Below are 456,655 nucleotides of genomic sequence, written 5' to 3'. Positions count from 1 at the left end.
ACAACACCAAAACCTATCACTCGCGGCAGGATTTGAAAGGCGAAGTGGTGGGCACAATGGCGGGAACAGATTATACGCAAAGCCTGATGCAGAGCGGCATCGCCAAAGAGGTCAAAGTCTATGACAGCCCGGCGGATATGACGCGCGACCTTGCACTGGGCCGCATCGCGGCTGGCATGAATGACTATCCCATTCTGAAAGCGCAGGCAAAAGCGGGCGGACTGAAGGGGATGCATGTGGTAGAGGGCTACAAGCCTGAACATGTCTCACCGATGGCGTTCGGCGTGAAAAAGGGCAACGACAAGCTGCTGGCTGAAATTGACAGCGCACTCACCGCCATGAAGCAGGACGGCTCACTACAGAGCATCAAAGATAAATGGGGCATGCCCTGATCACCAACGGCAGCGGGCAGGCGCGACGACAACGGAAGAGCGTAAGATGAAAAATACCTCGCAACAGAAGGCGGACCCCGGGGCCGCCGAAACGGATATTGGTTCGCGACTGAAAACGCTGCGCAAAGCGCGCAATCTGACCATTACCGAACTGGCGTTACTGGCAAACGTCTCGGCGGGAGCCATCAGCCAGATTGAACGTAACCTCACCAACCCAACCGTGCGGGTGCTGGAACAGCTTCGGCTGGTGCTGAAAGTACCGCTAACCGCCTTCCTTGAGGAGAGCGCGATATCGCTGCGCGGCGCGGAGCACTATGTCCGCCGCCGTGCAGATCGACCGCATTTTCACGTCGGCAAGCGCGGCATCGCCAAAGAGATGCTGTCGCCGACGGGCGATCATGACATGCAGTTTATGGTTATCCATATTCCGCCAGGCGTTCGTTCTGACGAGATGCTGATCGGTCAGGGCGAAAAGGCGGGTCTGGTGATTGAAGGTGAGCTGACGCTGGAGATCAACGGTGACACGGCACGCCTGATGACCGGCGACAGCTTTCAGTTTAAAAGTCATCTGCCGCACAACATTTTCAACCCCACAGATAGCGATGCCAGAGTCTTGTGGATTATGCATATTCCGCCTGAGCAACATCTCTGATTGCACTGAATGAAAAGGTTCTTCTATGCGCATAAAAATCAATGCGGTTACCGACAGCGCCACGTTTCCTGAGCAGGTTGATGTGATTGTGATAGGTGGCGGCATTATTGGCACCTCCGTGACCTATGAACTGGCGAAGCAGGGCGTCTCTGTGGCGCTGTTTGAAAAAGGGGTGATCGGTGGCGAGCAGTCGGGACGCAACTGGGGCTGGGTCAGACAGCAAAACCGCGATCTTTATGAACTGCCGCTGGCGATGCGCAGCCTGCAACGCTGGGAAGAGCTGAGCGGCGAAATCGGTGAGGATCTCGGTTTTCGCCGCAGCGGCATCCTGTACGGCACGCAGAACGAAGCGGATGTGGCGCGCTGGGAGGCGTGGGGCAGGCAGGCGAAACAGATGGGCTTCGTCAGTCATTTGCTGTCGGCTCAGGAAGTGCATGAGCGGATCGGCAGCCAGGCGCGCTGGGTCGGCGGCATCTGGTCGCCTACCGATGGCCGTGCGGAGCCCTCACTGGCCGCACCCGCGATTGCCACGGGCGCACAACGACTCGGCGCGGCTGTCCATCAGCGCTGTGCGGTGCGTGGGCTGGATATCAGCGCGGGCCGCGTCTCTGGCGTCTGGACCGAGCGTGGCCGCGTGCGTGCCAGCCAGGTGATCTGCTGTGGCGGGGCGTGGAGCTCCCGTTTTTGCAAGCCCTATGGCATTGAGCTACCCAGCGCCAATATCCTCGGCACCGCGTTCAAAACCACGGCGGCACCCGAGGTGATTCAGGGCTGCCTGAGTATGCCAGAGCTCTGCATTCGTCGCCGCCTGGACGGCAGCTACACGGTTGCCATACCGGGCCGTGGCCAGCTCGATCTGGCGCCGCAGAATATCCGCTATGCTGCCAGGTTCTATCCGATGTATCGCAGCAAGATTGCAAAAAAACTCAAGCTGCGTCTTAACGGATCATTTTTTAACGGGCCGGAAGCGGCGGGCTCGTGGTCCAGCCATGGCGTATCGCCCTTTGAGAAAATTCGCGTGCTCGACCCTCAACCCGACAGGGCACTGCTGAATGAGGCGCTGCGCACGCTGGTGAACGCCTTCCCTGCGCTGGCGGGCATTAAGATCGATCACGCCTGGGGCGGCTGGATTGATACCACGCCAGATCTGGTGCCGGTTATTGATGAAATAGAGAACGTGCCGGGCCTGTTTATCGCCTCGGGATTCAGCGGTCACGGCTTCGGCATCGGCCCCGGCGCTGGCCTGCTGTGCGCTCAGCTTATCACTCGTCACTCGCCTTTTACCGATATGACACCTTACCGGCTGGCGCGCTTTGCGAAAGGAAATGTGATTCGCGAACCGCAGATGATGTAAAAAAAGCCCGCCGAAGCGGGCTTTTTGTCTTTACGCGCGCGCGGGTTTGCCGCGAACCGGGGTATCACCCGCCACAAAGTAGCCCGCGGTTGAGGCGGGGAGCGGCTGGCGTCCGCGGATAGCGTCGGCAATCTTCTCGCCGATCATAATGGTCGTTGCGTTCAGGTTGCCGGTAATGATCAGCGGCATAATCGATGCATCAACCACGCGCAGTCCCTGCAGGCCGTGCACGCGGCCCTCTGCATCCACAACAGCCATCTCGTCGCTGCCCATCTTACAGGTGCCACAGGGATGGTAGGCCGTTTCCGCATGATTACGCACGAACTCATCCAGCTGCTCGTCGGTTTCGCATTCCAGGCCAGGGCTGATCTCGCGGCCACGATACTTGTCCAGCGCAGGCTGATTAATGATATCGCGCGTGATGCGGATAGCGTCGCGGAACTCATGCCAGTCCTGCTCGCTGGACATGTAGTTAAACAGAATCGCCGGATGACGGCGTGGATCACGCGACTTGATGCGCACGTGACCCCGGCTTGGCGAACGCATCGAGCCAACGTGGCACTGAAAACCGTGCGCGTTAACGGCATTTGAGCCGTTATAGTTAATTGCTACCGGCAGGAAGTGGTACTGAATGTTCGGCCATGCGAACTCCTCCCGACTGCGGATAAAGCCGCCCGCTTCAAAATGGTTGCTGGCACCGATACCGGTCCCGTTAAACATCCACTCCGCGCCAATTTTTGGCTGGTTCCACCATTTCAGCGCCGGGTAGAGCGAAACGGGCTCTTTGCACTCGTACTGCAGGTACATCTCCAGATGATCCTGCAGGTTCTCACCCACGCCCGGCAGATCGTGCACCACAGGAATGTCGAACGATTTCAGCAGGCTGGCTGCACCCACGCCGGAGCGTTGCAGGATTTGCGGTGAGGCGATAGCGCCTGCGCAAAGCAGCACTTCACGGCGCGCATGGACTTTGTGCGAAGTGTTGCTTGAGCCAAGCAGATACTGCACGCCAACGGCGCGCTTGCCGTCAAACAGGATGCGATCGGTGGTAGCGTGAGTAACAATTTTCAGGTTCGGGCGCGCTTTTGCCTGATCGAGGTAGCCGCGCGCGGTACTGGCGCGACGCCCCTGTGGCGTCACGGTGCGGTCCATGGGACCGAAGCCCTCTTGCTGATAACCATTAAGGTCATCGGTGCGTGGGTAGCCCGCCTGCACGCCCGCCTCAATCATGGCGGCGAACAGGGGATTGTTGCCAGCTTTCGGCGTGGCTACGCTCACCGGGCCATCGCCGCCGTGATAGTCGTTCGGCCCGATATCGCGCGTCTCCGCTTTGCGATAGTAGGGCAGGCAGTTGAGGTAGCGCCAGGACTCCAGCCCCGGAGCCTCTGCCCATCCATCCAGATCCATCGCGTTGGCGCGGATGTAGCACATACCGTTGATCAGCGATGAGCCGCCCAGCCCTTTACCGCGTCCGCACTCCATGCGGCGATTATTCATGTGCGGTTCCGGCTCGGTTTCATATGCCCAGTTATAGCGTTTTCCCTGTAAGGGATAGGCCAGCGCTGCGGGCATCTGCGTACGGAAATCCATACGGTAATCAGGACCACCCGCTTCCAGCAGCAGAACATTGACATCGCGGTCTTCAGTCAGACGGGTAGCCAGAACGTTCCCTGCGGATCCGGCACCGATAATGATGTAATCAAATTCCATTGGTCGCTCCTCAGGTTTATTCATTAATCAAAATACTGACTGAAAACGGTCAAGCTCGACCTGCACAGACTTCACCTGCGTGTAATTCTGCAGGGTCATCAGGCCGTTTTCGCGGCCGACGCCGGAGTGCTTATAGCCACCGACCGGCATTTCTGCTGCAGACTCGCCCCAGGTGTTGATCCAGCAAATCCCCGCTTCAAGCTGGTGAATTACGCGGTGCGCACAGTTGAGATCCTGGGTTACCAGCCCTGCGGCCAGGCCAAATTCCGTTGCATTAGCGCGGCGCACCACCTCTTCTTCGCTTTCGTAGGTCAGAATGGACATGACCGGCCCGAAGATCTCCTCGCGCACAATCGTCATCTCATCGCGGCAGTCGGTGAACACGGTGGGTTCAACCCAGGCCCCTTTGTCAAAGTCACCCCCCTGCATACGCTGACCACCACACAGCAGACGTGCGCCTTCGGCTATACCGGTTTCGATATAGCGCATGACGTTGTCACGGTGGCTGAAGCTCACCAGTGGACCGAAGTTGGTTTGCGGATCGTTCAGATCGCCTGCGCGGATACGGCTGACGCGTGCCTGAATTTTTTCTTCAAACGCGGCCTGATGCCTGGCGGGAATAAAGACGCGCGTCCCGTTGGTGCAGACCTGACCGGAACTGTAGAAGTTCGCCATCATGGCGATATCCGCCGCCAGATCGAGATCGGCGTCGTCAAAAATAATCAGCGGTGACTTACCGCCCAGCTCCATGGTGACCTCTTTCAGCGTTGACCCCGCTGCGTTGGCCATCACTTTCTTGCCGCTGACCACGCCGCCGGTAAAAGAGACTTTATCGATGCCGGGATGCTCGGTCAGCAGTTGACCCGTCACCGCACCGCGGCCCGGCAGCACGTTAAACACGCCGTCTGGCACACCTGCTTCGCTGTAGATTTCCGCCAGTTTCAGCGCGGTCAGCGGTGTCACTTCGCTTGGCTTAAAGATCATCGCGTTACCCGCGGCCAGTGCCGGAGCGGATTTCCACAGCGCGATCTGGATGGGGTAGTTCCAGGCCCCAATGCCCGCCACCACGCCGAGCGGTTCGCGGCGCGTATAGACGAAAGCGCTATCGCGCAGCGGGATTTGCTGGCCTTCCAGCGAGGGGATCAGCCCGGCGTAATACTCCAGCACGTCTGCGCCCGTCGCGATATCGACGCTGGCGGTTTCACTGAACGGCTTGCCGGTGTCCAGCGTTTCCAGCGCGGCCAGCTCATCGTTGCGCTCACGCAAAATATCGACGGCGCGACGCAGGATGCGTGAACGCTGCATGGCGGTCATGGCCGCCCAGATCTTCTGACCTTTACGTGCCGCCGCGACAGCACGATCGACATCGGCGCGACCAGCTTCATGCACGGTCGCCAGCACGGCGCCGTTAGCAGGGTTCACGGTGTCAAAGGTGTCACCAGCGGCCGACGGGAGATAAGCGCCATCAATATAGAGGTGTTGCTCTGCGAATCGGGACATGGTTTCTCCTTTATCAGGGATTCGTGTTGCCAGCCAGCTGCTGGCGGATGAACTGGGTAGTGAGCGAGAGGGCAATTTGCAAATCAAACGGCTTGCCGCCCAGCGCGGCGCGCAGCCAGAGGCCATCGATCAACGCCGCCAGCCCGTAAGCGGCAATGCGTGCCGCGTCACGCGGCATTTCGCGGCGGAACTCCGCGGCCAGCGACGAGAACAGGCGACGGCTGCTGACGCGCTCCAGTCGGTTAAGCTGGGGCTGATGCATGCTGCTGGACCAGAAATCGAGCCACGCTTTCATTGCGGCTTTGTGCACCTGTGTTTCGTCAAAATTGCCTTCAACGATAGCGCAGAGGCGCGCCTCAGTGCTGGCGTTGGCCAGCGGCCTCAGCCTGTTCGCCACGGCTTCGCGCAGCTGCCGGGTGACGTCACGCATGGTGGCTTCAAGCAGACCGTTTTTGTCCCTGAAGTAATGGCTGATGATGCCAGTCGACACCCCGGCACGCCGCGCAATCTGCGCAATGGTGGCGTCGTTAATTCCCACCTCGTTGATGGTACTCAGGGTTGCATCAATCAGCTGCCGACGTCGTATCGGCTGCATTCCCACTTTTGGCATGACAAGCGCTCCGCCCCTAAACAAGTCCACTATTAGAACTTTTATTGATTGAACGTTCAATATAAAAAATAAATTTGTTAGGATATTGTGCCTTGATTGTTTCAATGCGCAACGTGCATGCTGACCGCAGCCGCTACGCTTAACATTCAGGAGAAAGACTATAAAAGCCAGTCACATCGCAGCAAGAGGCTCATATAACACATTGATTTGTATATAAAAAAGAGGTAACTGATGATAAATCCACCTGCAAGTGAAAAAGACAGAATCAATCCCGTGGTGTTTTACACCTCGGCCGGACTGATTCTGACATTTTCACTGGTGACGATTCTCTACAGCGAGCTGGCCGCCGCCTGGATTCAGGCCGCAGTAAACTGGGTATCGTCAACGTTTGGCTGGTATTACATGCTGGCCGCTACGCTCTACATCGTATTTGTGCTGTTCATGGCCTGTTCACGTTTCGGGGCAATTAAGCTTGGCCCGGAACAGTCGAAACCTGAATTTAGCCTGCTGAGCTGGTCTGCCATGCTGTTCGCCGCCGGTATCGGCATCGATCTGATGTTTTTCTCGGTGGCTGAGCCGGTCACGCAGTATATGCAGCCGCCAGAGGGAGCAGGGCAGACCTTTGAGGCGGCACGCCAGGCCATGGTCTGGACGCTGTTTCACTACGGTTTAACCGGCTGGTCGATGTATGCATTGATGGGCATCGCGTTGGGCTACTTTAGCTACCGCTACAATCTGCCCCTGACCATCCGTTCGGCCCTTTACCCTATATTTGGCAAGCGCATTAACGGTCCGATTGGTCATACGGTCGACATTGCTGCTGTTGTCGGAACGATATTCGGCATCGCCACCACGCTGGGCATCGGTGTGGTACAGCTGAATTACGGGCTGAAGGTGCTGTTTGATATCCCTGAAGGGCTGGGAGCGCAGACCGCGCTGATTGTGCTGTCAGTGGTTATCGCCACTATCTCGGTGACGTCGGGCGTTGATAAAGGCATTCGTATACTCTCTGAGCTGAACGTGGCCCTGGCGCTGGGTCTGATCCTGTTTGTGCTCTTTTTCGGTAAAACCGACTTTCTGCTTAATGCGCTGGTGCTTAACGTGGGTGATTACATCAACCGCTTTATGGGCATGACGCTGAACACCTTTGCTTTCGATCGTCCCACGCAGTGGATGAATAGCTGGACGCTGTTTTTCTGGGCCTGGTGGGTGGCCTGGTCGCCCTTTGTCGGTCTGTTCCTGGCGCGGATCTCGCGTGGACGCACCATCCGTGAGTTTGTACTGGGTACGTTGATCATTCCCTTTACCTTTACGCTGTTATGGCTGTCGGTCTTCGGTAACGCCGCGCTTTACGAAATCATTCACGGCAATAACGGCTTCGCTCAGGAGGTGATGCATCATGCTGAACGTGGCTTCTATCTGCTGCTGGAGCAGTATCCCGCCTTTAAGCTGAGCGCATCGGTCGCCACCATCACCGGCATGTTGTTCTACGTGACGTCAGCAGATTCAGGCTCGCTGGTGCTCGGCAATTTCACCTCAAAGCTGAAAGACATCAACAGTGACGCACCGAACTGGCTGCGTATCTTCTGGTCCGTCACCATCGGCGTGCTGACGCTGGGCATGCTGATGACCAACGGCATCTCTGCGTTGCAGAACGCAACGGTGATTATGGGTCTGCCGTTCAGCTTTGTGATCTTCTTTATTATGGCCGGGCTTTATAAGTCGTTAAAGGTTGAGGATTATCGTCGGGCCAGCGCCAGTCGTGATACCGCCCCCTATCTGGCGACCAGCAGCGATCGCCTGAGCTGGAAAAAGCGCCTGTCACGCCTGATGAACTATCCGGGTGCCCGCTACACCCAGCAGATGATGGACACGGTAATTTTTCCTGCCATGCAGGAGGTCGCGAAAGAGCTGGAACTGCGCGGGGGACGCGTTACCCTGGCGCGTCTGGAAACCGAGGCGAGTGTGCTGGGCTATATCGACCTGCGCGTCGATCTGGTGGAGGAACAGGAGTTTGTCTATCAGGTCTGGCCGCAGCAGTATTCGGTGCCGGGCTTCACCTATCGCGCACGCAGCGGTAAATCAACCTATTACCGACTGGAAACCTTCCTGCTGGAGGGAAGTCAGGGCAACGATCTGATGGATTACAGCAAGGAGCAGGTAATTATTGATATTCTCGATCAGTATGAGCGTCATCTGAACTTTATCCATCTGCACCGCGAGGCGCCGGGCAACAACATTACCTTCCCGAGCGCATAATCCATTAACAAGGCCAGCTTAGCTGGCCTTTGTTATTTTTTACTTCAGACCCTGGCTCCGCCAGCGATCGTAGTAGATATGCTCTGCCTGAAAATCTGCTGCGCCCGCTTTGCCGGTCAGTTTCAGGGCAAGCTGAAAGGCGAAGTCAAAAGCCACACCCAGCCCGCGGCCGCTGATCAGGTTGCCATCCTCAACCACATCCTTCATCACATATTCACCATCGCTGTGCTGCATCCAGAGTTCGCCAGAACAGGTGTAGCGACGGCCCTTCAGCAGCTGGTTTCCCGCCAGCACGCGCGCCGCAGCTGAGCAGATGGGCGCAATGATTTTGTTTGCCTCATCATGGCGCTGAATAAACGCGCTTACCGCCAGGCTAGCGGCAAGGTTAACCGTGCCCTCCGGCCCGCCGGGGATCACTATGGCATCAAACCAGGTGGTGGAAAGCGCCTCCAGCAGGACATCCGCCACCGTAACGACACCGTGGTAGCTGATGACCTGATTCTGCGCATGACAGGCAACCGTTGTGACCTGAATACCCAGACGGCTGAGAATATCCAGCGTGATAAAAGCTTCGGCCTCTTCGAAGCCGGGCGCCAGGAGCAGGGCGGCTCTTTTTGACATAATCTCTCCTTGTAAAAGTCTGACGGCACTAAATTAATAAATAAAACAGCGTTTCATTTATATCCTGGTCAGGGTTGCTCTGACAAACTTATCGCCAGACCCGACGGCACTCCCGTTCGGGGACGTTGTACGCAGGTTTTGTTACCTCAGCATTCAGAGGTATGATTCGCGGATGACAGGTTTTGCCGGGTAAGCGATGTGTAATCGGTACGGCAGAACTGGCGGGCCACAGCCGGTACGCACAGGGAGACAGGGTTAAACGTGTCCTGGGCGGCCCAGCACAGAGGTTTTCGCCAGAGCGGACCAGGCCTGCAAATATTTTACAGGTTTAAATGTCACCCGGTTTCGCGACGCAGAGATCTATTCCAGACAGGGATAGAGTGGGTAATAAAGAGCAAATTCACGAGAGATCTACAATGAAACATTCTCCTGTTTTATTTCTGCCAGTTTTACTTATCCTTGCGGGTTGTCATGCAGGCTTGCATAAGCAGAAAGAAAATGCGGTAAAAGAGCCTGCATCGGCTTTCATTAATGATAAAGCGGTATGGAAAGGCAACCTGGATAACTGTTTTGCCGCGACCAGCGACAACAGTTGTTTGACTGATGAAGTAAAAAAAAGTGGCTCGCCAGAAGCGCTAAAGTCCGTTCAGTACATTGCGAAACAGGGTGAAACGGGATATGTCGCTAAATTCACCAAAGAAGGCCCGATTGGTGTTGCGGTAATCGAATATCCTTTCAGAGCGAACAATAATTCTGGAACGTTACTGATACCCTCTACAGGAAATCCTGTTGATGTTGAAGATTTTCAGGATAAAATTAAAGCCAATCCCGCCTGGCTAGCCTTTGAAAAGCAGCATCCTGATTCAACTGCATGGTCTCCTGCGACGCTTGAAAAAATGAGTCAAACGGATAACGGAATAAGCTTAACGTTCTCCTATCCCGTTAAAAGCTGCCATGCATGTGACGATACTGGCGCAATTTATATAAGCTATGATTTCACCAGAAATGGAAATTACCTGGGTCACAAGGTAACGGATATACAATAAATACGTTTAAAAAGATAATTATCTTTTCAAACGGCGTTTTCAGGCTGACTCTGACTGCATCCGGGTCGGCCTTTACTGGAATGAACGCTCTGCGTTTTTCCTCAACGCTGGTTTTCACCCGGCCCGTCGGCAGTAATGACTCCGGCTGAGCGTGTTCTGACGCTCCAGTTCGCCGTTTTATTCTGGTGCAGTTTAGCCGCGCCGCGTGGTTTATCAGCACCGACTGAGTCTTTATTCTGACAAACTAAAAGTGGTATGCCTGTTCAGGTGCAACACGATTAGTGCGCATAATCTATCTTATGTTAAATAAAGCCTTTCGATACCCTTTGTCAGATTGCCACTGCTTCCCTGCTCACGGCGGCAACCGCAGGCACAGCGTCCGGGATAACACCCGCAGCAGTAAGCCACATACAGATGCGCCTTCGTCATTGTTGCGACACCGCCTGCATGTGGCTTTCTTTCCCTCAGTTAACATTCACGGTTTCAGGATCACCTTTGTCCAGCCATCATCACGGTTATCAAAATGCCTGTAGCCTTCGGGTGCGTCGGAGAGCGACAGACGATGAGAAACGATCTGCGCCGGACTGGCTCTTCCCTGATGAATTAGCCTCGCAAGCTGGCGGTTATAGGCTTTGACGTTGCACTGGCCGGTTTTGATCGACTGCCCCTTAAACCAGAAGCTGCCAAAATCAAATGCCATCTTGCCCTGTTTCGCCAGTTCATTCGCGCCGCCCGGATCCTGAGGCACAAATACTCCTACCGCGCCAATCCCGCCGGTTGCTTTGGTTGACGCCACCAGACTGTTCATTGTCACCGTGTTATCCTCGTGACCCTGTTTGTTGCAGCACTGGTAGCCGACGCATTCGCAGCCGCAATCGGTGCCGCGCCCGTGGGTCAGCTCAAGAATTTTGTTCACGGCATCCTCACCCACACCGTTGATGGCAACGGCCCCCATTTTTTCAGCGAGCGCCAGGCGATCTGGATGGGTATCCACAACAAAAACCTCTGATGCGCCTTTGATCATGGCTGAATGCGCCGCCATCAGACCGACCGGACCCGCACCATAAATGGCGACACTTTCTCCCGGACGCAGTCCAGCCAGTTCTGTCGCGTGCCAGCCGGTTGGAAAGATATCGGAGAGCATCACATACTCATCTTCCTTCTCTGCTGCATCCGGCGGCAGCACCAGACAGTTAAAATCAGCAAAGGGCACGCGCAACAACTCCGCCTGCCCGCCATCCCACGCGCCCATGTCCGCAAAGCCATAGGCGGCACCTGCCATGCCGGGATTGGCCGTAAGGCAGAAGCCGGTAAAGCCTTTTTCACAGTTTTCGCAAAATCCGCAGCCCACGTTGAATGGCAGGGAAACATAATCCCCCACTTTTACGCGCTCAACACCACTGCCCGTTTCAATAACCTGTCCCAGATTTTCATGGCCGAAGATACGACCTTGCTCAAAGCTGGTTCGGCCCTCATACATATGTAAATCGGAGCCGCAAATATTGGTGGTGGTGATACGGACTATGACATCGGTGGGACGCACAATCTTTGGATCGGGTACATCTTTTACTGAAACGTCAAAAGGACCATTGTAGATAACTGCTTTCATGGTGCTCTCCTCTTATGAGTCATCAGCGCCAGAGGCAATAGCCGCAAGATGTTGCGATCGTCACCGTTGCTGATGGTTACCGTTGCGTCAATCAATATTTTTGATTGACTATTGAGTGTAGAGCATCACAAATTGCAGTGTTGTGTTATTTTTCAGCGCAGCGGCCGGACTGAAAGCTTGCGGCTTCGTCAAAAAAATAGAAATAAACGCCTTGCACTCTGCCAGGCCAGAGGTGAAAGACAGGTAACGCGGCAGGCGTGAGACGGGGTATCTGTTGGTTCAGGGTGGGAAGGCAGCCAGAGAAAAGAAGCCCCTGCCTGGCAGGGGCTCGCCTTAAACGATGCCGTAGATAAGCGCCGACACCGTCAGCAGGCCACCCGCTATGACAATCAGCGACATGACGCCTCTCAGGCTGTGCAGCTCCTTGCGGGTATAGACCAGCCAGGCGGGAATACCAAACAGATAGATGGCAATCAGCGGGCCACAGACTGTTTCAATGAGCGAAATTACGTCCGGATTGTCATAAGTGATCGCCAGCGACATCGCAAACAGCAAGGTGAAGGCGATCGTTTTTGCCCGCTTCTGCCCCGCTTCGCCTTTCAGACCCGCCGCATCGCCAACCAGCGAAGAGAAAATTTCGGCAACCGGCAGACATACCCCAAGAAAGGACTTGGTCATCGCCACCATCGCAATAAAGGGTGCGACGATAAACAGCAGGCTGCCGAAACCGTTCCCCGCCATCACGGAAAGCACATTGAGATTTTGCGCTTTGGCCGAGATAAAGAGTTCGCGCGGCATACTCATCATGCAGCTCAGAACAAAAAAGATAATGCTGAAGAAGATAGCCCCATAGGCCAGCCGGATCACGCGTACCGCTTTGGCTTCCCCGCCCTTGCCCTCCTCCAGATACCAGGAAGAGAGCGGCGACAGCATCGGTGCAGAACAGAATGAGAAAGTGATCAGCGGCAGCGCCAGCCAGAGCGCCTTCAGCGAATGGCTGGCTGGCACGTTGGTGGTTTCGCGTATCGCATTGGTCAAATTAGCAGGATGCCACGCGGGGATCTGCATCAGCGCAATCACCAGCAGGCAAAGCGCAAAGGGGATGGCCAGCGAGCTCATGGTTGTGACAACCCGATCGCGGCCTTTGCTTAACAGGATAAACAACAGCCCCACCGTGATCACCGCAAGCAGCGCGCGATTTAGCGCGGCAAAATGCAGGTGGGCGGTCAGGTAATTGTCCAGTGCGTTAACCAGCGAGACAAGATAGACCAGCGTCACCGGAAAATGGGCGATGCAGAAAAACAGTTTGATACCCTGGCGGCCTTTTGGGCCAAAGAATTTGCCAAACAGGGGCAGCGTTGCGTTGTCCACCTGATTGTCTCGCATAAAGATGCGGCAGATAAGCACATGCGGGATCAAGGAGAGCGGCAAGCCCAGCAGCAGCATCGTCAGAAAGACCAGTGGTCCTCGCGTGCCCACCTCAACCGGCAAAAAAAGCGTGCCCGCTCCCACCGTAGTGCCATACATTCCCATCATCCAGATGGTATCTTTCCATGACCATGAAGGCCCCCTGACTGCTCTGTTTTCGGAACTGACTGTAGTATTCATTAATTCGACTTTGCGTGACGGCTGTTCAGATGCGGGTGTGCAGTGATTCATGCTTCCCGACCTGGCACATCAGACCGGGTGATTTTCAGAGCGGCAAATTGTCTGGTAAAAAGGGCAGCAGGCCAAATGATTTCGCACAATAAAAGGCAAAGCGTTGTCATTACTGCAAGGTAATCCACCGCAGGCGTACACGCTTTGTACAGTGAAGCTCGCGCAGGCTACAGCGTGGTACGGTTTCCCGCCGTGTCCTGCTCGAAAATTTTGTGTCTGACCAGGCGATCGCGCAGCCAGATTTGCGCTTTGCCCGCCTTCGCCTGCCTGGACCAGAGCAGGTCCACGCCCACAATCCAGTCGGTATGGGGATACTCCTGCTGGCGCAGTTCAGTCAGCGTACCGGCACGCAGTTCATGGCTGACAAACTCACGCGGTAGCGACGCCCACCCCAGTCCCGCCAGTGTTGCGTCCAGCATGGCGCTGTAGCTCTCCACCTGCCAGCGCATTGGGCTGTCGAGATATTCCGTGGTCGCAATCTTCTTTTCCTGTGAGCCAAACGTGATATGTCGCCAGTTATGTAAATCAGCAAAGGAGACGGGAAGCCGTTGCGCCAGCGGATGCCCGGCACTGACGACATGCACCATGACGACCTTCCCCAGCTGAGTAAACGCGACTTTATCGCTCTCTACCGGATGAGAAAGCGCAATGCCTAAATCGACCTGACCGTCTCTCACCATGGCTTCCACATCGCCGCGGAACGGCTCTCTGATATGAATATCCACTTCAGGAAAGGTCATAGAGAATTCGTATAGCACTGGCGCAATGGTGGCATAAGGAAGCTCAATGGCGAGGCTGACATGGCTCTCAATCTGATCGTTGAAAGCGGCGACGCGTTGTTCAAAAGCGTGGCAGCGTTCCAGTATGGTTTTGACATACTCCCGTAATACCTCACCTTCCGCCGTCAGCCTTACCTGGCGCGGCGTGCGCTCAAACAGCGTCAGGTTCAGTTCCAGCTCCAGATTGCTCATCGCCATGTTCACTGACGACTGCGATTTTCTCATTCGCCGTGCGGCTGAAGAGAACGAACCCGATTTGGCCACCTCATCAAATGCCATAAGTTGATCTAATGAATATTTCAACATGCCCTTCACCTTTCAATTTTATTGAAAACAGCTCGCTTACTTGTATCACTTTTTTACCGATAAGGTGGGCTTCCGGCTGTTAACAGGTTTAACGAGGAGTGTGTATGGCAACGCTGCTGACAGAAAAAAAAGCTGAAGATTCGCTGAGCGTCAGGCGCATAATGTCGCTGGGCTTACAGCACGTACTGGTAATGTACGCGGGTACGGTGACGGTTCCCCTGATTCTTGCGTCGGTCATGGGATTAAACAGTACGCAGACGGTGACGCTGGTTAACGCCTGCCTGTTAACCTCGGGGCTGGCAACCCTGCTTCAGTCGATTGGGGTTGGGCGCTTTGGCGGGCGACTGCCGCTGATTCAGGGCTGTTCGTTTATCATGCTGGCCCCTATGGCGCTGATTGGTCAGCAGTACGGAATGGCCACGTTGTTTGGCTCAGCGATTGCGTGCGGCCTGTTTACCCTGCTCGTTGCGCCCCTCTTCAGTCGACTCATTCGCTTTTTTCCGCCGCTGGTCACCGGTTGCATCATCACCATTATCGGTATCTCCCTGATGCCGGCTGCGGCAATCTGGATGGGCGGCGGTAACCCGGATGCGCCCGATTTCGCCAGCCTGCCTCATTTACTTCTTGGCGCGGCAACCCTGGTCATCACCCTGTTTTTCTATTGCAAAACGCGTGGCATTGTACGCAATTTCAGCATCCTGGCCGGGATGCTGGCAGGAACGCTTATCGCATTTATCGCCGGGCTGACCGACTTCTCCGCTGTCGGTCAGGCGGCCTGGATCGGCTTTACCCTGCCTTTCGCCTTTGGCCTGCCGGAGTTTTCCGCCGTGCCGGTGCTGGTCTCCTGCCTGGCGATGATAATTGTGATGACCGAGACCACCGGCAATGTGCTGCTGATTGATAAACTGATGGGTCACCCCACCACGTCGCAGCGCCTGGCTAACACCCTGCGCGCAGACGGCCTCTCCACGATGATAGGCGGCTGCCTCAACAGCTTTCCCTACAACGCCTTCTCCCAGAATGCCGGGCTGCTGATGCTGACGCGCATTACCAGCCGCTCGGTGCTGGCTGCCGCAGGGCTCATTCTGGTATTGCTCGGCCTGTTTCCCATGCTGGGGGCGATCATTTCTGCGATTCCGCGCCCGGTACTGGGTGGCGCAGCAATATTGATGTTTGGCATGACGCTGGCGGCGGGCATCCAGCAGCTCAAAGAGGTCAGCTTCAGCGATGACAATACCCTGCTGATCGTCGCCGTCTCTGTCGGCGTGGGAGTGATACCCGTAGCCTTCCCGGCGCTCTTTAGCACGCTGCCCCCCTCGTTAAAGCTGATTTTTGACAGCGGGATTTTTTTGGGCGGTTTTACTGCGGTGCTGCTGAATATCTTACTGAACAGCCGCAAAGGAGAAAAAGATGCATAACGATACGGACATTCACTTTCTGCGTATGTCGAACGAGGTGGGTAAACGTGCGGTGGCGCTGGGCAACCACCCTTTCGGTGCGGTGCTGGTTGCTCCTGATAACGAAACGGTGCTGCTGACGCAGTGCAATATCGACACGGTTAATCACGCCGAATCTACCCTTGCCCGCATCGCGGCGAGTAATTTTACGGCGGAGTACCTCTGGGGCTGCACGCTCTATACGGCGGTCGAGCCGTGCTGTATGTGTGCCGCTACCCTCTACTGGGCCAACATTGGTCGGGTAGTCTACGGCATAAGCGAAGCGCGGCTGCTGGCCTGTACGGGAAATCACCCTGAAAATCCCACCATGAGCCTTCCCGCTGCGACCGTATTCAGGCATGGGCAAAAAGCGATTGTTCTGACTGGGCCGGTGCACGAGATTGAGGAGGAGACGCTCGCGTTGCAGCAAGGGTTCTGGCAAACGAGAAGATAACTCCGCATCGTCAGCAGGCGTTTCTGCCCGGGCGCCAGCACCGATGAGACTCCCCCATCAGCAGGGTGTCCGGTAGCACGGTAATCCGATGCCGTGCTTATCTCTTTTCCTGATGCCTCGCCCTGGAGAGCAATACTGTCAACACCGGCATGGTTCGCCGTCGCTACCTGAAGCTCCACTGCACGCTGACTACAAACACTGTAGGAAAAATAATGCCACTCTCTACGCCAAAATAGTCCGTAAAGTTGTACTGCACGGCATGGTAGATATAAGGGGCAAACCCCACGCCGGTGGCGTTTCTGAAGGAGTGATAAACACCCTCATCGCCGCAGTGGCTGAACGCGTCGGCAAAAAACTCACCGGTATAGCCATAGACACCCTTAAAGGTCCAGGGTGATTGCGTGGTCCAGTCGCGACGCACGCCTAGTGCGATGCAGCGGTGCCCGTAGCTGTTTTTCAGCGTCCCCGCTAAAAAGCTGTAAGGCGAGTCTTCAGAGAACCGCCGCTCTGCCGAGAAGAACTGGTTGCCAAATTTTTCCGTGTAAAGGCCGTGGTTGCCCATAAGGTGATAGACAAACGACCCCGTATTCACTGAGTAGAGATTGATTTCACTCGCTCTGGCTGGCGTGAACGTAACTGCCGCTAACAGCCACAGCAATGATAAGAGACGCAACAACATACCTGATTTCCTTGATACCTCGTCATTAAATAAACCAATACGCTGCCGACCCGCGGGTCAGCTCTGAAAATTCCACCGCTTTTTGCCTGAAAAGAAGCGGCTCGTCCACCATAAAATCAATGCACAGAGGGCAATGATACCGAGCACCCCAAAAGCTGCGCTGTAGGAGTAGTGGGCAGCAATGTTACCGGCCAGCGCAGGACTTAATGCCGCGCCGCTGCCCTGTAACAGCATGATAAAACCCTGTCCGGCATTGGTATGGCCGCTGCCTTCCAGCAGTTTCACCACATATCCCGGGACGGCGACACCGAGCAGTCCGGCAGCAACCCCATCCAGAATCTGCACCGGGATCATCGAAAAGGCGTCCGAATACAACGAGGCTACCGCGGCACGAAGCGGTAACACCAGCAGCGCAGCCGTAATCAGTAGCGGAAACCCCTGTTTTTGGGCGCGGCTGGCGGCGAAGAGCGCAACCGGTATCATTACGCACTGTGAGATCACCACGGTCGCGGCGGCATATACCCCGGCCGGAATCGCACTGCTGTGTGAGGCGGCGGCACGCATACTGAGCATCGGCAGCAGCGCAGCGTTGCTCAAATGAAACAGCAGCAGCGTCAACCCCGTGATCAGCAGCGCCGGATGGCGAACAATCAGCGACAGCCGAGGCAGTTCAGCTGCGGGCTCTTCATGGCTCAGCCCGCGGGCAGCGTTGTCATCAATGTCGGTACGGCGAATGGCCAGCACGGCCGCAGCGGCTCCGAGCGCCATTGCCGTCATCAGGACGAATACAGCCCCTGTCCCCCAGTACCATACGGCGACACCCGCGATCAGCGCGGCCGTCATATTGCCGCCGTGATTGAACGCCTCATTTCGGCCCATCTGGTGTGCAAAGCCCGCCTGACCGGTCAGGCCGAGCGTAATACCGGTCAGCACAGGCGCAATAAATGCGGCCGCGAGGCCCGTCATGATCTGCGAAGAGACGGCAATCCAGGAGGTGGGGAAAAACCAGAGCAGCAGCGTTGCCAGGGTAATCAGTAGCGACCCTGTGATTAGCACACCGCGCTTGTAGCGTGTTGCATCGGTAATTAACCCGGCGGGTATGGTGGCCGCCAGGCCAGCGATGCCGCCTGCCGTCATCACCCAGCCAATGTCATCCGCTCGCCAGTGATGCTCCGTTAAGAAAATGCCCAGAAAAGGCCCTAAACCATCCCGCACATCCGCCATAAAAAAATTGACCAGACACAACGCCTGGAGCGATCGCAATGACATAGCTTTCCCCGTAAAAGTTACTTACCGCAATTATTTTCCCGCTGCGTTAAATCATGGCAGGAATCAGCTGAATGGAAAGTCACTGCAAAGCCGAGCGTAAAAAAAAGCCTGGCTGCTAAGCCAGGCCTGTTATGCCGGATGCGTCACTGCCGCCTTACGCGGCGTGCCTTTGCTTAAAATCCTTCCAGCACAATTTTGCCGCGTGCGCGATGACTCTCTATCAGCGCATGCGCACGACGCAGGTTTTCCGCGTTGATGGTGCCGTAGTGATCGCCTCGGGTGGTGCGCAGCGTGCCGTCATCAATCAGGCGGCGCACGTTTTCAAGGATCTCATGCTGGCGCACCAGATCTGGCGTCTGAAACAGTGAGCGGGTAAACATCAGCTCCCAGTGCAGAGAGATCGCCTTACGCTTCAGCGGCATCGCATCCAGCGTTTCGGGATCGTCAATCAACGCCAGACGCCCCTGCGGTGCCAGCACCTCAACAATCTGCTGATAGTGCGTATCAGTGTGCGTAAGGCTGGCCACATAGCGCACGCCAGAGAGGCCAATCTCACGCAGTCCTTCGGTCAGGGGTTTGCTGTGATCGATAACGTCATGCGCGCCCAGCTCACGCACCCAGTCGGCCGTTTCCGGGCGTGATGCGGTGGCAATAACGCGCAGCCTGGTCAGCTTGCTGGCCAGCTGCGTCAGAATGGAACCCACGCCGCCGCCTGCGCCAATAATCAGCAAGGTTTCGTTTTCGTCTTCTTTTACTTCCAGACGGTCAAACAGCAGTTCCCAGGCGGTCAGCGAGGTCAGCGGCAGTGCGGCAGCATCCGCATAGCTCAGCGAAGCGGGCTTATGCCCGGCAATACGTTCGTCCACCAGTCCATATTCGGCGTAGCAGCCTGGACGGTCGATGGCACCTGCGTAAAAGACTTCATCGCCGGGCTTAAACAAGGTCACGCTTTCACCCACGGCCTCAACCGTTCCTGTGGCGTCCCAGCCTACAATGCGCGGCTGCGTCGTGGGTGCGCCGTTGCGCACTTTGGTATCGACCGGGTTAACGGCAATGGCGGCGATTTTAACCAACAGATCGTGTGCGCCTGGCTGCGGCGTCGGCAGCGTGGTGTCGTAGAGCGACTGGGGATCGTTAATCGGTAATCCATTCTGACTGTAAACGATGGCTTTCATGTTTTCTCCCTTTCTCGATAGTGAGGTTTGCCGGAATGTGAAACAGCTTAGGATGCGGCGGCCAGAAGATAAACCCGGGCAGGACAGCAGCAGTTTCACTCCCGGAGTGAAAATCAGTGCCCACTTTGCTTTTTCCTGCAGAGAATAACCTCTGCTGGCTTGCGTCCCCGGTTATGCAAAATCATACTGGCAGGCGCTCGTTTTACTGTTTATTCACGGGAATTCGTATGATTCGCCTCGAAGACGTTACCCTGTTTGTTCGCGCTGCGGCGCTTGGCAGTTTTTCCAGTGCCGCGCGTGAGGCGGCGATCCTGCCGGGCCAGGTGAGCGCAGCGGTTAATCGTCTGGAGCGTGACCTTAATAAACGGCTCTTTGCCCGCTCGACGCGCAGCCTGCGGCTGACGGCAGAAGGCGAAGCCTGGCTACCCTACGCGCAGGAATTGCTGAGTATCGTTCAGGCGGGCGCAGAGCGTTTGCAGGGTAATGACGACGAGTTGCAGGGTGAGCTTAAAATTGCCGTTCCTTCTGATATTGGCCGTAATATCCTGCTGCCGTGGATTACCGACTTTTGCGCCAGCCATCCGAAACTCTCCCTGAGGCTCTACCTGTCCGATCAGGTGAGCGACGTGTTTCGCGACCCGGTGGATATTGCCCTGCGCTACGGCATTCTGGAAAACAGCAGCTACGTGGCGCTGCCGCTCGCAGAGGATAACCGTCGCGTGCTGGCCGCTTCTCCCGCTTACCTGGCAAAACATGGCCGACCTCAACAGCTGGAAGATCTGTTACAGCATCACTGTCTGCTTTATATGCTGAACGGTCATGCCTATGACAAATGGTCTTTTCCTGACAACGGCGTGCGTCGTCAGCTTACGGTCAGCAGTCGGATGATGAGCGATGATGCCGATCTGGCGCGCCGCTGGGCAGTGGCCGGCATGGGCATTGTCTATAAGTCCTGGATCGACGTCAGCGCCGACGTGCTGGCAGGTCGCCTGGAGATCCTGCTGCCTGAACAGCCGGGCGAACCCGCACCGCTAAACCTGATCTGCCCGCACCGCAGGCAGTTCTCGCCGGCAATTCGCGAGCTGCACGGTCAGCTTCGTACCCATCTTAAGGCGATTACCGCGCTGCTGCGTACTCACCCTGCTTTTCAGTCAGCGGGACAGCTTCCGGTTTAGCTTCGGCTGGCAAAATGCTTAAAACGGCTCAGGCTATCTTCTCCCGTACGGATGCGAAAAACGTCTTTTTATCAACAAAACGGGGAAATCAGCCGTCTGAGAGGCGATAACAGGGTCCAAAAAGAGCGCAGGAAACATTTTTCTCGCTTAATGCTTAATATTTGTTACATCCGTTATTCTTTTGTTACAATGCAGATTTTGCGCCGGTATGGTAACACTGTAATCTTCCATATCAATAAGTTATGCGCGTTCAGCGCCTGAATAATGAGCGTTAATATGATTCACACTGTCTATCTTTTAGACGATGACAAGTCAATTATCGCCGCTGTCGATAATCTGCTGAGTTCGGCAGGGTTTGTGGTGGAGTCCTTTACTTCACCGCAGGCATTTTTAGCGTTACCGGACTATCGTTTTCCCTCTTGCCTGATCCTCGATCTCAATATGCCCGCGATCAGTGGCCTTGAAGTTACTCAGATCCTTAGCCAGCGTGGTTACACCATTCCGGCAATCTTTCTCACCGGCTTTGGCACCATCCCGCTCAGCGTAAAGGCCATGAAAGCCGGTGCCCAGGAGTTCCTCACCAAACCCGTGGCACCCGATGCGCTGATAGAGGCGGTGACTGAGGCGTTGCAGGTGTCGGCACAGACGTTGACGCTGTCGGCGGAGAAACGTGACTATACCCAACGTTTTCAGTCTCTTACGCCACGCGAGTCTGAAGTGATGCTGCTGGCGGTTCGTGGGCGGCTAAATAAGCAAATCGCCGCCGAACTGGGCGTCAGCGAAATCACGGTCAAGGTACACAAAAGGCGGGTCATGGAAAAAATGGGCGCGCGTTCGGTGTCTGAACTGGTGAGATTTGCCGAACGGCTGGAACTGCTTAAGTAGTGAAGGTTTTTAGCACAAGCTCAAGCCGAATATGCGGTGGTGCTGCGCTCGGGATAGCGCGCAGCGTCTGTTCTGCTGCCGTTTGAGGATGGCGCGAAGTCTGCCTTGTCACGCTGGCCTCTGCGCCGTCAGAAAGAGAGGTTCAGCGACCGCTGCCTGCCATTCGCGGCCCATGATCGCCCGCAACACACCGCTATTCACAGGGTTAAGCATAAGGCGATGGCAACGGGTATGTGGCCCTGCCTGAACACAAGCGCCTCTGTACTGACCGAAATAAACAGTACCGACGGCCTGCTCCCGCTTAACAACACCCTGAACAGTTCAATGCCACCCCTCTCTGTTAGCCTGACGTTAAGGATGAGCATCGCCATTTGGTGCATATCGGTCGCGCTCTTGCGCAGCCACGCACCCGACGCAATGCTTTCGGTCCGGTAGCCGCCCGACGGTCACAGCGTACTCAGCCCCAGCCGCTCAGCGCATTCCTGATCAACACCCTCAATACGCTGCGTTTAACAGAGTCAAGAGTGTCAGGATCGTTCAAGCGCTGGCCGATAGTGATACCGGCCAGCAAGGGGGATTAACGAACCGGCGCAGGTACAGGTGCCAGCGTGCGATGTTCGCTCTTCTGGCGCGAAGGCGCTTTGTGCACCATGGTGTAGGCGTAATCAACGCCAATGCCGTAAGCACCAGAATGCTCTTTGGCAATATTCATCACCGCATCATAGGTGTCGCGATGCGCCCAGTCGCGCTGCCACTCCAGCATCACCTGTTGCCAGGTCACCGGGATCACGCCGGCCTGAATCATGCGCTGCATGGCATAGTCGTGCGCCTCTTTAGTGGTGCCACCTGACGCATCCGCCACCATATAGATCTCATAGCCGCCCTCCAGCATCGCGCAGAGCGCAAAGGTGTTATTGCAGACTTCGGTCCACAGACCCGACACCACCACCTTTTTTTTGCCGTTCGCCGCCAGCGCATCGCGGACTTTCTGATCATCCCAGGAGTTCATAGAGGTACGCTCCAGAATATCCTGACCAGGAAACACATCAAGCAGCTCCGGGAAAGTGTGACCGGAGAAGCTCTCCGTTTCTACGGTCGTCAGCACGGTCGGGATATTGAAAACTTTTGCCGCTTTTGCCAGCGCGACAACATTATTCTTCAGAACCTGACGGTCAATCGACTGAACGCCGAACGCCATCTGCGGCTGCTGATCGATGAAGATAATCTGGCTGTTATGCGGCGTCAGAACTTCAAGTTTACTGTTGGTCATGATTGGGCCCATTGAGGTTAATTAGCTGAATTCATCAATTTTTTATGACGTTAAGCAACAGCTCTCTGGCAGAGCTGTCTGGGCGCAGTCTATGAGGCTTTTTCGCAGGCGGCTATTATCTGTGGGTATAACTATACCTTTGTATAACTAGACGCTGCGCCAGCCCGCTGATGATAATCCGGCCATGTCCTGCCCTGCTCATTTTTTGGGCGGGAACTCATTTTAAGGAGAAGGTATGGTTACGTTGGGCAAAGCGGACGTCATTCTGACGAACGGCCAGTTTCATACGGTGGATCGTGAAAATCCGCTGGCAGACGCGGTCGCGATCCGCGACGGCAAATTTCTTGAGGTGGGTAGCCTTGCCGATGTTATGCAGCATCACTGCGAGGGCACCCGGGTCATTGATCTGAAGGGCCACACCGCCATTCCTGGCCTGAACGACTCACACCTGCACCTGATCCGAGGCGGCCTCAACTACAACCTTGAACTGCGCTGGGAAGGCGTCCCTTCGGTAGCTGACGCACTGCGCATGCTGAAAGAGCAGGCGCTGCGCACGCCCTCGCCACAGTGGGTACGTGTGGTAGGCGGCTGGACAGAATTTCAGTTTGCCGAGCGCCGCATGCCGACGCTGGATGAGATAAACGATGCCGCGCCCGACACGCCGGTATTCGTGCTGCACCTCTACGACCGCGCTCTGCTCAACCGCGCAGCGCTGAAGGTGGTGGGCTACACCCGCGATACGCCGAACCCGCCCGGTGGCGAAATTCAGCGCGACAGTAACGGCAACCCGACCGGCATGCTGATTGCACGCCCCAATGCGATGATCCTTTATGCCACGCTGGCTAAAGGGCCAAAGCTGCCGCTGGAGCAGCAGGTCAACTCCACGCGCCAGTTTATGCGCGAGCTGAACCGTCTTGGCCTGACCAGCGCCATTGATGCGGGTGGCGGTTTCCAGAACTATCCCGAAGATTATGAGGTCATTGCTGAGCTGCATCAGAAAAAGCAGATGACGGTGCGTATCGCCTATAACCTCTTTACTCAGCGTCCCGGACACGAACTGGAAGATTTTGAAAAGTGGACCGACATGCTGACGCCGGGCCAGGGAAGTGACTACTTCCGCCATAACGGCGCGGGAGAGATGCTGGTCTTCTCTGCCGCCGATTTTGAGGATTTCCTCGAGCCGCGACCGGATCTTGCACCGGGCATGGAGGATGAGCTGGAGCGCGTGGTGCGCCACCTGGTAGAGCACCGCTGGCCGTTCCGCCTGCACGCGACCTACGATGAATCCATTAGCCGCATGCTCGACGTGTTTGAGAAAGTCGACCGTGACATCCCCTTCAACGGCCTGCACTGGTTCTTCGACCATGCAGAGACCGTTACCCAGCGTAATATCGATCGTATAAAAGCCCTGGGTGGCGGTATTGCCGTTCAGCACCGTATGGCGTTTCAGGGGGAATACTTTGCCGAACGTTATGGCATCGAAGCCACCCGCCATACGCCTCCGGTCGCACGCATGCTGGAAACGGGCGTGCCTGTTGGCCTGGGCACCGACGCCACGCGCGTTGCCAGCTATAACCCCTGGACCGCGCTTTACTGGCTGGTTTCCGGGCGCACCGTAGGCGGGATGCAGATGTATGACGTGAACGCCCGCCTCGACCGTGACACCGCCCTGATGCTCTGGACACAGGGCAGCGCCTGGTTTTCCAGCGAACAGAATAAAAAAGGTCAGATCAAAACCGGACAGCTTGCCGATCTGGCAGTGCTGAGTAAGGACTATTTTCGCGTACCGGAAGAAGAAATCAAAGGCATTGAGTCAGTTCTGACGCTGGTAGACGGCAATATCGTTTATGCCGCCGGGGCATTCAGCCAGGAAGCGCCGCCTGCGATCCCCGTGTTGCCAGAGTGGTCACCGGTTGTCAACGTACCGGGCCATTACCGCAGCGCGCCGCCTGTGGCGAGCAACCGCGTCGGCATGAGCCCTCAGGTTCACCACTGTAGTGGTCCATGCGGCGTCCACCGCCATTCCCATGATCTCGCCCGTGGCGCAAACCTGCCAGTGGCTGAAGAGAACGCCTTCTGGGGCGCACTCGGCTGTAGCTGCTTCGCATTTTGATGCTGTTTTACACCTGTTTCTAACACCTGCAAGGATAAAAGCATGAGCACACTGACTACTGCTGACGGTACACAGATTTACTACAAAGACTGGGGCACGGGAAAACCGGTGCTGTTTAGCCATGGCTGGCCGCTGGATGCGGATATGTGGGACAGCCAGCTGAACTTTCTGGCGGAGCGCGGTTACCGCGTTATCGCCTTTGATCGCCGCGGCTTTGGCCGTTCCGATCAGCCGTGGAACGGCTACGATTATGATACGTTTGCTTCAGACATTAACGACCTGATCACGACGCTGGATCTGCATGACGTGACGCTGGTGGGCTTCTCCATGGGCGGTGGCGACGTGACGCGCTATATCGGCCGCTACGGCAGTGCGCGCGTGGCGGGTCTGGTGCTGCTGGGCGCCGTGACGCCAGTGTTCGGCAAGATGGCAGATTATCCCCAGGGGGTGGACGCCTCTGTATTCGAGGGGATTCAGGCCGGACTGCTGAAAGACCGCGCGCAGTTTATCAGCGATTTTGCCGTCCCCTTTTACGGCCTTAATGCGGGACAGACTGTGTCGCAGGGCGTCCTGACCCAGACGCTGAATATTGCACTGCTGGCTTCGTTAAAGGGCACGCTGGATTGCGTGACCGCCTTTTCGCAGACCGATTTCCGTCCGGATGTCGCCAGCGTGGACGTACCGACGCTGGTCATCCACGGCAGCAACGATCAGGTGGTGCCGTTTGAAACCACCGGCAAAGTGGCGGCAGAAACTATCGCTAACGCGACGCTGAAGGTCTATGACAATGCGCCTCACGGCTTTGCCGTGACGCATCAGGATCGACTGAATGACGATCTGCTGAGCTTCCTGCAATCGCTGTAACCGCTCTGCCTGCTGCCCGCCTCGAGGCGGGCAGCCCTGTTCAGGGTATGTTGTTCAACGCCTGGTGTTCAGCGGGCGGGTGCTTTAAAAACAACCAAACGCGCCTTAACGGATGTACAGACGTCTAGATGTAGATTATAGTCCTTTCCCTACAACAAAAGGGATTGAGATCATGAACAAAAAAATTCTCTCTGTACTGCTGGCGGCGTCGGTTACGCTACTTAGCGCCTGCAATAAAGATGACGACGGTAAAATTAAAGTAGCCATCAACACTGGTCCGGACCAGACCTTGTGGGAGACGGTTAAGCAGGTGGCTCACGACAAATATCATCTTGATGTGGATGTGGTCGCCTTTAACGATTATGTGCAGCCAAATGAGGCGCTGTTTAATAAAGATGTCGATGCCAACGCTTTCCAGAGCCTGCCCTATCTGGCGATGCAGTCCAGAGAGCGTGGCTATCACTTTGCCGTCATCACCCACACTTTTGTCTTTCCGATCGCCGGCTACTCTCGCAAGATTAAATCGCTGGATGCGTTGCCAGATGGTGCCACTGTCACCCTTTCCAATGAAGCGACGACGCTGGGCCGCAGTCTGCTGTTGTTACAGGCGCAGGGACTTATCAAAGTGAAGCCAGAGGCGGGTTTGCTGCCGACGACGCTCGATATCACCGCTAACCCGAAAAACCTCAAGTTTGTTGAGGTAGATACGCCGCAGCTGGCACGCACACTGGACGATCCCCAGGTGTATGTTTCCATCATCAACAATAACTTTGCTGCACTGGCGAACCTGTCTGCCTCTCGCGACGGCATGTTTAAGGAAGGCAAAGCCTCACCTTACGTTAACGCCATTGTTGCGCGGGAAGATAATAAAGACAGCCCCAATATTCAGAAGCTGAAAGAGGCTTTCCAGTCACAGGAAGTCCTGGACAAAGCCAACGAAATTTATAAAGGCGATATTATCAAAGGCTGGTAATATCTCTTTTTTGCCGCCTTCGCTCTTGGGCGAAGGCGTTTTGTCCCCTTCCTGTCTCTGATCAGGTGCGCGGGCGACCAGCCAGTGTCAAAACACGCCATAATGTAATCAAATGAAAATATCCTGCGGGAAGCGTCATTAAGTTATTTGCCGTTGTTTCCATAACATCCCATTAGCAATTAAAGACAAAACGTATAACACAATCTGGTTTTTATTGATCCTGTCGCGATTGACGATGAACCCGAATATGTGCGTTTATTTCTTTAAGGAGTTTGCTAATGAAAGAATTAGTGCAGGATGTATTATCAATCTTCTCTCCACAGAGCGTGAACCCTGTATTTATTCGGGCTGGGCTAACCCAGCGTGAAATTGCCTCAGTGCAGCCCTTTGGCATCACCTCAGTTAGCTGGGTAACATCAATGGAAGAGCTGAATGCTGCCTTTGTCGATAAAGCGCGCGAGGCGGGAGCCGTTGGGTATCACATTACTGATGTCGAATCACATAAATCAGGCAGTGATGAACAGCGACTGCTGGCAGGTAAAGCGACGCTTTATAACATTCCAGACGATAGCGGCAATGAGCAACTTACCGCAGGATTTATGCTTTAACACGATCAGGCCCGGCGCAGGCAATGCGGTCCCGCTGGGCCTGAAATTCCCTTTTAATCCCTGCCCTGGCTGAGCCGTATAATGATGCTGATGCCTGGAGGGTAAACATTTATTTGGTATGTTGTAACTATAAGGCGGTAATCAGGTACCTCGTTCAATACCACAGAATAAACTTTGTTATAAATCAATATTAGAAAATAATGCCGTTGAAACACAGAATGCCAGATGCTATAACTGCATCGTGTTGATTACAGGAGTACAATCCGTCCACCGATGAGAAGCAACAGCGTGGATGTCTTGTTAAATTTATGCGCGTAGCCTCTGCGATTTCGTTATTACGGTTTATCCCTCTCTCTGTCTGGAATATTGCTGACCAGCACTGGCGCAGCGCGCTTTAGCGCCCCTCGCTTTCTGTTTGCCATAATTTTTTGCGTCCGAACGGCGCAGATCGGTTAATTGATTGCTACAGGAGCGAAGGATGTTTGCCTGGTTTTTACTGTTGCTCGCTATTTTTAGCGAAATCATTGGTACGCTGGCGATGAAATGGTCCAGCGTGGATGAGAGCGCAACAGGTTATATCATCATGCTGGTGATGATCGCCTGTTCCTATATTTTCCTGAGTTTCGCCGTGAAAAAAATTGCGCTTGGCGTTGCTTACGCGCTCTGGGAAGGCATTGGTATCCTGGTTATTACGGTATTTAGCGTATGGCTGTTTGATGAGCCTCTGTCGCTGACCAAAATGGCTGGGCTGGCCGTGCTCATCGCCGGGATCATGCTGATCAAGACTGGTACCACCGGGCAGGAGGAGAAGCAGCATGTCTTCAGCTGATGCGGTGCATATACTCTGGCTGGCGCTGGCGATAGTGCTGGAAATTGCCGCCAATATCTTTCTGAAATATTCTGACGGCTTCAAAAATCCGCTGCCGGGTATCGCTTCGCTGGTGTCCGTGCTGCTGGCTTTCAGCGCACTGGCTCAGGCCGTAAAAGGCATCGATCTCTCGGTCGCCTATGCGCTGTGGGGAGGATTTGGTATCGCTGCCACGGTAGCTGCGGGCTGGATAATGTTTGGTCAGCGGCTAAATACCCGAGGCTGGGCCGGACTCAGCCTGCTGCTGGCGGGCATGATACTGATCAAGCTCGCGTAATGCTCTGTAACGTTTTGCCGCAGCAGCGGCAAAACGTTATTTCTCTACTCGCTCAGGAAAGATTTCCTGCAGCCAGTTGATAAACACCCTCAGCCGGTGCGTAACGTGGCGATTCTGTGGATAGACAACGTGAAACGGATAGCGTGCGGGTCGCCAGGGTTTGAGGATCTCCACCAGCCGTCCAGACTGGATAGCATCAGCGGTTGCATAGGTAAAGGTCTGCACGATCCCCAGTCCTGCCAGGGCCGCCGCCAGATGCGCATTGCTTTCGTTAACCCCCACGCGATAGTCCGCCTTGATCTCTGTTCTTTCCCCCTCTCGTTCAAAGCGAAAAGGAAACGCACGGCCGGTCTGAGGTGACAGGTAGCTGATCAATCGATGACCATTCTTCAGCTCGTCGGGATACGCGGGAATGCCATAGTGTTTCAGATAGGCTGGCGTGGCGCAGGTCATCATTGTTGCATACCCAATCTGGCGGGCAATCAGCGAGGAGTCGTTCAATGGGCCGCCACGTATCACACAGTCAACATTGTCGCTAATCATATCAATGGCACGATCGGCTACGCCAAGATCGATACGGATTTCAGGATAGCGCGCCATAAAATCGGGCAGCGCCGGGATGAGCACCTCGCTGGCGGTCGATCCGCCTACGTCGATGCGCAGCGCTCCGCGTGGTCGGCTGCGCGCAACGTTGAATGATGCGTCAATATCGTCCAGATCGTGAAGGATGCGCAGCGTTTTTTCGTAATATTCTCGCCCCTCCGGCGTCACCGTGACGCGGCGCGTAGTACGCTGCAACAGGCGAATACCAAGATGCGCCTCCAGCTCCTGCACCAGTTTGCTGAGCGTGGCGTTCGGCATCGTCAATGAATCCGCTGCCCGGGTAAAGTTGCCCGCCTCCACAACGCGTGCAAACGCTCTGATTGCCATCAGTTGATCCATGGCCGCCCTCTTACATTGATTATTCACACACAGGAATAGTGCTTTTCATTTTACCGTATTTTTCAATAAACGCTGAAAGGTTACCTTGCTTACGCGCTGCAACGGTTAGCGCAGCCACTCCCATTTATTACCTACAAGAGGACACATTTATGACTCCATCACTGCAAGGTAAAGTCGCCCTGGTCACTGGCGGCACCAGCGGAATCGGCCTGGCGGCAGCACAACAACTGGCTGCACAGGGTGCGCAGGTTTTCATTACCGGTCGTCGTCAGGATGCGCTGGATAAAGCCGTGACGCTGACCGGACATGGCGCAATCGGCCTTCGCGCTGACGCTTCGGTGCTGACAGAGCTGGATGCAGTCTATGCAGACATCGCCCGTAACGCCGGTCATCTCGACATTCTGTTTGCCAATGCGGGTGGCGGCGACATGCTACCGCTGGGTGCCATCACCGAAGAACATTTCGACCGCATCTTTGCCACTAACGTGCGCGGCGTGCTTTTCACCGTGCAGAAGGCGCTTCCCCTGCTGGTTGACGGTGCATCGGTCATCCTGACTGCCTCGACCACTTCTGTGCAGGGCACTGCCGGGTTCAGCGTCTACAGCGCCAGCAAAGCGGCGGTGCGCAATTTTGCGCGCTCCTGGGCACTGGATCTGAAGGAACGCGCCATTCGCGTGAATGTGGTCAGTCCGGGTCCGGTTCGCACCCCCGGCTTAGGGGGACTGGTGGACGAAGCGAGCCGGCAAGGCCTGTTTGACGCGCTGGCGGCGCAGGTACCGTTAGGCCGTCTCGGTGAACCAGATGAGATAGGTAAGGTTGTCGCTTTTCTGGCTTCTGACGCGGCAAGTTTTATTAATGGTGCAGAGCTCTTTGTCGATGGTGGCATGGCACAGGTTTAGCCCAGACCGCCCTGCGCTATTAACCGCAGGGCATTTTTTTTGCCAAACTTGTACAACTTTTTTACAATGCTAAACTTCTTTCTGTGCCCCCCAAACGCCACAATACAAAGGGTTAACCAGATCACACTATTTTCTGGGAGCACTTTTTGCTAAAAAGTTAATGCAATTTTCTTGCATATTCTTGTACATCTTTTTGGTCGATGTACAACTTGTTCCTTTTCGACTGATCATCGTTAAACTCATTTTTTGGGGTGAAATTATGCGTCAGAGCAGCAGCCTTATCTCTTCATCTGAAGACATTGCGCGTTACTTCCGTGAAGCCAGTCTGCCTTCTCAGCAGGAAACGTTGGGACAGATTGTTGTGGAATTGCTTCGCGCAGGCAAAAATGTGAACCGCAAAGGGATCTGCACCAAGCTGGTAAGACGACTGGAAGTGGCTTCGACTGCTGAAGAAGAAAAGCATTATCAGCAGCTAATTGGCTTGTTGTTAGGCCGCTAATTTCTACCTCATTTTCAGATTTACGTTTTCTGGCACGACCTTAAGATTTAAGCAGGTATCCGCCGACTTAGGTTGGCACCAGCCAGGTGCGCTGGTTCTTTCTGTAGTCAACCGCACCTAAATCCTGCCCCGAAATCTGGGGTGTGCAGCGTGACGCAGAGCAACTGATATGTATAAAAGTAATGACGAAAGATTGACCGACATCCTGATTGGCGAAGCGACACTGGAGCTTCTTCTGTCGGGTAAAGCGGTTTCCAGCCGTGCGCTGAAAGAGATCCTTCAGCGCATGGCTGAAAAGGAAGAAGACGACGATCGCTATCAGGCGCTGATGCGCGCTCTCAATGAAGTGCAGCAGAATCTGAACTCACAGACCGATCAGTCACGCGTAACGCTGCGTGATCGAAATAATGCCGAGCATCATTTCAAAGGTGAAGCCATTCCCGGCGACAAGCGTAAACACTGATTTTCCTTCCCCGCTCGCTCTCTAAGGAATGCACGATGAAGATTGCCTGTCTTGGCTGGGGTTCATTGATCTGGAAATCGGGCGAGCTTCCGGTTGAGAGCGACTGGTATCAGGATGGTCCTTTGCTCCCTGTCGAATTTTCTCGTACCAGTGACGGTGGCGAACTCTCTACGGCGATCTGTATTAATGCACCTGCGGTGCCAGTCCTCTGGGCGCGGTTAGCCGCACGGGATCTGGACGAGGCCGCTGTGCTGCTGCGCAAACGGGAAGGCATTCCCGCTAAGCGTGTTGACGGGGTGGGTATATTGTCTGTGACGCCACAAACGCCTGGCGTGCTGGCTGACTGGGCGCGCGAGCGCGATCTGGATGCCGTTATCTGGACGGCCCTGCCGCCGAAATTTGGCCATGTCGAAGGGTTGATTCCTACGCTGTCGCAGGCGGTTAACCACCTGCAACAGCTGAAAGGCGAAGAGGCTGCTCACGCCCGCGCCTATATCATGCAGGTTCCTGCACAAATCGACACACCCTATCGCCGCGCCATTACTGCGCAGCTGGGCTGGGATCGATAACCTTTGTCGCCAGCGCATAGTCATAAAGCTGCTGGCTGGCGAGATTCTTCATTTTCACTTCGCACATAATATCGAAGGTGTTGAAAGAGAGCGCCCAGTCATTCAGGGTGGAATTGAAGTAGTAATCCGAGTGCGCGCGCAATTTTGTTTTCGCCACTCCCAGGCTGTTCTGGTCAGGGTAGCCATGTTCTGGAATGAGGCCCTCCTGAGAGATCGAGTAGTGCAGCACCGGCTGGACGCCACGCCATGACTCCTGAATCAGCGGAATACGGCTATCACTGGGCCGGATAAACGCATTCTCTTTCACCCAGTGATGATGAATATCCAGCACAACGGGACAGAGCCCCCTCGCCTGCAAAACGTCATCCAGCGAGCAGGAAATTTCGTCATTCTCTACCGTTAGCATATTGCGCGCTTCGGGAGTGAGCTGGCCGAACGCCTGGCGAAAACCAGCGAATCCTGCTTTGCCATTCATATGGATGTTAATTTTAAAATCCTGAAATTGTTTGCCATAGCCCATCAGCGTGGCGCACAGCGCGTGGTACTCGACATCCTCAATGGCGCGCTGCACCACATTGGGATTATCAGATGCCAGAACCGAGTATTGTCCCGGATGGAAAGATAAGCGGATACCGTGCTGACGCGCCAGTGCACCGCAGCGCTCAAACAGCGGATAGAGATCGGGTAAAAATTCGCGGTACAGCGACGTGGCTTCAGGCACGGTATAGAGCGGCAGAAGATCGCTGCCGATGCGCAACATGCGCAGCGTTTCTGGCTGAGTGGCCAGCGTTTCCAGCAGCCCGGCCAGCTGCGTCAGGTTCATACGGGCCAGATTTTCAATCAGTGCGATCTGTGCCTCCCGCTGCAGGCCGAGAAAGCGCGTGCGGGTGGTGCTCTTGAACGGGAAACGTTGTTTGAAGTCTGCATCCAGATACTTACATGCGAAGCCTAATTTCATATTTCCCCCTGTTAAGCACAAACACTAAGTTTAACAGTTATTTGAAATCCGGCCGGATGCAGACAGCAGGAAGCAAAGAACGCCTGCGTAGGGGCACAGGCGGAAAGCTTACTGACGCACTTTCTGGGGACGGTTACTGCTGTAAATAAAAAACAGCGCAATCGCCAGACAAACAATCGCGCCCAGACGGCTGGGTGAGAAGGCGATAGCGGCATTGCCCAGCCAGCCAAAATTATCGATCAGCATACTCATCGTGAGCTGACCAAAAATCACCGCAACGGTCGCAACCGCCGTGCCGATGCGCTGCACCGCCAGCACCATAATCACGATATAGGGAACACCGCACAGCGCACCCAGCAACTGCCATTTTGGCACCTCTAACAATGTATGCGGCTGCGCCGGTTCGAAAAAGAAAATCAGCAATGCTGTGACTACCGCACCCAGTGCGAAGGTCAGAAAGGCGCAGCGGAAGACACCCACTTTACTGCCAAGCTGACCATTGATGGCTGCCTGAATACTCAACAGCGCCCCGCCCAGCACCGCTAAACCAATCATGAAAATCGTCATATTACCCCTTAGCCACCAGCGCCAGCGCGATAATGATAAATACCAGCGCAATAACACGTTTGCCGTCGATTCTGCGATGCGGTGTGCCTAGCAGACCAAAATGGTCAATCACCAGGCTCTTAAATACCTGTCCGGCCAGGATGCCAATCATCGTCATCGCGATGCCTGTCACCGGCGTCGCCAGCGTCAGAATGACCACATAGCCAGGGCCTAAAATGCCGCCCAGCAGCTGCCAGCCGGGCTGAGCAAAGAATGAGGGGCTGGTACGCGGGCTGAAAAACAGCATCAGCAGGAAAGTCAGCGCGGCACCGACGCCAAAAATGCTGAAGGTCGCCCAAAGATCGCCGACCTGCTGCCCCAGCGGGCCCAGCAGACCTGCTTCGACCGACAGCCCCATCCCCCCCGCAATAACCAGAAAAATAAATATCAGTTGCATAACGACTCCCTGAATTCGAGGCGGAACAGCATAATGCAGCCGATTAAGATGAAAAACGCTATAGTGTGGCAAACACCTTTGCAGGAATTGCATTAATGGACATCACCGGTTCAATTGATATGCGCGCGCTGCGCTTTTTTCTCAGCGTCTTTGATGCTCAAAATTTCTCAGTAGTGGCCCGCCGTGAAGGAGTTTCGGCATCGGTAGTGTCGCGCACTATCTTGCAACTGGAGGACGCACTGGGGCAGCAGTTGTTTTACCGCAATACGCGTGCGGTGATCCCCACTGAGGCGGGCCGGCTGTTCGTTAACTATGCGCGTACCATAGATAACCAGTTTAACGAGGCGCGCCAGATGCTGCTGGAGCGCTCGCTGGAGCCTTCTGGACTGATACGCCTGAACGCACCCGTGTTTTTTGGCCAGCGGCATATTGCGCCCTGGCTGGCAGGGTTGTCCGCACGCTATCCACAGCTGGAGATTGAGCTGACGCTGACCGATGACTATGTTGATCCGCATCGGACCGCAACCGATCTGATCTTTCGCATCGGTACGCTTACCGACTCCTCTTTTCACGCACGCGTGCTGGGCACCCAGCGTTACTACCTTGCCGCCTCTCCCGCTTACCTCGCGAAACACCGCCCTCTCACCGGGCCTGAAGCGCTGAGCGAACACCATTGTCTGGTCTATCGTGGCTCCGCTGGCGCAAATCGCTGGCTGTTCAGACAGGGCATTCACCCCTGGATTCACTATCCAGTAATGCCACTGCTTTCTTCTAACAACGCCGATACTCTGCTGACCGCTGCGCTGGGCGGCATGGGAATCGTTTTATTTCCCGACTGGCTGATAGGCGAACATCTGCAAAGCGGAAAATTAGTCAGACTGCTGGAGGAATATGAATCGGGCATTAATACCGCTCCGCAGCACATAGCCGCGATTTACCCGAATACCCGCCATCCCCCTCTGCATGTTCGGGCAGTGATCGACTATTTCGTGCACGTATATGGTTCACCGCTCTACTGGCAGGCTGATACGCCCTCATCATCAGAAGTGCAATAATGTGAAAGACCAGCCCGCATTAAAAAGATAATGAGGGCAAGATTAAATAAATTATTCGATAAGATTTAATCTGCTGCTTATAAAACATCAGCAGGTTTTCCTCTGAGTGCGGGCTGCTGTTTACGACAAAATACCCAGACGCCCGCGATCGCAGAGGCCTGCGGACACAACCTGTTAACATATAACCCGGCCATATCCGCATCTACACTGTACGTGCAGCGGCTGAACTCCGGCGAGTCAGGCGGTGGAACTGAACAATAAAAATTCTCATTTTCTTTTGGCAACAGAATATAAATTATAAGATTATGATGAATGACGGCACTGACAGGCAAAGGCAAAACAACCTGCTTTTATTTATCACCCAGGCTTTTTACTTCCCCCTCACCAGAAGATTTTTTCAATACCAAAAAAAAGCGCTAGACATTACCAGCGCTTCGTCTGTTAATGTGTGCCTCTCAAAAGCTAAGATCGGAATTATCCATGCTGACAACCATTATCTATCGCAGTCATCTGTCTGACGACGTGCCAGTCAAAACGCTGGATAATTTAGCGACAGACGCCAATAAAATTAATGAGAACTTTGACGTTACCGGCATTTTGCTGTTTGATGGCACTCACTTTTTTCAGCTGTTAGAAGGTTCTGATGAGGCGGTAAAAGCCATTTACGAACGCATTTGCGCCGACAGCCGTCATCATAATCTGGTTGAACTGATGTATGACTATGCCCCTTCACGCCGCTTTGGCAACGTCGGCATGGAACTTTTCGATCTGCGTAAATATGACAAAGAAACCGTATTACAGGCGGTACTAAATAAGGGCACTTCAAAATATCAGCTGACCTATGACGATCGTGCGCTGCAGTTTCTGCGGACTTTCGTCGAAGCCAGAGAAAAAGCCAACTATTTTGAAATTCCTTCTACTGATACATGGAATTTCGTCCTCGAGAGTGAACTGGAAAAAGCGATTGCTCCCCCTGATGCTGCGGACTGTAGCTTCGCTTTCCAGCCCATTATCGATCCGCTGATGCAGCAGATTGTCTCACTGGAAGCATTAATCCGCACGCGTGAGGGCGATACGCCTGCTGCCTATTTCGCGCAGTTTCCCGGTGAAAATATTTATGCCGCTGACATAAAAGCCAAAAGTGTCGCTTTTGCACTGGCTAAAAAACTTGATATTCAGGACCTGACCCTGTCCATTAATTTACTGCCTATGTCACTGGTCATGGTGCCCAATGCCGTAGAACTTTTGCTTGAGCAGATCCATGCAAATGGACTGGTGCCAGAACAGGTGGTGGTGGAAGTGACGGAGAATGAAGTCATTTCCCAACTGGAGGCATTCACCGGGGCGGTTAAGCAGTTACGTGCTGCAGGTATCAGCATTGCGCTGGATGATTTTGGTGCTGGTTTTGCCGGGCTGTCGCTGCTGTCGCGCTTTCAGCCAGACAAAATAAAAATCGATCGCAACCTGATCACGGATATACATAAAAGCGGGCCAAAACAGGCCATTATCCATGCCATACTCAAGTGCTGCTCATCGCTGGAAATCGGCGTTATTGCTGAAGGAATCGAAAAACCGGAGGAGTGGATGTGGCTGGAAGCCGCAGGAATTAGCCATTTTCAGGGGTTCCTTTTTGCCAGGCCGCAGCTTAACGGAATTCCGGCCATTGCCTGGCCGGAAATCCAGTAAGGTATCAGGCTGGCCGCATTGTCGGTGGCCAGCCTCAACATTTTGATTGCCGCAGGTTAAATACCCTTATCCGGGAAAACGCTATTTTTACCCACTTTCACTAAAAAACTCCCGTCAACGCGTTTGATCTTAGCGCCGCGGTCGCCCCAGTACATGGCGATACCAAAAAACTCATCGGCGGACAGGTCATAGCCAATCAACACTGATTTATGCTTTCCGCTGCTGAGCAGCTCATTCAGCTCATCGAGACTGCTGGCGATAACATAATCCATACTGCCCCCCGGGATCAGCCCTGCACAACAGGGTTAAACATTAACCATATGCTATTCCGCAAAATCTGCCATGAAATTCGCGTGACCACCGATGACCTCTTTAATACGCTGCGCGATATATGCCGCATGGGTCTCCAGCGCAAAATGGCCAGTGTCCAGCAGTTCAACCTGCGCGTCGGGGTTATCCCGCTGATAGGCCTCTGCGCCCGGTGGAATGAAGAAAGGATCGTGTTTACCCCAAATCACCAGGGTCGGCAGCTGCCTGTCGCGGAAAAACTGCTGAAATGCCGGATAGCGCGTCAGGTTATTGGCGTAATCCAGAAACAGATCGAGCTGAATGTCTTTATTGCCCGGCCGCTCCATCAAAAGTGTATCCAGCATATAGCCTTCCGGGGCCACCAGCGTCTCATCGCTGACGCCATGCAGGTATTGCCACCGGGTTCCGGCCAGATTCAAAACATTGTCATGCACTGTCTGGCGATTTTCCGCCGTCGGTTGCGCCCAGTATTGCTGAATGGGCTGCCACGCCTCGCCTAAGCCCTCCAGGTAGGCATTGCCGTTTTGCGATATCAGCCCGGTAACACGATCAGGATAAGCCAGCGCCAGGCGCAGTCCGCTGGGCGCACCGTAATCAAAGATGTAGAGCGCATAGCGTTTTAATGCCAGTGCATCAACAAACGCGGTTAGCGTGTTGCCCAGGGCATCAAAACTGTAAGTATAACGCCGCACCTCTGGCACCTCGGTAAAACCGAAGCCGGGAAGATCGGGAGCAATCAGGTGAAACCGATCGCTCAGCAGTGGAATAAGATCGCGAAACTGATGGGAGGAGCTGGGATAGCCGTGTAGCAGCAACAACGTCGGCAGGTCAGGATTGCCTGCTTCGCGATAAAACACCTTCACGCCGTCAGCGTCTACAAATCGATAGTGCACAGGGTATAACTGATTGCTGGACATAGCGACCTCATCATTAACCGTTGAAATGAAAATTTAGGGGTTACAACAATACCCTGGCACACTATCTAAACCTTTAAAAGACGTTTTTAAAGGTTACTCACATCATTAACAGGCAAAATGTTTTTTTACTCGTCAATTCATTGAATTACGGCACATGATTTTTTTACACTTTGCATAATAACCGTTTAAAATTTATATTAACGGTTAATGACAGGTCGGTAAGGGGGAACAACATGAAAAACGCGAAGCGCCAGGCACCAGTCCATATTGCCGATCACCCCGCGCTGGACTTTCTTAATACCGTTGCGCAGGTGGATGGTCAGCCATACGATTTTTTTCATTCTGATGAGGATGTCAGCCGCTGGCTTGAAACCGCGGGCGTGCCCTTGCCCGATTCAGGTGGCGATCTGCCGAGGGGTGCCCTGCTATCGGCGGCGCGCCAGCTGCGTGACGTTATCCTTCATGCTGTGCAGCAGAAAAAAAACGGCAGCACCTGGCAACCAGATGAACTGAACAAATTTCTTTGCAGCGCGGTAAGCCATCCGCAACTGACGCTGGATGATGAAGGGAAGCCCCGGTACCGCCGCGTCTTCGCTGCGGCGACCCCAGCGCAGCGTCTCGGTCCCGTGGCAGAACAGGCAGCCGATCTGCTGATGAACGGTGATTTTTCTCTGGTGCGCAACTGTGAGCATCCTGACTGCACGCTGTGGTTTTACGATCGTACCAAAGCGCATCGCCGCCGCTGGTGCAGTATGGCGGTCTGCGGCAACCGGGCAAAGGCCGCGCGTTTTCGTCAGGTAAGCCAGCAGTAAGATCGTCGTTAACGGCTCTCTTTGCCGAGCGGCCAGGCACTCAAGCTCTTGATCTCTTTAAGCACAAACATGCTCTGCATCTCCTTGATGCCCGGCAGCCGTCGCACCACTGACATGGCAAAATCAGCATAGCTGTCGAGATCGGCGGCAACTACCTGCAGCAAAAAATCGCTGTCGCCGCCGATACTGTAGCAGGCCACCACATTTTGCAGGGCAATCACCTCCTGCTCAAATTTGCGTGCCTGGGTTTCGCTATGGCTGTCGATAATCACCCGCACAAACACCATGACGTTCAGACCAATTTTCTTGCGGTTCAGCACCGCGCGATAGCCCTGTATAACCTCATCGTGCTCCAGCTTGCGCACCATCCGCCAGCAGGGTGATGCTGACATGCCCGTTTTCTCCGCCAGCTCCTGATTGGTGATACGCCCCTCTTGCTGTAGCTGCGCGAGAATTTTTATCTCTGCCCTGGTCAACGACATTAGTGGTTACTCCTGCCTGATTTCAGCGTTTGTGCGAAAAATCCTGCCTGAAGTATGCGATTTCTTCCGCCAATGAGAAAGCACTTATCTGCAATGAGCCCGCATACTTTCTCTCTGTTCTGTCCCGCTATTCTTAGAGGAACCTATGCAATTTGATGCTGAATTACATCGCTGTGCACTTATCATCGACAGAGAGTTACCTGCTGGTCTGGCAATGAATGCCGCCAGCGTCACTGGCGTCAGCTTCGGCCGCGCTCTGGAAAACCTGGTGGGTTCGGCGCTACAGAGCCAGGACGGCGTGACGTTTCCCGGTCTCATTACCGCCCCGCTGCCAGTCCTGATGGCGGCGGGTGACAGGTTAGCCGAACTGCATCGACGCTGCGCCGACGACGAAAGTCTGTTCGTCCTGCCTTTCAGCGCGCTGGCACAGTCATGTCGAAGTTATGGAGAATATGAAGCGCGCCTGCGCGACACCGCCAGCTCCACTCTCGCACTGGTGGCGCTCGGTCTGGCAGGCCCCAAAAAGACAATTTCCCGCCTGACAGGCGACCTGAAACTCTACAGCTGATCAACGGAATGGCTGCAAACCAGCCTGTATTATGCTGTGCGGCCATTCCCGACGCTTTTCCTGCCCGTTATACCCTATGCCAGGCCACCCATTTCTCAGGCCCGGCATTCAATGACTTCTCTTTTTCCCTCGCTTTATGGCACCAGACGTCGCAAAGAATTTTAATGCCATCACAGAAAAGATATTATCTCGCCATCTTTTTGTGACATTTCACCCAACCCCGCAACATCTCTGTGACAGCAAGAAATGGGTAACGCAATAATGAGTTGTACTCTGCAAACAATAGTTTTACACGGTAAAACAACCCCCTTATCCCGCAAGGCTGCGCTTTGCCGGGCACGACGTCTGTAAAGAGGTAGAACATGTCTGAAAAGATAAATGCTTCAACTGCGCCCTCAGAGCTGGAAAAGCAAACGGTAAAGCGCGTCGTCTGGCGAATTTTGCCCTTTTTAATCGTCTGCTATCTGATCGCGATTATTGACCGCGGCAATATTGGTATGGCCTCCCTGCAGATGAATGAAGATCTCGGGCTGTCTAAAGCCGTTTTTGGTCTGGCAAGCAGCCTGTTTTTTGTCGGCTATTTTCTGTTTGAAGTCCCCAGCAACCTGGCGATGCAAAAGATTGGTGCCAAGATCTGGATCTCGCGCATTATGATCACCTGGGGCATTGTGTCGGTCTGTACCGCTTTTGTGCAGAGCCGTGAAATGCTTTATGTGCTGCGTTTCCTGCTGGGTGCTGCCGAAGCGGGCTTTTTCCCTGGCGTGATCCTCTACCTGACCTACTGGATCCCCGCTAAATACCGCGCCCGTGTCATTGCCACTTTTATGGTCGCTATTCCCGCGGCTAACTTTATTGGCTCACCCATTTCCGGTGCCATTCTTTCACTGGACGGCTGGTATGGGCTGCGCGGCTGGCACTGGCTGTTTATTCTGGAGGGGATTCCTGCTGTGCTGTTGGGTATCGCAGCCTTCTTCGTGCTGAGCAACCGTCCGGATAATGCAGGCTGGCTCACGCCTGAGCAGCGCAGCTGGCTCTCATCCACGCTGGCAGCGGAAAATGCCCAGCGCAAAGCCATTGGCCATATTTCGCTGTGGCAGCTGCTGCGCCATAAGCACATCTGGGTCATGGCGCTGATTTACGCGGGTGCCTCCGCTGCGGGCTCAACGCTCAGCGTCTGGTCGCCACAGCTGCTGAAATCATTCGGTCTGGATAACTTTACAACCGGTCTGGTCAATGCCATCCCTTATGGTCTGGCCTCGGTGTTGATGATTGTGTGGGGCCGCAGCTCCGATCGCACCGGTGAGCGCCGCTGGCATACCGCCTTAACGCTGTTCCTGATTGCCGGTGGTCTCCTGTCTGCCTTTATCAGCGACTCGCTGATCGGCAGCGTAGTGATCCTGTCACTGGTTCTGATTGGTGCCTACTCAATGAAAGGTCCCTTCTGGGCGCTGGCGTCGGGCTGGTTATCCTCTTCAACCGTGGCAGCAGGGCTAGCGGCGATTGGTGCAGTGGCTAACCTGATTGGCGGCGGTGTAATGGTGAACGTCTACGGCATGATCAACCAGTCAACCGGCAGCCATACGCTGGCCATGCTACCGCTGGCGGTGCTCTGCGCGGCAGGCGGGATTGCAGTACTGGTGCTGGGCCGTAAGTCGCAGCTGCGCGTTGAGGTGCAGGCACCGGCTAAATAATCAGGCAGGAAGCCGGCAGGGATACCGGCTTCCTCTTAACTTTTACAGCTCTCGGTTCCCGTTAACTCAGTCACGTCACCCCGTTCAGTCTGTCAGATGAAGGTCAACCTCAGCTGACGCCTCGGCAAATCAAACGCCAGTATCATACAGGCGGTTCCGGTTAACGCTCTCGCAGAGAAAACGTCATTTCCGTGTAGGGCGCGTTCGCTCAGGCATGACATCATGCTTTGCTGAAGCCGCCCTGCGAACATTTGCACCTTGCCAACGCTAATCCGGCATTCACGACTCAGGCTGACGGGTTGCGTGCAATCGTAAAACGTCATGCTGGCACTGAGCGGCTTCAGGCGACCACGCACCCTGCGACACTTTCGGCAATGGGAGCTGTCGTTTAGCCGCGCAGCGAATCACAGCGGGCATAATACGCGCGATAAGGCGAATCATCACAGCCACTGCCTGTCGGGTAGTTAACCGTTTCATTTTGCAAAACTGCGCTGCACACCGTACAACCACCCTGACCCGTGTGGGATGAGTATGAACACCGATAACGAACGCTTTGTGATGTAAACACGATGTAAATCACAAATTGCAGGTTACAATCTCTGTCGTCAAATTCAGGAGGATAAAGATGGGAAATGAAGGCGTAGTGGCAGTAGAGAAAGCGCTCTCCCTGCTGGACTGCTTTAAACCGGGCGAAGAGGCGTTAACGCTGACTGCACTTGCCCAGGCGTCCGGACAGCATAAAACCACGGTGTATCGCCTGATGAATTCCCTGGAGCGGATGCACTATGTAATCCGCCGGGAAAACGGCACTTATTCCCTTGGCCCACGCTTGCTCTATCTGGGTAAGCTTTATGAGCAATCTTTTCATCTGGCGAGTATTGTGCAGCCAGAATTGCACGCGCTGGCGGCGTCAACCGGCGAAAGCGCGTCCTGGTATGTTATCGAAGACGGACAGCGGCTCTGCCTGTTTCGCGCGGAATCGTCGGAGGGGCTGCGGGAAACGCGGCTGGCGGGAAGTTCGCTGCCGCTGGATAACTCCGCCATCGGTCAGGTGCTGCGCTTCTGGGGTCTGAACGAACCGCTGTTTGACCAGACGCCTGCGCTGCCGCTTTACAGTTCCGGTATCCGCGACCCGCACATCGCGGCGTTTTCGCTGCCGGTGTTCGGCGAAGGCGATAAGCTGTCTGCCGCGCTGGCGATCACCGGTCCTGTATCGCGTCTGACGCTGGACCGAAGCGAAAATGGCGTCGCCCCGCTGATGCAGGAAACAGCCTATCGCCTTTCAACGCGCCTGGGTGCCAGTAAAAGCTTCTGCGACCGTTTTTTTTCGCGCTAGTCTCTGCGGCGGTCATCTCTTAATGGCCGCCCCCTCTCTGTTAGCGTAAGTCACACTGTCTGTTGAGAAGTCCGTTCTGCTTCATACAGAAAGCAGCGAGAGCGGGTAAGGATCCCCACAAGCGAGCGTTTTTACTTCAGGAGGACGAGGTATTAGCCTCGTGCAACGTATCCAACGCCTGGTCCAGCGCCTCAACCTCAAGCTGACCGGGCGCGGATGCCTCGCCCAGCGTGCCAAAGGTCAGATTACTGCCAAAAACTTCACCCGACAGGCGGGTCACCGCACCCAGCCCGCCCATCGCCATGGTGATGATCGGTCTGTCGCTGCGCTGGCGCATTTGCCAGGTGATGTCCATCAGGCGACTGACGTCCTGCGGCGTTTTCGGCATCACGGCAATTTTCAGGATATCTGCGCCGTGCGCCTCTTGCCACGCCAGACGGTTCAGCATATCGGCATTGTCAGGTGTAGCGGTAAAATCGTGACAGGACAGGATGACCGCAATATGCCGCTGGTGCGCCTGCGCTACCAGCCGATCCACCGCCTGTGCACCCATGCGCATTTCAATGTCGATCACATCGGCAAAACCTTCAGCGAGCCACTGCTGACAGAGCGCGATATAGCGGTCGTTATCCGGCGAGAGGTTACCGCCTTCGGCTTCGGTTCGCAGCGTCAACAGCAGCGGTTTTCCCTTCAGCTCGCGCCGCATCGCCTGACCAAGCTGCGTGACCTTGTCGGCCTGCATGGCAAAGTCGAGCTTATCAACACGCAGTTCAACCATCTGCACCTGGGGGGTTTGTGCCGCCTGCCGCGCCAGCTTTAACGCGCTGTCGCTATCCGCACCCGTGGTGGAAACGATAATCGCCGGTTTACCCTGTTGAATGGTCAGATTACCAACCTGTAGAGGCTTTATCCTCGTCGATAACGGCTTCGCAGCCGCTGCGGAAACCGCCATCATCAGAAGCGCTAACGGTGTTTTCAGCATTAAACCTCTCCTTGTCGGGATTTAAAGGCAAGTTTTAAGATCTAGTTCACCCTTTCGCCGTCAGCAAGAAACAGAGCGCATTAGCTGATGCACTGATGCCGGGGATCCATCAGCAACGAACGCTTTTTGGGCAATCGCAGAGTGCAGAGACGCCGCAGGGGATGGTCGACGAGCCCTCGAGGACGCCGTTTGCATAAAGCAGGAGAATGTCAGGGTGCAATGGTCTGGCAACCACTCAACCGAACGGGTTAATCAGGCTTCAGGGCAGGCGCAGATCCGTCAGCGACGCGACTGGATTCAGGGCCAGCCCGAGAAACGTCGTCAGCACGCCGCCAGTAGCGGGCATAAAAAAACCGGCCAGCGACCGGTTTTCTGTTTACAGCGGCCTGGATCAGGCGGCCACGCCCTTGGTCTGGGTGGCGACATGCCCTGCCCACAGGCTGGCGACCCACTTCACGCCTTTGGCGGTAAAGCGCGCCTGTGAAAACGCATGCTGGTTTTCACCGGTGCCCGAGCGCAGCGTAAAATAGCCCGCCTGCATATGGTGATGCTGAGGCGTCAGTACACCCTTATCACGGTACATAATGTTACGTTCCAGAAGGAACTGGCGGAAATCAGGCTCTTTTACTTTCAGCATCTTGCACAACTGACGGAAGCCAAGCGAATCGGTAACCTCAACGAAGCGGTCGAAAAACTCCGCCTTTGGGGCAGACAGCGCCAGCTGCTGTTCGGCAGCGCGCCGCTGCTCAAACTGTTCTGCCCAGGCACGCGCGGCTTCCGCCGGGTTAGTAAAATCAGGCAGATGCGCCACTTTTTCACGCTCCTGCCATTTATCCAGCAGATCGGCGGTAAAACCCGGTGACAGTCGCGCCACAGCCAGCAGCGAGTCACGCTTGTTCAGGCAAAACTCCTGACGCATCTCTCCTTCATGCTCGTAAAGGTTGATCGTGACCGGCTGCGAAAGCCGCTGCGCGGTTTCCAGGCTTTTGATCAAACGTTTTACTTCGCCGTGGGTGATGCCGGTCAGTCGGGCAATTTCACGGCTGCTCATCAGGACAGAAGCGTTCAGAGCAGAAAGATTTTCAGTAGAAAACATCATCAGCGTCACCTCTTGCAAACGTACCCAGCCGTCAGGCCTGTTGAATTAGTATACAGGGTACTGTTGTTATATCCAGTATTTTTTTTAAGCGTTTTAGTTACTGAATTGCCGTCTCGCCTGATTGCGCAACAGCCGCCGCGCTTGCGTAACCCTTCTGAACAACCAGGCTTAATCAACTTCCCCCTCTGATCACCTGTGACCGTGCCTGGCTGTCAGGGGAACAGCGTTCGCTGCACGCGTCTTTCCACGTGCCGTCGCAGCAACGGGCACCCATATCAAGAAAGGATATTGCTATGAGAGCACTCACCTACCATGGCCCGCACAAGGTTCGCGTTGAAACCGTTCCGGATCCTGTCCTGCAAGAACCCGACGATATTATTTTGCGCGTAACCGCCACGGCCATCTGCGGCTCCGATCTTCATCTCTATCGCGGCAAAATACCCGGCACTGACCACGGCGATATTTTTGGCCACGAGTTTATGGGGGAAGTTGTGGAAGCGGGTGCGGCGGTAAAAAACGTGGCGGTCGGCGACCGTGTCGTGGTGCCCTTTGTTATCGCCTGTGGGGACTGCTTTTTCTGTCATCTGCATCAGTATGCTGCCTGCGAAACCACCAACAGCGGTCGCGGTGCCATTCTGAATAAAAAGAGCATTACCCCTCCTGCTGCGCTGTTCGGCTTCAGTAACCTCTATGGCGGCGTGCCTGGCGGTCAGGCAGAGTATGTTCGCGTACCGAAAGCAAACGTCGGCCCCTTTAAAGTGCCGCTGGCACTGCCGGATGAGAAAGTACTGTTTCTCTCTGACATTCTGCCCACTGCATGGCAGGCGGTACAGAACGCAGGACTCGAGAAAGGGTCCAGCGTGGCAATTTTTGGCGCCGGCCCGGTCGGTTTACTGAGCGCCGCCTGTGCACGCTTGGTGGGTGCGGAAGCGATCTTTATGATCGACCACAATGCGTATCGGCTGGATTTTGCACGTGAGCGTTACGGTGTCACGCCCATAAATTTTGATGACATTGACGATCCTGCGGCATGGATCATTGAGCATACCAAAAACCATCGCGGCGTCGACGCGGTGATCGATGCCGTCGGCTTTGAAGCCAAGGGCAGCCTGACTGAAACCGTGCTCAGCAATCTTAAGCTGGAAGGCAGTAGCGGCAAGGCGCTGCGTCAGTGCATTGCTGCCGTGCGACGCGGAGGCATCGTCAGCGTGCCTGGCGTTTATGCTGGTTTTATCCACGGCTTCCTGTTTGGCGATGCCTTTGACAAGGGGTTAACGTTCAAAATGGGCCAGACGCACGTTCAGGCCTATCTGCCTCATCTTCTGTCGCTGATTGAACAGGGGTTGCTGACGCCAGAAGAGATCGTCACGCACCATATGCCACTGGAAGAGGCGGCAAGGGGCTATGAGATCTTTGAAAAGCGCAAAGAGGATTGCCGCAAGATTATTCTGGTGCCGGGAATGGCATCGCAGAACGTCAGCCACTGACAGCACAGGCCAGGCTGCATCAGCAGCCTGGCGGCCGTTATCGCACGATATCTTCATCGCTGTCATTCAGTTCTGACAGCGATATCTCGCGCGACGGCGCATTATCGAGTCGGTCCCCATACTCGCCTCGCACGTCCGGCAAACTGGTGAACTGCCCGTCAACGAACAAAAAACTCAGCTGCTGCGCCACATCCTTGAGCATCTCATCCGCCTCATTTTCTGAGGTGCCTTTTACCTCTTTCCCATCCAGCTGCCAGCGCAATTTGCCGCCAGCCTGCTCGGCACCACCAATATCTATTACATGACCATCAATATTTTCCACCAGCAGGCGCGACTGGCAGTAATAGAGCAGGTAAGGCATCATGTCACGTTTATTTTCAGGCATATTTTCTCCTGCGACAGAGTAGTTCTGCGATTAAAAATGGAAATAATAACGTAGCGCATAAATCGCCCAGTAAATGCCGTTCGCAGCCAGATAAATCCAGCATCCCCAGTAAGCAACGGGTTCACGTTTCGTGCGAAGTTTAGGCAGGAAAGCCAGCAGATAACCTGCGGAAGCGATTAGCGAAACGAAATAGAAAAACTTCATCCTCCCTCCTGAAAGTCATTTATTTACTAGAAGGATAGCCAGTTTTTATCGCTTGTTGCTGACCTGAAGAATAAATAGCGTTATGGCAGGGTGTTCCGCTGCGCTTAATAGCGCGGAAACAGACAAGAGCAGAAGAATAAAGATAAATCGGCGATGTCGTGAATGTGTTAACCGGCCTTGTTGTTGTCAGAGACTTTTTTGCTTCAAATAAACCAGACTGCCTCATTTCAGGAAAAACTGAAACGCTGCCCGCCATGCACAGCGTTCCGGCTAAGAGCGTCAGGCGTCTTTCTTTAGCAAACGCGGCAGCTGGTTTTCCAGCTCCAGCAGACAGGCATCCATCATTTTTTCTGTTTCCTGCTTCACTTTCTGGTAGTTACTGGCCTGCCAGTCAGCAAGCGGTGCAGTCACTGCCGCAGGCTCGCAGCTGGCAACCGTATAGGCGCTGAAGAGCGTACCGCCCTCAGGACGCTTATAAAAGATCACGCGGTAAGAGAGGTCATAGTGACTGTTAGCGCTGGAGAGATCGGAATAGACCAGCGACCAGTGTGACGCGCCAATAAACAGCACATTCTGGTAGGCATAGCTGCCGCCGTTTTGGTCCAGATAGTGGGCGATTTTTGCTTCTGCCTTCGGGCCAAAATAATGGCGGGTCGGCTCAGGCAGTGCATCAACCGTGGTGCCGCGATAGCCTTTTTTATCAAACATATCGGAACTAAAGCTAAAGCCGCCCAGCACCGCACCCACGGCGGTGAGGCCCGCTACAACACCGGTCGAGGCAGGCCCAACGACGCGCAGGTAGTGATCGGCATAGCGACTACCGTTCATGTCAGGCTGCGCCAGGGAGGTATTAACTTCCAGCGTGCTACCGCCTGAACCTTTAACGATCGTTGGTTTTTTACCGCCTGCACATCCTGCCAGAAGCGTGACTGACAGCGCGCCAGCAACAAGGGCCTTTATTTTCACTGAGTTTTCCTTTGTTAGCATCCCTAAAGCATCTTATGCCGCCCGAATAGCTTCCTCAGCACGGCACAAGACAACCTGACCTTATTAACGGCGGCAGAAAGGTAAGCTTTAGTAATCAATTCAACTTATTCACGGCGGAGACTATGCTTAACAGCGGAGGTGACAACCATGTGTGGACGCTTTGCGCAGTACCGCTGCCGGGATGAATACTTTGATGCGCTCGGCATTGAGGATGATCAGTTGGTTTACGATCCTGAGCCTGTCGGACGCTACAACGTGGCACCGGGCACCCGTGTGCTGCTGCTTAACATGCGTGACGAGCATCTGCATCTTGATCCGGTGTTCTGGGGTTACGGCCCCGAATGGTGGCATAAACAGCCGCTCATCAACGCGCGTAGCGAAACTGCACCCACGGGACGCATGTTCAAACCGCTCTGGCAGCATGGTCGTGCCGTTGTGCCTGCCGACGGCTGGTTTGAATGGAAAAAAGCGGGAACGCGCAAGCAGCCCTATTTTATCTACCACCAGCATCGCGAGCCGTTGTTTTTCGCTGCAATAGGCAAAGCGCCGTTTGATAAAGCGCACGCAAAAGAGGGGTTCGTCATTGTTACCGCAGCCAGCAACAGAGGAATGGTGGATATTCACGATCGTCGGCCACTGGTGCTGCGCCCTGAGGCAGTAGAAGAGTGGCTCAGTGCAGAGACGTCGCCAGAACGGGCGCAGCAGATCGCTGAACAGGCTGCTCTGCCCGAAAGCGACTTTCGCTGGCATCCGGTAACGAAAAAGGTAGGTAATACTCATAATCAGGGTGAAGAGATGGTCGCGGAGACGGCTGAAAGCGATTAACTGCTTTTCAGAACGAGACGGGAAAAAAAGATTGCAGTAAACTTTTCCCTTCTTTCCTACAGCAGTGAATGATTGTGAACAACGAAGCGCACTCTCCGGTCAATGTTCCCCAGTCCATCCCGGCACGCAACCGCATGTTCCGGGCCTTGCTCAACCGCGATAAGACGCCCGTGGCGGTCCTTATCTCTGCCGCACTGGTCGGCACGCTTGTCGGTTTGGTGGGCAGTCTGTTTGCTAAAGCGGTTAACGGGGTACAGCATCTCCGCCTGTCATGGGCCACACCTGCTCTCTTTTCCGGCTGGCAGCTCTGGCTGCTGGCTTTTCTCCTGTCGGCGCTGCTGGCAATGGCTGGCTATTTTCTGGTTCGCCGCTTTGCGCCTGAAGCCGCAGGTTCCGGCATCCCTGAAATTGAGGGCGCATTAGAAGAGCTGCGTCCGGTACGCTGGTGGCGCGTAATCCCGGTTAAATTTTTCGGTGGTATGGGATCGCTTGGTGCGGGGATGGTGCTCGGGCGTGAAGGACCAACGGTGCAGCTTGGCGGCAATATCGGCCGCATGGTGCTCGATCTTCTGCGCATCCGCAGCGATGAAGCGCGTCACTCTTTGCTGGCAACCGGCGCCGCAGCCGGGCTGGCGGCGGCCTTTAACGCACCGCTGGCAGGCATCCTCTTCATTATTGAAGAGATGCGCCCGCAGTTTCGCTACAACCTCATTTCCATTAAGGCGGTTTTTACCGGCGTCATCATGGCGAGCATTGTGTTTCGCCTGATGAACGGGGCCGCACCAGTAATCTCGGTCGGTAAGCTGGCAGACGCGCCAGTGGAGACGCTCTGGCTCTATCTGGTGCTGGGCATGCTGTTTGGCGTCGTCGGCGTGCTGTTTAACCGCCTGATTTTTCTCTTCCAGGATGCGTTTACCCGTCTCTACGCCGGACGTATCTGGCGCGCTGTTGCGACGGGTGGCCTGCTGGGTGGCGGCTGTGGCGTACTGGCGCTGTGGTTTGCCCCTGGCACCGGCGGCGGCTTTGAGCTGATCCCACAGGCGGCGGCTGGAGACTATGCGCTGGGCGCGCTGCTGCTGATTTTTGTCATCCGCCTGTTTACTACCCTGCTCTGCTTTAGCTCTGGCGCGCCGGGCGGCATCTTCGCGCCCATGCTGGCACTGGGCACCCTGTTAGGCACGGCGTTCGGCGTACTGATGGCCGATATTTTTCCGCTCTATCATCTGCAACCCGCGACCTTCGCCATTGCGGGCATGGGCGCGCTACTTGCCGCGTCGGTACGTGCACCGCTGACTGGCATTGTGCTGGTGCTGGAGATGACCGATAACTATCAGTTGATCCTGCCGATGATTGTCACGGGACTGGGCGCGACGCTGCTGGCCCAGTTCCTGGGCGGTAAACCGCTCTACTCCTCTATCCTGGCCCGGACGCTGGCGCGTCAGCAGGCAGAGCGCGGCAACGTTTAGCGCACCTTGCCACGAAAGACCCAGAAGGCCCAGCTGTGATAGATCAGCGTCAGCGGCATTACCACTGCCGCGCCAGTCAGAACAAAGCGTTGCGTGACCGCTGAAGCTGCACTGCGGTGCAAATCGTGCTGGTAAGGGATGAGCCAGGGATAGAAGCCGCAGGCGACCCCGGTAAATACAGCGGCAATCAGCGCCAGGGTCAGCGCCAGTTGCCAGGTTGCGCGGCCACGCCAGAGCGCCATCAACTGGACCAGCCAGAGAAAACCAATCAGCGCGATGGCGATTTTGCCCGGCCAGCGCTGCCAGCTGCTCATCCAGATGTCGCGATTAAGCAGAAGCACCGACAGAAACAGTACCAGTGACAGCACCCAGCAGAGCCAGGCCAGCGCGCTGGCTTTGTCATCCACATCCTGTCCGATGCGCCAGCGCAGCCAGCAGCAGCCGAGCAACAGATAGATCGTGACCAGCCCCAGTCCGCATAGCAGAGGCGTCAGAGCCAGTCCTGTCTCCAGGCCACGATGGGGTTCCGCGCTGAACACCACCCCCGCACACCAGCCTTGCAGAAAGGCAGCCAGCAGTGAACTGGCACACATCAGCCGATCGAGCCAGCGGCGCAAGGCCGCCTGCGCCTGCGCGCGGTACTCCAGCGCCAGCCCACGCAGGAAAAGCGCCAGCACCATCGCAAACAGTGGCCCGCACAGCGTAGTGAACAGCGCGCTGTAGACGGCGGGAAACAGCGCGAACATCCCCCCCGCTAACAGTACCAGCCAGGTCTCGTTGGCATCCCAGATCGGCAGCAGGGTATTGACCATGCGCTGGCGCTGCGACTCCTGCTGAAACACGGTAAAAAGTATGCCGACACCCAGGTCAGTGCCGTCCAGCATCACGTAAATCAGCATGGAAAGCAGCAGCGCCAGCGCCGCAAAATCAGCGATTGTCATGGAGACGTCTCAATCTTTTGCGTGACAACGTCACTCTCACAGGGCAGCGGTCCGCCGGTCAGGCGCAGCAGATAGTGCAGGCCCAAGGCAAAACTAAAGCCATAGACGACAACAATGGCGGCAAGAACCGCTAGCGTTGTTGAGAGCGAAAGCGGCGAAATAGCGTCAGCGGTGCGCAGCATGCCGAACACCGTCCACGGCTGGCGGCCTGTCTCCGTCACCAGCCAGCCAGAGAGCATGGCGATAAAGCCTGCCGGCGACAGCCAGACCAGCATTTTCAACAGGCCAGGAGAGGCTATCAGCCTGCCACGCCAGTGCTGCACGCTGGCGATCAGGCTGGCAACCAGCATAACGATGCCCAGACCAACCATCAGCCGGAAGGCGAAAAAAACCAGCGCAACGGGCGGCAGATCCTGTGCGTCAAACTCGCTCAGGCTTTTGATATGGCCTGACAGGTTATGGCGCAGATAGAGCGATGCCACATCAGGAATGGCCACTTCCAGCCGGTTACGTTGCGCCTGCTGATCGGGCAGCGCGAACAGCCTTAGCGGTTCGCCGTCACCAGCAGCAGGAGGATGCCAGCTGCCCTCAATCGCCGCCAGCTTGGCAGGCTGGTACGCCAGGGTATTTTCTCCATGCAGATCGCCGAGGGCTATCTGTAACGGCACCGCCACCAGCGCCACGCTCAGCGCGACGGTCAGCATGCGGCGCGCCGCCAGCTCTTGTCGGTTGCGCAGCAGCCGACGCGCCGCCACGCCAGCCATCATAAAGGCAACGGCGATCAGCGACGCCAGTAGCATATGGCTAAAGCGAAAAGGAAAGGACGGCGCAGAAAGTACCATCGCCCAGCTTTCCGGCAAAAAACGTCCACTCTCATCGCGGGTAAAGCCAGCGGGTGTCTGGAGCCACGAGTTTGCGGCCAGAATCCAGAAGGCGCTCAGCAGAGCGCCCAGCGTAACAAAACAGGTGACGATAAAATGGATGCCGGGCTTAATCTTGCCCATGCCAAACAGCATCACGCCGGTCAGCCCCGACTCCAGGAAAAACGCGACCAGCACTTCATAAAACAGCAGTGGGCCAATGACGGCCCCCACCTTTTGCGACAGCCCTGACCAGTGCGTGCCGAACTGCACCTCCATGACCACGCCGGAGACTGCGCCGACAGCGACCGTCAGCGCAAAGACTTTTAGCCAGATGTGCAGCGCTTCGCGCGCGCCCGGTGCTTTTCCCCACAGCCAGCGCGCTTCAAACCAGAGCAAAAACGGAGAGAGCCCGAGCGTCAGCGCCGCCAGGGTAATATGCATCCCCATGGTAAGCGCAAACTGGCCGCGCGACAGCAGCAGCACCCATCCGGCGTCACTCATTGCTCGGTTTTCCGCTGTAGCGGGTAATCGGCTTCTCCTCCTCGCGCTGCATGCCTGCGGAAAACGCCTCCAGCGCGGCGAACAGCGGGCGCAGTCCCTGCCATAGCTTTTCATCATTCAGCAGATGCAGTACGCCGCGTAATCCCGGTGCGGCGTGCTCCTGCTGCGTCGCGTCGCTGGCGGGCTTCATGGCCATAGCCGCATCGCGCAGCGCCAGCAGAATATGATTAAGGCGCTCCGGTGGAATGGTGCTGAGCGTCATCAGGATCAGCGACAGGTTTTGCATTGCGCTCTGCGTACCCGGCCGGTTCAGCCCCGCCACCAGAATCTTGCCAATATCGTTATTGGCTTTGATGGCGTCATTGGCCAGGCGCAAAAAGCCGTGCTGGTGCAGATTTTCCACCAGTTCATCCATCGCTTCCTGCGCGGTTTTCTCAGTGCGTGTTGGCGGTACGGTATAGGAAAGACGTTCGGCCATTAAAATTTCTCCGGGTGGTCAACGTGTTCAGGCGGCTCAACGTAGCCGTCCTGCTGCCACTTCTGCTCAACAGGCAAATGATCCAGCGGTGTGCGCTGGCCGTGGCGGAAATTGTGGCGCGGGATAGGGTCAGGCTGCGGTGACCGCGTCAGCTTTTTCATGCTGACAGCGATCTCTTTATAGGCCGGCGTATTCACGTCGGAATCGTGATGATTGCCAGTCAGCCCGTTAACGCCCGGCTTGCCGTGATGGATGGGAATAAACAGCACGTTGCCGGCCACGCGATCGGTCACCACAACCGGCACCTCCAGCGTGCCGCGCCGCGAACTCAGCGCCACCCACTCGCCCTCCTGAAGCCCGCGCTCCTGGGCCAGTTGCGGCGAGATCTCAACGAACCAGTTGGGTGACAGCGACATCATTCGCCCACCCTGACCCGTCTGATTAGTGGACTGGAAGTGCTCCAGCATACGGCCGTTATCCAGCATCAGATCATACTCCGCATCCGCCTCTTCCACCGGCGGCTGCCAGCTCAGCGGATAAAGGCGCGCTTTACCATCCGGAAATTTAAACTGCTCGGTATAGAGCAGCGGCGTGCTCTCTCCGTCCGCCGTTACCGGCCAGATCTGTGACTGCCAGCCCACCAGACGATCGTAACTGACGCCTGCGAATATCTCCGCGATACTGGCGGCTTCTGCCATGATAGCCCCGGGGTTAGGGTAGTCCCAGCGGTGACCCAGACGCGCGGCAAGCTCCGTGAAAATCTGCCAGTCGGGACGGCTGTCGCCCAGCGGCTTCATCGCCGGAGAGAAGTGCTGAATGCGGCGTTCGGTGTTAACAAAAGTGCCCTCTTTTTCCACGCTCGGCGAACCGGGCAGCACCACATCGGCGAACTCAGCGGTGCGGCTCATGAAAATGTCCTGAACCACCATAAAGTCGAGGCGGCTGAACGCCTCATGCACGTGGGTAGCGTTCGCGTCAGAGAAAGCGGTCTCCTCACCGGTAATGTACATCGCACGCAATTTTCCCTCGTGAGCGTGCTGCACCATCATAAAGTTGTCTGCACCGGGCTGGTCGGAAAGCGCCTCTGGCGTCACCCCCCAGGCGCGCGCCCATTTTTCACGGATCGCCGGGTCGCTGACTTTTTCATAGCCCGGATAGACGTTACTCAGACAGCCAAAGTCGCTGGCACCCTGCACGTTGTTATGGCCGCGCATCGGATAACCGCCGGTGCCGGGGCGACCATAGTTGCCGGTGACCAGCAGCAAGTTAGAAAGCGCGGTGCTGGTGTCAGCGCCGTGGCTGTGCTGGGTAATGCCCATGGCCCACAGCAGGCAGACGCTCTCCGCCTGACCGATCATCTCCGCCGCTGCGCTTAGCTCCGCTACGCTCAGGCCCGTGACCTCACTGGCAAACGCCAGGGTAAAAGGGGCCAGCGAGGCGCGATACGCCTCAACCTGACTGACGCGCCGGGTGAGAAAGTCTTCGTCGGCATAGCCGTGATCGAACATATATTTCGCCATAGCAGAGGCCCAGACCATATCGGTGCCGGGTTTAATGCGCAAAAAGCAATCGGCGCGCTCCGCCATTTCGTGACGGCGCGGATCCACCACCAGCAGCTTCTGGCCGCGATGCTTATGGCTCTGTTTAATGTGCGAGGCGATAACCGGATGGTTCTCTGCCAGGTTACTGCCAACGGTGATAATTAAGGCCGTTTTCTCTAAATCGCGCAGGGTGCCGGCATCACCGCCATAGCCAACGGTGCGGAACAGCCCTTCGGTCGCCGGGTTCTGACAGTAGCGCGACGAGTTATCAACGTTGTTAGTGCCAAAAATCAGCCGCGCAATTTTCTGCGTCAGATAGGCCTCTTCATTACTGGCTTTACTGGAGCCAATAAAGCCGATGGCGTCGCCGCCGTACTGGCGCGCCACGTCGCGCAAGCCCTGCGCCACCCGCTCCAGCGCCTCGTCCCAGCTGGCGGGCCGAAAGCGGCCGTTTTCACGGATCAGGGGCGTGGTCAGGCGCTGCGGGCTGTTAACGAAGTCCCAGCCGAACTTGCCTTTTACGCAGGTTGAAATGCCATTAACGGGCGCATCGGCAACCGGCTGCACCTTCAGAATATGGCGATCGCGCGTCCATATTTCAAAGCTACACCCCACGCCACAGTAAGTGCAGACCGTTTTGGTGCGTGTGATCTCCGCCTGGCGCAGCGCATCGTCAATCATCGAGATACCGGTAATTGGCTCCATGCCGATGCTGTTTTCCAGCGATTTAACGAAGTCGATCATGGGCCGCTTCAAATCTTCATCCATGGCCGTGAAGGGGCCAGCGTCGGGCTGCATGGTTTTCTCCAGCAGCGCGTTGCAGGGGCAGACCGTGACGCAGTGCCCACAGCTGACACAGCTCGATCCCGCAATCTGCGTGCCGCCGTCCCACAGCACGCGAGGGTGCGCCTGGGTGTAGTCGATACTGAGCGTTTCATTAACTTCTACGTTCTGACACGCCTCCACGCAGCGGCCGCACAGAATGCACTGGTCAGGATCGTAGGTATAAAAGGGATTCGAATGATCTTTGCTGGTGGGTTTGCGCTGGTAGGGATAGTACTGAATGGGAATATGCATATCCGCCACGGTGTTGTGCAGCGTGCAGTCACCGGTGTTGTGCTCGCACACGGTGCAGTAAAGCTCGTGGCGGTTAAGGATGCGATCCATCCCTTCCTGCTGCGCCGCGCGCGGCCATTCGCCTTCACTGTTAATCTCCAGCCCCTGAAACGTGCGCAGCGTACAGCCTCGTACCTCTTCTCCGTTCGCCTCAACCCAACAGACGTCACAACTCTCCAGCGGAGGCAGCGCGGGGTGATAACAGACGTGAGGCAGCTTTTTTCCCTGTTCGGTGAGAAAGTCGATCAAGGGCTGATTAATGGCCCCGGTTAGGGGCTCACCATTATAAATAATGGTACAAGTTTTCTCTGACATTTAACGCCTCGTTTCGACATTGCAATGGGCAGGCTGCCAGCGTGCTTTCGGTTTTTATGTAAAGTTATGTGTTTAGCTTAGTGTTAATTAACGCATCTGCCACACAGCAGCATCACTTACAGGCGTCAGATCATTTTCTCTTTGCGCATCAGACGCGTACGTCAGTTGTTAAAAAGGAGATATATCAAAAAGATAATGTTCAGGCGTATAAAACCCCAAAAAAGTGTTAATCATTGCAAACCGGTGCGCTTAATTATTTTCTCGCTGGCATCTCTCTGCTTTCTATACTTCAGGTCTGATGATCTTCAACGGGCTAAATAATCTGGCAAGAGGTGAATAATGAAAGCATTAGTCTGGCACGGCGTAGGAAATATACAGCTTGAGAATGTTGCCGACCCGCAAATAGAACAGCCGGGCGATGCGGTTATTCGCATTACTTCTTCGGCCATTTGCGGAACCGATCTGCATTTTATTCGCGGCACCTTTAGCGATATGCAGCCTGGCACTATTCTGGGACATGAGGCCGTAGGCATAATCGAGCAGGTAGGCGACGAGGTACGTAACTTCAGCCCTGGCGACCGCGTGGTGGTCTGTTCTACGGTCTCCTGTGGCGTTTGCCCGCCCTGCCGCGCTGGCCACACCGCCCAGTGCGACAACGCCAATCCCAACGGCGCGGAAGCCGGTACCTGTTTTTTCGGCGGCCCCAAAGCAACCGGTCCGGTGAATGGACTGCAGGCGGAAAAGGCGCGCATCCCGTTCGCCTCGAATACGCTGGTCAAAATCCCGGAGGGCGTTTCCGATGAGCAGGCTATTCTGATCAGCGATATTTTTCCTACCGCCTGGTTTGGTGCCGAGCTGGCCGGCATTACCCGCGGCGACATCGTAGTGGTATTCGGCTGCGGTCCGGTGGGTCAGTTTGCCATTACCAGTGCGCTACTGATGGGTGCGGCGCGCGTGATTGCCGTTGACTGCCACGAAGATCGACTGGCAATGGCACGTCGTCAGGGCGCATTTCCGATCCATTTTGAGCGCGAAGATCCGGTGCAGGTCATCAAAAAGCTGACCGGTGGAACCGGTGCGGACTGCGCGATTGATGCAGTGGGTGTCGACAGCCAGCACGCCCACCATGGCCCTGCCCATAGCGAAGCGGAAGAGAAAAAGGAGAAATTCAGGCAGGAAGTGGCGCAGGTTGCACCAGAAACCCATCCACAGCACGGGAACTGGATCCCTGGCGACGCGCCGACGCAGGCGCTGGAGTGGGCCATTGCGGGGCTGAAAAAAGCAGGTCGTCTCAGTATTATTGGCGTCTATCCGCCCACCGCCGAGATATTCCCCATTGGCCAGGCAATGAATAAAAACCTGACCATCAAAATGGGCAACTGCAACCACCATACCCATATTCCTTACCTGCTTGAGCTGACGCGTACCGGTGCCGTCGATCCGACAAAAGTGCTGACAAATGTCGAACCGATTGAGAACGTGATAAAGGCCTATGAGGCATTTGACAAGCGCGAACCGGGCTGGATAAAAGTGGAGCTGGAGGTCTGACGTCAGGCCGTCTTTACTCTCGTGGGAGAGCCGCCATTTAACGGCTTTCTCTTGCGTGATTGCGCTGGCAGCAAAGATAAGATACCGGCATACAGGGCTCTCATCCTGACACCCGTCATTGGGGAGGCTAACGGCAGCGCAGGAATAACCTTCGCAACGCTTGACGATTTTTTTATCCGTTGCTGACAAACGGGTGTCTCACATGACGTCTGATGTTTGAACGGTGGAGAAGCTCCCGTCACAAGCTGCCCTTAAATTGATGCCGCTTGTTGACACAGGGTTGTACAGATACAAACTATAATGCGAGTTGCCGATTCGTTAATCGCATATGAAAAGGAGTTAAGGTATGTCTGACTTTGATAAAGAAGATCTTTCAGGTTTCACAGGTAAACATCTGGTTTATACCTATGATAATGGCTGGAATTATGAGCTTTATATAAAAAATGAAAATACCATTGATTACCGTATCCATAGCGGCATGGTCGGTGGCCGTTGGGTCAAAGATCAGCGTGTTTACATTGTTCGCGTGGGCAAAGAGATATACAAAGTTTCCTGGACAGAGCCAACAGGTACCGATGTTAGCCTGATTGCTAACCTGGGAGATAAACTTTTCCATGGAACAATATTCTTCCCGCGCTGGGTCATGAACAATCCTGAAAAAACAGTCTGTTTCCAGAACGATCATCTGGACAAAATGGAAGCTTATCGCAGCGCCGGACCAGCTTATCCCACTGAGGTTATTGACGAATTCGCCACTATCACGTTCGTACATGATAGCGGCATTAATAATGAGTCAGCCATTAACTGCCCGCCAGATCAATTGCCTGCTGATTTTCCCAATAATCTGAAAAACTGATGCTATAACGCAATTAAAAAGGCCGAGCCTTCTGCGTTTTCAGTTTATCTGTGCTGATGCAGATTAACATCAGGCAAGTAAAAGCAAGCATGACAAGTGAACTCAAAAGGGTTCGCTTGTCAAAGAACAGATTTAAGCCAGCGGATTTAGCGCATTCACTGCCAGCTGCGCCAGATAGGACGCCGTGGGAAAAAGCGCGCGGTCGTCAACCCGGAACTTTGGATGATGCAGCGCCCACGGCCCACCGGACCCCACCATCATAAAAGCGCCGGGAATTTTCTGCTGATAGAAGGCGAAATCTTCACCGATAGGGCTGGCGTCGATGCGGCGCGCCTCAAAGCCGGCGTCAGTTGCCTGCTCAAGCGCAAATGCCACCCACTCAGGGGTATTCACCACCGACGGCGGCCCCGCATGCCACAAAAATTCAATGTCTGCGCCAAACGCGGTGGCGAGACCTGCCAGCAGCGCACGGAAGCGCTGCTCTATCAGCGCACGCGCGTCGGCGCTGAAGGTACGCACGGTGCCTTCCAGCCAGGCGGTATCGGGAATAACGTTCCAGGTGCTGCCGCTGTGGATTTGGGTAACAGAGACCACGGCGTTCTGCTCTGAAGGCACGTTGCGGCTGATCAGCGTCTGCACCGCACTGATAATCTGACCAACAATCACGATCGGATCGTTGCCCTCATGCGGTTTTGCGGCGTGCGCCCCTTTCGCCGCAATCTTGATTTCGAAGCGATCCACGCCTGCTGTCAGCGCGCCATCTTTGCTGCCCACCACGCCGACCGGCAGCGTGGGATCGTTGTGGATGCCAAAAATAACTGCCGCATCGTCCAGCGCGCCGGTGGCAATCAGGTCGGGTGCGCCCAGGCCGGTCTCTTCGGCGGCCTGGAACAGTATACGCACGCGTCCTTTCAGCGAGGATGCCTGCTGCTGAAGCAGGATGGCTGCGCCCAGCGCCGCCGAGGTATGGAAGTCATGACCGCAGGCGTGCATGATGCCCGCATTCTCGGAGGTAAAGGCGACACCCGACTCTTCTTCAATCGGCAGGGCGTCAATATCGGCACGCAACACGACCAGCGGCCCTGACGCCTCACCCACTTCGGCGACCAGGCCGGTTTTCAGCGGCAGATCAAGGATACGAATGCCTGCCTCGGTCAACGCCGCGCGAATTTTTTCTGTGGTTTGAAATTCCTGGTTGGACAGCTCAGGAAAACGGTGCATTTCATGGCGAAACGCCTCAATCTGGCTGGCGAGCGCCCGATCTGCTTCGCGAATCTCTCTCATTTCATCTCCTTGCTGTGCCTGAACCTGCGGCAAAGTATGCGGCGGCGCACTTAGATAGTGAAATCATCATTAGTTTCGATGTTAGTCATCTGGCGCAAAAAGCGACGCGTCACCGGGTTGTCGGAGAAGCTGATCACCTGCTCCGCCGGCCCCTGCTCAACGATGTGCCCCTCCGCCATGAAGATGACGCGATCGGCCACCTCTTTAGCGAACTGCATCTCGTGGGTGACAATCACCATTGTGGTTTTCTGCTGCGCCAGGCTTTTCATCACCTGAAGCACTTCGTGCACGCGCTCTGGATCGAGCGCGGAGGTCGGTTCATCAAACAGAATGGCGCGCGGCTTCACGGCCAGCGCTCGTGCGATGCTGACGCGCTGCTGCTGGCCGCCGGAGAGCGTGACCGGATACTGGTGCGCCTGCGGGGCCATGCCGACCAGTTTTAGCAGTTGCATCCCGGTTTCGCTGGCCTGAGCCTTTGACATCTTCTTCACCATGATCAACCCTTCGGTGATGTTCTCCAGCGCGGTTTTATTGCGGAACAGACTGTAGTTCTGGAACACCATCGCCGTCTGGCTGCGCAGCGCATGCTCCTGTCGGGCGGTGTAGTTTGCGGTATCAAGCGATACCTCGCCGATCTGGATAATCCCTGACTCCGGCTTCTCCAGCAGATTGAGACAGCGCAGCAGCGTTGATTTACCTGACCCTGAGGGGCCGATAATAGCCACCACTTCGCCTTCGCCGATCGTCAGGCTGATATTGTTCAGTACGGCTTTGTCACCGAAACGTTTATTGAGCTGTTTTACACCGATCATAAGAGCCTTAGCGTTGCAGTGAGTGACTGAGTTTCTTCTCCAGCAGCGCCTGTAGACGGGCGTAACCGATGATCACCAGCCAGTAAATCAGACCCACCACGAGGAAGGTTTCAAAGTAGCGCAGCGACTCCGCCGCAATCATTTTCCCTTCAGCAAACATTTCTGACACGCCCAGCGCAAACGCCACTGAGGTATCCTTAATCAGGGAGATAAAGGTGTTGCCGGTGGCAGGCAGCGCGTTTAACAGCGCCTGCGGCAGGATAATGCGGCGGTAGATCTGCGCGCGGCGCATACCAATTGAGAGCCCGGCCTCCATCTGCGTCGGATCGACCGACGCCAGACCAGCACGGTAGATCTCCGCCATATAGGCTGAGGTTTTCAGGCTGAAGCCGATAATAGCGGCTGTGGTGGCCGACATCCCGTTCAGCGCGGGAAAGAGCTGCGGCAGGCCAAAATAGATAATAAACAGCTGCACCAGCGACGGCATTCCGCGAAACAGCGAGATGTAGAGTTCAACCAGCTTACTCACCGGCCAGGAGGCGCTGAGTCGCAGCAGCGAAAGGCCCAGGCCTGTTACCATGGCACACACCATAGAAATCACGGCCAGCATCAGCGTTACCGGCAGGTAGCTGAGAATTTGCGGGGAAATGTTCAGCAGGTAGTGGAAATCAAAATTCATAAAACGCCCTTAACGCCCTGTGCCGCCCTGCGGCGGCACAGAGAAACAGTCTGATGCAGGAGTTATTCAGACGGCGCAGAAGTGATGTCTTCGCCAAAATATTTTTCTGAAATAGCTTTCAGGCGGCCATCCTTACGCATCGCCTCCACCTCTTTATCAAACGCTGCACGCAGTTTGTCGCCCTTCTCATCCTTGTGGAACGGGAAGCCCACCGATTCGATTACCAGCGGTTCGCCAACAAACTTCAGCGGCAATCCTTTCTGATTGATCTCGGCCAGCAGGATCGGCCCGGAGTTGACGTAGCCCTGGACGCGGTTATTGATGGCGTCGTTCATGGCACCATCGCGGCTCTCGTAGGTGCGGATGGTGACACCGTTATCGCCAAAAGCTTTTTTCAGATTGACCAGATGGTTTGAGCCAAGCACGCCTGCGATGGTTTTACCGCGCAGATCGTCGAGCGTATTGATATTCGTATTTCCTTTGCCGGTCACGATCTGGCTGCCGTAATAGCTGTAAGGCGTGGAGAAGTGATATTTCTCCTGGCGCGCCGGGGTAATCGCCACCACATTCGCTACCGTATCCAGCTTGCCACCTTCAAGCTGGCCCATCAGCCCGCTGAAATCGGAGGTTACCCATTCGATGTTGTAATTTAAATCTTTGGCGATAGCTTCAGTGACGTCGACGTCAAAGCCAGTCAGCTTGCCATCCTTCTTAAACGCGCCGGGAAAGCTCAGTCCGGTTGCGCCGACGCGGATGGTCGTTGCATTGTCATCTTCCTGAGCAGAAGTGTTGTTGTCACAGGCGCTAAGCAGTGAGGCCGCCATCACAATGGACAGTGCGATTAACCCTTTTTGCATGGTGTTCTCCCTGATGTCTCCAGTGCAGCCACGCCTAGCGGGTGTGCACTGGATAAATGGTTTTTTTCATATAAACGGTGATGTGGCCTTTACCGAGATCTTTTTTACTGGCCTTCTCAAAGCCCATCGCCTCATAAAGCGGGATCAGCCACGGATGACTTTCAGCGGTGCCGAGTGAATAGGCGGGCGCGCGCAGCTGATCGTGGAGTACCCTCAGCTCCAGCCAGTCGAGCAGAATGACGCCCAGACGCTGGCCGCGATAGTGTGGCGCGGTGGCAAACCAGCCGATGTGCGGTAACCCAAATGGCCCCGGCAGCGGCCCCCACGGATAACGCAGCGTCACGGACGCCACCAGTTCGTCGTCACGGAACATACCGTAGACGCCGTGCGTGGCAATATGGCACTGCATCTGCTGTTCGCTGGCGGTGGCGGCATCAAAGTTAATGCCCAGCTCACGCGCGGAGGCATAGGCGGCATGCACCAGCGCATAATAAGCTGGCGTATCCTCAGCATTGAGCTGACGAAAGCGGTCGGTCATGGTGGCGTCTCCCGTTGTCCTGAGGCATATGCGGCGGCAATCACGTCATCCACCTTGCGCGATGCCGGGCCTGAAGAGTTAACCGGCTTGCGCCAGTGGTTCCGCTTGTCATCGCTGATACGGTTGTCTGTTTGCGGAGGGGCGCACGCAACCATCGCCTGCGCCGCGTCGTCCGGACTTACACCAGGTTCGCCTTCCGCCTGCGCCCGCGCTACCTCGACCTGAGCCTGTTGGTTAAGCCGGTTCTGCTCTGACCAGACGCCACGCATTTCGGGTATGGCAAAACTGCTGTAAGTAAAAGGAAAATCAACGATATGTGACGCCATTACTCTGTCACTTTTGTCATTTCAGGAAGCGTTAAAATAGCACCTCTCTATCATGCTGAATGATAATGGAAAGCGATATGTTATAGCTCCCGGTTATAATGATCGGGTAACTTCAGGCACTTTTTTGTTTTCCGCGCTCGCTGCTCCAGCTGAAAAAGCGCTTAATATTGAAGAGGTTAAAACAACCTGGCAGGTTGTGCGTTAACAGATTTGATTTTTCTGTTTGTAAGACTGCTATAGCAGCCATCTCCTCAGCCATTTTTTAGGAACAGTGCCACCTGTTTTCAGCGCGTCACACAACGGCTCTGCCGCTGTAACAGGGCCGGGCTTTGCCATGTCGGGTCGCTCCATTACACTGTGCGCATCGCGTATGACGTTAAGGGACGATCGAGATGATAATTGAAAAAGCGGATGAACCTTTTCTGCACTCTTTTTTTGGCGAGCCGGTTGAAACGGTAGAAGAGGGATCGCTGCAGGCGGAGCGTTTAAGCCAGGCATTGCACGCCGCACGTGTCCAGAGAATGGCGGAATTGGATAGCGACTGGAAACGCAACGTGCTCTTTCTGGCGCTGTTTGTGTTTCTCTACGCTGCGCTGGGTGGGTCACTGTCGATGGACCTGGCCCATCACAGCACCGGCCACAAAAGTTTTGACTATGCGTTGCAGGCGGTGCCGGTATTGATTGCCTTTTCCGGCTTTTTCCTTTCGCTGCTGTTTCTGTTTGTGACGCGCAGCGGCGCACGCCGGTTACAAAACTGGGAGCGAGCCATTGTCCTGCTGGAGAAATATACCGGCGGTAACCTCTACAAGCAGATGCTCGATTTAGGCCCGCGCACCACGCACTACTCATTTTCTGCGATTAACGTCGCGCTGGCGTTGTTTATTTGCCTGACCTGGGTGGTGATGTACAACTACTTTACCTTTACGACCAGCGGCGTGATCGGCAGCGTCATCTCCCTGTTTATCACAACCATGACCTATGTCATTCTGGATATTCAGCTGCTGAAGCCGCATCGACTCGATCATGAAGAGCCTGTGGGGCTGGAGAAAGAGGACGCCAGCAAGGAGGAATAAGATTGCCCTACCGCCGGGTGAGCGATTTTTATAGGTAGTGTCAGCGCCGATAAAAAGCCTGTCGCGAGGGCGGCAGGCTTTTTGCTGGTCTTAACGGCCCGGAGGGTTCACTTCAACCGGACGCAGGTCAAACAGCAGGATTTCGGCATTCTCTCCCTCACTAAAGTTCAGGCTCTTCTCGTGGCGTACGCGCGCGCCGTCGCCCGCCTCAAACCTGATGCCGTTAATCCTCACGCTGCCGCGTGCTACATGGATATAAGCATAGCGATCTTCATTCAGCGCAAAGGTCTGCTGCTCCGCACCGTCAAAGAGCCCGGCATAGAGACGAACATCCTGCCGCACCGACAGCGCATTTTCTTCACCCTGCGGGGAAACGATCAGTCGAAACTGACCCCGTTTCTCACTTTCCGGCACTGTAATCTGCTGATAACCGGGTGGGGTGCCCTTTTCCGCCGGGACAATCCAGATTTGCAGAAAGTGCACGCCCTCGGTTTTTGAGTGATTGAATTCACTGTGCGTGACGCCGCTGCCTGCGCTCATCAGCTGCACATCGCCGGGAAGAATAACAGAGCCGGTGCCCATCGAGTCTTTATGCTCCAGGGCCCCTTCCAGCACGTAGGAAATAATCTCCATGTTGCTGTGCGGGTGCGCGCCAAAACCGCGTGAGGCAGCTACCCGGTCATCATTAATTACTAACAAATCAGAAAAACCACTCTGTTTTGGATCCCAGTAACTGGCAAAGGAAAAGGTGTGGCGTGAGTGCAGCCAGCCGTGGTCACCCAGGCCGCGTTGTTCTGACAAGCGTTGCTCAATCATGATCTGCTCCTTTGTAAGGGAGGAAGTGCCCTTGCCCTTCCGACAGGAAAGACAATAACGTAAACTAAAACGCACAAAAACTGGCTGAAATGGCAATCACTGTCACAGATAAGTGGACACTATGCTGATTGAAGATCTACGCATTTATGTTGCGGTCGTTCGTGCGGGCAACTTTACCGCGGCGGCAGAACAGCTGCTTCTCTCTAAACAGTATGTCAGCCGTCGCATGGCGGCGCTGGAAGCCTCGCTGGGATCGCAGTTGCTGATCCGCAACACCCGCAAACTGTCGGTAACGGAAGCCGGTACGCTGTTTCTCCCGCATGCTCAGCGCATTCTTGACGATATTCGCGAGGCGGAGCAGGCGATGTCGGCGCGGCGTCAGGAACTGAACGGCACGTTTCGCATCAGTATGCCGATGTCGTTTGGCATGGGCCATCTCTCCCCGCTTATTGCGCAGTTCCTTAAGCAACACCCTGCGCTACAGTTTCACATTGAGCTGGCCGATCGTTACGTTGACGTCATCGGCGAGGGGTTTGATATGGCGATTCGCATCGGTACGCTGGCAGACTCAACGCTGATTGCCCGATCCCTTGGCGAGCAGCGGCGTCTGATCTGTGCCAGCCCCGATTATCTGGCGCGCGCGGGCATACCTGCCACGCCAGACGATCTCACGCAGCACGCCTGCTTACGCTATGGACGAGAAGCGCTAAGCGGCTGGGAGCTGCAACAGGCGGGTAAACGCATGAGCCTGATGGTTCACGGCCCTATGCTGAGCAATAACGGCGAAATGCTGCGTGATGCAGCCATAGCGGGTCTGGGCCTGGTGCTGCTGCCGGCGTTTATTGTAGCGTCGGCGCTGAAAAGTGGTGAGCTGGTCAGTGTGCTGGAGCCTTTTCAGCCGGCACCACTCCGCCTCAATGCGGTCTATCCGCAGCATCGCCAGCGCAGTGAGGTTAACCGCGTGCTGCTTAATTTCCTGCAACAACAGCTGAGCGGTAAAGCGGGCTAATCAGCCCGCATGCGGTTACAGCGAAACATAGCGGTGCAGCACACGCACCAGCTGGGTGACGAAACCGTATTCGTTATCATACCAGGCGACGGTTTTAACCAGCTGCACGTCGCCCGCTTCGCTGATTTCAGTCTGGGTGGCGTCGAAGATGGAGCCGCAGGGCACGCCGATGACGTCGGTGGAAACAATGTCATCCTCGGTATAGTGAAAAGATTCATTATTCTCGCAGGCGCGCTTCATCACCGCGTTAATTTCCTCTACCGTGGTTTTCTTTTCAAGAACCGACACCAGTTCGGTGACGGAACCGGTTTTCGCTGGCACGCGCTGGGCGTGACCTTTCAGCTTGCCGGTCAGCGCCGGGATCACCAGACCAATCGCCTTCGCCGCACCGGTGGTATGCGGAATAATATTCTCTGCCGCTGCGCGTGATGAGCGAAAATCTTTACCGCGCGGCCCGTCTACCAGCGCCTGAGTGCCGGTATAGGCGTGAATGGTGGTCATGGTGCCTGCCCGGATGCCGAAGCTGTCATGCAGCGCTTTCGCCATGGGTGCCAGGCAATTAGTGGTACAGGAGGCAACGGAGATAATATCGTCATCCGGACTGAGGGTGTCGTGATTGACGTTATAGACGATGGTTTTCATGTCGCCTGCCGGGGCAGAGATCAATACCTTACCTGCTCCAGCGTCCAGATGTGACCGGGCTTTTTCCGCCGAGGTATAGAAACCGGTGCATTCTACGACCACGTCTACCCCCAGCGATCCCCAGGGAATGTTACGTGCTTCTTTCTCGGCAAAAACCGTTATTTTTTTGCCGTTCACCTGTAGCGCATTACCGGCTACGCTGACCTCACCCTGAAAGGCGCCGTAGTTTGAATCATATTTCAACAGGTAGGCGAGCATTTCAGGCGAGGTAAGATCGTTGATGGCGACGACCTCTACTGCTTCATTCTGCTCCAGGATACGCCTCAGAACCAGGCGGCCAATACGCCCAAATCCGTTGATGCCTATTTTCTTCATACTGATCTCCCACATCTTTTCATACGGTTAGTAAGTGTTGATAACGGGTAAATCTTCTGAATAACACCATTGCTGCATGACAATGTTGCACGCATATGAAGAGAAGGAGTATAGCCCGTGCGACCAGAGAGAAATTGCCTGAAAAGGGCTGAGCGGGCAGAACAGGGCAAAAAAAAACCGCCAGTGGCGGTTTATTCTTTAAAGCGTCTGCGTTTGAACAGAGCATTCTGCTTGCTACGATTGACCTTCCGTCGGGCATAAGCCATCACCGTTGTCCAGTTGGGATCGGCGGTGTTTCTCATACAAAGGTTAAGCGCCTGGGCCAGCTCTGACCATTTTTCCACCTGAAGATGGCTGTCATGGGCAAGTGATGCCTTAAGTGCGTCCATAAGTTCATCAACCTTTTTTTTCACGCTGGAGAGCGTGTCACCTGTCTGATAGCTTGCTGCAATGCGTCTCAATTCAAGCGCATAATTATCAATATCAATATTTATTATGTACAAAAAAACCTCTGCTAAATCTGACCTCACTGCTAAGCATAGCGGCTATCTGGCGCTGCGCTTTTAAATTTCCAAAAAAAAAGATTATTCACAGTTTTTTTGTAAAAACGACGCTTTTAGTAAAGGAGAGCCGCCTGTCTGAATCGAATAATTTATTCAAAGCCCACCTTTCATTAGTAAAAAATAATTAATATTTTACGTCACACGCCGTTGCACATTACTTTGTTCAACATCTTCACGGATCCTTATGCAATTCGCTTTATCCGCGTGATGAGTGCCCTGTCATGCTCGGCGCGGGTGACAGTTACTTAATTTTATCTTGGGTATCTGGATAGCGGCCGGATTTGCCGACTGACGAAGCCATCAAAGATTTTGTGTCGCCCTCCCTGTCTCTCTGATGCCACTCTCCCGCAGGCGCGCGTCTCCTGTGTGAAAAAGGTGGGGCAAGGGGAAGCAGCCCGAAACAGGCTTCCTCGCCCCACCAGTGCACACGGCTTGCGGCTGACTTACACTGTGCGAAACACCGCGACCATTTGCCGTAGCTGCCCTGCCCGCTGCGCCAGATCCTCTGCTGACGAGGCCGATTGCTCTACCAGCACCGCATTCTGCTGCGTCACCTGATCCATCTGATTAACGGCAATGTTCACCTGCGAAATGCCGCTACTCTGTTCAGCTGACGACGAGGAGATATCCTGAATCAGCTGTGAGGTCTGTTCGATCGCGCTCAGGCTCTGTTTTACCTTGTCGCCTGCGCTTTGCGCCATGCTCATTCCTTCCTGCGCCTCGCCGACAGCATGCTCAATCAGGCTTTTGATCTCTTTTGCTGCGCTGGCTGAGCGCTGCGCCAGCGCCCGGACTTCAGCTGCCACAACGGCAAACCCTTTACCCGACTCGCCAGCCCTGGCCGCTTCCACGGCAGCGTTCAGTGCCAGAATGTTAGTCTGGAAGGCAATGCCGTCAATGACAGAAGTAATCTCTTCAATCTGCCCTGCACTGCCGCGGATGCGCTGCATCGAATCCATCACCGAATCCATCGCTTCGCCACTCCTCAGCGCCGCCTGCGTGGCAGATACGGCCCTGTCAGAGGCAAAGCGCGTATTATCCGCATTTTGCTGAATAATTGATGCCATCTGCTCCATACTGGCTGCCGTCTCAGCCAGCGAGGCGGCCTGCTGCTCAGTCCGGGAAGAGAGATCGCCGTTACTCTGTGCAATCTCTTCCGAGGAGGTGGCAATGACTGAGGCATTGCTTTTAATATCAGAGACCAGCTGAGCAAGATGCTGCTGCATCTGCATTAATGCCCTGAGCAACGCGGCCATCTCGTTGTTGCCGTGGATATTCAGTCGGGAGGTTAAATCTCCGGCCGCCACCTGGCTGGCAAGATGCACCGCCTCCTGAAGCGGACGCGTCACCGAGCGACTGATCAACAGTGCGATGAACACCGCCGCCAGCGCAACTGCCAGCAACCCGGCCAGCAGCAGATATTGCGCATGACGGCGCACCTCAATCTGCGACTGAAGCATCTGTGCAAGGCGATCGCTGTTTTGCGCACCCAGTGCACTGTATTCATTGATTGCCTGCGTAAATACCCGGACAAATTCAACGGCCGCTACGCTGTCGCTTCGGCTGACAAAAATATTCTCGGTGAGCTGCAGCGCGTTGCGTGCCTGCTGGCTCGCTTCCTGCGCGATCGCGCTAAAATCGGAGGCCAGCGCGGGTTCAATAGCATAGACCTTATCCAGATTGCCGCTGAACTGCTCAAGCGCTGATTTGCCCGTCTCCACCTTAAACGCCATGCGGCTATAGTCGCTTTCCGCAATCGCGCCGGAGGCGATCAGCGAGGCTCCCAGAGCTCTGATCTGCCCCAGCGTCTCGGTAAGCTGGGGCAGCTGGCTGTAGATACTGGTAATAAGCTGATAGGTATTCAGATCGCTATCAAGCGATAGTCCGTAATAATCGAGCACATCAAGATTGGCACTCAGCAGAATGTCGATAAGGTGTGCATGATCGGTGAGACTCTCATTAAAGGAGAGCGCGCCGCTGCTTATCGCGCTTTGCAGCTGAATCCAGGCCTCGCTTATCTTCCTGAGCCGCTTCAGGGGTTGTGCATCGGGATCGTCTTTACTCAGCGTCGCCTGAATAGCCTCATTCAGCCTGTTAATTTCGCTAACCAGCGCCAGACGTGCCGGGTTATCAGGTTTTTTTAGTGAAATGGCGATAGCGGTTTCAGCGCGATGACGCTGTAACAGATTAAGTAGTTTTAACATCTGTTTTTCTACCGATACCCCGCTCAACTCGCGCTCTTTGGCATCAATAAGCTGATTACCCGACTGAATAAACAGTGTCGTCGGAAGAAGAAACAGGATCAGGGCAAATAGGCCGAGAATAAGAAATTTGGCTGGCAGATTCATTCTGTTAAGTAGTGTTTTCATCATTTCCATCTGGGTGGGTAATACGTGGCAAAATGCATCACGTATAAAGGTTAATCCAGGTTATTCCTGTGACATTCTTTATCTGTTGCAGGAAGCTGCCGCCAGGTGCAGTTTCAGTCACTCCACTTAAATATATTCAGTCGAAAAAGGATTATAGGTTGCTAACGGTGATTTACCATCTCCTGTACAGGCGATATTTACTGCACATTGCGATTAAGCCAAACGGCAAAAAAATGATAAATATCAACATGATAAATAAAACACGTCGCGTATGACAGCGCGCTGCTGGTAAGCCTGCCTGTAGGGTGGGGTTTTATTAATAACAAAAGTAAAGTTCTGGCAAATAATGCCGATGAACTTTCGCCAGCCTTTGTCTTCAATAACGCTGACGGGTAAAAGTCCCCCTGCCTGGAAAACTCTCTGGCGGCAGCGAGACCTTTGATAACAAATCAATATTTCGCAGACTGTTTAGCACAAACCCGACTAAAAATTAGTCGGCCAGCCTGCTGCGCGCAAGCCACGCTTTCCAGCGGTTTTCTACCAGATGATAACGGTACTCTCCGGTACTGCTCCGCCTCAGCCAGCGCTCTTCGAATAATTCATCACTGCGGACCCAGCTCTCAAACCGCTGGCGCTCAAACGCTTCCATCGTTTTCATATCTGGCCACTCACTTTTGCGCTTCGGTTAAAGGGTCAGTATAGGTGACGACTACGATTTCAGCGGGTTACAGCGTTGAATAACAGAAACGACTTCCACACTCACACTGCAGGGACGTTCGCAGGGGTATCAGCCTCTGATAAAAAAGCGTACTTACTCAGGTTCAGGTTTTTATTTCGCTCTCACTGCAACCCAGTCAGAAATATGCTGAAGAATATGTGATGCTCTTCACGGATTAGCTCTTTTTGTAAATCTGTACGGCAAGCAAGTTATTGTACAAAAACACCCTTTATTTTATTTAATATGAATACATTAGGCGTAGTGCCATTTTTAGCTATATTAATCCCTGTTGCAGATTAAAGCTAAATAAGGAAATTTAATATTGAAATCTCCTGTTTATAAATTCATAGTTTATTTACTCCAGGAGCAAATCTTTAACAGACAAGGTGACACTATGTTGCAACGGCGCGGTAGTTCGGGGAATTTTTTAGATAATCCCGAAAAGGCTCGTGAAGCGGGGCGCAAAGGTGGCCAGATCAGCAACGGCAACGTTATAAATAATCGCGAGCGTATAATTGCAGTCGGTCGAACCGGGGGAAAAGTCATCCGACGTCCAGCGTCCGAAAAAGCAGCACAATAGCGGCTGCAAAAGGTTAAAAGTCGGTGTTCCCTTTGCGCGGAGGACGTCCGCCGACGTATTACAATTATCTGAAACGCTTATTTAGCCGCTGAAGTGAACATTCTGTTTATGCCGTTATTTGCTGGAGGGATTATGCCAGAAAAAAGTAGCGACACGCGCGCCTGTACTCTAAAAGATCGGCGTCTCAGCGACGAAGCCACGATCCGCTACCTGACCGTAGGCAAAATCGTGTGCGAATTATTGAGCGCTGAAGAGCCTGTTAACCGCAAATCTATTTGCTGCAAATTACTCAAGCGTCTTGAGCATGCTCGCTGTCAGGAAGAAGAGAGAGTGTACTACCGGCTTATTCGCCTGCTTTTTGGTCGTCAGCGATCGGAATAAATGGCTGTTTTGTCAGAAGGCTGATGCTTGCCCCACCAGGGAAACCTTTTTATCCGCTCAGCCTCTGCTGCCGAAATGTCCTCTGCGGCGGCCGGCTGTTTTACAGGCGGCAGAATATAGCGAGAGTAATAATATTTATCCCGCGCTTAAAATAATAAAGAAAGCGCCAGCCCCCAGGGGCTGAAATAGCAGACGCATCATCGGACAAGCCATACTGGCTTGCCCTCTCTCCTGCTACTGCTGAGGATCGTTGCTGAACCGTCCCACCAGCGAAGCCGCACCCAGCGCGTGCCCTTTCAGCTGTGTTAACAACGCATCATGGGTCAGGTCAGCTTTGAGCTGCTCCGGTGGCAGGTCGGTAGCAATAACCACAAAATTGTAGTGATGCATTCCGCTGCCGACCGGCGGACAAGGTCCATACCAGCCGCGGGTGCCGGGCGAATTTTTGCCTGCGGTATAACCTTTTCCGGATGTCAGATCGCCCCGCGCAAAAGAGGTTGTGGTGGCAGGAATGTTATAAACCACCATATGCGTGACGCCGAGCCCTTTGCCTCCGACCGGGTCGGTCACCAGTATCGCAAAACTCTTTGTCTCTGGCGGCGCGTTCGACCAGCTCAGCGCGGGAGAGATGTTTTCGCCGGTACAGGCGGGACTGTTTTTATTGTTTCCGGCAAAGGATTTCGCCATAAAAGCGTTGTCGGTAAAATCGGGTGACTGCAGCGTAAAAAGCGGGTTTGCCGCAAAACTCGCGGCGGGCAGTGCCGCCAGCAGTAGAGCGCTTGCTACTCTCATAACCTCTGCCTCCTTTTAGGTTGCTGAAACCTAAGTATGGAAGCGCCTCGCTGTTAAGCAGGATTTTTTTACTGAGTCTCTGGTCAGCGTCCACCAGGAAAGCCTGGCCAGAGGGGGATCACCGCCTAATCACACCACGGGCCAGGGAAGTGCGCCCTGACAGGGCAGACAGAAGACGGGCCATCTTGTGCAGAATCGGCCCGTCATCCGATCGTTGTTACTCTCTGGCAATGGGGTTTTCATTTACGGTAATCTTTTCATCGCCCTGAATCTGGCTGATGCGCTGCTCGGTTTTGCGCACCGCGCTGGCGTCTTTTAACAGCGTATAGGTCAGCTCAAAGGTCGTGCTCTCGCCTGGCTGTAGCTGTCTCACTCTGCCCTGCTCTTTTTCAACGGTCACCGGATAGGCGTAGTTGGTGCCGGGCTCAATACCGGTGACGTAGCCCTGCTTCAGCGTATCGGTATTTTTCCACAGGGTGAGCAGCGGCAGCTGACGGGTATCAAATGCAATGGCGGCCCCTTTCTCGCCTTTGCTGTCAATCACTGCGGCCAGCGTTTTGCCGTCGCTGTCTGCTTTCGGCACCAGATTGAAGACCATTTCATCAAAGTCTCTGGTTGGTGCTCCGTAGAGACTCCAGTCCTGCAGGCCCTTTCTGGCATAATCATTGAAGGGAGAAACAGACTTTAACGGCGCGATAAAGCGCGCATTTTTTTCCAGAATCGGTGTGCCAATGTTGCTGTGATAGATAATCTGATAATCCTGTGGGTAGTCACCCTGGTTGGTGACGACATCATGCAGGGTAAAGGTATCTGCACCCGGCACATAACGCAGTTCGGTCCATGTCTCCAGATTCGCTTTTTTGAATGTGGTCTCCCGGAGCAGACCGCGCACGCGGATCTCGTGCGGGGCATTATCCTCTACCGTTACTTCTACTCTGGAGGCGGGCGTGTTCCCCGCTTTACCGTGCAGGCTGTAGATCCTGCCATCCTTCACTACCGGATGACCGGTCCACTCATATCCACAGCGCACCATCATTTCGTTAAATCCTTCCAGCCAGCCTAATCCGTTACGGCTGTCGAGATGGATGTAGGCGGGGTTTACGACTTCTTTGACCGGTGAATCCCAACCCAACCGCACACCAAAACCGTTTACGTGCAGCAGATCCATACCGCGCGTGGGGCTAAGCGCGATGGTCAGTCCATCTGCGCTGCTAAGCGTCAGCACCTTCGACCCTTCCTGTTTGCCGCCATGAAGCACTTTTTGCTCAAGGCTGAAGGGAGTGCCCGTCAGCTTCAGCGCTTTACTGTTGATCTGCCAGTTTCCCTGATCAGTACCCGTGTCAGCATCCGTCAGCACCCAGGTTTTTGCTTCTGCCTGACTGCTGATTACCGCCATAACCATACCTGCCAAAAGTGCTTTGTTCATTTTGCGCATCCCGCTGCTGAATTGATTAAGCTAAAGTCAGCAAAGAGTAGGGATTTCACCCAGGCTAAAACGTGACCCGTCTCACTCTGGGCAGTTTTTTGTCCAGAGTAAGACAATAAAGCGGAGCTGTGTCACAGGCTGGCAGGGTAAAACGGGCGTGTTTATCCACGTTTTCAGGTCGGCAGGCGCAAATCCGAGCCGCGCCTTAAATCGTTTCAGCCCTGAAATATCAAGGCACTTTTTCTTGCGGCATCATCCGTTCATTCTGGATGGGGCAGGTTTGCTGACATTGCGCGATTTAAAGCTACGCTTAGGCAAACTCTGTTAACCCGGTGCCGCTTAATTTCTATGTCCGCCACGGATGCCTCACTCGCGCGTTTCGCCCCAGCGACGCAACGCTGGTTTTACGCCACCTTTACGCTCCCCACGCCGGTGCAGTCGGCAGCCTGGGACGCGATTGCCAGCGGCCAGTCGGCGCTGGTGATTGCTCCGACCGGTTCGGGCAAAACGCTGGCAGCCTTCCTGCACGCCATTGACGCCCTGTATCGTGAGCGTGAAGAGCTGGCGCTGCCTGACAAAACCACCCGCACGCGTATCCTCTATATTTCACCGGTTAAAGCGCTGGCGGCAGACATTCAGCGTAATTTGCAGCGGCCGCTGGAAGGGGTTCAGCAGCAGCGCCAGCAGCGCGGTGAAAAACCGGTCACGCTGACGGTCGGTATGCGCTCCGGTGATACCACCCGCGCCGAGCGGGCAAAGTTACAGCGTACGCCGCCAGATATTCTTATCACCACGCCGGAATCGCTGTTTTTGATGCTGACGTCGCGCGCCCGCGAAACCCTGCGCGGCGTGACGACCCTGATTCTGGATGAAGTGCATGCGGTCGCGGGCAGCAAACGCGGCTCGCAGCTGGCGCTCAGTCTGGAGAGGCTGGACGATCTGCTGGCGAAGCCGGCCCAGCGCATCGGTCTGTCCGCCACCGTGCGCCCGGTGGAGCGGGTGGCGCAGTTCCTCGGCGGCGTGCAGCCCACAACGATTGTCAATTCGCCTGCCCGCCGCCCGTTGCAGATGAAAATTAGCGTGCCGGTGGCGGATATGACCGATATACCGGGGCACACAACGAGCGAGGGGGCTCAGGAGAGTCACCATCCTCAGGGTTCGCTCTGGCCGCATATCGAACAGCGTATTCTTGAGCTGGTGCTGGCCCGACGCGCAACTCTTGTTTTCGCTAACTCGCGCGGGCTGGCAGAGAAGCTTACCGCCCGGCTAAATGAACGCTACGCTGCCCGTTTCAGCACGGAATCCGCCTCCAGCGACCTGCCGGTGGCATATGACGCGACAAACGGTGGCACAGAGAGACGCAGCGATGGCGCAGCGGCCATTCTCGCCCGTTCGCACCACGGTTCGGTGTCAAAAGAGCAACGCCGCGAAATTGAGGCGGCCTTGAAGTCTGGCGCCCTGCGCTGCGTGGTTGCCACCTCAAGCCTGGAGCTGGGTATTGATATGGGCACGGTTGATCTGGTGATCCAGGTGGGTGCACCGCCGTCGGTGGCCAGCGCGCTTCAGCGCGTTGGCCGCGCCAGCCATCAGGTGGGTGGCATCTCTACCGGTATTGTTTTTCCGCGCACGCGGCGCGACCTGGTGGATGCGGCCGCCACCGTACAGTGTATGCTGAATGGCGAGCTGGAACCGGTTACCCCTCCTCAGAACCCGCTGGATGTGCTGGCGCAGCAAACCGTGGCAGCCGTCGCGATGGATACCCTCTCAGCAGAGGCATGGTTTGCGACCGTACGCCGGGCCGACCCGTTTCGCACGCTGTCACGCCGTCTGTTTGACGCAACGCTTGATATGCTGTCAGGCAACTATTCTGCTGATGCCTTCGTTCAGTTTCGTCCGCGCCTGATCTGGGATCGTGCCACTCATCTGCTGACCGCGCGTCCGGGTGCGCAGCATCTTGCCGTGACCAGCGGCGGTACCATACCCGATCGCGGCGCGTTCAGCGTGATGCTGCCGGAAGGTGAAGAGCAGGCTGGCTCACGCCGCGTCGGAGAGCTGGACGAAGAGATGGTGTATGAATCGCGGGTAAACGACATCATTACCCTGGGCGCGACCTCATGGCGTATTCAGCAGATTACCCATGACCAGGTCGTTGTGGTGCCTGCGCCAGGACGCTCGGCTCGGCTTCCTTTCTGGCGCGGTGATGGCGTGGGCCGCCCGGCGCTGCTGGGCGAAAACATCGGTCGCTTTCTGCGCGATGCTGAATCGGGAAAAATGGCATCGATGGACTGGATGGACCCCAGTGCGCAGCACAATATTCACACCCTGCTGGCCGAACAGCGTGAAGCTGCTGGCCTGGTCCCGACCGACCGCACACTGCTGGTTGAGCGCTGCCGCGATGAAACGGGCGACTGGCGGGTGATACTGCATTCGCCCTGGGGCCAGCGTGTGCATGCGCCCTGGGCACTGGCGGTGGCAGCGCGTGTTCGCGAGCGCACGGGGCTGGATCCCGCTATCGTGGCAGGGGACGACGGTATTGTGGCTCGCTTCCCTGATACCGGGGATCCTGTGCCCGGGGCAGCGCTGTTTCAGTTCGACGCGGATACGCTACAACGCGTTGTCACCGCAGCCGTCGGCCAGTCAGCCCTGTTTGCCGCGCGCTTTCGCGAATGCGCTGCGCGCGCGCTGCTGCTGCCTCGCCGAAATCCAGGCAAGCGATCACCGCTGTGGCAGCAGCGGCTGCGCGCCGGAGAGTTACTGGCTGCGGCACGCGACTATACTGACTTCCCGATTCTGATTGAGACCGCCCGCGAATGCTTACAGGACGTTTACGACCTCCCCGCGCTCCAGCAGTTAATGGCTCGCATTCAGAACGGCAGCGTAACCCTCACCGAGATAACCACAGAGGTGCCATCCCCCTTTGCCGCGCCGCTGCTGTTCGGCTATGTCGCAGAATTTATCTATGCCACCGATGCACCACAGGCTGAACGACGTGCTTCGCTGCTGGCACTCGACAGCGGTCTGCTGAGTGAACTGCTGGGTCAGACCGCGCTGCATACGCTGCTCGATGTCCGCGTCGTTGAGCGCGTGGGTCAGGAGCTGCAACGCCTCGCTTCACGCTACCAGGCAACGGATAAAGAAGGCGTGGCCGATCTGCTGCGTGAGCTGGGGCCGCTCAGCCAGACAGCACTGTCGGCGCGCGTTCAGGGCGATGCGCAGGCGGCGATAACTGCGCTGGCACAGGTGAACCGCGCCATTTGCGTGACCATAGCGGGTGAACCGCGCTGGGCGTCGGTTGAGGATGCGGCGCGCCTGCGCGATGCCCTTGGCGTGGTGCTGCCCGCAACCCTCCCTGCCGTCTTTTTACAGCCGGTGGCCGATCCGCTGGGCGATCTGCTGGGCCGCTATGCCCGCACGCATACGCCCTTTACTACCGATCAGCTGGCGCACCATTTCGGGCTGGGCCCGGCGGTGGTCAGCGCTGCGCTGGCGCGCCTGCGCGACCAGGGCAAACTGTTGCAGGGCGATTTTACTCTGCCGACCGCTGAACATGCGCGTGAGGGGCAGAAGCAGTGGGTTGCCGGAGAGATATTTAAACGGCTGCGCATTCGCTCACTACAGGCGGCGCGAGAGGCCACGCGGCCAGTACCGCCGGAAGCCTGGGTTGCCCTGCTGCTTGAGCGCCAGGGCCTGGCAGGAGAAAACGGGCTGGGCAGCTATGAAGGCGTGAACGGCGTGGCGCGTGTAATTGAGCAGCTTGCTGGTCTGGCGCTGCCTGCTTCAATCTGGCAGTCGCAGATTTTACCCGCTCGCGTGCGGGATTATCAGCCTGCGATGCTGGATGAACTTCTCTCTTCGGGTGAGGCACTGTGGGCAGGCGAACGCTCGCTGGGCCACAACGATGGCCTGGTTTCGCTACATTTACGGGCCTTCGCTGCGGAAACGTTGCTGCCACAACGCCAGGAGCAGGAGACGCTGCGTCTGACGCCGCTGCATAACGCGATTCTGGCGCGGCTGGATAACGGCAGCGCGTGGTTTGCGCATCAGATTGCTGCCGCTGTAGCGGACGTTTCCCCTGCCGTTGATGAGCGTCAGGTTCAGCGCGCGATCTGGGAGCTGGCGTGGGCGGGTTATGTCACCTCTGATACCTGGGCGGCTCTTCGCCAGTTACACGGCATGAGCGCCAGCGCACGTGCAAAACCCACGCGGTCGCTGCGCACGCGGCGCGGCCGTATTAGCCTGCAGCTGGGCCATACCGGTACGCCAGCTCTGCCGGGACGCTGGTCGCGTCTTAACCGATCCGCCCTGCCCGCTACACAGATGGCGCTGGCGATTGCCGATAATTTACTGGATCGCTGGGGAGTAGTGACGCGCAGCGCAGCGATGGCTGAGCAGATCCCCGGCGGCTTCCCTGCCCTGCAACCCATTATGCGCGGGCTGGAAGATGCCGGGCGCGTCCTGCGTGGTCGCTTTGTTGCCGGACTTGGCGGCGCACAGTTTGCTGAAAACGCCACGATTGAACGGCTGCGCATGCTTGCTGATCCGCCATCAGGTAAACCTCTGGCCCTGGCACTCTCCGCCATCGATCCCGCTAACCCGTTTGGCGTCACGCTGCGCTGGCCTGCTCATCCAGCGGTCACGCGGCCGACACGTCGCAGCGGTGCGCTGGTGGTGCTCTGTCGGGGTCAGCTGCTGCTCTATCTGGCACAGGGTGGTAAGGAACTGCTGAGCTATGGCGATGAGAACCTGCACGCGGCGGCCATCGAGGCACTGGCCAGCGCGCTGCGGCGCGAGCGGGCATCAGGGTTAACGCTGAAAACCATTAACGGCCAGCCTGCCGGTCAGTCTCCCCTGATTGATGCGCTGCGCCGCGTCGGTTTTTCACGCGAGCCTAAGGGATATAGCTGGTATGGTTAACCCGTTTTTATAACGCGGCCTTCATTGATCCTGGGATAACTTATTCCTCATCTGCAGGGCCGCTAATAAATGCGTATAAAACAAAATCTGGCAGCAAAAGTAATCATATATAGTTTGATCGCGCCTGATATCAAACGCCCTCTGGCATAATTAAAAAAAGAAAAAACAGGAAAATAGCGCAAAAATATCTTTTCACAAAAAATCAGACGCTATATTATTACACCTCGCAGACAGTGTTTTTATCCTTCACGCACAAAACATTTCTGTTTCGTCGTCAGCGCTTCATAGTAATTAATCCATATTTACCCGGAACCGACGCCTGTCAGAAAGTACACCCCTTGCTTAGTACCTTAATTCCATTGCCAAATAAGCCTTTTTGTTAATAACGGAATGCATAACGCACTGTCCATTTTGAATAAACGCCTGACCATCCCGCCCCTGACAATGCACAATCAATAAGTTAACCATTTCATTAATAAACCCTGGTTTATTGGCTTGTAAAATATTATTTTGGCTTGCCTGCTCCCTCTTAATAAGCACAGTTGAAAAGAATATAAAGAGCCGTAAAATAAATTTGTTCAATTTGCGAAAGTTCTATGCCTTTCGTCTGAACAAAGGGTGTAACCCTGGTATTCGCTAATGTGGCAACCTGACCTTTATGGTCAGGTTTTTTTTAATTACCGTCAGGCACTTTTACGCTAACAAACCGTTATTCTGGCGATGTGGTTAACCCGGTCAGCATTAGGTTCACAAAATCCTTGTCATATACGTTCGCTCAAACAGGCAGTCAACGCAGTTGCGTTGCGACGTTCATTACCCCCCCGCTGAGCTTATTTCACCAACAGCGTCTACACTTTCCTTCTTTAACAACGCCACTACTGACGGGAGAAAAGTATGTCCAGGAAAGCCCTTATCGCCGGGATCAGCGGCGTCATCGGAACGGCTACAGCAGAGCGCTTACTGGCAGATGGCTGGGAAGTTTACGGGCTGTCGCGTGGCCGGACGCCGGTACCTCAGGGCTGTCACGCCATTAATGCTGACCTCACCTCGCCAGAATCGGTCAATAACGCACTAAAAGATATCGAGCCTGATGCCCTCTTTTTCAGCGTCTGGGCGCGCCAGGAAACAGAAAAAGAGAACATTCGTGTCAATGGCGCGATGGTGCGCAACGTTATTGAGGCGCTGGGCGAACGCTTACGCGGTAGCCATGTTGCCCTGGTAACCGGACTTAAGCACTATCTGGGACCCTTCGACGCCTACGGCAAAGGGGCCGTGCCAGTGACGCCGTTTCGTGAAGAGCAGGGCCGCCAGCCGGTCGATAATTTCTATTATGCTCAGGAAGATGAACTTTTCGCTGGCGCAGAAAAATATGGCTATCGCTGGAGCGTACATCGCCCGCATACCATCATCGGTTATGCACTGGGCAATGCCATGAATATGGGGCAAACGCTGGCCGTCTACGCCTCACTCTGCAAATACCATAATCTGCCCTTTGTTTTTCCTGGCTCGGCAGCGCAGTGGCACGGCGTAACCGACATGAGCAGCGCCACCCTGGTGGCTGAGCAACTTGAATGGGCAACCCATGCGCCGGGCGCGCAGAATGAAGATTTCAATGCGGTCAATGGTGATGTATTCCGCTGGAAGTGGATGTGGGGTGAAATTGCCGACTATTTCGGCATTGACGCGCAGCCGCTGCCGGAGGAAACCCAACCGCTGGAGCAGCGTATGGGAGAAGCCGAAGCGCAGTGGCGAGCCGTGGCGCAACACTACCAGCTACGCGAGCCTGACATTAACCGACTGGCCTCCTGGTGGCATACCGACGCCGATCTCGGCCGTCCGATGGAGGTGTTTACGGATATGAGTAAGAGTCGCAAGGCGGGCTTCACTGGCTATCACAGTACGCGCGACGATCTTTTCGCACTGTTTGATCGCCTGAAACAGGAGAAGCTGATCCCGGGCTGACCTCTGTCCCGCCCTCGGGCGGGACAGTTATCCATTTATTCGTCGTCCTGCGCCACGCGCACCACGGTTTTACCGAAGTTTTTACCTTCCAGCATGGCGAAAAACGCGTCTGGCGCATTTTGCAGCCCGTCAACGACATGCTCGCGATAGTGGATCTCACCCTTTTCTACCCAGGGTTCCATGACCTCTAAAAACTCGCCGTAGCGATGGCCATAATCATCAAAAATGATAAAGCCCTGCACGCGCATGCGTTTTTTCAGAATGTCCCCCATCAGCAGCGACAGGCGGTCCGGCCCCGGCGGTAAATCGGTCGCGCTATAGCCAGAGACCAGCCCACACACCGGGATGCGCGCTTTTGTATTCAACAGCGGCATGACCGCGTCGAACACCTTGCCGCCAACGTTCTCATAATAGATGTCGATGCCGTCCGGACAGGCTTTTTGCAACTGCTCCGCCAGATCGGATTGATAATGATCCAGGCAAACATCAAAACCCAGTACCTCAACGGCATGCCGACACTTCTCCTCGCCGCCAGCTATGCCGACTACGCGACAGCCCTTTTTCTTACCCACCTGTCCAACCGTGGCACCCACCGGCCCGGTTGCCGCGGCAACCACCAGCGTTTCGCCGGCCTGAGGCTCCCCGATATCCAGCAGTCCCATATAGGCGGTAAAACCCGGCATGCCGAGCACGCCCAGTGCCCATGAGGGATTAGCCAGGTCGTTGCCCAGCTTTCTGACGGCAGACGCAGGCGCAACGGAGTAAGCCTGCCAGCCGCCGGCCGACAGTACCCAGTCGCCTGGCTTGAAGTCAGCGTGACGCGACTCTACCACGCGGCTAACCGTACCGCCGACCATCACTTCGCCCAGTTTTACCGGCTCAGCATAGGATTTTGCGTCGCTCATACGGCCACGCATGTAGGGATCCAGAGAGAGATAGACAGTGCGCAGCAGCAGGTCATCTTTTTCCAGCGACGGTACAGGAAGCTCGCTGAAGCTGAAATTCTCCTTTACCGGTTTGCCATGCGGACGCGAGGCCAGTGTCCAGCCGTGATTTTGCGGTTTCGCCATCATTTCCTCCGTTGGTTAAAAGCTCTGGCATCCATTGAGGCTAACAGAGGATGAAAAAGTTGCCTGGCAGGAATGGCTTTCCGGACAGGCAGATAATCTTGTCCCGGCTGCGCGGCTGAGGTGAAAAAAGATAATTCGTTGATTTTCATCAATTGTGCTGCATAGGGAATGTGAAGGTGCCGACAGAAACGCAGCGGCAATCTGCGGGAAGGTTACAGGAATTTTGTAACTCAAGGATGTGAAAATGACACAACGTATGATCTTAAATGAGACGGCTTATTTTGGTGCAGGCGCTATCCGTCATCTGCCGGAAGAGGTTAAACGCCGCGGGCTGACTAAGGCGCTGATTGTTACCGATAAAGCGCTGGTAGCCGCCGGTGCGGTGACGCGCGTCACGCGCCTGCTGGATGCACATCAGCTTCACTGGGCGCTTTATGATGAGGTGGTGCCCAATCCCACGATAGCGGTGGTGCAGCGTGGTGTAGAGGTATTTAAGCGTGCCGAAGCTGACTATCTGATCGCCATTGGCGGTGGCTCGCCGCAGGATACCAGTAAAGCCATTGGTATCATTATCACTAACCCCGAATTCGGTGATGTACGCAGCCTGGAGGGTTTTGCACCGACGCGCAACCCCAGCGTGACGCTCATTGCTATTCCTACTACTGCCGGGACAGCCGCCGAGGTGACGATCAATTACGTTATTACCGATGAAGAGAAGCGGCGAAAATTTGTCTGTATCGATCCGCACGACATCCCCAGGGTAGCCATAATTGATGCGGAGATGATGGCCAGCATGCCGCCTGCGCTGAAGGCTGCCACCGGCATTGATGCGCTGACACACGCTATTGAGGGCTATGTCACGCGAGGAGCCTGGAAGCTGACCGACATGCTACATCTGAATGCGATTGAGATAATCAGTCAGTCTCTGCGTCAGTCGGTGAACGGCGAGATGCAGGCAGTAGAGCAGATGGCGCTTGGTCAGTATGTTGCCGGAATGGGATTCTCCAACGTGGGCCTCGGGCTGGTTCACGGAATGGCGCATCCGCTGGGGGCGTTCTATAACGTGCCGCACGGCGTGGCCAATGCGATTCTGCTGCCACGCGTAATGGCCTGGAATGCCGACTACACCGGTGAAAAATATCGCCACATTGCGCGTGCGATGGGAGTAAAGGGTGTCGAAAGTTTGTCACTGTCGCAGGCGCGCGATGCGGCGGTGGGGACGGTGAAGCAGCTGTGCCACGATGTGGGCATTCCAGCCTCGCTGTACGAGGTCGGTCTAAAAGACGAGGATATTCCGGCGCTGGCTCAAGAGGCGCTGAAGGATGTATGCACCAGCGGAAATCCGCGTGAGGCCACTCTGGAGGCAATCGAAAGGCTTTATCGGCAAAGCTGAACCCTGTGCCGCCCACTGTGGCGGCCTTTATCTCTTTTTTTCTTCTGCTTGTGCTGTCGCTCACTGGTTTAGTTTTTGACCCGTTTTACCGTGGTTTACACTAATGCTACAAGCGAAGCCGTGCGGCTGATATCCTTGCCGCTTTGGTTTGATGATTCACGAGGGAAACCATGAAACGTATCGCTATTGAGATGGATGAAGTCATTATTGACTTGAACCACACACTGACTCCGCCACAGGCTTCACCGCCGATAGCGCCACCGCAGCCCACGCGTGCCGCACTGTTTGAAGAGATAGAGGAGCTTATCGGGGAAGAGACTTTTTACGCTGGCCTGCCGGCACAACCGGATGCGCAGCGCGTTATCGAACGCCTGTCGCAACAGTACGAGATCTATATCACCACGACCGCAGTGGATTTTCCACGTTCGCTGATGGCAAAACTGGAGTGGCTGAAGGCCAATTTTCCGTTTATCAGCCCGATGAATATCATCTGCTGCGCCAGCAAAAGCATCCTTAACGCGGATTATCTGATTGACGTTGACGCCAGGCATTTTGACCAGTTCAGCGGCCAGGGGATTCTGTTTGCCACTGCGCAAAACCAGCAGGAAACGGGCTATTCCCGCGTCGACAACTGGGCAGATATAGAGCGCTATTTTTTCTGATCCTGCTATCTTTCGCCACGCCGTTTTTCGCGTGCAGCCCCTGCGCCTGAAGGATTAGGCGCGATTTCCCCCCTGAATTTCAGCCTAAAATCGCTCGCGTTACCCCGGTGCCCCACTGCCTTGCCGTTTCTTTCCTCACGGATGTGGCTTTTGCTTGATCTGGATCACGATTTTCCGCATAGTGCGCAGCAAAACCACTATAACGATGCGGAGTAATGATGAGCCTCTATCAACATATGCTGGTGTTCTATGCCGTGATGGCTTCAATTGCCACACTGATCACCTTCTTTATTGCCAAAGACAAGCTGTCGATCCGGGCATTAAGCGCCTTTCTGGTCGGTGCTACCTGGCCGATGAGTTTCCCCGTAGCGCTGATGTTTGCTCTGTTCTGATCCTGTTAGCCACTTCTGAGGCTTCACGCTGATTTAACAACACTTTCCGGGCGCGAGCTACACTTACTGTACGCCTCTGGTCGCCCCTCAGACCATCGACGTTTGTTTGCTTACTTTATGCCATCACAAGGAGCGGATATGCGTTTTGTCACTGTCGTGTTGTTTGTTACCCTGCTCAGCGCCTGTCAGTCAGGCCCGCTGGCCCCTGAAAAACCGGTGCCATCTGCGGAAACCCGCCAGCAAACCTGCCAGCCAGGTACCACCACCAGCCAGAATGATTGCGGACACTTTCCCGAACCCGAATTTCATTAAGCGTTGCTGAAAGAGGAAATTCGCGTCAGCTGAGATCCGCTGACGCGAGGGGCATTACGAACGCGGTTTGTCTGCGCTGATGGGGTTAACTTCGCCAGGCGTTGAGCCCAGCTCGGCCCCTGTGGTGGGGTTGAGGCTGCGATCGGACGCTGTACGGTTGGTCATATTGTCCACATCGGTCTGCTGGTCCGATGGCAGATTTACGGATGCGCCGCCATCCCCGCCGTCCACTGCCGGTCCCGGATCGGCCACATACTCAAAGTTTTCGTCTGAGTTCCAGCTCCCCCGAATATCTCCTTCGCCTGCCGACATGTTGTAGTAGACGTTGGAATACTGTTCAACTGGCGGCAGTTTGCCTGGTGGAAAATTATTGCGGATAGAGTAGAGCGCCTTTTCAAAGGAGAGCTGGTGCGCCACTTCACGCGTCATCAGGAAGCCCAGCGCATCCTTAACCCCCACGTCATCGGTCATATTAATCAGACGCTCATAGAGGATTTTTGCGCGTGCTTCAGCCGCGATGTTTGAACGTAAATCTGCGGTCACTTCGCCAATCGTGTCGATATAGGCAGCCGTCCAGGGCACACCCCCTGAGTTAGTCAACGGCGGTCCACCGCCATAGAGCAGTGAGGTCAGGTGACTGTCATTACCGGCACCGGTAATGGAACGATAAATCTCACCCTCTTCTTCTGTCCCTTCTGCCAGCTTTCCTTTTGCGCCTTTATTGAGCATGCCGACCATCGACCCGATAATCTCCAGATGACTCAGCTCCTCGGTAGCGATATCCATCAGCATATCTTTACGTCCCGGATCGTCGTCGCCCAGGCCCTGAGTAAAGTAGCGGCAGGCCGCGGCGAGTTCGCCCTGTGGACCGCCAAACTGCTCAAGCAGCAGGTTAGCTAAGCCCGGATCGGGCTTCTCAACCCGGACGGTATACTGTAGTTTTTTAACGTGTCTGAACATTGCTCATTCCTTTCCAGTGGGTCTGGTTTCTTTCTGCAAGGCCGGACCAGGTCGTTATTTTTTCGCTTCTACGCCTTCAGCCGCATCACGCGTCATAAATTGCTGAGTGACATCTGGCAGATGTGTCAGGCACCATTCCGCCATTGCAATCTCCTGCTCGCGGATCTGTTCGAAAATCCGCACGCCCTCCTGGTCGCCTACCAGCTCGGCAGCGGCGATCAATGAGGTGTAGTTAGCGATTTCGAACTGCTCAAAGACGTAACCGCTGATCGCACCCTTCACTACCTCGTCGTCCGCGAACATTCCGCCCATTGCCTGACCCAGAGCAGAGAGTTTGCCCATGGCATCTTTAAAGGCTGAACGTGACGTATCATTGCGGTCGATAACCGACTGTAATAAGGTCTGTTGCTGACGCGTCTCTTCAATATGTTGCTGAATGCGCGCTTTTAAATCGGGATAGTGTTCAAGACGCGATGCCATTTTTTCCAGCATACTTTCTGCCTGCTTTTCCATAGCATGCGCATCTCTTAGCCAGGCAAGATAATTCTCTTCGTGTGTCATGATTCACCTCTTGAAATAGGAAGGCTGTAAAATCACTCTCCGATATCGGCAGAGAATTAACTGGTTTGCTCAGCCAGCAAATTCAGTTTTTCATCTGTGGCCTTTTCTTCTTTCAGCGTCTCAGCCAGTAATTTTGCCGCTTCGTCAAAACCCAGTCTTTTTGCCATTGCGGCCAGCGTGCCGTAAGTTGCAATTTCATAATGTTCAACCTTTTGTGCTGCACCAATTAATCCTGCATCACGCACCGGACCCGCTTCAACGGAGTCGATCAGCTCCTGCGCTTCTTCCACCAGCCCCTCCATAGCGTGGCACTTCATACGACGAATACGAAGTTCTTCCGTTTTTTCAACAATTTGATCCAGGCGTTCAATCTGCCCACGGGTTTCTTCCAGATGCGTTTCAAAAGCTGCCTTCAGTGATTCATCCGTTGCAGCACGCGCCATTTTAGGCAATGCACGAGTAATCTGTTTTTCTGCACTATAGACATCAGAGAGATCGTGAATAAAAAGATCCACCAGTGTTTTGATCGCCATTACAGGTTCCTCTTGACGGATTATGTGATTGTTTGCCTGGCCAGGACGCTACAGAAATTAATAATAGATGCTCAGCACAATTGCGCAAATTTATAAAAGCGAAGCGCAAAACAGAATGAAACTGATTATTAAAGATTATTCTTATTTCAACCCAGCCTGCCGCTTCACTTAACTATCAGCTCAGAAAAGAAATAAATTAAAATTATCACCCCAATGCAGGTCGCTTATTTAGGGCATTCGGTTTAGCGCAGCAGGAAATAAGCGCAGCGCGTTAATTAGCGCTGCGTTATTACTAGCAAACCGTTGACCAGCGTGCTATTTCGGGTATGCGTTTGCTTTACAGGCCCGAAGGGAGCGATTACAGTCGCGCGCAGACACCAGGACCCACTGCCCGGTGCGTAAGCGTTAACGTTAACCAACGCTCCACAGCGGCTTTGCCGCACTTTGTGATGCGAATTTTATGACCCTGCGACTGCCTTCTGCCCTGCGCGCCTCTTATTCAGCTCAGTCCGGTTTTTTTCTACTGCTCTGGCTGCTGACCGCGGCTAACCTGCGGGCACCGATCACTGCCGTTGGACCGGTGCTGGACAATATCCGTCTTGCCTTTGGCCTCAGCGCTGCGGCGGCGGGATTCTTTAACTTTATTCCGTTAATGATGTTTGCCCTGCTCGCCCCTGTTGCAGCCCTGGCGGGTAACCGCTTTGGCCTGGAGCGCAGCCTGTGGAGTGCCCTGCTGTTAATCACCACGGGCGCACTGGCGCGCTGGTTGCCCAGTGAGACCGCGCTGTAGACGGGAACCTTTGTGCTTAGCGCGGGGATAGCGGCCGCCAGTGTGCTGTTGCCTCCGCTGATCAAACGTAACGTTACGCAGCATTCCGCTCACTGTATTGGTCTCTATGCCACCACAATGTCGCTGACCGCCAGTTTTGCCAGTGGCATCGCAGTGCCGCTGGCAGAGGTTTCCGCGGCAGACTGGCGGCTTTCTCCTGGTGTCTGGGCTGTTCCAGGCCTGATTGCGCTGTTCGCCTGGCTGCCGCGCCTGCGATCTCACGCCGCCACACCGCATCTCGCCGAGCGGTCTGAAGCGGCGGCGCACCAGCCCCTGGCGTTCAGCTGTTGGCTGACAGGTTTCGCTGTTGACGGGATTGCAGTCACTGGCGTTCTACACCCTGATCGACTGGTTTACACCCTGTGCTCAGGCGGAAAATTACAGCCAGGCCGACGCGGGCTGGCTGCTGTTTCTTTATCAGGCGATCGCGATAATTGCTAATCTGGGCTGTATGGTCGCGCTGAAACGGCTGCGGGATGCACGTCTCACCGCCGTTATCGCCTCTGGTGCCAGATTCTGCGGCGTGCTGGGGCTGCTGCTGCCTGAGCTGGCCGCGCTGTGGCTGATTATCGCTGGATTGGGCGTGGGGGCGTCGCTGGTACTGTGCCTGTCGCTGTTTAACTCGCGCGCCCGAAACCCTTACCAGGCTTCCCAGCTTTCCGGTATGGCACAGCGTGTAGGCTATGCGCTGGCCGCCATGGGTCTGCTGCTCTTTGGCGTGCTGCATGACCTGAGCGGTGACTGGACGCTGCCGCTGGCCCTGCTGGCGCTACTCAGCCTGGTGCTGATGGGGCTTGCGCCAGGCCGATAGACTGAACGCTATTTGCTTTCCTGCTGCGGCAGATCGTAGTGAACGGCCAGCCAGAGGGTCGGCTCCTCGCTGCTGGTCCAGTTAACGCGATGGCGCACCTGCGCAGGGAGATTAATGAAGTCGCCGGCACGCAGCACTCTCTCCTGCTCTTCATGCTCAATATGCAGGCCCGCGGCTCCCTGCACCACCATTACCCATTCGCCCTGAGGCTGGCTATACCAGAAGCCGGGTGGGCTTGCCTGGCCGGTCGAGATAATGCGTTCGATTCGCACGTCTGGACGAGACAGAAGATCCTCAACGGTTTCCTGCACACCGCGTACAGCGGCATCGGGAAAAGCATCAAACAGGTTAGTGAGCATAATGTTCCCCAGGTTGTGAAGCAGGGTATAACCCTGGCCTCAGGCGCAAACGCGTAACAATTCACATTTTTTGCACGCGCTGCATTGATTCAGCGTCCACAGGCGTTCATTATCCGCCGCCAGACGCCTCAGAAATGGAGATCCCCCCCGTGCCCGAACTCAGTAATGCGCTGCTGGACACCCTGCTGGAGCAGGTTCGCCCCCTGACCGCACAGGGCAAGGTCGCCAGCTATATTCCCGCGCTGGCCGACGTCCCAGCGGACGCGCTGGGTATCGCCGTTGCCACCCCGGATGGTCGCATTTACCAGGCGGGCGATGCGCAGACCCGCTTCTCAATTCAGTCAATTTCGAAAGTGCTGTCGCTGAGCGTGGCGCTCACGCGCTACAGCGACGATGAGATCTGGCAGCGGGTGGGCAAAGAGCCTTCCGGGCAGCCCTTCAACTCTCTTGTGCAGCTGGAGCTGGAGCACGGCAAACCGCGCAATCCTTTTATTAACGCCGGTGCGCTGGTGGTGTGCGATATGCTGGAAACGCGCCTGACCGCGCCGCGCCAGCGCATGCTGGAGTTTGTGCGCCAGCTGAGCGGCCAGCCCGATGTTCATTACGATCGCCACGTTGCCCGTTCAGAATATGAACACTCGGCACGCAATGCGGCCATTGCCTGGCTGATGAAGTCGTTTGGTAATTTTAATAACGATGTCAGCGAGGTGCTGCAGACCTATTTCCACTACTGCTCGCTGTCAATGAGCTGCACGGAGCTGGCGCGCAGCTTTGTTTATCTGGCGAACCAGGGCAAAAGCGTTGACGGCACAGCCATTATTTCGCCGCGTCAGGCCAGACAGATCAACGCACTGATGATCACCAGCGGCATGTATGACGGCGCAGGCGAATTTGCATGGCGCGTTGGCATGCCCGCGAAGTCAGGCGTCGGCGGCGGGATCATCGCCATTATTCCCAACAGGATGAGTATCGCCGTCTGGTCACCCGGTCTGGATCACATCGGCAACTCGCTGGCGGGCACCGGCGCGCTGGAACGACTCAGCGAACACCTTGGCAGCTCCGTTCTCTGAGGGTGTCAGGCGACCGTTATTGCAAAGGCTAAGAATTTTTCCAGATTTAGCCCCGCTCAGCGCCGTAACGCGGTAAAATGCCGCCTGACGTTTACCACCCAGTGATGTTTTCATGACCTTTTTTACCCCGTTGCAACAACGATTCAGCGCCTGCCTGGCTATCCTGGCGGTGCTGATGCTGTTTGTCGCGCCCGTGGTATCGAAGGATCTTATGGCGCGTCACGGCAGCGCGATGTCAGCGGCGGCAATGCCGCTGACGCACAGCGTTGATGCTCTGCCGATGATGCACCACATGGATGACGGCATGATGCATCCTGACTCAGCCATGGCGCCGAGTGAGGGTGTTGCCTGCGGCTACTGCGAACTGCTGATACATGTGCCGCTGATGCTCTGGACAACCTCCCCGCTGATCTGGCTGATAATGATCATCGCCCGCGCGCCGCCGCCGCCGCGCGTCATTCCTCCGTTGCGCCGACGGGACGTTCGCGTCTACCGGCCTCGCGCCCCGCCCCTGGCCACGCCTTTTAATCAGGACGTCTGATTTTCCGTTGCACAACGCGGCGGGAACAGGCGGGTTATTAACTGAATAAAAATGGATGCGCTATGTCATCAGTTCAGGAAACGGCACGGCCAACGGGCTCGCTGTTTAACGTATTACGTCGTCTGCACTTTTATATCGGGCTGTTTATCGCCCCGTTTATTTTTATCGCTGCGCTGACCGGCACGCTTTATGTGCTGACGCCGCAGGCAGAGCAGCTACTTTATGCCTCTGCGCTCACTGCCGAACCCCAGGGGGCCGCAAAACCGCTCTCTGCCCAGATCGCCGCCGCCCGTCAGCATACTGGCGAGGCGGCACGCATCTATGCGGTACGTCCGGCTGCAAACGCTCAGGAGACCACGCGTGTGCAGTTCATCCAGCAGAACGCGGGACCGTCGGAATCGCGCTCAATATTTATCGATCCTTACAGCCTGCAGGTTAAGGGCGACATGACGGTGTATGGCACCAGCGGCGTGCTGCCGCTGCGTATGTGGCTCGATCAGCTGCATCGCGGTCTGCTGTTGGGCGATGCCGGTCGCCTCTACAGCGAACTGGCCGCCTCGTGGCTCTGGGTGGCGGCGCTGGGTGGGATCGTGCTGTGGCTCGGCACACGACCACGCCGACAGCGTAAGACGCCGCGCACCGGCCAGGCCTTTGCCCGCCACTGGCACATCACCCTGGGTCTGCTGCTGGCGCTTGGCCTGATCTTCTTCTCCGTCACGGGTCTCACCTGGTCGCAATGGGCCGGGAGCAATATCGATAAAATGCGCAGCGATTTGGGCTGGCTGACGCCGCAGGTGCGCACCGCACTGGATGCCAGCGCGCCGGTTGCAACAGCCGATCCCCATGCCGATCATCATGCTATGCCCGCCATGGCGGGTATGGACAGGCACGCAATGCCGTTACCTGCCAGAGCAGTGAACGCCCCTGACGCCGACTGGGACAGCGTGCTGAGCGCCGCGCGTGAAAACGGCATCCATGCGGCCAGAGTGGAACTGCGTCAGCCAAAAGGTAACGGCCAGGCCTGGACGGTCAGTGAGATCGATCGCAGCTGGCCGAGCCAGGTGGATGCAGTCTCGGTTGATCCGTCCCGCTTTACGATTGTTGATCGGGTTAAGTTTGCCGATTTCCCGCTGGTGGCAAAGCTGACGCGCTGGGGAGTGGATGCGCATATGGGCGTCCTGTTTGGCCTGCCAAATCAGCTGCTGCTGGCTTTTTTTGGCTTTGGTCTGTGCGCCATGATTGTGCTGGGCTACCGCATGTGGTGGCTACGCCGTCCGGCAGTACCGATGCAGAATCCGGTACAAACCCTGTTAACCGCCTGGCTGGCGCTGCCGCGCTATGCGCAGGGCGCATCGCTGATGGTGGCGCTGGCGCTGGGTCTGGCGTTACCGGTTATGGGCGTCAGTTTGCTGGCGTTTATCCTGCTCGACCTGCTGCGCTGGCGTAAGGCGCATCGTGCCACACGGCCACAACCGGAAACGCCGCTGGATAAACAGTCGCCGCTGGGGATTGTGCGCGGGCGTTTTGCCAGAAAGCAAAAAGAAATGCGCTATTTTTTGCGCAGCGTGGTGATTCTGTGGCTGATCGTGGGCACGGTCATGGGCAATGCGATTATCAGCGGCGTCATTGATCAATACCACATCGCCTTCAGGGACTGGTCACTGATGATGTACGTCACACAGGCGCTGATGGTGATCCTCTACACCTCGGTCTTTACCGGTCTGATGTCGATTCCGCTGTGGTATTTTTTCCTCGGCGAGAGCGACGAGCAGGGTAAATAACATGCCGGACTGCCTGCCTTTTGAGGCGGGCAGCTTATTCAAATAAGTTGAATCCCCTGAGCAAATTCCTCACCTTCTCATCTTTTTTAATCGGTTTATTCTGTCGTTATCTGTTCAAAACGGGAGAAAAAGATGAACGTAGTTCGTGCCCATCGCGGCCAGATGTTTGAATATGGTCCCTTTACGATCCGCCGTCTGCGTCCCGGTGAACGCTTTGGGCCGCTGGCCATTGTCGACATGACCACGCTGAAGCTCGGCGCACGCATCCCGATGCAGAAACATATTAACGACGACATCCTGAACTACGTCTGGCGCGGCTCGGTACAGCATACTGACAGCAGCGGCGAACGCACGCCGCTCTCTGCTAAACGCATCATGGTGGTAAATGCCGGCGAGGGATTGCAGTATGAGGAATCCGCGCCGCTGATTGAGGCTGAGGTGCTACAGGCGTTTATTCGTCCGTCTCAGGCAGGGGGGGAAGCGAAAACCCAGCTGCTGGAGCGCGCTGACGGCGCGGCCCGCAATGCGTGGACGTGGCTGGCCGGGCCGGAAGGGAGTGACGCGCCGTTAACGCTCCGCCAGGCTGTACAGGTTTATGATGTGCGGCTTGAACGCGGCAAAACGATTGAGGTGCCGGTTATGCCCGGCTATGCCGCCTGGCTGGTGGTACTCGACGGCGTGGTAAGCCTGGAAAGCCAGCGCCTGCATAAAGGCGATGTGGCAGGAGACAGTGCTGCGTTGCCGCCGGTTTTTGCCGAGCGCGACGCCACGCTTATCTGTTTTCTGGTAGATGCAGAAGCCGCTGGCGTCATGAGTGGAACCGTCAGTGGCAGTTAAGACTGCATCAGGAACGGGCACGCACGGGCAAAACAGGAAGGCAATAAGCCGTCAGGCACACTTCCCCTCTGCCCGTGCGTTTCAGCTGCCACCACGGATGGCCTTGCGACCTCAGGCATGATGCCGCACACGCTGTAGTCTTTGTCTGAACTGGCGCACGTCGTCACGCAGCCAGCAGCGCTGTCTGAAAGACGTATTCTCCAGCGCCGCCGGCAGTGGAATGCCGTCCAGCGTGCCACGGTTACAGTAAGCTCGCACCAGCCTCGGCGGGGATACATTCAGATAGCGAGCCACTTCTGATAGTGTCATTAACTCATTCTTCATCTTCATCTCCTTTTGCGAACCCATCCATGCATCTTCAAACCAATCTGGATTGTATTGTTTGATCTGAAGCATTGAACCGCTGATCGTTTTATGACCAGGGCGTCAAAATTACTTTTTTGCTGGCGAAGCGGCGGGTTATCACCCAGGCTTGAGGCTCTTTCCCTTCGATGGCGAGGATGCGTGAAATTACTCTCTTTACTGCTGTGCGGTGCACTGCTTCCTGGCCTGAGCAGCGCGCATACGTTTGAAACGGGCAAGCCGCTTCCCCGTATCTTTATCGCTAATGAGGGTGAACTGGTTATCCAGCAGAACAAGCTGGTTTATCAGCGCTGGAGCAGCGCATCGCTGACTGGCAAAGTGCGCCTGATGATCCACGTGGCCGGACGTCTCTCTGCAAAAGATCAAAATGCACCGCTCATCGCCGCCATCAGGCAGGCAAATCTTCCCCGTGGCCGCTTTCAGACTACCACTATCGTTAATACGGACGATGCAATACCCGGCAGCGCTATCTTTGTAGAACGCAGCATAAAATCGAGCAAGCTGGATGCGCCGTGGCAGCACTTTGTTATCGACAGCAGCGGCGTTGCGCAAAATAGCTGGCGGCTGATGCCACATGGCTCCACGGTCGTGATCCTCGATACGCACGGCATTGTGCGCTTCGCTAAAGACGGCGCGCTGACGCCACAGGAGGTCAACCAGACCCTCGCGCTGCTCAATCAGCTACTCGCCGCCCCGGCTTTATCAGACGCTGCGCTGGGTTCGTAAATAAAATTAGTGTTTTATTATCACCGACTTCTCTTTTCGTCAGCTTGTCGACTACGCTTTATCTCACCGCAGCGTCAAAACAAAATCAGAACTCTTAGCTCATTGCGGCCATTAAAATAACAGGCTCTATTTTTAATGATGGCTCTCATTGCGCCACATTGTTCATTGCAATTACGACAGGCCGACGCGCTCAACTGCATGTAAGGACTGCCATCATGACCATTTTTGCTGAAAGAGATACAACCCTCATTCCCAGCGATCCCCTGATGCTACTCACCGAAATTGAACAGCGCCTGGACGGACTGTTACCGGTAGAGAGCGAGCGCGACTGCGTAGGGCTTGCCATGCGCGAAGGTGCGCTGGCTCCAGGCAAACGTATCCGCCCGGTTTTGCTGATGCTGACCGCGCACGATCTCGGCTATCGGGATTCCCATAGCGGTCTGCTGGACCTCGCCTGCGCGATTGAAATGGTTCACGCCGCTTCGCTCATTCTTGATGATATTCCCTGCATGGATGACGCCGAACTGCGCCGTGGCCGCCCCACAATTCACCGACAGTTTGGCGAACCGGTGGCGATTCTGGCCGCGGTGGCTCTGCTGAGCCGCGCTTTCGGCGTCATTGCGCTGGCCGAAGGCATCAGCAGCCAGGCCAAGACTCAGGCGGTAGCTGAACTGTCGCACGCCGTGGGTATTCAGGGACTGGTGCAGGGACAGTTTCGCGACCTGACCGAAGGCAGTCAGCCGCGCAGCGCGGACGCTATCCAGCTCACTAATCATTTCAAAACCAGCGCGCTGTTCAGCGCCGCGGTCCAGATGGCCTCTATTGCGGCTGGCGCGCCGCTGGAGTCCTGCGAAAAACTGCACCGCTTTGCGCTCGATCTTGGTCAGGCGTTTCAACTGCTCGATGACCTCAGCGATGGGCTGAGCGACACCGGCAAAGACGCCTGTCAGGACGTCGGGAAATCTACCCTGGTCAACATGCTGGGCAGTAACGTCGTTGAAAAACGGCTGCGCGATCATCTCCGGCGCGCCGATCGTCATCTGGCCTCAGCCTGCAACAGCGGTTACGCCACCCGACACTTTGTGCAGGCCTGGTTTGACAAAAAACTCGCTTCGGTCAGCTGACCACGCGTTTACCGTCTGAATTCCGTTTGATAATAGGGAACAGTAATGAAGGACACGGACCTGACGAAACGCAAAAATGATCATCTGGATATCGTGCTGCGCAACAGCGCGCCAGCGGCAGGCAGTTTTGCCCACTGGCGGTTTACCCACTGTGCGCTGCCGGAACTCCATCTGGACCAGATCGACCTGCGTACCCGATTGTTTAACCGCACCATGCAGGCCCCCTTTTTAATCAGTTCAATGACCGGTGGCGCGGCGCGTGCGCTGGCTATTAATCATCATCTCGCTGAGGCCGCGCAGACGCTGGGGCTTGCGCTGGGCGTCGGTTCACAGCGCGTGGCGCTGGAAAGTGACAACAATTATGGTCTGACGCGCGATCTGCGTCGCATTGCGCCCGATATTCCGCTGCTGGCAAACCTGGGTGCTGCGCAGATCGCAGGCGAAACGGGCCGCAGGCTGGCGCTGAACGCGGTAAGTATGATTGAAGCGGATGCGCTGATCGTACATCTGAATCCGCTCCAGGAAGCCCTCCAGCAGGGCGGCGATCGCGACTGGCGCGGCGTGCTGGAAGCCATTTCGCAGCTGGTCAAACAGCTCGACGTGCCGGTGGTAATTAAAGAGGTGGGTGCCGGTATCTCCCCGCAGGTCGCGCAGCGACTGGCTGAAGCAGGCGTCAGCATGATCGATATCGCAGGCGCAGGCGGCACCAGCTGGGCTGCTGTAGAGGGCGAGCGCGCCACTGATCCGCAGCAGCGCGACATCGCCATGGCATTTGCCAGCTGGGGGATCCCCACTGATGAGGCGCTGCGCAGCGTTCGCGCCGCCCTGCCAGGTATGCCACTGATCGCCTCTGGCGGCATCCGCGACGGCATTGATGCGGCGAAAGCGCTGCGCCTTGGCGCAGATATTGTGGGTCAGGCGGCGGCCGTGCTGAGCAGCGCCCTGCACTCCGCCGAGGCGGTAACGACGCACTTTCAGACGCTGATTGAACAACTGCGCGTTGCCTGTTTCTGTACCGGAAGCGCGAATTTGCGCCAGCTGCGCCTTGCGCCCCTGACGCATACAGGAGGCGCCGGATGAGCCATTTCGCTGTTATTGCGCCGCCGTTCTATAGCCATATGCGAGCCCTGCAAAGCCTGGCTCAGGGGCTGATAGCGCGCGGCCATCGCATTACCTTTTTTCAGCAGGCCGATGCCGCTGCGCTGCTCAGCGACAGCGCGATTGGCTTCCATGCAGTTGGACTGAGTTCGCATCCGGTGGGCAGTCTCGATCGCACTTTGCAACTGGCTGCGCATCCTGCGGGTCTGGGTATCCTGCGCCTGATCCGCGACATGGCCAGCAGCAGCGATATGCTCTGTCGCGAGCTACCGCTGGCATTGCGTTCATCAGACATTGATGGCCTGATTGTCGATCAGATGGCACCCGCGGGCGGTCTTGTGGCAGAAGCGCTGGGGCTGCCTTTTGTATCCGTTGCCTGTGCCCTGCCTGTCAACCGCGAGGCACACTTTCCTCTGCCGGTAATGCCTTTTTTATGGGGTTCAGACGCGGCTGCACGCGAACGCTACGCCTCCAGTGAGAAAATTTATGACTGGCTGATGCGCAGCCACGATCGCGTCTTGTCGCGCCATGCTTACGCTTTTGGCCTGCCCGCCAGTCGTCAGCCGCATCATTGCCTGTCGCCGCTGGCGCAAATCAGCCAGCTGCCGCAGGCGCTCGACTTTCCGCGCCGGGCACTGCCCGCGCACTTTCATGCGACCGGCCCGCTGCGTGACCCGGTGCGCCCGACGGCCACGCCGCTGTTCAGTAACGGAGCACGGCCACGTATTTTTGCCTCGCTCGGCACGCTGCAAGGCAGCCGCTACGGGCTGTTTAAAACCCTGGTAAAAGCCTGCCGTGAACTGGATGGCGAACTGCTGATCGCCCACTGCGGCGGGTTGAGTGATTTCCAGTCCCGCAAGCTGCTGCGCGCCGGTGCCGCACAGGTTACTGACTTTGTCGATCAGCGCGCGGCGCTGGCGCAGGCAGATGTCGTCATAACCCACGGTGGCCTCAACACGGTGCTTGATGCCGTTGCGCACGCGACGCCGATTCTGGCGATCCCGCTCGCCTTTGACCAGCCGGGTATTGCGGCGCGCCTGGTCCATCATGGCCTGGGCATCCGAGCATCGCGCTTCGCCACCAGCCATCAGCTTGCACGCCATCTTCGTCATTTATTAGAAGATGAATCGATCCAGTCACGCATGGCGAGGCTTGCGCCACAGCTGGCCTCCTGCGGCGGCGTTGACCGCGCCGCTGATATTACCGAGCGGGCGCTACTCATGCGCCAGCCGGTTCGCGCGGAGAAGTGCTATGACATCGCAGTATGATCTGCTGCTTCTGGGGGCGGGGCTGGCAAACGGCCTGCTTGCGCTGCGTCTGAAGCAGTGCCAGCCGCATCTGCGCGTGCTGGTGCTGGATGCTGATATTCACGCGGGCGGCAATCATACCTGGTGTTTTCATGCAGACGATCTCAGCGAAGCGCAGCATCAGTGGATTGCGCCGCTGGTGGCGCACCGCTGGCCACACTACGAGGTGCGTTTTCCCCAACTGACGCGCCAGCTTAACAGCGGTTATTTTTGCATCAGTTCCGCACGTTTTGATGCGGTACTGCGCGCTGAGCTGGGTGACGCGCTGCGGCTTGGCCAGACCGTTGCCTGTAGCGGTGCCGATCACGTTCAGCTCGCCAGCGGCGAAGTGCTGCACGCACGTGCTGTGATCGACGGTCGCGGCTATCAGCCTGACGCAGCGCTGCACATTGGCTTTCAGGCCTTTGTCGGTCAGGAATGGTCGCTGAGCCAGCCGCACCAGCTGGATGGGCCTGTGCTGATGGATGCAACCGTCGATCAGCAGGGGGGCTACCGTTTCGTCTATACGTTGCCCCTGTCGCCAACGCGCCTGCTGATTGAAGATACCCATTACATTGACAACGCTTCGCTGGCGGCCGCGCAGGCGCGCCAGAACATCTGCGATTATGCGGCACGCCAGGGCTGGCAGCTTGCGTCGCTGGTGCGTGAAGAGCGTGGTGCATTACCGATTACCCTGGCAGGTGATTTTGCGCGTTTCTGGCAACATCGCCCGCCCAGCGTCGGATTGCGTGCCGGGCTTTTCCATCCAACCACCGGCTATTCTCTGCCGCTGGCGGTAGCGCTGGCGGATGCGCTGGCAGCGGAACAGCCTTTTTCGCCCGCCGGCGTTGCCTCGCGCATTCAGCAGTTTGCGCAGGCAGCATGGCGACGTCAGGGCTTTTTTCGCATGCTGAATCGCATGCTGTTTCTCGCGGGCGATGCAGATCAACGGTGGCGCGTTATGCAGCGTTTTTACGGCCTGCCGCAAGGCGTGATCGCCCGCTTCTATGCTGGTCAGCTGACGCTGGCCGACCGCGCGCGCATCCTCAGCGGCAAGCCGCCGGTTCCGGTACTGGCGGCACTACAGGCTATTCTTACTCACCCTTCTGGACGAAGAGCATCACGATGAAGCACACCACGGTAATTGGCGCAGGATTTGGCGGGATCGCGCTGGCGATTCGTTTACAGGCGGCAGGCATCCCTACGCGGCTGCTGGAGCAGCGCGATAAGCCTGGCGGACGCGCCTATGTCTATCAGGAGCAAGGCTTCACCTTTGATGCTGGCCCGACGGTAATCACCGATCCCACCGCCATTGAGGAGCTGTTCACCCTGGCGGGCAAATCGATGCGCGACTATGTCGAACTGCTGCCAGTGACGCCGTTTTACCGACTTTGCTGGGAAACGGGCGAGGTATTTAACTACGATAACGATCAGGCCCGGCTGGAGGAGGAGATCCGCAAATTCAACCCGCGAGACGTGGCGGGCTACCAGCGTTTTCTCGACTATTCGCGTGCCGTGTTTGCGGAAGGCTATCTCAAGCTTGGCACCGTGCCCTTCCTTTCGTTCCGCGATATGCTGCGTGCCGGGCCACAGCTGGCGCGCCTGCAGGCCTGGCGTAGCGTCTACAGTAAGGTGGCGAGCTTTATCGAAGATGACAAGCTGCGTCAGGCGTTTTCGTTTCATTCACTGCTGGTCGGCGGTAATCCCTTTGCCACCTCGTCTATCTATACCCTTATCCACGCCCTGGAGCGGGAATGGGGTGTCTGGTTCCCGCGCGGCGGCACCGGTGCGCTGGTACAGGGCATGCTGAAGCTGTTTCAGGATTTGGGCGGCACGCTGGAGCTGAATGCACGCGTGAGTCGGATTGAGGCGAAAGAGGAGGCCATCTCCGCAGTACATCTGGAGGATGGCCGGGTGTTTGAGACGCGTGCAGTCGCCTCCAATGCTGACGTGGTGCATACCTATGGCGATCTGCTTGCCCACCATCCCGCAGCGGCGGCTGAGGCAAAAAAACTCAGGGGCAAGCGCATGAGCAACTCGCTGTTCGTGCTCTACTTCGGCCTGAATCATCATCATGACCAGCTGGCGCATCATACCGTCTGCTTTGGGCCGCGCTACCGCGAGCTGATCGACGACATTTTTAATCGCAACGCCCTGGCAGAAGACTTTTCTCTCTATCTTCATGCGCCCTGCGTTACCGATCCTTCACTGGCTCCGCCAGGCTGTGGCAGCTATTACGTCCTGGCCCCGGTTCCTCATCTTGGCACCGCCGATCTTGACTGGAAGGTGGAAGGCCCGCGCCTGCGTGACCGTATTTTCGACTATCTGGAACAGCACTATATGCCAGGCTTACGCAGCCAGTTGGTCACGCATCGTATGTTTACGCCGTTTGATTTTCGCGATGAGCTTAACGCCTACCAGGGCTCCGCTTTTTCGGTCGAACCTATCCTGCGTCAGAGTGCCTGGTTCAGGCCGCATAACCGCGACAGCCACATTCGTAACCTTTACCTGGTCGGTGCTGGCACGCATCCCGGCGCAGGCATCCCTGGCGTCATTGGCTCAGCCAAAGCCACCGCGAGCCTGATGCTGGAGGATTTGCATGACTAATCCGACGCTGCTGCACCATGCCGTTGAGACAATGGAAGTGGGTTCGAAAAGTTTCGCCACCGCCTCAAAGCTGTTTGATGCCAGCACCCGACGCAGCGTCCTGATGCTGTATGCCTGGTGCCGTCACTGTGATGACGTGATAGATGAACAGGAGCTGGGATTTGCCAGCTCTCTCCCGGCGGCTGAGACGCCCCAGCAGCGGCTTGCCGGGCTGGAAAAGAAAACCCGCCAGGCCTACGCAGGCATGCAGATGCATGAACCGGCGTTCGCCGCCTTTCAGGAGGTGGCTCTTGCCCATGAAATTTCGCCTGCCTACGCCTTTGATCATCTTGAAGGCTTTGCGATGGATGTGCGCGAGACGCGCTATGAGACGCTTCAGGACACGCTGCGCTACTGCTATCACGTCGCGGGCGTCGTGGGGCTGATGATGGCGCAGATTATGGGGGTGCGCGATCAGGCGACGCTGGATCGCGCCTGCGACCTGGGAATCGCTTTTCAGTTGACCAATATCGCGCGCGATATCGTCGAGGATGCACGCGTGGGCCGCTGTTATCTGCCTGAGAGCTGGCTGGAAGAGGCGGGACTGGACAGGCTGCATTTTGCCGAGCGAGCGCATCGACCGGCGCTGGCGAGCGTGGCGAGACGGCTGGTGAGTGAAGCGGAACCTTACTATGCTTCGGCCTCAGCTGGCCTGGCCGGACTGCCGCTGCGCTCGGCGTGGGCGATTGCCACGGCCAAAGAAGTCTACCGACGCATTGGCGTAAAGGTTTATCAGGCGGGAGAAACCGCCTGGGACCGCCGCCAGTCCACCAGCAGGCAGGAGAAACTCCTGCTGCTGGCAGCGGGTTCGGTGCAGGCAGTCAGATCCCGGGCCGCTGCTTCGCCGCCGCGTCCGGCTGAGCTTTGGCAGCGTCCGCGCTAGGTTTTCGGCCGTGATGCTGACGCAACGTCGCCTGCAGTTTTGACAGCGGCGGCGCATAAAGAAAGCCAAACGAGACGCAGTGATCTTTGCCGCGTACCGCATGGTGCAGGCGATGCGCCATATAAAGCCGCTTAAAGTAGCCGCGACGTGGGATATACTTAAACGGCCACCGCTGATGAACCAGGCCATCGTGGACAATAAAATAGAGCAGGCCGTAGAGCGTCATGCCTGCTCCTATCCACTGCAACGGCCAGACGCCGCGGCTGCCAAGATAGATCAGCCCTATCGCCAGTACCGCAAACACAACGGCGTAGAGATCGTTGACTTCAAACCAGCCGGAATGCGGTTCATGATGTGAGCGGTGCCAGCCCCACCCCCATCCGTGCATGATGTATTTATGCGACAGCGCCGCAGCGATCTCCATCGCAATCACGGTGAGTAAGACAATCAAAGCATTCCAGAACCACAGCATAGTTTCTCCCTCAGGTGCATCCTGCACATCAGTGTTCTCAGGCGGGTCTTTATCTTCTGCGGCGCGCCGCAGGCGAACTTTAATTCTAGGCGATGGTCCGCAATTCGCCGGGGGGTTGGGTTATCATCCGCATCGAACCGGGAAAAAAACATAAATTCGGCATGAGCACAAAACGCAATGGCGTAATGCGCCTGCACTACCGTAGACTGCGGCGGTGATAAAAACAATTCAGGGACTTAAACTGCATGAAACTTTTTTACAAGGCTGGCGCCTGCTCGCTGACGACACATATCGTGCTGCACGAAACCGGTCTGCCGCATACCTCCGTGGCCGTCGATCTGCAAACCAGACGCACCGCTGACGGCGAGGATTTTCTGTCGATAAACAGCAAAGGTTACGTGCCAGCGCTACAGCTCGATAATGGCCATGTCATGACTGAAGGCGCGGTGATTGCTCAGTATCTGGCCGATCTGAAACCAGAAAGTCATCTGCTGCCAGCGAGTGGCGAAGCACGTTATGCGGTACTGGAGTGGATGAACTTTATCTCGACGGAACTGCATAAAGGCATTGGTGCCTTCTTCAACCCGGCCATTACGCCAGAATGGAAAGCGGCAGTAACCGCAACGCTGACAAAGCGCCTGAACTGGCTGGCTGAAGCGCTGGGGGATAATACCTGCCTGAATGCGCAGCACTTCACTATTGCTGACGCTTACCTGTTCAACGTGCTGGGCTGGTTCCGCGTGGTTGACTTCAGCCTGGAGCGCTGGCCCGCGCTACAGCGCTTTATCGCTACTCATGCGCAGCGCCCGTCGGTGATCGCCGCCATGAAGTCGGAAGGACTTATCTGAAGCTGAGCGCGCCCGACAAGCGGGCGCGTTTTTTTTATCAGAAATCTGCTTTTAGCACGATGCGGTAGTGCGCTTTACCGGCGCGCAGGTGCTCAAGCGCGTCGTTGATTTTCGACATGGGGAAATATTCCACCGTCGGAGCGACATCGGTACGCGATGCCAGCCTGAGCAGCGAACGCAGCTGGCCCGGCGAACCGGTAGAGGAGCCGGTCACAGCGCGATCGCCTAAGATTAGCGTAAAGGACTGCACTTCAAACGGCTTCATTACGGCACCCACAGTGTGGAATTTGCCTTTCGCCGCCAGCGCCTGGAAATAGGGTTGCCAGTCAAGATCGACCGCGACGGTGCTGATGATCAGATCAAACTGTCCTGCCAGCTTCTTCAGCGCTTCCGGATCGCGGCTGTTCACTACATAGTCTGCGCCCATCTGTTTGATGGTCTCGGTTTTTGACGGCGACGAACTGAAGGCCGTGACTTCCGCGCCCAGCGCACGCAACAGTTTGATTGCCATATGGCCAAGGCCACCGATACCGATAACGCCTACGCGACTGGTCGCCGTGATGTTGTGCATCAGCAGCGGCTTGAAGACGGTGATACCGCCGCACAGCAGCGGGCCGGCTGTTGCCGGATCCAGGCTCTCGGGCAACGGGATCGCCCACTGCCAGTTGGCACGTAAATGGCTGGCGAAACCGCCGCGGTTGTTGATGGTCGGAACGCTGGTGTTTTCACAGTTGACCTGCTCACCGTTGATACAGGCATCGCAGTGCTGACAGCTTTTTGCCGTCCAGCCAATGCCTACGCGCTGACCGATCTCCAGACCTTTATTTTTCGCGCTGTCGCCAAGCGCGGCGATGCGGCCAATCACTTCGTGGCCCGCAATCAGCGGATAGCTTGAGATGCCCCACTCATTATCAATCATTGAAAGATCGGAGTGGCAAACACCACAGTATTCCACTTCCACTTCGACATCTTCTGCCGCCAGTGGGCCAGGATCGTACTCATAGGACTGTAGCGCTTCCCCGGCCTGCATTGCCGCGTAACTTTTAAATTTCATGCTTTCCTCGCTGATATAATTAATGTGCTTCAGGCAGCGTTGCGCTGAAGCTGTTCGCAACCGTTACGAACTGTCCGCCGCCCAGATGGTGCAGAGTATGGAGCGCACGATTTTCATCGCTGAAATGCCAGCGCCCGTCATAAAACACCCGGCTGTCAGCCGCTGCCGCCACCACTTCGCCAAACAGCGTGTCATAACGCGGCTGCGCCTCTGTTTCAGGAAGCAGGCGACACTCCAGCCAGGCAACACAACTCTCTTCCAGCAGCGGTACGCCAAGCTCGGGACCACAAACAGACTGAATGCGATAAGCGCTGAATTTATCCCGCTCGCGTCCTGATGTATTTCCTACCGCATAAGTTAAATCGGCAAATGCCGCAGCCGGTACACACACGCCAAACGCCCCGCTGGATTCAATAAGTTCACGTGACCAGGTTGATTTATCCACCACAATGGCCACGCGCGGCGGAGTGAACTCGACCGGCGTCGACCAGGCAGCTGCCATCACATTACGGCGTTGGGTTTCTGGATGCTGACTGGTAATAAGAATAGTCGGGCCATGATTAAGCAGGCGGCTGGCATGCTGTAGTGCTACCGGACGGAAAGGCGACATGTCGGTTCCTTAACTCACTGATGGCGCAATTTTGCACATCATAAATCACTGTAAACGTTTTACTTTACGCGATATAAGCGGCACGGGTTTGCCGCTATGTGCCCCGTCATTTTTTATGAAAGATCATGGTTTAGAGGGGTGCGAAAAGCGTGGCGGGCTGCGGTCATCAGCTGGTCAGCCGTCACTGAGGAGGGCAACCTCGTCAATACCTTGATGGCCTGCCAGTAGCAGAGCACCATTCCCTCATCCTTTTCCGTCTCAGCCAGCTCTGTAAGCCGCGCGCGCAGTGACGGCACGTCCACCGTTTGCTGCTCATCCAGCATCTCTTCAATGGTTTTATTGATCACGTCGTGGATAATTTTCCAGGAAAGATTCGTAAGCAAAATCAACCTCTTCTAGAACTTTTCGGCTTCGGGGCTGGAAAACCTGATACCGTACAGGCCAGCGGCCTGCCAATGAATAAAGGGTCATATGAAAAATAACTATAGCCGCTTCACAGGGCTTTCGACGACTTTTACATTTCGCAATTATTACAGTGGAAGCGTTTCCAAAAAAGCCGTTTTCTGACAATGCACGGCCAGAATGGAATTACAACCTGGAAGGCAGGTAGAGGGGAGTGGGAAGGGCCAGATACATAATGAATGCAAGAGAAACCGTGCAGGTTATCTGTCGGGCAGGTCAGATACAGCCTGACCTGCCCGTCCGGGAGAGAAAGACATAGCGTTATTTGCGCGTCTGTTCAGTCTCATCATCTTCGTAAGCAGGTATTTCTGCATCGTCCGGTAAGGGTTGCGAGTCAGGACGCTCTGACATGATAGTGTTCCTCTTTTTGGCGTAATTGCTTTCCGAGGCTGGCGCTGCTGGCATAAATTTCAGACGCCTTCAGGTTACACCCTGCCGGATGATAGTTCAGGTGGCCCCTGTTTCCAGTGCCCTGCCTCAGTGCGATAATCGATCTGACAGCCCGCCTGGTCACCAGACATTTTTCTGTCTGCATTTCAGGTAATATTTGGCAATAGAATAAACTGCCAGAAATTTTATGAATGCCGATAAATTGATGCATGCAGACGGGGAGGTTAACGTGAGCCAACACCAGGGTAAAACGTTAACTTCCCCGCTGCAGCTTACCCCGCTTCTGGAACAGGCGGGGAATTCCGTCCAGCTGTCAGGCGACGTATGACTTACGGCCGCTTCAGCAGCGGATCGATTTTTTCATCGTCCCGAAGCGACGCAGAGCCGCTTTTGTCGGCCAGTGGCCTGTCAACGTCGGTGTCATTCACCACGCCTGCGGGCCTGGCTGTCGCCTCATCTGACAGGGGGGCGTTGACGTTGACACCGTTGTCGGTGTGGTCAATATCCACTTCCTGACGACGAACGGAGTCGGTAACGTTCTCGACACGATCGCTCTGATCTTTACGCACTACCACTTCTTCTTTGATGTGCGCCGTTTTATTGATAACCGGCTGCTCATGTGTTTCAGCTACTTCAATCGTCTTCTCTTCCCAGTCTACGTCATCGGTTGCCGCCGGGCTGTGCGCTGAGCGTCGGAAGATGTCCGCATGCTGTTCATGCAGCGACACATTTTCTGAAACTTGATCGGTCACGGTATAGCGACGCACACGCGTCGTCCCTTCGCTGACCAGACGTTTACCCACTTCAAGACGCTCTTCCGCCAGGCGTAGCACCTCTTCTTCGCTCTCATCACCTGTCAGTGAGGTGCGCACGGGCTGAGTCAGGCCGCTTTCGTTAACCGTGCTGACACCGTCATCCCGGTTAACCTCATCAACGGTATAGGCAGATGAGACGGTATAACCATCATCCTGTGCCAGCCCGTGACCCGCAGGAACTTCACCCGTATCGTGCGCGTCGATGATGCTGTAGGCGCGCGGCAACTTCTCTTCTTCGGCGCGTAGGGTCAGCACGACGCTACCCGATTTGATCGCATCTTCATAGACGCCGCTCTGCTCCTCATCGAGGGTATTGCCAAACAGACGCTGCCAGAAACCAGGATGACGCGCCTCATGTCCTTCCGATTTCAGACGCTCGCCTGAAATCACATCAATATCATGTTCTGCAAAACCCGCTTTAAACAGGCTGCGCTTTGCCCCTTCTGCCTGAGCCAGGGTACTAAACATCGTTACGATCTTTTCGTGTGCCATGGGATCCTCCTGCGTATTGGGATGGCTTAGGTGTCATCTTTTTTCCGTTCAATTTCAACGTGCTGTTTTCGCAGAGGAACAGTTTCTTCCCAGAGAAACTGCTCTTCGGTTCGCCGGATATGCAGTTCCTCTTTTAAAACCAGCCTGCGAACGATCTCGATCTCTTCTTCGACTACCGGAACAATCAGGACACCTCCCTCTTCCCTGACTTCAGGCATAGCAGCAATGCGCTCATTTTTAGGCACATGCGTTACATCCACACTGTTCCGACGTAACATCAGACTCACTGGCTCGTCATGCGTTAACGTTCGACGCTTTACAGTGACGTGACCATCCAGAACCTCTTCCCGCGTAACGGTGAGCCGTTCTTCAGCAAGACGCAAAATGTCCTCTTCTGCATCGGGATGTTCGTCATTGTGCGAAGAAGAAACCATATTTCACCCTTCATGAAATGCCCGGTTGAAATAAACACCCTGATATAATCAAATCAAAAGCATTTACAACTAAGAAATTTAAGTTTGATTCAAAAAACAGATGATGCAAGCCAGGCGGCAAAAAAAAGAACAAATAACATCGCCTGAGATATTTTTATTAACCGATCTGAAAAGAGTTCAGTTAATTTTTTCAGACCCGGCAAGGACTTAATGCCAAAGATTAATATTTATGATGGACCTTAATTTAAATAGATTTGAATTACAGCGTCATCATAGTCATCAGGCTGTGTCATACCACAATGTTTATCATGTTAACTTAATGATAATAAAGGATTAAAAAATGAGGTGCGCGTCATTTTCTCCCTGAGCAGGAAAAAAAACAGGGCCGCTTAACCGCGTTAAACAACAGAAAGATTGCAGTTTATTGCATTTACTAAGAAAGCATTACGCAATAAGTCTCTGTCAGACAATCCAGGATCCCCGGAACAGGGTACTCAGGCACAGGACGCGGAAGAGAAAAATATCCACGGGAGAAAATTTTTTTATGACAATATGAAAACTGTTGCGTATTCTGGCGAAAAGACAGAATGACCTTAAGGCTCAGCCTGACCGTCCCCCCCTGCCCTCTTTACTCTGGCTGGCTAAAAATAATGCGCGACCTTTTGAATATGGCCCAGAGTCACTCTGGTGAGGAAGAAATAAAAAGGCTTAAAACCTTTGACGCTGAACGCGAGAAGGTGCTGAAACATTTTGTTCTGCTCGCCAGTCAGGTGCTGGATATTCCTTCAGCGTTTGTTTCTGTGCTTGATGAGCATAATCAGTATATCAAGGCTTCTCACCGTTTTACGCTCGAGACCTCATCACGTAAGGATGCTATTTGTCGCTATGTGGTTGAAAGTGAAGCTGCGCTGGTTATTTCTGATACCAGTCTGGACGCGCGCTTTGTGAATCATCCTTTTGTACTTGGCTCCCCCTGGATCCGTTTTTATGCAGGTATTCCGTTAAAAACGTTATGCGGCGCTGTCATTGGCACACTTTGCGTCACCGATACAGAACCTCACGTCTTCTCGACCGACAAGGTGACAACACTCGTGATCCTCGGCGGGCTCATCACCGCATTTTTAACAGCCTGGCATGCGTCAGGCTTTACCGATCCTCTGACCGGGCTTCCAAACCATCGGCGCCTGGAGCGTGATCTTCTGTTTCTCAGGCAGGCACAGGATGCCACGCTCAGAAAGCTGGTGATTATTGAGTGTCTCGACATGCCGCGCACTTTTGAACTGGCGCGCTCGCTGGGTATTGAGCCTGTCACCAGTTTACTGCACGATCTTGCTACACTTCTCCCGTTGCGTCTGCGCCTCTCTACCGGAGATATGTTTTATGTCCTTTCTACGGGGCGCTTTGCCCTTCTGGCCAGCGAAACCAGTCGGCTCAGCGCCGCCTATGTAGCCGGTAAGCTGGAGGGCATTACCGCAGACGTAGGAGAGGGGCTGTCTCTTTCTCTTACACCGCATTCAGGCGAAACGCTGTTCAGAGCGTCTGTGCAGACACCTGCTGAGGTGATCAGTCAGGCCATGCTGGCGATGCATGAAGCGGTCAGTCTCAACGTTCCGGCATTGAGCTTTCATCATGCGCTGAGCGCGCAGCAGAAAAAAGAGCTCAGCCTGATGAACGACCTTGCCCTGGCCCTGCGCGGCGGCGAGGGGCTCTATCTCGTCTATCAGCCTAAAATTTGTCTGCAAACCGGCAAACCCGTTGGGCTGGAAGCATTGATTCGCTGGAAACATGGTGACTATGGCGAGCTGCTACCCTCAGCCTTTATTCATCTGGCCGGGCAGACCCGTCAACTTCCCGCGCTGACGGAATGGGTTATTGCAGAATCCATTGCCCAGCTAAAGAGATGGAAACAGACCCGCTTTTTGCTGCCCATAACGGTAAATATCAGCGGGCAGGATTTCTCCCGCCATGGTTTTGTAGAGAAACTGATCGCCTGCATGACAGAGGCCGGTTTGCCTCATTATCTGTTAGGGCTGGAATGTCTGGAAACCGAAAAACTTCTGGAGTGTCCCGCGGCGATAAAGGGTCTGTTAGCGCTGAAGGCAGAGGGGTTTTCCATTTCGCTTGACGATTTTGGCTCCGGCTACAGCAATATCAATTATCTGAGCAAAGTGCCGCTCGATATCATCAAGCTTGATCGTTCACTTGTCAGCCGGATTGCCACGGATCCGACCTCACGCATTATCGCTCGCAGCATTATCAGCATGCTCAAGGAGCTGAACTTTGTCGTTATTGCGGAAGGGGTTGAGGATGTGCAAACGCTGCAGGCGTTGAAAACTTTTGGCTGCGATCAGGCGCAGGGTTTCTTCTATTCCCGGCCGCTGAAACCTGCGGAGCTGGAAGCCTGGCTGCACTGAGCTTTCTCACTGCTCCGCCACGCCCAGATGTTCACCTCTTAAAGCGTGGCGGAGCCGCTCTTGTGCTGTTTAGCGTCGAAAAAATTCGACGGGAGCTGGCTCTCAACCTCACCCTCACCCGCTATCTACTCCAGGAAGAAAATGGTGCCGTGCAGCAGCTTACGGTTCCGGTCAACCATCAGGCTGAGGCAGATTTCTGTGGATTCTTGCCGGTCCACTTCGAAGATGCCGGGCGCACGCTGGGCGCGTCGCCCTGGCAACGCTTCCGTCGCCTGTCGCTGCCGCTCGCTGCACCGGGACTGGCCTCTGCGGTCGCACTGACGTGGGTTCGCGCCATGGGTGAATTCGGTATTGTGATGATATTTGCCTGTTTCCCGCAGGGCATTCCGGTTAAGCTCTACAACCATTTGCAGGATCACAGCGTGGACGCAGTACAGGTGCTGCTGTGGCTGCTACTGCTGGTTACTTTACCCTTGCCGCTGGCCTGCTTTGCGTTTGTCCGACGTTATAAGCGGGATGTAGCGCGGCCTACCCGATCGGGAGCGATCTGATGTCTCTGTCTCTGGAGCAGTTAGTTAATAAATACCCTGAAGCCCGTGTCTGGGCGTTTGGCGATTCGGCCGCGCTGGCCGACAGCCTGGTGACGCTGGTGATAGCCGGTAAAAAGGTGGCAAGCTGTGGTTCACTCCAGTCCTGGAAAGATGATGAGGAAAAGCCAGAGCCCGGCGGCTACAGCATCGTGCTGGACGGTGCCAGTCAGCCGCGCTGCGTGATCCGCACCACCGGCCTGTTCCTCACCCGCTTTGATCGCGTGACAGCAGAGATGGCCATGCTTGAAGGTGAAGACGATCTCAGCCTTGAAAGCTGGCGTCGTGAGCACCAGCGTTTTTTCCAGCACACAGGAACCTTTCATCCGGAGATGGAACTGGTGTTTGAGACGTTTCAGCTGGTTGAGGTGATCTGATCTCGCGGAATGGTCGCCAATAAAAAAGCCCTTTCGGGCTTTTTTTCGCGCGTGACAACGTTAACTGGCATTACGCTGGAAGTGGCTGTTCACAAAGGCACGGCAGCGGGGTGATACAGGGTCAAGGAAAACCTGCTCGGGGGACCCCTCTTCTTCGACGATCCCCTGATGTAGAAACACCGCTTTGTTTGACACATCGCGCGCAAACCCCATTTCGTGCGTCACAATGATCATAGTGCGCCCTTCTTCCGCCAGCCCGCGGATCACCCGCAGTACTTCTCCCACCAGTTCAGGATCGAGTGCCGAGGTGGGCTCATCAAACAAAATCGCTTTAGGCTGCTGTGCCAGGGCGCGCGCAATGGCCACGCGCTGCTGCTGACCCCCCGACAACTGCGACGGCCAGGCGTCGCGCTTTGCATATAATCCCACCTTATGCAACAGCGCTTCGGCCTCCTCGGTCGCCTCTCTGACGCTGCGCTTTTGCACATGTACCGGTGCTTCGATGATGTTCTGCATCACCGTCTTGTGCGGCCAGAGGTTGAAACTCTGAAAGACAAAACCGAGCTGCATACGCATCAGCTTGATGCGCTGGCGCTGCGCGCGGCTCAGCTTTTCGTCCGCATTCTCCAGCGTCACGCTGTTCTCGCCAACCGCCACCACGCCCGCCTGCGGCACTTCAAGAAACGGGATACAGCGCAGCAGCGTACTTTTACCCGACCCGCTGGCGCCGATCAGCGAAATCACGTCACCGTCCTGCGCCGTCAGGCTGATATCGTGCAGCACTTCATGTCCCGCATAGCTTTTTCTGAGATGGCTCAGCATGATGGTCGGTTGGGTCATGAACGTGCTCCATAGTAGTAGGGAGAGAGACGTCGCTCCAGTAGGGCAATCCCTTTGCTGACCAGCATGCTCAGCAGCAGGTAGATGATCGCGGCGCTGAGAAAGACCTCGAGCGCGCGAAACGTCGATGAGACAATAGCGTCAGCAATGCCCGTCATCTCCATCAGGCTGATGGTGCTGACCAGCGAGGTCGATTTTGTCATGGAGATAATTTCGTTGCTGTAGGCAGGCAGCGCCTGGCGAATGGCTATCGGTAAGGTGATACGCGTGAAAATCTTATGCGATGGCATACCGCACACTCTCGCCGCTTCCAGCGACTGTCGGCTTACGGCATTCAGGCCGCCACGCAGGATCTCCGAGGTATAGGCAGCGTCGTTGAGGATCAGCGCCAGCAGCCCACACCAGTATGGCTCTCGCAGCATCGGCCACAGCACACTTTCTCGTACCGCAGGTAGACTCCCCAGCCCGTAATAGATCATGAAAATCTGGATGAGCAGCGGTGTACCGCGAAACAGCCAGACGTAAAAACGGGTAACGTAGCTGCCGATGCGCGTCTGGCGCAGCAGATTCAGCAACAGTGCCAGTATTCCCCCGCCAAACAGCGACAGCACTGCCAGGTTTAGCGTCAGCGGCAGGCCTTTAAGCAGTGCCAGCAGGGTTTCCTGTAAAAAAGGGATATCCATCGGCATTCCTTAAATAGGGGTGCGTGGCTGACCGCGCATGGCAAATTTCTCCACGGCGCGGAATAGCCAGTCGGAGCAGGTGGTAATAATCAGATAGATGACCGCGCCGACGCTGTAGAAGAAAAATGACATCTGCGTGGAGTTGGCCGCCGTCGAGATCTGATTCATGGTTTCTACCAGTCCGGTGACCGAGACCAGCGCCGACTCCTTGATCACGGACTGCCACTGATTGCCCATGCCCGGCAGCGCAGTGCGCAGGGCCTGCGGCACGATCATGCGGCGGAAGAGCATCAGTCGGCCCATCCCGGTTACCGTTGCCGCCTCCAGCGTGCCGCCGGGAATAGCGAAGAAAGCGCCGCGAAAAACACCGCTCTGATAAGCACCCGAGATCAGGCCAATCGCGATCGCCCCCGCAATAAAGCCATTGACTTCAAAGGGTCCCTGCAAACCTAATGCTGAGCCGATCGAGGAGAGCACCTGGCGTCCACCAAAGTAAAACAGGTAGATCACCAGCAGCTCCGGCACGCCGCGAAAGACGGTGATATAACCGGCCGCCAGCCGCTGCTGCCAGCGCGAACCGGCAATCTGCATCCAGCAAAGCAGGCTTCCCAGTATCGCGCCAAGCAGCCAGGCACAGAGTGAAACCGTGACCGTGACCGTAGCGGCGTTTAGCAACACGCCGCCCCATCCTTCATCGCCGAAGCCAATGAGCTGCCAGTCAATTTGCGTCAACATGGGCTATCAGGCTTTGGGTGCGACGTCTTCGCCGAACCATTTAACAGAGAGTTTGCTCAGCGTACCGTCTTTAATCATCGCTGAGAGCGCCTCGTCCAGCGCGGCTTTTAATTCAGTACTGCCCTTACGCAGCCCTATGGCCGACCCCGCACCCAGCACGCCGCCGACAAAACCGTAGCCGCTGCTGCTGATAGCATCCGTATGTTTTTTCACAGAGGCGTTCAGATTGGTACGCGACGCCATTACTGCATCGACGCGACCGTTCATCAGGTCGGCAAAGGTCTCCGGACCTGCCTGATAGGTGCGGATGGTAGCGACATCACCCAGGTATTTTTGCAGGAAATCGGCCTGAATCGTGGCGACCTGCACGGCGATAGTTTTACCCTTGAAGGCCGTTTTCAGTTCATCGATCGCTTTCTGCATGCCCGCTTTATCGTCAGCATTGACCACCGTACCGGTACCCGGCAGGGTCGCCAGCGGCGAGGTTTTCGACGTGACAAAGCTGGAGATGCTGACCGTGTACTGTTGGGTAAAGTCGATAGCTTCTGCACGTTTTGGCGTGACGGTTACCGCGTCGATTACCGCGTCATATTTGCCGTCGATCAGGCCAGGGATCATACCCGACCACTTCTGCGCGCTGATCTCATACTTAAAGCCCACGCGCTTCGCCAGTTCAGCCACGATGTCGGGTTCATAACCGACAATCTTGCCGCTCGGCGTGGTCTGGTTAAAAGGAGGGTAGCTGCCCTCGGTAGCGAATTTCAGGGTGCCAAAATCTTTTGCCTGGCTGAGGGCCGGCACGGACAGTAATCCCAAAGCCAGCGTGGCGGCGAACAGGCCTTTGCGCATCATCATAGTGCTATCCTCAATTGTTATTATCAGTCAGTAAATCTACGGCCAGCCGCACCAGCGCCTGCGTACCGACAGCGATGCTGCGCTCGTCGGGCTGGTAGTCTGAGTTGTGCAGATGGTCGTGACGGCCTGGTGTCGCCGAGCCAATATGGATTTGGCAGCCCGGCGCGCGCTCGGTAAACAGCGAAAAATCCTCCGCGCCAAAACTGTCGCTCGGCGTTGCCACAATCGGTTTGCCAAACTGATGCGAAAAGATCGTCTCCAGCGCATCGATCAGGCGATCATCATTCATCAGCGGCGGCACGCCGCGCTGATAGTCCACCTCAACGCGCACGTTCATGGCCAGCGCCACGCCTGCACAGACGCGTCGGAATGACGCTTCCATATCGGCGCGAACCTGCGGTGATTTTGTGCGGATAGTGCCCTGCAACAGGCAGCTGTCAGGGATGATGTTGTGCGTCGTTCCGCCCTGAATATGGCCAATAGTAAGGACGGCAGAGTGAGCCGGATCGCGTTCGCGGGAGATCAGCGTCTGTAGCTGAGCGATAAGATGTGCTGTCGCCACGATGGGATCAACGCCCTTGTGTGGCCGTGCTGCATGGGTAGAAACACCGTATACCCTGACGTCAAACTCGTCGCTCGACGCAGTACTGCCGCCGCGCGTAAGCGCCACCTCTCCCGCCTCCAGCTCCGGTTTATTGTGCAGCGTCACGGCCCAGTCCACGCCCTCTGCCGCGCCGTCCGCGATCATCGCCTCCGCACCGCTCTCTGGCGTCTCTTCGGCTGGCTGAAAGATCAGCCGCACCGTGCCCCGCAGCCGCTGGTGGAAGTGCGGTAATATAGCGGCAACGCCAAGCAGCGTGGCGGTATGGAGATCGTGGCCACAGGCGTGCATCTTGCCCGGGAAGGTACTGCTGAAAGGCAGGCCGGTTTGTTCATGAATCGGCAGCGCATCCATATCTGCGCGTAGCAGCAGCGTTTTACCGGGCTGGGCGCCAGCAATGTCGACCATAACGCCGGTCCGCCCAACGCCTGTTTTGGGTGAGAGTCCCCGGTCGCGCAGCCAGGTCGCCACGAGGTCAGCGGTGCGTACCGTATCGAACCCTAGCTCCGGATGAGCATGAATATCCCGGCGAATGGCGACAAGTTGTGACTCAAGATCTGCCACTCTGGCGCGAATCTCGGTCGCCAGTAATGCTTTTTCGTCAGTCATGATTTCCCTGCAGAACGCCCTTCAGACGGGCTGTATGCACAGCAGATCGTGCCGCTGGCTATATTGTTGTGTTTGCAGGCTTTATTTATTCACAGCACAGCACAGAAAGCAACGCGCGTGCTTACCTGAATATTCTAATAAAAACAGTGAGTTAAATCATATCCGCTTTTATTAGCCTGAGAATAGAGCGAATAAGCAAGATTATTAATAATCACGAACCGCTTATTACATCGACTAATTATGTTATTGCACAAAAGATCATTCGGCAGGCACACGTGCCTCGGTTTGCCTGCAACACCTGCAGAAAAAAGCGTAGAAATGTTTTGCCAGCGCGGCGGGCTGCTCCTCGGGGATAAAATGGCCGCATGCGTCAAGGGTAACGCCGCTGACACTGGTGAAAAACTGTCGCAGCGGGGTCGCCATATCGGGAATGGATCCCTGATCGGCGCTGACCGCCAGCAGCGGCATCGGTAAACGCCCGTTTTGCACCACCGCACGATTCTGGCTGGCTGACAGTTCAAACGCCCGGTAAAATGCCAGCCCGGCGCGCAGTGCACCCGGCCGTGTAAAAATGCGCAGGTACTCCTGCATTTTCAGGGTATCAAACACCCGCGGGTTCGCCGCTTTGCGCCGCAAAAACCAGTCAAGATAGATAGCTTCCCGCCCGGCGATCAATGATTCCGGCAGATCGGCAACAAGATGAAAAGCAAAATGCCAGGTTTTCCAGACGTTCCCTGAAGCAGTAGGCAGCGCATCGGGCATCGTGACGCCCGGAATACCGGCATCGAGCAGAGCCACTTTTTTCACGCGCTCGGGAAACTGAGCGGCCAGCGCAAAAGCAACCCATGCGCCAATGTCATGACCGACAAGATTAAAAGCGGATACATTGAGCTGTCGTAACAGCGCCTCTGTCTGCTGAGCCAGCGTGGCAGTATCAAAGCCGTTCAGCGGCAGATCGGAGTCCCCCTGGCCCGGTAAATCAGGCGCAATAAGATAAAAGCGTTCTGTCAGCAACGGCATTATTTCGCGCCACGCAAAACTGCTTTGTGGGAATCCTGCCAGCAAAACCAGCGGCTCCTGTAGCGGATCACCCGCCGTAAGATAGTGCAAACGCATGCCGTTAACCTGGGCAAAGTGATGCCGGATATCGCTCATGATGATCCCTCAGTCAGGAAATGGTTGTTTCCAAAATCACGACAGTTTTGCCCAGCCCTGTGGCGTTTTTACCAAGAGCCCTCAGCAACACCGAAATTAGGAAATGAACATTTCCTTATACTGCCGCATTTTTCCCCGTCTGAAAAGCGTGAGTCATCCTTTTGCTGTCGTGCGCGCCGGGCGGTCTGGAGGGGCGCAGGCTGGTGCGCCCTGCTGCACCTGTTATGCAGGTCAAAGCGAGGGGCGCCAGATCTTTTTCACAGCGCCAGCGATGATTGTGCCAGGAGGATCATCGACAGCCCTGTTGTCCATGAGCATTGTTCAGCCTGTAGAGAACGATGTGGCTGGCTTACTCTGGCATCGTACGTGAGGGGACCTGCGCCAGCAAACAAGCGCGATACGGGATGAGAAAGCCAGCCGTCGCGACAGCGGTTTTATTTTCGTGAGAGGGCGACACGCCGCTGTAAGCGTTTTAGCTTCTGTGAGGAAGCTGAGGCAAACGCCAGGCCGCCCCGGTAAACAGCGCCGACCCGCCATCTGTCGCGAGGCCAGAATCAGCAGAGGCCGCAGTCACAACCTGTAACCGCGGCGGGTTAACCAGCCAGCCTGTCCGCGTTGCCGGTGACGTGGCAGCCTGCCAGAGAATGACGGGCTTACGCCCCGCCAGATAGCGTACGCTCTGTGCACCAGACAGTTCAGTAGGGGGCGGGTTCGCCACAAGATACCCTCCCGCCCTGCAGATATCGCCGTTCACCTTTATCAGTACGGATGGTCAGCTCGCCGTCGCGCCCCAGCGCTTTGGCCGCAAAAGGATGACGGTGTTGAGCCAGCACGCCGTGGGACTCATGCTCCACTCTGGTCAGTTCGGCAAAACCCTCTGCCTTCAGGGGGCGCGCAAGGGTTGTTCTGCACAGATTTCACCTCAGTAAGCCGTTGTACCAACACTGATAAGCAGAATTGTGCCGTCTGTGCCGAATGTCAGGAAAAAAAAACGCCCTGTATTCAGGGCGTTCAGAGAACGATCAGGCGTGACGCCAGCGGCGCGTGAGCCCTTTCTCCAGCTCAACAATCATAAACAACACGCCACCGACCATAAGCGCAACAAGCCAGTATCTGAACGGCAACGGCTGGGTGCCAAACAGCGCATTCATCAGCGGCATATAGATAATCACGATCTGAAGCACCAGCAATATCGCGCTCACCAGCCAGATACCCCGGTTTTTCAGCAGGCTGCTGTCGAGTGAAAAGTGATCACAGCTACGGCAGTTCAGCATGTAAACCCACTGGGCCGTTACCAGCATCTGTAGCAGGACGGTACGGATGAATTCCGGCGCATAGCCGCGCGTCTGTAGCCAGGCTTCAAGCACAAAGGCGCTGACCGATATCAGCAGTCCCACAAATATCACGCGCCAGATAGCGTAACCGTCCATAACCGGCGCACCGACATTGCGCGGTGGCCGACGCATGACATTTGCTTCTGCAGGCTCAAACGCCAGACCAAACGACAACGTGGCGGCCGTCGCCATATTCATCCACAGGATCTGTACGGGCGTCAGCGGCAGCAGATTACCCATCAGGATGGCGATGATAATCAGCAATCCCTGCGCGAAACAGGTCGGCATGATGAAAAGGATGGTTTTGATCAGGTTATCGTAGACGCGCCTGCCCTCTTTCACCGCCGCCGCAATAGTGGCAAAGTTGTCATCAGCCAGGATCATATCGGCGGCTTCTTTTGTCACCTCCGTACCTTTGATACCCATTGCAATGCCGACATTCGCCTGTTTCAGCGCGGGGGCGTCATTTACACCATCCCCGGTCATACCGACAACGTCTCCCCTGTCAGCCAGCGCCTTGACCAGCCGCAGTTTATGCTCCGGACTGGTTCGGGCAAAGATATCGTACTCGCGCGCCGCCTCCGCCAGCTGGCACCCATTCATCTGCTCCAGATCCTGCCCCGTCAGCGCTTTACCGCTGTTGCTGATACCCAGCATGGTACCAATGGCCATTGCCGTTTCCGGATGGTCGCCGGTGATCATCTTGACGCGAATGCCCGCCTGCTGGCAGTCGTGAATGGCGGCAACGGCCTCAGGGCGAGGTGGGTCCATCATGCAGGCCAGGCCAAGCAGCACCATATCCTGACGCAAATCGTCATGATCCAGTGACGTACCGGGCTGCGCGACAGGTTTCCACGCTGCCGCAACCGTACGCAGCCCTTCACTGGCATAGCGGGTAATGGCAGCCTCCCACCAGGCGCGATTGAGTGGCTCGCTACCGCGGGCTGTCTGCTGGTACGTACAGAGAGAAAGCAGCACGTCGGGTGCGCCAGTCATCAGCACCCAGGCTTGCCCCTGCGACTCGCCGCTGACCGCCATGTATTTATAAAGCGAGTCAAAAGGCAGCTTGCTGGTAATCGTTGCCTGACCGGTTGCCACGCCACCTTTTGCCGCCAGCACTTTAAGCGCGCCTTCGGTTGGGCCACCAACAATGCTCCAGTGACCCGCGGCATTCTGCTGAAGCTGGCTATCGTTGCAGATATCCAGCGTAGAGAGAAAGCGCGTCATTACCGGGTCGTGCTGCGCCGAAAGCCCGTTGCATGGCCCTTCCGCCAGGATCTCCCCCTCTGGCTCATAGCTGTCGCCGGTCACGCGCCACTGACTTTCAGTCAGCACCACCGCTTTGACGGTCATCTCATTCATTGTCAGCGTGCCGGTTTTGTCCGAGCAGATAACTGACATCGCGCCCAGCGTTTCCACCGTTGGCAGTTTGCGGATGATAGCCCGGTTACGCGCCATCGACTGCACACCCAGTGACAGGATAATGGAGATGATGGCAGGCAACCCTTCTGGTACCGCTGCCACTGCCAGGCTAATCACCGACAGCGCCAGCGCCGGCAGAGGGATATCGCGTAGCAGGTAACCAAAGACGAAAAGCCCTGTCATCATCAGTATGATAAGCGCAAAGATCGCTTTACCCAGCTTATCGATTTGAACCAGCAGCGGCGTTCTGGCCGTTTCAATCTGGCTCATCATGTCGTTGATATGGCCGAGCTCGGTATCCCGCCCGGTTGCAATGACCACGCCAGAGGCGGTGCCTGAACTGATCGTCGTACCCGAAAAGGCCAGATTAAGACGATCGCCCAGCGCTTTTTCCCCTTCCAGCACGTCACTGTTTTTCGATACAACGGTGGATTCGCCGGTAAGGATCGCCTCCTCCACGCGCAGATTATGGACGTCCAGCAGACGCAAATCGGCGGGCACCCGATCGCCAGGTCGCAGCATCACCACATCGCCAGCAACGAGAGCGTCACCTGGCACCGTTACGGTCTCGCCGTTGCGTATCACGACGGCCTCATTCGACAACATATTCTGAATGCCCTTCAGAGACCTCTCTGCGTTACTTTCCTGAATAAAGCCGATGAAAGCGTTAATGACCGCGACGCCCAGTACGACAAAGGTGTCGACCCAGTGCCCCATCATCGCAGTGATCGCGGCCGCCGCCAGCAGGATGTAGATCAGCATGTCGTTAAAGTGAGAGAGAAACCTTAACCAGCCAGGCTGCGGCTTCTTTTGCGGCAGCGTGTTGGGGCCATGTTTTTCCAGCCGCGTTTGTGCTTCTTCGGGTGTCAGCCCCTGGGGGGAACTACGTAATTCAGCAAATATTTCATCACTACTTTGCTGATACCAGGGGCGCGCTTTTAGCGCAGCACAGTGCAAATTATGCCGATCGTTATTCATCTTATCCTCTGCGCAGGTAATAAAGGCAGTTTGATCACGGGGAAAATATTCGGCCAGCATAGTGCGTCAGGTTATTTCAGGGGACACTGACTCAGGTCATATTTTCGTGGGTTTAATTCAGTAAGACTGTTGCCGATCCAGCTACGAGAAAATATCGTTATTTACCTGATAGTTACGGGCGGAATTAATGAGTAAACACCTTATCATCAATGTCTTGTATTTAGTGCTGTTTGCTGTATTGTCCACCAGCGCAGTGGGCTGGCTGACATTTTATCTGGTCGACAGATTTTTATAAAAATGAAATTCACGATCCGGTGAATATTCACCAGCCCTTGTTAATTTTAAAATTATTGCCCTTTAATGCGTGAAGCACTGTTGTCCTTAAGATGATTAAACAGCAATTAAATCTCTAAACAGAATAGAGAAGGCAAAATGCGCGCGGCGAAAGTAGAGAGCGGTCTGTGTTATCCAGACCGCTTTGTTTTTCACTCCCTGGTGCGAGGGTTCAGGGGAAAGAGACTCCTGACACCCTGCTCAGCGTTGCTTCCAGCGACGAAGGCAGCAGCTGGCCGTGCGTCTGGCCAGGATAGCGTATTTCGTTCAGCCTGACGCCTTTCTGCTTTAACGTGGCGATCAGCGTGCTGTCAGCCTCTTTTACCCCTTCACTCTCCATTCCTTTGCGTCGGTCAGTCTGCCCGTCGCCTTCAATCAGATAGAGCGTTTTACCTGCCAGCGCCGTTTTCGGCGCCTGCTTCGCCAGATCAACGATACGCTGATGCCGCCAGCTGACAGAGGGGGCTGCGCTGAAATAGTGCGTGAACCAGGAAGCGTTATAAAGCGTGTCCAACACAAACAGCCCGCCATAAGAGTGCCCCCAGAGCGCGCGGCGTTGCGGATCGCTTGCCGCCTGTTTTTCTGCCCAGGGCACAATCTGGTTTAGCAGTAGCTGGCGAAAAGCATGGCTTCCACCGCCAGCATAGCGTTCCCGCTGTGGATCGCCCGGCTGACCACCGGGCGGCGTATAGTCCAGAGCGCGGGCCTGCACATCAAACGGCAGGGTAGTGTCATACCCGATTGCGACCAGCACAGGCGGTGTCCTGTTTATCATCTGCCGTAGCCGGGCGTCACTGAACTGTGCCATCGCTGCATTGCCATCCAGCATATAGAGCACAGGAAACCCCTGCGCCGGCCTGCTCTGCTTTGGCACTCCGAGCCACACTTTATAGTGGCGAAGGCCATCGGCCGAGATGAACATCCGGGTGCTGAACCGGTAACTGGCTGATCCGCGATCGGCAATATTTTCACCCAGCGGCTCCATGCGTGGCCTGCTGTGCGCCTGCGACAAAGGGATGAACGCCATAGCCAGCGCCAGAAGCGCCGTGAAGAAGTTTTTCAGCATACTGCGCATAAATGGAGTATCTCAGTCTGTTAACAATGATTCGCCATACTAACAAATCGCAACAGATAATGAGAATCTTTCTCATCAGAAGGGTCACCATTCCTTCAGTTCTCTAATACGCGCGAATGGCACTACTCTGATTTGGCCGCGAGGGGATTGCGAAGCAACTTCACAAATCGTTAAATTTCAGCATTCAGCCAGATCTTTATTTATTTTGATGCCGACCGTTAGTCAGCCTGATGACGACAGCGCCTCATTTTTTTCCAACACCAGCAAGGCCATTAATCAGAGGTTGTGAAATGGACCGCCTTAAATATCAGATACGGGTTGTACGCTTTTTATGCCTTTATGCGCTATACCGCACAGGCATATTTAAGTTTAGCGATCTTACCTACTCCGATGTACATGAAAATGAAGCATTAGATATTCTCACCAGACAGGACAGTCAGAAAAGTACTATCCCGAAAGTCATCTGGATGTACTGGGACAGCCCCAATCCGCCTGAACATATTATGGCTTTCCATAAAAAAATGAAGGCAACTAACCAGCAGCACGAGATTATTTTGCTGGACCGTAACAGCCTGCGGGAATATCTGCCTGCACTGAACTTCGATTATCAGGGCATTGGCTTAGCCCATAAAAGCGACGTGATTCGGCTGGCGCTGCTCCAGCGTTACGGGGGGATCTGGGTTGACTGCTCGACGCTGGTTTATCAGGATTTTAGCTGGGTACACGAGCGCTGCGGCTACGATCTGGTCGGTTACTACAGCGAGGCCAATACTGACAATGCCCGCTATCCGGTGATCGAAACCTGGTTTATGTGTGCACCGCCAGAAAACCCCTTTATCAGCCGCTGGCTTGAACTCATCATGCCGCTGACCAAAATCAGCGTAGATGATTATTATGCGCAGATTAAAGACCGGCCCGATTTCGAGCTAATCAAGCAGGGGATCCCGCGCGGCAGCTATCTGACCACCAATTATCTTAGTCAGATTGCCATGCGAGAAGCTGACAGCCTGAATCTTTACCTGAAGAAATGCGAATCCTCGGCTTTTTATTATCAGAATGTTTTTAAGTGGAACTGTCTGAAGATGTCGCTGTTTTTACTCTGCACCCGTCAGCCTGCCACCCATCCTAAATTAATTAAGCTGACAAACAGTGACCGCCAGTTTTTACCTCTGGCCCGTAAGCTGGGGATCCTGGAGGCAGAAAGCATACTTGGAAAACTCATGCTGGAACAACAGCACCCTTGATCACTAAGCAGGCAAAAAATGGCAAAACTAAAACAGCACCTCAGAACCGTAAAATTTCTGCTGCTTTATGTTTTATATAAGCTCAAAATTTTTCGATTCCCTGATCTGGACTATTCAGACGTCCATGATAACGATGTCCGGGATATTCGCCGACAGACAGGCGCTGAGGTGAGATCGGTTCCCAAAGTGATCTGGATGTACTGGGACGACCTGACGCCGCCTGACTTCATCCTGGCGTTCTACGCCAAAATGAAACAGATGAACCCGGATCACCAGATCCGTTTGCTGAACCGCGAATCGGTGAAGACCTTCCTGCCCTGGCTGCGCTTTGACTATGCGCAGATTGGCATGTCGCATAAAGGGGATGTGATCCGCCTTGCGCTGCTGAAAGAGTATGGGGGCATCTGGGTTGACAGCTCAACGCTGGTTTATCAGGATTTTTCATGGGTTCACCAGCGCAGTGGCTATGATGTGGTGGGGTACTACAGTGACGGCACCACCGTGGATAAAGCATTCCCTGTCGTGGAAGCCTGGTTTCTCGCCTCTCCGCCTGGCAATGCGTTTATCACCCGCTGGCTGGAGCTGATTATGCCGCTCACCCGGATCGGTATTGACGAGTACTATGCGCAAATACGTCAGCGCAGCGACTTTGCCGATATCCGTCAGGGTATCAATCGTGGAAGCTATATTATTATTAACTTCCTTTGTCAGATTGTGATGCGCGAACAGCCGGGCTTTAGCTGCTACCTGAAAAAGTGTGAAAGCTCCGCCTTTTTCTACCAGGATGCTTTCCGCTGGGACAGCCTGAAAATGTCGCTGTTTCTGCTCTGTACACGTGAGCCCGCCACGCATCCTAAGCTCATTAAGCTGACCAATGACGATCGTCGTTTTCTGCCGCTGGTGCGCCGGCTCAACATCCTCAGGCGCGACAGCGTAATGGGCAAGCTGCTGCTGGAAAAATAATCTTCGCCGCGACCAGAGTCTTCCGCCAGGGTCCTTACTGGCCTGGCGGATTGATTAGCGCGGTGCAAGAGTTATGACGTCATACTGCCCGCCAGCCACGTTACGCTTTCGCGCATGCCGGAAGACATGGCGCTAAGCGTAAATGGCTCTGTTCAGGCCCGCGCGGCTATCCCCTGCGCAGTGGCAAGCTGCTCAGGCTACACCACAGTAGCGTAACGCGGCAGTCATGACTGCCGCGCCAATAATCACAGCAATCAGCGGCGCTTTACGCCACGCCAGAAACAGGGCAAACGCCACGCCCAGCACTCGCGCCATCCCGGCAAACTGTTCGCCCTCAAACAGCGTACTGGTCGATGCCACCGCCAGTAACAGGATTGTTGCGGCATCGGTCAGCAACGTCTGCGTTCGTTCAGTCAGCGGCAGACGGTTTCCCAGTTTTACGCCCGCCAGACGAATGAGGTAAGTGCCGGACGCCAGAAGCGCAATGCCAGCAATAATCAGGGCCTGTTGACTCATTTACGCATCCTCCACGTCAGTAAACCCAGCAGGGAAAAAAGCACCGGCATGCCAGCCGGAACAAAAGGTGTGGCCAGAACAGATAACAGCGCGCCGCTGGAGGCAGGAATAAGCGTACGGCGCTTACGCAGCGCCGGGAATATTAGCGCAATCAGAATGGCGGGAAACACAGCATCAAGGCCAATCACCGACACATCAGGAATAAACTGGCCGATTGCTGCACCGGTGATCACCGTCAGCGGCCAGATCAGGGCGATACCCAGCCCGCATACCCAGAAGGCAGCCCGACGCTGTGCCAGCGTAGACTGAGAGATGCCAAACACGACGCTTTCATCGTTCATGATGTGGCAGCCAAACAGACCGCGCGCGCCCGTCCCCACCAGATCCTTGACCGCGATACCAAAGGGAAGATGACGGGCATTAACCAGCAGGCCTGCCAGCGCAGCAGTTAGCGGGCTGCCTCCCCCCGCCACAATACCAATAAACAGGAATTCCGACGCACCTGCCAGCACCAGCGTTGAGAGCGCGATAGGCACCCAGAGTGGGAAACCGTCAGCGCTGGCTAGCGAGCCATAAGACAAACCAACGATGCCGTCGGCGAGGCACACCAGAACAATGGCTTTTATGACTCCCCGGCTGAGAGGGGTACGGGAGACCTGCATAACAAATCCTTCTCATAACGAACGATATTTCCGTTATAATGAACGCCCTCAGATCGTTTTACAATGCGAACGATTTGTTCGGTTTAAAAAACAGGAGTGAACGTGACCCCGATCACAATTATTGCCCAGAGTCTGGTTCGCGAACGCCAGCGCGCCGGCCTGTCGCTGGCTGAAGTAGCTCGTCGCGCCGGTATCGCCAAATCCACGCTTTCGCAGCTGGAGTCAGGCAGTGGCAATCCCGGTATTGAGACGCTGTGGGCGCTGTGCGTGGCGCTGAATATTCCTTTCGCGCGTTTGATGGAGCCAGAAGAGAAGCGTCTGCAGGTTATCCGGCGGGGCGAAGGCCCAGCCGTGACGGCGGAACTGGCTGACTATCAGGCTGTTTTGCTGGCAACCTGTCCGCCCGGTGCGAGACGCGATATCTATCTGCTCAATACCCAGCCTGGCAGCGAACGCTGCTCACAGCCGCACTCTCCCGGCACCATTGAACATCTGATTGTGACGCAGGGGCGTGCGCTGGTGGGACCGGAAAGCTCGCCTGTCGAGCTGCATCCGGGAGACTATATCTGCTATGCCGGGGATGAGGCCCACATTTTTCGCGCGCTGGAGCCAGATACGCTGGCTGTGCTGGTAATGGAGCACGGCTGATCCATAATATTTTCCTCTGACGCATCCTGCTGCCGCTGTGCCATGAGAGGTGTAGCATGGCGTATACAAGGATAACGTCAGAGGATGCCATGCAAATTATACCCGCTACCGCCCAACATATTCCTGCCATTCAACATATTTACGCCTGGCATGTTCTCTACGGCAGCGCCACATTTGAAACTGAGCCGCCTGACGCCGAAACGATGCAAACGCGTTTAACCACCCTGCTTGAAAAGGGAGGGATTTGGCTGGTCGCCCTGGATGAAGGTAACGTGACAGGTTACTGCTATCTTGCGCCCTACCGCCCCCGCTATGCCTATCGCTTTACGCTGGAAGATTCCATTTATCTCCATCCTGAACATACCGGTCGTGGTATCGGACGGGCGCTGCTGACGGAAGCGCTGCGCCTGGCCGAGGCGCGTGGCTTCCGCCAGGTTGTTGCCGTGATTGCCGGGAACGACAATCTGGCTTCGGTGGGTTTGCACCGTGCGCTGGGCTTCTGCGACACAGGCGTATTAAAAGCAGTGGGATTCAAGCATGGCCGCTGGCTTGATACGCATCTGATGCAGCGTGAACTGGGCACTGGCGACAGCACCCTGCCAGAATAACGCCCTTACGAGGCCATCCGCTGGCCCTTACCACGTCCCTTTTACGATATAGCCTGATGGGAGCCTGAGGCCATGACGCAGCGTATTGCAGTTATCGGTGCTGGCATAATAGGGTTGTCAGTTGCACGCATGCTTGCCCTGAAGGGCGCGCAGGTCACGCTGTTTGATAAAAGTGTGCCAGGTGCGGGCACCAGCCAGATTAGTTTTGCATGGGTGAATGCCAACGGCAAAAGCCCGGAAAGTTATCACTCCCTCAATGCCGCGGGCATAGAGGCACATAAACGTTTGCAGCGGAATTCAGGCGCGACAACGCCGTGGCTGCTGGAAACCGGCACCTGGGAGTGGGCGGCCGACAGTGCGATGCGGGCGCAGCTGGAAACCCGCGTTGCCAGACTGATCAGGCTTGGCTATCCCTCGCAGACGGTAACGCGTGAGGCGCTACTGGCTCATTTTCCTGAGCTACGGCTCGATGCCCGCATCCAGCAGGGCTGGTTTTTCCCGTCAGAATGTCTGCTCTATCCTGGCCTGCTCATCGGCTGGCTGCGGAATCAGGTTCGCTCTCTGGGTGGCCAGCTGTTCCCTTATACCGAGGTCATTGCGCTGTCGGAGCAGGCGAGTGGTGTCACCCTGGAACTGTCAGACGGCGAGCGCTGGGTGGGCGATCGCGTCATTCTGGCAACGGGTCGATGGTCAGCTGAACTGGTGAGCCAGCTCGGGTTTGATCTGGCCATGACGGATGCGAACCGCCCGGATAACGTTGCCTGTAGTTTCCTGGCTTACACGGATCCTCTTCCGCTTCAGATCAACAGCAACATTATTTCGCCTGAGCTGAATATCAGGCCGGAGGGAGGCGGACGGTTGCTGTTACAGGCACTGGATCTGGATGAACATGCGGATCCGGCCCGTCCGGTCAGTACGGAAGGAGCAATTGGTCAGGCGTTTTTGCGCCGTCTGCGGCGGATGTTTGTTCAGACTGAAGGGGCGCGTATTGCCAGGATAGAGGTGGGTCAGCGCTCGCGCCCGGCGGACGGTTTGCCCGCTCTTGGCTTTGTGGGGGGATCCGGACGCATCTATCTGATGGTATCGCACAGCGGTATGACACTGGCACCTGTGCTGGGTGAATTAGTGGCAGAGGAGATGATGACCGGGAGGCGGTCTGAAATGCTGGCTGATTTTGCGCCTCAGCGCCTTATGACGCCCTTTACCGGTAAAAGCGGAGGCAATACCCCCGCTTATCTTCCTGCGGCCCAGTAGGGTTTAGCGGCGGTTTTTCCAGACGGTCTGAATATTACAGAACTCATGCACGCCGAAGTGTGAGAGTTCACGACCGTAGCCACTCTTTTTGACACCGCCAATTGTGACGCGCGGATCGGACGCGCCATTTCCGTTAATAAACACGGCTCCGGTTTCGAGTCGGTCGGCGAGTTGATCGGCAGTGGCGCTGTTGCCTGTCCACAGGGTTGCGCTGAGGCCGAACTCACTGTCATTGGCAATTGCCAGCGCATGTTCGGCATCGCGGGCAATGGCAATTGCTGCAACCGGACCAAACAGCTCTTCGCGAAATGCTGTCATGTCGTTAGTGACATCTGACAGGATCGTGGGGGCATAGTAGTTACCCTCCCCTGCGATCTTTTCGCCGCCCAGAACCAGACGGGCACCTTCCTGCAACGACCGTTTAACCTGATTATCAAGCTCATCGCGTAAATCAAAGCGCGCCATTGGGCCAAGATAGTTGTTTTCGTCCAGCGGATCACCCATGGTCAGTGTCTGGACGGCGGCGCTGAAGCGTGCCTCAAATTCTTCAGCAATGGAGGCTTCCACGATAAAGCGTTTTGCCGCCATACAGACCTGCCCGGTATTCTGGTAGCGACCTGTGACTGCGGATTTAATGGCTTCATCAAGATCGGCGTCTGCCAGTACGATGAAGGGATCGGATCCACCCAGTTCCAGTACGGTCTTTTTCAGGGCCGCTCCGGCCTGTGCAGCGATCGCTGCGCCTGCACGCACGCTGCCTGTTACCGCGACAGCAGCAATACGCGGATCGTTAATGGCTGCGGAAACACCGTCATTATCTACGTTAACAGAAGCGAATGCCCCTTTTGGCAGATCTGTCGCCTCAAATAATTCTGTCATCAGCGACGCACAGCCCATTACGTTAGGCGCATGCTTCAGCACATAGGTATTGCCTGCCAGCAACATGCCTACGGCACCGCGCAGCACCTGCCAGAATGGAAAGTTCCACGGCATTACAGCCAGAATGGTACCGACCGGTTTAAAGCGCTGCCAGGCATCCGGAACCTGCGTAGGCTGATCCTCCAGCATCGCTGGACCGTGTTCAGCGTACCAGTCGCTGAGAGTGGCACATTTGAGGATCTCCGCACGCGCCTGAGCAACAGGTTTGCCCATCTCCAGCGTAATCATGCGTGAAAGTTCGGGTTCACGCTGGCGAAGCTGCTCAGCAAGCTGACGCAACACCTTCACACGCGCAGGAATATCACTCTCACGCCACTGGTGAAATGCGGAAGCACTGGTTGCAAGCGTACTTTCCAGTTCTGCCAGAGACTGCATCGGGTAACGAGCCAGAATTTCACCAGTGGCAGGATTTTTAGAAACAGCGTAATCGGTCATAGTGCCTCTCTTCAGGGTCTGTAAGGATGTGATTACCTTACGCCTGGGATTTCTTTATGAAAAATGAATAATCATGATTAACTTGTTTTCTTATTATGAATACCATTGGGACAGGTGAGCAGGATGATATGACCTGTGGTGCGCTGGCAAATGAGTTATCCACATATACAGAGAACAGATCCCTATAAACGATCATAAAGAGATCCTGTAAAGATCCAAAGAGATCCCCGATCGCCACAGGCCGCACCCCACAAGGGCTGAGAAGGTGATCGCGTTCACTGTAATCAGCAAAGTGTTCACTGTAATCAGTACTTTATTCACTGTATAGAGTAGAATGTTCACTGTAAACAGTGATAGTGTTCACTGTAGTCAGAAATCGATCCTTTTCATCCCCAGAATGAAGATCTCATGCTATGGCAGATAAAGAGAGTGAAAACAAAGGGTTATTAGAACCTTTTCTGTCCGTGACCAAAAACAGCGGCGAAGTTATTCAGCTCCATCCCAACAAGAATAATACCGTTCAGCCGGTTGCTCTGATGCGACTGGGGCTCTTTGTTCCCACGTTGAAATCTACAGCACGAGGCAAATCGGGTGCTATGGCCTCAACCGATGCGACGAAAGAACTCAAGAACCTGTCGCTGGTGAAAGCTGAGGGGTATGAGAAGATTACCATTACCGGTGCACGGCTGGATATGGATAACGATTTCAAAACCTGGGCGGGGATAATCCAGTCTTTTTCTCGCTATCCCACCAAAGGCGACACGGTAACGCTGCCTTTTATCGATTTTGTGAAGATGTGTGGCATTCCTTCGGCGAACTCGTCAGCAGCCTTGCGTAAAAGGCTTGATGCTTCACTGCGCCGTATTGCTACCAACACGCTCTCTTTCGAAGGCAACGGCAAGGCTTATCACACGCACCTGGTGCAGTCTGCCTATTACGATCGCGAAAAAGATGTGGTGATGATCCAGGCCGATCCGAAACTGTTTGAGCTGTATAATTTTGACCATAAGGTGTTGCTGCAGCTCAGGGCAATATCGCGATTAAAGCGTAAAGAGTCTGCCCAGGCGCTGTATACCTTCCTGGAAAGCCTGCCGACAAATCCTGCCCCTATTTCGCTGGCGCGTCTGCGTATGCGCCTGAATCTCGGCTCTAAAACCACCACGCAGAATCACGTTGTGCGGCGCGCAATGGAGCAGCTTAAAGAAATTGGCTACCTCGATTACTCTGAGGTTAAACGGGGTCGTTCAGTGTTCTTTATCATCCACAGCCGCACGCCAAAACTGGACGGCATTGGCAGTTTAGAGAGCATTGATTCTCTTGATGAGATCGATTTCGATGAATAACGGGCCAAGTTCACTGTAATCAGCAAACATCCATTACGGTGTCACGTTTACCCTATGCGTGACGCTGTTCGCCTGCCTCGGCTCCTGCGCTTTGTCTTTTGCTCGCCTTTGCCTGTTCACTGTAACAAGCAACATTCACTGTAATCAGTACTATTAGGTTAGCGCGCCGATAACCGCAATTCTGAAACTCATAAAATCATTAAATTACAGTGGATTGCGATCCGATTCATGCTTGCTTAAAAAATACCCCTTTTCTTGATTTCTCAGTATGCCGGTCTACACTGATTACAGTGAATTTTATGATTAACGACGCTTAGTTACTGATTACAGTGAACATATTATGTCTGGCCGATACTGAATACAGTGAACGGTAACAGATAAACGTATGAAAAATAATGAAATGATCGCTTTTTTCTGCCGCAGCCGTGGTGACCGACTACAGTGAATGTCTGGCGTGAACCTTTTGGCGATGGTGACAGGGCCGGTGTCGAAACTGATTACAGTGAATGTTACAGGCAGTGTGCAACCGGTTTGTGCATTAAACCAGCGATCCTGCTCTTTACAGTGAATCTTTTTATCTCTGTTCCACCTTTTAATTCTTACTTCTGTCCGGTTCTACTGATTACAGTGAATATAACTCCCCACGCTGCGTGAGGTCGTTTACTCATTACAGTGAACGTTACTGCTTCTCTTTCCCGACATTATTGCTTCTGACATTGTTCTCTCCTGCCAACTCTGTGACGTCACTGATTACAGTGAACGTTGTCTGCTTGTCCCACTCTTCTACTGAATACAGTGAATGTTAGCGGGTCTCTAGCATAAAAAGGTCGCAGCCGCGTTGAGGAACAACGCGGAATACTGATTACAGTGAATGTTTGTCCTGGACTGCGGTGCCTGGCATCTGCCTGCATGGTGAGTGCCTGCTGACTACAGTGAACATCACAGCGATGCCAACCCCCTGATACTGATTGCAGTGAACGTTTATAGAGAACTACTGATTACAGTGAACGCAAAGAACGAATACTCGCATAAACGGCCGGTAACGCTATTTACCTGAAGCCCTTCCTTTACTGATTACAGTGAACCTTTGGGCTGATCAGCGTCTCTCCCCTCCCCTGATTTTTTTGTTTAAGAGAAGGAAGGCGTTTTCAAACTGTCGCATTACTGATTACAGTGAATGAAATGCCTGGTTTTACTGATTACAGTGAATGTTGACACCTGCCAGATCATTTCACAGCTGATTACAGTGAACGTTTGCAGTTTTGAAACCCTATACGCGATTCAAACAGAAACTGGCAAATCCGCATCAAAAGATATTTTCTTGCCCGCTATGCAGGATTTATGTATAAAGTCACAAATCCTACATGTGTGGAGTAAGTATGGCTAACGACGAAAAGCAGGTACTTAAGGTCGCGCAGCGATCTGAAAGGATGCTTCTGAGCCTGACGGAACAAATTCAGGCGCAAAAAGAAGAACTTCACGAAAATACTTTTTATCAGGTCTATGCGAAAGCAGCGCTGGCAAAATTGCCTAAGCTGACACGTGCCAGTGTTGACTACGCCGTCAACGAGATGGAAGAGAGTGGGTATGCGTTTGATAAACGGGCCGCAGGCAGCTCGACCAAATACGCCATGTCTATTCAGAATATCATCGATATCTATCATCACCGTGGCGTGCCTAAATATCGCGACCGTCATCCCGAAGCCTATACGATCTTTGTTGGTAACCTGAAAGGTGGCGTCTCTAAAACTGTTTCAACGGTTTCGCTCGCTCATGCCTTGCGCGCGCATCCTCATCTGCTTTTTGAAGATCTACGTATTCTGGTTATTGACCTTGATCCCCAGTCTTCCGCGACCATGTTTCTTAATCATGAACGGTCTGTCGGGCTGGTGGAAGCCACTGCTGCGCAGGCGATGCTGCAAAACGTTAGCCGTGATGAGCTGCTGGAAGAATTTATCGTGCCGTCAATTATCCCCGGCGTGGATGTACTTCCTGCCTCGATAGACGATGCTTTTATTGCTTCACGCTGGGATGAGCTTTGTGCCGAACACCTGGCGGGTCAGAACGTTCATGGCGTGCTTTACAATAACGTCATTGCAAAACTGAAAAAAGATTACGACTTCATTTTTATTGACAGTGGGCCGCATCTGGATGCGTTTTTGAAAAATGCGATCGCTGCCTCCGATTTGCTGATGACGCCCGTGCCCCCCGCGCAGGTAGATTTTCACTCAACGCTCAAATACCTGACTCGCCTTCCAGAGCTGATCGACATTATTGAAGAGTCAGGCGCGACCTGCCGCTTGCAGGGCAATATCGGATTTATGTCAAAGCTCTCCAACAAGGCTGACCACAAGTTGTGCCACAGCCTGGCGAAGGAGATTTTTGGCGGCGATATGCTGGATGCAGCGCTACCCCGCCTTGATGGTTTTGAACGCTGTGGGGAGTCATTCGACACCGTTATTTCAGCTAACCCCTCTACCTATGTGGGCAGCAGTGAAGCGTTAAAAAATGCGCGTTCAGCTGCTGAGGATTTTGCAAAAGCGGTTTTTGACCGTATCGAATTTATTCGCCTGAACTGAGGTCGCTATGAGTGCAAAAAGAATTACTATCGGCAGAACCTTTAGCCAGACACCGGTTCAGGCTGAGGAGTCATCTGAAGCCCCAACGCAAACATTTGTTCTCTCTACCGGCAAAAGAGCGGTTTTTCGTCTTGAACGAATTGACGCAAAAGAGATCGAAGAAAAAACTTTTGTGGTGCTCGAAACTAACGGGCGTGACCAGGCCGGACTGACGCCGGATTCTCTGCGGGACATTATTCGCACCATTAAACTCCAGCAGTTTTTTCCCGCTATTGGTGTGAAGCGCGACGGCCGCATCGAGATTTTGGACGGCTCCCGTCGGCGTGCCGCCGCACTCTATTGCAAAACCGGACTGGATATTCTGGTTTCTGAGACTGCCATTACCACCGAAGAAGCGCGCAGGCTCGCGCAGGATATTCAGACTGCGCGTGAACATAACCTGCGTGAAGTAGGACTGCGTCTCATGTCATTAAAGAATGGCGGCCTTTCGCAGAAAGAGATTGCTGAGAACCAGGGGCTGTCTCAGGCAAAAGTGACACGCGCTTTGCAGGCTGCAAGCGTACCGGCAGAGCTGATTTCACTTTTCCCTGACCATTCTGAGCTGACTTATCCCGACTATAAAGCTCTGTTAATGGCAGCTGACAAACTGACAGAAACGGGCCAGTCGATAGAGAGACTGATAGAAACAGTGTCGATGGATGTTGATACGGTTTGCGCGCGTGACGGTCTGGCTGAAGACGAGGTAAAAAATCATATCCTTCGTCTGGTTCGTAACGGCAGTCAGACGTTGATCGAGACGCCAGCAAAAGATAAACCTGTTTCGGAAACTCTCTGGACCTTTGCTGACAAAGATCGTTTTGCCCGTAAAAAATCACGGGGGCGCATGTTCAGCTATGAGTTTAATCGTCAGTCAAAAGAGCTTCAGGAAGAACTCGATCGAGTCATTGCAGAAACGTTACAAAAACATCTTGGTGAGAAGTAAAATAACAATCCGGGTCAGTTGGCCCGGATTTTTTTGTTTTGCTACTCTCCGCTCTGAATGCCCCTGCTTTTCGCCATGCCGATTTCTGCACTAACTCCCTGCTTGAAGACAATTTATCTGAAAATTTCAGGCTGAAATCGCCAGCGTTTCACCCAATAACAACGCTGTCAGAAGATAACGCTGCCTTATTGCGTCTGGTTCTGTTTATCGAAGATTTCGGCTATGCCGCAAAAAAAACGAGACTGCTCGCCAGTGCCATTTCATGCTTAAGTTGCTGAATTTAATGAGTATAAGCGCAAGATTTCAGGGTGAAATCGCCAGCTAAAATTCATTTCAGGTGGAGTTGCCCTCGTTAAAGGGCAACAATTCTATTTTTTATCCGCTGACCAGCTTGCAGAGCGCACATCAATTTTCGTTGGCAGTAGCTTCGCGTTTGTGAACGTGTCGGCCAGCTTTTGCTGCTGGGCAAAGACGGCATCTGTCATACGCTCTGCCCCATAAGGCAGACGCGTGAGCGTGGTGCGCCAGATGGTACTGTCCAGTCCGGTAGAGTGAGAAAGGATGGCCGCTGCCTCGGTTGGATGCTGGTTTGCCCATTCGCTCAGCTTGCTCAACTCATCAAGTACCTGTCTGGCGACTTCAGGCTCTCCATCGGCGAATTTGCGGCTTGCCAGGTAAAAGGTATAGTGCGGTACCAGTCCTTCGGCGTTGCGTACCTGCCGTGCGCCGGTACTGGCTTCAACCTCGGCCAGATAGGGATCCCAGATTACCCAGGCATCAACTGCACCTTTCTGGAAAGCCGCACGCGCATCAGCTGGCGGTAAATACACGGGCGTAATGTCCTTGTAGCTGAGTCCGGATTCCTTCAGTGCAGCTATCAACAGATAATTAACGTCGGAGCCTTTGTTTAATGCAATCCGTTTTCCTTTCAGGTCCTTTACGCTGTGAATGGCGGAGTCTGAGGGAACCACAATGGCTTCTGTTTTGGGATTAGCAGGTGAATGTCCAAGATAAACCAGGTCCGCTTTTGCCGCCTGCGCAAAGGCTGGCGGCGCATCACCTGTCGCGGCGAGGTCAATACTGCCCACATTCAGGCCTTCAAGCATCTGTGGCCCGGCGGGAAATTCGACCCAGCGTACGTTGATACCCTGCTTTTCGAGGGTGGATTCCAGCGTGCCACGATACTTCAGCAGCGCAAAAATGTTTGCTTTCTGATAACCAATGTTGACGCTGTCTGGCGCAGCAGACACCGGCAATGTGAGTGAACTTAATCCGAGAGCAAGGGCACTCAACGCGAATTCATAACATTTCATCATTTCTCTCCAGGTTTTTGGCTAACCTTACCCCACTGCTTTGATCGCTCGTAAATAACGATTCTCGTTTGCTTATATCCTGGAAGAATTGATCTGCAGGAAACTGCAGCGTCACCTGCCCTGACAGAGAGCGCAAAAGGGGCTGAACAGGAAAGCAGGTCAAGGTTTACATATTCATGTTCTGAAGCCGTCAGTAAAAAAAGTCTGCGAAGCTTTCTGTCAGAATACGGCCAGTTTGTCTCCCCTGGGTTTGTTCACTGTATTAAGGGGTTTTCAAAAATCGAGCTGCACCTCTCTGGCAAAACGGACTATGCCGAAATGTCAGCGATCTGAGTTGCATTGCAGTTCTACTCTGCCTGAGCAATGTCAAACCTGATATTTTGTCTGCCAGCAAGTGTGCTGATGAACTACGTGAGTGACCGACCTGTCCCGGCACTCTGTATAACGTGGTGTCAGACAGCCTCTCCATTCAAAAAAGGGGATCTGTCTGTTATTGCATAGCCAGCACTCTGCATTGAGTCTGGCCGGAAAGAACGCGGCGATAGTGGAAATCCATGACGTCACTGCGCTCGCCAGCATCCCTGTATCGTTATTTCATCGATTGTGAAGACGAGCGTCACAATGCTGTGCCGCAGCCTTATTCTGCGACTCATTATGCCGGTTTCGATAAGCCATCTGCACAAGCAGCGCATCAGCGAACGGACACCAGGGGCCAGGCGAAAAGCACCCTTTGCGGTCACACGCGCATTAGCAAAAACGTGCTGTGGTCTGCCCTGACCGCCTTTTTATTCCTTCTCCTCTGCCTCTGTTAAACCGTAAGTCGCTGCGTTGATGACTGAAGAGCTTCAGTGACAGTAAGGGTGTTTTGTTAACTTTTTACCACACAATATACAGCCTGCTTGCGCCGAAGAACGGATCTCCTCCAGGCGTCATGGCAGCCATGGGAAGCTGCATTTCTGCACCGCGCTCTCTGACCCCGAAACCCTCTCTCACAGGCGCAGAGGCTCGATATTACGCCATAGCCGCGGGCACTGAAGCAGGCTTTTGTCAGTCTTTAGCTCATCTGGATGGCCTGTTCACGGTATCGCAGTTTCCGCATCTGACAGAGAGAGCAACGCTGCCCAAACCAGATCTGCTGCTTACAGTGAATATCTTTCTCTCGACGCTGACCTGCCTTGCGGTAACGACATCCTGACGGCACCTGGTTGCATCAAATCATAATCTGAGGGGCCTGCCTGCGCTGCGAAAAGGGTTAAACGCGCTGCTTATGCAGAAACAATGCATGGTGCAACGCTTCACAGGCTATACGGCAGCCGTTTGTGGTGCGCGCTGGACAAGCTTTATGTCACTTCTGCGTGAAGGATGCTCTGACAGGCATACCGGGCTGGCTGCGGAAGAGACTGTTTTTTAAAGGCCAGTCACAGGACGAACGGCTTCCCTTTTTATGCCCGCTACTTATCGAATCAGGTGCGACAGCATAAGGCGGAGAAACGGAGGGCGTCGCGGAGAACCTGACCAGACGACATAACGAGCGAATATCGCCTAACAACATCGGTACAACGTCAGATTTTCGCTATTTGCACTGGCTGGCGGATCGCAATCGCCACAGAAAAACGTAGCCTAATCACATTAACCCCTGATGACTGGTTTTTGTTTACCGACAATATCAGGCATGCTGGAGCCACTGACACTGGCTAACAGGAATCATCTATTATGAAAACAATAGGATTATTAGGGGGGATGTCGTGGGAGTCTACAGCGCTTTATTACCGCATTCTCAATGAAGAGATAAAAGCTGCACTGGGCGGACTGCATTCTGCGCGCATCGTGCTCTATAGCGTCGATTTTGCTGAAATTGAAAAACTGCAAAGCGATGGGCGCTGGGATGAAGCAGGCGTTCAGCTGGCACAGGCCGCCCGGGCTCTGGTACGCGCGGGGGCTGATTTTCTGGTACTGGCAACCAACACCATGCACAAGGTCGCACCGCACATTCAGCAGGCAGTTGATATCCCTTTGCTTCATATCGCCGATGCCACCGCAGAGCGAATCCGGGATAACGGGCTGAAAAAAGTTGGATTGCTGGCAACGCGCTTCACGATGGAAGAGGCTTTTTATCGTGGCCGTCTGACAGAAGAATATGGGCTGGAAGTCGTGACACCCGATCAAACCGACCGGGCACTGGTGCACCAGGTGATTTATCAGGAGTTGTGTCAGGGTAAAGTCAATGCGGCGTCGCGTGAGAAATTTCGGCACATCATGGCGAAGCTGACGGAGCAGGGCGCTGAGGGCATTATCCTTGGCTGTACTGAGATCACGATGCTGGTCAGCGCACAGGATGCCAGCGTACCGCTGTTTGATACCACACTGATCCATGCACAGCGTGCTGTACGCCAGGCCCTGACGTGATCGCGATCGCACTTTTTGTTAGTATGATAATAGTAACGTAAGTTATTATTAGCGTCATCGAAGGCACATCGCCTCGCCCTGACAAAAAGAAGGATTTTGACCATGAAAAACGTAAAAACACTGACTCTTGCTGCTGTTGCTGCACTCTCTGTGATCTCTTTCGGCAGCGTTGCCGCTGAAAGCATTTCCGCACACGGCAGCACGCTGGACAGCGCCGAAGCCCATATTGCGGCAAAAGCGCAGGCAGAAGGCGCAAACAGCTATAAAATCACCAGCGCCCGCGCCGACAACGGCGTCTACATGACCGCTGAAATCTATAAATAACGGATGGTCGTACAGGGACGTACCAGAAGAGGCTGCCAGATGGCAGCCTTTTTTGTTGTCCCGACCTGCATGCCTAGTAGGGCGAGCGGGTAGGGCGCACCACAATTTCACTGACATCCACATCATCCGGCTGCTCAACAGCAAAGCGAACCGCACGGCCAATGGCCGCAGGCTGTAGCGCAATGGCACGATAGTCGTTCATCAATGCTGCGGCCGACGCATCCGTAATGGTTTCAGCCAGCTCACTTTCCACCACGCCAGGATGAATGCAGGTCACGCGCAGCTGCGTATTCTCCTGACGCAGCCCGTCTGAAATGGCGCGAACCGCAAATTTGGTGGCGCAATAGACGGCGGCAGTAGGCGATACACTCAGCGCGCCGATAGAAGCAATATTGATGATATGCCCTGCTTCACGCGCCAGCATTGGCGGCAGAGCGGCGGCAATCCCATACAGTACTCCTTTTATATTCACATCAATCATGCGATCCCACTCTTCGACTTTTAACGACGCCAGCGGAGAGAGCGGCATAACGCCTGCATTGTTGATCATCACATCAATGCGTCCCCATTTTTGCAGTGCGACATCAGCGAACTGCTGTACCGACGCGCGTGAGGTTACGTCCAGCGCGGCGATAGCCACTTCTGCTCCTTGTTGCTGGAGTTCATCTGCCAGCGCCTGTAAACGATCAACGCGGCGTGCGCCGAGCAGCAGGATTGCGCCGCTGCTCGCCAGCTCGCGCGCGATACCCGCGCCAATACCGCTGGATGCGCCGGTGATCAGAATCACTTTGTTGCTCATGGTGTCACTCCTCTTGTTAAGTGTCTGGCGATTTTATGACCGCTGGACTATAAAGAGAATCCCACCATTGCTTACCTGACTGGTAACTGAGAGTAACGAATGATGCTGGATAAGAACGTGCTGGAGATCTTTGTCACGCTGGCCCAGACGCGTAATTTTCGCCTGGCCGCAGAGAAATTAGGCGTTACCCGGCCCGCAGTAAGCCAGTCGCTGCGCCGGCTGGAAGATCGACTACAGATTTCATTAATACAGCGTACTACCCGCAGCCTCAGCCTGACCGAAGCGGGTGAAAGACTCTATGCAGAGGTGGCACCTGCGGTTTTACAGCTTAATCGGGCGGTAGTCGAGATTGCTGAGCTGGCCGGCGAACCTCGCGGACGGCTACGGCTGGCCGTCTCGTCCATTGCCGAGCGTTTTATTAACGGTGAGCTACTGGCCACCTTTCTTCAACGCTACCCACAAATCGAGCTTGATATTTTTGTCACCGATGATGAATTCGATATCGTCGCTCAGGGCTATGATGCTGGCGTCAGACTGGGCGAAACCATCGCACAGGATATGATCGCGGTGCCGGTCTCCCTGCAACAGCGGCAAATGGTCGTCGCGGCGCCCGCTTACCTGGCTCATTACGGCACGCCGCAGCATCCCCATGAGTTATTGCAACACCGTTGTATTGGCTGGCGACGCGAACCGGGTGTCGCGCCCTATCGCTGGGAATTTGCCGAGCAGGGCAGGGCATTTGATGTGGCGGTCAATGCACAACTCAACACCAACGATATGGGGTTGATGATCCGCACCGCCTGCGCAGGTGGCGGGATCGCTATTGGAATGGAGGAGACTTATCGCCCCTGCATCGCACGCGGCGAACTGGTACCGCTGCTGGAGGCGTATTTACCGGCGTTTGCAGGATTCTATCTCTATTTTCCCAGCCGAAAAAATCTCGCGCCTAAGCTGAGAGCGCTAATCGATCATATGAAAGTGTAAGGATTTCCTAAGGCTGCTCAACGCATGTGACCACGACGCCCTGTTCTTCCAGCTGCCCTCGCGCCACCGCACTGAGTCCGCTGTCTGTGATCACCTGTCTGACCGGATAACCTGACGACAGCGGATAGGGATGGATTTGTCCAAACTTTGAAGAATCTGTCAGCGCCCAGGTTGGCATTCCTTTCGCCAGGACCGCATCAACGACATCGCAGCGCAGCATATTGCGCCCGGTGAACCCCGTTTCTGAATGCCAGCCGTCAACGCCAACAAACGCTTTATGAAAATGGATTTGCTGCACGCAATAACGCGTTAGCGGGCCAACCATTGACTGACTGCTTTTCTGCAACAGGCCACCCGGTACGATAACGTCGCACGCCGCGTCCTTCAGCAGATGCGCAATAAAATGACTGACGGTAATTACCGTGATATCTGTGCGTTCGCTTATCAGACGCGCCAGCAGCGCATTGGTGCTGCCGCCTTCAATAAACACCGCATCGCCCGATTCAATCAGGCTGGCTGCGCGGGTTGCCAGCGCCTGTTTACGTTCATAGTGGGTATGCATGCGCATCCCCACGTTGTCGCTGTCCAGCGCCACTGCGGAGCCGTGAACGCGACGCAGAAAATGGTCACGCTCCAGCAGATTCAAATCCTGTCGCACAGTGACTTCGGAGACACCGGTCAACTGTGCCAGTTCGCTGACCGGGACGCTGCCACGTCTGTTAACGAGTTCAATAATTTGTTGATGTCTAGCGTTCATGCGAGCCGTTGCCGGAAAAAAGGTTGCGCCAGTGTAGCAGAGATGGGCCGCGCAGGTGACGCTGCGCGGCGACGGGGTTATCAGGACAGATCAAGCGCGCGCCGACCGTTAGCGTTAAGATCCTCTAGCGTAAAACGATCGCGCCAGCCCGTTTCATAATCTTCTGGCGGAAAATCGGCGGGCGACCGGCCGTGCGCCAGCGCTTCTGCGACCTGACGGGCACAGAGCCGGTTTTTTTCACACAGGGGCGCAGCGGGAATATACATCACATTGCCCCAGCCCTGCTGATTCTGCACCGGTGCGACCGAATGGATGACGTCGCAATGCCACCAGACTGAATCACCCGCTTCCAGCGCCGGGATTGAACAGAGGCCATGGATCAGATGCGGATGCCACTTCTCACTGATGGGCAACACTTTACCCGGCGCGACGCCGCAGAGCTCATTTTCCGGCACATCATCAAGCAGTGGCCGCAGCAGTACGTAAGCCATGGCTTCGGGGGCGGGAACAACATGCAATAGCCCCTGGCCGGCGATCATATCTGACAGCGCCGTCCAGCCCTGAAAGGTCCGAAACGCGGAACATTTTGTGGTATTGGGCACGTCATACTCATTCACTTCCGTTCGCCAGGCCGCGTTCCAGGGATCGTAATCCTCTATATTTCCCTGAAAAACGCTGGCAAAAACCTGCTGATAAGCAGGCAGAAGCCAGCGCTCAAGCGCCCCCGAATCGGTGTGAGCGCCCAGACCTTTTGAGGTGGTGCCCGGTGGACGGCGGCGGATGCGGTCCGGGTAGATGATGCTGACGTCTGGATCGAACCACTGCTTGCCATCAGAAGAGAAGCGCCACAGCCGGTTAAGAAATGACTGTACCTGATTGATGGCGTCGCTCTGGCGCGCCTGCATCTGCGCCTGTGACCAGTAGACCGGAAAAATTTCCGGGCGAGAGGCTTCCAGGCTGCCAAAGAAATTGTCGCCCGGGCCTCGATACTGAGCGTCAAAATCGTTTAAATCGAGGTAATCCAGCAGCGACTGGTCCCAGGCCAGCGCCTGCTCGCGTGGAAACTGCTGTTTAACCACCAGGCAGCCACGACGTTTGATTCGCGCCAGCGTTTCATTCGAAACCGTGCCTGACGCGATCTCTCCGAAGGTAACAACGGGCCAGGCCGTGCCATCTTGCTTTTCTTCGTCTCTGGCTTCCGCTATGGCTTGTTCGATGCGCTGGCATACGCGATTAAAAAGCGCGCCAACATCGCCAATCTGCTGACGGGCCTGTTGTTTAAAGCGGATTACGGCGGCGTCAATGTCTGGCGGCAGCGGCGTAGCGTGCGTCTGTTGTGTCACAGGAGCCTCCGGGTGCAGGTAAGATTTCTTCATATGTAAATTAAATGTGTTTCGTTCGTAATTTTTATCAGTCAGAATTGCCTTTCGCAACCCCAAATTGTGTGAGCGTCTGCACACTCCATCAGGAAAGATCCGAAAGCCCTGAACATTCTTATTATTAGAATTCTCATTAATCCACACTGCGGGTAAGCTTTACCTATTAAGTCAGTAACCCTGACACAACAGCCTCAGCAAGGAGATGACAATGGCGGTAAAAATGATTGCGGTGGATATGGATGGCACTTTCCTGGACGATAACAAGGAATACAATGTGCAGCGCTTTTTGCGTCAGTATGCGCTGATGAAGGAAAAAGGTATTCGCTTTGTCGTCGCCAGTGGCAATCAGTATTATCAGCTACAGCGTTACTTTCCTGATATCAAAGATGAAATCGCTTTTGTGGCTGAAAATGGTGCCTGGGTGTCAGACAGTAACGAAGAGATCTTTTGCGGCGAGCTGACGCAGGCGCGCGTGCATCAGGTACTGGATATTCTGGCGAAAGAGCCCGACATCACGACGGTGGTGTGCGGACGCAACGGGGCCTACATTCACACCTCTGCCTCCGATGAGGTGATAAATTTACTCTCGAATCACTATGCGCGCCTGGAAAAACGCGACGATCTTTACAGCATCGATGACACGATTTTTAAATTCTCTCTTAATCTGGCACAAGAAGGCGTTGATGCGCTGCTGGCACGGCTGCACAACCAGCTCGGAGAAATTGAAAACATCATGCATCCGGTTTCCAGCGGCTACGGCTTCATCGATCTAATCATTCCCGGCTGCCACAAGGCCCATGGCATCGCGCTGCTTCAGGAAAAATGGGGCATCAGCGACTGCGAAGTGGTCGCCATTGGCGACAGCGCTAACGATCTGGAAATGCTGCGTCAGGCATGCTTTAGTTTCTCTATGGCCAACGCCATAGAGCCGGTGCGTGCCGTGGCGCGTTATCGCACAGAAAGCAATAACGATGACGGAGCGCTAAACGTAATCGCCCGCGTTCTTTCACGTCAGTTCCCCTTTGCTTAACGGGGGCGCATCCCGGATATCAGGCATCCGGGAACGTCTCTGCTCTACTCTGTCTGCCGCATGGCGCGAAAATGGTTCTCCATCTCATCCAGCGCGGCCTGATTCTCCAGTCCCCACTGGTACATCTGCTCTACAGGCTCAGCAAAGGTTTTACCCAGCGGCGTCAGCGCATATTCGACTTTTGGCGGCACAACTTCATAAACCTGACGCGACACCAGTCCGCGCTGCTCCAGTTCGCGCAGCGTCTGCACCAGCATTTTCTTGGAAATCCCCTGCAAACTGCGCTCCAGCTCACCCGTTCGCGCGCGATGATGCGGCCAGTGATAGAGCGCGTGTAGCACCATCGTGCTCCACTTCACGGCGAACAGCTCCAGGAGCCGACGCGGGGGGGAGTCTGCAAAAAACATCAGCTTGCCGTCAATCCAGGCGGGCATATTACCCTCTCCTCATGGTAACCAAAAGGTAACTACTACCAATAAGGTATCCAGATGTCTATAGTGGCCCGCTTTCTTTACTGTGCAGACAGACACCCGGAGGACGATATGAAAATAAATGCACTGGTCGCACAACAGGCGTCGCAGCCGCTGACTGTCGGTCAGGTCGAGCTGCGCGATCTGCAACCGGACGACGTTAAGATCGCCATACTCTACTGTGGCGTTTGCCATTCTGACCTGCATATGGCACGCAACGAGTGGGGCGTCAGCCGCTATCCGCTGGTGCCTGGCCATGAAATCGTAGGACGCGTCGAGGCCACGGGTGCGAACGTTACCCGGTTTAACGCGGGCGACATTGTGGGTGTGGGCGTGATGGTAGACGCCTGTGGGCACTGTCATTTTTGCCAGCAGCAGGAAGAGCAATACTGCGAAGCCGGCTTTACGCCCACCTACAATGGTACCGACAAATATACTGGCGGCACCACATTCGGTGGTTACGCTCAGCATGTGATAGCCGATCAGCATTTTGTTGTTTCGGTACCGCAAAACCTGGCGCTGGGCGCTGTCGCACCGCTGTTGTGCGCAGGCGTAACCGTCTGGTCGCCACTGCGCCACTATAACGTACAGCCCGGCGACAAAGTCGGCGTCGTGGGCCTGGGGGGGCTGGGACATATGGCCGTTAAGCTGGCCAGTGCGCTGGGTGCAGAGGTCACGCTGTTTACGACCTCGCCGGAAAAAGGCGAGGATGCGCGTCGTCTCGGCGCCGCGCGAGTCATTGTCTCTCGTGATGCGGAGCAGATGGCGGCGTGTCACACATCACTGGATATGATTCTTGACTGTGTTGCGGCACCACACAATCTTGATCCCTATCTGGCAACGCTGAAAACTAACGGAAAGCTGGTGCTGGTCGGCATTCCCGATCAACCGCACCCGTCACCTAACGTCACGCCAGTGGTATTCCGTCGCCTGAGCATTAGCGGCACCTCTATTGGTAGCATCCGTGAAACGCAGGAGATGCTCGACTTCTGTGGCGAGCACAATATCACTGCGGATGTGGAGATGATAACCGGTGAAGAGATTGAACTGGCTTTCGCCCGAATGCTGAAAAGTGATGTGAAGTATCGGTTCGTCATTGATATGCAGAAAACGCACTGGTCGCGATAATATAAAAGGGGCTTAGCGTTAAGCCCCTTGATTTAACAGCATTTCAGCCTGAAATCGCCAGCCTGTTACTGGCGCACAGCACCCCTCAGCAAGCCTGCTGCCCCGCTATTATCGGTCGGCGACTACTGATTACAGTGAATCTTTACCCTGGATCTGCGTTGGTTAAATAGTGACTGCTGATTGCTCAGGGAGTAAACAAAAAGACTCGCTTTCAGCAAAAAAGCGCCTCTATAGCAACGTTGACAGTAATCAGCAACGTCACATTTTTCACATGTCTGAGCAGGATAATAAAAGCAAAACATTCACTGTAATCAGCAGCGTCCTGCCTTCTCTTTGTGCTGACCGGGTCTGCAGAGACAAGATTCACTGTAATCAGTCACCCGCCAGCGCTCTTACTGCACAGATGTCTGCTTTTCGCTGATGTGGCTAATGACAGCGCTGAGCCGCATCGGTAAAGTCGGGTTTTCTTTTTCAGGGGGAAAATATGGAGAAGCTTTTTGTCTATGGCACGTTATGCCCGGGCCGTTCGAATGCGCATATGCTGGAGAGTATCGGAGGAGAATGGCTGGCAGGTTCGGTAAAAGGCGTGCTGTATGAATCGGGCTGGGGTGCAGCAGCGGGATTTCCGGCAATCCAGCTGGATGAGCAGGGCGCCACGGTTCCGGGCTATATTTTTCAGTCCAGCCAGCTCTCACAACACTGGCCAATACTGGATGAATTTGAAGCAGGCTACGACCGCGTGCCAGTTACAGTGAACACGGAGCAGGGCGAGCAGATTACGGCCTGGGTTTACCAGATCCAGCCAGCCTGAAATGGCGGTATCAGTTCGATTAGAGTGGCAGCCGGTGTTAATGCGCATCACATTACCTGACAATATCCGGCTTATGAACTGGCAATATCTCTCCTCTCTGGCTAGTTTTTGATCGTCTTCTTCCACATTGCTTTATCTGTCCTGACCGGCGCGGCTCGTCCTGACGCCGTTTGCCGCGACATCCTCTTGCCAGTCAGAAAGTGGCTGGCGATTTCCGGAGCCGATGATGAAAACAGGCAAAAGCGCGCATCCACAGTTCACTGTACTGTTCGTCACCCTTTTACTCTCCCCGCTTTCAGCACTGGCGTGGGATAACCTCACGGTATTCGGCGACAGCCTGAGCGACGGGGGGAACATTGGCCGCTATACCTGGGATGGCGAGGCCAGTCCGATCTACGATGAAATTCTGGCTGCGCGGCTGGGGCAATCTTTACGCGCCTCCTCGCAGGGAGGCAGCAATTATGCCCAGGGATTTGCCGTTTCCAGCCCGCAACTCAATGCCGGACGCAATACCGAAAACCAGCTTGCTGCCTACCTGAACGCAACGGGCGGGCGGGCCGACAGTAACGGGCTCTATATTCACTGGGTGGGCGGCAATGATATTGCGGCTGCCGCGATGCGCCCGCTTACCGCCCGGGAAACCCTCAGCCTGAGCGCTGCCGCCGCCACCGCGCAGGTTAAAACGCTGCTTGAGGCGGGTGCGGGCGCGGTGATCGTGCCCACGACGCCGCAGGTTGGAGAAACACCCTATCTCATTGAAACGGTGCTGAGCCTCTCAGGCCCCGCTTCTGATGCAGCAACTGCCGCGGCGTTTCAGTCACTTAACAGCGCCACCACCTCTGACAGCACCTCACGCCAGCAGGCGGTGCAAACCGCCTTTGCTCAGGCAGCGACCCAGCTATCGGCTATTCCTGCCGTGCGCGCTGCGCTGGCGGAGCAGCTCTATCAGGCGTGGCAGCAGCTGAGCAGTGTAGTCTCCGCGCTGACGGCAGGCTATAATCAGCAGCAGGAATACGGGCTGGCGACGCTGGATGGTAATATTGTTCGTGTGGATGTTGCCGGTCTGTTCAGTGAAGTGATCGCCGATCCCCGGCGCTACGGCCTGACAAATACCGTCGGCATGGCGTGTCCGGTGGGCACATCGGCTGCCGCCTGTACTTCGGCTACGCCCGGCTTTTCACGCAATCAGTCCTACCTGTTTGCCGACCGGCTGCATCCCAGTCCCGCTGTACATGCCCTTATCGCAGATTATATCCAGTCAATACTGGATGCGCCCTTACAGGCCGCAGCGCTCTCACGGGCGCCCTACCGCATGGCGCGTGATATGCAAAATACGCTGGATGGTCACCTTCAACAGCAGCGGCATCAGCAGAACAGCGCAGGGCAGTTTTCCCTGTTTGGCGGCTATGCAGGCGAGCACGTAGACGAGAAGGGGGATGCTTACTTTAACGGCGAGGCGACGACGGCCAGCTTTACGCTTGGCGTGGGCTATCAGATTACGGAGAAGTGGCAGACTGGCGTACTCTTCTCTACAACAAATCAGCGGCAGGCACCCTCCTCAGACTACGATTACCGCCTGCGCGGCAATCTGATCGCGCTCTACAGCCAGCTTGAGGCAGGCGATGGGGCATGGGTCAATGCCGATCTTCACTACGCTGACCTGGATTTCGATAATATTGAGCGCACGGTAAATATTGGCCCGGCAACCCGCATCGAGCAGGGAAATACGGGTGGCAAGCTGCTCGGCATGCGCGTGCAGGCCGGCTGGGATATGTTGCTAAGCACGCATCTGACCACCGGGCCGTTTGCCAGCTATGCGCTGGATTACGGGCGCGCTGGAGGCTATCACGAGCAGGGCAACAGCAGCACCGCGATGCGCTACAGCGACCAAACCCGTCACTCACAAACGGGCGCGGTGGGCTGGCGTATCGACAGCCAGCAGTGGCCCGTCAATCCCTGGGCGCAGGTGAGCTATAACCATCAGTTTGGCGACAGCGATTCAACCGTAACCGCCGGACTGAAATCAACCCGCACCGCTTTTAGTCGCACGACGGGGGCACGTGATACTAACTGGCTTGATGTCGCGGTGGGGGCGACTATTCCTCTGGGCGAGCGGATCAGCGCTTTTACTGGCGTATCTGCCGAGGGTGGCAACCGCGACGGGCGCCAGCTAAGCTGGAATATTGGCGTCAACGCCACCTTTTAATATCCAGACATGCGCAGCGGCAGGAATAAATATTATCAGAACAGCGAACGGTTAACCTGAGAAATTAAAACAGATAAGCAAGACGTCAGGAGAACAAATATTTTCTGATGACAAATAAATAAGCGCCGGGTTGAGTGACCCGGCGCAGACAATGGCGGCGATACTCTGCCGTCTGTCTCGGTATTACACCCGTGAGGGGGGAGATGCAGATAAAGGGTCAGGAACCCCTGCGGCTGTTTTGTCCGCCTTTTTTGCCCGCTTCAGAGGCCTTTTCGCGGTCGTTCTTAAAGTTACCCCCGCTGTGCTGCCCGCCTTTCCGGCCAGCTTCTGACGCTCTTTCACGATCTTCAGCAAAGTTACCTGATCCGCCTCGATGTTGAGTCATAATGGGTCCTCTTCATGAGTTGAAAATAACACAGCTTTTCTGAGGTGCTGTGCGCGTCTTACGCTTTAAAGAGTAGAGGTGGATATAAATTGCGCAAGCGGCACGGCGGGGGGAGTAAAAAAGAAAGGTCACCTTTAATGATATTAACCCCGGCGGCAGAACCGGGTGATAATAAAAGAAAAAGCGTTTAAACCTGTATGGGAATAATATTGCTGTACAGGTTTTATGTACGTCTGAACCTTTATTTTCCGGTAAGAAAAAGAGGTTTAGGAATATTCCTGGTAAAAGATCCGCGCTGTAGCGCGGTACCTGGCCGGTTACTCAGCGGGAAGCCAGCGCGTCTGCACCGCCTCGCTATCGTAGCGCAGAGGGGAGGGCAGGGCGATCAGCTCAATCAGTACGCCAAAGGGGGTCAGACAGAACCAGGTCTGGTTGCCCGCGCCTTCTTCCTGCGCAAAACAGTCGTTTGGGCCATCATAGAAACGCGCGCCATGGGCCTTAAGCTTCTCAGCCATAGCACAAATATCATCGACGCAGAGTGAAAAGTGATTAACGCCCGGCTGTCCAATAGTGGCTAAATCATCAGCGATGCCCGGCTCCAGTTGAAACAGCTCCACGTTGCAGCCGTTGCCTAGTCGCAGCATGGAAAGGCCGACGATGCTTAGCTGCGGCGGTAAGCCGTTCAGCGGTCGCATCTGGCGACCGTCGATCCGCTGTTCATTCTCCTGCCATGGGACAAGGCGGTAGAGCACGCTTGCATCCAGCGCCTGAGTAAAGAAGGTTTCTGCCTGCTCAATATTACTGACGGTGATGCCGATATGCTCAATGCCTCTGATCGCCATCATGCTTCCCCTTTGGTTTTCTGATTGTGTTGATGACAGGTCAATGCCTGCGCGGCACAGATCAAGGCAAGGTGACTGAGACCCTGCGGCAGATTACCGCGCCACTCCTTGCTGCGAACGTCAAACATCTCGTTAAAGATCTCGACGTTGCCGCGATCGCACAGCGTTTCCAGAATCTCCTCCATGCAGGCTCGGGCATGATCGATATCCCCCATTGATGCCCAGGCTTCCGCCAGCCAGAACGAACAGGCGACAAAAGTGCTCTCCTCTTTTTCCACGCCGCTATAGCGATAAAGCATGGCATGCCCATTGCCGAGTTCACGTTCAATCGCCCGGTAGGTGAGTCGCATACGTTCAGGATTAACTTTGCTGCCGTAGTGGTGTACCAGCGCCAGCGATGCGTCCAGCTGGCCTTCACTGCCAGCATAAAACAGATAAGCCTGCTTGCTCTCCGACCAGCAATGCTGCTCAACCCATTCGCTGATGCGATCGCGCTCACGTTCCCAACGCTCCATCCAGGTTGGCTCAATGTGACGTGCTTTTGCCATCGCCACGGCGCGGTCGAGAGCGAGCCAGCAGGCCATTTTTGAGTGGGTATAGTGCTGCTGCTCGGGCAACTCCCAGATGCCGGAGTCTTTAAGCCGCCAGCGGTCGGCGCAGTGGTTAGCCAGCTGTCCCAGCAGGCGCGACGTGCCTAAATCCAGAATATGACCCGCTTCAATAAAGAGCTGCGCCGTGGCAAGCATGTCACCGTACATGCTCAGCTGTCGCTGGTCGCGGGCATTATTGCCGACGCGCACCGGCAGCGAATCTTTATAACCACGCAGCGGGGGAAAGCGTTCGGGCGGTACAATGTCGCCCTCCAGCGTGTAGCAGGTTTGCAGCTCAACGCCATGCCGCATGATTGTCTGCGACAGCCATGAAAAAGCGGCTTTGCAGTCCTCCAGCGCACCGAGATAGACAAAAGATTTGATAATCAGGCAGGCATCACGCACCCACGCGTAGCGATAGTCATAGTTTTTCTCGCCACCCATGCCCTCTGGCAGTGACGTGGTTGCTGCCGCAGCCAGTGCGCCGGTCGGCGAATACCAGAGAAACTTCAGCGACAGGGCAGAGCGTTTGACGTGAACGTTATATTCACCCTCATAGCTCAGGCTATCGCACCAGTCCTGCCAGGCAACATGGCTGGTTTCAATACGGGTATCAATGGCATCAAGGTCGGGCACCGCCAGCGGCTCGCGCTGGGTGATCAGCAGCGCCACCAGCGAACGGGAATGTTCATGCGTGGTGAGCTCTGCAATAACCTGTTCATCATCCATATGGGTGATGATGACATCCTCGCTGGTGCGCAGCATGGCCATAATATCCCCGATATGAAAAACGTTGCCCTGCGTTGTGTTGCTCATCCAGGGCGAGCGCGTTTCTGCCACCGTACCGAAGCGCAGATGCAGTTTCAGCGTCACGCTGCCGCGCACGCCCTCTACCCGCCGGGCCAGTTCACTCCAGGGCAGACGCCCGGCGAGCGTACTGTTTAGCGATTCGGTCAGACGAACTTCGCCTTCGTCAGTGGTGAAACAGGTTTCCAGCACATTGCTCTTATCGCGGTAATGTCGCTGTATGCGGTAAGGCTGAACCGGCGTTAGCGCAAAAAAGCCGCCAATGCCGGGATCGAGCAGGCGGTCAAACAAGGGGGGCGAATCGAGATTAGGCGCACACCACCAGTCAATCGCACCATCCGGTGCAATCAGCGCGACCGATCGTCCTTCACCAATGGCCGCATAATCTCCAGGGCCAGCAAACCCATCCTCGCGAACGGGCGAGGTATACTCACCGTTTTTCATCAGCAGCATCCTTGTCTGAAACGCACTGTTTGTGGACAAAAAAACTGGCCGCACAGGGCGACCAGTTGGCAGGAAAGAAAATTTACAGCGTGCCGGTGCCGCCGTCAGAGCACCAGACCTGGCCTGACGTGTAGCTGCTTTCGCTCGAGGCCATGGTGACATAGAGGGGCGCGATTTCTACCGGCTGGCCTGGACGGCCCAGCGGAGCGCTTTCGCCGAACTTTTTAATTTTCTCCTGCGGCTGTCCACCGCACACCTGCAGCGGCGTCCAGTATGGGCCGGGAGCAACAGCATTGACGCGAATGCCTTCTTCACCTAACTGCTGCGCCAGTGATTTGGTAAAGGCCACGATGCAGGCTTTGGTCTGCGCATAATCAAGCAGGATAGGGCTGGGCTGATAAGCCTGAACCGAAGAGGTATTAATGATCACGGCACCGCGCGGCATGTGATCCACCGCGGCTTTAGTGATCCAGAACATCGCGTAGACGTTGGTTTTAAAGGTGGCGTCAAAGTCTTCGGTAGAGAGTGTCCGAATCGATTCGTTAAACTGCTGCCGACCGGCGTTGTTAACCAGGATATCCAGACCGCCCAGCTGTTCAACCGCCTGATTTACCAGTGACTGGCAAAAGGCTTCATCACGAATATCGCCCGGGATGGCAACGGCTTTTCGACCGGCCGCTTCAATCAGCTTAATGACTTCAGCCGCGTCTGACTCTTCGTCGGGCAGATAGTTAATTGCTACATCTGCCCCTTCACGGGCATAGGCGATAGCGACCGCACGACCAATACCGGAGTCGCCGCCAGTGATTAGCGCTTTGCGACCGGTCAGGCGACCCGTGCCACGATATGAGGTTTCCCCGTGATCCGGCACCGGATCCATTTTGCTGGCAAGACCTGGAACAGGCTGTTTCTGCTCCGCGAAAGGCGGTTTTGAATATTCAACCGGGACGAGTGTTTTATCATTTTGCGTAGTCATGCTTAGCTCCTTGCACTTCGTTTTCGGGTGATATTAAGCCTGGCACAAATGTGAGTTTTGTCACATTTCATCTGACCTGGCGGTAATTTAACCCTCTGCAACAGGGATAAAGATTAATAATAATCGGCTTTTTCAGGCGTAAAGCGGAAGGCAGGTTTTTTTTTGCCATCGCTATTTCACTGCGGGTGTGATGAATAGCTGGGTTTTTATTTAAGATATTGAATTTGTTTGATATTATTAAATCGGTTATTTTGTCTCTCAGAGAGGTTTTTCCTCATGAATATCTGTTAGTTAAGCCCTGAATATGTCGGTAAACCAGACGAGGATAAAATGATGGCTAACATGTGTGACAGATAATGCAGAATGTGACAATTTATTACCTGTGCAGGGTGAGCGCTTTTCCGGTAATAAGCTAAGCGGGAAATAATCTGGATAAGCGCATTAGCCTGGCCAGGGGAGAAAATAGTCTCTTCGGTGAGGCTGTAAAAAGACGCCTCAGCGGCATAAGGCGCTGTATATCCGCAGCTTTGCCGCCTCGCTGCCCAATGCAACCGCCATTATTTTTCTGCGTTGCTGTTTGTCGTCCTGCTCGCGGCTGTGGTGCTACAAGAAGGAAGTACACCTTGATTGCTGTCTGACGGTGATGGCTGGTTTTGCGGAATGATCCTCCTGCTTACCGCGCACCTCACCTTTAGCGCTCTGGCCTTCGGCACGCCTGCCTCGTCGGTGGCGCCAGTGGATGTGCTGCTGGCACGGCTCTCAGCACCCGATACCGCAGGCGCGCTGCTCCAGATCCGCTGTCTGGGCGGCAAGAAAAAAACGGGCGAGATTATCTGCTGGTTCTTCGCAATGACAGGCACCATCTCGCTGCTGACGCTACCCTTTGGCTGGCGGCTTCCTCAGGGTGAGCAACGTCTGCTGCTGGGAGCCAGCTCGGGGGCTGATACACATTTTGCTGACGCTGTACAGACGCCCCACGGCTTGCTTCCTTCGACTACAGCGCACTGCTTCCTGTGCTACCCGGAAACTTCAGCTGACTGGCGCAACTGTCGTAGCGTTTGCCGACATTTATTCCGCCTTAAGCGAGCGACAGCGGGCCGCCGCTGTCGTCCTGACGACGCGCGGCGAAGCCACCGATTTAACGCCTGATTAACACATCACGCTTGACGCCGGGTAGTCACTTACCCTACAACTAATGGCCGTCAGGGGAGTCTCGCCAGAGAGACTGAGAGGCTAATAGCGCAGCGCGCGGTGTAGCGACCCTTTGAACCTGACCCAGTTGATACTGGCGTAGGAAGACTCGTATCCCATTGACCTGAAAAGGCGTTGAGATGCCTGCCGCGTGAGCGAATCCCTTCTGCTTACGCTTTTTCCCTTCACGTATCACGGGTCGTCAACGTCGAGGCCAACGTGAAACGCACGCTTTTTCAATCTGTTTTTTCTGCCGGTGATACACGATGAGCCGCTGGTCGGTACTCGGTAGCGGAGTCGCCGGGCTCTGTGTCGCCACCTTGCTGGCTGAGCAGGGGGAAACGCTGGAAGTGATCGTCAGTGATGAAATGCCTGCCTCACACTGGGCGGGCGGCATGCTTGCGCCCTTCTGCGAAGGGGAGAGCGCGCCGGAACGGGTCACTGCGCTGGGGCAGCATGCCGCGGGCTGGTGGTCGCAGCGCGTCGAGGGTGTGGCGCAACAGGGCACGCTGGTGCTGGCTTCGCCGCGCGATGCAACAGAGCTGACGCGCTTCGCCCGGCTGACGCGCCAGCATCAGTGGTGCAATCCCGAAGAGCTTGAACCGGATCTGGCGGGACGCTTTGCGCGTGGCCTCTTCTTTGCCGGTGAGGCGCATCTGAATCCGCGTGATGCGCTGCGTCAGCTACGCGCTGCTCTTGAAGCGCGAGGCGTTGCCTTTCACGCCGGGAAACCCAGCGGCACCCTCATTGACTGTCGCGGTATCCATGCCACCGATCGCCAGCCCGAACTGCGTGCGGTGCGCGGCGAAATGCTCATCCTGCACAGTGACGATCTGCATTTTTCCCGTCCCATACGCCTGCTGCACCCGCGCTTTCCCTGCTATCTGGTGCCGCGTGCCAGTGGCCACTTTATGCTCGGCGCGACCATGGTAGAAAGCGACGACGCCAGCCCGATTAGCGTGCGCGCCATGATGGAGCTGCTTAGTGCCGCCTGGACGATCCACCCGGCGCTGGCAGAGGCGCGCATTGTCGAGAGCGGCACTGGCCGACGTCCCGCCTATCGGCATAACGTGCCGGAAGTTCGCTATCGCGACGGCGTGTTTTCCGTTAACGGCATGTATCGTCATGGCTTTTTGCTTGCGCCCGCCATGGCGCAACACCTCATGCAACTGCTCAGTCAGGAGTCACATTATGCAAATTGAACTCAACGGCCAGTTAATTGATACCGATGCACAGACCGTTGCGGCGCTGCTGAACGAGCGGCAGATAGACGCTGCCTGCGTAGCCAGCGCTTTCAACGGTCAGTTTCTGCCGCGCTCGCAGTATGAGAGCCAGCGGCTGGTGGCGGGATGCCGTCTGGAAGTGCTTTCGCCTATGCAGGGAGGCTGACCATGTTCTACGGCTTTGTTCCTCAGTCGCGCCTGCTGCTCGGCACCGCCGGATACCCGTCGCCCGAGATTTTGCACCAGGCGATCTGCGCCGCAGAGGCGGAGATCATTACCGTCAGCCTGCGGCGCGAAGGAAATCAGGGCGGTGCATTTCGCACGCTCCTCAGCCAGCTCAACCGCCGCGTGCTGCCCAATACGGCAGGTTGCCATAGCGTTAAGGAGGCTGTGACCACGGCATATATGGCGCGTGAGCTTTTTGATACTCGCTGGATCAAGCTGGAGGTCATTGGCGATGCCGATACGTTACAGCCCGATCCCTTTGCGCTGGTCGAGGCGGCGCGCATTCTCTGCGCCGATGGTTTTCAGGTTTTCCCCTATACCACGGAAGATCTGGTGGTCGGTGAAAAGCTGCTTGAGGCGGGATGTGAGGTACTGATGCCCTGGGGAGCGCCAATTGGTTCCGGCCAGGGGCTTCGCAACATTGAGGGGTTACGCACGATGCGCGCCTGTTTCAGTGGGGTACCGCTGATCATTGATGCAGGGCTGGGTGCACCGAGCCAGGCGGCGCAGGCGATGGAGTTAGGTTTTGACGCCATTTTGCTCAATACCGCCGTCGCGAAGGCACAGGATCCGGTGCGGATGGCGGGCGCGTTCGCGGGGGCGATCCGTGCGGGGCAGCAGGCTCATCGGGCGGGCCTGATGGAGCGGCGCGACATGGCCGTCGCCTCAACGCCGGTGTTTGGTCAGGCGCAGTTCAGCTAACGGGGTGAGCTCATGAATCGTTATCAACGTCAGCAAAGACTGCCAGAGATCGGTGAGGCAGGACAGCAGCAGCTCAGCGCTGCCCGCGTGCTGGTGGTGGGGGCTGGCGGGCTGGGTTCGGCGCTGTTGCCCCTGCTGGCCGGTGCGGGTATCGGCACGCTGCGTATCCTCGATGATGACAGGGTCGCGCTGCACAACCTGCATCGCCAGACGCTCTATACCACCGAGGAGGTTGGCCAGCCGAAAGCGCTGTGTGCCGCGCGTGCCTTACGCGAACGCAATCCCGACTGTCGGGTAGAGGCGCGTCAGCAGGCGCTGCGCCCCAGCACGGTGAACGAAGCGCTGGCGGGCATCGATCTTGCCATTGACGCGGCAGACAGCTTTGCTGTGACCTATACGCTTTCTGACGCGTGCAGGCTGCTCAACGTTCCGCTTATCAGCGCATCAGTGCTGGGTCGTCAGGGATATGTCGGCGGATTCTGCGGTCCGGCACCCAGCTACCGCGCGGTGTTTCCACAGCTGCCTGCGTCGGCAGCCAGCTGCAACACCGCTGGCGTGATGGGCCCGGCGGTTGCGACGCTGGGCGCGATGCAGGCGCAAATGGCGCTCAGCGTCCTGCTGGGATTTACGCCATCACCGCTCGGCAGCCTGGTGAACTGCGATTTTGTCCAGTGGCACTTCCGCGCATTTCGTTTTGATGGTGCCGAGGAGCCCGCGCTGCCTGCCATTCCCTTTATTGATACGGCCCTGCTGCGTCCAGACGACTGCATCGTTGAACTGCGCAGTCTGGAAGAGGCACCGCACAGCGTTACACCCGTCGTGGAGCGGGTGTTGCCGGAGGCGATAAGCGGCTGGCAGCCGCCTACAGGTCGACGCGTGGTGCTGGTCTGCGCCAGCGGTATTCGTGCGGCGAAGGCGGCGACGCTGCTGAGCCAGCGCGGGGTGGAGGCGCTGGCCATTATCGCGGCAAACCGGCCATGAACCCGAGTTTGACAGCGTGACTTTTTGCCGGGATAGCCTGCGCGTCTCAGACTGACGCTGCGCAGCTAAACTTAAGGAAAAGTCGGAGGAGATCGGGATGCAAGAGAAGATAAAGCTGGTGGCGGGTGACATTACGACCATCAGCGTCGATGCCATTGTCAATGCCGCCAACAGCTCGTTACTGGGCGGAGGAGGCGTCGACGGCGCTATTCATCGTGCTGGCGGACCAGAGATACTGGAAGAGTGTAAAAAGATCCGCAATCGTCAGGGCGGCTGTCAGACCGGCGAGGCGGTAATCACCACCGGCGGGACGCTGCCTGCACGCTTTGTGATCCATACGGTTGGCCCGGTGTGGAACGGCGGCAGCCAGAATGAAGTGGCCTTGCTGAAGCGAGCATACCAGAGCTGCTTTCGTCTGGCACAGCAGCACGGTATCAAAACGCTGGCGTTCCCCTCTGTCAGCACCGGCATCTATCGCTTTCCGAAGAAGCGAGCGGCTGAAATCGCACTGGAAGCGATCCGCGATGCGCTCGCGGATAACCCCACGCTGGAGTGCGTTACCCTTGTCTGCTTTGACCAGGAAAATTATGAGATTTATGCCGGACTGCTTAACTAGTTCATCACCAGGCCAAGAATAAGCAGTACTACCGCCACCACGGCATAGACACCCGCACGCGTCAGCAGGTTTTTCTGCTGACGCTTCACGCCGGTAATCAAAAATCCCAGCGCGATACACAGCGCCATGAGTGAAACCAGTAAATATGCTGACATGCAAGCCTCCAGATAAAAACGTTGTATTTAGCATGTCAGTGCCGGGTACGATAGCCGGTTTACATTTCTTTCATAAACTTAGCGCAGCCTGCCACACGCTGTATCCGGCTGAGTCTGTTGCGTCGCAGCCTTGACTCATTGCGTTATCCTGCTGGCTGTCAGGCTGAGCTGCCGCGTTCGCACGCTGCCCCTCTGGTCAGGTTGCCGGTTTTTTCATGCAAGGGCACCGATCTTCTGTCAGGTATTAAGCGAGAACCACACATCCAGCTAAACCGGTGCGCACTATTCCCTGTCGTGGTAAGCCAGGGAAGGTAAAGTCAGCGGGGGACAGGGCGAAGGGTGGACTGTTAAGAATATGCAAGGTAAAAATTCTTAAAAAACCGCAGCGTGTTGAATCAAATCCCGATAAACTGCGTGTTCCACAACGCCTTTCTGTGCTGGTTGCATGAATTATTATTCCCCTGACGACAATCACTTAAAGTTACGCTCGACCCGGTTTGTCAGGCGTATGTTTGCTATGCGGCAGTTAGGGACGCTTCTCTGCTTTTGCCCGATTCTCTCGGTGCTAATGGAATCGGGTAAAGGGGTGATCCCTTGTGCGCTGCTGTTTATTAATGCTTTTGTCTGGCCCTATCTCGCCTGGCAGCTCGCGCTGGTGTCTGAGGATCCAACCGGACGCGAGCGCACCAGCCTGACGCTTGACGCTGCCTTTGGCGGTGCATGGATCGCGATAATGGGGCTCAGCCCGATGCCCTCCTTTGTCATTATGGCGATCCTGATCGCAGATCGTTACGCCGCAGGCGGCTGGCCGCAGCTGCTTGCGGCGCTCCAGGCATTTCTTGTTGCCTTTACGCTGGTCTGGGGAGTGGAAGGCTGGCCGCTGACGATGAGCTTTACGTCCCGAACGGTCTGGCTCACTCTGCCGCTCGCGACCGTTTACCTGCTGGCGCTGAGCGTGGTCTCTTACAATCTGACGCTGAGCCTGCGGATGAAGAACCGTGAGCTGGAACGTATTGCGCTAATGGATCCGGGGTTAAAAATCCCTAACCGCCGTCTTTTTGAGCGTCGTCTGGAGAGTGAATTTTTGCGCACCCGGCGCGGGGAGAGTGCGGCTTACCTGATGCTGATCGACGTTGACCATTTTAAAGCGGTCAATGATAACTTTGGCCATGAGGCGGGGGATTTTCTGCTGGCAGAGATCTCTGCGCTGCTGCGGGATGGCGTGGGGCTGGAGGATATTCCGGCGCGCTTTGGTGGCGACGAGCTGTGCGTTATTGTGCGCGACGCACAGGACAGCAGCATCGTGGCGCTTGCGCACACGCTAAAGGCGCGCATCGCGCAGCTGCGCCTGCCCGCTTCGGCTGATTTTAATTGTTCCGTCAGTATTGGTATCGCACCGGCCAGCCAGGCTGACTCTATTCATCACTGGCTGCGTCACGCTGATAACGCGCTGTACCGGGTCAAGCGCAGCGGGCGTAACGGCGTCCATCTCTGGCAGGCGGCCTGATCCTCGCTGACGGATATGCAGCTGCTCTTCATGCAGAAGAGCGGCTTTTGCCAGCCGTGCGGCTTGCTCAAAGGCGAGCACCCACCTCGCTGGTTAACACCGTCCAGCTTCTTGCCCGTACGCTCAGGCTGAAACCCCGTCCGGCGCGATCGGAAATCCACCTGCGGCCATCACGCAGTTCAGGCTGTTCATTGAAAAGCGGATTCAGCCACTCGAAATGCTCCAGCCACGGCTGCGTCGACCAGGCGGCGGGTTCACCATGGCAACGTCCGGTGGCAGCTTGCGGTCGTGGCGCGCCGCCAGAACCATCCTTTTCAGGAAAGGCGTGATGCCGCCGACGTGCGGCGCGTCCGGCTGTACCACGTCGCGGCGTTGCCAGAGATGAGCGGCTCATGTTCACGATAGCAGGTAAGCCTTTCACCCGTGATGACAGGCGTATTGAGCGCGCGGGTCAGGGCCGCGTCGTCTTCACTATTCCACGCATCCAGAAGCCTCTCAATCCCGAACAGATTAAAAAATCGCCCGCGATTCTGACTGAGGTCAGATGGCCGGATAGTTTCCTGTGCCGTCCGGCCAGGGCGTCAGCAGATCAAAGCCGCTGTCGGTGACGGCGACCGTGTGTTCCCACTGTGCAGAGAGGGAACGATCTTTGGTCACGACCGTCCAGCCGTCAGAAAGCACGCTGGTGCCCGCTTTACCCGCATTGATCATTGGCTCAATGGTAAAGATCATGCCTGGCTCAAGCGTCAGCCCCTCGCCCGGCGTGCCGTAATGTAATACCTGTGGCTCGTCGTGATAAATCTGGCCTACGCCGTGTCCGCAATATTCACGCACCACCGAGAAGCCCGCGCCTTCAGCCAGCCGCTGGATTGCCGCCCCGATATCGCCCAGCGTTGCGCCTGGTTTTACCGCGTGAATGCCCGCCACCATTGACTGATAGGTGAACTCCACCAGCCGACGCGCCCGCACAGAGGGCTCGCCCACAAAGTACATGCGGCTGGTATCGCCGTACCAGCCATCTTTGATGATGCCGATATCGATATTGATAATGTCGCCGTTCTTCAGCTTTTTCGTTGAAGGAATACCGTGGCATACCACATGATTGACCGACGTACAGGTGGTGCGCGTATATCCCTGATAGCCGATATTAGCGGGGGTGACATTAAGCGTATTGACGATAAAATCGTGACAGAGGTTATCCAGCGCTTCCGTGGTGATGCCCGGCTGAACGTGTGGTGCAATCATCGCCAGCACCTGCGCTGCCGCATGGCCTGCGGCACGCGCCATTTCAATCTGTTCCGGGGTATGGATTTTGACGCTTCGTTTCATTGCACCTCTCCCTGTGGTGTTTTCAAAGGCGACTGAATCAGCTGGCGCAGGTCGCTGCCGTTTTCCAGTTCCACCCGGATTAGCATTTGCGCCAGCTCCTGCTGGGTAAACTGCGGATAAAGCTCTGCCAGCATACCGAGTTTGAGCCAGTGCTCGGCCTGCGCGTTGATGGAACGGCTCATTGCCTGACTGGCAATGCGCAGATTTTCATGCATTAAATCGGATATTTTGACGATGCCCATGGCGGCCTTATATAAAACGTATATGGTTTATATATAGGTTAACTTTTACTGGCTAAACTGCAACAGCAATTTTTGCCTGCCCGCAGGGCACGCGTTTTGGCTGGGATCCAGGGGAGCGTCGGGCAGAGAGGTTTTCTCCCCCCTCATTGCGGTCAGAAAGGGTTCCCGAAAGGGGGCATGTAGCCGATGGCACAGGGTGAATTTTACTGTCTGCCTGACCGGGCAGATATCCGCGTCGGCATCGTCCCGTACTTTAGCCGCTGCGCACCGAGCCGCGCCACACAACGCTGGCTTCATACAGCAGACGATCGTTCTGCTGATCCGCGCGAGGATGCAGCTCTGCATTGCGCTGCTCCTGGTCGATTAGCCACTGAACCGCGTCACGCGCAAACTGCTCAACCGGCTGGGCAAAGGTAGTCAGGTTATAGGATGACCAGCCACTTTGCGGAATATTGTCATAGCCGACAATGCAGAGATCGTCCGGGATGCGCAGCGCGAAGCTATGCCGTGCTTCATCCATAAAGCCGCACGCAAGCAGGTCGGTCACGCAGAAGACCGCATCGGGCCGCTGCGGTCGGGTCAGCAGACGGTGCGCCAGAATACGGCCGCTCTCATAGGAGGTGGTGCCAAAACGTTCTACGGTGACCGCTACGCCTGCGCGCGCCGCGGCTGCCAGGAAATCCGCTTCGCGCTTCATCAGGCTGGGCGTGCCCGCCAGCGAGTTGGCGAATGCGAGGTGGCGACAACCGGCGCGCAAAAATGCCATCAGGGCCGTTTCCGCCGCCTGGTTGGAGTCAAGGTTAATGCTGAGCGAGCCGGGCAGGGTTTCATCCCGGTTAATCAGCATCAGATGCTGACCATGCTGGTGGCACAGATGGGTGATCCCACTGTCAGGCATGCCGGAAAGAATAATGGAAGCGTCGGCGCGGAAGTTAATCGCCTGCTGAAGCGCCGCCGAAACGCTGCTGTCTGAGCGATCGGTATTGATAATCATCGCGACTTTACCTGCCGCCTGCAAAAATTGCGTGATCCAGCTTACCAGGCTGGCGCGGTAGGGCGTGGCCACTTCCGAGACAATCAGACAGACAATCCCGCTGCGGTTACGCACCAGGCTGCGCGCCAGATGATTGACGTGATAGCCTAGCTCTTCTGCCGCCTTCATTACGCGGCTGCGCATCGCCTCCGACACGCTGGCACCGGGCGTGAAGGTCCGCGAGACGGCCGAGCGTGAAACCCCGGCGCGGCGGGCAACATCCTCAGCACTGACAACCGTTTTCCCCTGACTCATGTTTTTCCTCGTCATGACAGCGGCCCGAAGCCTTCTGTATCAGATTGCACATCTGTGCAAAAGCGTATCCTGCGTTGATGTTGCAATTTTGTGACACTGCTGAACAATTGCACTGTAACGTGATTGACAGGTGATTTTTTGTTCTCTACAAATTTGCACATATGTGCAACAAAACACGATGCCAGTGTAGCATCACCTCTGACCCCAGGAGAACACCATGCGCTATTCCTTGCTGATCCCGGCCTTAACACTCTGTTGCTCGACCCTGCCGTTTACCGCCCGGGCCGCCGGTAATCTCAATATGATCTGCTCCGCCGACGTCGTGGTATGCGAACACATGACGCGTCTGTTTAGCCAGGCGCACCCGGACATCAAGGTCAGCATGGTGCGACTCTCCGCCGGGGAGGCCTATGCTCGTCTGCGCAGCGAAGCGCGCAATCCGCGCACCGATATCTGGTGGGCGGGAACGGGCGATCCCCATATGCAGGCGGCAGAAGAGAAGCTGACTCAGCCCTATCACTCTCCGCTGCTCAGCCAGCAGCATGACTGGGCGCAAAAGCAGGCGGAAATCTCCGATTATCGCACCGTGGGTATTTATGCGGGCGCGCTGGGGTGGGGCTACAACACGAAGCTTCTTGAGCAGAAAAAGCTGAAAGCGCCGGCCTGCTGGGCAGATTTACTCGATCCGGGTTTCAAAGGGGAAATCCAGATCGCTAACCCCAACTCTTCCGGCACCGCCTATAACACTTTGGCCACGCTGGTGCAGATCATGGGAGAGGATAAAGCCTTTGATTATCTGAAAAAACTCAATGCCAACGTCTCGCAGTACACCAAGTCTGGCTCTGCGCCGGTCAAAGCTGCCGCGCGCGGAGAGACGACCGTCGGCATTGTTTTCATGCATGATGCGGTCGCGATGGAAGTAGATGGCTTCCCCATCAAAACGGTTGCGCCCTGCGAGGGCACCGGCTACGAGATCGGCTCGATGTCCATTGTGAAGGGCGCGCGTAACCTGGCCAGTGCGAAAATCTGGTATGACTGGGCGCTCAGCGCCGAGGCGCAGTCGCACATGAAAGAGGCGAAATCGTTTCAGCTTCCCTCTAATACCCAGGCCGAAATCTCTGAGTACGCCCCACGATTTGAAAACATCAAACTGATCGATTACGACTTTAAAACCTACGGGGATTCCGCGAAGCGCAAGGCGCTGCTCAGCCGCTGGGATAAGGAAATTGGTGCCAGCGCCCAGTAATCCAGCTCATCCATTCAACGGCGGTGGCGCAAGCCTGATGTCCGCTTCAGCCTGAATGTTCAGGTCGAGGTGATCCATGAATGCAACTAACCGGCGCTTGACCGGCGCGCTCTGTCTGGGCGTCGTGTCGTTAACGCTACTTCCGTGGTATAGCCTGGAAGCAGGCTTTTTTGATCTCTCCTGGCTCGGCGGGCTCTGGCGCGACGAGGCCACAGCGCCGGCCTTATGGCAGGCGATCGTCTGGCAGCGTCCATGGCTGGCGGTGATAGCAGGGTTGCTGGGGCTGGCGCTTCTGGCCGGATTCATCCGCCATCGCGCTGGCCGAAGCGCCGTGCTGTTAAGCACCAGCGCGCTGGGCATACTCTTTATGATTGTTGAGGGCCATGCCATTGGTTACAGCGGCTGGAGCTGGGCGTGGCTGGAAAATCTGACCGGGCCGCTGGCGCACGGTCAGCCTGCGATGGGCGCTGGCGCGCTGCTGATGCTGACAACTTTTCTGCTGCTGTTCGCCTTTGCGCTGGCAGAGCGAGGGGTGCTGCGAGGCGATGCCTTTGTGGTCGCCGCTCTGGTGCTGCTGGTGGCGCTGGTCAGCACCTTTGTGCTCTATCCGGTGCTGAGTCTGTTTGTGGTGTCGGTACAGGATGTGGATGGCAGTTTTAAACCGGATGGGCTGCTGGCAAATATGCGCGATCCCTCCATATGGAGCCTGTCCTGCGTTGCTGGCGGCACCTGTGGAACCGCCTGGCGCACGCTGATGCTGGCGCTGATGACCGCGACCGGTTCCACTCTGCTGGGGCTGGCCTTTGCGCTGGCGGCAACCCGTACGGCGCTGCCCTGCAAAAAAGCGCTGCGTCTTCTGACCATTCTTCCCATCATTACGCCACCGTTTGTCATCGGCCTGGCCCTGATCCTGCTGTTCGGACGCTCCGGCGTGGTGACCAGCTATCTGGCAACCCTGTTTGGCATTGAGCCGGGTCGCTGGCTTTACGGCATGACCGGTATCTGGATTGCCCAGGTGCTCTCCTTCACGCCGGTGGCGTTTCTGGTGTTGATTGGCGTCGTCGAAGGAATCAGCCCGTCACTGGAAGAGGCCTCGCACACGCTGCGCGCTAACCGCTGGCGCACCTTTACGCGTGTGACGCTGCCGTTGATGGCGCCCGGGCTGGCCAATGCGTTCCTGATCGGTTTTATCGAAAGCATGGCTGATTTTGGCAATCCGATGGTGTTGGGCGGCAGTCACGGCGTGCTCTCGACGGAGATCTTTTTTTCCGTAGTGGGCGCGCAAAACGATCCCAGCAGGGCAGCGGTACTGGCGATGATCCTGCTTAGTTTTACCCTGTGCGCCTTTGTCATACAGCGTCTCTGGCTCTCAGGCAAAAGCTTTGCCACCGTGACCGGCAAAGGCGACGGCGGCAACCACAGTCCGCTTCCGGGGCCGATGCGCCTGGGGGTGTATGGACTGGTGATCCCCTGGGGCGCATTTACGCTGGTGGTCTACGGCATGATCATGGTTGGTGGATTTGTGCAGTCCTGGGGGCTGGATAACAGCCTGACGCTGGAGCATTACATTCACGCCTTCCGTGTCACGCTGGAGAATGGGCATCTCATCTGGAGCGGTGTGGCATGGAACTCTTTCTGGACCACCATTGAGATCGCGCTGATTGCGGCTCCGCTTACCGCCATCGTTGGACTCCTGACGGCGTGGCTTATCGTGCGGCAGAAGTTTGCCGGACGTCAGGCATTTGAATTTGCGCTGATGCTGAGCTTTGCCATTCCCGGCACGGTCATTGGCGTCAGCTATGTCATGGCGTATAACCTGCCGCCGCTGGAAATTACCGGCACCGCGTTGATTCTCATTGTCTGCTTTGTTTTCCGCAATATGCCCGTTGGTGTGCGCGGCGGGATTGCGGCCATGAGCCAGCTTGATAAAAGCCTTGATGAAGCCTCTATGACGCTGGGTGCAACCAGCTTCCGCACATTGCGTAAGGTCGTGCTGCCGCTGCTGAAACCGGCGATCAGCGCCGCACTGGTGTATGCCTTTGTTCGCGCCATCACCTCTATCAGCGCCGTGATTTTTCTGGTCAGCGCGCAGTACAACATGGCGACATCCTACATCGTTGGCCTGGTGGAAAATGGCGAGTATGGCGTGGCCATTGCCTACTCCTCAGTGCTGATCGTCGTCATGCTCACGATTATCGCGCTGTTCCAGCTGCTGGTCGGCGAGCGGCGCTTGCGTCGCGCCACCAAAAGCAGCGCGCTCGCCGCTGCGCCCACCGCTCCCACGTCCCTAACCCAGGAGAATGCCGTATGAGCACTGCAAAAGCAGGCACCGTTGTATTTGAACATGTGGCGAAACGCTTTGCCGGGTTTACAGCCTTGCCAGACCTCTCGCTGACCGTTGAAGCCGGTACGCTGGTGACGCTGCTCGGCCCGTCCGGCTGCGGCAAAACCACTACGCTGCGTTTGCTGGCGGGGCTGGAGCACCCGACATCCGGGCGCATTTTTATCGGAGGCAAAGAGGTCACGCATCTGCCTGCCAACGAGCGCGATGTCGCGATGGTATTCCAGTCCTATGCGCTGTTTCCCCATATGTCGGCGCTGGACAATGTGATGTATGGCTTGCTCTCTGGCGGTATGCGCCAGCGGGAGGCGCGGGATCGCGCACGGGAAGGACTCAAGCTGGTAGGGCTGGAGAGTCAGGCGGAACGACTGCCGTCCGAGTTGTCTGGCGGCCAGCAGCAGCGTATTGCGGTGGCGCGGGCGCTGGTGCTGGAGCCGCAGGTTCTGCTGCTGGACGAACCACTGTCGAATCTGGATGAGCGACTGCGTCGCCGTGTGCGTACCGATATTCGTGATTTGCAGCAGCGGCTGGGCTTTACCGCTGTTTACGTCACGCACGATCAAGAGGAGGCGCTGGCAGTCTCCGACAAAATCATCGTGATGAAAGAGGGTGAAATCGCGCAGCAGGGCGCGCCCGAAACGCTCTACCGCTCGCCCAGTTCGGTTTTCATTGCCGACTTTATGGGCGAGGCGAATATTCTCACCTGTGAAGTGGAGTCACTGGAAGGTGAGGAGGCAGTGGTGCGCCTCGGCAAACGGCTTTATCGCGTGCGCGTCAGCGGGGCCAGGCCGGGAAAAGCGCAGCTTTCAGTGCGCCCGCAGTTTATTACGCTGTGCCCTTCTGGCGAAGGGGCGCTGCCGGGCGAAATTGTGCATGCCACCTGGCTGGGCGATCACATTGAATATGAAGTGAGTACCCCGCTTGGGTCGCTGTTTATTATCGATAACCAGATGGAGCAGCGTCTGCCGCTCGCGGCGAACGTCAACGTAGATTTTAAACCGCAGGGGCTGGCGCTAATCGCGTCCTGAATCGGGGTCATAAAGGAAAAACTATGAAAGAAATCGATGACAATGCATTAAAGACGCGTCTGGCGCTGGCAGAAGAGACGGCGCGCGATGCCGGAAACCTCGCACTGAGCTGGTTCCACCAGCGCGACAGCCTGGTGGTGGAAACCAAAAAAGATCTCCAGGATGTGGTCTCCAGGGCGGATCGCGATGTGGAACAGATGATTGACGCGCGTATCCGTAAAACATTTGCTGAAGATGGTTTTCTGGGAGAGGAGTCTGGGTTACAACCGGGCCAGTCGGGCTTTACCTGGGTTGTCGATCCCATTGACGGAACCAGCCCGTTTCTCAACGGGATGCCGAACTGGTGTGTCTCCATCGCCGTGCTCTATCAGGGAGAACCGATCATTGGCGTGATTTTCGCACCCTGTTTTGACGAGTGCTACGTTGCCGCAGCAGGGCAGGGGGCGACGCTGAATGGCCGCGTGTTGCGCGTTGATCCTGACAGAACGCTGCAAAATCACGTGGTTGGTTTTGGCGCGAACAGCTACGTGACGCCGCAAGCCGTGGGTGACCTGCTGGCGTCACTGCTCGCGGCAGGTGGAAATTTTATTCGTATCGGGTCGGGCGCGTTAATGCTCGCCTGGGTTGCCGCCGGGCGAGTGGTCGGTTATCTGGAGCCCTATATGCACGCCTGGGACTGCCTGGCCGGTTACTGCCTGGTACGGGAGGCGGGCGGCTGGTATTTGCCTTTCAACACTGAAGGCGATCGCTTAACCAAAGGCGCCAAAGTGCTGGCGGTTGCGCCCGGTGCCCGTGATGAGCTGAAGAGAATAGCTGGCGTATAGCCTGGCGAGGCCTGGCATCAGCTGGGTCAGGCCTCGTCTTCAGGTTGCTGGCACTTGCCTGCAGGGGCCGGCGACCTGAAGGTGTCCGCGCCTCGTCTGACAAGGCCCGGCGTGACATCATCAGAGGGCCACCCGGCTTGCCGGACTGTCATGGCCACAGGCCCTGGGGTAAAGAAAGCTTCGCTTTGGTCAAAACCTCAAACCGCCCGAACGCTTTCCAGGGTACGTTCCGGCAACGCGCGCTAGGTCCGGGAATTGTCCGCTATAAGCGAGAAGAGACCGTTCATTTATTTATTCGGGTTTCTGCTTAAAGGATTCATGAGATTTCTGATTTGACTAACTTAGTCACCTGTAGACGCGTGGTTATGATCTCTCAGAAAAACGGTCAGTACGTCCCTGGGTGGGGTTACTCTACTTTCTGAAAGGAGCCAACCTACAGCGCCGCGATGATATGTCCCGTGATACAACACATGATTGAGCATATCGATTGCCTTCATCTCGCCCGCGCCGCCATCAACAAACTGGAATTTAATGTTTTCGGCAAGATCATCGGGAAACAGAGAATGGATATGGTGAATATACCAGTCTGTACATTCAGTCATCGTTATCAACAGCTCATCAGCAGAGGGGGTCTCTGGCGTATTAAGGGCCGTGTAGGCATGCTTCTGGCCGGTAATGTTCGCTCTGAAAATCATATCAACCACATGAATGTGATTCATCAGTCTGAGCGTCAGATGGCGTTTTTCCGCATTAACAGATGGATCCATGTTTTTAATCGCTTGTAGCGTTTCAATGTCTATCCAGCGCTTGTATTTAAATAGCGTAGCTAGCGTGTCAGTATCCATACGTCACTCCTTCTAACTGATTTATGATCTTATTAATAACATTTCAGGTTCACTACTGACGTCCGCTTCAGGCACAAGGCTAACCCTGCATCATCATTATGCAGAGCCACGGCAGACCGAATAGAAAGCGTAATAACCTAATCGGTAGAACCCTCTGGTGTGGACGAAATGCCGTAAGCCAGATTGCTCAAGCGTTCACCATGAAGATAATAATTAACAATACCGTCATTTATTCTGCCCCCTAACGACTGATAAAAACGGTTTGCTCCGGAATTAGATTTTTCGGCGTTCCAGCTGAGGCTACCACACTGCTGTTCAAGCGCGAGCTGCGCGATAAAGCGCATGATGGATTTCCCTGTGCCTTTGCCTCTTTCTTTTTGAGCGACATAGAGCTCTTTGATGTGCAGCTGACCACTGTATCGCGGAGAGGGGTAGAGAATACTGCAGCACGCCAGCCCAACAATATGAGTGTCGCAGCAAGCCCTGAGCACCAGCGTACCAGAGAGCTGACTGAACAGTCGATTGCCCAGGTAATGCTTCAGCAGCGCTTCCTGAATAATACCCTTGCCATAGTAGTGCTCTTCCATCTCGGTAAAAATTTTCACCATCGATTCCCATTCTTCTGGCGGACACCGTTCTACCGTTACTTCCATGTTGACTCCTTATCGCTAACTCACGTCCAGGCCGGAGCGAGTGTGTTTTACCTGATATTTTCTCGCAGCAGCCCTTATCTTATCATTGCGTCCGGTAGCTGGCTTAGCGTCACCGACCCGCCAGAAACGGCGCAATGCTGGCGTACGGCCAGATTAATTCTGTGTCTGGCCGCCGTTGACAGGTTTTATTACGCAATCCATGTATATCCGTTATAAATGAGCAGCAGGACATTTTGCCTGAAGCAAAATGAGTCTGGTCAGGTTATACAGGGTCATTTATGGCTTCGACAGGCTCTCTTTCTCAAAGGCTTTAAATCCCTCTTCAATCGCAGGAATGATGTCGACCATTTCAAAGTAGGGCGTGGTGATCAGCACCGAGTCCCGGAGCCGCTCAATGGTAAAGTAAAAAGCGCGCATGTCTTCTGCCTGAAACATGGCAACATCAGTACATTTTGTGGTAAAGGCCTCTGCATCAAACATCCTGAGCGTGACTGTGCCGTCAGACAGAACGTCAGCGAGTACAGCGTCGGCAATTCGGTTTCTTTCAGCGCGCGCCAGGCGGAGCCATTCCGTTGTCGTCTTGAGTAAAACAAAAACAGTGATCATAAGTACTCCATGTGTCAGATACTTAAGACGTTACCCTATTTTTTTGCGGATGGTTAATTCACACTTAACAAAGTGGTAACAAACGATTACGGGCGCACAGGCGTGACAAGCGTGGCTCTCAACTGGCCTCTGAACCAAAAGGCCAGATACACTCACTACGGGCATGAAGCTACCCGTTCGCCAGGCTAAAGGTTCGCCGTGAGGAAAAGGGGGGCAGGCAGAGTATGGAAGCACCGTTGAACTGAAGATCACTGATGTAAAATCCGGCACTTTCTGGGAATAGTGATGGATCGCCACAGGTTTAACAGACATCTCAGCGTCATTCAGGATGGTTTAAAGCGAGGTACCCATAAGCGTAAGCGTTATTCCGGAGCGTTTAAACGGAAGCCAGCAGGTTATTCATCGTGATTATTCTGTTTCCCGCGTGGCAGCATGTCCGATATTACCACCCCAACCCTTGCGCCGGGATAAAGAAGTACGGTCTGGACCTTTCACTGATAAAGCACAGCCAGATGTTCAGCCCGAGAGCCGCCGTCTCCGTAAAGCGCAGAAGCGGGTTACCGACGAACGGGACATATCAAAAAAGAGCCGCAGTGTACTTTGCAAAGCAGCCCAACTGAGGTACGCCTTTATTCGTGACGATTCCGTATCCGCTAGTGGCTACGCTGACAGCGTACTGGCGGATAAAACTTACCTGCCGACTTTTCCTCCCGTGTGACAGGAGTGCTGGCGACTTCCCTCGCGGGAAACGGGCGGTGCTAAGTATGGAACCTTCAGCAGAGCCAGCAGGAGTAGGGGAGGCGTTCCTGAGTTTTCTCAGCCTGATGGCCGACAACATCACCACATGCAGATCGCTGCTTCTCACATTGAATTTATTAATGCAGGCGAGAAACACGTCTGCATTTTCTTACCGGTAATATTGTCGTAGAGTTATTTTTTAAATAGTAAGGCAGCTCTCGCTTTTATGCGGGATACCTCCTTTTTGAATGAATGGTTTTACTCTTTTTTTCTCTCGTCAGGGTTTTCAGATTTGACGTTGTCGGTGATGTCTGTCGTGCCCTCTGATGTGCTGTTGATATCATTATTGTTACCCACATCGGGGCGAGAGTCTTCACTGTTTGTTAATTTCAGATTTCCACGCGTCTCGGTCATGCAGACAGTAATTTCAATGGCTGGATTTGTTCTGCCAGTGACTTTGGTAGGCTGGACAAATACCTGATGCTTGCCCGTGTAGGATGTAAAACTAAAAATACAGTTTGACCAGCCTTCTTGAGTAGATTCATGTGAAGTATCGACTACAGTTTGATCGGTTCCCAAAAGGCTGACACTATGTACACTAATATTACCATTTTGCCCCGTGTCTCTAAATGTCAGCGCAAGATCGACGCTGTGATTGTTTTCAGAATCATAGGGTATTCTGATAAATATTTCAGGGTTTGAATTTAAAGGAAGGAAACTTAATGGTATCGAACAATATTCCCCATCCAGCAGAATGCCATTCCCCATCCTCATCGTATTACTGAATTTTCTTCTTAGTAGAAACATATTTTTACCGGTAAGGTTTCTTATGTTTACCGTTAACGTACTGGTAACATTACTTCGGGATGAAATCGCAGAGTAAATATCTTTCGCGGATGATAACATATCGATCAACCCCGTATAGGCAACGAAGGAGTGCGGCTGAACTGGGGAATAATCACGATAGAAATACATATAAGCACAGACTTTTAAAAATTCCCTTATTGCACGTCTTCCCCAGACCAGATTACCTTCGTTATTCAGCGGCACGACTGGATCGGCTGATCTTTTCTTCGATGGAGTGAAAACCATTGAGGTTGTCCCTGTCGAATGAGTGACATTAACCGTTGCCGCTCTGGTATTGAAAAATGCCATCCCAAAAGAGGGCTCACAGCTGCCTTCCGTTCCCCTGAAGGTATGGTAAGTCATTACCTGGTTATCTGAGTATTGATCGACACCAGGCGCATAAGCAGGCGCTAAACTTTCACCATTGACATTCGCATGAAGTAAATAAAGCTGACTAAAGCGGTTTGAAATGAATTCCAGGTGTAAAATAGGAATTTCATCGTCAGTGGGTATTTCCGCGGGACCAGAAAAGTTCGCATCAACAGAAATCAGCAACAGGTCGAGAAAGAACCGTCCATTGCCATTATTTATTCCGTTGGCAGTGGGTGTATATTCGAACTCAAAATCTCCCTCATCTCCGGGGAAGAGTACGCCAGGGGTACGGCTTATCGCCTGTCCCTTATTCGCTGTTGCGTGAATGCGGGTTGGACATATAATGCAAAGTGAATTGTTTTTTATTTTGATTTTTTCGCGATTTTTCCCCGAAACAGAACTGGGGAAACTGGCAATAGCCGAACCGGTAGATAGCCCTTGCGATATTGTATCAACAACCCCTTGCCAGTTGAATCTTGTTGAGGTTTTGCTCTGTAAATATTCCAGACCTTGATTAATGTCATGTGCGGCATCAAGGTCAGTTAATGTATGTAATTTCATACGTTAATCTCCTGGTTTTTTGTTTAGTATTCGTTACCTGTATGCATTGATTGTTTTTTTCACAAAAGACATCTGTTCAGGTTCAGGTAACAATCGTAGCCTCAACCTGGCGTTATTATGAGAGGGTTCATAGTGGTGGCAAAGCTATTTTTGTAATTCGATATTAAGATTTGGCAATAAGGTCTGGGCGGACTGATCGCTATCTTTTGCTGACGGAGCGGTACAGGCTTTTCCTCCTTTCAGGATGCTCTTGAAAAGATTATTGAAATAAATAGATGAAATCGTGGGGTATTAAAAAAGAAAGTAAAAGTCCGCGACGGGTGTTCACGTAAATAACAAAACCTGTACATAGAGGAAATATTAATTTTACCCTGACGGTATATGTTTTGTTTAGAATGAGGCTCGTGCAGTTATATTTTGCGTTTTTTGAAATGTTGCTGTCGTGACTCTTTTAACTGGTATCAACCTGTTGCTTGTTCCTTCTCCGGCTCTCCGGCTCTCCAGCGTTGCCGGGTCGTCAGCCCCACTGCGCTAACCGGCTGTGCTGGTAAGCGCCGCCGAATCCCGCCAGGATTCGGGCCTGACGGCCAGGGTGTGAAGGCCAACGGCAAGAATAGCGTTATCAGGGGAAGGGGGGCTGAGACGTGCATAGCTTCAGACTTTAATCAGTAGATATCCTGAATACGCATCCGGTCTGTCCGGAAGCGGAAAGTGAGTCGTGTCGCTCAGGTGCGAAAGAACGGATCCGAGGGCCAGTTTTCGCGATGAGCATAAAGCAGAATAAGTTTTATGCGTCTTGCCCCATGTCAGACAAGTGCAGCTCTGTATATCTACAGAGCTGCAAGCTAATTTAACTGACCTTCTGTTTATTGAGTCCTGATATAACCCTTTTTGCACTCAGTAAAGAGAGCAACGGGGCCGTTGCCATCACGGCAAAAAGCAACCAGGCAGCGGATGAAGCACCTTCTTGCCCACCGGGCATGGATAATCCACCTGCATTCGCCAGCATACCCGCGATCGCTGAGCCCAGCGCAGTGGCAAACAGCTGGACGGTGGTAATGGATGTAGCCGCTGCATCTTGATCTTCAGCGGGTGCAACCTGGAGGATGCGTGTCAGTAAATGCGGCCAGCCCAGCCCGATGCCAAACCCGACCAACGTCAGGCCCAGACCAATCAAGGCAAGCACCAGCCAGTCTCCTTCGGCTGAGCGGGGTGCACTGAGCGCCAGCACCACCATGCCCGCCAGCACCAACGCTGGGCCAGTAACGATAGCACGTTTGATGCCTCGTCCTTGCCAGCCGGAACTCCAGATTTCCGACAGCGTCCAGCCTGCGGCCATCAGCGCAGCCAGATATCCCGATATCAGGGGAGTCTGCCCATGCAGGATTTGCAAAAAATAGGGAATAAAGGTTTCACTCGTCATGCCAATAATCAGCAGCCCCATGGTGATGTAGAGCGCCAGTAAAGGCGAGTTCAGACGCAGCGCATCACGTGGCAACAGGCGAATTTCACTGGTAAATTCCCGACGTATCAGCAGCAGGATCATCACCACCGCAACGCCAATGCCCGCCACGTTGATCGCTACATCAGGCGACATGCCACCTGCGCTGACAGCCATGACTGCAACGACCAGCAGCAGCAACTGCATCAGCGGAAGCCTGCTTTCAGGAAGGCTGGCTGCACGCTTATGCGCGGGAAAGACAAGCCAGACCAGCAGCATATAGAGCAGTGTGACAGGCACCAGTATGCCAAATGCCGCGCGCCAGGCATTCATCTCCGCAAATATTCCACCTGCTGCAGGACCCAGAAGCGTCGCGACGCCCCACATGCCTGAGATAAGCGCCATCGCGCGTGGCCAGAGCTTTTCGTCAAAAACCGCATAAATCATGGCATAGCAGAGCGCAAACAGAAAACCACCGCCGAGCCCCTGTAGCGCCCGGCCGGCCAGCATAACGGGCATAGTCTGCGCCAGCGCGCAGACCAGGCTACCTGCGATAAACAACATAACCGCGACCAGATACGCTTTGCGCGCTCCGACTCGGGCCAGCAGCCGCGAAGTCAGTGCGGAACCCAGGATGGAGGCCACGACAAAAAGCGTTGTATTCCATGAATAGAGTTCAAGTCCCCCTATTTCGTTAACCACAGAGGGTAGAACAGTGGTCGCGATGTAAATATTGATTGCATGTAGCGCTACTCCTCCTGAGAGCGCAATTGAGAAAAACAGGTTTTTACCACCCAGTAAATCATTCCAGCTTCCTTCCTGTACTGACGACATATAAGCCTCCCGGCATGCGTTGCGTCAAATGTCCCGTTGCTGCCTGCAATAGGATCCGTTACATTAATAAAACAAGCCAACGCTTGGATTATTGAAAGGGAGGATTTATTTTGTCAAGCAATCGCTTGTTAAATAGCACTGAAAAAGCCTCTGCGACACCTGAGCGCCTTCTGTATCTGCTTAAAACGCGTGGGCCACAGCAGTCTGCGGAAGCAGGGGAAATACTGGGCATGACAGCCGAGGCAGCCCGCCAGCAGCTTGCCAAACTCGCTTCGGCAGGGCTGGTGGAAACCTATTCTCAGAGCAAAGGGGTAGGTCGTCCCAGTCAGTTCTGGACACTGACCCAGGCAGGACATAACCGCTTTCCGGATACGCACTCCACGCTAACGGTTCAGCTACTGGACACAGTGCGTCACGCCTTTGGCGAGGAGGCGATTGATCGTCTGATTGACCTGCGCGAGCAGACCAGCAGGGAGAATTACCTTCGTGAGCTGGGAGATTCGGCCAGTCTCAGAGAACGGGTCGCGCGTCTGGCAGTAATACGGTCGCAGGAAGGTTATATGGCGGACTATGACGCGCTGGCGGATGGGACCCTGCTTTTTGTCGAAAATCACTGCCCGATCTGTGCTGCCGCTGCAGCCTGTCAGGGATTTTGCCGTGCTGAATTAGCCCTGTTCAGAGAGGTTCTTGGGGCAAAAGTAGAGCGGACAGAGCATATTTTAAATGGGGCAAGACGCTGCGCTTATACCATTAGCGAGCACGCTGACTAAGCCTTCAGGTTAACTGAATACGATTGGCAGCCTACTGAAAAACAGCGTCAGGTTATTCCTATCAGCAGCTGAGCATCGATTGTGACAGGGTAGTATGACTGTCCCGCTGTCGGGTAAAAAAGCAATCTGCTCTGTGAAATGTTCGCCTGGGGTACCCGGTAAAGGTTTGTGCGGAATAAGGTTTGCTTTGAGGAGGATGCGGGCCAAACCTTAATCCGTCACCTGTACGACGTATGCTGAAGGCCTCATTGACCGTGAACGGTCCATCCTACGAGTCGGACAACAACAGGCCGGACAACAAGTATGCAAAAGAAAGCCGCTGGCATAGCGACCTGATAAGCATTCATCACATTTGCCATGTAATGTGGCCCCAGTCCGAATTCGGCAAAAGTAATGACCAGACTCATCAGAAACGCCATCATTGTCGCCATATAGAGAGCAAATATATAGGGTGCGGCGCGCATAGGGAGGCGGATTCGCAGGTGTTTTTTTGTAGTAGCATCAGTCATCGGAATATCCTGTTTAACAAAGGCAGATGAAACTACGGCTAACTTATCAGGCTGATAAAAAGGGTTGTAGAGCGCTTATGCTTTAATCATTATTAAGTAAAAGTGACGAATGCAGTAGTAAGGACGCGATGGACCTTTTAGGACTGATCAGCACGTTTATTCGTGTGGTTGAGAACGGCAGTATTGCAGCGGCGGCACGCGCCAGGGGTATGAGCCCGGCAGCCGTCAGCCAGAGTCTTGCTCGCCTTGAAGCGCACCTGGGGGTGCGACTGCTGTCGCGCACCACCCGCAGCATGACCTTAACTGAAAATGGTAAACGTTATTTTGATAAAGTCCGTCACATTCCTGATGATGTAGCGCTCGCCTCGCAGGCGGCTGCAAACGCAACCAAACCAAAGGGACCCCTGTGTATCGCCACAACAGCGGCGTTTGGTCGATACGTGCTGGCTCCCCTTATGCCGGCCTTCAGAGCGTCTTTCCCCGATATTGAGATTGAACTGATCAGTACCGATCGTAACGTCAGTCATCACCTGGAAGGGGTCGATGTCAGCATCCGCATTGAGGCACAACTGAACGATCAGCTGATCGCCAGAAAAATTGCTTCGTTCCCCTTTATATTCTGCGCGTCTCCCGCTTATCTTGACCGTGCTGGCACACCTCAGACACCTGAGGAACTTAGCCAGCACGACTGCCTGGTTTTCCGCTATCCAACCGACAGGCGATTTCTGCCCTGGACTTTCAGGGTTAACGGTCAACGTGTCAATGCGAAACTCAACCCAGGCTTTATCAGTGATGATATTGATATTATTGCTAAAATAGCCGTAAACGGGGGCGGCATCGCCCGGCTGGCAAGCTTTGTTGCTCTGCCATGGGTAGAGAGTGGTTTGCTCACGCCTTTGTCCTGGTCGGGTCACAGTGAGATCGACATTGAGTCTCTGCCGATGGATATTTTTGCCTGTGTGACTGAACGTTCAGCCCCTGATTCAAAAGCAAGGCTATTTATCGAATTTTTAGAAGATGCGATCTAACACAAGAGCATTTTTGACGGAAAAATTGATCACATTGTTCGACTTATCTCACGCAAAACTAACCCGCCGTAATTTCAACGCTTAAGGTTTACATCTGGAAGCGGCCCAATTTTCCCTGAGGACATTCAACTTTATTCCGGGGAGCTGATTGCATCGAACGGAAGGCTTGTCGGCTGTGCCGGGACTGATACGGATCCTCGCAGACGATAAAAGGCCAGTACTCATCACGACACCGGGAAAACGGCGATCTGCCAAAGGAGATGTCTCGTACAGTATGCAGATCACTACCGCTTTCGCCAGGCATTGCCTGAACTGTCAGAGCCCTTCACTGAGGCAGCGCGCGCACTGGCAGACAGCTCTGTCAGTAAACGGGTGCCTTCAGTAATGAACCCGTTTTGACCCTGGCCGCTAAAGTTGCGCGGCCTGCCGCATGGGGTTTAACACTACAATTCTTCAGCAACGTTCTCTGCATGCCTGGTATCGTACATTAACTGAGCCCGCTCCATTTCCGCTCCATGCTGTAGCGCCCACCCATATAGCGCACTAAAAGGCTCCTGAAGCGTCTTTGCCAGTAAGGTAAGACTGTACTCAACACTCACCGGTGAAGTCGGCAGGACCTTGCGATGCACCAGCCCATTGCGCTCAAGCCGCTTAAGCGCATCTGACAGGGCTTTGTGCGTAATCCCATCCAGCCGGCGACGCAGTTCATTGAAGCGCAGGGGTTCGCTGCAAAGTATGGTGAGAATTAAAATCGACCATTTATTGGTGATGTTCTCCAGAATCGGCCGGGTTTTTCCTATTTCTTTCAGGTCATTACCTTCAATCTGCGCCATGGCGATATCGTCCTCAATACCTGATATAAATTTATGTGGAATGGAAAATCTACAAATTTTATCAGTGCTGCTGTGTCTGGATAGGTTGAACAGAAAGGAGGTACTGTATGTCTAGTTAATACCAGTACTTATACTAAACCGACCGGTTTCGTACATGTAGAATATAGTCTGTCCGAAAGTTAGTGTTTTTAATTTCGGACATACGCTATAATAAGTACACCTATTTCGTACATAAAGTAACTACATGTCACGAGTTTTTGCCTACTGCAGGGTATCGACCCTCGAACAGAACACTGAAAACCAGCGTCGTGAAATCGAAGCGGCTGGCTTTGCCATCAGACCCCAGCGACTGATTGAAGAGTACACAAGTGGTTCAGTCGCGGCTGCTGAACGCCCTGGATTTATGCGTCTCCTTGATCGAATGGAAAACGGAGACGTTTTAATCGTAACGAAGCTGGATCGCCTCGGGCGAAACGCCATGGATATCAGAAAAACCGTTGAGCTACTTTCTGCGTCAGAAATACGGGTACACTGCCTGGCGCTGGGAGGGGTAGACCTCACCAGTCCGGCCGGAAAGATGACAATGCAGGTAATCTCGGCGGTTGCTGAATTTGAGCGCGATCTGCTACTTGAACGTACACATGCTGGTATTGCGCGGGCTAAGGCATCCGGAAAGCGTTTCGGCCGCCCGCCGGCTCTGGATGACGAACAAAAGAAAGCGGTGTTCTTGCGTCTTAGTGAAGGGAAGAGTATCAGCGCGATCGCCCGCGAATTTGACACCACACGGCAGACCATTTTAAGAGTGAAAGCGATAATGGAAGACGCTGATGCTCGTTCATGAGTTGCTTTTCTGCGTATGTCCGCTTTGTGCCAGAAGCGGACGTTGGTAGCTGGTAAAAGCTGTAGTGATACTTCGCCGGAGAGAGTAGACCTGTCCGGTTTAGATATCGAAGAATATTTATCTGATTTCGTTTTTTGCAAAACTGCTGTTTAGGTTTTTCAGCACTTCATTGATACCTCTGCTTACAATCCGGTCTTCCCGCATGACTGTCCCGAGAGTCCGGTGAAGAGAGGGCGTCACAGAGTAAAGATCGAGCCCCGATCTTTCCTCAATGCATGCAACGGACATTCTGGGAACAATGCTGTAGCCAAGACCGGCACGGACCATTCTTTTAATAGCTTCGATACTGCCAAGCTCCATGACCGGGCAGGCAATATGTCCCGTCTCCCGGAACCACTGGTCAATCAGGGCGCGTGTCCCGCTTCCCGGTTCAAAGATAATCAGCGGCAGCGGCAACAAAGCGCCCGGATTCCATATTTTCGCACTCGGCTCTGATGCATCCTTTTCCATGATGACAACAAACTCATCCGTACCCAGCGGGATGATGCTCAGGTTTTTACCTGCAGCTGGCAGAGTCACCAGGCCAATATCTATACGATTTTCCTCCACGCCCCGCACTATATCGGAAGTGTTACCTGTGCGTACGTCCACCTTCAGCAGGGGATGGGCCTGCCGCAGTTGCTGTAGTAAGGGGGGAAGTAAATGAATACAGGCCGTTGCGCCTGTGCCAACAGTAACAGTGCCGGTTATCTCATCAGAATGCTGGCACACCGATTCAACTGCTGTACTTACCACTGCATCAATTTTCATGCTGTGCTCAACGAGAGTCAGCCCGGCTGGCGTGGGCCTTACTCCCCGGCTGGTTCGCTCAATAAGCCGGACCTGAAGCGCCTGCTCCAGTTGTCTTATATGCAGGCTCACTGCCGGCTGCGACAGACCAAGTGCTTCAGCCGCCCCGGAGAAACTGCCCCGGCTGACGACCAGTCTGAAAGTAGCCAGGTGATCGAGGTTCAGGTTTGCCATGCCAAAATTTTCCTTATGCCGCTGATAAGTCCTGCTGCCTGTCTGAAATTGTTCATTCCGGTTAGTCTCTGCTTATGACCGCAGAAGGAGCCGTACCGATGGAAATAACCGAAGCAGATGAACGACATATTCCTGCCATCCAGCAGATTTATGCTTATCACGTATTGCATGGCACCGCCACTTTTGAAACTGAACCGCCGGATCCGGCTGAAATGACAGCCCGCCTGAAAAAGGTGCGTGCAGCAGGACTGCCCTGGTTTGTGGCTGTTGAGGACGGCAATGTCCGCGGATACTGCTACCTGTCACTCTACCGGGAACGGTGTGCCTACAGATTCACCCTGGAGAATTCTGTATATATTGCCCCCAATTTTCAGGGCCAGGGGATCGGAAAAAAGTTGTTATTGAGTGCGGTCACATGGGCAGAGGACCGTAGCTTTCGCCAGCTCGTGGCCGTAGTTGGAAACAGCGAAAATAGCGCCTCTCTTGCCCTGCATCGCGCGGCAGGCTTCAGCATTACAGGAACGCTCAGATCTGTGGGCTTCAAGCACGGACGCTGGCTTGATACGGTCATCCTGCAGCGTACGCTCGGGCAGGGCGACGCCACATTTCCGGAGAGCACGGGTTGACTGACGGGTATCTGACAGGCCGCACCATTTTCTGCATTGGCATGACGCAGCTAATCAACTGGGGTATCACATTCTATATGCCGGGGGTCTTCGGGACCGCCATCATGTCGGAGACAGGCCGGTCACCAGTTGTGACATTCTCCGGGCTGACTATTGCCATGCTTGTTATGGGGCTTGTCTCGCCACTTACCGGCCCCCTTATAGCACGTACCGGCGGGCGTACGGTAATGATGGTGGGAACCTTCGTCATAGTCCTCGGTTGTTTTCTGATGGCTTTTACCCATTCAACCACATCGTGGGTTGCCGTCTGGCTCCTGATGGGAGCTGGCATGCGACTTGCCCTGTATGATGCCGCATTTGCGCTGCTTGTAGAAATTGCAGGCGCAGAGGCCCGCCGGGCAATCACCCTGGTCACACTGCTGGGTGGTCTCGCGTCAGTCGCGTTCTGGCCTGCTGGCGCTGCGCTACTGCACTTTACCGACTGGCGGCATGCCATTATCGTTTACGGCTGTGCAGGCATTGTCAGCCTGCTTTTTTTGACCACCGTTCCGGCAGGTTATCGGCGTCAACCTCCCGTTGCCGGGCAGCCCGCTCTTCAGGCGATCGGACCAGCAGAAGACCGGAAAGCCTTTATCAGCGGCCTGTGGTACGCCACGTTGATAGCGCTGATAAGCTTTGTTTCCACCGGCGTGTCCGCTCATTTTCCTCAGATACTGGCCGCTTATGGTATGCCCGCCGTAGCGGGTATGTTGTGGGGGATGGGACAGGTGAGCGCCAGACTGCTGGACGTGGCTTCCGGTGCACGTACTTCAGCGATCCGTCTGAGCCTGTTTACCGGCATTATTCTGCCATTATGCTTTTTGGTTGGCCTTGCAGGGAATGTTACCCCGGTGGCTACAGCCATCTTTATTCTGAGTTACGGGGCTGTAAACGGACTGAGTACGATCATTAAGGCCGTCCTGCCTCTTGTGCTGTTTGATCCGCAGCAGTATGCCCGTAAAACAGGCTTACTGCTGTCACCCGCTTTTTTGCTCGCGGCGCTCGCGCCGTCAGTTTACGCCATACTGCTGGAGCAATACGGCACACCCGGCACGCTGCTTTTATCTGCCATCCTTACCCTGTTCATCACGGCGATTTCCATAGTGATCTGGCGTCGTCATCCTTCCTCTGCTGGACCGAACCGGGATAAGGGCGAGCCATCCATTCCGGGGAAAAATATTTGACGCTGATTATATTTCTATTATTCTGGAAATATAGTTCAAGGAGGGCGTATGGATTTAAAAACAGCAGCAAATGCGCTTCGGGAGCTGGGGCACCCGACCCGTCTTAGCGTATACCGGGAGCTGGTGAGAGCGGGTCATGACGGCCTGCCAGTCGGTGTTCTGCAGAAGCGCCTCGGTATTCCGCCCTCCACGCTCAGTCATCATATTTCGGCGCTGATGTCCGCGGGCCTGATCAGCCAGGAACGGCAGAGCCGTACCTTGTTTTGCAGACCTTGCTATACGCAGCTTGAACAACTGATGGCCTTTCTTACAGAGGAATGCTGCGCAGGCAGTAGCTGCAGCCTGTCACCCGCGACGACTCACAAAGAGACCTCATTGTGAATAACATGAACGATACCCTGAAAAATGTTGATACTTCACTCCTGGACGTGCCGCTGACGGAAGATAAGCTGAGGGCTGCAGAAGTGGCGCACCCGCCCCGCATTCTGATGCTCTACGGCTCGCTGCGGGAACGATCTTATAGCCGGCTGACGACGGAAGAAGCCGCCCGGCTGCTGACGGCAATGGGTGCAGAGGTCAAAATTTTTAATCCGTCCGGTCTGCCGCTGCCTGATGATGCCCCTGAAACGCATCCCAAAGTTGTGGAACTGCGCGAACTGGTTCTCTGGTCGGAAGGCATGGTATGGTGCTCCCCGGAGCGTCACGGCGCTATGACCGGCATCATGAAGGCGCAGATTGACTGGATACCGCTGACGTCAGGTGCGGTTCGCCCGTCGCAGGGAAAAACCCTGGCTGTCATGCAGGTCAGCGGCGGCTCGCAGTCTTTCAACGCAGTTAATCAGATGCGCATTCTGGGGCGCTGGATGCGTATGATTACTATCCCGAATCAGTCATCCGTGGCAAAAGCCTGGGCTGAATTTGATGAAGATGGTCGCATGAAGCCTTCGCCTTACTACGATCGCATCGTGGACGTAATGGAGGAGCTGATGAAGTTCACTCTGTTGACGCGCGGGCGCAGTGACTACCTGACCGATCGCTACAGCGAAAGGAAAGAAAGTACCGCGCAGCTCTCTGAGCGGGTTAATCAGCGCAGTATATGAAAAAAGCCGGCATCTGCCGGCTTCTGTTTTTGCGTCTCCCTTCCTGCCGGCAGCACACTGAAAAAATCAGTGGCTCATCCGGTTTCCGTGTTCATCAATGACTTTTTCGCCGTCCTCTTTCGTAAATGCTCCCTGCTGCGGGTCAGGCAGAATGTCCAGAACCGCTTCAGACGGACGACAGAGTCTTGTGCCGAGCGGCGTCACAACCACGGGGCGGTTTATGAGGATAGGGTGAGCCAGCATCGCATTCAGCAGTTCATCATCGTTGAACCGGTCTTCTGCCAGCCCCAGCTGCTCATACGGCTCTGTATTTTTGCGCAGCAGGGCGCGTGCGCTAATACCCATATCAGCTATCAGCTTTTTAAGCTCGTCGCGGGATGGTGGCATCTCCAGATACAAAATCACTGTTGGCTCCACGCCACTGTTACGGATAAGCGCCAGAGTATTACGGGACGTTCCGCAGGCCGGATTGTGATAAATAGTGATATCAGTCATAAACGGTACTCCGTTAAGGAGCTGCACAGACGCAGCCCCGGGGTTAAGGTTGAAAAGACAGGCGCAGGGCCAGCGCCGCCAGCGTCACAAAAAGTACCGGCAGGGTCATCACAATGCCCACGCGGAAGTAGTAGCCCCAGCTGATGGTGATGTTTTTCTGAGCCAGCACGTGCAGCCACAGCAGTGTCGCCAGGCTGCCGATGGGTGTGATTTTCGGGCCGAGATCGCAGCCGATGATGTTGGCGTATACCATTGCCTCTTTCACCACACCCTGAGCCGTGCTGCCGTCAATCGAAAGCGCGCCAACCAGCACGGTAGGCATGTTGTTCATTACGGAAGAGAGTGCCGCAGTCAGGAAGCCGGTGCCAAGTGTGGCACCCCAGACGCCGTGCTCAGCAAAACGGTTCAAAGCAGCAGAGAGGTAATCCGTCAGGCCGGCGTTACGCAGGCCATATACCACGAGGTACATGCCCAGCGAGAAAATGACTATCTGCCAGGGCGCGCCTTTCAGCACTTTGCGGGTGTCGATAACCTGTCCTTTTTGGGCAACCAGCCAGAGAACAAACGCCCCTACCGCTGCTACCAGGCTGACCGGTACTCCAAGGGGCTCAAGGCCGAAAAATCCGACCAGCAGCAGAAGTAAAACAAACCATCCGGCCCGAAAGGTGCGCATGTCGCGTATAGCTTCCGCTGGCGCTTTCAGCTTCGCCAGGTCATAGGTTGCCGGGATCTCTTTGCGGAAAAACAGATGCAGCATCACCAGCGTAGCCACCACGGAAGCAATATTCACCGGCACCATGACGGAAGCATACTCACTGAAGCCCAGCTTAAAGAAGTCCGCCGTGACGATGTTGACCAGGTTCGACACGATTAGCGGCAGGCTGGAAGTGTCAGCGATAAAGCCCGCTGCCATTACAAATGCCAGCGTGGCAGCCGGACTGAAGCCCAGCGCCAGGAGCATGGCAATAACGATTGGCGTCAGGATAAGCGCCGCGCCGTCATTGGCGAACAGCGATGCCACTGCCGCGCCCAGCAGAATAATATAGGTGAACAGCAGTCTTCCTCTGCCGCCTCCCCAGCGGGAAACATGGAGTGCTGCCCACTCAAAAAAGCCGGACTCATCTAACAGCAGGCTGATGATGATGACCGCAATAAACGTGGCCGTCGCATTCCAGACAATCTGCCATACGGCAGGAATATCACCGATATGCACCACGCCGGTCATTAGCGCCAGAGCGCCCCCGATAACGGCACTCCAGCCAATACTCAGTCCTTTCGGCTGCCAGATAACCAGTACCAGCGTCAGAACAAAAATCGCACCCGCCAGAAACATATACTCTCCTTTAATACTGCACCTGTCAGGCCTGGCGCAGAGAACTTAAAAATATACATATGGGAAAACACATATGAATAGTTAAAAAATTTAAATGCAGATTGGCTTGCCGTTGGTGGTTACATTGTCCCGCTCAGCCTGCTGGCTGAGCTGCAGGATGTCATCCCGCTGGCACAGATAAGCCTGTTCAATTACAGCTGCCGCCCAGACGGGCATATGAGGTGACAGTCGGTAATGAATCCACTTGCCATCACGCCTGTCGATAAGCAGACCGGCGTCCCGGAGTAACGCAAGATGACGGGAAATTTTTGGCTGAGATTCTCTGAGAGTAGTTGTGAGTTCGCAGACGCAAAGTTCTCCCTTTTCCCGCAGCAACAGCACCAGACTGAGCCGTGTTTCGTCAGAAAGCGTTTTGAAAAGCTGTAGAGGATTAAGCTGAAGCATTACAACTCCTGTTTAACAAACAGTGAGCAGTATCGCTAAGTAGGGGGTAGCGAGCAACTATACATTCGGTAAAACATATATTTTTGGTGGTTTTTTATCTTGCAGGTCAGATATAGAGTACGTCGATAAATAAGTTGTAATCGATCAAGGTCCGCTCCTCGCTCATAGCGGACCTCCAGCTCAGTCAGCATGTCCGCTCTGTGCCAGAAGCGGACGTTATCTTTTAATTAAAACGGCTCGTTACAGAGCCTGCTCTTAAAAAATTAATGCGGATGGCTGCCGGCAAGATGGCCAGAAGAAATAACGGGAAGGACATCATCCGACTCATCTGCCTGCTCCAGTTCGCGCAAAATGCCACAGTCGCGCGTTGCACGGTTGGCGTTACAATGACTCTGCAGCTCGCACAACTGCGTTTCCAGCATATTAAGTTCACGAATACGGGCCTGTACATGAAGAAGGTGCTCGTTTATCAGGTCGTTAACCATACCGCAATCTGCATCAGGCTGACTGCGTGCCTGCAGCAGCACCCGGATTTCTTCATGGGTCATATCCAGCGCCCGACAGCGGCGGATAAACATCAGTCTTTCCAGATGGGCACTGTCATAGTGACGGTAGTTATTTGCCTGGTCACGTAATGCTGCCTGCAGCAGCCCCTCACGCTCATAATAACGCACCGTCTCTACCGGACAGCCTGCCTGCCGGGCCAGTTCGCCAATTTTCATAACTTTTTCCTTGTACACTTGACCCTGTAGTTACTTCAGGGTCTTTAATGCCAGTATATGCTATGAACGAGATAAAAACATGAGTGACTGCTGTAGTAATAACAAGTGCGGTTCTGCCGCGTCCGGAGAGCGGACATCCGTCAGCTATACCTCTGCTGCCACGGCAGACGCCTCCGGAAAAACTTCGCAAAAAATGGCTGATGCCTCACCGGACTGTTGTAGTGCCGGAAGCTGCTGTTCATCGGAGAGTCTGAGTCAGCCTTCCGGGCCAGTGGCAGAACGCGACGGGAGCGATAGCGTTCAGACACGTCTGCGCATCGTGCAGATGGACTGCCCGACGGAAGAGACGTTGCTTCGTAAAAAACTCACAAAACTGTCTGACGTCAGTGAGCTTGAATTCAATCTGATGCAGAGGGTACTTACCGTGACCCACTCGCCGCAGGCACTGGAGCCGGTACTACAGGCGGTGCGCTCTCTGGGTTTTGACCCGGAACTGGCTGATAAAGTCACCCGGCCTGCCGGCATCAGTTGTTCAGGCAGCAAAGCGGAAAGCGCCTGCGGTTCCTGCTGCGCACCTGCGGCTGTCACTTCCGGTGAGCTGCAGGCACAGCAGTTGACCGCTGACGGAGTGCGTACCAGCATCCGCATCAGGCAGATGGACTGCCCGGTAGAAGAGGGCATGATCCGTAAAAAGCTGGACGGTATGTCGGCCGTTAAGGAGCTGGATTTTAACCTTATGCAGCGCGTTCTGACGGTCGTTCATGCACCGGGTACGCTGGAGCCGGTTCTGGCCGCCATTCGTTCGCTGGGCTTTGAACCTGAGCTCTCTGACAGCAGCGGGCGGCACGCGGCTACTGAGGAAAAGAAAAATCCCTGGTGGCCGCTGGCACTGGCCGGCGTTGCGGCAGCGGCCGCCGAAGCTATGCACTGGACAGGCATGCCGGAATGGCTGGAAGCAGTTCTGGCCCTGGCCGCTGTTGGTGCCTGCGGCCTGTCTACCTACAAAAAGGGCTGGATTGCGCTGCGTAACGGCAATCTGAATATTAACGCCCTGATGAGCATTGCTGTAACCGGGGCGCTGGCGCTCGGGCAGTGGCCGGAAGCCGCCATGGTAATGGTGCTGTTCACGATCGCGGAACTGATTGAGGCGAAGTCTCTTGACCGCGCCCGCAATGCTATTGGCTCCCTGATGACGCTGACGCCTGAAACAGCCACGATTCAGCAGCCGGACGGTTCCTGGACAGTGGCAGATGCCAGATCTGTACCCCTTGACAGCGTGGTCCGGGTAAAACCGGGTGAGCGTATCGCCCTTGACGGCAGGGTTGTCCGAGGCAGGACCAGCATCAATCAGGCACCCATTACCGGCGAAAGCCTGCCGATCGAAAAAGGAGAAGGCGATCCGGTTTTCGCCGGGACGGTTAACGGCTCCGGTGGTTTTGAATACCGGGTAACGGCTGCTGCCGGAAATACTACACTCGCACGCATCATTCATGCCGTGGAGGAGGCCCAGGGGGCAAAAGCCTCTTCGCAACGCTTTGTTGACCGCTTTGCACAGGTTTATACCCCCGTGGTGTTTGCAATCGCGGTTGCGGTTGCCATCCTCCCGCCACTGATGGCAGGTGAAAGCTGGCACGAGTGGGTTTATAAGGCGCTTGTCATGCTGGTTATCGCCTGCCCCTGCGCGCTCGTCATTTCCACGCCAGTAACTATCGTCAGCGGCCTGACGGCGGCAGCCCGCCGGGGGATCCTGATTAAAGGTGGCATTTATCTTGAAGAGGGCAGAAAACTGAAATGGCTGGCGCTCGACAAAACTGGCACGCTGACGCACGGTAAACCTGTACAAACGGATGTGATTATCTATACCTGGGTTGCCGAAGATGAAGGCCGCAGACTGGCTGCGAGTCTGGCGGGTTACTCCGATCATCCGGTTTCGCAGGCCGTGACGGCAGCATTAGAGGGTTCGCAGCGTTATGACGTTGAGCGCTTTGAAGCTCTGCCGGGCCGCGGGGTGCGGGGTGTCATCAATGACAGAACCTACAGCCTCGGGAATCTGAGACTGGCTGAAGAAACGAGCAGCTGCCCGGAGACTGTCAGGGCGACGCTCAGGGAACTGGAGTCCGCTGGTAAAACGGTCATCCTGCTCTGTGACAGTCATCAGGTACTCGGGCTGTTTGCAGTGGCAGATACAGTCAAAGAAAGCAGTCGCGAAGCGGTGAGCCAGCTGCACGGTCTGGACGTCCGGACACTCATGCTGACCGGAGACAATTCGAGTACAGCGCAGGCCATTGCCGTTCAGGTCGGTATCGATGAAGCCCGGGGTAACCAGTTGCCTGAGGACAAACTGCGCGCCATTGAAACACTTACGGCTCAGGGTACCACTGGCATGGTAGGCGACGGCATCAATGATGCGCCGGCGCTGGCTCGCGCCGATATCGGCTTTGCTATGGGCGCGATGGGCACCGATACCGCCATCGAAACCGCTGATGTTGCCCTGATGGACGATGACTTACGTAAAATCCCTGCCTTTGTCCGGCTTTCAAAACAGACTTACAGCATTCTGGTTCAGAACATCGTTATGGCAATTGGCATCAAAGCAATATTTCTGGCCCTGACCATTGCCGACATGGGAACCATGTGGATGGCTGTATTTGCCGATGTGGGTGCAAGTCTGCTTGTTGTGGCAAACGGCCTGCGCCTGTTGCGTAAATAGCTGGTTATTATGTTGCCCGCTGGCTAACGGCGGGCAACGTCTGCTTTTCGCTCATAGCGGACATTTAGCATCTTCATGAAATGATCGCGCTACGTGAATTCTGTTGAAAATCCTATGTGATTCCCACAAAGCGTAAAAATTTGGCCGGGTATACCCTAATGTCATACCCTGAAATCATCCATTTTACCTTTAAGTCATTACTTAAAAGTCATACCTTCTTTTGTCATAACTTAAAAGTCAGTGGTGCGCTCCCCATCGGGTGACGAAATTTTATGAATTGTCACGTCCGTCTTCGAGACAATTCAGCTTGAATTATTTGTCAGGCTTTAAACTTAGCTTTTTCAGCGCCATTTCAACTTTTTCAGCGTCCTGCTCTACGATAGCTTTCTCATCAGGCGTAAGCGGAACTTCTTCAAGGTAACGCTTGATTGATGACTTACTCTCGAGTATCAGACCACGGGCGCTTTCCTTCATCAGGTTAAAATCACAGCCAATGCAAGCCATCCGGTGAGGGCAGCTGCTCCAGAAGGGATTCGTGCAGTACGAATCGCCCAGATCATAATACTTCGCGGGTCCGGTCAGGCTGGCGGCTTCGGGATCGTGGTCAATCAGCACGCTTATCATGTGAGCGACCCTGTCTGCTTTGACGAACGAGGCTGCCAGTTGAGTCGGGCGAATACGCAGATAATGCATGGTGGACTGAGGCGTTGAATGGCCCGCCCACTGCATCAGCTCGTACAGCGACATGCCCTGCGGGACGCTGGCCAGCGCGGTCACCGCTGAGGCCCGCCCCCGGTGGCTGGTTATCGTTCCGCCGCTGTCTTCTGACGGCACGCCCGCGCGCGCGCAAAGCATCGGTATCAGCGTGCGGTTAAGAATGCCACCGCCGGCAGGCTTACCGCGGTACTGAAACAGAAGCCGGACTTTCTCACCGGTCCGCTCGTCGGCGAGCAAAGCCTGTTCTGCCGGACGTTCATTCAGCCAGATGTCGACGTATTTTTTCACCACAGCCGCCACCGGTTTAGCAAAGGCTTTTGAGGTTTTTCCGGCAGGGATATGCAGGTAGCACAGGGTTCCTGCCGGGATTATACTACCGTCGTCCTTCACGATATCGTCCGCCTGCAGCGCGATGCACCCGGTGGTCAGACGGAGCAGTTCGTTCTTCCTCACCCCCGCATGGGTCCAGATGACGGCCATCGCCTGCAGCATGGCAAGCGGATAATGTATTTCAGTGAGCAGGTCTTCCTGACGCAGATTGAGGCTTGCCCAGATGAGCTTGAGCCAGACCGGATCGTCGATTACCCGGGGATTGACGCCGCGCCGGAAGAGGGGCGTGTCCGGTGTGGAAAGATGACGGGCAGGGCTGAAGCGCAGGCGACCCCAGCCCCAGTTTTCGTAATCGATCATAAAACGGCGCAGCGAATAGATAAAATTCGCCCTGGAATGCGGCATCATGGGCTCGCCGGAGCGCACCGACCTCCGGGTGCCTCTTTCCGTGCCCAGCTGCAGTTCGTCCACGTTCATCCGGCCTACCGCCGCGATGAAACTGGCGCAGGTCTCCATCGTCCAGTCTGCCGGTTCCCGCACCTCCGGATGCTCCCGGGCTAGCCAGAGGCCGCAGCGTAGAGCAAAACTGTACTGGGTTTCGCGGGTGCGCGGCCTGAGCACTGACGTTTCCCGCCAGCGCCGGCACCAGTGCACCCAAGCCGGATTGATTCCTTCTACCGGCTTTTCATACCATTTCGTGTAGTTTCGCATCCTCATCGGGGCGCTGAAAATGCCCAGCGCGGCAAGTGCGTGTGAAACGCGGCCGACGTAACGGGATATCCCCTTGTCTGTCCCGCTCTGCGCGCGCCAGAGGAGTTCAGGCGTAAACGTCTCCAGCCTTGGATCCCGGTTCATAATCATCAGCGTGGCCAGTATGCCTGATACATGATTTTTCTGGCTGGCCGGGGCATAACCCAGCGACGTCAGCGTATCCGTAAGCCGGTCCAGCTCCTGATGATAAAAAGCCTGGCCGAAGATGGCAGAGGCGTAGAGGGCGGGTTTGCGTATATTGGGGAGGCTGAGCGGATCATGAAAGCCCGCCAGATGCCATGTAAAGGCGGCCATTAACGGGCGGCCCTCTCGGATTTCCCGGCAGAGCGTCAGCCAGCGTTCCTGCGGCCAGAACCAGCAGGGAGTACCGGATACATGCATTTCTCGCAGCAGTCTGGCTATGATCAGTGCGGTGACTTTGCTACCGCATCCGCTTCCGGCGGCAATGTCTGTCAGCGGCCTGATGAAGTCAGGCGCAGGCTTCATCCGCAGCATAGCGGACCGACTGCCGGAGCTGGCCAGCGTCGTTCGTTCAGCGGAGGTCAGAGACCTTTCAAGCCGGTATTCAGTCATGTCGAAAGGACGCCAGCTGCTTTCAATCGGTGTGTGTGGGCTCATGTTATTTCTCCGGGCTGAAAATAAGGTTCGCCATCTTGATATCTGCCGTTTCAATTGCACCGGCCATCCTGGCGGCAAGATCCTGTCCCGACAGGTGGATATAAATCTGTGTGGTAGCCGGATCGCGGTGCCCCGCATAGGTCGCGAGCTCGTGCAGCTTCCAGCCTGCGCGGGCCAGATGCGTCAGCCGCAGGTGCCGGAAGGTATGGGTTGAGATGTCAGGCATTCCGGATCCCAGCGCCCACTTCCGGACCGTTTTGCTCCAGGTCCAGAAAGAAAGCGGCGCGCCCTGATTACGATCGGACGCGGAACGGAACAGGGCACCCCGGGCGATCCCGCTCTGCTTCATCTGCATAAGATGGGCCGCCAGCACGGGCACGACTGCCGGGCTGTAACAGACAATACGCTCCCGCCGGCTCTTGGTGGTTTCTGCCCGGATGCGGATGAGCCGGTGTGCGAAATCGAAGTCTTCGATTCTCAGCGAGGTGATCTCAGACCGCCGCAGCGCGCCGTAGTAAGTTAATGCCAGCATCAGGCGGTCACGGAGCGGGGAAGCTGCGGCATGAAAAAGGAAAGACTGCCACTGTACATCGTCAGGAATGCGCGGCAGCTTTACGACTCGGGGAATCAGTCCCCGGCCGGAACTCAATATGCCGGGGGGGCCGGATCGGGGCAGTGGATTGACCGTGCAGAGGTCCAGATAAATGAGAAAGTCATACCAGAGTCGGATCGCAGACAGGCGAAGCTGAAGCGTGGCGCTGGCCGCAGGGAAAGGCATACCGGGTAGCTGAGGGCTGATGTAAGCAGCCACATCTTCAAACCTGGCTTTTTCAGGTTCAATACTGTGCTGGCTGCAGAATTCAAAATAATGGCGAAGGGCATTACGGTAGGCTGTGAGAGTGGCCTGCGCCCGCCCCAGATTGGATAACAGTTTCAGCCAGCGTTCTGCCAGCAACAGGACGTGTTCATTCGGTGGGATCAGCATTGCATTCACCTCTGTCAGCAGTATTGCTGCTCAAAGTTTACTCAGCTAATGTTGCATTCCACTTAACTTACTAGAGCGTATAGTTCGAGCTGAACACCTGTATCTTGTGTTTACGCAGCGTCTCTTTCAGTTTGAAAAACGGCGCTCCCATGCTGATGCCCAGCGCTTTAGCTTCTGCGCTGCGGGCAATCACGCAGCCATCGTTATTGGACAAGACAACAATGGGCAATCCTTTCAGGTCAGGACGAAATACAGTCTCGCAGCTGGCATAAAAACTGTTCACATCCACTAGCGCATACATGTCAGTGGGTCGATTTAATGACGTAAGTCACTACGCCAAACACTTCCAGCCCTTCTGCCGCATTTACCGGAATGGGGCTGTGTTTGCTGTTGGCCGGCATGAGTAGCAGGGAGGGGTGAATCCGGAGCTGCTTGACGGTAAATTCACCCTCAATGGCGGCGACAATAATATCGCCATGTTTTGCCTTAAGAGAGGAGTCGACGACGATCATATCCCCGTCGCAGATGCCCGCTTCAATCATGGAATCGCCGCTGACCCGAAGGAAGTAGGTAGCGCTGGGATGCTGCACCATCAGATCATTTAGATCGATCCGTTTTTCAATGTAATCTTGTGCTGGCGAGGGGAAACCGCAGGGCACTCGTTCGATGTAAAGCGGTAAAGGCAGCAGGTCGCGGACTTCCGCGGGGCGATATAACTTCATGAGAGAGACTCCTTTTATCGGATACTGTATATAAATACAGTAATATCAAACTCATGATTTAATCAAGGCGCAGCCGCAGAGAAAAGATTGAACCTACTGAAGCTGAAGGAGTTATTTTTTGTCAGCCCGCGCCGGAAGCTGGCGAACTGTGTAAAATATCGACTTAATTCAAACTGATATGGCGCATATATAACCAACAAGAGCAAAGAGAAACGTCCGTTTTCTGTCGTAGTTTTACGCAAGCCTGCGATGGCTTTACAGCGATGTATCAAGCGTACCTGCCAGTGGGGTATGATGCCCTCTTCTTCTCCGCAGCCTTCTCTGCCTGATATCTGCTCTGCCCGTTTTCACCGCCTGGTTATCTTTAATGGGTTTTGAGGATTTTCACTCGCTGAAATGGTGTTTTATGCCGTCATCTCACCGGGAAAATAGCCTGTATGTTATCGCCGTATCATTTCACTTATGGCGTTTCAGTAACCGCTCAAAAAAAAAGGATAAACAGTGAAAATCAGGTATCTAACCATTAGATATGAAGGAAATTATTTATTTTAAATTCCTGGCGACTCTTTTTTACTATGTTATGATTAAAATGCTTTCCGAGCCCACGCCTCCACCAGAGATATTGCTCTACGAGTCTGCCTGCTTTTAAAATGACTCCCCCTGCCATGCAGGGGCATTTTTTATTTTGTCGGCTGAAGAATGCCGCTTCCTGCTAAACAGCCTCACCCGACCTTCTCTTTTTTTACATAAATCGAAATCATGCTGACTATTTTTCTGCCGCTGCATGTTTGCGGAAAATTCTTAGTAATCGTTTTCATATATGAAAATTATTATTAAATTCAGCAACTCCGGTTAAACAGGACGCTAATAGTTTTGCGCCTGATTTTATTTTTTTGCTGTAGACAGGGAAAATTGTTTAGATCCGTCTATTTTTAAAAGGCTCAGTAAAGAAATCCACATCTTTTATTGAGCGGCTGTTACTCCAACCCCTTGCCCCCGTATGGGGGCTTTTTTTCTCGGTTTTACTGTTGAATGTTTCAGAAGCAGGTGGCCCGCCCCATTTGGCATCTGCTTAAGCCAGTGGGAAAAGCCCTGCCAGCACGCGGGTCATCCGTTCCGCCTCTACCCTGAGCGGGTCAGCGGTGTGACTGATGAGAAAGAGGGGTATTCTCTGTCGCGCTCAGGGTACCTGCACGCTTACGCGACAAATTGATGTTGATTAGCCACTGCGAAAACTGGTCGACAAGCCGATGCGCTTCCGCTTCATTATCCGCATAGCAAATAAATATTCGACTTTTTGTATTACTGTTTTCGTCAACTGCATAAACTTCAAAATCTACGCCATATTTACTGTATACAATAGTCGTAAAAGAAATTTTTTCCCAGCACTCAATTCGGGCCTGAAATTGCTTATAATTCACTTCACTCACCTGATCACAATTAATGCACCCGACCAAATATGGTCGAGCCGAATCATTATAATTCAGAAAAAAAGACAATCCAGTGACGAAAAGAGTCATTCTGAAAAACAGTTTCTGGTCAGGCGCAAATATAATTGATTTAAATCAAATACCCCCTATTTTGTAAAGAGGCAAATGGAGGAGCAGTCGCTTGTGGCGTGTTAAATCAACTTCACAAATGAAAAAAAAGATGGCTATCGGCAGAAAATAGCCCAATAACACTGTCTTTTTACTTACGGCTTCGTTTATAAAATGGCGGTTAATACCGCCCCGCCATTATCAGACAAGTAAATAAACAGTACATTCTGCCAACGGAATAGTTTTAATATTAAAAAAGAAACGGTAGCAGCTATAACGTATAAAAAGAAATAGCCGCTCTGCTTTATTATTTCTCCGCTGTGTCGTAACGCTCAGGCGGCATCAGTCTGTCGCTGATAATTTCATACGCCATACGTTTGAAATAGGTGGATGTAACCGGAACGGAAGATTGTGGCCGGTACCAGCCAAACTGAGACAAATAATACCAGATCTGCGGCGGATCGATGCCCGCCTGAACCCAATAGAAACCCTCTTGCATAAGTGGCTCGATCAGCTAACGCTGTGTAGAAGACACTCATGGATGCCTGATAGTAAGCGGTGCGCTAAACAACACTGCATAGGGTTTTCCTGCGCTCATGACTGCGTACCCCCAAACGCTAAGGATAGCACTCTTTACAAAACGTGCAGGAAATGACGACATTATTGCTAATCTCTGGCATCACCCGGTCATCGACAGACCTTCACTGTGAATAGCAACATTTATATGGAACAGAAAACGTAAAGCCGCGGTATTTTTGCGGAGTGACAGCAATAAAAAAAACCTCGCCAGGTGGCGAGGTTAATTATTTTATGTGAGCAACGCGATAATCAATCTTTACTCTGCAACAGGAAGCGGTAAATAAGCCCACCCGCGCAGCCTCCCAGAACCGGCACCAGCCAGAAAAGCCACAGCTGCTGCAAGGCCCAGGTTCCCTGGAAAAGGGCAACGGCTGTGCTGCGCGCCGGATTGACCGAGGTGTTAGTAACGGGAATGCTGATAAGGTGGATCAGCGTCAGCGCCAGGCCAATAGCGATGGGTGCAAATCCCGCAGGAGCCTTTTTATCCGTTGCGCCGTGGATAACGATCAGGAAGAAGGCGGTGAGGAGCAGTTCAATAATGATGGCTGACTGCATAGAGTAGCCGCCTGGCGAATGTTCACCGAAACCATTGGAGGCAAAGCCGCTGGCGGTCACATCAAAGCCCGCCTTGCCACTGGCAATCAGGCAGAGCATCGCGCCCGCTGCGATGCCGCCAGCAACCTGAGCCACAATGTAAGGGACCACCCCTTTAGCCGAGAAACGTCCACCGGCCCACAAGCCCAGCGTGACGGCAGGATTAAAATGACCGCCGGAAATGTGGCCAACAGCATAAGCCATGGTCAAAACGGTCAGACCAAATGCCAGGGCGACACCGGTAAAACCGATGCCTAATTGTGGATAAGCCGCCGCAAGAACGGCACTGCCACAACCACCGAATACCAGCCAAAAAGTACCAAAAAATTCAGCGGCAAATTTTTTTAACATTTTTCGTTCCTTTAACTCTACGAAAGATGGATCGCGGATATAAAATTTAAGCCTGTCAAAAAAACAGGGTAAAACATCTACCCTGCTTCTTTTTCTGATGCAGTTACTGTTTTATCGACCTGCAACTTGATTGCCAGACGCTATGCCATAAACAAAAAAAATACCCTGAATAATCAGGGTAAGTTTTAACGCCAATATCATAATGATTACATTTTAGTGAGGTTGTTTTAGCCGGGTCACTTAACAACACACAGGGATAATTTTAATTATTTTATGGCTGTTTTTTATGATCTAAGTCAACTGGTCAAAAAGGTGAGATCAATAAGAAAATGGCAATATGGAACCCATGTTGCATGGATATTAAATATGCCGCTCTACTATAAAGGTTCATTCATCTGCTTTTTCGCTGGCACGTTTATTGGGGGCAGTGCAGCCACAGAAATGATAGCAAGATAAATGCCTCTTCCCTGCGCCGGAATGGAAAACGCAACAAGATGCCAGGACTTTTTCATCCTCGTGCGGTCTCACCTGCCCCACTGTACGCGATATCTGACGGGAGTCGCCTGTTACGTCCGCGCTGCTGATGGCGTGTCACGACAGCCATGTTGCAGAACATCGCAGATAATGTCTCTTACCTCTGTCAGTACTGCATCCCTCCTGCTCTCTCGCTTCCACGCTATTCTGATATCGTATTCAGGTAAGCTGATGGGACACGGCATCAGCCGTAAACCCGCAGAAGACGCAAGGGCTTCCGCAGCATGCCGTGGAAGCGTAACAATCATATTTGACTCTCTGATAAAGAACGGAATCACCGAAAAGTGCGTGACGGATGCCTTTATGATTCTGTGCATTTTCAGGGCCCTCAGAGCTTCATCAACAGCACCGACAATTCCGCCTGAAGAGACAAGCAGATGAGGATATCTGACAAAATCGTTCAGGCTGAGCGTATTGCCTGCCTCTGCCTTGTCATCCATCAGGCAGGCGTAGCCCCCACTGCCTGCCCTGATATAATCGAGCGTGGCTGAGGAAAACTCGCCGGCCGAGACAGCAATATCCACCTCCTTTTTCATCAGTGCGTCAGCCGCAATGCTGCTATGCAGTTGTTTGAACGCTAAGCGCAAGCCAGGATATTTATTTTCCACCGCTGAAAGTATGGCTCTGCCAAATGCGATTTCATAATCGTCCGACAGCCCTATAAACAGGATCCTTCCTGCAAACGACGCCCTGTTCAACAGCGACATACTGAGCCCCTGCCTGCAGCGATTAAGAGCATCTCTGATAACCGGACTCAGCTCTTCAGCGCAGCGTGTGGGATGCAAGCCCCGTCCTGTACGCACGAAAAGAGGATCGCCATACACTTTCCGAAGCCTTCCCAGCGCAGCGCTGACGGCTGGCTGGGTAAGGTCAAGGCGAATAGCTGCCCGGCTGGCGCTTCGCTCGTCATACAGCGCTTCAAATACCTTAAAGAGGTTCAGGTCTACCGTATCGATATTAATTGTATTCATATCAGAATGACGCTTTGCCGAATTGATGGATATCTGAGGCGAGTATATAAACGGAGCAACTCCACTGCACGACAGGAATGAAAAAATGGCAACAGGTATCGTCGCAGCACTACAGCTTGGCAGTTGTCCTGAGGGCAAGCAGGCTACGCTGGAAAAAATTCTTTCATGGGAAGATCAAATTGTCTCTTCCGGCGCCCGCCTTGTGGTGATGCCTGAGGCGTTACTGGGGGGCTATCCAAAGGGCGACACATTCGGCACGCATCTGGGCTACCGACTGCCAGAGGGGCGGGATAAATTTGCCCGCTATTTCGATAATGCTATCGATATTCCTGGCCCCGAAACTCACGCACTTGCTGAACTCTCGGCACGTACAGGCGCGACCCTGGTGGTTGGCGTGATTGAACGAGACACCAGCACTCTCCACTGTAGCGTTATCTTTTTTGATCCGGAAAAGGGAATAGTCGGGAAACACAGAAAGCTGATGCCTACCGGTACGGAAAGACTCATCTGGGGCCAGGGGGATGGCTCGACGCTTCCGGTGGTCGAAACGGCAACCGGGCGAGCCGGAGCGGCCATCTGCTGGGAAAATCATATGCCGCTCCTGAGAACGGCCATGTATGCAAAAAATGTTCAGCTCTGGTGCGCACCCACGGTGGATGAGCGTGACATCTGGCAAGCGTCAATGCGGCATATTGCGCATGAAGGCCGATGTTTCGTTATCAGCGCCTGTCAGGTTATGGCATCACCTGACGCGCTCGGCATTGAAATCAACGGCTGGGCATCTGATCGTCCCCTGATCAAGGGCGGAAGTGTGATTGTCGGGCCGCTCGGGGATATCCTTGCCGGCCCGCTGGTCGCTGATGAAGGCCTGATCACGGCACCGATTGATACTGCGGATCTGATCCGCGCCAGATATGATTTTGATGTGACCGGGCACTACGCCAGACCTGACGTTTTCTCTTTAAGCGTGGATGAAAGACCAAAAAAGAGCGTGACCTTTATCTCTGGCTAAGCCGTCGACGCTGATGGCGCGCCAGCTGCATCTGTCGTGATATCAGCAGATGTTGAGCCTGACATGATGGCAGAGAGAAAGGTGGACGCGTTATTGCCGTTTTACCGGTGTCTGAGAGGGCATTCTGAAGAGCAGGTTAACAGCAGGCCAGCCTGCTGTTAACAAGCGGGCTGGCCTGAATCTTGCGAAAACAGATTACATGTTTTCGATAATCGCGTCGCCAAACTCTGAGCATTTCAGCAGTTTAGCACCGTCCATCAGACGCTCGAAGTCATAGGTCACGGTCTTGTTTGCGATCGCGCCTTCAACACCTTTAACAATCAGGTCGGCCGCTTCGAACCATTGCAGGTGGCGCAGCATCATTTCGGCAGAAAGAATAACGGAACCCGGGTTCACTTTATCCTGACCTGCATATTTGGGTGCCGTGCCGTGGGTCGCTTCAAACAGCGCGCATTCATCACCGATGTTTGCACCCGGTGCGATACCAATCCCGCCAACCTGTGCCGCCAGGGCATCAGAAATGTAGTCGCCGTTCAGGTTCATACAGGCGATGACGTCATATTCAGCCGGACGCAGCAGGATCTGTTGCAGGAACGCATCGGCAATCACATCTTTAACGATGATATCTTTACCGGTGTTCGGGTTCTTGATCTTCATCCACGGGCCGCCATCCAGCAGCTCTGCGCCAAACTCTTCTTTCGCCAGCTGGTAGCCCCAGTCTTTGAAAGCGCCTTCGGTGAACTTCATGATGTTGCCTTTGTGCACCAGGGTCAGCGAGTCGCGGTTGTTGGTGATCGCATACTCAATCGCAGCGCGCACCAGACGCTTGGTTCCCTCTTCTGAACACGGCTTCACGCCGATACCACACTCTTCCGGGAAGCGAATTTTCTTCACGCCCATCTCTTCGCGCAGGAACTTAATCACTTTATCTGCTTCGGCAGAGCCTGCTTTCCATTCAATACCAGCGTAGATGTCTTCAGAGTTTTCGCGGAAGATAACCATGTCGGTATCTTCAGGGCGTTTAACCGGGCTTGGCGTCCCTTTGTAGTAGCGAACCGGGCGCAGGCAGACGTAAAGATCCAGCTCCTGGCGCAGCGCAACGTTCAGGGAGCGGATACCGCCGCCAACGGGCGTCGTCAGTGGGCCTTTGATAGCAACGCGGTATTCTTTAATCAGGTCGAGGGTTTCCTGCGGCAGCCAGACATCCTGGCCATACAGTTCTACTGATTTTTCGCCGGTGTAGATCTCCATCCAGGAGATTTTGCGCTCACCGTTGTAGGCTTTCTTCACAGCGGCATCAACCACCTTCAGCATGACCGGAGAAACGTCAACGCCGATGCCGTCACCTTCAATGTAAGGAATGATCGGGTTATTCGGTACAGTGAGTTTGCCCTGATCCAGGGTGATTTTCTGACCTTCCGCCGGAACAACTACTTTGCTTTCCATTAACCTCTCCTGGGCGTTTTGTTAATAAATTGTAAGATGTGGCCTCATGATACTTGAATATTTACGCCGCGCCAATCGTCGTTGTTTCGCGTTATAATGCGCCGATTGTCACCGACTGCAAAGCTCATGCGAAAAAGTTCCCAGCAAATTCACCAGCATAAACGTTCTGACCGCGCCCCACGCGGCGCTCAGCGTAAACCGTCACGCGCCCGAGGGCCTCGGCGCGTCATATTATTTAACAAACCATTCGATGTTCTGCCACAGTTTAGCGATGAAGCGGGCCGCCAGACGCTAAAGGATTACATCCCGGTAAGCGACGTCTACGCCGCAGGCCGTCTGGATCGGGACAGTGAAGGCCTGATGGTGCTCACAAACGACGGTGCGCTACAGGCGGCGCTGACGCAGCCCGGCAAGCGCACCGGGAAAATCTACTACGTTCAGGTTGAGGGTGAACCGCAGGAAGCTGACCTTGCAGCGCTGCGGCATGGCGTTAATCTGAAAGATGGTCCGACGCTACCCGCAGGCATCGAAAAAGTTGCCGAGCCAGAGTGGCTATGGGCGCGCCAGCCGCCCATTCGCGAGCGTAAAGCGATCCCAACCAGCTGGCTTAAAATCACGCTTTACGAAGGGCGTAATCGTCAGGTGCGCCGTATGACCGCGCATATTGGTTATCCGACGCTGCGTCTTATTCGCTACGCAATGGGCGACTATCGGCTGGAAAGCCTGGCCCCGGGTGAATGGCGCGAGCTCGATCTGCCAGCCGGAAAAAATACGTCATTTCCATAACGTCAGGTTAACAATACCGGAGAACCGATGTTTAAACCTCATGTCACCGTTGCCTGTATTGTGCAGGCCGAAGGCGAACTGTTAGTGGTAGAAGAGCAGGTAAAGGGTCGCGCAACCTGGAACCAGCCTGCGGGTCATCTTGAAGCGGACGAAACGCTGCTGGAAGCGGCGCGGCGCGAGCTGCGTGAAGAGACCGGAATTGACGCTCCCCTTCACTATTTCCTTGGCGTGCAGCAGTGGATTGCGCCAGACAATACGCCTTTTGTGCGCTTTCTGTTTGGCGTCGACCTGCCGGAAAAAGTGCCCACTGCGCCTCAGGACAGCGATATTGATCGCTGCTGGTGGTGCACGCCACAGCAGATTATCGCCGCAGATAACCTGCGTTCGCCGCTGGTTGCCGAAAGCGTCCGGCTGTGGCAACAGGGTGCGCGCTATCCGCTGCACCTGATTGCCCCGTTCCAGTGGCCATTTCATGAGGGTGCGCACCACGCCGACGCGTGATAGACTATGCCGCCTGTTTTTTTATCGTAATCAAGAGTGCGTCATGTCTGACAACAGCCAGAAAAAAGTGATCGTCGGTATGTCCGGCGGCGTTGATTCTTCCGTATCCGCCTGGTTACTGCAGCAGCAGGGCTATCAGGTAGAAGGCCTGTTCATGAAGAACTGGGAGGAAGACGACGGCGAGGAGTATTGTACTGCCGCGGACGATCTGGCGGATGCGCAGGCAGTCTGCGACAAACTCGGAATCAAACTGCACAAAATTAACTTTGCGGCAGAGTACTGGGACAACGTCTTCGAGCACTTCCTTGAAGAGTATAAGGCGGGTCGCACGCCTAACCCTGATATTCTCTGCAACAAAGAGATCAAATTTAAAGCCTTCCTGGAATTTGCTGCGGAAGATCTCGGCGCGGACTTTATTGCGACCGGCCACTACGTGCGCCGTGCGGACGTTGACGGCAAAAGTCGCCTGCTGCGCGGCCTCGACGGTAATAAAGACCAAAGCTACTTCCTCTATACGCTGGGTCACGAGCAGATCGCCCAGAGCCTGTTCCCGGTGGGTGAGCTGGAGAAGCCAGAGGTGCGCCGCATCGCTGAAGAGCTCGATCTCATTACCGCTAAGAAAAAAGACTCTACCGGCATCTGCTTTATCGGCGAGCGCAAATTCCGCGACTTCCTTGGCCGCTACCTGCCTGCACAGCCGGGCGAAATTGAAACCGTTGACGGTCAGGTGGTGGGCGAGCATCAGGGGCTGATGTACCACACGCTGGGCCAGCGCAAAGGGCTGGGCATTGGCGGCCTGAAAGAGAGCAACGACGATCCCTGGTACGTGGTGGACAAAGACGTGGCGCGCAATCGCCTGATTGTGGCACAGGGGGGAGACCATCCGCGCCTGATGTCAGTGGGCCTTATCGCCCAGCAGTTGCACTGGGTCGATCGCCAGCCGATCGTCGCTCCGCTGCGCTGCACGGTAAAGACCCGCTATCGCCAGGCCGATATTCCCTGCGAGATCGTTCCCCTCGGTGACGATCGCATTGAGGTGCGCTTCGACGCCCCTGTTGCCGCGGTCACGCCGGGCCAGTCCGCCGTGTTCTATCTTGACGAGGTTTGTCTTGGCGGCGGCATCATCGAAGAGCGCTTGCCGCTGATCGCAGACTGAGTCGGCCTTGCTGACGCGTAGACAGGAGTAACCGTGGCTAAAAATTATTATGACATCACGCTGGCGCTGGCGGGCATTTGCCAGGCAGCCCATCTGGTTCAGCAGCTGGCACATCAGGGTCAGTGCCAGCCGGAGGCGTTTGACGTTTCGCTACGCAGCGTGATCGATTTGAACCCTGGCTCAACGCTGGCGGTGTTCGGCAACGATGAAGCCAGCCTGCGGCTCGGTCTGGAAACGCTGATGGCAGTGCTCAACAGCAGCAGCCGTCAGGGTGCAGGCGCGGAGCTTACCCGCTATACGCTGAGTATGATGGTGCTGGAGCGCAAGCTGAGCGGTAATAAAAGCGCGCTGGAGACGCTGTCGCAGCGTATCAGCCAGCTCGATCGCCAGCTGGCACACTATGAGCTCGGGTCCGACACCATTACCAGCGCCATGGCGGGCATCTATGTCGACGTCATTAGCCCACTCGGTCCACGCATCCAGGTGACCGGATCGCCCACCGTTCTACAGAATCCCGTATTGCAGAGCAAAGTACGCGCAACGCTGCTGGCGGGCATTCGCGCCGCCGTTTTATGGCAGCAGGTCGGCGGCGGTCGCTTTCAGCTGATGTTCTCGCGCCAGCGCCTGCTGCGCGAGGCGAAAACTATTTTATCCCGGCTCACTCCGGCTTACTGAGCCGGACAGCTTATACCGTTAAACGATTCAGGAGTTGCACTGATGGAATTATCCTCTCTGACCGCCGTCTCACCTGTCGATGGTCGTTATGGCGATAAAGTCAGCCCGCTACGCGCCATTTTCAGCGAGTTTGGTTTGCTGAAATTCCGCGTTGAGGTTGAAGTACGCTGGTTACAAAAACTGGCGGCCACCGCAGAGATCAAGGAAGTTCCTGCATTTGATGCTGACGCAAACGCTTTCCTTGACGCCATTGTAGGAAATTTCAGCGAAGAAGACGCGGCACGCATTAAAACCATAGAGCGCACCACCAACCATGACGTGAAAGCGGTGGAATACTTTCTTAAAGAGAAAGTAGAAAATGTTCCTGCGCTACACGCCGTGTCAGAATTTATCCACTTCGCCTGTACCTCAGAAGATATCAATAACCTGTCGCATGCGCTGATGCTGGAAACCGCACGCCGTGACGTGCTGCTGCCCTACTGGCAGCAGATCATTGATGCCGTAAAACGCCTGGCGCATGAGTATCGTGATATTCCGCTGCTGTCGCGTACCCACGGCCAGCCGGCCACGCCGTCGACCATGGGTAAAGAGATGGCGAACGTCGCTTACCGTATGGAGCGCCAGCAGCGCCAGCTGAGCAAGATTGAAATCCTTGGCAAAATCAACGGCGCGGTAGGCAACTACAACGCACACATTGCAGCCTATCCGGAAGTGGACTGGCACCTGCTGAGCGAGCAGTTCGTTACCTCTCTGGGCATTACCTGGAACCCCTACACCACCCAGATCGAACCGCATGACTACATCGCCGAGCTGTTTGACTGTATTGCGCGCTTTAACACTATCCTGATCGATTTTGATCGCGATATCTGGGGCTACGTTGCGCTTAACCACTTCAGGCAGAAGACTATCGCGGGTGAAATCGGCTCGTCGACCATGCCGCACAAAGTTAACCCGATTGACTTTGAAAACTCCGAAGGTAATCTGGGCCTGGCAAATGCCGTCATGCAGCATCTGGCGAGCAAGCTGCCGGTATCACGCTGGCAGCGCGACCTCACCGACTCTACCGTGCTGCGCAACCTGGGCGTTGGCGTCGGCTATGCGTTAATCGCCTATCAGGCGACCCTGAAAGGCATCTCCAAACTGGAAGTGAACCGCGAACGCCTGCTGGACGAACTCGATCATAACTGGGAAGTGCTGGCCGAACCGATTCAGACCGTTATGCGTCGCTACGGCATCGAAAAACCTTACGAGAAGTTGAAAGAGCTGACGCGCGGCAAGCGCGTTGATGCCGCAGGTATGCAAACCTTTATCGACAGCCTGGCGCTGCCGGAAGAGGAAAAAACCCGCCTGAAACAGATGACGCCAGCTAACTATTTGGGTCGTGCGATCCAGATGGTAGATGAGCTGAAATAGTGCGGCTGCGCAGGCTGGCAAATGACGGCCTGCGTTAACCTTTTGTTTAAACGGTTTTGCGTATACTTTATCTTTACTGAATGTTCTGAATAAGAAGGACAAACCATGCGTGTTTTGGTTGTGGAAGATAATGCTCTGTTGCGCCATCATCTCGCTGTTCAGTTGCGTGATATGGGGCATCAGGTCGATGCCGCAGAGGACGCAAAGGAAGCCGACTATTTTTTGCAGGAGCATTTGCCGGACATCGCGCTGGTCGATCTGGGGCTGCCGGATGAAGACGGTATGTCGCTCATTCGCCGCTGGCGCGGCCAGTCGGTGCGTCAGCCCATTCTGGTACTCACCGCACGCGAAGGCTGGCAGGCGAAAGTTGAAGCGCTGGAAGCCGGTGCTGACGACTACGTCACCAAACCTTTCCATATTGAAGAAGTGGCGGCACGCTTGCAGGCGCTGATGCGTCGCAACAGCGGACATGCTTCACAGATCATTGACATGGCGCCTTTCCAGGTCGATCTGTCGCGCCGTGAACTCACTATCCACGACCAGCCGGTCAAGCTGACCGCCTTTGAATACACCATCGTGGAAACGCTGATCCGCAACGCGGGCAAAGTGGTAAGCAAAGACTCCCTGATGCTCCAGCTCTATCCCGATGCCGAGCTGCGTGAAAGCCATACTATTGACGTGCTGATGGGGCGCCTGCGTAAAAAAATTCAGGCGCTGCATACGGATGAAGTCATTACCACAGTGCGCGGCCAGGGATACCGTTTCGATCTCTGATGCGCTGGTTTACTCGCTATCGCCCCCTTTCGCTGCGCGCCCGCTTTTTGCTGGCGTGCTCGGCTATTGTGCTGTTTCTCTCACTCTCCTATGGCATGGTTGCCGTTGTCGGCTATGTCGTCAGCTTTGACAAAAATACCTACCGTGTCATGCGCGGCGAGAGCAATCTCTTTTATACCCTGGCACAGTGGCAGGATAACCGCCTGACCATTGCGCAGCCGGAACGTATGACCCTTAATTTTCCGACGCTGGTATTTATCTATGACGAACAGGGCAAGCTGCTGTGGCAGCAGCGCGACGTGCCGGAAATACGGGCTAAAATTCAACCCAAATGGCTGCTGAAGCCCGACTTTTATGAGATCGACACCAGCAACCGCACCAGCGCCGTGGCGATCGGTAACGACCTGTCGGCGCAAAAGCGGTTAAGCGCTATCGACAACGATCGTAATGACACCTTTACCCACTCTGTCGCGGTCAACCGCTATGACGCAACCACTAGCCTGCCCGCACTCACCGTTGTGGTGGTAGATTCCATTCCGCAGGAGCTTCAGCATTCTGACGTGGTCTGGTCCTGGTTCAGCTACGTGCTGGCCGCCAACCTGATTCTGGTGATCCCACTGCTGTGGCTGGCCGCGCACTGGAGCCTGCGACCTATCGGCCGCCTTGCTATGCAGATACGGGAGCTGGAGACTAATCAGCGTGACAATCTTGATGATTCGCCGCCGCAGGAGCTGCGCAGTCTGGTGCGAAACCTGAATCTGCTGCTGAGCAATGAGCGCCAGCGCTATACGCGCTATCGCACCACGCTTTCAGACCTGACACACAGCCTGAAGACGCCGCTGGCGGTGCTGCAAAGCACGCTGCGTTCATTGCGCAACAGCAAAGAGGTCACTATTGAAGAGGCCGAACCGGTAATGCTGGAGCAGATCAGCCGCATTTCGCAGCAGATTGGCTACTATCTGCATCGCGCCAGTATGCAGGCGGACCACAATCCGCTGCTGCGTGACCTGCATCCGGTGTCTGCCCTGCTCGACAGCCTCTGCTCAGCGTTGAATAAGGTTTACCAGCATAAAGGCGTGGCGATCACCCTGGATATCTCTCCGGAAGTGACCTTTATCGGCGACAAGAATGATTTTATGGAAGTGCTGGGCAACGTGCTGGACAACGCCTGCAAATACTGTCTGGAATTTATTGAGGTCAGCGTGCGCCAGACTGACCAGTCGCTGCATCTGTTTATTGACGATGACGGCCCCGGCATCCCGGAGAGCAAACGTGATTTGGTTTTTATGCGCGGCCAGCGCGCTGATACGCTGCGCCCCGGTCAGGGTCTGGGGCTGGCGGTAGTGGTCGATATTCTGGAGCAGTATGAGGGCCAGGTTATTGCTACATCCAGCCCATTGGGTGGTGCGCGAATGGAAGTGATCTTCAGACGGCAGGAAGTCGAACATCGCCGCGAGTAGAAAGGTGCAGGGGCTGTTATACTTGCCTGCATTTACAGCCCCACGTGGAACCTCTCTATGGATTATCAGCTCGATCTCAACTGGCCCGACTTTATTCAGCGCTACTGGCAGAAACGCCCGGTACTGCTCAAACGCGGCTTCAAAAACTTTGTCGACCCTATTTCTCCTGACGAGCTGGCCGGACTGGCGATGGAAAACGAGGTGGACAGCCGCCTGGTGAGCCATAACAACGGCAAATGGCAGGTGAGCCACGGCCCGTTCGAAAGTTACGATCACCTTGGTGAAAACGACTGGTCGCTGCTGGTACAGGCGGTAAACCACTGGCACGAGCCCTCAGCGGCGCTGATGCGTCCGTTCCGCTTTTTGCCAGACTGGCGCATTGACGATCTGATGATCTCCTTTGCCGTACCGGGCGGCGGCGTTGGCCCGCATTTCGATCAGTATGACGTCTTTATTATTCAGGGCACCGGCCGCCGCCGCTGGCGCGTCGGGGAAAAAGTGCCGATGAAGCAGCACTGCCCACATCCCGACCTGTTACAGGTAGAACCGTTTGATGCCATCATTGATGAAGAGATGGAGCCAGGCGATATTCTCTATATTCCACCGGGTTTCCCGCACGAGGGCTATTCGCTGGAGAATGCTATCAACTACTCGGTCGGCTTCCGCGCGCCGAGTGGCCGCGAGCTGATCAGCGGGTTTGCCGACTATGTGCTGGCACGCGAGCTGGGCAGCTATCGCTACAGCGATCCTGATGTCCCTGCGCGCGACTGCCCGTCGCAGATCCTGCCTGAGGAGATCGAAGGTATTCGTAAAGTGATGCAGGATGTCATCGATCAGCCCGAGCATTTCGCTAACTGGTTTGGCGAATTTATCTCGCAGTCGCGTCACGAACTGGACGTTTCACCGCCGGAACCGCCCTATCAGCCCGATGAAATTTACGATGCGCTGCAACAGGGCGACACGCTGTCACGCCTGGGCGGCCTGCGGGTATTGACCATTGGCGACGCGGTGTACGTTAACGGTGAGCGCGTTGAATGTTCACAGCCAGAAGTCCTGACGGCGCTGGCGCATCGCCACACGCTAAGCCTGGACGATTTTGGTGAAGCGCTGGACGATCCGTCGCTGCTGGCACAGCTTGCTGCGCTGGTGAACGCCGGATACTGGTACTTCAGCGACGCTGAATAGCGGCATCAGACTACGCAGGCGTTAAACGCGGATGGCGCGGCGTACAGCATTCCGCGCCATCCTGCCTCTCTGCGCGAAGCGCCTCCTGACGGAGGCGCTTTTTTTATCCCTTTTTCTCAGCGGCCAGCTCGGCCAGCCGGACAATCACCTCCACCGACTGCGCCATGATATTGAGCGAGGCAAACTCGTGCTTACCGTGGTAGTTATAGCCGCCAGTAAAAATATTCGGGCACGGCAGGCCCTTCCAGGAGAGTGCGGAACCGTCAGTGCCGCCGCGGATCGGTTTCACTTTTGGCTCAATACCGCAGTCGCGCATCGCCTGAAGCGCCAGCTCGATAATGTGCGGGTGCGGCTCTACCTTTTCGCGCATGTTGCGGTAGCTGTTGCTGATCTCCACCGTCACCGAGCAGTCTTTGTGCAGGCGGCTGTTGATACGCTCGGCAATCGCCAGCAGCGTCTGCTTGCGCTGCTCGAACGCGTCGGTATCGAAGTCGCGAATAATGTACTGCAACTCCGCGTGCTCGACCGTGCCTTTCATCTGGTGCAGATGGTAAAAACCTTCGTAGCCGTCGGTAAACTGCGGCCGCTCCTGTGCAGGCACGTCGGCATGAAACGCGGTGGCTAAGTCGAGTGCATTGACCATGACGCCTTTGGCCGAGCCGGGATGAACGTTGTTTCCCACAATTTTGACCACCGCAGAGGCGGCGTTAAAATTCTCATATTCGAACTCGCCCAGATCGCTGCCGTCAACGGTGTAGGCCCAGTCGGCAGCAAAGCCTTCGACGTCAAAATGGGAGGTACCGCGTCCAATCTCTTCATCCGGCGTAAAGGCGACGCGGATCGCGCCGTGCGGAATATCGCCTTTGCTGAGGCGCGCCATGGCGGTCATGATTTCAGCAATGCCTGCCTTATCGTCAGCGCCGAGCAGCGTTTTGCCGTCGGTGGTGATCAAGGTGTGGCCGATCAGCTTATGCAGAACCGGGAACATCACGGGCGACAGCACCTCCTCTCCCGTTCCGAGAGCAATATCGCCGCCGCGATAGTTTTCAATGATCTGCGGGCTAACGTTTTTCGCCGTAAAATCGGGGGAGGTATCCATGTGGGAGATAAAGCCGATCACTGGCGTTGGCCAGTCAACGTTGGCGGGTAGCGTTCCCATCACGCAGCAGTGATCGCTCAGCGAGACGTCAATAAAACCCAGCGCAATCAACTCTTCCTGTAACTGACGCGCCAGCGTCCACTGCCCTTCGCTGCTTGGCACCTGGCGCGCCTGCGGTTTTGCCTGCGTTTCCACTGCCACGTAACTTAAAAACCGTTCAAGTAACTGTTCCATATGCCATCCTTCAAAAGAAGCCGTCTGTTATTATCAACAGCCCTGCCCAACGCATGTTGCGTCATATCATTATCTGACAGGTTAACCTGCGCGGCGCGTTTACAGAAGTCGTGAAGGCGAAAAACAAGGTGCCGCATCAACAGGATGGTATGCCGCAGGTGATAACATCGCGCATGGCGCGCATGAACGGCTCTTTTCACCGCCAAAAAATGGCATTGCCCTGATTTTCAGGTATCATCGCGCCCTCTCGCTGGCAGGCCGACGCGAACGGCTATGCTGTATTGGGTTCGACCTCATTACCGACTGAGTGACTAAAATGACGCAAACACGCGCGCAGCAGGCGCTGGTTACGCTTTCTGGCATCAGTAAAGCTTTCGACGGCAAGTCGATCATCAGTAACTTTAACCTGGCCATCGACCACGGGGAGTTCATTACCCTGCTCGGTCCATCAGGCTGTGGCAAAACAACGATTCTGCGGCTGATTGCCGGACTGGAAGAAGCCGACAGCGGCAGTGTCATGCTGGATGAGGTGGATATCACCCATACGCCCGCCGAACACCGCCACGTCAACACGGTTTTCCAGAGCTATGCCCTCTTTCCGCACATGTCGGTGTTTGAAAACGTCGCCTTTGGCCTGCGCATGCAGAAAACGCCTGATGCAGAGATCGCCGCACGCGTCAGCGAGGCGCTGGCGATGGTGCAGCTGGAACACTTTGCCGACCGTCGCCCGCACCAGCTCTCTGGCGGCCAGCAGCAGCGCGTGGCCATTGCGCGCGCAGTGGTGAATCGCCCCAGGGTCCTGCTGCTTGATGAATCTCTCTCTGCGCTCGACTACAAACTGCGCAAGCAGATGCAAAACGAGCTTAAGGCGCTCCAGCGCAAGCTCGGCATCACCTTTGTCTTTGTGACCCACGATCAGGAAGAGGCGCTGACGATGTCAGACCGCATCGTGGTGATGCGCGACGGTAAGATTGAGCAGGACGGCACGCCGCGCGAAATCTACGAAGAGCCCAAAAACCTGTTTGTGGCGCGCTTTATTGGTGAGATCAATGTCTTTGACGCTGACGTGCTCGACATCCGCGATGCGCCGCGCCTGCGCGCGCGCGTTGAAGGCCGCGAGTGCGACATCCACTGCGCATTTCCGGTCAGCGTTGGCGATCGGCTGCATGTGCTGCTGCGTCCGGAAGATCTGCGCGTCGAAGAAGTGCACAGCGAACAGGCGGTAGCGGGATTAATCGGCTACGTGCGCGAGCGCAACTATAAAGGAATGACGCTGGAGTCCACCGTGGAGCTGGAAAATGGCAAGCTGGTGACGGTGAGCGAATTCTTTAATGAAGACGATCCCGATTTTGATCACTCCCTGAACCAGAAAATGGTGGTGAACTGGGTACCCCGCTGGGAGGTGGTGCTGCCGTATGAAACTGATGCGTAACCGTTTCCAGAATGGCGTGACGGCACTGATTGTCGGCTGGCTGGTCCTGTTTGTCCTGCTGCCGAATCTGATGATCTTCATCACCAGCTTCCTGACGCGCGACGATGCGCACGTTGTTCGCATGGCCTTCACCCTCAGCAACTATACGCGGCTGCTCGATCCGCTCTACGGCGAGGTGCTGCTGCACTCGCTGAATATGGCAGCGATCGCCACGCTCTGCTGCTTGCTGCTGGGCTATCCCTTCGCCTGGTGCCTGACGAAGCTTCCTGAACGCCTGCGTCCACTGATGCTGTTTCTGCTGATTGTGCCCTTCTGGACTAACTCGCTGATTCGTATTTACGGGCTAAAAATTTTCCTCAGCACGCGCGGCTGGCTGAATGAGTTTCTGCTGTGGCTGGGCGTTATCGAGACCCCGTTCCGCATTATGTATACGCCACAGGCGGTGATCCTGGGTCTCATCTACATTTTGCTGCCCTTTATGGTGCTGCCGCTCTACTCCAGCCTCGAAAAGCTGGACCGCGCCTGCCTTGAAGCGGCACGCGATCTCGGTGCCAGCAAGGTCCAGACCTTTTTCCGCATTATTCTGCCGCTTACCCTGCCTGGCATCGTGGCGGGCTGCCTGCTGGTGTTTATCCCGGCAATGGGCCTGTTTTACGTGGCTGACCTGATGGGGGGAGCGAAAAACCTCCTGATTGGCAACATCATCAAAAGCCAGTTCCTCAATATTCGCGACTGGCCATTTGGCGCGGCCACCAGCATCGTCATGACGCTGCTGATGGGCCTGATGCTGCTGTTTTACTGGCGTGCCGCGCGCCTGCTGAACAAAAAGGTGGAGCTGGAATGATCGCACGCCTGCTACGCGGCAGCTTTATGACCGCGATCTACGCCTGGTTTTATATTCCCGTCATCATCCTGGTCGTTAACTCGTTTAACGCGTCGCGCTTTGGCATTCACTGGCAGGGCTTCAGCACCCAGTGGTATCGCCTGCTGATAAATAACGACAGCCTGATTCAGGCGGCACAGCACTCGCTGATCATGGGCGTGCTCTCAGCCAGCAGTGCGACGCTGATCGGCTCACTGACTGCGGTCGCACTCTACCGCTACCGCTTTCGCGGTAAGCCCTTTGTCAGCGGGATGCTGTTCGTGGTGATGATGTCTCCCGATATTGTGATGGCGATTTCGCTGCTGGTGCTGTTTATGCTGCTGGGTATTTCGCTCGGCTTCTGGTCACTGCTTTTTTCACACATTACCTTCTGCCTGCCGTTTGTGGTGATCACCGTCTACTCGCGGCTGAAAGGTTTTGACGTGCGCATGCTGGAGGCAGCAAAAGATCTGGGCGCGAGCGAAACCACGATTTTGCGCAAGATTATTCTGCCGCTGGCAATGCCGGCCGTTGTCGCTGGCTGGCTACTGAGCTTTACGCTGTCGATGGATGACGTCGTGGTCTCCTCGTTTGTGACCGGGCCGAGCTTTGAAATTCTGCCGCTGAAGATCTATTCGATGGTGAAGGTCGGCGTCTCGCCGGAGGTCAATGCGCTGGCAACCATTTTGCTGTTGCTGTCGCTGCTGCTGGTTGGCATCAGCCAGTTGCTGCTCCGTGATAAAACCCAATAGAGGATGAATAATGAAAAGATGGTCTCACTGGCTGGCGGCAGGGGCGCTGGCACTGGGCATGCAGGGCGCACAGGCTGACGACAGCAACACGCTCTACTTCTACAACTGGACCGAATATGTGCCACCGGGACTGCTGGAGCAGTTTACCAAGGAGACCGGCATCAAGGTGATCTACTCCACCTATGAGTCCAACGAAAGTATGTACGCCAAGCTGAAAACCTGGAAAGATGGCGCCTACGACTTGGTCGTGCCCTCCACCTACTTCGTGGCGAAGATGCGCAATGAAGGCATGCTGCAAAAGATCGATAAGGCACAGCTCAGCAACTTCAGCAATCTTGACCCCAACCTGCTGAATAAGCCGTTCGATCCTGATAACGACTATTCCGTCCCCTATATCTGGGGCGCGACGGCGATCGGCGTCAATACTGACGCGGTTGACGCGAAGTCGGTGCAGAGCTGGGCCGATCTCTGGAAGCCAGAATATAAGCAGAGCCTGCTGCTGACCGACGACGCGCGCGAGGTGTTCCAGATGGCACTGCGCAAACTGGGTCTCTCCGGCAATACCCGCGACCCCAAAGAGATCAACGCCGCCTATGAAGAGCTGAAGAAACTGATGCCAAACGTGCTGGCCTTTAACTCAGATAACCCTGGCAATCCCTATATGGAGGGCGAGGTCAATCTCGGCATGATCTGGAACGGTTCTGCTTACGTGGCGCGTCAGGCGGGCACGCCGCTGGAGGTGGTCTGGCCGAAAGAGGGCGGCATTTTCTGGATGGATAACCTGGCCATCCCGGCTAACGCGAAAAACAAGGCAGGCGCGCTGAAGCTGATTAACTTCCTGCTGCGTCCAGACGTCGCGGCCAAAGTGGCAGAAACCATCGGCTACCCGACGCCGAACCTCGCGGCGAAGGCGCTACTGCCGAAAGCGGTGGCGAGCGATCCGTCGCTCTACCCTTCAGCCGAGGTAATCAAACATGGCGAGTGGCAGAACGATGTCGGCGACGCCAGCGTGCAGTATGAGACGCTGTTCCAGAAGTTAAAGGCGGGTCGGTAACAAACTGGCGGCGTTGCCGCCTTTTTATTAAACAGATGCCAACGCGGGGAGCAGGGTCCGATCGCCAGATCGCTCAAAACATTCCTGCGCGCACGGCCCACGGCTTCCTTGTCGCGGGCCGCTTTGCTCTTCAGACCGTGCTACCCATTTGCGAACGTTTGTGCAGCCTGGCTAAAACGGAGTTACTTATACAAACTCCGCAAAAAACCATCGACAAACTGCGGCACTTCCTGGCTCGCCAGCCCATAGTGGCGTTCGGCAAACTCGTTCCCTACCTGACTCGGCTCCAGATTGAGCTCAACGGTGTGCGCGCCCTGTAGTCTGGCTTCATGAACAAACCCCGCGGCCGGATAGACATGCCCGGAGGTACCAATCGCGATAAAGAGATCGGCCTTTTCCAGCGCGTGATAAATCTCCTCCATGCCGATGGGCATCTCCCCAAACCACACCACATGCGGTCGCAGCGGCGCAGGAAACTGACAGCACGTGCAGCGATCGTCAGTGGTGAGATCGTCGCTCCACTCAATGACCTGACCGCTGCTGGTGCAGCGCACCTTCAGCAATTCACCATGCATATGCAGCACGCGGCTGTTGCCGGCGCGCTCGTGCAGGTTATCAATGTTCTGCGTGACCAGCAGAAAATTGTCGCCCAGCACCTGTTCCAGCTCGGCCAGCGCCTTGTGGGCGGCGTTAGGCTGAATCGCAGCGGACTGTAACGTCCGACGGCGCTGATTATAGAAGCGCTGCACCAGTTCGGGATCGCGGCGGTATCCCTCCGGCGTCGCCACATCTTCGACGCGGTGCTCTTCCCACAGACCATCAGCGGCGCGGAACGTCTGAATACCCGATTCTGCCGAAATGCCTGCGCCAGTCAGCACCACCACAAATGGCTGCGGATGGGCCGTTAACTCGGCCTGACGATCGCGCTCGAAAATGCGCTGCCGAAAACGCTGGTGCACCTTGCGGCGGGTTTTCTTGTAACGGGCGAGTCGCAAGCGTCGACGCGGTGTGCGCATAAAAACTCCTTGTGGGCAACGTCGGGTTGCCGCTAAAAAACGCAGGTATAGCGGCCGCGTGTGACAGCACGACGCCGCGTTTTACTGGCCGCTGAGCACGCGGGCCGGATCGATACGGCTGGCACGACGTGCCGGATACCAGCTCGCCAGCAGGCTCAACACAATGGCCGTCAGCAGTACGGAAAAAACGTCCAGCCAGTGCAGCTCAGATGGCAAAAAGTCGATAAAGTAAATATCGCCCGCCAGTAAATGATGGCCGGTCAGCGATTCCAGCCCACGCACCAGCGAGGTCAGGTTAAGCGCCACCAGCACGCCGATGACCACGCCGCTGATGCTGCCAAGCAGCCCAGCCAGCAGGCCGTACCAGATAAAAATGGCGCGAATAAGCCCATCTTTCGCTCCCAGCGTGCGTAGCACTGCAATATCGCTGCTTTTGTCTTTCACCGCCATCACCAGCGTTGAGACGATATTGAAACAGGCTACGCCAATGACCAGCACCATCGCCAGATACATAATGGCGCGGATCATCTGAATATCACGATACATATAGCCAAAAGTGCCAATCCAGCTACGGATATAGACGTAGCCGTGGGTCGCTTCGCCTGCGTCGCGAACCAGCTTTACCGCCTGGAAAGGATCGTTCATCTTCAGCGCGATACCCGTGACACTGTCACCCATGTCGAGATAGTTTTGCGCGTCAGCCAGCGGCACCAGCGCCAGACTGTGGTCCAGCATTCCGCTCAGCTGCAGGATGCCGCTGACCTGAAGGCGAACGCGCCTGGGCTGTAGCAGCTTTGTACCGCCATCATTATTAGGGATCATGATGGTGATCCAGCTGCCCTGCTTCACATTCAGCGCCCGGGCAATGCCGCCCCCTAAAATAATCTGCTGTTTGCCTGCCGCGAAGGTTGACCAGGCGTTGCCCTCAACAAACTGCGGCAGCGCGCTCAGGCGCGGCTCCTGCGCCGGATCAACGCCTTTTACCTGCAACGCCTGTAGCTTCGCCCCGCTCTCAATCAGGCCAGTAAAGTTGACATAGGGTGCCGCTGCGGCGATACCGGGCACCTGCTCAACCGGCGCAATCAACGACTGCCAGTGCTGAAAGGGCTGATTTACCGCCTCGATCTCACCGTGCGGCACCACCGCCAGAATGCGGTTGTTGAGCTCGCGCTCAAACCCATTCATGGCGCTCAGGCCAATAATTAACACCGCCACGCCCAGCGCAATGCCGAACGTCGAGATGATTGAAATCAGCGACACCATGCCGCCGCCACGGCGACCGCGACTGAAACGCAGCCCTAACAACAGGGATAACGATGAACCCATTACAGCGCTCCTGCTAAGGTCACCTGCTCACTTAACTGACCGTCACGCATCTCCATCTGGCGCGACAGACGCTTCGCCAGATGCAGGTCATGCGTCACCACCAGAAAGGCGGTGCCCTGACGGACATTCAGCTCGCCAAGCAGTTCAAAAATGGCGTCGGCATTGCGCGCGTCGAGGTTACCGGTTGGCTCATCGGCCATCACCAGGCGCGGCCGGTTTACCAGCGCGCGGGCAATAGAGACGCGCTGGCGCTCACCGCCTGACAGTTCAGAAGGACGATGATGGGCACGCTTCTCAAGCCCCACCGCCGCCAGCATCTCCCGCGCGCGCTGCTGCGCCTCTGCCTTGCCGGTTTTGCCAATCAGCAGCGGCATCGCCACATTTTCCAGCGCGTTGAAGTCTGGCAGCAGATGGTGAAACTGGTAGATAAAGCCCAGCTCGCGATTGCGCAGTGCAGCTTTCGCCGATGAGGACATGGCATTCAGCGACTGACTATCAAAGACCACATCGCCGGAGGTCGGTGCATCAAGACCGCCCAGCAGGTGGAGCAGCGTACTCTTGCCGGAGCCGGAGCTGCCGACAATCGCCATCAGCTCACCGGGTTGCAGGCTAAAGGTCACGTTGCGCAGCACATCAGTCTGCACGCTGCCTTCCTGATAGCGTTTGCAGAGTTCGCGGCACTGCAACAAAGGGGTGTTACTCATAACGTAAAGCCTCAGCGGGTTGAACGGCGGCGGCGCGCCAGGAAGGATAGAGCGTCGACAGCAGCGCAACAACCATTGCCGTTACGGCAATGGTCACCACCTGCCAGACGTTAATGTCGACCGGCAGTGCCGCGCCATCAAGGAACAGGCCGATAACCGGCATCAGATTATTGAGCTGGCTGGCGAGCAGCACGCCGAGCAGCGTGCCCAGCAGCGCGCCGATGATCCCGGCGCTGGCTCCCTGCACCATAAACACCGCCATAATCTGACGGCGGGTTAGTCCCTGGGTTTGCAGAATCGCCACCTCGCCCTGCTTTTCCATGATCAACAGGCCAAGTGAGGTAATGATATTGAAGGCGGCAACGGCAACGATCAGGCTGAGCAGCAGCCCCATCATATTTTTCTCCATGCGCACCGCCTGGAAAAGATCGCCTTTGCGCTCGCGCCAGTCTTTCCATACCAGCCCGGCCGGCAGCGGCTGCTGGCTGAGGCTATCCACCGCCAGCGGCTTATCCAGCCAGAGACGCCAGCCGGTCACATTCCCCACCGGGTAACGCATCAGGCGCGAGGCATCCTGCTGGTTGACCAGAATCTGATAGCCATCCACCTCACTGTTAGCAGCGTAGGTGCCCGCTACGGTAAAGAGTCGCTGACTCGGCACGCGGCCCATAGGGGTAAACTGGCTGACCGACGGCACCATCAGACGCAGCTCATCGCCACGCTTTACGCCAAGCTGCGACGCCAGCTGTTCGCCAAGGATGACGTTGTACTGACCAGACTGCAGCACGCTCTGTGGTGTGTTGACTAAAAACGGCGTTAGCGGATCGGGCTGGTCGGGCTGAATACCGAGCATCACGCCTACCGATACGTTGTGCGCGCTCTGCAACACCACATCAGAGGTGGTGAGCGGCTCGACGCGGCTGATGCCCTGAAGCTTCAGGCTGCTGGCGGGCTGCTGCTGTGGATTGATGCTGCCTTTGTCGCTGGTGATCAGCGCCTGCGGCATTAATCCAAGGATGTTGCCCTCCAGCTCGCGCTCAAAGCCGTTCATTACCGATAGCACGGTAACAAGGGCCAGCACGCCAAGCGTGATGCCGATAGTAGAGAGCCAGGAAACGAAGCGACCAAAGCGATCCGATGCTCGCCCGCGCATATAGCGCAGGCCGATAAATAGCGCGACAGGTTGATACATGTATTCCGTCTTGGCAGTTGCCTAAAGTAGACCCGTGATGATAAAGGAGGCGTCCGGTTTATGAAACCACTAACCCTCTGAGTACGCGGCAAAGTATGGCCGATTTTTGTAAAAAGAGGCGACGGCAGCGCTAATCACCCGCTCAGGGCATAGGCTACACTTAGAAGCGGAGTTACCACTGTGATCCTCAGGCGCGGGAGTCAACACCATGTTCAAATATCCCAAAGGCAGTATTGTGAAACACAAATCGGGAGAAATTAAAGGCGAGGTTGTTAACGTTTTTGAACAGGGAGACGCGCCGACCGGTTACTACGTGAAGTGGGACGACGGCAACCACAGCTATCATCTGGAGAGCGATTTAAGCTGGGCGAACATCGATCGCCCGCGTATGCACTATACCCAACCATCCGCCAAATAACCCGGCCACCGCGCAAAGGAAAAACCGTCGCAGCAGGTGATCGCCAGGGCGTTATGTGGAATCATGGCGCCCTGGAAAAAATGGAGAGAATCACAAGATCCCATGTCCGAACAGACCCGCTATGCCCTGCCCGTTAAACCCGGCGATCGTCGCCAGCTCGGCCAGCTGATCGGTGCCGCACACGCGGTAGAGTGCGCCAGCATTACCGAGCGCCACGCTGGTCCGGTGCTGATGATTACGCCCGATATGCAAACCGCGCTGCGCCTGCTGGATGAAATCCGCCAGTTTACCGATCTGCCTGTCAGCCATCTTGCCGACTGGGAAACGCTGCCTTATGACAGCTTCTCACCGCATCAGGATATTATCTCGGCCCGCCTGTCGACGCTCTACCAGCTGCCGACCATGACGCGCGGCATGCTGATTATGCCGGTCAATACTCTGATGCAGCGCGTCTGTCCACACCCGTACCTGCACGGTCACGCGCTGGTGATGCAGCAGGGACAGAAACTGTCGCGAGACCGCCTGCGCGATCAGCTGGAGCAGGCGGGCTACCGCCACGTTGACCAGGTGATGGAGCACGGCGAATACGCCACGCGTGGCGCGCTGCTCGACCTTTTTCCAATGGGCAGTGAGCAGCCCTACCGCATCGACTTCTTTGACGATGAAATCGACAGCCTGAGGCTGTTTGACGTCGACAGCCAGCGCACGCTGGAAGCCGTACCAGCCATTAACCTGCTGCCGGCCCATGAATTCCCAACGGACAAAGCGGCAATTGAGCTGTTTCGTACCCGCTGGCGCGAGCTGTTCGATGTGCGCCGCGAGCCGGAACACATCTATCAGCAGGTCAGCAAAGGCACCCTGCCCGCCGGGATTGAGTACTGGCAGCCGCTCTTTTTTGAACAGGATCTGCCCACGCTCTTCAGCTATCTGCCAGACAATACGCTGGTGGTGAACTGCGGCGATCTGAGCGGCAGCGCAGAACGTTTCTGGCAGGATGTGGAAGCACGCTACGAAAACCGCCGTGTTGACCCAATGCGTCCCCTGCTGACACCTGCCACGCTCTGGCTACGTCCGGACGCGCTTTTGCACGAACTGAACCAGTGGCCGCGCGTACAGATGACCAACGAAATGCTGCCGGAAAAGGCGGCGAACACCAATCTTGGCTACCAGCCGCTGCCCGATATTGCCGTGCAGGCGCAGGTTAAAACGCCGCTGGATCCACTGCGCCAGTTTCTCGACAGCTTTAGCGGATCGGTCACCTTCTCGGTTGAGAGTGAAGGTCGCCGTGAAAGCCTGCTGGAGCTGCTGGCGCGTATCAAATTGCGTCCGCAGACGGTACAGCGTTTCGATCAGGCCGGGGAGCGCTTTACGCTAATGACAGGTGCCAGCGAACGCGGCTTCGTTGATACGCTGCGCAATCGCGCACTGATCTGCGAAAGCGATCTGCTGGGAGAGCGTGTCAGCCGTCGCCGCCAGGATACGCGCCGAACCATCAATCCTGATATTTTGATCCGCAACCTGGCCGAATTAACGCCCGGGCAGCCGGTGGTCCATCTGGAGCATGGCGTTGGCCGCTATATCGGCCTGACCACGCTGGAGGCAGGCGGCATCATGGCCGAGTACCTGATGCTCTCCTACGCGAATGACGCCAAACTCTATGTACCGGTCTCTTCACTGCATCTGATCAGTCGCTACGCCGGTGGTGCAGACGAAAACGCGCCGCTTCATAAGCTGGGCAGCGATGCCTGGTCGCGGGCGCGGCAGAAAGCGGCAGAGAAAGTGCGCGACGTCGCCGCTGAGCTGCTGGACATTTATGCTCAGCGCGCCGCCAAAGCAGGTTACGCCTTTAAGTACGATCGTGAACAATATCAGCTGTTCTGCGAGAGCTTCCCGTTTGAAACCACCCCCGATCAGGCTCAGGCAATTAACGCCGTGCTGAGCGATATGTGTCAGCCGCTGGCGATGGATCGTCTGGTGTGCGGCGACGTCGGCTTCGGCAAGACCGAGGTGGCGATGCGTGCGGCGTTCCTTGCTGTTGAGAACCATAAGCAGGTAGCGGTGCTGGTGCCGACGACGCTCCTGGCGCAGCAGCACTATGACAACTTCCGCGATCGCTTTGCTAACTGGCCGGTACGTATTGAGATGCTGTCGCGCTTCCGCAGCGCCAGAGAGCAAACTCAGGTATTGCAGGAGGCGAGTGAAGGCAAAATCGATATCCTGATTGGCACGCACAAGCTGCTGATGAGCGACCTGAAGTGGCACGATCTGGGGCTACTGATTGTTGATGAGGAGCACCGGTTTGGCGTGCGTCACAAAGAGCGTATCAAGGCGATGCGCGCCGACGTCGATATTCTGACGCTGACCGCGACGCCGATCCCCCGCACCCTCAATATGGCCATGAGCGGCATGCGCGATCTCTCGATCATCGCTACGCCGCCCGCGCGCCGTCTGGCGGTAAAAACCTTTGTACGTGAGTATGACAATCTGGTGGTGCGTGAGGCGATTCTGCGTGAGGTGCTGCGCGGTGGCCAGGTGTACTACCTCTACAACGACGTTGAGAACATTGAAAAGGCAGCGCAGCGGCTGGCGGAGCTGGTGCCCGAAGCACGTATTGCTATCGGCCATGGTCAGATGCGTGAGCGCGACCTTGAGCGGGTGATGAATGACTTTCATCATCAGCGTTTTAATGTACTGGTCTGCACCACCATCATTGAAACCGGCATCGATATTCCTACTGCCAACACCATTATCATCGAGCGTGCCGACCACTTCGGTCTGGCACAGCTGCATCAGCTGCGCGGCCGCGTTGGCCGTTCGCATCACCAGGCTTATGCCTGGCTGCTGACGCCGCATCCAAAGGCGATGACCAGTGACGCGCAGAAGCGTCTGGAAGCGATCGCCTCGCTGGAAGATCTTGGCGCGGGCTTTGCGCTGGCGACGCACGATCTTGAGATCCGTGGTGCGGGCGAGCTGCTGGGTGAAGAGCAGAGCGGCCAGATGGAGACGCTGGGCTTCTCACTTTATATGGAGCTGCTGGAAAATGCGGTCGATGCGTTGAAAGCGGGCCGCGAACCGTCGCTGGAAGATCTCACCAGTAACCAGACCGAGGTTGAGCTGCGCATGCCTGCGCTGCTGCCAGAAGCGTTTATTCCTGACGTGAATACTCGCCTGTCGCTCTATAAGCGCATCGCCAGCGCAGAAGCTGAAGAGGAGTTGCAGGAGCTGAAGGTTGAGATGATCGACCGCTTCGGCATGCTGCCGGATGCGGCGCGAAATCTGCTGGATATCGCAGCGTTGCGCCTGGTGGCGCGCAGTTTCGGCATTCGCAAAATTGAAGTCAGTGACAAAGGAGGCTTCTTTGATTTCGCGCCACAAAACAGCGTGGATCCTGCCTGGCTGATTGGCCTGCTACAGAAAGATCCGCAGCAGTGGAAGCTGGATGGGCCGACGCGTCTCCGCTTTACGCGTGATCTGACGGAGCGCAAGCTGCGCATGGAGTGGGTGCAGGGCTTTATGACACAGCTGCGCGAGCATCGCGTCTGACAAAAAGGGAGTAACAGCGTCTCTCGCCTGCCGGGAGACGCTGCTTCTCTTACTCTAATCCCATCGCACGACGCAGCGTAAAAAAGAGATCGGTCTGATCGGTTAGTCCCACCACGTTTGCCGCATAGGGACCGTAGGCCGCGATGCGCAGCTGCGTACCGGTATGCCCCTGTGAATCCGTATCTGAATTGCCATAGCTGATCGTCATTACCGCGTTATCTCGGGTGTTTAATGCCTGAGTCAGGCCAGGGGCGCTGGTGCCATTGGCGATGATCTGGCTGCTGTGCGCATGATCCGCCGTCACCACCACCAGCGTGTTGCCCTCTTCGCGGGCAAACGCCAGTGCCTGCTGAACCGCCTCGTCGAGATCGACCGTTTCACCTGTCTGCCCGCACGGATTGGCTGCGTGATCTTCTTTATCAATAGAGGCTCCTTCAACCTGAAGGAAAAAGCCGTTCTGATGTGTTTTCAGCAGATCGATTGCTTTGGCTGTCATCTGGGCCAGGGTTGGCATCGTTGCCGGGCGCGCGTTGTTGATCTCGCAGGTGACGGCTGGCTGGTCGATATTACCGTGATAGCTCGCCTTTGGCCCTTTCCAGCGCACTGGCATATTGCCATCGGCAAACAGGCCGAGCAGTGGCTTCTGATCGCTGGCCGTGGTTATCGCGTTCAGGGATGGCCCATCGCTGACCAGCTGATATCCGCGCGCCTCAGCCTGTTCGCGCAGGGTTTTGCCCTGATAATCGCCCGCCCTGGCGACTTCATTAAAGGTTTTTGCCCCGCCGCCCAGCACCACGTCGGCGCGGGTTTGCAGAATTTGCTCGCTGATCGATCCTTTACCACCCCGTTCCAGCGCGTTGTCGGGACAGCGTTCGCTGGTTATCTCCGGGCCGTAGCATTTGCGGCTGGTTACGTGCGCCATCAGCGCGGCGGGCGTGGCGTCCTGCAACTCCGCCGTTGAGACGTTACCGGTTGCTTTTCCTGCCGCTTTAGCGATCTCCAGCAACGTCTGCTGATCTTTACCCTTTACATCCACGCTGATAGCGCCGTTATAGCTTTTGGTGCCGGTTGCCCACGCGGTGGCGGACGCGGCAGAATCGGTGACATAGTCGGGCTTATAGGTTTTCTTGTCCAGCGAGTAATGGGTGTACTGACCGGTAAGCGGCAGTGCATCAAGCCCTTTAAAAAAGCCGCCAGCCCCTTCCGCCAGGTTACGCGCGGCGGTAATTTCCGAATCGCCCATGCCATCGCCAATCAACAAAATAACGTTTTTTGCCGTGGTGTTGCGCAAAGACGCTCTTAACGCCTCTGTCTGATCGCCGGTCAGGCGACGTGCGCCGCCGTGCAGGGTAATATCCCCTGTTGCCGCACGCGTGTACGCGGCATCCGCCTGCGTGCGGGTCGGCTCAGCATTAACAGCGAAGCTGACCAGCGAGGCAAGCAGTGAGCCGGTCAAAAAGCGCATTGGTTTCATTCTCTATTTCCTTATGAGTAAACATGCCCGGAAGTATCAGGGTCAAGTCTGTGATGCTCTGGTGACATTTATGTGGCTGCGGGATGTCTTTTTGGTGACAATGCAGCCGAAATGGGCAGGGATAAAACGATTCGAACAGAGCTTAAGCGGATAGAAGAAAAGAGAAAAATAGTGCTTGACCCTTTTAGGGCGACTCCCTATAGTAGCGCCCCGTTGACCCAGCAAGGTCAGCGAACAAAATGTGGTGAGGTGTCCGAGTGGCTGAAGGAGCACGCCTGGAAAGTGTGTATACGGCAACGTATCGGGGGTTCGAATCCCCCCCTCACCGCCATCATTTCAGAGAAGAGCCTGAACGAAAGTTCAGGCTTTTTTCGTTTCTGCATCCCGGTTTGCGCCGAACCGTGCTTTGCCGTCCGCCATGCGGCCACCGCATACGTCCTTCGACGGATCAGCAGTAAGCATGCCGTCTTTTGTGAAATAATTTGTGCCGTTGTAATCGCACCCTGCATCAGTCCGATACCAGCCGCGCATACACCATGTACAGACTGGAGTGATGCGGCGCGAAGGCAGTTGAAGACTCTGAATATCAAACGGCGAACAAAGCTCGCAATCCACCTGAGAGCGGTTCTCTGCTGTCTTTGCATTGACGTAAAACAGTCGCACTTGTTTTTCCGGCGGGTTGGCGTTCGGGTTGCTCCCCGTCCAGTTTGCCGCATGCAGGTACTTCGTCATCGTGGTGCGGATTCTTACTTTCGCTTTCACCAGATCATCGAACTGGAGACAAAGCGCTGTTACATAGTTGCCCACGCTGCCTACGGAAAGCCTTGGCGTTGGCTGAGTTCCACTACTGGACATTTCTATACCGCTCAGCTCATATGGATACGGCTCATACTCGTTTCCCTGCCAGATGATAGAAGGAAGATTATCTTCTGCGAAAGAAGCCCAGCTGTCAGTCGGCAGGTTATAAGCATGAAAGCGCAAGATGATATCAAGGCCAAAAGCAGTGCCGTCAATTTCAATCAACTGCACTACTCCTCCCGGCTCCAGCACCTGAACGTCCTGAGAAAAACTCATATCTCACCCAATAAAAAAGAGCGCATAAGCGCGCCTGTTATCCCGTGACATATCACGGCGCGAAAGCCTGCTCAAATGTGAAGGCGATCTCTACGAAGTTACCATTGATAAAATTTGGTCGGATGGAATCTGCTTTTATCCGGTAAAGCTTCTGTTCACCCCACGGATTTACCCACCAGTATGAAGCAGTAACGTGCGCCTTCAAAAATGACCGAACTACGGCTATTTCATCTTTACTGCCGCTACAGATTACGGACCATGATTTGCGTACGCTGTTAATGCCTGATCCTGCTACTTGCTTGTAGCCGTCGCCGAATTGCGCTTGCGTGGTGAAGACGTCAAGCTCCTCTGTTGCCCCGGTTCGGACACACCAGTCAAACTTTTCAATTCCCAGGATGCCTCCTGATAATAAAAAACCCGCCGAAGCGGGTTAGATGTGACGTTCGAACTGTATATTCGATCTATTGAGGGGACTGAAGAGCCAAAGGCTGTGTCTTTGCGCAGCCTTTATCTGAGTAAATCTGTCTCAACTTCTGAAGTCTGGTTTTTGCTGCGGTACCCTCAACAGTATGTGCATCACTTGTATCTATAAAAAACAGAGGAACCAGTAAGAAAATGCCAGTTACGCCTAAAACTGAGTTTGTGGCAACCTGACCAGAACGTGCACTGTCGCTCTCTTTAACCTTATTATTCATGTTTTCCATTTCTGAAATTACAGACTGACATGACATGATTTCATCGCCTGGCTGCGATATCTGTACAGGCATAGGCGTGGTGTGCAGACAACCGGTTAAAAGAGTACAGGCTACAGCTAATGCAACTAACTTTTTCATTACTTTCCCTTAAGAACATCCAAAAAAACGGCTAAGAATATTCTTATGTAGCTGATAAGAAAATGATTTTTATAAAATATCGCAAGCTGAATTTAAACAAGATGTTATTAACACATAACAATGTTTTAATTAGTTTTTATAGAGTAAGTCACCAGGTTGCGTCTGTTGCTTCGCCCAGTCATTGATTGTCTTTGTCATCATGCCCTGTAGCTGACGCGCTGCGTCGGTGGTATTTGTCGTGCTGGTTTCCCCACTCCCTCCGCCAGCAATGGTTACCGGTGCGCTGACAGAAATATTTGTGCCTCCGCCGCCACTGACAGTGCCCAGAGCTCTGACTCCCAGATAACCATCTGCTGCACGCGTCAGAGGCATAATAGCTTCAGGGCCAGCCTCGCTCATCAGCCCAGCTCCTTTCGCAAAGATAACCTCATCGGGGCTGTCGGCATAGGCATTCACCTGCCGAGTGAAATTGTCAGCATCAGGGCGCTGAGCAAGATAACAGGCGATCAACATCATGAAGCAGTTCATACAGCTGAAGAGCAAGTTTGTTTTCAAAAACCCGCGCACCAGCGAGCCGTGGGCTGGCTCTGATGCTATCCGGCAAAAGTCCTGGCGCATCATCATGCGCGAATCAAAGCTAAGATATCGCCACCCGTATCAGATGCGTCACACTTTCGCCACTATGCACATCAGTTCAGGGGCAAACCTCCTTTGGCCCTGCAAGCAGACGGGACATAAAGGCCCGGATATGTTGTTGAGAAACTACGGCTCCTGTCTTTTGGATTACGACGGCCATCTGTCACGACCGACGATCAAAACCGGAAGCAAATAACGAGGTAATTTGAAGAAAAATGCACGTGTAGTGCATGTGAAAAAGGATTTTTTTATGAAGCCATCAAATATCATAAGGTTAAGAAGATATGTACGCGGGTTCGACAACGGACGCAGCCCGCTGGACAGCGGAGCCTGCGACGCTGCCCGCAGGGCGAGTGCAGCGCATCAATCCCCCTTACCGCCATCATTTCAGAGAAGAGCCTGAACGAAAGTTCAGGCTTTTTTCGTTTCTGCATCCCGGTCAGGGGGATGAGAAGCCCCGCCGGGATTTTGCGCCTGAAAGCCTGCCCCACCAGCCTTAGTACTTCACGCGAGCAGGCAGGCGTTTTGCACCCGGAACACCGAGGAAACTCACAGAGATAACGCCATAAAAAAACCCGGCTTACGCCGGGTTTCGCTCGCTACACAGACTACTCCATCATCCATACGCATGCAGCGTTCGCTGGCAGAGCGCCGAGCGCACGCAGTCATCTTTGCCGAAGCGCACAATACCTACCATCTCGTCCTCTTCGAAGCGCGCCAGCGCGTCTGCCAGTCCGGAAGAGACCCCAGCGGGCAAGTCGCACTGGGTGATATCGCCGTTAACGATCACCGTGACGTTTTCGCCAAGGCGTGTCAGAAACATCTTCATCTGGGCCGCGGTTACGTTTTGTGCCTCATCGAGGATCACTACCGCATTTTCAAAGGTACGGCCACGCATATAGGCGAAAGGCGCGATTTCTACCTTGCCAATTTCGGGTCGCAGACAGTACTGCATAAAGGAAGCACCAAGACGTTTAACCAGAACGTCATAGACCGGCCGAAAATAGGGGGCGAATTTCTCAGAGATATCCCCAGGCAGGAATCCCAGATCTTCGTCGGCCTGTAGTACCGGTCGAGTGACGATAATCCTGTCAATATCCTTATGTATCAGGGCCTCTGCCGCTTTCGCGGCGCTGATCCAGGTTTTACCACATCCGGCCTCACCGGTTGCAAAGATCAGCTGTTTCGTTTCTATGGCCTGGAGATAATGCGCCTGAGCATCATTTCTGGCGGCAATCGGAGAACGGTCACGCACATCGCGCGCCATGCCAATCGCATCCAGTCCGCTCATCTGCACCAGCGAAGTGACCGATTCTTCTTCACGCTGACGATGACTACGAGAGTCACTGCGAAGCACCCTTCTGGCTTCACGACGCGCTTTGATCACTGCTTTCTGTCTTCCCATAGTCGCACCTTACAGTTGGTTTCATTTCCCGCGTTGGGCTATTGCCCGCCACGATTAACTGAACGCTTTAGAGGTTTGATGGCTTCCTTTAGAGCCATGACGTGCCGTTGATAGAGATGCGCAGCCGCACCGAAGCGCAACTGCACACCGGTATAAATCGGAGGTAAGAAAACAATTTGCTAAAGAAGAGGATAGAGTCGAGGGTAGCTGGCCCCTCGCCGATAAGTGCGAATGCTGAAGTGAAACTGTATGTCCTGTACAGGACGTTCCCATGCGCGACTCCAGTCTGAGAAACAACACGCTTATCCATTAAACTGCACTAATTTTAACAGATTTGGCAACATTAATTTTACGTTCAGCGCAAAAAGCGGAAAATGGCGCGGAGTGAGCGGGCAAGAGAAAATTATTTCCCCTTTTTAATCAATATATTGAAACATTAAGCGGCGAAAAATATTTTTTCTCAGGCAAAAAAAGATGACGCCGCTCACGCGGCGCCGCACCGCTTATCAGGCTTCCAGCAATGGCTGTGCCAGGTAGTGCTGTTTGTCAGGAACGCCCGGCAAAACAAAGAAGTAGCCACCGCCGATCGGTCGAATGTATTCTTCCAGCGCTTCGCCATTCAGCCGTTTTTGCACGGTGATAAAGCCCTTCTCCAGATCGTGCTGATAGCAAACAAAGAGTAGCCCCATATCAAGCTGCCCTGACGCGGTCACGCCCGCCGAATAGCTGTAACCCCGCCGCAGCATCAGGCTGCTTTCGGTCTCGCGGGTGCGTGGATTCGCCAGACGGATATGTGCATCCAGCGCGATAACCTCACCCTGGGGATCTTGCGAGTAGTCAGGCACATCATGCTCGTGCGTCATGCCCAGCGGTGCACCGCTCAGCTTATCGCGACCAAAAATAACCTGCTGCTCACGCAGCGGTGTACGGTCCCACATCTCCACGCGGAAGCGAATAATGCGTGCCGCCTGGTAGCAGCCGTTACGCGCCCACGCGGGTTCATCCTGGTCCGCGGTAACCCACAGAATTTTGTCCATCAGCGGCTTGTTCTGCGTATCCGGATTCGCCGTGCCATCCCTGAAGCCCAGCAGGTTAATCGGCGTCTCTTTGCCTCTGCTACGCGCGGCATGGTCGGCAATAAAGCCTTCACGCCGCCAGCGTATACCCAGCAGATCGGGCGTATGTTTAACAATATCGCGCAACGCGTGGATGACCGTATCCTGAGTGTTAGCGCAGATTTGCAGCAGCAGGTCGCCGTGGCACTGGGCCGCATCGAGCGAATCATTGGGAAAGCGCGTCATGCGTTGCAGCTGTTTTGGCTTGAGCGCCTTAAGACCAAAGCGGTCGTCAAACAGCGTCTCACCGACCGATACGGTGACAGTGAGGTTATCCGGCGCAATTTCCGCGCCCAGAATGCCAGAGTCCATCGGCGGCAACTGCGGACTGGCGACAGAAGGTGCCGGCCCGCCCGTGGTCAGAAAGGCGATGCGCGCAGTGAGCAATTGAAACAGGCGCACCAGCTCAGCTTTATCACTGGCCAGCACGTCAAAGGCCACCAGCATCATCGACGCCTGCTGCGGCGTCGTGATCCCTGCCTGATACTGCCCATAGAAGGGTTGCGCCTGCTGGCGCGCATCGGGTGCAACCGTCCCTGGCGCGAAGCTGTCGGCTGATGCATGAAAGGGACAGCCGCCGCTCAGGGCGGCTGCGCCGCCCAGCATGCCTAATCCTTTTAACAGACGGCGACGGGAAGGCTGCGCCTCGTCCTTACTCTCTATCATATCAATCCAGTCCTAAAGTCCCGCGCAGCAGGGAGAGATCTTCCGCCAGCGCGGTGATCGGCCCCTTGAGCGCATTACGATCTGTGCTGGTCAGTTTTTCATACGAGGTGAAACCTTCTCCGCTGCGGTACTTTGTCAGAATGGCGTCAACTTTTTTGAAATTGCCGTCAATCTTCGCCAGCAGACGGGGATTGGCCTGCTGTAGCTGAGGACGCAACAGATCGACAATTTTCTGCGCGCCATCAATATTCGCCTGAAAATCCCACAGGTCGGTACGGCTGTAGCGATCCTCTTCGCCGGAAATCTTGCTGGAGGCGACCTCTTCAATCAGGCCTGCCGCCCCGCCCACCACTTTCGCCGGCGGGAAGGCCAGCTCGCTGATGCGGGTTTGCAGATCCTGTACGTCGCGATTGAGCTGGGTCGCGTAGCCTTCCATACCGGTGGTGTTGTTATCGCTGAACAGCGCCTTCTCCAGACGATGGAAACCGGTAAATTTAGGATCTTCCGCTTTTTGTTCGTAATCATCTTCACGCGCGTCGATGCTGCCGTCGAGATCGGAGAACAGCTCGGCGATCGGCTCGATACGCTCATAGTGCTGGCGCGTCGGGGCATACAGCGCTCTGGCTTTCTCGATATCGCCTGACTTTACCGCATGGGTAAAAGCCTCAGTGCCCGCAACCAGCTGCGCTACTTCCTGCATGACATACGCTTTATACCCGGTCACCGGGCCCGCCAGTGAGAGGACGCCAGACTTGCCGCTTTTCGCCGCTGATGTGCTGCCCTCTTCAACGATCAGTTTGCCCTTAGGGTTACTCAGCAAACCGCAGGTCATTTCATACTCGCCCGCTTCAAGGTTTGCAGTCAGTTTCTGGCTGAAGCCTGGCGCGATGTTTTCGCGCTCCTCTACCACCAGCACGCCCTTCAGAATCTCCCATTCCAGCGCTTTCTGGCTGCTGTTTTTAATCAGAAACTGGGTTTTCCCGGCTTTGACCGTCAGCTGCTCAGGCTCGCACTGCTTATCCGTCACGTTCACCCTGACCTGTGGAATATCGGCCGCCGCCGCGGTTGCGGAGAGCGCCATCAGTGAAGCCAGCAGCGTTTTGCGGCGAAAGCGAATCATCATAGTTATATCCCTGTTAAGTGGAGAGTTGGCGCGTCGGGCGCGCGGGCATGACAAACAGCAGCAGTGCCGGGATGAGATAGAGAAAATAGACCCCTACTTCACTGATGCTCGGCGTTTCCTGATAGCCGAGTACGCCCTCAAGCAGCGTGCCGAACAGTGAATGCGTGGAGAGGACCGGGCTCAGATCGAAGGCAATACCCTGTAAATGGTTCCAGATGCCAGCCTCATGGAAAGCGCGGACAGCGCCTGCCGCCAGCCCGGCCGCGACAAACAGAATAAACAGGCTGGTCCAGCGGAAGAAATTCGCCATATTGATGCGCACGCCTCCCCAGTAAAGCAGCATACCGAGCGCCACGGCGGTCACTAATCCCAGTACTGCGCCGACGGGCGGTGCATAGCCGACATCCTGTGTGAACGCAGCCAGCAGGAAGAACACCGACTCCAGCCCTTCACGCGCAACGGCCAGAAAGACCATCAGCACCAGTGCCAGCCCGCCACGCCCGGAGCGACCCAGTGCCTGATCGACTGCCTGTTCCAGCTCTGTCCGCATATTGCGCGCCACTTTGCGCATCCAGAACACCATAGAGGTCAGGATCGCCACGGCAATCACCGCCACAATCCCCTCAAACAGCTCCTGCTCTTTTTGCGGAAACTCACCGGTGGTCTGGTTGATAAAAATACCGAGTGCCAGGCAGAGCGCGGCGGCGACAGCGACGCCAGCCCAGAGCGCGGGAAACCACTGGGCGCGGCCGGTGCGTTTCAGGTAGCTGGCGATCAGGCTGACGATCAGAGCTGCTTCCAGCCCCTCGCGCAGCATAATGAGAAAGGGAACAAACATCGCCGACCTCTTGAATGTTAAGCAGCGTCAGTCAGGGGTAAAGTTAAGTAAAATACGAACGATACCGATTATCATTATCGCCAGTTAAAAAACAAGTAATCTGCGGAAATTATTTCGTGAATGACAGGCATTAAAAAGCCCGCTCTCAACAGGGAAAGCGGGCCTGCACATAAAGAGAGCTTATTTGGCCAGGTATTCTGCCTCGGCAGCCTCAAAGCGCTGCTGAGCCGCCGCGGACGGCGCACGTCCCGTCAGGCTAAACACCACAATTGCGATACTGGCAAAGGCAAAGCCTGGAATGATTTCATACAGATCCAGCCAGCCATACTGTTTCCAGATCAGCACGGTGCCGGCACCGATAATCATCCCCGCCAGCGCGCCATTGCGGGTCATGCGTTTCCAGCAGACGCCAAACAGCACCACCGGACCAAAGGCGGCGCCAAAGCCTGCCCAGGCGTAGCTCACTAGCCCCAGCACGCGGTTATCCGGGTTTGATGCCAGTGCAATAGCGATCAGCGCCACCAGCAGCACCATTCCGCGTCCAAACCACACCAGCTCTTTCTGGCTGGCATTTTTGCGCAGGAAACCTTTGTAGAGATCTTCGGTCAGGGCGCTGGAACAGACCAGCAGCTGACAGCTCAGGGTCGACATGACCGCCGCCAGAATAGCCGACAGCAGAATCCCGGCAATCCACGGGTTAAACAGAATACGCGCCAGTTCGATAAAGACGCGCTCGCCGTTACCGCTTACGCCCGCCGCCTGCTCAGGATGGTTCTGGAAGTAAGCGATACCGAAGAAACCAACCGCTACCGCACCCGCCAGACACAACACCATCCATGCCATGCCGATACGACGTGCCGTGCGGATAGAGCGGTGAGAATCGGCCGCCATAAAGCGCGCCAGGATATGCGGCTGGCCAAAATAGCCCAGCCCCCAGCCCAGCAGTGAGATCACCGCAACAAAATTGAGCCCCTTCAGCATATCGAGGTTTTCAAGGCTCTTCGCCCTGATGACCGCCAGCGAATCATCCAGGCCGCCTACGGCAACGATCACGATAACCGGCGTCAGGATCAGGGCGAAAATCATCAGGCTCGCCTGCACGGTATCAGTCCAGCTTACGGCCAAAAAGCCGCCCACCAGCGTATAGAGAATGGTGGCTGCCGCACCGGCCCACAGCGCCGTTTCATAGCTCATCCCGAAGGTGCTTTCGAACAGACGCGCCCCGGCCACAACGCCTGAAGCACAGTAAATGGTAAAGAAGATCAGGATAACCAGCGCCGAGATAACGCGCAGGATCTTGCTTTTATCTTCAAAGCGGCTGGTAAAAAAGTCCGGCAGGGTCAGCGCGTTGTCGTGATGCTCAGTCTGCACGCGCAGACGGCCCGCAACAATTTTCCAGTTAAGCCAGGCCCCCACCGTCAGGCCGATCGCAATCCAGCTTTCTGAGATACCCGACAGAAAGATCGCGCCCGGCAGCCCCATCAGCAGCCAGCCGCTCATATCAGACGCGCCTGCCGATAGCGCGGTGACAACGCTGCCAAGGCTACGCCCACCCAAAATGTAATCATCAAAGTTTTTTGTAGATCGATAGGCCACAAAGCCTATCAGCACCATCCCAAGGATATAAATTACAAAAGTCACCAGCATCGGTGTGCTTACACTCATTCGTCTCTCCACTTTATAGTTGATTTCCCGAGAGAAACCGCACGCTGCTCGCTTACCGGAACGGGGTAAGGCAGCAGGCTTTGTCCAGATTCAGGCGCCCGACGTTTCCTGAGGCGCGGTATCCTGCCGGAAAGGTGCGACGCGCACAATGGATTTAACACAAGCATTACAGCGATTTCACCTGGTAATGCCTGAATTTTGTTAACAGGTTGCACTGGCTCACAGTTCGCGAGTTGCACCTTTTCAAACCTCCAGCAATGCAATCAGTTAGCGTCATGACAATCTGGCGAGATTCTTGCAGCAAGTTCCATGCCGTCTTTTTAGTGTTAACAAATTAATCATTAAAAAGGCTGCTACACAGGTCACACTTAACACGGTTGCACAAAGTTGCAACATCAGTAATAGTGCTGCCCACGCAGTAAGATACAGACACAGGAGCAATGACGTCATGGGCACGACTACCATGGGTGTGAAGCTGGATGAAGCCACCCGCGAACGCATTAAACTGGCGGCGCAGCAGATCGACCGCACCCCACACTGGCTGATTAAGCAGGCCATTTTTAGCTATCTTGGCCAGCTGGAAAGCGGCGATGCGCTGCCGGAGATCCCGGTCGCGGCAGGCACGCTGGCAGAGCCCGACGAAATCACACCGGAAGAAACGCATCAGCCCTTCCTGGATTTCGCCGAGCATATTCTGCCGCAGTCGGTAGCCCGTGCTGCCATAACTGCTGCCTGGCGGCGTCCTGAGACTGACGCGGTCCCGATGCTGCTGGAGCAGGCTCGCCTGCCCGCTTCGCTGGCGGAAAAAACGCATCAGCTCGCTTATCAGCTTGCCGACAAGCTACGGCACCAAAAAGGGGCAACCGGACGCGCTGGAATGGTGCAAAGCCTGCTGCAGGAGTTCTCACTCTCCTCCCAGGAGGGCGTCGCGCTGATGTGTCTGGCCGAAGCGCTGCTGCGTATTCCCGATAAGCCCACACGTGACGCGCTGATCCGCGACAAAATCAGTAACGGCAACTGGCAGTCGCACCTTGGTCGCAGCCCTTCTCTGTTTGTCAACGCAGCCACCTGGGGATTGCTGTTCACCGGGCGTCTGGTGTCGACTCACAACGAAGCAAACATGTCGCGATCGCTAAACCGCATTATCGGTAAGAGCGGCGAGCCGCTGATCCGTAAAGGCGTCGATATGGCGATGCGCCTGATGGGTGAACAGTTTGTCACCGGCGAAACCATTGCTGAGGCGCTGGCGAACGCGCGCAAGCTGGAAGAGAAAGGCTTCCGCTATTCCTACGATATGCTGGGCGAAGCGGCGCTGACCGCCAGCGATGCTAAAGCCTATCTGCTCTCCTACCAGCAGGCGATCCACGCCATTGGCAAAGCGTCAAACGGCCGCGGCATCTATGAAGGACCAGGCATCTCTATCAAGCTCTCTGCGCTGCATCCGCGCTATAGTCGCGCCCAGTACGCCCGCGTGATGGAAGAGCTCTACCCGATCCTGAAATCCCTGACGCTGCTGGCACGCTCCTACGACATCGGTATCAATATTGATGCTGAAGAGGCTGACCGACTGGAGTTGTCGCTCGATCTACTGGAGAAGCTCTGCTTTGAGCCTGAGCTGGAAGGCTGGAACGGCATCGGCTTTGTTATTCAGGCCTATATGAAACGCTGCCCGTTTGTGATCGACTCGCTGATCGACCTGGCTCAGCGTAGCCGTCGTCGTCTGATGATCCGTCTGGTGAAAGGTGCTTACTGGGACAGCGAAATCAAACGCGCCCAGGTGGAGGGCCTGGAGGGTTATCCGGTCTATACACGTAAGGTCTATACCGACATCTCTTATCTTGCCTGCGCGCGTAAGCTGCTGGCGGTGCCAAATCTGATCTATCCGCAGTTTGCAACGCACAACGCCCATACGCTGGCGGCGATCTATCAGCTGGCGGGCAATAACTACTACCCGGGCCAGTATGAGTTCCAGTGCCTGCACGGCATGGGCGAGCCCCTCTATGAGCAGGTGGTCGGCAAAGTCGCGGACGGCAAGCTGAATCGCCCGTGCCGTATCTATGCGCCGGTTGGCACCCATGAAACCCTGCTCGCCTATCTGGTGCGTCGCCTGCTGGAAAACGGTGCGAACACCTCTTTTGTTAACCGGATTGCCGACACCTCACTACCGATTGATGAGCTGGTGGCCGATCCGGTTGCCGCGGTAGAAAAGCTGGGCGCGAGCGAAGGCGCGATTGGTCTGCCGCATCCAAAAATTCCCCTGCCGCGCGACCTCTATGGCGCAGGACGCAGCAACTCGGCCGGCATCGATATGGCTAACGAGCATCGTCTGGCCTCGCTCTCCAGCGCCCTGCTGAGCAGTGCCACCCATCCCTGGCTGGCTCAGCCGATAATTGATGGCAAACTGGGCGAGGGAGAAAGTCGTCCGGTGCTTAATCCTGCCGCACCGGGTGATGTTGTCGGCCAGGTACGCGAAGCCAGTGAAGAAGAGGTGTCGCTGGCGCTGGATGCTGCCGTTAACGCCGGTCCAATCTGGTTCGCCACGCCGCCAGATGAGCGCGCCGCCATCCTCGACCGTGCCGCACAGCATATGGAAGACGGGATGCAGCAGCTGATCGGCATCCTGGTTCGTGAAGCGGGCAAAACCTACAACAACGCCATCGCCGAAGTGCGTGAGGCGGTGGATTTTCTGCGCTACTACGCAGGCATGGTACGTCACGATTTCGATAACGAAACCCATCGTCCGCTTGGCCCGGTGGTCTGCATCAGCCCGTGGAACTTCCCGCTGGCCATCTTCACCGGCCAGGTCGCTGCAGCGCTGGCGGCCGGCAACAGCGTGCTGGCTAAGCCTGCTGAGCAGACCCCGCTCATCGCTGCTCAGGCGGTGCAGATCCTGCTCGACGCAGGCGTTCCTGCCGGTGTACTGCAGCTGCTGCCAGGCAATGGCGAAACCGTCGGCGCCCAGCTGACGCGCGATCCGCGCGTACGCGGCGTGATGTTTACCGGCTCGACCGCCGTTGCGACGCTGCTGCAGCGCAACCTTGCCGGTCGTCTCGATCCACAGGGCCGTCCGACGCCGCTGATTGCAGAAACGGGCGGGCTCAATGCGATGATCGTCGACTCCTCCGCGCTGACAGAGCAGGTGGTGATGGATATTGTCGCCTCCGCGTTTGACAGTGCGGGTCAGCGCTGCTCGGCGCTGCGCCTGCTCTGTATTCAGGAGGACGTCGCAGATCACACGCTGAAAATGCTGCGCGGCGCGATGGCCGAGTACCGCATGGGCAACCCGGAACGCCTCTCCACTGACATCGGCCCGGTCATCGACGCCGAGGCGAAAGCCGGAATTGAGCGCCATATCCAGGCGATGCGCAATAAAGGCAACAGCGTCTATCAGGCAGTACAGGAGAATCCGCAGGACAGCGTAGAGTGGCAGAGCGGCACCTTTATCAAGCCCACGCTAATCGAGCTGAGCCAGGTCAGCGATCTCGACAAAGAGATTTTTGGTCCGGTGCTGCACGTCGTGCGCTTCGCACGCAACGCCCTGCCGCAGCTTATTGAGCAGATCAACGCAGGCGGCTACGGCCTGACGCTGGGCGTGCACACCCGCATTGACGAAACCATTGCGCAGGTAACGGCGAATGCCAAAGTCGGCAACCTCTACGTTAACCGTAATATGGTCGGTGCCGTGGTGGGCGTACAGCCGTTCGGCGGTGAAGGCCTGTCGGGTACGGGACCGAAAGCAGGGGGCCCGCTCTATCTCTACCGCCTGCTCTCCAGCCGTCCAGATGACGCGCTCAGCACGACCTTTACGCGTCAGGATGCTGAATGCCCGGTCGACGGCACGCTGCGTGAGGCGCTGCTGGAGCCACACAAAGCGCTGACGGCCTGGGCGCAGCAGGACAAGCCGGCACTGGCTACGCTTTGCCAGCGCTATGCGACCCTGGCGCAGGCGGGCACCGTGCGCCTGCTGACCGGCCCGACCGGCGAGCGCAATACCTTCTCCCTGCTGCCGCGTGAGCGCGTGCTCTGCCTGGCGGATAATGAGCAGGATGCGCTGGTCCAGCTGGCGGCCGTGACCAGCGTGGGTAGCCAGGCGCTGTGGCCAGATGATGAGCTGCATCGCACGCTGCGCAACACCCTGCCGCATTCGGTGCAGGCGCGCGTTGCGCTGGCGAAGGATCACTTTGCTACCCATTTTGACGCGGTGATCTATCACGGCGATGCCGATCAGCTACGCGCGCTGTGTGAGCAGATTGCGGAACGCGACGGCGCGATCGTCTCGGTACAGGGCTTTGCCCGTGGTGAAACCCAGCTGCTGCTGGAACGGCTGCTGATTGAACGATCGCTGAGCGTGAATACGGCAGCGGCAGGCGGCAACGCCAGCCTGATGACTATCGGCTGATGACCCTCGCGCAAGCCGGATAAAAAAAGGCCCATCGCAAGATGGGCCTTTTTCATTATTACGTGCTGTGTGGGAATCTTTGCCCAGTTAAGCCTGATTATTATTCAGGATAAGCTGGCCGTTACGGTCCAGCGGAATGCGGGTGCCAGGGTCATTCTCCATGCGGATTTTGCCCTGCTGGTTGCCTATTTTATAGGTCACATCATAACCCAGCATCTTTTCTTGTTTATCGTAAACTGTTTTACAACGTTGCTCTGACGTCGTGTAGGTGTCGCGATCCTGCAGGCTACCCTGCACCTGGTTACCCGCGTAGCCACCCGCCAGCGCACCGGCGACCGTAGCCACATCGCGCCCGCGTCCGCCGCCAAACTGATGACCCAGTACACCACCGGCCACCGCGCCCAGCACGGAACCCGCGATACGGTTTTCATCCTGCACCGCACGACGATGGGTCAGCGTGACGTTGCGACACTCCTGTCGCGGCTGCTTAATGCTCTCTTTAATCGGTGTTGCTGAAAGCACCTGTGCATATTGCGGACCACGGTCAAATACATCCATGCTGGCAACGGCAGCGACACCCAGCGCCGCGGCTACACCGATACCGATACCCGCTAACATTGATTTATTCACAGGATTATCCTCCTGAAGTTGATACCGTGCATGCGTGCTGCGACGATGCCCCTGTCGCTGAAGCACAGACGGCGTGCACGACCCGCCGTACTCAGTGAGGAAAGTTTTGCAGATGGCCCGAAATTGCAACATCAGATTAATGGAGGAAAACGCAGCGCAGGCGTGGCAGTACCACCTTTTCAGAGAGTTCCGAAGCGGCGCGCCAGCCCCATTTTTGGTTAATTCACCTGATGGATCAGCGAGATAAAAGGCGGGAAAATCGAGAGAAAGGCGGCTTGCGCCGCCTGAAATCATTAGTGCAACTTGAGACGCGGCCGCAGCACGCGGTTCAGGCTGCCGACCAGCATCATCAGGCCGGTTTTGAAGTAGCCGTGGAGCGCAATCTGATGCATACGGTACAAGGAGATGTAGACAAAACGCGCAATGCGCCCTTCGACCATCATTGAGCCGCGCATCAGGTTACCCATCAGACTGCCGACGGTACTAAAGCGAGAGAGCGACACCAGCGAGCCATGATCTTTATAGACGTAGGCTTTGAGTGGCTTACCGCTGCGCTGGGCAAGAATATTCTCCATGGCACGCGACGCCATCTGGTGAGCTGACTGGGCGCGCGGCGGCACGAAGCCACCTGAGGGCAGCGCACAGGAGGCGCAGTCGCCGATAGCGTAGATATTGTCATCCAGCGTGGTTTGCAGCGTCTCTTTTACCACCAGCTGATTGATGCGGTTCGTTTCCAGCCCGCCGATCTCTTTCAGGAAATCGGGCGCTTTAATGCCGGCAGCCCAGACCATTAAATCTGCCTCAATAAATTCACCGCCTTTGGTGTGAAGCCCGTTTTTATCGGCGCTGGTCACCATCGTTTGCGTCAGTACGCGCACGCCCAGCTTGGTCAGTTCGCTGTGCGCAGCGGCAGAAATACGCGGAGGCAGTGCCGGCAGAATACGCTCGCCCGCCTCCACCAGCGTAACGTTCAGCGCTTCGCTGCTCAGCCCTTTATAGCCATAGCTGTGCAGCTGTTTCACCGCATTATGCAGCTCTGCCGACAGCTCTACGCCAGTGGCACCGCCTCCCACGATAGCGATATTCACCTTGTCCAGACGCCCTTCACTGGCGGAGAATTTCAGGAACTGGTTAAGCATCTCATTGTGGAAGCGACGCGCCTGGTGCGGGTTATCAAGAAAAATGCAGTGATCTTTTACGCCCGGCGTGCCGAAGTCGTTTGAGGTGCTGCCCAGCGCCATCACCAGCGTGTCATAGGCCAGCTCGCGCTGTGGTACCAGCACTTCGCCGTTGTCATCACGCATCTCCGCCAGCTCAATGGTTTTATTGTCACGGTTGATGTTGGTCAGTGAACCCAGTTGAAACTGGAAACCATGATTGCGCGCATGTGCCAGGTAACTCAGCGCATCAATGCCCTCGTCCATCGAACCGGTGGCCACTTCATGCAGCAGCGGTTTCCACAGGTGGCTGTGGTTGCGGTCAACCAGGATAATCTCAGCCTTTTTCTTACGGCCCAGTTTATGACCCAGCTGCGTGGCCATCTCAAGCCCGCCCGCGCCGCCGCCGACAATAACGATTTTTTTCATGGATGTAGTCAACAAGACCCCCTCAAGATGTGAACCAATAGTTAATTAATGGTTAAATTAAACCTTAATAAACATAGGGTTGGCGAAGTTAAAATCGCTGCTGAGGGCAGAATAACATGGGCAGGGAAGATGGTCATACCAAAATTGATCCACATCAATCGCTCTGCAAACAACTCGGAATATTACGCAAAGTTGCCGGACGCCAGAACGGCGCCCGAGCATTTAAGATAATGTTTTGAAAGCGTTTATTCGCTGAAGATGCGGTGAGATATTTTTAAACTTATGGGTTTCAACATCGTCCCAGATAATCTCATAAAAGGGATGCAGCGTCTCTGCACTGCGCTGGCTGTTGAGCGCCTCATCATGACGGGAGAGAAACACCAGGCAGCGGTCACGGTTTTTCTCGCGAAAGTCGCTGACACACTTAGTGGCAATGTCGAGATACTCTTCAGGTCGATCAATTTTTCCCTCCATGTTCTCAAAAGGAAACAGATTGGGGTTAAAGATCGCCTGCCGGATGCCGCAAAGAAAGCCGATGCGCTCCGCCCAGTAGCCGCCGAGTCCAACGCCGCAGATCAGCGCCTGATCGCTGCTGCTCTGCGTCAGAATTTTATCGGTCTCTTTCAGCAGGAACTGCATGTCATGTTTAGGATGGCGGGTGCTGTAGCTCATCAGCCTGACATCAGGATCAATAAACTGAAGCTGCAGCACCTTTTCATGGTTGCCGGGACTGTTGGAATCGAAGCCGTGCAGATAGATAATCATGACTCTCCTCAGCGTGTATGCGCCAGGAGAAAGACTTATTTTCCTGACGCTTTATGTTCCAGCCAGCGAGCCTGCAGCTGGCTCAGCTGCTGCGCATTCTGCTTCCAGCGCGCGCTCTGTTGCAGCATCTGGCGAGTAAAGGTTCCCTGATGGTACAGGCGCGGCACGCGTTCAGCGCCGATCGCGATCAAATTATCCAGTACGCTGACCGCCCCTTCGCGATGATTGCAAACCAGGATCATGTCGCATCCGGCCGACAGCGACTGCTGCGCACGCGCGGCATAGCTGCCCATTACCGCCGCCCCCTCCATCGACAGATCGTCAGAGAAGATGACGCCATCGAAGCCGAGCTCTTTACGCAGCACGCGCTTTAGCCAGAAGGGTGAGCCGCTGGCGGGCAAGGGATCGATCTCAGTATAGATAACGTGCGCGGGCATCACCGCGTCCAGCGCGCCCTCATCAAACAGCGCCTGGAAGATCGCCATATCGTGGCGACGCAGGGCCTGCATATCGCGCGGGTCGCGCGGCGTCTCTTTATGGGAATCCGCACTGACCGCACCGTGGCCCGGGAAGTGTTTGCCCGTGGTTTTCATGCCCGCCTCATGCATCCCGGCGATAAAGCGGCGCGCCATGGCCAGGGCAATCTGGGGATCCTCATGAAAGGCGCGGTCGCCAATGGCGGCACTGATATGGCCCAGATCCAGCACCGGTGCGAGGCTGATGTCGATATCCATGGCGATCATCTCCGCCGCCATCTGCCAGCCAGCCTGCTGTGCCAGGTCACCGCCGGTGTCGGTATCCTGCAGCGCAGCAAAAGACTGCATCGCCGGTAAGGTGGTAAAACCGTCGCGGAAACGCTGAACGCGTCCGCCCTCCTGATCGACAGCCACCAGCAGCCGGGTGTGCGAAGCGAGGCGGATCTGGCGCACCAGCTCAGCCAGCTGCGCGGGATCGTGGTAGTTGCGAGCAAACAGGATCACCCCGCCCACGGTGGGATGCTTCAGGATTTCGCGCTCTTCAGCGTCCAGTTCAAAGCCTTCGACATCCAGCATCAGCGGGCCGGGAAATTGCGTTGTCATAATCTGTTCCTGGCGCGGCGTCGGACGCCGCGCAAATTAAATGTATTGCCAGCTTTGCTGCGCCAGCTGAAGCAGCTGTTCATCACTGCTCTGCTCAGCACGCAGCTGATACCAGCTGGCCATCAGGAGACGCAGCCAGGGTTGCCAGCGCGCGACCTGATACGTCAGCTGCACGGTAGAGAGTCGGGCTGCCTGCGCATAGCTCTCCAGCCAGCGATCGTGGCGATCGGGATCTGAGGCGCACAGCGCGGCCAGCTCCAGTGCCACATCGCCGTCCGCAGCGTATTCCCAGTCAATCAGATGCAGTCCTTGCGCGTTTGCTATCAGGTTTCCGCTGTGCACATCCATATGCAGCGGCGCCAGGCGCAGCGGCCGAGGCTCCCCGACACGCTGGAGCTGCCGCAGCGCACGCTGCCAGCCCGCCTGGCGCTGCCGGCAGAGCTGCCAGTAACGCTCAAGCAGCGGCAACAGGCACAGCCTGTAACCGGTCAGCGGCTGACGATGCAGGCGCAACAGCAGCACGACCACCTCTCTGCTGCGCTGATGAAACGCCTGCGGAGAAAGCGACTCGCCTGCCTGCCACGGTAGCACCAGCAGCCCGGCGTCGCCGACAATCGGGCGCGGCGTCAGACCGCTGCTGGAAAGCTTACGCAGCAAACGCGCTTCGCGCTGGCGATCGACAAAGGGAATCGGCAGCGGCGGCGCGGGACGCACAATAAAAGTGCCCTGCCTGGTTTCCAGCTTACTGCTCTGGCCGGTCAGTCCCTGAAGCGGGGTCAGGCGACCGGGCGTCAGGCCCGGCACTTTTTTCGCGATGTGCGCCAGCAGCAGCGAATCAGTTCTGGGCGACACCCTTGCCTGACCAGATTATTTCCCCGGTCTGCACCAGCATGAGCTGCATCTGCAGCGTGGGGGTTTTAACATCGCCTTTCGCCGTACTGTAGAGCACATACTGCGCGTTTAGCGTGCGGGCCAGGCCAATCGCCTTGCTGCGCGAATTGAGGCTGTCGTCAGGCGAAAGGCCCAGCGTCTGCTTGGCCTGCGCCAGCTGATCGTTAGTCACCAGCGTAAACTTGCCGTTGTTAGCCAGCGCGTTCTGGATTGCATCGGTGGCTTTTTCGCTCTGCAACGCGCCGTTGGTGCTGTTTTTGATGCGGTCAACCATGAGCACGCTGCCGGGCGCGACGCTACCAGAGGCGTTCAGCATCTGTGCCACCAGCGGCTGTACGCTGGCATCCCAGTCAACGGTTTTCAGTTTAGGTGGCTGCGGCACGGGCTGTGTCGGCTCCGGCACAGGCTGTGGCTGCGGCACGGGCTGCGGCTGCGTGGGTTCAGCAGGTTGCGTCGGTTCTACGGGCGCAGGCTGCTGCTGTTTAATCACACAGCCGGAGAGGATGAGCGCCATCAGTAACGCTCCGGAACGAGGGAGTCGGCGAATCACGAAACAGTCCTTAGAGATACAAGTAAAGACGAACCTTGCTGGCCGTCAGGTTGCCCATTTGGGAAGCGGCGACAATGCTGCCGTGCGCCGGAACAGTAACCATTTGTGCCGGTTCACGCGGCGTAATTTCGAGTCCTTTGTCGTCATACCAGTAGTAACGATAGTGGATAACCACCGGCGTTTCACGCTGGTTGTAGAGCACGCTGCGCGCACGCTGCTGTCCATCCTCTTCATCCAGTACCGGCTCGTCGGTAATAATGCCGGCCGAGAGCACCGAGGACTCCATGACCAGTGACTGTGACGTATCGATTTTTGGTTTGTCGCTGCTACAGCCTGCCAGCGTCAGCAGGAGCGGCAGGCACATTAGCCATTGGCGCATAACTCGCTTCCGTATGGAAAATCAGTCGGCCAGCATCGGACCCAGCGGACGGCCGCCGAGCAAATGCATATGAATGTGATAAACCTCCTGGCCGCCATGACGATTACAGTTGACGATGAGGCGATAGCCATCCTCGTCGATTCCTTCAGCGCGCGCGATTTTAGCCGCAACGGTGAAAAGGCGGCCCAGCGCCTGCTCGTGCGCGGGCAGCGCATCGTTGGCCGTGGGGATCAAGACATTAGGGACAATCAGAATATGGGTTGGCGCTTTAGGAGAGATATCACGAAATGCCGTGACCAGTTCATCCTGATACACCACGTCGGCAGGGATTTCGCGACGGATGATTTTACTGAAAATGGTTTCTTCAGCCATGGTGCAATTCCTTTAGCCTGATTAACAGTCGATCAGTATGCGTGAGGAAATTGTTTTCTTTCAAGTTCAGCACCGCTTTTCCCCGATTAACTGCCTGCCTTTGCATCATTTCATCCCTCTTTCTCGCCGTGCGCCGCTGTGAAAATTGTGACTCTGGCCCACCTTAAAATGAAACGCTGTTTTATAAATTAGAATCGCACCGCCCTTTTCTTTGTGTTTTTGCCATTCCACTTCAGCCTGTGTCGGAATTGCGAAGGTTTGCCCCGCGCTGGCGCTCTACTTTCTAACCATTCCGAGTGGGTAGTCCGGGATACAAGGGATGTCTGTCAACGGCGATAAAGGAGCACTCGTATGCGCTCACGTAAAATTGGTTTCGGCCACTATCTGGCTTATGGCTCCGGGGATTTTCTCGGTGCAGGCACCACGGCACTCACGGCCGCCTGGCTGCTCTATTTCTACACCACCTTCTGCGGGCTGACGCCCATCGAAGCGACCTTTATTTTTGCAGCTGCACGCGTGCTGGATGCTGTGGTCAGCCCACTGATGGGCTTTCTGACCGATAATTTTGGTTCGACATGGCTCGGTAAGCGCTTCGGCCGTCGCAAATTCTTTATCCTGCTCGGCATACCCTGCGTCTTTAGCTATAGCCTGATGTGGCTGAGCGATATGGGATTCTGGTGGTATCTCGCCACCTACCTGCTGTTTGATATCGTCTATACCATGATTCTGGTGCCCTATGAAACGCTGGTGCCTGAGATGACTGACGATTTCAAACAGAAAACGCGCTTCTCTGGCGCGCGTATTGCGCTGGCACAGCTGTCAGCCATTCTTGCAGCCTTCCTGCCGGGTATATTGATTAGCGCGTTAGGTAAAGAAAACCCGCTGTCGTTTTTCTATGCCAGCCTGGTCTTTTCGGTCATCTGTGCGCTGGTGCTGACGCTGGTCTGGCGCTTTACCTGGGAGCGCAGCCCAGACGATTTCTCCGCAGAATCGCGCCGCGCCGAGGAAGAAAAGCGCCAGCTTTCGCTCAGCCAGAATATCCGGCGTCTCTATGTGGAGCTTGCCTCCACGCTGCGTATCCGCATTTTTCGCCAGCACCTGGGGATGTATCTGGGTGGCTACATCGCGCAGGACGTCTTTAACGCGGTGTTTACCTGGTATGTGGTGTTTGTGCTGATGCAGAGCGCGCAGATCGCCTCCAGCCTGATGGGTACCATGGCCGTGCTTCAGTTTATCGCGGTCATGGGCATGATCCCGCTCTGCATCCGCATGGGGCCCGCCCCTGCCTACCGCCTGGTGGTGATGCTGTTCGGTCTGTCGGCGCTCTCTTACGCCGGGCTCTGGTATGCCGGGATGAACGATAATTTTTCTCTGCTGCTGCTCATCTCTGCCGTTGCCGGTCTGGGGCGCGGCGGGATTAACTACGTGCCCTGGAATACCTATACCTACATCGCTGACGTTGACGAAGTGATCACGGGCCAGCGTCGCGAAGGCATTTTCGCTGGCATTATGACGCTGACTCGTAAAGCTTCCCAGGCGGGCGCGGTGATGCTGGTTGGCATCGTGCTGCAACTCTCAGGCTTTGTCTCCGGCCAGGCTACCCAGGCACCAGGCGTCAGCCATACCATTCTGGCCATTCTCAGCGTCGGTACGCTGTGCGTACTGGCCTGTGGATTTCTCGTCTCGCTGCGCTTCAGGCTCAACCTTCAGACTCACACCGTGCTGCGCGAAGAAACGCTGAAGATGCGTGAAGCCAACCGCGTTCTGCCTGAGCGCATTACCCCGGAAGCTCGCGAAACGGTAGAAATGCTGGCAGGGATGCCTTACGAAAACCTGTGGGGCAACAACAATATCGGGTTTCTTAACCGTCATAAACCGGCCGCTCCCCCGCTGAAATCGGTGCGGCCAGCAGCGTCTCCCTTACTACGACCTTGAACGATAGGAATGAATCATGACTGTATTTCCCGTGAAACAGAGTGCGCTTTTGTGCCAACCAGACTTTCTGCTGCCACGTCAGGAGTTGTTGCAACTGATTCACAAACTGACGCAAAACCTGGTGAATATCACCGATGAAACGGGAGAGTTTCTGCTGCGTCTCGATGATGGCCGCGTCATCGATACCAAAGGCTGGGCGGGCTGGGAATGGACGCACGGCATCGGCCTCTACGGTATGCTGCACTACTACCAGCAAACGGGCGATCGGCAGACGTTAAGCATCATCGACGACTGGTTCGCCGTGCGCCTGGCAGAGGGCACGCCAACCAAGAATGTTAATACCGTCGCGCCTTTCCTGACGCTGGCTTACCGCTATGAAGAAACGGGCAATATTGCCTGGCGTCCGGTGCTGGAACGCTGGGCAGAATGGGTCATGTATGAGATGCCGCGCACCGAACAAGGTGGCCTGCAGCATATCGTTTATAACAATGAGAACCACCAGCAGCTATGGGATGATACGCTGATGATGAGCGTCATGGCGCTGGCAAAAATTGGGCAGCTGCTGAATCGTCCGGAGTTTGTTGAGGAGGCGAGCTATCAGTTCCTGCTGCACACCCAGTACCTGATGGATCGCCAGAGCGGTTTATGGTTTCACGGCTGGAATTTTGAGGGACGCCATAATTTTGCCAGTGCACGCTGGGCGCGTGGCAACAGCTGGGTCACCATCGTTATCCCCGATTTTCTGGAGATGATGAACTGGCCGGAACACCACGCTACGCGCCGCTTTCTGCAGCAGGTTCTGGAAAGCCAGGTGAAAGCGCTGCGTGAATGCCAGCATCCAGGCGGCCTGTGGCACACGCTGCTGGACGATCCTGACAGCTATCTGGAGGCCTCAGCGACGGCGGGCTTCGCCTACGGCATTATCAAAGCGGTGCGTAAGCGCTATCTCAGCGCCGATTATCTGCCTGCCGGATTGAATGCCCTGCGCGGCGTCATCGGTTGTATCAGCGAAGAGGGTGAGCTAAAGCAGGTTTCGTTCGGCACGGCGATGGGCAGCGACCTTGACTACTACCGCCATGTTCCACTCACCTCTATGCCTTATGGTCAGGCGATGGCGCTGCTCTGCCTGACGGAGTATCTGCGGGTCTATCTCTGAGCAGAAATAAAAAAAGCCCCTTTCGGGGCTTTTTCTTACTGACCATTACATACTGCGAATGTAGTCATCCATATCGGTTTTCAGGTTATCGGATTTCGTACCGAAAATCGCCTGCACACCCGAACCCGCCACGACCACGCCACGCGCGCCAAGGCTCTTAAGCTCGTTCTGGTCAACCTTGCTTACATCGGCAACGCTGACGCGCAGACGGGTAATACAGGCGTCCAGGTTGGTGATGTTCTCTTTACCACCAAATGCCGTGACCAGCTTGCCCGCCATTTCGCTGCCGGTGGCTGACGTCGACTCGGTGGTGGTATCTTCGCGGCCAGGCGTTTTCAGGTTCAGCTTTACAATCAGCACGCGGAAGATGGTGTAGTAAACCAGACCATAAATGATGCCGATGATCGGGAACAGCCAGATTTTGCTGCTGTTGCCGCTCAGTACGATAAAGTCAATCAGACCATGCGAGAAGCTGGTGCCGTCACGCATACCGAGCAGGATACAGATCGGGAACGCCAGGCCAGCCAGAATGGCGTGAATGACATACAGGATCGGTGCCACGAACATGAACGAGAACTCGATCGGCTCGGTGATGCCGGTCAGGAACGCGGTCAGTGCAGCAGAGATCATGATACCGCCCACTTTCGCGCGGTTTTCCGGTTTCGCAGAGTGCCAGATGGCAATTGCTGCCGCTGGCAGACCATACATTTTAAACAGGAAGCCGCCTGACAGTTTACCTGCGGTAGGGTCACCCGCCATGTAGCGTGGAATATCGCCGTGGAAGACCTGACCGGCCGCATTGGTAAATTCACCAATCTGCATCTGGAAAGGGACGTTCCAGATATGGTGGAGGCCGAACGGAACCAGCGCACGCTCAATCACCCCGTAAATGCCAAACGCAACAACCGGGTTCTGATAGGCCGCCCACTGTGAAAACTCCTGAATAGCCGTGCCAATCGGCGGCCAGATAAAGGAGAGCAGCACGCCCAGTACGATCGCCGTCAGGCCGGAAATGATGGGCACAAAACGCTTACCGGCAAAGAAGCCAAGATATTCTGGCAGTTTGATACGGTAGAAGCGGTTAAACATATAGGCCGCAATGGCACCCGCGATGATACCGCCGAGCACACCGGTATCCGCCAGATGCTTAGCGGCAATCTCTTCTGCCGGAAGGTGCAACACCAGCGGCGCAACCACTGCCATGGTTTTCACCATAATGCCGTAGGCGACCACCGACGCCAGTGCCGAAACACCGTCGTTATTGGTAAAGCCAAGCGCCACGCCGATAGCGAAGATTAATGGCATGTTGGCGAATACTGAGCCGCCTGCCTCTGCCATTACGTGGGAAACGACCGCTGGCAGCCAGCTGAAGTTTGCCGAACCTACACCTAATAAGATGCCGGCGATCGGCAGAACCGATACCGGCAGCATGAGCGATTTACCGACCTTTTGCAGGTTCGCAAATGCGTTCTTGAACATAGCCTGAAGCTCCTGAGTATGAGTGCGATTTTGCGCGGTGCGCTGGGTCACAGGGGAGGATCTGTTACCCGGATGGCGGTGACCGCCTTGTAATTATTACGAAGGGTAAAATAAATCAGCTGGCGTTACTTTGATGGCTATCACGTTTCCTCGATTGGCTCCCGCCTGTCTCGGTGGATTCTTACTGACTTTGCAGCATTTTTCACCATAAAACAGTCGCACTGTCACAATTAACAGGGCGACTGACGGCCAGACTGGAATTATTACAGATATCGAAATAAAGGGTTAACCCACCAGGCGCTCGGCCGGAATGTGAAACAGCGTGGCAAAGTTTTTTGTGGTAGTCGCGGCAAGGGTTTCGATATCAACGCCTTTCAGCACGGCAAGGTAATCTGCGACGTCGCGCGTATAGGCTGGCTGATTCTCTTTACCACGATAGGGAACGGGTGCCAGATAGGGCGAATCAGTTTCAACCAGCATACGGTCAAGCGGCACGTAGCGGGCGGCTTCACGCAACTGCTCCGCATTGCGGAAAGTGACAATCCCAGAGAAAGAGATATAGAAACCCATATCCAGCAGCTTTGCCGCTGTCGCCTGATCTTCAGTAAAGCAGTGCAGCACGCCGCCACAACGCTTAACCTGCTCCTCACGCAGGATCGCCAGCGTATCCTCGCGTGCGTCACGCGTGTGTACGATGATCGGCTTATTGAGCGCAATGCCAGTACGAATATGCTCGCGGAACGACGCCTGCTGCTGCGCTTTGGTTTCCTGCTGATAGTAGTAATCCAGGCCTGTCTCACCCAGCGCAACCACGCGAGGATCGGCCGCCAGACGACGAAACTCTTCAACGTCATAGGGCTCTTCCTGATTCAGGGGGTGCACGCCTACTGAGAGCGCGATATTTTCGCGTTCGCCTACCAGCGCTTTCAGCGTATGAAAGCCCGGCAGCGTAGTGGCAATCGCCAGCATAAACTTCACGTCGCGCGCAGCGGCTTTAGCGATAACATCATCCAGATCGCGATGGGTCTTTTCATAATCCAGGCCATCAAGATGGCAGTGGGAATCCACAATAAACATAGTTCGTCTCTTTTGACGTTAAGCGACAACGCCAGGCTTGCGTTTATCAGCCCAGCTCAGAAGTCGGTCGGTTAACAGAAGTTCGCGGTTAACAGCCGCCACATGCAGCAGCTGCTCACGGCACTGCATCCACTCGCGCGCACTTTCGTCCAGCGCACGGGCCGAAAAAGTCTCTGACAACAGCGCGACCACATCCTGCCGGTCAGGATTGCTCAGCCAGCGCGTTGCGCCCTGCTGCCATTTTAATGCGTCTACCAGCAACGCCAGCAGCCAGCTGATGCGCGCGGCCACATCCTCACTGTTGAGCATTGGCAACAGCTGCAGGATATCCTGCCTGAGTGCAGCAGGCAGGGCATGACACAGGCTGTCACGCGCCTGCCAGCGCGCAGGCTCCAGCAGCTGCAGCGCGGCAGCGGGCGCACCTGCGCTAAGCCGCAGCGCGGCCTGAAGCGCCGCTTCATTCTGCGATATCTGCCTGCTCAGCCATTGCAGGCTCTGCGCCTCATCCGGCGGGGCGAGCGCCAGCACCATGCAGCGGCTGCGCAGCGTGGCTAACAGACGCGAAGGCTCGCGGCTGCTGAGAAAGAACCAGCTGTTAGCAGGCGGCTCCTCAAGGGTTTTCAACAGCGCATTGGCTGCCGACTCGCTCAGCTGGGCTGCATCGGGCAGCCAGACGACTTTTGCCCCGCCCTGCTGGGCAAAGTGATAAAGCTTTTCTGTTACCTGGCGCACCGCATCAATACCCAGGGTCGTTTTGCCCTTCTCCGCTTCCAGCCGATACCAGTCGGGGTGGGTTTGCGCCTGCATCAGCTGGCAGCCATGGCAGACGCCGCAGCTTTTAAGTCCGTCGGGCTGCTGACACATCAGCCAGCGGCTGACACCCCACACCAGCGCCTCGTCGCCCATACCGTCAATAGCCTGAATCAGCAGGGCGTGATGAGCACGCCCCGCCTGATGCTGACCAATAATGTGGCGATAGGGCTGATTCAGCCACGGATACCAGTTCATGCCTGCGCTTCCAGCCAACGTACCAGCGTGGATTTAATCGCCTGCGTCACGCTGTCGAGCGGCTGCGTGGCATCCACGGTCAGAATGCTGCTGTCCTCCGCCGCCAGCGCCAGATAGCGTTCGCGCGTGCGCTCAAAGAAGCGCAGTGACTCCTGCTCAATCCGGTCCAGCTCGCCGCGCGCGCGCGCGCGCTGGAGGCCAATTTCTGGCGTGACGTCGAGATAGAGCGTGAGATCGGGACGGAAATCCCCCAGGACCGCGTCGCGCAAGGTGCACATCAGCGTGCTGTCCAGCCCACGTCCGCCGCCCTGATAGGCCTGAGAAGAGAGGTCATGACGATCGCCAATCACCCAGGCACCGCGCGCCAGCGCGGGCCTGATGACCGTATCGACCAGTTGAACACGCGCTGCATAGAGCATCAGCAGCTCGGCTTTGTCAGTGACCTGCTCGCCTTCGATGCCCTGCTTTACCAGCACGCGCAGCTGCTCGGCCAGCGGCGTACCGCCAGGCTCGCGGGTGAAGACGATATCGTCAATCCCTTTGGCCTGCAGCGTGGCAACGATGGCTTCGCGCGCGGTGGTTTTTCCGGCACCCTCCAGACCTTCAATGACGATAAATTTACTTTTCATCTTTTTCCTTCAACGCCTGACGGTAAACCTGCACGGCACGGTTATGACTGGCAAGATTTGTGGTGAAAGTATGACCGCCCTTTCCGTCGGCAACAAAATAGAGATAATCCGTTTTTTCTGGCTGCGCGGCGGCTTCCAGTGAGGCTTTGCTCGGCACGGCAATGGGGCCAGGCGGTAAACCGCTAATGGTATAGGTGTTGTAATCGCTCGGCGTCTCAAGGTCTTTGCGCGTCAGCGTACCCGTATATTTTTCACCCATGCCGTAAATAACGGTGGGATCGGTCTGCAGTTTCATACCGGTGCGGAGGCGATTGATAAATACTGACGCTACGCGTGCGCGCTCGGTGCTGACGGCCGTCTCTTTTTCAATAATCGACGCCATAGTGACCATCTCCTGCGGATTTTTGTAAGGCAGATTGGCCATACGCGCCTGCCAGAGCTTATCTACCAGGGCCGTCATACGGCTGTGAGCCCGCTGCAGCAGAGCGATATCGCTGGTATTGGCAGTATAAAGGTAGGTATCCGGATAGAAATAGCCCTCCAGCATCCGCGGCTCCGTCTTCAGTGCGGCAGCCAGCGTCGCGAAGTCATCGTCGTGCAGGGTATGCCTGATATAGGGAGCAGCACGCAGCTCGGCCAGCCATTCGCTCAGGCGCTGACCTTCAACCAGCCGCAGGGGAAACTGCGCCTCTTTGCCGCTGGCAAGCAACGCCAGCAACCCGCGCACCGTCATGCCCTTCTCCAGCCGATAAGTCCCCGCTTTAAAGCGGGCCAGATCAGGCTCCAGCTTGAGCAGCGGACCAAACCAGATGCTGCGTGGGATCAGGTGCTGGCTCTCAAGCTGCGCTTCCAGTACCACGCGACCCGTCCCGGCAGGCAGGGTATAGATCGTTTCTCTGTCGATAGTCAACGGGGTCGCGGCGAAGCGCTGGATCTGCCAGTAACTAAAGGCAGCCGCCAGCAGAACGATCGCCGTGGCGACGGCGAGGATTTTTTTGATTCGACTCATTTTGCTTCCATTAAATAACAACTGTCCTGTAACCGGTGGTAAAGCGTACGCTCACTGAACAGTCGTTCATCCAGCTGTCGTACCGGCAACACGGGCATCAGCGCATTGCATATCACTACTTCGTCAGCAGCCAGTAACTGCGCCAGTTCACAGCGTACAACATGACAAATCTGGCCTGCGGCAGCCATCTTCGCCATCAGATAGCGCCGCATTATGCCGTCTACCCCAGCCAGCGTCAGGTCAGGGGTAAAGACCCGCTCGCCCTGCCGCCAGAATAAATTGGCCGCACAGCATTCCACCACGTAGCCCGCAGTGTCAAGCACCAGCGCCTCATCGGCATCACTCTGCTCGAGATGCGCACGGATAAGCACCTGCTCCAGACGGTTCAGGTGTTTTATGCCGGCCAGCAGTGGGTTTTGTGCCAGCGCAACCGGGCTGGTTTGCAGTTTCGCCCCCTGCTGTTGCAGCGCCTGATAGTGCTGCGGCCAGGGTGAGAGCGAGACGATACGCGTCGCACAGGCAATCCCGTTGCGGCTATAACCGCGTCCGCCTGAGCCCGCACTGAGGATCACTTTTAATACGGCCTGGCTTTGCGATCGGGCGGCTGAACGCATTTCGTTCTCCAGCTGCGCCCAGTCTACCTCTGGCATCATCAGTCGCTCGCAGCCCTGACGCAGCCGATGCAAATGTGCCTCCAGCAGCTGAATAACGCCATTGTGTACCGCCGCCGTCGTGAAACATCCATCGCCGAACTGCGTGGCGCGATCGCTGGCTGACAGCAAAGATTCCTCAGTTCCGTTTATCCACATCTCTTTCTCTCGTGGCGAAAAGGGTTATGTTAGCGCGTTATGTCGGATGGATCCGTTTCGGCATGCTTCAGACAGAAAAAAGGCCCGCAGAAGCGAGCCTTTTGGCAGAACGTGAATCATCAGACCTTACGGAAAATCAGCGAGCCGTTGGTGCCGCCGAAGCCGAAGGAGTTACACAGCGTGTACTCCAGGTTGCTGACCTGACGCGCCGTGTGCGGCACGAAGTCGAGATCGCAGCCTTCGTCTGGATTATCCAGGTTAATGGTAGGTGGTACGGCCTGATCGCGCAGCGCCAGAATCGAGTAGATCGACTCCACCGCGCCTGCCGCACCCAGCAGGTGGCCGGTCATAGACTTGGTAGAGCTGACCATGACGGTTTTTGCTGCTGCGCCAAAGATCGATTTCACCGCCTGCGCCTCTGCCTTGTCACCGGCAGGTGTTGAGGTACCGTGCGCGTTGACATAACCAATCTGCTCCGGTGACAGCTGAGCGTCACGCAGCGCATTTTCCATCGCCTGTGCCGCGCCTGCGCCATTCTCCGGCGGTGAGGTCATATGGTAGGCATCGCTGCTCATACCAAAGCCAACGATCTCCGCATAGATTTTCGCGCCGCGTTTTTTAGCATGTTCATACTCTTCCAGCACGATAATGCCTGCACCGTCACCCAGCACAAAGCCATCACGATCTTTATCCCACGGACGGCTTGCCGCCTGCGGGTTATCGTTACGCGTAGAGAGTGCTCGCGCTGCGCCAAAGCCGCCGACACCCAGTGGAGTACTGGCTTTTTCCGCGCCGCCTGCCAGCATCACGTCAGCATCGTTATAGGCGATAATGCGCGCCGCATGGCCGATGTTGTGCACGCCGGAGGTACAAGCCGTAGCAATAGAAATGCTTGGACCTTTCAGACCGTACATAATCGTCAGATGACCTGCGATCATGTTCACAATCGTCGAAGGAACAAAGAACGGACTGATCTTACGTGGGCCGCCGTTGACCAGAGAGGTGTGGTTCTCTTCGATCAGGCCCAGTCCGCCGATGCCGGAACCGATGGCCGCACCGATGCGCGTAGCGTTTTCCTCGGTGATTACCAGCCCCGCATCCTGCATCGCCTGCACGCCAGCAACAATGCCGTATTGAATGAAGTCATCCATTTTGCGCTGATCTTTGCGCGAAATGATTTCATCACAATTAAAATCTCTTACGATGCCAGCAAAACGGGTTGCATAGGCACTCGTATCAAAATGGTCGATCAGGTTAATGCCGCTCTGACCGGCAAGGAGAGCACTCCAGGTAGACTCTACGGTTTTGCCGACAGGAGACAACATGCCAAGACCGGTCACAACTACACGACGCTTAGACACGTTCGTCCTCCAGGGAGGGGAAATAAAAACTCTGTGGGACAAGCATAAAACTCAGGCGGTCGAGCGACCGCCTGAAGATATTCATTAGCCTTGGTGGCTATTGATGTAATCGATCGCTGCCTGAACGGTAGTGATTTTCTCAGCTTCTTCGTCTGGAATTTCAGTATCAAACTCTTCTTCCAGAGCCATTACCAGCTCAACGGTGTCAAGAGAATCAGCACCCAGGTCTTCAACGAAAGATGCAGAGTTAGTTACTTCGTCCTCTTTCACACCCAGCTGCTCAGCAATGATTTTCTTAACGCGTTGTTCGATATCGCTCATACTATTTAATTTCCTATCAAAACTCGCTTTCGCGATGGTTTTCGTAGTGTATAAAATGTTGAAAAAGATGCAACAAAATCCCGGCTGGTCGAACCACGATTTTACGCTATTTTGCGGTTTTTACCGCAAATAATGCAAATGTTTTCGTGAATATCAGACCATGTACATGCCGCCATTGACGTGCAGCGTCTCACCCGTGATGTAGGCTGCTTCGTCAGAGGCTAAGAATGCAACAGCATTGGCAATTTCCTGCGCGTCGCCTAAACGACCTGCCGGAACCTGCGTCAAAATGCCGGAACGTTGATCTTCGCTCAGTGCACGCGTCATGTCCGTCTCGATAAAGCCCGGTGCCACGACGTTTACGGTAATGCCACGTGACGCAACTTCGCGCGCCAGTGATTTGCTAAAGCCAATCAAACCCGCTTTGGCTGCTGCGTAGTTTGCCTGACCCGCATTGCCCATGGTGCCAACAACGGAACCGATGGTAATGATACGGCCCACGCGCTTTTTCATCATAGCGCGCATCACCGCCTTGGAAAGGCGGAAAACAGACGTCAGGTTGGTATCCAGGATATCCGCCCATTCGTCGTCCTTCATGCGCATCAGCAGATTGTCACGCGTAATGCCTGCATTATTGACCAAAATGTCAACTTCGCCAAATTCTGCACGCACCTGCGACAGTACGCTGTCAATTGAGGCAGAATCAGTCACGTTCAACAGCAGGCCTTTGCCGTTGTCGCCGAGGTAAGCGCTAATGGCGTCTGCGCCGCTTTCGCTGGTCGCCGTGCCGATAACTTTGGCACCGCGTGCTACCAGCGTTTCTGCAATCGCGCGACCAATACCGCGGCTCGCGCCTGTAACCAGCGCAACTTTACCTTCAAAGCTCATGATATTCCTCTTATTCCTGTTCAAGGGCCGCAGAAAGCGACGCCGGATCGTTAACCGCCGTCGCCGTCAGGCTGTCCACAATGCGTTTGGTCAGACCAGTCAGCACCTTGCCCGGCCCCATTTCCAGCAGCTGGGTAATGCCCTGCGACGCCATAAATTCTACGCTTTCGGTCCAGCGAACCGGGCTGTAGAGCTGACGTACCAGCGCGTGACGGATAGCCGCTGCGTCGCTTTCGCATTTTACGTCAACGTTATTCACCACCGAAACCGACGGCGCATTAAATGTCATTTTTTCCAGCGCCACTGCCAGCTTGTCTGCGGCGGGCTTCATCAGGGCACAGTGTGACGGCACGCTAACCGGCAGCGGCAGCGCACGCTTGGCGCCTGCGGCTTTACAGGCTGCGCCTGCACGCTCAACCGCCTCTTTGTTTCCGGCAATGACCACCTGGCCTGGTGAGTTAAAGTTGACCGGCGATACCACCTGCCCCTGCGCGCTCTCTTCACAGGCTTTGCGAATGGCTGCATCGTCAAGGCCAATAATCGCCTGCATAGCACCGGTACCTTCCGGCACGGCTTCCTGCATCAGCTTGCCACGCAGCTCAACCAGTTTGATAGCATCAGCAAAATCAATGACGCCCGCGCAAACCAGCGCAGAATATTCGCCAAGGCTGTGGCCAGCCATCATTGCAGGCTGTTTGCCACCCTGCTGTTGCCAGACACGGTAAATGGCGACGGACGCGGCGAGCAGCGCAGGCTGCGTCTGCCAGGTTTTATTCAGCTCTTCAGCCGGCCCAGCGCTGACCAGCTGCCACAGATCGTACCCCAGCGCATCAGAAGCTTCGCGGAAGGTCGCTTCCACCTGCGGAAAGGTGGCTGCCAGCTCGGCCAGCATACCCACGGTTTGTGAGCCCTGACCGGGAAAAACAAATGCAAATTGCGTCATCTTCAGTTCCTGTGAATCAAAAGCGAACCAGTGCGGAACCCCAGGTGAAACCACCACCAAAGGCTTCCAGCAGAATCAGTTGTCCGGGTTTGATACGGCCGTCACGCACGGCTTCATCGAGCGCGGCAGGAACCGACGCAGCGGAAGTATTACCGTGACGATCCAGCGTGACCACGACTTTATCCATGCCCATACCCAGCTTTTTCGCTGTTGCGCTAATAATGCGCAGGTTAGCCTGGTGCGGCACCAGCCAGTCGAGCATTTCACGATCAAGATTATTGGCCTGGAGAGTTTCATCAACAATATGTGCCAGCTCGGTAACGGCAACCTTGAACACTTCGTTGCCCGCCATGGTGAGATAGGCAGGCTGCTCCTGGTTTGCGCGATCCTGGTAAGGCAGCGTCAACAGCTGACCATAGCGACCATCGGCGTGCAGGTGAGTAGAGATAATCCCCTGCTCTTCGCTTGCGCCTAATACCACTGCGCCCGCACCGTCACCAAACAGGATAATGGTGCCGCGATCGTCAGGATCCAGTGTCCGTGCCAGCACGTCAGAGCCGATGACCAGCGCGTGCTTCACCGCGCCATTTTTGATGTATTGATCGGCAACGCTCAGGCCGTAGGTAAAGCCCGCGCAGGCGGCTGCAAGGTCAAAGGCAGCACAGTCGTTAATGCCCAGCATCTGCTGGATCATACAGGCCGAACTCGGGAAGGCATGACTGGATGAGGTAGTAGCAACGATAATCAGCCCGATTTCGCTGGCATCAACGCCCGCCATCTCCAGCGCGCGCTGTGCGGCGGTGCAACCCATGCTGGCAACGGTTTCATCTGGCGCAGCAATACGGCGCTCGCGGATGCCGGTGCGGGTAACGATCCACTCGTCGGACGTCTCCACCATTTTTTCCAGATCCGCATTTGTGCGTACCTGGTCAGGCAAATAGCTGCCTGTACCGATAATTTTGGTAAACATCTAGGCTTTGTCACTCCTGGCTAATACAGCATCAAGGCGCGCGGCAATTCGTTCAGGAACCTGCCGTCGCACCGCCTGCTCCGCCTGTTCTATGGCCACAGCAAACGCGCGTTGATTCGCCGCGCCGTGGCTTTTGATCACTGTTCCGCGCAATCCTAACAGACAAGCGCCATTATACTGGTCGGGGTTGAGATGACCAAAGCGCTGCGCCAGACGCTTCTGAATCCAGCGCCCCAGCAGCTTCAGCCACCACGACCGTTTTTTTCCTTCCCCTGAGGACTTCAGTAGAGAAAGAAACATTCTTACCACGCCTTCCATGGTTTTCAGCGTGACGTTGCCGACGAATCCGTCACACACCAGCACATCGGTTTTACCGGTAAGCAGGTCGTTGCCCTCCAGATAACCAATATAGTTAATCTGCGTCGAGGCTTTTAGCACGCTGGCCGCAGTGCGTATGCTCTCCAGCCCTTTGGTCTCTTCCTGACCAATATTCAGCAGGGCAACGCGTGGATGAGCAATCTCCAGCACCTCTTCTGCCATAACCGCGCCCATAACGGCAAACTGCACCAGCATATCGCTGTCAGAGTCCACGTTGGCGCCTAAGTCCAGCACCACCGTTTTACCGCGCTGCTGATGCGGCAGTACGGTCATTAACGCCGGGCGCTTAATGCCGTCCAGCGGTTTTATCATAAGTTTCGCCAGCCCCATCAGCGCACCGGTGTTACCCGCACTGATACAGGCCTGCGCCCGCCCCTCTTTCACCAGCTCCAGCGCGACACGCATTGAACTGCCGCGGCTGGTGCGGATCGCCTGAGAGGGCCGCGCATCACTTGCAATAACCGATTCCGCAGGAATAACCTGCAAACGCCCCAGTAAGGAGGAATCCGCTTTGGCAAGCAATGGAGTGATGTCGTCGGGAATGCCGACCAGAAGAAGACTGAGATGCGAATGAGAGGCCAGTGCCTGCAATGCTGCAGGCACTGTCACGCAGGGACCGAAATCCCCGCCCATGGCATCAACTGCCAGGGTCAAACGTGTCAAAGTATCACCTTGCTAAGCGCAAGTCTTACTTGGTGATAACCTTGCGACCGCGGTAGTAACCATCCGCAGTGATGTGGTGACGCAGATGCGTTTCGCCAGAAACTTTATCTACAGACAGAGTTGCAGTGGTCAGCGCATCATGTGAACGACGCATACCACGCTTAGAACGGGTGGGTTTATTCTGTTGTACGGCCATGGACCTTACTCCTATTACTTACGCTTTAAACTGGCTAATACGGCAAATGGGTTTGGTTTTTCTGCCTCAGAAGGCAATTTGCCAAAGACCATGTCCGCCTCGGACACTTCACAGTGTTCAGAATCATGCACCGGAACGACCGGCAGCGCGAGGATGATTTCATCCTCGATCACCGCCAGCAGATCGATTTCGCCAAAATCATCGACATCGATCGGCTCGTAGGCTTCCGGCAGTGCCTCGGCCTGCTCATCGCTTGAGACAGGACTGAAGCAATAGCTTACGTGGACAGCGTGAGGAAACGTCTGGTTGCAGCGCTGACAGCGTAGTGTAACCTGCACGTCCGCTGTACCTTGCAGTACGGCGAGGCGCTGGCTGTCAATCGCAAACGACATGGAACATTCCACGTCACTGTCCACACTGACAACTGATTCGGCCACACGCTCCACCTGTTCAGGGGTGTAAACGCCCTGATAATCGAGGCGTTTCTGAGCGGTACGAACCGGATCCAGCGTCAGGGGTAATTTTACCTTTTGCATAGGGCGCGCATATTAACTTTGTAACGTCATAGAGTCAAAGAAAAAGGCCGTGTAACAGCATCTTTCACCAGTTATTCGCATCCAGTGCGGCGCACAGTTTAAAATGAGTGTCACCAATTCGCCATTACTATTATGAAAAAATGACGCACTCTATTCTTTTAGCCTCCACCTCCCCCTTTCGCCAGGCGTTACTAGCCAAGCTTGGGCTGCCTTTTATCACCGCCGCGCCTGAGGTCGACGAAACGCCGCGGGCAAATGAAGATGCTGAAACGCTGGTGACGCGCCTTGCCGTGGCTAAAGCGCAGGCGCTGGGCAACCCCTATCCAGATCACTGGATTATCGGATCGGATCAGGTCTGCGTGCTTAACGGCGTCATTACCGGCAAGCCGCATACGCCAGCGCGCGCGTTTGCGCAGCTGCGACAGGCGAGCGGCAACGCCATTACCTTTTATACCGGCCTGGCGCTTTACCAGCCTCGCACCCGACGGTTGATAAGCTGCTGTGAACCCTTTGTGGTGCACTTCCGCGATCTCAGCGATAAAGAGATCCAGACCTATATAGAGAAAGAGCAGCCCCTGCAGTGTGCCGGAAGCTTTAAAAGTGAGGGGCTGGGGATCTGTTTGTTTGAACGGCTGGAGGGACGCGATCCCAACACGCTGATCGGCCTGCCGCTGATTGCACTCAACGGTATGCTGCGATCGGTCGGCATCAATCCGCTCGGATGATGCCGACTGCGCGTCAGCTTTTTTGCTGACGTAGTGCGGTGAGACAGCGCTTCAGCTCTTCATCCAGCGGGGCTTCCAGCCGCAGGGTTTCGCCGCTGTCAGGATGGGTAAAGGTCAGCGCTGCGGCGTGCAGAAACAGCCGCCGCAGCCCGGTACTGGCGAGCTGGCTGTCGAACTCACGCTCGCCGTAGCGATCATCAAAAGCGATAGGATGCCCTGCATGGAGCGTATGAACGCGGATCTGATGGGTACGGCCAGTGACCGGGCTCGCCTTCACCAGCGTGGCGAAGGCGAAACGCTCTTCTACCTTGAAACGTGTCTCTGATGGCTTGCCTTCGCTGCTGACACGCACCACACGCTCTCCGCTCTGCAAAATATTTTTCAGCAGTGGCGCCTGCACGACTTTCAGGTGCGACGGCCAACTGCCGCGCACCAGCGCCAGATAATCTTTCTGCATCCCCTTCTCGCGCAGCTGCTCATGCAGCGACCGTAGCGCCGAGCGTTTTTTCGCCACCAGCAACACGCCAGAGGTATCGCGATCGAGCCGATGAACCAGCTCAAGAAAACGCGCCTCAGGACGCAGCGCCCGCAGTCCTTCAATCACGCCAAAGCTCAGCCCGCTTCCGCCGTGCACCGCTGTACCTGAAGGTTTGTTCAGCACCAGAATATGATCGTCTTCGTAGATAATCGCGTCTGACAGCGCCGCCACCTTCCCCAGCTTAGGTGAAACGGCCTGATCTTCACGCTCTGCAACGCGCACGGGTGGAATACGCACCTCGTCGCCCGCTTCGAGTTTATATTCAGGCTTGATGCGCTTTTTATTCACCCGCACCTCGCCTTTGCGCAGGATGCGATAAATCATGCTTTTCGGCACGCCCTTAAGCTGGGTGCGCAAAAAATTATCGATGCGTTGTCCGGCATTTTCAGCCGTAATGGCGACAAGCTGTACGCCAGGATTCTCAGTTTTCATGGCGGCGATTCTAAATAGTGTCCTTTGATAGCGCCACCCCTTTTTCTGTGCTTAACTCTGCTCGTGTCGGACGGTAAAGCGTAGCGGATGCTGGCTTTTTCAGCAGCCTGCTCATTCGTCCGACATATTAAAGTGTTGTGCATCACTAATCTTCATCGGGCGATAAAAGTCGCCTTGCTATCTGAAGGTTAGCAATGGAATAATGCTAATGTTTCTCGCCTGTTGCATTTCAGGCGAGAAAAGAGCGAATTAGTCATTTTGCCGGATGAAACGGACACGCAGCAATGGCGTAAGACGTGATGTTAATTCAGGCACTTAGCGGGCTGCGGGTTGCAGCCTGGACGGAACATGGGATGCACGGGTTTTAACTTTCTCTCAGGCATTTCAGCATAACGGCGCTGCTTTTCCTTATGAAAAACAGGCCACCGACGTTATTTGCGCCCCTCGCGCAGTCGACAACCGGGAGGTTGACGTTAAGCACTTAGTCACGGGGCCATCGGTCAACACTCGTCCAGGGTAACTATGCCCGCAGCTTTATCACTCATGTGAGAATAACGAGTCAGAAACGATGAAAAGAATGTTAATTAATGCAACTCAGCAGGAGGAGTTGCGCGTTGCCCTTGTTGATGGACAACGTCTGTACGATCTGGATATCGAAAGCCCCGGACACGAACAGAAAAAAGCCAATATCTACAAAGGTAAGATCACCCGCATTGAACCCAGCCTTGAGGCTGCGTTTGTCGATTACGGCGCTGAACGCCACGGTTTTCTCCCTCTCAAAGAAATCTCCCGCGAATACTTTCCCGCCAGCTACAACGCACAAGGCCGCCCCAATATTAAAGACGTCTTGCGTGAAGGTCAGGAAGTTATTGTTCAGATCGATAAAGAAGAGCGCGGCAATAAAGGCGCAGCGCTGACCACCTTTATCTCTCTGGCGGGCAGCTATCTGGTACTGATGCCAAATAACCCGCGTGCGGGTGGTATCTCACGCCGCATTGAGGGCGACGATCGCACCGAGCTGAAAGAGGCGCTCTCTGCGCTGGAACTGCCTGAAGGCATGGGCCTGATTGTTCGCACCGCGGGCGTCGGCAAATCGGCCGAGGCACTGCAGTGGGACTTAAGCTTCCGCCTGAAGCACTGGGAAGCCATTAAAAAAGCAGCGGAAAACCGCCCGGCCCCCTTCCTGATCCATCAGGAAAGTAACGTCATCGTGCGCGCCTTCCGTGACTATCTGCGTCAGGATATCGGTGAAATCCTTATCGATAACCCGAAAGTGCTGGAGCTGGCACGTCAGCATATCGCCGCGCTCGGACGTCCTGATTTCAGCAGCAAGATCAAGCTTTACACCGGTGAAATTCCGCTGTTCAGCCACTACCAGATCGAGTCTCAGATTGAATCCGCCTTCCAGCGCGAAGTGCGTCTGCCCTCTGGCGGCTCTATCGTTATCGACAGCACTGAGGCGCTGACCGCTATCGATATCAACTCAGCCCGTGCTACCCGCGGCGGTGATATCGAAGAGACGGCATTTAACACCAACCTCGAAGCGGCTGACGAAATTGCACGCCAGCTGCGTCTGCGCGATCTGGGCGGCCTGATTGTTATCGACTTTATCGATATGACTCCGGTACGTCACCAGCGCGCAGTGGAAAACCGCCTGCGTGAAGCGGTGCGTCAGGATCGCGCGCGCATTCAGATCAGCCATATTTCGCGTTTCGGCCTGCTGGAGATGTCACGTCAGCGCCTCAGCCCGTCGCTGGGTGAGTCAAGCCATCACGTTTGCCCGCGCTGTAGCGGAACCGGCACCATCCGCGACAATGAATCGCTGTCGCTGTCGATTCTGCGTCTGATTGAAGAAGAGGCGCTGAAAGATAACACCAAAGAGGTGCACGCTATTGTGCCGGTGCAGGTTGCCTCTTACCTGCTGAACGAAAAACGTGAAGCCGTCAATGCCATTGAGAAGCGCCAGGGCGGCGTCCGCGCGATTATCGTGCCGGACGATCGTATGGAAACGCCGCACTACTCTGTGCTGCGCGTGCGCAAAGGCGAAGAGACGCAGACCCTCAGCTACCATCTGCCGAAGCTGCATGAAGCTGAAATGTCGATGCCGTCGGAAGAGGAACATGCCGAACGTCGTCGTCCGGAACAGCCTGCACTGGCTGCCTTTGTGATGCCTGACGCCCCGCCTGCGCCTGCTGAAACGCCGGCAGAGCAGCCGAAAGCGGCAGCGAAGCCTGCTGCGAAGGCCGCTGCTGCCACGGCGCCTGCGGAAACCGGTGGTTTCTTCAGCCGCTTGTTGAAAAAGCTGTTTGGCAGCCACGACGCGACACCGGCTGCGCCTGTTGAAGAAGCCGCAGCGCCGCAGAAAGCAGCCAGCGTCGAGAGCGACAGCAGCACCAAAGAGCGCGGCGATCGTCGTAACAACCGCCGTAACAACAACCGCCGCGAGCGTACGCCGCGTAACGGTGAAAACGGTGCGTCGCGTGAGCCCCGCGAGAGCCGCGAACCGCGTGAGAGTCGTGAACCGCGCGAAAGCCGCGAGCCGCGCGACAACGCTGAACAGCGCCGTAACAAGCGTCAGGCGTCACAGAACGAGGTGCGTGAAGAGCGCCCGCTTCTGACCGATGAAGCGCGTCAGCAGCGTGAAGAGCAGCAGCAGCAGCGTCGTGAACAGCGCGCTGAGCGTCAGCGTCGTCGTCAGGAAGAGAAACGCGCACAGCAGGAAGCGAGCAAGGCTGTCGATCAGGCCGTCGCTGAGGTTGCCGACGCTGTGGAGGCACAGGAAGAAGAGCGCGTTCAGGTCATGCCGCGCCGCAAGCCGCGCCAGCTGAGTCAGAAAGTGCGCGTTGGTGGTGAAAGCGAACCGAAACAGGTTGCCGAAGCCGTTGAGCCGACGCCCGAGACTGCCTATGCCGCGCCGCGGAACGAAGAGCCTGTGCTGAGCGATCAGGAAGAGGTGGAAAACCGCGATAATGGCAATATGCCGCGTCGTTCGCGCCGTTCACCGCGTCACCTGCGCGTCAGCGGCCAGCGCCGCCGTCGCTATCGTGACGAGCGTTATCCGACTGAATCAGCGATGCCGCTGGCTGCCGCAGCCGCTTCTCCGGAGATGGCTTCAGGCAAAGTCTGGGTGCGCTATCCGGTTGCTCAGCCAGCTGAAACGCCGGAAACGCAGACCCCCGCAGCGCTCGACGCGCCGGACTACAGCCAGCAGGAAACCGCTGCCGCTGTTGCCCTGCCGGTTGCCGCCGCCGAAGCAGCACCGCAGACCGCTGACGACGTGCATGTAGCTGAACCGCAGGCTGAAACGCCCGTGACGCTGGTTAATACCGATAATACCGCGCCGATTGAGGCACCGGTTGACCATGAACCAGCCGTTATACCCGCCGCTGACGAAGCGAAAGCAGACGCTGTTGCCGAGCAGGCCGTTCCCGCTGCACCGGTCGCAGAGAAAGAGACGCCAGCCGTCGCAACCGACATAGCGGCCGACGCCGCGCACGACGTGACGCCAGAAGCCGAAGCGCAGGTTGAAGAGGTACTGAACGCGCCCGTGGCTGCGGAAAGCCACCCGGAGCCGGTGACGGAACCGCATGCGCCCGTCCCCGCGCGCGATACAGCACCGCAGCAGGAAGCCGTGACCCGCTTCAGGCATCACGCCTCTGCGCCGATGACAAAAGCGCCTGCGCCCGCCTGGCAGCCGGAGCCGACCCGTCACAGCGACTGGGTGCGCTCACCTTTTGCCTTTGAAGGTAAAGGTTCTGCGGGCGGTCACAGCGCCTCGCACCAGGCCACCGCGCCAGCGACCCGTCCTGAAAGTGCTTAACTCGCTTAAGTGATACAACAAACCCCGGCCAGCCGGGGTTTTTTTATGCCCTGAACATCGCACAGGCAAAAAAAATCCCACGATGCCGGTCAGGGTCGTGGGATAAAGAGCATGTCCGGTTCAGGCATGCCCGAAAAGGGGGATATATCAGGCGTTGAGCTGGAACAGCGACATCTTCGACATATCGGTAAAGGTTTTATAGGAAGCCTGCAGCGCAGTCTGCTGCATGGTGTAACTGGAGATTGCCGAGGTGTAATCCGTATCCACCAGATCGCTCATCTCACTGGTAAGGATCACATCGCGGTCGCCCGCCTGCCCGTCCAGCGTGCTCAGTTCAGAGAGCTGGGTACCAATTTCGGAACGCACGGTCAGTACATTATTCAACGCGTTACCCAGACCGCGGTTGGTTTTATCCATTGCATCCTGAAAGGTTTGCCTGGTCGCATCGTCCGCATCGGTCTGTGGCGTTTTCAGCGCAGCAATCGCACTGTCGAGCATGGTAAAAATATTGGTTTCGCTGGCGCCGCCGTCTGGCTCTTTGGTGGCGTTGCCGGTGATGGACATGAAGATGTCGTCTCCGGTATGGCCTACCGTCATGGTGCGACTGGCGTCTACTTTCTGCGTAATGGCATCCGTGCCGCCGACATAGCTGACAGCGCCGCTGCCATCGTCTGCAAAGGGTGCGCTGTCGGTTTTATACCCGGCAAAGATATAACGGCCATTACCGTCTTTGCTGTTCGCCAGGTTTAGCAGCTGAGAGCGCAATCCCTCCAGCTGGGTGGCGATAGAGCCACGGTCATCGTCACTTAACGTACCGGTAGAGCCGTAGACAATCAGCGTCTGGGCACTTTGAATAGTGCTGGTCACGCCGCTGAGCGTGTTTTCTTCCAGCGACAATCCCTGTGTGGCAAACGTGCGCGCCAGCGCATACTGACTGCTTTGCGCCTGGGTCTGGGCCAGCACCACCGCGCGTGACGCGGCGATAGGATCGTCTGACGGGTTATTCACGCGGCGGCCGCTGGAGAGTTGCTCGCCCACTTTCAGCCAGGAGGATTGCGAATCGGTGATACCGCGCACCTGCTGGTTAAAGATCATATTGGTACTGAGTCGCATGATTCTTGTCCTTAGCGAATGTTCAGCAGCGCGTCGAAGACGGAGCTGGCCGTTTTAAGCACCTGCGCGTTCGCCATGTAATACTGCTGATATTTGGTCAGGTTGGCATACTCTTCGTCGAGGTTGACGCCAGAGACGGACTGCTGGCGATCGGTCAGCTGCGTCACAACGTTTTTCTGCGTGGTGCTGGCGGTTTCCAGCGAGCTGGTTTTGTTGCCGACGGTGCTGACGATGCTGGCATAGGCCTGTGACAGCGTCGCGTTGCCGTTTACCAGATTAGCATCCTGCAAATCGAGCAGCTTTTGCGCGTTGCGGTTGTCGCTTTCGCCACCCGCTGCGCCTGCCGCAGCAATCTGCGACTCACTGGTAATGGCCACAGACATGTTGGCGATAACGTTCTGCACCGGCTTCACCAGAAAGCTGTCGTTAGTGGCTGGCTTGCCATTAACCGTGAGCTGCAGACCGTCAAAGCTCAGCGTGGTGTTACCTGCGGCATCGGTACCTGCCGTTGCGGTAATTTTCACGTTGTCGGCAGCGCGTGTTATGTTCCAGTTAGCGCCGTCATAGCTGAGGGTGTAGTTAGAGGCCTTTAGCGCGCTGGTGTCAGTCCAGGCCGCCGTCACGGTGGTGGACGAGCTGTTTTTGCTGTTGCCCTGCACCGTCGGGCTGCCGATAGTAAAGAAATCTGTGCCCAGGTCGCCATTACTGTCATAGCCCTGCTTGTGCACGGCGTTAAAGCTGGTGGTAAAGGCGGCCGCCAGCTGCCCGAGCTGGTTCTGTGCGGCATCGAGATCCTGCGAACGAAACGCCATCAGGCCCCCCAGCGAACCGGTCGCGATCGCTTTTTCAGCGATCTCAACATTACCCGCGCTGTTATCCACATAGCCAACCGTGGTACGTGACGGATCGCTGCTGGAGGGCATCGCCACCAGACTGGTCGCTTTGTTTCCGTTGACCAGCGTCAGGCTTCCCATGGACACAATGTAGTTACCGTCCTGCTTAGAGACGTTCACGCCCACGATATTATTCAGGTTATTCACCAGCTGATCGCGCTGATCCAGCAGATCGTTAGGCTGTGCGCCTCCTGCGGTGCTGAGTTTAGCGATCTGCTTGTTGAGGTCGGCAATCTGACTGGTATAGGTATTAATCTGGTCAACGTTCGAAGCGATGTCGGTGTTGACGCTGCTCTGCATATTGGTGAGATACTGCGCAGTGGTCTGAAACTGGTTTACCAGTCCCTGCGCATAACTCAGCATCGACTGGCGCGCTGAGGGATCGTCCGCGTTGCTCACCACGTTTTGCAGGTTGGTGAAAAAGCTCTGAATCGAGGTCGACAGGCTGGTGGTCGAGGTCGACAGCAGATCGTCAATGCTGGAAATCTGTGAATACTGGGTGTTGGCCGCGCTGTAGCTGGCACTGGAGCCGCGCAGCTGCGCGGTGATGAACTCATCATACTCGCGCTGTACGCCGCTGACGTTCACGCCGTTGCCGTAATAGCTGTTGCCCTGGAGCGTGCTGTTGGCCTGCGACAGCAGAATGGTCTGGCGTGAATAGCCCGCCACCGTATAGTTGGTGATGTTGTTGCTGGTGGTGCTCAGTGCCGCCTGGGCGGCGCTCAGTCCACTCATCGCAGAGTTGATTATGCTGGACATCTCGGTTCCTTTCTTTCCCGTTGGCCGGGCTGGCAGTCATCAGTGCGCGAAAACGCGTCTGGCATCTAAGGGTGTTATCGGCGTGCTTAAGTGAAACTTGAGGCTTTCTGCCTAGAAGAGATCGTTTACATCCTGACTGTACGCCTTCACCACTTTTTCACCCATGTTCTTGAATTGCTGGATCATTCCTACCAGCTTCTGCGCATATCTGGGGTCAGTTGCGTAGCCAGCTGCCTGAAGCGCATGCGCGCCCTGCTCGGCGCTCTGGGCGCGAGTGACGCTGGCGTATCTTGGGTTATTAGTGAGAAGTTTGACGTAATCAGTCAGCGCGTCGAAGTAGGAGTGATAGACACGGAAGCTGGCGCGTACCTTCTTCGCCACGCCCTGATCATACTCCGTGGTCATGATATCGGTGGTCTCCCCTTTCCAGTCGCCGCTCGCTTTAATGCCGAAGACGTTGTAGCTCGGCTTGCCGTCGCGGGTCAGGATCTGGCGTTGCCCCCAGCCCGACTCCAGCGCGGCCTGCGCCAGGATCAGGTGGTGAGGAATACCGCTTTCCGCGCTGGCGGCCTGTGCAGGTTGTGCCAGCTGGGCGATAAACTCGCTGCTGTCGGCCGGCAGGTTAGCAGGCGAAACCGGCAGGCGCGGCACCGCTTTACGCACTATTTGCTCCAGCTGGCCTGATGCCGCCGCGCTGTAAATAAAGCTGTCGTCGAGCGGCATCGGTACGGTGCCGGCGCGTTCGTCCGGCGCCTGTGCGGGCTGCATCTGCCTGACGATAATATCCGCCATTCCCAGCCCGCGCTTGCCTGTCTCCTGCGCAATCTGCTGATCGTACATCGAGGTAAACATTTTGGTCGATTCATTGCTGAAGATGCCATCCTGCGGCAGCGCCTCACGCATGCTTTTCATCATCATCTGCACAAACATCCCCTCGACCTGCTTCGCCACCTGCAGCGCTTTTCCTTTCGGATCGGCGTTAGCTTCGCGCTTCAGGTCGTTCAGCGAGCGGCTGTCGTAAGCCGCGTTCGTCAGCGATTGCGTATCCATCGTCAGATAATTTCCAGTCTGGCGCGCAGACAACCTGCGCTCTGCATCGACTGCAGAATCGACATCAGCTCGATCGGTGATGCCCCAAGTGCATTCAGTGCGCGCACTACATTGTTGAGATTCGCGCTGGCGTTGACGCGTTGCAGCGCGCCACCGCTCTGACGCAGGTCGATCTGCGTCTGCGGCGTAACGACAGTCTGGCCGCCGCCAAAAGGAGTATTCGGCTGGCTGACATTCTGCGACTGGTTAACCGTAACCGACAGGTTGCCCTGCGCCACGGCACAGGTGCTTAGCGTCACCTCACGATTCATTACCACTGAGCCCGTGCGCGAGTTGATAACCACTTTGGCATCTTCAACCGGGACAGAGACATCAATGTTCTGGATATCGGCCAGCAGACGCACCTGCGAGCTGTTGTTGGGTGACACCTGTACCTGCACGGTACGCGCGTCCAGCGCCGTAGCCGCGCCGTAGCCGCCGCGTCCGTTGATGGCGTCGGCAATGCGCTGTGCCATTGAGAAATCTTCCGTATTCAGCTGCAGGTTAAGGGTGTTCTGGCTGCCAAAGTTGCTCTGCAGCTCACGCTCAACGGTTGCGCCACCGGTGATACGGCCACCGTTAAGCTGGTTGACCTGCACGCTGCTGCCGCCCGCCGAGGCGCCCGCGCCGCCGACCAGAATATTGCCCTGCGCCAGCGCATACACCTGGTTATCTACGCCTTTCAGCGGAGTCATGACCAGCGTGCCGCCGCGCAGGCTTTTTGCGTTACCCAGCGAGGAAACCACCACATCAATGGTTTGCCCCTGGCGCGCAAAAGCGGGAAGCTGTGCCGTCACCATGACGGCCGCCACGTTTTTCAGCTGCATATTGGTGCCCTGTGGCACGGTGATACCAAGCTGAGAAAGCATGTTGTTGACGGTTTGCGTAGTGAACGGCGTCTGCGTGGTCTGGTCGCCGGTGCCGTCAAGGCCCACCACCAGGCCGTAGCCAATTAGCTGGTTATTACGTACGCCCTGCACGCTGGTGAGATCGCGGATGCGGTCCGCATGGGCCGTCAGGCTCAGGCCGAGCAGCAGGCTCAGACCGATCAGAATACTTTTCACACTTTTCATCATGACCTCATTACATCGGCGCGATGTTCAGGAAGAAACGCTGGAACCAGCCCATGGTCTGCGCTTCGTTGATATAGCCATTGCCGACGTACTCGATGCGCGCATCGGCCACCGCAGTAGACAACACCGAGTTGCTGGCGCTGATGGTGCGCGGGTTTACTACGCCGGAGAAGCGGATAAATTCCGTTCCCTGGTTGATCTCAATCTGTTTTTCACCCACCACGCGCAGGTTGCCGTTAGAGAGCACCTGATTCACAGTAACGGTGATGGTGCCGGTAAAGGTATTGTTGGCCGTGGCACCGCCTTTACCCGCGAAGTCATTTTTGCCGTTCGCGCCCAGGTTGGCTTTTGATCCGTCTGCCCCCACCAGGCCGTTCAGGCCGGTTGGAATGGCGTCAAGGCCGAAGCTGGCGCTGCCGTCGCGCGTGGCGTTAGCCGAGGAGCTTTTGCTGGCGCTGACGTTCTCCTGCAACACAATGGTGAGCGTGTCGCCGATATTACGTGGACGGCGATCCTCAAACAGCGGCTGATAGCCGTAGTTAAGCGGCGCGACGCCCTGAAAAATAGAGCCGTTGACCACCGGCGGCGCGGAAGGCAGCGGCTGCGCCGTTGTTGCCCCTTCCACCAGCGGCGTGCGCGGCACTAACGCACAACCGTTAAGGGTCAGCAGCAGGGTTGCCACTAACCAATGTCCAGGCTTTATATTCAGTTGCTTCGCCACGGAGTCACGACCTTATAGATGGGTTAACTTCAGGCCAGCCTGCGCTGGCCCTGATGACCGACATTAAATCTGCGTTAATTTTTGCAGCATCTGATCGGAGGTGCTGATCGCTTTGCTGTTAATCTCATAGGCGCGCTGCGTCTGGATCATGGTGACCAGCTCTTCCGCCACGTTAACGTTGGAGGTCTCAACATAGCCCTGATAAAGCAGCCCCGCCCCGTTCTGGCCCGGCGTGCTCTGCGTTGGTGCGCCGGAGGCCTGCGTTTCCTGGTAGAGGTTTTCCCCCATGCTGTCGAGGCCGGCGTCATTGATAAAGGTGCTGATAGTGAGCTGCCCCACCTGCGCCGGATTGGTCTGGCCCTGCTGCGTAACGCTCACCACGCCGTCGCGCGAAATGGTGATGCTGGTGGCATTAGCCGGAACAGTAATGCCCGGCTGTACCGGATAACCGGCGTTATTCACCAGCTGACCGTTCTGATCCACCTGAAATGAGCCGTCGCGGGTATAGGCAGAGGTGCCGTCCGGCAGCTGCACTTCAAAATAGCCCTGGCCATTGATCGCCACATCTTTGGAATTGCTGGTCTGCGACAGGTTGCCCTGGGTATGCAAACGCTCGGTGGTGACCGGACGTACACCGGTGCCGATTTGCAGGCCCGACGGCAGCGTGGTCTGTTCAGAAGACTGTGTGCCCGGCTGGCGCAGCGTCTGGTACATCAGGTCTTCAAACACCGCACGCGAACGCTTAAAGCCGTTGGTGCTGACGTTGGCCAGGTTGTTGGAGATGACGTCCATGTTGGTTTGCTGGGCGTCAAGACCGGTTTTGGCGATCCATAAAGAACGAATCATCTGTTTTCCTCTGCCTTAGCTGCTCATGTTCAGCAGCTGGTTGGCTTTTTGTTCGTTTTCATCGACGTTGGTGATGACTTTCATCTGCATCTCAAAACGTCGGGCGTTGGCAATCATATCGACCATGGTTTCTACCGGCTTGACGTTGCTGCCCTCCAGCACGCCCGGCATCACCTGTACCGTGGCGTCGGCTGCCAGCGCCGCGCCGCGCGTGGCCTGTGCCTGCTGGGTGGGACGGAACATGCCGTCATCACCGCGCTGCAGCTCTTTGCCGGTCGCTTTCACCAGTTTCAGCTTGCCGATCTGTACCGTGGCGTTTGGCGCATCACCCGCATTGCGCGAGGTGATGGTGCCATCAGCCGCGATGGTCAGCTCAGCACCCTGCGGCACCGCAATCGGTCCGCCATCGCCCATCACGGGATTGCCCTGCACGGTCAGAATGCCGGTCGAGCTGATCTGCATGTTGCCGTTGCGGGTGTAGGCCTCGCTGCCGTCAGCGGTACGCACTGCCAGCCAGCCATCCTGTCCCATCGCCACGTCCAGCGTACGGCCGGTGTTATCCATCGCGCCCTGGCTCATATCGGCACCGGGCGTAGAGGCGGCCACCAGCGTGCGCGTCGGCAGTGACCAGCCGCTAACCGGTACGGCGCGCAGCGCGTTGAGCTGCGCACGAAAACCAGGCGTGGAGGCGTTGGCAAGGTTGCTGGAGGTAACAGCCTGCTGATCCAGCGTCTGGCTGGCCGCGCCCATTGCGGTATATATCGCGTGATCCATAGAGCAATCCCGTTAGTGAATTAACGCAAGTTAACCAGGGTGTTAAGAATCTGGTCCTGAGTTTTGATGGTCTGCGCGTTCGCCTGATAGTTACGCTGCGCCACGATCATATTGACCAGCTCTTTGCTCATATCGACGTTTGACGCTTCCAGTGCGCCAGAGGTCAGCGAACCGTAGGTGCCGGTGTTTGCCAGACCAATTGCTGCCTGGCCCGAGGAGCTGGTGGCTGACCAGACGTTGTCACCCTGCGACTGCAACCCTTCCGGGTTAGAGAAGCTGGCCAGTACGATCTGTCCCAGCAGCTGGGTTTTCTGGTTAGAGTAGGTGCCGGTAATGGTGCCGTCGTCGTTAATGGCATAGCTGGTCAGGTCGCCCGGTGCATACCCGTCCTGAACAGGGTTACCAAAGGTCGTGGTGCCCGTGTTTTGCTGCAAACTGCCGAGCATGCTCAGGGAGATGGGCTGACCAGCTGCCGCGCCGTTAGAACCGTTGATGGTCAGGTTGACTGAGGTCGCCGTACCGCCGTTGATGCCTGTCAGGTTGCCGTTATCGCTGAACGACAGCGTAAAGTCGCCCGCGCTGGTGCCGGTGGTCGAGTCCATCGCGTGCACGGTCCAGCTGTTGTCGGCAGTCTTGACGTAGTACATGTCCAGGGTGTGATCGTTACCCTGTGAGTCAAACACCGTCATGGTGCTTTTGGCGTTATAGCTGTCAGCATTCGCGGTGCTGAACGTGGTGGTTGCCGGGATTGCAGTGCTGGTAGAGTTCAGGTTCGCCACCTGTGTCGCGGTGGTGGTCGCGCGCGCCGCCATCTGCGTTGCGGGAATGCTCAGCGCAACCGGGTTAGCACCGGTCTGCACGGTTGGCGGCGTGCCGGTTACCGGGTAGCCGGTGACGTTCAGGCCCTGGGTGTTCACCAGGTTGCGGTTCTCATCCAGCGTGAACTGGCCGTTGCGTGAGTAGTAGACCGCGCCGCTGGCGTCCGACATGCGGAAGAAGCCGTTGCCGCTCAGCGCAACGTCGAGGCCGCGGCTGGTGGTGGTGGTCGAACCGTCGTTAAAATTCTGAATAACCGCCGCGACTTTGGTTCCAAGGCCCACGTTGGAACCGGCAAACATATCGGCAAAGGCGATGGTGCTGGATTTAAAGCCTGCGGTTGCGGAGTTGGCGATGTTGTTACCAATGACGTCCAGGTTGCTGGAGGCAGCGCCCAGGCCGCTCACCGCTTGGGAAAATGACATGTTTATTTCTCCTGTTTAGGGATGAATCAGAGAATCTGACGTACTTCATCAAGGGTTGCGGAGCCCATGGTGCCGAGATCCAGTTTGGTGGTGTCATTGGCCGTCGATACGCCGTTGACGTAGGCGTAATTCAGCGGCTGGGCCACCAGTTGCGTAGTGCCATTGCTGGCGGCGATTGAAACCGTATATTTACCGTCGGGTGCTGTAGAGCTGTCTGCCAGGGTGCCGTCCCACGAAAAGGTATGCACGCCAGCAGAGAGCGCACCCAGATCGATCGTGCGTACCACATTGCCGCTGGCATCTTTGATGGTGGCGGTGGTCGCGGTAGAGGCGGTGCCCAGTTCCACGCCAAACGGCGTCGTGGTGCCGCTGCCAACCAGCACCTGCGTGCCGTCAACCATGACGCCGTGTCCAATCAGGGTTGAACTTTGCAGCGACTGGCTGGTGCTAATCTGGCCGGAGATCGATCCCAGCGTGGTATTGAGTTTTTCAATACCACTCAGGGTATTGATCTGTGCCAGCTGCGTAGTGAGCTGACTGTTGTCCATCGGATTGGTGGGATCCTGATTCTTTAACTGCGTCACCAGCATGGTCAGGAACTGATTTTGCAGATCCTGTGCGCTGTTGCTGGTGCCTGTGCTGGATGAGCTGAGAACCGAGGGATCCAGTTTCTCATTGACGCCTACCGCAATGCCCATGTCGTTTCTCCGTTATGAACCCATCGTCAGGGTTTTCATCATCATCGATTTCACGGTGTTGAGAACTTCAACGTTGGCCTGATAGCTGCGTGACGCTGACATGGTGTTAACGGTTTCCGCGACCACGTCCACGTTTGGCATCTTCACATAGCCTTTGTCGTCCGCCAGCGGATTGCCTGGGTCGTAGACCAGTCTGGCCGGAGAGGGATCGTCCAGCACCTGTGCCACTTTTACGCCGCCGGTTGCCGCACCCGGCGCGGCATCGGTCTGAAACACAACCTGCTTCGCTACGTAAGGCTGGCCGTCCGGGCCGGTCACGCTGTCGGCGTTTGCCAGGTTGCTGGCGCTGACGTTAAGACGCTGGGATTGCGCGGTCATTGCCGATCCGGCGATGTCAAAAATATTCAGCAAAGCCATGTTTATTGCCCTTGTAACACGCTCATCATGCCCTTGATCTGGCTGCTGATGAGGGTGAGATCGGTCTGGTATTTCAGACTGTTGTCCGCGAACTGAGTACGTTCACGATCCATATCAACGGTGTTGCCGTCGGCCGATGGCTGATCGGGAATGCGATAGAGCAGATTTGCTGACGCCGCCGAATTGACCTGCGCTTCAATATGGCGCGGCGAGGTTACTTTCAGCGCCATGCTGCTGCCTTCCGCGCGGCCGTTTTTCATTACCCTACCGAGCTCGCTGGCAAAGTCGATATCCCGTGCCTGATAGCCCGGGGTATCGGCGTTGGCAATGTTTGACGCCAGAATCTCCTGGCGTTGAGCACGCAGGTTGAGGGCTTCAGTGCCAAACTGCAGCGCAGCATCAAGTTTGTCGAGCATGCTTCCTCCGCGAATGAGAATTTCGAGCGGACAGCTTAATTGGGGAAAAGCAAGGGCTATCGTCTGAATAACGTCAAAAATCACAGCTATTTTTCGTCTTGGTTTTGGCGCGCGGCGGGTAGACTCATCGCCATTAGCAGCAAGGAGTCTTTATGATGCGTAACCTCACCGCCCTGTTTGTCAGCCTGCTGGCGCTGGCCACCCTGCCCGCCAGCGCGGCCGATCTCTCTGCTCAGCTGACGCAGTTTTTCCAGACTCGCGACGCGCAGCACGCGGCGGGAATGACGGTTGAAATCAAAACGCCGCAGGCGCAGTGGCCGACCTGCGACGCGCCGCACTTCTCCCTGCCCGGCAACAGCCGCCTCTGGGGTGCCATGAGCGTAGCGGCAACCTGTGGTGATACGCGGCGCTTTCTTCAGGTGCAGGTGCAGGTGACCGGCGAGTATCTGGTGGCGACGCGCCTGCTGGCACGCGGCTCGACCGTAAGCCCCGCCGACTTTCGCCTGCAGCAGGGCCGCCTCGATACACTGCCCTCGCGCGCGCTGTTTGACGCCGAATCGATCACAGACGCTGTGGTGCTGCGCGATATTCAGCCCGGCCAGCCGGTGACGCTGTCGATGATGCGCCAGCCGTGGCGGGTAAAAGCGGGTCAGAGCGTAATGGTTATTGCCAGCGGTGAAGGCTTTAACGCCAGCGGCGAAGGCAAAGCATTAAACAATGCGATCCTGGCGCAGTCGGTGCGCGTGCGGATGGGAAATGGTCAGGTAGTCAGTGGAAAAGTCGATGCTGATGGGAATATTCTGATATCGCTATAAGGCGCTAAAGAACACTGCTGTTCTGCCGATAGAGAAATCAACTAAGCGATTACGCTATTCTGATTCAGGTGGCAGTTTCCCCTGACCGTACAGGAGCCCGAATATGAGCATCGACAGAACACCATCCCTGAAGCCCGTGGCAACCGTGCAGACCCGCGACAGTAACGAGTCCGTACCGGGTAAAACGCGCCAGGCGTCGAGCACGACCGCAACCGCACCCGCTGCGGCTCAGGTCAGCCTGAGCAACGCACAGTCGCAGCTGACCCAGCCGGGCAGCCAGGACATCAACGTCCAGCGCGTAGAACAGCTGAAAACCGCCATTCGCAATGGCGAACTGAAAATGGATACCGGCAAGATCGCCGATGCGCTGATTGCCGACACTAAGGCGTATTTAGAGGGTAAATAGTCCCCATGAGTAACCTGTTGACCACATTAGATAAGATGCAGGAAGTTCTCTCCTCACTTTCAAATATTCTGGAAGAGGAGCAGCACCAGCTGGCCGCCGGCAGCATTAACAGTCATCTGTTACAGCGCATTACGGAAGATAAAGGCGCGCTGCTGACGACGCTGAGCTATCTCGATGAGATGCGCCGTAGCACCGAGCGGCAGCTGGGCACCCAGGCACCTTACAGTGGTCACAGCGATATGACGCGCCGCTGGCAGAGCATTGCTCAGATGACGCGCCGCTTAAACAACGCCAATACCCATAACGGGCTGCTGCTCAACCAGCAGCTTCGCTTTACCGAAGAGGCGCTGACCGTACTCAGGCCGCACCAGACCCAGGCGTTCTACGGACCGGACGGGCTGGGAAAAGGCCAGGCAACGCTCAGCCGTAAAGCATAAAAAAACCCGCCTTCTGGCGGGATTTTTTTGTCTGGCGCACGGGCATGAAGGATAGCGCGATCGCAAAGCGGCCAACGTGGCATTCATGTCAGTTCGTGCCTTTTCCGGCGCGGCACGCGGTGCCCTTCGCGCGCCTTTTGTTGCCTGTTTACGTTCATGCGCCCGGCAAAAACCCGCCCTCAGGCGGGTCAGCGATTTACGCGTGCGTCCGACGCGCGAAGTCGCGCAGGCGGAAGCCAAGCACGCCCAGCATCAGGAAATAGGCTCCTGCCCCCACAGCACAGACTGCCGCCAGCCGCAGCAAGCGCCACAGCATGGTGCCCTCTTCCCAGGTCGGCATCACAGAGAGAATGCCCACCAGCGCTGCTGCCATGACCGTTACCGCAACCAGCAGGCGCAGCAGAAAGCTTGCCCAGCCTGGCTGCGGCTGAAAAATCTTCTTCTTGCGCAGCTGCCAGTAAAGCAGCGAGGCGTTAAGGCAGGCCGCCAGTCCGATAGAGAGCGACAGCCCGGCATGCTTCAGCGGGCCAATGAAAGCCAGGTTCATCAGCTGCGTCATCACCAGCGTAATCATGGCAATCTTCACCGGCGTTTTGATGTCCTGGCGCGAATAGAAGCCAGGTGCCAGCACCTTTACGACAATCAGCCCCATCAACCCGACCGAATAGGCAATCAGCGCACGCTGCGTCATCAGCGCATCAAAGGCGGTGAATTTTCCGTACTGGAACAGCGCAATGGTGAGCGGGCCAGAGAGTATCCCCAGCGCCACCGCGCATGGCAGCGCCAGCAGGAAGCAGAGGCGCAGCCCCCAGTCCATCAGATGAGAATATTCATCGTGATTGCCGCTGGAGAAGCTTTTCGCCAGCGACGGCAGCAGAATCGTGCCGAGTGCCACGCCCAGCACGCCAGAGGGAAACTCCATCAGGCGATCGGCGTAGTACATCCAGGAAACGGAGCCCGACACCAGGAACGAAGCGAAAATGGTATTGATGATCAGGGAGATCTGGCTGACAGAGACGCCAAGGATCGCCGGCCCCATCTGGCGCATTACGCGCCAGACACCGGCATCCCTGAGGTTGATACGCGGCAGTACCAGCATACCAATCTTCTTCAGGTGTGGCAGCTGATAGAAAAGCTGCAGCACGCCACCGGCAACCACCGCCCAGGCGAGTGCCATCACCGGCGGATGGAAGTGCGGCGCGGCAAACAGCGCGAAGCTAATCATGCTGATGTTAAGCAGCGTAGGCGCAAAGGCAGGGACAGAAAAGCGATTCCAGGTGTTAAGGATGGCGCCTGCCAGCGAAGCCAGCGAGATCAGTAAAATATAGGGAAAAGTGACCCGCAGCAGCGCGCTGGTGAGCGCAAACTTATCGGCGGTATCGGCAAACCCAGGCGCGGTCACCAGGATCACCCAGGGCGCAGCGATCATGCCTGCGACCGTCACCAGCGCCAGCGCCAGCGTTAGCAGGCCAGAGACATAGGCGATAAACAGCCGCGTCGCCTCCTCGCCCTGCTTGCTTTTATATTCGGCGAGAATAGGCACAAAGGCCTGAGAAAACGCGCCTTCAGCAAAGATTCGGCGCAGCAGGTTAGGCAGCTTAAAAGCAACAAAAAAGGCGTCCGTGGCCATCCCGGCACCAAACACGCGCGCCACAATGGCGTCACGGGCAAAACCCAACACGCGGGAAAACAGGGTCATGGAACTGACCGCTGCCAGCGATTTCAACAGATTCATAATGGGGGCGCGTCCTGAAAAGAGTCGGCAAAATGCGTTACTTAGCGCGGGCAGCCGCTGCTGCCCGGCGATAGTCTACTGTCACTGCGGGAAATGACCAGCGCGGAGTGTTACAAGGCGTTATTTCTTCCGGGCCTCACGCCACAGTTTTTCGACCACGCGCTGCGCCAGCAGCGCCTGTTCACCGCTGGTTTCAGGCATCGTCTGATTTTGCACACACTGGATAAAATGGTGCGCCGCGCCGCTGAAGCCGCGCTGTGTCAGATGGCTCTGCCAGGCGGGCGGAGGATCGATACGCAGGCCATCGCCGCGCTCTTCCTGCCAGTCGCGCATCTCCAGCACATCAATACAGCGGCCCTCTCCCACCAGGCTGACGCGCTCACGCTGGCTGCCTGCGCGGCGATGCATGCTGGTGGCGATCTGTACCCCGGCCGCAGCAAAGTGGTGCTCAGCATAGAGCATTTCACCGCGCTCGCTGGTACGAACATAGCCATGCAGCGGCGCGGCATCTCCACCAGCCAGCCACAGCGCCGTGTCCACCACGTGCAGGTAATCATCCAGCAGAGTGAAGCGCAGATCCTGTGGCCCAACGCTGTCGCTGCGGTGTTTCTCTACCCGCAGGCTGGCGGCCTGGGGCATCTGCTGGCGAAGCTGCTGATAGCGCGGGGCAAAGCGACGATTGAAACCGACCATCAGCCGCCGTCCGCGCTTCTCTGCCAGCGTAACCAGCGCTTCGGCCTGGTCAAGATTTTCGGCAAGCGGTTTATCCACCAGCACATCTTTACCCGCCAGCAGCAGTGCCCTGACCACCTCATAGTGCGTTGCGGTGCTGCTGTGAACAAACACCGCATCACAGACATCGGCAAGCGTATTCAGAGACGAAAAGCAGGCCATCCGGTAGCTGTCGCAAACCGCCTGCGCCTTTTGCTGGTTCGGTGAAAAGCCGCCTGCCAGCGTCCAGCTCTCGGTCTGCGCCAGTACCGGCAGCCAGGCTTTTTGCGCAATGCCGCCTAATCCGACCACGCCAATTCGCAATGTCATCTCAGCCTCCCTTGTGCAGTAGCGTCTGCACCAGCGCCTGAAGCGCGCTGACGGACTGTTCCAGAGCCGCCACGCGCGCGCTGAGGCTAAGATCGCTCTCCTCCTCCCGCGGCGTTTCAGCCTCCGCCGTCGTCTGCTCATCGCCAAACAGGTGCAGGTAGCGGCTTTCCCGCTTGCCCGGCTCGCGCGGCAGACGCGTTACCATCTCGCGCTCAACAAGCCCTGCCAGGGTGCTTTCCACTTCTGCCACCTCACTAAACTCGTGCAGTCTGCCGCTACGGGTGCGTAGCTCGCCCGGCGTCTGTGCCCCGCGCAGGAAGAGTAGCGTCAGAATGGCGACCTCAGCGCTGTTCAGCTTCAGGTTGCCAAAGGCGGAATTGCAGAAGCGCTGTTCATATTTCGCTACCCGCTGACCAGAACCGCTGCTGGCGGTCACCAGATGCTTTTTCACCAGCTGATCCAGCACCTCCATCACCTCGCTCTCGCTAAGGTTCATCACTGGCTCGCGGTTTGACTTTTGATTGCAGGCGGTGACCACCGCGTTTAGCGACAGCGGATACTGCTCCGGCGTGGTGACCTGCTTCTCCAGCAGGCAGCCGATAATACGCAACGCCAGCGGCGAAAGCGCAGATTTCATCCCAATCTCCTTGTTAGCTACGCCGCTCCGGCGTCCACTCCTGACTGGTCAGGGCGGTTAAAACGTGATCCTGCCAGCGGCCATCGATCAGCAGATAGTCTTTCGCATAGCCCTCTTTTTCAAAGCCAAGACGCGCCAGCAGGGCGCCGCTGCGCTGATTATGTGGCATGTAGTTCGCCATGATGCGATGAATATTCTGCTGGCGCTGCATGTAACGGATGGCAGCCTGTAACGCTTCAAACATCAGCCCCTGGCCCTGCCACTTCTCACCCAGCGAATAGCCGAGATAGCAGGCATAAAACGAGCCGCGCAGCACATTGCTGAAGTTCGCCACGCCACGCACTTCGGTCTCTTCGGGATCCATCAGCACAAAATAGTAGGCGGAACCGCTTTTATGCATATCGGTGATCAGACCCAGCCGGGCCTGCCAGCCTGAGGGATAACAGTGGCTCTCATCGCGCACCGGCTCCCAGGGTTTGAGAAAAGTACGGTTTTCGGCGTAGTAATCCGCCAGCCGCCAGGCGTCGCGCTCGTGAACCAGACGAACCACCAGCCGGTCGGTAGTTAATCGCACCCTGGGCGCGGCAGAACGATAGCCAAACATCATGACTCCTGAAATCTGAGGCTGAAAAAAGAGGTGCCTACGGCATTGCTTTCACTATAACCGTCGGCCCTGCTTCGGTAAAACATTCGTTAGCATCCGGCGTAAAACGCGTTGATTTTGTTTCATAAAAGCCGCGGCTTCGGTGAGTCGGTTTGCTCTGACTGCTAATCTCTTCCATACTTTTGGCAGGTCCGCCATCAGCGTGATGCCCGTTACGCTGAACACCAAAAGGAGACTGGGATGAAACTCTACATTTACGATCACTGCCCCTTTTGCGTCAAAGCACGCATGATTTTTGGCCTGAAAAACCTGCCGGTTGAACTGATCGTGATGCTGAACGACGATGAAGAGACGCCAAAAAAACGGGTTGGTCAGAAGGTGGCCCCCATTCTGCAAAAAGATGACGGGAGTGCAATGCCGGAGAGCCTGGACATTGTGCACTTTATTGATAAAAGCGACGGTGAGCCACTCGTCACTGGCAAAACCAATCCGGCTATCAGCGACTGGCTACGTCATGTAAACGGCTATATTAATAAGCTGCTTTTGCCGCGCATTGCTGACGCCCCTTTTGCTGAATTCGCCACGCCAGAGGCGCGCACCTATTTTCGCGTTAAAAAAGAGGCTTCCCTCGGCGATTTTGCCGAGCTGAAACGTCATGCGCCGGGCCTGATCAAAAAGATCAGCGACGATCTGCGTCAGCTCGACAAGTTGATCGTCAAACCGAACGCGGTGAATGGCGAGCTTTCAGAGGATGATATTCATCTTTTCCCGCTGCTGCGCTCGTTAACGCTGGTGGCCGGCATCGACTGGCCCAGCCGTGTGGCAGACTATCGCGATAATATGGCAAAACAGACCCAGGTCAACCTGCTCTCCTCAATCGCTATCTGACACCCTCTGATGAGAAACGCCAGGCGTTTCTCATCGCCTTCCTGATGACACTGACGCCGGATTCAGGCACCCTGTGGCCTGCATGACCTGTTTTATCCGCATGAGGACACAATGAAAAAGGCATTTCTCGGGCTGACCGCCCTGATTTTATCCCTGGCTATCAGCGGCTGTAACCAGCTGACGCAATACTCCATCAGTGAGCAGGAGGTTAACCAGGCGCTGGCGAAACATAATAACTATGAAAAAGATATTGGCGTGGCTGGGCTGGTGAACGCGCATATCCTGCTGACCAATCTCAGCAGTCAGATCGGGCGCGAAGAGCCGGACAGGGTCACGCTCTCTGGCAATGCCAAAATCAACGTCAGTTCGCTGTTTGGCCCACAGCAGGCAGATATGCAGTTGAAGATGAAGGCGCAGCCGGTGTTTGATGCGCAGCAGGGCGCAATTTTCCTGCGCGACCTGGAGATTGTGGATGCCCAGGTGCAGCCAGAAAAAATGGCAACCATTATAAAAAGCCTGACCCCCTATCTCAATCAGTCGCTGAAAAGCTATTTCAATCAGAAACCGGCCTATGTGTTGAGCGTTGACCGCAGCAAGGGCGAAGCGCTGGCAAAGAAACTGGCTAAAGGGCTGGAAGTGAAACCTGGCGAGCTGATTATTCCGTTTACCGAGTAACCGACTCAGCATCCTGCTCTGCCTCTGGAAACCGTGCCCCGGCACGGTTTTATTTTCCTGAAAGAAAAGAAGTGCAAACGGTTGCCCGACACCTTATGCTTTGTACCCGGCCAAAACGCGCCTCTACGTTTACTGACTAGCCGGAGCTTCACTGATGACTGCACACCCTCAGCAACTTACCATCCGCCGCCCTGATGACTGGCATATTCATCTGCGCGATGATGCCATGCTTAATACGGTTCTGCCCTATACCAGCGCGGTTAACGGACGTGCCATCGTGATGCCCAATCTTGTGCCCCCCGTCACCAGCGTGGCCGCTGCGGTCGCCTATCGCGAACGCATTCTGGCTGCCCTGCCCGCCGGACACCGCTTTACCCCACTGATGACCTGTTACCTGACCGATTCGCTGGATCCCAGTGAGATTGAGCAGGGGTTCAACAGCGGCGTCTTTACCGCTGCCAAACTTTATCCGGCACACGCCACCACTAACTCCAGCCACGGCGTGACCAACATTGCCGCTATCAGCAGTGTGCTGGAGCGTATGCAGCAAATCGGCATGCCGCTGTTGATCCACGGCGAAGTGACCCACGCCGACATCGATATTTTCGACCGCGAAGCGCGCTTTATCGATACGGTAATGGAGCCGTTGCGCAAGCAGTATCCCGATCTGAAGGTGGTGTTTGAACATATCACCACACGAGAAGCGGCGCAGTACGTTGAAGCAGGTAACGACAAGCTGGGGGCCACCATTACGCCTCAGCACCTGATGTTTAACCGCAATCATATGCTGGTTGGTGGCGTGCGTCCGCACCTCTACTGCCTGCCGATCCTTAAGCGCAATGTCCATCAGGAAGCGTTACGCAGCGTGGTAGCCAGCGGCCATCCCCGTTTCTTCCTGGGTACCGATACCGCTCCTCATCTGCGTCATCTTAAAGAGGCGAGCTGCGGCTGCGCTGGCGTATTTAATGCGCCAACGTCGCTGCCTGCCTACGCGACCGTGTTCGACGAGCTGGGTGCTCTTCAGCATCTGGAAGCCTTCTGCTCGGAGAATGGCCCGCGCTTTTATGGCCTGCCGCTTAATGAAGGCACCGTTACGCTGGTACGCGAACCCTGGAAGGTGGAGGAGAGTATCTCTCTGGGCGAACATACGCTGGTTCCTTTCCTGGCGGGTGAGACCCTTAACTGGCGCGTCGCGAACTAAGCGACGCTTTCGCTTGCCTCCCGCGCCATTATACTGTAGATATATACAGTATCTTATCTGGAGGCTATTATGCGTGTTGAAATTACCGTTGCCAAAACCTCACCTCTTCCGTCCGGCGCAATGGATGCGCTGACGGCAGAGCTCTCACGTCGTATCGACGAAGAATTTCCCGACGGCCAGAACCATGTCAAGGTGCGCTATGCCACTGCTAACCAGCTAAGCGTGCTGGGCGGCGGTAAAGAGACGCGCGATCGCATCAGCGATATTCTGCAGGAAACCTGGGAGAGCGCTGACGACTGGTTTATTACCGATTAACCGCCACTGCGCAGTTTTTGCCGGGTTTCGCCGCCCGGCCTTTTTATCTCCTTTTCTCCCTCGCGTTAACATTTTCCTGCATCTAGACTCAGATCAATCAATCGCCTATTCTTGCGCTGGTTATGCTTAACAGGAGGTGCGACGAAATGATGACAGACAATCCGGAAGAGGCTATGACCTTTGGTGAACTGCTGGCGCTGATAGCTGAACAGCAGCGGCGACTGACGGTGCTGGAAAGCGCGTTTTCCAGCCTGACCTTCTGCCTTGACGATCGTGCCTCGCAGTTGCTGATGCATCACCTGACACTGGAAGCACAGAATCAGAACCATGATGAACATCTGCAACAGCATTTCGCCCGTCTGGCGCTCGCTTTGCAAAAGCACACCAGCGTACAGCCTGTGGAAAACCCGATCTGAGGTTATCTGCGTTCTGACGCGTCAATAAACGCCCTGATGCGTCAGGGATTTTATTTTTTACGAAGCCTGCCTCAGCGTCGAATATTTTGTATTTTTTTTGTTCTCCGCATTTTTTAATCGGACAGCCCCTGATTTCTGTTATAATTGTCTCGCTAGTGGATAAAAAAGCCGCATTGAACCTCATCAAGCACTTCGTTTAACGAGTAATAAGGAGGTTATAATGGACAGAAATAAAGACGTTATTCAGACTCACCCTCTGGTGGGCTGGGATATCAGTACCGTAGACAGCTACGACGCCATGATGATCCGCCTGCATTCGCTCTCCTCACAGGATCAAAAAGAAGAAGAAGCAGACGTCGGACCGACCTACTGGCTGACAACAGACGTGGCAAGGCAATTTATTTCTATTCTTGAAGCTGGCATTGCTAAGATCGAATCGGCTGATGAGATGGGCCACAGCCCGTCCAGACATTAGATTCAGCCAGGTTAACGGGCACCCCACGGGGTGCCTTTTTCATTTCTGATTCTGGTATGCTGCTGAACCTGTGACGGCATTCAGGAGAGTCAGTTCAATGATTTATGATCTAATTGTGGTGGGCAGCGGCTCGGTGGGCGCTGCGACGGGCTTCTACGCGACTCAGGCAGGACTGTCGGTGCTGATGATCGACGCTGGTCACCCGCCACATAACCAGGGTGCACATCACGGTGAAACGCGGCTGATCCGCCACGCCTATGGCGAAGGCGAGCGTTATGTGCCACTGGTCCTGCGCGCCCAGACCTTATGGGACGAACTTGAGCAGCTCTCGGGCGAACGCATCATGCACCGTAGCGGTATTATTAACCTTGCTCCCGTCAATTCGACATTCATTCGCAATGTGATCGACAGCGCGCAAGCCTGGAAGCTGGACATTGAAGTATTACAGGCGGATGAGGTACGACAGCGCTGGCCGCAGATCGGCGTGCCGGACGGCTATACAGGCGTGTTTGAGCCTCACTCTGGCTATCTGAAGTGCGAGCAGGCGGTGCGCAGCTGGATTTCACTGGCGGAACAGGCAGGCTGTGCGCAGCTGTTCAACTGTGGCGTCTCGCATATCGGCCGCGATGGGGATCTGCAACAGGTAGTAACGGCGGACGGAACTTTTCGCGCGCGTAAAATGGTGATCAGCGCTGGCACCTGGGTGGGCAAACTGATCCCCAACTTGCCGGTTAAGCCAGTGCGCAAGGTCTTCGCCTGGTATCAGGCTGACGGCCGCTACAGTGAAAACAACCGGTTTCCCGGCTTTACGGTGGAGATGGAGAACGGCAGCCAGTACTACGGCTTTCCGGCAGAGAACAATGCGCTGAAGCTGGGTCGACATGACGGTGGCCAGCCTATGAAAGAGCCGGAAGACCGTAAGCCATTTGGCAGCTTTGCCGAAGACGGTAGCGACGCTTTTGCATTTTTGCGTAAGTTTCTGCCAGGCGTAGGCGTGTGCCTGCATGGTGAAGCGTGCAGCTATGATGTGAGTCCGGATGAAGATTTTATTATTGATACTCTGCCAGATGAGCCAAACCGACTAATCGTTACCGGACTGAGCGGTCACGGCTTTAAGTTCGCCAGCGTGCTGGGCGAGCTGGCCACGGAGTTTGCGCTGGATAAACCCTTTTCGTTTAACCTTGCGCCCTTCTCGCTCTCCCGCTTCGCGGGCTGACGTGGAAAAAAGCCTGACGCCGTGGCGTCAGGCTTCGGCAGTTACTCTTTGTCTGGTGATGGGATCGCCATCGTCAGGCGACCGCGCGACTTATTGAAAATCTTGTTACCGTTTTCACGACCGGCACGGCGTGCGCGTTGCTCTTCCGGGGACAGCTGTGCCTCCTCCATACAGAGCGGGCTACAGCAGTTGTGGAATCTTTCTGCGCAGCTCGGACACTGAATAAACAGCAAATGGCAGCCGTCGTTAACGCAATTGGTATGCGTGTCGCACGGCGTGCCACACTGGTGGCACTGCGACAGCACATCGTCAGAAATACGCTCGCCCATGCGCTCGTCAAACACAAAATTTTTGCCTTTGAAGCGCACCGGTAAACCCTGTTCGCGCGCGCGACGGGCATATTCAATGATGCCGCCTTCAATGTGGTAAACATCATCAAATCCGTTATGGCGCATCCAGGCACTGGCCTTTTCGCAGCGAATGCCACCGGTGCAGTACATAACGATCTTTTTGTCTTTCTGCTCCTGCAGCATCTCCACCGCCATGGGCAGCTGATCGCGGAAAGTATCCGCCGGGATCTCCATCGCGTTGTCAAAGCGCCCGACTTCATATTCGTAGTGGTTACGCATATCCACAAATACCGCGTCGGGGTCGTCCAGCATGGCGTTCACTTCCGCCGCTTTCAGATAGGTGCCCACATCGCTGGCGTCGAAGCTGTCATCGTCAATGCCGTCGGCAACGATGCGATCGCGCACTTTGAGGCGCAGCACCCAAAAGGATTTGCCGTCATCGTCGAGCGCAACGTTCATACGCAGGTTATCCAGCGCCGGGTCAAAAGCGTAGAGAAAGCTTTTCATTTTCTCATACAGGCTGGCCGGCACACTGATTTGCGCGTTAATGCCCTCTTTGGCGACATAGACGCGACCAAACACCTTGAGCTGAGTCAGACCCAGGTAGAGCGCATCGCGAAAGGCTTTTGGATCGGCGATGTGAAAATATTTATAGAACGAGACGGTGGTGCGCGGTTCCGTTTCCGCAAGCATGCGCGCCTTCAGTTCTTTGTTGTTAACAAGGTTATGTAACACTGGCATGGTGTTCTTTCCTGTTGGGGATAAAAATTGCGCCGCACATGATACAGCAATGCGTCAGGATGCAAAGGAAATTGATCTCAATTAAGTTTTTTGGCCGCTACCGCTCGCACTGTTAGAGAGCCAACCTGACGGGCTGAAGGCGTACGTTTATTTCAGCTCAGGAGAAAAGCTGGCACAATAGAGAAAATTAACGAGATCGTCGCACCCTCAGGTGCCTTACGCAGGATAAGCTTTTTCATATGACTCAACTGCCGCAGTTTTCCCGAGAACTCCTTCATCCCCGTTACTGGCTCACATGGCTGGGCATCGGCTTTCTCTACCTGCTGGTGCTGCTGCCCTATCCGCTGCTCTATATATTAGGTTGTGGGTTGGGCCGTATCTCTATGCGTTTTCTGAAGCGTCGCGTCGCTATCGCCCAACGTAACCTGGAGCTCTGTTTTCCAGAAATGCCCACCAGCGAACGTGAAGCGATGGTAAAGCATAATTTTGAATCGGTTGGCATGGGGTTAATTGAAACCGGTATGGCATGGTTCTGGCCTGACTGGCGTGTAAAAAAGTGGTTTGCCGTTTCTGGCCTTGAGCATATTCAAAAAGCCAAAGATGAGCAGCGCGGCGTACTGCTTATCGGTATGCACTTCCTCACGCTGGAACTGGGGGCGCGTATTTTTGGCATCTATAATCCCGGCATCGGGGTTTACCGTCCCAACGATAATAAATTGCTCGACTGGCTACAGACCTTTGGCCGCATGCGCTCCAACAAGAGCATGCTGGATCGCAAAGATCTGAAGGGAATGATTCGCGCGCTGAAAAACGGCGAAATTATCTGGTATGCGCCGGATCATGACTATGGCCCACGCAGCAGCGTGTTTGTACCCTTTTTTGGCGTGGAAAAAGCCGCGACAACGGTTGGAACCTATCTGCTTATCCGCAGCGGTAAACCCCACGTAGTGCCTTTTGTTCCGCGTCGCCTGCCACATGGAAAAGGCTATGAAATGTTAATTTTGCCTGACGTTAGCGCACAAATGCCACTGGAGAGCGATGCGGCAACGGCGGCACAGATGAATAAGGTTGTGGAAGAAGGCGTATTGCTGGCACCGGAACAGTATATGTGGCTACATCGCCGGTTTAAAACCCGACCCGAGGGCGAACCCTCACGCTATTAATCTTTTCTGGCGGGAGCCCAGGCTTCCGCCACGACCATCCTTAACCACCGCTTACGCTTACTTATCAGTGCTATTTTACCCAGCCTCTTGTTTTTACTCATTATTTATTGAAAGCCAGCCAGATTTGTACCAGCAAATACTACACATCCACTTATGCCGCTTCGCTTCTTAAATTAACTGTTCATGCTGGCTAAATTAATTTCGCTAAAAAGAAGGAAATTTCCCTTTGCTACGTTAACTTATGGCTGAGAAATTAATGATTGAGATTAATCCTGGCTGGCACTAATTTATTTTCGTTCCAGGGCTTTTCTTATTTATAAGCTTACAATTCTTTGCTTTAGCTAATGTGTGCAGTAAAATTAACTTATTTTACAAGGCATTGTCCCATTAGCTTTATTGCATATAATCATTATGACAATTATGAAAACCTCTTATACCTTTATGGAATTTGTACATTCAGATACATATCGGTAGTTTCGAACGTGACAGTTAAATATTTAACTGCCCTTTAAAAATATAAAAAGATTACACATAGCAAATCTCTAGCAGGAACATAAAATGAATAAAGGCATTTATTATTACGTTACTATCAGTACCGATCAGGAGAATTATCATTATTTGCACCGCAAAGAGTGCAAGCGTATGCCAGAGAAAGAAGACATGGTATTTATCGGCACGCTCTATAATTTGAATCAGGCCTTATCCATTGCGCGCATCAATTTCAAAAAGGTGAAACCCTGTATTAAATGTTGCATCCGGTATTCTGCACCAGTTATGCGCGAAACAGTGCGCCCGGTACTGCACTTCCCGCAAAAATCGCTGTGAATCAGAGCGGGCGGGACGACTTTCTCTCCCGCCTTCTCTTTTTCCTCCTTTCTCCTGAAAAATTTCGTCTATTCTTCTCTGACATTCCATTAAACAGGCAAGGAGAAGAGTGATGAGCATGTTCAGTACGTTAGAAGAAGCCATCGATGCTGCCCGTGAAGAGTTTCTCGCCGATCATCCCGACCTTGATGCAGAGGATGCCAGCATCAGTCAGTTTGGCCTGCAAAAATATGTCATGCAGGATGGTGACATTATGTGGCAGGCAGAGTTCTTTGAAGAGGAAGGCGAATCGGGCGAGTGTCTGCCTGTCCGCAGCGGTGAGGCCGCACAGGCTATTTTTGACGGCGATTTCGACGAGATTGAGCTGCGCCAGGAGTGGCAGGCCGAAAATACGCTGCACGAATGGGATGAAGGTGAATTTCAGCTTGAGCCGCCGCTCGACAGCGAAGAAGGTGAAGCAGCAGCGCAAGAGTGGGAAGATGACAACAGCGAGTCTGACCGCCTGCTTTAACTACTCGTAGGGCCCGTGGTGGGCATCTACTGGCAACAGCATGGTGTCCACCACCAGCGACAGCGGCAGGTCAAGGATGGTCAGGACGCGCCAGGGGCCATCACGCACATCCCACTGTACGCCAGGATAGTACTGGTTGCCGTGCCCCTGTCCGGGCACGGCGCGACTGATAATACTGCCGCATCCGCTCAGCATTAGCGCTATCAGCGCCCCCACCATCATTTTTAGCAAGCTATTCACCTGACGTTCTCATCTGTGTTCTCGACCGCGCCAGCGAGCTAACGCTTACCTGTGCCCGTTAACGGCCTTTATCATTTTAAACAGCAACAATAAAAAAGCGGCATCGCTGCCGCTTTTTACAGGGATAAGTTAACCGGCCTGCGGCGGTAACGCCAGCGGATTCAATGCAAGCTTTTGATAGCTTTCCACCCACTGATGATACTTATCACTATTTTCCCACAGGCGTGAATGCACGCGTGCCAGTACAACCGGGTCGCTGATAAGCTGTAAACGCTGTTCACGGTTAAGCTTCTCCGGCACATCACTCAGCGCCTGATCGACGCGGCGGTCACGCGCGTAGTCGAGCAGCTGGCTCTGCTTATGGCGAGAGGTCGCCAGCGCGGTTGCCAGTGCGTTGAACGCCGGATGGAACAGTGCATGCATAAAGCCGTGCTTAAGTGCCCGCTCGCGGTTGATCTGCAGATAATGGTCAGTATCGACCAGCTCTTTCGGCGGATCATACTCTTCCGGGATCAGGAACAGATTAGCGCGCTTACTCTTCAGCCCTACCGTTGCCCGGCTCGACATCACCGAAACAAATGGCGACAGAATCAGTGAGAAGACAATCGGCGCCAGCCACCACAGGAAGTTAAGATCCAGCACGCCCATTCCCACTGCCCAGACCACGCCGAGCAGCATCTGTGAGCCGTGGCGACGGAACGCTTCACTCCATGGCGTTGCGTCATCATCACGCTGTGGTGAGTTCCAGACCACCTCCCAGCCGAGGAAAGCGCTGACCACAAACACGGTGTGAAACAGCATACGCACCGGTGCCAGCAGCACAGAGAACAGCATCTCCAGCAGCAGAGAGATAAACAGCCGGAACGCACCGCCATAAGGTTTCGCGCCTTTAAACCAGATCAGCACCACACTGAGCAGTTTGGGCAGAAACAGCAGAACCAGCGTCGTCGAGAAGAGCGCAATCGCCAGTTCAGGACGCCACTGCGGCCAGACCGGAAAGAGCTGCCTGGGCTGCAGGAAGTACGTTGGTTCCATAAGCGTATGGACCACCTGCAGAGCGGTAGAGAGCGCCAGGAACATAAACCACAGCGGTGCTGACAGATAAGACATTACGCCGGTCAGGAACACCGCACGGTGCACCGGGTGCATGCCTTTTACCAGAAACAGGCGGAAGTTCATCAGGTTACCGTGACACCAGCGGCGGTCGCGCTTCAGCTCATCCAGCAGGTTGGGTGGCAGTTCTTCATACGAGCCCGGAAGATCGTAGGCAATCCAGACGCCCCAGCCCGCACGACGCATTAGCGCCGCTTCGACAAAGTCGTGTGACAGAATCGAACCGGCAAATGAGCCTTCACCCGGTAACGGTGCCAGCGCACAGTGCTCAATAAAGGGCTTAACGCGGATAATTGCGTTGTGGCCCCAGTAGTGCGACTCGCCCAGCTGCCAGAAGTGCAGACCTGCTGTAAACAGCGGACCGTAAACGCGTGTAGCAAACTGCTGGCAGCGCGCATAGAGCGTATCCATGCCTGACGCCTTCGGCGACGACTGGATAATGCCCGCGTTAGGATTCGCCTCCATCATGCGAACCAGACCGGTGAGACACTCACCGCTCATCACGCTGTCTGCATCCAGCACCACCATATAGCTGTAATTGCTGCCCCAGCGACGGCAAAAGTCATCAATGTTGCCGCTCTTACGCTTTACGCGGCGGCGGCGTCGGCGATAAAAAATCTTACCTGCGCCGCCCACATCGCGCACCAGCTCCATCCACGCCTTCTGCTCAGCGATGGCAATATCGGGATCGTAACTGTCGCTCAGCACGTAGACATCAAAGTGATCCGCGTTGCCGGTGCGCACGACCGATTCCCAGGTGGCACGTAAGCCAGCAAAAACGCGCTCCACGTCTTCGTTGCAGATCGGCATAATGAGCGCGGTGCGATGTTCCGGGTTAAGCGGTTCGTCGCCCTGCGTTGAGTACGAAATGCTGTACTTGTCACGTCCGATCAGCAACTGCAGGAAGCCCATCAGCGCGGTCCAGAATCCCGCAGAGACCCAGCAGAAGAGTATGGCGAACAGGAACAAAATACCGGTCTGCAAGACATAGGGCAGGATCTGCATCACTGACTGTTGCCAGTTCTGGTTGATCATCTCCATGGGATCGAGCAGCGTCCAGCCCTGATAAGGCAGGATGGTTTTCATATACCAGGTCGCCACCACGGTCTGAAACAGGGTCAGGATCAACAGCACATAGCGGCGCATTGAGCCGACATGACGCCACTTCTCTTCCGCACGCTGCTCTTCTGCGTTGGCATATCGGTGGGTCAGCTTTTCGCCGCGCAGGGAGTTCCACGCCCGTACCAGCGGGTTAGTCCGCCAGGCTTCCGGGAACATCAGCGAGCGTTTAACCTTTGGCATCGCCTTCAGCGTGGTGCGGTCAAGATAGTCCTTGCCGAACTGCTCTCCCCCTGCCACCGCATCGGGCCACGCCATCCTGACGCGAGTCGAAACGGACTTCAGTGGTGCATCGTCGGGACGATCGCTGGCGGCCACATCCTGGCCAAGCGCATCATGTATGAAGTGAAACGCCTCGGCGTGTTGCAGCGAGGCGCTTAAACGGGCCTTCCCTGCCGCATCCAGCGGCAGGGCTTCCACGTAATTTTTGGGAATAAATGTCGGATTATTCATTGGCAGGTAACTGATAGCTCCAGGTTTCCGTCAATGTCTTATCACCGCTAACCAGCGCGGCGCGCATTTCAGTAGGCTGTTTGTTATCTTTAACGCGCAGACGCAGCACCAGACGCCAGCCTTTTGTGACCGGGTTATAGCGCACACTCTGCTCAACCACTTCACCGTTATCACCCACGCTGACCTGTGGCGCAACCTGTGCATTGCTCGGCATGTCGCTCATTGCTTTACCAACAAAATCGATGGTAAAGGCGATGGATCCGTCAGGCTGGCGGACAAGGTTAGACTGCCTGACGTCGCCCGCTGAGCGCAGCGTATTTTTTACCCAGGCGGTATCGTCGGAGTGCAGCTGGCTTTCGTCACGCGTAAAATGCAGACGATAGGCAAAGTTCATCTCTTTGCCCGGATCGGGCAGATTTTCCGGCGTCCAGAACGCAACAATATTGTCGTTGGTTTCGTCAGCGGTCGGAATTTCTACCAGCTCTACGCGCCCTTTGCCCCAGTCGCCCACCGGTTCAACCCAGCCGCTTGGACGCATATCGTAACGATCGTCGAGATCCTGGTAGTGGCTAAAATCGCGGCCGCGCTGCAGCAAGCCAAAGCCTTTCGGACTTTCAATCGTATAGGTGCTCACTGCCAGATGGCGCGGATTATTAAGTGGACGCCAGATCCATTCGCCGTTGCCGCTGTGAATCGACAAACCGTCAGAGTCATGCAGCTCTGGTCGGAAGTTGTTGACTGGCGAAGGCTGATTCGCCCCAAACAGGAACATACTGGTCAGCGGCGCAATGCCGAGCTTGCCCACTTTGTCGCGCAGGTAAATTTTTGACTGCACGTCAACGGTCGATGCTTTGCCCGGATGCACGGTAAAGCGATAGGCGCCTGTTGCACGCGGTGAGTCAAGCAATGCATAGATGACCAGTTGCTTATCCTGCGGCTTAGGACGCTGGATCCAGAACTCCTTAAAGCGCGGGAACTCTTCACCGGACGGCAGCGCGGTATCAATAGCCAGACCACGTGCTGACAGGCCATAAACCTGATCGGCACCGATGACGCGGAAATAGCTCGCGCCCAGGAAGCTGGCGATTTCATCGTCCTTTTTATTGCGCGAGTTAAGCGGATAAAGCACTTTAAAACCGGCAAACCCTAAATTTTTTACCGCATCGGCATCGTGATTGACGTTGCCAAAGTTAAAGTAATCTGGGCTGTATTTGATTTCACGCACCGCATTAGCCGCTACTTCGTTGATTTTTACCGGCGTGTCGAAATACATGCCCTGATGGTAAAACTCAAGTTTGAACGGCGTACGCAGTTTGCCCCAGTACGCTTTGTCGTGGTTAAACTGGATCTGCTGATAATCAGCAAATTTCATTTCACGAAACTGAGAGGGTAAATTGCTCTTAGGCGCCTCAAAACTTTTCCCTGCCAGCGTTTTGGCTTCTTTTGCAACGTCATCAAGGTTAAACGCCCAGCTATTGTTGGCGTACAACGCCAGCAGAACTGCCGCACCAAGCCAGCGCATTTTCATCAGTCCGCCTTTATTTTCTACTTTAATCAGCACATCCCCCCCTTTCGTGTGCTAAGTACAAACCCATTTATCTTAAAGGATTATTCGCTTTTCCGACAGCGTCTCCAAAAGAATGTTCCGTGGTTTCGTCTCTGGAAGGCCCTCTTTTAGGACAATTAAACGTTCCAGAATCAACTGATAGTATACGCTGTTTACAGCGGGTAGAATTTACCCCGGGTAACCTCCAGTTTCAGGGCGAAACTGGCCAGAACAGCCAACAAAATGGGATGTTATGAGCACTGTGAAACCTGAGCGAGAATATTTCCTCGATTCAATACGGGCATACTTAATGCTGCTGGGAGTTCCTTTTCACGTCTCCCTTATCTACTCCACGCAAAAGTGGGCCGTTAACAGTCACGATGCGTCGCTGTGGCTGACCGTGCTGAATGACTTCATTCATTCGTTCCGCATGCAGGTCTTTTTTGTTATCTCCGGCTATTTCTCCTACATGCTCTATCTGCGCTACGAAGCCAGACGCTGGCTGAAAGTGCGCCTTGAGCGTGTTGGCATCCCGATGCTGACTGCCGTGCCGCTGATTACGCTGCCGCAGTTTTTTATACTGCGCACGCTTACGGATAAAATGGGCAACTGGGATAGCCTGACGCCTTACGGTAAGTTTAATAACCTGATGTGGGAGCTGATCTCGCATCTGTGGTTTCTTGTGGTGCTGGTGCTCCTTACCACGCTCGGTATGCTGACGTTTAACTGGCTGCGTCGCCAGCAGCGTCATATTGATTACAGCCGGGTCGGCTGGGGTAACATTACGCTGGCAATACTGGGTTATGCCCTGCTGTGGGATCTCTTCCGCCGCGCGGTGTTTACCTTTTTCCCTGCGCTGCTGATGGACGGCTTATTCAGCATTATGGTAATGCAGACGCTGCTGTTTCTCCCTTTCTTTATGCTGGGTGCACTGGCGTGGAAGCATCCTGCCCTGAAGCAGCTGTTTGTACGTTTTAACCCGGTTATGTGTTTTGGTGCGATTCTGGTTTTTATCGCCTACAGCCTTAACCAGCGTTACAGCAGCGGCGACGGCTGGATGTATGAGCTTGATGCCCTGATTACGACGCTGATGGGACTCTGTATGCTGAACGTCTGTTTTAGCCTTGGTCACCGCATGCTTAATTCGCACTCCCCGCGCATCATGTATCTGGTTAATGCCTCGCTGTTTATCTATCTGGTACACCATCCGTTAACGCTGCTGTTCGGCATTTTTGTCACGCCCCTGATTGACAATAACACCCTGGGCTTTTTTGCCGGACTGGCGCTGGTATTCGGTATTTCGTTCCTGCTGTATGAAATTCATCTGCGCATTCCGCTTCTGCGTTTCCTTTTCTCTGGGAAACCCCAGCGCAGCAGCGCGTCGAAAGATAAGGTGAGCGCGTAACGCGCGTGCAGTCAATCAACGCCAAAGATGGCAGGGAGCTTTGTTGCCAGGCTCACCTGCCACCGGTTACAGCAGCCACTCAATGGGCAGTCGCCATACCAGCCGCACCAGCAGGCGCTGCACCCAGGTACAGCGCGGCTCATGTTTGTGCACGATCTCCTGCGCTTCGCCAGGGTACTCTACCCAGTTAACCCGTCCCCATTTATCAAGCCGCAGCGACCAGGCGCGATCGCGCATCGCCGCGCTAAAGCGCTGATGGGTTTGCTGTGCCAGCGATTCGCTCTCAATTACCAGCCCCATTTCAGTATTCAGCACCGCCGAGCGCGGGTCGAAATTGAACGAGCCGATAAAGAGTGTCTCCTCATCGACGGTAAAGGTTTTAGCATGCAGACTGGAGCCTGAGTTACCGGTCAGGCCGCGATCGTGCGGCGCATCGGGAACGCCAGACTGCGGCTTCAGCTCATACAGTTCGATACCGTGCCGTAGCAGCTTTTTACGCCATTTGGCGTAACCGGCATGTACGATTGAAACATCGTTAGCAGCCAGCGAGTTAGTCAGAATCGCGATTTTTACGCCGCGACGTTTCAACGCCAGCAGCTGAGCGACCCCGGCACGCGTCGGCACAAAATAGGCGGAAATAATATCGAACTGACGCTGCGGTGCGCCGATTACCTCAAGCATCCGCTGTGGCAGCAGGGTTTTACGACGGGCGCGGCCCAGCCCTTTACGCGGATCGTCGCTCAGCAGACGCGCATTAGCCCAGGTCATACGCAGCGTGCCCTGCTCCAGCTGGCTAACAAAAGGTGAACTGTCGAGACGCGCCATATAGCGCTGTACCGCCTCGCTGTCGCGCCAGCCTGGCGGCAGTGCGACAGACTCTTTGTGGCAATCGCTCTCGTCCAGCACGCTTTTAAGCGGCGCCACAGGTTTGCTGTGCCAGTAACGCTCGAAATCCTCGGACACCTCTTTCACCACCGGACCTGTCGCCAGCACGTCGAGGTCGGCAAACAGCGGCTCACTACCGGTAGCAAAATATTCATCGCCGACGTTGCGGCCCCCAACGATGGTGGCTACGCCATCAACGGTGAAGCTTTTATTATGCATGCGCCGGTTCAGCCGGGCGAAATCGGTGAGATAGCCCAGCGCGCGCAGAGTGCGAAATGAGAACGGATTAAACAGTTTTACCGTGATATTGGGATGACTGTCGAGCCGGGCCAGCGTGTCGTCCAGGCCCGGCGTATTATTATCGTCCAGCAGCAGCCGCACCTTAACGCCACGCCCGGCTGCCTCCAGCAGCGCGCTGAACAGTAGTCGCCCTGACATATCGTTCTGCCAGATGTAATACTGAACATCCAGCGTGCGCTCCGCTTTGCCCATCAGCAGGTAACGCGCGGCAAAAGCGTCCAGCCCGTCTGCCAGCGGATGTATGCCGCTCAGGCCTGGATGACGCGCGCTGCGCTGGCCAACGATCTTCTCAAGCCAGCTGACAGCAGACAGCTCAGACGACAGATTTAACGCTTCGGTCATTGGGGTTCCCTGGGTAATCGACACGCTCTTATTATTTAACGGTTCGTCGAATATGGCTATACGTGCACGCTGAGAGCAGCCAGAAAGCGCCATTTTTCAGCTAGACTTAGCCAGACCAACGCGACCGGCCAGCCAGAGGAGCGGACCATGACGTCAGATTCAGCCCTGCTTCAGCGCCACCATCCCCAGCTGTTCAAAAGTTTTTTCCAGGGCAGCTTTCCCTGCTCTACCGCCTGCCGCACCCCCGGCAAACGGCTGGATATGGTGATCAGTAGCGGCCACGATATGCTGCTGGAAAAAGATTACGCCGCGCTGGCGGCTCAGCGCCTGTATACGGCACGCGACGGTGCCCGCTGGCATTTAATTGAGAAAGTGCCAGGGCACTATGACTGGAGCAGTTTTCTGCCCATGGTGCAGGCGGCAAAACAGCATGAGATGCAGATTATCTGGGAGCTGGCGCATTTTGGTTATCCCGATCATTTAACTGTCTGGAAAACCTCTTTTATCGAGCACTTTGCACGCTTCGCCCGCGCGATGGCCGAGGTGATGCGCAATGAAGGCATTACCCAGCCTTTTTTCACGCCGGTTAATCAGATCTCGTTCTGGTCATGGGCCGGGGCTGACGTCGCCTGGTTTAATCCGCACGTCACTAACCGGGGCAAAGAGCTTAAGCGCCAGCTGGTGCGGGCGACACTGGCCGCGATCCAGTCGATCCGTGAGATCTATCCTGATGCCCGTTTTGTTCTGACCGATCCGCTGGTGCAGATCGCCAGCGATCCCCGTAACCCCGACAGCAAACCCTATGCCGATGCGCAGCACCAGGCGCAGTTTGAAGCCTGGGATATGCTGGCCGGGCGGATCGACAGTGAACTGGGAGGCAACGAATCGTGTCTGGATATCATTGGCCTCAACTACTATCCCGATAACCACTGGTTTTTTCCTGGCGAACCGATGCCCGAGACACATCCGCTGCGTCAGCCGCTGCATCGCCTGCTGGCGCAGTGCTGGCAGCGCTATCAGCGACCTTTGCTGCTGGCAGAAACCGGCGCGGAAGGCGAGTCGCGCGCTTCCTGGCTGCAACATGTCAGTGAAGAGGTGAAACTGGCGCTGGATCAGGGTATCGGTATTGAGGGTATTTCACTCTATCCCGTGGTGGAATATCCCGCCTGGGCTGACGATCGCCGATCGCCGGGTGCGCTGTTTGGTCTGGGCGATCCCAACGGCAATCGTACGCTGCACGAGGCGTTAGCGCTGGTGTTGCGCAGCCAGCAGATCAAGTTTCAGGCGAGGTGTCAGGGAGAGTGAACGGGGACTCTCTTTGATGTGCAGCTTTGCACTTCGAGAGAAGCCTGGGCCGGATGACGCACATCGGTCAGACAGGTCATGACAAAGAGAAATACCACGCCAATCAGACAGGCCGACAACAGACCAATAATGGCAATCAGTTTGTCATCTCGCGATTCCATAATGTCTCCTTCAGGAGGTCCATGCCGCCTGTCATTTACGCCTCAGCTCATCCAGAGCGCAACCATCAGGACGAAGATTATAAGCGTAACAGAGGTCACCGCAAGCACCACGATAGCAAAGTGCGCATCATCAAGGGGCTGGCGAATCGGCTCATCGTGCGGATCGTGCGGTGATGGCGGAAGCATAAATTCTCAACAAAATTCGGTGAACGGCCGCAGGCGTGCGGCGCTGACCAGTGTAGATGAAACGCGCAGGTGCGCCAGCGTTTTCTTCACGCAGAAAAATCGGGGCGCGATGTGCGCCCCGCAAGCGAGTTAAAAGTCGTAGCTGACGCCGACTTTCAGCGTGCGTCCGTCACCGCGGAACAGATAGGTTCCCGTGCTGTCAACGGAAGACCAGTACTTCTCATTGGTCACGTTATCGACACCGACACGCCACACCAGAGCATTTTCATCGACGTTCATGCGGTAGCGCATGCCGAGATCCAGCGTGGTGAAGCTGTCAATCTTTTTGCTGTTGGCGGAATCCGCCCACTGCGATCCGCTGTGTTCCACCTGCGCCGTCGCCGTCAGCCCCTCCACCGCTTTGATGTCATATTCTGCGCCCAGCACCAGGTTATAACGCGGTACGCCGATGGCGTCTTTACCGTTATAAGTCCCGTTTTCTGTGGTGGTCATCTCCGGATCGATCCAGCTGGCGCTGCCGTTAAGCCGCAGACCCAGCACCGGCTCACCAAAGATGTTCAGCTCAATACCGCGGTTGCGCTGCTCACCGTTCAGACCATAGCTGCCGTCACTGTTGAGAATGCCGGACGGTTTTTTTATCTCAAACAGCGCCAGCGACCCACCGACACGCTGAAAATCCACCTTTACACCCAGCTCGTTTTGCTTTGCATGGGCAATGCCGGTCGTGGTGCCATAGTTGGTGGCGTTATTTGGCGCGACATCACCCGGCTGCAGTGATTCTGTATGGTTTGCGTAGAGCGCGACTGACGCCACCGGTTTATAGACAATGCCATAGGTTGGCATCCAGCGGCTGTGGGTGTAGCGGCTGGCGGTGTCCTCCGCGCCGGTTTCGTTGCTGTAGTTACGCACCACCACTTTTTGATGACGTGCGCCAACCGTCAGCTGCACGCTGTCATTCAGCACGCCCAGCGTGTCGCTCAGCAGATAGCCCTGGGTGCGGGTACGCCCGCTGGTTAACGGATCGCTGTAATGACCGCCGGTCAGGTTATTGGTCGGGTTCGGCACCTTTTCGCTGTGATAAATATTGGTCGATTCAGTATTAGCGCCGTAGGCCATACGCCAGGCAGTGTTGTTGCGTGAGGTGTAGGCGGCATAGCCCAGATTGACCTTATGGCTGATAAAGCCGGTATCAAACTGGCCACGGATCCCCGCCATACCGCTAACGTTATTGATAATGCGGTTGGTATCAAGACGTCCTGTTTGCGCATTGCCGTTCGCGTCGGTCAGCTTCGGTGAGGCATAGTCACCCAGCTCATGGGAGTGCTGTGCTCCTGCTGCACCGTAGAGCGTCCAGCTATCGGTGAGATCGTACTCGGCACGCGCCAGACCAAATTCTGACGCAATATCGCTGTAAACCCACGGCTGGCTGTAGTTATGGCTGTTCGCGGGCAGCTTCGGAATAAAATCCACGCCGCTAATGTTTACGCCATTGTCTCCGTTATGAAAGGTCTTTTTTTGATAGCCAAGGTCGAGTGACGTCCGCAGTCGCTCACCGCGATAGTCGAGGCCGACTGACGCGGCAGTAGTGCGTTTCTTTTCGCCATCAACCCCGGTCTCCCCTTCCCGATGGACCGCATTCAGGCGTACGCCGAACTGGTTGTTATCGCCGAAGCGGCGACTGATATCGGCACGGGTGCCCGCCTGCTGCGCCGAGGTGTAGTCGACGCCAACGCGCGTCAGCGGCAGATCCTCAGCGTGCTTCGGCTCCAGATTGATCATACCGCCCACGCCGCTGCTGGCGGCGCCATTAAGCAGGCCATTTGCGCCTTTGAAGATTTCTACGCGATCGATCAGAGAAGCGTCCATGACCTGACGCGGAACTATCCCGGGCAGGCCACCAAAGGTCATATCGTCGCCATCCAGACTGAAGCCGCGAATGCGGTAGGTTTCCGCAAAGTTGCCGTAACCTTGCAGACTCTGCACGCCCGCATCGTTTTTCACTACGTCTGCGATGGTTTTCGCCTGTTGGTCCTCTACCAGCGTTGAAGTAAAACCAATAACATTGAACGGCACATCCATGGCGTTTTGTTCGCCAAGCATGCCAAGACGACCGCCGTGTGCGACCTGCCCATCAAGCCAGGCGGGCACCAGCTGGTTGCCGCCAGGTTTGAAATCACTTTGCGGCGCGGCGGTAACGGTCAGGGTCTGCTCGCCCTGACTGGCCGAGGCTGCGACGTTGCGGGCAGCTGAGGAGGACGCTGGGGGAACGTGGGTGGTAGCAGCCATCACTGGCAAACAACCGGCGCTGACCAGCAAGGCCAGCAGCGTCGGTTTATATCCCGGAGAAGAAAGCGAACGGTACATAATCGATCCCTAATGCAAAGGTTACTGATAATCATTATTATTGCGGTTTGCGATTATGCGTGGCGCAGCGGGGTTTGCAAGCGAAATCTCGTCAGAAACGCCACCGATAAAGAGAACGTCATAAAAGAGAGGGAGGTTAAACGCGGCAGAGGAAGCCACGGTCTTCTGATGCAGCAGCCTTCGCCGCCGCATCAGCGGGCGTTAACGCGCCTGCCAGCCGCCGCCCAGCGCGCGATAGAGCGCAATCTGCGCCAGTAGCAGATCGTTTTTTACCGATACCAGGCTGAGCTGTGTGCTGAAGAGTGTGCGCTGCGCGTCCAGCTCATCCAGATAGGAGGCGTAGCCGTTCTGATAGCGGTTACGGGCAATGCGCAACGCCTCAGAAACATACTCCTCCTGCTTTTCCAGCTCCGCCAGCCGCGCCTGCCCCTGCAAAATGGCATCCATCGCATCGTTAACCTCGGAAAATGCGTTGCGCACCACTTTTTCATAGCTGTAAAGCGCCTGATTGCGCGATGCCATAGAGATATCGACCTGCGCCGTCTGCGCTTCCCGATTCAAAATCGGTGCCAGCACGCTGCCGCCAACACTCCAGAGCCGTACAGGATTATCAATAAGCTGGTGCAGCGCCGTGCTCTCCAGCGTGCCGCTGGCGGTGAGGTTCAGTGACGGCAGCAGTTGCGCTTTTGAAGACGCGAGCGTTGCATCTGCCGCCAGCAGCAACCGCTGTGCCTGAACAATATCAGGCCGTCGGTTCAGCAGCTGCGACGGCAGCAGCTGGGGCATTCGCTGCGGCATAATCTGGTTGAACTGCGGGCGGCGCGCAATCTCGCGCGGGTTCATTCCCACCAGTATGCTCAGGGCATTCTCCTGCTGGGCAATTTGATGTTTCAGCTGCGGCACCTGCGCTCTGGCGGTCTGAAACTCAGAGGCCGCCTGCATCCATTCAAGCCGGGAGCTGTAGCCGGTTTCAAACTGGCGCTGGGCGAGCTGCAGCGAGTTGCCGCGCGTTTCCAGTGTCGCCTCCGTCACCCGCAGCTGTTCATCCAGCGCAACCAGACTCATGTAGCCAGAGGCCACCGAGCTGGCGACGGTCAGCTCAGCTGCCGATGCCGCCGCACGCTGTGCCTCAAGCGACGCTTCGCTGGCAGCGATGCTGCTGCTACGCGCCCCCCACAGATCGACATCATAGTTGGCCTGCAGCAGCCCCTGATAGACGGCATTCTCATAAGGCTGCCCGGTGGCGGCAGATAGCGTGCGCTGGTGTGTTACTCCTACCCCGGCGCTGAGCGTGGGAAAATTATCACCCTGTTCTGCACGCAGCCGGGCGCGATACTGTTCAACGCGGGCGCGGGCGGTGAGAATATCCAGGTTGTTGCGCAGCGCCTGTGTCACCAGCCGGTTGAGGTTTTCGTCGCCAAAGGCGCGCCACCATTCCGCTTCAGGCGCACTGGCAGGCCCAGCCTGATTGCGCCACGCTGCCGGGATCGGCAGTGACGAAGGCGCTTTTTCAACGTCCGTGGCGCAGCCGGCCAGCACCAGCGCCGTCAGGCTGGCAAGCAGTAACCGCCGCATCACTCTGCCGCCCTGCTGTGCGGCTGCGCGGCGGTATCAATACTGACTTCCACAGACATGCCGGGCCGCAGTTCGCGCATGTCGTCAGCCTCAATGGCGATGCGCACGGGAATGCGCTGGGCAATTTTAACAAAGTTTCCGGTGGCATTATCGGGTGAGATTGCGCTGAACTCCGATCCCGCGGCCGGCGAGATAAACTCCACGCGGCCGTGGTAACGCTTGCCGTTCAGCGCATCCACGCGAAACGTAACCGGCAAGCCTGGCCGGATCGCGGCCATCTGCGTCTCTTTCATGTTGGCGATAACCCATTTCTGGTCAGGGACCACCGACGTCAGCCGCGTACCTGCGGTAACATAGGCACCTTTACGCACCGAAAGCTGGCCAAGCTGGCCGGCATCCGGCGCGATAATACGCGTGTTCGCCAGATCAATATTCGCCAGTTCCAGCGCGGCCTGGGCACTGGCCACATCGCCCTCAAGCGATGCACGATTGACGATAACGGTTTGCAGATTCTGCTCCGCCACCGCCACCTGCGCCTCCGCCTGGCGCACCGCTGCCTGAGCCTGCGCGTTAGCAGCACGTGCCGCATCCCGCTCACGTACGGAAAGCGAGCCGTCAGCAGCAAGATTTTCTACTCGTTTCAGGTCAAAACCGCTTTTTAACGCCTGCGCTTTCGCGTTCTCCAGCGCAGCTTTGTTGCTGGTAATGGTTGCCTGAGCGCTGCGTCGCTGCTGCAGATTGTTATTGAGTGCGGCCTGTTTCATCGTTAGCTGCGCCTGCGCCTGGTGAACGCGCTGGCGATAGATGCGGTCGTCAATGGTCATCAGCAGCTGCCCTTTTTGCACTGGCTGGAGATCCACCACCTCTACCGACGTGAGATAGCCATTTACCTGTGGGCTGATAAAGGTGACCTGACCGCGTACGTAGGCGTTTTCCGTGCTCTGTATCGCACTGATAAAAGGCCAGAGTTGCCAGGCATATAAAATAATCAGCACGCCCACGATAGCAATGCCGCTACCTATCGCAATAGAGAGAATGCGTCGACGGTTAGCGCGCTCGCGCTCCGCAGCCTGAAGTTCATCCTGTTGACTCATCGTGACTCCGTAGGTTCTTGTGCCGCAGCGGCCAGACGCTGCTCCATCAGATTGAAACGTGCCTGTCGCCAGTCAAGGTATCGCCGGCGGGAAAGACGCCACAGCGCCCACATCAGGGTGACCAGTGCCAGTGCCGCCGTCAGTAGATAGGTGTCGTTATAGGCCAGTACGTTTGCCTGCAGCGTGGCAACGGTCTGTAACTGCACGGTGCTTTGCGCGCTCTGCAATACGGCATCGCCCAGCTGGCTGTTGAACAGGGCACTGTACTGGCTGAGACGCTCCGTAACGTTGGGATCGAGCAGCGACAGCTGATCGCCCAGCAGGCTGGAGTGATACTTTTCACGCCAGACCTGAAACGTGCCGAGGATAGCAGAGCCGATCAGCCCGCCCAGGTTCTGGCTCATGCCAAACAGCACGACAAAACTTACCAGATTCTTTGGCTGAGTCACTACGCTGCCGATACCAATCAACATGGCGGGTGTCATAAAAAACGTGCTGCTGAAGCCAAGCAAGAACTGGCTGAAATACATATTGTTGGCGCGCGTAACCGGACTCGACTGTGCATCCATTAGCGAGGCCACGATCATGACCGCCAGGGAGGTGACAATCGGCCAGTTAAGATGGGTCGGCTTGATGGTGAGCGCGCTGGCGGCGATACCGAGCGTCATGCCACCAATGATTGCCAGCGACAGGCCACGCATTTGATCGTTGAGCAGTCCCAGTTGCTGCAAAAAGCCCACTGCGCCGGTGTTCTGTTCCGCCAGCACAATACGCATCATAACCATTACAATACCGAGACGGACCATCATGCCGCTGCTCAGCCAGCGCGTATTGATCAACGGATTTTGCCGGTTGTGCTCGATGACAAAGGCGGCAACGATCAGAACCAGTGCCATAGCTAAACAGACGCCGAGCCAGGGCGTGCTAAACCACCACTCAATGCGCCCCAGCGACAGCACGCCACACAGCAGCGCCATGCCGGGAGCCAGCAGCATAAAGGTGACAAAATCGAGTTTTTCAAACGCCTTGATGCGATCGCCTGGCGGCAGCTTCACCATCAGTACGCAGCCTAGCGCAATCATCGCCAGCCCAAGCTCAAACAGATAGAGCCCACGCCACTCCTCCAGCTGCAGTAGCTCAGTCGAAAAGAGCCGCGCCACTGGAATCGCAAACTGTGAGGCGGTCAGGCCGATCACCAGCGCCTTGAGGCGGTGTCTGGCTGGCCAGGCCTGGACCTGATAGTAGATCCCCAGCGAGCTGAGTGCGGCCCCCGCCATGCCGTGAGCGGTGCGCACAATGATTGCCGAGCTGAGATCGTTGGCAAAGAGATGGAAGAAAGCCACCAGCACATAGAGCAGCAGAAAAGCTTCGGTAAAAACGCGCAGGCCAAACTGCTGACGGAATTTCACCAGCAGCAGATTGATAGAGATATTGCCCATCACATATACAGCGGGCAGCCAGGCAATTTCGCTGGAGTAAGCGCCAAACGTACCCTGCAGATTAGTGAGGTTAGCGGTGACCAGGGCATTGCTGAGCGCTCCCGTCAGGGAGATCAACAGGCCAATTAGTCCAAACGCAACCCGCTTTGGCGTTGAGTGAAGCGGTGTCGAAGGCGAACCCGGCAGCATGGGTTTCTCATGCGGCAACCATTCACGCTGTGCGTAGGGATTGCGTCTCGCCACGGTTACATATTTCCCATGCGCGCCAGCAGTTGTTGCAGCACTTTTTCCGTGGTCACCAGCGCCTGAGGATCGATGCCGTCCAGCAGATCGGCTCGCAGCGCATCCGCCTCGGTTTTCACGACGGAAAATGCCTGATTACCCTTTTCTGTCAGCAGCAAAAGCCGCTTGCGACGATCTTCCGGTGGCTGCACGCGCGACAGCAGCCCCTGCTTTACCAGCCGATCGATAAGCGGCACCATGCTGGCATCCTCCAGTCCGAGCAGCTGAGCCAGCTCGGTCTGCGTAAGCGGGCGCGTTTCGCTGGCGATCAGACCAATCGCCATCCAGCTGCTCATGCTCAGGCCACTGTGTTTGAGATGACGATCCACGGCGAGGCGCCAGGCGTGCGCGGTTTGGTAGAGCAAATGAGTGAATGTTTTATAGTGGGCAGTCAAAGATTAGCGACCTAATGATTAGAATTCTAACTGAACGATCAGGTTATTATACGCGGAGCAATTAGCTAATGAAAATAGCACATGCCGTTAAACTATAACCTGCCCGTCAGCTGTTTTTTAATATCGTGTGAACACGCAAAGCACCTGAACCCGGAGATTGCCATGCCCGGCCCTGACAGCAACTGGATAGATTTGCGCCGTGATGCCCTTCGCGGCATAGAAACCCTTCGCGCGCATTTTACCGGTCATGCCTACGATCCCCACTGGCATGACAGTTATCTGATTGGCGTAACGGAGCAAGGCGTTCAACAGTTTCACTCGCGTCGCCAGCAGCACCAGAGTCGGCCCGGCACGGTATTTATGCTGGAGCCGGAGGAGCTACATGATGGTGACGCAATAGATGCAGAGGGCTTCACCTACCGGATGCTCTATCTGTCACCTCAGCAGGTGTTGCAGCAGCTGGATCCGCTGCACGCTAACAGCAAAGGTGAACTGCATTTTGCCGCTACGCTGCGCAATGATAATCAACTTGCCTACGCCGTCTGGCACTGTTTTGACGCGCTGTGGCATAACCATCCAGAACTGATTAAAGAGGCAACGCTCGATCGGCTGTTTATGCAGCTGAGCCAGCATCCCCTGTGGCGCAGCGAAGTGCATCCGGCGGATCGTGATAAATCGCTGGCGTTGCAGGCGCGGGACTGGCTGATTGCACACCATGCACTCAATCCGGGATTACAGGCGATGGCAGAGGCGCTCCACGTTGACCGCTTCCGTCTGTCGCGTTTGTTTCAGGCGCAGTGGGGGCTGCCGCCGCACGCCTGGCTGGTACAATGGCGCTTATCACAGGCACGTCGCCAGCTGGCGGCAGGCAGCGCGCCCGCTGAGGTAGCGGCCAGCCTGGGTTTTGCCGACCAGAGTCACCTGGGACGCTGGTTTAAACGTGCATGTCATCTGACGCCGGCACGCTATCAGCAGGCGTGCACAAATCTTCCAGACGCCCGCTGATCCTCTTGTCACAATGCACTTTTTTCAGACAGGAGAAGTGTAATGCAAGCACCTCGTTGCGCCATTATTTTACATAGCGATCTCGCTCCGGGAAAAGCCACCAACGCGGCGGCAGTTATCGCGCTGACGCTTGGTCAGCGCCATCCCGCGCTGGTTGGAGAGCCATTACAGGATGCGGATGCCTGTCCGTTTCCCGGCCTGATCCCCTACGGTATTCCCGTGCTGGCAGCCAGCCACGAAGAGATGGACGCGATGCGCTCGCGCTGCGCTGAAGCGGTCTGCGATCTGGTTTTGTTTCCTGAAGAGGGGCAAGCTACGACCGATTACGCGGCATTGCGCGCAGCGATGAGTGAAACACCGGCCAGAGAGTGGCGCTTGCTGGGAATGGCACTGGTTGGCGAGAAACAATCCGTCCGAAAACTCACTGCAAAGTTAAAGCTCTTTAGTTGAAAATTTGCAGGAAAGGGGCAGCGATTTTTTATCTGCGTTCTGCAAATCTGTCTCATTGTACAAACAGTCTGTACAGATTTGTCTGATATTACCCCAATATAAATAATTGATTTTATTTGTATAGCACAAAATGCTTAGCCATTCACTTGTGCCTGTACACCCTCTTTGTATAACTTTAGCCCCCATGAATCGGATAACGATTCCGTAACGAATGATGCTTTTGCGTCGCCTCTGAAGGTGTCAGTGGATTTCCACCTTCAGAGGTCCTTTTTTTGTTTCAGGCGAGTCGGGGCCCCTTTACATCTGTCCATGTAAGGGAATTTTCATCGTAATTTGTCCTGATATCCGACCGGGAAGTTCGGGCTGTTTTAAGGGCTAACACATGCAAAACGCTGTTCCTCAAGCTGATAAAGAGATTGCTGACTATTTCAACGTCGCGGCGAACAAAGCGGCCAGTGAAATGGAAATGCTGGGTTTGATCGTTGCTGAAATTTTGCAGGCGGGTATGCCTGTCACCAATAAAGCCATTATTGCTAAGTTAATTAACCGGCTGGAGCTGGAATCTGACGTCGTCACGCTCGACATCTATCGTCAGTTGCTCGAGCTGGTTGTGCACAAAACACCCGATGATTTGTCGGTGTAAGCCTGACTCCAGGGATGGAGTCTCCCTGCCTTTCTCTGCGATAACTGGTAAAACGCCTCATCAGGCATTACTCTCTTCTGCTTAATTTCTTACAGGTTCTCCTGGTACGCTGCGAGAACACATTCTAAAAAGAGCCTGCACAACTATGAGTCACCCTAATGACGTTGCTGCGACACCCGTTGCAGACAGCGATCTCAGCGTGGGGCGCGTTCTACGTTCCCCTTCTCTTCTGACGCGCGAATGCCTGGCGGGCATTATCACCGCGCTGGCACTGATCCCCGAAGTTATCTCCTTTTCTGTCATCGCGGGCGTCGATCCCAAAGTCAGCCTTGTCGCTTCTGTAGTGCTCTGCCTGACGCTCTCTGTACTGGGCGGGCGTCCGGCTATGGTGACCGCCGCAGCCGGTTCCGTGGCGCTGGTGATTGGCCCTATGGTGCATCTGCACGGCGTGGCCTATATCCTGCCCGCCGTGGTGCTGGGCGGCGTTATTCAGATCCTGTTTGGCCTTGCCGGGCTGGCGCGCATGATGCGCTATATTCCACGCTCGGTAATGCTGGGCTTCGTCAATGCACTGGGCGTGCTGATTTTCTTTGCACAGGTGCCGCACGTCTGGGGACAAAGCTCGCTGGTATGGCTGCTGTTTGCCATCACGCTGGCCGTTGTGCTGCTGCTGCCGCGCGTGTTGAAAAGCGTGCCCTCACCATTGATTGCTATTGTCGTGGTAACGGCTATCGCGCTGCTGCTGGGCTGGCACGTGCCCAACGTGGGCGATGAAGGCCCGATGAGCGCGGGATTGCCCGGACTGAATGCCTTGCAGGTACCGCTCAACCTGCACACACTGCAAATCGTCTGGCCGACCGCACTCAGCGTCGCTTTTGTCGGCCTGATGGAGTCTTTACTGACCGCAAAACTGGTGGACGACCTTACCGATACGCCCTCCAGCAAGCGACGTGAGTCCTGGGGTCTGGGCATTGCTAATATCCTGGCGGCTTTCTATGGCGGCATTGCAGGCTGTGCGATGATCGGCCAGACCATTGTTAACGTCGAGCTGGGCAAAGCGCGCACGCGCATATCCACCGTGGTGGCTGGCCTGGTGCTGCTGTTGCTGGTGACCGGTCTCAGTGAGGTCATGGCAAAAATCCCGATGGTCGTGCTGGCAGGCATTATGATGGTTGTCGCCGTAAAGACGGTGAACTGGCACAGCCTTCAGCCTGCAACGCTGAAACGCATGCCGTGGTCTGAAACGCTGATTATGGCACTGACGATCGTTGTGACCGTCTGGACGGGTAACCTGGCACTGGGTGTGCTGGCAGGCGTATTGGCCGCGATGATGCTGTTCGCGCGCCGCATTGCGCATGTCATACATGCTGAACGCGATCTGAGTCCGGATGGTCAGTCAGTGCGCTATACGGTGCGTGGCCCGCTGTTTTTTGCCAGCAGCAATGACCTGTTTGAGCACTTTGATTACGCGCACGATCCGCAGCAGGTCACGATTGATTTAACTCATGCCCAGATCTGGGATGCCTCTTCCGTGGCTGCGCTGGATGGCATTGAGTATCGCTATCAGCGGCATGGCGCACAGGTCACTCTTATTGGCCTGGACACGCGCAGCAGTGATTTCCATCGCCGCCTGACCGGCAAGCTGGAGTAGATGCTGGCGTGACAACGATGCGGCATGCGCCGCATCGTTGTTAAAGCGGTTTCGCCTGTCGGCGGGCTTTAAAACGTGCAACCATGGTCGTCAGCGCCTGATAAATCACCCCGGCATACAGGCTTTTTATCACCACCATCCCTGTTTCCACCCCCTCTTTTTGCCAGAAGCAGAACCACATAAACAGGCCCCAGAGCAGGGAAAACAGTAGCCAGCCTTTGACAAATTTCATCACGTCCTGCATCGCATTTCCTTCCCGGTCAGCGCGGCCCGTGCCGCATTTCAGAGCGTGAAAGTAACCGATACCACACCCTTTTGCACATCAGGTTTAATGAGATGAGAGGCAGGTCAACATTCATGCCGCTGTGAATTTAAGATTTTCCAGCTGGTGAGCCGCGTACAGCCTGCTACGCTTTAGTTTCATTGCATTTTTATGCTTCTGTTTTCAATACCGGAGAATGAGGTGGCAACGATGAACAACCTGAAGAAAGGGATCTGTATTACGCTGGCGGTCATGGCGCTGGCAGGCTGTATGCATCGCAGTGATGCAATTAAATCTGATGGTCGACCTCATGCGCCAAGCGGCCAGTCGGTGCCGGGGGGTCCGCTGGGCTCCGGCCCGGTAGGTCAGCCGCAGTCATAAGTTTATCAACCCGGCAGATGCCGGGTTTTTTACAGTCGGCAAAAACAAAAAAACCGCCTTTGGAGGCGGTCACGACATTGCTTACTACTGCTTTGTTTTAATTTGGCTTTTTAACATCGATAGCGATGGTGCCCGGGGCGGGACTTGAACCCGCACGACCATAAGCCGAGGGATTTTAAATCCCTTGTGTCTACCGATTTCACCACCCGGGCAGGGTGTAAAGTGGAGGCGCGTCCCGGAGTCGAACCGAGGTGGACGGATTTGCAATCCGCTGCATGGCCACTCTGCCAACGCGCCTTTATCCGCTGTGCCGTCAGGATATCCTGACCTGCAAATCTGGAGCGGGAAACGAGACTCGAACTCGCGACCCCGACCTTGGCAAGGTCGTGCTCTACCAACTGAGCTATTCCCGCATTACTCAGCAACTTAATGGAACTTGCTGATTTTGCTTATCTTCTGGCAGGCTTGCTGCCGTTCGATGCGATGCATTCTACTGACCTGACGCGATGAGTCAACAGAATTATCCTTCAAATGCATTCGTTTGCTGCTTTTTAAGTCGCTTCGATCAGCTATCGAGCAGATCGCCACGCGCCGCGCTTAAATACTGGAACATTGACCAGAAAGTCAGCACAGCGGCGATGTAGAGCGCCACGACGCCTGCGCCGATAACCGTTGCATCCGGACGCCACAACAGAGCGACAAGCGACAGCATCTGCGCCGTAGTTTTAACTTTGCCAATCCATGAAACAGCGACGCTGCTGCGTTTACCAATCTCCGCCATCCACTCGCGCAGCGCTGAAATAATGATTTCGCGCGCAATCATGGTCGCGGCAGGCAAAGTAATCCACCAGGAGTGAAAATATTCCGCGACCAGGACCAGCGCAATGGCCACCATGACTTTATCGGCGACCGGATCGAGGAATGCGCCAAAGCGAGTGGTTTGCTTCCAGCGACGCGCAAGAAAACCATCAAACCAGTCGGTAACCGCTGCAATAACAAAAATCAACGCAGTAGCAAAAGGGGCCCAGTAAAACGGCAGGTAGAAAGCCAGCACGAAGAAAGGGATGAGGACGACTCGAAACAGGGTGAGACACGTCGGTATGTTAAATTGCATATGCCGGTAACTGTCTGGAATGGGTAGAATTTCCCCTATGTTCCTACATTGCCTCACCCGTTTCAATGCTAGTGTTTTAGCGAGTGGTATATTTTTTCAGCCAGCGCAAAGGAAATTCCTGGTACATTGGCGATCTCTTCCACCGTCGCGTTCTTCAGCGGTTGCAGGCCCCCCATATACTTAAGCAACTGCTGGCGACGTTTTGGACCGATACCCTCTATGCTTTCCAGCGCGCTGGTATTCTTTACTTTGGCCCGTTTTTTACGGTGGCCCGAAATTGCATGATTGTGAGCATCATCACGAATATGCTGAATCACATGCAACGCAGCCGAGTCTGGGGGGAGCGAAACGCCCTCACCTTCCGCTTCAAAAAACAGGGTTTCCAGCCCGGCTTTACGGTCGCTTCCCTTCGCGACGCCCAGCAAAATAGGGCGTGACTTGTCCCACTCCACGTCGAGCTCCGCAAACACCTGTTTGGCCTGGGAAAGCTGCCCTTTTCCTCCGTCAATCAAAATGACGTCAGGGATTTTATCCTCTTCCAGCGCCTTACCGTAGCGGCGACGCAATACCTGATTCATCGCCGCGTAGTCATCACCCGGCGTAATGCCTTCGATATTGTAGCGGCGATAGTCGCTACGCAGCGGGCCGTTGGCGTCAAACACAACGCAGGAGGCAATGGTCTGCTCACCCATGGTGTGGCTGATATCAAAACACTCCATGCGGTTAATTTTGTCCAGCTCAAGGAACTGCGCCAGCGCAGCCAGCCGCTGCTGAATCGTTGAATGCTGTGACAGACGGGTGGTCAGCGCCGTTGCCGCGTTAGTGCGCGCCAGCTTCAGATAACGCGCCCTGTCGCCGCGCGGTTTAGTCTGAATAGTGACGCGCCGCCCTGCCAGTTCACTCAGCGATTCAGAGAGCAGATCGCGCTCCGGCAGATTAAAGTCCAGCAGGATGTCGCCAGGAAGCGTGCGCGCTTCGCTGCCCTGAAGATAGAACTGGCCAACGAAAGTTTGCACAACCTCGGCCAGTTCGGTATCTGCCGGAACTTTAGGAAAATAGCTGCGGCTGCCCAGCACCTTGCCCTGGCGAATAAACAGAACGTGGAGACAGGCCATACCCGCGTCATAGGCAACGCCCATGACGTCGAGATCATCGCCCTGATTAGAGACGAACTGCTTTTCAGTGATGCGACGCACTGCCTGAATCTGGTCACGTAAACGCGCCGCCTCTTCAAAGCGCAGCCCGACACTCGCCTCTTCCATGCGTTTCACCAGCATGTTGAGTACCTGATCGTCCTTACCGGACAAAAAGAGCCGCACATACTCGGTCTGTTGCGCGTACTCTTCTTCACTTACCAGCCCTGCTACACAGGGACCCAGACAGCGGCCAATCTGATATTGCAGGCAAGGCCGGGAGCGGTTGCGATAAACGCTGTTTTCACACTGGCGAATTGGAAACACTTTTTGCATTAGCGCCAGCGTTTCGCGCACGGCATATCCGTTCGGAAACGGGCCAAAGTATTCCCCTTTTGCATGCTTCGCACCGCGGTGGTAGGCGAGCCGTGGATGAGTGTCGCCACTGAGAAAGATAAACGGATACGATTTATCGTCACGCATCAGCACGTTATAGCGTGGCTGATAGAGCTTGATGTAGTTATGCTCCAGCAGCAGCGCTTCGGTTTCCGTGTGCGTGACGGTAACGTCTATATGATGAATGTTGCTGACCAGCACCTCAGTTTTTCGGCTGCCAACGTGGCTGCGAAAGTAGCTGCTCAGGCGCTTTTTAAGATCTTTGGCTTTTCCAACATAGATTACGGTGTCCGACGCGTCATACATGCGGTAGACGCCCGGCTGACTGGTCACCGTGCTGAGAAAGGCTTTTGCATTGAAAACGTCACTCACTACTGATTAACGGCTCCGCATTGAACAGACCATGTCGAATGGCCAGATGCGTTAACTCTACGTCGCCACTAATGTTCAGTTTACTAAACATGCGATAACGATAGCTGTTAACGGTTTTGGGGCTGAGATTAAGCTGCTCGGATATTTCCGTCACCTTTTGCCCTTTGGTGATCATCAGCATAATCTGCAATTCCCTTTCCGACAAACAGCTGAAGGGGGATTCCGCCTTTTGCGGCTCAATCTGGCTCAATGCCATCTGCTGCGCAATATCCGATGCAATATAGCGCTGTCCCGCATGTACCGAACGAATCGCGTTGACCACTTCCTGGGGAGCCGCACCTTTGCTAAGGTAGCCGGCCGCGCCCGCCTGCATCACCTTGGCAGGCAACGGATTTTCTGTGTGAATCGTCAACATGATGATTTTAATGTCCGGATTGAAGCGTACAATTTTGCGTGTGGCTTCAAGTCCGCCAATGCCCGGCATATTCATATCCATAAGGATGACGTCAACCGGGTGCGCACGACACCATTTCACTGCGTCTTCCCCGCAACAGGCCTCTCCTGCGACCACAAGTCCTTTCATATCTTCCAGGATGCGTCTAATACCGGCGCGTACCAGTTCATGGTCATCAACAAGTAGAACACTGATCAACGGGAAGCACTCCGCAAGCAAAAAATGGGGTATAAATCTGATATTACGTGCCCATATGATACCTGCTTTTCAACGCAAATAACATCAACAGACCAAATGTATGATCGTATTCAATGATTTACATCAAGGCATTTTGACGAGCTCAAAAAATAGGGTTCTCATTCAGGAAAGCGTAAGGGATACTTTTTATTTTTCATATTTATCATATGGATAGACATTAACTTTTTTGTCGAATTGTTCATCCCTTAATTGTTACACGCTGACGCTGTGAAATTTACTCATCTCCTGCTTTAAATAAACTCTTGTTTAAAACAAGTCATTACCGCCACTCGCTTTCATGGTGCAGCGGTGCGCTGTGATATACTCATACGCGGCTGTGCGGATCATGCCGAACTGAGAAAATAATCTAAAGGAGAACACAATGAGCGATGAAGATTTTGTTACTTCGCACGATACGTTGAAGCTGGCCGATGAGGTTGCCTGCCTGAAAATGATGGTCACGCTGATTCTGAAAGGAATGGGCCAGGCGGATGCCGGGAAAGTGATTATTAATATGGAACGCTACGTAAAAACCCTGGGCGACAAGCCGCAGGCGGAAGTGTTCAGCAATACCATTAAACAGATTAAAACCGCGTATCGTCAGTGATGCGTTCGCCCCCGTCATAGCGGGGGCGCGCTGTCAGGTGTGAGACTGCCAGTTAACTGACACACCCAGAGATGGCAGCACCTCTTCCGGACTGAAGCGGCGTGTTCCACGATACTTTTCCGCCAGCGCTGGCTGGGAGACGGGGATGCGAATGGCGAACAGATTGTCCTCCGACTGAATTAAACCCGGTGTCAGGGGTTCATACGCCACGTGGTTCTCTTCAAACATTTTTTCCAGCATCGGCGTTGCCGAGCTGATTAGATACTCCATGCCGTTAAGTTCAGCCAGCTGCACAGCGTGCCACAGCAGATTAAACGGCAGCTCTTCATCGACCTCCAGCTTCGCCGAGAAGCGCGACATTTCCCATACCTTTTCATGGCTAAAAGGAACAACCAGCCCTTCACTCTGTTCGGGCTCCTGCCATGGCATCAGGCGGGCACAGCCGCTGATGCCATCGCGCGCGTTCCAGGCCAGTAACCAGGTCACGTCTGACCGGTCAAAGCGGTCATACTCCTGACCCGGCGTGCTGAGCCGTGGCGGAATCGACCAGCCTTCTCCTCGCGCAAATACGCTGTAACGATAGCTGCCTAACTCGGCCAGCAAAGAGGACGGCATATCCTTTAACTGGGTTTGAATTATTTTCATCATGCGCCCCTGACATCCTCATGTTTGCACTGATTAACGCTACGCCAGCCTGGCAAAGTTCCGGCGCAGAGTAGACAACTGCCTCCGGCAACGTAACTACTAAAATTAGTAGTTGCCAGTTCCTATATCAGGCCAATTGCCGCTGCATAACAGGCAATTTGCGTTTTATTGGAAACATTAAAGCGCTTTTGCATATTCTTCTGGTGAAAATTCACCGTGTGTTGCGAAATAGATAAAATAAGCGAAATTTCAGCAGACGTTTTGCCTTCTGCGGTCCATTTTAAAATCTCCAGTTCACGCTGACTAAAGTCATTCTTCAGCACCACCAGTGCATCATCTGAAAAACGCTGGAGCGCGCGCAAGCTCAGCTCCGCCAGAAAATGAAGTTTCACTTCCAGCTCGGTGTGCAGATGCTGCGTCTTGTTAGCCTGCCGTGACGCTATAGATAATATACCAATGGCTCGATTTGATGCCATGGCAGAGCAGGAAAATCCGCTGTTTAGTCCGTGCTCTTGCGCCTCTTTCCATAAATCACCGGACTCGCTGAAAAGCGCATGGTTCCACTCTACGCCTTGCCCAGGCTGCTGGCATAGCATTAAAACTGGATCGACCGCGTAATAGTTTTTCTGCTCATAACGCTTAATCCATGTCTCTGGATAGGTGCTGTGCAAAAAGATCCTTGGCCGGGTGAATGGCACAGGATGCTGGATCAAAAACGCATAGTTATCGAACCCTAATGAGACGACGAGCGCTTGAATAAGTGACTTCAATTGCGCAGTGGAATCGATAGCCTCAAATTGTTTTTCCGTTTCTCGTCGCCAGACGAAATAGTTGTCAGTATTCATATTGCTTCGGCGTTATCCTCACGCTGATGCGTCTGGGCATTGAAGTTAACCATATTCAAAAGATAAATTTATAAGAAAAAAATTTTTTAGTAGGAAAAAAACAGGACTGCCAGTAAAAATTGCACAACGTCCTGTTGTGACAGTATTACAAAGTGTCTATTGCCTGCGCTTCCCGAAAAGAGATCTCATTCACATCTTTCTAGCGACCACAACAGCAGAATAAGATTTTTCTGATAGATATTCAATATCGTTAAACACAATTAATTTTATGCGTTGACGGCTATACTGCATGGATATTAAGTAAAATTCGCGTTTAGCCAAATTTATTTGTAAAACCAGACTTAAGTTATTCTGAAGATAAATAGTCGCAGGTGCTCGAAAAAGTGCTGCTTTAACCCGCATCATTTACCCGTTTATGATTCAGCGGCTCATGATCGTGACTATGCTTTACAGCCAGGACTCGCACTATCCTTACGCCCGGCCCGGCAGAGCGATGGCCTTTTCTGCCAGCCTCTCGGCATGCATTAACATTTGCAGATGGGGACACTATGTTGAATCAGCTGGCATTACTCTTCCTTGCTTTAGGTGGCTGTACCGCTCTGATGATCCTTAAAGATATTTTTCGTCATCCTCACCCTGTCAGAGTGATGAATTTTATCTGGCCACTGACCGGGCTCTATATGCCCTTTCTCGGCTGGCTGGCATGGTGGTACCTTGGTCGCAGCCCCTCACGCCCGCAAAAACTTGCCCTACTGGTTCCCCGGAAAACTCTTCGACATGCCGGATGGCCAACCATATTTATTTCTACTTCGCTGTCAGCTGCGGCCTGTCTTTTCAGCGAACTGATCACACTTCCGATTATCACTACCCTGAATCATTATCATTTTTTAACACCATTATGGGTTCAGGCGATTATATGCCTCACTCTTTCTCTGATCGGTGGCCTTTTTTTACAATTTCTTGCTATCCGGCAGCGGGAAAGATTTTCAGTCTGGCGCACCCTGGTGATTGCATTTCGCACGGAAACCTTTCCACTTCTGGTTTATCAGACAGGCGTGCTTTTCTTTATGAGTCTGGCCCTAAAATTCATCCTGAACCAGCAAATTGATCCTGTGACGATATCTTTCTGGTTTATGTTGCAGCTTGCTATGCTGACAGGTTTTATATTTTCATGGCCAGCCAACCACTTCCTGATTAAACGCGGGCTGAATCCGGCGGTATAATGGTTAACGGCAGTACCCGGTACCGCGCATGCCGAAATGAAAATGGCTGGCATGCGCGGCGTTATAATTCGGGCCAAGCGCATTACCAAAATTATTACACCCTTCTCGCCAGAGAAGATGCAAGAGCGCAGATTGCGTTTCTGGCTGCGTCCAGTTTTTACTTACCTCCAGCCGTTGACCATTAGCTAGCTGAAAACCGGTCACATCCCAGGCGTCGGCGGTCGCATGCTCACTCAACCGCCCTTCTGCACGATGATAAATGTTGCGGCAGGCATAGCTGCCGACATGATTAATGCGCTTCAGGGAGACGGCTGGTTGTTCCTGTTCAAGACGCTGCTGGCTGCGCAAGACATACATGGTGCTGGCAACCGCCATCGGGCAGCTGGCTAAAAAACTGCTGCTTAAGCTGACTTTGCCAAAGCGCTGTATTCGGAGCGGATTGCTGAGCGGACAGTTACCTGTCACCGCCGGGCGCGCGCTAAACGTGACAAAGCCTGCCTGCTCAGCGCGTTGCATCACCTCAAGGCAGGCTGCCGGATTATTTTCCAGCCGCTTGAGTTTATAACGGGTTATCCAGCCAGGCGGATCGGTGACGGCCAGTGGCCTGAAGGGATTATATTGCGGCGGCAGATGCTGCTTTAGCCAGGGTAAGCTTCCCCATCCAGCGGCAACAAGCACCAGTAGCAGGATAATTACGCGCATCTCTTTCTCGCAGTCGCTTGATTTAGAGAACAAAAGTGTAGAAGCTACGCGCCGGTTTAGCGCTGGCAATGGCGCTTTTCGTTTAAAACAGCAGCATTGTGCCGCAAGTTTGTACCGCGTAAAGATTTCCTGACATGTCACTAAGACGTAAACAGCGTATTTGTAAAAAACAATTAGCGAGCTTTTGTCTTGTTCCTCTATCTTATGCCAACTTGCCTCAGGCAGTTATCACAAACAGCCAGCAGAGCTGACACAACATCCAGACAGGAATAACAATTTTATGGTAGATCAAATCAAAGAGGCCGTAGCTGAACAGGAATCGCCTGTTAAGCTGCGGCGTAATCTTCATAACCGTCATATCCAGCTCATGGCTATTGGTGGGGCCATCGGTACCGGCCTGTTTATGGGCTCCGGCAAAACCATCAGCCTGGCGGGTCCGTCGATCATCTTCGTCTATATGATCATCGGCTTTATGCTGTTTTTTGTAATGCGTGCGATGGGGGAGCTGCTGCTCTCCAACCTGGACTATAAGTCCTTTAGCGATTTTGCCGCCGATCTGCTTGGTCCCTGGGCGGGCTACTTTACCGGCTGGACTTACTGGTTTTGCTGGGTGGTCACGGGTATTGCTGACGTGGTCGCTATCTCCGCCTATTTCCAGCTCTGGTTTCCCGGCTTCTCCGTATGGATGAGTGCGCTGCTGTGTGTCTTTATCTTCCTGGCGCTCAACATTGCCACGGTGAAGATGTTTGGCGAAATGGAATTCTGGTTTGCCATTATCAAAATCGTCGCCATTGTGGCGCTGATTGTTACCGGCGTGGTGCTGGTGATGATGCATTATCCCTCACCGGGTGGCACAACCGCATCGCTGAGTAATATCTGGGACCATGGCGGTTTGTTTCCCAAAGGGCTTAGCGGCTTTTTTGCCGGTTTTCAGATAGCGGTTTTTGCCTTTGTCGGCATTGAGCTAGTAGGCACCGCAGCAGCAGAAACGCATGATCCGCATAAGGTGCTGCCGCGCGCGATTAATGCCATTCCACTGCGTGTGATTATGTTTTATGTGCTGGCGCTCATGGTGATCATGGCCGTCACCCCCTGGACACAGGTAATGGCGGATCGCAGCCCGTTTGTCGAAATGTTTGTGCTGATCGGTCTGCCTGCGGCAGCCAGCATCGTTAACTTTGTGGTGCTGACCTCCGCAGCCTCCTCCGCCAATAGCGGCATCTTCTCAACCAGTCGTATGCTTTACGGCCTGTCGAAACAGGGCGTGGCCCACCGGACCTTTGGCCGTCTTTCCGCACGTGCGGTGCCGACAGCGGGCCTGTTCTTTTCCTGCTTCTGCCTGCTGACTGGCGTGGCGCTAATCTACCTGATCCCAGACGTAATGACGGTTTTCACCCTGGTGACCACCGTCTCGGCAATTCTGTTTATGTTTGTCTGGACCATCATTCTTTGTAGCTATCTGGCCTACCGTAAAAAGTATCCAGAGCGCCATGCGAAATCGGGCTTTAAAATGCCGCTGGGCAAGGTGATGTGCTGGGTAGTGATGGCGTTCTTTGTGTTTGTCCTGGCGCTGCTGACGTTGCAGCAAGATACCCGCCAGGCGCTGATGGTGACGCCGCTATGGTTTGTGATGCTGGCCGTGGGCTGGCTGTTACGCCGCCGCGCTGCCCGCTAATACAGCTGCGTCCCGGCCAGATGGCCGGGACGCGAGCTTATCCTGACAGCGCTCTTTCTCCTACAGCCGTTCACCCAGCGCACGAAAGACGTAACGCAGCGATGGCCGGGTCGACGGCAACCTCTCGGGGTGCGTGGCGGGTGACTGCGGCGTGCCCAGCCCAAAAGTGAAGGTGTAGTTCTCCTCCTCTCCCATACGTAAATCGGCGATAGTTGTCTCACCCGCTTGCTCGCGCATCGCATAGAAACCGTGGCTAAACCAGGCTACGCGCTCGGCATACCAGTTTCCTTTTAGCTGGGCAAAAAGTTCGGAATGACGTGCATGCCAGCTAACAGTCAGCGGTCGCGTAGGTGACAGCAGTGACCAGTAGGCTTCACCATAGCGATCGCCGTCAATAATCACCGTACGCCAGACCAGCGTATTGAACGCGGTTGGCGTTATCAGCACTTTGTCATCGGAAATACGCTGCTGCGCCAGCGATTGCTTAATCTGCCACCCCGCCACTCCCTGAATGATCAGGCTCCATGCCAGATAGCCGGTACTCAAAAACAGCCCGACCTGGTTCCAGCGCAGGCCGCGTGCGCCGCCGCGCCAGAGCGCCACGGCGAGACAGACCAGCAGCGGCAGCGTATAGAGCGGGTCGATAATATAAATACTGCCAGTTGCGTAGGGATGGTCAGTAAGCGGCAGCCCCAGCTGCGTGCCATAAACCGTCATCAGATCCAGCAAGGGATGGGTGATTAGCGCCAGCCAGACAGCCGGCCACCATTGTTGCCACGGCACCTGACGGCGAAAAAGGCCGGCAATCAGCCAGGCCAGCAGCGGTGATGCCAGCGTCAGCCACAGCAGTGCGTGGCTTTCAGTACGGTGCAGAGTCATATTGCGAATGGCATCACCGTGATCGATAAAGACATCGAGATCTGGCAGGGTGCCGCACACCGCTCCGACGATCGCTGCCTGCCAGAGCGGTACACGCCGCCCCATCACCGCCACGCTGACCGACGCCCCAAGCACCAGCTGTGATACCGAATCCATCGCTTACTCCGTCGCAGGTTAAAGCAGCAATCGCCACCGGGAAATCAGCGCACGCGAATACCTTCAATGATCATGCGCTGCACGTTCTCAACCGTTTCATCAAAAAATTGCGGATCGCTCAGGGTCTGACCGGTAATCGCCTCTACCTGGCTGGCAAAATCTGCATAGTGCTGCGTTGCTGCCCACAGCATAAAAAAGAGGTGCTGAGGCTGCACGCCCGCCAGGCGACCCTCTTTAATCCAGCGCTCAACAATTGCCGCTTTATCATCCACCAGCTGCTTGAGATCGCCTGCCAGCTCACCTTTTAGCAGCGGCGCACCCTGAAGCATTTCAAGGCAAAACAGGCGAGACGCCTGCGGATGATCGCGGGAGACCTCAAGCTTGAGGCGGATATACCGACGGATCGCGCTCAGCGGATCCATATCGTGCTGCAATGCGCGCAGCGGGGCCAGCCAGACGTCCAGAATCTCTTTCAGGACGGCGATATAAAGCGTTTCTTTTGAGGAGTAATAGTAGAGCAGATTCGTTTTCGAGACGTCGGCGCGCTCGGCGACCTGGTCAAGGCGCGTGCCATGAATGCCAAACTGAGAGAAGAGCGCCAGTGCGGCCTCCAGAATGGCGGCGCGCTTTGCAGCGGTGGCACGTGAGCGACGCGTCGATTTTTTTTCATCACTTTTCACAGGGTTGCCTCATTCCTTAAGCGTACTGGCATCATAGCAAAGCCCCTTTGTCCTGCCTAACCAGCCGTTGCACCTTTTTTGCCCAGACTGCCTGCAAAGTGTGCATCGATTTTTGACCATATGGTCCAAAACAGACCAACTGTTCTGCTTTTTTTCGGAGGACGTCAATTTAACCAATTGATAATTTTATGCTTTTAATTTGTGGCATACCCTTTGCAAAACGGTTAACAAGCGCCGCTATCAGGGACGATGCAGGAAGCCGCGTCGCGCACGAAACCGTTTAATGACTGGCAAAGAGGGTTTGACATGAAGATTGGCGTATTCATTCCGATTGGTAACAACGGCTGGCTGATTTCCACCCATGCTCCGCAGTACAAACCAACATTTGAACTCAATAAGGCTATCGTGCAAAAGGCGGAGCACTATCATTTCGATTTCGCCCTCTCAATGATCAAGCTGCGCGGCTTTGGCGGCAAAACCGAATTCTGGGACCACAACCTCGAATCGTTCACCCTGATGGCAGGTCTCGCCGCAGTGACATCTCGTATCGAGATCTATGCCACTGCCGCCACACTCACCTTACCGCCCGCGATCGTTGCGCGCATGGCGTCGACCATTGACTCAATTTCTGGCGGACGCTTTGGCGTAAACCTCGTCACCGGCTGGCAGAAGCCGGAGTATGAGCAGATGGGTATCTGGCCTGGTGATGACTATTTCAGCCGCCGTTATGACTATCTGACCGAGTATGTCACCGTACTGCGCGATCTGTGGGGCAATGGCCAGTCCGATTTCAAAGGCGAATTTTTCACCATGAACGACTGCCGCGTGAGTCCGCAGCCGCAACAGCCAATGAAGGTCATTTGCGCCGGACAGAGCGACGCGGGTATGGCGTTCTCGGCGCAGCATGCTGACTACAACTTCTGCTTTGGCAAAGGGGTTAACACGCCAGCCGCCTTTGCGCCAACGGCAGCGCGCATGAAACAGGCCGCGGACAAGGCAGGCCGCGACGTTGGCTCCTATGTGCTGTTTATGATTATCGCCGCTGAGAGCGATGAGGCTGCGCGCGCCAAATGGGAGCACTACAAGGCGGGTGCAGACGAGGAGGCGCTGGCGTGGCTGACAACGCAAAGCCAACAGGACAAACGCTCCGGTAGCGATACCAACGTCCGCCAGATGGCCGACCCCACCTCCGCCGTGAATATCAATATGGGCACGCTGGTAGGCTCTTACGCTAACGTGGCGCGCATGCTGGACGAAGTGGCCCAGGTCGACGGCACGCAGGGTGTACTGCTCACTTTCGATGACTTCTTACAGGGCATTGAGGATTTCGGTCAGCACATTCAGCCGCTGATGCAGTGCCGCAGCCAGATCAATGACAACAGAGAGGTTGCCTGATGAAAACCGTTTATTGCGCTCATACTCCTGACCAGCCACAGGTTGAACTGCCCGCCCGTCCGGAAGCAATCGCCTTTCCACCGGCACAAAGCGCGCTGATCGTGGTGGATATGCAAAACGCCTACGCCAGTCCCGGCGGCTATCTCGATCTGGCGGGATTCGACGTGTCCGCCACGACCCCGGTCATTGAAAAAATTCATCAGGCTGTTACCGCAGCGCGCGCGTCAGGCGTGCAAATCATCTGGTTTCAGAACGGCTGGGACAACCAGTATGTTGAGGCTGGTGACGCCGGTTCGCCCAATTTTCACAAGTCGAATGCGCTGAAAACCATGCGTAAACGGCCTGAACTACAGGGCACGCTGCTGGCAAAAGGCGGCTGGGATTATCAGCTGGTTGACGCGCTGCAACCGCAGCCAGGTGATATTGTGCTGCCAAAACCCCGCTACAGCGGCTTCTTTAATACCCCGCTCGACAGCATGCTGCGCAGCCGCGGTATCCGCCATCTTATTTTTACCGGCATCGCGACCAACGTTTGCGTCGAGTCAACGCTGCGCGACGGCTTTTTCCTGGAGTATTTCGGCGTAGTGCTGGAAGACGCCACCTATCAGGCAGGTCCGGCGTTTGCGCAGCAGGCGGCCATTTTTAATATCGAAACCTTTTTTGGCTGGGTCTCCAGCGTGGACGCCTTCTGCGAAAGTTTGCAGGGCAATAAGGAGTAAGACGATGCCGAAATCTGTGATTATTCCGCCAGGCACCTCCACGCCCATCGCTCCGTTTGTGCCCGGTACGCTGGCGGATGGCGTGGTCTACGTCTCCGGTACGCTGCCGTTCGATAAAGAGAACAATGTGGTGCATATCGGTGACGCGGCTGCACAGACGCGCCACGTGCTGGAAACCATAAAGAACGTCATTGAAACCGCAGGCGGAACGCTTGATGACGTCACCTTTAATTCCATTTTCCTTACCGACTGGCAGCACTATGCCGCTATCAATCAGGTTTACGCCGAATACTTTGCCGGCGACAAACCGGCGCGCTTTTGTATCCAGTGTGGCCTGGTGAAACCCGATGCGCTGGTTGAGATTGCCAGCGTGGCGCATATCGGCCAGCGGGAGGCGTAATGCATCTGGATATTCTGGGTCTTCAGCATACGGCGGCACCGACGCTGGTGCTCGCCTCTGGTTTAGGCGGCGTCGCCAGCTTCTGGCAGCCGCAGCTGGCGGCGCTGACGGAGCGCTATCGCGTGGTGGTCTATGACCAGCGCGGCACGGGACGCAGTGCTGAACCGCTGCCAGAGAATTACTCTCTGGCGATGATGGCTTCTGAGCTGGCACAGGCGCTGGCGCAGCACAACATTATGCGCTTTGGCATCGTTGGTCACGCGCTGGGCGGCCTGGTAGGGCTTCAGCTGGCGCATGACTATCCCGAGCGCGTCGAGCGTGTAGCGGTCATCAATGGCTGGCTACGGCTGCATCCCCACACGCAGCGTTGCTTTCGCGTGCGTCAGGATCTGCTGCTCAACAGCGGTATTGAATCCTTTGTGCGTGCGCAGCCGCTGTTTCTCTACCCGGCAGAGTGGATGGCCCAGCACCAGCAGCGCCTTGCTGACGAGGAGGCCGCCCATATCGCCCATTTTCAGGGGCGCGACAATGTGCTGCGTCGCCTGAATGCGCTGATGCGCGCCGATTTTACCGCGCTGGCCGCCAGCATTACCCCGCCAGTCCTGGCAATTTGCAGCCAGGATGACCTGCTGGTGCCCTGGAGCTGCAATGCGCAACTGGCCAGTGCGCTACCTGATGCGCAGCAGATCGCCATGTCCTGGGGCGGCCATGCAATGAGCGTAACCGATGCAGAGGGCTTTAATTCCCTGCTATTGCAGTGGCTTAACCAGACTGAAGCCGCACCCCAGCGTGCAGCGAGCTAAGGAGACGATAATGAGTACCCTTTCTCTTTCACCGGAATGCAATCTGATCGATAAACAGGCTTTCCGTGACGGCATGGCGCGCCTCGGTGCCGCCGTTAATATCATTACCACCGACGGTCCGGCGGGCCGTGCCGGTTTTACCGCGTCAGCGGTTTGCAGCGTCACCGATACGCCCCCCACCCTGCTGGTGTGCCTGAATCGCTCAGCGTCGGTATGGCCGATTTTCGACGCCAATCGCCAGCTGTGCGTCAATACGCTGGCGGCTGGCCAGGAGGCGCTCTCTGGTCTGTTCGGCGGTAAGACGCCGATGGCAGAACGTTTCCTGGCAGCGCAGTGGCGCAATGGCGTAACCGGCTCGCCCGTGCTCAAAGATGCGCTGGTTTCCTTCGACTGCCGCGTCAGCAACATGACCTCTGTCGGCACCCACGACGTGCTGTTTTGCGAAGTGCTTGGGCTGACGTTTAGCGACGAAACAGAGGGGCTGGCCTGGTTCGATCGCAGCTATTTGCCGCTGCGACGGGCCGCACGCTAACCCCCTCAAACGGCTCTGATACCTCACTTTCTGGAGATAACGATGGCGAGTTCCTGGTTTCCTCAATGGCGTAAAAAGTCGGCGGTATCAGACGGCGGGATCATTGCCCCGGATGAAACGCTGTCGTTTGGACAGACGGCGATCCTGGGGTTGCAGCATGCGGTTGCTATGTTTGGCGCAACCGTGCTGATGCCGCTGCTGATGGGACTGGATCCCAATCTGGCGATACTGGTTTCCGGCATCGGCACCCTGCTCTTTTTTATCGTCACCGGCGGACGTGTGCCCAGCTATCTCGGCTCCAGCGCAGCCTTCGTTGGCGTTGTTATTGCCGTGACCGGCTTTAACGGCCAGGGCCTGAATCCGCATCTCAGCATGGCGCTGGGGGGGATCATTGCCTGCGGCGTGCTCTACACGCTGGTGGGTCTGGTGGTAATTAAAGTGGGCACGCGCTGGATAGAGCGCCTGATGCCGCCGGTGGTTACCGGTGCCGTAGTGATGGCAATCGGACTGAACCTTGCGCCTATCGCGGTACACAGCGTGGCTGCATCCGGCTTCGACAGCTGGATGGCGGTGATGACGGTGCTGGCTATCGGGCTGGTGGCGGTGTTCACCTCCGGGATGGTGCAACGCCTGCTTATCCTCGTGGGGCTGATCGTGGCCTGGGCGATCTATGCACTGCTGACCAACGTCATGGGCTTCGGCAAGCCGGTAGATTTTACCGGCGTTGCGCAGGCCGCCTGGTTTGGTCTGCCGCACACCACCGCGCCCACTTTTGATCTCCAGGCAATGGTGATGATTGCGCCCGTCGCCATTATTCTGGTGGCAGAAAATCTGGGTCACCTGAAGGCAGTGGCTGGCATGACCGGTCGCAGCCTCGATCCTTACATGGGTCGGGCTTTTGTTGGCGACGGGCTGGCAACGGTGATTTCGGGTACGCTGGGCGGCAGCGGCGTGACAACCTATGCAGAAAACATTGGCGTTATGGCAGTCACCAGGGTCTATTCAACGCTGGCCTTTGTGGCGGCAGCTGTCATTGCGCTTATTCTTGGTTTTTCACCTAAGTTCGGTGCCCTTATCCACACCATCCCCGCGCCGGTCATCGGCGGCGCATCGATTGTCGTATTTGGCCTGATCGCCGTGGCGGGTGCGCGTATTTGGGTGCAGAACCATGTCGACTTTAGCCAGAACAGCAACCTGATTATGGTCGCTACTACGCTGGTGCTGGGCGCGGGAGATTTTTCCCTGACCATCGGCGGCTTCACCATCGGCGGCATCGGCACCGCAACCTTTGGGGCCATTCTGCTGAATGCCATTCTGCAACGGCGCAGCGCCCCCCTTGCGGAGCGCCCGTTGCGACAGCAGGGATAGTTACTCAAGCGGCGCTGCGGGCGCCGCTTTTTTTCGCTTCAGCTTCAACTCACTCACAATGACGCCACAGACAATCAGCACCCCACCAAAAATGGCGGCAGCAGGTAAACGCTCTCCCGCGAGTCGCCCGACCACACCAGCCCACACCGGCTCACCGGCATAAATAACCGTTGCACGCGTCGGGGAGACGCTGCGTTGCGCCCAGTTCATCGTTACCTGGATTAGCGCGCTGGCACCACCAAGCCCCAGTGCGCTCAGCAGCAGCGGCGAACTCAGCGTCGGCAGCGACTCCCCGTTTGGGGCCATCATGATAAAGGCGCACAGTGAGGCCACCGCCAGCTGAATCAGGGTGACGCGCCGCACGTCAACCTCACCGGCAAAGCGGCCGATCAGGATGATCTCGGCGGCGATAGCCAGCGTACTCAGCAGCGTGGCGATCTCACCCTGACTGAGGCTGATGCGCCCATCCTGCGGTCCGGCCACCAGTAACAGTCCCAGAAACGCCAGCAGTATGCCGCACCACGCCATCAGACCTGGTGGACGACGCAGAAACAGCCATTGCAGCAGTGGTACCACCGGCACATAGAGCGCGGTTAAGAACGCAGACTGGCTGCTGGAGATGGTCTGCATTCCCCAGGTCTGCAGACCATAGCCGCCAGCGATTGCGAGGCCAATCAGCGCCCCGGCCACCAGCTCCTGTCGTGTTGTCCCACTCAGCGCGCGGCGAAATACGCAGGCAAGGATCAGCGCAGCCGTCGCAAAACGCAGCCCCACAAAGAAGAACGGCCCCGAGTAATCCATCGCGCGGTGCACCACCAGAAAGGTGCCGCCCCAAATCATAGTAATGAAAATCAGCACCAGCTCCTGACGCGTGACGCGCAAAGCCAAGGTGCGGGAAACGTCCAACATAGCCCACCCTGAATGATTAAACCGCGCCATTGTGCGCAGCTCATCGTCTGAATGCAATGCATCAGACGATCCCGCAAATTTCGCGATCTCGCCGCAGGGCTGGAAAGCTCTTCTATACTTCTGCTTAGGTTTTCACACCCTATGGAGAGCGCAATGGCCAAAATTCTGGTTCTTTATTACTCGATGTATGGACATATCGAGACCATGGCGAACGCAGTAGCCGACGGCGCACGCCGCGTTGCAGGTGCCGACGTTGATATACGCCGCGTGCCGGAAACCATGGATGCAGAGCGTTTCGCTCAGGTTGGCGGCAAGACCGATCAGGCGGCACCGGAGGCAACGCCGGATATTCTGCCGCAGTACGATGCCATTTTGATCGGCACGCCGACGCGCTTCGGTAATATGTCTGGTCAGATGCGCACCTTCTGGGATCGCACGGGGGGTTTATGGGCTTCTGGTGCCCTTCACGGCAAAGTCGCCAGCGTCTTCTCATCAACCGGAACGGGCGGCGGTCAGGAGCTGACGATAACCTCTGTCTGGACCACGCTGGCCCACCACGGCATGGTGATCGTCCCTATCGGTTACGGTACTAAAGAGCTGTTTGATATCTCGCAGGTGCGCGGCGGCACGCCCTATGGTGCCACGACCCTGGCGGGAGGCGACGGTTCGCGTCAGCCCACGGAAGAGGAACTCAATATTGCCCGTTACCAGGGCGAACTGGTTGCCGGTCTGACGGTAAAACTCAAAGGATAAGTTTACTCAGGAGAAAATTATGTCGAACGATCAAGCTAAAGCACATCACGTAGGCGAATGGGCCACACTGCGCCATACCTCCCCGGAAATCGCAGAAGCCATTTTTGAAGTGGCCAACTATGACGAGAAGCTGGCGGAGGAAATCTGGCGTCAGCAGGGTAACGATGATGTTCTGTTCCGCGCCTTTGACAAAACTGATGCCGATGTTTTGACCTGGGATGACACGCCGGTAGAGCGCAAAAATATCTGACGATAAGGCGGGATTTCCCGCCTCAACTTTTGACTGACCCAGGAGAGTCTATGTCTTCCTATCAGAGTATTAACCCCGCGAACAATCAGCTGCTGAAAAGCTGGCCGTCTCACGATGCCGCCGCCGTAAGCCAGGCGCTGGAGCGCGCCGATCGCCTGTTCCATTCATCCTGGAGTAAAGGCGACATTGCGCCGCGCGTGCAGGTGCTGGCGAAACTGGCCGATTTGATTGAGAGCCGGGTTGACGAGCTGGCTGCCATTGCCAGCAAGGAGATGGGCAAACTCATTGGCCAAAGCCGGGGTGAAGTTAAAATTTGTGCGCAAATTGCACGTTATTACGCGGAACATGCGGCAGAGATGCTGAAGCCTCAGCCCTACCCCAGCGAACTGGGCGACGCCTGGGTGGAGTATCACCCCGTTGGCGTGCTGGTGGCCGTTGAGCCGTGGAACTTCCCCTATTATCAGCTGATGCGCGTTCTGGCCCCTAACCTGGCGCTGGGCAATCCGGTGCTGGCAAAGCACGCCAATATCGTGCCTCACTGCGCCGATATCTTCGAAAAGCTGGTGAAAGAAGCGGGTGCGCCAGAGGGTGCCTGGACCAATTTGTTTATCGACAACGATCAGGTTGCCGCGTTAATCGCCGACGATCGCGTTCAGGGTGTGGCGCTGACGGGTTCAGAGCGCGCCGGTAGTGCTGTGGCGCAGCAGGCGGGTAAACACCTGAAAAAATCGACGCTGGAACTGGGCGGCAATGACGTTTTTGTGGTGCTGGACGATGCGGATATTGACGAAGCGGTGCGTCAGGGTGCACAGGCACGTCTCAGCAACTGCGGTCAGGTTTGCACCGCTGCTAAGCGTTTTATTCTGCACGAAAATATTGCCAGCGCCTTTATCGATAAATTCAGCGCGGCGCTGAAGAGTGCGCGGCTGGGCGATCCCCTGGACGAGCAGACCACGCTCGGCCCGCTCTCCTCAAAAGATGCGCGCGATCGGCTGGTAAAACAGGTTGATGAGGCTGTGCAGCAGGGTGCAAAAGTCCTGATCGGCGGCAAAGCGGTAGAAGGCGTCGGCTGCTATTTCCAGCCCACTATCCTGACGGAGATCGCGCCTGACAATCCGGCCTACTATCAGGAATTTTTTGGCCCGGTGGCACAAGTATACGTAGTGGGTGACGACAAGGCCGCTGTGGCGCTGGCTAACGACTCCCATTACGGACTGGGTGGCTCTGTCTGGACAAAAGATATTGCGCGTGGCCGCCGTCTGGCATCAGCCATTGAAACGGGCATGGTCTTTATCAATTCACAAAGCGACACGTCGGCTGAGCTGCCGTTTGGCGGTGTGAAACGGTCTGGATACGGTCGCGAATTATCGGATTTGGGCATTAAAGAGTTTGCCAACCAGAAGCTGGTCGTGGTGGCAGGTTAAGCTTTGCCCCATTAAAAAACCCCGCCATGGCGGGGTTTTTTGTTTTCAATGCGCTTACTGCGCAACGGCTTGCTTTTCGTCACTGTTCTGCGCAGATTCAACCGGCTTCTGCACCGCAGGTTCGCCAGCGCTGGATTTGTCAGCGGCGGCCTTATCGGCGGCGGCTTTCTCAGCGGCCGCTTTTTCTTTTTCAGCGGCAGCTCGCTCAGCTTTCGCTTTTTCTTCAGCGGCTTTGGCTTTCTCATCTGCCGCTTTAGCTTCAGCCGCTTTCTGGGCTGCAGCTTTCTGTGCGGCGGCCTTATCCGCAGCGGCTTTGTCAGCAGCAGCCTTGTCAGCAGCCGCTTTATCCGCAGGCGCTTTGTCAGTAGCAGCGGCGTTACCCGCCTGGCTATCGGCATCGGCATCCGCTGCATTTGCGGCGGCTGGCTGTGGTTGAGCCGCTGGCGCCATCGGCGTACCCTGCAGGGCGCCGTTCAGCACCTGGGTAAACTGCTCCCAGCTGCAGTAACCGTTGCCATCCACCGGACAGCCTGCCAGCTCCAGCGTTACGCGCTTCGGCGGGTTTTTCAGGCTCAGTACATCACCGTTACGCAACTGATCGGCGGTCTGATAGACATATTCCAGCTTCAGCAGATCTTTGTTGTTTTTTGCATCGTGCCAGCGCTGAAAGACAATCTGACCACCAATAGGTGTATTCTCATATGTGCCTGCCAGCTCGTAGGGCTTGACCTGAAGCGCACTCAGCAGGGAAGCAATGTTGGAGTCATGCCCCACCATCAGCGTAATTTTAGGCGCGTTGGCTTTGTCTTCATCCACCAGCTGGCTGCGAATGTAATCGACCAGCGGCGCGGCTACTTCACGAGCGACATCCGGGCTGGTAAACAGCGCATCCTGATAGCCATTCTTGATCGCTGACAGCGCTTTCCACTGTTCTGGCGTCTTGATTTGGCCCCAGGCAACCTGCTCCAGCGGGAAGCCTTCATAATATTGCAGCGTAAACGCATCCATCAGGGAGTTACCCACTTTCAGCGGACCGCTGACGTTTGGCTCTTTGCCGTTTTCCGCGCTGAAAGTATTGCTGCCGCTGCTCAGATCGCACTGTTTTTTGTTGTTGCAGGCGGGCGCAGATTTGTAGTCAACGATTTTGTCCAACTCTTGCAAAGCGGGCTTCAGCGCCAGTTTCTCATTTTCCGCCGTCATTGCCGCCAGCGCTTTCTTATTAAAGGCTTCGCTGTCGTCAGTGATGACCGGGTTAAAGATCGGATCCATGGTGCCCATGGCGTCCTGATGGCTGACGGCGATATCACAGCCCGGGAATGCGCCGTTAACAAAGAACTGCGCCGTCGCCACGGTACGCTGAAGGCTATTAGCATAAACGAAAATGTTACTACTATCGGGGCAGCTGCCATTTTTCACCAGACCCTGCTGCGCCAGCCACTGGCGGGTGTAATTCCCCATATAGACTTCCAGCACGCCGCCTTTGGTGGTGAGTTGTCCACCCGGAACGCTCCACTGCGGCCAGCTTTTCTTCGTCGACTGTTCCAGCACGCTGCCGTTATCGGCCAGCGGCGCACGCAGATTGTGGCGGCTAAACATCAGTACCTGTTGCAGCTGCATATCGCTTTCAGCTGCGTGGGCCGTCATGCCGACTGGCAGTGCGGCAAGGACCGACAGTGCGCAAAGACTCAGTTTCTTGATCATTGTGCCTATTCCATTTATTCAGTAGAGAAACGCTCAGGCTATCAACCGATTAGCTCAGTTAAAGGCATAGCGCCCACAGTGTAACCTAAGCCGGTGGCGAAAAGCGCCCGATGTTTGCAAAAACAGTGAGTGGACTATAGCAGAATTGACCAAAAGACAGGGAGCAAACAGAAAAGGCGGAAAAGATAAGGGGCAGAAAAGCAACAGGCCAGCACGTTGTGCTGGCCTGTCTGGTGTGGCGGAGGAAGAGAGATTCGAACTCTCGGATGGTTTCCCATCGGCGGTTTTCAAGACCGCTGCCTTAAGCCACTCGGCCATCCCTCCGGGGTGATGCTCTTCACATCTGCAAAACAGCCGGGCTGCCTTGCCGGTTCCTGACAGAGCAGGAAAGTGGCGGAGGAGGAGAGATTCGAACTCTCGGATGGTTTCCCATCGGCGGTTTTCAAGACCGCTGCCTTAAGCCGCTCGGCCACCCCTCCGCAATGAGGCGCACTATAAACATCCCCCCGATGGATGTAAAGCCTGTAAGAATTCATTCGCCTGAAAAACAGCCAAAACGATGTTATTCGTTGGCAAAATCACCATTCCGCTCAGAGAAACAGCGATTTATCGCGTAAAGAAGGGTAAAACGTCTTTCCCGTTTTGCGGCCGCTGCGTATTCTCAGCGCAAAGTGAGTGTTCTGATAAAGGAGCGCATTATGGACAGACTTATTACTTCGTCCTCGCGGACATCGCTGCTCAGCACCCATAAGGTGTTGCGCAATACCTATTTTCTTCTTGGCCTGACACTGGCATTTTCTGCCGTCACCGCTACCGCCAGCACCGTGCTGGGTCTGCCGGGCCCTGGCCTGATTTTAATGCTGGTCGGTTTTTACGGTCTGATGTTCCTGACCCATAAGCTGGCTGACAGCCCGATGGGCATTCTGGCGGCCTTCGCCTTCACAGGCTTCCTTGGCTATTGTCTGGGTCCCATTCTCAGCTCGTTCTTAGCGGCGGGCATGGGTGATGTGATTGCGCTGGCGTTAGGCGGCACGGCACTGGTCTTCTTCTGCTGCTCAGCCTATGTGCTGACAACTCGCCGGGATATGTCTTTCCTGGGCGGCATGATGATGGCGGGCTTTGTGGTGTTGCTGGTAGCGGTAATCGCTAACCTGTTCCTGCAACTGCCAGCGCTACATCTGGCAATCAGCGCCCTGTTTATTCTGTTCTCTGCGGGTGCCATCCTGTGGGAAACCAGCAATATCATTCAGGGTGGTGAAACTAACTATATTCGTGCCACCGTCAGCCTTTATGTCTCGCTCTACAATATCTTTATCAGCCTGCTGAGCATTTTGGGCTTCGCACGCAACGACTAAAGCGCGCAAAGCCGGCTACAGACTGACCACGACCCCGCTTCGGCGGGGTTTTGCTTTTTCTGCTGACGCAATTTGGTAGAATGCCGCCGAATCAAGCAGTGAGGAACAAACGTGGAATTTAACGGTAAAACCATTGCCACCGATGGTGAAGGCTATTTAAAACATCGTGACGACTGGAGCGAAGAGCTGGCTGAGCAGATCGCCCAGCGGGAAGGCATTACGCTGAGTGAAGCACACTGGGAAGTCGTGCGCTTCGTGCGGGCATTCTATCTGGAGTACAACACCTCACCCGCTATCCGCATGCTGGTTAAAGCCATGGCACAACAGTATGGGGAAGAGAAAGGCAACAGCCGCTATCTGTTTCGTCTGTTCCCGGACGGCCCGGCAAAACAGGCAACAAAAATTGCTGGGCTGCCAAAGCCCGCGAAGTGTCTTTGATTACCCGGTCGTAAAACGTTGCGGCTGCTCCACAGGCTGGTGCGGCTCAACCAGAACCCGATCAACGCGTGCGCTGCGCGGTCCGCCCGCTTTAAGCCAGGCGATCAGTGCGTCAACCTTTTCCGGCTCGCCGCAGGCCAGCACCTCGACGCTGCCGTCGTCCAGATTGCGCGCGTAGCCAAGCACCCCAAGCTGTGATGCCTCTGCCTGGGTGCTGTAGCGGAAGCCTACGCCCTGCACCCGACCCTGAACCCAGATTTTATAACAGGCTGATGCCATTTCTCTCTCCTGCTACTGTACGTTGCAATTTCCTGTTATCCGCCGGACAATGGCGCCTCATTTTTTCAGGTAAGCATAGCAAACTATGACCGTTCGATTGATTCTCACCAGGGGACGTGAAAAATCCCTGCTCCGCCGCCATCCCTGGGTCTTTTCCGGTGCCGTTGCGCGCCTTGAAGGAAAAGCACAGCTGGGTGAAACCGTTGATGTCTGTGACCATAACGGTAAGTTTCTTGCGCGTGCAGCCTATTCGCCGCAGTCGCAAATTCGTGCCCGCGTCTGGAGCTGGCAGCAGGATGAATCGATTGACATCGCCTTTTTCATTCGCCGTTTTGAGCAGGCCCAGCAGTGGCGCAACTGGCTGGCGCAGCGGGACGGGCTCGACAGCTATCGTCTGATCGCGGGTGAGTCTGATGGCCTGCCCGGCGTCACCATCGACCGCTTTGGCAACTTCCTCGTGCTGCAGTTACTCTCTGCCGGTGCAGAATATCAGCGCCCGGCGATTATCTCGGCACTGCAGCACTGTTTCCCTGCCTGCGCCATCTACGATCGCTCAGACGTAGCGGTACGTAAAAAAGAGGGCCTGGAACTTACTCAGGGTACGGTCACGGGTGAGATGCCACCGGCGCTGCTGCCGATTACCGAACATGGTATGAAGCTGCTGGTTGATATTCAGGGCGGCCACAAAACAGGCTATTACCTCGATCAGCGCGACAGCCGTCTGGCCACGCGCCGCTATGCACAGGATGCCCGCGTACTTAACTGCTTCTCCTATACCGGCGGGTTTGCCGTTTCAGCCTTAATGGGCGGCTGTCGTGAAGTGATCAGCGTTGATACTTCGCAGGAAGCGTTAGACGTGGCGCGCGAGAACGTCGCGCTTAACGGTCTGGACGTGTCACGCGCGCAGTTCCTGCGCGACGACGTGTTTAAACTGCTGCGTCGCTATCGTGACGCTGGGGAAAAATTTGACCTGATTGTGATGGATCCGCCAAAGTTTGTAGAAAATAAAAATCAGCTGGCGGGTGCCTGTCGCGGTTACAAAGACATCAATATGCTGGCCATGCAGCTGCTCAATCCTGGCGGCATCCTGATGACCTTCTCCTGTTCGGGTCTGATGGCTTCCGATCTGTTTCAGAAAATCGTGGCCGATGCCGCGCTGGACGCGGGCCGCGAGGCGCAGTTTATCGAGCAGTTCCGTCAGGCAGCCGATCATCCGGTGATTGCCAGCTATCCTGAGGGTCTTTATCTGAAAGGTTTTGCATGCCGTGTGGTGTGACTTGAAAAAGCTGCTTCTGACGCCATATTGATCAGGAGGCAGTTTTTCTGGAGGTCACTATGATTGCCACTAAATTTGGTATTGGTCAGCAAGTCCGTCATCGCCTTTCAGGCGTGCTGGGCGTGATTGTGGATGTTGATCCTGAATATTCACTGGATACACCTAAACTGGACGAGGTCGGCGCGACGGAAACGCTACGCGCCGCCCCCTGGTATCATGTGGTAATGGAAGACGAAGAAGGCGATCAGGTGCACACCTATATTGCTGAAATTCAACTCTCCGGCGAAACCAGCTCAGAACATCCGGAACAGCCGGAAATGGATGAGCTGGCTGCATCTATCCGCCAGCAGCTGCAGGCACCGCGCCTGCGCCACTAATCCCGGGCGGCACTCAACGCCGCCTGTGATTTATCCTTTCTGTCGCGTCACACCCAGACGCGGAATTTCAATTTTCGGACAGCGATCCATAATGACGGTCAGGCCAGCATCCTGCGCCAGCACTGCGGCCTGCTCGTTAATCACGCCAAGCTGTAACCAGAGTGTCTTCGCCCCTGCCGCAATGGCTTCCTGTGCCACTCCCCAGGCTGCTTCTGAATTGCGAAACACATCGACCATATCGATCTGCCCCGGCACCTCTTCCAGCGTGGCGTAGGCCGTCTGTCCAAGCAGCGTTTTTCCTGCCAGTTTCGGACTGACCGGAATGACATCGTAGCCCTGATCCAGCAGATATTTCATCACGCCGTAGCTTGGCCGGTCGGGACGATCGCTGGCACCCACCAGCGCAATACGCTGCGTGCTGGTCAGTACGTCACGAATGGTTTGATCGTTCATAATTCTCTCCTTATTTCACCGACTTGAGTGTAGGCGGCGCAGGTAACTTCACGTCATTCAAAAATGAGATATTTTGCACTGGCGCACGAAAACATATGTTCAAATGTAAATTTACTGCCATAATGTAAGAATTTGCTACACACAAAACCTTGCGCCCTGTTCTGGAGACTACATGAAACGCTCTTTGGTCGTGACGGGGTTGATTACTCTCCTCGTCTCGGCATCCTGCCATGCCATCACCCTGAAGCTCGATCCGCAAATCGACCTTCTGGTGCTGGATGGGCGCAAAATTTCTGGCTCGCTGTTGAAAGGTGCCGACAGTCTTGAGCTGGAGCGCGGCCAGCACCAGTTTTTGTTCCGCGTTGAGCAGCTGCGCGACGCGCATAAAGATGCCTCGCTGCGCTATCAGTCGGTGCCAATGATCGTAACCTTCAATGCGCAGGTCAAAACCATTATCTTCCGTTTACCCGCCCTGGAGAGTCGTCGCGAGCGTCATCACTTTGATCGTATGCTGAATTTCCAGCTGGTGGATGAACGCGGCCAGGAGATTGCCAGCAAGCGCGACCGCCTGCCTGCCTCCGCCGAAGGCGATATGGAAAAAGCCATGGTTATTTATAACCGCAACGGCCAGATTGCTTCGGTGCCACACTTCGCAACCGTCAGCGATGGAGCGGCCACCTCGCCGCCCGTTGAGGCTGAATTTGTCTGGATGGATGAGGCACAGTCGCCCACCATTAAGCGCTGGTTTCATCGCTTCGATCAGGCAACCCGCCAGCAATTTCTGTCGCTGGTTAAACTGCTAAGGACAAGTTGATAGCCGGGAAAGGCACAGGGTAAACTCGTGAAATTCTTTCCGTTACACGACGTTACCAGGATGCTTTTATGGAACAAACCGTCCGTACGCTTGGCCTCAGCAAACATATCGCGCTGGTTGCCCACGATCACTGCAAAGCTTCACTGCTGGACTGGGTGAAGCAGAACCACGCGATGCTTGAACCCCACACGCTTTATGCGACCGGCACAACCGGAAATCTGATTAACCGCCATACCGGACTCACCGTCAATGCCATGCTGAGCGGCCCGATGGGCGGTGACCAGCAGGTGGGCGCGCTGATCGCTGAGGGAAAAATTGATGCGCTTATTTTCTTCTGGGACCCGCTTAATGCCGTTCCGCACGACCCGGATGTGAAAGCGCTGTTGCGTCTTGCCACCGTGTGGAATATTCCCGTCGCCACCAACCGCGCCACTGCGGATTTTATCGTTCAGTCTCCACTGTTTGCTCAGGCAGTAGAGATTGAGATCCCCGACTACCCGCGTTATTTGCAGGCGCGCCTGAACTAATCAGGCTTTGCGCAGCAAGGGGACGCCAAGCTGATGAAGCTGCTCGACAAAAACCGATGGCTGCTCACGGTCATATAGCATCCACACCTGCTGGCGTGCCCGCGTCAGTGCGACATAAGCAAGACGCCGTTCCTCCGCATCCGGAAAATCTTCCGGCTGCGGCAGCAGCGCCTGCTCTATCACGGACTCGCGCGCAGCGGCAGGAAACCCCTCTTTACCCGCCTGTAAACCCAGCACGATAACAAAGTCAGCCTGTTGACCTTTGCTGGCATGGATAGTCATAAAATCCAGGTTAAGTTTCGGCCAGCGCGTCCTGGCTTTATCCAGTACATCGGGCCGCAGGTGGTGATAGCGTGCCAGCAACAATACACGCTCCTCCTGTTTTACGTATCCGCTCAGCTTATTCAGCAACGGCTCCAGCTGCTCCTGCGGCAGCAAACCAACGGCTTTTTTGTTGCCTTTCGTCAGGCTGTTAAGCGGTTTGCGCAGCTGATGGGGGTTTTGCTGGATAAAACGGTTTGCAATATCGCCGATGCGGTCGTTAAAGCGGTATGTGGTATCAAGAACGCAGCGATCGCCATCGCCAAAATAGTGGTGAAACGCGGTGGTCAGGCTCATTTCTGCGCCACTGAAGCGATAGATGGCCTGCCAGTCGTCGCCAACGGCAAACAGCGTGGTTCGCTTGTTCTGCTGGCGTAGCGCCGTCAGTAAGGCTGCCCGTTGCGGCGAGATATCCTGAAACTCGTCCACCAGAATATGCTTCCACGGACTGATAAAACGCCCTTTATCAAGAAGGGCAACCGCCTGGTGGATGAGGCCGGAAAAATCGACAGCCCCCTCTTCTTTCAGTGCGCTTTTCCAGGCTTTCAGCAGCGGAGCCATCAACTTAATGCGCTTACTGAACAGCTCTCTGACCTCGTCGGGCACCTCAGCGATCATTGCCGCCTGCGCGCCGCCATGCATACGCATCAATCCCAGCCAGCGTTCAAGACGCGAAGCCAGACGTCTGGCCAGCCGATCATCCTGCCAGAAATGGCCTTCCGGAAGCTCCCACTCCAGCTCGTCACGCAGCCATTGCCGCCAGCCATTCGCCTGCGCTTTTTTCTCTTCACACTGCTGACGCCAGACCTTAATAAGCAGTGCGTGACGCGCAGCGGTATCGCTCTCCAGCTTGCTAATCGTCGGCTGTTTATTGCTGCCTTCCCGAATGATATGCAGCGCCAGGGCGTGGAAGGTACGCGCCTGAATATTCGTCACGTTCAGCCGCGACTGAATACGATCGTTCATCTCCTCTGCTGCCTGGCGGCCAAACGCCAGCAGCAGGATCTGCTCAGGCATAGCCAGTTTGCGCTGTAACAACCAGCCAGCGCGCGCGACCAACACAGAGGTTTTGCCGCTTCCCGCGCCAGCCAGCACCAGTACCGCATCCTCTCCGTTAACCACGGCTTCACTCTGTGAGGCATTGAGTGGTGACGTTTCCACCGTCGCAAAGAAGTGATGATGCGCTTTCAGCACGTGCGCGGCCCAGTCGCGGTTGCGCTGACGCAGCGTTGCCTCGCCCTGCTCTAGCCAGCGCTGACAGAAATGATAAAGCTCGCGGCAGTCACTGATTTGGCTAAGGCGCTCAAGCGGCAGTGGTAGCGCCGCGAACTGCTTTTCGATAGTCGCGCGCAGCGCATGAAGCTCACTACGCTTGATCCAGCGATCCTGGTTACCGAATTCTTCAATCTCTGTTTTGAGCTGTGTCAGCACCTCAACGCAGATGGCACTCATTTCCAGGCTCCAGTTCTGCCAGGCCTGTTGCAAATAGTGGTAAAAGCGCTGGGTCTCCTGCCATTCTGTGCCGTGCAGACGCACGACTTTTTCGTCAGGTAACAAAAACTCCAGCTCGCCCCAGACCATGCCGCGCTTACAGTTGATATCCAGCAACGCGTTAAAAGGAATCAGATATTCGTGCCTGTCACCGCTGACTTCCACCCCAGCCGCCAGCAGGCGAACGCGGTTATAAGGATGTTGGGCAAGTCGTTTACCCATCGATGTCGCTTTGAGTTCCATGTCTACACCGTCAAACGGGAGGTAAGAATATCGGGAGTTTACCTGTCAGACTCTTGACGCTCCAGCCTTAAAACAGGCTAAACTTGGCGGCACATCTTGCGGAAAGCAAAAGGAAAAGAACGTCATGCGTACCGTGCTCAATATTCTCAATTTTTTTCTCGGTGGCTTTATTACCACCCTCTGCTGGCTGTTTGCCACGCTGGTCAGCATTGTGCTGATTTTCACGCTTCCGCTGACGCGCTCCTGCTGGGAAATTACCCGACTCTCGCTGCTCCCCTATGGCAACGAAGCGGTGCATGTCGACGTGCTACGCCCGGAGAGCAAAAGCGCGCTGATGAACACCGGGGGGACCTTCCTCAATATCTTCTGGCTGATCTTTTTCGGCTGGTGGCTCTGCCTGACGCACATTTCCACCGGAATCATTCAGTGCCTGAGTATCATTGGCATCCCCGTAGGCATTGCCAATTTTAAAATCGCCGCAATTGCGCTCTGGCCAGTGGGCCGCCGGGTCGTTCCGGTTGAAGAGGCGCGCGCCGCGCGTGAAGCCAACGCTCGCCGCCGTTACTGAGGTCAACCGATGATGTCGAAAGCGTTGCCGGGCTGGCGCAACTATCTGTTCAACAGTACCTGGCGCTATCTGCTGCGCATCTTTCTGGCATTAACCGGGTGCGCGGCCGTTCCCTGGTGGCTGCACCAGATTGACTGGACCATTCCGCTTACGCTGGGCGTGGTGGCCGCCGCGCTGGCGGATCTGGACGATCGTCTCAGCGGCCGCCTGCGCAATCTTTTTATTACCCTGCTCTGCTTCTGCATCGCCTCAGTCTCAGTAGAACTGCTGTTTCCTCACCCACTTATTTTTATCGTGGGGCTGGCCCTGTCGACCTGGGGCTTTATCCTGCTCGGCGCGCTTGGCCAGCGTTACGCGACTATCGCATTTGGTGCCCTGCTGATTGCCGTCTACACCATGCTGGGCATCGGGCTGTTTTCCCAGTGGTATATGCAGCCTGTCCTGCTGCTGGTCGGTGCGCTCTGGTACAACCTGCTGACCCTGTCTGGCCATCTGATGTTTCCGGTGCGGCCCGTACAGGAGCAGCTGGCAGGCAGCTATGCGCAGCTGGCGCAATATCTCGAGGCCAAGGCTAACCGGTTCGATCCAGACGGCGAAGCAGAAGATGATGCCACTCTGATTCGCACGGCCATGGTCAACAGTCAGCTGGTAGCACAGCTCAATCTGACAAAAACGACGCTGCAAAGCCGTCTGCGCGGCGACCGAGGCTCGCGCAGCACCCGACGCAGCCTGCATTATTATTTCGTGGCGCAGGATATTCACGAACGTGCCAGCTCATCCCACCTGCAATACCATCTGCTGCGCGATGACTGGCGCTACAACGAAATTCTCTTTCGCTTTCAGCGGCTGCTCAATATGCAGGCACAGGCGTGCCGGCAGCTGTCACAGTGCATTCTCTTGCGGGAACGCTGGGAACACGATCCGCGCTTCGAGCGTGCTTTTGACCGTTTACAAACCGCGCTGGAACGCCTGCAGCAAAATGAACCTGACGCCCCTCATCTGCGCCCGCTCTTCTGGCTGCTGCGCAATCTGCGCGCCATCGATGCACAGCTGGGATCGATCGAATCGGATCAGTCTTTCGCCAGCGACAGCCCATTGAATGACAACCGACTGTCGCGTGAAGGGCTGAGCGGCTGGAGCGATATCCGTCTGCGTATAAGCCGTCATATGACGCCTGCCTCAGCGCTGTTTCGCCATGCAGTGCGTATGACGGTTGTGCTCTGCGTAGGCTATGGCTTCATTCAGCTCACCGGTCTCGATCGTGGTTACTGGATCCTGCTAACCAGCCTGTTCGTCTGCCAGCCTAACTATAATGCGACCCGCCGCAGGCTGGCGCTGCGTATTGCGGGTACGCTGGCAGGTATTGTTATCGGCCTGCCGGTCCTCTGGCTGGTGCCCTCAACGGAGGGCCAGCTGATCCTGATTGTGGTGAGTGGCGTGCTCTTTTTTGCCTTTCGTCAGGTCCAGTATGCGCAGGCGACGCTGTTTATCACGTTGCTGGTGCTGCTCTGTTTCAACCTGCTGGGTGAGGGGTTTGAAGTTGCTCTGCCGCGCATTGTGGATACGCTACTCGGATGTGCCCTTGCCTGGCTGGCGGTCGCGTTTATCTGGCCCGACTGGCGTTTCCGTCAGTTGCCTGTGGTGGCGAGCCGAACGCTCAATGCGAACTGTCGTTATCTGGATGCCATCATGGAGCAGTATCACCAGGGCAAAGATAACCGTCTGTCCTACCGTATCGCACGCCGCGATGCCCACAATGCCGATGCGGAACTGGCATCCGTCGTCTCCAACATGAGCGGTGAATCACGTACTCAACAGAAGCATAAAGAGTCCGCTTTTCAGCTGCTCTGCCTTAACCACTCTTTTCTGAGCTACATTTCAGCGCTGGGGGCGCACCGCGACAGGCTGACCGATGATGCGCTACTGGCGTTGCTTGATGATACGGTTTGCTATGTTGAAGATGTGCTGCAAACCGATGTCGTCGGTGATAAAGAGGCGGAAAACATGCAACACGCGCTGACGCAGCGTATCAGCGATCTGGCCGCCGATCAGGAGACACGCGCGCCGCTGGTATTGCAGCAGTTGGGTCTGCTGGTCGCGTTGCTGCCCGAGATCGCCCGCCTGCGCCGCACCCTCGCTGACGTTTAAGAGGCGGTCTGCTTTAGCGTCTGCTGATACCACTCATTAAGCTCCGCTCTGACCGCCTTTGGCAGAGCGGCCTCATGCCGTCCCTCAATGGCGCCCTCCAGCGCCAGCAGTGTCTTAAGGCCGACATGCTGATTAATTGCCCGGAGTTTGAGCCAGCACTGCTTAGCTCCCAGCTCCAGTAAATGTCGGACGGTTTTTACGCCCGCCTCCTGCAGCATCAGCTCCATGCGCAGGCTCAGATTTGGCAAATCTTTGAGTCGGGAGGTGAGCTCTCTTTTCTGCGATTCCTGTCGTGCCGTACTGAGCGAAGCGGCCGAAAGTGCCAGCAGCTGGCGTGCATCATTCCAGAGTGCATCGTCAACGCGATAGTAGTTGAGATTGACTGAAGTGCCGCGTTTGCGAAACACCAGCGGCTGCATCGGCTGTTTTGCAGCATAGGCTCGCAACGCTTCGCTGGCGCGCAGGTAGAGTGCATCATCATTGATTAGCGCAAAAACCACCTTTTCAACTGCCAGCGAATAGCCACCAAACTGCGTGCGAGACTCGACGGAGCCCAGCGCGGCGAGGTGCTCGCAGGCACGTTCTACAACCGGATGTTGTTTTTTCATGGCTCGCTCTCCTTGTGCGAAAAATTCAAAAAATCCACTTGTTTCAGCCCGTTAGAGATATAGAAAAAATCCTTAACGGGTTCAATGAATAAATGCTTTCTCGTCAGACCTTCTCCAGTTTTTGCGAGCCGTTTTCCAAATTTGAGGTTGATCTTTGTGCATGAAGTCATTACTGTATATCCATACAGTTCAAGACTGAGTGACCTACTTATGCGTACACAACACTTTAATAATGCAGGCTTTGTTCAGCGTCATGCCTCCTCGGCCAGACCGTCGCCACACAGCGGCTGGATTACGGAGCTACGCTATAGCGAGCAGCCCGGCATGATGCAGATGTTGCTGTTGCCGTTATTACAGCAGCTTAGTCAGGAGTCTCGCTGGCAGTTGTGGTTAACGCCCGCGCATAAGCTGAATCGCGCCTGGCTTCAGCAGTCAGGGCTGCCGCTGGAGAAGAGCATGCACGTTGCGGATTCCGAGCGTTGTACCTCAGTTGAAGCGATGATTAAGGCTTTACGTACAGGCAACTACAGCGTAGTACTGGCATGGATTCCGTATGATTTAGAAGAAGAAGAGCGTCGCGCTCTGGAGCAGGCTGCGGCGGAAGGTAAAGCACTGGGTTTGATTATGCGTGCAAGTTCACCTTCGGTTGAGTCGCTACGACCAGCAAAAGGGCTAAAAATTCAGTCGGATTTGTTTCATTAAGTAAAATTAGGATTTTTCCTTGGTTTTTTTTGTTTTCTGTTTCGGCTAAACCACTGATTCTTTTCCCTCCAGCTTTGACAATGGTTTAGCTGCATTTTGCTGATAAAGGCAGCGGGATGAAGACCAGGGTAAATGTTAGAATATGTGTATAACGCCCTGTTTTTTTGCAGCATCCCCTCACATCATACTTGTAAGTTTCCAATCTCGTTGTAGACTTTACCTCGCCAGGGTGCTCAATAATCTCCGTTTTTTATCGGTAGAGTCATAAGCGAGCGTATTAACCCGGCGAAGGATTACAACCAAGAGCATCCCTTTTTGCTCATTGCCTATTTGGATGATAACGAGGCGCAAAATGAAAAAGACAGCTATCGCAATTGCAGTGGCACTGGCTGGCTTCGCTACCGTAGCGCAGGCCGCTCCGAAAGATGACACCTGGTATACCGGTGCTAAACTGGGCTGGTCTCAGTATCACGATACTGGTTACTACGGTAATGGTTACGGCAACAACAATGGCCCGACCCACGAATCTCAGCTGGGCGCAGGTGCATTCCTGGGCTATCAGGCTAACCCGTACCTGGGCTTTGAACTGGGTTACGACTGGCTTGGTCGTATGCCGAACAAAGGCACCGTGAACAACGGCGCATTCAAAGCACAAGGCGTTCAGCTGGCTGCTAAACTGAGCTACCCGATCACTGACGATCTGGACATCTACACTCGTCTGGGTGGTATGGTATGGCGTGCAGACGCAACTCAGAACAACCAGGTTAACGGCCGCATCAGCGACCACGACACCGGCGTTTCTCCGCTGGCCGCTGTGGGTGTTGAATACGCTCTGACTCAGAACTGGGCTACCCGTCTGGACTACCAGTGGGTTAACAACATCGGCGACGCAGCCACCGTTGGCGCACGTCCTGACAACGGCATGCTGAGCGTAGGCGTTTCATACCGCTTCGGTCAGGATGAAGTTGCACCGGTTGTAGCTCCGGCTCCGGCTCCGGCTCCAGTTGTTGAAACCAAGCGTTTCACCCTGAAGTCTGACGTGCTGTTCACCTTCAACAAATCTACCCTGAAGCCGGAAGGCCAGCAGGCTCTGGACCAGCTGTATAGCCAGCTGAGCTCAATGGATCCGAAAGACGGTTCTGTTGTTGTCCTGGGCTTCACTGACCGCATCGGTTCTGACCAGTACAACCAGAAACTGTCTGAGAAACGCGCTCAGTCAGTGGTTGACTACCTGGTTTCTAAAGGTATCCCGTCTAACAAGATCTCTGCACGTGGCATGGGTGAATCTAACCCAGTTACCGGCAACACCTGTGACAGCGTGAAAGGCCGTCAGGCTCTGATCGACTGCCTGGCGCCGGACCGTCGCGTAGAAATCGACGTGAAAGGTATCAAAGACGTTGTAACTCAGCCGCAGGCTTAAGTTTCAATGTAAGAAAAACCCCGCTTAAGCGGGGTTTTTTATGTCTGCTGTTTACGACAGAGAAACAGCTAGTCGTTACCTGTCTCAGATTTTCCCAGGATAGCCTGTAGCCCCTGCTTGAGACTCGACATCTGCGTGGCGTATTTCTCTTTACGTTCTGCATCTTCAATCAGTTGAACAATAGTTTCCGACAGCGTGCAGCCACGGCGCTGCGCCAGCCCTGCCAGACGTTGCCAGACCAGATATTCCAGATCGATAGATTTTTTGCGCGTGTGCTGATGCTCAGCATTAAAGTGCCGTTTGCGGCGCGCACGAATCGTTTGCTTGAGCCGGTTATCAAGATCGGGATGAATGTGTTGCGCGATCCATTCCGCCACATCTGCTGGATGATTTTCCATCAAAAGTAGCTCATCAACGGCAGCCTGCGCGGCGCTGAGTTCGAGATGTCGCGTGATCGGCTCGCCTTCCCGGTGCTTTTTCACCAGGTATTTCCATTTCCATCCACTTTCAAGATTTTCGAGTTGCTGGTATTTCATCGGAATCTCATCGTGACCGCGTAACAAATCAAGAATAACAGCTTTTTTGCCAGATGCAGTAAGGAAAAGGCGTTGATTGTCTCAGGGTTATTCCGCACCATGCCGTGCGTAGCCAGGGGGATTCCTGTATAATCCCGCTTTTCTTTAATCAACCAAATGCGATTATTTTGACCAGCTCCCAACTTACCTGGCAAGACCTGCAACCGAATATTACCGAATACGCGTCCGTTTTCTCCCGTATCGCAGACGAAGAGACCGATAGCCTGGCGGCCGTTCAGCCACGTCTGCTGGATGCCCTGACCTACCTGCATCAGCAGCGCGAGGGGTTTCCGCTTCTGCTGGTCTGCAGTCAGGAGAATATGGATTATCTGGCACTCATTGCGCATCAGATGGCGCGTATTGCCAGCGACTCGGATACTCAGCTGTTCGGCGGACATTATCACATAATTGCGGATAATGTGACGCTTCAGCCGCCCGGTGACGCCTCCCATCCTTTCACCGGAACGGGTCAGACAGAGTTTGCTGACTGGATTGAAAACGATCAGCTGTTTGGCTGCGTACGCCTGCATCGCGAACGGATTCAGCTGGAGCCGGGACTGATTCATCGCGCGAATGGCGGAACCCTGGTACTGTCACTGCGTACGCTCCAGGCGCAACCGCTGCTCTGGCTACGGTTAAAGCGCGCCATGCAACTGGGCCGTCTCGAGTGGCAATCGCCCGACGAACGTCATCCGCTGCCGGTTTCCATTCCCGCACTGCCGTTGTCGCTTAAGCTTGTGCTGTGCGGCGATCGTGATGCCCTGGCCGCGTTTCAGGAGAGCGATCCGGAGTTGCATGAGCTGGCTACCTATACTGAGTTCGAAGAGAATTTGCAGGTGGCTGACGAAGACGATCTGCTTGCCTGGTGCCGCTGGGCAAAGGATGTTGCGCTGGAGGCTAAGCTGCCTGCGCCACAAGCTGATTTCTGGCCCCCCCTGCTGCGCGAAGCCGTGCGCTATACCGGCGATCAGGAAGTATTGCCGCTTTGTCCACGCTGGCTACTGCGCCAGATGCGTGAAGCCTTTATGCAGGGCAATGTTCTGAGTGAGGCGACGCTAATCGGCGCACTTGAAACGCGCAACTGGCGAGAAGCTTTCCTTGCAGAAAGAATGCGTGATGAGATCCTGCTGAAGCAGATCCTGATCGAGACCGAAGGCGACGTGGTCGGCCAGATTAACGGTCTTTCCGTGGTGGAATTTCCCGGCCATCCCCGCCCCTGGGGCGAACCTTCGCGCATCACCTGCGTGGTGCATCCCGGCGACGGCGAATTTACCGATGTGGAACGTAAGGCTGAACTGGGCGGGAATATTCACGCCAAAGGCATGATGATCATGCAGGCCTATTTGATTGCAGAACTGGAACTGGAGCAGCCTCTGCCCTTCTCTGCTTCCCTCGTGTTTGAGCAATCCTATTCAGAAGTGGACGGCGACAGCGCCTCGCTGGCCGAGCTCTGTGCACTGGTCAGCGCGCTGGCTAACCAGCCTGTTAATCAGCAGATTGCCGTGACGGGTTCTGTCGATCAATTTGGTAACGTGCAGCCCGTCGGCGGCCTGAACGAAAAAATTGAGGGCTTTTTCACCATCTGCAACGAGCGCGAACTCACCGGCGAACAGGGTGTCATTATTCCGGCATGCAACATACGTCATCTGAGTCTGAGCCAGGATGTGGTCGACGCTGTTCAACAAGCGCGCTTCCATATCTGGGCTATCGATCGTGCAGATGAGGCCCTGCCGCTGCTAACCGGTATGGCATGGCGCAGTGAAGAAGAGAATGGCGACTGTCTGTTACGTCGGATTCAGGAGCGCATTTCTCAGCTCAACCAGCAGGAAGCAAGCCATCGCCCCTGGCCTCTTCGCTGGCTAAACTGGTTTAACCAGAACTGATTGAATTGCCCAGCGTACAGCTGTTCGCTAAACTTCGTGATTCACTAAAACAAGGCTTATTGAAAAACATGGTTGATAAACGCGAATCCTATAGCAAAGAGGACCTGATTGCGTCAGGTCGCGGTGAACTGTTTGGTGAGAACGGTCCGCCGCTTCCATCAGGCAACATGTTGATGATGGACCGCGTAGTCAAGATGACGGAAGACGGCGGTAAATATGATAAAGGTTTCGTAGAAGCCGAACTGGATATTAATCCGGACCTGTGGTTCTTCGCCTGCCATTTTATCGGCGATCCGGTTATGCCTGGCTGCCTCGGCCTTGATGCGATGTGGCAGCTGGTAGGTTTCTATCTGGGCTGGCTGGGCGCAGAAGGTAAAGGCCGTGCGCTGGGCGTGGGTGAAGTGAAATTCACTGGCCAGGTGCTGCCAACCGCGAAAAAAGTTACCTATAAAATTCACTTCAAGCGTGTGATTAACCGCAAACTGGTGATGGGTGTGGCAGATGGTGAAGTCTTCGTTGACGGCAACCTAATCTACTCCGCCAGCGATTTGAAAGTTGGTCTGTTCAAAGACACCAACGCTTTCTGATCCTGCTTATGAAAACCTCCGCCAGCGCGGAGGTTTCTTCCTTTTCCTGACAGTCGATTACACCGTAACCGCCCTGTCTTCCATGGCTTGTCGCCAACCTCCCAACCAGTGAGACTTAGCCTCAATCATCTGATACGGACACATCTCTTTTGAGCGTCCTGTAATACCGGCCTGGTAGCCACGAGAATGGGCGCGTTCAAGGCGGTCTCGTTTCTGTCTCTTCATACCTCGTATCCCTCATATCAGGTCTGTGGAATCTGGTGGAAAGAAAAAGAGTGGTGAAATAACGCTCAACCACATTTAAGTTTTACCTGCCACTTCCCTAAAGGTCAATGCGCAAATTTCACGCCAGTGTCATCGTTCTGACGCTAAACTGCCATTAACCTCTCCAGATTCTCTCTGCAGGACTCGCTTATGACATTGAAGCGACAACAAAAAGCCCCCGATTAGCGCCATACATTTTTTTGACGCTTACCGGGGGCGAACTAAAACGCTTAGCAACTTTTATTCTGTGGTTATGGCTGCATTGGCAATTTGTTGTGCCGCTTGCTGCCAGCCCATAGCCAGCGTGCGCACCAGCGCATCGTAGCCGTCTTCATGCTGAGGCAGCGTGATATCGAAACCCTGCTTTACCACGCGACCCTCATGCTGCAGCACCCATTCGCCGCTTACCACCGCGCGCCCATCGTACCGCCCCTGAAATCCTGTTACCGTCACGCTCAGGGTGTCATGCTTCTCACCGAGCGGTGCCGCGGACACCAGGCGACCAGGCAAAGCTTTACTCAGGTTGGCAACCAGCGTTTGCTGTAATTGCTGGTCGAGCGGACTGGCCCACAAATTATTGGCGGCGATGACATATTTAACGTCGCTGGTCTGGTAAACCAGCCCATTGCCCGCCAGATAATCGGGTACGGCAACCTGCTGCACCCATAACGCGAGCGGCTGGGCCTCGCCGCCGCTGCGCACCTGCATTGCCGCCGGTTTCGACGGTAGCTGGTAGTAAGTATTATCAATAGTACTGCTGCACGCGCTGAGCAGCAGCGCGGCACCTAACACGATTCCTTTTTTCACTGTTTCGCCCTCTTTGGCTGAGGATCCTGGCCCGGTTTGGCCTCAAAAACCAGCGCGTTGCTCTTGGTGTTAAGCGTTTTCAATACCGGCTGCAGTTCGCGCAGGACCTGATCAAGACGCTGCATATCGCCGACCAGCTTGTTATACGCCGGCGAGCCGGGTTGTAACCCTTTCATACTGCGATTCAGTTCACGTAGCGTTTGCTGCATATCTTCCGGCAGGGTTTTCATCGCCGGGCTGGCAGTGATCTGATTAAGATTTTTCAGCGTGCCTTGCAGCTCGCGCAGCGTGCGCTGACTCTCTTTCAGCGTCCCGGTCGCTTCCGTCACCATACCGTTAAGCGGTAAGCCGTTGATCTTATCAAGTGCTGCCACCAGTTTTTGCTGGATCTGGCTCAGGCCGCCGCTGGTTGTCGGAATAATTTCATAGCCAGCGACTTTATCCGGACCTTTATAAGGCGGCACGTTGTTATAGAAGTCGAGATCGACATAGAGCGAGCCGGAGAGCAGATTACCGGTTTTTAACGAGGCGCGCAGGCCATGCTTTTTACCATCCTGCAGATGCTGCTCCAGATCGAAATCCTGTCCGAGACGCTTGATAAAGCGGTCAGGCTCGATACGAATCAGCACCGGCACGCGATAATCGTTGTTCAGCGCCTGGTTAACGCCTTCGGTCATAAACGGCACTTCTGCCACGGTTCCCAGACGAATACCGCGGAACTCGACCGGTGCGCCAGCCTGCAAACCACGGATAGAATCGCTAAAGTACATCAGGAAATCGACATGATTGGTGTAGAGCGAATCCTGGATGCTGCGCTGATCGTCAAACAGATGATAATCCGCATTGTTGGCTGCGGATTCGCCTAGCTCCCAGCCGTCCGGCACGTCAAAGCTTACGCCGCCGCTAAACAGCGTGGTCAGCGATCCCATCTCAACACGCATGCCTGATGCCGACATGTCAACCGCAATGCCGCTGTCTTTCCAGAAGCGCACATTGGTTGTGACCAGCCGATCGTAAGGGGCAGCGATAAACAGCTGATAGGTCATCATGCGTTTTTCAGTATCGAAATTGCTGGCTTCCACTGTGCCGACGCGGTAACCGCGAAACAGGACCGGATCGCCCGCGTTAAGCTGACCCGCTTTTTTGCTGTCGAGCGTGATGCGAATACCTTTGGCATCGGGTGGAGCCAGCGGCGGCGCATCCAGCAGCTTATACTGCTCTTTAGGCTCGGCTTTAGTACCCGGCTGAAGTTCGATATAAGCGCCAGAGAGCAAGGTATTAAGCCCGGTTACCCCTTCGCGGCCGATCTGCGGCTTTACCACCCAAAATACGCTGTCGCTGTGCAGGAGCTTTTCCATGCCCGCGTTAAGACGGGCGGTGATCTCAACATGATGCAAATCGTCGGACAGCTCTGCCTTCTCTACCACGCCAACATCCACGCTGCGGCTTTTAATCGTGGTTTTGCCCGCTTCAATGCCCTCAGCATTCTCGGTGATCAGCGTGACCTGTGGCCCGAGGTGGCTAAAGTGATAGAACAGGATCCATCCACCAATTAACAGCGTCACAATAGGGACGATCCAGACCGGAGACCAGCGTTTAATCTGGTCTACTTTGGCATGGCCGTGATTAGTTTCCGTCAAGGCGCGGCTCCTTTTTAGTGTGTTCTTGTACGCGATCCCAGGTCAGGCGCGGGTCAAACGTCATGGCGGCGATCATGGTCAGGATCACCACCAGCGCAAACAGCAGCGCCCCCATAGCGGGGTAAACATTCATTAGCTGGCCCATGCGCACCAGTGCAGAGAGCACAGCGATAACAAATACGTCGATCATCGACCAGCGGCCAACAAACTCGACCACTTCATACACCACATGCATCTTTTCGCTGTCACGCTGCCCGCGTCCGCTGGCGTTCCAGCAGAGCCAGCCAATGGCCAGCATTTTGAGTGACGGCACCATAATGCTGGCGATGAAAATCACCAGCGCAACGGGATAGGACCCATCGCTCCAGAGCAGGATCACACCCGCCATAATGTTTGACGGATAAGGTGTGCCCAGGGTTTCAGTCACCATAATCGGCAGCAGATTGGCCGGGATATAGATCATCAGCGAGGTGAAGAGCAGTGCCAGCGTCCACTGCAAACTATGCCGGCGGCGCGGCGCGGCGATCACACCGCAGCGCGAGCAGTCATGATCATCAGCAGGGAGAATGGCGGTGCAGCACGGACAGGATCGCAGCCCCTGTCGCAGCCCGGTGATCCCCTTTTCCGGCACGTGCGGCAGCGATGGCATCGGCGCAAGCTGGTTCCACAGCCAGCGGCGATCAACACACTGAAAGGCGCGCACCTGCAACAGGCAGAAAAGACACCATGGCCAGAAACTGGTTTCCAGACCAATGTCGCCATAGGCCATCAGCTTGACAAAGCTGACCAGCACGCCGGCCATGAAGATTTCAGCCATACCCCAGCTGCGCAGCTGGAACAGAATCCGTGCCAGCCCAATGCGCAGGCTGCTCGGTATCCTGATGCGGTTGACCAGCAAAATTATGGTCAACATGCAGAGTCCCGGGATCGCCTGTACAAACACCAGAAACAGCGTAGCGAGGCTACTGTAATCCTCTGACACCATCACTTTCGGGATCTGCAGCAGCGAAATCTGGCTGCTGAGACCCGCCACTTTCATGCTGACAAAGGGGAACAGGTTCGCCAGCAGCAGCATAAAGAGTGCGGCAAGCGCATAGCCGGTTGGCCGCCTGCGCGGCTCCTGCCAGTTTGTTGTCAGCACCGTATGGCAGCGCGGGCAAGAAGCACGGCTGCCCTGCGGCACATCCGGCAGTTTCACCATTAAATCGCATTGTGGACAGAGCATCCACGCCTGGTTGTCAGCGGCTGAACACATCCCGGTTCCCTTATCGTTATGCGCCGTTTTTCAGCGCTTCCAGCTCTTCCCAGCGCGCAAAAGCCGTTTCCAGCTCGTGCTCCGCCTGCGCCAGCGCGTCCAGCACCGGTTGAGTCTGGTCGTGTGGCTGGCTAAAAAAATCGGGATGGCTCATTTGGGCCTGTAGCTCGCCGATGCGCGCCTCCAGCGATTCCAGCTTCTGCGGCAGCTGTTCAAGTTCTCGCGTCAGGTTATAGCTTAGTTTGCCGCCGCCGCGTTTGGTGGCTTCATTTTTATCTGCCACCGGTTTTGCTGAAGCGGCGGGTTTGCTGGGCTGCGTGCTTTTCTGCTGCTTGTAGGCTGCACGCTGCTGCTGCGCATCATGATAGCCGCCCACAAAGCTGCCAATTTCGCCGTTGCCTTCAAAGATCCAGCACTCTGTCACGGTGTTATCAACAAACTGACGATCGTGACTGACCAGCAGCACGGTACCCTGATAGCCGTCGATCAGCTCCTCCAGCAGTTCAAGCGTTTCAACGTCAAGGTCGTTGGTCGGTTCATCGAGGATCATCAGGTTGCTGGGGCGCAGGAAGAGACGCGCCAGCAGCAGGCGGTTACGCTCACCGCCAGAAAGCGCACGCACCGGCGTCATGGCGCGTTTGGGATGGAACAGAAAGTCCTGCAGATAGCCGAGCACGTGGCGCGGCTTGCCGTTCACCATGACCTCCTGCTTGCCTTCGGCCAAGTTATCCATCACGGTCCGATCCGGATCCAGCTCGGCGCGGTGCTGATCGAAGTAGGCCACTTCCAGTTTGGTGCCGCTGTGTACGCGTCCGCTGTCGGCCTTGAGCTGTTGCAGCATCAGGCGCAGCAGCGTGGTCTTGCCACAGCCGTTCGGACCAATTAGCGCAATCTTGTCGCCGCGCTGCACCTGTGCGGAGAAGTCATGCACCAGCGTCTTGCCACCCACGCTGTAGTTGACGTGCTCCAGCTCAAAGACAATCTTGCCGGAGCGCGAGGCTTCACCGACCTGCATATTGGCTTTACCCATCACTTCGCGACGTTCCGAACGTTCACGGCGCAGCGCTTTCAGCGCACGCACGCGTCCTTCGTTACGGGTGCGGCGAGCCTTAATTCCCTGGCGGATCCAGACCTCTTCCTGAGCCAGCTTGCGGTCAAATTCAGCGTTCTGCATCTCTTCAACGCGCAGCGCCTCCTCTTTCCCTTCCAGGTAGAGATCGTAATTGCCCGGCCAGGAAACCAGCTTACCGCGATCGAGATCGACAATGCGCGTCGCCATATTGCGAATAAAGGAGCGGTCATGAGAAATAAAAACGATGCTGCCGCTGAACGTTTTCAGGAAAGTTTCCAGCCAGTCGATCGTTTCAATATCAAGGTGGTTAGTCGGCTCATCCAGCAGCAGCACGCGCGGATTACTCACCAGCGCGCGGCCCAGCGCCGCTTTACGCAGCCAGCCGCCCGACAGCGACGACAGTTCGGTATCGGGCTGCAGACCGATCTGCTGAAGCACATCGTTGATACGATTTTCCAGCTGCCACAGGTTATGATGATCGAGGATGGTTTGCAGACGTCCCATCTCATTGAGGTTTTTCTCACTGGGATCGAGCATCACCGCATGTGAAATTGCGTGATAGGCCTTAAGGTGCTCAGCCTGCTCTTCCACCCCTTCGGCTACAAAGTCATACACGGAACCAGTAATATTGCGCGGGGGATCCTGCTGCAGTCGCGCGACCACCAAATCCTGTTCAAAAATAATGCGGCCATCATCCAGCGGCTGCTCGCCGTTGATGATTTTCATCAGGGTCGATTTACCTGCGCCGTTACGGCCGACCAGACAGACGCGTTCGTTCTCTTCGATATGCAGCTCGGTATTGTCGAGCAGCGGCGCGTCGCTGAAAGAGAGCCAGGCACCGTGGATACTGATTAATGACATCTGAACTTATTCCTTACCGGCGTGCGTAATCAGCCAGCAGTTATGAATTTGACGGTTACGGGCAAAATCCTGCGACAGGGTTTTCTGGGTAATGTCCTGTGCCTTCAGGCCCAGCGACGCCAGTCCTTCCAGATCCATTTTGAAGCCACGTTTGTTGTTGGAGAACATAATGGTGCCGCCGGCACGCAGCAGACGTTTCAGGTTACGCATCAGCATAATGTGATCGCGCTGCACGTCAAAATCCTCTTCCATCCGTTTGGAGTTGGAAAAGGTCGGCGGATCGATAAAGATCAGGTCAAAGGTTTCGTCGCTTTCGCGCAGCCAGCTCAGGCAGTCAGCCTGCATCAGGCGATGCTGGCGACCGGTCAGCCCGTTAAGACGAAGGTTGCGCTCAGCCCACTCCAGATAGGTGCGTGACATATCTACCGTAGTAGTACTGCGTGCGCCACCCAGTCCGGCGTGCACGCTGGCGCTGCCGGTATAGGAGAAAAGGTTCAGGAAGTCCTTGTCTTTACTCATTTTGCCCAGCATATGGCGTGCAATACGGTGGTCGAGGAACAGGCCGGTATCCAGGTAATCCGTCAGGTTAACCCACAGGCGTGCGTTGTACTCCTGCACCTCCATGAAGTCACCCTTTTCGCCCAGTTTCTGATACTGATTTTTTCCTTTCTGCCGCTCGCGCGTTTTCAGCACCAGGCGGTTAGCGGGGAGTTCCAGCACGCTAAGCGTTGCGCCAATCACGTCGAACAGGCGCTGACGCGCTTTCGCTGCGTCGATGGTTTTCGGCGGCGCATACTCCTGAACCACGACCCACTCACCGTAGCGATCTACCGCAACGTTATATTCCGGCAGATCGGCATCATAGAGACGGTAGCATTCAATACCTTCCTGGCGCGCCCATTTCTCCAGCTTTTTAAGGTTCTTGCGCAGACGGTTAGCGTAGTCTTCCGCAATTTGTGCGCCGTTTTCGCTGCTATTTTCCGCCAGCTGGTAGTTTTTCTGCACGCATTCGATCGGGCCGTTTTTGGCTTTAAACTGGCGATCGGCACGCAGTTGCAGACAGCTCAACAGCTCTGGTGAGCCGCTGAACAGCGACAGTTTCCAGCCGCCGAAATGCTGCTTCATAATGCGGCCGAGCTGGCTATGCAGCGCAATCAGTGCCGGCTCGCTCTCCAGACGCTCACCGTAAGGGGGATTGCTCAGCACGGTGCCATGCTGCTCACCCGGCAGCGGATTTTTCAGCTGCAACAGATCCTGACGGGCAAAGGAGAAGAGATCGGCCACCCCGGCGCGGCGGGCATTGGCCTGCGCCCATTCCAGCACGCGTCCATCGCTGTCGTAGCCAAAGAAACGTGCCTGCGCTGCGGCGGTACCGGCGCGCGCGCGCTGCTGCGCTTCGCTTTTCACCTCTCGCCATAGCGCATCGTTGTGCTTGCGCCAGTGGGTAAAGCCCCAGCGACTACGCAGCAAGCCTGGCGCACGATCGCAGGCGATCAGCGCCGCCTCGATCAGCAGCGTGCCGGATCCGCACATCGGATCGATCAGCGGCGTCGTCGGCTGCCAGCCGGAGCGCATCACAATCGCGGCCGCCAGGTTCTCTTTAAGCGGTGCCTGCCCGGTCTGCTGACGATAGCCGCGCTGATGCAGCGCGTCGCCGCTGAGATCCAACGCAATGCTGGCGCGATCTTTGTTTAGCCAGACGTTAATGCGAATGTCAGGCTGCTCGCGATCCACATTGGGTCGCGGCAGCTTCTGGCGGGTAAAGGCGTCGACAATCGCATCTTTTACCTTTAACGCACCAAACTGGCTGTTACGAATAGATTCGTTGGTGCCGCTAAAGTGCACCACAAAGGTATGCTGACTGCCGAACAGTTCGGTCCAGTCAATACTTTGTACGCCGACATAAAGGTCGAGATCGCTGTACACGCCAAATTCGCCAAGCGGCAGCAGAATGCGCGACGCCAGACGGCTCCACAGCAGGCTTTGGTACATAATGCGGTCATCGGCCTCAAAGTGAACGCCTCCCTGTACCACCTGCAGATCCTGCGCGCCCAGCGCGTCCAGCTCACTTTTTAACAGCTCTTCGAGCCCACGCGCCGTACTGGCAAAGAGAGAATTCATATCGTCACTATTACTCTTGAGAAAATTGCTGCGCATTATACCCTAAATCACTCGCTTTAGTGGACAGCCGCGCGCTTGTTGCGGCAACCCTGCGGATAAAACGGTTATGGCGTCTTGAGGCCGGGTATCATAAAGTTAGCTTCTTTTATCGCGCCCGTCCGTTTCTCTGGAGATCACTATGCAAATGCTGTCACGTCTGTCTATTCATCCGGTTAAATCCATGCGCGGTTTACACCTTTCTCATGCGCAGGTGCTGGAGAGCGGGCTGGCGTTTGACCGCATTTTTATGGTGACCGAGCCAGATGGCACCTTTGTTACGGCGCGTCAGTATCCTGAAATGGTCCGCTTTACACCGGCGCTAGTGACAGACGGCCTCTTTTTGCAGGCACCAGACGGCAGTCAGGCCACCATCCGCTTTGAGGATTTTGCCGCGCAGGAGCACCCTACCGAAGTGTGGGGCAACCATTTCACGGCGCGCATTGCGCCTGATGCCATCAATGCGTGGCTGAGCCACTTTTTTCCGCGTCCGGTGCAGTTGCGCTGGGTGGGACCCGTGCCGTCGCGTCGCGTAAAACGCTTTACTGACGTGCCGCTGGGCTTTGCCGACGGCTTTCCTTTTTTGCTGATAAATGAGGCCTCGCTTCAGGATTTGCAACAGCGCTGTCCGGCCAGCGTGCGCGCCGAGCAGTTTCGCGCCAATCTGGTGGTCAGCGGTGCGCCAGCCTGGGATGAAGACAGCTGGGCCACGGTACAAATCGGCACGGTTATTTTCGACGTGCCCAAGCCCTGTAGCCGCTGCGTCTTTACTACGGTTGGCACCGAAAGCGGCCGTAAACACCCGGACGGTGAACCGCTTAACACACTACAAAGGTTCCGCAGCGCACAGGATCAGAGCGGCGATATCGATTTCGGCCTTAATCTGATCGCTCGCAACAGCGGCATCGTGCGCGTGGGGGATGAAGTGACGGTGCTGACGCGTCATGCGCCGCGCGCTTATGGGGCGGGCTCGGTGGTAGAGAGCCTGAAGCCGCAGCAACAGGCCGCGGCCAACATCACCATTGCCTGTCAGGGACAGACATTCCAGGGGGATAACCAACAGGTGCTGCTGGAGCAGCTGGAGATGAACGGGTTCAAAATTCCCTACTCCTGTCGTGCCGGCCTGTGCGGCAGCTGTAAGATGACGCTGGTATCAGGTGAGGTGAAAGCCTTAAAGAAAAGCGCCATTCGCAGCGACGGCACAATTTTGAGTTGCAGCTGTATACCAGCTGGCGATATTGAACTGGCGTAGCGGTCAGACCGCGTAAGCGTAGCGCGGCGTGCTTTCAGCGTGGTGTGGCAGCAGGCGATCGTTCATGATTTTAATCGCGTCGCCCAGCACCATCTGTTTGCCCGCCAGCGTCAGCGTAGGCTGCGCCAGCAAACAGAGCGTGGCGTTACCGCCACTCTCAACAGCCAGCAGACGTGCCTGTTCGCCACTGTCTGCCAGTGTGACTTCCACCATATCGCCCGCTTCCGGCTGCAATACGCAGGTCCAGGCGGTGAAGTGCCAGCTTTTGGGCATCAGGGGTTTCAGAAAGCGGCTTGCCACCAGCGCATTGAGCGTCAGTTCGGCACGCTGGTTTGCACTGAGGGCACTCTGGCGGCAGCGTTCATCAAAGGTGTAGTAGAGTGCAGCGTCATCAACGCTAAATCCTGACTGGCTAAACGCATCTGGCGTCAGCATTTTGCGGGGAAAGCGAGAGCGGAAAAGCATACCGTCAGCCAGATCCAGCATCATCCGGTCATGGTCAGCGTCAAAATACCAGCGCCAGTTATCATCAGGTTTGATTTTCATAGAGTGCCTTGTCATTAACCGCCGCGTTTTACTACGCAGACTCAGCAAAGCTTTGCTGCTGAGAAAAAGCTGAAAACAGGTAGAGCAGGGAAAAATATAAACGAGCCGAAGTGAGAAATAAACCCCCCGGCCCCGTTTTGTCAGAAATGTCTTAGAGATAAGTCACGATATCTTTTATTAATGCCGGTCCTTTATAAATAAAGCCGGAGTAAATCTGGACTAGCGAGGCTCCCGCAGCCATTTTTTCGCGCGCCGCGGTTAATGAGTCGATGCCACCCACGCCGATAATCGGCAGCGTACCCTTTAGCTCTTGCGCCAGCCGCTTAATCACCGCCGTACTGCTTGACTGAACCGGACGTCCGCTCAGGCCGCCCGTTTCGCTGCTGTGCTTCAGGCCGCTAACCAGCGAGCGATCCAGCGTGGTGTTAGTGGCGATCACACCATCGATATTATGTCGCACCAGGCTGTCGGCAATTTGAATTAATTCTTCTTCAGAAAGGTCAGGGGCAATTTTTACCGCCACCGGGACATATTTCAGGTGACGCTGCTCCAGCTCTTTCTGTCTGGCTTTGATCGACGCCAGAAGATCATCCAGCGCTTCGCCATATTGCAGCGTGCGCAATCCTGGGGTATTGGGTGAAGAGATATTTATCGCAATATATCCCGCATGGGCGTAAACCTTTTCCATGCAGATCAGATAATCCTCTTTGCCATTTTCAACAGCGGTATCTTTATTTTTGCCGATATTAATGCCCAGAATGCCTTTGAAGCGCGCCTTTTTAACATTCTCCACCAGGTGATCGACGCCGAGATTATTAAAGCCCATGCGGTTGATAATGCCCTCGGCCTCCACCAGCCGGAACATACGTGGTTTATCGTTGCCCGCCTGAGCACGCGGCGTTACGGTGCCGACCTCAACAAAGCCGAACCCCATCGCGCCGAAGGCGTCGATACACTCCGCATTTTTATCCAGTCCCGCCGCCAGCCCCAGCGCGTTATCGAAGCGTAAGCCCATGCAGGTGACAGGCCGGGAAGGAAGCCGCTGGCGAATGAACGCCTCCAGCGGCGTGCCGCTGATAAAACGCAGTTGCTGAAAGGTCAGTTCGTGAGCGCGCTCGGGGTCGAGCTTAAATAATGCGGGTCGGACGATAGGATAAAGCATGCACTCTCCTGGGTATCGGAAGCGATGAATTGTCAGGGTGCACAGGAAAATGTGCGCCAGAATGGTAAAGGCCTCTGGCGCAAAAGTAAATTACCGACCGGGTAAGCGTATTGATCGCGATCAGCGCTTGCTGGCATAGCGAGCCAGACGTCGGCACGCCTGTAACCCGCTGTAAAGTGTCGGGTAGTACCAGAGCAGTTTCAGGCGCTTGCTTTCTCGCGTCACTTTACGCACCAGCTGATCGATTGTCGGATGCCATGAAGCCGGCACCGGAATGTTATTTTTGCGGATCTCGATCAGGCAGCCATACATCACCGGCTGGTAGTAGAGATCCAGCAGCTTCTCTTCCGGTGGCAGGCCCTGCTCTTGCAAAAAGCGTTCACTGCTGCGGCGGGCAATGTAGTAGTTCTCTACCCAGGAGAAGGTTGGCTTACTTTGCGACAGCGACGTCGGCATAAAACGTTTGTTGTAGTAGCTCTTACGCGTAAACCCGATCTGCCGTGCTGACATGTAGAGCGCAAACATATAGGGCGCATCTTCATGATTCTGGATCGGCAGAAACTGCACGCCGGTACGCTGAATCAGCTGACGCGACAGGATGCTACTCCACAGCACGCGATGTGCAGAACGATGCGGGATCATGCTGCGCAGGGTGTCAGCGCCCCCAGGCAAGACGTCGTCAAGGTGGCGCTGATGGAACTGCGCATAATGGCGTTCCGCCACCGGCTTATCGGTAAACATCCGTGCGCCAAAGCAGAACATCTCCATGTCAGGATGCTGTGCCAGCGTGCGGCGGAAATCAGCGAAGAGATCTTTTTCCACAACATCATCGGCGTCCATAAAGTAGATGAAGTCGCCGGTCGCGATCTCCTGCCCTTTTGTACGCGCCGCGCTGACGCCGCCGCGCTCGCCGCGCAGCAGGGTCAGCTGTGGATGGCGCTCGGCCAGTGCCTCCAGCAGCGCAATACTGTTGTCGGTTGAACCGTCATCAATAACGATAACCTGCTCCGGCGGCGATGACTGCCCCAGCAGCGCATCGATCGCTTCCGGCAGCCAGGGCGCACAGTTCCAGTTCGGCACAATGACCGAGATCGTCGCGGCATGGCTGTCAGGATTCCGTGTACTCATTCTCTTTCCTCAACATTAAAACCCCTGGCGCGCCCGGGCAGCAGACGTTTGATCACCAGACTGTGGAGCAGGCAACAAACCGACAGATTCACCAGGCCGATGATGCCCAGCCACAGCAGATTGAGCCAGCGGTTCTGATTCCATTCAATCGGCAGGAAGCTGCACAGCCAGGCGATGAGTGCCGCCACCACCCAGATCAGCAGCACGTCGCGCGTCAGCCAGGTAAAATGAATGCCCGGTGCAAAACGACGATGAACCAGCCATGCCCAGCCTGCCAGGTAGAAAATGTTTTGTCCCAGCCAGAGCCAGCCAGTGCCCTGCGCGCCGTAGTGAATCGCCGCCCAGATATTTAACGGCACCAGAATCACCGCAAAGCAGGTAAAGCCTTTCAGATGCAGTTTCAGGTTACCGTTAACGTATTGCAGATGGTAAAGCAGCCCGCAAATCGCCTGTACGCCGCTGCCTAACGCATAGAGGCTCAGCACAAACGACATATCAGTGACAACCTGTTCTTTCTGCGTCCAGGCCCACAGCAGCGGCGTAGCAAACATCGCGATGGTGATGCTGAGCGGCGCCATAAATATCGCCACGGCCTGCGTGGTGTAGCGATAGAGCGTCAGAGATTCCGCATCACCTTCTTTACGCGTTTTGATGCCGGTCATGCGCGGCACAATCGCCTGCATGATCGGGCTGCTGAGCAGAATGATGCCGGTTGCCGCGGTGGCAACCACGGTAAATGAACCATAGGCGCTCAGCGGCAGCGTTTTTGACAACACCAGGCGGTCAATTTGCGAAATAAAGGTCCAGATGGCGCTGGCAAAGGCGGCGCTGAGTGCAAAGCGAATAAAAGGTTTTAGTATCGCCTTTAAATTTTCGTGCTTCTGTTTGCGCGCCGCGGCAGGTACCAGCTGGTAGGATTTCGAAATCAGACACACCGCTTCCGCTATCGAGACCACCAGTTGCCAGATAAAGAAACTGAGAACCGGATTGGCGAAAAGCTGAATCACCAGCACTGCGCCGAAGGTCCGCAGCGTCACGATGACCAGGTTAACGCCGTTAAGCCAGACCTGATGTTCAAAGCCGACAATCACGCTGCGATACGGGCTGGTGCGCCAGCGGATAGCAGCAGTGATCACCATAATGGCTACCGCAATGGTGACGTCTGCCGAAGGCAGATGACGCGCATCCAGCCAGTTATGGGCAATCCAGGGCGTCGCCAGCCAGCCAATCACCACCAGAATCAGCGTGGAGATAAGAAAGAATTTTGACAGCGCAGAAAACAGCGCCGGAAACCAGATAAACTCCGTCTGGTTAGCCCGATAGCGCGCCGCTTCGCGCATGAGGGTCGTGGAAACCCCGGCATCGAGCAGCTGAAGCCAGGTTAACAGAATCGAGAAAAAACCCACTAAACCGTAAGCTTCCATCCCTAAATGTTGAATATACAGCGGCACGACCAGAATGCCTGACAGCGTCAGGTAAATCTGACCGACATAATTGGCGATCGCGTTACGTTTGATTGACATATGTATGATTGTGTCTGGACAAATTTCTCGAAGGCCACAAGCGTGGCACACATCCTGTGACCTGCCTACCAGACATAGTCTTAAATTTATCGCTGGCGCTGCGTGCCAGATTTAATCTGACATTGACTCAGCCAGTGAAAAAGTAAAAAAACATTTATCAGCGACACAGATAAGGTATGGCAGGCCGACGAGTCGGGCGAAGGCGAAAATCAGGACGCCTTTTTCAGCTCTTTTGCCACTTTATATTTCTGCAGCTGAATAAAGAGACGCGGGCGATTAATCAGCAACCACTCTTTGGCGTTGACAGGCTTATGCTGACCCCCCAGAAAACGAATCGCATTAATGACATATTCCGGCACTGCCGTTCCGTTATAAAGCGACAGATAAATCATCAGACGGAACGAGTGCAGCAGGTAAGCTTTTTCCAGCTGTGATTTCACGGGTGAATTATCGAGCCCCTGCTTGAGAATGCCGTAAGTTTGCATAAAGGCATTGTAGCGCTGCTGGAAATAACTCTCTCCTTTATGGCTGTTAGTAAGCGAACCGCTGCGCACGCGCTGGCTGTAGTAGCTATGCTGGCTTACCCATGCCTGACGCGCATAAATGAATACCGAGAGCGTAAATTTATGATCTTCATGCACACGGTCGATAAAGCGCAGCTTGTGCTGTGCAATAACGCTTTTTTTCACCGCATAGTTCCAGGCGGCCGAGGTGTAGGAGCCGTTCTGCAACAGACGTGCCAGTACCTGATGTGGCGACTGCAAGCCAAACCGGTCGTGGCGCACCTTGGGTCGGGTCACGGCTGGCTGACCATCTTCAAACATGTGGGAACTGAAGCAGAAGAGATCGACATCTGGATGGGCCGCTGTGACCTGCTGTAGTTCAGCAATAAAGCCGTCTGGCACGATGTCATCGGGATCGCAGAAAAACAGAAACTCACCCCGCGCGGCTTCAATACCGGTATCGCGTGCCTGACCTGCACCGCCGTTAGGCGTGGTAATGATGCGAACCTCTGGTCGATGGCCGTAAGTCTGTTGCAGCAGCGCGAGCGTGCCGTCAGTGGAACTGTCGTTAACAATAATAATTTCGTCTGTCGCGGTAATCTGACGCAGCAGGGAATCGACACATTCGACGATATATTTTTCCACGTTATAGGTGGGAATAATGACTGATAGCAGCGTCTTCACCATAAATCTTTCTCTGGAATCAATGGAAGAAAAAAAGCACAAGGGTTACACAATTATTGAAACTGCGTTAAAAAATTAAGCGCGTTTTTTAAACGAAAGCTCAGCCTCTGCATAAGTGGGCGATCAGTATAGGCAGAAGGTTTTTTGTATTAACAGGGCCAAACCTTTATTAGGACATTGCCTTAAAAAGTAATCTATCACCTGGCGTAAAGTATCGGGCACGAAACAGGTGGATCACATCTTTATCTTCACCTCCTCTTCTGGCTTTTTTTATGTATGAACGGGGTATAAAAGTGACAAAACATTTCTGTGAAACGCGGTTTTAATAATTACTGCAAACGCTTTCGGCTTTTATTCAGCCTGCCGCCTGGCGTTTATCTGATAAAACAGCCGCGACGTTAAGGTACAGCGCTCTCTTTCCGGTCATTAACGCTGGCTAGCGATAACCAGGTCAGCAGGCAGGGTATGAACAAAAGGCCAGCCAGCTTTTTAGGAGTATTCTCTCTGACTGGGGGTCAGGCAGGATACTTTTATTGCTATTAATTAAACGTTAATAAACTATCACTCTGGTACTGTCACGGCCTTTTAAGATTAATCGTACGCCATCCACCGTTCTCACTTTTCATCTGCTGTCCTTTTCTCTGCCTCTTTTTGCACATTTCACCTTTGCATTGCTGGATAAATCATTTAAGCCCATCTGCCCGCTCTGTCAGGATGTGACCATCAGTTCTCAACAATAGCTAATCAATAACTTTCAGTTATAAGGAGTAATGATGCGAGTTATTACGCTAGCTGGCAGCCCGCGTTTTCCATCACGTTCAACCTCACTGCTTATCCTGTGCCAGCGCGCGCTGGAAGCGCGCGGCGTTGAAGTGATCCCCTGGAATATCCAGAACTTTCAGCCGGATGATTTAATCAGTGCGCGTTTTGATGCCCCTGCCCTGCTGGCGTTGCGCGAAGACTTACTCTCTGCTGACGGAGTCATTGTTGCCACACCGGTCTATAAAGCCTCTTTCTCCGGCGCGCTAAAGACGCTACTCGATTTACTGCCGGAACGTGCGCTGGCGCATAAGGTGGTATTACCCCTTGCCAGCGGCGGCAGCGTCGCCCATATGCTGGCGGTCGACTATGCCCTTAAGCCGGTCCTGAATGCGCTGAAGGCGCAGGAGATCCTGCATGGCGTCTTTGCCGAAGACCATCAGATTACCCACTACGATCGCCAGCCAGAACTGCAACCCGCGCTGGCGCGACGACTGGATGAAGCGCTTGAGGCGTTCTGGCTGGCGCTGACCCGTCATCATCACCCTGTGGCTCAGGCTGTTTAAAGGAAGCACGCATATGAAAAGGATCACCGGCTGGTTACTCGCTGCGCTTAGTCTGGTTGCTTTGCAAACCCAGGCGACAGATGCCCCCGCTCAGATTCGCATTGGCTACCAGAAAGGTTCCGTCAGCATGGTGCTGGCAAAATCCCACCGGCTGCTGGAGCAGCGCTTCCCTGCAACCAAAATTCAGTGGATTGAGTTCCCCGCCGGTCCGCAGATGCTGGAGGCGCTGAACGTTGACAGTATCGATTTAGGCAGCACCGGCGATATTCCCCCGCTGTTCGCCCAGGCAGCTGGCGCTGACCTGCTTTACGTTGGCGCTGAGCCGCCCAAGCCTAAGGCAGAGGTGATTCTGGTGGCGAAGAACAGCCCGCTAAAAAGCGTTGCCGACCTCAAAGGAAAAAAGGTGGCCTTTCAGAAGGGCTCCAGCTCGCACAACCTTCTGCTGCGCGCGCTTCAGCGTGAGGGATTAAGTTTTAAGGATATTCAGCCGGTTTATCTGACGCCCGCCGATGCGCGCGCCGCGTTCCAGCAGGGTGATGTCGATGCCTGGGCTATCTGGGATCCCTACTATTCTGCCGCTCAGCAGCAGGGCAATGTGCGCGTCCTTGCCGACGGCAGCCAGCTTAATCTGACCGGCTCTTTCTATCTGGCGACACGTCAATTCACCGAGCAGAACGGCGCGTTTGTACAGCAGGTGCTCGATACCTTTAGCCAGGCCGACGCCCTGACGCTAAGCCAGCGCGACCAGAGCATCGATCTGCTCGCCAGCGCCATGGGCCTGCCAAAGCCGGTCATTGCCAGCTATCTCGACCATCGCCCGCCGACCCATATCTCACCGGTTAGCGCACAAACCGCAGCGGCACAGCAGCATACCGCGGACCTGTTTTATACCAGTCATCTGGTGCCGGTAAAACTGACCATCAGCGATCGCATCTGGCATCCCAGCGCCACAACTATTCAGTAAGGAGTGAATGATGAGCCTATCCGTATTCTGGTTTCTCCCGACGCATGGCGACGGACACTATCTCGGCACCTCAGAAGGCGCGCGTCCCATCGACCATAGCTATCTTCAGCAGATTGCGCAGGCAGCAGACCGTCTGGGGTTTGGCGGCGTGCTAATCCCGACCGGTCGCTCCTGTGAAGATGCCTGGCTGGTCGCCGCCTCGCTGATCCCGGTTACGCAGCGTCTGCGTTTTCTGGTTGCACTGCGCCCCGGTGTCATCTCACCCACGCAGGCCGCACGCCAGGCCGCCACGCTGGATCGCCTCTCCAGTGGCCGTGCCCTGTTTAATCTGGTCACGGGCGGCGATCCGGAAGAGCTGGCGGGTGACGGCGTCTTCCTCGATCACCATGAGCGCTATGTCGAGTCAGCAGAGTTCACCCGCGTCTGGCGTCGCGTACTTGAGGGTGAAACGGTCGACTACGAAGGGAAGTATGTCAAGGTGCGCGGTGCGCGCCTGCTGTTTGAACCGGTACAACAGCCACGTCCGCCGCTGTGGTTTGGTGGCTCTTCAGAACCGGCACAGGATCTGGCCGCTGAGCAGGTCGACGTTTACCTCACCTGGGGCGAACCGCCTGCCCTGGTTAAAGAGAAGATTGAGCAGGTGCGCGCCAAAGCTGAGGCGCAGGGTCGCAAAGTGCGCTTTGGCATTCGCCTGCACGTGATTGTTCGCGAAACTAACGACGAAGCCTGGCGCGCCGCCGATCGTTTGATTGCCCATCTGGATGACGCCACCATAGCCAAAGCCCAGGCCGCGTTTGCCCGCACCGACTCAGTGGGTCAGCAGCGCATGGCAGCCCTGCACAGCGGGCGTCGTGACCAGCTGGAAATCAGCCCGAACCTCTGGGCGGGCGTCGGTCTGGTGCGCGGCGGTGCCGGTACTGCGCTGGTGGGTGACGGCCCTACCGTTGCGGCACGCATGCAGGAGTATGCCGATCTCGGTATTGAGACCTTTATTTTGTCCGGCTATCCGCATCTGGAAGAGGCCTATCGCGTTGGCGAACTGCTGTTCCCGCACCTCGATCTGGCGGTGCCGCCGATCCCGCAACCGCGCGACCTGCAGGCGTTCGGCGAAACCGTTGCCAACGATTTCCGCCCGCAAAAAGTCTCTCAGAGCTGAGGAAAAAATCATGGCGAAAACCACGCAACGTATTACTCACCCGCTGGTGCCCTGGCTGTTCCCTGCTCTGCTGGTCGTAGTCTGGCAAATAGCCTCGCAGACCGGCCTGCTCTCGACGCGTATTCTGCCGTCGCCGGAAAACATTGTCGTCACCTTCTGGAATCTGGCGGCCAGCGGAGAGCTGTGGCAACACCTCGCCATCAGCGGCTGGCGCGCCCTGATCGGCTTTAGCATCGGCGGCTCTGTCGGTTTGATTTTAGGTCTGATCACCGGCACCTCACGCCTCGGCGAGCGGTTGCTGGATACCTCCGTTCAGATGCTGCGCAACGTGCCGCATCTGGCGCTGATCCCGCTGGTCATTCTCTGGTTCGGCATCGATGAGGCGGCGAAGATTTTTCTGGTGGCGCTTGGCACGCTGTTCCCGATCTATCTCAATACCTATCACGGCATCCGTAATATCGATCGTGGCCTGGTTGAGATGGCGCGCAGCTATGGCCTGTCGGGCTGGAGCCTGTTTATTCAGGTGATCCTGCCCGGCGCCCTGCCCTCCATCATGGTCGGCGTGCGTTTTGCGCTTGGCCTGATGTGGCTGACGCTGATTGTCGCCGAAACCATTTCGGCCAACTCCGGCATTGGTTATCTGGCAATGAACGCCCGTGAGTTTCTGCAAACCGATGTCGTGGTGGTGGCGATCATTCTTTACGCCCTGCTCGGCAAACTGGCGGACGTTGCCGCCCTGCTGCTGGAGCGCATCTGGCTGCGCTGGCATCCAGCTTATCAACTGAAGGAGGAGAACGCATGAGTAGTCACTTCTCTCCGGCACGCCTCAATACCGGCACGCCGGTTGGTGTAAACGGCGTGACCAAGCAGTATGGCGATCGCACCATTCTGAACCATATCGATCTGCACATTCCCTCTGGCCAGTTTGTGGCGGTGGTCGGGCGCAGCGGCTGCGGAAAGAGTACCCTGCTGCGCCTGCTGGCGGGTCTGGAGCAGACTACGCAGGGCGAGCTGCTGGCGGGCAATGCGCCGCTGCACACCGCACGCGAAGATACGCGCCTGATGTTTCAGGACGCGCGTCTGCTGCCGTGGAAAAGCGTGATCGATAACGTTGGGCTGGGGCTGAAAGGCCGTGAATGGCGCAGCGCTGCGCTGGAGGCGCTGGAGGCGGTTGGCCTGGCGGAGCGCGCCAGCGACTGGCCTGCTGCGCTCTCCGGCGGACAGAAGCAGCGCGTGGCGCTGGCACGCGCTTTAATTCACCGTCCGGGACTGCTGCTGCTTGATGAGCCGCTCGGCGCGCTGGATGCGCTGACGCGTATTGAGATGCAGGGGTTAATTGAATCGCTGTGGCAACAGCACCACTTTACGGTACTGCTGGTAACGCACGACGTCAGCGAAGCGGTTGCGATGGCCGATCGTGTGCTGCTGATCGAGGAGGGTCAGATTGGGCTCGATTTGCTGGTGGACTTGCCGCGTCCGCGTCGTCGCGGATCGGTCAGGCTGGCGGAGCTGGAGGCGGAGGTGCTGGATCGCGTGATGCGCCGCAGCGAAAGCGAGCAGCCGGTGCGCTACGCCCACCAGCGCTAAAATATTGGCGGAAACACGGGGTCAGACACCCACGCGGATGCATGGTCCGATCGCATAGACGCTCAAGGCATCCCTGCGCGCTCGTCCCGCGACATCTCTTGCGCGGGACGTTTTGCTCTTCGGCCCATGCTACCCGCGTTTCAACTCTTCTGCGGTGTGTAAGGCGGGGTTTACCCGCCTTTGCCGTTTAAGCGTTCAACGCGCGGGTGATTTTCTCATAGAGGTCGCCCGACAGCTTATCCAGCCCCTGCAACGTCTCCAGCGCCTGGCGCATCAGCGCCTGACGATCGGCGTCGTAACGCTTCAGGCGAATCAGCGGCTCAATCATCCGCGCCGCTACCTGCGGGTTGCGGGTGTTGAGATCGGTGAGTATCTCAACCAGGAACTGATAGCCGCTGCCATCTTTAGCGTGAAACGCCGACGCATTGCCCGATACAAATGCGCCAATCAGCGCCCGGATGCGGTTAGGGTTACTCAGGGTAAATGCGCGGTGATGCATCAGCTCACGTACCTTCTGCAACACATCTGCTGCGGGGCTGGTGGCCTGCAGCATAAACCACTTATCCATCACCAGACCATCCTGATGCCAGCGTTCGTCGTAGTGTGCTAACAGCGCATCACGGCAAGGAAGCTGCGCCGCCACTGACGCCGCCAGTGCCGCCAGCGCATCCGTCATATTGTTGGCCTGATGGTACTGCGCCTGTACCAGCTTATCTGCCAGCGTCGCCTCACCAAATGCCAGATAGTACAGACAGACGTTTTTCAGCGCGCGGCGTCCCATCGCCTCATGCTCAATGCGGTATTCCTCCTGCTGGCTGGCGTTAAAGACAGCATAGAATTCGTCGGCCAGTTCGGTTGCCAGCGTGCGCACCAGCGCTTCACGCACCACCGTGATAGCCTGCGGATCGATCACTTCAAACAGCTCGGCGATCTCATTTTCGCCGGGCAGCGTCAGGATCAGCGCAGTCAGCGCCGGATCGCTGCTTTCATCCAGCAGTACCGCGCGGAAGGCATCGGCGACGTGCAGCGGCAGCGACAGCGGCTGGCCCTGCTGATGGCGTGCGACATTAAGGCGAATATAGGTGGCGAGCAGGCTCTGCGCCGCGTCCCAGCGCGAAAAATCGTTGCGGGCGTGGCGCATCAGGAAGGTCAGCTGGGCATCGCTCCATTTATAGTCAAGCTTCACTGGCGCAGAGAACTCGCGCAGCAGCGACGGCACCGGCTGGAAGTGGACATTGTCAAAGATAAAGGTCTGAAACTCCTCGGTGACGTTCAGGACATGGTGCACCGGATGGCCATTATGCTGTAACGGGATCACCTTTCCTTCGTTGTCGTAGAGTTCAATGTCGAGCGGAATATGCAGCGGCAGTTTCTCTTTCTGATCGGCAGTGGGCGGCGTCTGCTGAGTAACATGCAGCGTGTACTGCTCCAGCTCCGGGTTATAGTCGTCGCGCACCGTCAGCACCGGCGTACCGCTCTGGCTATACCAGCGGCGGAACTGCGACAGATCGACGTTTGAGGCGTCTTCCATCGCCTGTACAAAGTCATCGCAGGTCGCCGCACTGCCGTCGTGGCGCTCAAAGTAAAGCTGCATCCCTTTCTGGAAATTCTCTTCGCCGAGCAACGTGTGCATCATGCGGATCACTTCCGATCCTTTCTCATAAACGGTCAGGGTGTAGAAGTTATTCATCTCCATTACCTGATCCGGACGGATCGGATGCGCCATCGGGCTGGCGTCTTCAGCGAACTGCGCGCCGCGCATAACGCGTACGTTATCGATGCGATTAACCGCACGTGAGCCAAGATCGGAGCTGAACTCCTGGTCGCGGAATACGGTCAGCCCCTCTTTCAGGCTGAGCTGGAACCAGTCGCGGCAGGTGACGCGGTTGCCCGTCCAGTTATGGAAATATTCGTGGCCGATCACCGCCTCAATGCCGAGATAATCTTTATCGGTCGCGGTTTCCGCCTTCGCCAGCACATATTTAGAGTTAAAGACGTTCAGGCCTTTATTCTCCATCGCGCCCATATTGAAGAAGTCGACGGCGACGATCATAAAGATATCAAGGTCATATTCCAGGCCGAAACGCTCCTCGTCCCACTTCATACTGTTTTTCAGCGAGGTCATGGCCCAGTCGGCGCGGTCGAGATTGCCGCGATCGACAAAGATCTCCAGCGCTACGTCACGGCCAGAGCGAGTCCTGAAGCTGTCGCGCAGCACGTCAAAGTCGCCAGCCACCAGCGCAAACAGGTAGCAGGGTTTCGGGAAGGGATCGTGCCATTTAACCCAGTGCTTGCCCTGCCCGGCTTTGCCGCTGTCGATGCGGTTGCCGTTGGAGAGCAGATAAGGATAGCGCGCCTCATCAGCGATGACAGTGGTTGTGAATCGCGCCAGCACGTCCGGGCGATCCAGATACCAGGTGATATGACGGAAGCCTTCAGCTTCACACTGGGTGCACAGCCCCTCGCCAGACTGGTAAAGCCCCTCCAGCGCGGTATTTTTATCGGGATGAATATCGTTCACGATTTTCAGGGTGAACTGGGACGGCAGCTGGCTGAGAATCAGCGCGCCCTCTTCTTCGCGCCAGGCGTGCCAGGGTGTGCCGTCTACTTCGATGGCGATCAGGGTTAACGCTTCACCATCAAGGCGCAGTTCAGCCTGCGCATCGGCCAGCCGTTTGATCTGGCTGACGGCTGTCACGCGGGTGACGGCAGGGTCCAGCTCAAAGGTCAGATCGATATCGGTAATGGTGTAATCCGGCGCACGATAGTCGTGGCGATATTTGATTTGGGGCTGTTGCGTCATATTCCGTCTCGCATTGTTATAGGTTTACCGCCAAAGTCTAAGCGCGTTGCCTTTAGCTTGCCATGCACAATGCACGTCTCGGCATAAATAGCTACAATTCATTAACAACGGCACGTTTTACCCTCGACCTGCAGACGTGAAATATGCTGTGATCAGCCACAGTTACTGATTTATACTCCTGCGTCTTTATGACTTTTACACACCGGGCTCTGCGCCGCCGAACAGGATGCTGAAACGCACCATGACAGGACATGCTTCCCCGATACTGACTTCACTGCTGGATACTGATGCCTACAAGCTTCATATGCAGCAAGCCGTTTTCCACCGTTATTATGATGTCACGGTGTCGGCTGAGTTTCGTTGCCGCGGCGACGATCTGCTTGGTCTCTATGCGAATGAGATTCGCGAGGCCATTAACGCCATGCAGACGCTTGCGCTGACCGATGACGAATATACGTATCTGTCCAGCCTGCCCTTTTTCCGCGCTGACTACCTCAACTGGCTGCGCGACTTTCGCTATAACCCTGCACAGGTAGAGGTGCGCAACCGCGACGGCCATCTCGATCTGCGCATTGAGGGCCCCTGGCGAGAAGTGATTCTGTGGGAAGTGCCACTGCTGGCGCTGATCAGTGAAGTGGTGCATCGTCATCGCTCGCCACAGGTCGGCGCACAACAGGCGGTTGACCACCTCCAGCAAAAGCTGGGCGCCTTTCATCACGCCGTCGCGGATACCGATATGTCTCGCTTCCGCCTGATGGACTTCGGCACGCGCCGTCGCTTTTCTCAGGATGTGCAGCGCGCCATCGTCTCAACGCTGAAGCAGGATTTTCCCTGGCTTATCGGGACCAGCAACTATGACCTGGCGCGTCGACTGGCGCTCACGCCGGTGGGTACGCAGGCACATGAGTGGTTTCAGGCTTTTCAGCAGATCAGTCCGGTGCTGGCAAACAGCCAGCGCGCGGCGCTACAGGCCTGGCTCGATGAATATGACGATAAGCTGGGCATTGCGCTGACCGACTGCATCGCGATGGATGCCTTTTTACGCGACTTTGGGGTTAATTTTGCCAGCCGCTATCAGGGACTGCGTCATGACTCCGGCGATCCGATCGAATGGGGCGAAAAAGCGCTGGCACACTATGCCTCACTCGGCATCGATCCGGGAAGCAAGACGCTGGTCTTCTCAGACAATCTCGATCTCGATAAAGCGCTGGCGCTCTATCGCCACTTTGGTCAGCGCACTAACGTCATCTTCGGTATGGGTACGCGGCTCACCTGCGATATTCCCGGCGTCAGGCCGCTCAATATTGTGATTAAACTGATGGAGTGCAACGGCAAGCCGGTTGCCAAGCTGTCTGACAGCCCGGGGAAAACGATCTGCCGCGATCCCGCCTTCGTGCGCGCCCTGCGCAAAGCTTTCGAGCTGCCGCTGGTGAAAAAAGCGAGCTAACTCTCTCTTTATCGGGGCGTTGATGCGTCCCGCTTCTGTTGTAATTAATCTCACCTGACGCGGGATTTTGCTTGTTTCCTTGCGACTCGCAAGTAACATAGCAAAACCCCGGTCTGGGGAACTGTTTAAACTCACTTCTTCTATATAGAGAGATATTTATGAGCGTAGTGCCTGTAGCGGATGTACTGCACGGTCGCGTCGCGGTTGACAGTGAAGTCACCGTACGTGGTTGGGTGCGTACCCGAAGAGATTCAAAAGCCGGTCTTTCCTTCGTCGCCGTTTATGACGGTTCCTGCTTTAATCCCGTTCAGGCTGTCGTGAATAATTCTCTGCCTAATTATCAGGAAGACGTTCTGCACCTCACCACGGGCTGTTCCGTTATCGTGACCGGCACCGTGGTCGCGTCACCGGGCCAGGGTCAGGCGTTTGAGATTCAGGCTACCCGTATTGACGTCACTGGCTGGGTAGACGATCCCGATACCTATCCGATGGCCGCGAAACGTCACAGCATTGAATATCTGCGCGAAGTTGCGCATCTGCGCCCGCGCACCAACCTGATTGGTGCCGTAGCGCGCGTGCGCCATACCCTGGCGCAGGCGCTGCACCGCTTCTTTCATGAAAACGGTTATTTCTGGGTTTCTACCCCGCTGATCACCGCATCAGATACCGAAGGTGCAGGTGAGATGTTCCGCGTTTCCACGCTGGATCTGGAAAACCTGCCGCGCACGCCGCAGGGCACCGTTGACTATAACGAAGATTTCTTCGGTAAAGAGGCATTCCTGACCGTTTCTGGTCAGCTGAATGGTGAGACGTATGCCTGTGCGCTGTCCAAAGTTTATACCTTTGGTCCTACTTTCCGGGCGGAAAACTCTAACACCAGCCGCCATCTGGCGGAGTTCTGGATGCTGGAGCCGGAAGTCGCCTTCGCCACGCTGGATGATGCGGCGGCGCTGGCTGAAGCCATGCTGAAATACGTCTTCAAAGCCGTACTGGAAGAACGCGCTGACGATATGGCCTTCTTTGCTGAGCGTGTAGACAAAGACGCAGTTAATCGTCTTGAGCGGTTTGTCTCTACTGATTTTGCTCAGGTCGACTATACCGACGCCATTACTATCCTGGAAAAATGCGGTCAGACTTTTGAAAACCCGGTTTCCTGGGGCATTGATCTCTCTTCCGAGCACGAGCGCTATCTGGCCGAGCAACACTTTAAGGCACCGGTAGTAGTGAAAAACTATCCGAAAGACATTAAGGCGTTTTATATGCGCCTGAATGATGATAACAAGACCGTGGCGGCAATGGACGTACTTGCGCCAGGCATCGGCGAAATTATTGGTGGCTCACAGCGTGAAGAGCGTCTTGACGTGCTGGATGCGCGCCTCGAAGAGATGGGCCTGAACAAAGAAGATTACTGGTGGTATCGCGACCTGCGCCGTTACGGCACCGTGCCGCACTCTGGCTTTGGTCTGGGCTTTGAACGTTTGATCGCCTATGTCACCGGCGTACAAAATGTAAGGGACGTTATCCCTTTCCCACGTACACCGCGCAATGCGAATTTCTGATTTTAACCATTAATCATAAGAAATTCATATATATAAAGAGACCGGCACTGCCGGTCTTTTTTTATTTTTGTAAAGTTAGAGTTCTCTCACAAAGTTCCCGTTAATTTACATCCTGAAATACAAATTTGCTTTTTGAAACCAGATTACGAGTTTAGTAGCATTTTCAGGGTGGAATATCCCGCTTCGGGATGGAAAGATGCGTGCAGACACAGGAAGACACCAAACTTCTCTCAGGGTTCCGTAACGGTTTCTTGACGGCAGTGGCAGGTGTCCGAATAAACTCCAATGAGGGTAATAAATAATGATGAAGCGCAACATTCTTGCAGTGGTTATCCCTGCTCTGTTAGCTGCTGGTGCAGCAAACGCAGCAGAAATCTATAATAAAGACGGCAACAAACTGGATCTGTACGGTAAAGCGGTTGGTCTGCACTATTTCTCTGATAACGACGGCAACGACGGCGACAACACTTACGTACGTTTTGGCTTTAAGGGTGAAACTCAGATTAATGACCAGCTGACCGGTTACGGCCAGTGGGAATACAACGTTCAGGCTAACAACTCTGAAGGTTCAGACGCGCAGGACGGCAACCGTACTCGTCTGGGCTTTGCTGGTCTGAAATTCGGCGACGCGGGTTCAATCGACTACGGTCGTAACTACGGCGTTGTTTACGATGCAATCGGCTGGACCGATATGCTGCCAGAATTCGGTGGCGACTCTGGCTACTCAGACAACTTCATGAACGGTCGTAGCACCGGTCTGCTGACTTACCGCAACAAAAACTTCTTCGGCCTGGTTGATGGCTGGGACTTCGCGGCTCAGTATCAGGGTAAAAACGATCGTGACGAAATTCGTCGCGCAAACGGCGACGGCTGGGGCCTGTCAACCTCTTACACCTCGCCGATTGGCCTGGGTATCGTAGGCGCATACAGCAGCAGCGACCGCACCAACGCACAGGCAGCTGGCGTTGCTGACGGCAACGGTAACCTGGTTGGCCAGGGTAAACGTGCTGAGAACTGGGGCACAGCGGTTAAGTATGACGCCAACAACGTCTACCTGGCGGCTTACTACGGTGAAACCCGTAACTCTACTCCGTTCACGCTGACCACTGCGGCTGGCACCAACACCACGGCTTTCGCCAACAAAGCACAGAACATCGAGCTGGTTGCACAGTATCAGTTCGACTTCGGTCTGCGTCCGTCTCTCGCCTATGTTCAGTCTAAAGGCAAAGACATCGACGGTATTGGCGATGCTGACCTGGTTAAATACATCGACGTGGGCGCAACCTACTACTTCAACAAAAACATGTCGACCTATGTTGACTATCAGATCAACCAGCTGGATGACAACAACCGCCTGGGTCTGAACACTGACGACACCGTCGCTGTAGGCCTGGTTTACCAGTTCTAAGTTAGCGATCGCAGAAAAAACGGAGCTCTGGCTCCGTTTTTTTATGCCTGTTATCCGCCGCGCCGCCATAGCGCGCTCTTCAGCACGCCAGATGCACAGGGCCGCAACGATTTTTTGCGTTAACGGTTGGCAATGCGCAGTGCTGACGTTAACCTGAAGGCTCTTTTCGTTAAAGTTCACGCTACTGGACACGACTCATGTTTGAATCTATCTCTGCGGCACCTGCCGATCCTATTCTCGGGCTGGCCGATCTGTTTCGCGCTGACGATCGTCCGCATAAAATCAATCTCGGCATCGGCGTCTATAAAGATGAAACCGGTAATACGCCCGTACTGACCAGCGTAAAAAAAGCTGAACAGTACCTGCTGGAAAACGAGACGACGAAAAACTATCTCAGCATTGATGGCCTGGCCGATTTTGCTCGCTGCACGCAAGAGCTGCTGTTTGGCGCAGAGAATTCACTGATTGCTGCTGGCCGTGCGCGTACGGCGCAGACGCCTGGCGGCACCGGCGCGCTGCGTATTGCCGCTGATTTCCTGGCGACGCAGACCAGCGTCAGGCGCGTCTGGGTCAGCAATCCGAGCTGGCCAAACCATAAAAACGTGTTCAACGCCGCCGGACTGGAAGTGTGCGAATACGCCTACTATGATGCGGAAAACCATACGCTCGACTTTGATGGCATGCTTGCTGCCCTACAGGAAGCGAAAGCCGGCGACGTGGTGCTGTTCCACGGCTGCTGCCATAATCCGACCGGTATCGATCCGACTGCAGAGCAATGGCAGCAGCTGGCGCAGCTTTCTCAGGCCAAAGGCTGGCTGCCACTGTTTGACTTCGCCTATCAGGGCTTCGCGCGCGGTTTGAATGAGGATGCAGAAGGCCTGCGTATTTTTGCTGCCTCGCATCAGGAGCTGATTGTTGCCAGCTCTTACTCTAAAAACTTTGGTTTATACAATGAGCGCGTAGGGGCTATCACGCTGGTGGCGGCAGACGCCGCAACCGCAGAGACCGCCTTTAGCCAGGTTAAGTATACTATCCGCGCGAACTACTCGAACCCGCCAGCGCATGGCGCGGCGGTCGTGGCGACTATTCTCAGCAATCAGGCCCTGCGTACCATCTGGGAACAGGAGCTGACCGACATGCGTCAGCGCATCCAGCGCATGCGTCAGCTGTTTGTGAACACGCTGGCGGAAAAAGGCGCAAAGCATGATTTCAGCTTTATCATTCGACAAAATGGCATGTTCTCATTCAGCGGACTGACGAAAGATCAGGTTGTTCGCCTGCGTGAAGAGTTTGGCGTCTATGCGGTCAATTCTGGTCGCGTGAACGTCGCGGGCATGACGCCAGACAATATGTCGGCGCTGTGCGAGGCGATAGTGGCGGTGCTCTGAGCATCGCCTCTGAAGCAAAATGGGCCATCAGGCCCATTTTTTATTGCAGGAAAGGATTGCTGATACGCTCGCGCCCCAGCGTTGAGGTGGGGCCGTGGCCGGGAACAAAGGTGACGTCGTCGCCTAGCGGCAACAGCTTGCCCTTAATCGAGGCGATCAAATCCTGGTGGCTCCCCTGGGGGAAATCCGTGCGTCCAACCCCCCCCTGAAAGATGACATCGCCCGAGATGAGTAATCGGCCAGCGCGGTCGAAAAAGACGATATGTCCGGGCGTATGGCCAGGCGTATGCAGGATCTCCAGCGTCACCTTCCCCACCTGAACGCTGTCGCCCTCCTCCAGCCAGCGCGTCGGCGTAAAAGGCGCGCATTCTGCCAGGCCAAACATCTGGCTCTGCACAGGCAGCGCCTCCAGCCAAAACGCATCCTGTTTTTGCGGACCGACAATGGGCACCTGATAATGCTCAGCCAGCTCGGCCGCTGCGCCCACATGATCCAGATGACCATGCGTCAGTAAGATTTGCGCAGGTTTCAGGTTGAGCTGCTGAAGCGCGGCGACAATTTTTGCCGCATCGCCGCCGGGATCAACCAGAGCAGCTTCACGCGTCGTTTCGCACCAGATAACGGAACAGTTCTGCGCAAAGGCGGTAACAGGAATAATGTGGTAGTTCATAACGCTCCATGACCGGCACACGCAGCGTTGCCGGCGTCGTTACCAGTGCCGTACTGGCCCGGTATCAATATGAACGAAGTTGCTGCGAGGGTAATATCCTACACCACCCGCGCGCATTGTTAAGGCAGCTTTGCGGATGTTATTTAGCGCGATACCTTCAATATGAAAATCCATCGCCTGCCCTTTGGTATGGTAGCTATGCTTCGCTACGCCAGGACCGCTTTCACGCAGCATGTTGTTAGTGGCGAGTGAACGATAGCCAGAAATCAGCTGAATGGGCTTGCGGGTCTCCAGCAGCGCCTGAAGCCGATAGATTTGGTCAAACAGATGCGGGTCGATGCTTTTCGTCAGATTGGCACGATAATCGCGAAAAAAGTGGTTCAGGCGCGCAAGTTCGCTTTTATCGTAACTTTTCCCATTAAAAAACTCAGTTTTAAGGGTTTCACCGGTGTGAAGATTGCTCAGCGTCAGTACGCGTGGACGGGAGGTGGAAAGCGAAGCCATAGCTGCATTGGGCAGCAGCGCCATCCCGGCCGCAGCCGTTCCGCCAATAAGCAATTTGCGACGTGTAAGATTAAAACTGGACATGAAAATCGGTTACCTGAGGTTGAAGCCAACGAAATGTGCAAAAACCGCACAAGGCCGAACCTTAACTGCCAGTCAGGGTGACGTCAACCGGGCTTACACAGGTTTGTGCGGCGATCCACGCTGGGATCGCCGTTCTGGAACATGTTTCGCAGATAAAAGGAAGTAGAACGAGGGTTTGAAATCAATGATTAGAGTAGTAGCTGACCTGCACGCGCCAGAGTCTGACTGCCTGATCGAGCCGGATTATCATAATTGTAAATATCTGTTCGAAACTGCGGCTTGCCATCATCAGCGACCCAGGCAGTCAGATAGTAGAGATTCACCGGAATACGATGGCGGATCGGCACATAGCGCGTATCTCCCTGTTTTAGCTGATCGGAAATACGCGAATCGTTCCATCCTGCATCCTGCAACAATAAGCCCGCCAGCTCTGAGGCTTTATTGACGCGTACGCAGCCAGAGCTCAGCGCACGGATATCACGCTGAAACAGCCCATGATTAGGCGTGTCATGCAGATAAATTGCATCGGAACTCGGCATGTTGAATTTATAGCGGCCCAGCGAGTTTGTACTCCCCGGAGCCTGACGCAGGCGATACGGGAAGGATGACGCCGATACCATACTCCAGTCAATCATGCTGGGATCAATCACCTCTGCATCGGCGCTCCAGCCGGAAAGCAGCGTATAGCCATGCCGGTAGAGATAGCCCGGATCCTGCTTCACTTTAGGAATGATATCCTGACGCACCAGGGTCGTCGGCACGTTCCACGGCGGGTTGAGCACGACGTTATTCAGCGCGCTACGCATCAGCGGCGTTTTACGGTCGGGACGTCCGACAATCACGCGTGAAGAGAGGATCTTGTTGCCGTTGTTGTAGTAGGTCAGCGAAAAATTAGGAATGTTGACCATAATGCCGTTATGCATATCATCCGGCAGCAGGCGCAGACGCTGAATATTGAGCGCCAGCAGCGAGGCACGCAGCTGCGGCGTCACGTTGAGCCACTCGCGCGTGCGTGGGCCAATAGCCCCGTCGCTGCCTAGCCCCTGCCACTGCTGGAAGCGTTTCACCGCATCCACCAGCGTCGCATCATAGATATTATCGCTGCCTGCCTCTGTGAGGCTGCTCTGTACGTTACCTGCTACTTCTGGCGTCTGCGCAGCAAGATCCCCTGTACTGGTCGCAGAGGGGCTCACCACCGCAGGCTGACCGCTCTGACTCACCGGCACCCGCGCCGTGGGTACCGCATCATCAGCAGGCGTAGGCGGAGTGGTCCGGGCAGCAAGCATACCGGTACGCTGTAAAATCTCGCGCAGTGCGGGGACGTCGTCACTGACCTGGCCGGGACGCAAGGTTTCCCGGTTTTTCAACTGTGGCCAGGGACGTGAGTCGGTCAGCAGCTGCTTCAGCGCGGCATGCATCGGTGCATATTGTGGATGCTGTGGCACCAGCGAAGCGATAAAGGTCGCTGATGCACCTGACTGCACGGCATTTTGCCACTGGTTAATCACCGACACCGACGGCAGCGTGAGTTTGTAGGGAACATTGCTGTAGAGCCAGCTTTCACCCTGAGTGGGAACGCTGGAAACAAACTGAAGATACCCTAACATCGCGTCGCTGAGCACAATATCACGCGCAAAACCGCTGATAGCCGGGTCGGTCAGACGGTTGACCCAGCGGGTAAACTGCGGCTGAACGCCAGACATAGCGACTTCCGCCAGCTGCTGCTGGAACTGCTGGACAGCTGTGCGATCCTGCCACACAGGCTGCATATTATGCGCCGCATAGAGCGATGCCAGCGACGCCAGATAGAACGGCGGTTCTTTACCCGCCATCGCCTGCACGATGCGCCGCTGGCTTTCACCGACGGACAGGGTGCCGTGCGACGTGCCGGGTAACGCAGCAATAACCGCTGCCTGAGTGAACTGCAAAGGTGAAAAAGCCAGCGCCAGCGCCAGCATCGAAAGAGCGTATTTTTGTGTTTTACTGGTCAGCAACATCCCTGCCCCCTCATCTGTTTACCACGCAGCGTTTCCTGTATTCGCTGCAACTGGGCTGTTACTCGTATCCTGAGTATACAAATAAAAAACGGCATTTGCCTCACAGGGCAAATGCCGTTTACAGATTACTCAAAGCGGTAAAAGTTGACCAGATTTACCCTGCTGAGTTTTCCGCCTCCAGACGGGTTTCCTCTTCGCTGTCGCGGCGGGCAGGTGCCGGATCGGCAGAGAACCCCCGCAGGCCGACAACGTGAACGTGTTCAGTGTTGTTGAACACTTTACGGACCAGTTTATAAGTGGTGCCTTTTTCCGGACTGATATTTTCCGGCGCGGCAATGACCAGCTGCATCTCAAGACGTTCGCAGAGTTCAAACAGCGTGGCGATAGAACGGGCATCCAGTCGGGCGGCTTCATCAAGGAACAGCAGGCGGCAAGGCGAAATATCTTTGCCGCGCAGACGGCGCGCCTCCTCTTCCCAGCTCTGCACCACCATCACCAGAATAGACATCCCGGTACCGATCGCTTCACCGGTTGACAGCGCCCCACTCTCGGCGCGCAGCCAGCCGTCGGAGCCACGGTTAACCTCAACTTCCATCTCGAGATAGTTACGGTAGTCCAGCAGCTCTTCGCCAATGGTTTGCGGCGTGCGCTGCCCCATATCAATCTGCGGGTTCAGACGCTGATAGAGTTTCGCCAGCGCCTCTGAGAAGGTCAGACGGTTACTGTTAAACAGATCCTGATGCTGCTCATGCTCTTCCGACAGCGTATCCAGCAGCGTGGCGTGGGCCTCACGCACGTTCACGTTAAGACGCACGCTGCGCACCTGGCCGAAGCTTACCATCTGCAGTCCCTGATTAAGCTGGCGGATACGGGTCTGCTCGCGCTGAATGGTTTTGCGAATGATGTTTGCAACACTGCGTGAGCTGATCGCCAGCGTCTGCTCGCGTGCGGTCAGCTCTTCGGTCAGGCGGTTCAGCTCAATCTCCATCTGCTCGATCGCCTCAACCGGATCGTCGGTGCGAATAATATCCTGACGGATACGCTCGCGCAGATGTTGATAGACGGCGATAAAGAACCGAATTTTGCGCTCTGGCCGTCTGGGATCTTCTGACAGGCGCAGCACGTCACGCAGGTGTTCGTTATCTGCCACCGCCAGACGCAGCGCGCCCAGCGCCTTATCCGACATCGAGCGCAGATCGTCGCCGCTCAGATAGGCCAGCTCGCGACGGTGCAGCCGTCGCTCAACGCCGTTCTCTTTCACCAGACGCAGTACCGTACACCAGCCCGCTTTGGCGCTGACGACCTGTTCGCGAATGCGGTGGTAGTCACGCTCCAGCACGCGCAGCCGTTTTTGCAGGTTCTCCATCTCCGCTTCGCAGAAGGTCAGCTGCTTTTCCAGCTGGTTGCGGCGCGCGCGGTTGTGGCTCAGGGCGGTGTAGAGTTCATCGCGGCGAATACGTGCGCGCTCTTCCGCGCTGGCATCGGCGTGCACGCCAATATCCTGCATCTCCTGCTGAAGCTCTTTCAGCATGTCGCGTTTGGTATCGTGCGAACTCTTCAGCGAGGCCAGCACCTGGCTATACTGCGTCAGCTGTGCCCGCTGTTCGCGCAGACGGTCGCGCGCGCGGCTGCGCTCAGCTTCCGCCTGCTCCAGCTGGCGACGCAGCTTGTCGCTGAGATCGTTATTGCCGTTGAGCATGCTCGCCGAGTCGCTGTAGCTGAAGTGGGCGCGACGCTGCACCACTTCTGTCAGGGCAAATGCCTGCTGGCGCGCGATGCGCTGCTGCTGCTGCGCCTGCTGGTAGTCAGCCTGCAACTGTTCATGCTGTTCAGGATCGCTCTGCAATACCCCAATCAGCGATTCAAGTTTCGTAAGTTTTGCGCCGTGCTGATGCAGGAACCGTGAGGCTTCCTGGGCGACCTCGACCTGTTCACGGATCTCTTCACAGCGGTCGGCCAGCGTATCGTCCAGCAGCAGGCTGACGCGCGGCAGCAGGCGGTTAAGCTGCGCCACGCCCTCTTTGGCCAGTTCGTACTGCTGGCGCTGCTGCTGGTTGTCACTTTCATGCTGGTTCAGTGCCCGCTCAAGCTCGGTACGACGGCTGGTTAACTGGCGAATGTGCGCTTCGGGATCGTCCTCGAAAGCGACCGCCAGATGGCTGCCGATAAAACGGCTGAAGGACTGGTGCAGACGCTGCGTTTTTTGCACGTCGAACGACAGCGTGGCGTAGCGTTCTGCCAGACGATCGCGTTCAGCGTGCAGTTGCTCAAGCTGGCTCTCACGCGCCGCACGGCCAAACAGCGGCACTTTTGGAAAGCGCGAATAGCGCCACTGACGCTCTGCAACCTTCACCACCACCGCGTTTTGCAGCTCTTCCACCGCGAACACGCTGTCGTCGAATGACTGCGGATCACCCTCGATCAGATAGAGATCTTCCGGGCAATCCTCCAGACCGTCGAGCTGCTCACGGATCAGCGACAGATCCGGCACCACGATGGCATGGCGCGACGGGCCATAAAGCGCGGAGAAATAAGGCGCATCATCCAGCGTCACGTCATCATAAATTTCAGACAGCAGCACACCGCCAAAGCGTTCTGCCAGCTGTGTCAGGCGCGCATCTTCTGCGCCGCCGGGCTGGCTGAGACGCTCAATTTTGCGTTCCACGGCGCGTTTGCGTGCCGCAACATCGTCACGCTCAACCGTGGTTTCACGCTCGCGCTCCAGCAGTTGCTGCATAAATTCTGTGACCTGCTGGCTGCTTTCCAGCGCCTCACCGGTCTGCTCGCTCAGCTGCGTCAGGATCTCCTGCGCCGCCAGCCAGTGTGGCGCGCGCGCCGTCAGAGTAGCAATACGCTCGCGCAGCGTTTCCAGCTCCTGACGCATCGTCATGCGGCGCTCACCCGCGTCAGCCACGCTGGCGTTAAGCTGTTCAATTTGCGCTTCCAGCTCACTGTGCAGCCCTTCCAGCGCGTCGGCATCATAATGCGTACCCTGGCGCTTGCAGAACTCTGCCAGCAGGCGTTCAGCATCGTGCTGTTCGCGCAGGCGCTGTTCCAGCTCGTTCAGGCGCAGGCGCAGCGACGATAGCTGATCACTGTAGTGACGCTGATTAGCGGCGTCACGCAGCAGCTCGCGGCCGGTTTGCCAGGCGTCCTGGCGCGGTACGCTGCCTGCAATACTGGTGACCAGCGCCAGCGCCTGCTCAAACTGACTGTGTGCTGCTTCCGCAACGCTCAGCTTCTGTTCCAGATGCAGCAGCGTTGCTGTCGCTTCCTCTTCGGTCGCCTGGAAACGCGCCTGCCATTCGTCGGCATTATCAATAGTCAGATCCGGCAGCTGGCAGAGCGTACGGGCGCGCTCAAGCGCCTGCAGTGCCTGCTGATACTGGATCGCGCGCGTCTGCTGAACATCGAGCGCCTGCTGAAAATCAGCCAGCTGATTTTTCAGCTCGTCCACCTCCAGCTCCGCCGCTTCGGCGCGCGCTTCAATCTCTTCCTGGGCTTCACGCGCCTCGGCCACCACTTCGTTCTGCTCTTCCAGACGAATCGTCAGCTCTTCCAGATCGGCGTCGTAACGCTCGATTTTTTCCTGCTGGCGCATGGCGGTCTGCACCAGGTTAAGGTGATCGCTGGCAGCCTGATAATCAGCCTCAAGGTCACTCTCTGCGCCGCCGTGTTCGGCCAGTTCGCGCGCCATCTCAATGTGGCGATACTGCTCTGAGGCCAGCTGCTTGCGGCTGGTAAAAAGTTCGCTGCGCAGCTGCAAGGCACTGTCGAGGTGAATGCGACGCTCGTTAGCATGACGCATATAGTCCGCCGACACATAGCTGGTGGCTTCCGAGATCAGATGCTTAAACAGATCGCGATCGGACTGCGTCACGCGGATCGCTTCCAGCGTCATGCGGTTTTCGCGCAGCGCCGCTTCCATATCCTGGAACGCTTTGCGCACGCCGCTGTTTTCCGGCAGCAAATAGTCGCGCAGCGAGCGGGTAATGGCACTGGAGATCCCGCCATAGAGCGACGCTTCAATCAGACGATAGAATTTGCTGCGGTCGCCCGCAGAGCGCAGGCGACGCGGCACGATACCGTGCTCGAACATCATCGCGTGATAGTCGGTGACCGAGTTGAACTGGCGGAACTGCACGCCTTCCTGTGCTTCAACGCGCTCTTTGACTTCACTCAGCGGCAGCACGCGTGCCTGCCGGCTGTTCATGATCTCGGTCAGCATGTCGGTGGGCTGGCTGTCCATCGGCAGTCCGTGAATGCTGAACGGTTTGATATCGACCTTTTTGTCGCGGCCTGCGACCTGCTGCAGGCGCACACCGGCAACCACGCGCTGATGGCGGGAGTTAATGACGTCCAGCACCGCATAGCAGACACCCGCCCGCAGTTTGCCGTGCAGCCCCTTATCGCGTGAGCCGCTGGTCGCACCCGCTTCGGTCGTGTTGCGAAAGTGCAGCAGCGTCAGATCGGGGATCAGCGCCGTGACAAACGCGGCCATGGTGGTGGATTTACCCGCGCCGTTGCCGCCCGACAGGGTGGTTACCAGTTCGTCGAGATCAAAGGTGCGGGCAAAAAAGCCGTTCCAGTTGATCAGAGTAAGCGAACGAAATTTTCCGCGTTCAATCATGCCTGTTCTTCCTCCGCGCGCTCACTCGCGTCGCTGTCAATATCATCCTGCTCTTTGGTAGCGCTGACGCTGTCGAGCGTCATGGCTTCGCCGTCGCGGATCAGGCGCAGCTGCGCCTCACGCGGATCGTCACCGCTGCGCACGTCAGCACCAAAGCGGAACACCGACTCGGTAATGCGGAATTTACTGCTGTCGTTACCCATAAACCACACCATGCCCAGGCGACGCAGTCGGCTCAGCGACGCACGCATTTTTTCCTGCAGCCTGGCGCGGTCGAGATCGGAACCGGTTGAACGCTGATTCACCAGCCTGAGCAGTTTGCTCTCATCGGCCAGCGTCAGCAGTTCGTCATAGAGCTCTTGCTGGGTAAAAATGCCTTCGTTCGCCAGGCGTTCCGGGCTGAGGTAGAGATAACAAAGTAGTTTACCTACCATCATATCCAGCTCGGAGAGCACCGAACGTGGGATCAGCGTTGTTGAGCGTGGACGCAGGTAGAAAAAGCCTTCCGGCGCGCGGATCAGCTCCACATGGTAGCGGGCGTAAAACTCTTCCAGAAAGGTCTGGTAATCCATCAGAAAAGCGTGCTGATCCAGCTCTTCAATGCCGATATGGCGGCCGGCACGTAACTGACTGTCGAGCGCGGGAAAAACTGGATTCGCCAGTGCCTGTGCCAGCTTAAGCGGCATCACTTGTTCAATATTTGTCGATGACATGTGCCTGCACCTTGGCTCCGTAATCATTGATGGCCTGCCACTGGGCGGGCAGACCGGCTAAATCGGCTTCGGCCACGCCAAGGCGTACCGCCTGATCGACGACGATACGCGCCAGATCAAAATGGCGCGCGCGCGGATACTGGGCGAGATAATCGCGCATCACCGTGGCGAGGTTGAGCGGTTTCTGCTCGAGTTTGTAGCTGAGCAACGCCTCTTCAATCATCGCCGCCAGCTGTTCACGGATCTCGTTGAACTCCTCATACTCCAGCTCGGCGGGAAGTTCGCCCATCACTTCGTCATTGCGCAGCGTGAGATCTTCATCGCGCATGTCAAACAGACGATCGGCGTTGGCGTAGGTCAGCGCCCAGGGCTGGTCAAAGTAGTTCTGCACCGACTGACGCAAGCGCTGCGCAAAAACGCGGTTCTTGTCCATATCAATGGCCGTTCGAATAAATTTATGGACGTGGCGGTCATAGCCAATCCACAGGTCAATCGCCTGCTGGCCCCAGCTGATAATGCGGTCCAGCTTGCTTTGCAGATCGAATACCAGCTTGTCGACAAAGCCGAGATCGGGACTGTTGAGGGTGGCATCCTGAATGCGCAGCAGATTAGCCTGGAGCTTGTCGCCCGCGGCCTCCAGCGTATCCTGGAGTTCACGCAGCGTGCCGGAGGTTTCCGACAGCAGCATTTCACAGCTTGAAATAGCCGCGCGCCAGTCTTTGTTCAGCAGCTCAGCGATGTCATTTTTCACCGCCTGCTGCTGTTCATCCATCAGACGCTGTGTCATATCGATGCTGTCAAAAATCTCCGCCACGGAGTATTTCAGCGGAGCGAAGACGTTGCGGTGCCAGTGAAACTCGTCGCCATCCTCGTCCGCTGCATCGGCAGCACGCTTAAGCTCGCCTGCCACAATCGACAGCTGCATCGAGAGGCGCAGCGTGGAAAATTCGCGCTGACGAATGTAATAGTCCGTGATGCCAATCGCCAGCGGCGTAAGGCGGTAGATGGCGTGCCCTTCTGTCATCTCGCTGGTAAAACGATTGATAAGGCGCTGGCGCACCATATCGTTAATGGCATTGTTAGCGCGCACCACCACGGTTTCATGGGTTTGCTCAAAGGCTTTACTGACGTGATGAAAGGCATCAATAAGCTCGCCTTCGCTCATTTCGCCATCCATGCGCTCGCCATTAAGGGTCGCAATGGCCAGCAGAAAGGCCAGACGATCGACCGGCAGCGCAAGCGAAAAATCGTTCTTGCGCGCCCAGCTGACCAGCTCGGGTACCGTCTGGGAAAATTCACTCATAGTTCGTCCTTCTGCCCTGGTTTACGCGCGGTTACGTGAATGTAACGTCCCAGGCTTAAAAAGGGTTCCTGGCGACAATAGCGTCGCTCCATCTCAAGAATACTTACGTCGCCGCCGCCGTCTGCCGGTGGCGCTTTCATGTAATCGCTAAAGACGCGCACACCGGTACGCTGCTCAATGTCGAACCCACATGCGGTAAGCCAGCGGTAGACATCTTCAGGATCGCGTGGGTAGTCCGGCGACAGTGAGCGCTTTTTCTGTTTGGCCATATTGACCCGCAGATAACCGAAGTTACCCAGCGTCAGGTTGCGAAATACCAGGCTGTGGCGGTTAAAAAACATCAGCGACATGACGCCACCTGGTCGCAGCGCGTCATAGAGCGCCTGCAGCGCTTTTTCCGGCTCGGCGACCCACTCAAGCACAGCGTGAAACAATACCAGATCCACAGGCGTATCCAAATGTTCAGCCACCTGCTGGACTGCGAATTGTCTGAATTGCATGTTATGGCTCACATCCTGGGCGTCAGCATGCTGCTGCGCACGGCGCAGCATCTCTGCCGACAGATCGCATAACAGGATTTGATGCCCCCGCTGCGCCAGCCCGCAGGAGATTTGTCCCAGGCCACCGCCCGCGTCCAGCACGCTCAGGGGAGCTGAGCCAAGCGTAGGCAAAATGGTCTCCAGCTCATCCCAGAGGATCGCCTGACGCACGATCCCTTTGGTGGTGCCGTAAATGTTTTGCGAAAATTTTTCCGCGAGATCGTCAAAGTTACGATCCTGCATGGCGTGGGCTCCGGTATGCTGCGCTCAGACTTGTGCTATTTTGTCACAGCCTTAAGAAGAATGAACCTTTCATCCCCATCTTCCTTTCCGGCTGCTGTTTTTTCGGACAACAAGGAGTTTTTTTGATGTTTTTCGACCTGAAAAAACTGTTGGGCGGCCTGTTGATGCCTTTGCCACTGCTGTTGCTGGTGATGGCAGCAGGCATTTTGCTGCTTTGGTTTAGCCGCTGGCAAAAAAGCGGCAAAATTTTAGTCTCGCTGAGCTGGATGCTGCTTCTGCTGCTAAGCCTGCAACCCGTTGCCGATCGCCTGCTGCTGCCGCTGGAATCGCACTACCCCACCTGGAACGGTGAGCAGCAAGTTGACTTCATCGTTGTGCTGGGCGGTGGCTACACCTTTAATCCAGCATGGGCACCGAGCTCGAACCTGATTGGTAATAGTCTGCCGCGCGTCGCTGAAGGTGTGCGTCAGTGGCGGCGTCACCCTCAGGCAACGCTGATTTTTACCGGGGCCGCTGCGGGAAAAAATCCCGTCAGCAACGGACAGGTGGCCGCGTCGGTGGCAATGAGCCTGGGTGTACCCTCGGATCACATTCTGGTTCTGGATCGCCCCAGAGATACAGAAGAGGAAGCGCGTGCGGTACGCCAGATTATCAACCAGCAGCCCTTCCTGCTGGTCACGTCCGCTAATCATATGGTGCGTGCAGTTAACTTCTTTCATGCCGCAGGCCTGAAGCCGATAGCCGCGCCGGCCAACCAGCTGGCGGTAACCTCACCGCTGAACGTGTGGGAACGCGCAATTCCTTCACCGCTTTGGTTGAGCCATAGCGACCGCGTTGCCTATGAGGTGATGGGCCAGGCGTGGCAGTGGCTGAAAAGCGGCCTTTCCGCCTCAGCCGAGCCAGGGAAGTAGCTGCGCACTGGCGCGATCGAAGCGCGGACGGTCAAGCTCGCCGTTCTGGATGAGTCCCTCTATGCAGTCCCAGATCTGGTAAAGCCAGCGTCGCCAGAGAAACCCTTCGGAGAGGGGCGCGCAGCCCAGATAGTGCTCAAGCAGTGCCTGCTCTGCCGGACTGTCACCGAGATGAATCAACTCATATTCGCGCGGCGCCCATAAAATGGTGCCTGGCTGCGTCATAGCCACCAGCTGATCGCTGCGCACGTTTTTAATTATGCTGTTCAGCCGCACATTGCCATGCAGCATGACGCAGGGATCGTCGAAGTCACGAAAGAGATCGCCCAGCTTCTCCCGGCTGCGAAACAGTATCTGCCGATCGGCCAGGGTAAACGATGGCGGTTGAAGATAGCTGAGCGTCGACCACAACACCTCGACACGCTGATGGAACCAGGCCGGCCAGCTGTTTTGCTGCGTGCTGTCAACGGTGCCGACCAGGCCGTGGCTGCCAATTCGGTGCCAGGCAAGCAGCCCCTCCACCACCTCTTCACACAGCTGCTGCCAGCGCGCGGCATCGCGCGTCGGTGCTTCAGCGGAAACGCCATTAAGACGAGCCATCAGCAGCATTTCATGCACCGGCGGCTGCTGGCTGAGCACCAGACCATATACGGCTGGCACAGCGATAAGCCCTTCATGGCCCAGCAGCGCCAGCTTTTTGGCTTCGAGCGCAGCGCGCCCCTGATAGCGAAAATATTTCGCTACCAGCGGCATCGGTTTGCCTTCGCGATCGTAGAGAGCATACAAACGCGTTGGCGGCTGTTCGCTAATGGCTTCCAGGCGGCTGACAGGTTCGCCCAGCACCAGCGACAGTTCAGATTTGAGATTCTCCATGCATCCTCCTCAAGGAAAATATCACACCATCCTGGAGGCCTCAGCGGGCAGAAATACAGAAGCAGATCAAGAAAAAGCATCGGGGACGCGCCCCGATGTCATTAGCCCTGAAGCGCGGCGCGCACGCGTGCCAGATCGTCAGGGGTATCTACGCCCACGCCCGGCACGGTTTGCGCCACGGCAACGTGAATTTTTTCGCCATACCAGAGTACGCGAAGCTGCTCCAGCAGTTCGATACGCTCCAGCGGACAGGGAGCCCAGGAGACATAACGACGGATGAACCCCGCGCGATAAGCATAAATACCGATGTGACGCAGCAGCGTGTCACCAATGTCCTCGCGGGAGGTGGCATAGCGCTCGCGATCCCAGGGAATGGTGGCGCGAGAAAAATAGAGCGCGTAACCCTGCGCGTCCATGACCACCTTCACCGCATTGGGATTAAATGCCTCTTCAGCATCCTGGATCGGCACCGCCAGCGTCGCCATGCCCGCCTGCGCACCAGCCAGATTCTCCGCGACCTGCCGAACGATAGCTGGCGGGATCAGCGGCTCATCACCCTGCACGTTTACGATAATTTCATCGTCAGCGAACTGGCAGGTTTCAATCACCTCTGCCAGACGTTCCGTACCCGACTGATGATCGGCGCGGGTCATACAGACTTCGCCACCGGCAGCTTCAACCGCCGCTTTTACGTCTGGGTGATCTGTCGCCACAATAACGCGACTGGCTCCCGATTCGCGGGCGCGATCCATCACGTGAACCACCATCGGCTTTCCGGCGATATCAACCAGCGGTTTGCCGGGTAAGCGCGTAGAAGCGTAGCGCGCAGGAATAATCGCCGTGAAACTCATGGGTGGATCTCTTCAACGGAGAGCGTGCGTGCTTCATTTTCCAGCAGCACCGGGATACCGTCGCGCACCGGGAAAGCCAGCGCGTCAGGTTTACAGATCAGCTCCTGCTGTGCGTTGTTATAGTAGAGCTTGCCGTTGCAAACCGGGCAGGCAACGATTTCAAGTAAACGGTGATCCATAAATCCTCCATCACGGACCGATTGCATAAGGCGCTAAGGATACCATAGCGCAGTGTCTCAGCGTGCGCGGAAAGCGCCTGTGAAACTGAGGCGCACACCGCAAAGCTCAGGAATTGAGCATCCATTTTGCGGGCCAGTGCGCTTGTAGCGCGGCAGGCATTTGCTCAAACAGGACGCTTTCTGCCTCCTGCCAGGCGGCAAAGTGGCTAATGGCCTGGCGAATATCCTTCACAAAAGCGGCGGTAACGCGTACGTCAGGCTCCAGCCAGAAATTTTTAATCACCAGCTGTTGCGCCTGTCGTAGCATACGGGCATCCAGCCTGGCTTTGATCGCACCGCGATGAAGCACGGGCAGCACAAAGTAGCCATATTTGCGTTTCGCCTCTGGCGTATAGCACTCAATACGGTAATCGAAATTGAACAGCTCCAGCGCGCGGCGGCGATCCCAGACAACCGGATCAAAGGGCGACAGAACGGCGCTGTGCGTAGCGTTAAGCGGCGTGTCGATCAGCGGCAGAAGATCGCGATGCAGCCACATCTCCCCCAGCCCCGCGACCTCAACCGGAAGGATGTCGCCCGCCTGCTGCGCATTCTCAAGAAAGGGCTTCAGCGCGACGCGTTTCAGGCGATAATAGTCCGGCAGCCAGGCTGCCCGGAAAATACCCAGGCTGCGCGCACTGTTACGTAACATCTGCCACTGCGCTTCGCCCTCGCTAAGCGCATGCAGCGCGTCCTGCCACTCCGGCATGACGCGCGTTCGCAAATCGTACACCCGTTGAAAGTTGCGCCGTTCACTGACCATCAGCTCGCCCGCGCTAAATAAATTCTCCAGATGACGCTTGTGTGGCTTCCATGCCCACCAGCCCGCTTTCTGCCCCCTGTCGCTGGCAAAGTCGGCGGCGCGCACCGGCCCGTTATCCGCTATATGTTGCAACAGCGCAGCGATTTCCTGCTGGTGCTCACGCATCCATTCGGCGCTGTATTTCCAGCCAAGCCGCTCGGGTGCCAGCATACGATGGCGCAGCAGCGCATAATCTTCACGCGGGATAAAGCAGGCTTCATGCGCCCAGTATTCAAACAGCTCGCCCTGCGCCAGCGCCTGTTCCAGCCAGCTCTGCGGATAGCTGCCGAGACGACTGAACAGCACCAGATAAGGACTGCGGGCAACAACGTGAATGGTATCAATTTGCAGCAGCGACATGCGCCGCACGGTGGCAAGCACATCACCATAGCGTGCACGCTTTGATGGCGTGCGCAGTAAACCCTGCGCAGCCAGATGAAGGTTTCTTGCCTGTTGAAGCGAAAGCGAAATCGTCGTGTTCATTCCCTTCCTGCGTTCGGCATAGATTTAGTCGGTGGCTTCGGTAGCGTGCCGGCGAACCAGTTGTTCAATATCGCTCAACAGCGGCGCAACCGCACGTCCTGTCAGCTCCGCCTCAACCGGCAAATACCACCAGTCTGGCTGTGCAAAACCACGACATTTCACCGCATCTTTTTCCGTCATCAGCAGGCACTGGCCGTTAGCCAGTAAACCCGACAGTTCCTCTCGGCTATAGGCGTGATGATCGGCAAAGGCAATCTCTGTTTCCGGGATAATGCCGTGCTGTTTAAGCGTATTGAAAAAGCGCGGCGGATGACCAATTCCTGCCATCGCCACAACATGCTGCAGGGCTGACAGCGCCCGGGTCTGCTGCGTGAGCAGATTGACCGCCTCACCCGCGTGCAGCGACATGGCAATTTCATTCGTTTTTGTCGTGCCGCCATTGACAATAACGGCATCAACGCTGTTTAGCCGCGCCGCTCGCTCCCGCATGGGGCCGGCTGGCAGCCACCAGCCGTTGCCGAAACGGCGCATACCGTCGATGACAACGATCTCCCTGTCACGCTGGAGTGCATAGTGCTGAAGGCCGTCGTCAGTCACGACCAGATCAATGTCACCGCGGGCGAGTAAGGCTGCCACAGCCTCACGTCGTTTCGGTGCGACAGCCACCGGCGCACCGGTACGCTGCGCAATCAGCACCGGTTCGTCACCGGCCTGTGCCGTTGGCGTCTCTGCGGTGACCAGCAGCGGATAGCGCTCCGCTTTACCGCCATAGCCGCGCGAGACCACGCCAACCTTCAGGCCACGACGCTGTAACTGCTGCACCAGCCAGATAACAACGGGCGTTTTACCATTGCCCCCGGCCGTCAGATTACCGATGACCACAACCGGCACCGGCGCACGCCAGCTGTTACGCCAGCCGCGCTGGTAGCTGATGCGGATGAGAGTAGACACCACGCCATAAATCAGGCTTAGCGGCCATAGCAGCAGCCACAGCGGGGAACGTCCACTCCAGATGCGATCAATCATTGGCCAAACTGCATCTTATGCAGCTGGGCATAAGCGCCCTTTTGTGCAATCAGCACGGCATGCGTGCCACGCTCGACGATGCGGCCATCTTCCACCACCACAATTTCATCGGCTTTTTCGATAGTTGAGAGGCGGTGAGCGATAACCAGCGAGGTGCGGTTTTTCTGTAGCTCGTCCAGCGCCGACTGAATTGCACGCTCAGATTCAGTATCCAGCGCAGATGTCGCTTCATCGAGGATCAGAATCGGGCAGTCACGCAGCAGAGCGCGAGCGATCGCAATACGCTGGCGCTGACCACCGGAAAGCAGCACGCCGTTTTCACCGATGACCGTATCCAGCCCGTTATCCATCTTGTTAATAAAGTCCATCGCGTGCGCCATGGTCGCGGCCTTCTCGATTTCTGCGCGACTGTACTGCTCGCTACGCGCGTAGGCGATATTGTTGGCGATAGTATCGTTAAACAGATGGACGTTTTGCGAAACCAGCGCGACCTGGTTGCGCAGGGAGCGCAGGGTATATTCGCGCAGGTCATGACCATCCAGCAGAATTTCGCCCTGCTGAATATCATAGAAACGCGTCAGCAGGCTGGCCATGGTCGATTTACCCGATCCTGAACGGCCCACCAGCGCAACGGTTTTGCCTTCCGGCAGCGACAGATTGATATCGCGTAGCGCGGGTATATCACGTCCCGGATAGGTAAAGGTTACATTACGGAACTCGATATTCCCTTTGGCACGCGTGATTTCGCGAGTCCCGTTGTCCGTTTCCTGATCGCTGTCGAGGATAGCGAACAGCGTCTGACACGCCGCCATACCGCGCTGAAACTGGGCGTTAACGTTGGTCAGCGATTTTAGCGGGCGCATCAGGGCGATCATCGAGGAGAAAACCACGGTGATGGTTCCGGCCGTCAGTGTCTCCATAACGCTTGGGAAGCTGGCGGCATAGAGTACAAACGCCAGCGCCAGAGAGGCGATCAGCTGAATAATGGGATCGGAGATAGAAGATGCTGATACCAGCTTCATGCCCTGCTGGCGCATACGGTTGCTGACGCGGGCAAAGCGTTCGGTCTCCACCGCCTGACCACCAAATATCAGAACCTCTTTGTGTCCCTTAAGCATCTGTTCCGCGCTGGTCGTTACCTGCCCCATGGTGTTCTGCATCGATTTGCTGATATTGCGAAAGCGCTTTGATACAGAGCGAATAGCGAAGGAGACCACGGGTGCCAGAACAATCAGGATTAAAGACAGCTGCCAGCTGTAATAAAACATCATGATAAACAGGCCAATGATCGATGCGCCTTCGCGCACCACGGTGACCAGTGCGCCGGAAGATGAAGAGGCGACCTGTTCAGAGTCGTAAGTGATACGTGACAGCAGCGTACCTGTCGACTGCTGGTCAAAAAACGCAACCGGCATGCCCATCATTTGTGAGAACAGGCGGCGACGCATGTTCATGACGACGTTACCGGAAACCCATGAGATGCAGTAGCTTGATATATAGCTGGTGATACCGCGGATTAGCATCAGACCAATGACGGCTAACGGCATCCACACTAAAACTGATTTATCTGCTTTACCAAACCCATCATCCAGTAAAGGTTTCAACAGGGAGAGCATAAGCGCGTCGCCAGCGGCGTTCAGGATTAAGGCCACAGAAGCCACAAATAAACCTGTTTTGTACGGCGTGATCATCGGCTTGAGCCGACGAAACGTCTGCCATGTTGAGAGATCTTTATCTTGATGCATTATTTATTCACGCTGTTTGAAATAGCCGCTCATTCTACCTGGATTCCCGTTTTACACCAAACCACTGATGATACCAGCGGGGAAAAATTTGCTCTCTCAATGACAAAACGCTTAATTTTCCATCGCGGACAGCAATGGTGAGCTGTCCGGATTGCGCGGTGTCATACCAGGTAAAACCTGCGCGACGATAGTTTTCCACGACGCTTTTCACCGGCATTCGCCAGGCGTTATAGCGTGCCACCGACGCCATCGCTACGTTACCGGCGACATGACGCAGCAGCAGCGGCGTGGAGGAGGTACGGCTACCGTGATGTGGAACCTGGATAATAGTGGCGTGCAGGCGGTTTTTCTCCAGCGCCACCAGCTGACGCTCTGCCGACGCCTCTGTATCCCCCATCAGAAGCAGACGCGTTACGCCATCACTGACGCTCACCACGCAGGAGGCATTATTGTTGCTGAGATCAGATAGCGTGAGCGGCCACAGGACGTCAATGTCAAGCTGCCCCCAGCGCCAGTGGGTGCCGCGTACACAGGGTTGATGTCGGGCATCCAGCGTGGCGCTTCGAACGGGTACCTCAGGCCACCTGTTTACCAGGGCGCTAAGGCCGCCACTGTGATCAAGATGGCGATGGCTCAGAATGATGCCCTTCAGATGAAGACGCTTTCGCGACAGCCACGGAATGATGTGACGCGTGCCAGCGTCACCCTTTTCCCAGCGTGGCCCGGTGTCATAAAGCATCGCCTCTTTTCCCTGGCGGATCACCACGCTTAGCCCCTGCCCAACATCCAGCATATCGATGTACCACCCTTTATCCTCGCGCGGCCAGCGCCAGGCGATGAGTACCAGAATCAGCGCAGCCCAGCCCACGGGTGCGGCGTAGACCAGCGCGCATCGCCAGACGATCAGGCCGCCCCAGATGCAGAGAGCCAGACTCCCGGCGTCATACAGGGGCCACCATCCCGCAGGCAGGCGGTCCAGCACCGCCATTAACCACGCGATGCTACGATCGGCCAGCCACCACAAGGCGGTGCAGAGATCGCCTGTGGGCAACAGCATTGCCAGTAAAATAAGCGGCACGCTGACAAAGGAGATAACCGGTATCGCCAGCATATTGGCAATCAGCGCTGAGAGGCTGATCCCCTCAAAAAGCATGACCTGAAGCGGAGCCATAAGCAGCATGACACCCAGCTGAAGATGAAGCAGTTGCAGGGGCATCCAGCGCCAGCCATCGCGATACCGTTGTGGCAAAGGGAACCAGTGATACCAGGTCAGCAGGATGGCAACCGCGAGGGCTGACAGCCAGAAGCTTTCGGACAGCACATTCATCGGGTCAAACAGCAGTAGCCCCCCGACACAAAACGTCCAGACCTGCCAGCCGCTGACCTGTACGCCTCTGATACGAAAAATCACCCACAGGGTTAACGCCATTAGCGCGCGCTGGGCAGGTGCGTAGCTGCCAGAAAGCCAGGTATAGAGTGCGGCCAGTAGCCAGCTCATCCACAGCGGAAACAGATAGCCTGTCAACTGCACCGGCAGCACCAGCTGGACGGCGCGGGCAATTAACCAGCCGCTGCTGGCGGCAAGCGCAATATGCATGCCTGAGATTGCCATCAGGTGTGCCGTGCCGGTTTCCCGCAGCAGTTGTCGCAGCGTCTCGCTCATCTCTGCGCGCTCACCAAATGCGAGTGCCAGCAATATCGGTCCCTGGCTCAGCGTGGTAATAACCGGTAAATCGCGTGCGATACGCTGCCAGCGCCAGCTACAGCTCAGCGATTCAGGCTGCTGTCGCTGAATGCGCCCTCTTAGCGCGATATGATTCGCCAGCGCAAATCGCTGTGCGTCAAACTCTCCCTCATTGAGTTTTGCATGTACCGGACGAAGGGAGAGCAGCATGAGCCACCGTTCGCCCGGACAGTAAATCTGCTGCTGACTGCCGAGTGACAGCCAGGCAAAACGCGGCGGAAAAAGAAAACGTCCCTCTCGCCTGATAAGCTGCACTTTGATTTGCTGCTTCTCCGGGCGCACCTCCTCAATACGCACGCTATAGCTGGCGGGCGCTGCACTCGCCGCTTCTGTTTCGGTAATAGCTGACCGTGCTGCCCCCAGCATCCAGGCCAGCATAAGCAGTGCAACGCCTGCGACAGGCATCCAGGTGATTTTTGTCCAGATGAGTAAAAGCCCGATTACTGCAAGAGCGGCAATAACGACGGCGGAAGGAAGCCGATGCAGAAAGAGCAGAGGCAGCGCTGAAACAATCGCTGTTCGGGCAATAAGCGTCACTGTCATGAGGTTGTCCTTGTTCAACAGGCTGATTATGCTGAAAAACAACCGGACAACAGGATGCGGCTTTCCTGCGTTAAGCGCGGCTTCGCAAAGAATGAAAAGGTTTACAAGATGGATTCAGAGCAACTTCGTGCTGGCTCGCAGATTAACGGCAGGCAAAAAAAAACGACATCCTGAGATGTCGTTTCTGCGTTCAGTTACGGCTTAACCGTAAATGTTTGCACGGTCTCGCAGCTCTTTGCCTGGTTTAAAGTGGGGAACGTATTTACCTTCCAGTTCCACTTTATCGCCCGTTTTCGGGTTACGTCCCGTACGCGGTGCGCGGTAGTGCAAAGAAAAGCTGCCGAATCCCCGGATTTCAATGCGTTCGCCCTGGGCCAGCGTAGTGGCCATGTGCTCCAGCATCTCTTTGACAGCATCCTCAACGGCTTTCGCCGGAATATGAGTCTGCTGGCCAGCAAGTCTTTCAATCAGTTCTGACTTGGTCATGTAACCTCCGGTTAATCCTTGTGGGAAAGGGATGACAGCTTGCTACCGTAATCGGGCAGATTTCTCTGCCCGATTGCTTCAGGTCGATTACTCGCCTTTAGCTGCTTTGAACGCTTCAGCCATAGCGTTAGAGAAGTTGCTTTCTTCCTGCTTGTTGTTCACAGTCGCGATAGCATCTTTCTCGTCAGCTTCGTCTTTCGCACGGACAGACAGGCTAACAACGCGGTTTTTACGATCAACACCGGTGAATTTAGCTTCAACATCGTCGCCAACATTCAGAACCAGGGTTGCGTCTTCAACGCGGTCACGTGAAGCTTCAGAAGCGCGCAGGTAACCTTCAACGCCGTCTGCCAGTTCAACTGTAGCACCTTTAGCGTCAACTGCAGTTACTTTACCAGTAACGATTGCGCCTTTCTTGTTCAGGGTGATGTAGTTGTTGAACGGATCTTCCGCCAGCTGTTTCACACCCAGAGAGATGCGCTCACGCTCTGCGTCAACCTGCAGTACAACGGCAGCGATTTCGTCGCCTTTTTTGTACTCACGAACGGCTTCTTCGCCAGTCGCGTTCCAGGAGATGTCAGACAGGTGAACCAGACCGTCGATGCCGCCGTCCAGGCCGATGAAGATACCGAAGTCAGTGATTGACTTGATTTTACCTTCAACGCGATCGCCCTTGTTGTGGGTCTCAGCAAACTGCTGCCACGGGTTAGCTTTGCACTGCTTCAGGCCCAGAGAGATACGACGACGCTCTTCGTCGATGTCCAGAACCATAACTTCAACCACGTCGCCCACGTTAACAACTTTAGACGGGTGGATATTTTTGTTGGTCCAGTCCATTTCAGAAACGTGTACCAGACCTTCAACGCCTTCTTCGATTTCTACGAAGCAGCCGTAATCAGTCAGGTTGGTCACACGACCGGTCAGGCGGGTGCCTTCCGGGTAGCGCTTAGCAATAGCCACCCACGGATCTTCGCCCAGCTGTTTCAGGCCCAGAGATACACGGGTACGCTCGCGGTCGAACTTCAGCACTTTAACAGTGATTTCGTCGCCCACGTTGACGATTTCGCTCGGATGCTTAACGCGTTTCCACGCCATATCGGTGATGTGCAGCAGGCCATCGACGCCGCCCAGATCAACGAATGCACCGTAGTCAGTGAGGTTCTTAACGATACCTTTGACTTCCATGCCTTCCTGCAGGTTTTCCAGCAGCTGATCGCGCTCAGCGCTGTTCTCAGATTCGATAACTGCACGACGTGAAACCACGACGTTGTTACGCTTCTGATCAAGCTTGATTACTTTGAATTCAAGCTCTTTGCCTTCCAGGTGCAGGGTGTCGCGAACCGGACGCACGTCAACCAGTGAACCTGGCAGGAACGCACGAATACCGTTCAGCTCAACTGTGAAGCCACCTTTAACTTTGCCGTTGATAACACCGGTAACAGTTTCAGCGTCTTCGTAAGCTTTTTCCAGCGTGATCCAGGCTTCGTGACGTTTAGCTTTCTCACGTGACAGCAGGGTTTCACCGAAGCCGTCTTCCACTGCATCCAGGGCAACGTCAACTTCGTCACCAACCTGAATTTCCAGTTCGCCGGCTGCGTTCTTGAACTGCTCTGCCGGAATGGCAGATTCAGATTTCAGACCCGCATCAACCAGAACGACGTCTTTGTCGATAGAGACAACAACGCCACGAACGATGGAACCCGGGCGGGTTTCGATTTCTTTCAGGGACTCTTCAAAGAGTTGAGCAAAAGATTCAGTCATATTGATAATCTTAGGATTCTTCAATTTAACGTCCACCTGACGTCAGTGTCGGATGGGGTTGTTTCACATGCCCTGCGCACTTCCCTGGCACAGGGTTACTGCAATTCGTTATGCCGAAAATATTAAATGCCCAGCTGTTTGCGGGCATATTCCAGTGCCTTTTCAATAACTTGCTCGATAGATAGCTGGGTAGAATCCAGAATCAGGGCATCGGCAGCTGGTACTAAAGGCGCAATGGCGCGGTTACGATCGCGGTCATCGCGTTCTTTTATCTCGGCTAAAAGGCGATCAAAGTTAACACTAAAGCCGCTCTCCTGCAACTGTAGCATACGGCGCTGAGCGCGCTCTTCCGGGCTGGCATCAAGGAAAATTTTTACCGGCGCATCAGGGAAAACGACCGTCCCCATATCGCGGCCATCAGCGATGAGTCCCGGCTCATCACGAAACGCACGCTGGCGACGCAGCAGCGCCTCGCGCACGCGTGGAAACGCGGCAACGCGCGACGCGGTGTTGCTGACTTCCTGTGTACGGATCTCGCCTGTGACCTCTTCACCTTCGAGGATAACCTGCAATTCGCCATCCTGTGAGACGAAGCGCACGTCCAGATGGGCAGCAAGCGGTACCAGCGCCTCTTCAGATTCAATGTCTACTTGGTGATGCAGAGCAGCCAGAGCCAGAACGCGATAAATAGCACCAGAATCAAGCAGATGCCATTGCAGTGCCTCTGCCATTGCTTTACACAGCGTGCCTTTGCCTGCGCCGCTGGGTCCATCGACAGTTATAACCGGGGCCGTTGCCGTCATTATTCTCTCCTGTTGCTGCGCGTCATAATTCAGCCTTCAGGCTGTTTGGAATGCGGAGCATTATACGCTGACGAAAGTAATGGCGTTACCTTTTAGCGTAGACATTGCTAGAAATTGCAGCAGATTCAGAGGATTTCTTCGCCAGTAAGACCAGAAGCAGTGAGAATGCCGGAGAAGCTGGCTCTCCGGCGGAAGGGTTATCAGGCGCTCTGGCTGATTTTTGCCAGCTGTTCAAAATAGTCTGGGAACGTTTTCGCTGTACAACCGGGATCGCGGATAGTCACCGGTGTGTCAGAAAGCGCAACCAGCGAGAAGCACATCGCCATACGGTGGTCGTTATAGGTACCGATGTCAGCATGGACCAGTTTTTCCGGCGGGGTTATGCGGATAAAGTCGTGTCCTTCCTCAACTTCAGCGCCTACTTTGCGAAGTTCCGTGGCCATCGCGGCCAGACGGTCAGTCTCTTTAACACGCCAGTTGTAGATGTTACGCATCAGCGTGGTGCCGTTAGCAAACAAGGCCGTGGTAGCAATCGTCATGGCCGCATCAGGAATATGGTTCATGTCCATGTCGATGGCGTTCAGCTCGCCTGCAGTACAGGCAATGTAGTCACTGCCCCACTCCACTTGCGCGCCCATTTTTTCCAGCACGTCAGCAAAGCGGATATCGCCCTGCACGCTATCACGGCCAATGCCGGTGACGCGCACGGTTCCACCTTTTATTGCAGCGGCAGCGAGAAAATAAGAAGCCGAGGACGCATCGCCTTCAACCAGATAGTCGCCCGGTGACTGATACTGCTGCTGGCCTTTAATAACAAAACGCTGGTAATGCTGGTTCTCGACCTCAACGCCAAAACAGCGCATCAGGTGCAGCGTGATATCAATATAGGGTTTTGATACCAGCTCACCCTTGATGGTGATGGACGTATCACATTGCGCCAGCGGTGCGGTCATCAGCAGCGCCGTTAAAAACTGGCTAGAGACGCTACCGTCTACGTTAACTTCCCCTCCCGTGAAGCCTCCCTTCAGGCGCAGCGGCGGATAATCGCGGTTTTCCAGGTAGTCAATCTGTGCGCCACCCTGACGAAGCGCATCCACCAGATGACCAATTGGGCGCTCCTTCATACGCGGCTCGCCAGTCAGGATAATGTCCTGCTCGCCCAGGCACAGTGCTGCGGCCAGGGGGCGCATAGCCGTTCCGGCGTTGCCAAGGAAAAGCTCCAGCGGCTGGGAGGCGTGCAGCGGCCCCCCCTTGCCGACGACTTCGCACAGGGTGCGATCGGCAGAGAGAGTAAATTCAACGCCTAACGCTTTCAGCGCGTTCAGCATATGTCTGACGTCGTCGCTGTCCAGCAGGTTCGTTAATCGTGTTTTGCCTTTAGCCAGCGCAGCCAGCAGCAGTGCACGGTTAGAGACGCTTTTTGAACCCGGCAGATTAACGGTGCCGTCAACGCGTGCAATCGGTTGTAAGGTCAGGGAGTCCTGCATGTGAAACCAAATCTCCAAAAAAGAACAAAACCCCGCCGCAAGGTGGGGTCTGAAATCAGCTCAAACGCCTGTTTTACCGTCAGCGCTTAGCCGTGGCGACGCGCAAAATCAGTCATAAAGTCCGTCAGCGCTTTAACGCCTTCCAGCGGCATCGCATTGTAGATCGATGCGCGCATGCCGCCTACTACACGATGGCCTTTCAACGCGTGCAGCCCCGCTTTAAAAGACTCTTCCAGGAACAGGTTATCTAGCGCCGAATCTGCCAGCTGGAAAGGCACGTTCATGCGCGAACGGTTTTCAACCGCCACATCGTTGCGGTAAAACCCGTTTTGATCGATCACGCCATAAAGCAGGTCGGCCTTAGCCTGATTGATCTTGTCGATTTCGCCTACGCCTCCCTTCTCTTTTAGCCACTTAAACACCAGACCGGAGAGATACCAGGCAAAAGTCGGCGGCGTATTGAACATCGAGTCGTTCTCTGCCAGCACCTGATAATCGAGGATAGAAGGCACAGACTGTCGGGCCTTGCCCAGCAGATCGTCACGCACAATCACAATCGTCAGACCGGCCGGGCCGATGTTTTTCTGCGCCCCCGCGTAAATGACACCATAGCGATTGATATCCAGCGGACGCGACAAAATGGTGGAGGAGAGGTCGGCAACAACAATTTTGTTGCCAAAGTCAGGCTGCTCGTCAATCGCAATGCCATCAATGGTTTCATTCGGGCAGTAGTGCACATAGGCTGCGTCATCACTTAACTGCCACTGATTCATGGGCAGAATGGCGCGCTTACCGTCGCGGGTCGTTTTTACGTCCAGTACACGCGGCGTACAATATTTCTCGGCTTCTTTAACGGCGCTATGCGCCCAGTAGCCGCCATCCACATAGTCCGCTGTGGTGGACTCACCCAGCAGGTTGCCCGGCACCGCAGCAAATTGCGCGCGCGCCCCACCGTGACAGAATAAAACTTTGTAGTTTGACGGGATTTTGAGAAGATCGCGTAAATCCTGCTCGGCCTCTTCTGCTACCTTGAGAAACTCTTTACTGCGATGGCTGATCTCCATAACGGAGGTCCCCAGACCGTGCCAGTTTGTCAGTTCTTGTTCTGCACGACGGAGCACTTCAACCGGCAGCATGGCTGGACCGGAACTAAAATTATAAACCTGCGTCATTTTCCCTCACCACATTTATCCAGAACGGTTGTGAATTGCTTATCGGTTTTATCACTGCCGTATGACGCCTGCAATGATAAATCAGGAAGGGATCACATTTTCTGAATCTGTCGCCCCGCAGCTTATGTCATAAATGCAACCTGCCACGAAATTTTGTGAGGTAGCGCGTTTGCTGAGCGCGCGGCAGCGCATTCTGATGCCGGAGTGATGAAAAATAGCGGGCATAAATGATGCCGCCTTGATAGCACAGCGACGGCAAAATCCGTATCATTGCGCGCTTTACGCCCACGATTCTATTAAGAGAGCGGTTCCATGACGCAAACGTTTATTCCCGGTAAAGACGCAGCACTGGAAGATTCCATCGCGCGCTTCCAGCAAAAGCTGACCGATCTTGGCTTTACTATTGAAGAAGCCTCCTGGCTGAATCCCGTTCCCCACGTCTGGTCCGTGCATATTCGCGACCGCGATTGCCCACTCTGCTTCACTAACGGCAAAGGCGCGAGCAAGAAAGCGGCGCTGGCGTCAGCGTTAGGCGAATATTTCGAACGTCTCTCGACGAACTACTTTTTTGCAGACTTCTGGCTGGGCAAAGCGATCGCTAACGGCGATTTCGTTCATTATCCCAATGAGAAATGGTTCCCGCTGCCTGCGGACGGCTCGCTGCCGGAAGGCATTCTGGATGCTCGCCTGCGTGCGTTTTACGATCCAGACAATGCGCTAAGTGCGCCAGACCTGGTCGACCTTCAGTCAGGTAACGCAGAGCGCGGCATTTGCGGACTGCCTTTCACCCGACAGTCTGACCAGCAAACCGTCTATATTCCGATGAACATCATTGGCAACCTGTATGTTTCCAATGGCATGTCGGCGGGTAATACGGCGAACGAAGCACGCGTTCAGGGGCTCTCTGAGGTCTTTGAGCGTTACATCAAAAACCGTATTATCGCTGAATCTATCAGCTTACCGACGATTCCTGACAGCGTGATGCAGCGCTACCCGGGCGTGGTAGAGTCGATTGCGCGTCTTGAAGCGGAAGGTTTCCCGATTTTCGCCTACGATGCCTCGCTCGGCGGTAAATATCCGGTGATCTGTGTGGTGCTGTTTAACCCGCAGAATGGCACCTGCTTCGCCTCATTTGGTGCGCATCCTGACTTTGGTGTTGCGCTTGAGCGTACCGTGACGGAACTGCTCCAGGGCCGCAGCCTGAAAGATCTCGACGTCTTTACCCCGCCGACCTTTGATGATGAAGAGGTGGCTGAACACGCTAACCTCGAAACCCACTTTATTGACTCAAGCGGCTTGATCTCCTGGGATATGTTTAAAGAACAGGCCGATTATCCTTTCGTCGACTGGTCGTTTAGCGGCACCACTCAGGAGGAGTTTGCCACGCTAATGGCGATCTTCCGCGAGGAAGACAAAGAAGTCTATATCGCGGATTACGATCACCTGGGCGTCTATGCCTGCCGTATCATCGTACCGGGTATGTCTGATATTTACCCGGCGGAAGACCTGCTGCTGGCGAACAATAATATGGGTGCAGGCCTGCGTGATACGCTGCTGGCGCTGCCTGCCAGCAACTGGAATCCGGAAGAGTATCTGGATCTGATCGCGCAGCTGGATGAAGAAGGCCATGACGACTTTACTCGCGTGCGCGAACTGCTCGGTCTGGCAAGCGGCAAGGATAATGGCTGGTATACGCTGCGCATCGGCGAACTAAAAGCGATGCTGGCACTGGCCGGTGGCGATCTGGATCAGGCGTTGATCTGGACAGAATGGACGATGGAGTTTAATGGTTCTGTCTTCTCACCAGAACGGGCTAACTACTACCGTTGCCTGCAGACGCTGCTGTTACTGGCGATGGAAGATGAGCGCGATCCGCTGCAGTACCACCATGCCTTTACGCGGATGTATGGCGCAGAAGCGCTGGAAGCCGCCTCAGCCGCCATCAGTGGAGAAGCGCCGTTCTACGGCCTGCAGGCCGTTGACCAGGATCTGAAAGCCTTCCCTGCTCATCAGGCTTTGCTGCAAGCTTACGAGAAACTTCAGGCGGCTAAGCGCCAGTACTGGAAAGATTAACCGTCTCGCGTTGTCGTGATTAACGTTTATGAATGGCATCAGAGATGATGCCATTTTTTTTGCGCGCTTTTTAACCCCTTAATCAACGCAATTTTATGTAACGCCCAGATCTAAATTTTAACACGCCATCTATGATTGATTACGTTGATTCACACGCGACCACGGCGCCCAGCCGCCTATTAAACTAATATTGTATTTTTTAAAATAATTTTACTTCATTAAAATCAATAATTTAAGTGAAATAAATCATCCTGAACCCTGTCTATCCCCTTGAGGTGCTGGTCAAATATGATCCAAATCAATTCCTTTTATAAACTCATTTGTTAGTATTTTTACAGACATCTTTTCGGAGAGCGTTGTGTGAAAGCTGACAATCCTTTTAATCTGTTATTGCCTCCTGCAATGGCCAAAGTGGCAGAAGATGCAGGGGTGTATAAAGCCACCAAACACCCGTTAACCACCTTCTATCTTGCTATCACTGCCGGCGTTTTTATTTCCATCGCCTTTGTTTTTTATATCACCGCCACAACCGGCAGCGCTGGCCTGCCCTACGGCATCGCAAAGTTAACTGGCGGCATCTGTTTTTCCCTGGGGTTGATACTGGTGGTGATTTGCGGTGCAGATCTTTTTACCTCCACCGTGCTGATTGTCGTCGCCAGAGCCAGCGGACGCATTACCTGGGGTCAACTGGCGCGTAACTGGCTGAACGTCTATGTCGGCAACCTTATCGGTGCGCTATTTTTCGTCGCGTTGATCTGGTTCTCGGGAGAACACATGACGGCGAATGCGGCCTGGGGCCTGAATGTCCTGCAAACGGCAGACCACAAAATGCATCACACTTTCATTGAGGCGGTCTGCCTCGGTACGCTGGCAAATTTAATGGTTTGTCTGGCGGTATGGATGAGTTATTCCGGTCACAGCCTGACAGATAAAACCCTGGCAATGATTCTTCCAGTGGCCATGTTTGTCGCAAGCGGTTTTGAACACAGTATAGCTAATATGTTTCTTGTCCCCCTGGCCATCGTTATCCGTGATTTTTCTGGCCCAGCCTTTTGGCAGGCCGCGGGAGCTACTGCCGATCAGTTTCAGGCGCTCACGCCCGTCAACTTTATTATCGACAATCTGATTCCGGTCACCCTCGGCAATATCATCGGCGGTGGCTTGCTGGTGGGGCTGACCTATTGGGTCATCTATTTACGTAACGGCTCAACTACCCATTAGTGATTTATGGCAGACGCCGCGCAGCTGGCGGCGCCAACGTAACGTCTTCTTAGATAAGGCAGGTATATCATGACCGATCTGAATGCAAAACAGGCTGCAGCCTGGGCAGGATTCGCCAACGGCGACTGGCAGAACAGCGTCAACGTTCGCGACTTTATTCAAAAAAACTACACGCCGTATGAAGGCGATGAGTCTTTCCTGGCGGGTGCAACTCAGGCAACCACAAAACTGTGGGATGCCGTTATGGAAGGCATCAAGATTGAAAACCGCACCCATGCGCCAGTGGATTTCGATACCGATCTCGCGTCAACCATTACTGCGCATGATGCAGGCTATATCAACAAACCGCTGGAAAAAATTGTCGGCCTGCAAACTGAAGCCCCGCTAAAACGCGCCATCATTCCGTTTGGCGGCATCAAAATGGTAGAAGGTTCCTGTAAAGTCTATGGCCGTGAACTCGATCCGGCGCTGAAAAAAATCTTCACAGACTACCGTAAAACGCATAATCAGGGTGTGTTTGACGTCTATACCCAGGACATCCTGCGCTGCCGCAAATCTGGCGTGCTGACTGGCCTGCCGGACGCATATGGTCGTGGACGTATCATTGGTGACTACCGCCGCGTGGCTCTGTATGGCATTGATTTCCTGATGCAGGACAAGCTGGCGCAGTTCCACTCTCTGCAAAACGACCTTGAAAACGGCGTAAATCTTGAAGCCACAATTCGCCTGCGTGAAGAGATTGCTGATCAGCATCGCGCACTGGCCCAAATCAAAGAGATGGCAGCTAAATATGGTTGCGATATCTCGGGTCCGGCAACCAACGCGCAGGAAGCCGTACAGTGGACTTACTTCGGCTATCTGGCCGCAGTGAAATCCCAGAACGGTGCAGCCATGTCATTTGGCCGCGTCTCCACCTTCCTCGACATCTATATCGAACGCGATCTGCAGGCTGGCAAACTGACTGAAGAGCAGGCACAGGAACTCATTGACCATCTGGTCATGAAGCTGCGTATGGTCCGCTTCCTGCGCACGCCAGAATATGATGAGCTTTTCTCAGGCGACCCTATCTGGGCAACAGAGTCGCTGGCAGGTATGGGTGTGGATGGCCGAACCCTGGTTACTAAAACCACCTTCCGCTTCCTGAATACCCTCTATACGATGGGCCCGTCACCGGAGCCAAACATGACCATCCTGTGGTCGGAAAAACTGCCGGTGAACTTTAAAAAATATGCAGCCAAGGTCTCTATCGATACTTCTTCTCTGCAATATGAGAATGACGATCTGATGCGTCCTGACTTCAATAACGACGACTACGCTATCGCCTGCTGCGTTAGCCCAATGGTTGTCGGTAAACAGATGCAGTTCTTCGGCGCACGCGCCAACCTTGCTAAAACCCTGCTGTACGCAATCAACGGCGGCATGGATGAAAAACTGAAAATGCAGGTGGGTCCGAAAGAGTCGCCGATTAATGATGAAGTGCTCAATTTCGACACCGTCATGGATCGTATGGACCACTTTATGGACTGGCTGGCAAAACAGTACGTGACGGCGCTCAATATCATCCACTACATGCACGATAAATACAGCTATGAAGCCTCACTGATGGCGCTGCACGATCGTGATGTCTATCGCACCATGGCTTGCGGCATTGCCGGCCTCTCCGTTGCGGCCGACTCACTCTCAGCGATCAAGTACGCTAAAGTGAAACCCGTGCGTGATGAGACTGGCCTGGCTATCGACTTTGAGATCGACGGTGAGTATCCGCAGTTCGGCAATAATGATGCTCGCGTAGACGATATTGCCTGCGACCTGGTTGAGCGCTTCATGAAGAAAATCCAGAAGCTCACAACTTATCGTAATGCCGTACCTACGCAGTCAGTGCTGACCATTACCTCGAACGTGGTTTATGGTAAGAAAACGGGTAACACACCGGATGGCCGCCGCGCCGGTGCACCTTTTGGCCCGGGCGCAAACCCGATGCATGGCCGTGACCAGAAAGGTGCCGTTGCCTCACTGACTTCTGTGGCTAAACTGCCCTTCGCCTACGCTAAAGATGGTATCTCTTACACCTTCTCTATCGTGCCTAACGCGCTGGGTAAAGATGATAATGTACGTAAAACCAACCTTGCAGGTCTGATGGATGGATACTTCCACCATGAAGCCAGCATTGAAGGTGGACAACACCTGAACGTGAACGTAATGAACCGTGAGATGCTGCTGGATGCCATGGAGCACCCGGAAAACTATCCTCAGTTGACTATTCGCGTTTCCGGCTATGCCGTACGCTTCAACTCGCTGACTAAAGAGCAGCAGCAGGATGTGATTACGCGTACCTTCACGCAGTCGCTTTGACCTGATTGCCTGAGCGGTAAAAAGGCTCCTTCGGGAGCCTTTTCTCCAAGGCCCGTTTTGTCTGCTCTCTCACAGAAGACCGCAGTCCAAACTGACTTTACCACCGAGCACAACAGAGATTGTGCACCTGCTGACAGGCTAACCTGGAGAATCATCGCAATGTCTTGCAACGGTCGTATCCACTCATTTGAATCATGCGGGACGGTTGACGGTCCCGGCATCCGTTTTATCACCTTTTTTCAGGGCTGCCTGATGCGCTGCCTGTACTGTCATAACCGTGATACCTGGGATACACATGGCGGTAAAGAGATTAGCGTCGAAGAGTTAATGAAAGACGTGCTCTCGTACCGGCACTTTATGAATGCTTCAGGCGGTGGCGTAACCGCTTCAGGCGGTGAGGCGATTTTACAGGCCGAATTTGTCCGCGACTGGTTCCGCGCCTGCAAAGCGGAAGGCATACATACCTGCCTGGATACAAACGGGTTTGTTCGCCGCTATGATCCGGTCATTGATGAATTACTGGAGGTCACCGATCTGGTGATGCTTGACCTCAAGCAGATCAATGATGAGGTGCATCAGATTCTGGTCGGCGTATCGAATCATCGCACCCTGGATTTTGCTCGCTACCTCCAGAAAAAAGGCAAACGTACCTGGATCCGTTATGTGGTTGTGCCGGGCTACTCTGATGATGATGACTCTGCGCACCGACTGGGGGCGTTCACCAGAGAGATGGAAAACGTCGAGAAGATTGAACTGCTGCCCTATCACGAACTGGGCAAGCACAAATGGATTGCAATGGGCGAGGAGTACAAACTTGACGGCGTCAAACCGCCCACTAAAGAGACGATGGAGCGAGTAAAAAACATTCTGGCCAGCTACGGTCATCACGTCATGTATTAAATGAAAAAGGGAGCCTGTGCTCCCTTTTCTCTCTCTGCCTATCAAAGGTGTCAGCACTGAAAGCGGATATCAGGCGTGCGCCACCGGCGTTGCCTGATGATCGGCCTTTCGCAACAGCATCATCAGATAGATCAGCGCGACACCGGCAATCATAACGAACAGAATACGATCGGAGTAGCTCTGCATCAGCACAGCCGTCATGCTCGGCCCTGCCAGGCTACCCGCGGTATAGCTCAACAGCAGCGCCTGATTCATCGCCACCAGCTCGTGGTGCGCAACAGTTTCACAAGCCCATGACATCGCCACGGGATAGAGCGTAAAGCCAGCCAGGCCCAACACAAACAGCGCGGGAGCCATTGCAGCATTGGTTAACATCGCAATGGCACCGATGATTACAACGAAAACCTGCACGCGCAGTACCAGCAGTCGGCCAAAACGGTCGGCCAGACGGCCTACTGGCCACTGCCCGACAATACCGGCACTCACCAGTAGCGCCATCCAGTAGCCAACATTTGCATCACTCATGCCCTGATGAGAAAGGTAGAGCGGCATCAGCCCATAAAGCGACCCAAGCACAATGCCGGAAATAATACAGCCGTTGATGCCGAGTCGTGAACTGCGACGGCGCAGCATTGGCCAGATTTTACCCGGGGCGGCGTCAACGGCTTCACTGGCCGCCGTCACTTTGACAAACACCAGCGGCAGGATAGCGCAGCTCATCAAAGCGGTAATCCACGGAATGACGCTAAACAGTTCAGTAGAAACTCTGCTCACCAGTAGCTGGCCTGCCACAGTGCCCAGGTAATAAACGATCATGTAGGCGGCCAGAAGCTGGCCCCGGTTACGTATTGTGCCGCTGCACAGCAGCGCGCTTTCTACCACAACCCAGATCAGCGCACAGCCGATACCGGCGCTAAAACGCAGAACTGACCACGCCCAAAAACCATCCAGCATTAATAAACCCGCTGTTGCCACGGCGAAGATGATGGTCGCCAGATAGTAGCTGCGATTAAAGCCGTACTGCCTGATTAGCCAGCCCGCAATTAATGTACCGGCCAGATTACCCGTATAAAATGATGAACTCACGACGCCAACCTGCCAGGTCGCCAGTGCATCGTGAGTAAGCCATAGCGGAACCAGCGTATTAAGCACGGCAATTGCAACAGTCAGCAAAAGCAGGCCGCACAGCAGCAGCACCACGGGACGTGTCCAGGTAGACATAGGGATAAAACCAAAGAAAAGAGAGGAAGTTGCGCGCAGTTTGCCACTGACGAAATTAAAGGAAAAGCATAAAAAAACTGGTGCAGCACATTTTGCTGCAGGATAATTTAATTTATTAATCTTCAGTGGGTTACAGAAGTGTTAAAGGTGAGGGCTGTTTAAGCTATCTCTATGAATAACAGGGTTTTTGGGCCAGAGGCGCCTGAAGGCATCGATAACGTTTATTTCTGATAAACTTCACTTTTTTCTTTGTGCTCGGCATAAAAAAACCCGGACATGTCCGGGTTTAATGGTAGCGGGCGCGTTAGCCGATATATTCGACGCCATTCATATAAGGGCGCAAGACCTCCGGCACCTGAATACGTCCGTCAGCCTGCTGGTAGTTTTCCAGCACCGCAACCAGCGTGCGACCCACCGCCAGGCCGGAGCCATTCAGGGTGTGAACCAGGCGTGGCTTCTTATCTGCTTTGCTGCGGCAGCGAGCCTGCATACGGCGCGCCTGGAAATCCCACATATTCGAGCAGGAAGAGATTTCACGATAGGTATTTTGCGCCGGCAACCAGACTTCCAGATCGTAAGTTTTGCTGGAACCAGCACCCATATCGCCGGTGCACAGCAGCATTTTACGGTACGGCAGATTGAGCAACTGCAGCACTTTCTCCGCATGGCCTACCAGCTCTTCCAGCGCGTCCATGGAGGTTTCCGGCGCCACGATTTGCACCATCTCCACTTTGTCGAACTGATGCATGCGAATCAGACCACGGGTGTCTCGGCCGTATGAACCTGCTTCAGAGCGGAAACAAGGCGTATGCGCGGTCAGTTTGATCGGCAGACTCTCCTCTTCCACAATCTCGTCGCGCACCAGGTTGGTGAGCGGAACTTCAGCGGTTGGGATCAGCGCGTAGTTGCTGCTACCGGCTTCCTCATCCAGCGGACGGGTATGGAACAGGTCTTCGCCAAACTTAGGCAGCTGTCCCGTCCCGTAAAGCGTTTCATGGTTAACCAGGTAAGGCACGTAGGTTTCCAGATAGCCGTGCTGTTCCGTGTGCAGGTCAATCATAAACTGACTCAGCGCACGGTGCAGACGCGCAATCTGCCCCTGCATCACCACGAAGCGAGATCCGGTGAGCTTGACGGCAGAGGCAAAGTCGAGGCCTTTTGCCAGCTCACCCAGCTCAACATGATCTTTTACCTCAAAATCGAACTGGCGCGGCTCGCCCCAGCGGCTGATCTCCAGGTTTTCGCTGTCATCTTTACCCAGCGGCACTTCGTCCGCGGGCAGGTTTGGCAGCGCCAGCGCAAAATTACGAATGTCGTTCTGAAGGGCATCCAGTTCCGCTTTGGCCGCATCCAGGCGTTCACCCAGCGCGTTCACTTCCTGACGCAGCGGCTCGATGTCTTCCCCACGTGCTTTGGCCTGACCGATGGATTTGGATCGGGAGTTGCGCTCCGCCTGCAGATTTTCCGTTTCCACCTGCAAGACTTTACGACGCTCTTCAAGTGAGCGCAGCATTTCCACATCCAGTTTGAATCCTCGGCGTGCCAGTTTTTCTGCGACTGCGTCTGGCTCATTACGCAGCAGATTGGGATCGAGCATGCTTATCCTGTGTAATAAAGGTTAATAGAAGAGATAGAGGGATGTATTCCTGCTGGAATACATTGAAATCCTTGCTCACCTTACCGTAACGTCTGTTTCAGCGGTAGCGTTTTGTCGGGCTATTTTGATCCTGTTCAGCCAGCCAGGCGAGCTTTTCACCAATTTTGCCCTCAAGGCCACGTGCAGTGGGCAAGTAGTAACGCGTCTGCGCCATTTCCGGTGGAAAATAGACTTCACCCGCCGCGTAAGCGTGCTCTTCATCGTGGGCGTAACGGTATTCTTTGCCCAGCCCCATCTCCTTCATCAGGCGAGTTGGCGCATTGCGCAGATGCTCAGGCACATCATAGTCAGGATGCTCACGCGCATCGCGCATCGCCGCCTTAAACGCGGTATAGACAGCATTACTTTTTGGCGCGCAGGCCAGATAGACAATGGCCTGCGCAATGGCACGCTCGCCCTCGGCCGGGCCAACGCGAGTAAAACAGTCCCAGGCGGCAATGGCCACCTGCATCCCGCGCGGATCGGCATTACCCACATCTTCAGAGGCAATTGCCAGCAGGCGGCGCGCGACATAGAGCGGATCGCCACCGGCAGTAATGATACGCGCATACCAGTAGAGGGCGGCATCTGGCGCAGAGCCACGCACCGATTTATGCAACGCGGAAATCAGATCGTAGAAGCGGTCGCCTTTATTATCAAAGCGCGCGGCGCGTTCACCAGACACCTCAGTGAGCAACGCAGGCGTCAGCTCGCGCTTACCCTGCGCATTGCTTTCTGCCATATCCGCCATCATTTCCAGCGTGTTAAGCGCACGGCGCGCATCGCCGCCTACCAGCTCAGCAATCATACGTCGGGTATTATCCGGCAGCAGAATATCGCTATCGCCAAAGCCACGCGTTTTATCCTGCATCGCCTGATCCAGTACCTGCTCGATGTCTTCGCTAGTCAGCGACTTCAACAGGTAGACGCGCGCCCGTGAGAGCAGCGCTGAGTTAAGTTCAAACGACGGATTCTCGGTCGTGGCACCGATAAAAGTAATGGTGCCGTCTTCGATATGTGGCAGAAAGGCATCCTGCTGGCTTTTATTGAAGCGATGCACCTCATCAACAAACAGGATAGTGCGGCGTCCCACCTGACGGCTGTGTCGCGCACGTTCTATTGCCTCACGAATTTCCTTAACGCCTGAGGTGACAGCGGAGATACGCTCAACATCGGCATTAGCATAGCGAGCGATAATCTCCGCCAGGGTTGTTTTACCTGTGCCTGGCGGTCCCCAGAGGATCATTGAGTGGAGATGACCCGCCTCAATAGCACGCGGCAAAGGTTTACCGGGTGCCAGCAGATGCTGCTGCCCAATATATTGCTTAAGGGTTTCTGGGCGCATACGTGCCGCCAGCGGCTTGAAATCCTCAGAGGAAAAATCCAGAGACAGATTACCCACTCTTACCTCACTGACGCTGATCGTCTACCGTCACCCCTTTGGGCGGTGTGAAGGTAAATTTATCTGGGCTAATGGAGCCGTTTTTCTGGCTTTTAAGCTGATAGCTGCTGCGCTGGCCATCCTGCTCAATGGCGCTGAACTGATTGATGGTGCCTGCAGAGGTCACCGAAAGCGTGAACTGCCTGAGGTTGCCATCGCTGTTTTTGGGCGTCAGCTCAAAGGTATCGCCCTGCTGTTTGATATTGTACTGCTGCCAGTCGCTCGGCTGGTTGCGGGCTATCAGCATAAAAGGCGTATTGCTGGTGGCGTCTTTAAGCAGGCTTACGCTGGCCTGCTCAACAAACGGGTTATAGAACCACAGGTTTTTGCCATCGGAAATGATCACACTTTCGTCAGGCGCGGTCATATGCCAGTTAAACAGGCTGGGGCGTTTTACCCAGAGTTCACCCTCACCTTCCTGCACATTTGCACCGCTGCTGTCGGTTACTTTTTGGCTGAAGCTGGCGTGAAAACTGTTGACCTTGTTCAGACGCTGCTGCAAATCGCTGGAGGCATCCGCCATTACGCTGGCAGAAGCAAAAACGGCCAACAGGCCAGGCACGATTACGCGTAATTTCATCTGCTTGAATTCCTTATTTGTCTCTATCCAGTGAATACCGTTTTAATTCTGGTCGCCGTTCCGGCATTGAGCCAGGAGAAAAACCCGAAAGCGTTATCTGATATAAGGGGTGGCGCGTAGCTAAACAATGGGCCAGTAAAAACTGGCCCATGATTGTTTGTTGCAAAGCGTGTCGCGCTACATTTCGTGCGGCGGCGGAGAAAGCACTTCGCGGTTACCGTTGTGTCCGGGCTCTGACACAATCCCCTGCGCTTCCATCTGTTCAATAATGCGCGCAGCACGGTTGTAGCCAATGCGGAACTGACGCTGCACGCCGGAAATCGAAGCCCGGCGTTTATCCACCACAAAGGCTACCGCCTGATCAAACAGCGGATCGAGCTCTTCATCGCCCTCCAGACCACCGCTGCCGCCTTCGCTCTCTTCGCCCGCCGTAATACTTTCGATGTACTGCGGACGTCCGCGCGCTTTCCAGTCCTGCACTACGGCATGCACTTCCTGGTCGCGAACAAACGCGCCATGCACACGCACCGGCATCGAGGAGTTAGGCGGCATATAGAGCATGTCACCCATGCCCAGCAGCGATTCCGCACCACCCTGATCGAGAATAGTCCGTGAGTCAATTTTGCTTGAAACGGTGAAGGCGATACGCGTCGGGATGTTTGCCTTGATCAGGCCAGTAATCACATCCACCGACGGACGCTGCGTGGCAAGCACCAGGTGAATACCCGCTGCACGTGCTTTCTGGGCCAGACGTGCAATCAGCTCTTCTACTTTCTTGCCCACTGCCATCATCAGATCGGCGAACTCATCCACCAGCACCACGATATAAGGCAGTTTTTCCAGCACCGGCGGCGTGGTATCCATGCTGTCACCCGGCTTCCAGAACGGATCGGGAATAGGACGGCCCATCGCTTCCGCCTGCTCCACTTTTTCGTTGTAGCCAGCCAGATTACGCACGCCCAGCGCTGACATTAGCTTGTAGCGTCGCTCCATTTCACCCACGCTCCAGCGCAGCGCGTTGGCCGCATCCTTCATGTCGGTAACCACTTCCGTCAACAGGTGTGGGATGCCTTCGTAAACCGACAGCTCCAGCATTTTTGGATCGATCATAATAAAGCGGACTTCTTCCGGCGTCGCTTTATAGAGCATGCTGATGATCATGGTGTTAACGCCCACCGACTTACCGGAGCCGGTTGTCCCCGCTACCAGCAGGTGAGGCATTTTAGCCAGATCGGCCACTACCGGCTGACCGGCAATATCTTTACCCAGCACCACAGAGAGCGGCGACGGATTGTCGCGGAATTTTGCGCAGTCAAGCACTTCGCGCAGATATACCGTCTGGCGGTGCTTATTCGGTAACTCCAGACCCACATAGGGCTTGCCTGGGATCACTTCGACGACACGAACCGCAACCGCAGAGAGCGAACGGGCCAGGTCACGCGACAGATTGGATATCCGTGCGGCCTTCACGCCCGGCGCCAGGTCCAGCTCAAAGCGGGTAATCACCGGACCTGGTGAGATCCCTACCACTTCAGCTTTCACGCGATAGTCACCCAAGCGCGCTTCAACCAGCCGTGCCGTTTGCTCAAGCGCAAACATATCCACCGGCTCCTCTTCCGCAGGCGGCGAGGTGAGCAGGTCCAGCGTGGGCAGGGGCGTAGACGGCTTCTCCAGCGGCTGATTATGGCGCATCAGGAAAGGGTGAATCAGGCTATTGTCCAGCGAACCCGGCTGGGGAGCCTGCGACTGCACCGATGCAGAGACAGGCATCTGAACAGCAGGCGTCTCGACAGCGTCTGGTACAGAAGGCTCAATAGCGGCAGAAACGGGCGGTGCAGCGACAGGCACGGCGGGCTGAGGCACTGACGTCTCCGCTGGCTGCTGCCACGGCGTGTGTGTGGCCGCTGGCGCTTCAGGCTCTGGCGTACTGGCAATAGTGAACAGCGGTTCGCCTGGGCCTTCATCCACCAGATCTTTCATGGGTGAAAAATCAAATACCGACGACGTATCCAGAGTGAAAGCGGGCGCTTCCTGCTCAACGGCGCTGTAGCGCTGACGCTGCTGGGAAGCGAACTGTTGTGCCAGTGCAGCCTGCTCAGCCGCCTCTTCATGATCCTCTCGCGGCCGGGAAGCGAACGGCTGTGCCAGTGCAGCCTGCTCAGCCGCCTCTTCATGATCCTCTCGCGGCTGCCAGCTTTCACCATAGCGCTGCTGCTGCTGGCTGGCGAACGCGTCACGAAGCTGTGACTGCTGCTCATCGTCAGTCTGCTCATGCGACCATTCAGACTCGGCTTTCACCGGCTGAGGCGGCGTATCACTGGCCCGCAGCTGCTCTTCTGCTTTGGCTTTCTCTTCGGCCATGCGCTGAGAAGGCAGTTTAATACCGTAGGAAGCCAGCTCGCGGCGGGTAGGAAGCTTAACCGGATTAGGACGCGGTAGTGCCGGCCCGATGCCCTGCTTGACCTGAGGATTAGACGGCTCTTCCGGTGCAACATCAAACAGGGGTGCAGAGGAGCGCGACGACGCTGCGGTGGCAGCGCTGGTCGCGGCCATGCCTGCAGCAGCGCTTACCCCGGTGTCGCGCCAGTTGCCCATTTGTGGGCCATCGTCCTCTTCCCAGCCGGTAAAGGTGGGTGCCGATGGCTCATCTGGCATATCAAAATGATAACGCGGCGGCTCAGCCGCAACCTCTGGTTGAGGAGGCACAGCCGTAAAGGTATTCATTGTTTGCTGCGACGGCGCAGCGGAACGGGCGATCGCAGGCTGAACAGGCGGCGGCGAAGCAAGGGCCGACGGCATCACTTCTGCAACCTCTGGTGCCGCAACAGCTGGCGCAGATGGTGCAGCAGAAGGGACTACGGCAGACGCGACAGGGGTAGCAGACGACATTGCGGCAGCAGCCGTAGACGGCATTGCAGCCGCCGCGACAGGGGCAGCAACGCCCGCAGCTTCAGCAACAGAAGTCAGTGCAGCATCTGTCGCCGCGGCGGCTTTCGTCAGCAGCGGATCAGCATCGTCATGCGCAACGGTGTTTGCGCTGGTGCGCGGCGCTGAGAGCAGCACGTCATCTTCTTCCTGCGCAGCGGCTTTCAGGCGCGGCGCAGCTTCCGTCTCGTACTCATCCTCTTCATCTTCCTGCCAGGGCTCATCGCGGCGCGAGCGATTGCTTGCAAAGGTCAGCACGCCCATTACGACCCCGCCAATGCGCTCAGCAATCGTCAGCCAGGACCAGCCAGTATAAAGCGTCATGCCTGCCGCCCAGACGCAGAGCAGCGCCAGCGTACCCGTTGCCGGACTAAACCAGGGGGCAATAGCGTTACTGACCAGGCTGCCGATAACACCGCCGGAAGCAAAGTACCAGATGTCATCGGCGTTAAGCGCGGCCAGACCGCAGGTAGTGACCACCAGCGCCAGCACGCCTATCAGGCGCAGGCCGATAGCGAAATAGTCGATATAGTCCTGCTGGTCACGCTGGCGAAAGGCGATCCAGCAGAGCCCAATAATGACCGGGGGAATGGCATAAGCCATTACGCCAAAGATGAAAAGCAGCGTATCGGCCATCCAGGCTCCCACACCACCGCCGAGATTATGAATCGGCTCATGCCAGGCCGTTTGCGACCAGCTCGGATCGGACGGATTAAAGCTAATCAGGGAAACCATCAGATAGACGGCGAAAAGGGAGACGAGTATGAGTAACGCTTCCAGTAAACGACGTCCACTGCTAAGCGGTTTTAACGAAACTTCTTTGTCTTCTGTGTATTCCTGGCTCAAGAGAACTCTCCAGGTGCCTGTAAATTATGAAGGCAACAGCGTCGGGCAAGCCCGACGCTGGTCCTGTATGAATTCACAGGAGTGTATCGAAAGTTCACAGGTTTTGCACCTGCGCTGCGTTATCGGGTTTTGATCACCAGCCGATTGCTCTGTTTGACCTCTTCCATGACCACGTAAGTGCGCGTGTCGTTGACCCCCGGCAGGCGCAACAGGGTTTCGCCGAGCAGCTTACGGTAGGCGGACATATCGGGCACGCGTGTTTTTAGCAGGTAGTCGAAATCACCAGAAACCAGGTGACACTCTTGAGTTTCCTCAAGTTTTTGCACAGCGGCGTTAAACTGTTCAAACACATCAGGCGCACCACGATTCAGAGTAATCTCAACGAAAACCAGCAGTGACGCATCAAGATAGTGCGGGTTAAGTTGCGCGGTATAGCCAAGAATAAAACCCTGACGCTCCAGACGACGCACACGCTCAAGACATGGCGTAGGCGATAATCCTACGCGTTTGGAAAGCTCTACATTTGAAATACGACCATCTTTCTGAAGTTCATTCAGAATATTTCTGTCGATTCTGTCGAGATCTTTTCCGGGGCGTTTCTTATTGTCTACCATTATTATTGTCTCTCTTAATTCCTTCCCTTTACCTGCCACGCCCTGAAAACAGTCGCTGTCCAGAGCATTTATGGAAGTGAAGAAGTCACCTGTGCGCGCTCACGCATCCATCCGCATGACGCATGTTGTCTGTCCACATCATGCGTCATTACCCATGTCAGGCTGTTATTTATCCGGATTTAAGGGTAAAACAGCGAACGAAACCCTGTTTAGCCCCTTTCCTTCATCTTCGCTTCTGCCATTGTTTTCGCAAAAGCGCAGGCGATTGTCAAAGTAAAAAGACCAAATTCAGGACAAGATGCCAGACAGACCGCTGGGTTACTGTTTTTAAATGAGTATTTTTATAGCTGTGCACCAGTAAAAGCCGATTATTGCCCCTTTTTGGCGCAATGGACGTGCAAAACTGACTTTTATCGTCTACGCCGTTTGCAGCTATCGGCAACAAAATTTTCCAGCCCTTTTTTTGCCTCGTTAAATTCCCTACAATCCTGGGTCATGTTGTCAGCCGAATGAAACTGAGGATCCTATGAGTACGGCCAAACACAGTAAATTGCTCATTCTGGGCTCTGGCCCGGCGGGTTATACCGCAGCAGTCTATGCTGCACGCGCCAACCTGAATCCGGTACTCATCACCGGCCTCGAAAAAGGCGGTCAGTTGACCACCACTACTGAGGTAGAGAACTGGCCCGGCGACCCACACGATCTGACAGGCCCTTCGCTGATGGATCGCATGCACGAGCATGCCGAAAAATTTAACACCGAGATTATTTTCGATCATATCCATACCGTGGATTTGCAAAACCGGCCGTTTCGCCTTACGGGCGACAGCGGCGAATATACGGCTGATGCGCTGATTATTGCCACCGGCGCGTCTGCTCGCTATCTGGGTCTGCCCTCTGAAGAAGCGTTCAAAGGCAAAGGCGTCTCTGCCTGTGCTACCTGCGATGGATTTTTCTATCGTAATCAAAAGGTTGCCGTTATTGGCGGCGGCAATACCGCAGTGGAAGAGGCACTTTATCTGGCTAACATCGCTGCCGAAGTTCACCTGATCCACCGTCGCGACAGCTTCCGCGCAGAAAAAATCCTCATTGATCGCCTGATGGAAAAAGTACGTAACGGTAATATCGTTCTGCATACCGACCGTACGCTGGAGGAAGTGGTTGGCGATCAGATGGGCGTTACCGGCCTGACGCTACGTTCAACCCTCAACGAGGCGGAAACGGAGTCGCTGGAGGTTGCCGGTCTGTTTGTCGCCATTGGCCACAGTCCGAACACGGCGATTTTTGACGGGCAGCTGGCGCTGGAAAATGGCTACATCAAGGTGCAGTCTGGCCTGCATGGCAATGCCACACAAACCAGCATTCCTGGCGTTTTTGCAGCAGGTGACGTAATGGACCATATCTATCGTCAGGCTATTACCTCTGCGGGCACAGGCTGTATGGCCGCACTCGATGCTGAGCGTTATCTGGATGGTCTGGTTAAAAACGATCGGTAAGGTGTTAATCGCTTGATCTAAATCATCCGGGGCGACTGTTTTTCAGTCGCCTTTTTTTATGCCCTCGTGCTAGATTCGTGCGCCTGAAGAGAAACCCACTCTTGCTTTCGTTGGTCACTGACAACGCTTACGGTCACGCATGAAAAAAACGCGGCAACAGGAACTTAACCGCTGGCTGCGCCAGCAACGTGCTTTTGGCGGTCGCTGGCTGCGGCTGGCCATGCTTGCCGGACTGGCAAACGCGCTGGTGATCATTGCTCAGGCCTGGCTGCTGGCCTTTTTGCTACAGGCGCTGATTATCGAGCAACAGCTACGCACGCGCCTTCTCCTGCCCTTTACCCTTTTACTGCTCTGTTTTGTACTGCGTGCCGGGCTTAACTATGCCCGGGAGAGTGCAGGCTTTCGCGCCGGGCAGGCGATTCGTCAGGCGCTACGCCAGCAGATACTGGATCGTCTCTCCTCGCTGGGCCCTGCGTGGATCCGCGGCAAACCTGCGGGTAGCTGGGCCACGCTGCTGCTTGAACAGATTGAAGAGATGCAGGATTACTATGCACGCTATCTGCCACAGATGACGCTGGCAGCGCTGATCCCCCTCTGCATACTTCTGACCATTTTCCCGCTCAACTGGGCCGCTGGTCTCATCCTGCTGGTGACCGCACCGCTGATTCCGCTCTTTATGGCGCTGGTCGGCATGGGAGCAGCCGATGCTAACCGCCGCAACTTTGTTGCCCTGACGCGCCTGAGCGGCGATTTTCTCGATCGCATTCGTGGACGTGAAACCCTGCGCCTGTTTCATCGCGCCGATGCCGAAACGCGCGCTATCGCTGACTCAACAGCTGATTTTCGCCAGCGGACCATGGACGTACTGCGCCTCGCCTTTCTCTCGTCAGCCGTGCTGGAATTTTTTGCCTCGCTGGCGATTGCGATCGTCGCGGTTTACTTCGGATTTTCCTATCTTGGGGAACTGCATTTTGGCGCATACGGGCAAGGCGTGACCCTGTTCGCCGGTTTTGTCGCCCTGATTCTGGCTCCCGAATTTTTTCAGCCGCTGCGCGATTTAGGTACGTTTTACCATGCCAAAGCGCAGGCGATCGGGGGCGCAGACGCACTGGAGCGCTTTATGCGCGAAAGCCCTGAGCCAGAGCAACCGACAGGTTCTGTTGTTCCTGAGGCCGACGCCCCCCTCACCCTGGTTGCGCAGGATCTGATTGTGTTGAGCGCAGATAAACAAAAACTGTGCGGTCCGCTGAACTTTACGCTTGCGGCGGGTCAGCGCGTGGCGCTAACAGGAGAGAGTGGCGCAGGCAAAACCGTGCTGATGAACGTGCTGCTCGGCTTTCTGCCTTATGACGGTTCACTGCGCGCCAACGGTGTTGAGCTGCGTGAGATAAGCCGCACCCACTGGCAGCAGCAGATCGCCTGGCTTGGCCAGAATCCCCAGCTGCCCGCCGACACGCTCTATGACAATATCGTGATGGGTAACGCACAGCCTGACGCCGAACTGGATGAGCTGTTAGCAGACTGCGGCGTTGATGAGTTTTTACCGCGCCTTGCTGAAGGGGTAGCAACGCGCGTGGGTGATGAAGGCGCAGGGCTCTCTGTCGGACAGGCGCAGCGCATTGCGCTGGCTCGCGCACTCTATAAGCCTGCGCGTCTGCTGCTGCTGGATGAGCCAGCCGCCAGCCTCGACAGCCGCAGCGAACAGCATGTCATGCGCGCGCTTGATAAGGCGTCACGGCAGCAGACCACGCTGATGATCACCCATCAGCTCGATCAGATAGCGCACTGGGATGCCATCTGGGTGATGCAGGAAGGCAGGCTGGTGCAGCAGGGAAGCGGGCAACAGCTGGCGCGCGAAGCGGGTCCCTTTTCCCGCATGGTTTCCTGTCGTCAACAGGAGATTCGTTAATGTCTGCCCTGTTTCCGTTTTTGCGTCTGTTTCAACGCCATCCTTACCGGCTGCTGCTGGGGGTGCTGCTTGCGATTGTGACGCTGCTGGCCAGTATTGGCCTGCTGGCACTGTCAGGCTGGTTTCTTGCCGCCTCTTCGCTGGCAGGCATGGCAGGCCTCTATAGTTTTAACTATATGTTGCCCGCAGCTGGGGTACGCGGTGCGGCCATTATTCGCACTGCTGCCCGTTACTGTGAGCGCCTGGTCAGCCATGACGCCACGTTTCGCGTACTGCAACATCTTCGGGTCTTTACTTTCAGCCGCCTGATTGCGCTGGCACCCGGGCAGCTGGCCGCCTTCCGTCAGGGCGATCTGCTTAACCGGTTTGTTAGCGATGTCGATACGCTCGATCATCTTTATTTGCGCGTTATCGCTCCGCTTGCCGGAGCTTTTGTCGTGATTCTGGTGGTGACGCTGGGTATCAGTCTGATAGACAGCGAGCTGGCGTTGGTGCTGGGCGGCGTCATGCTGGCAACGCTGATCATGCTGCCGCCGCTGTTTTATCGACTGGGTGCGCCCGCCGGGCAGATCATCGCGCAGCAGCGTGCGCGCTGGCGTTTACAGCTAATGCACTGGCTGAGCGGTCAGGCAGAACTGTCTGTCTACGGTCTGTCTGCGCGCTGGCGACAGCAGCTCGATCATCATGAACGATGCTGGCAAAAAGCACAGCGTCGGCAGCATCACCTGCAGGCGCTGTCGCAAAGTTTACTGGTGCTGCTGAGCGGCGGAACCGTTACGCTGCTGCTTTGGATGAGCGCAGACGGGTTGGCGCACTGGCCGACACCCGGTGCCCTCACCGCACTGATCGTGTTCTGCGCGCTGGCGGCTTTTGAAGCCCTTGCCCCGGTTGCAGGTGCTTTTCTGCCAATGGCGCAGGTGATGGCCGCCGCCGATCGCGTCAACGCCATCGTCGATCAGACGCCTGCCCTTATTTTTCCCCAGACGTCAGCTATTGCGCCAGGCAGTCTGACCGTAGCCCTGGAGGCGGTGACCTTTCATTATCCGCAGCGGGCTGAAGCCGTGCTGCACAACCTTTCTCTGCAAGTGCAGGCAGGTGAGCGTATCGCTCTGCTCGGCCCCACGGGCTGCGGCAAATCCACCCTGCTGGCGCTGCTCACACGCGCCTGGGATGTTGAGACGGGCTCCGTCATGTTGCAAAACGTCGCCCTGCACAACTGGGATGAGAGATCGCTGCGCCAGCGCATCAGCGTTGTCACCCAGCGCGTGCACCTGTTTAATCAGACGCTGCGGGAGAATTTACGCGTAGCGCGTCCTGAAGCCAGCGATGCGCAACTCAGTGACGCCTTACGTCAGGCAGGCCTGACGCGTCTGCTGGAAAGCGAGGAAGGGCTTAATGCCTGGCTGGGCGAAGGGGGACGGGCTTTGTCGGGCGGTGAACTGCGTCGTCTGGCTATCGCGCGGGCGCTGCTGCACGACGGCGATCTCTGGCTGCTGGATGAACCCACTGAGGGGCTTGATGCCACCACCGAGCACCATATTCTGGAACTGTTGCAGCAGGTTACCGCGGGCAAAACGCTGATCATGGTCACGCACCGGCTTACAGGGCTGACCGCGCTGGACCGCATCTGCGTAATGGACAACGGGCAGATTGTTGAGCAGGGTCATCACCACGAATTAATCTCAAAAGCGGGGCGCTACTGGCATTTCCATCAGCGCTTTGCGCTATAGTCTTAGCGAAAAGCTGATGAGTAGAGATGCAATGAGACTGGTGCAACTGTCACGGGAATCCCTTCACTTTCCTCCGCCTGAAATGGCGCTGCGCGAACCCAACGGCCTGCTGGCGATGGGGGGCGATCTCTCCCCTGCCCGCCTGCTCAGTGCTTATCAGCATGGTATTTTTCCTTGGTTCTCGGCTGGCGACCCCATCCTGTGGTGGTCACCCGATCCCCGCGCAGTTCTGCTGCCAGACGCTTTCCATCTTAGCCGCAGTATGGCGCGCTTTCATCGGCGCTCACCCTATCGCGTCACCATGAACCAGGCATTCTTTGATGTAGTTGAGGGCTGCGCCACCCATCGCCAGGAGGGGACCTGGATTACCTTTGAGGTAAAGCGTGCCTGGCAGCGGCTGTATGAGCTGGGACATGCCCACTCCATTGAAGTGTGGCAGGATGGTGAGCTGGCTGGCGGCATGTATGGCATGGCGCTTGGGCAAATCTTCTGCGGCGAGTCGATGTTCAGCCGACGCGAAAACGCCTCAAAAACGGCTCTCTGGGTGTTTTGCCAGCATTTTGTCCAACACCAGGGCAAACTGGTGGATTGCCAGGTTCTGAACCCGCATACCGCGTCGCTGGGTGCCGTGGAGATCCCTCGTGTCGACTATTTGCAGTCTCTTCAGACCCTTGCCTGGCAGCCCGTCAGTGCAGGCTGCTGGCGTACACAAACGCTTTTTTAAGCCCGCGCAGATGTTTTGCACACAATCAGGCGTAAAAGTGGTATAATAGTCGCGTTTGGTATGTCGTCCGCGCTTCGCAACGGCGAGCCGGAATTGCCAGGCTGGGAATCCTAACGCACTCCCGGAACTGTTTCAGATGAGCGCGTGTTACCGCCAACTGATGCAGATTCTTAGCCCGCTAATCCCCCGCAGACGTCACATAAACACCCGAATTTAACCGAGATGCTCGTGCCTGGCGCGAAGCACGGCGAAGCGTTGGCCTTGTTGCCAACGTTTCTTTACATAAATCATGGAATTCGGCATTATCTTGCCGGTTCACTGAAAGCTAGTCCACCCAGAGGATTCGATGGCCAAAGAAGACAATATTGAAATGCAAGGTACCGTACTTGATACGTTACCTAACACCATGTTCCGCGTAGAGCTTGAAAACGGGCACGTGGTTACCGCTCATATCTCCGGTAAAATGCGCAAAAACTATATCCGCATCCTGACGGGCGACAAAGTGACTGTTGAGCTGACCCCGTACGACCTGAGCAAAGGCCGCATTGTCTTCCGTAGCCGCTAAGCGGCTACCTCTCGCTTTCATCGTCAGACGGCGGTGAAAAAAAAGGCCAGATTCGCATCTGGCCTTTTCTATTTCTACCTTACCGCACTCAGTGTACCGTTCCTTCCGTTTTGCGTTTTTCCGCGCTGAGGAAGTGATAGGTCAGCTGGTTCTTCTCTTTATCGAGCGCCACCGAAACCGATCCTCCATCGACCAGCGAACCAAACAGCAGTTCGTTAGCCAGCGGTTTTTTGAGGCTTTCCTGCACCGTACGCGCCATCGGGCGTGCGCCCATCGCTTTGTCGTAGCCTTTCTCAGCCAGCCAGTCGCGCGCTTCGTCGCTGACTTCCAGCGAAACGCCTTTGGCATCCAGCTGTGCCTGCAGTTCAACAATAAACTTGTCCACAACCTGATGGATAACATCCGTTGACAGATGGCGGAACCAGATAATGTTGTCGAGACGGTTACGGAACTCTGGCGTAAAGATCTTTTTGATCTCCTCCATCGCATCGGTGCTGTTATCCTGATGGATCAGACCAATGGATTTACGTTCCGTTTCACGTACCCCTGCGTTGGTGGTCATCACCAGCACCACGTTACGGAAGTCTGCTTTACGGCCGTTATTGTCAGTCAGCATACCGTTGTCCATCACCTGCAACAGCAGGTTAAAGACGTCCGGGTGCGCTTTCTCAATTTCGTCAAGCAGCACAACCGCGTGGGGATGCTTGATCACTGCGTCGGTCAGCAGACCGCCCTGATCGAAGCCCACATAGCCCGGAGGCGCACCGATCAGACGGCTGACCGTATGGCGTTCCATATATTCGGACATATCAAAACGCAGCAGCTCGATACCCAGCGCTTTCGCCAGCTGAACCGTAACTTCCGTTTTCCCGACGCCGGTCGGACCGGCAAACAGGAAGGAACCTACCGGTTTGCGATCCTGGCCAAGACCCGCGCGGCTCATTTTGATCGCCTCGGTCAGCGCTTCTATCGCATTATCCTGACCAAACACCAGCATTTTCAGACGATCGCCGAGGTTTTTCAGCGTGTCACGGTCTGTTGCAGAAACGCTCTTTTCAGGAATGCGCGCGATACGCGCCACTACCGATTCGATATCCGCCACGTTGATGGTTTTCTTACGCTTGCTGACAGGCATCAGGCGTGCCCGCGCACCCGCTTCATCAATCACGTCAATCGCTTTGTCCGGCAGATGACGGTCATTGATATATTTCACCGCCAGCTCAACCGCCGCACGCACGGCTTTCGCCGTATAACGCACGTCATGATGCGCTTCATATTTTGGCTTCAGGCCGTTCAGGATCTGTACGGTTTCATCTACGGAAGGTTCAGTGATGTCGATCTTCTGGAAGCGACGCGCCAGCGCACGGTCCTTTTCGAAGATATTGCTGAACTCCTGATAGGTCGTCGACCCCATCACGCGGATTTTGCCGCTGGAAAGCAGTGGCTTAATCAGGTTGGCCGCATCGACCTGTCCACCCGAGGCGGCTCCTGCGCCGATGATAGTATGGATCTCATCGATAAACAGAATGCTGCTGTTGTCCTGCTCCAGTTGTTTCAGCAAGGCTTTGAAACGCTTTTCAAAGTCACCGCGATATTTGGTGCCCGCCAGCAGCGAACCGATATCCAGCGAGTAGATAGTGCAATCTTTCATCACTTCCGGCACGTCGCCCTGAACGATGCGCCAGGCGAGCCCCTCTGCGATGGCGGTTTTACCGACGCCAGACTCACCCACCAGCAGCGGGTTATTTTTACGACGGCGGCACAGTACCTGAACGGTGCGCTCCAGCTCTTTGTCGCGACCTATCAGCGGATCGATTCCGCCGACGCGAGCAAGCTGATTAAGATTGGTGGTGAAGTTTTCCATACGATCCTCCCCGCCTGCTTGCTCTTCATTGACCGGATTCTCGTTATGGGGCGCCTGACCAGGTTCGTCTTTGCGCGTCCCGTGGGAGATGAAGTTCACCACGTCGAGACGGCTGACTTCATGTTTACGCAGCAGATAAGCCGCCTGCGACTCCTGCTCGCTAAAGATGGCGACCAGCACGTTAGCGCCAGCGACTTCGCTGCGCCCTGATGACTGGACATGGAATACCGCACGCTGCAACACGCGCTGGAAGCTGAGCGTGGGTTGTGTATCGCGCTCTCCTTCGATGGCGGGCAGCACCGGTGTGGTTTGTTCAATGAAAGCTTCGAGTTCTTGCCGCAGCGCGGCAATATCGACGGTACAGGCTTCCAGTGCCTCTCTGGCCGACGGGTTGCTGAGCAGAGCCAGCAACAAATGCTCGACGGTCATAAACTCATGACGGTGCTCACGCGCTCTGGCGAAAGCCATGTTTAAACTGAGTTCCAGTTCTTGATTGAGCATAAGGCACCTCCCCCAATTATCGCTCTGACAACCTCACCTTCACTATATGAGGGCGAGTTCAGGCTTTTTCCAGCGTACACAGCAATGGATGCTGATTTTCCCGCGCGTAATTGTTCACCTGGGCGACCTTGGTCTCCGCGACTTCAGCGGTAAAGACACCGCAGATCGCTTTCCCGTGGTAGTGAACTTTCAGCATCAGTTGCGTTGCACGTTCAACATCATAAGAAAAGAACTTTTGCAGAACGTCAATAACAAATTCCATAGGCGTATAATCGTCATTATTCAGGATGACTTTATACATCGAAGGCGGCCTGAGGCCCTCCTTCACTTTATCTTCGGCCAGATGTTCAAAGTTAAGCCAGTCGTTAGTGTTTGCCATAATGTTCCGTTGAAATTCTGCCCATCGATACGGACGATCAGCTATCCGTACTTAGAGTTTAACACGCCTGTCAAGCACCCTTCCGTCACGTTAATTTTTGCTGAAAAAAACATCGCGCGACCTGCATCACAAAATTCGCAATAGCGTTAACTGCCTCAAATTTTGATGATTTTATCTCCATGCACGCCTGGGGTTTGCTTGACGCCAGAGTCCGTTTCTCTACATTCTACAGACACAAGCTGATTGAGTTTTAAACAAACTCGACTCACAGCTTAAATTACTCACCTGGTTATCAAAATGTCTTGCGAGGGAAGTAAAAGCATGGAGACGGGTACTGTTAAATGGTTCAACAACGCCAAGGGCTTCGGCTTTATCTGTCCGATCGGCGGCGGCGAAGATATCTTTGCGCACTATTCTACAATTCAGATGGATGGTTACAGAACGCTAAAAGCCGGACAACAAGTTCAGTTTGATGTTCATGAGGGCCCGAAAGGCAATCATGCCAGCCTGATCGTCCCGGTCGACGCAGTGCAGCATGCCTGAACGTCTGTCATCCCATTCTGAACACTCCGCAAAAAAATGCCAGCCGTCCTGCTGGCATTTTTCTCTCTGGCGCACATGCGGTTAACTGACGTTTCCTCCGGTCGCTGCCCCGCTGCCACGTAACTGTTTACTCTCTTACTCTTTTTCGCTAGCGTTATCGCCAATTTTTCGTAGGGAAACGCTGTTTGCTATGTATTCAGGACTTGTGATCATTTTGCTGCCGCTGATTATCGGCTGGTTATTGCCGCTGCGTCAGCCCACCGTACTGCGTATCGTCAATCGCCTGTTGGGCTGGATGGTTTACATCATCCTGTTTTTTATGGGCATCAGCCTCGCTTTTCTCGACAATCTCAGCCGCAATCTGCTCAGCGTGTTTCACATTGCGCTCATCAGCGCGCTGGCCATCCTGCTCTGCAACCTGCTGGCGCTGCGCCTGCTGGAGAAACGCTGCCCCTGGCAGCACAAGCATAAACAAGAAGCCCTGCCGTCACGCTGGCGCATGGTATTTGATTCCCTGACGCTGTGCGGTGTCGTGGTGCTGGGTTTTCTGGCCGGACTGACACCGCTCTCTTTTCTGCGCCACGCCGCCACTGCCAGCGAGTATGCGCTGATCCTGCTGCTGTTTCTTGTGGGCCTGCAGCTACGCGGCAGCGGTATGACGCTGCGTCAGATTCTGCTAAACCGCCGCGGCATGATGGTTTCGGTGGTGGTGCTGCTGAGCGCGCTTTCTGGCGGTGCGATTGCCGCCGCGCTACTGGGTCTGCCACTAAAGACCGGCCTGGCCCTGGCCAGTGGGTTTGGCTGGTACTCGCTTTCAGGCATTCTGATGACGGAGTCATTTGGCCCTGTTATCGGCAGCGCCGCTTTCTTTAACGATCTACTGCGTGAGCTGGTAGCCATTATGCTCATCCCTGGCCTGATTGCCCGGCATCGCTCCAGTGCGCTGGGGCTGTGCGGTGCGACGGCGATGGATTTTACGCTGCCGGTACTCCAGCGCGCAGGCGGCAATGAGATCGTTCCTGCCGCCATCGTACATGGATTCGTGATGAGCCTGCTGGCACCGCTGCTTATCGCCTTTTTCTCCGCCTGACGCACAGCGCACTTTTTCACGGCTGCGCTGGCAAAACCTCGACTAGGCTTCTTCTTTGTCCGCCATCGGGAAGATGGCTTATTGCCAGAGGAGAGGAAAATGAAACAGACCGTTGCGGCGCTGATCGCGAAAACACTGGAAAACGCAGGCGTCAAACGAATCTGGGGCGTCACCGGCGACTCCCTTAACGGGCTGAGCGACAGCCTGAACCGCATGGGCACCATCGAGTGGATGCCAACGCGTCATGAAGAGGTGGCGGCCTTCGCAGCGGGCGCAGAGGCGCACGTCAGCGGCGAACTGGCCGTCTGCGCGGGTTCCTGCGGCCCCGGCAACCTGCATCTGATCAATGGCCTGTTCGACTGCCACCGTAACCGCGTGCCGGTGCTGGCGATTGCCGCGCACATCCCTTCCAGCGAAATTGGCAGCGGCTACTTTCAGGAGACGCATCCTCAGGAGCTGTTCCGCGAATGTAGCCACTATTGCGAACTGGTCTCCAGCCCGGAGCAACTGCCGCAGGTGCTGGGCATCGCCATGCGCAAAGCGATACTGAACCGAGGCGTGTCTGTTATTGTGCTGCCAGGCGATGTTGCGCTGAAGCCCGCCCCTGAAGGTGGCTCTGCGGAATGGTATCCTCCCCTGCAGCCGCAGATTCAGCCGCAGGAAGGCGAGCTGGCGCAGCTGGCGCAAACGCTGAATGATGCCGGCAATATTACGCTGCTGTGCGGGAGCGGCTGCGCCGGCGCTCACGAGGAGGTGGTGCGACTGGCAGCAACGCTCAAAGCCCCTGTGGTTCACGCACTGCGTGGCAAAGAGCACATTGAGTATGACAATCCCTACGATGTTGGCATGACCGGGCTGATCGGCTTCTCATCGGGTTATCACGCCATGATGAATGCCGATACGCTGGTACTGCTTGGCACGAAATTCCCCTATCGCGCCTTCTACCCTGAACAGGCAAAAATCATTCAGATCGATATCGATCCCGGCAGCCTGGGCGCGCATTGCCATGTCGATCAGGCTTATGTGGGCGCGGTGAAGCCCACGCTTCAGGCGCTGCTGCCCCGTCTGGACAAGAAAGCTGACCGTCACCATCTTGACAGCGCGCTGGAACATTATGCTGACGCACGTAAAGGCCTGGATGAGCTGGCAAACGCCAACGATAAACAGGCCATTCATCCACAATACCTGGCGCAGCAGATTAGCCACTACGCCAGCGACGATGCCATTTTCACCTGCGACGTTGGCACGCCCACCGTCTGGGCCGCGCGTTATCTGAAGATGAACGGGCGTCGTCGTCTGCTCGGCTCGTTTAACCATGGCTCTATGGCCAATGCCATGCCGCAGGCGCTGGGTGCTCAGGCGCTGGATCGTCAGCGTCAGGTAGTGGCGCTGTGCGGCGATGGCGGGTTCAGCATGCTGATGGGTGATTTTATTACCCTCGCGCAGCTTAAGCTGCCGGTGAAGCTGGTGATTTTCAATAACAGCGTGCTGGGTTTTGTCGCTATGGAGATGAAAGCGGGCGGCTATCTCACTGACGGCACCGAGCTGGATAATCCTGATTTTGCCGCTATTGCCGAAGCCTGTGGCATCAAGGGGCTGCGCGTGGAAAAAGCCTCAGCGCTTAACAGCGCGCTGGAGCAGGCGTTTGCCCATCCTGGTCCGGTGCTGGTGGATGTGATTACCGCTAAAGAAGAGCTGGCGATGCCGCCGCAGATCAAGATGGAGCAGGCAAAAGGTTTCAGCCTCTATATGCTGCGTGCGATTCTGAATGGCCGCGGCGACGAGGTAGTGGAGCTGGCGAAAACCAACTGGCTGCGGTAAAAGAGAAGGAACAGAGCGGGCGTTGACTTTCACCTCAGCGTGCCAGAGTGTGAATCGCAGGTGGCACCGTGATAACAGCAAAGCGTTCCGCGTCAGGAAGGGCGTGGGTCAGGCATGCAGGGATGGCCTGAACGCTTTGCTATCTGCTTCAGCCAGCCGCGTCGACGCCTGCTGGTCCTCGCATTGGGCGCAACGCCCGCTTTTCCCAGGAGAGTCACGTGATTGATTTACGCAGTGATACCGTAACCCGGCCGAGTGCCGCAATGTTGCAGGCGATGATGGCTGCCGAAACCGGCGATGACGTTTATCGCGATGATCCCACCGTTAACGCGCTGGAGGCGGAGGCCGCCCGCCTCAGCGGCAAAGCGGCTGCGCTGTTCTTTCCGACCGGCACCCAGGCTAATTTGGTCGCGCTGCTGAGCCATTGCGAGCGCGGCGACGAGTATATCGTCGGCCAGCAGGCGCATAACTATAAATATGAAGCGGGCGGCGCGGCGGTGCTGGGCAGCATTCAGCCGCAGCCCATTCTTGCCGCTGAAGATGGCACGCTACCGCTGGATCAGGTTGCAGCCGCCATCAAGCCGGATGATATCCACTTCGCCCGCACGCGTCTGCTTAGCCTTGAGAATACCCATCACGGTAAGGTGCTACCGCTGGCGTATCTCGCCCGCGCTTTTGACTTTACCCGCGAGCGCAATCTGGCGCTTCATATCGACGGCGCACGTATCTTTAACGCGGTGGTGGCACAGAACGTCACGCTGGAGGCGATTGCACGCAACTGCGATACACTCACGATCTGCCTGTCAAAAGGGCTGGGTGCACCAGTGGGATCGCTGCTGTGCGGCAGTGAGGCATATATTGAACGTGCGCGCCGCTGGCGCAAAATGGCGGGCGGCGGCATGCGTCAGGCAGGTATCCTGGCTGCGGCGGGCCTCTATGCACTGGCGCATAATGTTGCGCGCCTGAAAGAGGATCACGAGAACGCAGCCTGGCTTGGTGAGCAGCTGCACCAGGCGGGCCTGGAGATTGTCGATCAGCAGACCAACATGCTGTTTGTGCGGGTGCCTGACGCCCAGGTTGAGGCGCTGAAAAGCTGGTTTGCTCAGCGCGACGTGCGGCTGAGCATTGGCCCGGTCACCCGCATTGTCACCCATCTGGATGTCGATCGCCACGCGCTGGAGCAGCTGGTCGCATACTGGAAAGCCTTCCTGAAACGTTAGTCGCCATACTTCTCTGCCAGCGCCCTGGCAATCGCCAGGGTTTCTGCATCCGGCATACCGCGATAGTCCGCTGGACGAAAATGCATCTGGAAAGCCGCGATCAGCTGCTGTTGCTGACGCGGCGTTATCGCCCCGCTCACGTCATAGCCATAGCGCGCCAGCGCGAACAGCACCTGGGTTATCTCTGCCGGTTTATCTACCGCCTCTCCTGCCAGGTAATACTGCACGCGCGAGGCATCCGGCCAGGCTCCTGCTCCCTGCTGCGCCAGTTGATGCCAGGGAAACAGCGGACCGGGATCCTGCTTGCGCTGCGGCGCAATATCGCTGTGGCCAACGATATTCTCCGGCGCAATGTGATAGCGCCGGGCAATATCTTTCAGCATGACGCTGAGCGTGGCGATCTGCGCCTCGGTAAAAGGCTGCCAGTTGCGCCCGGTCAGCGTGCGCGTATAACCGCGATTGACCAGTTCAATGCCAATCGAGGTGTCATTGATACGCGTTGCGCCGCGCCAGTAGCTTGGTCCGGCGTGCCAGGCAAGCTGATGCTCTGGCACCAGCTGCCAGACCACATGCTTTCCGGCACGCTGCGGCGGCTGGCGAGGGATCAGATAGTGCGCGCTGACGTCGCGGTCGGTCAGCGTCGCCAGCGAAGAAGGAAAATCTTCTGCGGTATAATGGATAACAATAACTTTAATTCGGGGCCGCGCGCCCCAGGCGGGATGCCGGGTATCCACCCAGTAACCCTGACGCGGCACCAGATCGCTCTGGCAGCCGGCCAGCAGCAGTGCCAGCGCCGTCAGCGCCCACTTCAACGCAGAATCACCGCCGTACCGCTGACGCTCACCATCAGCATGCTACCCTCCTTGCCAACGGTTTCGTAATCGATGTCGATGCCAACAACCGCGTTTGCGCCCAGTGCTTTTGCCTGCTCTTCCAGCTCCCCGAAGGCGATCTCCCGCGCCTTGCGCAGCTCTTTTTCGTAGGCGCCGGAGCGGCCGCCAACCACATCGCGGATGCCGGCAAAAAAGTCGCGGAAAATGTTAGCGCCGAGGATCGCTTCGCCAGTAACAACACCGCAATAGTCGCTGATGCTGTGGCCTTCCAGCGTAGGCGTGGTAGAAAATTTCATCGTTCTCTCCTCTGGTGAAATGGCAGACAAGGCTCTTTCAACTAAAAAGCACGGCTATACTCTATGCTAAAAATGACGCTTTGCCAGTGAACAATAAGGAAATCGAGATGAGAAACAAAGCCTTTGCGCTGCTGATTCCCACTGCACTGCTGCTTTCAGCCTGTACCACGGTTGAGCCCGTGATTAAGGACAATGGGCCTCGTACCGCGCCCTGCGTTGACGGCGGGCCAGACAGCGTCGCCCAGCAGTTTTACGATCTGCGTATCCAGCAGCCCACGCCTGGCCTGCCGGGCAGCGACCAGCTGGCAAAATATCGGCCTTACCTGAGCGATCGTCTTTATCAGACGCTCCAGCAGCTCAGCACGCACGGCGGTAACGCCACGGCGCAGTGGCGCAGCAGCGATCTCTTCTCCAGTCTGCCGCAGGGCCCCGCCGCCGCCAAAGTCGCGGACAGCTCACGCATCCCCAACCGCGACGCGCGCAACATTCCGCTGCGCGTTGATTTGAGCCGCGACGGCAAAAGCTGGCAGGATGAGGTGCTGATGATCCATGAAGGAAGCTGCTGGGTGGTTGATGACGTGCGCTATGTTGCTGACTGGCCCCATCCCGGTGGCGGCACGCTCAGCCAGACACTGGAGCACGCCAGTAAGTAATGTGGCAAGCTCACCGTCGCGCCGCAGGTGGCGCGACGGCTTTGCGTCTCTGATTCCCACACCGCCAGACGGCGCGATATTGTGCTACGCTTTAGCGGTTTCCCTGCGGTTTAATAAATTTTAACCCACTTCATTTGCATAACTATTCTGGTGCGGTTAAGATTCGCGGCACTAATGGCTATTCAAAATTTGCGCATGAGTATTCAACTAAACGGGATTAACTGCTTTTACGGCGCGCATCAGGCGCTGTTTGACATCAATCTGACTTGCCCGCAAGGCGAAACGCTGGTGCTTCTTGGCCCAAGCGGCGCGGGGAAAAGCTCACTCCTGCGCGTGCTTAACCTGCTGGAGCAACCACGCTCAGGCAGCCTGCAAATTGCCGGTAATCACTTCGACTTCAGTAAAACGCCTTCTGATGCCGCCATCCGTGAACTGCGTCAGAATGTTGGCATGGTCTTCCAGCAATATAACCTCTGGCCGCATCTGACCGTGGTGCAGAATCTTATTGAAGCCCCCTGTCGCGTGCTGGGACTCAGCAAAGCCGAGGCGCGCGCCCGAGCTGACAAGCTGCTGGAACGCCTGCGCCTGACCTCATTTGCTGACCGTTTTCCGCTGCACCTTTCCGGTGGTCAGCAGCAGCGCGTGGCTATTGCTCGTGCCCTGATGATGGAGCCGCAGGTGCTGCTGTTTGATGAGCCGACCGCCGCGCTCGACCCGGAAATTACTGCGCAGATTGTCAGCATTATTCGCGAGCTGGCGCAGACGCAAATCACCCAGGTCATTGTGACCCACGAAGTTGAAGTGGCGCGCAAAACCGCCAGCCGTGTGGTCTATATGGAAAATGGCCATATCGTGGAACAGGGTGATGCCAGCCGATTTACACAGCCGCAAACCGATGCGTTTGCACATTATCTTTCGCACTAAGTCAGGAAGCTATTAATGAAAAAAATCGTACTTGCTGCACTGCTTGCTGGTCTGAGCCTGAATGCCTCTGCGGCGCAGACTATTCGCTTCGCCACCGAAGCCTCCTATCCTCCGTTTGAGTTTGTGGATTCCAGCAACAAAATTCAGGGCTTTGATGTCGATCTGGCTAACGCGCTCTGTAAAGAGATGGATGCCACCTGCACCTTCACTAATCAGGCTTTTGACAGTCTGATCCCCAGCCTGAAATTCCGCCGTTTCGACGCGGTGATGGCCGGTATGGATATCACGCCAGAGCGTGAAAAGCAGGTGCTGTTCAGCAAGCCCTACTATGACAACTCGGCGCTGTTTATTGCCCAGAAAGGCAAGGTGGCCGATGTGGCCGCGCTGAAGGGCAAACGCGTTGGCGTTCAGAACGGCACCACGCACCAGAAATACCTGAACGATCAACACAGTGATATCACTACCGTCCCTTACGACAGCTATCAGAACGCGGTGCTCGATCTGAAAAATGGCCGTATTGATGCGGTATTCGGTGACACAGCCGTGGTCAATGAGTGGCTGAAGCAGAACGCAAATCTGGCCCCGGTAGGTGAGAAAGTTACTGACAAAGCCTATTTCGGCACCGGCCTGGGCATTGCCGTGCGTCAGGGTAACACCGACCTGCAGGCGAAATTTAACGCCGCGCTGGAAAAAGTGAAGGCTGACGGCACCTACAAAACCATCTACAGCAAATGGTTCCAGCAGTAATTACCAATGAGTGAGCTCTATCCTCTCGCCAGCGCCGCCGGAATGACCGTCGGCCTCGCTGTTTGCGCCCTGATCGCCGGCCTGGTGCTGGCGATGATTTTTGCCGGCTGGGAATCGCTGCGGATCAAACCGCTGGCCTGGGCTGGCACGGCGCTGGTCACGCTTATACGCGGCCTGCCTGAGATTCTGGTGGTGCTGTTTATCTATTTTGGCGCTTCGCAGCTGCTGCTGGTGCTCTCCGATGGCTTTACCCTCAACTTTGGCCTGTTCCAGCTGCCGGTGCAGGTCGCCATTGAAAACTTCGACGTGAGTCCCTTTCTCTGCGGCGTCATTGCCCTGGCTATTCTCTACTCTGCCTACGCATCGCAAACCCTGCGCGGTGCGCTGAAAGCGGTGCCCCAGGGACAGTGGGAATCGGGTCAGGCGCTGGGTATGAAAAAGTCCGCAATTTTCCTGCGCCTGATCCTGCCGCAGATGTGGCGTCATGCGCTGCCGGGGCTGGGCAATCAGTGGCTGGTGCTGCTGAAAGATACCGCGCTGGTTTCGCTGATCAGCGTAAACGATTTGATGCTCCAGACGAAAAGCATTGCGACTCGTACCCAGGAACCCTTTACCTGGTTTTTAATTGCCGCCGCCATTTACCTGGTCATTACGCTACTGAGTCAGGCGGTACTGCGTCGTATTGAGCTGCGCACCACGCGCTTCGAGCGAGGGAACAGCTAATGCTGAGCTACCTGCCTGAGATTCTGAAAGGGCTGCAAACCAGCCTGACGCTGACGGTGGCATCGCTACTGGTCGCGCTGGTGCTGGCGCTGCTGTTTACCGTGGTGTTGTCACTGAAAACGCCGCTGTTTGCTCCGCTGGTGAAAATTTATATCACCCTGTTTACCGGTACGCCGCTGCTGGTGCAGATCTTCCTGATTTACTATGGCCCCGGCCAGTTCCCCAGCCTGCAAAGCATTCCCTGGCTATGGCATCTGCTGTCGCAGCCGTGGCTGTGCGCAATGCTGGCGCTGTCACTCAACAGCGCCGCCTACACGACACAGCTCTTTTACGGCGCGATGCGCGCCATCCCGTCAGGACAGTGGCAATCCTGTGCCGCGCTGGGCATGAACCGCAATGATACGCTGCGCATTCTTCTGCCCTACGCGTTTAAACGCGCGCTCTCCTCTTACTCTAATGAGGTGGTGCTGGTGTTCAAAGGCACCTCGCTGGCCTACACCATCACCCTTATGGAGGTGATGGGTCACGGGCAGCTGCTTTATGGGCGCACCTACGACGTGATGGTGTTTGCCGCTGCGGGGCTGGTCTATCTGGTGGTGAACGGACTGCTGACGTTGCTGATGCGCTTAATAGAACGGCGCGCGCTGGCATTCGAGCGCAGAAGTTAATATCCAGGCGAGCAATGCTCGCCTTTTTAATTTTTTAATCACAAATATTGCATAAAGATGCATTAACTGGCATCGTGTAACCCGTTCCGCCTCTGGCATATGTTTCAGGAGTTACCCGATGAAAAAATGGATCCTTGCCGCCGCTCTGGCGACCCTGGCAGTGAGCGCCCACGCAGCCGATAAAATTCGTTTCGCCTCTTCCGCGACCTATCCCCCTTTTGAATCGCTGAACCGCGAAAATCAGATTGTCGGATTTGATATCGATCTGGCCAACGCGCTGTGTCAGCAGCTGCAGGCAGAGTGCACCTTTACCAATAACGCTTTCGACAGCCTGATCCCGTCACTGAAGTTCCGCCGCTTCGATGCGGTTATCTCCGGTATGGATATCACCGAGGAGCGCAGCAAGCAGGTCGATTTCACCCAGCCCTACTACGCGAACTCCGCCATCGTTATCGCACGCAAGGGCAAATTCAGCGATATCGCCGCGCTCAAAGGTAAACGTATCGGCGTGGAAAATGGCACCACGCACCAGAAATATTTGCAGGAAAAACATCCTGAAATCACTACCGTCGCCTATGATAGCTATCAGAACGCCATTCTGGATATGAAAAGCGGTCGTCTTGACGGAGTCTTTGGCGATACGGCGGTGGTTAACCAGTGGCTGAAAACCAATGTCGACCTGGCACCGGTAGGTGAGCACATTAGCGATAAAGCTTATTTTGGAACCGGGCTGGGCATTGCCGTACGTAAAGGCGATGACGCGCTTCGCAACAAGCTAAACGGCGCGCTGGCCACGCTGAAAACCAACGGCACGCTGCAACAGCTAAACCAGAAGTGGTTCCCTGAGTAATCGACTATGGGCCAGCAAATGACGGTCTGACCGGTTCTGCATCGTCCTCAGTTCAGGCTGTCAGAACGCTGGCCCACCCTCCTGTTAATTCTGGCGCACCAGCAGACTAAGCACCTCAAAATGTGCGGTGTGCGGAAACATATCGAACAACTGCACACGCTCAACGCGATAGGCGGTCAGACGAGCCAGGTCTTGCGCCATGCTCTCTGGATTACAGCTGGAATAGAGAAGATAATCGGGTGCCATCTGCCCCAGATAGCGGCACAGTGCCTCACCAATCCCGCGGCGTGGCGGATTGACCAGCACCAGATCCGGCACGGCATCGCGCCCGGTGGCAAAAGCGGTAGAATCCAGCGCGGCAAAGCTGACCTTCTTCAGCCCCAGCATCTCCGCAGAGCGCTGCGCGCAGGCAATCGCTTCGGCGCTGATTTCAATTCCGGTTAGTTGCATTTCCGGCGTCGCACAGTGCAGACCAAAGCCGCCAACGCCGCAAAAAAGATCCCACATGCTGCTAACAGGCAGCTCACTCACCCAGTCACGTGCGGTAGCGTAGAGTGCAGCGGCCACCTGTGGGTTAGTCTGGAAAAAGCTTTGCGGTCGTATCCACAGCGGTATCGCGTTAAAGCATTCCGCCAGCGACTGTGAGGGCGTCAGCGCTATCTCCTCATCCCCTTCCAGAATCGCCATATGTACGGGCTGAATATTGGCGGAAATGACCCTGAGCTGCGGCAGCTGCTGTTGCAGCCACGGCAGCGCCGCGCGCAGCTGATCCAGTTTTGCCCTGGAGCGCAGAACAAAGCGCAGCATCATGCCGCCCTGCGTGCTTTCCGTCAGCAGCAGAAACTTCAGCTCACCACGCTGGCGCGCGACGTTATAGGGAGTTAATCCGGCGCGGGCGATAAAGGGCTTCAGTATATCGAATACCGGCGCAAAGCTGGCGGGATAGAGCGGGCAGTGACAGAGATCAACTGCGCTGCCGTCACGCTGAACAAGGCCGAAGACCGGGCGCTCTACGCTACCGCTGACGACCATTTTCGCCTTGTTGCGAAACGCCTGCTGCGCCGACGTGACGGGCGGCAGCCACTGGCTAACCGGCCGCTCTGCCAGCAGCTGTTCCAGTCGCGACTGTTTGTCGCTGAGCTGTTGTGAATAGGGTTTTTCCAGCCACTGGCATGAGCGGCAGCGGTCAGCGTCATAGAGGGCGCAATGCATTGGGTATGGCCTGTAAGTCATGGTCGCGAGGTCGGGCGGAGCGCGATTGTATCACCGCTTGCGGAAAAATGCGCGGCTGCTCCCGGGGAGAAACAGCAGCCCCAGCACCAGCAGATCGGGCAGCTTTTGCAACAGCGTATGATGAATAACCTGCGCGTTGCTGGCACCGCTGATGCTGAAAATTTCTGGATAGATGCCGCCGGTGGAGGCCGTCAGCATATAGAGCAGTACCACCAGCTGGGTCGCTGCGAAGCCCCAGCGCCCCTTGTTTCGACCGCGCAGCAGCAGAAAGGCGCAGCGCAGTTCGTAAAAGAAAATGAGCTGGCTGGCGATAAAAATCAGGGTGGAGTCCCAGGCCTGGGCACTGCGGTGAACAAAATTTACCATCTCTTCAACGCCCAGCTCGTTCGCCAGCATCAGCACGCTCAGACAGCGCGTCGCAATGATAGCGATGCCCGCTACCGACACCGGCACCGGCGCAAGAGAGATAAAATCATTTTTTTTCAGGATTTCCGACATGGCTGACTCCGTAACCGCACCTGGACGGGGCGGAAAAAATCCGCCCGCATCTATAGTGGCAAAGGTTAAGGATTTCAGCCACGCCTGGCTTTCTGAATATCGCGAATCCGCTGTTTTTCTTCGTGTGCCATCCAGCGCCAGGCAATAAAGCCCACCAGCCCAACAATAAACAGGATCAGCGAGGCCAGCGCGTTGATTTCGGGATTGACGCCGCGCCGCACCGTGGCAAAGATCGCCATCGGTAAGGTGGTTGCGCCTGGCCCGGTAACAAAGCTGGCGATCACCAGGTCGTCCAGCGACAGCGTAAAGGCCAGCAGCCAGCCCGTCACAATCGCCGGTGCAATCATCGGTACGGTGATCACGAAGAACACCTTCAGCGGCGTTGCACCCAGATCCATCGCCGCCTCTTCAATCGAGCGATCCAGCTCGCGCAGGCGCGAGTTAATCACCACAGCGACATAGGCGGTACAGAACGTGACGTGTGCCAGCCAGATCGTCAGCATGCCGCGATCGCTGGGCCAGCCAAAGGCGTTGCCCATAGCGACAAACAGCAGCAGCAGCGACAGCCCGGTAATCACGTCTGGCATCACCAGTGGCGCAGTCAGCATAAAGGCAAAGCCAGTATGGCCGCGAAAACGGCCAAAGCGCACCACCACCACTGCCGCAATGGTGCCAAGCACCACTGCCATGGTCGCGCTCAGCGCGGCAATGGTCAGGCTGAGGCCCACGGCATCCAGCATCGCCTCATCCTGAAACAGCACGCGATACCAGTGAAATGAGAAGCTCTCCCAGACCGTCACCAGCTGCGAGCTGTTGAAGGAGTAGACCACCAGCAGCAGCATTGGCGCGTAGAGAAACAGAAAGCCGCACGCCAGAATCGCGGTACGCCACGGCGAGCGAATAGCAGGAAGCTGATTCATCCCTTCTCTCCTGTTTCACGGTTTTGATGTTTATGGAACCAGATAATGGGCAGGATCAAGATCAGCAGAATAATTACCGCCAGCGCCGACGCCACCGGCCAGTCGCGGTTATTGAAAAACTCCTGCCAGAGGATACGGCCAATCATAATGCTGTCAGGGCCGCCCAGCAGCTCCGGGATAACGTACTCGCCCACTGCCGGAATAAATACCAGCATTGAACCGGCGATAATGCCGCCTTTGGTCAGCGGCACAATCACGCTGAAGAAGGTTTTTAGCGGCTTCGCGCCAAGATCGAGCGACGCTTCGACCAGTGAATAGTCAATGCGCGTCAGAGCGGTATAGATCGGCAGTACCATAAAGGGCAGATAGCAGTAAACGATGCCGATATACACCGCCGTATTGGTATAGAGGATCACCAGCGGATGATCGATAACGCCCAGCCACATTAAAAAGCGGTTCAGGATGCCGTTGTTATTCAGTAGCCCCATCCAGGCGTAGACGCGTACCAGAAACGAGGTCCACGACGGCAGGATCACCAGCAGCAGCAGGATGGTCCGCATCGACGGTTTGCTGTGTGCCACTGCCCAGGCGAGTGGATAGCCCACCAGCAGGCAGATCAGCGTCGAGATTGCGGCCACCTTAAGCGATTGCAGATAGGCATCAACGTAGAGCGGGTCGTCGGTCAGCGTCAGGTAGTTGCCCAGATTCAGCACAATATTGAGCTGATCGTCAGCCCAGCTAATTAGCTCGGTATAAGGCGGGATCGCGCGTGCAATATCAGCAAAGCTGATTTTCAGCACGATCAAAAACGGCAGCAGGAAAAAGAGCACCAGCCAGAGATAGGGTAGCGCAATAGCCAGTTTGCGGCCGTGATGCATTTTCATGCGCGTCGCCCAGCGCTGCAGCGGCGTACCGGCCAGCCGCGCGCCCGGCGGTTTGCTGGAGTGAAAAAGTTGGCTCATCGTCTCTCCTTAAGCCGTCAGGACCACACAGCTGTCGACATCCCAGCAGAGGCGCACTTCATCGCCCCAGGTCGGCTGCCCTTTGCGGAAGCGGTGCGCGTTCTGTAACTGGGCGCTGATCATCTGGCCGCTTTTCAGTCGGACGTGATAGATAGAGAGATCGCCAAGATAGGCAATGTGCACCACCTCACCGACGGCAAAGTTGTAGCCGTCCGGCGGGACCTCCTCACACAGCATCACTTTTTCCGGGCGCAGCGCGACATGCACCGGCACGTTATCCGGCACCGATACGTCAGAATCGACCTTCAGCGGATGCACCAGTCCGGGACTGTCGATCACCAGGCCATTTTCCTGACGTTCGCGCAGCAGGCCGCTGAATACGTTGACCGATCCAATAAACTCAGCACTGTACACAGTGGTCGGATGCTCATAAATCTCTTCCGGCTCGCCAATCTGCACGAACTTGCCGCGATTCATAATCGCGATGCGGCCTGCCATGGTCATCGCCTCTTCCTGGTCGTGCGTCACCATGACGCAGGTGGCGCCGACGCGCTCCAGGATATCGACCACTTCCAGCTGCATACGGTCGCGCAGCTTTTTATCCAGCGCCCCCATCGGCTCATCAAGCAGCAGCAGTTTAGGGCGTTTCGCCAGGCTGCGCGCCAGCGCCACGCGCTGACGCTGGCCGCCTGAAAGCTGGTGCGGCTTGCGACGGGCATATTCCTGCATATGCACCAGCGCCAGCATCTCCTGAACGCGCGCTGAAATTTCGTCCCTCGGCAGTTTGTCCTGCTTAAGGCCGAATGCGATATTCTGCTCAACCGTCATATGCGGGAAGAGCGCATAGGACTGAAACATCATATTGACCGGGCGCTGATAGGGGGGAACGTGAGAGAGATCCTGCCCGTCGAGCACGATCTGACCACTGGTCGGCGGCTCGAAGCCTGCCAGCATGCGCAGCAGCGTTGATTTACCGCAGCCGGACGCGCCAAGCAGCGCAAAAATCTCGCCTTTATAGATGGTCAGGCTGACGTCATCGACGGCATGTTGTCCGTCAAAGGACTTCGTCAGGTTGCGGATCTCCAGCAGCGGCGTAAGCGCCTTTGCGGTTTTAGGTTGGGGACGAGGAATCGCGTCATTCACTAACAGTTCACTCCGGTCTACGCGGAACGGCTAAGCCAGCCGCAAAAAAGAGAAAACAGAGGCCAGCGCAGCGCCTCTGTTCCAGGTTGTAAGCTTTCAAATGCGTAAAAAGCCGTTTATTTTCCGCTTTTCACTCGCGTCCACGCACGGGTGCGCGCGCGATCCAGCTTCGGATCCTGCACTTTCAGCACGAACAGTTTCGACATGGCTTCCGGCGTCGGGAAAATGCCTGGGTTGTTACGAATATCGGCATTGATCAGCGGCAGCGATGCTTTGTTACCGTTAGCGTAGGACATCTTGTTAGAAACGTCGGCAATCACTTTCGGATCCATGATGTAGTTCAGCCACTGATAGGCGGCGTCGACATTTTTCGCATCTTTTGGAATAGCCATCATGTCAAAGAAAGCCAGTGCTCCCTCTTTCGGTACGCTGTAGGCCAGATGCACGCCGTTTTTCGCCTGCTCAGCGCGGTTTTTCGCCTGTAAAATATCACCCGACCAGCCAATAGCGACGCAGGTGTTGCCGTTGGCCAGATCGTTGATGTACTGAGAGGAGTGGAAATAGCGAATGCTGGGACGCAGCTTCAGCAGCAGATCGGTCGCCGCACCCGAGTAATCTTTTGCGTCAGAGCTGTTGGGGTCTTTGCCCAGGTAATTCAGCACAGTGGCGAAGATCTCTTCTGGCGCGTCAAGGAAAGAGACACCGCAGCTTTTCAGCTTCTCCAGATTTTCTGGCTTCAGCACCAGATCCCAGCTGTTAACCGGCGCATCAGCGCCCAGCGCGGCTTTTACCTTATCCACATTGTAGCCAATACCGGTGGTGCCCCAGAGATAAGGAATGGCGTATTTATTGTCGGGATCGTGCTGTGCCACTTTCTTCATCAGCTCGGGATCAAGATTTTTGTAGTTCGGCAGTTTGCTTTTGTCCAGCGGCTGAAACACGCCGGACTGCAGCTGACGCCCCAGAAAGCTTGATGAGGGCACGACCACATCGTAGCCGGTGCTGCCCGCCATCAGTTTACCTTCCAGCACTTCGTTGGAATCAAAGACGTCGTAGACCACTTTGATGCCGGTCTGCTTTTCAAAATTCGGCACGGTATCGGCCGAAATATAATCTGACCAGTTATAGACGTGCAGCGTTTTATCTTCCGCCATCGATCCGGCAGAGGCGACCATCAGTACGCTGACTATCGCACCTGACAACCATTTCTTTTGATTACGCATCTTGTTATTTCCTCCTGAGCGGATCACCACAACCTGATCCCAACGCTGCGAGCGGTGTGCCAATGCACAGACACAATGAATCATTATTCACTGAGAGTTTAATAGTAAAAACTGATAGCTGCGCTGCGACTCCACGCCTGATGCAGCCCCGCAAGAATAGCCGCACGACCAGTGCTGTGCCATACCCCAGCTTAAAAAACGCCTTTTAGCGATAGCTTATGCATGTTTGTGCTATGTGGTCTGGCAGGATTGGCATAAACCACGAGAAATATCTGGCAGTAAAGGGCAAAGTGCAGAATAAAAAATGGCAGGGCCAGAAATGAAAACTGCCGCATAAAGCGGCAGTCAGAGCGAGGCGGGAAACCTGTTCAGCTTAGTGCAGTAGCGAATGGCTAAAACTGGTCAGCGGACGTTCCTCTTCTTCACCCATCATCAGCAGATTATTGGCGAAGGCTTCCATAATCACCATCGAGATCTGCTCTTCGCTCTGCTTGATAAAGCTGGCAAACTGGCCAAAGGTTAATCCGGCGCTGGTGCCCAGAGACTGGCAGACAATCAGCTTCGGCAGATTATCATCCTGAATGTCAATAAAGGCTTTGACCGTCAGCGAACTGGCATTGATTTGCGACAAATCGCCCACGAGCGGAATCAACGCCGTCGGCTTCACTTCCGCCAGCGCAGAGAAAAGAATGACGTTGTCGACCAGATCGATTTTGGCGTCAAACACCCCATCGAAATTTTGCATGTGCGGCAGATGAAGTGCCTGACAGGCATCACATTCGAACCAGGTGATATTTTGCTGATCCAGCCAGCGACGCAACAGGTCGATATCCGGAACGACAAGAGAATCCATCGTAGTGTCCCAAGGGGTGAATAAACAGGCGCTAAGCTTACGGAAAAAATAGCGCGGACGCTACGAAAACCGCTGTAAAGCGCGCCTCAGCCGCCGGTTTTAAGACTGAAACCGGGCAAGGCATTCTGCTCTATCCATGCGATCATCCTGCCTGCAATATCGATTCCGGTGGTGGCTTCAATGCCTTCCAGCCCGGGAGAGGCGTTAACTTCCATGACCAGAGGACCGCGACGGGCACGCAAAATATCAACGCCCGCAACGTCCAGCCCCAGCGTCCTGGCCGCTTTTATTGCAATGGCGCGCTCTTGCGGGGTGATCTCCACCGCATGCGCTTTACCGCCGCGGTGCAGGTTAGAACGAAAGTCACCCTCTTTCGCCTCGCGCTCAATAGCGGCGACAACTTCATCGCCGATAACCAGACAGCGCACATCACGCCCCTGCGCTTCCTGGATAAACTCCTGCACCAGAATATGGGCGTTCAGGCCGCGAAAAGCGTCAATCACGCTCTCCGCCGCCTGCCGCGTCTCCGCCAGCACCACGCCGATGCCCTGCGTACCTTCGACCAGCTTCACCACCAGCGGAGCGCCGCCTACCATCGCGATCAAATCCTGCGTATCGTCCGGCGAGGAGGCAAAGCCAGTGACCGGCATATCGATGCCCTGCCTCGCCAGCAGCTGTAATGAACGCAGCTTGTCGCGAGCGCGGGCAATCGCCAGCGACTCGTTGAGCGGATAACTGCCGCACATTTCAAATTGTCGCAGCACCGCCGTACCGTAAAAGGTGATGGCGGAGCCGATGCGCGGAATGACCGCGTCGAAATGGCCGAGCGGTTCGCCGCAGTAGTGCACCGCTGGCGATGCCGGATTGATATTCATATAGCAGGAAAGCGGATCGATGATCTGAATAACGTGCCCGCGCTGCTCGGCTACCTCACGTAAACGTCGGCAGGAGTAGAGCTCTCTGTCGCGCGACAGAATGGCTATCTTCATCATCGAACCTCCTGGCGGTTAGCGCGTCGCCCACCCCTGCTGGTGCAGGTAATCGAGGATAAAGGGACGCGTTTCTTTAATGATCAGACGCTGAATCAGCTCACTCCAGGTCTCGCTACGCTGGTTGCTGTCGCGATTCTCATAGTAGATCTCTGTGCGGCTATCGTAATCGGCCAGCACCTGCGGGTCTACCGGCTGATAGCGGTTTTCATGCACCAGCATCGCATGGGGCAGACGGGGTTTGCTGTCCGGCACGCTGGAGGGATAGCCGATACAAAAACCAAACAGCGGCAGCACAAATTTCGGCAGGCCGAGCAGCTCTGTTACCTGCGCAATGCTGTTGCGGATACCGCCAATAAATACGCCGCCCATACCGAGCGATTCCGCCGCAACCATGGCATTTTGCGCCATCAGCGCGGTATCCACGCAGCCGAGCAGCAGCTGCTCGGCACGTCCCAGCTGCGCATCAGGGCAGATCTGTAGATGGCGATTGAAGTCGGCGCAGAAGACCCAGAACTCAGCAGCATCGGCTACCCACTGCTGGCCGCCGGTCAGGGTCACCAGCTGCTGGCGCAGCGCGGGATCGGTGATGCGAATAATCGATGAACACTGAAGAAAGCTGGAGGTAGAGGCCGATTGCGCCGCGTTAATTATCGCCTCGCGCTGCTCCGCAGTAATCGCCCGATCGGTAAAAGAACGAATTGAGCGATGGCTGCACAATAAATCAATGGTTGGTGTCATTAAGGTCTCCGGCGAGTATCAGTTTTTTTATCAGTGTGACCAAAAAGTTGCGGTGCCATGGATTGAGCGGTACGCCATATCATCAGCCAGGCCGCAGGCAGCATCAGCGCAATGCCTGCCAGCAGTAGCGCCGTGGCCAGCGTTTTGCTGTCAACGCCAGCAGGCACAGACAGCCAGTGATTGGCGAACAGCAGCGCGCCAAGTATCAGCAGACCACCAAGGGCCTCCATCACCAGCAAATTTTTGGGTAAACGCGCCAGATTTCGCATGGCTTCCTCCTGGGTCACACCGGGTTCAGGCCGTCAATTATGGTCAAGGTTCAGAAACTTGCATAGACGACGCGCATCAGACTAACAGGCATTTCCTGCTTTCTTTAAGCGGTTCGAGCGGGCATGATATTGACCATCTGTCCTGAGCCGATGTGACGCAGGTCACACTATATGGCCTCACTTAAGGAGTGTTTCATGGTTACCGTAATTTTTGGCCGTCCGGGCTGCCCTTACTGCGTGCGTGCAAAAGAGCTGGCTGACAAACTCAGCGCCGAGCGTGATGACTTCACTTATCAGTATGTGGATATTCAGGCAGAGGGCATTACTAAAGCGGATCTGGAAAAAAGCGCCGGCAAACCGGTGAGCACCGTGCCGCAAATTTTTATTGATGAGCAGCACATCGGTGGCTATACCGACTTCGCTGCCTGGACCACCGCTAACCTGAGCGCATAAGCGCGGGTATTGTGACAGCGGGCCATCTGGCCCGTTTTTTTGCTGGCCTTAACGCCAGATAATTTTTAGCAGCCGCACCAGCAGCGCGCCGCTTCCCGCCCAGAAAACCGCACTGAGACTCCAGGCCGTCAGCATAATCCAGGTCGTATGCGCCAGCAGCGAGCTGTTTAACATCATGCCACCAATCGTCGTGCCCCATAAAGCCATCAGCAGGGTGCTCTTCAGGGGACTCTCAATATGCAGCAGCGCCATCACCACGCCAGGCAATAAAAACAGCAGTAATTCCGGCTGCCCATGCAGCGCAGCATCGCCCACTAGCCAGTAACGATGAGCATAAATAAAGACCAGACTGTAAAGCGTCACGCCTAACATAGCCCCAGTCCAGTGTAAGGAACGCCGCGGCATATCACTCCATTTATCAAAAATGATCAAATTGACAACAACCTGCTGAGAACGAGTGGAAATAAAATGAAACAGACCGTCGGCTTAATTCGTTTTTTGCGAATGGCTGAGGGTGATTTTTATGATTAGAATATCCGCCGTTTTGACGCGGCTTTGTCACTATCTCATGGACGACTGAGCAGACGACCAGAAAAAGATAGCGAAAAACAGGCTTAACATCAACCACTTACACGTAAATAAGAAGTTAAACAGTGAACATAAACGTCGCAGATTTGTTAAGCGGAAATGACGTTCTGTTATTATTTGTGGTGCTGGCGCTCGGGCTTTGCCTGGGTAAATTGCGCCTTGGCTCGGTGCAATTAGGAAATTCCATTGGCGTATTAGTCGTTTCGTTATTACTGGGACAGCAGCACTTCGCAATTAATACCAGCGCGCTAAGCCTGGGGTTTATGCTGTTTATTTTTTGTGTGGGTGTCGAAGCTGGCCCCAACTTCTTCTCTATTTTTTTTCGCGACGGAAAAAACTACTTTATGCTGGCCATCGTGATGGTGGTCAGTGCCCTGCTGCTGGCGCTGGGCTTTGGCAAACTGTTTGGCTGGGATATCGGTCTGACGGCGGGCATGCTGGCAGGATCAATGACCTCAACGCCGGTGCTGGTTGGCGCAGGCGATACGCTGCGCCAGAGTATTAACGACGGCAGTCGGCTGGCACTTATGCAGGATCACCTTTCGCTGGGGTATGCCCTGACCTATCTGATCGGACTGGTGAGCCTGATTTTTGGTGCGCGTTATCTGCCGCGTCTGCAGCATCAGGATCTGCCGACCTGCGCGCAGCAAATTGCGCGCGAACGCGGGCTCGACGCGGACAGCCAGCGCAAAGTCTTCCTGCCGGTCATTCGTGCCTATCGCGTTGGCCCGGAACTGGTTGCGTGGAGCGGCGGAAAAAACCTGCGCGAACTGGGTATTTACCGCCAGACCGGCTGCTACATTGAACGTATCCGCCGCAATGGCATTCTGGCCAGCCCGGATGGCGATGCGGTGTTGCAGCTGGGCGATGATATTTCGCTGGTAGGCTATCCCGATGCCCATGCACGCCTTGACGCCAGTTTCCGTAACGGTAAAGAGGTCTTTGACCGTGATCTGCTCGATATGCGTATCGTCACCGAAGAGATTGTGGTGAAAAATCACAATGCGGTGAACAAGCGCCTGAGCCAGCTCAATCTTACCGATCACGGCTGCTTCCTGAACCGCGTCATTCGCAGCCAGATTGAGATGCCCATTGACGACAGCATTATGCTAAACAAAGGGGATGTGCTGCAGGTCAGTGGCGAAGCAAAGCGCGTTAAAAGCGTTGCGGATCGCATCGGTTTTATCGCCATCCACAGCCAGGTGACCGATCTACTGGCGTTTTGCGCCTTCTTTATCGTCGGCCTGATGATCGGCCTGATCACCTTTCAGTTCAGTAATTTCAGTTTTGGTATCGGCAATGCCGCCGGGCTGCTGTTTGCTGGCATCATGCTTGGCTTTCTGCGTGCTAACCACCCTACCTTCGGCTATATCCCTCAGGGCGCGCTGACGATGGTAAAAGAGTTTGGGCTGATGGTGTTTATGGCGGGCGTTGGCCTGAGCGCCGGTAGCGGCATCAATCACGGCCTCGGCAGCGAAGGCGCACTGATGCTGCTGTGCGGCCTGCTGGTCAGCCTGCTGCCGGTGGTAATCTGCTATCTGTTTGGGGCCTATGTGCTGCGCATGAACCGGGCGCTGCTGTTTGGTGCCATTATGGGTGCACGAACCTGCGCACCTGCAATGGAGATCATCTGCGATACCGCCCGCAGTAATATTCCGGCGCTAGGCTATGCGGGCACTTACGCCATTGCCAACGTACTGCTGACGCTGGCAGGGACGCTTATCGTGATTATCTGGCCGATTTTGCCTTTATAAAATAATTTTGACGGAGTCCAGAACTTTTTTGTTAAGGGCAAGTCTGAATAAGTGCCACTGCTTTTCTTTGAAATCCCCAGATTGTGGAGCCCGCCAGTTTTTACTGACGGGTTTTTTTATGTCTGCAATTTACGCCTTCATAGCATTAAGCGGGCCACAGCGACGCGCTGCACCGTCATCTAACTTAAACCGTTCTGCAACCTGAAAGACATTTAAGACCCTGTGCTATATACGCCTGGGTCCAGCGTTGTCAGGATAAGACTAAATTTTGGCAAATTGTGCTCCGCCGTTAACGGACACAGATAATTAGGATCCAGGACTCTAATGGAAGCGTTCAACCACTCCCTGTTTTTATTCATCAACGCTACGCCCGATTCGCCCGGCTGGCTGCTGGCGCTGGCCACCTTTATTGCCAAAGATCTGATTGCCATTGTCCCGCTGCTGATTGTGGCTCTGTGGCTATGGGGACCGCGCGAGCAGGTCACCTCACAGCGCGTGCTGGTGCTGAAAACCGGTATGGCCTTGATTTATGCTCTGGCGATCTCCTGGTGTGTCGGGCAGCTCTTTCCTCACCCTCGCCCGTTTGCCATTGGGCTGGGCCATCAGTTTCTGCACCATGCGCCTGATGACTCCTACCCCAGCGATCACGGCACCACAATATTTACCTTTGCGCTGGCCTTTATTTTCTGGCATCGCCTGTGGTCAGGCATCATCCTGATGGTTATCGGCAGCGCTATCGCCTGGTCACGCGTCTATCTCGGCGTGCACTGGCCGATAGATATGCTGGGTGGGTTCCTGGTGGGGCTGCTCGGCTGTCTGGCCTCTCATCTGGCCTGGCAGGGGTATGGTGATCGGATGCTGGGGCTGTTTAATGCGGCCTACCGTGCGCTCTTTGCTTTGCCAATACGCAAGGGGTGGATTCAGGATTAAATACAGGGACGCACCTCCGGGAGATGGTGCGTCATGTTGCAGGATAAAGATAAGGAATGCGATCGGCTCATGCCCATCGCATTCGCGCAAGGCTGACGCCCCGTGCTTGTTAGTTAAACCATTTACCAAACAGCGTGTGGAACTGCATCAGTACAAAGTCCAGGATGCGGCTAAAGAAATTGCCCTCTGGCACCTCGTCCATCACCACCAGCGGGCGCTGCTCGATCGTTTTCCCGTTGAGCTGAAAATCGATGGTGCCAACCACCTGATTTTTCTTCAGCGGCGCTTCCAGCTGCTGGGTGGCAAGGTTATAGCTCGCCTTCAGATTTTTCATCTGCCCTTTTGGTATCGTCAACGCGGCATCCTTCTCGACGCCGAGATTGACCTCTTTGCGATCGCCAAACCAGACGCGCTGCTGGGCGAAGGGCTTATCCGACTTAATCGGCGTAACGGTTTCGTAAAAGCGGAAGCCCCAGGTGAGCAGCTTTTCGCTCTCGCGGAAGCGGGCCGCATCGGTTGCGGTGCCTAATACCACGGAGATAAGACGCATATCATTTTCCGTGGCGGAGGCGACGAGGTTGTTGCCCGCTCCCGAGGTATGTCCGGTTTTGATGCCGTCAACCTTGAGGTTGGTACTCCACAGCAGACGGTTACGGTTCATCTGGCGGATGCGGTTAAAGGTAAACTCCTTCTCTTTATTCAGCGCATACTCTTCCGGCACATCACGGATGAGCGCCTGACCAATCAGCGCCATATCGCGCGCGGTGCTGTACTGCCCCTCTGCATCCAGTCCGTGCACCGTCATAAAGTGGGTATTCTTCAGACCAAATGCCTTCACATAATTGTTCATCAGACCAATAAAGGCATCCTGACTGCCCGCGACATAATCTGCCAGCGCAATACAGGCGTCGTTGCCCGACTGAATCACGATGCCTTTATTGAGTTCAGAAACCGGAATGCGATCCCCCGGCTTCAGAAACATCAGTGAGGAGCCTTTCAGCTTAGGATTGCCGGTGGCCCATGCGTCCTGACCCACCGTAACCATATCATCGCGCTTGATTTTGCCGGACTTAAGCGCCTGGCCGACCACATAGCTGGTCATCATTTTGGTCAGGCTGGCGGGATCGAGTCTGTCATCTGCGTTGCCTTCGGCCAGCACTTTGCCGCTGGCATAATCCATGAGAATCCAGGCTTTTGCCTCAACCTGAGGCGGTGCAGGCGCGTCGACGGCAAAGGTCACAGGCGCGACAAAGAGCAATAACGAGGTGGCGGCAGCGTACCGCAGGCGGCGTGAAGAACGAGTAGTTGTCATGTGCGCGGGAATTCCATGTTAAATCGCGGTTTTAGGGGCAAAATGGACAGAGTGAAACGCTAACCTCTGCGGAGCCTGAAAAAAACCGCCCAACCGTAAAGTTTTATAGAGTTTGGTAGAGTAACCCTGGCATGTTACGGACGCCGTGACCAGTGTCGCGCGCTGCCTGCGTGGCCAAAAGCCGGTGAAATTCCGATTTTTCGCAGAAAAGTTAAGCTCGTCACAAAACTCTGCCAGGCTGATGTGAGTCAACCGAGGAGACGCACCATGGACTTAGCCGTATTCGACCTGGACGAAACCGTTATTTGCGAGGACAGTACCGGCCTGTGGCTGCGCTGGCTGGTCTCGCAAGGCTTTGCTCGTGAAACGCTGCTCGCCGAAAAGCAGGCATTAATGACGCACTATTATGCTGGCACCCTGGCGATGGAAAACTATATGGCGCTCACGCTCTCGCCGCTGACAGGTCTGGCAGCCCCTACGGTTGCCAGCTGGGTACGGCGCTGGATCCAGCGTGATATTCTGCCGCGCGTCTACCCCGATGCGCGCGATCGCATTCAGTGGCACCAGCAGCGCGGCGATAAAGTGGTTATTTGCTCCGCCAGCGGTGAACACCTGGTGACGCCCATTGCTGAACGGTTGGGTGCACACGGCGCACTGGCGACGGGTGTCGAAGTGGTAAACGACCGCTACAGCGGTCTGACCTACGGTACCCTCACCTATAAAGAAGGCAATGTCAGCCGACTGACCGACTGGCGTGCGCTTCAGCATGAGAACGCGTTTCATCAGACCTGGGCCTATAGCGACTCCATGAGCGATCTGCCGCTGCTGGCGCAGGCCGACCACGCGCTGGTGATTAACCCCAACAGACAGCTGCACCAGGAGGCACTTGCCCGCGGCTGGGAAGTCTGCCGCTGGGCGCGCTGATTAACCGCGGGACGCGCTGGCGTCCTGCGCTAATCCCACTTTCAGCAGCTTACCGTTGTCATCATCGGTCAGAACATAAAGATAGCCGTCCGGCCCCTGCCGCACATCGCGGATACGCTCATTGCGATCGGTCAGCAGGCGCTGCGCCTCTGTGACCTTATCGCCGTTAACGGTCAGGCGGATCAAATTTTTCTCTTTAAGCGCGCCAATAAACAACGAGTTTTTCCATTCAGGGAAGCGCGCGCTGTTATAGAAGGCCATGCCGCTGATGGCCGGTGACACTTTCCAGTAATAGACCGGCTGCTCTGTGCCCTCGGCGTGGGTGCCTTTTGATTCCGGCACCCGGTTGCCGTTGTAATCGATACCCCAGGTCGCCAGCGGCCAGCCATAATTTTTACCTTTCAGCGGGATATTGACCTCATCGCCACCGCGCGGCCCGTGTTCGCTCTCCCACATTTGCTGCGTCCAGGGGTTAAACGCCAGGCCCTGAGGGTTGCGCAAACCGTAGGCCCAAATCTCTGGACGGGCACCACTGCGGCTGACAAAGGGATTATCTTTTGGCACGCTACCGTCCGGGTTCAGGCGCAAAATTTTACCGGTCAGCTTGTCGAGATCCTGCGCGCTACTGCTATGAAAGTTATCGCCGAAAACAATGTAAAGATAGCCGTCGCGGTCAAAGGCAATACGCGTGCCCAGATTATTGCCTGCCGACAGCTGAGGCGTCTGGCGGATCACCGCTTTGAATCCCGTCAGGCGACGGTTATCTTCACTGAGCTGGCCATAGCCCACCACGGCACCCAGTTCGCCGCGGCTGTTGGCTTCGGTATAGCTCAGCCAGACGCGACGGCTCTGCGCAAAATCAGGCGCCAGCACCACATCGAGCAGGCCAGCCTGACCGCGCACGGCCGCTTCTGGCACCCCCTCAAGCGGCTGAGAGAGGCCGCTGTCTGGCCGCCAGCTGCGCAGCTGCCCGGTTCGCTCGGTGATCAGCAGCGTCTGGTTATCGGGCAAAAAGGCCACTGACCAGGGATGATTAAGCTTCTCCTGTAACACCTGAACCTGCACGTCAGCCGCCAGTGCCGGTAAGGTGAACAGCGCGCCGCCAAGTAACAGTGTGGCAGTGAGTCGGGCCATAGGATGCTCCTGTCGCAGGGGATGAATTTAAGGGTAGCCAGCGCAACCCAATAATGTTCAGGCTTTACAAAAGATTAAAGAAGAGGTGAGGGTTTACATCCTGCACAGGCAGCAAAGGGAGAGCAGAAAGAGAACGCCCGCTGCTGGAGCCGCGGGCGGAGGGGTTACTCGAAGCAGGTTTCCGGATTATCGGAGAGGGAGATAAAGCTTTTCCCGCCTTCGGTCAGTGCAATAATTTTGCCTGACTCAATGTCATAAACCCAGCCGTGCAGGCGCACTTTACCTTTACGCAGCGCCAGTGCTACAGACGGGTGAGTTTTGATGTTGTTCAGCTGCGCAATCACGTTTTCTTTCACCATCTCGTTGAGCTTGGCTTCCGGCGACTCATACTCACGCTCTTCAATCACGGTTTTCGCAGCATCGGCGTAGCGCAGCCAGTGTTCAACTGCTGGCATGCTGTCCATGCACTGGCAGGACGCGATAGCGTTCATTGCGCCGCAGTTGGAGTGACCGCAGATAATAATGTCACTCACGCCCAGCACCATCAGCGCATATTCAATCGTTGCTGACACGCCGCCAGGTTCCGGACCGAACGGCGGCACGATATTGCCGGCATTACGGATTACAAACAGCTGGCCCGGTTCCTGCTGGGTAACCAGTTCCGGCACTAAGCGGCTGTCAGAACAGGAGATAAACAGCGCTTTTGGAGTTTGGTTAGACGCCAGGCTTTTGAAAAGATCCTGTCTCTCAGGAAATACATTCTGTTGAAAACTCAGAAATCCGTTAACGATCTCTTTCATCATTGCGCTCTCACGTTGTCCATTGAGTCGACTGCGGAAACAGGCGTCCGCAGCTGCCTTTTATCTGTTTATTATTGAATTCACAGTAAATTTGAATTTTGGATTTAAGCACCAGGTGGCGCTAAACTCAACCCTGATGTTGTTGTTGACCCACTGACTCTGAGGCGCAGAAGGACGTTTTTTACTGAGATAACCAGAAGTTAGCCAGCAAAAACTGAGTGGTCAGATTTGCACTTATTTACGTTATCAGCGGAAACAGGGAATGGGTGTGCGGCGAATAGCTGGCTATCTGGCTGAAAAAGCAGATGAATATCCCTACGAAACACCCTGTTTTTAGCAGCAGGCCCTCATTCTGTGGCTAACCTGATGCAGAAGAACCTCAGCGATAACGCTGAGGGGGCGCGCGCGCTAACCGTAGAGTTTCTGATGCGCCCGCTTGCGCGCCAGGTAATCCTCATCTTCCCGCAGCCGATCCCAGTAGGCTTTGAAAACGGCCGCCGCCGCGGCCTTCTCTTCGTTGACACCGCGCGGCAGTTCGTTGCCGTCTGCGTCATACTTGCGACCGCCTTTGTGATTGCTGTAGCGGCGAGCACGGGTATAGCCCATCTGAATAAACTTGCGGGCCATGTCCATCCCGACGAAGTCATCCTGCGTGCGGTACGCTTCAAACATCTCCATGATTTTTGCCGCTGACGCTTTAGCAATCGGCACGGTGCGAAAACGCCAGTGCGGCAGAATCTCGCCCTTGTAGGGTTCGACCATTAGCACGCCCTGCTCGCCGCGCCCGACCTGGTACAGCTCCGGGTTTTTGCGGAAGTCGATGGTTTTGAAGTCCTGCTCGTAATTAAATTCTTTCATGTCCTGAGTTTAGGATCGAGTGCGTCACGTAGCCCGTCGCCCAGCAAATTAAATGCTAAAACCGTGAGGAAAATCGCGAGGCTGGGAAAAATTGCCACGTGGGGTGCCAGCACCATATCCGCACGCGCCTCGTTGAGCATCGCGCCCCACTCTGGCGTTGGCGGCTGCGCGCCCAGGCCAAGAAACGACAGGCTGGCAGCGGTGATGATCGAGGTACCAATGCGCATCGTGAAGTAAACCACGATGGATGAGACCGTGCCGGGCAAAATATGCCGCAGCAAAATGGTCATATCGGACGCACCAATACTGCGCGCCGACTCGATATAGGTCTGATGCTTCAGCACCAGGGTATTGCCACGTACCAGCCGCGCAAAGGCTGGAATACTGAAAATCGCTACCGCGATAATCACGTTGCTCATGCCGCTACCCATTATGGCGACGACGGCAATCGCCAGCAGAATGCCAGGAAAGGCAAACAGCACGTCGCAAATGCGCATGGTAAGCCGATCCCAGGCACCTTCATAGAAGCCAGCGAGCAGGCCGAAAAACGTGCCGATTATTGCGCCAATCGCTACTGAGAAAAAGCCCGCAATCAGCGAGATACGCGTGCCCACCAGCACACGGCTAAAGATATCGCGGCCCAGTGAATCGACGCCGAACCAGTGCTGCAGCGACGGCCCCTGGTTCAGACGGTCATAATCAAAATAGTTCTCGGCGTCGAATGGCACAATAAGCGGGGCAATAAACGCCACCAGCACCAGCAGCAGCACAAAGAGTCCTGCCGTCATCGCGATCGGCTGGCGGCGAAAGCGCCGCCAGAACTCGCTCCAGGGGGTACGTACCCGATTTTCCGTTGTCAGCGGCAGGCTTTTCAGCACCGCTTCACGTCGCCAGTTCTTCATTGCGACTCCTTAGCTGTAGCGAATGGCGGGATTGATTGCTGCATAGAGCAGATCGACCATCAGGTTAATCAGAATGAATTCCAGCGAAAAGAGCAGCACCTCGGCCTGAATCACCGGGTAGTCACGCATCTCCACCGAATCGACCAGCAGACGGCCCAGCCCAGGCCAGTTGAACACCACCTCTACCACGATAGAGCCACCGAGCAGAAAGCCAAACTGAAGCCCCATCATGGTGACAACCGGGATCATGGCGTTACGCAGGCCATGCTTCACCACCACCAGCGACTCGCGCACCCCTTTGGCACGCGCGGTACGCATATAGTCCTCCTGCATCACCTCCACAAATGACGCGCGGGTAAAGCGCGCCATTACCGCCGCCACCGCCGCTCCGAGGGTGATCGAAGGCAGGATATAGTGTTTCCAGCTCTCTGCACCCACGGTCGGTAACCAGCCCAGCTCGACTGAAAAAACCTGCATCAGCAGCATACCGAGTGCAAAAGCGGGAAAGGAGATGCCAGATACCGCCAGCGTCATGCCGAGGCGATCCGGCCAGCGGTTGCGCCATACGGCGGAAATAATGCCGATCCCCATGCCGAAAATCACCGCCCAGACCATGCTGGCCAGCGTCAGCCACAGTGTGGGCATAAAGCGCGAGGCAATCTCTGTCGAGACCGGCCGCCTGGATACCAGCGACTGGCCAAAGTCGCCCTGCAGGGCATTGAGCATAAAGTGCCAGAACTGCTGCGGCAGCGACTGATCCAGCCCCAGCTCCTGACGCACCAGCTCCACCACGCTGGCGTCGGCATCCTGACCGGCGATCAGGCGCGCGGGATCGCCCGGCAGCAGGTGGACAAACAGGAACACCAGCACGGCGACAATCAGCAGTGTGGGAATCAGCCCCAGCAGTCGTTTAATAAAGTAGTTAAGCATGCGTAATCCTGCGCAGCAGCGGCCAGCCCGTGGGACTGGCCGTTCGGGTTACTTCAGTTCAGCCTCATCAAAGCTAAACGAGGTATCGGGCATAACATAGAAGCCGCTCAGCGATGCGGTGTTGGCGGAAACCAGCTGCTCCACAACCAGGGGGATCCAGGGGTGATCGTTCCAGATGGTATCTTGCGCATCTTTGTAAAGGGCAGCTTTGCGCGCGCGATCGGTGGTTTTCAGCGCATCAGCCAGATCCTTATCTACTTTGGGATTGCTGTAAAAAGCGGTGTTAAAGATAGCCGGTGGCCAGGAGGCGGTGGCAAACAGCGGCGTCAGCGCCCAGTCTGCTTCGCCCGTCGATGCTGACCAGCCGGTGTAGAACATCCGCACGCCGCTCTCTTTCTGCCCTTTCCCCTCCACTTCCGCCGCGCGCTGGCCTGCATCCATCGCGGTAACTTTCACCTTCACCCCAACCTGTGCGAGCTGCTGCTGGGTGAACTGCAATACCTTCTGCGCGGTGCTGTGGTTGTGTGACGACCACAGCGTGGTTTCAAAGCCGTTGGGGTAGCCCGCCTCTTTCAGCAGCTCGCGCGCCTTCGCCGGGTTGTACTGAATGGCCGGATAGGTTTGTGCAAAATCGATGGACGGCGGCACAATGCCGGTGGCAGGGGTGGCATAACCGGCAAAGGCGACCTTCGTCAGCGCCTCGCGATTAATGGCATACTCCAGCGCCTCACGCACTTTCGGGTTGTCGAAAGGTTTTTGCGTGACGTTGAGGCTGATATAACGCTGCATGATTGAGGGAGTGGTCACCACTTTCAGCTTCGCGTTTTTCTCCAGCAGCTTCGCCTGCTCAAAGGGCACCGGGAAAGCAAAGTTAGCCTCACCGGTCTGAAGCATCGCTGCTCGGGTGTTATTATCCACCACCGGACGCCAGGTGATGGTGTCGAGTTTCGGATAGCCTTTTTTCCAGTAGCCATCCCACTTTTTCACCTTCACGTAATCGGTCTGATTCCAGGTGACAAATTCATAAGGCCCCGTTCCCACTGGATGAAAGCCGATCTCTTTACCATATTTTTTCAGCGCGGTAGGCGAGATCATGGCGGCGGCCGGGTGCGCCAGATTATTGATAAAGGCGGAGAAGGGTTGCTTCAGGGTAATCTTTACCGTGGTGGGATCGATCGCCTCGGTGGTGGCAATATATTTAAACAGGTTGTAGCGCTTGAGGTGGTTATCCGGGTTGCTGGCGCGCTCCAGGTTTACCTTGACCGCTTCGGCATTAAAATCGCTGCCGTCCTGAAATTTAATGCCGGGACGTAGCTTGATGGTGTAGATCAGACCATCCGGACTCGCCTGATAACTCTCAGCCAGCACATTCGTCAGCTTCATCTCTTTGTCAAAGCCAAACAGCCCCTGATAGAACGATTTCGCTACCGCCTGTGACAGCGTGTCGTTGGCATCATAGGGATCGAGCGTGGTGAAGTTTGAGCCGACGGCGATAACGGCGTCTTTGGCCGCCCACGCGGGCAGTGCTGCCACGCCGCTCAGTAAACTCGCAGCCAGTAAACTTTTACGCATTGTGTGGTGCATGGTGTTCTCCTGTAGTCCCTGCTTTATCGATATGGTATTCAGGCGCCGCTGATGGCATGCCGCGCAACGAAATGGCCTGGCGCAACTTCAGTCAGAGGCGCCACTTCAGGCTCATCGCCCAGTGCATGGACGGTACTCGGGATCTCATCCACCATCAGGGCGCGTTCGCGCCGTCGGTGAGTGGGATCGGCCACCGGCACGGCCGCCATCAGCTTGCGGGTATAGGGATGACGCGGCTGCTCAAACACCGCCTGGCGTGGCCCTATCTCAACGATTTGTCCCAGATACATCACGGCTACGCGATGGCTGATACGCTCCACCACCGCCATATCATGTGAAATAAACAGGAAAGCGATGCCAAATTCACGCTGCAGATCGAGCATCAGGTTGACGATCTGCGCCTGAATAGAGACATCAAGCGCCGATACCGACTCATCGGCGATAACCACTTTTGGATTGAGCGCCAGCGCGCGTGCAATACAGATCCGCTGGCGCTGGCCGCCGGAAAATTCATGGGGATAGCGCTGCGCATGCTCCGGCAGCAGACCCACTTTCTCCAGCAGCCAGGCGACGCGCTGTTCCGCCTCGCGGCGCGTCATGACCTTGTGCACCAGCAGCGGCTCCATGATGGAGAAGCCCACCGTCAGGCGAGGATCGAGTGAGGCATAGGGATCCTGAAAGATAAACTGGATATCCCGGCGCAGGTGCGCCAGCGCCGGGCCCGACAGCGTATCGATGCGCTGGCCGTTGAAGGTAATGGTACCGCCCTGGGTTGCCACCAGCCGCAGCAGCGAGCGCCCGGTCGTGGACTTACCACAGCCCGACTCACCCACCAGCGCCAGCGTTTCACCCGCGTAAAGGTCAAAGCTGACCTTCTCAACCGCATGCACACGCCGCTTAACGCGATTGAGCAGGCCACCGCGAATATCAAAGCGCGTCACCAGATCCCGCACCTGAAGGATGGGGGCGATATCGCGCCGCACCGTATCCTGCGGCGCTTCTGGCTCGCTTTGCGCACTGGCGTGCAGCAGCGGAAAGGGAGCAGGCAGCGGCTGACCACTCATCGCGCCCAGCTTCGGCACGGCAGCCAGCAGCGCTCTGGTATAGGGCTGCTGGGGCGCGTCAAACAGCTGCTGCACCGGCGCGCGCTCGACAACGTCCCCGCGATACATCACCTGCACGCGGTCGGCCATTTCCGCTACCACGCCCATATCGTGAGTGATAAAAATCACCCCCATGTGCATCTCTTTTTGCAGCACGCGGATCAGCTGCAGGATTTGCGCCTGAATCGTGACGTCAAGCGCCGTCGTGGGTTCATCGGCGATCAGCAGCGCTGGTCGGCACGACAGCGCCATGGCGATCATCACGCGCTGGCGCATGCCGCCAGAGAGCTGATGCGGGTAGCGTGACAGTACGCCCTGCGCCTCTGGAATGCGTACCAAATCGAGCATACGGCGCGCTTCGGCCAGCGCCTGCGGGTGGCTTTTTCCCTGATGCAGGCGGATAGATTCAGCGATCTGCTCGCCGACGGTAAATACCGGATTCAGCGAAGTCATCGGCTCCTGAAAGATCATCGCCATATCCGCACCGCGCACGCGACGCATCACTTTTCCCGACGCCTGCATCACGTCCAGCAATTCACCGCTGCGGCGACGCAGCAGAATATCCCCGCTGACCTCACCGCCGTTCTGCTCTGCCAGCCGCATCAGCGCCAGCGAGGTAACGGATTTGCCGGAGCCAGATTCGCCCACAATGGCCAGGGTTTCGCCGCGGTAGACCTCCAGCGACAGATCGCGCACGGCGTGCGTCACCCGTCCTTCATGGCTGAAGCGTACGTTAAGGTTACGGACCGCCAGAACCTGCTCTGGTGCCATTTGCTGCGTCATGCCTGCTCCTCAGCCTTCGCGGTAGATGCCGACCTCAGCCTCTTCGCCTACGCGCGCAAAACCACGATACATGCCTTCGCTGTTAAACGGCAGCGCCACGTTGCCAAAGCGGTCAACGGCAATCAGGCCGCCGCTGCCACCCAGTTCCGGGATGGTATCGTGAATAACGTTAACGCAGGCCTGCTGTAGCGAGTGCCCGCCGTATCGCATTTGCGCAGCAATATCATAGGCTGCCAGGGTGCGGATAAAGACTTCGCCGGTACCGGTGCAGGAGACCGCCACCGTATCGTTGCTGGCGTAGCAGCCTGCGCCGGGCAGCGGAGAATCGCCTACGCGCCCTGCCTGCTTGTTGGTCATGCCGCCGGTAGAGGTGGCCGCCGCGAGGTTGCCCTCAGCGTCAATCGCCACCGCCCCTACCGTGCCAAACTTACGGTCAGGATCGAGCGGATCATCAGCACGCGCGGCACCGTCATGGTCGAGCAGCATTTCCTCGCTGCTGAGCGCCCGTTGCAGCTGCTTCCAGCGTTCCGGGGTGGAGAAATAATCGGGATTAACCTGCTCCAGCCCGTTATCCCGCGCAAACTGCTCGGCACCGGCGCCGATAAGGAGCACATGCGGGCTGACCTCGAGCACTTTGCGCGCCGCCAGCACCGGATTACGCAGGCACGAAACCCCGGCTACCGCGCCTGCCTCCAGCGTGTGGCCATCCATGATGCAGGCGTCCAGTTCATGGGTGCCCTGATGAGTAAAGACTGCGCCTTTACCCGCGTTGAACAGCGGACACTCTTCCAGCAGCCGTACCGCCTCGGTCACGGTATCCAGCGCGCTGGCACCCTGCGCCAGCATGTTTTGTCCTGCGGTGACAATGTCTGTCAGTGCCTGGCGGTATGCCTGCTCTTTTTCCGCGCTCATAGCCGAGCGCGTAATGGCACCTGCCCCACCGTGAATGGCGATGACTGCTTTGACCATAACGCGTGTCCTGTTCTGTGACTGGAGTGAAAACACTGATTTAAAATGCTTTTCAGCCAATTTTGGTGATTTTTGACTATAGAAAGCCTGTTACAGCTTGTAAAGCGGAAACTCGCTCTGCGGCCATAACCTTTTATTGTGACTTATGCCAGGGCACGGATGTGACTCGGCTGGCATTTCGCACCATAATAAGCAGCAATTCTCCCCACTCAGGTTTGATT

The 456,655-nt window shown here is 55.6% G+C and carries 429 protein-coding genes, 6 tRNA genes, 4 pseudogenes and 1 riboswitch (1 of these 440 only partly in view); of the genes and pseudogenes, 192 read left to right on the top strand and 247 right to left on the bottom strand.

Going from position 1 to position 456,655, the window contains the following annotated elements; all coding sequences use genetic code 11:
* The 3 genes in view from HP564_RS02725 to HP564_RS02715 are tightly spaced (at most 46 nt apart) and all read left to right on the top strand, a layout consistent with a single transcriptional unit that may run on beyond the window.
* A protein-coding gene (locus HP564_RS02725) for an ABC transporter substrate-binding protein (RefSeq protein ID WP_371239933.1) crosses the window boundary here: on the top strand, positions 1 to 392 show its 3' portion. It extends 373 nt beyond the left edge of the window; the window shows 392 of its 765 coding nt (coding positions 374–765); its start codon lies off the left edge, out of view; its stop codon occupies positions 390 to 392.
* A 46-nt stretch (positions 393 to 438) separates the two neighbouring features.
* Positions 439 to 1,044, top strand: coding sequence for a cupin domain-containing protein (locus HP564_RS02720; protein ID WP_371239931.1), 606 nt, complete (start codon positions 439 to 441; stop codon positions 1,042 to 1,044).
* A 25-nt stretch (positions 1,045 to 1,069) separates the two neighbouring features.
* Complete coding sequence (locus HP564_RS02715; RefSeq protein ID WP_371239929.1) at positions 1,070 to 2,398, top strand: NAD(P)/FAD-dependent oxidoreductase; 1,329 nt, start codon at positions 1,070 to 1,072, stop codon at positions 2,396 to 2,398.
* Between the two features lie 30 nt (positions 2,399 to 2,428).
* Here HP564_RS02715 and betA read toward each other — a convergent pair whose 3' ends face one another.
* Genes betA through betI form a run of 3 tightly spaced genes read right to left on the bottom strand, consistent with a single transcriptional unit; the run spans position 2,429 to position 6,218 of the window.
* Positions 2,429 to 4,108 carry a choline dehydrogenase gene (gene betA / locus HP564_RS02710; RefSeq protein WP_371239928.1) on the bottom strand — a complete coding sequence of 560 codons (1,680 nt, stop codon included), beginning with the start codon at positions 4,106 to 4,108 and terminating at the stop codon, positions 2,429 to 2,431.
* Positions 4,109 to 4,135: 27 nt separating this feature from the next.
* Positions 4,136 to 5,608 carry a betaine-aldehyde dehydrogenase gene (gene betB, locus HP564_RS02705; RefSeq protein WP_371239926.1) on the bottom strand — a complete coding sequence of 491 codons (1,473 nt, stop codon included), beginning with the start codon at positions 5,606 to 5,608 and terminating at the stop codon, positions 4,136 to 4,138.
* A gap of 13 nt (positions 5,609 to 5,621) precedes the next feature.
* Positions 5,622 to 6,218: a transcriptional regulator BetI gene (gene betI, locus HP564_RS02700; RefSeq protein WP_371239924.1), complete on the bottom strand. Its 597-nt coding sequence runs from the start codon at positions 6,216 to 6,218 to the stop codon at positions 5,622 to 5,624.
* A 231-nt stretch (positions 6,219 to 6,449) separates the two neighbouring features.
* Here betI and HP564_RS02695 point away from each other — a divergent pair, with 231 nt between their 5' ends.
* A complete protein-coding gene (locus HP564_RS02695) occupies positions 6,450 to 8,477 on the top strand; it encodes a choline transporter (protein ID WP_371239922.1) in 2,028 nt (675 codons plus the stop codon).
* Between the two features lie 39 nt (positions 8,478 to 8,516).
* On the opposite strand, the gene HP564_RS02690 is transcribed toward HP564_RS02695, so the two are convergent.
* Entirely contained in the window at positions 8,517 to 9,098 is a 582-nt protein-coding gene (locus HP564_RS02690; protein WP_371239920.1) for a DJ-1 family glyoxalase III, read from the bottom strand.
* Between the two features lie 380 nt (positions 9,099 to 9,478).
* Here HP564_RS02690 and HP564_RS02685 point away from each other — a divergent pair, with 380 nt between their 5' ends.
* Positions 9,479 to 10,144, top strand: a complete 666-nt coding sequence (locus HP564_RS02685; protein ID WP_371239918.1) for a hypothetical protein — start codon at positions 9,479 to 9,481, stop codon at positions 10,142 to 10,144.
* A 475-nt stretch (positions 10,145 to 10,619) separates the two neighbouring features.
* Here the strand turns inward: HP564_RS02685 and HP564_RS02680 are convergent, their stop codons facing one another.
* From HP564_RS02680 to HP564_RS02670, 3 genes are all read right to left on the bottom strand, one after another.
* Positions 10,620 to 11,753: a glutathione-independent formaldehyde dehydrogenase gene (locus tag HP564_RS02680; protein ID WP_371239916.1), complete on the bottom strand. Its 1,134-nt coding sequence runs from the start codon at positions 11,751 to 11,753 to the stop codon at positions 10,620 to 10,622.
* A gap of 333 nt (positions 11,754 to 12,086) precedes the next feature.
* Positions 12,087 to 13,289: an amino acid permease gene (locus HP564_RS02675; RefSeq protein ID WP_371239914.1), complete on the bottom strand. Its 1,203-nt coding sequence runs from the start codon at positions 13,287 to 13,289 to the stop codon at positions 12,087 to 12,089.
* Between the two features lie 290 nt (positions 13,290 to 13,579).
* On the bottom strand, positions 13,580 to 14,497 hold the full coding sequence (locus tag HP564_RS02670; protein ID WP_371239912.1) for a LysR family transcriptional regulator: 918 nt from the start codon (positions 14,495 to 14,497) through the stop codon (positions 13,580 to 13,582).
* A 104-nt stretch (positions 14,498 to 14,601) separates the two neighbouring features.
* Here HP564_RS02670 and HP564_RS02665 point away from each other — a divergent pair, with 104 nt between their 5' ends.
* Together HP564_RS02665 and HP564_RS02660 are read left to right on the top strand one after the other, a co-directional pair.
* Positions 14,602 to 15,915 carry a nucleobase:cation symporter-2 family protein gene (locus HP564_RS02665; RefSeq protein ID WP_371239910.1) on the top strand — a complete coding sequence of 438 codons (1,314 nt, stop codon included), beginning with the start codon at positions 14,602 to 14,604 and terminating at the stop codon, positions 15,913 to 15,915.
* Complete coding sequence (locus HP564_RS02660; RefSeq protein ID WP_371239908.1) at positions 15,908 to 16,387, top strand: nucleoside deaminase; 480 nt, start codon at positions 15,908 to 15,910, stop codon at positions 16,385 to 16,387. The genes HP564_RS02665 and HP564_RS02660 overlap by 8 nt, the downstream gene beginning before the upstream one ends.
* A gap of 163 nt (positions 16,388 to 16,550) precedes the next feature.
* On the opposite strand, the gene HP564_RS02655 is transcribed toward HP564_RS02660, so the two are convergent.
* The 3 genes from HP564_RS02655 to HP564_RS02645 all read right to left on the bottom strand — a co-directional run bounded on the left by HP564_RS02655 (position 16,551) and on the right by HP564_RS02645 (position 19,510).
* Entirely contained in the window at positions 16,551 to 17,066 is a 516-nt protein-coding gene (locus tag HP564_RS02655) for a hypothetical protein (protein ID WP_371239906.1), read from the bottom strand.
* A 57-nt stretch (positions 17,067 to 17,123) separates the two neighbouring features.
* Positions 17,124 to 18,335 (bottom strand): MFS transporter, encoded by a 1,212-nt coding sequence (locus HP564_RS02650; RefSeq protein ID WP_371239904.1) that lies wholly within the window; start codon positions 18,333 to 18,335, stop codon positions 17,124 to 17,126.
* Positions 18,336 to 18,508: 173 nt separating this feature from the next.
* On the bottom strand, positions 18,509 to 19,510 hold the full coding sequence (locus tag HP564_RS02645; protein ID WP_371239902.1) for a zinc-binding alcohol dehydrogenase family protein: 1,002 nt from the start codon (positions 19,508 to 19,510) through the stop codon (positions 18,509 to 18,511).
* 227 nt (positions 19,511 to 19,737) lie between these two features.
* Between HP564_RS02645 and HP564_RS02640 the strand changes: the two genes are divergently transcribed.
* Together HP564_RS02640 and HP564_RS02635 are read left to right on the top strand one after the other, a co-directional pair.
* Complete coding sequence (locus HP564_RS02640; RefSeq protein WP_371239900.1) at positions 19,738 to 20,685, top strand: LysR family transcriptional regulator; 948 nt, start codon at positions 19,738 to 19,740, stop codon at positions 20,683 to 20,685.
* A gap of 276 nt (positions 20,686 to 20,961) precedes the next feature.
* The gene (locus tag HP564_RS02635) at positions 20,962 to 21,570 is read left to right on the top strand and encodes a response regulator transcription factor (protein ID WP_371239898.1); all 609 of its coding nucleotides are present in this window, start codon (positions 20,962 to 20,964) and stop codon (positions 21,568 to 21,570) included.
* Between the two features lie 577 nt (positions 21,571 to 22,147).
* Here HP564_RS02635 and HP564_RS02630 read toward each other — a convergent pair.
* Positions 22,148 to 22,840, bottom strand: coding sequence for a hydrolase (locus tag HP564_RS02630; RefSeq protein ID WP_371239896.1), 693 nt, complete (start codon positions 22,838 to 22,840; stop codon positions 22,148 to 22,150).
* Between the two features lie 235 nt (positions 22,841 to 23,075).
* Between HP564_RS02630 and HP564_RS02625 the strand changes: the two genes are divergently transcribed.
* From HP564_RS02625 to mdtI, 6 genes are all read left to right on the top strand, one after another.
* Positions 23,076 to 24,953 (top strand): amidohydrolase, encoded by a 1,878-nt coding sequence (locus HP564_RS02625; RefSeq protein WP_371239894.1) that lies wholly within the window; start codon positions 23,076 to 23,078, stop codon positions 24,951 to 24,953.
* A gap of 42 nt (positions 24,954 to 24,995) precedes the next feature.
* Entirely contained in the window at positions 24,996 to 25,817 is an 822-nt protein-coding gene (locus HP564_RS02620; protein WP_371239892.1) for an alpha/beta fold hydrolase, read from the top strand.
* A 172-nt stretch (positions 25,818 to 25,989) separates the two neighbouring features.
* Positions 25,990 to 26,790: a MetQ/NlpA family ABC transporter substrate-binding protein gene (locus HP564_RS02615; RefSeq protein WP_371239890.1), complete on the top strand. Its 801-nt coding sequence runs from the start codon at positions 25,990 to 25,992 to the stop codon at positions 26,788 to 26,790.
* Between the two features lie 278 nt (positions 26,791 to 27,068).
* Entirely contained in the window at positions 27,069 to 27,398 is a 330-nt protein-coding gene (locus HP564_RS02610; RefSeq protein ID WP_371239887.1) for a DUF1471 domain-containing protein, read from the top strand.
* 478 nt (positions 27,399 to 27,876) lie between these two features.
* Positions 27,877 to 28,227 (top strand): multidrug/spermidine efflux SMR transporter subunit MdtJ, encoded by a 351-nt coding sequence (gene mdtJ / locus HP564_RS02605; protein WP_371239885.1) that lies wholly within the window; start codon positions 27,877 to 27,879, stop codon positions 28,225 to 28,227.
* Complete coding sequence (gene mdtI, locus HP564_RS02600; protein WP_371239883.1) at positions 28,214 to 28,543, top strand: multidrug/spermidine efflux SMR transporter subunit MdtI; 330 nt, start codon at positions 28,214 to 28,216, stop codon at positions 28,541 to 28,543. The genes mdtJ and mdtI overlap by 14 nt, the downstream gene beginning before the upstream one ends.
* 36 nt (positions 28,544 to 28,579) lie before the next feature.
* On the opposite strand, the gene HP564_RS02595 is transcribed toward mdtI, so the two are convergent.
* Positions 28,580 to 29,485, bottom strand: a complete 906-nt coding sequence (locus tag HP564_RS02595) for a LysR family transcriptional regulator (RefSeq protein WP_371239881.1) — start codon at positions 29,483 to 29,485, stop codon at positions 28,580 to 28,582.
* Positions 29,486 to 29,634: 149 nt separating this feature from the next.
* Between HP564_RS02595 and HP564_RS02590 the strand changes: the two genes are divergently transcribed.
* From HP564_RS02590 to HP564_RS02575, 4 genes are all read left to right on the top strand, one after another.
* A complete protein-coding gene (locus HP564_RS02590) occupies positions 29,635 to 30,384 on the top strand; it encodes an SDR family oxidoreductase (protein WP_371239879.1) in 750 nt (249 codons plus the stop codon).
* A gap of 259 nt (positions 30,385 to 30,643) precedes the next feature.
* Positions 30,644 to 30,883 (top strand): regulatory protein YcgZ, encoded by a 240-nt coding sequence (gene ycgZ / locus HP564_RS02585; protein WP_371240647.1) that lies wholly within the window; start codon positions 30,644 to 30,646, stop codon positions 30,881 to 30,883.
* 169 nt (positions 30,884 to 31,052) lie between these two features.
* Positions 31,053 to 31,346 (top strand): hypothetical protein, encoded by a 294-nt coding sequence (locus HP564_RS02580; protein WP_371239877.1) that lies wholly within the window; start codon positions 31,053 to 31,055, stop codon positions 31,344 to 31,346.
* Between the two features lie 35 nt (positions 31,347 to 31,381).
* The gene (locus HP564_RS02575) at positions 31,382 to 31,915 is read left to right on the top strand and encodes a hypothetical protein (RefSeq protein ID WP_371239875.1); all 534 of its coding nucleotides are present in this window, start codon (positions 31,382 to 31,384) and stop codon (positions 31,913 to 31,915) included.
* On the opposite strand, the gene HP564_RS02570 is transcribed toward HP564_RS02575, so the two are convergent.
* The 3 genes from HP564_RS02570 to HP564_RS02560 form a co-directional block, all read right to left on the bottom strand.
* Positions 31,887 to 32,873: a UV damage endonuclease UvsE gene (locus HP564_RS02570; protein ID WP_371239873.1), complete on the bottom strand. Its 987-nt coding sequence runs from the start codon at positions 32,871 to 32,873 to the stop codon at positions 31,887 to 31,889. The two genes, HP564_RS02575 and HP564_RS02570, sit on opposite strands and share 29 nt — an antisense overlap.
* A 108-nt stretch (positions 32,874 to 32,981) precedes the next feature.
* Complete coding sequence (locus HP564_RS02565) at positions 32,982 to 33,440, bottom strand: DMT family transporter (protein ID WP_371239871.1); 459 nt, start codon at positions 33,438 to 33,440, stop codon at positions 32,982 to 32,984.
* Between the two features lies 1 nt (position 33,441).
* Complete coding sequence (locus HP564_RS02560; protein ID WP_371239869.1) at positions 33,442 to 33,876, bottom strand: DMT family transporter; 435 nt, start codon at positions 33,874 to 33,876, stop codon at positions 33,442 to 33,444.
* A 95-nt stretch (positions 33,877 to 33,971) separates the two neighbouring features.
* On the opposite strand from HP564_RS02560, the gene HP564_RS02555 reads away from it, so the two are divergent.
* The gene (locus HP564_RS02555; RefSeq protein WP_371239867.1) at positions 33,972 to 34,931 is read left to right on the top strand and encodes a LysR substrate-binding domain-containing protein; all 960 of its coding nucleotides are present in this window, start codon (positions 33,972 to 33,974) and stop codon (positions 34,929 to 34,931) included.
* 480 nt (positions 34,932 to 35,411) lie between these two features.
* Complete coding sequence (locus HP564_RS02550) at positions 35,412 to 36,617, top strand: diguanylate phosphodiesterase (protein ID WP_371239865.1); 1,206 nt, start codon at positions 35,412 to 35,414, stop codon at positions 36,615 to 36,617.
* Positions 36,618 to 36,673: 56 nt separating this feature from the next.
* On the opposite strand, the gene HP564_RS02545 is transcribed toward HP564_RS02550, so the two are convergent.
* Together HP564_RS02545 and HP564_RS02540 are read right to left on the bottom strand one after the other, a co-directional pair.
* The gene (locus HP564_RS02545; RefSeq protein ID WP_371239863.1) at positions 36,674 to 36,889 is read right to left on the bottom strand and encodes a hypothetical protein; all 216 of its coding nucleotides are present in this window, start codon (positions 36,887 to 36,889) and stop codon (positions 36,674 to 36,676) included.
* 51 nt (positions 36,890 to 36,940) lie between these two features.
* Positions 36,941 to 37,843: an alpha/beta fold hydrolase gene (locus tag HP564_RS02540; protein WP_371239861.1), complete on the bottom strand. Its 903-nt coding sequence runs from the start codon at positions 37,841 to 37,843 to the stop codon at positions 36,941 to 36,943.
* Between the two features lie 233 nt (positions 37,844 to 38,076).
* On the opposite strand from HP564_RS02540, the gene HP564_RS02535 reads away from it, so the two are divergent.
* Complete coding sequence (locus tag HP564_RS02535; RefSeq protein ID WP_371239859.1) at positions 38,077 to 38,655, top strand: ABATE domain-containing protein; 579 nt, start codon at positions 38,077 to 38,079, stop codon at positions 38,653 to 38,655.
* Positions 38,656 to 38,663: 8 nt separating this feature from the next.
* On the opposite strand, the gene HP564_RS02530 is transcribed toward HP564_RS02535, so the two are convergent.
* Positions 38,664 to 39,137 (bottom strand): Lrp/AsnC family transcriptional regulator, encoded by a 474-nt coding sequence (locus HP564_RS02530; RefSeq protein ID WP_371239857.1) that lies wholly within the window; start codon positions 39,135 to 39,137, stop codon positions 38,664 to 38,666.
* A gap of 145 nt (positions 39,138 to 39,282) precedes the next feature.
* Between HP564_RS02530 and HP564_RS02525 the strand changes: the two genes are divergently transcribed.
* From HP564_RS02525 to HP564_RS02515, 3 genes are all read left to right on the top strand, one after another.
* Positions 39,283 to 39,705: a DUF2000 domain-containing protein gene (locus HP564_RS02525; protein ID WP_371239855.1), complete on the top strand. Its 423-nt coding sequence runs from the start codon at positions 39,283 to 39,285 to the stop codon at positions 39,703 to 39,705.
* Positions 39,706 to 40,067: 362 nt separating this feature from the next.
* Positions 40,068 to 41,396, top strand: a complete 1,329-nt coding sequence (locus tag HP564_RS02520) for an MFS transporter (protein ID WP_371239853.1) — start codon at positions 40,068 to 40,070, stop codon at positions 41,394 to 41,396.
* 625 nt (positions 41,397 to 42,021) lie between these two features.
* Positions 42,022 to 42,732, top strand: a complete 711-nt coding sequence (locus tag HP564_RS02515) for an IclR family transcriptional regulator (RefSeq protein WP_371239851.1) — start codon at positions 42,022 to 42,024, stop codon at positions 42,730 to 42,732.
* Positions 42,733 to 42,868: 136 nt separating this feature from the next.
* Here the strand turns inward: HP564_RS02515 and aroD are convergent, their stop codons facing one another.
* Positions 42,869 to 43,714: a type I 3-dehydroquinate dehydratase gene (aroD, locus tag HP564_RS02510; RefSeq protein WP_371239849.1), complete on the bottom strand. Its 846-nt coding sequence runs from the start codon at positions 43,712 to 43,714 to the stop codon at positions 42,869 to 42,871.
* A 391-nt stretch (positions 43,715 to 44,105) separates the two neighbouring features.
* Entirely contained in the window at positions 44,106 to 44,813 is a 708-nt protein-coding gene (locus HP564_RS02505; protein WP_371239847.1) for a phage antirepressor KilAC domain-containing protein, read from the bottom strand.
* 293 nt (positions 44,814 to 45,106) lie between these two features.
* Here HP564_RS02505 and HP564_RS02500 point away from each other — a divergent pair, with 293 nt between their 5' ends.
* Positions 45,107 to 46,300: a zinc-dependent alcohol dehydrogenase gene (locus tag HP564_RS02500; protein WP_371239845.1), complete on the top strand. Its 1,194-nt coding sequence runs from the start codon at positions 45,107 to 45,109 to the stop codon at positions 46,298 to 46,300.
* 37 nt (positions 46,301 to 46,337) lie between these two features.
* Here HP564_RS02500 and HP564_RS02495 read toward each other — a convergent pair whose 3' ends face one another.
* From HP564_RS02495 to HP564_RS02480, 4 genes are read right to left on the bottom strand one after another with little or no spacing between them, the layout of a single operon-like run.
* A complete protein-coding gene (locus tag HP564_RS02495) occupies positions 46,338 to 46,685 on the bottom strand; it encodes a hypothetical protein (protein ID WP_371239843.1) in 348 nt (115 codons plus the stop codon).
* A gap of 30 nt (positions 46,686 to 46,715) precedes the next feature.
* The gene (locus HP564_RS02490) at positions 46,716 to 46,889 is read right to left on the bottom strand and encodes a hypothetical protein (RefSeq protein ID WP_371239841.1); all 174 of its coding nucleotides are present in this window, start codon (positions 46,887 to 46,889) and stop codon (positions 46,716 to 46,718) included.
* Between the two features lie 19 nt (positions 46,890 to 46,908).
* A complete protein-coding gene (locus tag HP564_RS02485) occupies positions 46,909 to 47,145 on the bottom strand; it encodes a hypothetical protein (protein WP_371239839.1) in 237 nt (78 codons plus the stop codon).
* Positions 47,146 to 47,168: 23 nt separating this feature from the next.
* Entirely contained in the window at positions 47,169 to 47,855 is a 687-nt protein-coding gene (locus HP564_RS02480; RefSeq protein WP_371239837.1) for a hypothetical protein, read from the bottom strand.
* A 168-nt stretch (positions 47,856 to 48,023) separates the two neighbouring features.
* On the opposite strand from HP564_RS02480, the gene HP564_RS02475 reads away from it, so the two are divergent.
* Together HP564_RS02475 and clcA are read left to right on the top strand one after the other, a co-directional pair.
* A complete protein-coding gene (locus HP564_RS02475) occupies positions 48,024 to 48,701 on the top strand; it encodes an SOS response-associated peptidase family protein (protein ID WP_371239835.1) in 678 nt (225 codons plus the stop codon).
* Between the two features lie 68 nt (positions 48,702 to 48,769).
* Positions 48,770 to 50,167, top strand: coding sequence for a H(+)/Cl(-) exchange transporter ClcA (gene clcA / locus HP564_RS02470; RefSeq protein WP_371239833.1), 1,398 nt, complete (start codon positions 48,770 to 48,772; stop codon positions 50,165 to 50,167).
* On the opposite strand, the gene HP564_RS02465 is transcribed toward clcA, so the two are convergent.
* Genes HP564_RS02465 through fdhF form a run of 4 tightly spaced genes read right to left on the bottom strand, consistent with a single transcriptional unit; the run spans position 50,164 to position 55,922 of the window.
* Positions 50,164 to 51,108: a cytochrome d ubiquinol oxidase subunit II gene (locus HP564_RS02465; RefSeq protein ID WP_371239831.1), complete on the bottom strand. Its 945-nt coding sequence runs from the start codon at positions 51,106 to 51,108 to the stop codon at positions 50,164 to 50,166. The genes clcA and HP564_RS02465 overlap by 4 nt on opposite strands.
* The gene (locus HP564_RS02460; RefSeq protein WP_371239829.1) at positions 51,105 to 52,472 is read right to left on the bottom strand and encodes a cytochrome ubiquinol oxidase subunit I; all 1,368 of its coding nucleotides are present in this window, start codon (positions 52,470 to 52,472) and stop codon (positions 51,105 to 51,107) included. The genes HP564_RS02465 and HP564_RS02460 overlap by 4 nt, the downstream gene beginning before the upstream one ends.
* Positions 52,465 to 52,950 (bottom strand): DUF1641 domain-containing protein, encoded by a 486-nt coding sequence (locus HP564_RS02455; RefSeq protein WP_371239827.1) that lies wholly within the window; start codon positions 52,948 to 52,950, stop codon positions 52,465 to 52,467. Before HP564_RS02455 ends, HP564_RS02460 begins: the two co-directional genes overlap by 8 nt.
* Positions 52,950 to 55,922 carry a formate dehydrogenase subunit alpha gene (gene fdhF / locus HP564_RS02450; protein ID WP_371239825.1) on the bottom strand — a complete coding sequence of 991 codons (2,973 nt, stop codon included), beginning with the start codon at positions 55,920 to 55,922 and terminating at the stop codon, positions 52,950 to 52,952. The genes HP564_RS02455 and fdhF overlap by 1 nt, the downstream gene beginning before the upstream one ends.
* A 339-nt stretch (positions 55,923 to 56,261) precedes the next feature.
* On the opposite strand from fdhF, the gene HP564_RS02445 reads away from it, so the two are divergent.
* Together HP564_RS02445 and HP564_RS02440 are read left to right on the top strand one after the other, a co-directional pair.
* Positions 56,262 to 57,470: a zinc-dependent alcohol dehydrogenase gene (locus tag HP564_RS02445; RefSeq protein WP_371239823.1), complete on the top strand. Its 1,209-nt coding sequence runs from the start codon at positions 56,262 to 56,264 to the stop codon at positions 57,468 to 57,470.
* A 346-nt stretch (positions 57,471 to 57,816) separates the two neighbouring features.
* Positions 57,817 to 58,326: a phenolic acid decarboxylase gene (locus tag HP564_RS02440; protein ID WP_371239821.1), complete on the top strand. Its 510-nt coding sequence runs from the start codon at positions 57,817 to 57,819 to the stop codon at positions 58,324 to 58,326.
* A 132-nt stretch (positions 58,327 to 58,458) separates the two neighbouring features.
* On the opposite strand, the gene HP564_RS02435 is transcribed toward HP564_RS02440, so the two are convergent.
* The 6 genes from HP564_RS02435 to HP564_RS02410 all read right to left on the bottom strand — a co-directional run bounded on the left by HP564_RS02435 (position 58,459) and on the right by HP564_RS02410 (position 62,822).
* Positions 58,459 to 59,610, bottom strand: coding sequence for an amidohydrolase (locus tag HP564_RS02435; protein ID WP_371239819.1), 1,152 nt, complete (start codon positions 59,608 to 59,610; stop codon positions 58,459 to 58,461).
* Positions 59,611 to 59,660: 50 nt separating this feature from the next.
* On the bottom strand, positions 59,661 to 60,422 hold the full coding sequence (locus tag HP564_RS02430) for an amino acid ABC transporter ATP-binding protein (protein ID WP_371239817.1): 762 nt from the start codon (positions 60,420 to 60,422) through the stop codon (positions 59,661 to 59,663).
* Between the two features lie 7 nt (positions 60,423 to 60,429).
* Positions 60,430 to 61,101, bottom strand: coding sequence for an amino acid ABC transporter permease (locus tag HP564_RS02425; RefSeq protein ID WP_371239815.1), 672 nt, complete (start codon positions 61,099 to 61,101; stop codon positions 60,430 to 60,432).
* 62 nt (positions 61,102 to 61,163) lie between these two features.
* Entirely contained in the window at positions 61,164 to 61,958 is a 795-nt protein-coding gene (locus HP564_RS02420) for an amino acid ABC transporter substrate-binding protein (RefSeq protein ID WP_371239813.1), read from the bottom strand.
* 34 nt (positions 61,959 to 61,992) lie between these two features.
* A complete protein-coding gene (locus tag HP564_RS02415) occupies positions 61,993 to 62,496 on the bottom strand; it encodes a GNAT family N-acetyltransferase (RefSeq protein WP_371239811.1) in 504 nt (167 codons plus the stop codon).
* Positions 62,493 to 62,822: a hypothetical protein gene (locus HP564_RS02410; protein WP_371239809.1), complete on the bottom strand. Its 330-nt coding sequence runs from the start codon at positions 62,820 to 62,822 to the stop codon at positions 62,493 to 62,495. Before HP564_RS02410 ends, HP564_RS02415 begins: the two co-directional genes overlap by 4 nt.
* 386 nt (positions 62,823 to 63,208) lie before the next feature.
* Here HP564_RS02410 and HP564_RS02405 point away from each other — a divergent pair, with 386 nt between their 5' ends.
* Positions 63,209 to 63,895, top strand: coding sequence for a hypothetical protein (locus tag HP564_RS02405; RefSeq protein ID WP_371240645.1), 687 nt, complete (start codon positions 63,209 to 63,211; stop codon positions 63,893 to 63,895).
* A gap of 90 nt (positions 63,896 to 63,985) precedes the next feature.
* On the opposite strand, the gene HP564_RS02400 is transcribed toward HP564_RS02405, so the two are convergent.
* A complete protein-coding gene (locus tag HP564_RS02400) occupies positions 63,986 to 64,711 on the bottom strand; it encodes a pirin family protein (protein ID WP_371239807.1) in 726 nt (241 codons plus the stop codon).
* 121 nt (positions 64,712 to 64,832) lie between these two features.
* Here HP564_RS02400 and HP564_RS02395 point away from each other — a divergent pair, with 121 nt between their 5' ends.
* Complete coding sequence (locus HP564_RS02395) at positions 64,833 to 65,720, top strand: LysR family transcriptional regulator (RefSeq protein ID WP_371239805.1); 888 nt, start codon at positions 64,833 to 64,835, stop codon at positions 65,718 to 65,720.
* 15 nt (positions 65,721 to 65,735) lie between these two features.
* Here HP564_RS02395 and gap read toward each other — a convergent pair whose 3' ends face one another.
* From gap to HP564_RS02375, 4 genes are all read right to left on the bottom strand, one after another.
* Positions 65,736 to 66,737, bottom strand: a complete 1,002-nt coding sequence (gap, locus tag HP564_RS02390; protein ID WP_371239803.1) for a type I glyceraldehyde-3-phosphate dehydrogenase — start codon at positions 66,735 to 66,737, stop codon at positions 65,736 to 65,738.
* 191 nt (positions 66,738 to 66,928) lie between these two features.
* Entirely contained in the window at positions 66,929 to 67,240 is a 312-nt protein-coding gene (locus HP564_RS02385) for a hypothetical protein (protein ID WP_371239801.1), read from the bottom strand.
* A 503-nt stretch (positions 67,241 to 67,743) separates the two neighbouring features.
* Positions 67,744 to 69,669, bottom strand: coding sequence for a methyl-accepting chemotaxis protein (locus HP564_RS02380; protein WP_371240643.1), 1,926 nt, complete (start codon positions 69,667 to 69,669; stop codon positions 67,744 to 67,746).
* Positions 69,670 to 70,159: 490 nt separating this feature from the next.
* Positions 70,160 to 70,327 (bottom strand): hypothetical protein, encoded by a 168-nt coding sequence (locus HP564_RS02375; protein WP_371239799.1) that lies wholly within the window; start codon positions 70,325 to 70,327, stop codon positions 70,160 to 70,162.
* Between the two features lie 454 nt (positions 70,328 to 70,781).
* Here HP564_RS02375 and HP564_RS02370 point away from each other — a divergent pair, with 454 nt between their 5' ends.
* Both HP564_RS02370 and HP564_RS02365 read left to right on the top strand, forming a co-directional pair.
* Positions 70,782 to 70,967, top strand: coding sequence for a general stress protein (locus HP564_RS02370; RefSeq protein WP_371240641.1), 186 nt, complete (start codon positions 70,782 to 70,784; stop codon positions 70,965 to 70,967).
* Positions 70,968 to 71,099: 132 nt separating this feature from the next.
* Positions 71,100 to 71,348 carry a two-component-system connector protein YcgZ gene (locus tag HP564_RS02365; protein ID WP_371239797.1) on the top strand — a complete coding sequence of 83 codons (249 nt, stop codon included), beginning with the start codon at positions 71,100 to 71,102 and terminating at the stop codon, positions 71,346 to 71,348.
* A gap of 234 nt (positions 71,349 to 71,582) precedes the next feature.
* Here HP564_RS02365 and HP564_RS02360 read toward each other — a convergent pair whose 3' ends face one another.
* Both HP564_RS02360 and HP564_RS02355 read right to left on the bottom strand, forming a co-directional pair.
* A complete protein-coding gene (locus HP564_RS02360; RefSeq protein ID WP_371239795.1) occupies positions 71,583 to 72,140 on the bottom strand; it encodes a YbhB/YbcL family Raf kinase inhibitor-like protein in 558 nt (185 codons plus the stop codon).
* A 217-nt stretch (positions 72,141 to 72,357) separates the two neighbouring features.
* On the bottom strand, positions 72,358 to 73,566 hold the full coding sequence (locus HP564_RS02355) for an aldose 1-epimerase family protein (RefSeq protein WP_371239793.1): 1,209 nt from the start codon (positions 73,564 to 73,566) through the stop codon (positions 72,358 to 72,360).
* Between the two features lie 348 nt (positions 73,567 to 73,914).
* Here HP564_RS02355 and HP564_RS02350 point away from each other — a divergent pair, with 348 nt between their 5' ends.
* The gene (locus HP564_RS02350; protein WP_371239791.1) at positions 73,915 to 78,480 is read left to right on the top strand and encodes an ATP-dependent helicase; all 4,566 of its coding nucleotides are present in this window, start codon (positions 73,915 to 73,917) and stop codon (positions 78,478 to 78,480) included.
* An 894-nt stretch (positions 78,481 to 79,374) separates the two neighbouring features.
* Positions 79,375 to 80,442, top strand: coding sequence for an SDR family oxidoreductase (locus HP564_RS02345; protein WP_371239789.1), 1,068 nt, complete (start codon positions 79,375 to 79,377; stop codon positions 80,440 to 80,442).
* Between the two features lie 35 nt (positions 80,443 to 80,477).
* Here the strand turns inward: HP564_RS02345 and HP564_RS02340 are convergent, their stop codons facing one another.
* The gene (locus HP564_RS02340; protein WP_371239787.1) at positions 80,478 to 81,512 is read right to left on the bottom strand and encodes an NADP-dependent oxidoreductase; all 1,035 of its coding nucleotides are present in this window, start codon (positions 81,510 to 81,512) and stop codon (positions 80,478 to 80,480) included.
* A gap of 244 nt (positions 81,513 to 81,756) precedes the next feature.
* Between HP564_RS02340 and fucO the strand changes: the two genes are divergently transcribed.
* The 4 genes from fucO (at position 81,757) to HP564_RS02320 (ending at position 84,271) form a co-directional block, all read left to right on the top strand.
* Positions 81,757 to 82,905, top strand: a complete 1,149-nt coding sequence (fucO, locus tag HP564_RS02335) for a lactaldehyde reductase (protein WP_371239785.1) — start codon at positions 81,757 to 81,759, stop codon at positions 82,903 to 82,905.
* A gap of 170 nt (positions 82,906 to 83,075) precedes the next feature.
* Positions 83,076 to 83,567, top strand: coding sequence for a 5'-3'-deoxyribonucleotidase (locus HP564_RS02330; protein ID WP_371239783.1), 492 nt, complete (start codon positions 83,076 to 83,078; stop codon positions 83,565 to 83,567).
* A gap of 218 nt (positions 83,568 to 83,785) precedes the next feature.
* Entirely contained in the window at positions 83,786 to 83,959 is a 174-nt protein-coding gene (locus HP564_RS02325; RefSeq protein ID WP_103797032.1) for a GhoT/OrtT family toxin, read from the top strand.
* Positions 83,960 to 84,097: 138 nt separating this feature from the next.
* The gene (locus HP564_RS02320) at positions 84,098 to 84,271 is read left to right on the top strand and encodes a hypothetical protein (RefSeq protein WP_371239781.1); all 174 of its coding nucleotides are present in this window, start codon (positions 84,098 to 84,100) and stop codon (positions 84,269 to 84,271) included.
* 54 nt (positions 84,272 to 84,325) lie between these two features.
* On the opposite strand, the gene HP564_RS02315 is transcribed toward HP564_RS02320, so the two are convergent.
* The 3 genes from HP564_RS02315 to HP564_RS02305 are packed head-to-tail and all read right to left on the bottom strand — an operon-like array spanning position 84,326 to position 86,325.
* Positions 84,326 to 85,231: a manganese catalase family protein gene (locus HP564_RS02315; RefSeq protein WP_371239779.1), complete on the bottom strand. Its 906-nt coding sequence runs from the start codon at positions 85,229 to 85,231 to the stop codon at positions 84,326 to 84,328.
* 54 nt (positions 85,232 to 85,285) lie between these two features.
* Positions 85,286 to 85,792 carry a ferritin-like domain-containing protein gene (locus HP564_RS02310; RefSeq protein WP_371239777.1) on the bottom strand — a complete coding sequence of 169 codons (507 nt, stop codon included), beginning with the start codon at positions 85,790 to 85,792 and terminating at the stop codon, positions 85,286 to 85,288.
* Positions 85,793 to 85,848: 56 nt separating this feature from the next.
* Positions 85,849 to 86,325 carry a ferritin-like domain-containing protein gene (locus tag HP564_RS02305; RefSeq protein WP_371239775.1) on the bottom strand — a complete coding sequence of 159 codons (477 nt, stop codon included), beginning with the start codon at positions 86,323 to 86,325 and terminating at the stop codon, positions 85,849 to 85,851.
* A 460-nt stretch (positions 86,326 to 86,785) separates the two neighbouring features.
* Between HP564_RS02305 and HP564_RS02300 the strand changes: the two genes are divergently transcribed.
* Both HP564_RS02300 and HP564_RS02295 read left to right on the top strand, forming a co-directional pair.
* Entirely contained in the window at positions 86,786 to 87,115 is a 330-nt protein-coding gene (locus tag HP564_RS02300) for a hypothetical protein (protein WP_371239773.1), read from the top strand.
* Positions 87,116 to 87,461: 346 nt separating this feature from the next.
* Positions 87,462 to 87,965: a hypothetical protein gene (locus HP564_RS02295; protein WP_371239771.1), complete on the top strand. Its 504-nt coding sequence runs from the start codon at positions 87,462 to 87,464 to the stop codon at positions 87,963 to 87,965.
* Between the two features lie 8 nt (positions 87,966 to 87,973).
* Here HP564_RS02295 and HP564_RS02290 read toward each other — a convergent pair whose 3' ends face one another.
* Positions 87,974 to 88,324 carry a cupin domain-containing protein gene (locus HP564_RS02290; RefSeq protein ID WP_371239769.1) on the bottom strand — a complete coding sequence of 117 codons (351 nt, stop codon included), beginning with the start codon at positions 88,322 to 88,324 and terminating at the stop codon, positions 87,974 to 87,976.
* 149 nt (positions 88,325 to 88,473) lie between these two features.
* On the opposite strand from HP564_RS02290, the gene glsB reads away from it, so the two are divergent.
* The 4 genes from glsB (at position 88,474) to HP564_RS02270 (ending at position 92,553) form a co-directional block, all read left to right on the top strand.
* Positions 88,474 to 89,394 carry a glutaminase B gene (gene glsB / locus HP564_RS02285; protein ID WP_371239767.1) on the top strand — a complete coding sequence of 307 codons (921 nt, stop codon included), beginning with the start codon at positions 88,474 to 88,476 and terminating at the stop codon, positions 89,392 to 89,394.
* A 112-nt stretch (positions 89,395 to 89,506) separates the two neighbouring features.
* Entirely contained in the window at positions 89,507 to 89,935 is a 429-nt protein-coding gene (locus HP564_RS02280; RefSeq protein WP_371239765.1) for a DUF2946 domain-containing protein, read from the top strand.
* Between the two features lie 62 nt (positions 89,936 to 89,997).
* On the top strand, positions 89,998 to 91,716 hold the full coding sequence (locus tag HP564_RS02275) for a DUF2534 family protein (RefSeq protein WP_371239763.1): 1,719 nt from the start codon (positions 89,998 to 90,000) through the stop codon (positions 91,714 to 91,716).
* A 132-nt stretch (positions 91,717 to 91,848) separates the two neighbouring features.
* Positions 91,849 to 92,553, top strand: coding sequence for a pirin family protein (locus HP564_RS02270; RefSeq protein WP_371239761.1), 705 nt, complete (start codon positions 91,849 to 91,851; stop codon positions 92,551 to 92,553).
* Positions 92,554 to 92,664: 111 nt separating this feature from the next.
* On the opposite strand, the gene HP564_RS02265 is transcribed toward HP564_RS02270, so the two are convergent.
* Positions 92,665 to 92,877 carry a hypothetical protein gene (locus HP564_RS02265; protein WP_371239759.1) on the bottom strand — a complete coding sequence of 71 codons (213 nt, stop codon included), beginning with the start codon at positions 92,875 to 92,877 and terminating at the stop codon, positions 92,665 to 92,667.
* Between the two features lie 180 nt (positions 92,878 to 93,057).
* Here HP564_RS02265 and HP564_RS02260 point away from each other — a divergent pair, with 180 nt between their 5' ends.
* From HP564_RS02260 to crtB, 7 genes are all read left to right on the top strand, one after another.
* Positions 93,058 to 93,642, top strand: coding sequence for a YtfJ family protein (locus HP564_RS02260; RefSeq protein ID WP_371239757.1), 585 nt, complete (start codon positions 93,058 to 93,060; stop codon positions 93,640 to 93,642).
* Positions 93,643 to 93,908: 266 nt separating this feature from the next.
* Positions 93,909 to 94,766 (top strand): polyprenyl synthetase family protein, encoded by an 858-nt coding sequence (locus HP564_RS02255; protein ID WP_371240639.1) that lies wholly within the window; start codon positions 93,909 to 93,911, stop codon positions 94,764 to 94,766.
* 45 nt (positions 94,767 to 94,811) lie between these two features.
* Positions 94,812 to 95,846, top strand: coding sequence for a type 2 isopentenyl-diphosphate Delta-isomerase (gene fni / locus HP564_RS02250; RefSeq protein ID WP_371239755.1), 1,035 nt, complete (start codon positions 94,812 to 94,814; stop codon positions 95,844 to 95,846).
* Positions 95,843 to 97,132 (top strand): glycosyltransferase, encoded by a 1,290-nt coding sequence (locus HP564_RS02245; protein WP_371239753.1) that lies wholly within the window; start codon positions 95,843 to 95,845, stop codon positions 97,130 to 97,132. The genes fni and HP564_RS02245 overlap by 4 nt, the downstream gene beginning before the upstream one ends.
* A complete protein-coding gene (gene crtY / locus HP564_RS02240; protein ID WP_371239751.1) occupies positions 97,116 to 98,279 on the top strand; it encodes a lycopene beta-cyclase CrtY in 1,164 nt (387 codons plus the stop codon). The genes HP564_RS02245 and crtY overlap by 17 nt, the downstream gene beginning before the upstream one ends.
* Entirely contained in the window at positions 98,276 to 99,757 is a 1,482-nt protein-coding gene (locus HP564_RS02235; protein WP_371239749.1) for a phytoene desaturase, read from the top strand. The genes crtY and HP564_RS02235 overlap by 4 nt, the downstream gene beginning before the upstream one ends.
* A complete protein-coding gene (gene crtB, locus HP564_RS02230; protein ID WP_371239747.1) occupies positions 99,750 to 100,679 on the top strand; it encodes a 15-cis-phytoene synthase CrtB in 930 nt (309 codons plus the stop codon). The genes HP564_RS02235 and crtB overlap by 8 nt, the downstream gene beginning before the upstream one ends.
* On the opposite strand, the gene HP564_RS02225 is transcribed toward crtB, so the two are convergent.
* Positions 100,618 to 101,151 (bottom strand): sterol desaturase family protein, encoded by a 534-nt coding sequence (locus HP564_RS02225; protein WP_371239745.1) that lies wholly within the window; start codon positions 101,149 to 101,151, stop codon positions 100,618 to 100,620. The two genes, crtB and HP564_RS02225, sit on opposite strands and share 62 nt — an antisense overlap.
* A 245-nt stretch (positions 101,152 to 101,396) precedes the next feature.
* Here HP564_RS02225 and gstA point away from each other — a divergent pair, with 245 nt between their 5' ends.
* Positions 101,397 to 101,999 (top strand): glutathione transferase GstA, encoded by a 603-nt coding sequence (gene gstA / locus HP564_RS02220; protein WP_371239743.1) that lies wholly within the window; start codon positions 101,397 to 101,399, stop codon positions 101,997 to 101,999.
* Positions 102,000 to 102,036: 37 nt separating this feature from the next.
* On the opposite strand, the gene HP564_RS02215 is transcribed toward gstA, so the two are convergent.
* The 5 genes from HP564_RS02215 to HP564_RS02195 form a co-directional block, all read right to left on the bottom strand.
* The gene (locus tag HP564_RS02215) at positions 102,037 to 103,053 is read right to left on the bottom strand and encodes an NAD(P)-dependent alcohol dehydrogenase (protein WP_371239741.1); all 1,017 of its coding nucleotides are present in this window, start codon (positions 103,051 to 103,053) and stop codon (positions 102,037 to 102,039) included.
* Positions 103,054 to 103,072: 19 nt separating this feature from the next.
* Positions 103,073 to 103,663, bottom strand: coding sequence for a flavin reductase family protein (locus HP564_RS02210; protein WP_371239739.1), 591 nt, complete (start codon positions 103,661 to 103,663; stop codon positions 103,073 to 103,075).
* Between the two features lie 113 nt (positions 103,664 to 103,776).
* Entirely contained in the window at positions 103,777 to 104,046 is a 270-nt protein-coding gene (locus tag HP564_RS02205; RefSeq protein WP_371239737.1) for a hypothetical protein, read from the bottom strand.
* A gap of 798 nt (positions 104,047 to 104,844) precedes the next feature.
* Positions 104,845 to 105,822, bottom strand: a complete 978-nt coding sequence (locus tag HP564_RS02200; protein ID WP_371239735.1) for a YsnF/AvaK domain-containing protein — start codon at positions 105,820 to 105,822, stop codon at positions 104,845 to 104,847.
* 26 nt (positions 105,823 to 105,848) lie between these two features.
* Complete coding sequence (locus HP564_RS02195) at positions 105,849 to 106,256, bottom strand: YsnF/AvaK domain-containing protein (protein ID WP_371239733.1); 408 nt, start codon at positions 106,254 to 106,256, stop codon at positions 105,849 to 105,851.
* Positions 106,257 to 106,924: 668 nt separating this feature from the next.
* Here HP564_RS02195 and HP564_RS02190 point away from each other — a divergent pair.
* From HP564_RS02190 to HP564_RS02180, 3 genes and pseudogenes are all read left to right on the top strand, one after another.
* Positions 106,925 to 108,670: an EAL domain-containing protein gene (locus tag HP564_RS02190; protein WP_371240637.1), complete on the top strand. Its 1,746-nt coding sequence runs from the start codon at positions 106,925 to 106,927 to the stop codon at positions 108,668 to 108,670.
* Positions 108,671 to 108,897: 227 nt separating this feature from the next.
* Positions 108,898 to 109,221: pseudogene (locus tag HP564_RS02185) on the top strand (ABC transporter permease subunit); the annotation flags it as partial.
* Positions 109,221 to 109,634: an ASCH domain-containing protein gene (locus tag HP564_RS02180; RefSeq protein WP_371239731.1), complete on the top strand. Its 414-nt coding sequence runs from the start codon at positions 109,221 to 109,223 to the stop codon at positions 109,632 to 109,634. The pseudogene HP564_RS02185 and the gene HP564_RS02180, both read left to right, overlap by 1 nt.
* 60 nt (positions 109,635 to 109,694) lie before the next feature.
* On the opposite strand, the gene HP564_RS02175 is transcribed toward HP564_RS02180, so the two are convergent.
* The 9 genes from HP564_RS02175 to HP564_RS02135 all read right to left on the bottom strand — a co-directional run bounded on the left by HP564_RS02175 (position 109,695) and on the right by HP564_RS02135 (position 120,254).
* Entirely contained in the window at positions 109,695 to 110,474 is a 780-nt protein-coding gene (locus tag HP564_RS02175; RefSeq protein WP_371239729.1) for an ABC transporter ATP-binding protein, read from the bottom strand.
* Complete coding sequence (locus tag HP564_RS02170) at positions 110,471 to 111,157, bottom strand: ABC transporter permease (protein ID WP_371239727.1); 687 nt, start codon at positions 111,155 to 111,157, stop codon at positions 110,471 to 110,473. The genes HP564_RS02175 and HP564_RS02170 overlap by 4 nt, the downstream gene beginning before the upstream one ends.
* 9 nt (positions 111,158 to 111,166) lie before the next feature.
* The gene (locus HP564_RS02165) at positions 111,167 to 111,892 is read right to left on the bottom strand and encodes an ABC transporter permease (protein WP_371239725.1); all 726 of its coding nucleotides are present in this window, start codon (positions 111,890 to 111,892) and stop codon (positions 111,167 to 111,169) included.
* 6 nt (positions 111,893 to 111,898) lie between these two features.
* Complete coding sequence (locus HP564_RS02160; RefSeq protein WP_371239723.1) at positions 111,899 to 112,747, bottom strand: transporter substrate-binding domain-containing protein; 849 nt, start codon at positions 112,745 to 112,747, stop codon at positions 111,899 to 111,901.
* A 10-nt stretch (positions 112,748 to 112,757) separates the two neighbouring features.
* Entirely contained in the window at positions 112,758 to 113,957 is a 1,200-nt protein-coding gene (locus tag HP564_RS02155; RefSeq protein WP_371239722.1) for a M20 family metallopeptidase, read from the bottom strand.
* A gap of 258 nt (positions 113,958 to 114,215) precedes the next feature.
* Positions 114,216 to 115,112 (bottom strand): alpha/beta fold hydrolase, encoded by an 897-nt coding sequence (locus tag HP564_RS02150; protein ID WP_371239720.1) that lies wholly within the window; start codon positions 115,110 to 115,112, stop codon positions 114,216 to 114,218.
* A gap of 472 nt (positions 115,113 to 115,584) precedes the next feature.
* Complete coding sequence (locus HP564_RS02145; protein ID WP_371239718.1) at positions 115,585 to 115,830, bottom strand: hypothetical protein; 246 nt, start codon at positions 115,828 to 115,830, stop codon at positions 115,585 to 115,587.
* 304 nt (positions 115,831 to 116,134) lie between these two features.
* Positions 116,135 to 118,846, bottom strand: coding sequence for a cation-transporting P-type ATPase (locus HP564_RS02140; RefSeq protein ID WP_371239716.1), 2,712 nt, complete (start codon positions 118,844 to 118,846; stop codon positions 116,135 to 116,137).
* Positions 118,847 to 119,351: 505 nt separating this feature from the next.
* Positions 119,352 to 120,254, bottom strand: coding sequence for an alpha/beta hydrolase (locus HP564_RS02135; RefSeq protein ID WP_371239715.1), 903 nt, complete (start codon positions 120,252 to 120,254; stop codon positions 119,352 to 119,354).
* Positions 120,255 to 120,544: 290 nt separating this feature from the next.
* Here HP564_RS02135 and HP564_RS02130 point away from each other — a divergent pair, with 290 nt between their 5' ends.
* Together HP564_RS02130 and HP564_RS02125 are read left to right on the top strand one after the other, a co-directional pair.
* Positions 120,545 to 121,498 (top strand): glycosyltransferase family 32 protein, encoded by a 954-nt coding sequence (locus HP564_RS02130; RefSeq protein ID WP_371239714.1) that lies wholly within the window; start codon positions 120,545 to 120,547, stop codon positions 121,496 to 121,498.
* 168 nt (positions 121,499 to 121,666) lie between these two features.
* Positions 121,667 to 122,461 (top strand): glycosyltransferase family 32 protein, encoded by a 795-nt coding sequence (locus HP564_RS02125; RefSeq protein ID WP_371239712.1) that lies wholly within the window; start codon positions 121,667 to 121,669, stop codon positions 122,459 to 122,461.
* 192 nt (positions 122,462 to 122,653) lie between these two features.
* Here HP564_RS02125 and HP564_RS02120 read toward each other — a convergent pair whose 3' ends face one another.
* Together HP564_RS02120 and HP564_RS02115 are read right to left on the bottom strand one after the other, a co-directional pair.
* Positions 122,654 to 122,977 carry an AzlD domain-containing protein gene (locus HP564_RS02120; RefSeq protein WP_371239711.1) on the bottom strand — a complete coding sequence of 108 codons (324 nt, stop codon included), beginning with the start codon at positions 122,975 to 122,977 and terminating at the stop codon, positions 122,654 to 122,656.
* Positions 122,974 to 123,639 (bottom strand): AzlC family ABC transporter permease, encoded by a 666-nt coding sequence (locus tag HP564_RS02115; protein WP_371239709.1) that lies wholly within the window; start codon positions 123,637 to 123,639, stop codon positions 122,974 to 122,976. The genes HP564_RS02120 and HP564_RS02115 overlap by 4 nt, the downstream gene beginning before the upstream one ends.
* Positions 123,640 to 123,741: 102 nt before the next feature.
* Here HP564_RS02115 and HP564_RS02110 point away from each other — a divergent pair, with 102 nt between their 5' ends.
* The 3 genes from HP564_RS02110 to HP564_RS02100 all read left to right on the top strand — a co-directional run bounded on the left by HP564_RS02110 (position 123,742) and on the right by HP564_RS02100 (position 126,149).
* Positions 123,742 to 124,287 carry a helix-turn-helix domain-containing protein gene (locus HP564_RS02110; protein WP_371239708.1) on the top strand — a complete coding sequence of 182 codons (546 nt, stop codon included), beginning with the start codon at positions 123,742 to 123,744 and terminating at the stop codon, positions 124,285 to 124,287.
* 89 nt (positions 124,288 to 124,376) lie between these two features.
* Entirely contained in the window at positions 124,377 to 124,895 is a 519-nt protein-coding gene (locus HP564_RS02105) for an N-acetyltransferase family protein (RefSeq protein WP_371239707.1), read from the top strand.
* A gap of 72 nt (positions 124,896 to 124,967) precedes the next feature.
* Positions 124,968 to 126,149: an NAD(P)/FAD-dependent oxidoreductase gene (locus HP564_RS02100; protein WP_371239705.1), complete on the top strand. Its 1,182-nt coding sequence runs from the start codon at positions 124,968 to 124,970 to the stop codon at positions 126,147 to 126,149.
* A gap of 3 nt (positions 126,150 to 126,152) precedes the next feature.
* On the opposite strand, the gene HP564_RS02095 is transcribed toward HP564_RS02100, so the two are convergent.
* A complete protein-coding gene (locus HP564_RS02095; protein WP_371239704.1) occupies positions 126,153 to 127,523 on the bottom strand; it encodes an aldehyde dehydrogenase family protein in 1,371 nt (456 codons plus the stop codon).
* Positions 127,524 to 127,936: 413 nt separating this feature from the next.
* Here HP564_RS02095 and HP564_RS02090 point away from each other — a divergent pair, with 413 nt between their 5' ends.
* The 3 genes from HP564_RS02090 (at position 127,937) to HP564_RS02080 (ending at position 132,427) form a co-directional block, all read left to right on the top strand.
* Complete coding sequence (locus HP564_RS02090) at positions 127,937 to 128,866, top strand: RepB family plasmid replication initiator protein (RefSeq protein WP_371239702.1); 930 nt, start codon at positions 127,937 to 127,939, stop codon at positions 128,864 to 128,866.
* 1,379 nt (positions 128,867 to 130,245) lie between these two features.
* A complete protein-coding gene (locus tag HP564_RS02085) occupies positions 130,246 to 131,445 on the top strand; it encodes an AAA family ATPase (protein WP_371239701.1) in 1,200 nt (399 codons plus the stop codon).
* A gap of 7 nt (positions 131,446 to 131,452) precedes the next feature.
* Positions 131,453 to 132,427: a ParB family protein gene (locus HP564_RS02080; protein ID WP_371239699.1), complete on the top strand. Its 975-nt coding sequence runs from the start codon at positions 131,453 to 131,455 to the stop codon at positions 132,425 to 132,427.
* Positions 132,428 to 132,795: 368 nt separating this feature from the next.
* On the opposite strand, the gene HP564_RS02075 is transcribed toward HP564_RS02080, so the two are convergent.
* Positions 132,796 to 133,743, bottom strand: a complete 948-nt coding sequence (locus tag HP564_RS02075) for a sulfonate ABC transporter substrate-binding protein (protein ID WP_371239698.1) — start codon at positions 133,741 to 133,743, stop codon at positions 132,796 to 132,798.
* Between the two features lie 1,710 nt (positions 133,744 to 135,453).
* Between HP564_RS02075 and HP564_RS02070 the strand changes: the two genes are divergently transcribed.
* Positions 135,454 to 136,146: an aspartate/glutamate racemase family protein gene (locus HP564_RS02070; RefSeq protein WP_371239697.1), complete on the top strand. Its 693-nt coding sequence runs from the start codon at positions 135,454 to 135,456 to the stop codon at positions 136,144 to 136,146.
* Positions 136,147 to 136,248: 102 nt separating this feature from the next.
* Entirely contained in the window at positions 136,249 to 136,470 is a 222-nt protein-coding gene (locus HP564_RS02065) for a YdgH/BhsA/McbA-like domain containing protein (protein WP_371239695.1), read from the top strand.
* Positions 136,471 to 136,543: 73 nt separating this feature from the next.
* On the opposite strand, the gene HP564_RS02060 is transcribed toward HP564_RS02065, so the two are convergent.
* Positions 136,544 to 137,269, bottom strand: coding sequence for an SDR family oxidoreductase (locus HP564_RS02060; RefSeq protein ID WP_371239694.1), 726 nt, complete (start codon positions 137,267 to 137,269; stop codon positions 136,544 to 136,546).
* 99 nt (positions 137,270 to 137,368) lie between these two features.
* Here HP564_RS02060 and HP564_RS02055 point away from each other — a divergent pair, with 99 nt between their 5' ends.
* Entirely contained in the window at positions 137,369 to 138,253 is an 885-nt protein-coding gene (locus HP564_RS02055) for a LysR family transcriptional regulator (RefSeq protein WP_371239692.1), read from the top strand.
* A 7-nt stretch (positions 138,254 to 138,260) separates the two neighbouring features.
* Here the strand turns inward: HP564_RS02055 and HP564_RS02050 are convergent, their stop codons facing one another.
* Both HP564_RS02050 and HP564_RS02045 read right to left on the bottom strand, forming a co-directional pair.
* Positions 138,261 to 139,010: a DNA-binding transcriptional regulator YciT gene (locus tag HP564_RS02050; RefSeq protein ID WP_371239691.1), complete on the bottom strand. Its 750-nt coding sequence runs from the start codon at positions 139,008 to 139,010 to the stop codon at positions 138,261 to 138,263.
* Positions 139,011 to 139,090: 80 nt separating this feature from the next.
* On the bottom strand, positions 139,091 to 140,353 hold the full coding sequence (locus HP564_RS02045; protein ID WP_371239689.1) for a DUF1479 domain-containing protein: 1,263 nt from the start codon (positions 140,351 to 140,353) through the stop codon (positions 139,091 to 139,093).
* A 244-nt stretch (positions 140,354 to 140,597) separates the two neighbouring features.
* On the opposite strand from HP564_RS02045, the gene HP564_RS02040 reads away from it, so the two are divergent.
* Positions 140,598 to 141,419 carry a Cof-type HAD-IIB family hydrolase gene (locus tag HP564_RS02040; protein WP_371239688.1) on the top strand — a complete coding sequence of 274 codons (822 nt, stop codon included), beginning with the start codon at positions 140,598 to 140,600 and terminating at the stop codon, positions 141,417 to 141,419.
* A gap of 44 nt (positions 141,420 to 141,463) precedes the next feature.
* Here HP564_RS02040 and HP564_RS02035 read toward each other — a convergent pair whose 3' ends face one another.
* Positions 141,464 to 141,853 (bottom strand): winged helix-turn-helix transcriptional regulator, encoded by a 390-nt coding sequence (locus HP564_RS02035; protein ID WP_371239686.1) that lies wholly within the window; start codon positions 141,851 to 141,853, stop codon positions 141,464 to 141,466.
* Between the two features lie 108 nt (positions 141,854 to 141,961).
* On the opposite strand from HP564_RS02035, the gene HP564_RS02030 reads away from it, so the two are divergent.
* From HP564_RS02030 to HP564_RS02020, 3 genes are all read left to right on the top strand, one after another.
* A complete protein-coding gene (locus HP564_RS02030) occupies positions 141,962 to 143,017 on the top strand; it encodes an NAD(P)-dependent alcohol dehydrogenase (protein ID WP_371239684.1) in 1,056 nt (351 codons plus the stop codon).
* A gap of 484 nt (positions 143,018 to 143,501) precedes the next feature.
* Positions 143,502 to 143,828, top strand: coding sequence for a gamma-glutamylcyclotransferase (locus HP564_RS02025; protein ID WP_371239682.1), 327 nt, complete (start codon positions 143,502 to 143,504; stop codon positions 143,826 to 143,828).
* Between the two features lie 226 nt (positions 143,829 to 144,054).
* Positions 144,055 to 146,034, top strand: a complete 1,980-nt coding sequence (locus HP564_RS02020) for an autotransporter outer membrane beta-barrel domain-containing protein (protein ID WP_371239680.1) — start codon at positions 144,055 to 144,057, stop codon at positions 146,032 to 146,034.
* A 217-nt stretch (positions 146,035 to 146,251) separates the two neighbouring features.
* Here the strand turns inward: HP564_RS02020 and HP564_RS02015 are convergent, their stop codons facing one another.
* The 4 genes from HP564_RS02015 to HP564_RS02000 all read right to left on the bottom strand — a co-directional run bounded on the left by HP564_RS02015 (position 146,252) and on the right by HP564_RS02000 (position 150,078).
* Entirely contained in the window at positions 146,252 to 146,419 is a 168-nt protein-coding gene (locus HP564_RS02015) for a general stress protein (protein ID WP_371239678.1), read from the bottom strand.
* Between the two features lie 317 nt (positions 146,420 to 146,736).
* Positions 146,737 to 147,264: a VOC family protein gene (locus HP564_RS02010; protein WP_371239676.1), complete on the bottom strand. Its 528-nt coding sequence runs from the start codon at positions 147,262 to 147,264 to the stop codon at positions 146,737 to 146,739.
* Complete coding sequence (locus HP564_RS02005; protein ID WP_371239674.1) at positions 147,261 to 149,102, bottom strand: glycoside hydrolase family 15 protein; 1,842 nt, start codon at positions 149,100 to 149,102, stop codon at positions 147,261 to 147,263. The genes HP564_RS02010 and HP564_RS02005 overlap by 4 nt, the downstream gene beginning before the upstream one ends.
* Positions 149,103 to 149,184: 82 nt before the next feature.
* Positions 149,185 to 150,078: an SDR family oxidoreductase gene (locus tag HP564_RS02000; RefSeq protein ID WP_371239672.1), complete on the bottom strand. Its 894-nt coding sequence runs from the start codon at positions 150,076 to 150,078 to the stop codon at positions 149,185 to 149,187.
* Between the two features lie 660 nt (positions 150,079 to 150,738).
* Between HP564_RS02000 and HP564_RS01995 the strand changes: the two genes are divergently transcribed.
* The 6 genes from HP564_RS01995 to HP564_RS01970 all read left to right on the top strand — a co-directional run bounded on the left by HP564_RS01995 (position 150,739) and on the right by HP564_RS01970 (position 155,016).
* Positions 150,739 to 151,227 carry a hypothetical protein gene (locus HP564_RS01995; RefSeq protein WP_371239670.1) on the top strand — a complete coding sequence of 163 codons (489 nt, stop codon included), beginning with the start codon at positions 150,739 to 150,741 and terminating at the stop codon, positions 151,225 to 151,227.
* Positions 151,228 to 151,272: 45 nt separating this feature from the next.
* Positions 151,273 to 151,392, top strand: a riboswitch (TPP riboswitch).
* 143 nt (positions 151,393 to 151,535) lie between these two features.
* On the top strand, positions 151,536 to 152,471 hold the full coding sequence (locus HP564_RS01990) for an FAD-dependent oxidoreductase (protein ID WP_371239668.1): 936 nt from the start codon (positions 151,536 to 151,538) through the stop codon (positions 152,469 to 152,471).
* The gene (thiS, locus tag HP564_RS01985; protein ID WP_371239666.1) at positions 152,461 to 152,658 is read left to right on the top strand and encodes a sulfur carrier protein ThiS; all 198 of its coding nucleotides are present in this window, start codon (positions 152,461 to 152,463) and stop codon (positions 152,656 to 152,658) included. Before HP564_RS01990 ends, thiS begins: the two co-directional genes overlap by 11 nt.
* 2 nt (positions 152,659 to 152,660) lie before the next feature.
* On the top strand, positions 152,661 to 153,419 hold the full coding sequence (locus HP564_RS01980; protein WP_371239664.1) for a thiazole synthase: 759 nt from the start codon (positions 152,661 to 152,663) through the stop codon (positions 153,417 to 153,419).
* A 12-nt stretch (positions 153,420 to 153,431) separates the two neighbouring features.
* Entirely contained in the window at positions 153,432 to 154,400 is a 969-nt protein-coding gene (locus tag HP564_RS01975; RefSeq protein WP_371239662.1) for a ThiF family adenylyltransferase, read from the top strand.
* A gap of 97 nt (positions 154,401 to 154,497) precedes the next feature.
* The gene (locus HP564_RS01970; protein ID WP_371239660.1) at positions 154,498 to 155,016 is read left to right on the top strand and encodes an O-acetyl-ADP-ribose deacetylase; all 519 of its coding nucleotides are present in this window, start codon (positions 154,498 to 154,500) and stop codon (positions 155,014 to 155,016) included.
* Here the strand turns inward: HP564_RS01970 and HP564_RS01965 are convergent.
* Entirely contained in the window at positions 155,013 to 155,171 is a 159-nt protein-coding gene (locus HP564_RS01965) for a hypothetical protein (protein WP_158253400.1), read from the bottom strand. The two genes, HP564_RS01970 and HP564_RS01965, sit on opposite strands and share 4 nt — an antisense overlap.
* 445 nt (positions 155,172 to 155,616) lie before the next feature.
* On the opposite strand from HP564_RS01965, the gene HP564_RS01960 reads away from it, so the two are divergent.
* Complete coding sequence (locus tag HP564_RS01960) at positions 155,617 to 156,678, top strand: diguanylate cyclase (RefSeq protein ID WP_371239657.1); 1,062 nt, start codon at positions 155,617 to 155,619, stop codon at positions 156,676 to 156,678.
* A gap of 67 nt (positions 156,679 to 156,745) precedes the next feature.
* On the opposite strand, the pseudogene HP564_RS01955 reads toward HP564_RS01960, so the two are convergent.
* The 4 genes and pseudogenes from HP564_RS01955 to HP564_RS01940 form a co-directional block, all read right to left on the bottom strand.
* Positions 156,746 to 157,193 (bottom strand): annotated as a pseudogene (locus tag HP564_RS01955) (enolase C-terminal domain-like protein); the annotation flags it as partial.
* Positions 157,194 to 157,218: 25 nt separating this feature from the next.
* Positions 157,219 to 158,007, bottom strand: coding sequence for a type I methionyl aminopeptidase (gene map, locus HP564_RS01950; protein WP_371239655.1), 789 nt, complete (start codon positions 158,005 to 158,007; stop codon positions 157,219 to 157,221).
* Positions 158,004 to 158,249 carry a ParD-like family protein gene (locus HP564_RS01945; protein ID WP_371239653.1) on the bottom strand — a complete coding sequence of 82 codons (246 nt, stop codon included), beginning with the start codon at positions 158,247 to 158,249 and terminating at the stop codon, positions 158,004 to 158,006. The genes map and HP564_RS01945 overlap by 4 nt, the downstream gene beginning before the upstream one ends.
* Positions 158,250 to 158,502: 253 nt before the next feature.
* Positions 158,503 to 159,537: a LacI family DNA-binding transcriptional regulator gene (locus tag HP564_RS01940; protein ID WP_371239651.1), complete on the bottom strand. Its 1,035-nt coding sequence runs from the start codon at positions 159,535 to 159,537 to the stop codon at positions 158,503 to 158,505.
* Positions 159,538 to 159,754: 217 nt separating this feature from the next.
* Between HP564_RS01940 and HP564_RS01935 the strand changes: the two genes are divergently transcribed.
* The 4 genes from HP564_RS01935 to HP564_RS01920 all read left to right on the top strand — a co-directional run bounded on the left by HP564_RS01935 (position 159,755) and on the right by HP564_RS01920 (position 164,976).
* Complete coding sequence (locus HP564_RS01935; RefSeq protein WP_371239649.1) at positions 159,755 to 160,783, top strand: ABC transporter substrate-binding protein; 1,029 nt, start codon at positions 159,755 to 159,757, stop codon at positions 160,781 to 160,783.
* A gap of 76 nt (positions 160,784 to 160,859) precedes the next feature.
* Positions 160,860 to 163,094, top strand: a complete 2,235-nt coding sequence (locus HP564_RS01930; RefSeq protein WP_371239647.1) for an ABC transporter permease — start codon at positions 160,860 to 160,862, stop codon at positions 163,092 to 163,094.
* Positions 163,091 to 164,152, top strand: coding sequence for an ABC transporter ATP-binding protein (locus HP564_RS01925; RefSeq protein ID WP_371239645.1), 1,062 nt, complete (start codon positions 163,091 to 163,093; stop codon positions 164,150 to 164,152). Before HP564_RS01930 ends, HP564_RS01925 begins: the two co-directional genes overlap by 4 nt.
* Before the next feature lie 23 nt (positions 164,153 to 164,175).
* Positions 164,176 to 164,976, top strand: a complete 801-nt coding sequence (locus HP564_RS01920; RefSeq protein ID WP_371239643.1) for an inositol monophosphatase family protein — start codon at positions 164,176 to 164,178, stop codon at positions 164,974 to 164,976.
* A 341-nt stretch (positions 164,977 to 165,317) separates the two neighbouring features.
* Here HP564_RS01920 and HP564_RS01915 read toward each other — a convergent pair whose 3' ends face one another.
* The 3 genes from HP564_RS01915 to HP564_RS01905 all read right to left on the bottom strand — a co-directional run bounded on the left by HP564_RS01915 (position 165,318) and on the right by HP564_RS01905 (position 167,080).
* Positions 165,318 to 165,821 carry a DinB family protein gene (locus tag HP564_RS01915; protein ID WP_371239641.1) on the bottom strand — a complete coding sequence of 168 codons (504 nt, stop codon included), beginning with the start codon at positions 165,819 to 165,821 and terminating at the stop codon, positions 165,318 to 165,320.
* A gap of 137 nt (positions 165,822 to 165,958) precedes the next feature.
* On the bottom strand, positions 165,959 to 166,474 hold the full coding sequence (locus HP564_RS01910; RefSeq protein ID WP_371239639.1) for a GNAT family N-acetyltransferase: 516 nt from the start codon (positions 166,472 to 166,474) through the stop codon (positions 165,959 to 165,961).
* 276 nt (positions 166,475 to 166,750) lie between these two features.
* Positions 166,751 to 167,080: a darcynin family protein gene (locus tag HP564_RS01905; protein ID WP_371239637.1), complete on the bottom strand. Its 330-nt coding sequence runs from the start codon at positions 167,078 to 167,080 to the stop codon at positions 166,751 to 166,753.
* A 520-nt stretch (positions 167,081 to 167,600) separates the two neighbouring features.
* Between HP564_RS01905 and HP564_RS01900 the strand changes: the two are divergent.
* A pseudogene (locus HP564_RS01900) lies at positions 167,601 to 167,717 on the top strand (IS3 family transposase); the annotation flags it as partial.
* Positions 167,718 to 168,076: 359 nt separating this feature from the next.
* On the opposite strand, the gene HP564_RS01895 reads toward HP564_RS01900, so the two are convergent.
* Together HP564_RS01895 and HP564_RS01890 are read right to left on the bottom strand one after the other, a co-directional pair.
* Positions 168,077 to 169,597, bottom strand: a complete 1,521-nt coding sequence (locus tag HP564_RS01895; RefSeq protein WP_371239635.1) for a hypothetical protein — start codon at positions 169,595 to 169,597, stop codon at positions 168,077 to 168,079.
* Between the two features lie 850 nt (positions 169,598 to 170,447).
* The gene (locus tag HP564_RS01890; RefSeq protein WP_371239633.1) at positions 170,448 to 171,872 is read right to left on the bottom strand and encodes an MFS transporter; all 1,425 of its coding nucleotides are present in this window, start codon (positions 171,870 to 171,872) and stop codon (positions 170,448 to 170,450) included.
* Between the two features lie 110 nt (positions 171,873 to 171,982).
* On the opposite strand from HP564_RS01890, the gene HP564_RS01885 reads away from it, so the two are divergent.
* Positions 171,983 to 172,642: a helix-turn-helix transcriptional regulator gene (locus HP564_RS01885; RefSeq protein ID WP_371239631.1), complete on the top strand. Its 660-nt coding sequence runs from the start codon at positions 171,983 to 171,985 to the stop codon at positions 172,640 to 172,642.
* A gap of 245 nt (positions 172,643 to 172,887) precedes the next feature.
* Here HP564_RS01885 and HP564_RS01880 read toward each other — a convergent pair whose 3' ends face one another.
* Positions 172,888 to 173,151: a DUF2798 domain-containing protein gene (locus HP564_RS01880; protein WP_371239629.1), complete on the bottom strand. Its 264-nt coding sequence runs from the start codon at positions 173,149 to 173,151 to the stop codon at positions 172,888 to 172,890.
* Positions 173,152 to 173,279: 128 nt separating this feature from the next.
* Between HP564_RS01880 and HP564_RS01875 the strand changes: the two genes are divergently transcribed.
* Positions 173,280 to 174,179, top strand: coding sequence for a LysR family transcriptional regulator (locus HP564_RS01875; RefSeq protein ID WP_371239627.1), 900 nt, complete (start codon positions 173,280 to 173,282; stop codon positions 174,177 to 174,179).
* Between the two features lie 443 nt (positions 174,180 to 174,622).
* On the opposite strand, the gene HP564_RS01870 is transcribed toward HP564_RS01875, so the two are convergent.
* Positions 174,623 to 175,012 (bottom strand): winged helix-turn-helix transcriptional regulator, encoded by a 390-nt coding sequence (locus tag HP564_RS01870; protein WP_371239625.1) that lies wholly within the window; start codon positions 175,010 to 175,012, stop codon positions 174,623 to 174,625.
* A 244-nt stretch (positions 175,013 to 175,256) separates the two neighbouring features.
* Between HP564_RS01870 and HP564_RS01865 the strand changes: the two genes are divergently transcribed.
* Positions 175,257 to 175,853, top strand: a complete 597-nt coding sequence (locus tag HP564_RS01865; RefSeq protein ID WP_371239623.1) for a recombinase family protein — start codon at positions 175,257 to 175,259, stop codon at positions 175,851 to 175,853.
* Positions 175,854 to 175,970: 117 nt separating this feature from the next.
* Here HP564_RS01865 and HP564_RS01860 read toward each other — a convergent pair whose 3' ends face one another.
* On the bottom strand, positions 175,971 to 176,876 hold the full coding sequence (locus HP564_RS01860; RefSeq protein ID WP_028722792.1) for a LysR family transcriptional regulator: 906 nt from the start codon (positions 176,874 to 176,876) through the stop codon (positions 175,971 to 175,973).
* A 98-nt stretch (positions 176,877 to 176,974) separates the two neighbouring features.
* On the opposite strand from HP564_RS01860, the gene HP564_RS01855 reads away from it, so the two are divergent.
* The 4 genes from HP564_RS01855 to arsH are packed head-to-tail and all read left to right on the top strand — an operon-like array spanning position 176,975 to position 179,825.
* Positions 176,975 to 177,502, top strand: a complete 528-nt coding sequence (locus HP564_RS01855) for a GNAT family N-acetyltransferase (protein ID WP_014606056.1) — start codon at positions 176,975 to 176,977, stop codon at positions 177,500 to 177,502.
* Positions 177,503 to 177,543: 41 nt separating this feature from the next.
* Positions 177,544 to 178,725, top strand: coding sequence for an MFS transporter (locus HP564_RS01850; protein ID WP_371239620.1), 1,182 nt, complete (start codon positions 177,544 to 177,546; stop codon positions 178,723 to 178,725).
* A 48-nt stretch (positions 178,726 to 178,773) separates the two neighbouring features.
* The gene (locus HP564_RS01845) at positions 178,774 to 179,106 is read left to right on the top strand and encodes a helix-turn-helix transcriptional regulator (protein WP_028722790.1); all 333 of its coding nucleotides are present in this window, start codon (positions 178,774 to 178,776) and stop codon (positions 179,104 to 179,106) included.
* Between the two features lie 5 nt (positions 179,107 to 179,111).
* On the top strand, positions 179,112 to 179,825 hold the full coding sequence (gene arsH / locus HP564_RS01840; protein WP_028722789.1) for an arsenical resistance protein ArsH: 714 nt from the start codon (positions 179,112 to 179,114) through the stop codon (positions 179,823 to 179,825).
* Between the two features lie 66 nt (positions 179,826 to 179,891).
* Here arsH and arsC read toward each other — a convergent pair whose 3' ends face one another.
* From arsC to cadR, 4 genes are all read right to left on the bottom strand, one after another.
* Complete coding sequence (gene arsC, locus HP564_RS01835) at positions 179,892 to 180,320, bottom strand: glutaredoxin-dependent arsenate reductase (protein ID WP_028722307.1); 429 nt, start codon at positions 180,318 to 180,320, stop codon at positions 179,892 to 179,894.
* 43 nt (positions 180,321 to 180,363) lie between these two features.
* On the bottom strand, positions 180,364 to 181,653 hold the full coding sequence (locus HP564_RS01830) for an arsenic transporter (RefSeq protein ID WP_019106253.1): 1,290 nt from the start codon (positions 181,651 to 181,653) through the stop codon (positions 180,364 to 180,366).
* 90 nt (positions 181,654 to 181,743) lie between these two features.
* Positions 181,744 to 182,097: a metalloregulator ArsR/SmtB family transcription factor gene (locus HP564_RS01825; protein WP_028722306.1), complete on the bottom strand. Its 354-nt coding sequence runs from the start codon at positions 182,095 to 182,097 to the stop codon at positions 181,744 to 181,746.
* Positions 182,098 to 182,360: 263 nt separating this feature from the next.
* Entirely contained in the window at positions 182,361 to 182,819 is a 459-nt protein-coding gene (cadR, locus tag HP564_RS01820; RefSeq protein WP_033755771.1) for a Cd(II)/Pb(II)-responsive transcriptional regulator, read from the bottom strand.
* A 193-nt stretch (positions 182,820 to 183,012) separates the two neighbouring features.
* Here cadR and HP564_RS01815 point away from each other — a divergent pair, with 193 nt between their 5' ends.
* A complete protein-coding gene (locus HP564_RS01815) occupies positions 183,013 to 185,529 on the top strand; it encodes a heavy metal translocating P-type ATPase (RefSeq protein ID WP_371240635.1) in 2,517 nt (838 codons plus the stop codon).
* A 312-nt stretch (positions 185,530 to 185,841) separates the two neighbouring features.
* Here the strand turns inward: HP564_RS01815 and HP564_RS01810 are convergent, their stop codons facing one another.
* From HP564_RS01810 to HP564_RS01775, 8 genes and pseudogenes are all read right to left on the bottom strand, one after another.
* Positions 185,842 to 187,965: a tyrosine-type recombinase/integrase gene (locus HP564_RS01810; protein WP_371240633.1), complete on the bottom strand. Its 2,124-nt coding sequence runs from the start codon at positions 187,963 to 187,965 to the stop codon at positions 185,842 to 185,844.
* Position 187,966: 1 nt separating this feature from the next.
* Positions 187,967 to 188,950: a tyrosine-type recombinase/integrase gene (locus HP564_RS01805; protein ID WP_371239615.1), complete on the bottom strand. Its 984-nt coding sequence runs from the start codon at positions 188,948 to 188,950 to the stop codon at positions 187,967 to 187,969.
* A gap of 73 nt (positions 188,951 to 189,023) precedes the next feature.
* Positions 189,024 to 189,251 (bottom strand): annotated as a pseudogene (locus HP564_RS01800) (DNA polymerase V subunit UmuC); the annotation flags it as partial.
* A gap of 1 nt (position 189,252) precedes the next feature.
* Positions 189,253 to 189,672, bottom strand: coding sequence for a translesion error-prone DNA polymerase V autoproteolytic subunit (gene umuD, locus HP564_RS01795; RefSeq protein ID WP_371239613.1), 420 nt, complete (start codon positions 189,670 to 189,672; stop codon positions 189,253 to 189,255).
* Positions 189,673 to 190,808: 1,136 nt separating this feature from the next.
* Entirely contained in the window at positions 190,809 to 191,093 is a 285-nt protein-coding gene (locus HP564_RS01790) for a hypothetical protein (RefSeq protein WP_371239611.1), read from the bottom strand.
* A 424-nt stretch (positions 191,094 to 191,517) separates the two neighbouring features.
* On the bottom strand, positions 191,518 to 191,709 hold the full coding sequence (locus HP564_RS01785; RefSeq protein WP_371239609.1) for a hypothetical protein: 192 nt from the start codon (positions 191,707 to 191,709) through the stop codon (positions 191,518 to 191,520).
* Positions 191,710 to 192,038: 329 nt separating this feature from the next.
* Positions 192,039 to 192,773, bottom strand: a complete 735-nt coding sequence (gene aqpZ, locus HP564_RS01780) for an aquaporin Z (protein WP_371240631.1) — start codon at positions 192,771 to 192,773, stop codon at positions 192,039 to 192,041.
* Between the two features lie 527 nt (positions 192,774 to 193,300).
* Positions 193,301 to 194,239: a LysR family transcriptional regulator gene (locus HP564_RS01775; protein ID WP_371239607.1), complete on the bottom strand. Its 939-nt coding sequence runs from the start codon at positions 194,237 to 194,239 to the stop codon at positions 193,301 to 193,303.
* Positions 194,240 to 194,324: 85 nt separating this feature from the next.
* Between HP564_RS01775 and HP564_RS01770 the strand changes: the two genes are divergently transcribed.
* Positions 194,325 to 195,251, top strand: a complete 927-nt coding sequence (locus HP564_RS01770) for a carbon-nitrogen hydrolase family protein (protein WP_371239605.1) — start codon at positions 194,325 to 194,327, stop codon at positions 195,249 to 195,251.
* A gap of 195 nt (positions 195,252 to 195,446) precedes the next feature.
* Here the strand turns inward: HP564_RS01770 and icd are convergent, their stop codons facing one another.
* Positions 195,447 to 196,697: an NADP-dependent isocitrate dehydrogenase gene (icd, locus tag HP564_RS01765; RefSeq protein ID WP_371239603.1), complete on the bottom strand. Its 1,251-nt coding sequence runs from the start codon at positions 196,695 to 196,697 to the stop codon at positions 195,447 to 195,449.
* 96 nt (positions 196,698 to 196,793) lie between these two features.
* Here icd and rluE point away from each other — a divergent pair, with 96 nt between their 5' ends.
* The 8 genes from rluE to HP564_RS01725 all read left to right on the top strand — a co-directional run bounded on the left by rluE (position 196,794) and on the right by HP564_RS01725 (position 204,647).
* On the top strand, positions 196,794 to 197,483 hold the full coding sequence (rluE, locus tag HP564_RS01760) for a 23S rRNA pseudouridine(2457) synthase RluE (RefSeq protein WP_371239601.1): 690 nt from the start codon (positions 196,794 to 196,796) through the stop codon (positions 197,481 to 197,483).
* A gap of 27 nt (positions 197,484 to 197,510) precedes the next feature.
* Positions 197,511 to 197,984 (top strand): NUDIX domain-containing protein, encoded by a 474-nt coding sequence (locus tag HP564_RS01755; RefSeq protein ID WP_371239599.1) that lies wholly within the window; start codon positions 197,511 to 197,513, stop codon positions 197,982 to 197,984.
* A 43-nt stretch (positions 197,985 to 198,027) separates the two neighbouring features.
* Positions 198,028 to 199,140 (top strand): tRNA 2-thiouridine(34) synthase MnmA, encoded by a 1,113-nt coding sequence (gene mnmA, locus HP564_RS01750; RefSeq protein ID WP_371239597.1) that lies wholly within the window; start codon positions 198,028 to 198,030, stop codon positions 199,138 to 199,140.
* A 33-nt stretch (positions 199,141 to 199,173) separates the two neighbouring features.
* On the top strand, positions 199,174 to 199,815 hold the full coding sequence (gene hflD, locus HP564_RS01745; protein ID WP_371239595.1) for a high frequency lysogenization protein HflD: 642 nt from the start codon (positions 199,174 to 199,176) through the stop codon (positions 199,813 to 199,815).
* A gap of 42 nt (positions 199,816 to 199,857) precedes the next feature.
* Positions 199,858 to 201,228 (top strand): adenylosuccinate lyase, encoded by a 1,371-nt coding sequence (gene purB, locus HP564_RS01740; protein WP_371239593.1) that lies wholly within the window; start codon positions 199,858 to 199,860, stop codon positions 201,226 to 201,228.
* A 105-nt stretch (positions 201,229 to 201,333) separates the two neighbouring features.
* Entirely contained in the window at positions 201,334 to 202,002 is a 669-nt protein-coding gene (phoP, locus tag HP564_RS01735) for a two-component system response regulator PhoP (protein ID WP_371239591.1), read from the top strand.
* Positions 202,002 to 203,462 carry a two-component system sensor histidine kinase PhoQ gene (gene phoQ, locus HP564_RS01730; protein WP_371239589.1) on the top strand — a complete coding sequence of 487 codons (1,461 nt, stop codon included), beginning with the start codon at positions 202,002 to 202,004 and terminating at the stop codon, positions 203,460 to 203,462. The genes phoP and phoQ overlap by 1 nt, the downstream gene beginning before the upstream one ends.
* A 57-nt stretch (positions 203,463 to 203,519) precedes the next feature.
* Positions 203,520 to 204,647 carry a JmjC domain-containing protein gene (locus tag HP564_RS01725; protein WP_371239587.1) on the top strand — a complete coding sequence of 376 codons (1,128 nt, stop codon included), beginning with the start codon at positions 203,520 to 203,522 and terminating at the stop codon, positions 204,645 to 204,647.
* Positions 204,648 to 204,750: 103 nt separating this feature from the next.
* Here HP564_RS01725 and pepT read toward each other — a convergent pair whose 3' ends face one another.
* Positions 204,751 to 205,980, bottom strand: a complete 1,230-nt coding sequence (pepT, locus tag HP564_RS01720; protein WP_371239585.1) for a peptidase T — start codon at positions 205,978 to 205,980, stop codon at positions 204,751 to 204,753.
* Positions 205,981 to 206,296: 316 nt separating this feature from the next.
* On the opposite strand from pepT, the gene potA reads away from it, so the two are divergent.
* From potA to potD, 4 genes are read left to right on the top strand one after another with little or no spacing between them, the layout of a single operon-like run.
* Complete coding sequence (gene potA / locus HP564_RS01715; protein ID WP_371239584.1) at positions 206,297 to 207,412, top strand: spermidine/putrescine ABC transporter ATP-binding protein PotA; 1,116 nt, start codon at positions 206,297 to 206,299, stop codon at positions 207,410 to 207,412.
* A complete protein-coding gene (potB, locus tag HP564_RS01710) occupies positions 207,396 to 208,256 on the top strand; it encodes a spermidine/putrescine ABC transporter permease PotB (protein ID WP_371239583.1) in 861 nt (286 codons plus the stop codon). Before potA ends, potB begins: the two co-directional genes overlap by 17 nt.
* Complete coding sequence (potC, locus tag HP564_RS01705; RefSeq protein ID WP_371239582.1) at positions 208,253 to 209,026, top strand: spermidine/putrescine ABC transporter permease PotC; 774 nt, start codon at positions 208,253 to 208,255, stop codon at positions 209,024 to 209,026. Before potB ends, potC begins: the two co-directional genes overlap by 4 nt.
* A gap of 10 nt (positions 209,027 to 209,036) precedes the next feature.
* A complete protein-coding gene (gene potD / locus HP564_RS01700; protein ID WP_371239580.1) occupies positions 209,037 to 210,080 on the top strand; it encodes a spermidine/putrescine ABC transporter substrate-binding protein PotD in 1,044 nt (347 codons plus the stop codon).
* Between the two features lie 182 nt (positions 210,081 to 210,262).
* Here potD and cobB read toward each other — a convergent pair whose 3' ends face one another.
* The 4 genes from cobB to lolC all read right to left on the bottom strand — a co-directional run bounded on the left by cobB (position 210,263) and on the right by lolC (position 214,318).
* A complete protein-coding gene (gene cobB, locus HP564_RS01695; protein ID WP_371239578.1) occupies positions 210,263 to 211,096 on the bottom strand; it encodes a Sir2 family NAD+-dependent deacetylase in 834 nt (277 codons plus the stop codon).
* Between the two features lie 81 nt (positions 211,097 to 211,177).
* Complete coding sequence (gene lolE, locus HP564_RS01690; protein WP_371239576.1) at positions 211,178 to 212,422, bottom strand: lipoprotein-releasing ABC transporter permease subunit LolE; 1,245 nt, start codon at positions 212,420 to 212,422, stop codon at positions 211,178 to 211,180.
* On the bottom strand, positions 212,422 to 213,126 hold the full coding sequence (lolD, locus tag HP564_RS01685) for a lipoprotein-releasing ABC transporter ATP-binding protein LolD (RefSeq protein ID WP_371239574.1): 705 nt from the start codon (positions 213,124 to 213,126) through the stop codon (positions 212,422 to 212,424). Before lolD ends, lolE begins: the two co-directional genes overlap by 1 nt.
* Positions 213,119 to 214,318, bottom strand: coding sequence for a lipoprotein-releasing ABC transporter permease subunit LolC (gene lolC / locus HP564_RS01680; protein WP_371239572.1), 1,200 nt, complete (start codon positions 214,316 to 214,318; stop codon positions 213,119 to 213,121). The genes lolD and lolC overlap by 8 nt, the downstream gene beginning before the upstream one ends.
* A gap of 208 nt (positions 214,319 to 214,526) precedes the next feature.
* Between lolC and HP564_RS01675 the strand changes: the two genes are divergently transcribed.
* On the top strand, positions 214,527 to 214,736 hold the full coding sequence (locus HP564_RS01675; RefSeq protein WP_371239570.1) for a hypothetical protein: 210 nt from the start codon (positions 214,527 to 214,529) through the stop codon (positions 214,734 to 214,736).
* A 102-nt stretch (positions 214,737 to 214,838) separates the two neighbouring features.
* Positions 214,839 to 218,279, top strand: a complete 3,441-nt coding sequence (gene mfd / locus HP564_RS01670; protein WP_371239568.1) for a transcription-repair coupling factor — start codon at positions 214,839 to 214,841, stop codon at positions 218,277 to 218,279.
* A gap of 49 nt (positions 218,280 to 218,328) precedes the next feature.
* On the opposite strand, the gene phoA is transcribed toward mfd, so the two are convergent.
* The gene (gene phoA / locus HP564_RS01665; protein ID WP_371239566.1) at positions 218,329 to 219,753 is read right to left on the bottom strand and encodes an alkaline phosphatase; all 1,425 of its coding nucleotides are present in this window, start codon (positions 219,751 to 219,753) and stop codon (positions 218,329 to 218,331) included.
* Between the two features lie 243 nt (positions 219,754 to 219,996).
* Between phoA and HP564_RS01660 the strand changes: the two genes are divergently transcribed.
* Positions 219,997 to 220,084, top strand: a tRNA-Ser gene (locus HP564_RS01660).
* A gap of 29 nt (positions 220,085 to 220,113) precedes the next feature.
* On the opposite strand, the gene HP564_RS01655 is transcribed toward HP564_RS01660, so the two are convergent.
* The 4 genes from HP564_RS01655 to HP564_RS01640 all read right to left on the bottom strand — a co-directional run bounded on the left by HP564_RS01655 (position 220,114) and on the right by HP564_RS01640 (position 222,176).
* Entirely contained in the window at positions 220,114 to 220,827 is a 714-nt protein-coding gene (locus HP564_RS01655; protein ID WP_371239564.1) for a phage minor tail protein L, read from the bottom strand.
* A gap of 52 nt (positions 220,828 to 220,879) precedes the next feature.
* Positions 220,880 to 221,215 (bottom strand): phage tail protein, encoded by a 336-nt coding sequence (locus HP564_RS01650; protein WP_371240629.1) that lies wholly within the window; start codon positions 221,213 to 221,215, stop codon positions 220,880 to 220,882.
* Between the two features lie 73 nt (positions 221,216 to 221,288).
* Positions 221,289 to 221,660, bottom strand: coding sequence for a hypothetical protein (locus HP564_RS01645; protein WP_371239562.1), 372 nt, complete (start codon positions 221,658 to 221,660; stop codon positions 221,289 to 221,291).
* Between the two features lie 129 nt (positions 221,661 to 221,789).
* Entirely contained in the window at positions 221,790 to 222,176 is a 387-nt protein-coding gene (locus HP564_RS01640; RefSeq protein ID WP_371239560.1) for a hypothetical protein, read from the bottom strand.
* On the opposite strand from HP564_RS01640, the gene HP564_RS01635 reads away from it, so the two are divergent.
* Positions 222,175 to 222,492 carry a hypothetical protein gene (locus HP564_RS01635; protein ID WP_371239558.1) on the top strand — a complete coding sequence of 106 codons (318 nt, stop codon included), beginning with the start codon at positions 222,175 to 222,177 and terminating at the stop codon, positions 222,490 to 222,492. The genes HP564_RS01640 and HP564_RS01635 overlap by 2 nt on opposite strands.
* A gap of 420 nt (positions 222,493 to 222,912) precedes the next feature.
* Here HP564_RS01635 and phoH read toward each other — a convergent pair whose 3' ends face one another.
* From phoH to putP, 5 genes are all read right to left on the bottom strand, one after another.
* Positions 222,913 to 223,701 carry a phosphate starvation-inducible protein PhoH gene (phoH, locus tag HP564_RS01630; protein WP_371239556.1) on the bottom strand — a complete coding sequence of 263 codons (789 nt, stop codon included), beginning with the start codon at positions 223,699 to 223,701 and terminating at the stop codon, positions 222,913 to 222,915.
* Between the two features lie 506 nt (positions 223,702 to 224,207).
* A complete protein-coding gene (gene efeB / locus HP564_RS01625; RefSeq protein ID WP_371239554.1) occupies positions 224,208 to 225,482 on the bottom strand; it encodes an iron uptake transporter deferrochelatase/peroxidase subunit in 1,275 nt (424 codons plus the stop codon).
* Between the two features lies 1 nt (position 225,483).
* Positions 225,484 to 226,605 (bottom strand): iron uptake system protein EfeO, encoded by a 1,122-nt coding sequence (gene efeO / locus HP564_RS01620; protein ID WP_371239552.1) that lies wholly within the window; start codon positions 226,603 to 226,605, stop codon positions 225,484 to 225,486.
* Positions 226,606 to 226,618: 13 nt separating this feature from the next.
* A complete protein-coding gene (efeU, locus tag HP564_RS01615; protein WP_371239550.1) occupies positions 226,619 to 227,443 on the bottom strand; it encodes an iron uptake transporter permease EfeU in 825 nt (274 codons plus the stop codon).
* A 180-nt stretch (positions 227,444 to 227,623) separates the two neighbouring features.
* Positions 227,624 to 229,108: a sodium/proline symporter PutP gene (putP, locus tag HP564_RS01610; RefSeq protein ID WP_371239548.1), complete on the bottom strand. Its 1,485-nt coding sequence runs from the start codon at positions 229,106 to 229,108 to the stop codon at positions 227,624 to 227,626.
* A gap of 448 nt (positions 229,109 to 229,556) precedes the next feature.
* On the opposite strand from putP, the gene putA reads away from it, so the two are divergent.
* The gene (gene putA, locus HP564_RS01605; RefSeq protein ID WP_371239546.1) at positions 229,557 to 233,507 is read left to right on the top strand and encodes a trifunctional transcriptional regulator/proline dehydrogenase/L-glutamate gamma-semialdehyde dehydrogenase; all 3,951 of its coding nucleotides are present in this window, start codon (positions 229,557 to 229,559) and stop codon (positions 233,505 to 233,507) included.
* An 87-nt stretch (positions 233,508 to 233,594) separates the two neighbouring features.
* On the opposite strand, the gene HP564_RS01600 is transcribed toward putA, so the two are convergent.
* From HP564_RS01600 to hinT, 8 genes are all read right to left on the bottom strand, one after another.
* Positions 233,595 to 234,137, bottom strand: a complete 543-nt coding sequence (locus tag HP564_RS01600) for a glycine zipper 2TM domain-containing protein (RefSeq protein WP_371239544.1) — start codon at positions 234,135 to 234,137, stop codon at positions 233,595 to 233,597.
* A 293-nt stretch (positions 234,138 to 234,430) separates the two neighbouring features.
* Entirely contained in the window at positions 234,431 to 235,735 is a 1,305-nt protein-coding gene (locus HP564_RS01595; RefSeq protein ID WP_371240627.1) for an NAD(P)/FAD-dependent oxidoreductase, read from the bottom strand.
* Positions 235,736 to 235,945: 210 nt separating this feature from the next.
* The gene (gene ycfP, locus HP564_RS01590) at positions 235,946 to 236,488 is read right to left on the bottom strand and encodes an alpha/beta hydrolase YcfP (RefSeq protein ID WP_371239542.1); all 543 of its coding nucleotides are present in this window, start codon (positions 236,486 to 236,488) and stop codon (positions 235,946 to 235,948) included.
* A gap of 35 nt (positions 236,489 to 236,523) precedes the next feature.
* Positions 236,524 to 237,567, bottom strand: coding sequence for a beta-N-acetylhexosaminidase (gene nagZ, locus HP564_RS01585; RefSeq protein WP_371239540.1), 1,044 nt, complete (start codon positions 237,565 to 237,567; stop codon positions 236,524 to 236,526).
* A 36-nt stretch (positions 237,568 to 237,603) separates the two neighbouring features.
* Positions 237,604 to 238,383 carry a thiamine kinase gene (gene thiK, locus HP564_RS01580; protein WP_371240625.1) on the bottom strand — a complete coding sequence of 260 codons (780 nt, stop codon included), beginning with the start codon at positions 238,381 to 238,383 and terminating at the stop codon, positions 237,604 to 237,606.
* Positions 238,384 to 238,402: 19 nt separating this feature from the next.
* On the bottom strand, positions 238,403 to 239,008 hold the full coding sequence (gene lpoB, locus HP564_RS01575) for a penicillin-binding protein activator LpoB (protein ID WP_371239538.1): 606 nt from the start codon (positions 239,006 to 239,008) through the stop codon (positions 238,403 to 238,405).
* A 10-nt stretch (positions 239,009 to 239,018) separates the two neighbouring features.
* Positions 239,019 to 239,387 carry a YcfL family protein gene (locus HP564_RS01570; protein WP_371239536.1) on the bottom strand — a complete coding sequence of 123 codons (369 nt, stop codon included), beginning with the start codon at positions 239,385 to 239,387 and terminating at the stop codon, positions 239,019 to 239,021.
* Between the two features lie 21 nt (positions 239,388 to 239,408).
* Complete coding sequence (gene hinT, locus HP564_RS01565) at positions 239,409 to 239,759, bottom strand: purine nucleoside phosphoramidase (RefSeq protein ID WP_081141032.1); 351 nt, start codon at positions 239,757 to 239,759, stop codon at positions 239,409 to 239,411.
* A gap of 351 nt (positions 239,760 to 240,110) precedes the next feature.
* Between hinT and HP564_RS01560 the strand changes: the two genes are divergently transcribed.
* Together HP564_RS01560 and HP564_RS01555 are read left to right on the top strand one after the other, a co-directional pair.
* On the top strand, positions 240,111 to 241,694 hold the full coding sequence (locus HP564_RS01560; protein ID WP_371239534.1) for an MFS transporter: 1,584 nt from the start codon (positions 240,111 to 240,113) through the stop codon (positions 241,692 to 241,694).
* Positions 241,695 to 241,710: 16 nt separating this feature from the next.
* Positions 241,711 to 242,850, top strand: coding sequence for a glycoside hydrolase family 105 protein (locus tag HP564_RS01555; protein ID WP_371239532.1), 1,140 nt, complete (start codon positions 241,711 to 241,713; stop codon positions 242,848 to 242,850).
* 45 nt (positions 242,851 to 242,895) lie between these two features.
* Here the strand turns inward: HP564_RS01555 and ptsG are convergent, their stop codons facing one another.
* From ptsG to yceD, 14 genes are all read right to left on the bottom strand, one after another.
* Entirely contained in the window at positions 242,896 to 244,329 is a 1,434-nt protein-coding gene (ptsG, locus tag HP564_RS01550; protein WP_371239530.1) for a PTS glucose transporter subunit IIBC, read from the bottom strand.
* A gap of 285 nt (positions 244,330 to 244,614) precedes the next feature.
* Complete coding sequence (locus HP564_RS01545) at positions 244,615 to 245,406, bottom strand: metal-dependent hydrolase (RefSeq protein WP_371239528.1); 792 nt, start codon at positions 245,404 to 245,406, stop codon at positions 244,615 to 244,617.
* Positions 245,407 to 245,424: 18 nt separating this feature from the next.
* Positions 245,425 to 246,414, bottom strand: coding sequence for a DNA polymerase III subunit delta' (gene holB / locus HP564_RS01540; RefSeq protein WP_371239526.1), 990 nt, complete (start codon positions 246,412 to 246,414; stop codon positions 245,425 to 245,427).
* Positions 246,411 to 247,043, bottom strand: coding sequence for a dTMP kinase (gene tmk, locus HP564_RS01535; RefSeq protein WP_371239524.1), 633 nt, complete (start codon positions 247,041 to 247,043; stop codon positions 246,411 to 246,413). The genes holB and tmk overlap by 4 nt, the downstream gene beginning before the upstream one ends.
* A complete protein-coding gene (gene mltG / locus HP564_RS01530) occupies positions 247,033 to 248,052 on the bottom strand; it encodes an endolytic transglycosylase MltG (protein ID WP_371239522.1) in 1,020 nt (339 codons plus the stop codon). The genes tmk and mltG overlap by 11 nt, the downstream gene beginning before the upstream one ends.
* Positions 248,049 to 248,861, bottom strand: coding sequence for an aminodeoxychorismate lyase (gene pabC / locus HP564_RS01525; RefSeq protein WP_371239521.1), 813 nt, complete (start codon positions 248,859 to 248,861; stop codon positions 248,049 to 248,051). The genes mltG and pabC overlap by 4 nt, the downstream gene beginning before the upstream one ends.
* 119 nt (positions 248,862 to 248,980) lie before the next feature.
* On the bottom strand, positions 248,981 to 250,222 hold the full coding sequence (gene fabF, locus HP564_RS01520) for a beta-ketoacyl-ACP synthase II (protein ID WP_371239519.1): 1,242 nt from the start codon (positions 250,220 to 250,222) through the stop codon (positions 248,981 to 248,983).
* Between the two features lie 84 nt (positions 250,223 to 250,306).
* Complete coding sequence (gene acpP / locus HP564_RS01515) at positions 250,307 to 250,543, bottom strand: acyl carrier protein (protein WP_025901771.1); 237 nt, start codon at positions 250,541 to 250,543, stop codon at positions 250,307 to 250,309.
* Between the two features lie 153 nt (positions 250,544 to 250,696).
* Positions 250,697 to 251,431: a 3-oxoacyl-ACP reductase FabG gene (gene fabG, locus HP564_RS01510; RefSeq protein WP_371239517.1), complete on the bottom strand. Its 735-nt coding sequence runs from the start codon at positions 251,429 to 251,431 to the stop codon at positions 250,697 to 250,699.
* Positions 251,432 to 251,441: 10 nt separating this feature from the next.
* Positions 251,442 to 252,374 (bottom strand): ACP S-malonyltransferase, encoded by a 933-nt coding sequence (fabD, locus tag HP564_RS01505; RefSeq protein WP_371239515.1) that lies wholly within the window; start codon positions 252,372 to 252,374, stop codon positions 251,442 to 251,444.
* Between the two features lie 16 nt (positions 252,375 to 252,390).
* Positions 252,391 to 253,344, bottom strand: a complete 954-nt coding sequence (locus tag HP564_RS01500) for a beta-ketoacyl-ACP synthase III (protein WP_371239513.1) — start codon at positions 253,342 to 253,344, stop codon at positions 252,391 to 252,393.
* On the bottom strand, positions 253,345 to 254,385 hold the full coding sequence (plsX, locus tag HP564_RS01495) for a phosphate acyltransferase PlsX (protein WP_371239511.1): 1,041 nt from the start codon (positions 254,383 to 254,385) through the stop codon (positions 253,345 to 253,347).
* 25 nt (positions 254,386 to 254,410) lie between these two features.
* Entirely contained in the window at positions 254,411 to 254,581 is a 171-nt protein-coding gene (rpmF, locus tag HP564_RS01490; protein ID WP_017348070.1) for a 50S ribosomal protein L32, read from the bottom strand.
* 14 nt (positions 254,582 to 254,595) lie between these two features.
* Positions 254,596 to 255,117 carry a 23S rRNA accumulation protein YceD gene (gene yceD, locus HP564_RS01485; protein ID WP_371239508.1) on the bottom strand — a complete coding sequence of 174 codons (522 nt, stop codon included), beginning with the start codon at positions 255,115 to 255,117 and terminating at the stop codon, positions 254,596 to 254,598.
* Between the two features lie 140 nt (positions 255,118 to 255,257).
* On the opposite strand from yceD, the gene HP564_RS01480 reads away from it, so the two are divergent.
* Entirely contained in the window at positions 255,258 to 255,842 is a 585-nt protein-coding gene (locus HP564_RS01480; protein ID WP_371239506.1) for a nucleoside triphosphate pyrophosphatase, read from the top strand.
* A 13-nt stretch (positions 255,843 to 255,855) separates the two neighbouring features.
* Here the strand turns inward: HP564_RS01480 and rluC are convergent, their stop codons facing one another.
* A complete protein-coding gene (gene rluC / locus HP564_RS01475; protein ID WP_371239504.1) occupies positions 255,856 to 256,812 on the bottom strand; it encodes a 23S rRNA pseudouridine(955/2504/2580) synthase RluC in 957 nt (318 codons plus the stop codon).
* A 568-nt stretch (positions 256,813 to 257,380) separates the two neighbouring features.
* On the opposite strand from rluC, the gene rne reads away from it, so the two are divergent.
* Complete coding sequence (gene rne, locus HP564_RS01470; RefSeq protein WP_371239502.1) at positions 257,381 to 260,632, top strand: ribonuclease E; 3,252 nt, start codon at positions 257,381 to 257,383, stop codon at positions 260,630 to 260,632.
* 147 nt (positions 260,633 to 260,779) lie between these two features.
* On the opposite strand, the gene flgL is transcribed toward rne, so the two are convergent.
* The 11 genes from flgL to flgB all read right to left on the bottom strand — a co-directional run bounded on the left by flgL (position 260,780) and on the right by flgB (position 270,672).
* The gene (gene flgL, locus HP564_RS01465) at positions 260,780 to 261,745 is read right to left on the bottom strand and encodes a flagellar hook-associated protein FlgL (RefSeq protein WP_371239500.1); all 966 of its coding nucleotides are present in this window, start codon (positions 261,743 to 261,745) and stop codon (positions 260,780 to 260,782) included.
* 11 nt (positions 261,746 to 261,756) lie between these two features.
* Entirely contained in the window at positions 261,757 to 263,397 is a 1,641-nt protein-coding gene (gene flgK / locus HP564_RS01460) for a flagellar hook-associated protein FlgK (protein ID WP_371239498.1), read from the bottom strand.
* A 111-nt stretch (positions 263,398 to 263,508) separates the two neighbouring features.
* Positions 263,509 to 264,447 (bottom strand): flagellar assembly peptidoglycan hydrolase FlgJ, encoded by a 939-nt coding sequence (flgJ, locus tag HP564_RS01455; protein ID WP_371239496.1) that lies wholly within the window; start codon positions 264,445 to 264,447, stop codon positions 263,509 to 263,511.
* Positions 264,448 to 264,449: 2 nt separating this feature from the next.
* Positions 264,450 to 265,541: a flagellar basal body P-ring protein FlgI gene (locus HP564_RS01450; protein WP_371240623.1), complete on the bottom strand. Its 1,092-nt coding sequence runs from the start codon at positions 265,539 to 265,541 to the stop codon at positions 264,450 to 264,452.
* Positions 265,542 to 265,569: 28 nt separating this feature from the next.
* Positions 265,570 to 266,280, bottom strand: a complete 711-nt coding sequence (locus HP564_RS01445; RefSeq protein WP_371239494.1) for a flagellar basal body L-ring protein FlgH — start codon at positions 266,278 to 266,280, stop codon at positions 265,570 to 265,572.
* Positions 266,281 to 266,343: 63 nt separating this feature from the next.
* Positions 266,344 to 267,126: a flagellar basal-body rod protein FlgG gene (gene flgG / locus HP564_RS01440; RefSeq protein ID WP_371239492.1), complete on the bottom strand. Its 783-nt coding sequence runs from the start codon at positions 267,124 to 267,126 to the stop codon at positions 266,344 to 266,346.
* 15 nt (positions 267,127 to 267,141) lie between these two features.
* Positions 267,142 to 267,900 carry a flagellar basal body rod protein FlgF gene (locus tag HP564_RS01435; RefSeq protein ID WP_371239490.1) on the bottom strand — a complete coding sequence of 253 codons (759 nt, stop codon included), beginning with the start codon at positions 267,898 to 267,900 and terminating at the stop codon, positions 267,142 to 267,144.
* Between the two features lie 20 nt (positions 267,901 to 267,920).
* Positions 267,921 to 269,141 carry a flagellar hook protein FlgE gene (flgE, locus tag HP564_RS01430; RefSeq protein WP_371239488.1) on the bottom strand — a complete coding sequence of 407 codons (1,221 nt, stop codon included), beginning with the start codon at positions 269,139 to 269,141 and terminating at the stop codon, positions 267,921 to 267,923.
* 26 nt (positions 269,142 to 269,167) lie between these two features.
* A complete protein-coding gene (flgD, locus tag HP564_RS01425) occupies positions 269,168 to 269,839 on the bottom strand; it encodes a flagellar hook assembly protein FlgD (protein ID WP_371239486.1) in 672 nt (223 codons plus the stop codon).
* Between the two features lie 12 nt (positions 269,840 to 269,851).
* Positions 269,852 to 270,256 carry a flagellar basal body rod protein FlgC gene (flgC, locus tag HP564_RS01420; RefSeq protein WP_371239484.1) on the bottom strand — a complete coding sequence of 135 codons (405 nt, stop codon included), beginning with the start codon at positions 270,254 to 270,256 and terminating at the stop codon, positions 269,852 to 269,854.
* 2 nt (positions 270,257 to 270,258) lie between these two features.
* On the bottom strand, positions 270,259 to 270,672 hold the full coding sequence (gene flgB, locus HP564_RS01415) for a flagellar basal body rod protein FlgB (protein WP_371239482.1): 414 nt from the start codon (positions 270,670 to 270,672) through the stop codon (positions 270,259 to 270,261).
* Between the two features lie 155 nt (positions 270,673 to 270,827).
* Here flgB and flgA point away from each other — a divergent pair, with 155 nt between their 5' ends.
* The 3 genes from flgA (at position 270,828) to HP564_RS01400 (ending at position 272,330) form a co-directional block, all read left to right on the top strand.
* Positions 270,828 to 271,487, top strand: a complete 660-nt coding sequence (gene flgA / locus HP564_RS01410) for a flagellar basal body P-ring formation chaperone FlgA (RefSeq protein ID WP_371240621.1) — start codon at positions 270,828 to 270,830, stop codon at positions 271,485 to 271,487.
* Positions 271,488 to 271,590: 103 nt separating this feature from the next.
* The gene (gene flgM / locus HP564_RS01405) at positions 271,591 to 271,893 is read left to right on the top strand and encodes a flagellar biosynthesis anti-sigma factor FlgM (protein ID WP_371239480.1); all 303 of its coding nucleotides are present in this window, start codon (positions 271,591 to 271,593) and stop codon (positions 271,891 to 271,893) included.
* A gap of 5 nt (positions 271,894 to 271,898) precedes the next feature.
* The gene (locus HP564_RS01400) at positions 271,899 to 272,330 is read left to right on the top strand and encodes a flagella synthesis protein FlgN (protein WP_371239478.1); all 432 of its coding nucleotides are present in this window, start codon (positions 271,899 to 271,901) and stop codon (positions 272,328 to 272,330) included.
* Positions 272,331 to 272,526: 196 nt separating this feature from the next.
* On the opposite strand, the gene murJ is transcribed toward HP564_RS01400, so the two are convergent.
* From murJ to rimJ, 4 genes are all read right to left on the bottom strand, one after another.
* A complete protein-coding gene (murJ, locus tag HP564_RS01395; RefSeq protein ID WP_371239476.1) occupies positions 272,527 to 274,065 on the bottom strand; it encodes a murein biosynthesis integral membrane protein MurJ in 1,539 nt (512 codons plus the stop codon).
* Between the two features lie 120 nt (positions 274,066 to 274,185).
* Positions 274,186 to 275,106 (bottom strand): Gfo/Idh/MocA family protein, encoded by a 921-nt coding sequence (locus HP564_RS01390; RefSeq protein ID WP_371239474.1) that lies wholly within the window; start codon positions 275,104 to 275,106, stop codon positions 274,186 to 274,188.
* Position 275,107: 1 nt separating this feature from the next.
* Positions 275,108 to 275,743: a YceH family protein gene (locus HP564_RS01385; protein WP_371239472.1), complete on the bottom strand. Its 636-nt coding sequence runs from the start codon at positions 275,741 to 275,743 to the stop codon at positions 275,108 to 275,110.
* 13 nt (positions 275,744 to 275,756) lie between these two features.
* Entirely contained in the window at positions 275,757 to 276,347 is a 591-nt protein-coding gene (rimJ, locus tag HP564_RS01380) for a ribosomal protein S5-alanine N-acetyltransferase (RefSeq protein WP_371239470.1), read from the bottom strand.
* 240 nt (positions 276,348 to 276,587) lie between these two features.
* Here rimJ and grxB point away from each other — a divergent pair, with 240 nt between their 5' ends.
* The 7 genes from grxB to solA all read left to right on the top strand — a co-directional run bounded on the left by grxB (position 276,588) and on the right by solA (position 281,533).
* Positions 276,588 to 277,235: a glutaredoxin 2 gene (gene grxB / locus HP564_RS01375; protein WP_371239468.1), complete on the top strand. Its 648-nt coding sequence runs from the start codon at positions 276,588 to 276,590 to the stop codon at positions 277,233 to 277,235.
* Positions 277,236 to 277,346: 111 nt separating this feature from the next.
* Complete coding sequence (locus HP564_RS01370) at positions 277,347 to 277,910, top strand: lipoprotein (RefSeq protein ID WP_371239466.1); 564 nt, start codon at positions 277,347 to 277,349, stop codon at positions 277,908 to 277,910.
* A 154-nt stretch (positions 277,911 to 278,064) separates the two neighbouring features.
* Positions 278,065 to 279,111 carry a dihydroorotase gene (gene pyrC, locus HP564_RS01365; RefSeq protein ID WP_371239464.1) on the top strand — a complete coding sequence of 349 codons (1,047 nt, stop codon included), beginning with the start codon at positions 278,065 to 278,067 and terminating at the stop codon, positions 279,109 to 279,111.
* Between the two features lie 69 nt (positions 279,112 to 279,180).
* Positions 279,181 to 279,426 carry a DNA damage-inducible protein I gene (dinI, locus tag HP564_RS01360; protein WP_371239462.1) on the top strand — a complete coding sequence of 82 codons (246 nt, stop codon included), beginning with the start codon at positions 279,181 to 279,183 and terminating at the stop codon, positions 279,424 to 279,426.
* 146 nt (positions 279,427 to 279,572) lie between these two features.
* Positions 279,573 to 279,842 carry a hypothetical protein gene (locus HP564_RS01355; RefSeq protein WP_371239460.1) on the top strand — a complete coding sequence of 90 codons (270 nt, stop codon included), beginning with the start codon at positions 279,573 to 279,575 and terminating at the stop codon, positions 279,840 to 279,842.
* 220 nt (positions 279,843 to 280,062) lie between these two features.
* Positions 280,063 to 280,317: a biofilm formation regulator BssS gene (bssS, locus tag HP564_RS01350; protein ID WP_371239458.1), complete on the top strand. Its 255-nt coding sequence runs from the start codon at positions 280,063 to 280,065 to the stop codon at positions 280,315 to 280,317.
* Between the two features lie 97 nt (positions 280,318 to 280,414).
* Positions 280,415 to 281,533: an N-methyl-L-tryptophan oxidase gene (gene solA, locus HP564_RS01345; RefSeq protein ID WP_371239456.1), complete on the top strand. Its 1,119-nt coding sequence runs from the start codon at positions 280,415 to 280,417 to the stop codon at positions 281,531 to 281,533.
* A gap of 41 nt (positions 281,534 to 281,574) precedes the next feature.
* Here solA and HP564_RS01340 read toward each other — a convergent pair whose 3' ends face one another.
* Positions 281,575 to 282,624, bottom strand: coding sequence for a rhodanese-related sulfurtransferase (locus tag HP564_RS01340; protein WP_371239454.1), 1,050 nt, complete (start codon positions 282,622 to 282,624; stop codon positions 281,575 to 281,577).
* A gap of 239 nt (positions 282,625 to 282,863) precedes the next feature.
* On the opposite strand from HP564_RS01340, the gene HP564_RS01335 reads away from it, so the two are divergent.
* The 3 genes from HP564_RS01335 to HP564_RS01325 all read left to right on the top strand — a co-directional run bounded on the left by HP564_RS01335 (position 282,864) and on the right by HP564_RS01325 (position 285,123).
* Positions 282,864 to 283,787, top strand: a complete 924-nt coding sequence (locus tag HP564_RS01335; protein ID WP_371239452.1) for a Kdo(2)-lipid IV(A) acyltransferase — start codon at positions 282,864 to 282,866, stop codon at positions 283,785 to 283,787.
* A 558-nt stretch (positions 283,788 to 284,345) separates the two neighbouring features.
* Positions 284,346 to 284,612 carry a hypothetical protein gene (locus HP564_RS01330; RefSeq protein WP_371239450.1) on the top strand — a complete coding sequence of 89 codons (267 nt, stop codon included), beginning with the start codon at positions 284,346 to 284,348 and terminating at the stop codon, positions 284,610 to 284,612.
* 112 nt (positions 284,613 to 284,724) lie between these two features.
* Positions 284,725 to 285,123: a MysB family protein gene (locus HP564_RS01325; protein WP_371239448.1), complete on the top strand. Its 399-nt coding sequence runs from the start codon at positions 284,725 to 284,727 to the stop codon at positions 285,121 to 285,123.
* Here the strand turns inward: HP564_RS01325 and HP564_RS01320 are convergent, their stop codons facing one another.
* From HP564_RS01320 to HP564_RS01310, 3 genes are all read right to left on the bottom strand, one after another.
* Positions 285,124 to 285,345 (bottom strand): YceK/YidQ family lipoprotein, encoded by a 222-nt coding sequence (locus HP564_RS01320; RefSeq protein WP_371240620.1) that lies wholly within the window; start codon positions 285,343 to 285,345, stop codon positions 285,124 to 285,126.
* 147 nt (positions 285,346 to 285,492) lie between these two features.
* Positions 285,493 to 288,048 carry a glucans biosynthesis glucosyltransferase MdoH gene (mdoH, locus tag HP564_RS01315; RefSeq protein ID WP_371239446.1) on the bottom strand — a complete coding sequence of 852 codons (2,556 nt, stop codon included), beginning with the start codon at positions 288,046 to 288,048 and terminating at the stop codon, positions 285,493 to 285,495.
* Complete coding sequence (locus HP564_RS01310; RefSeq protein WP_371240618.1) at positions 288,041 to 289,579, bottom strand: glucan biosynthesis protein G; 1,539 nt, start codon at positions 289,577 to 289,579, stop codon at positions 288,041 to 288,043. The genes mdoH and HP564_RS01310 overlap by 8 nt, the downstream gene beginning before the upstream one ends.
* Positions 289,580 to 289,847: 268 nt before the next feature.
* Here HP564_RS01310 and mdoC point away from each other — a divergent pair, with 268 nt between their 5' ends.
* Positions 289,848 to 290,999, top strand: coding sequence for a glucans biosynthesis protein MdoC (gene mdoC / locus HP564_RS01305; protein WP_371239444.1), 1,152 nt, complete (start codon positions 289,848 to 289,850; stop codon positions 290,997 to 290,999).
* A gap of 66 nt (positions 291,000 to 291,065) precedes the next feature.
* Here mdoC and HP564_RS01300 read toward each other — a convergent pair whose 3' ends face one another.
* Complete coding sequence (locus HP564_RS01300; RefSeq protein ID WP_371239442.1) at positions 291,066 to 292,526, bottom strand: phospholipase D family protein; 1,461 nt, start codon at positions 292,524 to 292,526, stop codon at positions 291,066 to 291,068.
* Between the two features lie 147 nt (positions 292,527 to 292,673).
* Between HP564_RS01300 and HP564_RS01295 the strand changes: the two genes are divergently transcribed.
* A complete protein-coding gene (locus HP564_RS01295) occupies positions 292,674 to 293,831 on the top strand; it encodes a beta-glucosidase (protein WP_371239440.1) in 1,158 nt (385 codons plus the stop codon).
* Here the strand turns inward: HP564_RS01295 and HP564_RS01290 are convergent.
* The 7 genes from HP564_RS01290 to HP564_RS01260 form a co-directional block, all read right to left on the bottom strand.
* Positions 293,819 to 293,992, bottom strand: coding sequence for a hypothetical protein (locus HP564_RS01290; protein ID WP_371239438.1), 174 nt, complete (start codon positions 293,990 to 293,992; stop codon positions 293,819 to 293,821). The genes HP564_RS01295 and HP564_RS01290 overlap by 13 nt on opposite strands.
* Positions 293,993 to 294,034: 42 nt before the next feature.
* The gene (locus HP564_RS01285; protein ID WP_371239436.1) at positions 294,035 to 294,178 is read right to left on the bottom strand and encodes a hypothetical protein; all 144 of its coding nucleotides are present in this window, start codon (positions 294,176 to 294,178) and stop codon (positions 294,035 to 294,037) included.
* 129 nt (positions 294,179 to 294,307) lie between these two features.
* The gene (locus HP564_RS01280) at positions 294,308 to 296,542 is read right to left on the bottom strand and encodes a TonB-dependent receptor (protein WP_371239434.1); all 2,235 of its coding nucleotides are present in this window, start codon (positions 296,540 to 296,542) and stop codon (positions 294,308 to 294,310) included.
* Between the two features lie 201 nt (positions 296,543 to 296,743).
* Complete coding sequence (locus tag HP564_RS01275) at positions 296,744 to 298,117, bottom strand: efflux transporter outer membrane subunit (RefSeq protein WP_371239432.1); 1,374 nt, start codon at positions 298,115 to 298,117, stop codon at positions 296,744 to 296,746.
* The gene (locus HP564_RS01270; protein WP_371239430.1) at positions 298,117 to 299,211 is read right to left on the bottom strand and encodes an HlyD family secretion protein; all 1,095 of its coding nucleotides are present in this window, start codon (positions 299,209 to 299,211) and stop codon (positions 298,117 to 298,119) included. The genes HP564_RS01275 and HP564_RS01270 overlap by 1 nt, the downstream gene beginning before the upstream one ends.
* Positions 299,208 to 300,893 (bottom strand): MFS transporter, encoded by a 1,686-nt coding sequence (locus HP564_RS01265; RefSeq protein WP_371239428.1) that lies wholly within the window; start codon positions 300,891 to 300,893, stop codon positions 299,208 to 299,210. Before HP564_RS01265 ends, HP564_RS01270 begins: the two co-directional genes overlap by 4 nt.
* A gap of 2 nt (positions 300,894 to 300,895) precedes the next feature.
* A complete protein-coding gene (locus HP564_RS01260; RefSeq protein WP_371239426.1) occupies positions 300,896 to 301,327 on the bottom strand; it encodes a MarR family winged helix-turn-helix transcriptional regulator in 432 nt (143 codons plus the stop codon).
* 162 nt (positions 301,328 to 301,489) lie between these two features.
* Here HP564_RS01260 and HP564_RS01255 point away from each other — a divergent pair, with 162 nt between their 5' ends.
* The 4 genes from HP564_RS01255 to HP564_RS01240 all read left to right on the top strand — a co-directional run bounded on the left by HP564_RS01255 (position 301,490) and on the right by HP564_RS01240 (position 305,076).
* A complete protein-coding gene (locus HP564_RS01255) occupies positions 301,490 to 302,332 on the top strand; it encodes an AraC family transcriptional regulator (protein WP_371239424.1) in 843 nt (280 codons plus the stop codon).
* A gap of 42 nt (positions 302,333 to 302,374) precedes the next feature.
* Positions 302,375 to 302,782 carry a DUF2000 family protein gene (locus HP564_RS01250; protein ID WP_371239422.1) on the top strand — a complete coding sequence of 136 codons (408 nt, stop codon included), beginning with the start codon at positions 302,375 to 302,377 and terminating at the stop codon, positions 302,780 to 302,782.
* Between the two features lie 382 nt (positions 302,783 to 303,164).
* Positions 303,165 to 303,425: a biofilm/acid-resistance regulator YmgB/AriR gene (locus tag HP564_RS01245; protein WP_371239420.1), complete on the top strand. Its 261-nt coding sequence runs from the start codon at positions 303,165 to 303,167 to the stop codon at positions 303,423 to 303,425.
* A 145-nt stretch (positions 303,426 to 303,570) separates the two neighbouring features.
* A complete protein-coding gene (locus HP564_RS01240; protein ID WP_371239418.1) occupies positions 303,571 to 305,076 on the top strand; it encodes a SulP family inorganic anion transporter in 1,506 nt (501 codons plus the stop codon).
* Positions 305,077 to 305,116: 40 nt separating this feature from the next.
* Here the strand turns inward: HP564_RS01240 and HP564_RS01235 are convergent, their stop codons facing one another.
* Positions 305,117 to 305,320, bottom strand: coding sequence for a DUF6404 family protein (locus HP564_RS01235; RefSeq protein ID WP_371239416.1), 204 nt, complete (start codon positions 305,318 to 305,320; stop codon positions 305,117 to 305,119).
* A gap of 219 nt (positions 305,321 to 305,539) precedes the next feature.
* Between HP564_RS01235 and HP564_RS01230 the strand changes: the two genes are divergently transcribed.
* Positions 305,540 to 305,719, top strand: a complete 180-nt coding sequence (locus HP564_RS01230; protein ID WP_371240693.1) for a hypothetical protein — start codon at positions 305,540 to 305,542, stop codon at positions 305,717 to 305,719.
* 126 nt (positions 305,720 to 305,845) lie between these two features.
* Here the strand turns inward: HP564_RS01230 and HP564_RS01225 are convergent.
* From HP564_RS01225 to uvrY, 6 genes are all read right to left on the bottom strand, one after another.
* A tRNA-Leu gene (locus tag HP564_RS01225) sits at positions 305,846 to 305,931 on the bottom strand.
* 11 nt (positions 305,932 to 305,942) lie between these two features.
* Positions 305,943 to 306,016 (bottom strand) — tRNA-Cys (locus tag HP564_RS01220).
* A gap of 40 nt (positions 306,017 to 306,056) precedes the next feature.
* Positions 306,057 to 306,132: transfer RNA gene (locus HP564_RS01215), tRNA-Gly, on the bottom strand.
* Between the two features lie 152 nt (positions 306,133 to 306,284).
* Positions 306,285 to 306,833: a CDP-diacylglycerol--glycerol-3-phosphate 3-phosphatidyltransferase gene (pgsA, locus tag HP564_RS01210; RefSeq protein ID WP_371239414.1), complete on the bottom strand. Its 549-nt coding sequence runs from the start codon at positions 306,831 to 306,833 to the stop codon at positions 306,285 to 306,287.
* Between the two features lie 68 nt (positions 306,834 to 306,901).
* Positions 306,902 to 308,734 carry an excinuclease ABC subunit UvrC gene (gene uvrC, locus HP564_RS01205; RefSeq protein WP_371239411.1) on the bottom strand — a complete coding sequence of 611 codons (1,833 nt, stop codon included), beginning with the start codon at positions 308,732 to 308,734 and terminating at the stop codon, positions 306,902 to 306,904.
* Positions 308,727 to 309,386 (bottom strand): UvrY/SirA/GacA family response regulator transcription factor, encoded by a 660-nt coding sequence (gene uvrY / locus HP564_RS01200; protein ID WP_371239409.1) that lies wholly within the window; start codon positions 309,384 to 309,386, stop codon positions 308,727 to 308,729. The genes uvrC and uvrY overlap by 8 nt, the downstream gene beginning before the upstream one ends.
* A 421-nt stretch (positions 309,387 to 309,807) precedes the next feature.
* Between uvrY and HP564_RS01195 the strand changes: the two genes are divergently transcribed.
* Complete coding sequence (locus HP564_RS01195; RefSeq protein WP_371239407.1) at positions 309,808 to 310,032, top strand: DUF2594 family protein; 225 nt, start codon at positions 309,808 to 309,810, stop codon at positions 310,030 to 310,032.
* Positions 310,033 to 310,065: 33 nt separating this feature from the next.
* On the opposite strand, the gene HP564_RS01190 is transcribed toward HP564_RS01195, so the two are convergent.
* Together HP564_RS01190 and sdiA are read right to left on the bottom strand one after the other, a co-directional pair.
* On the bottom strand, positions 310,066 to 310,677 hold the full coding sequence (locus HP564_RS01190) for an autoinducer synthase (protein ID WP_371239405.1): 612 nt from the start codon (positions 310,675 to 310,677) through the stop codon (positions 310,066 to 310,068).
* A 122-nt stretch (positions 310,678 to 310,799) separates the two neighbouring features.
* Positions 310,800 to 311,522, bottom strand: coding sequence for a transcriptional regulator SdiA (gene sdiA, locus HP564_RS01185; RefSeq protein WP_371239403.1), 723 nt, complete (start codon positions 311,520 to 311,522; stop codon positions 310,800 to 310,802).
* A 548-nt stretch (positions 311,523 to 312,070) separates the two neighbouring features.
* Here sdiA and HP564_RS01180 point away from each other — a divergent pair.
* Entirely contained in the window at positions 312,071 to 312,745 is a 675-nt protein-coding gene (locus tag HP564_RS01180; protein WP_371239401.1) for a DUF4396 domain-containing protein, read from the top strand.
* A gap of 3 nt (positions 312,746 to 312,748) precedes the next feature.
* Here HP564_RS01180 and HP564_RS01175 read toward each other — a convergent pair whose 3' ends face one another.
* Entirely contained in the window at positions 312,749 to 313,447 is a 699-nt protein-coding gene (locus HP564_RS01175) for an extensin family protein (protein WP_371239399.1), read from the bottom strand.
* Between the two features lie 280 nt (positions 313,448 to 313,727).
* Between HP564_RS01175 and cycA the strand changes: the two genes are divergently transcribed.
* Positions 313,728 to 315,122 carry a D-serine/D-alanine/glycine transporter gene (cycA, locus tag HP564_RS01170; RefSeq protein WP_371239397.1) on the top strand — a complete coding sequence of 465 codons (1,395 nt, stop codon included), beginning with the start codon at positions 313,728 to 313,730 and terminating at the stop codon, positions 315,120 to 315,122.
* 60 nt (positions 315,123 to 315,182) lie between these two features.
* On the opposite strand, the gene HP564_RS01165 is transcribed toward cycA, so the two are convergent.
* Both HP564_RS01165 and rutR read right to left on the bottom strand, forming a co-directional pair.
* Positions 315,183 to 316,157: a metal-dependent hydrolase gene (locus HP564_RS01165; protein WP_371239395.1), complete on the bottom strand. Its 975-nt coding sequence runs from the start codon at positions 316,155 to 316,157 to the stop codon at positions 315,183 to 315,185.
* Between the two features lie 44 nt (positions 316,158 to 316,201).
* The gene (gene rutR / locus HP564_RS01160; RefSeq protein ID WP_371239393.1) at positions 316,202 to 316,837 is read right to left on the bottom strand and encodes an HTH-type transcriptional regulator RutR; all 636 of its coding nucleotides are present in this window, start codon (positions 316,835 to 316,837) and stop codon (positions 316,202 to 316,204) included.
* 306 nt (positions 316,838 to 317,143) lie between these two features.
* On the opposite strand from rutR, the gene rutA reads away from it, so the two are divergent.
* Genes rutA through rutG form a run of 6 tightly spaced genes read left to right on the top strand, consistent with a single transcriptional unit; the run spans position 317,144 to position 322,054 of the window.
* Complete coding sequence (gene rutA, locus HP564_RS01155; protein ID WP_371239391.1) at positions 317,144 to 318,232, top strand: pyrimidine utilization protein A; 1,089 nt, start codon at positions 317,144 to 317,146, stop codon at positions 318,230 to 318,232.
* Positions 318,232 to 318,951 (top strand): pyrimidine utilization protein B, encoded by a 720-nt coding sequence (gene rutB, locus HP564_RS01150; RefSeq protein ID WP_371239389.1) that lies wholly within the window; start codon positions 318,232 to 318,234, stop codon positions 318,949 to 318,951. The genes rutA and rutB overlap by 1 nt, the downstream gene beginning before the upstream one ends.
* A 4-nt stretch (positions 318,952 to 318,955) precedes the next feature.
* Positions 318,956 to 319,351 (top strand): pyrimidine utilization protein C, encoded by a 396-nt coding sequence (rutC, locus tag HP564_RS01145; protein ID WP_371239387.1) that lies wholly within the window; start codon positions 318,956 to 318,958, stop codon positions 319,349 to 319,351.
* Complete coding sequence (rutD, locus tag HP564_RS01140) at positions 319,351 to 320,154, top strand: pyrimidine utilization protein D (RefSeq protein ID WP_371239385.1); 804 nt, start codon at positions 319,351 to 319,353, stop codon at positions 320,152 to 320,154. The genes rutC and rutD overlap by 1 nt, the downstream gene beginning before the upstream one ends.
* Before the next feature lie 43 nt (positions 320,155 to 320,197).
* Positions 320,198 to 320,686 (top strand): NADH-dependent FMN reductase RutF, encoded by a 489-nt coding sequence (gene rutF, locus HP564_RS01135; protein ID WP_371240616.1) that lies wholly within the window; start codon positions 320,198 to 320,200, stop codon positions 320,684 to 320,686.
* 42 nt (positions 320,687 to 320,728) lie between these two features.
* Positions 320,729 to 322,054, top strand: a complete 1,326-nt coding sequence (rutG, locus tag HP564_RS01130) for a pyrimidine utilization transport protein G (protein ID WP_371239383.1) — start codon at positions 320,729 to 320,731, stop codon at positions 322,052 to 322,054.
* On the opposite strand, the gene HP564_RS01125 is transcribed toward rutG, so the two are convergent.
* The gene (locus HP564_RS01125) at positions 322,055 to 322,963 is read right to left on the bottom strand and encodes a DMT family transporter (protein ID WP_371239381.1); all 909 of its coding nucleotides are present in this window, start codon (positions 322,961 to 322,963) and stop codon (positions 322,055 to 322,057) included.
* A gap of 153 nt (positions 322,964 to 323,116) precedes the next feature.
* On the opposite strand from HP564_RS01125, the gene wrbA reads away from it, so the two are divergent.
* The 3 genes from wrbA to HP564_RS01110 are packed head-to-tail and all read left to right on the top strand — an operon-like array spanning position 323,117 to position 325,390.
* Complete coding sequence (gene wrbA / locus HP564_RS01120) at positions 323,117 to 323,716, top strand: NAD(P)H:quinone oxidoreductase (protein WP_371239379.1); 600 nt, start codon at positions 323,117 to 323,119, stop codon at positions 323,714 to 323,716.
* Positions 323,717 to 323,735: 19 nt separating this feature from the next.
* The gene (locus tag HP564_RS01115) at positions 323,736 to 323,966 is read left to right on the top strand and encodes a YccJ family protein (protein WP_120451909.1); all 231 of its coding nucleotides are present in this window, start codon (positions 323,736 to 323,738) and stop codon (positions 323,964 to 323,966) included.
* A 50-nt stretch (positions 323,967 to 324,016) separates the two neighbouring features.
* The gene (locus tag HP564_RS01110; protein WP_371239377.1) at positions 324,017 to 325,390 is read left to right on the top strand and encodes an NAD-dependent succinate-semialdehyde dehydrogenase; all 1,374 of its coding nucleotides are present in this window, start codon (positions 324,017 to 324,019) and stop codon (positions 325,388 to 325,390) included.
* Positions 325,391 to 325,444: 54 nt separating this feature from the next.
* On the opposite strand, the gene agp is transcribed toward HP564_RS01110, so the two are convergent.
* The 3 genes from agp to HP564_RS01095 form a co-directional block, all read right to left on the bottom strand.
* Positions 325,445 to 327,091, bottom strand: a complete 1,647-nt coding sequence (gene agp, locus HP564_RS01105) for a bifunctional glucose-1-phosphatase/inositol phosphatase (protein ID WP_371239375.1) — start codon at positions 327,089 to 327,091, stop codon at positions 325,445 to 325,447.
* Between the two features lie 236 nt (positions 327,092 to 327,327).
* A tRNA-Ser gene (locus HP564_RS01100) sits at positions 327,328 to 327,415 on the bottom strand.
* Positions 327,416 to 327,482: 67 nt separating this feature from the next.
* Positions 327,483 to 327,570 (bottom strand) — tRNA-Ser (locus tag HP564_RS01095).
* Positions 327,571 to 327,789: 219 nt separating this feature from the next.
* On the opposite strand from HP564_RS01095, the gene yccA reads away from it, so the two are divergent.
* Together yccA and tusE are read left to right on the top strand one after the other, a co-directional pair.
* Positions 327,790 to 328,446, top strand: coding sequence for an FtsH protease modulator YccA (yccA, locus tag HP564_RS01090; RefSeq protein ID WP_371239373.1), 657 nt, complete (start codon positions 327,790 to 327,792; stop codon positions 328,444 to 328,446).
* Between the two features lie 111 nt (positions 328,447 to 328,557).
* A complete protein-coding gene (tusE, locus tag HP564_RS01085) occupies positions 328,558 to 328,884 on the top strand; it encodes a sulfurtransferase TusE (RefSeq protein ID WP_371239371.1) in 327 nt (108 codons plus the stop codon).
* On the opposite strand, the gene yccX is transcribed toward tusE, so the two are convergent.
* Complete coding sequence (yccX, locus tag HP564_RS01080; protein ID WP_371239369.1) at positions 328,885 to 329,163, bottom strand: acylphosphatase; 279 nt, start codon at positions 329,161 to 329,163, stop codon at positions 328,885 to 328,887.
* An 85-nt stretch (positions 329,164 to 329,248) separates the two neighbouring features.
* Here yccX and rlmI point away from each other — a divergent pair, with 85 nt between their 5' ends.
* Entirely contained in the window at positions 329,249 to 330,439 is a 1,191-nt protein-coding gene (rlmI, locus tag HP564_RS01075) for a 23S rRNA (cytosine(1962)-C(5))-methyltransferase RlmI (protein WP_371239367.1), read from the top strand.
* A gap of 59 nt (positions 330,440 to 330,498) precedes the next feature.
* Positions 330,499 to 330,816, top strand: a complete 318-nt coding sequence (gene hspQ, locus HP564_RS01070) for a heat shock protein HspQ (RefSeq protein ID WP_371239365.1) — start codon at positions 330,499 to 330,501, stop codon at positions 330,814 to 330,816.
* Between the two features lie 30 nt (positions 330,817 to 330,846).
* Here the strand turns inward: hspQ and HP564_RS01065 are convergent, their stop codons facing one another.
* Positions 330,847 to 331,269, bottom strand: coding sequence for a CoA-binding protein (locus HP564_RS01065; RefSeq protein WP_371239364.1), 423 nt, complete (start codon positions 331,267 to 331,269; stop codon positions 330,847 to 330,849).
* A 172-nt stretch (positions 331,270 to 331,441) separates the two neighbouring features.
* On the opposite strand from HP564_RS01065, the gene HP564_RS01060 reads away from it, so the two are divergent.
* Entirely contained in the window at positions 331,442 to 332,083 is a 642-nt protein-coding gene (locus HP564_RS01060; RefSeq protein WP_371239362.1) for a DUF2057 family protein, read from the top strand.
* Positions 332,084 to 332,151: 68 nt separating this feature from the next.
* Positions 332,152 to 332,610 (top strand): methylglyoxal synthase, encoded by a 459-nt coding sequence (gene mgsA, locus HP564_RS01055; protein WP_371239360.1) that lies wholly within the window; start codon positions 332,152 to 332,154, stop codon positions 332,608 to 332,610.
* Here mgsA and helD read toward each other — a convergent pair whose 3' ends face one another.
* Positions 332,611 to 334,665: a DNA helicase IV gene (gene helD / locus HP564_RS01050; RefSeq protein ID WP_371239358.1), complete on the bottom strand. Its 2,055-nt coding sequence runs from the start codon at positions 334,663 to 334,665 to the stop codon at positions 332,611 to 332,613.
* A gap of 124 nt (positions 334,666 to 334,789) precedes the next feature.
* On the opposite strand from helD, the gene HP564_RS01045 reads away from it, so the two are divergent.
* Positions 334,790 to 335,233, top strand: a complete 444-nt coding sequence (locus HP564_RS01045) for a YccF domain-containing protein (RefSeq protein ID WP_371239356.1) — start codon at positions 334,790 to 334,792, stop codon at positions 335,231 to 335,233.
* A 9-nt stretch (positions 335,234 to 335,242) separates the two neighbouring features.
* A complete protein-coding gene (yccS, locus tag HP564_RS01040; protein ID WP_371239354.1) occupies positions 335,243 to 337,381 on the top strand; it encodes a YccS family putative transporter in 2,139 nt (712 codons plus the stop codon).
* Here yccS and HP564_RS01035 read toward each other — a convergent pair.
* Positions 337,378 to 337,989: a TfoX/Sxy family DNA transformation protein gene (locus tag HP564_RS01035; protein ID WP_371239352.1), complete on the bottom strand. Its 612-nt coding sequence runs from the start codon at positions 337,987 to 337,989 to the stop codon at positions 337,378 to 337,380. The two genes, yccS and HP564_RS01035, sit on opposite strands and share 4 nt — an antisense overlap.
* Before the next feature lie 210 nt (positions 337,990 to 338,199).
* Here HP564_RS01035 and sulA point away from each other — a divergent pair, with 210 nt between their 5' ends.
* Positions 338,200 to 338,691, top strand: coding sequence for an SOS-induced cell division inhibitor SulA (gene sulA, locus HP564_RS01030; protein ID WP_371239350.1), 492 nt, complete (start codon positions 338,200 to 338,202; stop codon positions 338,689 to 338,691).
* Positions 338,692 to 339,043: 352 nt separating this feature from the next.
* On the top strand, positions 339,044 to 340,111 hold the full coding sequence (gene ompA, locus HP564_RS01025) for a porin OmpA (protein WP_371239348.1): 1,068 nt from the start codon (positions 339,044 to 339,046) through the stop codon (positions 340,109 to 340,111).
* 68 nt (positions 340,112 to 340,179) lie between these two features.
* Here the strand turns inward: ompA and matP are convergent, their stop codons facing one another.
* Positions 340,180 to 340,647: a macrodomain Ter protein MatP gene (gene matP, locus HP564_RS01020; RefSeq protein ID WP_371239346.1), complete on the bottom strand. Its 468-nt coding sequence runs from the start codon at positions 340,645 to 340,647 to the stop codon at positions 340,180 to 340,182.
* A 161-nt stretch (positions 340,648 to 340,808) separates the two neighbouring features.
* Between matP and HP564_RS01015 the strand changes: the two genes are divergently transcribed.
* Together HP564_RS01015 and fabA are read left to right on the top strand one after the other, a co-directional pair.
* Positions 340,809 to 342,569, top strand: a complete 1,761-nt coding sequence (locus HP564_RS01015; protein ID WP_371240614.1) for an AAA family ATPase — start codon at positions 340,809 to 340,811, stop codon at positions 342,567 to 342,569.
* 68 nt (positions 342,570 to 342,637) lie between these two features.
* A complete protein-coding gene (gene fabA, locus HP564_RS01010; protein WP_123802390.1) occupies positions 342,638 to 343,156 on the top strand; it encodes a bifunctional 3-hydroxydecanoyl-ACP dehydratase/trans-2-decenoyl-ACP isomerase in 519 nt (172 codons plus the stop codon).
* A gap of 57 nt (positions 343,157 to 343,213) precedes the next feature.
* On the opposite strand, the gene rmf is transcribed toward fabA, so the two are convergent.
* The 6 genes from rmf to rlmKL all read right to left on the bottom strand — a co-directional run bounded on the left by rmf (position 343,214) and on the right by rlmKL (position 351,176).
* Entirely contained in the window at positions 343,214 to 343,381 is a 168-nt protein-coding gene (gene rmf, locus HP564_RS01005; RefSeq protein WP_120451870.1) for a ribosome modulation factor, read from the bottom strand.
* A gap of 279 nt (positions 343,382 to 343,660) precedes the next feature.
* A complete protein-coding gene (gene pqiC / locus HP564_RS01000; RefSeq protein WP_371239343.1) occupies positions 343,661 to 344,227 on the bottom strand; it encodes a membrane integrity-associated transporter subunit PqiC in 567 nt (188 codons plus the stop codon).
* Complete coding sequence (pqiB, locus tag HP564_RS00995) at positions 344,224 to 345,867, bottom strand: intermembrane transport protein PqiB (RefSeq protein WP_371239341.1); 1,644 nt, start codon at positions 345,865 to 345,867, stop codon at positions 344,224 to 344,226. Before pqiB ends, pqiC begins: the two co-directional genes overlap by 4 nt.
* Positions 345,854 to 347,122 (bottom strand): membrane integrity-associated transporter subunit PqiA, encoded by a 1,269-nt coding sequence (pqiA, locus tag HP564_RS00990; protein WP_371239339.1) that lies wholly within the window; start codon positions 347,120 to 347,122, stop codon positions 345,854 to 345,856. Before pqiA ends, pqiB begins: the two co-directional genes overlap by 14 nt.
* 16 nt (positions 347,123 to 347,138) lie before the next feature.
* A complete protein-coding gene (locus HP564_RS00985; RefSeq protein WP_371239337.1) occupies positions 347,139 to 349,055 on the bottom strand; it encodes an ABC transporter ATP-binding protein in 1,917 nt (638 codons plus the stop codon).
* 6 nt (positions 349,056 to 349,061) lie between these two features.
* Complete coding sequence (rlmKL, locus tag HP564_RS00980; protein ID WP_371239335.1) at positions 349,062 to 351,176, bottom strand: bifunctional 23S rRNA (guanine(2069)-N(7))-methyltransferase RlmK/23S rRNA (guanine(2445)-N(2))-methyltransferase RlmL; 2,115 nt, start codon at positions 351,174 to 351,176, stop codon at positions 349,062 to 349,064.
* A gap of 178 nt (positions 351,177 to 351,354) precedes the next feature.
* Here rlmKL and HP564_RS00975 point away from each other — a divergent pair, with 178 nt between their 5' ends.
* A complete protein-coding gene (locus tag HP564_RS00975) occupies positions 351,355 to 352,464 on the top strand; it encodes a YcbX family protein (RefSeq protein WP_371239333.1) in 1,110 nt (369 codons plus the stop codon).
* Positions 352,465 to 352,467: 3 nt separating this feature from the next.
* Here HP564_RS00975 and HP564_RS00970 read toward each other — a convergent pair whose 3' ends face one another.
* From HP564_RS00970 to HP564_RS00950, 5 genes are all read right to left on the bottom strand, one after another.
* On the bottom strand, positions 352,468 to 353,010 hold the full coding sequence (locus tag HP564_RS00970; protein ID WP_371239331.1) for a cell division protein ZapC: 543 nt from the start codon (positions 353,008 to 353,010) through the stop codon (positions 352,468 to 352,470).
* A gap of 151 nt (positions 353,011 to 353,161) precedes the next feature.
* Positions 353,162 to 354,172 carry a quinone-dependent dihydroorotate dehydrogenase gene (gene pyrD, locus HP564_RS00965; RefSeq protein WP_371239329.1) on the bottom strand — a complete coding sequence of 337 codons (1,011 nt, stop codon included), beginning with the start codon at positions 354,170 to 354,172 and terminating at the stop codon, positions 353,162 to 353,164.
* Positions 354,173 to 354,292: 120 nt separating this feature from the next.
* Complete coding sequence (locus HP564_RS00960) at positions 354,293 to 355,300, bottom strand: glycosyltransferase family 2 protein (RefSeq protein WP_371239327.1); 1,008 nt, start codon at positions 355,298 to 355,300, stop codon at positions 354,293 to 354,295.
* Entirely contained in the window at positions 355,297 to 356,823 is a 1,527-nt protein-coding gene (locus HP564_RS00955; protein WP_371239325.1) for a lipopolysaccharide biosynthesis protein, read from the bottom strand. The genes HP564_RS00960 and HP564_RS00955 overlap by 4 nt, the downstream gene beginning before the upstream one ends.
* A gap of 209 nt (positions 356,824 to 357,032) precedes the next feature.
* Positions 357,033 to 358,013, bottom strand: coding sequence for a glycosyltransferase family 2 protein (locus HP564_RS00950; protein WP_371239323.1), 981 nt, complete (start codon positions 358,011 to 358,013; stop codon positions 357,033 to 357,035).
* Between the two features lie 770 nt (positions 358,014 to 358,783).
* Between HP564_RS00950 and ssuE the strand changes: the two genes are divergently transcribed.
* From ssuE to ssuB, 5 genes are read left to right on the top strand one after another with little or no spacing between them, the layout of a single operon-like run.
* Complete coding sequence (gene ssuE / locus HP564_RS00945; protein ID WP_371240612.1) at positions 358,784 to 359,335, top strand: NADPH-dependent FMN reductase; 552 nt, start codon at positions 358,784 to 358,786, stop codon at positions 359,333 to 359,335.
* Between the two features lie 13 nt (positions 359,336 to 359,348).
* On the top strand, positions 359,349 to 360,299 hold the full coding sequence (locus tag HP564_RS00940; RefSeq protein ID WP_371239321.1) for a sulfonate ABC transporter substrate-binding protein: 951 nt from the start codon (positions 359,349 to 359,351) through the stop codon (positions 360,297 to 360,299).
* Positions 360,300 to 360,309: 10 nt separating this feature from the next.
* Entirely contained in the window at positions 360,310 to 361,455 is a 1,146-nt protein-coding gene (gene ssuD, locus HP564_RS00935; RefSeq protein WP_371239319.1) for an FMNH2-dependent alkanesulfonate monooxygenase, read from the top strand.
* Positions 361,456 to 361,465: 10 nt separating this feature from the next.
* Positions 361,466 to 362,257 (top strand): aliphatic sulfonate ABC transporter permease SsuC, encoded by a 792-nt coding sequence (ssuC, locus tag HP564_RS00930; protein WP_371239317.1) that lies wholly within the window; start codon positions 361,466 to 361,468, stop codon positions 362,255 to 362,257.
* Positions 362,254 to 363,042 carry an aliphatic sulfonates ABC transporter ATP-binding protein gene (gene ssuB, locus HP564_RS00925; RefSeq protein WP_371239315.1) on the top strand — a complete coding sequence of 263 codons (789 nt, stop codon included), beginning with the start codon at positions 362,254 to 362,256 and terminating at the stop codon, positions 363,040 to 363,042. Before ssuC ends, ssuB begins: the two co-directional genes overlap by 4 nt.
* Before the next feature lie 187 nt (positions 363,043 to 363,229).
* Here ssuB and pepN read toward each other — a convergent pair whose 3' ends face one another.
* Positions 363,230 to 365,845: an aminopeptidase N gene (gene pepN / locus HP564_RS00920; RefSeq protein WP_371239313.1), complete on the bottom strand. Its 2,616-nt coding sequence runs from the start codon at positions 365,843 to 365,845 to the stop codon at positions 363,230 to 363,232.
* 241 nt (positions 365,846 to 366,086) lie between these two features.
* On the opposite strand from pepN, the gene pncB reads away from it, so the two are divergent.
* From pncB to HP564_RS00900, 4 genes are all read left to right on the top strand, one after another.
* A complete protein-coding gene (pncB, locus tag HP564_RS00915; protein ID WP_371239311.1) occupies positions 366,087 to 367,292 on the top strand; it encodes a nicotinate phosphoribosyltransferase in 1,206 nt (401 codons plus the stop codon).
* 158 nt (positions 367,293 to 367,450) lie between these two features.
* Positions 367,451 to 368,851 (top strand): asparagine--tRNA ligase, encoded by a 1,401-nt coding sequence (gene asnS, locus HP564_RS00910; RefSeq protein ID WP_371239309.1) that lies wholly within the window; start codon positions 367,451 to 367,453, stop codon positions 368,849 to 368,851.
* A 301-nt stretch (positions 368,852 to 369,152) separates the two neighbouring features.
* The gene (ompF, locus tag HP564_RS00905; protein WP_371239307.1) at positions 369,153 to 370,259 is read left to right on the top strand and encodes a porin OmpF; all 1,107 of its coding nucleotides are present in this window, start codon (positions 369,153 to 369,155) and stop codon (positions 370,257 to 370,259) included.
* A gap of 197 nt (positions 370,260 to 370,456) precedes the next feature.
* Entirely contained in the window at positions 370,457 to 371,647 is a 1,191-nt protein-coding gene (locus HP564_RS00900; protein WP_371239305.1) for an amino acid aminotransferase, read from the top strand.
* 40 nt (positions 371,648 to 371,687) lie between these two features.
* Here the strand turns inward: HP564_RS00900 and HP564_RS00895 are convergent, their stop codons facing one another.
* The 7 genes from HP564_RS00895 to cmoM all read right to left on the bottom strand — a co-directional run bounded on the left by HP564_RS00895 (position 371,688) and on the right by cmoM (position 382,330).
* Entirely contained in the window at positions 371,688 to 372,317 is a 630-nt protein-coding gene (locus HP564_RS00895) for an MBL fold metallo-hydrolase (protein WP_371239303.1), read from the bottom strand.
* A 39-nt stretch (positions 372,318 to 372,356) separates the two neighbouring features.
* Positions 372,357 to 372,905: a DUF882 domain-containing protein gene (locus HP564_RS00890; protein WP_371239301.1), complete on the bottom strand. Its 549-nt coding sequence runs from the start codon at positions 372,903 to 372,905 to the stop codon at positions 372,357 to 372,359.
* A gap of 188 nt (positions 372,906 to 373,093) precedes the next feature.
* Complete coding sequence (ldtD, locus tag HP564_RS00885; protein WP_371239299.1) at positions 373,094 to 374,902, bottom strand: L,D-transpeptidase; 1,809 nt, start codon at positions 374,900 to 374,902, stop codon at positions 373,094 to 373,096.
* A gap of 154 nt (positions 374,903 to 375,056) precedes the next feature.
* The gene (gene mukB / locus HP564_RS00880; protein ID WP_371239297.1) at positions 375,057 to 379,532 is read right to left on the bottom strand and encodes a chromosome partition protein MukB; all 4,476 of its coding nucleotides are present in this window, start codon (positions 379,530 to 379,532) and stop codon (positions 375,057 to 375,059) included.
* Entirely contained in the window at positions 379,529 to 380,245 is a 717-nt protein-coding gene (gene mukE / locus HP564_RS00875) for a chromosome partition protein MukE (protein WP_371239295.1), read from the bottom strand. The genes mukB and mukE overlap by 4 nt, the downstream gene beginning before the upstream one ends.
* On the bottom strand, positions 380,226 to 381,548 hold the full coding sequence (gene mukF, locus HP564_RS00870; RefSeq protein ID WP_371239294.1) for a chromosome partition protein MukF: 1,323 nt from the start codon (positions 381,546 to 381,548) through the stop codon (positions 380,226 to 380,228). The genes mukE and mukF overlap by 20 nt, the downstream gene beginning before the upstream one ends.
* Positions 381,545 to 382,330, bottom strand: a complete 786-nt coding sequence (cmoM, locus tag HP564_RS00865; protein WP_371239292.1) for a tRNA uridine 5-oxyacetic acid(34) methyltransferase CmoM — start codon at positions 382,328 to 382,330, stop codon at positions 381,545 to 381,547. Before cmoM ends, mukF begins: the two co-directional genes overlap by 4 nt.
* A 125-nt stretch (positions 382,331 to 382,455) precedes the next feature.
* On the opposite strand from cmoM, the gene elyC reads away from it, so the two are divergent.
* Entirely contained in the window at positions 382,456 to 383,241 is a 786-nt protein-coding gene (gene elyC, locus HP564_RS00860) for an envelope biogenesis factor ElyC (RefSeq protein ID WP_371240610.1), read from the top strand.
* Here the strand turns inward: elyC and HP564_RS00855 are convergent.
* From HP564_RS00855 to serC, 12 genes are all read right to left on the bottom strand, one after another.
* Positions 383,221 to 384,114: a hypothetical protein gene (locus tag HP564_RS00855; protein ID WP_371239290.1), complete on the bottom strand. Its 894-nt coding sequence runs from the start codon at positions 384,112 to 384,114 to the stop codon at positions 383,221 to 383,223. The two genes, elyC and HP564_RS00855, sit on opposite strands and share 21 nt — an antisense overlap.
* Positions 384,115 to 384,215: 101 nt before the next feature.
* Positions 384,216 to 384,965 carry a 3-deoxy-manno-octulosonate cytidylyltransferase gene (gene kdsB / locus HP564_RS00850; protein ID WP_371239288.1) on the bottom strand — a complete coding sequence of 250 codons (750 nt, stop codon included), beginning with the start codon at positions 384,963 to 384,965 and terminating at the stop codon, positions 384,216 to 384,218.
* Positions 384,962 to 385,144 carry a Trm112 family protein gene (locus HP564_RS00845; RefSeq protein ID WP_081135850.1) on the bottom strand — a complete coding sequence of 61 codons (183 nt, stop codon included), beginning with the start codon at positions 385,142 to 385,144 and terminating at the stop codon, positions 384,962 to 384,964. Before HP564_RS00845 ends, kdsB begins: the two co-directional genes overlap by 4 nt.
* A 106-nt stretch (positions 385,145 to 385,250) precedes the next feature.
* Positions 385,251 to 386,468 carry a winged helix-turn-helix domain-containing protein gene (locus HP564_RS00840; protein ID WP_371239286.1) on the bottom strand — a complete coding sequence of 406 codons (1,218 nt, stop codon included), beginning with the start codon at positions 386,466 to 386,468 and terminating at the stop codon, positions 385,251 to 385,253.
* 24 nt (positions 386,469 to 386,492) lie between these two features.
* Positions 386,493 to 387,494 carry a tetraacyldisaccharide 4'-kinase gene (gene lpxK / locus HP564_RS00835; RefSeq protein ID WP_371239284.1) on the bottom strand — a complete coding sequence of 334 codons (1,002 nt, stop codon included), beginning with the start codon at positions 387,492 to 387,494 and terminating at the stop codon, positions 386,493 to 386,495.
* On the bottom strand, positions 387,491 to 389,239 hold the full coding sequence (gene msbA, locus HP564_RS00830; RefSeq protein ID WP_371239282.1) for a lipid A ABC transporter ATP-binding protein/permease MsbA: 1,749 nt from the start codon (positions 389,237 to 389,239) through the stop codon (positions 387,491 to 387,493). Before msbA ends, lpxK begins: the two co-directional genes overlap by 4 nt.
* A 34-nt stretch (positions 389,240 to 389,273) precedes the next feature.
* Complete coding sequence (locus tag HP564_RS00825) at positions 389,274 to 391,526, bottom strand: DNA internalization-related competence protein ComEC/Rec2 (protein ID WP_371239280.1); 2,253 nt, start codon at positions 391,524 to 391,526, stop codon at positions 389,274 to 389,276.
* Positions 391,527 to 391,727: 201 nt separating this feature from the next.
* Complete coding sequence (ihfB, locus tag HP564_RS00820) at positions 391,728 to 392,012, bottom strand: integration host factor subunit beta (protein ID WP_371239278.1); 285 nt, start codon at positions 392,010 to 392,012, stop codon at positions 391,728 to 391,730.
* An 87-nt stretch (positions 392,013 to 392,099) separates the two neighbouring features.
* Positions 392,100 to 393,773 (bottom strand): 30S ribosomal protein S1, encoded by a 1,674-nt coding sequence (gene rpsA, locus HP564_RS00815; protein ID WP_048784670.1) that lies wholly within the window; start codon positions 393,771 to 393,773, stop codon positions 392,100 to 392,102.
* Positions 393,774 to 393,895: 122 nt separating this feature from the next.
* Positions 393,896 to 394,576 carry a (d)CMP kinase gene (gene cmk, locus HP564_RS00810; protein ID WP_371239276.1) on the bottom strand — a complete coding sequence of 227 codons (681 nt, stop codon included), beginning with the start codon at positions 394,574 to 394,576 and terminating at the stop codon, positions 393,896 to 393,898.
* A gap of 200 nt (positions 394,577 to 394,776) precedes the next feature.
* Entirely contained in the window at positions 394,777 to 396,063 is a 1,287-nt protein-coding gene (gene aroA, locus HP564_RS00805; RefSeq protein WP_371239274.1) for a 3-phosphoshikimate 1-carboxyvinyltransferase, read from the bottom strand.
* Between the two features lie 86 nt (positions 396,064 to 396,149).
* Entirely contained in the window at positions 396,150 to 397,235 is a 1,086-nt protein-coding gene (gene serC / locus HP564_RS00800) for a 3-phosphoserine/phosphohydroxythreonine transaminase (protein WP_371239272.1), read from the bottom strand.
* A 312-nt stretch (positions 397,236 to 397,547) separates the two neighbouring features.
* Here serC and ycaO point away from each other — a divergent pair, with 312 nt between their 5' ends.
* From ycaO to pflA, 4 genes are all read left to right on the top strand, one after another.
* A complete protein-coding gene (gene ycaO / locus HP564_RS00795; RefSeq protein ID WP_371239270.1) occupies positions 397,548 to 399,308 on the top strand; it encodes a 30S ribosomal protein S12 methylthiotransferase accessory factor YcaO in 1,761 nt (586 codons plus the stop codon).
* A 360-nt stretch (positions 399,309 to 399,668) separates the two neighbouring features.
* Positions 399,669 to 400,529, top strand: coding sequence for a formate transporter FocA (focA, locus tag HP564_RS00790; RefSeq protein WP_371239268.1), 861 nt, complete (start codon positions 399,669 to 399,671; stop codon positions 400,527 to 400,529).
* A gap of 69 nt (positions 400,530 to 400,598) precedes the next feature.
* Positions 400,599 to 402,881, top strand: a complete 2,283-nt coding sequence (gene pflB, locus HP564_RS00785; RefSeq protein WP_371239266.1) for a formate C-acetyltransferase — start codon at positions 400,599 to 400,601, stop codon at positions 402,879 to 402,881.
* Positions 402,882 to 403,040: 159 nt separating this feature from the next.
* Positions 403,041 to 403,781 (top strand): pyruvate formate lyase 1-activating protein, encoded by a 741-nt coding sequence (pflA, locus tag HP564_RS00780; protein WP_371239264.1) that lies wholly within the window; start codon positions 403,041 to 403,043, stop codon positions 403,779 to 403,781.
* A gap of 69 nt (positions 403,782 to 403,850) precedes the next feature.
* Here pflA and HP564_RS00775 read toward each other — a convergent pair whose 3' ends face one another.
* From HP564_RS00775 to lrp, 6 genes are all read right to left on the bottom strand, one after another.
* Positions 403,851 to 405,002 carry an MFS transporter gene (locus HP564_RS00775; protein ID WP_371239262.1) on the bottom strand — a complete coding sequence of 384 codons (1,152 nt, stop codon included), beginning with the start codon at positions 405,000 to 405,002 and terminating at the stop codon, positions 403,851 to 403,853.
* A 304-nt stretch (positions 405,003 to 405,306) separates the two neighbouring features.
* Positions 405,307 to 406,599 carry a serine--tRNA ligase gene (gene serS / locus HP564_RS00770; RefSeq protein WP_371239260.1) on the bottom strand — a complete coding sequence of 431 codons (1,293 nt, stop codon included), beginning with the start codon at positions 406,597 to 406,599 and terminating at the stop codon, positions 405,307 to 405,309.
* Between the two features lie 97 nt (positions 406,600 to 406,696).
* Entirely contained in the window at positions 406,697 to 408,040 is a 1,344-nt protein-coding gene (locus HP564_RS00765; protein WP_371239258.1) for a replication-associated recombination protein A, read from the bottom strand.
* Between the two features lie 7 nt (positions 408,041 to 408,047).
* The gene (lolA, locus tag HP564_RS00760) at positions 408,048 to 408,659 is read right to left on the bottom strand and encodes an outer membrane lipoprotein chaperone LolA (RefSeq protein ID WP_371239256.1); all 612 of its coding nucleotides are present in this window, start codon (positions 408,657 to 408,659) and stop codon (positions 408,048 to 408,050) included.
* A gap of 177 nt (positions 408,660 to 408,836) precedes the next feature.
* Positions 408,837 to 412,430: a DNA translocase FtsK 4TM domain-containing protein gene (locus tag HP564_RS00755; protein ID WP_371239254.1), complete on the bottom strand. Its 3,594-nt coding sequence runs from the start codon at positions 412,428 to 412,430 to the stop codon at positions 408,837 to 408,839.
* A 119-nt stretch (positions 412,431 to 412,549) separates the two neighbouring features.
* On the bottom strand, positions 412,550 to 413,044 hold the full coding sequence (gene lrp / locus HP564_RS00750; RefSeq protein WP_006118610.1) for a leucine-responsive transcriptional regulator Lrp: 495 nt from the start codon (positions 413,042 to 413,044) through the stop codon (positions 412,550 to 412,552).
* Between the two features lie 526 nt (positions 413,045 to 413,570).
* On the opposite strand from lrp, the gene trxB reads away from it, so the two are divergent.
* From trxB to infA, 5 genes are all read left to right on the top strand, one after another.
* Positions 413,571 to 414,539: a thioredoxin-disulfide reductase gene (trxB, locus tag HP564_RS00745; protein WP_371239252.1), complete on the top strand. Its 969-nt coding sequence runs from the start codon at positions 413,571 to 413,573 to the stop codon at positions 414,537 to 414,539.
* Between the two features lie 139 nt (positions 414,540 to 414,678).
* Positions 414,679 to 416,448: a cysteine/glutathione ABC transporter permease/ATP-binding protein CydD gene (cydD, locus tag HP564_RS00740; RefSeq protein WP_371239250.1), complete on the top strand. Its 1,770-nt coding sequence runs from the start codon at positions 414,679 to 414,681 to the stop codon at positions 416,446 to 416,448.
* Complete coding sequence (gene cydC, locus HP564_RS00735) at positions 416,448 to 418,178, top strand: cysteine/glutathione ABC transporter ATP-binding protein/permease CydC (protein WP_371239248.1); 1,731 nt, start codon at positions 416,448 to 416,450, stop codon at positions 418,176 to 418,178. Before cydD ends, cydC begins: the two co-directional genes overlap by 1 nt.
* Positions 418,179 to 418,209: 31 nt before the next feature.
* Complete coding sequence (aat, locus tag HP564_RS00730) at positions 418,210 to 418,902, top strand: leucyl/phenylalanyl-tRNA--protein transferase (protein WP_371239246.1); 693 nt, start codon at positions 418,210 to 418,212, stop codon at positions 418,900 to 418,902.
* A 346-nt stretch (positions 418,903 to 419,248) separates the two neighbouring features.
* Positions 419,249 to 419,467: a translation initiation factor IF-1 gene (gene infA, locus HP564_RS00725; protein ID WP_002211347.1), complete on the top strand. Its 219-nt coding sequence runs from the start codon at positions 419,249 to 419,251 to the stop codon at positions 419,465 to 419,467.
* Positions 419,468 to 419,555: 88 nt separating this feature from the next.
* Here infA and clpA read toward each other — a convergent pair whose 3' ends face one another.
* Together clpA and clpS are read right to left on the bottom strand one after the other, a co-directional pair.
* On the bottom strand, positions 419,556 to 421,832 hold the full coding sequence (clpA, locus tag HP564_RS00720; protein ID WP_371239244.1) for an ATP-dependent Clp protease ATP-binding subunit ClpA: 2,277 nt from the start codon (positions 421,830 to 421,832) through the stop codon (positions 419,556 to 419,558).
* Positions 421,833 to 421,890: 58 nt separating this feature from the next.
* A complete protein-coding gene (clpS, locus tag HP564_RS00715) occupies positions 421,891 to 422,211 on the bottom strand; it encodes an ATP-dependent Clp protease adapter ClpS (protein ID WP_371239242.1) in 321 nt (106 codons plus the stop codon).
* 321 nt (positions 422,212 to 422,532) lie between these two features.
* Here clpS and cspD point away from each other — a divergent pair, with 321 nt between their 5' ends.
* From cspD to ltaE, 4 genes are all read left to right on the top strand, one after another.
* Positions 422,533 to 422,754, top strand: coding sequence for a cold shock-like protein CspD (gene cspD / locus HP564_RS00710; RefSeq protein WP_371239240.1), 222 nt, complete (start codon positions 422,533 to 422,535; stop codon positions 422,752 to 422,754).
* 190 nt (positions 422,755 to 422,944) lie between these two features.
* Positions 422,945 to 423,844, top strand: a complete 900-nt coding sequence (locus tag HP564_RS00705) for a lysine exporter LysO family protein (protein WP_371239238.1) — start codon at positions 422,945 to 422,947, stop codon at positions 423,842 to 423,844.
* Positions 423,845 to 423,943: 99 nt separating this feature from the next.
* Complete coding sequence (poxB, locus tag HP564_RS00700) at positions 423,944 to 425,665, top strand: ubiquinone-dependent pyruvate dehydrogenase (protein ID WP_371239236.1); 1,722 nt, start codon at positions 423,944 to 423,946, stop codon at positions 425,663 to 425,665.
* A 218-nt stretch (positions 425,666 to 425,883) separates the two neighbouring features.
* On the top strand, positions 425,884 to 426,885 hold the full coding sequence (ltaE, locus tag HP564_RS00695; RefSeq protein WP_371239234.1) for a low-specificity L-threonine aldolase: 1,002 nt from the start codon (positions 425,884 to 425,886) through the stop codon (positions 426,883 to 426,885).
* Here the strand turns inward: ltaE and HP564_RS00690 are convergent.
* Positions 426,882 to 427,697 (bottom strand): N-acetylmuramoyl-L-alanine amidase, encoded by an 816-nt coding sequence (locus tag HP564_RS00690; RefSeq protein ID WP_371239232.1) that lies wholly within the window; start codon positions 427,695 to 427,697, stop codon positions 426,882 to 426,884. The two genes, ltaE and HP564_RS00690, sit on opposite strands and share 4 nt — an antisense overlap.
* Positions 427,694 to 428,014, bottom strand: a complete 321-nt coding sequence (locus HP564_RS00685; RefSeq protein ID WP_371239230.1) for a heavy metal-binding domain-containing protein — start codon at positions 428,012 to 428,014, stop codon at positions 427,694 to 427,696. The genes HP564_RS00690 and HP564_RS00685 overlap by 4 nt, the downstream gene beginning before the upstream one ends.
* A gap of 107 nt (positions 428,015 to 428,121) precedes the next feature.
* Here HP564_RS00685 and HP564_RS00680 point away from each other — a divergent pair, with 107 nt between their 5' ends.
* The 6 genes from HP564_RS00680 to HP564_RS00655 all read left to right on the top strand — a co-directional run bounded on the left by HP564_RS00680 (position 428,122) and on the right by HP564_RS00655 (position 432,579).
* Complete coding sequence (locus HP564_RS00680; protein ID WP_371239228.1) at positions 428,122 to 428,667, top strand: lipoprotein; 546 nt, start codon at positions 428,122 to 428,124, stop codon at positions 428,665 to 428,667.
* A 195-nt stretch (positions 428,668 to 428,862) separates the two neighbouring features.
* The gene (gene artP / locus HP564_RS00675) at positions 428,863 to 429,591 is read left to right on the top strand and encodes an arginine ABC transporter ATP-binding protein ArtP (RefSeq protein WP_371239226.1); all 729 of its coding nucleotides are present in this window, start codon (positions 428,863 to 428,865) and stop codon (positions 429,589 to 429,591) included.
* Between the two features lie 15 nt (positions 429,592 to 429,606).
* Complete coding sequence (gene artJ / locus HP564_RS00670) at positions 429,607 to 430,338, top strand: arginine ABC transporter substrate-binding protein (RefSeq protein WP_371239224.1); 732 nt, start codon at positions 429,607 to 429,609, stop codon at positions 430,336 to 430,338.
* Between the two features lie 6 nt (positions 430,339 to 430,344).
* Entirely contained in the window at positions 430,345 to 431,061 is a 717-nt protein-coding gene (gene artQ / locus HP564_RS00665; RefSeq protein WP_371239222.1) for an arginine ABC transporter permease ArtQ, read from the top strand.
* A complete protein-coding gene (artM, locus tag HP564_RS00660; protein ID WP_371239220.1) occupies positions 431,061 to 431,729 on the top strand; it encodes an arginine ABC transporter permease ArtM in 669 nt (222 codons plus the stop codon). Before artQ ends, artM begins: the two co-directional genes overlap by 1 nt.
* 118 nt (positions 431,730 to 431,847) lie before the next feature.
* Positions 431,848 to 432,579, top strand: a complete 732-nt coding sequence (locus HP564_RS00655; protein WP_371239218.1) for an arginine ABC transporter substrate-binding protein — start codon at positions 431,848 to 431,850, stop codon at positions 432,577 to 432,579.
* 84 nt (positions 432,580 to 432,663) lie between these two features.
* Here the strand turns inward: HP564_RS00655 and rlmC are convergent, their stop codons facing one another.
* From rlmC to HP564_RS00605, 10 genes are all read right to left on the bottom strand, one after another.
* A complete protein-coding gene (gene rlmC, locus HP564_RS00650) occupies positions 432,664 to 433,791 on the bottom strand; it encodes a 23S rRNA (uracil(747)-C(5))-methyltransferase RlmC (protein WP_371239216.1) in 1,128 nt (375 codons plus the stop codon).
* A gap of 51 nt (positions 433,792 to 433,842) precedes the next feature.
* A complete protein-coding gene (locus HP564_RS00645) occupies positions 433,843 to 434,310 on the bottom strand; it encodes a YbjO family protein (RefSeq protein WP_371239214.1) in 468 nt (155 codons plus the stop codon).
* A gap of 74 nt (positions 434,311 to 434,384) precedes the next feature.
* Positions 434,385 to 435,230 carry a putrescine ABC transporter permease PotI gene (gene potI / locus HP564_RS00640; protein WP_371239212.1) on the bottom strand — a complete coding sequence of 282 codons (846 nt, stop codon included), beginning with the start codon at positions 435,228 to 435,230 and terminating at the stop codon, positions 434,385 to 434,387.
* A complete protein-coding gene (gene potH / locus HP564_RS00635) occupies positions 435,227 to 436,192 on the bottom strand; it encodes a putrescine ABC transporter permease PotH (RefSeq protein ID WP_371239210.1) in 966 nt (321 codons plus the stop codon). Before potH ends, potI begins: the two co-directional genes overlap by 4 nt.
* A 9-nt stretch (positions 436,193 to 436,201) precedes the next feature.
* Positions 436,202 to 437,335, bottom strand: a complete 1,134-nt coding sequence (gene potG, locus HP564_RS00630; RefSeq protein ID WP_371239208.1) for a putrescine ABC transporter ATP-binding subunit PotG — start codon at positions 437,333 to 437,335, stop codon at positions 436,202 to 436,204.
* Positions 437,336 to 437,451: 116 nt separating this feature from the next.
* Positions 437,452 to 438,558 carry a spermidine/putrescine ABC transporter substrate-binding protein PotF gene (gene potF / locus HP564_RS00625; protein ID WP_371239206.1) on the bottom strand — a complete coding sequence of 369 codons (1,107 nt, stop codon included), beginning with the start codon at positions 438,556 to 438,558 and terminating at the stop codon, positions 437,452 to 437,454.
* A gap of 373 nt (positions 438,559 to 438,931) precedes the next feature.
* Positions 438,932 to 439,411 (bottom strand): YbjN domain-containing protein, encoded by a 480-nt coding sequence (locus HP564_RS00620; protein ID WP_371239204.1) that lies wholly within the window; start codon positions 439,409 to 439,411, stop codon positions 438,932 to 438,934.
* A gap of 86 nt (positions 439,412 to 439,497) precedes the next feature.
* Positions 439,498 to 440,400 (bottom strand): 30S ribosomal protein S6--L-glutamate ligase, encoded by a 903-nt coding sequence (rimK, locus tag HP564_RS00615; RefSeq protein ID WP_371240607.1) that lies wholly within the window; start codon positions 440,398 to 440,400, stop codon positions 439,498 to 439,500.
* An 18-nt stretch (positions 440,401 to 440,418) separates the two neighbouring features.
* The gene (nfsA, locus tag HP564_RS00610) at positions 440,419 to 441,141 is read right to left on the bottom strand and encodes an oxygen-insensitive NADPH nitroreductase (RefSeq protein WP_371239202.1); all 723 of its coding nucleotides are present in this window, start codon (positions 441,139 to 441,141) and stop codon (positions 440,419 to 440,421) included.
* Positions 441,141 to 441,410, bottom strand: coding sequence for a DUF1418 family protein (locus HP564_RS00605; RefSeq protein ID WP_371239200.1), 270 nt, complete (start codon positions 441,408 to 441,410; stop codon positions 441,141 to 441,143). The genes nfsA and HP564_RS00605 overlap by 1 nt, the downstream gene beginning before the upstream one ends.
* 195 nt (positions 441,411 to 441,605) lie before the next feature.
* Between HP564_RS00605 and HP564_RS00600 the strand changes: the two genes are divergently transcribed.
* Positions 441,606 to 441,863 (top strand): GrxA family glutaredoxin, encoded by a 258-nt coding sequence (locus HP564_RS00600; protein WP_371239199.1) that lies wholly within the window; start codon positions 441,606 to 441,608, stop codon positions 441,861 to 441,863.
* 48 nt (positions 441,864 to 441,911) lie between these two features.
* On the opposite strand, the gene ybjM is transcribed toward HP564_RS00600, so the two are convergent.
* Positions 441,912 to 442,268: an inner membrane protein YbjM gene (gene ybjM, locus HP564_RS00595; RefSeq protein WP_371239197.1), complete on the bottom strand. Its 357-nt coding sequence runs from the start codon at positions 442,266 to 442,268 to the stop codon at positions 441,912 to 441,914.
* Positions 442,269 to 442,516: 248 nt separating this feature from the next.
* Here ybjM and HP564_RS00590 point away from each other — a divergent pair, with 248 nt between their 5' ends.
* Both HP564_RS00590 and ybjG read left to right on the top strand, forming a co-directional pair.
* Positions 442,517 to 444,205: an aspartate:alanine antiporter gene (locus tag HP564_RS00590; protein WP_371239195.1), complete on the top strand. Its 1,689-nt coding sequence runs from the start codon at positions 442,517 to 442,519 to the stop codon at positions 444,203 to 444,205.
* 324 nt (positions 444,206 to 444,529) lie between these two features.
* Positions 444,530 to 445,135, top strand: a complete 606-nt coding sequence (gene ybjG, locus HP564_RS00585) for an undecaprenyl-diphosphate phosphatase (protein WP_371239193.1) — start codon at positions 444,530 to 444,532, stop codon at positions 445,133 to 445,135.
* A 109-nt stretch (positions 445,136 to 445,244) separates the two neighbouring features.
* On the opposite strand, the gene HP564_RS00580 is transcribed toward ybjG, so the two are convergent.
* Positions 445,245 to 446,447 (bottom strand): serine hydrolase, encoded by a 1,203-nt coding sequence (locus HP564_RS00580; RefSeq protein WP_371239191.1) that lies wholly within the window; start codon positions 446,445 to 446,447, stop codon positions 445,245 to 445,247.
* A 267-nt stretch (positions 446,448 to 446,714) separates the two neighbouring features.
* Here HP564_RS00580 and HP564_RS00575 point away from each other — a divergent pair, with 267 nt between their 5' ends.
* Positions 446,715 to 447,371 (top strand): HAD family hydrolase, encoded by a 657-nt coding sequence (locus HP564_RS00575; protein WP_371239189.1) that lies wholly within the window; start codon positions 446,715 to 446,717, stop codon positions 447,369 to 447,371.
* Here HP564_RS00575 and HP564_RS00570 read toward each other — a convergent pair whose 3' ends face one another.
* The 8 genes from HP564_RS00570 to HP564_RS00535 all read right to left on the bottom strand — a co-directional run bounded on the left by HP564_RS00570 (position 447,372) and on the right by HP564_RS00535 (position 456,434).
* Entirely contained in the window at positions 447,372 to 448,505 is a 1,134-nt protein-coding gene (locus HP564_RS00570; protein WP_371239187.1) for a PQQ-dependent sugar dehydrogenase, read from the bottom strand.
* 164 nt (positions 448,506 to 448,669) lie between these two features.
* On the bottom strand, positions 448,670 to 449,305 hold the full coding sequence (locus HP564_RS00565) for a carbonic anhydrase (protein ID WP_371240605.1): 636 nt from the start codon (positions 449,303 to 449,305) through the stop codon (positions 448,670 to 448,672).
* 408 nt (positions 449,306 to 449,713) lie between these two features.
* Complete coding sequence (locus HP564_RS00560; RefSeq protein WP_371239185.1) at positions 449,714 to 450,163, bottom strand: DUF4385 domain-containing protein; 450 nt, start codon at positions 450,161 to 450,163, stop codon at positions 449,714 to 449,716.
* Positions 450,160 to 451,065, bottom strand: a complete 906-nt coding sequence (gsiD, locus tag HP564_RS00555) for a glutathione ABC transporter permease GsiD (RefSeq protein ID WP_371239183.1) — start codon at positions 451,063 to 451,065, stop codon at positions 450,160 to 450,162. The genes HP564_RS00560 and gsiD overlap by 4 nt, the downstream gene beginning before the upstream one ends.
* A 9-nt stretch (positions 451,066 to 451,074) precedes the next feature.
* A complete protein-coding gene (gene gsiC, locus HP564_RS00550) occupies positions 451,075 to 451,995 on the bottom strand; it encodes a glutathione ABC transporter permease GsiC (RefSeq protein ID WP_371239181.1) in 921 nt (306 codons plus the stop codon).
* 48 nt (positions 451,996 to 452,043) lie between these two features.
* On the bottom strand, positions 452,044 to 453,579 hold the full coding sequence (gsiB, locus tag HP564_RS00545; protein ID WP_371239179.1) for a glutathione ABC transporter substrate-binding protein GsiB: 1,536 nt from the start codon (positions 453,577 to 453,579) through the stop codon (positions 452,044 to 452,046).
* A 38-nt stretch (positions 453,580 to 453,617) separates the two neighbouring features.
* Entirely contained in the window at positions 453,618 to 455,465 is a 1,848-nt protein-coding gene (gene gsiA, locus HP564_RS00540) for a glutathione ABC transporter ATP-binding protein GsiA (RefSeq protein ID WP_371239177.1), read from the bottom strand.
* A 9-nt stretch (positions 455,466 to 455,474) separates the two neighbouring features.
* Positions 455,475 to 456,434 carry an isoaspartyl peptidase/L-asparaginase family protein gene (locus HP564_RS00535; protein ID WP_371239175.1) on the bottom strand — a complete coding sequence of 320 codons (960 nt, stop codon included), beginning with the start codon at positions 456,432 to 456,434 and terminating at the stop codon, positions 455,475 to 455,477.
* Between the last annotated feature and the right edge of the window lie 221 nt (positions 456,435 to 456,655).

The sequence above is a fragment of the Pantoea sp. KPR_PJ genome (genome assembly GCF_041386365.1).
Taxonomy (GTDB): Bacteria; Pseudomonadota; Gammaproteobacteria; order Enterobacterales; family Enterobacteriaceae; genus Pantoea.
This window is presented reverse-complemented; position numbering and strand designations above follow the sequence as displayed.

What these genes read in the sequence shown, in the direction of transcription:
- HP564_RS00975 (WP_371239333.1), top strand. Translation starts at nt 351,355, where the DNA reads ATGCAAATGCTGTCACGTCTGTCTATTCATCCGGTTAAATCCATGCGC.
- yccS (WP_371239354.1), top strand. Translation starts at nt 335,243, where the DNA reads ATGATGTCGAAAGCGTTGCCGGGCTGGCGCAACTATCTGTTCAACAGT.
- HP564_RS01165 (WP_371239395.1), bottom strand. Translation starts at nt 316,157, where the DNA reads ATGGATTCGGTATCACAGCTGGTGCTTGGGGCGTCGGTCAGCGTGGCG.
- HP564_RS01390 (WP_371239474.1), bottom strand. Translation starts at nt 275,106, where the DNA reads ATGACATTGCGAATTGGCGTGGTCGGATTAGGCGGCATTGCGCAAAAA.
- HP564_RS01770 (WP_371239605.1), top strand. Translation starts at nt 194,325, where the DNA reads ATGGCAACAGGTATCGTCGCAGCACTACAGCTTGGCAGTTGTCCTGAG.
- HP564_RS02380 (WP_371240643.1), bottom strand. Translation starts at nt 69,669, where the DNA reads ATGAAAACACTACTTAACAGAATGAATCTGCCAGCCAAATTTCTTATT.
- HP564_RS02105 (WP_371239707.1), top strand. Translation starts at nt 124,377, where the DNA reads ATGCAAATTATACCCGCTACCGCCCAACATATTCCTGCCATTCAACAT.
- flgK (WP_371239498.1), bottom strand. Translation starts at nt 263,397, where the DNA reads ATGTCCAGCATAATCAACTCTGCGATGAGTGGACTGAGCGCCGCCCAG.
- HP564_RS02435 (WP_371239819.1), bottom strand. Translation starts at nt 59,610, where the DNA reads ATGAGAGAGATTCGCGAAGCAGATCGGGCGCTCGCCAGCCAGATTGAG.
- HP564_RS01180 (WP_371239401.1), top strand. Translation starts at nt 312,071, where the DNA reads ATGTTGAATCAGCTGGCATTACTCTTCCTTGCTTTAGGTGGCTGTACC.
- mdoH (WP_371239446.1), bottom strand. Translation starts at nt 288,048, where the DNA reads ATGAATAATCCGACATTTATTCCCAAAAATTACGTGGAAGCCCTGCCG.
- serC (WP_371239272.1), bottom strand. Translation starts at nt 397,235, where the DNA reads ATGACGCAGGTTTATAATTTTAGTTCCGGTCCAGCCATGCTGCCGGTT.
- HP564_RS01860 (WP_028722792.1), bottom strand. Translation starts at nt 176,876, where the DNA reads ATGGCAAACCTGAACCTCGATCACCTGGCTACTTTCAGACTGGTCGTC.
- HP564_RS01920 (WP_371239643.1), top strand. Translation starts at nt 164,176, where the DNA reads ATGAAAGAAATCGATGACAATGCATTAAAGACGCGTCTGGCGCTGGCA.
- HP564_RS02455 (WP_371239827.1), bottom strand. Translation starts at nt 52,950, where the DNA reads ATGGCCGAACGTCTTTCCTATACCGTACCGCCAACACGCACTGAGAAA.
- flgA (WP_371240621.1), top strand. Translation starts at nt 270,828, where the DNA reads ATGCGTAACCTCACCGCCCTGTTTGTCAGCCTGCTGGCGCTGGCCACC.
- HP564_RS02320 (WP_371239781.1), top strand. Translation starts at nt 84,098, where the DNA reads ATGCGTTTTGTCACTGTCGTGTTGTTTGTTACCCTGCTCAGCGCCTGT.
- HP564_RS02395 (WP_371239805.1), top strand. Translation starts at nt 64,833, where the DNA reads ATGCTGATTGAAGATCTACGCATTTATGTTGCGGTCGTTCGTGCGGGC.
- HP564_RS02665 (WP_371239910.1), top strand. Translation starts at nt 14,602, where the DNA reads ATGGCAACGCTGCTGACAGAAAAAAAAGCTGAAGATTCGCTGAGCGTC.
- betB (WP_371239926.1), bottom strand. Translation starts at nt 5,608, where the DNA reads ATGTCCCGATTCGCAGAGCAACACCTCTATATTGATGGCGCTTATCTC.
- HP564_RS02555 (WP_371239867.1), top strand. Translation starts at nt 33,972, where the DNA reads ATGGACATCACCGGTTCAATTGATATGCGCGCGCTGCGCTTTTTTCTC.
- HP564_RS00565 (WP_371240605.1), bottom strand. Translation starts at nt 449,305, where the DNA reads ATGAAAGAGATCGTTAACGGATTTCTGAGTTTTCAACAGAATGTATTT.
- HP564_RS01815 (WP_371240635.1), top strand. Translation starts at nt 183,013, where the DNA reads ATGGCTGATGCCTCACCGGACTGTTGTAGTGCCGGAAGCTGCTGTTCA.
- artQ (WP_371239222.1), top strand. Translation starts at nt 430,345, where the DNA reads ATGAGTGAGCTCTATCCTCTCGCCAGCGCCGCCGGAATGACCGTCGGC.
- nagZ (WP_371239540.1), bottom strand. Translation starts at nt 237,567, where the DNA reads ATGACAACGCAATTTCCCGGCCCGCTGATGCTGGATGTCGAAGGCTTT.
- HP564_RS02060 (WP_371239694.1), bottom strand. Translation starts at nt 137,269, where the DNA reads ATGAGCAACAAAGTGATTCTGATCACCGGCGCATCCAGCGGTATTGGC.
- HP564_RS01970 (WP_371239660.1), top strand. Translation starts at nt 154,498, where the DNA reads ATGCAAGAGAAGATAAAGCTGGTGGCGGGTGACATTACGACCATCAGC.
- sdiA (WP_371239403.1), bottom strand. Translation starts at nt 311,522, where the DNA reads ATGAATACTGACAACTATTTCGTCTGGCGACGAGAAACGGAAAAACAA.
- HP564_RS00645 (WP_371239214.1), bottom strand. Translation starts at nt 434,310, where the DNA reads ATGTCGGAAATCCTGAAAAAAAATGATTTTATCTCTCTTGCGCCGGTG.
- pepN (WP_371239313.1), bottom strand. Translation starts at nt 365,845, where the DNA reads ATGACGCAACAGCCCCAAATCAAATATCGCCACGACTATCGTGCGCCG.
- yceD (WP_371239508.1), bottom strand. Translation starts at nt 255,117, where the DNA reads ATGCAAAAGGTAAAATTACCCCTGACGCTGGATCCGGTTCGTACCGCT.
- betI (WP_371239924.1), bottom strand. Translation starts at nt 6,218, where the DNA reads ATGCCAAAAGTGGGAATGCAGCCGATACGACGTCGGCAGCTGATTGAT.
- cspD (WP_371239240.1), top strand. Translation starts at nt 422,533, where the DNA reads ATGGAGACGGGTACTGTTAAATGGTTCAACAACGCCAAGGGCTTCGGC.
- HP564_RS02085 (WP_371239701.1), top strand. Translation starts at nt 130,246, where the DNA reads ATGGCTAACGACGAAAAGCAGGTACTTAAGGTCGCGCAGCGATCTGAA.
- HP564_RS02315 (WP_371239779.1), bottom strand. Translation starts at nt 85,231, where the DNA reads ATGTTCAGACACGTTAAAAAACTACAGTATACCGTCCGGGTTGAGAAG.
- HP564_RS02570 (WP_371239873.1), bottom strand. Translation starts at nt 32,873, where the DNA reads ATGAAATTAGGCTTCGCATGTAAGTATCTGGATGCAGACTTCAAACAA.
- rlmI (WP_371239367.1), top strand. Translation starts at nt 329,249, where the DNA reads ATGACCGTTCGATTGATTCTCACCAGGGGACGTGAAAAATCCCTGCTC.
- ompA (WP_371239348.1), top strand. Translation starts at nt 339,044, where the DNA reads ATGAAAAAGACAGCTATCGCAATTGCAGTGGCACTGGCTGGCTTCGCT.
- flgD (WP_371239486.1), bottom strand. Translation starts at nt 269,839, where the DNA reads ATGGGCATTGCGGTAGGCGTCAATGAGAAACTGGATCCCTCGGTTCTC.
- ssuD (WP_371239319.1), top strand. Translation starts at nt 360,310, where the DNA reads ATGAGCCTATCCGTATTCTGGTTTCTCCCGACGCATGGCGACGGACAC.
- HP564_RS02620 (WP_371239892.1), top strand. Translation starts at nt 24,996, where the DNA reads ATGAGCACACTGACTACTGCTGACGGTACACAGATTTACTACAAAGAC.
- aroA (WP_371239274.1), bottom strand. Translation starts at nt 396,063, where the DNA reads ATGCAGGACTCCCTGACCTTACAACCGATTGCACGCGTTGACGGCACC.
- rluE (WP_371239601.1), top strand. Translation starts at nt 196,794, where the DNA reads ATGCGCCGATTGTCACCGACTGCAAAGCTCATGCGAAAAAGTTCCCAG.
- HP564_RS01785 (WP_371239609.1), bottom strand. Translation starts at nt 191,709, where the DNA reads ATGCAAGAGGGTTTCTATTGGGTTCAGGCGGGCATCGATCCGCCGCAG.
- HP564_RS02195 (WP_371239733.1), bottom strand. Translation starts at nt 106,256, where the DNA reads ATGGTTTCTTCTTCGCACAATGACGAACATCCCGATGCAGAAGAGGAC.
- hinT (WP_081141032.1), bottom strand. Translation starts at nt 239,759, where the DNA reads ATGGCTGAAGAAACCATTTTCAGTAAAATCATCCGTCGCGAAATCCCT.
- rlmKL (WP_371239335.1), bottom strand. Translation starts at nt 351,176, where the DNA reads ATGAATTCTCTCTTTGCCAGTACGGCGCGTGGGCTCGAAGAGCTGTTA.
- HP564_RS02530 (WP_371239857.1), bottom strand. Translation starts at nt 39,137, where the DNA reads ATGTCGTTGACCAGGGCAGAGATAAAAATTCTCGCGCAGCTACAGCAA.
- HP564_RS02015 (WP_371239678.1), bottom strand. Translation starts at nt 146,419, where the DNA reads ATGACTCAACATCGAGGCGGATCAGGTAACTTTGCTGAAGATCGTGAA.
- HP564_RS01175 (WP_371239399.1), bottom strand. Translation starts at nt 313,447, where the DNA reads ATGCGCGTAATTATCCTGCTACTGGTGCTTGTTGCCGCTGGATGGGGA.
- HP564_RS01850 (WP_371239620.1), top strand. Translation starts at nt 177,544, where the DNA reads ATGACGCAGCTAATCAACTGGGGTATCACATTCTATATGCCGGGGGTC.
- HP564_RS01290 (WP_371239438.1), bottom strand. Translation starts at nt 293,992, where the DNA reads ATGGAATCGCGAGATGACAAACTGATTGCCATTATTGGTCTGTTGTCG.
- ihfB (WP_371239278.1), bottom strand. Translation starts at nt 392,012, where the DNA reads ATGACCAAGTCAGAACTGATTGAAAGACTTGCTGGCCAGCAGACTCAT.
- elyC (WP_371240610.1), top strand. Translation starts at nt 382,456, where the DNA reads ATGTTTTTCGACCTGAAAAAACTGTTGGGCGGCCTGTTGATGCCTTTG.
- HP564_RS00970 (WP_371239331.1), bottom strand. Translation starts at nt 353,010, where the DNA reads ATGAAAATCAAACCTGATGATAACTGGCGCTGGTATTTTGACGCTGAC.
- HP564_RS02635 (WP_371239898.1), top strand. Translation starts at nt 20,962, where the DNA reads ATGATTCACACTGTCTATCTTTTAGACGATGACAAGTCAATTATCGCC.
- artM (WP_371239220.1), top strand. Translation starts at nt 431,061, where the DNA reads ATGCTGAGCTACCTGCCTGAGATTCTGAAAGGGCTGCAAACCAGCCTG.
- mdtI (WP_371239883.1), top strand. Translation starts at nt 28,214, where the DNA reads ATGTCTTCAGCTGATGCGGTGCATATACTCTGGCTGGCGCTGGCGATA.
- HP564_RS02140 (WP_371239716.1), bottom strand. Translation starts at nt 118,846, where the DNA reads ATGAATAACGATCGGCATAATTTGCACTGTGCTGCGCTAAAAGCGCGC.
- fni (WP_371239755.1), top strand. Translation starts at nt 94,812, where the DNA reads ATGAAGGACACGGACCTGACGAAACGCAAAAATGATCATCTGGATATC.
- holB (WP_371239526.1), bottom strand. Translation starts at nt 246,414, where the DNA reads ATGAACTGGTATCCGTGGCTGAATCAGCCCTATCGCCACATTATTGGT.
- umuD (WP_371239613.1), bottom strand. Translation starts at nt 189,672, where the DNA reads ATGAAGTTATATCGCCCCGCGGAAGTCCGCGACCTGCTGCCTTTACCG.
- HP564_RS01675 (WP_371239570.1), top strand. Translation starts at nt 214,527, where the DNA reads ATGTTCAAATATCCCAAAGGCAGTATTGTGAAACACAAATCGGGAGAA.
- cmk (WP_371239276.1), bottom strand. Translation starts at nt 394,576, where the DNA reads ATGACGGCAACGGCCCCGGTTATAACTGTCGATGGACCCAGCGGCGCA.
- HP564_RS02345 (WP_371239789.1), top strand. Translation starts at nt 79,375, where the DNA reads ATGTCCAGGAAAGCCCTTATCGCCGGGATCAGCGGCGTCATCGGAACG.
- HP564_RS02025 (WP_371239682.1), top strand. Translation starts at nt 143,502, where the DNA reads ATGGAGAAGCTTTTTGTCTATGGCACGTTATGCCCGGGCCGTTCGAAT.
- HP564_RS02215 (WP_371239741.1), bottom strand. Translation starts at nt 103,053, where the DNA reads ATGAAATTTAAAAGTTACGCGGCAATGCAGGCCGGGGAAGCGCTACAG.
- cydD (WP_371239250.1), top strand. Translation starts at nt 414,679, where the DNA reads ATGAAAAAAACGCGGCAACAGGAACTTAACCGCTGGCTGCGCCAGCAA.
- flgJ (WP_371239496.1), bottom strand. Translation starts at nt 264,447, where the DNA reads ATGGATACGCAATCGCTGACGAACGCGGCTTACGACAGCCGCTCGCTG.
- rutD (WP_371239385.1), top strand. Translation starts at nt 319,351, where the DNA reads ATGCATCTGGATATTCTGGGTCTTCAGCATACGGCGGCACCGACGCTG.
- HP564_RS02175 (WP_371239729.1), bottom strand. Translation starts at nt 110,474, where the DNA reads ATGACCCAACCGACCATCATGCTGAGCCATCTCAGAAAAAGCTATGCG.
- HP564_RS02040 (WP_371239688.1), top strand. Translation starts at nt 140,598, where the DNA reads ATGGCGGTAAAAATGATTGCGGTGGATATGGATGGCACTTTCCTGGAC.
- tmk (WP_371239524.1), bottom strand. Translation starts at nt 247,043, where the DNA reads ATGAAAAGTAAATTTATCGTCATTGAAGGTCTGGAGGGTGCCGGAAAA.
- HP564_RS01995 (WP_371239670.1), top strand. Translation starts at nt 150,739, where the DNA reads ATGATCCTCCTGCTTACCGCGCACCTCACCTTTAGCGCTCTGGCCTTC.
- HP564_RS01925 (WP_371239645.1), top strand. Translation starts at nt 163,091, where the DNA reads ATGAGCACTGCAAAAGCAGGCACCGTTGTATTTGAACATGTGGCGAAA.
- HP564_RS02300 (WP_371239773.1), top strand. Translation starts at nt 86,786, where the DNA reads ATGACCCTGCGACTGCCTTCTGCCCTGCGCGCCTCTTATTCAGCTCAG.
- HP564_RS02030 (WP_371239684.1), top strand. Translation starts at nt 141,962, where the DNA reads ATGAAAATAAATGCACTGGTCGCACAACAGGCGTCGCAGCCGCTGACT.
- HP564_RS02330 (WP_371239783.1), top strand. Translation starts at nt 83,076, where the DNA reads ATGAAACGTATCGCTATTGAGATGGATGAAGTCATTATTGACTTGAAC.
- HP564_RS01240 (WP_371239418.1), top strand. Translation starts at nt 303,571, where the DNA reads ATGAGTCACCCTAATGACGTTGCTGCGACACCCGTTGCAGACAGCGAT.
- lrp (WP_006118610.1), bottom strand. Translation starts at nt 413,044, where the DNA reads ATGGTAGACAATAAGAAACGCCCCGGAAAAGATCTCGACAGAATCGAC.
- HP564_RS01400 (WP_371239478.1), top strand. Translation starts at nt 271,899, where the DNA reads ATGAGTAACCTGTTGACCACATTAGATAAGATGCAGGAAGTTCTCTCC.
- potB (WP_371239583.1), top strand. Translation starts at nt 207,396, where the DNA reads ATGAAACTGATGCGTAACCGTTTCCAGAATGGCGTGACGGCACTGATT.
- solA (WP_371239456.1), top strand. Translation starts at nt 280,415, where the DNA reads ATGATTTATGATCTAATTGTGGTGGGCAGCGGCTCGGTGGGCGCTGCG.
- HP564_RS02055 (WP_371239692.1), top strand. Translation starts at nt 137,369, where the DNA reads ATGATGCTGGATAAGAACGTGCTGGAGATCTTTGTCACGCTGGCCCAG.
- HP564_RS01045 (WP_371239356.1), top strand. Translation starts at nt 334,790, where the DNA reads ATGCGTACCGTGCTCAATATTCTCAATTTTTTTCTCGGTGGCTTTATT.
- HP564_RS01930 (WP_371239647.1), top strand. Translation starts at nt 160,860, where the DNA reads ATGAATGCAACTAACCGGCGCTTGACCGGCGCGCTCTGTCTGGGCGTC.
- HP564_RS02560 (WP_371239869.1), bottom strand. Translation starts at nt 33,876, where the DNA reads ATGCAACTGATATTTATTTTTCTGGTTATTGCGGGGGGGATGGGGCTG.
- HP564_RS01370 (WP_371239466.1), top strand. Translation starts at nt 277,347, where the DNA reads ATGAAAAAGGCATTTCTCGGGCTGACCGCCCTGATTTTATCCCTGGCT.
- HP564_RS02200 (WP_371239735.1), bottom strand. Translation starts at nt 105,822, where the DNA reads ATGGCACACGAAAAGATCGTAACGATGTTTAGTACCCTGGCTCAGGCA.
- rutA (WP_371239391.1), top strand. Translation starts at nt 317,144, where the DNA reads ATGAAGATTGGCGTATTCATTCCGATTGGTAACAACGGCTGGCTGATT.
- HP564_RS01125 (WP_371239381.1), bottom strand. Translation starts at nt 322,963, where the DNA reads ATGTTGGACGTTTCCCGCACCTTGGCTTTGCGCGTCACGCGTCAGGAG.
- mltG (WP_371239522.1), bottom strand. Translation starts at nt 248,052, where the DNA reads ATGAGTCGAATCAAAAAAATCCTCGCCGTCGCCACGGCGATCGTTCTG.
- HP564_RS02265 (WP_371239759.1), bottom strand. Translation starts at nt 92,877, where the DNA reads ATGAAGAATGAGTTAATGACACTATCAGAAGTGGCTCGCTATCTGAAT.
- HP564_RS01725 (WP_371239587.1), top strand. Translation starts at nt 203,520, where the DNA reads ATGGATTATCAGCTCGATCTCAACTGGCCCGACTTTATTCAGCGCTAC.
- HP564_RS02690 (WP_371239920.1), bottom strand. Translation starts at nt 9,098, where the DNA reads ATGTCAAAAAGAGCCGCCCTGCTCCTGGCGCCCGGCTTCGAAGAGGCC.
- HP564_RS02430 (WP_371239817.1), bottom strand. Translation starts at nt 60,422, where the DNA reads ATGATCGGTGTAAAACAGCTCAATAAACGTTTCGGTGACAAAGCCGTA.
- HP564_RS02500 (WP_371239845.1), top strand. Translation starts at nt 45,107, where the DNA reads ATGAGAGCACTCACCTACCATGGCCCGCACAAGGTTCGCGTTGAAACC.
- crtY (WP_371239751.1), top strand. Translation starts at nt 97,116, where the DNA reads ATGACATCGCAGTATGATCTGCTGCTTCTGGGGGCGGGGCTGGCAAAC.
- betA (WP_371239928.1), bottom strand. Translation starts at nt 4,108, where the DNA reads ATGGAATTTGATTACATCATTATCGGTGCCGGATCCGCAGGGAACGTT.
- ssuE (WP_371240612.1), top strand. Translation starts at nt 358,784, where the DNA reads ATGCGAGTTATTACGCTAGCTGGCAGCCCGCGTTTTCCATCACGTTCA.
- HP564_RS01890 (WP_371239633.1), bottom strand. Translation starts at nt 171,872, where the DNA reads ATGTCGTCAGTACAGGAAGGAAGCTGGAATGATTTACTGGGTGGTAAA.
- HP564_RS01805 (WP_371239615.1), bottom strand. Translation starts at nt 188,950, where the DNA reads ATGCTGATCCCACCGAATGAACACGTCCTGTTGCTGGCAGAACGCTGG.
- wrbA (WP_371239379.1), top strand. Translation starts at nt 323,117, where the DNA reads ATGGCCAAAATTCTGGTTCTTTATTACTCGATGTATGGACATATCGAG.
- HP564_RS02575 (WP_371239875.1), top strand. Translation starts at nt 31,382, where the DNA reads ATGAAGATTGCCTGTCTTGGCTGGGGTTCATTGATCTGGAAATCGGGC.
- HP564_RS00775 (WP_371239262.1), bottom strand. Translation starts at nt 405,002, where the DNA reads ATGTCTACCTGGACACGTCCCGTGGTGCTGCTGCTGTGCGGCCTGCTT.
- HP564_RS02050 (WP_371239691.1), bottom strand. Translation starts at nt 139,010, where the DNA reads ATGAACGCTAGACATCAACAAATTATTGAACTCGTTAACAGACGTGGC.
- HP564_RS00605 (WP_371239200.1), bottom strand. Translation starts at nt 441,410, where the DNA reads ATGCGAAATCTGGCGCGTTTACCCAAAAATTTGCTGGTGATGGAGGCC.
- HP564_RS01285 (WP_371239436.1), bottom strand. Translation starts at nt 294,178, where the DNA reads ATGCTTCCGCCATCACCGCACGATCCGCACGATGAGCCGATTCGCCAG.
- HP564_RS02165 (WP_371239725.1), bottom strand. Translation starts at nt 111,892, where the DNA reads ATGTTGACGCAAATTGACTGGCAGCTCATTGGCTTCGGCGATGAAGGA.
- HP564_RS02170 (WP_371239727.1), bottom strand. Translation starts at nt 111,157, where the DNA reads ATGGATATCCCTTTTTTACAGGAAACCCTGCTGGCACTGCTTAAAGGC.
- yccA (WP_371239373.1), top strand. Translation starts at nt 327,790, where the DNA reads ATGGACAGACTTATTACTTCGTCCTCGCGGACATCGCTGCTCAGCACC.
- HP564_RS00890 (WP_371239301.1), bottom strand. Translation starts at nt 372,905, where the DNA reads ATGTCCAGTTTTAATCTTACACGTCGCAAATTGCTTATTGGCGGAACG.
- HP564_RS02630 (WP_371239896.1), bottom strand. Translation starts at nt 22,840, where the DNA reads ATGACCAACAGTAAACTTGAAGTTCTGACGCCGCATAACAGCCAGATT.
- HP564_RS02020 (WP_371239680.1), top strand. Translation starts at nt 144,055, where the DNA reads ATGAAAACAGGCAAAAGCGCGCATCCACAGTTCACTGTACTGTTCGTC.
- HP564_RS01945 (WP_371239653.1), bottom strand. Translation starts at nt 158,249, where the DNA reads ATGGGCATCGTCAAAATATCCGATTTAATGCATGAAAATCTGCGCATT.
- HP564_RS01235 (WP_371239416.1), bottom strand. Translation starts at nt 305,320, where the DNA reads ATGCAGGACGTGATGAAATTTGTCAAAGGCTGGCTACTGTTTTCCCTG.
- crtB (WP_371239747.1), top strand. Translation starts at nt 99,750, where the DNA reads ATGACTAATCCGACGCTGCTGCACCATGCCGTTGAGACAATGGAAGTG.
- HP564_RS01870 (WP_371239625.1), bottom strand. Translation starts at nt 175,012, where the DNA reads ATGGCGCAGATTGAAGGTAATGACCTGAAAGAAATAGGAAAAACCCGG.
- HP564_RS01895 (WP_371239635.1), bottom strand. Translation starts at nt 169,597, where the DNA reads ATGAAATTACATACATTAACTGACCTTGATGCCGCACATGACATTAAT.
- ssuB (WP_371239315.1), top strand. Translation starts at nt 362,254, where the DNA reads ATGAGTAGTCACTTCTCTCCGGCACGCCTCAATACCGGCACGCCGGTT.
- HP564_RS00680 (WP_371239228.1), top strand. Translation starts at nt 428,122, where the DNA reads ATGAGAAACAAAGCCTTTGCGCTGCTGATTCCCACTGCACTGCTGCTT.
- ybjG (WP_371239193.1), top strand. Translation starts at nt 444,530, where the DNA reads ATGGAAGCGTTCAACCACTCCCTGTTTTTATTCATCAACGCTACGCCC.
- HP564_RS01275 (WP_371239432.1), bottom strand. Translation starts at nt 298,117, where the DNA reads ATGCGGCGGTTACTGCTTGCCAGCCTGACGGCGCTGGTGCTGGCCGGC.
- HP564_RS02155 (WP_371239722.1), bottom strand. Translation starts at nt 113,957, where the DNA reads ATGACTGACGAAAAAGCATTACTGGCGACCGAGATTCGCGCCAGAGTG.
- serS (WP_371239260.1), bottom strand. Translation starts at nt 406,599, where the DNA reads ATGCTCGATCCCAATCTGCTGCGTAATGAGCCAGACGCAGTCGCAGAA.
- HP564_RS02290 (WP_371239769.1), bottom strand. Translation starts at nt 88,324, where the DNA reads ATGCTCACTAACCTGTTTGATGCTTTTCCCGATGCCGCTGTACGCGGT.
- HP564_RS02495 (WP_371239843.1), bottom strand. Translation starts at nt 46,685, where the DNA reads ATGCCTGAAAATAAACGTGACATGATGCCTTACCTGCTCTATTACTGC.
- HP564_RS01280 (WP_371239434.1), bottom strand. Translation starts at nt 296,542, where the DNA reads ATGTACCGTTCGCTTTCTTCTCCGGGATATAAACCGACGCTGCTGGCC.
- ptsG (WP_371239530.1), bottom strand. Translation starts at nt 244,329, where the DNA reads ATGTTCAAGAACGCATTTGCGAACCTGCAAAAGGTCGGTAAATCGCTC.
- HP564_RS02520 (WP_371239853.1), top strand. Translation starts at nt 40,068, where the DNA reads ATGTCTGAAAAGATAAATGCTTCAACTGCGCCCTCAGAGCTGGAAAAG.
- HP564_RS01905 (WP_371239637.1), bottom strand. Translation starts at nt 167,080, where the DNA reads ATGATCACTGTTTTTGTTTTACTCAAGACGACAACGGAATGGCTCCGC.
- clpA (WP_371239244.1), bottom strand. Translation starts at nt 421,832, where the DNA reads ATGCTCAATCAAGAACTGGAACTCAGTTTAAACATGGCTTTCGCCAGA.
- potI (WP_371239212.1), bottom strand. Translation starts at nt 435,230, where the DNA reads ATGAATCAGCTTCCTGCTATTCGCTCGCCGTGGCGTACCGCGATTCTG.
- HP564_RS02340 (WP_371239787.1), bottom strand. Translation starts at nt 81,512, where the DNA reads ATGGCGAAACCGCAAAATCACGGCTGGACACTGGCCTCGCGTCCGCAT.
- ompF (WP_371239307.1), top strand. Translation starts at nt 369,153, where the DNA reads ATGATGAAGCGCAACATTCTTGCAGTGGTTATCCCTGCTCTGTTAGCT.
- HP564_RS02415 (WP_371239811.1), bottom strand. Translation starts at nt 62,496, where the DNA reads ATGACCGACCGCTTTCGTCAGCTCAATGCTGAGGATACGCCAGCTTAT.
- HP564_RS02280 (WP_371239765.1), top strand. Translation starts at nt 89,507, where the DNA reads ATGACCTTTTTTACCCCGTTGCAACAACGATTCAGCGCCTGCCTGGCT.
- mnmA (WP_371239597.1), top strand. Translation starts at nt 198,028, where the DNA reads ATGTCTGACAACAGCCAGAAAAAAGTGATCGTCGGTATGTCCGGCGGC.
- HP564_RS02130 (WP_371239714.1), top strand. Translation starts at nt 120,545, where the DNA reads ATGGACCGCCTTAAATATCAGATACGGGTTGTACGCTTTTTATGCCTT.
- HP564_RS02115 (WP_371239709.1), bottom strand. Translation starts at nt 123,639, where the DNA reads ATGCAGGTCTCCCGTACCCCTCTCAGCCGGGGAGTCATAAAAGCCATT.
- phoQ (WP_371239589.1), top strand. Translation starts at nt 202,002, where the DNA reads ATGCGCTGGTTTACTCGCTATCGCCCCCTTTCGCTGCGCGCCCGCTTT.
- HP564_RS01330 (WP_371239450.1), top strand. Translation starts at nt 284,346, where the DNA reads ATGAATAAAGGCATTTATTATTACGTTACTATCAGTACCGATCAGGAG.
- HP564_RS01635 (WP_371239558.1), top strand. Translation starts at nt 222,175, where the DNA reads ATGAAGCAGTTCATACAGCTGAAGAGCAAGTTTGTTTTCAAAAACCCG.
- ycaO (WP_371239270.1), top strand. Translation starts at nt 397,548, where the DNA reads ATGACGCAAACGTTTATTCCCGGTAAAGACGCAGCACTGGAAGATTCC.
- HP564_RS02610 (WP_371239887.1), top strand. Translation starts at nt 27,069, where the DNA reads ATGAAAGAATTAGTGCAGGATGTATTATCAATCTTCTCTCCACAGAGC.
- ssuC (WP_371239317.1), top strand. Translation starts at nt 361,466, where the DNA reads ATGGCGAAAACCACGCAACGTATTACTCACCCGCTGGTGCCCTGGCTG.
- pqiA (WP_371239339.1), bottom strand. Translation starts at nt 347,122, where the DNA reads ATGTGTTCAGCCGCTGACAACCAGGCGTGGATGCTCTGTCCACAATGC.
- HP564_RS02615 (WP_371239890.1), top strand. Translation starts at nt 25,990, where the DNA reads ATGAACAAAAAAATTCTCTCTGTACTGCTGGCGGCGTCGGTTACGCTA.
- HP564_RS02720 (WP_371239931.1), top strand. Translation starts at nt 439, where the DNA reads ATGAAAAATACCTCGCAACAGAAGGCGGACCCCGGGGCCGCCGAAACG.
- HP564_RS02695 (WP_371239922.1), top strand. Translation starts at nt 6,450, where the DNA reads ATGATAAATCCACCTGCAAGTGAAAAAGACAGAATCAATCCCGTGGTG.
- HP564_RS02270 (WP_371239761.1), top strand. Translation starts at nt 91,849, where the DNA reads ATGAACGTAGTTCGTGCCCATCGCGGCCAGATGTTTGAATATGGTCCC.
- rimJ (WP_371239470.1), bottom strand. Translation starts at nt 276,347, where the DNA reads ATGTTTGGCTATCGTTCTGCCGCGCCCAGGGTGCGATTAACTACCGAC.
- msbA (WP_371239282.1), bottom strand. Translation starts at nt 389,239, where the DNA reads ATGCATCAAGATAAAGATCTCTCAACATGGCAGACGTTTCGTCGGCTC.
- cydC (WP_371239248.1), top strand. Translation starts at nt 416,448, where the DNA reads ATGTCTGCCCTGTTTCCGTTTTTGCGTCTGTTTCAACGCCATCCTTAC.
- HP564_RS02245 (WP_371239753.1), top strand. Translation starts at nt 95,843, where the DNA reads ATGAGCCATTTCGCTGTTATTGCGCCGCCGTTCTATAGCCATATGCGA.
- murJ (WP_371239476.1), bottom strand. Translation starts at nt 274,065, where the DNA reads ATGAATCTGTTGAAATCGCTGGCAGCGGTCAGTTCCATGACCCTGTTT.
- HP564_RS02075 (WP_371239698.1), bottom strand. Translation starts at nt 133,743, where the DNA reads ATGATGAAATGTTATGAATTCGCGTTGAGTGCCCTTGCTCTCGGATTA.
- phoA (WP_371239566.1), bottom strand. Translation starts at nt 219,753, where the DNA reads ATGAAACCAATGCGCTTTTTGACCGGCTCACTGCTTGCCTCGCTGGTC.
- HP564_RS00535 (WP_371239175.1), bottom strand. Translation starts at nt 456,434, where the DNA reads ATGGTCAAAGCAGTCATCGCCATTCACGGTGGGGCAGGTGCCATTACG.
- icd (WP_371239603.1), bottom strand. Translation starts at nt 196,697, where the DNA reads ATGGAAAGCAAAGTAGTTGTTCCGGCGGAAGGTCAGAAAATCACCCTG.
- bssS (WP_371239458.1), top strand. Translation starts at nt 280,063, where the DNA reads ATGGACAGAAATAAAGACGTTATTCAGACTCACCCTCTGGTGGGCTGG.
- HP564_RS02465 (WP_371239831.1), bottom strand. Translation starts at nt 51,108, where the DNA reads ATGACAATCGCTGATTTTGCGGCGCTGGCGCTGCTGCTTTCCATGCTG.
- HP564_RS01810 (WP_371240633.1), bottom strand. Translation starts at nt 187,965, where the DNA reads ATGAGCCCACACACACCGATTGAAAGCAGCTGGCGTCCTTTCGACATG.
- HP564_RS01320 (WP_371240620.1), bottom strand. Translation starts at nt 285,345, where the DNA reads ATGATGGTGGGGGCGCTGATAGCGCTAATGCTGAGCGGATGCGGCAGT.
- lpxK (WP_371239284.1), bottom strand. Translation starts at nt 387,494, where the DNA reads ATGATTGATCGCATCTGGAGTGGACGTTCCCCGCTGTGGCTGCTGCTA.
- HP564_RS01060 (WP_371239362.1), top strand. Translation starts at nt 331,442, where the DNA reads ATGAAACGCTCTTTGGTCGTGACGGGGTTGATTACTCTCCTCGTCTCG.
- HP564_RS02715 (WP_371239929.1), top strand. Translation starts at nt 1,070, where the DNA reads ATGCGCATAAAAATCAATGCGGTTACCGACAGCGCCACGTTTCCTGAG.
- HP564_RS01270 (WP_371239430.1), bottom strand. Translation starts at nt 299,211, where the DNA reads ATGAGTCAACAGGATGAACTTCAGGCTGCGGAGCGCGAGCGCGCTAAC.
- HP564_RS02655 (WP_371239906.1), bottom strand. Translation starts at nt 17,066, where the DNA reads ATGTTGTTGCGTCTCTTATCATTGCTGTGGCTGTTAGCGGCAGTTACG.
- matP (WP_371239346.1), bottom strand. Translation starts at nt 340,647, where the DNA reads ATGAAATACCAGCAACTCGAAAATCTTGAAAGTGGATGGAAATGGAAA.
- HP564_RS00900 (WP_371239305.1), top strand. Translation starts at nt 370,457, where the DNA reads ATGTTTGAATCTATCTCTGCGGCACCTGCCGATCCTATTCTCGGGCTG.
- HP564_RS02545 (WP_371239863.1), bottom strand. Translation starts at nt 36,889, where the DNA reads ATGGATTATGTTATCGCCAGCAGTCTCGATGAGCTGAATGAGCTGCTC.
- HP564_RS02580 (WP_371239877.1), top strand. Translation starts at nt 31,053, where the DNA reads ATGTATAAAAGTAATGACGAAAGATTGACCGACATCCTGATTGGCGAA.
- HP564_RS01115 (WP_120451909.1), top strand. Translation starts at nt 323,736, where the DNA reads ATGTCGAACGATCAAGCTAAAGCACATCACGTAGGCGAATGGGCCACA.
- mdtJ (WP_371239885.1), top strand. Translation starts at nt 27,877, where the DNA reads ATGTTTGCCTGGTTTTTACTGTTGCTCGCTATTTTTAGCGAAATCATT.
- HP564_RS00840 (WP_371239286.1), bottom strand. Translation starts at nt 386,468, where the DNA reads ATGAACACGACGATTTCGCTTTCGCTTCAACAGGCAAGAAACCTTCAT.
- mukE (WP_371239295.1), bottom strand. Translation starts at nt 380,245, where the DNA reads ATGTCATCGACAAATATTGAACAAGTGATGCCGCTTAAGCTGGCACAG.
- lolA (WP_371239256.1), bottom strand. Translation starts at nt 408,659, where the DNA reads ATGAAATTACGCGTAATCGTGCCTGGCCTGTTGGCCGTTTTTGCTTCT.
- HP564_RS02225 (WP_371239745.1), bottom strand. Translation starts at nt 101,151, where the DNA reads ATGCTGTGGTTCTGGAATGCTTTGATTGTCTTACTCACCGTGATTGCG.
- HP564_RS01065 (WP_371239364.1), bottom strand. Translation starts at nt 331,269, where the DNA reads ATGAACGATCAAACCATTCGTGACGTACTGACCAGCACGCAGCGTATT.
- HP564_RS02590 (WP_371239879.1), top strand. Translation starts at nt 29,635, where the DNA reads ATGACTCCATCACTGCAAGGTAAAGTCGCCCTGGTCACTGGCGGCACC.
- HP564_RS01880 (WP_371239629.1), bottom strand. Translation starts at nt 173,151, where the DNA reads ATGACTGATGCTACTACAAAAAAACACCTGCGAATCCGCCTCCCTATG.
- fucO (WP_371239785.1), top strand. Translation starts at nt 81,757, where the DNA reads ATGACACAACGTATGATCTTAAATGAGACGGCTTATTTTGGTGCAGGC.
- gsiD (WP_371239183.1), bottom strand. Translation starts at nt 451,065, where the DNA reads ATGAAGAACTGGCGACGTGAAGCGGTGCTGAAAAGCCTGCCGCTGACA.
- HP564_RS02235 (WP_371239749.1), top strand. Translation starts at nt 98,276, where the DNA reads ATGAAGCACACCACGGTAATTGGCGCAGGATTTGGCGGGATCGCGCTG.
- HP564_RS01250 (WP_371239422.1), top strand. Translation starts at nt 302,375, where the DNA reads ATGCAAGCACCTCGTTGCGCCATTATTTTACATAGCGATCTCGCTCCG.
- clcA (WP_371239833.1), top strand. Translation starts at nt 48,770, where the DNA reads ATGATTGTGAACAACGAAGCGCACTCTCCGGTCAATGTTCCCCAGTCC.
- HP564_RS00570 (WP_371239187.1), bottom strand. Translation starts at nt 448,505, where the DNA reads ATGGCCCGACTCACTGCCACACTGTTACTTGGCGGCGCGCTGTTCACC.
- HP564_RS02160 (WP_371239723.1), bottom strand. Translation starts at nt 112,747, where the DNA reads ATGATGATGCGCAAAGGCCTGTTCGCCGCCACGCTGGCTTTGGGATTA.
- HP564_RS02360 (WP_371239795.1), bottom strand. Translation starts at nt 72,140, where the DNA reads ATGAGAGTAGCAAGCGCTCTACTGCTGGCGGCACTGCCCGCCGCGAGT.
- arsC (WP_028722307.1), bottom strand. Translation starts at nt 180,320, where the DNA reads ATGACTGATATCACTATTTATCACAATCCGGCCTGCGGAACGTCCCGT.
- rpmF (WP_017348070.1), bottom strand. Translation starts at nt 254,581, where the DNA reads ATGGCCGTACAACAGAATAAACCCACCCGTTCTAAGCGTGGTATGCGT.
- ldtD (WP_371239299.1), bottom strand. Translation starts at nt 374,902, where the DNA reads ATGTTGCTGACCAGTAAAACACAAAAATACGCTCTTTCGATGCTGGCG.
- HP564_RS00685 (WP_371239230.1), bottom strand. Translation starts at nt 428,014, where the DNA reads ATGAAATTTTCTACCACGCCTACGCTGGAAGGCCACAGCATCAGCGAC.
- HP564_RS00600 (WP_371239199.1), top strand. Translation starts at nt 441,606, where the DNA reads ATGGTTACCGTAATTTTTGGCCGTCCGGGCTGCCCTTACTGCGTGCGT.
- ycgZ (WP_371240647.1), top strand. Translation starts at nt 30,644, where the DNA reads ATGCGTCAGAGCAGCAGCCTTATCTCTTCATCTGAAGACATTGCGCGT.
- HP564_RS01255 (WP_371239424.1), top strand. Translation starts at nt 301,490, where the DNA reads ATGCCCGGCCCTGACAGCAACTGGATAGATTTGCGCCGTGATGCCCTT.
- pncB (WP_371239311.1), top strand. Translation starts at nt 366,087, where the DNA reads ATGACAGGACATGCTTCCCCGATACTGACTTCACTGCTGGATACTGAT.
- HP564_RS00655 (WP_371239218.1), top strand. Translation starts at nt 431,848, where the DNA reads ATGAAAAAATGGATCCTTGCCGCCGCTCTGGCGACCCTGGCAGTGAGC.
- HP564_RS02640 (WP_371239900.1), top strand. Translation starts at nt 19,738, where the DNA reads ATGATTCGCCTCGAAGACGTTACCCTGTTTGTTCGCGCTGCGGCGCTT.
- HP564_RS01325 (WP_371239448.1), top strand. Translation starts at nt 284,725, where the DNA reads ATGAGCATGTTCAGTACGTTAGAAGAAGCCATCGATGCTGCCCGTGAA.
- HP564_RS02135 (WP_371239715.1), bottom strand. Translation starts at nt 120,254, where the DNA reads ATGCGCAGTATGCTGAAAAACTTCTTCACGGCGCTTCTGGCGCTGGCT.
- HP564_RS02180 (WP_371239731.1), top strand. Translation starts at nt 109,221, where the DNA reads ATGTCTCTGTCTCTGGAGCAGTTAGTTAATAAATACCCTGAAGCCCGT.
- HP564_RS01990 (WP_371239668.1), top strand. Translation starts at nt 151,536, where the DNA reads ATGAGCCGCTGGTCGGTACTCGGTAGCGGAGTCGCCGGGCTCTGTGTC.
- lolC (WP_371239572.1), bottom strand. Translation starts at nt 214,318, where the DNA reads ATGTATCAACCTGTCGCGCTATTTATCGGCCTGCGCTATATGCGCGGG.
- potF (WP_371239206.1), bottom strand. Translation starts at nt 438,558, where the DNA reads ATGCGTAATCAAAAGAAATGGTTGTCAGGTGCGATAGTCAGCGTACTG.
- ybjM (WP_371239197.1), bottom strand. Translation starts at nt 442,268, where the DNA reads ATGCCGCGGCGTTCCTTACACTGGACTGGGGCTATGTTAGGCGTGACG.
- phoP (WP_371239591.1), top strand. Translation starts at nt 201,334, where the DNA reads ATGCGTGTTTTGGTTGTGGAAGATAATGCTCTGTTGCGCCATCATCTC.
- HP564_RS00560 (WP_371239185.1), bottom strand. Translation starts at nt 450,163, where the DNA reads ATGAAAGAATTTAATTACGAGCAGGACTTCAAAACCATCGACTTCCGC.
- helD (WP_371239358.1), bottom strand. Translation starts at nt 334,665, where the DNA reads ATGGAACTCAAAGCGACATCGATGGGTAAACGACTTGCCCAACATCCT.
- HP564_RS02490 (WP_371239841.1), bottom strand. Translation starts at nt 46,889, where the DNA reads ATGAAGTTTTTCTATTTCGTTTCGCTAATCGCTTCCGCAGGTTATCTG.
- HP564_RS01385 (WP_371239472.1), bottom strand. Translation starts at nt 275,743, where the DNA reads ATGAAATCTGCGCTTTCGCCGCTGGCGTTGCGTATTATCGGCTGCCTG.
- arsH (WP_028722789.1), top strand. Translation starts at nt 179,112, where the DNA reads ATGAACGATACCCTGAAAAATGTTGATACTTCACTCCTGGACGTGCCG.
- gsiB (WP_371239179.1), bottom strand. Translation starts at nt 453,579, where the DNA reads ATGCACCACACAATGCGTAAAAGTTTACTGGCTGCGAGTTTACTGAGC.
- HP564_RS02660 (WP_371239908.1), top strand. Translation starts at nt 15,908, where the DNA reads ATGCATAACGATACGGACATTCACTTTCTGCGTATGTCGAACGAGGTG.
- efeU (WP_371239550.1), bottom strand. Translation starts at nt 227,443, where the DNA reads ATGTTTGTTCCCTTTCTCATTATGCTGCGCGAGGGGCTGGAAGCAGCT.
- flgM (WP_371239480.1), top strand. Translation starts at nt 271,591, where the DNA reads ATGAGCATCGACAGAACACCATCCCTGAAGCCCGTGGCAACCGTGCAG.
- HP564_RS00895 (WP_371239303.1), bottom strand. Translation starts at nt 372,317, where the DNA reads ATGAACTACCACATTATTCCTGTTACCGCCTTTGCGCAGAACTGTTCC.
- HP564_RS01340 (WP_371239454.1), bottom strand. Translation starts at nt 282,624, where the DNA reads ATGCCAGTGTTACATAACCTTGTTAACAACAAAGAACTGAAGGCGCGC.
- HP564_RS01825 (WP_028722306.1), bottom strand. Translation starts at nt 182,097, where the DNA reads ATGCTTCAGCTTAATCCTCTACAGCTTTTCAAAACGCTTTCTGACGAA.
- rlmC (WP_371239216.1), bottom strand. Translation starts at nt 433,791, where the DNA reads ATGCATTGCGCCCTCTATGACGCTGACCGCTGCCGCTCATGCCAGTGG.
- HP564_RS00940 (WP_371239321.1), top strand. Translation starts at nt 359,349, where the DNA reads ATGAAAAGGATCACCGGCTGGTTACTCGCTGCGCTTAGTCTGGTTGCT.
- HP564_RS02515 (WP_371239851.1), top strand. Translation starts at nt 42,022, where the DNA reads ATGGGAAATGAAGGCGTAGTGGCAGTAGAGAAAGCGCTCTCCCTGCTG.
- pflB (WP_371239266.1), top strand. Translation starts at nt 400,599, where the DNA reads ATGACCGATCTGAATGCAAAACAGGCTGCAGCCTGGGCAGGATTCGCC.
- HP564_RS00955 (WP_371239325.1), bottom strand. Translation starts at nt 356,823, where the DNA reads ATGTCAATCAAACGTAACGCGATCGCCAATTATGTCGGTCAGATTTAC.
- fabA (WP_123802390.1), top strand. Translation starts at nt 342,638, where the DNA reads ATGGTTGATAAACGCGAATCCTATAGCAAAGAGGACCTGATTGCGTCA.
- artP (WP_371239226.1), top strand. Translation starts at nt 428,863, where the DNA reads ATGAGTATTCAACTAAACGGGATTAACTGCTTTTACGGCGCGCATCAG.
- agp (WP_371239375.1), bottom strand. Translation starts at nt 327,091, where the DNA reads ATGATCAAGAAACTGAGTCTTTGCGCACTGTCGGTCCTTGCCGCACTG.
- HP564_RS02485 (WP_371239839.1), bottom strand. Translation starts at nt 47,145, where the DNA reads ATGGCGGGCAGCGTTTCAGTTTTTCCTGAAATGAGGCAGTCTGGTTTA.
- HP564_RS01245 (WP_371239420.1), top strand. Translation starts at nt 303,165, where the DNA reads ATGCAAAACGCTGTTCCTCAAGCTGATAAAGAGATTGCTGACTATTTC.
- HP564_RS01830 (WP_019106253.1), bottom strand. Translation starts at nt 181,653, where the DNA reads ATGTTTCTGGCGGGTGCGATTTTTGTTCTGACGCTGGTACTGGTTATC.
- fabG (WP_371239517.1), bottom strand. Translation starts at nt 251,431, where the DNA reads ATGAGCTTTGAAGGTAAAGTTGCGCTGGTTACAGGCGCGAGCCGCGGT.
- mukB (WP_371239297.1), bottom strand. Translation starts at nt 379,532, where the DNA reads ATGATTGAACGCGGAAAATTTCGTTCGCTTACTCTGATCAACTGGAAC.
- HP564_RS01555 (WP_371239532.1), top strand. Translation starts at nt 241,711, where the DNA reads ATGACTGTATTTCCCGTGAAACAGAGTGCGCTTTTGTGCCAACCAGAC.
- HP564_RS02065 (WP_371239695.1), top strand. Translation starts at nt 136,249, where the DNA reads ATGAAAAACGTAAAAACACTGACTCTTGCTGCTGTTGCTGCACTCTCT.
- HP564_RS01980 (WP_371239664.1), top strand. Translation starts at nt 152,661, where the DNA reads ATGTTCTACGGCTTTGTTCCTCAGTCGCGCCTGCTGCTCGGCACCGCC.
- HP564_RS01570 (WP_371239536.1), bottom strand. Translation starts at nt 239,387, where the DNA reads ATGCGCCAATGGCTAATGTGCCTGCCGCTCCTGCTGACGCTGGCAGGC.
- artJ (WP_371239224.1), top strand. Translation starts at nt 429,607, where the DNA reads ATGAAAAAAATCGTACTTGCTGCACTGCTTGCTGGTCTGAGCCTGAAT.
- HP564_RS01645 (WP_371239562.1), bottom strand. Translation starts at nt 221,660, where the DNA reads ATGAAAAAGTTAGTTGCATTAGCTGTAGCCTGTACTCTTTTAACCGGT.
- HP564_RS00960 (WP_371239327.1), bottom strand. Translation starts at nt 355,300, where the DNA reads ATGAGTACACGGAATCCTGACAGCCATGCCGCGACGATCTCGGTCATT.
- HP564_RS01480 (WP_371239506.1), top strand. Translation starts at nt 255,258, where the DNA reads ATGACGCACTCTATTCTTTTAGCCTCCACCTCCCCCTTTCGCCAGGCG.
- HP564_RS02675 (WP_371239914.1), bottom strand. Translation starts at nt 13,289, where the DNA reads ATGATGGGAATGTATGGCACTACGGTGGGAGCGGGCACGCTTTTTTTG.
- rimK (WP_371240607.1), bottom strand. Translation starts at nt 440,400, where the DNA reads ATGAAGATAGCCATTCTGTCGCGCGACAGAGAGCTCTACTCCTGCCGA.
- HP564_RS01300 (WP_371239442.1), bottom strand. Translation starts at nt 292,526, where the DNA reads ATGACCGAAGCGTTAAATCTGTCGTCTGAGCTGTCTGCTGTCAGCTGG.
- pabC (WP_371239521.1), bottom strand. Translation starts at nt 248,861, where the DNA reads ATGTGGATAAACGGAACTGAGGAATCTTTGCTGTCAGCCAGCGATCGC.
- HP564_RS02120 (WP_371239711.1), bottom strand. Translation starts at nt 122,977, where the DNA reads ATGAGTCAACAGGCCCTGATTATTGCTGGCATTGCGCTTCTGGCGTCC.
- HP564_RS02420 (WP_371239813.1), bottom strand. Translation starts at nt 61,958, where the DNA reads ATGCAAAAAGGGTTAATCGCACTGTCCATTGTGATGGCGGCCTCACTG.
- mgsA (WP_371239360.1), top strand. Translation starts at nt 332,152, where the DNA reads ATGGAACAAACCGTCCGTACGCTTGGCCTCAGCAAACATATCGCGCTG.
- HP564_RS02670 (WP_371239912.1), bottom strand. Translation starts at nt 14,497, where the DNA reads ATGTTGAAATATTCATTAGATCAACTTATGGCATTTGATGAGGTGGCC.
- HP564_RS01965 (WP_158253400.1), bottom strand. Translation starts at nt 155,171, where the DNA reads ATGTCAGCATATTTACTGGTTTCACTCATGGCGCTGTGTATCGCGCTG.
- HP564_RS02445 (WP_371239823.1), top strand. Translation starts at nt 56,262, where the DNA reads ATGAAAGCATTAGTCTGGCACGGCGTAGGAAATATACAGCTTGAGAAT.
- pepT (WP_371239585.1), bottom strand. Translation starts at nt 205,980, where the DNA reads ATGGAACAGTTACTTGAACGGTTTTTAAGTTACGTGGCAGTGGAAACG.
- HP564_RS02525 (WP_371239855.1), top strand. Translation starts at nt 39,283, where the DNA reads ATGCAATTTGATGCTGAATTACATCGCTGTGCACTTATCATCGACAGA.
- potC (WP_371239582.1), top strand. Translation starts at nt 208,253, where the DNA reads ATGATCGCACGCCTGCTACGCGGCAGCTTTATGACCGCGATCTACGCC.
- acpP (WP_025901771.1), bottom strand. Translation starts at nt 250,543, where the DNA reads ATGAGCGATATCGAACAACGCGTTAAGAAAATCATTGCTGAGCAGCTG.
- HP564_RS02650 (WP_371239904.1), bottom strand. Translation starts at nt 18,335, where the DNA reads ATGTCATTGCGATCGCTCCAGGCGTTGTGTCTGGTCAATTTTTTTATG.
- HP564_RS02095 (WP_371239704.1), bottom strand. Translation starts at nt 127,523, where the DNA reads ATGACCGATTACGCTGTTTCTAAAAATCCTGCCACTGGTGAAATTCTG.
- HP564_RS02595 (WP_371239881.1), bottom strand. Translation starts at nt 29,485, where the DNA reads ATGGATCAACTGATGGCAATCAGAGCGTTTGCACGCGTTGTGGAGGCG.
- HP564_RS01755 (WP_371239599.1), top strand. Translation starts at nt 197,511, where the DNA reads ATGTTTAAACCTCATGTCACCGTTGCCTGTATTGTGCAGGCCGAAGGC.
- cycA (WP_371239397.1), top strand. Translation starts at nt 313,728, where the DNA reads ATGGTAGATCAAATCAAAGAGGCCGTAGCTGAACAGGAATCGCCTGTT.
- sulA (WP_371239350.1), top strand. Translation starts at nt 338,200, where the DNA reads ATGCGTACACAACACTTTAATAATGCAGGCTTTGTTCAGCGTCATGCC.
- HP564_RS00985 (WP_371239337.1), bottom strand. Translation starts at nt 349,055, where the DNA reads ATGTCATTAATCAGTATCCACGGTGCCTGGCTCTCTTTCAGCGACGCG.
- HP564_RS02400 (WP_371239807.1), bottom strand. Translation starts at nt 64,711, where the DNA reads ATGATTGAGCAACGCTTGTCAGAACAACGCGGCCTGGGTGACCACGGC.
- potA (WP_371239584.1), top strand. Translation starts at nt 206,297, where the DNA reads ATGACGCAAACACGCGCGCAGCAGGCGCTGGTTACGCTTTCTGGCATC.
- mfd (WP_371239568.1), top strand. Translation starts at nt 214,839, where the DNA reads ATGTCCGAACAGACCCGCTATGCCCTGCCCGTTAAACCCGGCGATCGT.
- rpsA (WP_048784670.1), bottom strand. Translation starts at nt 393,773, where the DNA reads ATGACTGAATCTTTTGCTCAACTCTTTGAAGAGTCCCTGAAAGAAATC.
- phoH (WP_371239556.1), bottom strand. Translation starts at nt 223,701, where the DNA reads ATGGGAAGACAGAAAGCAGTGATCAAAGCGCGTCGTGAAGCCAGAAGG.
- mukF (WP_371239294.1), bottom strand. Translation starts at nt 381,548, where the DNA reads ATGAGTGAATTTTCCCAGACGGTACCCGAGCTGGTCAGCTGGGCGCGC.
- gsiC (WP_371239181.1), bottom strand. Translation starts at nt 451,995, where the DNA reads ATGCTTAACTACTTTATTAAACGACTGCTGGGGCTGATTCCCACACTG.
- pyrD (WP_371239329.1), bottom strand. Translation starts at nt 354,172, where the DNA reads ATGCTTTATCCTATCGTCCGACCCGCATTATTTAAGCTCGACCCCGAG.
- HP564_RS01545 (WP_371239528.1), bottom strand. Translation starts at nt 245,406, where the DNA reads ATGTTTATTGTGGATTCCCACTGCCATCTTGATGGCCTGGATTATGAA.
- gstA (WP_371239743.1), top strand. Translation starts at nt 101,397, where the DNA reads ATGAAACTTTTTTACAAGGCTGGCGCCTGCTCGCTGACGACACATATC.
- HP564_RS01195 (WP_371239407.1), top strand. Translation starts at nt 309,808, where the DNA reads ATGAGCGATGAAGATTTTGTTACTTCGCACGATACGTTGAAGCTGGCC.
- HP564_RS02100 (WP_371239705.1), top strand. Translation starts at nt 124,968, where the DNA reads ATGACGCAGCGTATTGCAGTTATCGGTGCTGGCATAATAGGGTTGTCA.
- HP564_RS01865 (WP_371239623.1), top strand. Translation starts at nt 175,257, where the DNA reads ATGTCACGAGTTTTTGCCTACTGCAGGGTATCGACCCTCGAACAGAAC.
- HP564_RS01910 (WP_371239639.1), bottom strand. Translation starts at nt 166,474, where the DNA reads ATGGAAGTAACGGTAGAACGGTGTCCGCCAGAAGAATGGGAATCGATG.
- asnS (WP_371239309.1), top strand. Translation starts at nt 367,451, where the DNA reads ATGAGCGTAGTGCCTGTAGCGGATGTACTGCACGGTCGCGTCGCGGTT.
- HP564_RS02255 (WP_371240639.1), top strand. Translation starts at nt 93,909, where the DNA reads ATGCTACTCACCGAAATTGAACAGCGCCTGGACGGACTGTTACCGGTA.
- HP564_RS02540 (WP_371239861.1), bottom strand. Translation starts at nt 37,843, where the DNA reads ATGTCCAGCAATCAGTTATACCCTGTGCACTATCGATTTGTAGACGCT.
- HP564_RS02550 (WP_371239865.1), top strand. Translation starts at nt 35,412, where the DNA reads ATGCTGACAACCATTATCTATCGCAGTCATCTGTCTGACGACGTGCCA.
- cobB (WP_371239578.1), bottom strand. Translation starts at nt 211,096, where the DNA reads ATGCGCACACCGCGTCGACGCTTGCGACTCGCCCGTTACAAGAAAACC.
- putP (WP_371239548.1), bottom strand. Translation starts at nt 229,108, where the DNA reads ATGAGTGTAAGCACACCGATGCTGGTGACTTTTGTAATTTATATCCTT.
- HP564_RS02310 (WP_371239777.1), bottom strand. Translation starts at nt 85,792, where the DNA reads ATGACACACGAAGAGAATTATCTTGCCTGGCTAAGAGATGCGCATGCT.
- rutC (WP_371239387.1), top strand. Translation starts at nt 318,956, where the DNA reads ATGCCGAAATCTGTGATTATTCCGCCAGGCACCTCCACGCCCATCGCT.
- gsiA (WP_371239177.1), bottom strand. Translation starts at nt 455,465, where the DNA reads ATGACGCAGCAAATGGCACCAGAGCAGGTTCTGGCGGTCCGTAACCTT.
- rutG (WP_371239383.1), top strand. Translation starts at nt 320,729, where the DNA reads ATGGCGAGTTCCTGGTTTCCTCAATGGCGTAAAAAGTCGGCGGTATCA.
- HP564_RS01295 (WP_371239440.1), top strand. Translation starts at nt 292,674, where the DNA reads ATGACGTCAGATTCAGCCCTGCTTCAGCGCCACCATCCCCAGCTGTTC.
- flgL (WP_371239500.1), bottom strand. Translation starts at nt 261,745, where the DNA reads ATGCGACTCAGTACCAATATGATCTTTAACCAGCAGGTGCGCGGTATC.
- gap (WP_371239803.1), bottom strand. Translation starts at nt 66,737, where the DNA reads ATGAAGAAAATAGGCATCAACGGATTTGGGCGTATTGGCCGCCTGGTT.
- map (WP_371239655.1), bottom strand. Translation starts at nt 158,007, where the DNA reads ATGAAACGAAGCGTCAAAATCCATACCCCGGAACAGATTGAAATGGCG.
- HP564_RS02090 (WP_371239702.1), top strand. Translation starts at nt 127,937, where the DNA reads ATGGCAGATAAAGAGAGTGAAAACAAAGGGTTATTAGAACCTTTTCTG.
- HP564_RS02080 (WP_371239699.1), top strand. Translation starts at nt 131,453, where the DNA reads ATGAGTGCAAAAAGAATTACTATCGGCAGAACCTTTAGCCAGACACCG.
- grxB (WP_371239468.1), top strand. Translation starts at nt 276,588, where the DNA reads ATGAAACTCTACATTTACGATCACTGCCCCTTTTGCGTCAAAGCACGC.
- HP564_RS02645 (WP_371239902.1), bottom strand. Translation starts at nt 19,510, where the DNA reads ATGAAAGCCATCGTTTACAGTCAGAATGGATTACCGATTAACGATCCC.
- HP564_RS02365 (WP_371239797.1), top strand. Translation starts at nt 71,100, where the DNA reads ATGCCAGAAAAAAGTAGCGACACGCGCGCCTGTACTCTAAAAGATCGG.
- rluC (WP_371239504.1), bottom strand. Translation starts at nt 256,812, where the DNA reads ATGAAAACTGAGAATCCTGGCGTACAGCTTGTCGCCATTACGGCTGAA.
- HP564_RS01875 (WP_371239627.1), top strand. Translation starts at nt 173,280, where the DNA reads ATGGACCTTTTAGGACTGATCAGCACGTTTATTCGTGTGGTTGAGAAC.
- HP564_RS02325 (WP_103797032.1), top strand. Translation starts at nt 83,786, where the DNA reads ATGAGCCTCTATCAACATATGCTGGTGTTCTATGCCGTGATGGCTTCA.
- HP564_RS01940 (WP_371239651.1), bottom strand. Translation starts at nt 159,537, where the DNA reads ATGAGTCAGGGGAAAACGGTTGTCAGTGCTGAGGATGTTGCCCGCCGC.
- HP564_RS01640 (WP_371239560.1), bottom strand. Translation starts at nt 222,176, where the DNA reads ATGATGTTGATCGCCTGTTATCTTGCTCAGCGCCCTGATGCTGACAAT.
- cmoM (WP_371239292.1), bottom strand. Translation starts at nt 382,330, where the DNA reads ATGCAGGATCGTAACTTTGACGATCTCGCGGAAAAATTTTCGCAAAAC.
- HP564_RS02355 (WP_371239793.1), bottom strand. Translation starts at nt 73,566, where the DNA reads ATGAACAAAGCACTTTTGGCAGGTATGGTTATGGCGGTAATCAGCAGT.
- aroD (WP_371239849.1), bottom strand. Translation starts at nt 43,714, where the DNA reads ATGCTGAAAACACCGTTAGCGCTTCTGATGATGGCGGTTTCCGCAGCG.
- fabD (WP_371239515.1), bottom strand. Translation starts at nt 252,374, where the DNA reads ATGACGCAATTTGCATTTGTTTTTCCCGGTCAGGGCTCACAAACCGTG.
- infA (WP_002211347.1), top strand. Translation starts at nt 419,249, where the DNA reads ATGGCCAAAGAAGACAATATTGAAATGCAAGGTACCGTACTTGATACG.
- rutB (WP_371239389.1), top strand. Translation starts at nt 318,232, where the DNA reads ATGAAAACCGTTTATTGCGCTCATACTCCTGACCAGCCACAGGTTGAA.
- HP564_RS02210 (WP_371239739.1), bottom strand. Translation starts at nt 103,663, where the DNA reads ATGTCGCCTTTCCGTCCGGTAGCACTACAGCATGCCAGCCGCCTGCTT.
- HP564_RS02535 (WP_371239859.1), top strand. Translation starts at nt 38,077, where the DNA reads ATGAAAAACGCGAAGCGCCAGGCACCAGTCCATATTGCCGATCACCCC.
- HP564_RS02565 (WP_371239871.1), bottom strand. Translation starts at nt 33,440, where the DNA reads ATGACGATTTTCATGATTGGTTTAGCGGTGCTGGGCGGGGCGCTGTTG.
- HP564_RS02150 (WP_371239720.1), bottom strand. Translation starts at nt 115,112, where the DNA reads ATGAGCGATATCCGGCATCACTTTGCCCAGGTTAACGGCATGCGTTTG.
- HP564_RS01355 (WP_371239460.1), top strand. Translation starts at nt 279,573, where the DNA reads ATGATGACAGACAATCCGGAAGAGGCTATGACCTTTGGTGAACTGCTG.
- flgG (WP_371239492.1), bottom strand. Translation starts at nt 267,126, where the DNA reads ATGATTCGTTCTTTATGGATCGCCAAAACCGGTCTTGACGCCCAGCAA.
- pgsA (WP_371239414.1), bottom strand. Translation starts at nt 306,833, where the DNA reads ATGCAATTTAACATACCGACGTGTCTCACCCTGTTTCGAGTCGTCCTC.
- HP564_RS01110 (WP_371239377.1), top strand. Translation starts at nt 324,017, where the DNA reads ATGTCTTCCTATCAGAGTATTAACCCCGCGAACAATCAGCTGCTGAAA.
- HP564_RS01335 (WP_371239452.1), top strand. Translation starts at nt 282,864, where the DNA reads ATGACTCAACTGCCGCAGTTTTCCCGAGAACTCCTTCATCCCCGTTAC.
- trxB (WP_371239252.1), top strand. Translation starts at nt 413,571, where the DNA reads ATGAGTACGGCCAAACACAGTAAATTGCTCATTCTGGGCTCTGGCCCG.
- lolE (WP_371239576.1), bottom strand. Translation starts at nt 212,422, where the DNA reads ATGGGTTCATCGTTATCCCTGTTGTTAGGGCTGCGTTTCAGTCGCGGT.
- HP564_RS02440 (WP_371239821.1), top strand. Translation starts at nt 57,817, where the DNA reads ATGTCTGACTTTGATAAAGAAGATCTTTCAGGTTTCACAGGTAAACAT.
- ycfP (WP_371239542.1), bottom strand. Translation starts at nt 236,488, where the DNA reads ATGATTATCTATCTGCACGGCTTCGATTCCAACAGTCCCGGCAACCAT.
- pflA (WP_371239264.1), top strand. Translation starts at nt 403,041, where the DNA reads ATGTCTTGCAACGGTCGTATCCACTCATTTGAATCATGCGGGACGGTT.
- HP564_RS01435 (WP_371239490.1), bottom strand. Translation starts at nt 267,900, where the DNA reads ATGGATCACGCGATATATACCGCAATGGGCGCGGCCAGCCAGACGCTG.
- thiS (WP_371239666.1), top strand. Translation starts at nt 152,461, where the DNA reads ATGCAAATTGAACTCAACGGCCAGTTAATTGATACCGATGCACAGACC.
- HP564_RS02350 (WP_371239791.1), top strand. Translation starts at nt 73,915, where the DNA reads ATGTCCGCCACGGATGCCTCACTCGCGCGTTTCGCCCCAGCGACGCAA.
- efeO (WP_371239552.1), bottom strand. Translation starts at nt 226,605, where the DNA reads ATGATGATTCGCTTTCGCCGCAAAACGCTGCTGGCTTCACTGATGGCG.
- HP564_RS02275 (WP_371239763.1), top strand. Translation starts at nt 89,998, where the DNA reads ATGTCATCAGTTCAGGAAACGGCACGGCCAACGGGCTCGCTGTTTAAC.
- kdsB (WP_371239288.1), bottom strand. Translation starts at nt 384,965, where the DNA reads ATGAGTTTCACGGCGATTATTCCTGCGCGCTACGCTTCTACGCGCTTA.
- lolD (WP_371239574.1), bottom strand. Translation starts at nt 213,126, where the DNA reads ATGAGTAACACCCCTTTGTTGCAGTGCCGCGAACTCTGCAAACGCTAT.
- poxB (WP_371239236.1), top strand. Translation starts at nt 423,944, where the DNA reads ATGAAACAGACCGTTGCGGCGCTGATCGCGAAAACACTGGAAAACGCA.
- flgE (WP_371239488.1), bottom strand. Translation starts at nt 269,141, where the DNA reads ATGTCATTTTCCCAAGCGGTGAGCGGCCTGGGCGCTGCCTCCAGCAAC.
- rmf (WP_120451870.1), bottom strand. Translation starts at nt 343,381, where the DNA reads ATGAAGAGACAGAAACGAGACCGCCTTGAACGCGCCCATTCTCGTGGC.
- HP564_RS01935 (WP_371239649.1), top strand. Translation starts at nt 159,755, where the DNA reads ATGCGCTATTCCTTGCTGATCCCGGCCTTAACACTCTGTTGCTCGACC.
- HP564_RS02425 (WP_371239815.1), bottom strand. Translation starts at nt 61,101, where the DNA reads ATGAATTTTGATTTCCACTACCTGCTGAACATTTCCCCGCAAATTCTC.
- HP564_RS02070 (WP_371239697.1), top strand. Translation starts at nt 135,454, where the DNA reads ATGAAAACAATAGGATTATTAGGGGGGATGTCGTGGGAGTCTACAGCG.
- HP564_RS01960 (WP_371239657.1), top strand. Translation starts at nt 155,617, where the DNA reads ATGAATTATTATTCCCCTGACGACAATCACTTAAAGTTACGCTCGACC.
- HP564_RS01190 (WP_371239405.1), bottom strand. Translation starts at nt 310,677, where the DNA reads ATGAAAATAATTCAAACCCAGTTAAAGGATATGCCGTCCTCTTTGCTG.
- potH (WP_371239210.1), bottom strand. Translation starts at nt 436,192, where the DNA reads ATGAGCCAACTTTTTCACTCCAGCAAACCGCCGGGCGCGCGGCTGGCC.
- HP564_RS00620 (WP_371239204.1), bottom strand. Translation starts at nt 439,411, where the DNA reads ATGGATTCTCTTGTCGTTCCGGATATCGACCTGTTGCGTCGCTGGCTG.
- nfsA (WP_371239202.1), bottom strand. Translation starts at nt 441,141, where the DNA reads ATGACACCAACCATTGATTTATTGTGCAGCCATCGCTCAATTCGTTCT.
- HP564_RS02475 (WP_371239835.1), top strand. Translation starts at nt 48,024, where the DNA reads ATGTGTGGACGCTTTGCGCAGTACCGCTGCCGGGATGAATACTTTGAT.
- flgC (WP_371239484.1), bottom strand. Translation starts at nt 270,256, where the DNA reads ATGGCTTTGCTGAATATTTTTGACATCGCCGGATCGGCAATGACCGCG.
- clpS (WP_371239242.1), bottom strand. Translation starts at nt 422,211, where the DNA reads ATGGCAAACACTAACGACTGGCTTAACTTTGAACATCTGGCCGAAGAT.
- fdhF (WP_371239825.1), bottom strand. Translation starts at nt 55,922, where the DNA reads ATGTCAGAGAAAACTTGTACCATTATTTATAATGGTGAGCCCCTAACC.
- HP564_RS01915 (WP_371239641.1), bottom strand. Translation starts at nt 165,821, where the DNA reads ATGGATACTGACACGCTAGCTACGCTATTTAAATACAAGCGCTGGATA.
- putA (WP_371239546.1), top strand. Translation starts at nt 229,557, where the DNA reads ATGGGCACGACTACCATGGGTGTGAAGCTGGATGAAGCCACCCGCGAA.
- HP564_RS01560 (WP_371239534.1), top strand. Translation starts at nt 240,111, where the DNA reads ATGCGCTCACGTAAAATTGGTTTCGGCCACTATCTGGCTTATGGCTCC.
- HP564_RS02460 (WP_371239829.1), bottom strand. Translation starts at nt 52,472, where the DNA reads ATGAGTGACGCCGGATGGGTGCTGCTGCTGTCGCGCGGCCAGTTTGCG.
- HP564_RS02410 (WP_371239809.1), bottom strand. Translation starts at nt 62,822, where the DNA reads ATGGCGTCACATATCGTTGATTTTCCTTTTACTTACAGCAGTTTTGCC.
- HP564_RS02005 (WP_371239674.1), bottom strand. Translation starts at nt 149,102, where the DNA reads ATGAAAAACGGTGAGTATACCTCGCCCGTTCGCGAGGATGGGTTTGCT.
- yccX (WP_371239369.1), bottom strand. Translation starts at nt 329,163, where the DNA reads ATGGCATCAGCCTGTTATAAAATCTGGGTTCAGGGTCGGGTGCAGGGC.
- HP564_RS02035 (WP_371239686.1), bottom strand. Translation starts at nt 141,853, where the DNA reads ATGCCCGCCTGGATTGACGGCAAGCTGATGTTTTTTGCAGACTCCCCC.
- rne (WP_371239502.1), top strand. Translation starts at nt 257,381, where the DNA reads ATGAAAAGAATGTTAATTAATGCAACTCAGCAGGAGGAGTTGCGCGTT.
- flgB (WP_371239482.1), bottom strand. Translation starts at nt 270,672, where the DNA reads ATGCTCGACAAACTTGATGCTGCGCTGCAGTTTGGCACTGAAGCCCTC.
- HP564_RS01975 (WP_371239662.1), top strand. Translation starts at nt 153,432, where the DNA reads ATGAATCGTTATCAACGTCAGCAAAGACTGCCAGAGATCGGTGAGGCA.
- HP564_RS00845 (WP_081135850.1), bottom strand. Translation starts at nt 385,144, where the DNA reads ATGGATCACCGTTTACTTGAAATCGTTGCCTGCCCGGTTTGCAACGGC.
- aat (WP_371239246.1), top strand. Translation starts at nt 418,210, where the DNA reads ATGAGACTGGTGCAACTGTCACGGGAATCCCTTCACTTTCCTCCGCCT.
- HP564_RS00705 (WP_371239238.1), top strand. Translation starts at nt 422,945, where the DNA reads ATGTATTCAGGACTTGTGATCATTTTGCTGCCGCTGATTATCGGCTGG.
- dinI (WP_371239462.1), top strand. Translation starts at nt 279,181, where the DNA reads ATGCGTGTTGAAATTACCGTTGCCAAAACCTCACCTCTTCCGTCCGGC.
- pyrC (WP_371239464.1), top strand. Translation starts at nt 278,065, where the DNA reads ATGACTGCACACCCTCAGCAACTTACCATCCGCCGCCCTGATGACTGG.
- cadR (WP_033755771.1), bottom strand. Translation starts at nt 182,819, where the DNA reads ATGAAAATTGGCGAACTGGCCCGGCAGGCAGGCTGTCCGGTAGAGACG.
- HP564_RS00825 (WP_371239280.1), bottom strand. Translation starts at nt 391,526, where the DNA reads ATGACAGTGACGCTTATTGCCCGAACAGCGATTGTTTCAGCGCTGCCT.
- HP564_RS02305 (WP_371239775.1), bottom strand. Translation starts at nt 86,325, where the DNA reads ATGGCGATCAAAACACTGGTGGATCTTTTTATTCACGATCTCTCTGAT.
- HP564_RS01855 (WP_014606056.1), top strand. Translation starts at nt 176,975, where the DNA reads ATGGAAATAACCGAAGCAGATGAACGACATATTCCTGCCATCCAGCAG.
- HP564_RS02505 (WP_371239847.1), bottom strand. Translation starts at nt 44,813, where the DNA reads ATGATGTTTTCTACTGAAAATCTTTCTGCTCTGAACGCTTCTGTCCTG.
- mdoC (WP_371239444.1), top strand. Translation starts at nt 289,848, where the DNA reads ATGAGCACTGTGAAACCTGAGCGAGAATATTTCCTCGATTCAATACGG.
- HP564_RS00580 (WP_371239191.1), bottom strand. Translation starts at nt 446,447, where the DNA reads ATGACAACTACTCGTTCTTCACGCCGCCTGCGGTACGCTGCCGCCACC.
- efeB (WP_371239554.1), bottom strand. Translation starts at nt 225,482, where the DNA reads ATGATAGAGAGTAAGGACGAGGCGCAGCCTTCCCGTCGCCGTCTGTTA.
- HP564_RS02370 (WP_371240641.1), top strand. Translation starts at nt 70,782, where the DNA reads ATGTTGCAACGGCGCGGTAGTTCGGGGAATTTTTTAGATAATCCCGAA.
- HP564_RS02375 (WP_371239799.1), bottom strand. Translation starts at nt 70,327, where the DNA reads ATGAAAACGATGGAAGCGTTTGAGCGCCAGCGGTTTGAGAGCTGGGTC.
- HP564_RS02010 (WP_371239676.1), bottom strand. Translation starts at nt 147,264, where the DNA reads ATGATGGCGATCAGAGGCATTGAGCATATCGGCATCACCGTCAGTAAT.
- HP564_RS01655 (WP_371239564.1), bottom strand. Translation starts at nt 220,827, where the DNA reads ATGAGTTTTTCTCAGGACGTTCAGGTGCTGGAGCCGGGAGGAGTAGTG.
- HP564_RS01845 (WP_028722790.1), top strand. Translation starts at nt 178,774, where the DNA reads ATGGATTTAAAAACAGCAGCAAATGCGCTTCGGGAGCTGGGGCACCCG.
- hspQ (WP_371239365.1), top strand. Translation starts at nt 330,499, where the DNA reads ATGATTGCCACTAAATTTGGTATTGGTCAGCAAGTCCGTCATCGCCTT.
- HP564_RS00855 (WP_371239290.1), bottom strand. Translation starts at nt 384,114, where the DNA reads ATGGAGAATCTCAAATCTGAACTGTCGCTGGTGCTGGGCGAACCTGTC.
- potD (WP_371239580.1), top strand. Translation starts at nt 209,037, where the DNA reads ATGAAAAGATGGTCTCACTGGCTGGCGGCAGGGGCGCTGGCACTGGGC.
- HP564_RS00950 (WP_371239323.1), bottom strand. Translation starts at nt 358,013, where the DNA reads ATGGTGAAGACGCTGCTATCAGTCATTATTCCCACCTATAACGTGGAA.
- HP564_RS00575 (WP_371239189.1), top strand. Translation starts at nt 446,715, where the DNA reads ATGGACTTAGCCGTATTCGACCTGGACGAAACCGTTATTTGCGAGGAC.
- HP564_RS01500 (WP_371239513.1), bottom strand. Translation starts at nt 253,344, where the DNA reads ATGTTTACCAAAATTATCGGTACAGGCAGCTATTTGCCTGACCAGGTA.
- HP564_RS01035 (WP_371239352.1), bottom strand. Translation starts at nt 337,989, where the DNA reads ATGAAAAAACAACATCCGGTTGTAGAACGTGCCTGCGAGCACCTCGCC.
- HP564_RS02680 (WP_371239916.1), bottom strand. Translation starts at nt 11,753, where the DNA reads ATGAAAGCAGTTATCTACAATGGTCCTTTTGACGTTTCAGTAAAAGAT.
- HP564_RS02000 (WP_371239672.1), bottom strand. Translation starts at nt 150,078, where the DNA reads ATGACTACGCAAAATGATAAAACACTCGTCCCGGTTGAATATTCAAAA.
- HP564_RS01775 (WP_371239607.1), bottom strand. Translation starts at nt 194,239, where the DNA reads ATGAATACAATTAATATCGATACGGTAGACCTGAACCTCTTTAAGGTA.
- HP564_RS02190 (WP_371240637.1), top strand. Translation starts at nt 106,925, where the DNA reads ATGGCCCAGAGTCACTCTGGTGAGGAAGAAATAAAAAGGCTTAAAACC.
- HP564_RS02625 (WP_371239894.1), top strand. Translation starts at nt 23,076, where the DNA reads ATGGTTACGTTGGGCAAAGCGGACGTCATTCTGACGAACGGCCAGTTT.
- purB (WP_371239593.1), top strand. Translation starts at nt 199,858, where the DNA reads ATGGAATTATCCTCTCTGACCGCCGTCTCACCTGTCGATGGTCGTTAT.